The sequence below is a fragment of the Robertmurraya sp. GLU-23 genome (assembly GCF_052983275.1).
On the sequence record NZ_JBRKCV010000001.1, the window covers coordinates 115,343 to 576,715 of the forward strand.

The window sequence follows — 461,373 nt, forward strand, 5'->3', positions numbered from 1 at the left end:
AGTGGAAAGAGTATTACTTCCCTCTCCATTATGAAGTTAATTAATAAGCCAGGAAAAATTGAAGATGGCCGAATTTTTTTCGGTGGTAAGGATCTGGTCGGGCTTAACGATAAGCAAATGACAAATGTTCGTGGAAAGGAAATCGGTATGATCTTTCAGGAACCGATGACCGCCTTAAATCCTGTTTTTACTATTGGAAATCAAATTATAGAAACTCTTATTCGTCATAAAAAAATGACAAAAAATGAAGCGAGGTTACGAGCGATTGAGCTTCTAAAAGTCGTTGGTTTTCCGCGTGCAGAGGAAACGATGAAGGAGTATCCACACCAACTATCCGGTGGAATGCGTCAGCGTGCTATGATTGCGATTGCTATATCTTGTGATCCAAAGCTATTAATCGCGGATGAGCCGACAACTGCTCTCGATGTTACCATTCAAGCTCAAATTTTAGATTTGATGGATGAAATGAAAAAGAAATTTAACATGGCTGTATTATTAATTACGCACGATTTAGGTGTAGTAGCTGAATATGCGGACCGAATTATGGTGATGTATGGAGGCCAAATCGTTGAAGAAACAAACATTGAAAAACTGTTTCTGTCACCGAAACATCCGTATACAATGGGTCTACTTGATAGCTTGCCAAGTATAGAGAAGGAAGTTGATCGACTTGGAGCGATTAAAGGCACTGTTCCTCCAGCGCATCGCTTTCCTATTGGCTGCAGGTTCTCAGATCGATGTCCAAAGGTGATGAGCAAATGCCGGGATAAAAACCCTACAATATATGAAACGGATGCAGAGGAAAGTCACCGTGTCCGATGTTACCTGTATGAATAAGGGGGAGTGTGAAATTGTCAGTCATCGAAACAGAAACGAGGATACATACAGATCAAGATTACATACTTCAGGCAAAAAATATTAAGAAGTACTTTCCCATCAAGGGCGGAATCCTAAAACATACAATTGGACATGTCAAAGCGGTTGATGACGTTAGTCTTAGTGTATTAAGGGGAGAAACACTAGGCATCGTTGGTGAATCAGGCTCTGGTAAATCAACATTAGGTAGAGTTTTGCTTCGTTTGATGGATCCCACTGATGGACAAATCGTTTTTGAGGATCAAGATATAACCAAAATGAAATACCGGAAGCTACGACCAATTCGGAGAGATATGCAAATTGTATTTCAAGATCCCTTCGCCTCATTAAATCCAAAAATGAGCGTGTCCGAATTAATTGAAGAACCATTAATTGTTCAAACAAATTTAACAAAGGCAGAACGAAAAGAGAAGACAATTAGTCTCTTAGAAAAGGTTGGTCTTCGGTCAGAGGATCGATTAAAGTATCCACATGAGTTTTCTGGTGGACAAAGACAGCGTATTAGCATTGCAAGAGCACTAACCTTGAACCCGAAATTTGTTATTTGTGACGAGCCAGTCTCTGCATTGGACGTTTCGATACAAGCCCAGGTACTAAACTTGATGGCCGACTTACAGGACGAATTTAACTTAACTTATTTATTTATTGCCCATGACTTAAGCGTTGTAAAACACATTAGCGACAGAGTGGCTGTTATGTACTTAGGTCGCATTGCAGAAATAGCGCCGAAGAAGAACCTCTACGAAACTCCATTACATCCATACACACAAGCACTTCTATCAGCAGTTCCATCCACAGACATACTACACAAAAAAGAAAAAATCATTTTAAAAGGTGACTTACCAAGCCCTTCAAATCCTCCATCAGGCTGTACGTTTCGAACTCGTTGTCCGATGGTACATGAGAAATGCTCTGAGGTGCGCCCAGAGTTAACTGAGGTGGGGAATGGTCATCTAGTAGCCTGCCACCTTTATACAAGCAAATAAGTGCATTTTGTTATGCACTTAAGGAGGTGGTGTGCGCAATTCAACTGGTTGATTTAGACAGAAATGTTAATAATTATAAGAGGGGTGAATGGAATGAAGGCAAAGAAAAGTTGGTTGGTCATGCTAATGCTTGCACTAGTTTTTGGTGTACTTGCAGCATGCTCAGGAAACAACGAACCTGCTTCATCAGAAAATGAAGGATCGAATGAAAAGGACCCGGTAAGTGGAGGTACAGTAGTTGGGGCAATGGATACGGCTCCTACAGGGTTATTTAATCCTATTTTTTACACAGAGGCCTATGAATCTAATATTTTATCATTTACTCACGAAGGGTTACTTACCCAGGATAAGAACCTTGATTTTATTCCGAACTTAGCGAAAGAGTGGACATTCAATGATGATCAAACAGAAGTAACATTTAAGTTAGATGAAAATGCAAAATGGCATGATGGGGAACCGTTTACTGCTAGTGACGTTGTATTTACTTATAAAACGATTGCGAGCCCAGGTTATATAGAAGCGGGCGGAGTTCGTACGCAATATGTTGAAAGATTGGTAGGTTATGAGGAATTTTCAACAGGAAAAACAACGGATTTCCAAGGGGTTGTTGCTGTTGATGATCATACAGTTACGTTTAAATTTGCTCAACCAAACGTGTTGGCACTATCAGATGCTAGCTTTATGATTATTCCAGAACATATTTTCAAAGATATTCCTGTTGCGGAAATACCGGAAGCGGGTGCTTCACGTAATCCTGGTGAAGTGATTGGTACTGGGCCATTCCAATTTAGTGAAATGGTACAAGGAGAGCAATATGTACTTAAGAAATTTGCCGATTATTGGCAGGGAGAGCCTAAGCTTGATAGCGTCATCTGGAAGGTAGTTGACCAAGCTGTTATCTTAGGTTTACTTGAAAACGGTGAAATTGATTTTGTTGCCGATCCAAACGGATTCCAAGCTGCAGACTATGAAACGGTTGATGCGCTTGAAAATGTTGAAATTATTGAGCAACCTGACTTTGGATACCAGACAATGGGGTTGATGCATAATCATCGTTCTAAGGAAGAATCAGAAGCTGGCACAATTAATCCAGCCAACTGGACAGTGAACGAAAAGCTTAAAGACCAAAAAGTTCGTCAAGCGATTGCCTATGCAATTAACCGTCAAGGTTTAGTAGATGGCTTATTGTATGGACGCGGAATTGTTCAAAATTCACCAATTGCTACACAATTCTGGGCTTATGACGATACAACACCAAATCAATATGAGTTTGACCCTGAAAAGGCAAAAGCCCTATTAGATGAAGCTGGTTATAAGGATGTAAACGGAGATGGTTTCCGCGAGGATCCAAACGGCAAGGAATGGGTACTTAACCTGAACTATCCACTAGGTAACCAAATTCGTGAGCGTTCAGCTCCGATTATTGAAGAGTTCCTAGAAGAGGTGGGGATTAGCATCGACCTTCGCCAGCCGAAGGAAGCGGCAGCCTACTTTGAAGATTTAGAAAAGAACAGCCAAGACTGGGATTTATACTTAATTGGTTGGAGCTTGGATAGTACAGATCCAGATCCAAGTGGATTATGGTCATCTATGGCAGGTTACAACTATTCTCGCTGGAATAATCCTGAAGCAGATCAATTGCTAAAGGATGCATTCACTCCTCCAGATGCATTTGAACAAGATTATCGTAAACAAAAGTATAGTGAGTGGCAAGTTGAGTTCGGTGAAGATCTTCCTAGCGTGATCCTATATGCTGCAAATAGCTTATGGGCTCATAACAAACGACTTCAAGGAATCGATGTACTTCCATACACGTTCTTAAACGATACTCATCTCTGGTCCGTAACGGAATAACAATTGTTGAATAGAGAAAAGAGTGATCGGTAATCATGCCGCGCTCTTTTCTTATTCTGTAAGAATGGAGGGGGATACCAGTGTATAAGTATATAATTCGAAGATTACTAATTTTTATCCCTATGCTCTTTGTACTAACTATCTTCGTGTTTGGTCTAATACAAGCTGCTCCAGGTGACCCGATTACCGGGAAAAATTTCGATCCCAATATTGATCCAGAAGTTTTCGAAAGGCAAAAGGAGGCCCTTGGACTTAATGACCCCATTCACGTCCAATATTGGAATTGGGTAACAAAAGTTATGCAAGGGGACTTCGGGGAATCATATATTTTTAAAGGCCGGGACGTTTCTGATTTGATTGGAGAAAGAATTGGAAATACATTTTATTTAGGTATTTTCACGCTTCTTATTACGATTATTGTATCCATTCCGATCGGGATATACTCAGCCAAAAAGCCTTACTCTATCCTTGATTATGGTGCTACAACATTTGGATTTTTTGGCTTAGCTGTACCCAATTTCTTTTTTGGATTAGTTGCCATTTACGTATTTTCTATTAAACTTGGCTGGTTACCTTCACAAGGTTCTGTTTCAAGTCCAGGATTAACAGGCATAGAACTATTTCTTGATAAGCTACAACATTTAATCTTACCAGGATTAACACTAGGGTTAGCAGGGACAGCCTCTTACATGAGATTTATGCGTTCGGAAGTGCTAGATGTGTTAGCCAGCGACTATATTCGTACTGCTCGTGCTAAAGGGATGACTAATCGAAATGTATTGTACAAACATACTTTGCGTAATGCAATGATTCCGATTATTACTTTACTAGGTTTTGAAGTTGGGATCCTACTTAGCGGTGCAGTTATCACTGAAGGAGTATTTCAATATCCTGGAATTGGAACATTGTTCTTAAGTTCTATTGGAAATCGAGATTATCCTGTCATCATGGCCATTAATCTAATGTTAGGATTTTTCATTCTCCTCGGGAATTTATTAGCTGATATTTTCTACAGTATTGTTGACCCACGAATCCGCTACGATTGAGGTGAGTAAAATGGAACTAAAACAGCAGGAAGCGATGGATACAAAAATAGAGGTCCCTGTTAAACCAGATAAAGGAAATAGTCCTTTTCAAATCGCATTAAAACGATTCTTGAAAAATAAGCTTGCTGTTATGGGAGTCTTTGTGTTATTAGCGATCATTTTAGCTGTCACCTTTGCTCCATTGTTAACAGAGCACAGTCCTACCAAGTCAAATCTCTTATTAATTGAACGGCCCCCAAGTGAGGAGCATCCACTAGGAAACGATAGTTCAGGACGTGATAATCTATCGAGACTCCTGTATGGAGGGAGAATTTCACTTATTGTTGGTTTTAGTGCAATGATATTTACACTCATTATTGGAGTAACACTTGGTTCTATTGCTGGGTATTATGGTGGTAAGATTGATGCAATTATTATGCGTGCAGCTGATATGATGCTAGTATTACCTTTCCTCGTTCTTTGTTTAACGATTGTAGCCATATTGGAAAGAGTGAACGTTGGAATATTTGTAGCAATTATTGCCATCACTTCATGGCCAAACTTAACTAGAATTATTAGAGGTACATATTTATCGCTTCGAGAACAGGAATTTGTTTTGGGGGCTAAAGCGATTGGGGCAAGTGATTTTAGAATAATATTTAAGCATTTTATTCCGAATGCAATTGGTCCAATCGTGGTTAATGCGACATTAATGATGGCCACGTATATTATTATTGAATCGGGTCTTAGCTTTATTGGATTTGGAATTCCTCAGCCTACGCCAACTTGGGGAAATATGATTTCTGAGGCCCAAAGTTTACGTATTTTACGAAACAGTCCGGAAGCATGGATACCGCCAGGGCTAGCAATCTTAACGACTGTTTTATGTATTAACTTTATAGGAGATGGTTTAAGAGACGCGTTTGATCCTAAAAGTAATAGAAGATAAATAAAGAGCCTACTGAATCATTCAGTAGGCTTCTTTCATTTTTTACTAGAGATGGAAAAAGAAATATGAAGTATTTTTTAAAAATTTTTTAAAATTAGAAATTGTTATTATATCAGCATTGTAAGCGGATACAACTAAATTGACTAATCTAAATTATCAAACAATTCGAAAAAATGGGGTTGACGAGTAAATAAAATGGGCGTAAGATAGTCCTCAAATATACAAATCATTTGTAATATTCAAAAGAAAAACAAAGGGTAAAAAGAGTTGTTTTTCGAAAAAAATTTTTGTAATTATTTTATTCATTTAAAGTGGTTTAACTTAAATGCAAAGAGGTGTATTTCGTGTCTGAACAATGGATTTTTTTAAATGGCGAATATGTAACTAAAGAGAACGCCAAGATTTCAGTATACGATCATGGATTTTTATACGGAGACGGTATTTTTGAAGGAATTCGAGTCTACAGCGGTAACGTTTTCCGAATGAAGGAACATATGGACCGACTTTACCGTTCAGCAAAGTCAATTATGTTGAATGTACCATACTCACAGGATGAATTCACAGATATTATCGTTGCTACTGTTGAGAAAAATAAAATTGAAGATGCTTATATTCGCGTCGTAGTTTCTAGAGGGGTTGGTGACCTCGGACTCGATCCAAATAAATGTGCTAAAGCGAATGTGGTTGTTATAGTGGAACCACTTTCGATCTTCCCGAAAGAATTATATGAAACAGGATTAGAAATTGTGACTGTTGCAACAAGAAGAAACAGACCTGATGTACTTAGTCCAAAAGTAAAATCACTAAATTATTTAAATAACGTGTTAGTTAGAATTGAAGCACATCTTGCTGGTGTTAGTGAAGCATTAATGCTTAATGACCAAGGGTATGTTGCTGAAGGATCTGCTGATAATGTGTTTATTATCCGGGATGGTTGTTTTTACACACCACCAGGATATATTGGGGCACTTGAAGGGATTACAAGAAACGCCGTTATTGATATTGTAAAAGAGTTAGGCTATGAACTAAAAGAAGAACCATTTACAAGACATGATGTTTACACTGCTGATGAAGTGTTCCTAACAGGAACAGCTGCAGAAGTCATTGCAGTAATTAAGGTAGATGGCAGAGTCATTGGCGAGGGTACTCCAGGTGCACTTACGAAGGAGTTATTAGTGAAATTTAGAGAACGCGTCGTATCTGAAGGTGTGAAAGTGTACTCTAAGGAAGCAACACCACATGTAAGCTAAGTAAATAGGGAAAAGCGTTGATAAGGAAAAGTAGTTTCAAGAAACATTCCTACAGAGAGCCGGGGTAGCTGGAAGCCGGTGGAAATGACTTGAAATGAACTCACCTTTGAGCACTGTCTTGAAAATCTATAGTAAAGGCAGTCGAGTGTCAGACACTCGTTATCAAAACGATCCAATTGTGATCATGAGCGCACGCATTTGCGTGAACAAGGGTGGTACCGTGGATAGGTTTCTCAAGCCTTTCCATCCCTTTAGCCTAGGGTGTAGTAGGCAAAGTAGGGGATGGGGAGGCTTTTTATAATGTTAATTTGTTAGATTATCTAACAAGATTTGAAATAGGGAGGGTCAACAAATGTTGCAAGAAACTGCCTTTACAAAATTGAAGGCTGAAAACGAACCGATTAGTGGTGCAGAATTAATGCTTGAAGCACTAAAGAAGGAGCAAGTAGAGGTAATATTTGGATATCCTGGAGGGGCAGTTCTCCCAATTTACGATAAGCTCTATGATTCTAAGATTCTACACATACTCCCTCGCCATGAACAAGGTGGAATTCATGCAGCAGAAGGTTATTCTCGTGTAACAGGAAAACCGGGTGTTGTAATCGCGACATCAGGACCAGGAGCTACGAACATTATTACTGGATTAGCTGATGCGATGATGGACTCCTTACCATTAGTTGTCTTTACTGGTCAAGTAGCAACAGGAGTGATTGGTACAGATGCTTTCCAAGAGGCGGATATATTGGGAATTACGACTCCCATAACAAAATATAATTATCAGGTCCGTAGTATTGAAGATATTCCTAGAATTGTGAAAGAAGCATTCTACGTTGCTACAAGCGGACGTCCAGGGCCAGTATTAATCGATATTCCTAAAGATATCGCAGCTGGTATAGCAAATGTTCCTGAGGAGCAAGAAATTGTTCTACCAGGTTATCAACCTACTGTTCAACCAAATTATCTTCAGATTAGAAAGCTAACCGAAGCGGTCAGTAGAGCGAAGAAGCCCGTTATTTTAGCGGGTGCAGGAATTCTCTTTGCAGAAGGTTACGAAGAGTTGAAGCAATACGCTGAGCAACAAAATCTTCCAGTCGTACACACACTGTTAGGACTAGGAGGCTTTCCGGCTGAACATCCTTTATTCGCTGGACTCGCAGGTATGCATGGGTGTTATACCGCGAATATGGCACTATATGAATGTGATTTACTCATCAATATTGGAGCTAGATTTGATGACCGCCTAACAGGAAACCTGCAACATTTTGCTCCAAACGCAACAGTTGCACATATCGATATTGATCCTGCTGAAATCGGAAAAAATGTTCAGACACATATCCCGGTTGTAGCGGATGCAAAAGAAGCGTTAAAGCAACTAATTGCTCAAGAAGGGAAGCCTCCGGTTCACCAAGAATGGTTGGACACGCTAAATACTTGGAAAAAAGAGTACCCATACTTTTATAAGGAAGATGGTCGCTTAAAGCCACAAAAAGTGATGGAAATGCTTTATGAAAAAACAAAAGGTGAAGCGATTGTCGTAACAGACGTTGGTCAACACCAAATGTGGGCTGCTCAATACTATAAGTTTTCAAAGGCGAACCGTTGGGTAACTTCAGGTGGACTTGGAACAATGGGCTTTGGATTACCTGCAAGCATCGGTGCGCAATTGGCATCACCAGATTCGATTGTGTTATCAATCTCAGGTGATGGTGGATTCCAAATGTGTACGCAAGAATTGGCTGTTATAAGAGAACAAAATCTACCTGTTAAAATTATCATTCTTAATAATTCTTCGTTGGGAATGGTAAGACAGTGGCAAGAGATTTTCTATGAATCTCGTTACTCACACAGCAAATTCTCTGGCCAACCTGATTTCGTAAAGTTGGCTGATGCCTATGGAATCAAAGGGTATGTCATTGAAGATGTGGCACAAGCTGAAACAATTTTTAATGAAGTACTAACAAACAATGAGCCAGTATTACTAGACATTCGCATTGATCCAGACGAAAATGTCTATCCAATGATCGCTCCTGGTAAAGGACATCATGAAATGGTAGGTGTGAAACCGTGAAAAGAATTATAACTTTAACTGTAATGAATCGACCAGGTGTGTTAAATCGTATTACAAATCTCTTTTCAAAAAGAAATTATAATATCGAAAGCATTTCGGTAGGGTATTCTGAGCAGGAAGGAATATCTCGCATCACTTGTGTTGTTCATGTTGATAATGATGGTGTGCTTGAACAAATAACGAAACAGTTAAATAAGCAAATCGACGTAATCAAGGTCATGGATATCACAGAGCAATCTATTGTCGCAAGAGAGCTAGCATTAATTAAAGTAGTATCTAACTCTTCGACGAGAAATGAGATTTACTCCTTAATACAGCCGTTTCGAGCATCAGTCATTGACGTAAGCAAGGATAGCTTGGTTATTCAGTTGACTGGTGAATCAGATAAAGTCGAAGCGTTTATTGAATTAATTAAGCCTTATGGAATTAAAGAATTAGCAAGAACAGGGACAACCGCTTTCCTAAGAGGGACACAAAAACCTTCTCAAGCGATAAAACCATATTCAATTGTCTAACTAAAAAAAAACTTACTAATGAGAGGAAGAAATAAAAATGGCAAAAATGTACTATAACGGAGACGCAAATCAATCATATCTAAACGGGAAAAAGGTAGCAGTTATCGGATACGGTTCACAAGGTCATGCTCATGCACAAAATATGAGAGAGAGCGGTGTGGATGTTGTTATTGGATTAAGACAAGGTAAGTCATGGGAAAAGGCTGAAAAAGATGGTTTCAATGTATATCCAGTAGGAGAAGCAACAGCACAAGCAGATGTAGTTATGATTCTATTACCAGATGAAATGCAACCAAAAGTATATAAAGAAGAAATCGAACCAAATTTAACAAACCAAGCATTAATGTTTGCTCACGGTTTCAATGTTCACTTTAGCCAAATCGTACCACCAGCTACAAACGATGTACTATTAGTAGCTCCTAAAGGCCCAGGACACCTTGTAAGAAGAACATACGAGCAAGAAGCTGGAGTTCCTGCATTATTTGCTATCTATCAAGATGTAACAGGGAAAGCGACAGAGCTTGCTTTAGCATATGCATGGGCGATTGGATCACTAAGAGCTGGAGCTTTGGAAACAACATTCAAAGAAGAAACTGAAACAGATCTATTCGGAGAACAAGCGGTTCTTTGTGGAGGCTTAACTTCATTAGTTAAGGCTGGTTTTGAAACATTAGTTGAAGCAGGTTACCAACCTGAACTAGCATACTTTGAGTGCTTACACGAATTGAAGCTAATCGTTGATTTAATGTATGAAGGTGGAATGGAGAACATGCGTTATTCTATCTCTGATACAGCTCAATGGGGTGACTTCGTAAGTGGACCAAGAGTAGTTGACGCTCGCGTAAAAGAATCAATGAAGGAAGTTCTAAAAGACATTCAAGAAGGTAGATTTGCTAAAGGTTGGATCCTAGAAAACCAAGCGAATCGTCCAGAATTCAACGCAATCGTTCAGAAAGAAAATAGCCATTTAATCGAACAAGTTGGTCGCGAGTTACGTGCTATGATGCCTTTTGTCAATAAGGACAAAAAGAAAGAAGTGGTCGTTAGTGCGACGAATTAAAATATTTGATACAACATTAAGGGATGGGGAGCAATCTGCGGGAGTAAATTTAAACCAAACAGAAAAGCTCGAAATTGCAAGACAGCTGGAAAAACTTCAAGTCGATATTATCGAAGCAGGTTTTCCAGCTGCTTCTAAAGGTGATTTTACTTCAGTGCAACAAATTGCAAATACGATTAAAGACTGTTCAGTGACGGGGTTAGCTAGAGCAGTTACTTCAGATATTGATGCAGCATGGGAGGCATTGAAGAACGGTGTAGAACCAAGATTACACGTCTTCATTGCAACATCTCCTATTCACAGACAATACAAACTGAAGTTAAGTCAAGATGAAGTTGTTGAGAGAGCTGTACAAATGGTAAAATACGCTGCACAGAAGTTTCCTATTATTCAGTGGTCAGCGGAGGATGCTTGTCGTACTGAGTTACCTTTCTTAGCTCGAATCATTGAAGAAGTGATTCAAGCAGGGGCGAATGTCATTAACATTCCTGACACGGTTGGTTACATTACTCCGAAAGAGTATGGAGAAATTTTTCAATATTTACACAACAATGTTCCTTCTATCCATAAAGTTTCGTTGTCGGCACATTGTCATGATGATCTAGGAATGGCTATTGCTAATTCCTTGGCTGCAGTTGAAAACGGTGCGACACAGGTCGAAGGAACCATCAATGGAATTGGTGAAAGAGCTGGGAATGCAGCACTTGAAGAATTAGCGGTAGCTCTTCATATACGCAAAGATTTTTATGATGCGGATACAAGACTACAATTGAAAGAAATTAGTCGTACTAGTAGTTTAATTAGTAAGCTTACCGGTATGGTTGTACCAGCAAATAAAGCAGTTGTTGGTAGAAATGCTTTTGCGCATGAATCTGGAATTCATCAGGATGGCGTTCTAAAGGAAAAGTCAACGTATGAGATTATTTCTCCAGAACTTGTTGGCTTCCAATCTAACACATTAGTTCTTGGAAAACACTCAGGGAGACATGCTTTTAGAAACCGATTAGATGAACTAGGGTTATCAGTTGCAGATGAGGATGTCACTCAATTATTTACTGTCTTTAAAGAACTAGCTGATAGAAAAAAAGAGATGACAGATGAAGATCTTGCAGCGATTGTACTTGAGCAAAAGTTATCTAAAGATGAGCGTTTTTACGAGCTATTAGCGATCCAAGTGCAATATGGTACAAATCAAATACCAACAGCTACCGTTACGCTGTCAGGAAATCAAAATGAGGTCATTCAAGAGGCTTGCACGGGAAGTGGCAGCATTGAAGCGTTATATAATACGTTGGAAAAATGTGTGAATGGCAGTGTCTATTTACTAGACTACCGAATCCAGTCTGTTGGAGCGGGGAGAGATGCATTGGCCCAAGTGTATGTAAAGCTTAAATTTAATGGAGAAGAAACAAGCGGTCGTGGATTGGCTCAAGATGTTCTTGAAGCATCTGCCAATGCATACTTAAATGCGGTGAATCGTGTGATATACATGACTGCAGTGACCGTTTAATAAATGTACATTTCAATGGAGGGGAAACAAGATGAAGAAGCAGATTGCAGTGCTACCCGGAGACGGAATTGGCAAAGAAGTAACTAAAGGTGCGGTGGATGTACTGCAGGCTATTGGTGATAGATTTGGTCATCAATTTGAATTTACGTATGGACATATTGGTGGAGTAGCTTATGAAGTAACAGGGAGTCCACTTCCAGATGAGACAGTTGAGCTATGTAAGCAAAGTGATGCTGTACTTTTAGGTGCGGTCGGAGGTCCAAAGTACGATGCTTTGCCTGTACATCTCCGTCCAGAGAGAGGATTACTTAAAATTCGTAAAGAACTTGACCTTTATGCGAACTTGCGCCCGACTACTTTTTACGCGAGTCTAGCTGATTCATCACCCCTTCGTAAAGAAATCATTCAAGATGTGGATATGTTAATGGTGCGTGAATTAACGGGTGGATTATACTTCGGTAAGCCGAGTGAGCGTCGTACAGTTGATGAAAAAGAAGCAGTAGTAGATACTCTTTTTTATAAACGTGAAGAAATGGTTAGGGTAATTGAATTAGCTTTCCAACTTGCGGATAAACGAGGGAAAAAGGTTACATCTGTTGATAAAGCAAATGTACTAGAATCAAGCAGAATGTGGAGAGAAGTAGCAGAGGAAGTGTCAAAACGCTATCCAGAGGTGAAGCTTGATCACATGCTTGTTGATAATGCAGCGATGCAATTAATTAAGAATCCAAAGAGTTTTGATGTTGTTGTTACTGAGAATTTATTTGGGGACATTTTAAGCGATGAAGCTTCTGTATTAACGGGATCTTTAGGAATGCTTCCATCAGCTAGTTTATCTGAAAATGGTCCTTACTTATATGAACCAATTCATGGATCTGCGCCTGATATTGAAGGGAAAAATATTGCGAATCCTTTAGCGGCTATTTTATCAGCAGCAATGATGCTTCGAGTATCGTTTGGCTTAGAAGAAGAAGCTGCGGCTATTGAAAATGCGGTGGATGAAGTATTAAATGCTGGATTGCGTACAAAGGATATTTTTTCAGAAGGAAAAAGAGCAGTGTCTACGTCAGAAATGGTGGCTGAAGTTAAGGCATGTATTTTAGGACATGAAACGATCTCAAGTATTATGGGTGCCTACGCATAAATTCTGGCTAACAACTAATATCTAAACGACACGGCCTTTCGCGCCGTGTCTCTTTTAAAAAGGAGGTAAAATGATGGGAAAATCAATAATTGAAAAGATTTGGGATTACCATGTTGTACAAAAAGAAGAAGGGAAACCAGATTTACTATACATTGATTTACATTTAGTTCATGAAGTTACTTCTCCACAAGCATTTTCAGGACTAAGAATGAAGAATAGAAAGGTTCGTCGTCCGGATCGAACGTTTGCTACGATGGATCACAATGTGCCAACTGTAAATAGAAAGCAAATCAACGATGCGGTGGCAAAGAATCAAATGACGACACTTGAAAAAAATTGTCATGAGTTTGGTGTTCCATTAGCTGATTTAGATAGCCCGGACCAAGGGATTGTCCATGTTATCGGTCCAGAACTAGGGTTGACTCAGCCAGGGATGACAATTGTGTGTGGAGATAGTCATACCTCCACACATGGAGCGTTTGGTGCATTAGCATTCGGAATTGGTACAAGCGAGGTGGAGCATGTCCTTGCCACACAAACTCTTTGGCAATCCAAGCCGAAAACTTTAAGGCTTGAGATTAACGGGAAACTTTCAAGTGGAGTTACAGCGAAAGATGTTATTCTTTATGTCCTTTCAAAATATGGAGTTCAGTTTGGAACAGGATACGTTATTGAGTATTGTGGAGAAGTAATTGAAAGCCTATCAATGGAAGAAAGAATGACCGTTTGTAATATGTCCATTGAGGGTGGAGCTAGAGCGGGGTTGGTAGCTCCAGATGAAACGACATTCTCGTATTTAAAAGGTAGAAAATTTGCTCCTTCAAAAGAAGAGTTTGATAGATACGTAGAGCATTGGAGTGCTTTTACATCTGATAAGGATGCAAAGTATGATCGAGAAATTGTAATAGATGGTTCCGATATTTCACCAATGGTTAGCTGGGGGACCAATCCAGCAATGACAGCTAAGATAGAAGACTCTATTCCAACAGTTGCAGATTACGAGACAGACATTGAGAAGAGCTCACTTGAAAGAGCATTACAGTATATGGGCCTAAATCAAGGGCAAAAAATCGAAGACATTAAAATTCAGCATGTCTTTATTGGGTCTTGTACAAATTCGAGAATTGAAGATATCCGTAAAGCAGCGGACGTAGTAAAAGGACAGAAAGTACATCCAAGTGTACGCGCACTAGTGGTTCCTGGATCTCAAGGAGTCAAGCAACGAGCTGAGGAGGAAGGTTTACATCAAATCTTTATTGAGGCTGGGTTTGAGTGGAGAGAATCAGGTTGTAGTATGTGCTTGAGTATGAACGATGATGTTGTTCCTCCTGGAGAACACTGTGCTTCTACTTCTAACCGTAATTTTGAAGGTAGACAAGGAGCAGGAGCTCGAACTCACCTAGTTAGTCCAGCAATGGCTGCAGCAGCTGCGTTACACGGGCATTTTGTTGATATCAGAAAATTAACTCCTGCAGAAGTACGATAAGGGGGGAGGAAAAATAATGTTTACTATTTTTGAAGGCGAAGCCGTAGCACTAGATCGTGCACATGTAGATACAGATCAAATTATCCCAAAGCAATTTTTAAAAAGAATTGAGAAAACAGGATTTGGAAAATATTTATTTTTCGACTGGAGATATAACAGTGATGGCTCCGATAATCCTGAGTTTGAATTAAATCACCCGTCAAAGAAAAATGCTTCCATTCTAATTGCGAATGAGAACTTTGGATGTGGGTCATCAAGAGAGCATGCTCCATGGGCCCTACTAGATTATGGCTTTAAAGTAGTTATTGCACCATCATTTGCAGATATCTTCCACCAAAACTGCCTGAAAAACGGGATGCTTCCTATTGCATTAGAGGAAGAAAAAGTGAAGGTGTTATTAGAAAAAGGGAAAAACCCGAACTATAAATTAAAAATTGATTTAGAAAACCAAACAATAAGTGATGCTGAAGGTCTTTCAGAGTCTTTCGAGGTTTCTTCTTATTGGAAAAAGATGCTAATCAATGGCTGGGATGAGATTGAAATTACCCTTCAACTTGACGAGCAAATTGATACCTACGAAAAGAACCGAGCATTGTTAACAAAGTAAATAAATGGCCACAGCACTAGCTGTGGCCATTTATTATTTTGTTTTTATAAAAGATTCTGCTAAACTTACCTCAGGTTAAGAATAAGGGGAATGGTAGATGAAAAAAAGGGAACGGGCTCGTAAGGACGGAAACGTAGTGTTTTTCCCCAATTTAGAAAAGAGGCTTTTCGAAAAAGGGTTAGACTTTATTCAAAAAAAGCAATTTAGAGATGCATTACCTTATTTTGAAGAAGCAAAAGAACATGATCCGGAAAACAGTGATATTTGGTTTGCTTTAGTTCTGGCTTATTATGAGTCCGGTGCGTATGAGAAAGCAAGAGAATATACAGAAGAAATGCTTAGGATAGGAATTGGAGAGTATTTTCAAACGGTTGATATGCTTATAATGGTTCTTGTTCAGCTACAAGAATACAATCGTGTCGTACATACTTTAGAGGTGCTATTGGAGGAACATGAAGTTCCAGTTGAGAAATACGAACATTTTAGAAGACTGCTGGATTTTAGTAGAAGAATGGTTGATGCAGTAGAGGAAGAACTGTCGATAGAACCTGAATATGAAAAGGAACAAAGGCAAGTAGTTTCCCAATCGTTAAACTTATTCGACCCTAAGGATGAGAAGGAACTATTGTTACAAGTCGCAAATCTTGCTCATCAAAATATTCAACCGGTTTTAGAGGAAATACGTAACTACCTACTGTCTAGTGAAGGCCAACCGTTTATTAAAACAATGCTCTTACATGTTCTTAAAGAACATCAATACCATGAGCAAGTAACGGTAACTAAGCTAAGCTCCTCAATGGAGGTAATCCCTAAGGATCTTTACGATTTGAGGGAGCATCAACAAAAAATAGAGGTCTCAAAGATTTTAGCGGAACAACTTGAACAAGAGAATCCCACGTTACTAGAACAAGCCATTAGTTTAATAGACCGTCATCTTTTTATATTGTACCCATTTCAATACCCTACGAGTGATATGAGAGCACTTGCTGCTGCTTATCATATGCTAGTTTTAATGTTTTTTGCACAGGACTATTCGATTGAGGAAATGTGTGATGTTTATCAATCATCTGAACAGGATATTGAAACTTTATTACGATATATACAAGAAATTGAAGAATTTTCTTATCCTATTATTTAGTCTAGGATGTTGAAACGAATGCAACCTATGTTATAATGTAGTGGTTGTAATAACTGTATATTAAAAACAAGCTTACATATTCATCTAAATTAGTAACGAATGAAAATGTAAATAGATTTTGGAGGGAAAGTTCGTATGTCTGTGAAGTTTGAAAAACTAGAAGGGAACCAAGGGGTTCTTACAGTTGAAGTAGATGCAGCAAAGGTTAATGAAGGATTAGACGCTGCATTCAAAAAAGTAGTAACAAAAGTAAATGTACCTGGTTTCCGTAAAGGGAAAATGCCTCGTGCAATGTTTGAAAAGCGTTTTGGTGTGGAGTCATTATATCAAGATGCAATTGATATTCTTCTTCCAGAAGCATATTCAAACGCAGTTGAAGAATCTGGTATTGATCCAGTTGATCGTCCTGAAATCGATGTAGAACAAATCGAAAAAGGCAAAAGCTTTATCTTTAAGGCAACTGTTACAGTTAAGCCTGAAGTAAAACTTGGTGAGTACAAAGGACTTGAAGTAGAAAAAGTTGAAACTGAAGTTACTGACGAGGATGTTGCTAACGAGTTGAAAACTCTTCAAGAGCGTCAAGCTGAGCTTGTAGTAAAAGAAGAAGGCAAAGCTGAAAATGGAGATACAGTAGTAATGGACTTTGAAGGTTTCGTTGATGGTGAAGCTTTTGAAGGCGGAAAAGCTGAGAACTACTCACTTGAGTTAGGTTCAGGCCAATTTATTCCTGGTTTCGAAGAGCAATTGGTAGGTCTAGCTGCTGGAGAAGAAAAAGATGTAGAAGTTTCTTTCCCAGAAGAATACCATGCTACTGAGCTTGCTGGAAAGCCTGCAGTATTTAAAGTGACAATCCATGAAGTAAAAGGAAAAGAACTTCCTGAGCTTGATGATGAGTTCGCAAAAGATGTGGATGAAGAAGTTGAAACACTTGATGCGTTAAAAGAAAAGATTAAGAATCGTTTAGTAGATTCTAAAAAGCATGAAGCAGAGCACCACGTACGTGATACAGTTGTTGATAAAGCAGCTGCAAATGCTGAAATTGACATTCCTGCTGTAATGATCGATACAGAAGTTGATCGCATGATGCAAGAGTTCGAACAACGTTTACAAATGCAAGGTATGAACCTTGAATTATACTTCCAGTTCTCAGGCCAAGATGAAAATGCTCTTCGTGAGCAAATGAAAGAAGAAGGCGAAAAGCGTGTACGTGTAAGCCTAACTCTTGAGAAAATCGCGGCAGCAGAAAATCTTGAAGTTTCTGAAGAAGATGTAGATGCAGAATTAAATAAAATGGCTGAAATGTATAATATGACTGTTGATAACATTAAAGCTGCTTTAGGAAATGTAGATGGAATTAAGGGTGACCTTAAAGTTAGAAAAGCTGTTGAATTCTTAGTAGAAAACAGCAAAACGGTTTAAATCATATCATAAAAAATGAACAAGGCGCGATTGAATCGTGCCTTGTTTTATACAATTTACATACTTATAAAATTTATTAGCATGACATATACATAATAAATACAGAAAATGAAGTTTTTAAAGATTTAGTAAAAACTTCCGATTTAACTTTAGAATTTATGGTTAAGATTAACTAGTACATATTTATTTACTTTTGCAGATATGAAAATGTTTTCTTTTTCAAGAGTTATCATTTCCTGTCCACCTAGTAAATGTGATACAATGCAATACATAACTATTGATAACAATTGAATAAAGAATACTGTAAGTAAAGATAAAAACAATTATATCTGCAGCAATTTTATGTGTTTTAGACGCTTTTCAAGGGGTGAAGAAATTGTTTAAATTTAATGATGAAAAAGGACAATTAAAGTGTTCCTTCTGTGGTAAAACACAAGACCAAGTTCGAAAACTAGTTGCAGGTCCAGGTGTGTATATATGTGACGAGTGTATCGAGTTATGTACTGAAATTGTGGAAGAAGAACTTGGAACAGAAGAGGAAGTAGAATTTAAGGATGTTCCGAAGCCAAAGGAAATCCGCGATATTTTAGATGAGTATGTAATCGGTCAGGATCAAGCAAAGAAAAACTTATCGGTCGCTGTTTACAATCATTACAAGCGTATCAATTCTAACAGCAAAATAGATGAAGTTGAGCTTTCGAAAAGTAATATAGCTATGATCGGACCTACTGGTAGTGGGAAAACGCTTCTTGCCCAGACATTAGCAAGAATATTAAATGTTCCTTTTGCTATTGCTGATGCAACATCACTTACTGAAGCTGGCTACGTAGGTGAAGATGTTGAAAATATCCTGCTAAAACTTATTCAAGCAGCTGACTATGATGTTGAAAAGGCTGAAAAAGGAATTATCTATATTGATGAAATCGATAAAATTGCTCGTAAATCTGAAAATCCATCAATTACTAGAGATGTTTCTGGTGAAGGAGTTCAGCAAGCTCTACTAAAAATCCTTGAAGGAACAGTGGCAAGTGTGCCACCTCAAGGCGGCAGAAAGCATCCGCATCAAGAGTTCATACAAATTGATACTACTAACATTTTATTTATTTGTGGTGGAGCATTTGATGGTATCGAACCAATTATTAAAAGACGTTTGGGTCAAAAGGTAATCGGGTTTGGATCAGATGTGAAGAAGAAAGAAGTAGAAGATAAAGATCTTCTTTCTAAGGTATTACCAGAGGATCTTTTACGCTTCGGATTAATTCCTGAATTTATTGGTCGTCTTCCAGTTATCGCAAGTCTAGCGCCATTAGATGAAGATGCATTAATTGAGATTTTAACAAAGCCAAAAAATGCTCTTGTGAAACAATATCAAAAGATGCTTGAACTAGACGATGTAGAGCTAGATTTCGAAGAGGATGCTCTTAAGGAAATCGCGAAAAAAGCTATTGAACGTAAAACGGGTGCTCGTGGACTTCGTTCTATCATTGAAGGAATTATGCTTGACGTAATGTTTGATCTTCCTTCAAGAGAAGATATTACCAAGTGTGTCATTACGAAAGAAACCGTAGTTGATAATGGTGTACCAAGATTAATCCTTAAAGATGGTAGTATTCTTGAAGAAGAACGTAAAACATCTGCATAAAATATATTAGAACCGTAGCTAATGACTACGGTTCTTTTTTTGCTCTCAAAAGTAAAATACGTCAATCTTTGTTTATTCCCCTCTGCAGAAGGAGATACTAGCTTATAACTACTACGAAAAGTGCAGGAGGGAATGCAATGAGTTGGACGGGTATTGCCTTATTTATTCAGTTGTTTTTTGGCATCGTTATCGGACTCTATTTTTGGAACTTATTAAGAAGTCAACGGACACAAAAGGTGTCCATTGATAGGGAATCAAAAAAAGAAATGGACCAATTAAGAAAAATGAGATCCATTTCATTAACCGAGCCACTTTCAGAGCGTGTGAGACCGAGTACTTTTGATGATATTGTTGGTCAAGAAGACGGAATCAAATCGTTAAAAGCTGCACTATGTGGTCCAAATCCTCAACATGTGATCATTTATGGACCACCTGGAGTAGGAAAAACGGCGGCAGCTAGACTCGTTTTAGAGGAAGCAAAGAAAAATGCCAAATCTCCATTCCAATCTTCTTCTGTGTTTATTGAGTTAGATGCAACGACAGCTAGGTTTGATGAGAGAGGGATTGCTGATCCTCTTATCGGATCTGTCCATGACCCTATTTATCAGGGTGCAGGAGCAATGGGACAAGCTGGAATTCCGCAACCAAAGCAAGGAGCAGTAACAAATGCGCATGGTGGTGTATTATTCATTGATGAAATTGGAGAACTTCATTCGATTCAAATGAATAAGCTTTTAAAAGTACTAGAGGATCGCAAAGTATTTTTAGAGAGTGCATATTATAGTGAAGAGAATACGCAAATACCAACGCATATTCATGATATATTTAAGAATGGATTACCAGCAGATTTTCGTTTAATTGGTGCTACAACGAGAACACCAAGTGAGATTCCTCCTGCGATTCGCTCTAGATGTATGGAGGTATTCTTCAGGGAGCTAAGTAGGGAAGAAATCTCTTCCATTGCAGAAAAGGCTGCAGAAAAGGTTAAGTTGAAAATTGGTGAAAAAGGAATTGCAACTCTAGCATCTTATGCTAGAAATGGTCGAGAGGCAGTAAATATGATCCAAATATCTGCTGGTCTTGCAATTACTGAGGATAGAGATTTTATAAAGGATGAAGACATTGAGTGGGTGATTCAATCCAGTCAGTTAACACCAAGAATGGAACAAAAAATTATGTCCTCTTCCACCATTGGACTTGTAAATGGACTAGCAGTGTACGGACCAAACTCTGGAGCATTGCTTGAAATCGAAGTAACGGTTATTCCTACAAAAGAAAAAGGTTCCATAAACATAACAGGCATAGTTGAGGAAGAAAGCATAGGTGGGCAAGGAAAATCAATAAGAAGAAAAAGTATGGCAAAAGGTTCAATTGAGAATGTTATAACTGTACTTCGTTCAATGGGAGTCCCCGCTGATGAATTTGATATACACGTCAACTTTCCAGGTGGAGTTCCGATTGATGGACCGTCTGCAGGGATTGCGATGGCAACAGGTATTTACTCAGCTATATACAAGCACCCAATTGACCATACGGTTGCTATGACGGGTGAAATTAGTATTCATGGAAATGTAAAGCCAATTGGCGGAGTATATCCAAAGGTAAAAGCTGCGAAAAAGGCTGGAGCTAGTAAAGTAATTATTCCCAAAGAGAATATCCAATCAATGCTTTACGAGATTAAAGATATTGAGATCATCCCAGTCAGCCATTTGTCTGAGGTGTTCGAACATGCTCTATTAAAGGAATACGCAAATGAAGAAGTAATCACAGCATCCATGCAAATTTCGAAAAAAGAGAGTATTTAGTGGAATGAACAATAGAACTTCGGTTTGCAGTTTTGAGGAGCCGGAGTTTTTTGTTGGAAGCCAACGCTTTCATGATCATTATGATTGTTGCTTGTAATTAGACACTACAGGTTAAATACGATAGAATTGTACAAAGAATTCCTTTATTAAAAGAGGGAAAGAAAGCATTTGGAGGTGCAAGGTAATGGCGAAAAAGACAGAAATCATTGTCCCCCTCCTGCCACTTCGAGGTTTACTTGTTTATCCGACTATGGTTTTACACTTGGATGTCGGAAGAGAAAAATCAGTTCAAGCTCTCGAGAAGGCAATGGTAGATGACAGTTTAATCTTTTTAACAACACAGAAGGAGGTTTCGATTGACGAACCTCTTGAAGATGACTTGTATAAGATGGGAACACTTACGAAAGTCAAGCAAATGCTCAAGCTTCCAAACGGTACGATACGAGTACTTGTTGAAGGCTTAAAGCGAGCAGAGATTACTTCTTTTTTTGATGAAGACGATCACTACTCTGTTGAAATAAAAACATACGAGGATCCAGTTGAAAAAGATGCGGAATCACAAGCATTAATGCGAACAATGCTTGATTATTTTGAGCAGTACATAAAGATGTCTAAGAAAATCTCAGCAGAAACCTTCTCGACTGTAACGGATATAGAGGAACCGGGTAGAATGGCTGACATCATTTCTTCACATCTTCCTTTAAAACTAAAGGAAAAGCAGGAGATTCTAGAAACAATCGATGTGAAGGAAAGAATACAGAAGATCGTAGACATCATTCATAATGAAAAAGAAGTATTAAACTTAGAGAAAAAAATTGGCCAAAGAGTAAAAAAATCAATGGAGCGCACTCAAAAGGAATATTACTTGCGCGAACAGATGAAGGCCATTCAAAAAGAGCTAGGTGATAAAGAAGGTAAAACAGGAGAAGTAAGCGATCTTACTGAAAAAATCGAACAAGCTGGGATGCCAGAGCATGTAAAAACAACAGCCCTGAAGGAGCTAGAAAGATATGAAAAGGTTCCTTCGAGCTCTGCAGAAAGTGCCGTTATTCGTAACTATATCGAATGGCTTTTAGCAATTCCTTGGTCGAAGGCAACGGAAGATGACCTAGATATTCATAAGGCGGAAAAAGTATTAAATAATGACCACTACGGTCTCGAGAAAGTGAAGGAAAGGGTTCTTGAGTACTTAGCTGTTCAACAAATGACTAACTCATTGAAAGGGCCTATTCTTTGTTTGGCTGGTCCACCGGGTGTTGGAAAAACAAGCTTAGCCCGTTCGATTGCGACGTCATTGAATAGAAATTTTGTGAGAATTTCTCTTGGTGGAGTAAGAGATGAGTCTGAAATTAGAGGTCACAGACGTACGTATGTAGGGGCAATGCCTGGTAGAATTATTCAAGGGATGAAAAAAGCAGGAACGATTAACCCTGTCTTCCTACTCGATGAAATCGATAAGATGTCAAGTGATTTCCGTGGTGATCCATCAGCAGCTATGCTTGAGGTGCTTGATCCTGAACAGAATCACAACTTTAGTGATCACTATATTGAGGAAACATATGACTTATCCAAAGTAATGTTTATTGCCACTGCAAATAATTTAGCAACCATTCCTGGTCCGCTTAGAGATCGGATGGAAATTATTACGATTGCTGGGTATACAGAGCTTGAGAAGATTCATATTGCAAAGGATCACTTGCTACCAAAACAAACAAAGGAGCATGGTCTAACGAAAACTCAGTTACAAATTCGAGAAGATGGCATTCAAAAAATCGTCCGTTACTACACTAGAGAAGCTGGTGTAAGAAGTCTAGAACGCCAGTTAGCGACCATTTGCAGAAAAACAGCTAAGATTATCGTTTCTGGTGAAAAGAAAAAAGTCATCGTTTCTGAAAAAAATGTAGATGAATTTTTAGGAAAGCCAACCTTCCGCTATGGTCAAGCAGAACTTGAAGATCAAGTAGGAGTGGCAACTGGTCTTGCTTATACAACCGTGGGTGGAGATACCCTTCAAATTGAAGTATCATTGTCTCCCGGAAAAGGGAAGCTCATACTAACAGGGAAGCTTGGCGATGTGATGAAGGAGTCTGCCCAAGCAGCATTTAGTTATATTCGTTCAAAAGCAGAGGAACTTGGAATTGATCCAGACTTTCATGAGAAAAATGATATCCATATCCATGTCCCAGAAGGAGCGGTTCCGAAGGATGGACCTTCTGCAGGAATTACAATGGCAACGGCATTGGTCTCCGCTCTCACAGGGCGTGCCATTCGTAAAGAAGTAGGTATGACAGGTGAAATTACATTACGTGGTCGAGTCCTACCAATTGGGGGCTTAAAGGAGAAATCGTTAAGTGCTCATCGAGCGGGATTAACTAAAATTATTTGTCCAAAGGATAATGAAAGAGATATCGATGATATTCCTGAAAGTGTTCGTGAAGAATTACAGTTTGTTCTCGTGTCACATCTTGACCAAGTTTTAGAGCATGCTTTGACTGGTGGTGCTACTAGATGAAAGTAACAAGCTCTGAAATCGTCATTAGTGCAGTTAAGCCAGATCAGTACCCAGTTGAACCAATTCCTGAATTTGCCTTAGCTGGTCGCTCTAATGTAGGGAAATCATCATTTATTAACAAAATGCTCAACCGGAAAGGGTTAGCACGAATTTCTTCAAAGCCTGGTAAAACACAAACATTGAACTTTTATATCGTAAATGAAGTCCTTCATTTTGTAGACGTACCAGGATACGGCTATGCAAAGGTTTCAAAAAAGGAACGGGAAGCATGGGGGAAAATGCTTGAAACGTATTTAACGATGAGAGAGCAGCTTAAAGCTGTGTTATTAATTGTTGATTTACGTCACCCTCCAACGGCAGATGATATTATGATGTATGATTTCTTAAAGCATTACGAAATTCCATGCATTGTAATTGCCACAAAAGCTGATAAAATTTCTAAAACAAAAAGAGCACAGCATTTAAAAATCACAAAAGAAAAGCTCGAATTACACCCACATGATACGATCATTCAATTTTCTTCTGAAACAGGAGAAGGAAAAGATAAAGCGTGGGCAACCATTGAAAGCTATATGTAGAGCAAAACCGTCAGAACAAAATGTCTGACGGTTTTTTATGATAGTTATTTTTTTCGGATAAAGAGTAAGTAAAAGCCAATTATCACCAACACTACCGGCCAAGACTTCCAAGCAATCGATACGGTGTTTTCGAGAATACCAAGCCATGCGGTGAATTTATCGTAAAACAAAAGTAATAACGCAAGTACAAGAAATAATATCCCTTGGAAGAGTCCCGATCGGACCTTCTGGTAACGTAGTAAGAATCCAAGGGCAATAATGAGGATAAACGTTCCAATATGATTTGGCCATAATTGGAGATGGTTAATGATATGGAAATGCAGACCAAAGCCTGTAAGGATAACACCGGGCAGGATAGCCTCGTAATCCTTTGCCCCATAGCCTTGAGAGAGAAAGGAGACTCCAACGATTACCAGCAATGTTGGCCATGTGTAAAACTGTTGGAAAAGAGCGATGTTTGCCTGTTGTAAAAAGAAATAAACACCAAAACCGATAAGGATGATTCCAGGAAAGATTCGTTGATTTTTCATTAGCACCACTTCCAGTAAGGATTACTTGATAATCATTCTAATTTTTGTTAATGTACATATGGAGGCTTGTCGTAATATGACGAGCAAGCAAGGTTTACCAATTAATTATAATAGCATATTTGCATCACAGTTGATTAATTTTTGTTCACATTTTATTCAAATATAGTCATATTTCATTTTAATCTACAAAAATGGAACATGGTATAATTACTACTAGCAAACATGCAAATATTCTGGGGGGTGTATTTCGGAATGCATATATTAGTGATCGGTCTTAATTATAAAACTGCCCCTGTTGAAATTCGTGAGCGTTTGACATTTAACCCTGCACAACTTGGGGAAGCAATGAACGCTCTTAAAGAAAAAAAGAGTGTGTTAGAAAATGTAATTGTCTCTACTTGTAACCGAACAGAAATCTATGCGGTTGTTGATCAACTACACACTGGCAGATATTATATAAAAGAATTTCTTTCAGAATGGTTTTCGATTGAGCAAAGCGAATTTTCACCATATTTATTTATATACGAACATGACGGTGCAATGGAACACTTATTTAGTGTAACATGCGGATTGAACTCAATGGTATTAGGCGAGACACAAATTCTTGGTCAAGTTCGTACAAGCTTTTTATTAGCTCAAGAAAATGCAGCAGTTGGTACAGTATTTAACCAGTTATTCAAGCAAGCAGTAACCTTAGCTAAAAAAGCACATTCAGAGACAGATATTGGTGCAAATGCGGTATCAGTAAGTTATGCAGCGGTTGAACTAGCCAAGAAAATCTTTGGTTCCTTAAATAAAAAGCATGTGTTAATTCTTGGTGCAGGTAAGATGGGGGAACTTGCCATACAGCATCTACATGCAAATGGAGCAAGCAAGGTAACTGTTATTAATCGTACGTATGAAAAGGCTCAGAATTTAGCTGAACGTTTCGAAGGTGAAGCTAAAACACTAGAAGAGCTTCAGTGTTCTTTAATTGATGCAGATATTTTAATAAGTTCAACAGGTGCAAAAGAATTTGTTATTACAAAAGATATGATGACTCAAGTAGAAAAGCTGCGTAAAGGAAAGCCTTTATTCATGGTTGATATTGCGGTACCACGTGACTTGGACCCAGCATTAGCTGAGCTTGAGACTGTTTTCTTATATGATATAGATGATTTGGAAGGAATCGTTGAAGCGAACCTTCAAGAACGAAAACGTGCTGCTGCACAAATTATGATGATGATTGAAGCAGAAATCGTTGACTTTAAACAATGGCTAAATTTACTAGGGGTTGTCCCTATTATTTCTGCTTTACGTGAAAAAGCACTTACGATTCAATCCGGGACAATGGAAAGCTTAGAACGAAAGCTTCCTCATCTGTCTGAACGTGAATTTAAAGTATTAAATAAACATACGAAAAGTATTATTAATCAAATGCTTAAGGACCCAATCCTTCAAGCGAAGGAATTAGCGGCTCGAAAAGATTCAGAACAAGCGTTAGATTTGTTCGTGAAGATCTTTAACATTGATGAACTTGTAAAAGAGCAACAAGTTCCGAGAGAAGCGGAGCCAAATCGAGTGGTTCTAACAAACCCACAGCCTTCCTTTCAATCATAAAAGAGGAGAAGCGAATGTTTGACTACTATATGACAAGGCTGCATGAGCTAACCGTTGTCCTGTATGCTTTGAGTGTGCTCTTATATTTTATTGATTTCTTACACCATAACCGGAAGGCAAATCGTGTTGCCTTCTGGTTACTTGCATTTGTGTGGTTACTTCAAACGATGTTTTTATTTTTGTATATGCTAAAAACCGGCCGTTTCCCGGTACTTACCATATTTGAAGGGCTCTATTTTTATGCTTGGGTGTTAATTACTTTATCATTAGGAATCAATCGGTTACTTCGTGTTGATTTCATTGTGTTTTTTACAAATGTTTTAGGGTTTATCATTCTAGCTATTCATACGTTTGCACCAGTACAATTTGAATCTCATGTGATGGCCGAGCAGCTCATCTCAGAGCTTTTGTTGATTCATATAACACTTGCGATTCTTTCTTATGGCGCTTTTTCTCTTTCTTTTGTTTTCTCTTTTCTTTATTTGATTCAATACAATTTACTAAAGAAAAAGAAGTGGGGAGCTAGGCTGCTAAGAATTACTGATTTATCCAAGCTTGAGCATATGTCATATGTTTTAAATGTCATTGGTGTGCCTATGCTAATGCTAGCAGTCATTTTAGGAATTCAATGGGCATACTTGAAAATTCCTGAAATGTTTTGGTTAGATGCAAAGGTGATTGGCTCTTTCGGTGTACTGATTGCCTATAGCATTTATTTATACTTACGTGTTAGTAAGGAGCTGTACGGAAGGTCATTGGCTCTTTGGAATATTGCTTCATTCTTAATTGTTTTGATCAATTTCTTTTTAATCGGCAACTTATCATCCTTCCACTTTTGGTACACATAAGGATACATACATAGGAGGTTTACATGCGGAAAATTATAGTTGGCTCCAGACGAAGTAAGCTTGCACTTACACAAACAAACTGGGTGATTGATCAGTTGAAGAAATTAGACCCATCCTTTGAATTTGAAGTAAAAGAAATTGTTACGAAGGGTGATAAAATCCTTGATGTAACACTATCTAAAGTTGGTGGAAAAGGGTTATTTGTTAAGGAAATTGAGCAGGCAATGCTTGATGAAGAAATAGATATGGCGGTACATAGTATGAAAGACATGCCAGCTGTCTTGCCGGAAGGTCTAATTATTGGTTGTATTCCATTTCGTGAGGATCATCGAGATGCACTTATCTCTAAAAACCACACGCCTATTAAAGAATTAAAGCCTGGTTCTGTTGTAGGCACAAGCAGTCTTCGTCGCAGTGCACAGCTTCTTGCGATCAGACCAGATCTTGAAATAAAGTGGATACGAGGAAATATTGATACACGATTAGCAAAATTAGAAACGGGAGAATATGACGCAATCATCTTAGCTGCTGCAGGCCTTGCCAGAATGGGATGGGCAAATGAGGTAGTTTCAGAGTTTATTGATGATGAAGTATGTATCCCAGCAGTTGGTCAAGGTGCACTATCGATAGAATGCCGTGAAAGCGATGAGCAACTACTTAGCTTATTATCTCGTTTTACTTGTATGAAAACCAAACAAGCGGTAACAGCCGAGAGAGCGTTTCTTCAAAAGATGGAAGGTGGATGTCAGGTCCCAATTGCGGGGTATGCAAAAGTTGAAGAAAACGGTGATATCTCTCTTACAGGGCTTGTTGCAACTCCAGATGGAAAAACTATCTTAAAGGAATCAGCTAGTGGACAAGATCCTGAAAAGTTAGGGGAGCTAGTGGCAGATGCATTAATTGCTAACGGAGGAAAAGCCTTAATTGACGCGGTGAAAGTGGAGCTTGATAGTGAATGAGTGGTGACTACTCTCTCAATGGAATGAAGGTTCTTGTTCCGCGAGGAAAAAAGCATGCAAAACCATTTTCAGATTTAGTCAAGAAATATGGGGGGATTCCAGTGGAAATCCCTCTTATTTCCTTTCGACCAGTTGCTTCAGACAATCTGGCTATCTTCCTGCGTAAGAAACTACATAAATATGATTGGATCATTTTTACTAGTAATGTGACTGTAGAAACATTCTTTTCTTTTGACATCAACCCGACCGTCCTCGAGCATATACAGATTGCCGCTATTGGTGAAAAAACGGAGGAAGCCTTAGTTAGAAAAGGAGTAACTGTTGCCTTTAAGCCAAAAGAATATGTAGCTGAAGCTTTTGTTGAAGAATTCTCACCGCGTATAAACGCAAGGACTAATGTTCTAATTCCTAAAGGAAACTTAGCTAGAGAACTTATATCTACTACCCTTGAAAAAAAGGGAGCCCATGTGGATGAACTAGTCATTTATGAAACGTTTTTTCCTGACAGCAGTCGGGATGCTTTAGTGAAGGCGTTAACAGAAAAGAAGATAGATATCATAAGTTTTACTAGTCCTTCGACAGTTGATCATTTTATGGCTGTTGTGAAAGAGATGAATATATTGTCGACTATTGATCATTGTCTTTTCATGTGTATTGGGCCTATTACTTTTCAACGGGCTAATGCGTTAGGATTACGTGTGGACGCCATGCCAGATACATATACAATTGATCATATGCTACAAAGTATGATGAAAATAATAAGAAAGAGGGAGAACAAATGAATCATTCATTTTCACGTCACCGTCGTTTACGATCTTCAGCAACTTTGCGCACAATGGTTCGCGAAAACCACTTGCACCTTGAAGATTTGGTATATCCAATTTTTGTAGTAGAAGGTGAAAATATAAAGAATGCCATTCAATCTATGCCAGGAGTTTTTCAGCTATCATTGGATCAATTAAAAACTGAAATGGATGAAGTAGCAGCACTTGGGATTACGTCTGTCCTTTTATTTGGAATCCCAAATGAAAAAGATGAGTGCGGTACGGGTGCTTTCCATGATCATGGAATTGTACAGGAAGCGACTCGAGTCATAAAAGAACAGTATCCTGAAATGGTTGTTATTGCTGATACATGCTTGTGTGAATACACTAGTCATGGTCACTGTGGAGTAATTGAAGGTGGGAAAGTATTAAATGATCCATCATTGAAATTATTAGCAGATACAGCAGTTAGCCAAGCAAAAGCTGGAGCGGATATTATAGCTCCTTCAAATATGATGGACGGATTTGTTGCGGCTATAAGAGCAGGCTTAGATGAGGCCGGCTTTGAGGATATCCCAATTATGTCTTACGCTGTTAAATATGCTTCTTCTTTTTATGGACCATTTCGTGAAGCGGCTGAAAGCACACCTCAATTTGGAGATCGTAAAACATATCAAATGGATCCAGCTAATCGAATGGAAGGCTTAAGAGAAGCGAATTCAGATGTACAGGAAGGAGCAGACTTCCTTATTGTGAAGCCTGGAATGCCATACCTGGATATTGTACGTGATATAAAGAATAATTTTCACTTGCCTGTCGTTGTCTATAATGTGAGTGGAGAATATTCAATGGTTAAAGCGGCTGCTCAGAACGGGTGGATTGATGAAAAGAATATTGTAATGGAAATGCTAACAGGTATGAAAAGAGCAGGTGCGGACCTTATTATCACTTATCATGCCAAAGATGCAGCAAGATGGTTAAAAGAAAACTAATATTTGATGAAACGAGGGATACCTATGCGCTCTTATTCTAAATCTATTGAAGCTTTTGCTGAAGCAAAAACACTTATGCCTGGTGGTGTAAACAGTCCTGTTCGCGCGTTTAAATCGGTTAAAATGGATCCGATTTTTATGGAGAGAGGAAAAGGCTCGAAAATTTATGATATAGATGGAAACGAATATATTGACTATGTTTTGTCTTGGGGACCTTTAATCTTGGGGCATGCAAATGATCGTGTGGTTGAAGCGATTAAAAAGGTGGCAGAACTTGGTACAAGCTTTGGTGCTCCTAGTTTGATTGAAACGAAACTAGCTAAATTAGTAAAAGAAAGAGTTCCGTCTATTGAAATCGTTCGTATGGTTTCTTCAGGAACGGAAGCTACTATGAGTGCTCTGCGACTAGCTCGTGGATATACAGGGAGAAATAAAATCTTAAAATTTGAAGGTTGTTACCATGGTCACGGTGATTCTCTGTTAATAAAAGCAGGATCTGGGGTGGCGACATTAGGTCTTCCTGATAGCCCAGGTGTTCCAGAAGGGGTCGCAAAAAATACGATTACGGTTCCATATAATGATTTGGAAAGTGTTCGCTATGCATTTGAGCAATTCGGCGATGATATTGCTGGAATCATAGTAGAGCCTGTTGCAGGAAATATGGGAGTTGTTCTACCTCAACCAGGATTTTTAGAGGGCCTTAGAGATATTACTACTCAATATGGGGCACTTTTAATATTTGATGAAGTAATGACCGGGTTTAGAGTTGGATATAACTGTGCACAAGGATATTTTGGGATTACTCCAGATTTAACTTGTCTTGGAAAAGTTATTGGTGGTGGGCTTCCTGTTGGAGCCTACGGAGGAAGAGCAGAAATTATGGAGCAAATCGCACCAAGTGGGCCAATATACCAGGCTGGAACCCTTTCTGGTAATCCTCTTGCTATGACAGCAGGATTAGAAACACTAAGTCAGCTAACACCAGATCATTATGAGGAGTTTGCGCGTAAAGCAGCATTACTTGAAGAGGGAATAAGAGCAGCTGCAGAAAAACACGATATTCCTCACACCATCAACCGTGTGGGTTCGATGGTTGGATTTTTCTTTACAAACGAAGCTGTTACAAACTACGCGCAAGCCAAAACATCAAATCTTGATTATTTCGCTACTTATTATCAAGAAATGGCAAACCAGGGAGTATTCTTACCACCTTCTCAATTTGAAGGAATGTTCCTTTCAACAGCTCATAGTAACGAAGATATTGAAAAAACAATCAAAGCCATTGAAATTGCCTTTTCTAAGCTAAGATAAATATAAGGATAGAGACTCTTTTGGGTCTCTTTTTTTTGTAAACACACACTTAGCGATTACTTTTATTCATAAAAATATTCACTAGTTCATAGAGTGATAATGACATAGTGATTAAACGTATAGGATATGAAGGGAGGAGTCGCTTTGTCTCAGGGTAACGAGTCGTGCTTGCGATTTTCATTAGAAGAATCGGTGTGGTTTCAAAAGGGACAGGAAGTAGAGGAGTTAGTTTCTATTTCACTTGACCCAAATATTACGATTCATGAAAACGAACAATATGTCACCATTCAAGGTGCATTAGAATTAACAGGGGAATATCAGCGTTACAATGATGGCACTAATGAGGAGGAGGATTTGTTTACTGCTCCGAAGTTCGTTCATCATGTGGAGGAGAGGGAAGAGGGACTTTATGAGTTTTCACACCGTTTTCCGGTAGATATAACCATTCCTAATAACCGTATTCAAAGCATTGATGACATCCATGTTGAAGTGGAAAGCTTTGATTATCTTTTCCAAGAAAGAAGCTGTATGAAGCTAACTGCCGATTTAACGATTACGGGTCTTTATGGTGATCAGCAACACAAACCAGTACATGAAGATGCAGAAGTGGAGGAAGTTCAACTTGAGGTTGCTTACCGAGAAGCAACCGTTGATGAGATAGATGAAAATGTTGAATTATCTAATGAGCTTCGTACAGAACAACAAGAGGAACCAACGATTTTGGAACATGAGTATGAACCGTTCGCTGTGGAAGCGAGAAAATCAGCAGATGACACAGAGGAAAAAGTGGTTTCAATAAATAAAGCGGTTGATCTTTTTGAAGCACCACAACTTCCTGTGAACGAAGCAAAGGAGCCTGAAATTACTTTTTCAGCAGCTCGAAGTGAAGGACCTCAAGAGCTTGCAGAAGAAATTGTTGAGGAGGCACCAGAGGTTGAGCTTCAGCCTCTACCAGAAGCCGAACTTCAACCACAAGCAGAAAGCCAGCCAGAAACGGAAGAAGAATCTTCTTCTTCACCTCCTCAACCTAAGATTAAGAAAAAGAAATCTTCAAAAAAGGGGATGTCTTTAACCGAGTTTTTTGCTCGAAAAGAGGAGACGGAAGACCTAACAAAACTTCGTGTTGCCATTGTTCAAAGCGGAGAAACGGTCGAACAATTAGCGGGACGTTACGAAGTACCTGTACAACAATTACTTAAGGTAAACCATCTTGAGTTAAATCAAGATATATACGAAGGGCAAGTACTTTATATACCTATTCCTATTGCCCATAAATAGAAGAACAACCATTGGGCAGGTGAAAACTCCTGCCCTTGTTGTTTTTAATGGAAGGGTTGAGCCTCCTTGTCGAATGTTAATTATTTGCAGCAAATGGAGCCGGTGTTAAAAAATTACGGCGTAAAGCCACACTTTATTGAGAGATTTGGGAAAATATATCGTGTTTATAGTGATAAAGGAGTATTTGCTCTAAAAAAGATAGCTCCTAAACACGGAACCGATTTTATTAGGCATATCCAATATCTCTATCAGAAAGGATACAATCGTATTGTCCCTGTTTATCCAACAGTTGATGGACGCTATGCGGTTTTGCATAATCAAGCGTTATATTACCTTATGCCATGGTTACCCAATGAGGAAAAAGAAAACAGGAATGAAAGAAATCAACAGCTCTTTCGGGAGCTAGCAAGGCTTCATACATTGTCCCTTCATGAAGTGACCATTGATCCCAAAGAAAAAGAGGAACATTATACGTCTCTATCATCACTTTGGGATAAAGAGACGGAATTTATTGAAGGCTATATTGAAGCGTGTGAAGGAAAACAATATATGTCCCCTACCGAACTTTTGTTTTGCTTGTATTACAATGACATTCGTCAAGCACTAACATATTCCAAAAACAAGCTAAAAGAATGGTTCGAGCTAACAAAGGAAGAAACGAAGGCTAGGGCGGTAGTGGTTCATGGTAAGATCTCTTCTGAGCATTTTCTCTATGACGATAGAGGTTATGGATACTTTATTAATCTTGAAGGCAGCAGAGAAGGAGCTGCTATTCATGATATTTTACCTTTTTTATCAAGACTGTTAAATACCTTTCCAAAGCGTTGCGATGACTGCATAGACTGGTTATATGTGTATTTAAAGTACTTTCCATTAAAAGATGACGAAATGCTTTTATTATTAGGGTATTTTGCTCACCCTGGCCCCGTGTTAAGGGTGGTAGAAGAGTATTATAAATCAAAAGAACATAATGAAAGAAAGTTCGTTCAAAGGCTACAGAAACAATTTTGGTTATTAAAAAATTCTGAGTACGTTGTCATGCGTATTGAGGAAATTGAAAGACAAAAAAAACAAGCTGCAGCAGCAGCGGCAGCAGCTCAAAATAACGAGGGAGCCCAAAGTTAATGGGCTCCCTAAATAAATTCAAAGTGAAATGCAATAGCTAGGGCAATGAGTATGGCTAGAAACAATACATCAAATGTTGTTGGAAGAAAAATGGTTCGAATTCCTTGAAAGATGCAAAAAGGGAGAATGAATTGTCTGCATACGCCTCTCACAGTCCTTAACCATGGTGGTAATGTATAAGGATTATACCTTTTTTTCACACCAATCCCTCCTATGTTCATAAAGTAAAACCATAGACGATAGTAAAAAAATGCTTCTTCCATTACTCTATGTATGGTTATAAAAAAATATGGGTATCCTTATTGACGTTAACATACTTTTTTATGTAGTATATGGAGTATAAAATGAAGATTCACATCTTTAAACTTACATAATTGAATACTGAAATCTGCTTTGAAAGGGAAGAGTAGGTTGGTTACTCGCTTTAAGAGAGGGAAACTCGCGTCTGAAAGGTTTTCTAAGCGTTCCAATTGAAGGTCGCCCTGGAGCATCTTTTACGAACAGCTATGCTTTGTAGTGAAAGACGGGAAGTCCGTTATCTATTTTAAGAGCCAATCATGGTTGTTTATTGATTGGAAAAAAGGTGGTACCGCGAAGCAAACTCCATTCGTCCTTTTTAGACGATTGGAGTTTTTTTGTATTTAGCTTAGGAGGGAACAAAATGGAAACAAATGAATTAACAATGCCAACCAAATATGACCCAAATACGATTGAACGTGGTCGATACGATTGGTGGCTAAAGGGAAAATACTTTCAAGCACTTAATGACCAAGAGAAAGAGCCATATACAATCGTTATTCCACCACCAAATGTAACAGGAAAGCTACACTTAGGGCATGCTTGGGATACCACCTTGCAGGATATTCTTACGAGAATGAAACGTATGCAAGGGTATGATGTATTGTGGTTGCCAGGAATGGACCACGCTGGTATTGCAACACAAGCAAAGGTAGAAGAAAAGCTCCGTGCCGAAGGAAAAAGTCGATATGATCTAGGTCGTGAGGCATTTGTAGAAGAAACTTGGAAGTGGAAAGAAGAGTATGCGAGTCATATTCGTGAGCAGTGGTCAAAGTTAGGTCTAGGTCTTGACTACAGCAGAGAGCGTTTCACGCTGGATGAAGGCTTGTCGAAAGCAGTAAGAGAGGTTTTCGTTTCTTTATATAAAAAGGGTCTTATCTACAGAGGAGAGTATATAATCAATTGGGATCCAGCAACAAAAACAGCGCTTTCTGATATTGAAGTTATTTATAAGGATGTTCAAGGTGCTTTCTACCATATGAAATATCCTTTAAGTGACGGCACAGGATTCATTGAAGTGGCAACCACAAGACCAGAAACCATGCTAGGAGACACGGCAGTTGCTGTTCATCCTGAGGATGATAGATATAAGGACTTGATTGGTAAAACAGTTATTTTGCCAATTGTTGGTCGTGAAATCCCGATCGTTGGTGATGACTATGTAGATATGGAATTTGGTTCAGGGGCAGTGAAAATAACTCCGGCACATGACCCGAATGACTTTGAAATTGGAAATAGACATCATCTTGAACGTGTACTTGTGATGAACGAAGACGGTACGATGAATGCGAATGCTGGTAAATACCAAGGGTTAGACCGTTTCGAGTGTCGTAAGCAAATTGTTAAAGATCTTCAAGCAGATGACGTATTATTTAAAATTGAAGAGCATATGCACTCAGTTGGGCACTCCGAAAGAAGTGGTGCAGTTGTTGAGCCATATTTATCAACACAGTGGTTCGTTAAAATGCAACCTTTAGCAGATGAAGCAATTGCCTTACAAAAGAAAGAAGATAAAGTGAATTTTGTTCCTGACCGATTTGAGAACACGTACCTGCGCTGGATGGAAAACATTCGTGACTGGTGTATTTCTCGCCAGCTTTGGTGGGGCCACCGTATTCCAGCGTGGTATCACAAACAAACAGGAGAGGTGCTCGTTGATCATGAGCCTCCTGCAGATATTGAAAACTGGGAACAGGATAAGGACGTATTAGATACATGGTTCAGTTCTGCTCTTTGGCCGTTTTCAACGATGGGCTGGCCAGATATCGAATCAAGTGATTACAAGCGTTACTATCCAACTGGATGTCTTGTAACTGGTTACGATATTATCTTTTTCTGGGTATCTAGAATGATCTTCCAAGGCTTGGAATTCACAGGAGAACGCCCATTTAAAGATGTCCTTATTCACGGACTTGTTCGAGATGCGGAAGGACGGAAAATGAGTAAGTCACTTGGAAATGGTGTGGACCCGATGGAAGTAATTGATAAGTATGGAGCAGACTCATTGCGTTATTTCTTATCAACCGGTAGCTCTCCAGGGCAAGATTTACGTTATAGCACGGAAAAGGTAGAAGCAACTTGGAACTTTGCTAATAAAATCTGGAATGCCTCGCGTTTTGCTTTAATGAATATGGACGGTTTAACATATGAACAAATAGACTTAAGTGGTGAAAAGTCTGTAGCGGATAAATGGATTTTAACAAGACTGAATGAAACCATTGAAACCGTAACAAGACTATCAGATCGATATGAATTTGGTGAGGTAGGTCGTGTTCTATACAACTTCATTTGGGATGACTTCTGTGATTGGTATATCGAAATGGCGAAGCTTCCACTTTATGGTGAGGATGAAGCGGCAAAATTAACAACAAGATCTATATTAGCTTATGTACTTGATCAAACGATGAGGCTTCTACACCCCTTCATGCCTTTTATCACAGAAGAAATCTGGCAGAACCTTCCTCATAAAGGAGAGTCAATTACGGTTGCATCATGGCCAGTAGTAAGTGAGGAATTAAATGATCATCAAGCTGCTTCTGATATGAAGCTCTTGGTTGAGATTATTCGTTCTGTTCGAAATATCCGTGCGGAAGTAAATACTCCGCTAAGCAAAAAAATCAACATGATTGTAAAAGGTAAAGACGACATGATCTCTGCTGTGTTGGAAAAGAACCGTGCATATATTGAGCGTTTCTGTAATCCTGAAGAATTAGTCATTGGGACGGTAGTTGATGAGCCAGAGAAGGCGATGACAGCTGTTGTAACAGGAGCAGAAATTATTCTTCCACTAGCTGGACTAATAAATATAGAGGAAGAAATTGCTCGACTAGGAAAGGAATACGCTAAGCTTACCCAAGAGGTAGAACGTGTTCAAAAGAAACTCAGCAATGAAGGTTTTGTAAAGAAGGCTCCTGAAAAAGTAATTAATGAAGAGCGTGCAAAAGAGAAAGACTACATGGAAAAACGAGCACTAGTAGAAACACGTTTAAATGAATTAAAAGGACTATAATATTTAGTGGGACGAATCTAAAATAGATTCGTCCCACTAAATTATGAAAGGTGAACCATCATGTTTTTGACCTATGAAGAAGCAGTGGCATGGATTCATGCTAGATTAAGGCTCGGAATCAAGCCGGGGCTTACAAGAATGGAATGGATGATGGACAGGCTTGGTCATCCAGAAAAACATTTTCACTCCGTACATATTGGGGGGACGAACGGAAAAGGTTCGACTGTTACATTTTTGAGATCCATTTTAGAAGAACAGGGCTATACGATTGGCACCTTTACTTCCCCATATTTTGAGCAATTTAACGAACGAATTAGTGTAAATGGAAAGCCTATTTCTAACGATGATATTGTTCGTTTAGTCAATATAATAAAACCTTTAAGTGATGAACTTGAGCAAACGGAACTAGGGGCACCAACGGAATTTGAGGTCATTACAGCTATGTCACTCTATTATTTTGGTGAGTTGTGCTCGGTTGATCTGGTACTATATGAGGTCGGGCTAGGTGGACGGTTTGACTCAACAAATATTATAAATCCGGTTCTGTCGATAATTACTAGCATTGGTCTTGACCATACTGCCATCTTAGGTGAGACCCATGAGAAAATTGCATTTGAAAAAGCTGGAATTATTAAGCCGCATGTACCTATTATTACAGCTGTACACCAAACAGAGGCCTTACAAGTTATAAAAAAGAAAGCATTGAAAGAGAATGCAAATTGTTTTGTATTAGGGGAAGACTTTCATGTTCACAACCATCAGTCATTAGCAAATGGTGAAGAGTTTGATTGGAAGATGGCTGATAAAAACTGGCCTTCAATTCAAACGACGATGATAGGTAAACATCAAATCGAAAATGCTTCTTTAGCGATTATGGCTGCTCAGCTATTGAATGATACGAAGCAATTTGTCATTGATTTCACATCTATTATAAAGGGCATAAAAAAAGCCTATTGGCCAGGGAGATTTGAAGTAGTAAGTAATGACCCGACGATTATTATTGATGGAGCTCATAACGAAGAGGGAATTCACACATTGGTCCGTGAAGCGAAGAAACGCTACAGTGATAAGGAAATCCATATCGTTTTTGCGGCGTTAAGAGATAAAAAGCTAGATGGAATGATTCAAGAGTTAGATGGAATCGCTTCTCAAATTACCTTCGTATCCTTTGATTTTCCACGTGCAGCAACCAGCAAGGAACTCTATTCGATTAGTTTGTCTGAAAATAAAAAAGAAAACATGGATTGGGAGCTAAGTATTGAAGAGAACTTACTCCATCTAAGGGACAATCAAGTGCTTATTATTACGGGGTCGCTATATTTCTTAGCAGAGGTTAAACCCAAATTACTAAAACTACTAGAATCGATGTAAAATAAACTATGACAAATATCTGAATCTTTGATAAACTTAACGTAAATGTAAGTCTTTTCACCCATTAATAAAGGAGGAGGAAGGAATTGGATCCAAAAGCAAAGAAAATTATTTGGATATCTTGGCTATCAATTGTACCAATTGGGCTCTATTTAACATATTCCTTTTTCCCACCATTAATTAGTGGGGTAGATTTTGATCTATTAGCTTTTCTTTTGCTAATCTCTTTCGTTGCATCTGTCCCAATGGTTGTAAATAATACTCCTATTTTTCTTATTCAGTGGGTATCATTGGCAGTTTTTCTAACATTTGGATTATTTTATGAAATGATTCTTGTGCAATTTGGTATCATTGTCCTTTTAATTAAACTTCGTGTCACGAAACAGCAATTATATCGTTTTCCTCTTAATTCACTTATGTTTTTTATTTGCTCGTTATTTAGTGGAGTGATTTATTATGCTTTAGGTGGCGTTCATGGCATTGCTTTGGTAGAGAATCCGAAGCTGCTACTGATTGCGATTACTTATGCAATCGTAAATTACGCTCTCAATCAGTTGATTCTATCGGGTATAAGATATGCTTTGTTTAAGCAAAAACAGCAGTACTTTGGTAAGGATTTTATCTGGGAGACTATTACATCTACCCTTACTTTGCCTATAGGGCTAGTTCTATACACGTTATATATCGAGGTGGGCGTTGTGGCTCTCTTATTTGTTGGAGTCCCGTTTGCTAGTTTATCGATCATATTAAACCTCTACTACTCCACAGAAAAGGTGAATAGTTATCTCCAAAAAGCGGCAGAAATTGGACATGAGCTTGCTGAAAGACTTGATGTGGACGGAGTATTAGGACTCTTTTTACAAAAATTAAAAACCCTGCTTCCAGTAGATGAAGCATTTGTGTTTGATAAAGAGAATGGTCAATTGCACATCATTCGGATGGAGAGAAACCTTGAAGAGTTTCGATCCTTCAATACCATGAAACCTTTAAAAAAAGGAGAAGGAATTGGTGGGAAGGTTTGGGCAGATAAGAATGCTCTTATTTTCTCGAGCAGCAAAGAGTGGAAACCTATAACAAAGGAACCGGTTTCTCTGAATATGGAGAGTGTACTTTGCGTTCCTATTGTTAAAAGCAACGAGGTGGTTGGAATCTTATTGCTAGCTTCTTCTGAAAAAAGGGCGTACGAAAAATCACAGCTAATGATTCTTGAAATTTTATGCTCTTATTTAGCTGTAGCGGTGGAAAATGCGAGACATTATGAGAAAACAAAAGAAATTAGTGAGCGGTGTGCACTTACTAATCTGTACAACTATAGATACTTAGATAATGAGCTGCAAGTAGAGTACGCGAAGTTGATGGCTAATGAAAGAAAGAAAGTTTCTCTTATTTTGTTAGATATCGATCATTTTAAGTCAGTAAATGACACATATGGGCACCAAAGTGGGAATGAAATTTTAAGAGAATTAGCTGGTCGATTAGAGAATTTAGTCGGAAAAAAGGGAACGGTTGCGAGATATGGTGGAGAGGAATTTACGATACTTTTACCTGATGTAGATAAGCAAGAGGCTCTCAAACTGGCTGAGCTTGTACGATTAACGATAGCTAATTGGCCATTTACCCTTGAACAACATATTTCGGAGAAAAATAAAAAGCTACTAGTAAACATTACAGCATCAATTGGAGTAGCCACATCCCCGGACGATGCGGAAGATCCCCAATCATTAATACGACACGCGGACCGTGCATTATATGTAGGTGCGAAGCGTGCTGGAAGAAATAGAGTAGCTCAATACGTAAAATAAAATAGAAATTACAAAAATAACCAAGAAATTTGGCGAAATCATTCCATGACAAGACGACAAAAGTCTTGTTATTTTTTTTGTACTCTATGATAGGATGAAACAAGCACTCATCTTCGAAGGAGGCAAATGTAGTGGAAAACCAGAAAAAAAATACTATCACGATTAAAATTGATGGTAAATCAAGAATGTATCAAGAGAATAAGCAAAACCTAAAATCAGAAAAAATGACTTCTAGTAAAACTTTTGTCGAAGATGATGGTCGAAAACTAGAATTCAATAAACGACCAGTAGAAAAGGGACATATAAAGGAACCGAATTATGAGGAAGTGGCAGCGGCTTCTGCTGAAAAGAATGAAGAAGACTTTGACTGGATTCTCCCAGAAACTAGCGAGGAACCAGAACTAGAGGAGTACAAGATTGCTAGCTATACTAGTAAACCCAATAAGGGAAAGAGCGTGATCAAGGCCCTTAAGAAAAATAAAAATAAAATATCTCCTTCTATTTTCTTTGCCCTCTTTTTTGCCGTAATCATTGGAATGAGCTTTGGATTTATCCTCTTAAGACTTGTCATAAGTGACCAGACGCTTGGAGGACAAGAAGTAGTTACGACGGTTCCCCCTACGGAACAACAAAGCGAACAGGCGAATGTAGTAAGTTATACATTACCGGTTGTTTCTACTTTTGTTGTCCAAGAAAGTGCCTATTCTTCTGTTGAAGCAGCAAATGAAGGCAAGAAAGTTCTTGATCAAAAAGAAATTCCCTCTTCAGTCGTTACTACAGATAGAAGTTATCTGTTTGTTGGCATTGGTGTAACGAAAGAAAGTGGTAAAGCAATTGGTGAAGGTTTAATGGAAAAAGGCATCGACGATATATATGCAAAAGAAATACAAGTCGGTGGCATTCAGCTAAACGAAATCACCAGTACGGAACAAAAGTTACTAGAACAGGCATCACAATTATATGCACCACTAGTGACAATTAGTACAAGTCTCACACTTGAACAATCCATTCCTGAAGACGCATCAAATACTGTCACACAAATGAAAGTCGAGTGGGATAAAATTGATAATAATGAAATTAAAAGTGAAAGATTTATTCAGATCAAAGAGGAAATAGATAAAGCACTAACTGTAGCTATAAATCCATCAAAAGAGAAGAGTGCTGAGCTTCAGCAGCATTTATTAAGCTTTTTGTCCTTATACCAATCAGAAAAATAAAAATATCGACATTTTCGGATATTTTCCGGGAAATGGCGAAAAAATAGCAGAGTCTTGTCAATCCATTGACAAGCTCTGTTTTTTTTTAGAAAAAAGGTCAGTTAATAAATGACTGGCATTCTATTTTTTGTTACGATAAATAGGTATCTCCCCTATGATCCAAATAAAAAGGTAAGGTGATCTTATGCAAAGCCTCATTTTAGCCTCTTCCTCTCCTCGACGAAAGGAACTGTTATCCATTCTTCAAATCCCGTTTGAGGTTAAAGCAAGTGATGTGGATGAAACCTTTCATTCTGAACTTGCACCACAAGAAGTAGTTATTAATTTAGCAGAGCGTAAGGCAAAGCATGTGTCAAAAAATGATTCTTCAGCTATCGTCATTGGTGCAGACACGATCGTTGTTGTGGCAGGTGAAATTTTAGGAAAACCTAATAACCCAACCGAAGCTTTTGAGATGTTAAGGAAATTATCTGGTTCGACACATTCTGTATACACAGGAGTTGCGATTGTATCGGCTGTTCGAACAACGACTTTTTATGAAAAGACGGATGTAACATTCTGGGAGTTAACTGACGAAGAAATTCACTCCTATATAAGTACCGGTGAACCGTACGATAAGGCAGGAAGCTACGGTATTCAGGGATTCGGTAGCACTTTAGTGAAGCGAATTTCAGGTGATTATTTTACGGTCGTTGGATTACCGATAGCACGTCTTGTCCGCGAATTAAAACCTTTTAGGTGATGAAGGTTCTAAGTTGGCCTCCCAAAAACTAGGAGGTACGAAATGCGAACAGAAGCTATGATGATTAAGGACTATCCCCATGAAGACCGTCCCCGGGAGCGCTTTGTAAAAAGCGGTCCAGAAAGCCTTTCAAACCATGAACTTCTTGCTCTTCTTTTGAGAACGGGAACAAAAGAAGAGTCTGTTCTTCAATTGGCCAATCGACTATTAAATCATTTTGAAGGACTTAGGCTTCTAAAAGAAGCGACATTAGATGAAATGACCCAAATTAAAGGGATTGGGATGGCTAAGGCTATTCAAGTACTTGCTGCCGTAGAAATAGGGAGGCGAATAACAAACTTGAATTATGATGATCGGTACGTCATTCGTTCACCTGAAGATGGTGCTAAGTATGTCATGCAGGATATGAGATTCCTTAGTCAAGAACATTTTGTATGTCTATATCTTAATACAAAAAATCAAGTCCTCCATAAAAAAACAGTCTTTATTGGGAGCTTAAATGCTTCCATCGTTCATCCTCGCGAGTTGTACAAGGAAGCTATAAAACGTTCTGCAGCTTCTGTAATATGTGCACACAATCATCCATCAGGAGTGCGCCTGTATGGTGCCGCATAATAGCATTCTAAAAGAATTAGAACTCCTTACATGGTTCTATGGTCAGCATCTTACCTGAAAGGGAAACCTATAAAGGGAAAAAAGCATGATGTGAAAAGGGAAAGAGACGATTTGCTATCATATCGAGTCAGTTTCTCAGACCAAGTGATGTATGGTAAAGGCTAGACTGCTTGAATCCTAGTCGAAGGAGCGAAGGGTACGCCGTTACTTATGATAGCTAACAGGTAACGAGGACAATATCGTAGGAGTTCTCCTGACTTTTTACGATTGTAAGGATTGTCCTTCTATACTCTATAAAGAGTAAAACGTCAAAAGGGGTACCTAACCATCACGTTCTATTATGTTGCATAATTCAGGGATTACCTAAGTGCAACAAAGGTTGTATATGGTAACGGAGTCACCATAGTACTCAACGTTTACCTGTAATGGGTTTAGCAAGGGGAAGGGTGACAGGCTACAATTCGTTCATTTGAAAGGTGTCATGAACATGGCAAAAAATCCATTTCAACAATTAGACGTTTTGAAAAAGGCTATACAAAAAGGGAAACAAATTACGGATTGCTATCGTCTTATGTATAAGAAGGATTTATGGATAAGGGCACAAAAACAATTATATGATCTGAAAAATTCAACTGACTTTCCTATGTTAGAAATCGATGAGATCATCTTAAATCTAAAAAAGGGAACGTTCCGTTTCGATAATCATAGGGACAAGGTACAGCATTCAATTTCTCCATCTTATAGAGAGTTAATGGTCCTTGAGGTAATCAAGGTAATTCTTACAACCATATTTAAAGAAACTCACTATAATAAGGATGAACTGAATCAATCTCTCAAAGAAGTAAAAAGAAATTGGAGTGACCAAACCTGGTTGATTTTTGGAAATATAAATCATAAAGAGTCTCCTTTTTGGTACCATCAGCTCCTGAAAAATATTGAAAATAATGTCTGTGACCGACGTTTCTTCCTCCTCCTTCATAATGCAATATTTTCAGGATTAATCGATAAAGAAACTACAAACAAAGGTACAACTCTTAAATCAATACTTTACTCTATTTATTTTCAAGAAGTGGATTTATTATTGAAAATGAAATTGAATAAGGGAAAAATTGCAAATACTACCTTAGGAACGTTCAAGTATTTCGAAGAGTTTGAACAGTTCTTCATAACATTTAAAGGTTCAAAAGACGAAGCAGTCCAGGTTTTTAATGAGGTACAACGAGCTTTTAGCATGAAACTTTTATATGAAAACAAAGAATATTCCTTGACCCTTTCCAATCTCAAGGAATCTGCTTTTTTATGTGGATATGAGATGATTTCGTGTAGGAAAACTAACACTCTTCTTTTTAAGATTCCTTTCGTTACATTAAAGAGACTATCAAAAAAATACGGAAAGATGGAAGATTTTCTCCCTATACCTCGACCGGTATTAATCAACCTCTCGGAACGTCAAATTATGCGGGTGTATCATTTTGAATTAAGAAAGGTAGTTATGATGTATAGAGGAGCAAGTAATTGGCATGACCTCTCTAAACTATTCTCCTTAGCTAGAGGCAGTTTTATCAGAACGATAGCAAGGAAAAGAAAGTGTTCAGTTAACAAAGTTAGTCTAGAAATGAAATCGTATCAACAAGGTGATCTTTGTATAAAAGTGAAAGTGGAAGGAGAAGTTGAACGCTTATATCCATTTATTAAATTATCTGAGTTTTCCTTTTTGAGATATTAAGCCTTGTAGCTGGCGAGCCGTATACGCTAAAAGGTGTACGTACGGTTCTGTGGGAGGAGAGAAGAAACCAGTAACGGTTAATTGGCGCTTTTCTCCTACCCTACGATCCTACTCCTAGCAAGGAGGACATTGAGGTTACGAAAAGACTAGCAGAATGTGGGAAAATATTAGGCATAGAAATTCTTGACCATTTGATTATTGGGGAAAATAAATTTGTCAGTTTAAAGGAAAAAGGCTATTTATGACACTATGAATTTATTTGACGATGCGATATAATAAGCTTTATGATTTTTTTGCAATAAAACACTAAGATGAATTCATAATAAATAGCTTTGACTAGCAAAAGTGAATTTCCATATTGGACAAACCATTAGACGGATGACTTTATTCGACGATTTGGATGAGAAAGGGAGATACTTCATGTTTGGAATAGGAACAAGAGATCTTGGGATTGATTTAGGAACAGCAAATACACTTGTGTATGTGAAAGGAAAAGGGATTGTTGTAAGGGAGCCTTCTGTTGTTGCGCTGCAAACAGATACCAAACATATTGTAGCAGTAGGGAACGACGCGAAAAATATGATTGGCCGTACACCAGGTAATGTGGTAGCTCTTAGACCAATGAAAGATGGTGTTATCGCTGATTATGAAACAACTGCAACGATGATGAAATATTACATAAATCAAGCAAACAAAAGCAAGGGACTCTTTTCAGGCAAACCTTATGTAATGGTATGTGTACCATCAGGTATAACGGCTGTAGAACAAAGAGCAGTGATTGATGCAACTCGTCAAGCTGGTGCTAGGGATGCATACCCGATAGAAGAACCATTTGCTGCTGCAATTGGAGCAAATCTTCCTGTATGGGAGCCTACTGGAAGTATGGTTGTCGACATTGGAGGCGGGACAACTGAGGTTGCTATTATCTCATTGGGCGGTATCGTGACTAGTCAGTCCATTCGCATTGCTGGAGATGAAATGGATGAAGCAATTATTAATTATATTCGAAAAACGTACAACCTTCTGATCGGTGATCGTACAGCAGAAACGATTAAAGTGGAAATTGGAAGTGCGGGTGACCCTGAAGGCATTGAGAATATGGAAATACGTGGTCGTGATTTGTTAACAGGACTACCGAAAACGATTGAAATTAGAGCGGAGGAAATCTCGAAAGCTCTTCATGATACGGTATATGCAATCGTTGATGCGGTTAAGGTTACATTGGAAAAAACTCCACCAGAACTTGCTGCAGATATTATGGATCGTGGGATTGTCCTTACAGGCGGAGGTGCGCTTCTTCGTAATTTAGACCGAGTGATTAGCGAAGAAACCAATATGCCAGTACTCATTGCTGAAAACCCACTTGATTGTGTGGCAATAGGTACAGGAAAAGCTCTTGATCATATTCATCTCTTTAAAAATAAAGCTTCAGAAACACGATAAGCAAATGATCTTTCCCTCACTCCCTAAGGAGTGAGGGAATACCCCTGTGTGGGAATATATTTTCACTTGAGGTGTAAGACATGCCACAATTTTTATCAAATAAACGCCTTATCATATTACTAGTTAGCATCATTATTCTCGTGGCATTAATCGGTTTTTCAATAAGAGAGCGAGAGAAGTTAACATGGCCTGAACAATTTATTAAAGATACGACAGGATGGGTACAATCGGCCTTTTCGCGTCCTGCTAATTATGTAGCAGGTTTCTTTGAGAATGTTAGAGACTTGCAAAATACATATGAAGAGAACAAGGAATTAAAAGCTAGACTAGACGAGTTAGTTCAGCTTGAGGTAGATGTTCAAACACTAGCAAAAGAGAATAAAGAGTTAAGAGAGATTCTAGATAATAAGGAAGATCTAAGCGCATTTGATCCTGTGCAGGCCATCGTTGTTGGTAGAAACCCTGAAAGATGGCATGAACTACTCGTTATTAATAAAGGGAAACAAGACGGTATCCAACAAAATATGGCGGTTATCACTGCAAATGGGCTCATTGGAAAGGTGAAAAGCACGAGTCAATTCACCTCGACCATTCAGCTATTAAGTGCAAATGACCCAACAAATCGAATTTCTGCAAAAATAATAGGTGAAACAGAAACTTATGGGACCATTGAAGGATATGATGAGGAAAGGAAACTCCTTAAACTTAAGAGGCTTCCGTATGATGCGAAAATAGAGAAAGACCAGATTGTTACTACTTCCGGACTAGGTGGAGTTTTTCCAAAGAATTTACCTGTTGGTAAAGTGGTTGAAGTCGTTCCAGATGAATTTGGATTAAATCAAACTGCATATATAGAGCCAGGTGCCGATTTTTATGATATTCGTCACGTTATGGTTGTTACAGTTAAGACGAATACACCAGATTTAAGTGATATTTCTAGTGAAGAGGAGGAGGAATTGTGAAAAAACTCCTTCTTCCTATTTTTGTATTGTTTTTTTTCATTCTAGAGAGTTTGTTTGTCGAGCTCTTTTCTCCACAGCTTTTTAATAGTGATCGTATCATCGTCCCTCATTTTCTTTTAGTGGTTCTATTGTTTTTAACTGTTTATGGTGGAAAGAAACAGGGGATCCTGAATGCGGCTATTTTTGGGCTGCTCTTTGATATTGTCTATACAGAAGTGATTGGGATATATTTCTTTTTGTATCCACTGATCGCTTATTTTGTTTCAAAGACGATGCAGCTTATACATAATCATCTTGTTGTAGTTTCATTAACTAGCATGGTGGGAATCATTCTACTTGAACTAGGTGTGTATGAGTTAAATTTTTTATTAAAAGTGACTGAAATGGATTTTCAAACTTTCTTACAGGAGAGGCTTTATCCAACCTTGATATTAAATTTAGCATTTACGATTTTGGTTTCCTTTCCCCTAAAACGACAGTTTGATAAATATGCAGAGGAACTTAGAAATGAATAAAAAATCGATGCGATCAAAAAAGGATTTCTAGGGCTTAAGGTCGAAATAATATAAAGATATATGTCAGCTTGTTTCGTATTGAGCTTATTCTTAAGTTTGCTTAACATCGAGGGATGCTTTTCTATTGAGGTGACCAACTTAACATGAAGAAGACACAAAATGTGCTAATAAAAGGAACAAAGGATGGTTTAACGTTACACTTAGATGATCTTTGCTCTTATGAAGAATTAAAGAGAGAATTAGATTCCAAATTAACTGAAAATTCGTTAGCTAATAAGGATCGTCCTTTAATATCTGTTCGAGTTCAAGTAGGTAACCGATACTTGACAGAAGATCAGCAAGAAGAAATTAAAAATTTAATACGGCAAAAAAAGAATTTAGTCGTTGAATTAATTCAATCAAATGTAATGACAAGGGAAGAAGCCGAGCTAGCAATAGCAGCAAATGAGATCATCCCAGTAGCTAAAGTTATTCGTTCAGGGCAAGTACTAGAAGCACCAGGTGATCTGCTCTTAGTGGGAGATGTGAATCCTGGTGGGACTGTTCGAGCAGGCGGAAATATCTTTATTATGGGTGCGCTAAAGGGAATTGCTCACGCAGGATGCTTTGGAAACTCAAATGCAGTCGTTGTCGCCTCAGTGATGAATCCTTCACAAATCAGAATTAGTCATTGCATTAACCGTTCTCCAGATTATGGAACAGATAAAGAGAAACGGGTAATGGAATGTGCCTATATTGATGAAAACGATCACATTATTATTGATAGATTACAAGTATTATCTCAGCTAAGACCAAACTTAACGAAGCTGGAAGGGGGACGCTAAAATGGGACAAGCCATTGTTGTAACTTCGGGAAAAGGTGGAGTAGGGAAAACGACTACTTCTGCAAATATTGGAACAGCACTAGCCTTACAAGGGAAGCGTGTCTGCCTTGTTGATACAGATATCGGATTGAGAAACTTAGACGTTGTGATGGGTCTTGAAAACCGAATCATTTATGATTTAGTTGACGTCGTGGAAGGCCGCTGTAAGATTCATCAAGCGTTAGTTAAAGATAAGAGATTTGACGACCTACTATACTTACTTCCAGCTGCACAAACAAGTGATAAAACAGCAGTTCAGCCTGAACAAATGAAAACATTGATTAACAATTTGAAACAGGACTATGACTATATCATTATTGACTGTCCAGCGGGAATTGAACAAGGTTATAAAAATGCAGTTGCAGGTGCGGATAAAGCTATTGTTGTAACCACACCAGAGGTTTCAGCTGTAAGGGATGCCGACAGAATCATTGGACTTCTAGAAAAGGAAGAAAATGTGGAGGCACCAAAACTAGTAATCAATCGTATCCGCAGTCATATGATGAAAAATGGAGATATGCTTGATGTAGACGAAATCACAGCACACCTATCCATTGATTTAATCGGAATAGTCGCAGATGATGATGAAGTTATTAAAGCATCTAATCATGGTGAACCAATCGCTCTTAATCCTAACTCAAAAGCATCGATCGCCTATCGAAATATTGCACGCCGAATATTAGGAGAATCAATACCACTCCAACAGCTTGATGATAGTGATAAAGGTGTATTTACAAAAATTAAAAAGTTTTTTGGTGTTAAGTAAAACCGAGATTATTCTCGGTTTTTTTATTTGGTTTCTTTGTACGTGTAAATGAATTGTATTGTCATAGGTTTGTCCTTTTGCACATAAACTTGTACAAAACGTAAAAGGAATGGTGGGGAAACCATGGGGTCAAGACCGGATGATATTCGTAAACGTATTGCAAAGCGAAAGAGGGAAAGGGACAGGCTTACACAAACCGTTGCTCATTCAAGGCTGTTGCTGCCAGAAACGGAAGAAACGCACGGATATGATCGGATTCCCACATATGAAAGTGGGAAAGGAGAAGAGCTTCATCCTCTATTTCGAAAGGAAGTATTTATTTTTAAAATTCTAGCCTCTACTATTTTGGTGTTCTTAGTAGCGATTATTTTTAGAAATAATGACGCTAGATTTGAAAGTGTTAGAGAATTTGTGTCGATAAACATGGAAAAGGACTTTCAATTTACGACAGTATCAAACTGGTATGAAGATCAGTTTGGAAAGCCTCTTGCACTATTGCCGTTTACCAATAATGAATCAGAGGAAATGAATCAGGAGTCGGAGCCATATGCCCTACCAGCGTCAGGGAGGATTCTAGAGGAATTTGGTGAAGACGGACAAAAGGTAACGATTGAAACACCTAAAGGTGCGGCTGTTACCGCGATGGGTGGTGGTATGGTTGAATTTGCTGGTGTGAAAGAGGGATTTGGGAAAACGGTTATTGTCCAGCACAGTGATAAGAGTGAGACTTGGTATGGAAATCTTGATGATATTTCAGTTAATCTTTATGAATACATCGAAAAAGGAAAAGAAATTGGTACAGCGATGGATAGTGATGATGGCGAAAAAGGTTCCTTTTACTTTGCCTTAAAAGAAGGAAATGAATTTATAGATCCTTTCCAGGTGATTCAGGTTGAATAAAATGATTGAGCTTTTTTCAAAAATTCATATTCATCCACTTTTGTGGGTAGTCGTGGCTTTGTCTGTCTTAACTGGTCACTTTTATGAACTCCTTCTACTCTTAATCATTATCTTTATACATGAGCTAGGTCATGGGGTAGCTGCTTCTTATTTTTCATGGAGAATTAAAAAAATCACGTTGCTACCTTTTGGTGGTGTGGCAGAGATGGACGAACACGGAAACAGGCCGCTAAGAGAAGAAGCGATCGTCGTACTTTCTGGTCCTATACAACATATTTGGCTTGTTGCTATTGCCTATCTGCTTCATCAGGTTGGACTTTTGAATGATCATTTATTTTCCATGTTTCTACAGTATAATGTAATGATATTTTTATTTAATTTGCTTCCTATTTGGCCATTAGACGGTGGGAAGTTCATTTTTTTATGGCTTTCTATCAATAAGCCCTTTCCAATCGCATTCAAACAAACACTTCTCCTCTCTTTCTATGTTTTATTATTATTTAGTGCTGTCATTATGGTCACAGAGCCTTTGAATCTTAATGTTTGGATCATCATCTCGTTTCTTTTGTTTTCTTTGTATTATGAATGGAAGCAAAGAAGATATGTGTTTGTTCGGTTTTTACTTGAACGCTATTATGGGAAAAAGGATACCTTTGGAACACTCATTCCCATAAAGGTGGAAGAGGATGAGCTAATTATTCATGTGCTTGAAAAATTTCAAAGAGGCTGTAAGCATCCAATAATCATTGAGAATGATGGACAGGAGAAAAGATTGCTTGATGAAAACGAATTGTTACATGCTTACTTTGCAGATAAACTTTTGATGGCAAGAATGAAGGATTTGCTTTATGAATATTGAACTATGATAATAAAGGTGACGTATTGATAAAGTGAGGAATAGATGTTGGATAAGATTATTGTGAATTATATAGGTAGAGAAAAACGCTATGCGATACTCAAGGATGAAAAAGTTGAGAAGCTGTATATAGAACAACCAAAGCAGCAGTCGCTCGTTGGTAATATATATTTAGGTACAGTAACGAAAGTCATTCCAGGGTTACATGCTGCTTTTGTTGATATTGGTGAAGAAAAGCAAGGGTTCTTACATAGAGATAAGCTCGTTACATTTCTATCATCAAAAGATGAAAAAACGGTAAAAGAGACCAAAGCGATTGGATCATTTGTCCATCAAGGGGAGAGACTCCTTGTGCAGGTGGAAAAAGATGCAAGCGGTGATAAAGGACCACGTTTAACAGGGATTGTTGAAATTAATGGAAAGAATATTGTGTATCTGCCAAATGGCTATTATGTGGCTGTCTCAAGAAAAATAGAAGATTCACAGCAAAGAGAAAGCTGGCGTCAAATAGGACATGAACTGAAAGAAGAGCATGAAGGGCTCATTTTTCGTACATCATGTTCGGATGCAAAAAAAGAGGAAATTGAAACAGAGCTTCACCATTTACGAAGTCGGTATCATGAACTCATAAAATCTTTGAAGATGGTAAAGAAACCGATGGTTGTTCATGAAAGTGAGCACTTTATTAAGGAACTTAGGGAAGAATGTAAAAAAATGAAGTCTGCCACCATTGTGATTGACGAGATTAGCCTAAGGGATAAACTATTAGCAGGTGGTTCTGATGATCTAGTATGTGAAATTATATATTATCATGAGAAACAAAATATATTTTCCGCATACGGGATTGAAGACTCCGTTGAAAAAGCATTAAGACGTGTCGTTTGGCTGTCAAACGGTGCATATATAGTGATTGATGAAACGGAAGCTCTTACCATTATTGATGTGAATACAGGAAAGTATTCAGGGAAAAATCATCTTCAAGATACTGTTCTGAAGACAAATGAGCTTGCAGCAGAAGAGATTGCACGTCAATTAAGAATAAGAGACATTGGTGGAATTATTCTTATTGATTTTATTGATATGAAGAATATAAGTGACCAAGAAATGGTTCAAAAGAAACTGGAAAGAGCTTTGCAAAAGGATCATAAACGAACAAATATTGTGGGATTTACTCAGTTAGGTATCATGCAGCTTACTAGGAAAAAAACAAAAGTAGCACTTTCTGAAGGTTTAACTGAAAAATGTAAGGTTTGTGATGGGACGGGAAGTGTGTTAAGTGCAGAAACGCTTGCTTTCAAGTTGGAACGAGAGCTTTGGGAGCTAAGAGGGACTGATTACGAGTCTGTTACCATTGAAACTACGGAAGAAGTAAAAAATGTGTTTTCAGGTTTGGAAGGAAAACATCTGAAGAGAATGGAAGAATCAATCCATGTATCCCTTCGTTTTGTTATCATATCGAACCATAAACCTTTCTATAAAATTACGAAGCTCATCTAACGGTGAGCTTTTTTGTATTGACAATAAGAATTAAAATATGATAATATCGTTTATGTTATGTTTGTAGCACCCGTGCTACAACCGCGCAGATCAGGTTATAAGTCTTTCGTTAGAAAAGCGCCTGTGATGGCGAGTCTTAGTTTATAAGGAGGTGCAGTTCATGTACGCAATTATTGAAACAGGCGGAAAGCAAGTAAAGGTAGAAGAAGGACAAACTATCTACATTGAAAAGCTAAACGCTGAAGCAGGCGAAACTGTTACATTTGACAAGGTTTTATTCGTTGGTGGAGAAAGCGTAAAGGTAGGAAGCCCAGTTGTTGAGGGTGCTACGGTTACAGCTAAAGTTGAAAAGCAAGGTCGCGCTAAGAAGATCATTGTTTTCAAGTACAAAGCGAAGAAGAACCAACGCAAAAAGCAAGGTCATCGTCAACCATACACAAAAGTTGTCATTGAAAAAATCAACGCATAAGGCGGTCTAAGATGATTCAAACGACGATTTATCGTACTGAATCTGGACACATAAAGTCGTTTACATTGAGTGGTCATGCTCTCTTTGCTAACCGAGGGGACGATATCGTCTGTGCCGGTGTCTCTGCCGTTTCATTCGGTGCTATTAACTCAGTTATTGCGTTAACAGGTGTTGAACCCGAAATTGAGCAAGGAGATGGTGGCTTTCTCCGCTGTGTGATTCCGACTAATCTCTCTACGGACATACAGGAGAAGGTACAGCTATTGCTTGAAGGCATGGTCGTGTCATTACAAACGATTGAGAGAGATTACGGGAAATATGTAAAAATTACCTTCAAAAAGTAGGAGGTGGAACAATAATGTTAAGATTAGATCTTCAGTTTTTCGCTTCTAAAAAGGGAGTAGGTTCTACAAAGAACGGTCGTGATTCACATGCTAAGCGCCTTGGTGCTAAGCGTGCAGATGGTCAATTCGTATCTGGTGGTTCAATCCTTTACCGTCAACGTGGCACAAAGATTTATCCAGGTGTGAACGTTGGTAAGGGTGGAGATGACACTCTATTCGCGAAAGTGGACGGAGTAGTTAAATTCGAACGCCTAGGACGTGACCGTAAGCAAGTGAGCGTATACCCTGTAGCTCAAGAAGCTTAATTCTTTTAGAAAAAACTCTAACCTTTAGGTTAGAGTTTTTTTAATCATAAAGCTATTACCAAGGTTTTCTTTTTTGCTATACTAAAAACAAGCAGTTTTCTGACTGATAACGAATTGGTACAGGAGTGCATGACATGAATAAGGATTGGACGACGGTTGAGTTGCTGAGTCACTCTCGTCACGATTGGTTAAATAAAGTACAGCTCATAAAAGGTAACTTATCTTTACATAAATACGACAGGGTAAACGAAATCATTCAGGAAATTGTTATTGAGGCACAAAATGAGGCTCGTCTCTCTCAATTACATACACCACAGCTTGCTGCCCTCTTTCTTACCTGCAACTGGAACAACTTCTCTTTTCAGGTAGATTATGAAGTGCTCGAGGCATCTACCGACAACCAAAACAAAATTAATGACACTGTTGCTTTGAACTGGATAACCTTATTTTTTGAGTGTTTACAGCAAACGGTTCAGGAGTTTGCTGAGAATCATCTATCAATCACGATCGACAGACAACAAAAGGCAGCCTGTTTCTTTTTTGATTTTAGAGGAATAATAAAAAATAGGACAGGACTTGTAGAATTTTTTGAAAGAAAAGAAACATTAATAGAAGTAATCGTTCATGAATGTTCGGAACAGGAATTTTCGTTACAGGTATTCTTACCATATGAGGAATAATTGGATCATTCGATTCTCGTCATGTGATGACAACTTCTATCAGGCTCATTACTATAGAGCAACAACATAGGACAGACGGGAGGATTTACGATGTTTGTAGATCAGGTAAAGATATACGTAAAGGGTGGAGACGGTGGAAACGGGATGGTAGCATTCCGCCGTGAAAAATATGTACCAAAGGGTGGACCTGCTGGAGGTGACGGCGGGAAAGGTGCAGATGTGGTTTTTGAGGTTGAAGAAGGCTTACGAACGCTAATGGATTTTAGATACCAAAGGCATTTTAAAGCTCCCCGTGGTGAGCATGGGATGTCCAAAAATCAGCATGGTAAAAATTCGAAAGATATGATTGTTAAAGTACCACCAGGGACTGTCGTAAAAGATGCAGAAACAAATGAAATTATTGGCGATTTAGTTGAACATGGACAACGTGCAATTATTGCTAGAGGTGGTCGAGGCGGTCGAGGAAATTCGCGATTCGCTACACCTGCTAATCCAGCACCAGAATTATCTGAACATGGTGAACCAGGACAGGAAAGGGATGTAATTCTCGAGCTTAAGCTTCTAGCTGATGTTGGATTGGTGGGCTTCCCTAGCGTTGGAAAGTCAACATTACTGTCTGTCGTTTCTTCTGCAAAACCGAAAATTGCTGAATATCATTTTACAACGATTGTTCCGAACCTTGGAATGGTCGAGACAGAAGATGGAAGAAGCTTTGTAATGGCTGATCTGCCTGGACTAATTGAAGGCGCTCATTCCGGTGTAGGTCTTGGTCATCAGTTTCTGCGACATATTGAAAGAACAAGGGTGATCGTTCATGTAATTGATATGGCTGCAACAGAAGGAAGAGATCCTTATGAGGATTACGTAACGATCAATAAGGAGTTGCAGGAGTATAATTTACGTTTAACTGAAAGACCTCAGATCATCGTAGCCAATAAGATGGATATGCCAGAAGCTGAAGAAAATTTGAAATCCTTTAAAGAAAAATTAACAGATGAATATCCCATCTTCCCAATATCAGCAATTACGCGCCAGGGACTTAGAGATTTACTTTTTGCGGTTGCTGACAAAATTGAACAAACTCCTGAATTTCCACTTCATGAAGAAGAGCTTGAGAGTACTGGAATACACCGCGTGCTTTACAAACATGAAGCGGAGCAGACAGAGTTCGTGATTACGAGAGAGCCGGATGGAGCCTTTGTTGTTTCAGGACATGCAGTGGAACGATTGTTTAAGATGACTGATTTCTCTAGAGACGAGTCGATCAAACGATTTGCTCGCCAGCTACGCGGTATGGGAGTCGATGAAGCGTTAAGAGAAAGAGGAGCAAAAAATGGTGATACAGTAAGACTGATGGATTATGAATTCGAATTTTTAGATTAGTATTTCGTAGCGCTTTACCTGGGGGTGGGGGAAATGAAAGAAGAAGATATATTAGACAAGAAGTTTTACTTAGTGCGTGAAGATGTGCTACCTGAAGCGATGAAAAAAACTCTCGATGCAAAGGAAATGCTTGAACGTGGGAAGGTTGAGTCTGTGTGGGATGCGGTTCAAAAGGTCGACTTAAGCCGCAGTGCCTTTTACAAATATAGAGACACAGTCTTTCCTTTCCACACGATTGTCAAAGAACGGCTAATAACCTTGTTTTTTCATCTCGAAGATCGTTCGGGTACGCTTTCACAGCTGCTTGGTGTGGTAGCATCATCTGGTTGTAACGTATTGACTATTCATCAGACAATCCCACTTCAAGGTAGGGCCAACGTAACGCTATCTTTAAATACGACGGATATGGCTATTGAGATTGAAGAACTGCTTGCACGATTACGTAGGATGGAATTTGTAGAAAAGGTTGAAGTACTAGGGTCAGGAGCATAATTGCTTCAGCCCTGTTTTTCATTTGTATACATATTTTGTTTAAAGTGATAAAGTGTTAAAAAGAGAGATATGGATTGTGGTACAAAGGAGAGAGTAGATTGAAAGTAGCATTTTTAGGACCAAGAGCCACGTTTACTGATTTAGTGACAAGAGAAATGTTTCCTCACGAGGAGCGAATTCCTTATGCCACAATTCCGGATTGCTTAGATGCAGTAATGGAGGAAGAGGTTGACGTTACGGTTGTTCCGCTTGAAAATACGTTAGAAGGATCGGTAAATATTACATTGGATTATTTAATTCATGAAATTAACTTACCGATTATTGCTGAGGTTACAACTCCTGTAAAGCAGCATTTACTTGTACATCCATCTGTGAAAGAGAGATGGCAGCAGGTAACAAAAGTATTAAGCCATCCGCATGCCATTGCTCAATGTCATAAGTTCCTTCACGGATCATTAAAAGGCGTACCTTGTGAGAATGCAACGAGCACAGCTGCTGCAGCGAAGTATATTATCGAACATCCGGATGAAAACGTAGCCGCTATTGCGAATCAACTAGCTGCTCTAGAATATGGACTAGCTGTTGCAAAAGATAATATTCACGACTACGACTTTAACCATACAAGATTTATCGTTCTATCAAAGAAAAACATCCCACTTCAGCCAAAAACCATTGATATCAAAGGTTATAAAACGACAGTAATGGTCACATTACCTACGGACCGGTCAGGTGCTTTACATCAAGTGCTATCTGCTTTTGCATGGAGAAAATTAAATTTATCAAAAATCGAGTCTCGTCCAATGAAGACGGGACTTGGAAATTATTTTTTTATCATTGATATTGAGGAAAAGATGGACGAAGTTCTGATCCCAGGTGCAATTGCCGAACTAGAAGCGCTCGGTTGTAGTGTATCGGTGCTTGGCAGCTATCCGTATTATCATGAAATTGGATAAAAAGAAAAGCGGAAGCGCCTTGCTAAGCCCTGACAAGCATAAGACGAATCACGCAGGAAGGCCTGCCTTCTGGAGAGATTTGGCTTATGACCTCGAGGGGCTAGGCGCTGGAGCTGGACAAAAAACCTAGTTGCTTTAACGAGCAACTAGGTTTTTTTATTTTCGATCAATGAGAAATCCAGCTTTGTCCAGTGCTTCTTCGACTTGATCAAGGATTTGTTCAGATGGAGCGGAGATGGTGTGAATATGAATGCCTCCGGTTAACTCTGAGAGGTAGGAGGATTTGGTTGATTGCATCTTTTCTAAGAATTGCTTTACTTCTCTACGATTTGACACCATGATGGATGCCGTCAAATCACCATATATTGGATGTTCAATTCTTACATCTTTAACAGTAACTCCATGATCAACGAGCAAATTTAGTTCTTCTTCTGCTTGCTCAGGGGGATGTGAACAGGCAATGGTTCGGTAAATAGGAGCATCGTTCACTTGATTGGAAAGATATAAATAGCCCTGGCTCGTGGCTATAATTGGCTCACCTTTTGCCTTTAAAAGTGTAATGTCCCCAACAATTACTTGTCTGCTAACATTTGTTCTTGTTGAGAGTTCCCCTCCAGTAATCGGTGCACCACTTGATTTAAGCCATTCAAGAATGAGCTCACGACGGTTTTCTCCTAATAACTTTTTCTCACTCATTTTAAACGTCTCCCTTATTGTCAACACTACGGTTATTTTACCATACTTGTTATTTGATTATCACGCTGTGGTGCTTCTTGATAATTGCAATAATGGTTTGAGCCAATCCTTTCACATCCGCTTCAGTTGTATGAACCCCGAACGATATACGGATGAACTCTTTTGCTAACTTATCATTTATCCCTAGTGCAAGCATCGTTTTGGAGGGGGTAGTCCGTCCCACTTGGCAGGCACTTCCAGTAGAGATTGCGTACCCTTTACGGTTAGCCTCTAGCATTACCCATTGACCTTCAAGTCCTTTTATTCGAAGACCTAGGATGGATGGTAGCTGGTCATCTACATTTCCATGAATAATGAGTTCATCTCTTACGTCCATTAGATGGGATAGAAACTCTTTACGTAATGATTTCATGTGGTCATGATGATGAATTAAATTTCCTATATGTTTACTAGCGGCTGTAACCATGCTAACAATGGCAGGAATATTCACTGTTCCTGGTCTCATTCCACGCTCATGTGACGTATTTGGATAATATGAATCAAATGGAATGGATGGTGAAACATATAGTGCACCAATCCCTTTAGGTCCATATATTTTATGACCTGAAATCGCAAGGCTATCTACGAATGGAGAAATCGTTTTTACATCCAACTTCCCAAAGGATTGTACACAGTCACTGTGTAGGAGAATGCCATTTTCCTTACAAACCGCACCAATTTCATTTAGTGGCTGTATCGTTCCAATCTCAGAATTAACATGTTGGATACAAGCAAGTACGGTATCACCACGAATAGCGGATTGAAACTCCTGCACATCAATCATTCCATTATCCATTAAGGGCAATTCAGTTATCTCATAACCTTTTAACATTTTTAAGGAGGAATGGATAGAGGAATGTTCAGCAATATTCGTAATAATATGCTTTCCTTTTTTTGATGATTGCGATAAAAGCGATTGAATTGCAAGAAAATTCCCTTCAGAACCTCCGCTGGTAAAATATACTCCTTCCTTCTTTACACCTAGTAATCTTGCAATCTCCTCTCTGCAGCCTTCAAGTAAGGTGGATGCACGACTCCCTATATCATGTAGGCTTTGAGAATTTCCATAATACTCAGTTGATGCTTTAACAAATGCTGACGCAGCTTCAGGGTCCAGTGGACAAGTTGCCGCATAATCAAAATATTTCATTTTCATCCCCCAAACTACTATATTCCTTCATAAAACACTTGTCATAATTGTAATTGTATGTAAATATAAGTGTCAAGACACCTGTAAAATACGGATGGTGATAAAATGATACACTCCGATGTTTTAATTATTGGAAGTGGAGTGGCTGCTTTGCAATTGGCAAAGAAGCTTAGCTGTGATATGAATGTGATTATTCTCACAAAGTCAGAAGTGACAGATGGAAATTCAAATCTTGCTCAGGGTGGTATAGCTGCTGCAATAGCTATGGAAGACCATCCGGACAAACATTATCTTGATTCGTTGGAGGCAGGAAGGTACACGAATGATCGTGAGCTAGTGAAAGAAATGACAGCAATGGCTCCAGACCTAATAAAAGAAATGGTTTGTGATGGATGTACCTTTGACCGAGCAAAAGATGGCGGTTTACTGCTTGGATTGGAAGGTGCACATAGTCATCATCGAATTGTTCATAGCGGTGGCGATGCAACAGGGAAAAATGTAATGAATTATTTATTAAAGGAAACGATGCACATACAAATAATCGAAGAAATGGTTGTTTATGAGTTGTTGGTTATAGATGGAAAGTGTATCGGGGTAAAAGCTAAAAATAAACATGGAGAGACAAAAGTTTTTCTTGCAAACCATGTTGTTCTAGCAACAGGAGGACTTGGTCAAATTTATAGTTTTACTTCTAATGCAGAAACAGTAGTCGGGGATGGAATTGCACTAGCATACCGTGCAGGTGCGGAAGTAGCAGATTTAGAATTTATTCAATTCCACCCAACTCTTTTGTTTATTGAAGGGAAGTGTCAAGGACTAGTCTCGGAGGCAGTTCGCGGCGAAGGGGCATTTTTAACTTTACAGGATGGAACAAGAATTATGAAAAATGTACATCCCATGGAAGACCTAGCACCAAGACATATTGTGTCACAAACCATATTTGATTATTTGCAAGCAGGTGAGCAAGTATTTTTAGATATTCGTAAGATAAAAGATTTTACTGAAAAATTCCCAACCATAACAAAAATGTGTGAGGAGAATCAAGTGAATCTTTCAAAAGGTCTTATTCCGGTTGTGCCAGGCTGCCATTTTTTAATGGGCGGCTTGAAAACCGATCATTATGGACGTACAAGTGTTCATAACCTATATGCAATTGGCGAGGTAGCTTGCACAGGAATACACGGTGCCAACCGATTAGCTAGTAACTCCTTATTAGAAGGTCTTTTTTTCGGGAAGAGGCTTGCCGGTTTAATCAACCAAACAGTCAAGCAGGATTCATCTTTATTTTCCATCATCGATACAAGTGCAAGGAAGATGGGAACAGTATCACTTCCAGATAAGACAGTTATACAGGCAAATATGATGAAACATGCAGGGATTGTAAGAAATAAGAAAGCTCTACAACAGCATTTAGCTTGGCTAGAGAGCTTCCAAATACAAGAGCTGATTAGTTATTCAATCGATGAAAAATCAAAGGAAGACATCCAAGTGATTTTTATGTTAATAACCGCTTGGTTAGTTACGAAATCAGCACTTCTTCGACAAGAGAGCCGAGGTGGGCATTTCCGTGAGGATTTTCCATTCGAAGATAGCGGCTGGTTAGAGAAGAAAATCATTTTAAAACATGAACAGGAGCAGGGATATTCCTATGAACAAACTAAAGCTGCGTTTACAAATTGAGCAATTTTTCCTGGAGGATATTGGGGAGAGAGATACAACAAGTGAGCTGATTTTTGGCGATGAGGAGCAAGGGGAACTTGTGTTTATTGCGAAAGAGAATGGCATATTCTGTGGGGAAGAGATTATCCGAACTGGATTCACCCTTCTAGATTCTGATGTGGTTATTGATCTGGAAGTAAGGGATGGAGAACGGTTTGAAAAAGGCCAGAAGTTAGTAACCATAACTGGTCAAGTAACTACGTTATTAAAGGGGGAAAGAGTGGTACTTAACCTCGTTCAGCGAATGAGTGGAATTGCTACTCGAACAAAAGAAGCTGTAAATATAGTGGATTCTACTTCTACTAGAATTGTAGATACTCGAAAAACGACACCAGGCCTTCGAATGCTTGAAAAATATGCGGTTCGATGTGGTGGAGGTTTTAACCACCGCTTTGGTTTATATGATGGAGTAATGATTAAAGACAATCATATTGCTTTTGCAGGATCCATTTCAAAAGCGGTGGAAAAAGTAAAATCCAATTTAGGACATATGATTAAAATTGAAGTGGAAATTGAATCGAAAGAGCAGCTTCTAGAGGCGATTGAAGCTGGTGCTGATGTAATTATGTTTGATAATCGTACACCTGATGAAATCAAAGAGTGGATCACTTTAGTTCCAAACGGAATCGTAACGGAAGCTTCTGGTGGTATTACGTTAGAGAACCTGTATACGTACAAGCATACCGGAGTCGATGTTATTTCATTAGGCTTTTTAACACATACGATACAATCAATAGATATTAGTGCGAAAGTACATGTGAAGTAAGAGAGAGAGGATGAAATGGGATGAATTTATTTGAAGTGGTTGAAAAAAATAAGCTTTTACCTGATCGATACAAAGAACTTACGAAGGATGAAATGGAAGACCGAGTTCGAGCCATTAAAGAAAGATTAGGAAACAAACTATATATCCCTGGGCATCATTATCAAAAAGACGAAGTAATCCAATTTGCAGATGATACGGGAGATTCATTAAAGCTTGCCCAGCTTTCTGCAGAGAATCAAGAAGCGGAATATATTGTGTTTTGCGGCGTTCACTTTATGGCAGAAACGGCGGATATTTTAACCAATGATTTACAAAAAGTGATACTGCCTGATATGCGTGCTGGGTGTTCAATGGCAGATATGGCCGATATTTACCAAACGGAAAGGGCATGGGCAGAGCTACAGGCCGTATTTGGTGATACCATTCTTCCCTTAACCTATGTGAATTCCACTGCGGCCATTAAGTCTTTTGTTGGAAAACATGCTGGGGCAACAGTTACTTCGTCCAATGCTGAACATATGGTCAAATGGGCGTTTACCCAAAAGGATCGGATTTTATTTCTTCCTGACCAGCATTTAGGGAGAAATACCGCTTTTAATTTAGGAGTACCGTTAGACAAAATGGCGGTTTGGGATCCTATCTCCAATACTTTACAATACGAAGGAGATATAGAAGAAGTAAAGGTGATTTTATGGAAGGGGCATTGCTCTGTTCATGAGAACTTTACCGTTCAAAACATTGCGGATATACGTTCTAATAACCCTGATATGAAAATTATTGTTCACCCAGAGTGTAAACGTGAGGTAGTGGAGTTATCTGACTTAGCTGGTTCGACGAATTATATTATTCAGCAAATTGAGGCATCATCTCCCGGTTCTGCTTGGGCGATTGGAACGGAGATGAATTTAGTGAATCGAATTATTCAGGAACATCCAGATAAACAAATCGTATCTTTAAACCCGCATATGTGTCCGTGTCTCACCATGAATCGTATTGATTTACCGCATTTGTTATGGGCGTTGGAAAGCATAGAACAAGATGAACTTCATAATGTCATTAAGGTTGATGCTGAAATTGCGGAGTATGCAAAGCTTGCTCTAACAAGAATGCTCGACCAATCCTAAAAAGCTATAGACCTCCAATCATTTGGAGGTTTTTTTGTGAGAAAAAAGGGGACAATTCATATTCTTTTTGAAAAATTCATAAGTTTTTATGTAGATTGTTAGCAATTTGCCCACTCCGACATACAATATATGGACTTACGCATAGGAGGGAAATCAGAGTGAAAATCCATATCGTACAGAAAGGGGATACTCTTTGGAAGATCGCCAAGAAGTACGGCGTGAATTTTGAAGAGCTGAAAAAAATGAATACGCAGCTCAGTAACCCTGATATGATCATGCCCGGTATGAAAATCAAAGTACCAACCGGTGGTGGAATGATAAAGAAAGAAGCACCTATCACTGGAAAGCCGGAAGCGAAAATAAATATGGGTACAAAAAAAGAGATGCCTAAAGAACAGCCAATTGCTCTTGCACCAAAAGAAGCGCCTAAAAAAGAAATGCCGATTGAACAACCGCCAAAGATGGAGGAGCAAATCGAACCAATTGCTGAGGCTCCAAAAAAGCCGTTCAAGCCTAAAATGCCACAGCCAATGATGCCTGAAATTGATATAAACAACTATTATATGATGAATATGGCGAATTTATCTGTACAACCGCAACAACCTGCAAAGCCAGTACCGAAGCCGCCGAAACCAGTTAAAGAAGAGGTAAAGCCAAAACAAGTGGCACCTGCCGAATTTAAATCTCAACCAGCACCACAATTTCCAATGCAACCCAAACAGCTTCCAGCGGAAATGAAGCCTTTACCAGAGGTAAAACCATTGCCGGAAGTGAAGCCAATTAAAGGTGTGAAACCACTGCCAGAGGCCAATAGTGACGTTCCAAACTATACTCAAGGAGGGGGTTACGAACCCATGAATCCAATGAATCCAATGTACCCACAAAATTTCTTTCCTTATCCACAAGCTAATCCAGGATTTGGCCAGCCAACAGGTTTTGCTCCTCAAGCACCATATCCTCAGGTTCAAGGTGCAATGACAGGTGCGCCTGCAATGCCAACTATGCCGTATGGAATGATGCCAGGAGTTCCAGGAATGGGCATGCAACCGTTCGATGATGAATCATCATCGTTTATGCCGCAAATGCCAATGATGCCAGGTCAAGTGATGGGTGCGCAGGACGCCCAAATGCCGATGATGCCAGGTCAAGTGATGGGTGCGCAGGATGCCCAAATGCCGATGATGCCAAGTCCAGTGATGGGTGCGCAGGATGCCCAAATGCCATTAATGCCAACAGAAGTTGCTGGAGTTCAAGATACTCCAATGTACCAAGCACCAATGTACCAAGCACCAATGTACCAAGCACCAATGTACCAAGCACCAATGTATCCTTATCCACCATATCCAGCACCATTATTTCCTTGTGGACCAGTAATGCCCGGACCAGGATACTACCCACCAGGTTATCCATCTATGGGTATGCCACAACAAATGCCATATAGCCCAATGCCACAAGTGCAAGGGGTAATGGATCAAATGGAATCACCGAGTATGGGCAATCACCAAATGCCTTTAACACCAAATTATCCAGCTCCAGCCGTACAAGGCGTACAGGATGATTGTGGATGTGGAGGGCCTGCTATGACCCCTTATGGAATGGGATCAGGCTTTGCCCCAGGAATGCCACCAGTGTATGCTCCATCCTACGGGCAACCCATGGCACAGCCGCCATATATGAATCCCTATGGGTACGGACCATCAGCATTTGGAATGCCAAGAGGTCAAAATACAAACGATGGAAATGAAGAATAATATTAGTGGAGACGATTTAACTCTAAATCGTCTCTTCTCCTATTTACAGGAAGAGCTCGTCACTCCAATTGAATCCATTCAACCAATAAGGAAGAATGTTTATCTGCTACAAACGAGTAATCAACTTGTTGTATTAAAGGGGTTTAGTCATTTAAGAAAACTCCAGATCCAAAAAGCTTTTGCTTCATCTTTAAGACAAGAAGGGTTTCAGTACTCATACATTTTTCAAAACCTCGAAAAGGAATCACCACTTTACTTAGACGGTACGTATTACGGATGTCTTGAGCACATACCACTATCCTCCAGCAGTCCTTTTTCTTATGAGTCGAAAGAAGAAAGAAAAGATGGGCTTCGTCTCCTTGAAGAATTTCATCAGACTACAGGTAAGCTTTCAAGAAGGTATCAAACGGTACTAAAAGAATATAATCTTATATTGAAATGGAGAGAACGTGCAGCTCGTTTTATTAATAATTTATCCATTATTAAATTTTTTGTGCAGCAAGAAATACTAAATGAAATGATGGAATGGGCCGATTTTTCCTTAAAGGGACTTGAGTTAGAAAATTCATTTTTGAACAATCAAGATCAAGTGATTCTTCATGGCGATTTAGCACACCACAACTTTATTCGTGGTATAGACTCAGAACTATATATCATTGATTTCGACTTAGTTTCAATCGGTAGTCCAGCTTGTGATTACTTACAATATTGCAATCGTATCCTGCCGAGTCTTGAATGGTCTTTACATGATCTTACTGAATATGAACAAATAGAACCATTTTTAAATAATCGTGGATTTTTGTATGCTTTAATATTTCCAACAGATATCTTTCGGGAATGGAATCGACTTATTAAAGCTCGTCAATATTCAAGTACATTTCAAGTAAGACAGGTACTGGATCTTACTGTACGGCAATTTTTTGATCGGCAAAGCTTTGTAGAGCAGGTAAAGCTTTTACTTGAAGAGTAATTGGTCGTAACTGTCAGGATTAAAAAGCTAAAACCCTCACACCCTATAAATGAGCATGATCATGCTCTCAAATAAGCGGAGGGGGTTATTCGCTTGAGTAAAAAACTTGTTTTACTTCCAATCACTGCTGCCTTAACCTTTAGTTTGGCTGGTTGTAGCCAGGATGAAGCAACCAATGGTAATCAGGAAATAAGCCAACCATTTGGATACTACTCGAATGAAAATCATAACGGTGGTGGAAATGCAAGGATTTACAATGAAAATGATGGTCCATTGGTAGAAATAATGGATCACTCTCTCGGTGAGGAAGGACAGAGAAGCAGAGAGAATCGAAGACAGCATTTAATGCAAAAAGATGATGCGGGAAATCCTGCTAATCCTACAGTCCCTCGAGCTAAACAGGATAAAAATTTCTTTGAGAAAGATAACCGTTATAGTCATGCTGATGCCAATTATCATGGGCATTTAGATGATCAAACCCGTAAAGCAAGAAGCTCCTATTACACAGCGTATGAAGGAGATTTAGCAGAAAAAATAGGTGATGTTACGGCGAAGGTTCCCAATGTGGAAGATGTTCGTTCCGTGGTATATGGGAGCAATGTATTAATCGCAGTTGATTTAACAAACTACGATCGTGATGTAGAAACAAAGGCAGATATCACAAGAGCGGTTCAACCCTATCTTAGAGGAAGATCGGTACAGGTAGTGACGGATGAAGGAACATTTAGCAGGATCAGAAATATTGATAATGACTTGCGTGATGGTGGTCCACGCGAGACCATTGATGCAGATATAAAAGGAATGTTTCGAACATTAAAGGCCCGAATTCAGGGAAAAGAATAGGATTTCGAAAGAGTTGATCCAAATGATCAACTCTTTCGTGCGTTAATGGGCATAAATTTGAAAAAAATGGTCATTATATAAATGAAATCATGAAATTAGCTCTTTATTGTAACTTTCAAACGAGGTGATCATTATGAGAACCAAATGGCTCGGTTGTTTAGGGATATTTCTTCTCGTATTCGTTTTTCATACAAACTATGTCCTAGCTGAAGATTCAAAAACTGCACCAAGATTAGAACCCATTGAAGTCAGGGTGATTCTTGAACGAGTGTATTTAGACGGAGAAGTTAGTGAGGAGCAAATGGAGGAGAAGATTTGGTCAATGGAACAGTTTTGGTCAAAATATGATCAATGGCAGGTCGTGGATATGGATGACCAATCTGTCGTGTTCCGTAAGCATGTAGACGACATTTCTCCACTATTAAAAGCTAATGGCTACTTCGGAATTACAGACGATGGTGTACTAACGATCTATTATGGAAAACCACAAAAATATAATATTATTCAATCCTTTTTTCAATTGGATATTGGAAAATTAGAAAGTACGAGACATGAAGAACTAAAGGAAGGAATACCGATTAGGAATAAAGATCGGTATGTCGAAGTTCTTGAAACGTTTAAAAATTATACTGTTCAGGAAAAACAAGCGAATTAAAGGAACCGGAATCGGTTCCTTTTTGCATTTTTCATCTTACATTTAGAGGCATATACTAACATATTTGTGATACAATGAGGTACAGCAAAATTAGAGGAGTTTTAGTTACATGTATGATTACATAAAAGGAACGGTCGAATTTATTGGACCTGAATATATTGTTGTAGAGGCAGGAGGCATTGGATACCAAGTATCTACGCCAAACCCTTTCAGCTTTTCAAAACATATTAACCAAGCGATGCGAATTTTTACTTATCATTATGTAAGAGAAGATTTGATCGCTTTATACGGTTTTTCATCAAGGGAAGAAAAAATTCTCTTCACAAAGCTCCTGAATGTATCGGGAATTGGTCCAAAAGGAGCGTTAGCCATATTAGCGTCTGGCGTACCAGAACAAGTGGTTCAAGCAATTGAAGATGAGGATGAAGCTTTTTTAGTGAAATTCCCAGGGGTAGGAAAGAAAACAGCAAGACAAATGATCTTAGACTTGAAGGGGAAACTTCAACAAGCACTTCCAGATTATTTTCCTAATTTATTCAATGAAGAAGTACATGTGGAACAAGCGAAGAATCCAAATCTGGCACTTGAAGAAGCGATGTTAGCATTATTATCGCTTGGTTATTCTGAAAAAGAAATAAAGAAAATTACACCGAAGCTTGAAGTGGAAACACTAGAAACAGAGCAATATATTAAAAAAGCTCTGCAGCTTCTTTTAAAATAGAGTTGGAAAAAGGGTGAGTGAGTATTGGACGATCGGATTATTTCTGGTGAGGCAGATGTTCAAGATTTATCATTCGAACAAAGCTTACGCCCGTTAACATTAAAACAATATATCGGTCAAACGAAAGTAAAAGAGAATTTAGAAATATTTATTGAGGCTGCTAAAATACGTCAAGAAACGCTTGATCATGTTCTCTTATATGGACCCCCAGGATTAGGGAAAACGACATTAGCAACGATTATTGCTAATGAAATGGGAGTTAATATCCGTACAACTGCAGGCCCAGCAATTGAAAGGCCAGGAGATCTAGCGGCCATTTTAACAGCACTTGAACCTGGTGATATATTATTTATCGATGAAATTCACCGACTTCCAAGAGCTATAGAAGAAGTATTATATCCAGCAATGGAGGATTTTTGCCTTGACATCGTGATTGGAAAAGGGGCAACTGCGAGGTCTGTAAGACTTGATTTACCACCATTTACACTTGTTGGTGCCACAACTAGAGCAGGTTCTCTTTCAGCTCCACTTCGGGATCGATTTGGAGTTTTAAGCAGATTAGAATATTATAAAGAAGATCAACTGATGGATATCGTATTACGAACAGGTGAAGTGTTCCAAGTAGAAATTACAAAAGATGCGGCTTTAGAAATTGCCAAGCGTTCAAGAGGGACACCGCGTATTGCGAATCGCCTGCTCAGACGAGTTAGAGATTTTGCTCAAGTTAAAGGCAATGGAATGATTGACCTTTCATTAGCCGTTTACTCCTTACAACTTCTTCAGGTAGACCCATTAGGTTTGGATCATATTGATCATAAACTATTAAAGGGTATCATCGAGAAGTTTAGAGGAGGACCTGTTGGATTAGATACAATTGCAGCAACAATTGGAGAGGAATCACATACGATTGAGGATGTATATGAACCGTATTTACTTCAAATAGGATTTCTTCAAAGAACTCCAAGAGGACGAATTGTTACTAATCTGGTTTATAAGCATTTTAATATGGAGGTACCAACAGAATGACTGGTGTTCCAAAGATTCTTATGACAATAGGGGCAATCATTTTTGTCATGGGCTTTCTCATGCAGTTTATACAAATCGGTAGGCTTCCAGGCGATATTATTGTGAAAAAGGGAAACACGACTGTGTATTTCCCCATTGTTACCTCTATTCTTGTAAGTATTATTTTATCTGCAATTTTTTACTTTTTAGGGAAATTTCGTTAATATATGTAGTGTTTAAGAAGGGTGAAACAGCATGAAAGTAGACTTATTTGATTTTCATTTACCAGAGGAACTCATTGCACAAACTCCATTAGAGGAACGAACAAGCAGTAGACTAATGGTATTAGACAAGGAAAATGGAAAGTTAGAGCATACTATATTTAAAAATATAGTAGCGTACATTAGGCCAGGAGATTGCCTAGTTTTAAATGATACGAGAGTCTTGCCTGCGAGATTATTCGGTGAAAAAAAGGAAACGGGTGCCAAGATTGAAGTATTACTTCTAAAGCAGTTGGATGGAGATCGTTGGGAAACTTTAGTAAAGCCAGCGAAAAGGGTAAAAGAAGGTACAGTTATTTCATTTGGAAATGGACTTTTAACGGCCCGGTGTGTAGGGGAATCCGAGCACGGAGGTAGAACGCTTGAATTTAACTATGAAGGTATTTTTTATGAGGTATTAGAGCAATTAGGTGAAATGCCACTGCCCCCTTACATAAAAGAACAATTAGAGGATCGCGAACGATATCAAACCGTATTTGCTAAGGAACGTGGTTCCGCTGCAGCTCCCACTGCGGGTCTTCATTTCACAGAAGAGCTTTTAGAAGAAATTCGCTCTCGTGGGGTTCATATCGCCTTTATTACACTCCATGTTGGCTTAGGGACATTCCGACCTGTCAGTGTAGACGATATTTTAGAACATGATATGCATGCCGAGTTCTATCAGATGTCAGAAGGAACCGCTCGATTACTAAATGAAGTAAAAAATCAAGGTGGACGAATCATTTCAGTTGGAACTACCTCCACAAGAACATTAGAGACGATCGCATCGAAACATAACGGCGAGTTTGTCGCTGAAAGTGGATGGACCGATATTTTTATTTTTCCTGGATATACATTTCAAGGAATTGATGGAATGATAACAAATTTCCATCTTCCAAAATCCACATTAATCATGCTTGTAAGTGCACTTGCAGGAAGAGAAAATGTCATTCACGCATATGAAACAGCAGTAACCGAAAAGTATCGCTTCTTTAGTTTTGGCGATGCGATGCTTATTGTTTAATTACTTACTAGGAGTTGACTATTTTTGACGGCTATTCGTTACGAATTAATAAAGACATGTAAACAGACAGGGGCAAGATTAGGCAGAGTACACACACCACATGGCTCATTTGACACACCTGTCTTTATGCCGGTAGGAACACTTGCAACGGTAAAAACGATGTCACCAGAAGAACTTGTTCAGATGGGGGCAGGGATTATTTTAAGTAATACTTATCATCTATGGCTTCGACCTGGACATGAGATTATTAAAGAGGCTGGTGGGCTACACAAGTTTATGAACTGGGATCGGGCCATTTTAACTGACTCTGGTGGATTCCAAGTGTTTTCTCTAAGTAAGTTTCGCCAGATTGAGGAAGAGGGAGTTCATTTCAGAAATCATTTAAACGGCGACAAGCTCTTCTTATCACCAGAAAAAGCAATGGAAATTCAAAATGCATTAGGCTCGGATATCATGATGGCCTTTGATGAATGTCCACCATTCCCTGCTACGTATGAGTATATGCAGAAATCGGTCGAACGTACATCGCGTTGGGCAGAAAGATGCTTAAGTGCGCATCAACGTCCAGAGGATCAAGGACTATTCGGTATTGTACAAGGTGGGGAATACGAGGAACTTCGGAAACAAAGTGCACGTGACCTTGTTTCTCTCGACTTCCCAGGATATGCAGTTGGTGGTCTATCTGTTGGTGAACCGAAGGATATTATGAATCGAGTTCTAGAGTTCACAACCCCTCTATTACCATCGAATAAGCCAAGATATTTAATGGGAGTAGGTTCTCCAGATTCTCTAATCGATGGGGCTATTCGAGGAATTGATATGTTTGATTGTGTTTTACCAACTAGAATAGCTAGAAACGGAACATTGATGACGAGTGAAGGTAGATTGGTTGTAAAGAATGCGAAGTATGCAAGAGATTTTGGACCACTTGATCCAAATTGTGATTGCTACACTTGCAAAAACTATTCTCGTGCCTATATTCGTCACTTGATTCGTTGTGATGAAACGTTCGGAATAAGACTTACAACTTACCATAACTTATATTTTCTGTTAAAATTAATGGAGAATGTCAGACAAGCAATCCGAGAAGATCGCTTAGGGGACTTCAGAGAAGAATTTTTTGAACAATATGGCTTTAATCAGCCGAATGCAAAAAACTTCTAAATTGATAAGACATTGAAAGGAGGTTAGACAATGGAAGGACTATTAGGTACATTAGGTCCATTAATCCTAATGTTTGCATTATTTTACTTCTTGTTAATTCGTCCACAGCAAAAACGTCAAAAGGCGGTTTCAAAAATGCAAAGCGACCTGTCAAAAGGGGATAAAATCGTGACGATTGGTGGCCTACACGGAACAGTCGATGCATTAGACGAAGGCAAGGTAGTTATTAAATGTGGTGATGGAAGTCGTCTTACATACGACCGCGCTGCTATTAGAGAAGTGCTTGAATCTAGCTCTGTAGCAAATGCATAACACATAAAAAGAGGCAGACCTTAACGGGTTTGCCTCTTTTATTGCGTATTATGCAGTTCTTTTAGATGTGGTACTTATATTAACACCTAAAATTCCACCCATCATGGCTGTTAAAATATAGCAAACATGATAAACGATTTCTTCAAAAGAAAACAAACTATCCATGCCTAAAAATTGGAATAAAAAAATGACTGTGGTGTAAACAATGCCAGTGAAGCCTCCAACTAGCCAGCCTTTTTGTTTCCCTTTTCCCCCTGATACGAACCCACCTAAAAACAATGTGATAAATGAAACACCAGTAATAATAAATTGTAATGAAGATTCGCTAGTTGGTGTAAATCGGAGAATTAAGGAAAATATAACCGAACTAACAATTGCAAATAAAAATACAGTTATGACCCCGTATAGTACGGCATTGCCAAAATTTTTCGATTCTTCGATTGGACCCCTCTCCCTTCTAATACTTTTGCAGTAATTGCTTAGTACAAGCATATTCATGAGTTTTTCTAAATAGAATCACATTTTGTTCATGTTTTCTGCAGATTTGCAAACAATAAAAAGGAATGAACTTAAAGGGAGCGGTTCTTTTGGATCAATATTTTTTAATAGTTATTCGTACAATTCTCTTATACGGAGTGATTTCTATTATTTTTCGACTAATGGGGAAGAGAGAGCTTGGAGAGTTAAACGTATTAGATTTGGTTGTCTATATTATGATCGCAGAGATAGCGGTCGTCGGCATCGAAAAGCCAGAAGAAACAATAGTGAATAATATTTTGCCGATGGCTGTACTCATGATTATTCAAATCACCTTGGCCTTTTTTTCCTTAAAAAGTAAAAAGGTTAGAGATATGTTAGACGGGAAGCCTTCCATCATAATTAACAACGGAAAAATCGATGAACATGAAATGAGAAAACAACGCTACAATTTCGATGATCTACTTTTGCAGCTAAGAGATAAGGATATTCGTAATATTGCTGATGTAGAATTTGCGATACTTGAAACATCAGGAAAGCTATCTGTTTATGAGAAAAGCCAAAATAAAGGGGGAATTACCATCCCGTTAATATTGGATGGGGAGGTTCAAGAAAGTAATTTACAACGTATAGAGAAAAATAAATTTTGGCTTCTTCAGGAACTAAAGAAACTGGGATATACTCAAGTAAAAGAAATTTCCTTTTGCAGCTATCAAGATGGGAAATTTTTTGTAGATATGATAGATGCAAAAAAGAGGTGAGCAATCGATCACCTCTTTTTTAACGCAAAATTAGTTTTGACAACACATTCCCAATGAAAGGCACTCGGATCATTTCTTCTCTTTTAATTTGCCCAGCAATGATAATAAGTAGTGTATAGGAGATAGTAATGGCCACACAGCTTACGATCACGTTAAGTGATAATGGCAAGTCCCCTTTGAAGTAATTATAGGAGGATAAACCAGCCCATCCAGAAACACCCATACTAGCAAAGGTTAGTAAATAATCCCAAATATAAAAGGTGAAAGAAATTTTCTTTAGAACCGTTGCAAAATGGAGGAGAGTCACCACTAAAAAGCCGAATACAATCCCTAACGCTGCCCCTTTAATACCAAAGCTTGGCTGACTAGCTAATAAAAATATAACAGCTGTTTTTACAACAGACCCAAAGAGCGAGTTAATCATAGCAGCCCTTGCTAGATCCAGTGCTTGCAGAGTAGCTTGTAATGGTCCTTGATAGTAATAGAAGAGGAAGAATGGTGCCATGATTTGAATAAAGTACGCTCCGCTAGAAGATCCATACATGACCTCCATAAGGGGTTCAGCTAAAACATAGAGTATCACAACCGATAATCCACCTGTCAAAAAAGCAAAGCGTAGTGCTTGTTGTAATCGATATTCAATCAGCTTTTTATTATTCTGCGAATTTGCCTCACTGATTGCCGGAACGAGCGATGTGGACAGCGATAAAGTAATAAATGATGGCAAGAGTAAAAGCGGCATAGCAAAGCCTGTTAATGCTCCATATTGCTTTGTTGCAGTAATGGCGGCAACACCAGCAATAGCTAAGCTATGTGAGACGACTATCGGTTCAAAAAACCACGCAATGGAACCAATCATCCTACTTCCTAACGTTGGTAAAGCAACGCCCATCAGTTCATGAAATGTTGATTTTCCTTCTTGCACATGCTTGAAAAATTTCTTTCTAACTCGAAATTGTTTCTTGAGCTTAAATGATGTAACCAGATAAATCAATGAGATAAGCTCTCCAATTACAGATGCAACCATGGCTCCTGCTGCTGCGTATTCTACTCCATATGGCATAAACATACTTGTTAATACCGCAATCAATGTGATTCTAGCCGCTTGTTCGATCACTTGTGAAATAGCAGAAGGTTTCATATTTTGTCTGCCTTGGAAATATCCTCTTAGCACAGAAGAAAGTGCAACAATCGGTATGATTGGAGCAATCGCGAGCAATGGTAAATGTGTGCGTGGATCTGTAAAAAGAGTTTCTGATAAGTACGGTGCAAGCATAAATAGAGCAGGAGTAAAGATGAGGGATAAAGTAAAGGTTGTTGCCAAAGAAACAATAAGTATTTGTTTTATTTTCTTTGTATCACCTTTCGCCTCTGCTTCTGCTATATTTTTTGAAATAGCCACCGGTAGGCCTAGTTGTGTGAGAGTGACAACAAGAATAAGTGTCGGAAAGGCCATCATATATAATCCAACACCTTCTTCGCCTATAAACCTTGCAATCACAATCCTATTAATAAAACCAAGAACTCTTGTCACAAAGCCGGCAACTAACAAAATTATTGTTCCTTTTAAAAACTTTGACATCTCGCTACCTGCCTTCTCAAAATAGGTATAATCATATACAATTAACTATATGCACCTATGTGGACAAAGCATGACAAGGTCTTATAAATTTCTCTATATTTTATACTCTAGTATTAGGAGGCGGCTCGATATGGAAATCGGCCATAATTACGATCGTTTTCGCAAAGAAGTACACCCAGCATTAATTAGTAAGATGGAAGAGTTTTTTCTTCTTGGATATGGGAAGATTAGTCAAGATAGTCTTTGGGAGTTCTTAAGTAAGAAGAAGTGGAGAAAACCGAAGGAGGACGTTAAGATCTATGAGTTAGTCTCAGATATTCTTTCTGTAAATGTAGGAGAATATATGAATTACGCGACTGTTGAAGCATTTAAGTCGGATGAATTTTCACTTGCGAATGAGGAAGAAAGAAGGGAACTATTGAAATAAGTACATACTTGTCCATAAATTGACACAATTTCCTAACTGTTTCATAATATTAGAATAGAAAAAACAAGCAGGTATCAGTGTTACCTTGCCTGGGTTACAATGTTAAGGAGGATTTATACATAATGGTCAAACGCAGTAGAATTGTGGCCTTTTTGTTATTGCTGCTTCTTTTTGCAAGTACAATTGGGACAACTACAAATAGTATTTTAAAAAATATAAAACTAGGATTGGACCTTCAAGGAGGATTTGAAGTTCTCTACGAAGTGGAACCTGCTAAAAAAGGCCAAGAAATTGACCAGGAAGTTTTAAATAGTACGGTAGAGGCATTAGATAATCGAATTAACGTACTTGGGGTAAGTGAGCCGGTCATTCAAATTGAAGGTGATAATCGCATTCGTGTTCAGCTTGCCGGTGTATCTGACCAGGACCAAGCTCGTGAAATTCTTTCGACAGAGGCGAATTTAACGTTCCGAAATGCTAATGATGAAATCATGATGGATGGTACGGATTTAGTTGAGGGTGGTGCGAAGCAAACCTTTGATGAAAACAACCAACCGAGCATCTCTTTACAGTTAAAGAGTGCGGATAAATTTCGAGAAGTGACACAAGAAATTGTTGGAATGGCTCCTCAAAATCAATTAATTATCTGGTTAGATTTTGAAGAAGGGGAAGATTCTTACCAAGCAGAAATTGCCAAGGAAGAACCAAAATTTCTGTCCAATCCAAATGTAAATCAAGTGTTTAATCAAGATACCGTTTCCATTGTCGGAAATTTTGAATTAGAAGAAGCAAAGACGTTGGCTTCTTTGTTAAATGCGGGAGCACTTCCTGTTCAGCTTACCGAAGTGTATTCAACCTCTGTTGGTGCTCAATTTGGGGAAGAAGCACTAAATGAGACGGTGTTTGCTGGAATCGTAGGAATTAGTGTCATCTTCTTATTCATGCTTTTCTATTATCGTTTCCCTGGATTTATTGCTGTTATTACACTCTCTCTTTATATTTACCTAATTCTCCTGATCTTCGATTGGATGAATGGAGTGTTAACACTACCAGGAATAGCAGCTTTAATCCTCGGGGTGGGTATGGCTGTAGATGCGAACATCATTACGTATGAGAGAATTAAGGAAGAACTAAAGGTTGGAAGAACGGTTAAGTCGGCTTATGAAGTGGGTAGTAAAGGTGCGTTTTGGACTATTTTTGACTCGAACATCACGACCATTATTGCCGCTGGAGTACTATTTTTCTATGGAACAAGCTCTGTTAAAGGGTTTGCAACGATGTTAATTATCTCGATTTTAGGAAGCTTTATTACGGCTGTTTTTGCATCTCGTCTATTGCTAGGTTTGTGGGTGAAAAGCGGTTTCCTAAGTAAGCGCCCTACTTGGCTTGGTGTAAGAAAGAAAGATATGAAAGATATTTCTGAAGGTTATGATGCCATTGATTTACCTACAAGATTCGATCGATGGGATTTTGTGAAAAATCATAAAATCATCTTTACTATTTCAGGTGTATTATTCTCAGTCGGACTGGTCGTTCTAATCTTGTTTAAGCTCAATCTAGGAATTGATTTTGCAAGTGGAACGAGGGTGGAAGTACCGTCCGATAAACCAATTGAAATTGAACAGTTAAAACAAGAGTTTGCGAAATTTGATCTTGAAGCTGAAAATATTGTCATGTCTGGAGACAATAATGACGTTGCCGTGGTTCGCTTTTTAGGTGTATTACCAAAGGAAGAAATTGCTGAGCTTAAAGCACACTTTAAAGAATTATACGGTTCAGATCCTAATATCAGCACGGTTTCCCCAGTGGTTGGAAAAGAGTTAGCTAAAAATGCAATGATTGCTGTAGCGATAGCATCCATTGGAATTATTCTCTATGTATCGATTCGTTTTGAGTGGAGAATGGCTCTTGCTGCAATTGTCGCACTCTTACATGATGTTTTCTTCATTATTGTTTTGTTTAGTTTTACAAGACTAGAGGTAGATTTAACGTTTATCGCAGCCGTCTTAACCATTGTCGGTTACTCAATCAATGACACAATCGTAACATTTGACCGAATGAGAGAAAACTTGGCTAAGAAAAAGAGAATTAAAACTTATGAAGAACTTGCTGACGTTGTAAATAGTAGTTTACGTCAAACATTAGGAAGATCAGTAAATACGGTCTTAACTGTAGTTATTGCCGTTGTTGCTTTACTGCTATTTGGAAGTTCCTCCATTCTTAATTTCTCTTTAGCGTTGCTAATCGGACTAGTTGTTGGTGTATACTCCTCTATTTTTATCGCTGCTCAACTATGGCTAGTGATGAAAGCAAAAGAACTTAAGCAAAAGGGAGTTCTAATAACTGAAAAAGTAAAAAGAGAAAGAACAGACGAGCCACAGGTTTAATTCTAGAACCACAGGGAATATTTCTCTGTGGTTTCTCTTTTTGAAAAGGATTTTTTGGTTACACTAATTGGTAGTGAATGGGTTGAAGGAGAGTTAAGTATTGGAAAATCAAGAGCGATTTAAAAAAGCCGAATTTGTAGCAATTATTGGGATTATTGGGAATTTAATTTTAGCTGTTTTGAAATGGGTAATTGGTGTGTATGCAAACAGTCGGGCTTTAGTTGCTGACGCTGTTAATTCGGCTTCAGATGTGGCGGGCTCTTTAGCTGTTTTTATAGGATTGCGTGCTGCTAAACAACCACCAGATGAAGATCATCCATATGGACACGGCAAGGCGGAGTCGATCGCAGCCATTATTGTGGCCGTTTTATTGGTTTTAGTTGGGTTTGAGATTGGAAAATCCTCCTTTCAAGCGTTTTTCGAGCCGATTGAAGCCCCTAAACTAATTGCTCTTGTGGCAGTGATTGTATCAATTGCCATTAAAGAGACCATGTACCGTTATACCTTCTCGATGGGGAAGAAGTTAAACAGTGATGCCTTAATTGTAACTGCTTATGATCACAGGTCAGATGTGTATTCGTCTTTAGCTGCGTTGGTGGGGATTGGGTGTGCGATTTTAGGGGAAAAGCTTGCTATTGGCTGGCTCGTATATGCAGATCCGGTAGCAGGGTTATTTGTATCTATTCTTATATTAAAATTAGCATGGAAACTGGGGAGTGAATCGATTCACAATGCCCTTGATCATGTTCTACATGAAGAGGATACGATAGAACTTCGAAAGATTGTTGAAAGCATATCAGAGGTTAAAAAGATTGATGAACTACACGCAAGGGAACACGGTCACTATGTGATTATTGATTTGAAAATATCTGTCGATCCTTATATAACAGTCGAAGAAGGGCACCGGGTTGGGAAAAAGGTAAAGCAAAAACTTATGGAAGAAAGACATGTTGAAAATGTGTTTGTACATATCAATCCTTACAATCCAGATAATAGTGACATTACCTATGATTAAATGAAGAGTCTGCTTAAAAAAGCGGGCTTTTTTATTTACTAACTGGGGAAACCATTCCATTGAAACAGTAGACCGCCTAAAGTATAATAGAAAAGCTAAGGGGTGAAGGAATGTTAAAGCCAAAATCACGCTGGAGTGTTCAACAGCATAAAAGTGAAGACGATGTGAAAGAGCTTTGTAGCGAATTAAAGATATCTCCTCTTGTCGCTTCTTTGCTTGTACGAAGAGGATTTAATACAGCATCTCTAGCTAAAAAATTTTTGTATGAACATGAGGAACAATGTCATGATCCATATCTATTAACAGGGATGGACATTGCGGTTAATAGAATTCATCAAGCAATTGAAAACCAAGAACCGATATTGATTTTTGGTGATTATGATGCCGATGGTGTAACGAGTACATCTGTCATGATGCTTACATTAAAAGAACTAGGTGCAATTGTCGACTTTTATATTCCCAATCGTTTTACAGAAGGGTACGGTCCAAACGAACCCGCTTTTCGTCATGCTCACGAAAGTGGAGTGAAACTAATAATCACTGTGGATACCGGTATTTCAGCTGTACATGAGGCAAGTGTCTTAAAGAATCTTGGTGTGGATTTGATTATTACCGACCATCATGAACCAGGTCCAATCCTCCCTGAAGCACTAGCAATTATTCATCCAAAGCTACCGGGAAGTAATTACCCTTTTAAAGAATTAGCTGGGGTAGGAGTAGCATTTAAGCTTTCACAGGCCTTACTAGGTCAACTTCCTGAACATTTACTTGAATTTGTAGCGATTGGAACGATTGCTGACCTTGTCCCTTTGGTTGATGAAAATCGCTATCTAGTAAAAAGAGGGTTAAAAAAAATAAGAAGCAGTAGTAGATCAGGGATCAAGGCCCTTTGTAAACAAGCTGGTATCGAACAACAAACCATAGATGAGGAAACGATTGGTTTTACAATAGGACCTCGAATCAATGCAGTAGGTCGGTTAGACTCAGCTGATCCAGCTGTTCACTTACTTTTAACTGAAGACTTGGATGAAGCGGAAATGCTCGCAGAGGAAATCGATTCGTACAATAAGGAACGACAACGAATTGTATCAAGCATTGCAGATGAAGCGATTCAACAAGTAAATGATTTCTATCCTATTGGGGAGAATTCTGTAATTGTTGTTGGACAAGAAGGCTGGAATGCAGGAGTTGTTGGGATTGTTGCATCTAGATTAGTAGAAGCATTTTACCGACCTACGATTGTGTTAAGCTTTGATCGAGAGAAAGGTATTGCTAAAGGCTCAGCTAGAAGCATTGAAGGATTTGATTTATTTAAGAATCTTTCCACATGTCGAGAGATTCTACCACATTTTGGTGGACATCCTATGGCGGCAGGTATGACGCTAAAACTTGAGGACGTGGATGAATTAAGATCCAGATTAAATGAGCTCGCAGTAAATCAACTGTCTGAGGAAGATTTCATCCCAATCACGGTAGTTGATTTAGAAATGTCAATTAAAGATGTTCAGCTAAATGCTTTAGAGGAGCTACAACTTCTTGCACCATTTGGGACGAGCAATAAAAAACCAAAGATTTTGGTGAGAGATGCGAATATAACGCAAATTAAGAAAATCGGTGCTAATCAAAGCCATTTAAAACTAACATTAGAACATGAAGGCTCCATCCTGGACGGAATCGGTTTTCATCTAGGTGAAAAGGTAGATCATATATCGCCACAATCGAAGCTCTCAGTCGTAGGTGAATTGTCTATAAATGAATGGAATAATATAAGGAAGCCCCAAATCTTTTTACATGATCTGGCTATAAATGAATGGCAATTATTTGATTATCGTGGAATAAAGCAGGTTGGTAAGGTTAAGGAAATGGTTCCTACTAGCAAGTGGATTAGCTTTAATAACGAGATTTCAGAGAATATAAAACAGGCACTTTCGGATCGATTACATCTTATTGATACGGTTGAGCAAGCTAGAAATATGGTTATAGATGATCAGTATGTGGTTTTATATGATCTGCCAACATCGAAGGAATTATTGACTTCATTACTGAATGGAAAGAAACCTGCTAGAATTTATGCGCATTTTTACAAAGAGGAAAGTGAATTTTTCAGTACGATCCCAACAAGAGATCATTTCAAATGGTATTATGCGTTTTTATCAAAAAAGGCACCTTTCGATTTGGAAAAGTACGGTGATGATTTAGCAAAATACCGTGGCTGGTCTAGAGAAACAATTGATTTTATGTCACAGGTGTTTTTTGAACTGGATTTTGTTAAAATAAACAATGGATTTATTACACTTAACACTAGCAGTCATAAACGAGATCTAACGAGCTCTAAAACATATCAGAAAAAACAAGAAGATTTAGCGCTTGAACAAGAATTATTATATTCCTCCTATCAGGTACTTCACTCCTGGTTGGATGAATGTATTCGAGGCTCGGTGGAAATTGAGGAGGAAGTAAAGTAATGGATTTAAAGAAATATGTAACGATTGTAGAAGATTGGCCAAAGCCAGGAATTAAGTTTAAAGATATTACAACATTAATGGATAACGGTGAAGCGTACCGTTACGCAACCGATCGTATTGTAGATTATGCAAAAGAAAGAAATATTGATATCGTAGTAGGTCCAGAAGCTCGTGGTTTTATTATCGGATGTCCAGTGGCATATTCTTTAGGGGTAGGATTCGCTCCAGTTAGAAAAGAAGGGAAACTACCAAGAGAAACCGTAAAAGTGAACTACGGCCTTGAATATGGTAGTGACGTTTTAACGATCCATAAGGATGCAATTAAACCGGGGCAACGTGTATTAATCACGGATGATTTGCTGGCAACTGGTGGAACGATTGATGCAACAATTAAACTTGTAGAGCAATTAGGCGGAGTTGTTGCAGGAATTGCCTTCTTAATTGAGCTATCCTATTTAGATGGAAGAGATAAATTAGATGGATATGATATCTTAACTTTAATGGAATACTAAAATAGACAAAAAAGCGCAGCAATCGTTGCGCTTTTTTTCATTTATTTTGATTGGAAATGACATGATTCGACATTATTTTTAATTTTCCCAGAAAAATAACAGGCTTTCCCTTTACATATTGAGTTTTTTTTTCGATAATAGTAACAATATTAGTTTTATTATGATAAAAAATATATTCCTCACATTCATGGGGTAACATAGAAAGTTAAAGGTGATTATATGGCGAATGATCAAGTGTTGACCGCCGAACAAGTCATCGATCGAACGAAGAAATATTTAAATGATGAAAATGCAGCATATGTGAAAAGGGCATATGAATTCGCAAAGCATGCTCATCGTGAACAATATCGTAAATCAGGTGAACCGTACATTATTCATCCCATACAAGTTGCAGGAATATTGGCTGACTTGGAAATGGACCCAGCTACGGTTGCTTCGGGTTTTCTTCATGACGTCGTTGAGGACACAGATGTAACGATTGAAGATATGGCAAAGGAATTTGGCGAAGAAGTGGCCATGCTTGTCGACGGTGTTACTAAACTCGGGAAGATTAAGTATAAATCTCATGAAGAACAGCAGGCAGAAAATCATCGAAAAATGTTCGTAGCAATGGCGCAAGACATTCGGGTTATCTTAATTAAATTAGCTGACCGACTCCATAATATGCGTACGTTAAAGCATTTACCAGTCGAGAAGCAAAGACGTATATCAAATGAAACATTAGAAATTTTCGCACCATTAGCACATCGATTAGGGATTTCTAAAATTAAATGGGAACTTGAGGATACCGCACTACGTTACTTAAATCCTCAGCAGTATTACCGGATTGTAAATTTAATGAAGAAAAAGCGTGCAGAACGTGAGCAATACTTAGACGATGTTATTAAGGAAATGCGAGTGAGCCTGGATGAAGTTTTGATAAAAGCAGAAATCTCTGGGCGTCCTAAACATATTTATAGCATTTATCGAAAAATGGCGATTCAAAACAAGCAGTTTAACGAAATATATGATTTGCTTGCAATAAGAATCGTCGTAAATTCGATAAAAGATTGTTATGCAGTGTTAGGAATCATTCATACTTGTTGGAAGCCAATGCCTGGACGATTTAAAGATTATATTGCCATGCCTAAACCAAATATGTACCAATCTCTTCATACGACCGTTATTGGACCAAAAGGTGATCCATTAGAGGTTCAGATTCGTACTTTTGATATGCATGAGATTGCTGAATTTGGGATTGCTGCACACTGGGCGTATAAAGAAGGGAAATCAGCTAATGAAGGATCTTCTCTTGAAGAAAAATTAACATGGTTTAGAGAAATATTAGAATTCCAAGATGATACAGCAAATGCTGAGGAGTTTATGGAATCCTTAAAAATTGATTTATTTTCTGATATGGTGTTTGTGTTTACGCCAAAAGGAGATGTATTTGAGCTACCTTCTGGTTCTGTACCAATTGATTTTGCTTATCGTGTCCATTCTGAAATCGGTAATAAAACAATTGGTGCTAAGGTGAACGGTAAGATGGTTACCCTTGATTACAAGTTGAAAACAGGGGATATTATCGAGATTTTAACTTCAAAGCATTCATACGGCCCTAGTCAAGACTGGTTAAAGTTAGCTCAAACGTCACAAGCCAAAAATAAAATTCGTCAATTCTTTAAGAAGCAACGTAAGGATGAAAACGTTGAAAAGGGTCGCGAGCAGGTTGAGAGAGAAATACGAAGCATGGATTTTGATGTGAAGGAAATCTTAACGCCTGAAAATGTGAAAAGAGTTAGTGAGAAGTTTAACTTTTTCCATGAAGATGACTTGTATGCGGCCGTTGGATATAACGGGATCACTGCTCTTCAAGTAGCCAATCGCTTGACTGAGAAATGGAGAAAGAAACGAGATCTTGAGCAGGTAAGCACGATTTCAAATGCAGTGTCAGAATTAAAGTCATTCCCTTCAACGAAAAAGAGGGAATCAGGTGTGAGGGTGACGGGAATTGATAATCTTCTCATACGGCTCTCTAGATGCTGCAGTCCTGTTCCAGGAGACGAGATTGTTGGCTTTATCACGAAAGGTCGCGGTGTCTCTGTCCATCGTGCGGATTGTTCAAACATCGATACTGAGGATGCAAAGGCTAGACTGATTCCTGTTGAATGGGAAACAGGCTTAAATAATAAAAAGGAATATAACGTGGATATTGAAATCAGTGGGTACGACCGCCGCGGATTATTAAATGAAGTTCTACAGGCTGTGAATGAAACGAAAACAAACATATCAGCGGTTTCCGGAAAGTCTGACCGAAATAAGATGGCAACCATCAATATGTCTATTGCTATTAATAATGTAAGTCATTTACAAAAGGTCGTGGAACGTATTAAGCAAATTCCTGATATATATTCTGTTCGCAGAGTAATGAATTAGAAAGTTAAGGAGTTTACTCTTATGAGAGTGGTTGTTCAAAGAAGCAAAGAAGCTAGCGTGACAGTAGATGGTCAAACGATAGGGGAAATTACCAAAGGATTTGTTCTGCTTGTTGGTATTACACACAGTGACACAATGGAAGATGCAAAGTATGTTGCAGAGAAAATTGTCAATCTTCGTGTGTTTGAGGATCAGGAAGGGAAAATGAATTTATCCTTGTCTCAAGTGGAAGGTGAAATTTTGTCAATCTCTCAATTCACCTTATACGGTGATTGTCGTAAAGGGAGAAGACCTAACTTCATGGAGGCCGCTCACCCCGATCATGCTAGTGTGATATACGATCAATTTAATCAATTGTTACGGGAGCAAGGTGTTAAGGTTGAAACAGGTCAATTTGGAGCAATGATGGACGTAGCACTTATTAACGACGGCCCGGTGACACTGATCATTGAGAGCAAGTAAAAAAGCGAGTTCAATTGAACTCGCTTTTTTTATTTAAGTCTCTTTTCTTAAGAAAAGAGACTGCTAACTAAATTCTAGCGCAAAATGGCTATTTCCGCGTTAAAATCGCCTTTAAGATTTTAACAACAATATCTTTATAAAAAAGTCTTATTTAAAGTATTTTGCCAACCCTTGATATATTCCAGTGGCTGCATTTGCTTGATAGCTCTCTGAATTGACTAATGTTTCTTCCGCAGAATTACTTAAATAGCCTAATTCTAAAAGTACAGATGCCCGTTTATTTTCTCTTAACACATGATAATCACCATAGCGAACACCACGATCTTTTAGCTTGGTGAAACTAGCAACCTCTTTGCCTACAGCAGTAGCCAAACTTTGCTGATAGTTATGATAATAATAAGAGGTCATCCCTCGAACCGAGGAGTCGAGAATGCTATCATAATGAATCGAAATGAACGCATCAGCCGCATATGTATGTGACATACCAACGCGAGAGCTTAGCGATAAATACGAATCTGTGTTTCGAGTCATAACTACGTTGGCTCCTGCTGTTTTTAATTTATCGTACAATAGTTGAGCAGTTTTCAACGTCAAGTTCTTTTCATAACTGCCCTTAATACCAGTCGCTCCTGTATCTCGACCACCATGACCAGGGTCAATGACAATAACTTTATTTTTTAAGTATTGTTCTGCACCAGGTCTCTCAATTTGCTGAGAGGCTCCACTTGCTGTTACAAGCCATCCCGCTACAAATCCTTTTGATCCATTTTTTAATTGAATTTCGTACCAGTCATTTTGCACAGAAAAAACAGTAAAAGCTTCACCGGCATTTGCTCTACTAATGACGGAACTGTTGGTTGTAGCCGACTTTCGGATATTTGTTCCGTTATAGAGGATTGTTACGGTACTATTTTCTTCAACATCCACCTTAGTGGTTGTTGAAGACTGTTCTTTTGAAAGGTACCAACTAGCTACCCAACCTAATTGCCCGTTTTTTAGCTTAATTTTAGCCCAATTATTTTCTTCAGCTAAAATATCAAATACTTGTCCTTTTGAAACCGTTCCTACGATTTTGCCACTTAGAGAACCAGTGCTTCGAACATTCAGAGTAGTTGCCGTAATCGTCCCAATCAACCCACTTGAAGAATTCGTGGTTGTTGGATTTGGAACGGAAGGCTGAGAAGAAGTAGAGTTAACTTCTACAAATTCTTTACTAATCCAGGCTGCTTGTCCATTATATAGTATTTTTACCCACTTGTTTTCCACACTTTGGATTGTAACCGTGCTACCCTTTTGAAGCTTTCCAAGGATTGTACCTGATGTGGAAGCGGTAGAACGAACATTTAGATTGTTTGTGGTTACCTTTCCGGTCTGCTGACTACTGCTAGAGCCTCCTGTATCAGATTTTATCTCTTGGATAAATTCAGCTGCTACCCATCCTGTTACACTAGTGGTTTTAATTTGATGCCAGTTTGATTCTGTTTTGATAATTGTAACGGTAGCACCTTGAGATAAAGATGATACTACCTTATAAGAGGTGCTTGGACCTGAACGCACACGGAGTTGATTCGCTGTTACAATTCCACTCTTTGACGACGAAACTTCATTTGCAGAATGTTTTTTAACAAGCCAAGCGGCTACCCATCCCTTTTTTCCAGAGGAATTTAAGGATACTTGAATCCAGTCTGATTTTTCCTCTATTACAGAAAAACGGTCCCCGCGTTTTACCACCTCAATGACTTTATAACTAAGTCCTGGTCCTTCTCTGACATTTAAAGTGTCAGTTGTTATTTCAATGGTTGACCCTTCGGCAAATGCTGAGTCGGGTTTATTGGGGAATGGACTGCATAAAAGAAGAAATGTCAGAAAAAACAATATGTATTTATTTTTGTACAAGTGTGAATCTCCCTCCCTGATAAGTGGTATGTAAGGGTATTGATGTAATAGTTTTATGTGCCAACCTCTATAATAAAGGAAGAATTTACATATGTTAATACGATGCGAATAATTTTTCCCTATAAATTAATGAACAATGTTATTTAGCTGAAACTTTTTCTTAAAAAAGGGACAAACTAAAGGGGAGATAATAGACGGGGTGATAACATATGAGATATAGTGATAAGGCGTTTTCTACTCATGATGGAGATAACCAAATTTTTGGTGTCGATTTTCATGATTTTATTCAAAAAGAAAAAAACTCAAATATGGTAGAATTAGCAAGTGAGTTTGGTCTATCAATCCGAGATGTGAAAAAGCTGAAAAAAAGATTAGAGAGATCGTAAGTTTTGTAATATATCTTGACATTCTGAATACTCGAACGTAATATATAAACTAATATTAAAAGACGAATAACCGTTTGATGGAGCAAAGTAGTTAACTCCCACGTGAAAAGAGAGGAAATGTCGATAGGCTGAAAGCATTTCCGCATTGTGGCTTAATGAAAGAACACTCCGTAGGCTTCACTTCGAACAATCATATGATTTAGTAGGAGAGGAACGTTGACAGGCGTTAACTGTAAAAGTGGAAGTGGCTTTTTTTAGCTGCTTCAATTAGGGTGGCACCACGGGATATTAACTCTCGTCCCTTGTATGTAATAGTACAAGGGACGGGAGTTTTTTGCATTCTTACGATTATATTTACATAAAAAGATAGCTAGGAGGGGTTCCAAATGGCGTTAAAGCTACCAAGAGGAACACAAGATATTCTCCCAGGAGAAGTTGAAAAATGGCAATTTATTGAAACGGTTGCGAGAGATTTATGCGAGAGATTTCAATATAAAGAGATTCGTACACCGATCTTTGAACATACAGAAGTGTTTACCAAGGGTGTAGGCGATACAACGGATATTGTTCAGAAGGAAATGTATACGTTTGAGGACCGTGGTGGAAGAAGTTTAACTCTACGTCCAGAGGGAACAGCAGCTGCGGTACGATCTTTTGTCGAACATAAAATGTTTGGTTACGCTAACCAACCAGTGAAAATTTTCTACATGGGGCCGATGTTCCGTTATGAAAGACCACAGGCGGGGAGATACCGTCAATTTGTCCAGTTTGGTGTGGAAGCGCTTGGCAGTGCAGATCCCGCTATTGATGCAGAGGTAATTGCTCTTGCTATGAGCATTTATCAATCTTTAGGCTTGAAGAAGCTAAAGCTAATTATTAATAGCCTTGGTGACAAGGAAAGTAGAAACGCTCACAGAGATGCCTTAATCAATCATTTTTCACCAAGAATTGATGAGTTTTGTGGGGATTGTAAATCAAGATTAGAAAAAAATCCTCTGCGAATCCTTGACTGTAAGAAGGATCGTGACCATGAGCTTATGTCATCAGCGCCATCCATCCTACAATATTTAAATGATGATTCTAAAAAATATTTTGATAAAGTTCAACAATATTTAACTGACCTTGGGATTGATTTTGAAGTCGATCCGAATCTAGTAAGGGGCCTAGACTACTACAATCAAACGGCTTTCGAAATAATGAGTGATGCTGAAGGGTTTGGAGCCATTACGACTCTTTGTGGCGGGGGACGTTACAATGGGCTTGTAGAAGAAAGTGGTGGACCAGAAACTCCAGGTATTGGCTTTGCACTTAGCATTGAACGCTGTTTGGCAGCACTTCATGCGGAAGGAATTGAACTTCCAGTGACAGAGGGAATTGATTGTTTTCTTGCTTCATTAGGTGAGGCAGCCAAGGACTATACTGTAAAGCTTTTACATGAACTGCGTAAAGCAGGTTATTCTGCGGAACGAGATTATCTTGATCGAAAAATCAAAGCTCAGTTGAAGACAGCGGATCGCTTGCAAGCCAAGTATGTAGCAGTCCTAGGAGACGATGAACTTCAAGCGAATAAAATCAGCGTGAAGGACATGGAAAGTGGAAATCAAATTGAAGTACCGTTAGATACATTTATGGAAGAATTTTCAGCAATTTATAAAAAAGGGAGATAGGAACATGTACGGTAGAACGTATTTTTGTGGAGAGGTAACAGAACAGCATATTGGAGAAAATATTACGTTAAAGGGATGGGTGCAAAGACGTCGCGATTTGGGTGGATTAATTTTTATTGACTTGCGTGACCGTACTGGAATAATCCAAGTGGTGTTTAATCCAGAGGTTTCACCAGAAGCTCTAGCTCTAGCAGAAAAAATTCGAAATGAATACGTTTTGGATATAGTTGGGACAGTTATTGGGAGAGAAGCCGGTACGATAAATGAAAACCTCCAAACAGGACGAATTGAAGTACAAGCAAAGCAGGTTACAATTATTAACGAGGCCAAAACACCTCCATTTACAATTGCAGACCAAACGGATGTATCCGAGGATGTTCGCTTGAAATATCGATACCTGGATCTTAGAAGACCAGCTATGTTTGAGACATTTAAAATGCGTCATCAAGTAACTCAAATTATTCGCAACTTCCTTGATCGTGAAGGATTCTTGGATGTAGAAACTCCCATTCTAACTAAAAGTACACCAGAGGGTGCACGTGATTATTTAGTACCTAGTCGTGTTCATCCAGGTGAATTTTATGCCTTACCGCAATCACCGCAAATATTTAAACAACTTCTTATGGTGGGTGGTTTTGAAAGGTATTATCAAATTGCAAGATGCTTCCGTGATGAAGACCTTCGTGCAGACAGGCAGCCTGAATTTACACAAATAGATATTGAAACGAGCTTTATGAGTCAAGATGATATCATTTCATTGATGGAAGACATGATGAGCGAAATGATGTCAAAGGTAAAGGGATTGAAAGTGGAAATACCGTTTGCCCGCATGCCTTATCAAGAGGCAATGGCACGTTTTGGCTCCGACAAGCCAGACACTCGTTTTGGCATGGAACTAGTGGATCTTTCAGAAATCGTGAAGAATTCTAGCTTTAAGGTTTTTGCAGGAGCGGTTTCATCAGGTGGCCAAGTAAAGGCGATTAATGTGAAGCAGGCAGCGACCAAGTATTCTCGTAAAGATATCGATGCATTAACTGAATTTGTAGCGGTGTATGGAGCAAAAGGTTTGGCTTGGTTAAAAGCGGAAGAGGATGGAATAAAAGGACCAATCTCTAAATTTATAACTGAAGAAGAAGAGGCGGCTTTAACGTCTGCGTTATCAATTGAAGCGGGTGACTTACTCCTTTTTGTAGCTGATAAAAAGAGAGTGGTGGCTGATGCATTAGGTGCTCTTCGATTAAAACTTGGAAAAGAGCTTGAATTAATCGATCAAAGCAAATTCAACTTCTTATGGATTACCGATTGGCCATTACTTGAGTATGATGAGGCAGATGGACGTTATTATGCGGCTCACCATCCATTTACAATGCCAGTGAGAGAGGACCTTCACTTATTAGACGAAAATCCAGGTCTTGTTCGAGCACAGGCGTATGATCTTGTACTCAATGGCTATGAGCTTGGGGGTGGATCGCTGCGTATTTTCGAAAGAGATGTTCAGGAAAAAATGTTCAGTATTTTAGGATTCTCTCCAGAGGAAGCGAGAGCTCAGTTCGGTTTCTTGCTTGAAGCCTTTGAATACGGAACACCTCCTCATGGTGGAATTGCTCTTGGGCTAGACAGACTCATCATGCTTCTAGCAGGCAGAACCAATTTAAGAGATACAATTGCGTTTCCAAAAACTGCTAGTGCAAGCTGTTTATTAACAGATGCTCCGGGTGAAGTGAGCGAGGCGCAGCTTTCAGACCTTCATCTGTCATTAAAACGTAATATTTCTGTACAATAGAGTCATCTTGAAACTTATATAAAGGTATGATATAGTTTAATCAAACATAAGAATCCTGATGTGTTCGTGGTATTACCTAAAGTTTTGACCAACAGCTTTACTACGGGAGTTTGAGTTTTCGAGTGGCGTAAATGCCTTTGGCTTAGGACTTACAAAAGCTTGGAACAGAACACCCACCTGCTTATGCGGGATCAAAACGAAGGCATCGAGCGACGGCACGATTGGGATTCTTACTTTATTTACATAACCTTAAACCCTTATGCTACTATCAGCATAGGGGTTTTTTGATGGTCTTTATGTATCTATCCTAGACTTGTTTTTGTTTGTGAGTATGGTATAGTCATATCGAGAAAAATAAGTTAAGTAATCAACTACATAAATATAGATGCTGGAGTGATGAAGATGTTGCACCAATTTTCCCGCAATGAACTTGCGATTGGAAAGGAAGGAATTGATACATTAAAAGGGAGTACAGTTGCTGTATTAGGAATCGGCGGAGTAGGCTCGTTCTCTGCCGAGGCACTAGCGCGGTCTGGGGTGGGGCGTCTCATTTTAATTGATAAAGATGATGTTGATATAACAAATGTGAATCGTCAAATCATTGCCTTACTTTCCACAGTGGGTAGACCTAAAGCCGATTTGATGAAGGAACGCATAATGGATATCAATCCTGAATGTGAAGTCATTTCATTAAAGATGTTTTATACAGAGGAGACGTATGAAGAAATCTTTCAATACGGACTTGATTTTGTAGTGGATGCTTCAGATACTATTTCGTATAAAATTCATCTAATGAAAGAATGCTTAAAGCGAAATATACCAATGATCTCAAGTATGGGAGCCGCTAATAAAATGGATCCTACTCGTTTCCAAATTGCGGATATTTCAAAAACACATACGGATCCGATTGCAAAGGTCATTCGTACACGGTTACGTAAAGAAGGTATAAGAAAAGGGATACCAGTAGTTTTTTCAGATGAAAGCCCGATCGTCATTCGCGAGGATGTTCGAAAAGTAGTTGGGAAAGAGAATGCAGAGATAAGAAAGGCAAAGATGCCACCTTCTTCGAATGCCTTCGTGCCATCTGTTGCCGGTCTTATTATGGCAAGCTATGTCATCCGTGAGCTATTAAAAGACATAAAAATTTCTACGGTTAAAGATAGTAAATAGAGGAGAAAAAACGGACAAGCACACGCCTTGTCCGTTAATTTTTCATCAGCTTTTCATAGATGGAAGCGAGTGCTTGCTCAAACTTTCCGGTATTTTTGGGCTTATAATAAACCTTCTTTTTTAGTTTGTCAGGTAAGTACTGCTGTTTAACCCACCCGTTTTCATAATCATGTGGATATAAGTAATCGATCCCTCTTCCAAGGGAGGCGGCTCCTTTATAATGGGCATCCTTCAAATGTAGTGGCACTTCACCGCTTAGACCAGCTTCAATATCAGCAATTGCGAGGTCTAATGCTTTATAGGCAGAATTAGACTTAGGAGAAAGGCATAGCTCAATAACAGCGTTAGCTAGCGGAATCCGCGCTTCAGGAAATCCTAGACGTTCGGCTGTTTCGATGGCGGCCAGTGTTCTCGCACCTGCCTGAGGATTGGCAAGGCCTATGTCTTCATAGGCAATAACGATTAATCTTCTACTTATGCTAACTAAATCACCTGCGACAATGAGTCTCCCTAAATAATGAAGTGCTGCATTTACATCACTGCCTCGTATTGATTTTTGGAAAGCAGAAAGAACATCGTAATGTGCATCCCCATCACGGTCATGTGAAAAGCTCTTCATTTGTAAGCATTCCTCAGCTATATCAAGAGTAATGGTAATGACTCCAAACTCATCAGGTTCCGTAGAAATAATGGCTAGTTCAAGTGCATTGAGAGAACTCCTTACATCGCCATTTGAAGCATTTGCAAAATGTTCTTTTGCTTGGTTTGATATGTGAACGTTATAATTTCCCAATCCCCGGTCTTTATCATGTAAGGCATGGTTAATCGCTATTATTATTTCATCAGTTGTTAATGGCTTTAGCTCAAAGATTTGACAACGACTTCGAATCGCTGGATTAATGGCATGAAACGGATTGCTTGTCGTTGCTCCAATTAGGACAATGGCTCCATTTTCTAAATGTGGAAGAAGAAAATCTTGCTTTGCTTTATCTAGACGGTGGACCTCATCCAGTAAAAGAATCACTTTACCGGACATTTTTGCTTCTGCAGCAACTACCTCGAGGTCTTTTTTGTTATTTGTCACCGCATTTAAGGTACGGAAGGCATATTTTGTACTACCTGCAATCGCACTAGCAATGGATGTTTTTCCAACACCAGGTGGTCCATAAAGAATCATGGACGAAAGCTGTTTTGCTTTAACCATACGCTGAATAATCTTTCCTTCACCGACTAGATGCTGCTGACCAACAATCTCATCAATCGTTCTTGGTCGCATTCGGAAGGCGAGTGGCTTTTCGTTCATATTCATCGCTCCGTTTATCGTTTTACCTAAAGGTAACATACGTTCGTGTTATTTGCATACTATTATGCTATAATGTCAAATGTCTATCAAATAAGTCAGGATTTTGTTAAGATTTACAAGAAACCATTTTGTTTAAGGAATTGATTGGGTAATGGGTTTTAAAAAGACAGGACAAGTGGCTCCAAGATTTTTTATTTATTTTGTAGGTTTATTAATTATGTCCCTTGGAATTGTATTATTAATAAAGGCGGATGTTGGCGCTACTCCTTGGGATGTTCTCCATGTGGGGCTTCATTACCAATATGGGCTAACGATTGGTACATGGTCAATTTTCGTTGGGATAGCGATCTTAAGTTTAGCGACCATTATTTCTAAGGAATTTCCGAAAATCGGTGCGTTTTTAAATATGGTATTAGTTGGCATTTTTATTGATATGTATTTTCTTCTTCCGATTATTCAAACACCCGATGACTGGGTTGGGAAATCGTTGATGTTTACCGCTGGTCTACTATTAAATGGGTACGGAATGGGATTATATATTTCGGGTTCCTTTGGTGCTGGACCAAGAGACAGTCTAATGATTGCTTTAACGGAAAGAACAGGGTGGAAGGTTACATATGTCCGGGCTTGTATTGAAATTATTGCACTGATTGTTGGGTGGCAACTCGGTGGGCCAGTATTTGTTGGTACCGTCGTGTACAGCTTTGTAATTGGTCCTATTGTTGGCATTGCGTTGCCACAATGCCAAAGGCTGACCGATCATTTCCTTAGTAAATTACAATCTGCTAAAAGAATGACTGATCATACAAAAGAAGATATTAGTAATCGAGGTGCTAGTTTATGAAAATATCTACAAAAGGTCGCTATGGATTAACAATCATGATCGAACTCGCCAAAAAACATGGCGAAGGACCAACATCGCTTAAAACAATTGCTCAAGCAAATGATTTATCTGAGCATTATTTAGAGCAATTAATTGCTCCTCTTAGAAACGCTGGATTTGTTAAGAGCATTCGTGGGGCCTATGGTGGTTATGTGTTAGCAAAGGGACCAACAGAAATTAGCGCAGGGGATATTATCCGTGTGTTAGAAGGTCCGATTAGTCCCGTCGAAGGGATTGAGGATGAAGAGCCTGCAAAGCGTGCATTATGGATGAGAATTCGTGATGCTGTGAAAGGTGTTTTAGATAATACAACACTAGAAGATTTAGCAAATCACACAGATGACGGAGAGTCAGATTCCTATATGTTTTACATATAGGAGAAAAGGTAAAGATAGTTTCAGGTGGATATTTATAAGTAGGTGAACATGTTGAATCATATATATTTGGATCATGCAGCAACGGCTCCAGTTCATACGGATGTCATTGATACGATGGCATTGGTGATGAAAGAGCAATTTGGGAATCCGTCTAGTATTCATTCATTTGGAAGGTCCGCAAGAGCTATAGTAGACGAGTCTCGTTCAAAAATTGCGAAGAGCATTGGAGCAAAACAAGAAGAGATCATTTTTACAAGTGGAGGTACCGAGAGTGATAATCTTGCCATTTTAGGAGTGGCGAAATCTTATCAAAAGAATGGTAACCATATTATTACTACCATGATCGAACATCATGCCGTTTTACACGCTTGTAAAAATCTTGAAAAAGAAGGTTTTGAAGTAACCTACTTACCAGTTGATGAACATGGGCTAATTTCAATCGAAGACTTTAAGAAAGAACTTCGAGATGAAACGATTCTCGTAACCATTATGTACGGAAATAACGAAGTGGGAGCGGTACAACCGGTTAAAGAAATTGCCATGTTATTAGAAGATCACCAAGCGAAATTTCATACAGATGCCGTTCAAGCCTATGGTTTAACTGATTTGGACGTAGCTGAACTTGGCGTAGACTTGTTATCCGTCTCAGCGCATAAAATTAATGGACCTAAAGGGATTGGATTCCTATATGTGAAGCAAAATACGGCATTAACGCCTCTTTCCTTTGGGGGAGAACAGGAACGAAAAAGACGTGCAGGAACAGAGAACGTAGCGTCAATCGCTGGTTTTGCTAAAGCAGTTGAAATAGCTTCGATTGAGAGAGCTGAAAAGGTTGAGCAATATCTCATGTTTAAAAAGTTGCTGCTTGAATCTCTTCAATCAAAGGATATTACATTCTCAGTAAACGGATTGCTTGAAAATTCCCTCCCACATGTACTAAACTTAAGCTTTCCAGGCACAGATGTCGAATCAATGCTTGTGAATCTGGATATGGAAGGTGTGGCTGTATCGAGTGGTTCTGCGTGTACTGCAGGTTCGATTGATCCTTCTCATGTTTTAGTGGCAATGTTTGGTCAAGAATCAGAGCGAGTGAGAAACTCCATCCGATTTAGCTTTGGCCTTTATAATACAAAAGAGCAGGTCGAACATTCAGCTGAAGTTACAGCGAAAATAGTAAGTAGGCTGACAAGATAGGACCTGCGAATGAGGTGAAGAAAGTGAAAAAAGACAACAAGGACATACGTGTTGTCGTAGGTATGTCTGGGGGAGTAGATTCATCTGTAGCTGCCTTGCTCTTAAAAGAACAAGGGTATGATGTGATTGGAATTTTTATGAAAAACTGGGATGATACCGATGAGTTCGGTGTTTGTACGGCTACCGAAGATTATGAGGATGTTATTCGAGTTTGCAATCAAATCGGTATACCTTATTATGCAGTGAATTTTGAAAAACAATATTGGGACAAAGTATTTACTTACTTCCTAGAAGAATATAAAGCAGGTAGAACACCAAATCCCGATGTGATGTGTAACAAGGAAATTAAGTTTAAAGCATTTTTAGAGCATGCTATGAAGCTAGGTGCGGACTATTTAGCAACTGGGCATTACGCAAGAGTTGAATACCGCGATGGGGAATACAAAATGCTTCGTGGATTAGATGAAAACAAGGATCAAACGTATTTTTTAAACCAACTTTCGCAAAACCAACTTGAAAAAGTGATGTTTCCAATAGGCGATATTGAAAAAGCGAAGGTAAGAGAGATTGCTCAGGATGCTAACTTAGCAACTGCGACCAAAAAGGACAGTACGGGAATCTGCTTTATTGGGGAGCGTAATTTCAAAGAATTTCTAAGCAATTACTTGCCAGCTCAACCCGGGAATATGGAAACACTTGAGGGAGAGATTGTTGGTAAGCATGATGGATTAATGTACTATACAATCGGTCAGAGACATGGCTTAGGAATCGGTGGTGCTGGCGACCCTTGGTTTGTCATCGGTAAAGACCTTGAGCGCAATGTATTGTTTGTAGGACAAGCATTTCATAATGATAAATTGTACTCTGATTCAATCATTGCTGTTGATGTTAGCTGGGTTACTGGCAAGGAAGTGATGCAGACTTTCGAGTGTACGGCTAAGTTCCGCTACCGTCAACCTGATAACAAAGTAACTGTTCATAAATTAGAAGATGGGACCGTAAAGGTGATATTTGCTGAGCCAATCCGGGCTATAACACCTGGTCAATCGGTTGTCTTTTATCAAGGTGATGAATGCCTTGGCGGAGGAACCATTGACAAAGTATTCCGTGACGAAAAGCAATTAACTTATGTAGGGTAAGGAGGAAACCTCGATTCATATGGTCGAGGTTTTCGTATGTATAAAAAGGACAAAACTAGATGAAAAGAAGTTATAATAATAAAAGAAAATAAATAATGGAGCGTGTACTTATGGATAAAAATGAAAAAGGGATTCAATTGATGAAGGAGGGAAAGTGGGAAGAAGCTGCTGGATTGTTTATGAAGGCAATTGAGGATAATCCGAATGATGCGGTATCGTATATAAATTTCGGAAACGTATTATCGGCAGTTGGAGAAAATGAGAAGGCACTCAAATTTTTTCAGAAGGCGATAGAAATCGATGAGAATGCGGCAACAGCATATTATAATGCTGGTAACCTATATTTCGAAAATGAGCAATTAGATGAAGCAAAAAATATGTTTGAACTGGCAATGAGAAAGGGACTTCATTCTAGTGATAATTATTTTATGCTTGGATTTACCCTTATTCAGCTAGATCAGCCCAAGCTTGCCTTACCTTATTTGCAAAGAAGTGTGGAGCTAAATGGAGATGATGCAGAAGCTCGTTTTCAATTTGGATTATGTCTAGCTAATCAAGAATTACTTGACGAGGCAATCAAGCAATTTATCGCATGTGTAGAATTAGATCCGGCACATGCTGATGCTTATTATAATCTTGGTGTTGCATATGGATTTAAGGAAGATGGAAAAAAAGCACTTGATATGTTTGATAAAGCATTGGAATTACAACCTGATCATCTGCTAGCAGGTTACGGGAAGAAATTAATCGAAAAAGAGTAATCACCATTCGTAGCGGATTTTTTGTAAGGAGGGGAGTTCTTTGGAGGGACAAGAAACGCTCGATTTGTTTAAGGATCAAGGAAGATTTATAAAAGGAAAGCATCTTGTCACAATCTTTCATAATGAACAAAATTTGTACACCGTTTTAAGAATTCGCGTGGAAGAAACGAATGAGAATTATGAAGACAAAGAAGCTGTTATTACCGGTTATTTTCCAAAAGTTCATGAACAGGAAACGTACATATTTTATGGAGAGTTAAAGGACCATCCGAAATTTGGTCAACAATTTCATGCAACGCATTTTCGAAAAGATATACCCCAAACGAAACAAGGGGTTGTGAGCTATTTATCAAGTGAGCTCTTTAAAGGAGTCGGAAAGAAAACCGCTGAAAAAATCGTTGAAATTTTAGGGGAAAATGCCATCTCTAAAATTATGCAACAACCTTCATTACTTGATGAAATTCCTAAGCTTCCTCCGGAAAAGGCAAAGGAAATTTATGATACCTTAATTGAGCATCAAGGATTAGAGCAAGCGATGGTTGCTTTAAATCAATATGGATTTGGTCCGCAAATTTCTATGCGGATTTATCAGGCGTATAAGGACCAGACGGTAGAAGTGGTTCAGTCAAATCCGTATAAGCTTGTTGAAGATATTCAAGGGATAGGGTTTACTAGAGCTGATGACCTTGGGTTTCAACTTGGAATTTCCGGTCATCATCCAGACCGTATCAAGGCGGCCTGCTTATATACGCTTGAGGTTGAGTGTATGCAAAATGGTCATGTATACATGGAAACAGCGTTATTACTCGATAAGGTAAAGGCGTTATTAGAAGAAAACAAACGTGATGAAATTGATTTTTCACCTATTGGAGCAGAAGTAGTTAAGCTTGAAGAAGAAGGGAAAATCATCGTTGAAGAAATGAGAGTGTATCTGCCTTCCTTATTTTTCTCTGAAAAAGGACTTGTTACAAGCATTAAAAAAATCATCTCTCAAACACAGTATGAAAATCAGTTTCCTGATTCAGAATTTTTACTCGCCCTTGGAAATCTAGAGGAGCGATTAGGAGTTCAGTATGCGCCGACTCAAAAGGATGCGATACAGACGGCTTTGATGTCACCGATGCTAATCTTAACAGGTGGACCAGGTACAGGGAAAACAACGGTTATTAAAGGGATTGTTGAGCTATATGCTGAATTGCATGGCTGCTCTTTAGATCCAAATGATTATAAAGGTGACGAGCCTTTTCCGTTTATATTAGCTGCACCAACTGGACGTGCAGCAAAACGAATGACGGAATCTACGGGGCTTCCTGCGGTTACCATTCACAGGCTTTTAGGATGGAATGGAGTAGAGGGGTTTAGTAGGGATGAGGACAATCCGTTAGAGGGAAAAATTTTAATTGTAGATGAAACATCTATGCTTGATATTTGGCTTGCTAATCAGCTGTTTAAAGCTCTGCCTGAATCCATACAAGTTATATTGGTTGGGGACGAGGATCAATTACCCTCTGTAGGTCCAGGGCAAGTGCTGAAGGATCTCCTAGGGTGCGGAGTTCTTCCCATCGTTAGGCTCACAGATATTTACCGCCAAGCGGAAGGTTCTTCTATTATTGAGCTTGCTCATGAAATTAAATCGGGACGTTTACCTGCCAATATAAGTATGCAACAAAAGGACCGCTCCTTTTTTAGATGTAACGCCAACCAAATTGCTGATGTAGTTGAGAAGGTCGTCCGAAATGCGAAGAATAAAGGTTATACAGCAAAAGATATTCAGGTCCTTGCACCGATGTATAAAGGACCCGCTGGAATTGATCGCTTGAACACGTTAATGCAGACCATTTTTAATCCCAACCCTGATGGGACAAGGAAAGAAATAAAGTACGGTGATGTGACTTATCGTGTCGGGGATAAAGTGTTACAGCTTGTGAATCAGCCGGAGAATAATGTGTTTAATGGCGATATAGGGGAAATTGTATCCATCTTTTATGCCAAAGAAAATACGGAAAAAGAGGATATGATCGTTGTATCCTTTGAGGGTGCGGAAGCAACATATACCAGACAAGACCTTCAGCAAATAACGCATTCCTATTGCTGCTCTGTTCACAAATCTCAAGGGAGTGAATTTCCTATTGTAATCCTCCCTGTAGTAAGAAGTTATTATCGAATGCTGCGAAGAAATCTCTTGTATACCGCTATTACGAGAAGTAAACAGTTTCTAATCCTTTGTGGAGAAGAAGAGGCATTAAAGGTGGGTATTTCGCGGGCGGATGAAAACGAAAGACTGACCACCCTACGGATGAAATTGCAAAAAGCAATTGGTGATGAAAAAGTGAGTGATGAAAAAGACAGCAATGAAAAAGTTGTATCACAAAATATGGAAGAGCACTTGTTATCCGTGGATCCAATGATTGGCATGGAAGGAGTTACTCCATTTAGTTTCATGGGAAGTTAAATTCAGTCTTAGGAGTGGCTCTTTGGATCAACGCCTCATTTGGACAGGGTCAAGGGTTTTATAAGGTTTACTGTCCGAATAAGATTATCATTCGGTTTTAGGTTAGCAACATTACATTTGGAAATCGTTTCTCGTTATGATTTTTTGCTTCGTCGTGAACAATAGTAATGTTCGAAAGAGGTGGTATCTTGCGGACATTTACATTGCTAAAGGGAGTTAGTGTGTACGAGAAAGAAAGCGGATCAAAGGTTGGTGAAGTCAATGACCTCATCATTTCTGCGACTAGTGACTCGGTTCAATCTTTGCTAGTAAAGCAAGGAATGCTTGTTAAAAGGACCGTACTGCTTGATATTCAAGACGTCACTTCCTTTGGCTCGGATGGAGTAATGATTGAAGACCGAACTTTGCTAAGACCAATTAAAAGGGGCAGTGATTCTTCCATTGCATTTTGTCGAGGTCTATCCGGGAACATGCTGTTATCTAGTGACGGTGAGCAGCTCGGGTTGATTGAGGATGTATATTTTAAGGAAGAATTGGGCACAATCGTAGGGTATCAATGTTCGGATGGCTTTTTTTCAGACATTCAAGAAGGAAAGCGTGTCATCAAAACAGATGAACCCCTCCAGTATGGAAAAGACGCCATCATCGTGAACGTAAAAAAATCTTAGAGCACATGCCTTAAGATATACCTATACGTGAGGTGTCTACGATGTTAAAATGCCCTAACTGTCAAAGCAAAGATATCGGGAAAATTGGAATTAACCAATACTATTGCTGGAACTGCTTCATTGAACTAACTTTAGCAAAAGGAATCATTAATACTCACCAAGTTGAGGAAGACGGTACATTAAGCTCATTAGACGATCTTTTTGGAGAAGATGAACGCCGATATAGCTCATAAATCTATTAAGAGGTGAGATGAATGAATCGAATGGTAACTTCTGCAATTGCAATCGGAGCAGGTGTTGTTGCATATAATTACGCTCGCAAAAACAAAATGGTATCAGGGCGTGGAATGAAAAAAATGCAGCGTAGAATTTCGAGAATGTTCTAATACAAGGAAAGGTCCCTAAAAAAGGGGCTTTTCTTTTTGTATATTTCTTACTGTTCCACTTTAAACTATAGACAAGGAGTGGATACAATGGACATTCGTTTAAAATGGTATTACCGCCTTGGTTTTTTGCTTTTGTTACTTATTGTTTTATTTGTTTTTCTGAAACTACAGCCAATCTGGTTGCCCATTTTTAAAATTACAATGATCGTCGTACTCCCATTTATCATTGCAGCATTTATCTCATATTTACTACATCCCGTCGTGGAAACACTTCATGAAAATTATTTACCAAGATGGTTAGCCGTTTTAATCATATATACTCTATTTTTTGGAAGTGTAAGTGTGGCGCTTTATAATGGTGTTCCTGCAGTTATACACCAGCTTCGAGATTTGACTGAAAACGCACCAAGCTTTGCCGATCAATACAGAGCGTGGATCCATGAGATTCAGGATAAAACCTCTACATGGCCTGAAGCCTTTCAAGAAAGGGTAGATACTAGCATTGTAGCCTTGGAAAAAATGCTTGATAACGCACTAACAAAGGCTTTGAATTTAGGGATGGGAATTATTAATTCAGCCCTGCTCTTTGCTATCATCCCTTTTATCGCTTTTTACATGTTAAAAGATTATGAAAAAATAAAGAAGGCTGTTTGGTACATTACACCGAAAAAATGGCGGAGTGGGGGAACTCTGTTTTTAAGAGATGTAGACAAATCACTAGGCAGTTATATTAGGGGGCAGCTTTTAGTTTGCGTGATGATTGGTACGATTTCAGCTTTGTCCTTTTGGTTCATCGACTTAAGGTATCCGCTATTACTCGGATTAATTGTAGGAGTTACAAATATTATCCCCTATTTTGGCCCTGTTATCGGTGCTGTGCCAGCTGTTATCATTGCTGCTACAATTAGTGTGAAAATGATTGTCTTCGTAGTGATTATCATCGCTCTACTTCAATTTTTAGAGGGGAATATTCTTTCTCCCTTTATTGTTGGAAAGAGCTTGCATATGCATCCATTAGTGATTATGTTCGCTCTTTTGGCAGGTGGAGAAATTGGTGGAATATTAGGATTGATCGTAGCTGTACCGATTATGGCTATTCTTAAGGTGAGCCTTCTTCATGCAAAGCAGCACTTTTCAAAGGATGTATCCGATAACCAATTGATGTGACAACGTTGACAAATATAAAAGCATATAAGTATAATTCGTACTATAAAGTTCAAATACACGAAAACATGTTGAAGGAACAAGTATGTGATAGACCGTCTATAGAGAGGAATTTCCTTGGCTGAAAGAAATTCTAGACGAAGGATGACAGAAAGCTATTCCGGAGTGCAGCTAATTCCTGCCGTTAACCTGCGTTAAAGGTCTTTGAGAGATGAGTGCTTAATTTTGCATTCATAATCAGGGTGGTACCGCGAGCAAGCTCCTCGTCCCTGTTTTGGGATGAAGGGCTTTTTTTGTTGAAAAAAATGTTGGAGGGAAAATAAATGAAGAAGCTTACAGGCTCAGAAATTCGTAAAATGTATTTAGACTTTTTTAAAGAAAAAGGACATGCAGTGGAACCAAGTGCTCCACTTGTTCCTCATGATGATCCATCTTTGCTATGGATTAACAGTGGGGTAGCGACGCTAAAAAAATATTTTGATGGACGAGTCATACCTGATAATCCAAGAATCACAAATGCTCAGAAATCTATTCGGACGAACGATATTGAAAACGTTGGAAAAACAGCAAGACATCATACGTTTTTTGAGATGCTTGGGAACTTCTCTATTGGAGAATACTTCAAAGTAGAAGCGATTCATTGGGCTTGGGAATTTTTGACAGATGAAAAATGGGTTGGGTTTGACAAGGAGAAGCTTTCCGTTACGATTCATCCAGAAGATGACGAAGCGTTTGACATTTGGAGAAAAGAAATTGGGGTGCCGGAAGAGAGAATTATTCGCTTAGAGGGGAACTTCTGGGATATCGGCGAAGGACCAAGTGGACCAAATACGGAAATTTTCTATGATCGTGGACCTGAATATAGCAATGATGATAGTGATCCGGAGTTGTATCCTGGAGGAGAGAATGACAGATATTTAGAGGTTTGGAACTTAGTTTTCTCGGAATTTAATCATAATCCGGATGGTACATATACTCCACTTCCAAAGAAAAATATTGATACAGGAATGGGACTTGAAAGAATGGCTTCAGTTGTTCAAAATGTTCCTACTAATTTTGATACTGATTTATTTATGCCAATTATTCGTGCAACAGAAGAGATTTCTGGGGCAAGGTATGGGAATGGAAAAGAGTCAGATGTGGCATTTAAAGTCATTGCTGACCATATTCGTACCGTTGCTTTTGCTATTGGTGACGGCGCACTACCTTCCAATGAGGGACGAGGGTATGTGTTAAGAAGATTGCTTCGTAGAGCGGTGCGTTATGCTAAGCAAATTAACATCAACCGTCCATTCATGTTTGAACTAGTTCCTGTTGTTGGGGAAATCATGGTTGATTTTTACCCAGAAGTAAAGAATAAAACCGACTTTATCCAAAAGGTGATAAAGAATGAAGAAGAAAGATTCCATGAGACTCTGAATGAGGGGCTTCAAATTCTCGCAGCTGTTATCAAAAAAGAGAAAGAAGCTGGAAGCGATACGATTCAGGGCGCAGACGTTTTCCGTCTTTATGACACATACGGCTTCCCTGTAGAATTAACAGAGGAGTATGGTGAAGAAGAGGGAATGAAGGTTGACCATGCAGGTTTTGAGAGTGAAATGGAGCTTCAGCGTGAGCGTGCACGTAAAGCAAGACAAGATGTAGACTCTATGCAGGTTCAAGGTGGAGAACTTGGTGAGATTAAAGTAGAAAGTAAGTTTGTTGGTTACGATCAGTTACAGGTTGAATCAAAGGTTCTTGCGATCGTACAAAATGGTGTGAAAATCGACAAGGCCAGTGAAGGAGAAGAAATCCAATTAATACTAGATGTTACTCCATTCTACGCTGAGAGTGGTGGGCAAATTGCCGACCTTGGTATACTTTTGAGCAATGGTGTAAAAGCAGCGGTAAAAGACGTGCAAAAGGCACCAAACGGACAAAACCTTCATCGTGTACGGATTGAATCTGGTGAATTGCAGGTAAATGACCAGGTAGTTGCGATTGTTGATGAGAACAATAGAGGGAAAATTATTAAGAACCATACGGCAACCCATTTATTACATCAAGCATTAAAAGATGTTCTTGGAACACATGTAAACCAAGCCGGTTCTCTAGTAGAACAAGATAGACTTCGTTTTGACTTTTCTCATTTTGGACAAGTAAAACCAGAAGAATTAGAAGAAATAGAAAAGATTGTAAACGAAAAAATTTGGCAATCTCTATCTGTTCAAACAGACTATAAGGCAATTGCTGAGGCAAAAGAGATGGGAGCTATGGCACTATTTGGTGAAAAATATGGTGATATCGTACGTGTGGTTCAAGTAGGAGATTATAGTTTAGAACTATGTGGTGGTTGCCATGTTTCAAATACTTCGGTCATTGGTCTCTTTAAAATTGTATCTGAAAGTGGAATTGGAGCAGGAACTCGTCGTATAGAAGCAGTGACGGGGGAAGGTGCATTTAAGCAAATGCATAGTCAAATCCAGATTTTAAAAGATGCGGCAGGAAAGTTAAAAACGAATCTAAAAGATGTACCATCTAGAATTGATGCAATGTTAAGTGAACAAAAACAGCTTCAAAAAGAAAATGAGTCTTTAGCAGCTAAGCTGGGGAATATTGAAGCAGGGAATTTGGTTAATAATGTAAAAGAAGTGAATGGTGTTCAAGTTCTGGCTGTTCGAATTCAAGGTGCTGATATGAACGGACTACGTAACATGGTGGATGATTTGAAGCAAAAGCTTGGCTCTGCCGTAATCGTACTTGGAAGTGTAAACGATGAAAAGGTAAACTTAATTGCCGGTGTAACAAAAGACTTAATTGAAAAAGGCTATCATGCCGGGAAAATTATTAAAGAAGTTGCTACTATTTGCGGAGGCAGCGGTGGTGGACGTCCAGATATGGCCCAAGCAGGAGGAAAAGATGCTGGAAAGCTGGATTCCGCACTAAGTTTTGTAGAGGAATGGGTCAAATCCGTTTGATATTCAAGAAAAGTAGTGTAAAATGAAGTAGATTAGACTACTAAATATTTCTTCCATTGGATAGATTTGATGATAGATACATCTACCTGAGACACTTTTTAGCCAGCGATTACTAGATAAAGCGAGGTGCAATAGAATGAGTACATTTGATAAAACAATGAGGTTTAGTTTTCCAGAAGAGCCAATTGAACATGACGTGAAGGAAGTCCTTTTTCAAGTACATGAAGCTCTTCAAGAAAAAGGATATCATCCGATTAATCAAATTGTAGGTTACCTGCTTTCTGGAGATCCTGCTTATATTCCTCGTCATCGTGATGCTCGTAACATTATTCGAAAGCTTGAACGAGATGAAATTATTGAGGAGCTTGTCAAAAGCTATTTAAAAACACAACGAGAGGGCTCTTAACGTATGCGAATTCTCGGTCTTGACGTCGGTAGTAAAACGGTCGGCGTTGCGCTTAGTGATGAATTTGGCTGGACAGCGCAAGGATTAGAAACGATAAAAATTAATGAAGATGAAAGAATGTTTGGTTTTGATCAGATTGGTCAAATAATAGAAAAGTATGAAGTAGGAAAAATAGTAGTAGGGCTGCCTAAAAACATGAACGGAACCATTGGACCTAGAGGCGAAGCGAGTCAATTTTACGCAAGTGAGCTAGAAAAGAGATTTTCCTTGCCTGTATTCCTATGGGACGAGCGTCTAACTACGGTTGCTGCGGAACGTGTGTTACTAGAAGCGGATGTTAGTAGGAAAAAACGTAAAAAAGTAATCGACAAAATGGCAGCAGGTATGATCTTACAAGGCTTTTTAGATAGTCAAAAATAACTTGAGGTGATTTTCAATGCAACATGGAGAAAACAATATTACAGTAATTGATGAGGATGGTAACGAGCAACTTTGTGAGGTGCTTTTTACCTTTGATTCTGATGAGTTTGGTAAGTCTTATGTTCTGTATTATCCTATTGGTGCAGATGAAAACGACGATGAAGAAATTGAAATTCATGCGTCTGCTTTCGTTCCAACCGAAGATAATAATGATGGTGAGTTAATGCCTATCGAGACAGATGAAGAATGGGACCTAATCGAAGAAATGTTAAATACATTTTTAGAAGAGCAAGATGAAGAATAGAAAGTTAAAGGCGGATGGCATAGGCTATCCGCCTTTTTTTGCAAATTTCTACTTCTATTGTCGAAAAATATAGTATAATGATTCGAGAATAGTTATAAGGGAATAGTATGTATGAGCCCTGTGAATTGGAGGGGGAACTTTGTCAACGGAAGAGAAGAAAAAGAAAGAGAATACAGGTAACAAACCTAATAAAAAAGCAATAATCCGAGAAAAGATGATTGAGAGGGAAGGCGAAGCAAAAGTCGTAAGGAAAATTGTCTTTACTATTTCAATCGTATTGTTCCTGCTGGTAGCAATTACGGCTGGCGGCGGATATTTTTATATTAAATCAGCACTAAAACCTGTAGATCCAGAGAATAAAAAGGAAATGACAGTAGAAATTCCAATCGGTTCATCAGTTACTGGTATTGCAAACATATTAGAGGAACATGGAATTATTAAAGATGCACGTGTATTCAAATACTTTGTCAAGTTTAAGAACGAGTCAGGGTTTATGGCTGGTAACTATGAACTATCACCATCAATGACTTTGCCAAGTATCATTGAAAGCTTAAAAACAGGTAAAGTGGACCAAGAAGTGGTGTTTCAAATTACCATCCCTGAAGGAAAACAGCTAAAAGAAATTGCAAAAATCATAGCAGAAAAAACAAATCATACAGAAGAAGATGTATTTACAAAATTAAATGACCGAGAATTCATACAAGCACTTATGAATAAATACCCTGATGTATTAACAGAGGAAATTCTTGCAGAAAATGTCAAATTTCCATTAGAAGGCTATTTGTTCCCTGCAACATATCCTTTCTATAAAGAAGACACAAAAATCGAAGAAATTATTATGGCCATGTTAGATCAAACGGAAAAGGTAATTAGTCAGTATGAAGGGGATATGGCTGTAAGGCAATATACTGCTCACCAACTATTAACATTTGCCTCATTAGTAGAAGAGGAAGCAACTGAGAAACTTGAGCGTGATCAAATTGCCAGTGTCTTTTATAATCGCATAGATACGGGGATGCCTTTACAGACAGATCCTACCGTTTTATATGCTCATGGAGAACATAAGGACAAGGTATTGTATAAGGATTTGGAAATTGATGATCCATACAATACTTACAAATATCAAGGCTTAACACCAGGCCCAATAGCCAATGCAGGTACTGTATCAATTGAAGCTGTTTTACATCCTGCTGAGACTGACTTCCTATACTTTTTAGCAACGGCCTCTGGTGATGTATTATTCTCGAAAACACTTGAAGAGCATAATGCAAAAAAAGCCGAGCATATCAATTGATCTGCTTCAAGGAGAAATGTTCGCATTTCTCCTTTTATTATGATAGAATAGTTCAAGTGTTTTTAAATAGCGTCAACCACAGAAGTTCATATTTAGCTGTGCTGAATCCCTGTGAATTGCTGTGAACGCTATTTTTTCATGTCTAAACAAAAGAGGTGACGCAGCTTGGAAACGGAGAAGCTGCATTCTTATATAGAAGAGCTCATTCTGAATAGATCAGAACTACTCGAAGAAATGGAGCAATATGCGAAAGCTCATCATGTTCCCATTATGGAGTTGTCAGGAATCGAAACGATTCTTCAAATACTTAGAATTGCTCAACCCAAAAAGATTCTAGAGGTTGGTACAGCTATTGGATATTCTGCCCTTCGAATGGCCACTGTTCTTCCTGAAACGAACATCGTCACTATTGAGCGGGACAGTGAGCGTTATACGGTTGCGGAGGAATTTATTAAACGTGCAAATAAAGAACACCAAATTTCGATCATTAAGGGTGATGCGCTAGAAGTAGAGTCACTTATTGAACAATATGGTTCTTTTGATGCCATTTTTATTGATGCAGCCAAAGGGCAATACAAGAAGTTCTTTGAGATATATTCAAAGTATTTAGGTGACAAAGGAATAATCATAACTGATAACGTCTTGTTTAAAGGACTAGTCTGTGAGGATACAATTGAGAGTAAAAGACTAAGAAGCATGGTTACAAAAATAAAAGATTTTAATCAATGGCTAATGGAACATGCAGAATACGATTCGGTCATTATTCCCGTTGGCGATGGAGTAGCAATTAGTAAAAAGAGGTGAAGAGAAAATGAAAAAACCAGAACTATTAGTCACACCAAAAACAATTGGAGATATAGAAGCATTATGTAAAGTTGGAGCGGACGCTTTGGTGATCGGAGAGGAACGCTTTGGTCTTCGTTTAGCTGGAGAATTTTCAAGAGAAGATGTAAAGAAAGCGGTAGAAATTGCCCATTCTTTTCAAAAAAAAGTGTATGTAGCAATGAATGCGATCTTCCACAATGAAAGCATAGACGCTTTATATGACTATGTAAGGTTTGTAAAAGAAGCAAGCGTGGATGCAATTATCTTCGGTGATCCAGCAGTTTTAATGGTAGCGAAAGAGGCTGCACCTGACATGCCGCTTCATTGGAATACAGAAACAACTGCAACGAACTGGTATACATGTAACTATTGGGGTAGAAAAGGGGCTAAGCGTGCGGTCCTAGCTAGAGAAATCAATATGGATGCGATTGTCGAAATGAAAGAACATGCTGACGTGGAGATTGAGGTACAGATTCACGGGATGACAGCCATGTTCCAATCCAAACGTTCACTACTAGGGAACTATTATGAGTATCAAGGTAAAGCACTAGAGGTTGAAAATCGCGTTCAAAATGCGAACATGTTCCTTCACGACAAGGAAAGAGAAAACAAATATCCGATTTTTGAGGATGCGAACGGAACACATATTATGAGTCCTAATGATATGTGTATGATTGATGAGCTAACAGAGCTAATTGAAGCAGAAGTGGATTCTCTGAAAATTGATGGTGTTTTACAAACATCGGAATACATTCTAAAAGTAACAGAACTATATCGAAAAGCAATTGATCTGTCTGTCGAAGATCCTGAGAAGTACGAAGAAGTAAAGGACGATTTATTACAGGAAGTTGAAAAGATTCAGCCAAAGAATCGTCCATTAGATACTGGATTTTTCTTCAAGGAGACCGTTTATTAATAAAACCATGTGTTAAGGAGGGAAAAAAGATGTCTATCGTATTAAACGATAAAATTTCACAGATTGTGAATGGAAAGCGAGTAATTGTAAAAAAACCAGAATTACTTGCACCTGCTGGAAATCTAGAGAAATTAAAAATTGCTGTCCAATACGGGGCAGATGCAGTATTTATCGGTGGACAAGAATACGGACTTCGCTCAAACGCAGGGAACTTTACTTTTGATGAAATGAAAGAGGGAGTAGAGTTTGCTAAGAAATATGGTGCGAAGATTTATGTAACAACAAATATTTTTGCTCATAATGAAAATATTGATGGATTAGAAGAATATGTTCTTGGATTAAAAGGAGCTGGGATTGCAGGTATTATTGTTGCTGATCCTCTTATTATAGAAACATGCCGCCGATTAGCGCCTGAAATTGAAGTGCATTTAAGTACTCAGCAGTCTTTATCCAATTGGAAAGCGGTCCAATTCTGGAAGGAAGAAGGATTAGAACGTGTGGTACTAGCACGTGAAACGAGTGCGGAAGAAATTAGAGAAATGAAAGAAAAAGTCGATATCGAAATTGAAACATTCATCCATGGTGCAATGTGTATCGCATACTCTGGACGCTGTACATTAAGTAATCATATGACAGCTCGTGACTCAAACCGTGGTGGATGCTGTCAGTCTTGCCGATGGGATTATGACCTGTATGAGCTTGATCAACAAGAAGAAGTAGCTCAATTTAGCGAAGGGGATGCACCGTTTGCGATGAGCCCTAAGGATCTTAAGTTAATTGAGTCTATTCCTCAAATGATAGAGCTCGGTATTGATAGTTTGAAAATCGAAGGTCGTATGAAGTCTATTCACTATGTGGCAACCGTTGTTAGTGTGTACCGTAAAGTGATTGATGCTTATTGTGCGGACCCTGAGAACTTTGTTATTCAAAAAGAATGGTTAGTAGAACTTGATAAATGTGCAAACCGCGATACAGCTCCTGCTTTCTTTGAAGGCGTTCCTGGGTATAAAGAGCAGATGTTTGGAAATCATAGCAAAAAGACAACTTTTGACTTTGCTGGATTGGTGTTAGACTATGATGCGGAAAATCAAATGGTAACACTTCAGCAGCGAAACTACTTTAAGCCTGGTCAAGAAGTAGAGTTTTTTGGACCTGAAATTGAGAACTTTACAACTGTTGTTGAAAAAATTTGGGATGAGGATGGCAATGAGCTGGATGCAGCAAGACATCCAATGCAAATCGTAAAGTTCAAATTAGACAAGCCGGTTTACCCAAACAACATGATGCGGAAGGAGATTTAAACTAGCATGAAGCGCAAACCCGTTGTTATTGGTGTAGCCGGTGGCTCCGGCTCCGGGAAAACGAGCGTAACAAAATCTATATACGAGTCGTTTAAAGGGCATTCAATATTAATGCTTGAGCAAGATTTTTATTATAAAGACCAATCGCATTTACCTTTTGAGGAGCGTCTAAAGACGAATTATGACCACCCGCTAGCATTTGACAATGATTTGCTAATTGAGCATATTGAAAGACTTCTCCGCTATGAAGCGATTGATAAGCCTGTGTATGACTATAGTGTTCATACCCGTTCGAGTGATGTCATTCATGTTGAGCCTAAGGATGTAATTATTCTTGAAGGGATTCTCATATTAGAAGACGAAAGACTTCGTAACTTAATGGATATTAAGTTATACGTAGATACAGATGCAGACCTTCGTATTATTAGACGATTGGTAAGAGACATTAAAGAACGCGAGCGCTCAATGGATTCAGTCATTGACCAGTATGTAAATGTAGTAAGGCCAATGCATAATCAATTTATTGAACCAACGAAACGTTATGCTGATATTATTATTCCTGAAGGTGGGCATAATTTTGTCGCAATTGATTTGATGGTCACAAAAATTCAAACAATTCTTGAACAAAAATCATTTTTATGAAACAATAAAAAGCAGTAATGCAAATGTTTCCCAAAATAAGTCCAGGTGGACGTTTCATGCGCGCCCTTTTCATAAGGACGCGCTCCTATGCATTTACCGTAAGAAATAACTACATAAGATGAATACACAATCTATTTGGGGGTTGTGAAACTAGAAGGAGTGAAGGGTTTTGGCAACAGAAAAGGTTTTCCCGATGACTTTAGCTGGTAAAGAAAAATTAGAGCAAGAATTAGAACATTTAAAATCAGTAAAACGTAAAGAAGTTGTAGAGCGTATTAAAATTGCTCGTAGCTTCGGAGACTTATCTGAGAACTCGGAGTATGACTCAGCAAAAGAAGAACAAGCATTTGTTGAAGGTCGTATTACAACGCTTGAAAATATGATAAGAAATGCAAAGATTATTAAAGAGGATGAGCTGGCTACCGATGCGGTTGCTTTAGGCCGCTCTGTTACGTTTATTGAGCTCCCTGGAGGCGACGAGGAAACGTATTCAATCGTTGGAAGTGCAGAAGCAGATCCATTTGAAGGCAAAATCTCAAACGATTCTCCAATTGCCAAAAGCTTGATGGGTAAGAAGGTTGGAGACGAAGTAACGGTTCAAACGCCTGGTGGAGAAATGAATGTTCGTATTACAAATATTAAGTAAATTGGTTTGAAATAAGAAAACCTCGTCAACACTTTTGACGAGGTGTTTTTTATTATGTGGAGAAAACGGGCAGTGGTATGGTTAATTATTTGTATAACAGCAATTAGTCTCTTAATAGGAAGGCTTGTTCAAGTGCAGCTCGTTTCAACAGAAAACTTTACAACACATAACATTAATCTTCTTGAGGCAAGTGTCGTTCAACGCTCACAGCAAATGGTGATTGATAATGGGAGAGGTGGGTTTCTTGATCGCGATGGAGAGTCACTTGTTCACCGTAAGATTCCGGTTCTCATCCTTTTTCCTTTCTTAAAGAATATGGAGTGGGATAGTGAACAGATTGCAGACATAATAAATGTTCCTGTGGAATCAATTGAATACAGAGTGAAACAAGCGGAAGATCCTTTCGCTTATGGTGATCCAAACCCATTGAAACTAACAGAAGAACAAATGGAGCAAATTAATGCTCTGAAAATACCAGGTGTGTTTGCTGTAGAAAGAAAGTACGCCTTAACTGAATACCCAGCTGAGCAACTTATCGGTATTACGGGACAAAATACAGCTGAATTACAAAAACGATATCCTGATAAAGACTTATTAGAACAGACCGTGATTGGGTTAACTGGATTAGAAAAAAGCTTCGATGAATTTTTGCTTCCTGATGGAAATTCCAAGCTTATTTATCATGTTGATGCAAAGGGTGGACCATTGTTTGGAATTGATGTGAAATATGTGGAGCCAGCCAATCCTTTCTATCCAGTCAATATTAAAACAACGATAGATAAAGATATTCAGGAAATGGCTGAAAATCTAGTTGATCAATATCAAATCAGTAAAGGGGGACTTGTCCTTCTAGACTTAGAGACGAACTCTGTCCTTGCTATGGTATCTAGACCCTTCATTAACAAGGAAAAGCCGTTTGAGGATGGTTCAAATGGTCTTAAGAATATGATGATTTCTGAGCAAATTGTGGGGTCTGTTTTTAAAACCGTAGTGGCTGGAGCCGCCATTGATTATGAACTTGACCTTCCCACTCGAATGTACGATTGTAGTAAAAAAATAAATGGTCAACCGGACTTAGTGTATGATCATGGTATGTTAAACTTTACGGATAGCTTTGCAAGAAGTTGTAACAATACTTTTGGTACGATTGCAAAGGAATTAAAAGAAATTGACCCTAATATACTCGAGGAATACGCGAATAAATTATCTCTCGTAGGTTCTGTTGGCTGGAATGGTGATATCTATCATTTCTCTAATTTTAGGCAACTTCAAGAAGAACAAAAAGGTCGTGTGTTTTTATCAGAGGATGCTAAAAATGATAAGAACTTTGTTGCTTTGACAGGAATCGGCCAGCATGAAGTACGTGCAACACCACTTGCCGTTGCCAATATGATGGGGACCATTGCGAAAGGTGGAGTAAGGGAGAGTGTCAGAGTCGTTTCAGAAGTGGAGTACAAAAACGGGAACTCACTACTTCCTTTCGAAAAGCAAGCTCTACCTGGAGAATCCATTTCTCCTTATACCGCAATGAAGCTTCAAAAATTATTGCGTGAAGTGGTTGTAAATGAAAATGGAACGGGGAGATGGTTTCAAGAATTGCCATATGCTGTTGCTGGGAAATCAGGAACAGCCGAAACGGGAATTTTTAAAGATGAGAAACAATTGCATAATAAATGGTTTGCTGGTTATTTCCCATATGATAATCCTAAATACGCTTTAGTAACAGTAAATTTAGGGGTGTATGGAGATGAAGGAGGAGTAAACGGATTATTTGCCGATATGGTAAAAAACTTATATAACTTTGATCAAAATGAGCCTCTGTCGAAACGTTAATGTATTTGTAACGTGATTGTCCTTTTCGATTTCCTGGTTAAATGGTAGAATGTATAGCGAGTTCGCTCTTAAAAGGATGTTCAAAAGAGGTCTAGGAGGTTCGTATGATGCAAGATGATTTTCAACAATCAAGGTTTAATCAAAGGTCGAAGCGTCGTAAAACAAATCTGATTTTAAATGGTCTCATTGGAATAGTATTGGTTTTAATTATTGTTGTTTCAGGGGTTATTTTTTTGGGAAACGATGATAAAGCTGCGACAGAAACAGAGCAGGAACAAAATGTAGAAGCCTCAAATGAAGCGAATGAAGGAGAAGAGTCTTCAAAGGAAGAGACAGAAGGCTCTGACTCTGAAACGAATGAGGAAGACTCAACTTCTGACTCTTCGTCCTTAAATGAAGAGTCAAGCGAGGAAGCTAGCTCTAATGATAGCGAAGAAGTAATTGTGACAGAAGGTGGGGCGGATTCTAATGTAGTTAAAACCATTGTGAACCCAAATTGGGAGCCAATCGGAACGAGCCAAACAGGTGAACACACAAACGTGTATAGTGGTGTGGATTGGGATGAGATGGTTTCAGCTATTGAATATGCCACTGGGTTGACAGAGGCTAATATGACTATCAAGTTTCTTGGAAATGATGGTCATAATAAATCAAAAGGAACCGTCTTTTCAAAGGACAGAACCCAAATCTATCGCGTTTCCATTGAGTGGATAGATGGGAAAGGTTGGAAGCCTACATTAGTGGAAGAATTAGCGTCGATAGAATAAAACAATAGAGAGAGGTCTTTATAAGTGAAAATCGCAATTATTGGTGCAATGGAAGAAGAAGTAGCATTACTACGAGAGAAAATCAGCAACCAGGAACAACAAACAATTGCTGGATGTGAGTTTACCACAGGTAATATGGATGGTGCTGAGGTAATCCTATTGCGCTCAGGGATAGGGAAAGTCAACGCAGCAATGTCCACAACGATTCTATTAGATAGATTCAAACCTGATTATGTTATTAATACAGGATCAGCAGGAGGCTTTCATCCTGATTTAAATGTAGGCGATGTTGTTATCTCCTCTGAGGTTCGCCATCATGATGTAGACGTTACAGCATTTGGATATGAGTATGGTCAAGTACCACAGCTTCCTGCAGCGTTTGAGGCCAATTCCGGGCTTGTTGAGATCGCAGAATCAGCTGCACAGGAAATTGGTAGTGTGCAAGTTGTGAAAGGATTAATCGCAACGGGCGATTCTTTTATGAATGATCCAAAGCGTGTGGATGCAATCCGTGATAAATTTCTTAATTTACAGGCGGTTGAAATGGAAGCAGCGGCTATTGCCCAAGTTTCCTATCAATTTGGGATTCCGTTTGTGATCATTCGTTCATTGTCTGATATCGCTGGAAAAGAATCAGATGTCTCTTTTGAACAATATTTAGAAAAAGCAGCACTTCATTCAGCTTCTTTGGTAATGAAAATTGTTGAAAAGCTTAAGGGCTGATTGAACAACTTAGAAAAATTGCTATTAATTACATCCTCACTAACACAGCGTTCTATGATAAAGTAGTTTCATAGAACAAGAGAAGGTTGCAGGTGAGTGTAGTGAAAGATAGCAGTACTGGAAAAATGCTTGAAGAGAAAATGATTGACTTTAAAAGGTTTGCGGTTGTTTTACTTGCCGTAGGAAGCTTCTTTTATCTAGGTGTTATCATTCCATCAGGTGAAAAAGTGCTAACCGATCTATATATTATGATGTGCTCATCTATGCTGTTTTTAGCAGGTTCTATTTACTTTTTTACTTTATCGAAGCAAATAAAAACAAAGCTTGATGACATAAATGAATAGAAAGATAGCTCTCAGCCTGCCTGAGGGCTATTTTTTTTAGAAATCATAAAAATGGGGTTTACATAATTGGTAATAGTGGATATAATTACCACTGTAAGCAATAATTTCTAAAAAGGAGGTCGAGTGAAATGATTAAATTATCTGTAGCAATTGAAAAGAAGACAACTAAATGTTTCACGCATTCGACCATTAGGAATGAATTGCTTAAGTAATTGATAACTTATGCCATTTCAAGCCGCATGGAGAATGTACTCTTGCGGCTTTTTATATGCCTAAAAGTCGCAGGGGGATACTTGCGGCTTTTTCGTGTGCAAAAATAAGGAGGTGATAGATATGACCCTGAATATATTATTCTTAACAGTAACGATTAAAAAACGTAATGTGTCAGCTGCTGAATTTGAACGAGCAGAAAAGGCAAAAAAGCAATATGAAGCTACTCGCGATCGCATGCTTTCGATTCAACGATTATTTTAAGGTGAGGTTAATAACAAACTAAAAAATTTTAGAAAGGTGGGAATAAAGATGATTTATTTCATGCAAGATCGTAAGGCAGTTTTATGGGTGGAGAAAGATACCACCTAACGAATTTATGGTGAGGAGGGGAAATAGATGTTCCTCCGTGTACTTTTGCTATCTCTAGAGATGTATCGCTTAAGAAAACTAAAGAAGAGTTCTTCCCCCGGAGAAATCTCTTAGATCTAAGTGACTTATCGCATTATGAAGGCTTCAGAAGTAACAAAATGTTCACATCCGTTTTCCGTTTTACCCTGAATTATATGGTACATTCGAAGTAACAAAAGGGAGAGAAGGGGTGGTAACATGTTCGCAATTGTTATGGGTTTAATTATATGCGGATCTGTAGGTTGTATCATTGCTGCCGAAGTTTCCGTAGAATAGAAGCTTGAAACACCGACCTCGCCGTCGGTGTTTTTTTATTGTTATTCCTTATTTAAATATAATTAAGTGGGACAGACAAATACGACCACCTCGCTTCATAGGTATTAACATGGGGGAAAGTCCTGAAAGTGGGGTGGATTAAATGTCAGGTATATTGACTGCACTTAGCTATTTAGTAAAGGAAATTGTATTTTTAGTTTCCTATGTTAAAAATAATGCGTTTCCACAACCATTATCATCCGCGGATGAAAAGAAATATTTACGATTAATGGCAGATGGTGATGCTCATGCTCGTAATATGCTTATTGAACATAATCTCCGTCTTGTCGCTCATATCGTCAAAAAGTTTGAGAATACGGGGGAAGATTCAGAGGATTTAATCTCCATTGGAACAATTGGATTAATTAAAGCCATTGAAAGCTATTCAGAAGGGAAAGGAACAAAGCTTGCTACGTATGCGGCTCGTTGTATAGAAAACGAGATTCTTATGCATTTACGGGCTTTGAAAAAGACAAAAAAAGATGTGTCCCTTCACGATCCAATTGGTCAGGATAAAGAAGGAAACGAGATCTCATTAATTGATGTCTTGAAATCAGAATCTGAGGATGTCATTGAAACCATTCAACTAAATATGGAGCTTGAAAAGGTAAAAGAATTTATTGACGTGCTGGATGACAGGGAAAAGGAAGTAATCGTTGGTAGATTTGGTCTCGATTTAAAAAAGGAAAAAACGCAAAGAGAGATTGCAAAAGAATTAGGCATATCAAGAAGCTATGTTTCAAGAATAGAAAAAAGAGCATTAATGAAGATGTTTCATGAATTTTATCGAGCGGAGAAGGAAAAGAGAAAGCGTGATTCTCAAAGTTAGAAAGTTGCAGGCATAGAGAGATCTATGCCTATTTGTATGTAGGAAAGGTCCGCACCCGCCTACACCAATATGGACAATGAACATATATTAATTAGTAGGATATAGTGTAAAGGAGGGAGAAAAATGCCATACGGTTACCCTTATCCATATGCTTATCAAGCACCATATTATGGTGGCGGAGGAGTAGCTTTAGCACTGCTTATCGTTTTGTTCGTATTGTTGCTCATATTCGGTGGTTGGTGGTATTTTGCTGGTTATAGATACTAATTTTTGGACCCATCATTAAGATGGGTCTTTCGGTTTTCGAAACTTTTCGTAGAGTTTCCGGAAAAATAAATTTATAATGAAATAGACAATGATTAGGAGGGGTATGGGATGACGAAAAGTAATACTTATTATGATGTATGGGACCTTGAAGTGTTTTATTCAGGGGGAAGTTCTTCTCAAGCATTTTTTAATCACATACATAGCTCAAAAGAAGAGGTTGAAAGGTTTCGAAGTAGGGTAACAGACTGGCAGCCATCAAATAAAATAACAGATCAAGAACAAATTGCAGAAATCGTTGAATTCTTTCAAAGAGTTGCGAAAGCGATTCGCCAGGCAGGGGCATTTGTTAGCTGTTTACATGCACAAAACACAAATGATAAGAAAGTTAGCGAACTTCGTGGGCAAGTAACGGAGCTTAGTGCGAGTTTACAAAATGCACTCACTGTTTTTGATCAAAAACTAACTACTTTCGACGATCAAATTTGGGAAGAGCTACTGCAGGTAGATGCTCTACATCAATTGCAGTTTGTGTTAAATGAAAGACGCATCAATGCGTTAGAGAAACTTTCTCAGGAGGAAGAAAGTATCATCAATGCATTAAGCGTTGACGGTTATCATGGATGGGGCCAATTATATGATATCATCGTTGGAACGATTAAAGTTCCGTTTAAAGAAGGAAACGAAACAAAGGAATTATCAGTTGGGCAGGCAGCCAACAAGTTCTCACATCCTGATCCCATCGTAAGAAAATCCATTTTTGAAGGTTGGGAGGAATCCTGGTCTGAAAAAGCAGATTTTTTATCGAAAACTCTCAATCACCTTGCCGGATTCCGATTAAATACTTATAAACTTCGCGGATGGGAGGATGTTTTAAGGGAGCCTTTACAAATAAATCGTATGCAGAAGAAAACATTAGATACGATGTGGCAGGTTATTTCCGATGCCAAAGCCCCTTTTGTAACATTTTTAGAGAGAAAAGCGAAGTTACTAGGGAAGGATCGGTTAAGTTGGTATGACTTAGATGCACCCATCGGTCAGGTAGAATCAAAGGTTTCATATGAAGAAGGTGCTGAATTTATTATTGAGCATTTTTCACGTTTTGGAAAAGAAATGACTGGTTTTGCGAAAAAGGCATTTGAACAGAAATGGATTGAAGCTGAAGATCGCCCTGGAAAAGCACCAGGTGGTTTTCATACCTTTTTCCCTGAGAGCAATCAGTCAAGAATATTTATGACGTTCTCAGGAACACCTTCTAATGTTTCAACACTTGCACATGAATTAGGTCATGGCTTTCATACATATGCGATGAGAGATCAACATTATTTAAATAGAAATTATGCGATGAATGTAGCAGAAACTGCCTCGACCTTTGCAGAGATGATCGTAGCTGATGCTTCTGTCAAACAAGCGAGGAACCCAGAGGAAAAGCTAGCGTTATTAGAGGATAAAATACAGCGTTCAGTAGCATTATTAATGAATATTCACGCTCGCTTTCTATTTGAAACACGTTTCTATGAGGAAAGAAAAAATGGGGTAGTAGGAACAGATCGTTTAAATCAATTAATGAAAGAAGCACAGGAAGAGGCATATGGTGGGGCACTAGCTGAATATCATCCTTTGTTCTGGGCCTCTAAGCTACATTTCTTTATCACAGGTGTTCCTTTTTATAATTTTCCTTATACATTTGGTTATCTATTCTCTTTAGGGATTTATGCAAAGGCACTAGAAGAAGGGGAAGGCTACGAGGAAAAGTACATTGCTCTATTAAAGGATACAGCATCTATGACGGTAGAGGAATTAGCTTGGAAGCATTTGAATGTTGATTTAACAAAGCCTGATTTTTGGGAAAAAGCAGTACAACAATGTGTAGCTGATGTTGAGGAATTTTTATCGTTAACTTAAATGAGACAATATAGACACGGGCTTTTTAAGGCTGTGTCTATATTTTTTTTAATTTGAAAGGACTAACCATGAAAAAAGAAAGAATAATAATGAAAAAGAGGAACATCTCAGGAAGTAGGAACGGCAGAAATAGGTAGCTAAAGGTCAATAAGCAGCCAGCAGCTGTAATCGGTAAACCCGTAAAATAGCTTTGATTCTCACTAATATTAAAGCGAGCAAGCCGAAATGCCCCACAGGCGATATAAAAAATCGTAAAGAATGTTCCAGGAAAGTTAAACTCAAATAATATTCCTTGATAAATCAATAGTGCAGGTGCAACACCAAATGATATAATATCACTCATGGAATCTAATTGTTTGCCAAGCTCTGATTCAATATGAAGTTTTCGGGCAACCATTCCATCAAATCGGTCAACGAAAGCGGCGATGAAAATTAGTAAAAGGCTCAAATCTAAATTCCCTTTAAGGCTCTCAATCACTGCGAATCCACCAAGAAAGAGGTTGAAGAAAGTTAAAAGATTGGCCGTTTGAATCCTTAATTTTTTGAGCGTGTGATCGAGTACGTTTAATAAAAACAAATATGTCTCACCCCTATATTTAATGGATAAAAAACATCTTAATTATAAGTAATGATTGGTTATCTTGTTTTATTCGTTTATTGAGTGAGAATTTTCCCATAACGGAGGTCAATCCATTGTTTCAAACCATTTATCGTTTTATGATTGAATTAACCAATGGCAAATGGTCATCATTGCTGTTGAAGAGATTTGCTACATCAAATATCAGTCGTTATGTTGTTCCTCACTTCTCAAGAATCTATCAAATCAATACGGAGGAAATGGAAGGAAATCTCAAGAAATACACCACACTTCATGAATTCTTTATACGAAAGCTGAGGAATGGGAGTAGACCGATTGATCAGGATTTGCAAGCTGTTACTAGCCCAGTTGATGCCATACTTGAGGAAGTTGGTCCTATTTCAGAACAGAAATTAATTGAGGTGAAGGGGAAAACATACTCGATTGCAGAGATGCTAGGTAATGATGTGCTTTTACAGAAATACATACATGGTACCTTCATGGTTTTGTACTTAAGCCCGAGTCATTACCATCGTATTCATAGTCCAGTAGCTGGAAGGATTACAGCCAGTTGGTCTCTCGGACAGAAATCATATCCAGTGAATTCTCTTGGGTTAAAGTATGGGAAAAGTACCCTTTCGAAAAATTATCGGACAGTGACTGAAATCCAGCATCATACGGGTCATATAGCAGTGGTGAAGGTGGGAGCCATGTTCGTAAACTCAATAGAAGTTACACATGAGAATGATCATGTAGAAAAAGGGCAGGAACTCGCGTATTTTACATTTGGATCAACGGTCGTCTTATTGTTTGAGAAAGACTCCCTTGAATCAACAATAGAAAAATCGCTTCCTTTTCCTATTAAAGTGGGGGAAAGAATTGCGTTATTAAAAGAGACATGATATTGTTTTGTGAGCGCAAAGAAAAAAGCCCAAAGAAGGGCTTATTAGACAATGATTTTGTGAGTTAATGAACGACGGTGTATTTCTGTCTCAATTAGATAAATAAAATCTTTGCTTAGCTGTAGTTCTCTTGCTTTAAAATAGGATTCAACAAGCAAGTCATCCGATAATTTACGCAATGGAAATCACACCTTTCTTTTCATGAGAATGGTTCTAATGCATAGTGAATCAGCATAAAATGTAGGCTATGTAGCTGTACTCCTACTCTATCAAAATTAATAAAACAGAACAACCGTTCTGTTATCCACAAGTTGTGGTGGATAACTTGTGATTAATTTGTTTATAAAAGAGTAATTCCTTTTTATGACAGTGTGAGTTTTGTGTATAAAGTTATCCACAGTGTTGAAGGAACGTGAAATTTGTCGAAAAATTTTCATTAATTTAATGAGGTGTAAGAAATGCTTAAAAAGTTTTTGCCAGATCAGCATGTCAAAAGTATTTTTGAAATTACCCCTGAAAGTCTAAAGGAAAAGGGTGTAAAGGCGATTATAACTGATTTGGACAACACTCTTGTCGAATGGGATCGTCCAAATGCAACACCGAATCTTATCAAATGGTTTGAGGAAATGAAAAAACACAATATTATAGTGACCATCGTGTCTAATAATAATGAAGGAAGAGTGAAAGCTTTTTCTGATCCACTGAATATTCCTTTTATTTTTCAAGCTCGTAAGCCGTTGGCAAGAGCTTTTAAAAAGGCTATGAAGCAAATGGGAACATCTAAAGATGAAACGGTGGTTATCGGAGACCAGCTACTTACCGATGTTCTAGGTGGTAATCGCAGCGGGTTACACACTATTCTTGTTGTACCTGTTGCCTCAACAGATGGATTTGTGACCAAGTTTAATCGACTTGTTGAGCGGAGAATATTGAATTGGTTCCGTAAAAAAGGAATGATTGTATGGGAGGATTAAGTTTGAGTGAACAGTTTTCATGTATAGGCTGTGGGGTAAATATCCAAACAGAGGATAAGGAGGCATTAGGCTATGCGCCTCCATCAGCAATTGAAAAGGAAGTTATTATTTGCCAACGCTGCTTTCGTTTAAAACACTACAATGAGATTCAAGATGTTAGTTTAACAGATGATGACTTTTTAAAAATACTAAATGGATTATCCCAAACGGATGCACTGATTGTAAAAATTGTCGATATTTTTGACTTTAACGGTAGCTGGTTACCGGGATTACATCGTTTTGTAGGGAAGAATAAAATCTTGCTTGTTGGAAATAAGGTAGACCTTCTGCCTCATTCTGTAAAGCCAAATAAAGTTATTCAATGGATGAAGCGAGAAGCAAAAAAACTCGGTCTACATCCAGAAGATGTGTTTTTGGTGAGTGCTTATAAGGGTCATTTTGTTCGTGAAGTAGCTGAAGCAATCGACGAGTATAGAAATGGCAAGGATGTATATGTAGTAGGTTGTACAAATGTTGGTAAATCAACATTTATTAATCGTATTCTTAAAGAAGTATCGGGAGAAGGGGATGTAATTACGACTTCTCATTTCCCGGGTACGACTCTTGATATTATTGAGATTCCACTTTCTGACGGTAAGCATCTCATTGATACACCAGGAATTATCAATCATCACCAAATGGCTCATTTTGTGAGCAAACAGGATTTGAAAATAATTACTCCAAAAAAGGAAATAAAGCCAAAAGTCTTTCAATTGAACGAAGGACAAACTTTATTTTTCGGAGGACTTGCACGATTTGATTTTATTAGTGGGGGAAGACAATCATTTGTTTGTCATTTTTCTAATGAAATTAATATTCATCGAACAAAACTTGATCATGCCGATGAGTTATACAAAAAGCATGTGGGTGACATGCTCTCACCTCCAAGAACAGATGAATTGGGAGAATTTCCATCACTCGTACGCCATGAATTTATGATTAAAGAAGAAAAAATAGATATCGTGTTTTCAGGTCTGGGTTGGATAACGGTAAACGAACCAGGTGTGAAGATTGCAGCGTATGTACCTAAGGGTGTTCATGCAATGATTAGAAAATCACTTATATAATTTAGCTATTTGAGTATGTCAGCTTGATCAACCTCATGAAGTACTCTAGGCTACAATAAGGGAGAGGGAATTTTTTGAAAAAGCTGTATGCGGTAATAGGGGATCCGATCGCGCATTCGATGTCACCTGCCATGCACAATGATTTATTTGGCTATTATGATATAGATGCTCATTATCAAGCGCTTCATGTGAGAAAAGGAGACTTACAGAAAGCGGTCCTAGGATTAAAAGCGATTCAAATAAGTGGGTTTAATGTGACTGTTCCACATAAGGTTGATATCCTTCCGATGCTTGATCGTTTAGATCCTTTAGCAAAAGCAATTGGTGCAGTTAATACAGTTGTAAATGAGGATGGCGAACTGGTTGGTTATAACACGGATGGGGAAGGATCAGTAAAAGGGATTATGAATATTATTCCAGATCTGTTCAACCACCGAATTCTTATTGTTGGAGCTGGTGGGGCTGCAAGAGCCATTTATTTTACTTTAGCTTCAATGGGGATTACAAATATAGATGTGACCAATCGTACGAGTGAAAAAGCAGCAGAATTAATCGCTCAATGTCCATATACAGTTAACTCTAGCGTATTACTTCGTGAGGAAGCTGAGAAAGAGTTGGGCGATTATGATATTATCATTCAAACAACATCGATTGGTATGGCACCTGATGTAGAATGCCAACCGCTCTCATTACATAACTTAAAAGAAAATAGTTTTGTTAGTGATATTATATACAACCCACTTGAAACTCAATTTTTGCGTTTTGCAAAAGAAAAAGGGGCTCGTACGCAAAACGGAATAGATATGTTCGTTCTTCAAGGAGCATTAGCATTTAAAAAATGGACTGGAATTTTCCCGGACCAAAAAAGAATGGAAAAATTGGTTTTAAACCGATTAGGAGGATAAGGATGTTAACTGGTAAGCAGAAAAGATTTTTACGTTCGAAAGCACATCATCTAAACCCTATTTTTCAAGTAGGTAAAGGTGGAGTGAACGATAATATGATTAAACAAATCAATGAGGCCTTAGAGGTTAGGGAGCTTTTGAAAATAAGTGTGTTACAAAATTGTGATGAGGACAAGGACGAAGTAGCAGGTAAGTTATCGTCAGGCTGTAAGGCAGAACTAGTTCAAGTTATTGGGTCAACCATTGTTCTATATAAAGAGTCTGTGGAAAATAAACAATTACAGCTTCCTTAACTAGAGGAGGTCCTTATGAGGAAAATTGGAATTTTAGGGGGAACCTTTGATCCGCCCCACAATGGACATCTGCTTATTGCAAACGAGGTATTAGAATTCTTAGGGCTAGATGAAATATGGTTTTTACCTAATTCAAAGCCACCGCATAAATCAACAAGCGGGACGAGCACGATCCATCGAGTGACCATGCTTGAAAAGGCAATAAGTGAGCATGCACATTTTAAAATTGAAAAAATAGAGTTAGACCGGAGTGGTCCGTCCTATACGTATGACACGATGAAACTTCTCCAAGAAAAAAATGATGGTACAGAGTTTTATTTTATTATCGGAGCGGATATGGTTGAGTATCTACCCAAATGGTACAAGATTAATGATTTAATGAAACTTGTTACTTTTGTCGGAGTGCAAAGACCAGAACACGTATTGCAGACAAGTTATCCGGTTATCTATTTAGATGTTCCGGAATTTGCCGTCTCTTCTAGTTTAATAAGAGAAAGAGTAAAGAATGGGAATACTATTCATTATCTTACCCCTGACTCCGTCATACAATATATAAAGGAGCATCAGTTATATGGATCGAGCGAAAGCGTTAGAGATTGTTAAAGAGCAATTAACCGACCATCGTTACAAGCATACACTAGGGGTAGAAGAAACCGCGGTAAGGCTAGCAAAAAAATATGGAGCAAATGAGAAACAAGCGGAATTGGCAGCGATCTTTCATGATTATGCTAAGTTTCGTCCAAAGGAAGAAATGAAACAAATCATCCTTCGTGAAAAAATGCCAGAGGAACTGCTTTCCTTTAACAGTGAACTATGGCATGCTCCAGTAGGGGCCTATTTAGTGGAGAATGAAGTCGGTATTCATGATCATGAAGTACTAGAGGCCATTCGTTACCATACCTCTGGTAGGCCGCATATGTCATTGCTTGAAAAAATAATTTATGTGGCTGATTACATTGAGCCAGGAAGGGAATTTCCAGGTGTCGATGAGGTTAGAGAGGTAGCGGATAAGAATTTGAATGAAGCATTGTTATTATCCATTCAAAATTCAATCATTTTCTTAATAAAAAAGAAACGAGCAGTTTTTCCGTTAACGCTCCAAACGTATAACTATTTCATTCATTTAAAGGAGGACTGATTGGATGACCAATCGTCAATTATTAGAAACATCAGTAAAGGCAGCTGATGATAAGCGCGCAGAGGATATTGTTGTATTAAATATGCAGGGCATTTCACTAATCTCTGATTACTTTATTATTTGTCACGGGAACTCTGATAAGCAGGTTCAAGCGATTGCCAGAGAAATGAAGGAAAAGGCAATAGAAAATGGCTACATGGTAAAGAGAATGGAAGGCTTCGATGAGGCAAGGTGGGTCCTTCTTGATCTAGGGGATGTTGTGGCTCATATATTCCATAAAGACGAAAGAAGTTACTATAACCTCGAGCGATTATGGGGTGATGCACCAATAGAAAATATGGAAAGTGTTCTCGCTCAATGACGTATGGGAAATTTGCCTACCTTTATGATGAATTAATGAAGGATGTACCGTATGATGAATGGGTTTCAATCGTTACGGAAAAATGGAGCAAGTACGAGTGTAAAGGAAAAAAACTATTAGATTTAGCCTGTGGTACGGGTGAGCTATCTATAAGCTTTGCGAAAGCTGGATTTGAAGTGACAGGTGTCGATTTATCAGCGGACATGCTTACGGTAGCGCAGATGAAAGCAGCGAATAACGGGCTAAAGCTTCCTTTTTATCAACAAAATATGGTGGAACTTGATTTATATGAGAGTTTCGATGTAATCGGCGTATTTTGTGATTCCTTAAATTATCTACAGACAGAAGAAGAAGTGATTGAAACGTTTGCAAAAATTTATGATTTGCTTGATGAAGATGGATTTTTTATATTTGACGTCCATTCTGTTCATAAAATCATGAATATATTTATGAATCAAACGTTTACTCATGATGAGGAAGATATTTGTTATATTTGGAACTGTTTTCAAGGAGACTATCCTCTTAGCATTGAACATGAGCTTACATTTTTTGTCCAGGATGATGAAAGCGGGAAATATGACCGTTATGATGAGTTTCATAGTCAGAGAACATTCCCTGTAGAAGTGTATAAAAATTGGTTAGAAGCAAGCGGCTTGTATGTAACAGATATCTTCTCTGATTTTATGGACGATTTATCCTCCGAGGCAGAAAGAATCTTTTTTATCGCTAAAAAGCAGGCATGAGAAAAAGGCTGATTGAAAATAATCAGCCTTTTTTTTATATTATTGCAGGAAACATTACTTTTTTAGAGAATTATTTAAAGGAAACTGTTTTTGTGATTCAACCAAATCTTCTTCGAATTTTGTATGAGTGGCTTGAAATAAGTGCTCAAACACATCTCCAAGCTCTGCATCCAATACTTTAATTCCTTCCCACGTTACTCCGCCCTTAACACAAACTTTTTGTTGTAGGGTTGGAAGTGTATAAAATCCTTTTCGAAGCAATTCCCCAAGCCCTATTAACATTTCACTAGCAAGCGTCGTTGCAGTAGCTTCATCTATTTTTGTTTCAGCTACTGCTGCATCAATAAATCTTTGCGTTAAGTAACTGAAAAATGCTGGTCCACAACTAACGATATCTGAGCCTACTCTTGTAATATCCTCGTTAATGGAGACCGGTGTGGAAATGGCTTCAAACAACTGAAGTAGCTTATCCTTCCATTCCCTCGTACAGCTATCACCGAACGTTAGTAGAGATACACCTGCTAGTGCCCTATTGGTAATGCTTGGTATAGCCCTGGCCACCGAACAGTCGACCACAGATTCAATTTGATTAACACTGATAGGACTCGTGATGGAAACAACACATTTCTCTTGTAATAAAAATGGTTTGATTTCCATTAATACCTTTTGGATGTCTTTTGGTTTTATGCATAAGAACAGCACATCTGATACCCTTGCTACGCTTTTAGCATCAGAAAGTACGGCGATGTCAGTATACACTGCTTTTATATTCATTGCTTTACTAAGCGTTCGATTTGTCACATTCATAAAAGAAGGGGAAATGGCTTTTCCATCAATAAGTGCCTCAATTAATATCCTCCCCATATTCCCTGTACCGATCACTCCGATTTTCAATGTACTTCCCTCCTTCACAAAGCAAGCATTCTCATATAAAAGTATGTAAATAAATTTGTTAATATGCCAAGAAAGGAGTAACAAGATGATTGACTCTTTAAAGAAGTATAAATGGTTTATTGTTGGCTCTTCTGTTATCGCCATTTTAATGCTAATTTACGCATTCGGTCTTGTAAACAACAAAGAGGAGGAAAATGAATGGACGATTCCGAGTGAGGAAGAACAAGATCTGGAAATGTCTGAAGAAAGACTTGTTCCGGAACCTGATGTAAAGAATTTAGTAGATGTAAAAGGAGCAGTAAAGAATCCTGGTGTCTACGAAGTAACGTTGGATGAAAGAGTAATCGATGTTATCGATAAGGCTGGAGGATTAAAGGAAGGAGCAGATGAGACAAAAATAAACTTTGCTGGGCGAGTAACAGATGAAATGGTATTGTATATTCCATTAATAGGAGAAGAAGGAGAAAATATGATTGTGTCTGCCGGTCCTGGTTCTACCTCTACTAGTCAAGGAGACGGCAAAATCAATATTAATAAGGCTACTTCTGATGAATTGCAGAATCTCCCTGGGATTGGGCCGTCTAAAGCAGAAGCAATTATAGCCTATCGTGAAGATAGCGGATTATTTCAAACGATTGAGGATTTAAAACTTGTTACTGGGATTGGTGATAAGACATTTGAAAGGCTACAGGATCAGATTATTGTAAAATAACAAGCATTGACTAAAATCGACAATTTCCCTTAGACTAGTAGAAAATGAGAAATCGGGAGTGGGGAATATGAGCAACCATCGCTTAACTTGGGATCAATACTTTATGCTAAATGCGCATCTGATAAGTATGAGAAGCACATGTAATCGACTGAATGTAGGTTCGGTATTGGTAAAGAATAATCGAATCATTTCAACTGGTTATAATGGTGGGATTAGTGGAGATGATCACTGCCTTGATGCGGGCTGTTACGTCGTTGATAATCATTGTCTTCGCTGTTTGCATGCCGAAGAAAATACGATCCTTCAGTGTGCACTTGAAGGAGTTTCCACAAAGGGAAGTCAAATTTATGTGACTCATTTTCCATGTATACATTGTATGAAAAAGATTCTACAAGCGGGTATCACAAAAATTTATTATACGCATGATTATAAAAATCATGAATATTGTTATCATCTTCTTCGTATAAGCAATGTGGAAGCAATAAAGCTAGAAATGGATATTGAAAATGAGCTTAACAATAAAAATGATAACTCAGGACGTTTAAGTTGGAATTTTCAAGAATAATATAGTTTGATCTAAACACGATCCAAGGGGTGATAACTTGCAAGGGAAAGGGATCTATTTTGCAATTGCTTCATTACTTGCTCTGGTTATTGCTTTTCAGACCCATGTTGTTGCCAAGGTCTCACTCTTTTTAGTTTTGGTCTTGTTTTTGTATTACAAGCGGTTCTCGAAAAGGAAAGTTTTTATCATCTTGTTGATTGTTCTTGTTTTCTATACGAAGGCAAGAATTGATATAAACAGAAATGAATCTGGTTTTCATGGGAGTGAGACACAGTTTACAGTTTTGTTCGAAGATGAAGTAACGCTTAATGGCAGTCTCCTAAGTGGTTTTGCAAAGGATACAACAGGAGAGAAGTTATTAATTAAATACCGAATGAAATCCGAGGAGGAAAAGTCTAGTTTAAATAAGGAAAGACTCCTTGGATATTCTTGTCAGATAAAAGGTAGCTTAAAAACAGTAAATGGACAAACCAATCCTAATGCTTTTGATTACCACTCTTATTTAACTCATCAACATATTCATTGGCAGCTAGTTGTTGATCAATGGGGGGATTGTAAAGAGCTTAATGGATCTATTCTACTTATCAAAAAGCAAAGGCAACGGGCAATTGCTTTATTGGAAACGTATTTTCCTAATTCCGTCGCTTCCTTAACCAGTGCATTGCTGTTTGGAGAAAGACAGATACTTGATCCATCCTTAGAGAAAGCGTATCAAAAACTTGGAATCATCCATTTATTAGCTATTTCTGGAGCAAATGTTGCTCTTTACGTAAGCATCATTCATTATATTGGTGTGCGTTTAGGAGTGACAAGAGAACGGATGATTGCTGTCCTTCTTCTCTACCTACCAATCTTTACTTATCTGTCGGGAGCCTCTCCTCCCGTGTTTCGAGCAGCGACGATGATGTTTCTATTTTTGTTCCTTCGCCTCGTATCACAATCAAAAATGGCCAGTCTAGATATTTGCAGTATCGTATTCATGGTTTATGCATTTCTTTCACCTTATCTCCTCTTTGATGTAGGGTTTCAACTCTCCTTTAGTGTGACCTTCACATTGCTTCTTTCCACCAAAGGATTATTAAAACCATCTAAATTCCTCTTAATAAAAGCATCATTTATTTCTCAGTTAGCTTCTCTCCCTATCGTTCTTTATCATTTTTATGAATTTTCTCTGTTGTCATTGTTGGCAAACCTCATTTATATTCCCATTTTCACAATAATCATAAACCCTAGTTTTATCGCTCTGTTTTTTCTGTTTATCATCTTTGGAGAAGCTGTCACTATTATGGTAAAGCCAGTGGATTTTGCGATTACCTTAATGAACCAATTAACTGTCGGTATAGCTTCTTTTCCGTATCAGACAGTCACCATTGGTCGTCCTTCCATATGGATGGTACTTCTCCTAATAGGCTCAATTGTCTATTTACTCTACAAATGGGAGACAGGGAAAACAAGGAAAAGCCAACTAGTTTCAATCCTTCCTTGTGTTTTTGCCCTCGCTTTCTCCTACTGCTTATCTCATTATTCTTTCACGGGACAAATCACTTTTGTGGATGTTGGGCAAGGAGATAGTATCGTAATACAAAATGGTTTTCATAAAAAAACGTATGTGATAGATACAGGAGGGACTATTTCTTTTAATGAGGAGGAATGGGAAAAGCCGAAAAATCCTTTTGAAGTTGGAAATGATATTCTCGTCCCGTTTTTAAAAGGGAAAGGGATAAGCACAATCGATAAACTAATATTAACGCATGGTGATATGGACCATATTGGAGGAGCAAAGTCTGTTCTCGAAACAATGAAAGTGAATGAATTAATTCTCCCTTTTGTTTCGAATCGTTCCAGCTTGGAAAATGAAATTATTCAACTAGCGAAGGAAAAGAATATAAGCATCATATTTGTGAAGAACGGTATGAGTTGGGAAGAAAAGGGGGCAACCTTTAAAATCGTGAATCCCATTATTGAACTAGAGGATCGAAACGATAATTCAGTGGTTATTCATGTAAAATTAGGAGGGTTATTTTGGTTGTTTACGGGTGATTTAGAGGAACAAGGAGAAGAGAGGCTATTGAGAGAGTATCCTACCTTACCAGTGGATGTATTAAAAATAGGACATCATGGCAGCAAAAGCTCTACATCTGCTAGTCTTCTTCAGGCCTATCACCCGAAGGTGGCAGTGATATCTGTTGGAAAGAGTAACCGATTTGGGCATCCACATCAAGAAGTTTTAGAAGGGTTAAAGGAAAGAAATATAAAAATTTTTCGTACGGATACTGATGGGGCGATTAGTTACACTTTTCAGAATGGAATAGGAACCTTTTCTAAACATATCCCATATGATGTAACAAACCCATAAAAAAGAGACTGCAGTAGCAGTCTCCTTATGTTTTATGTAGCAGAACAGAAACATTATGCCCCTACGAGTTTAATGACAGTTGCAATGATAAATAAAGTTGCAAAAAAACCGAAGGAAACGATGAACCCTACACCAGAATCAACGGCGTCATTACGTTTACTTTGCACATTTTTCTCAAATTCGTTCACAACTACCCCTCCTAATCAATCTTAGTATAAGCGATTTCATAAAAAAAATCTACCGCTCCTCTATTTCTTTTCCTTACTTGTCAGTGATTGTCACAAATACTTTTTAGATGTACGGTAACAATAATGATACAACGGGGGTTATCGCTGTAAAAGGAGTATCCTAGGCCTCTTTTTTCAGCGTTTCTATAGATGGGAATTGGTCAGGAGATTGATCAATTCCCTTTAAAATGCTTGTCAAAACCTTGATCCTTCATTAGGATAAATAAGTAACCTATTTTCCTGAACGGAGCGAGGAAAAGTGATTTTTGATTTATGGAAACAAATTAAGAGGAAAGAATTTTCTCCTATTTACGTTTTGTATGGAACGGAATCGTTTTTAATAAATGAAACAAAGCAGCTTTTTATACAAAATGTTTTGGGCGAAGATGAAAGTGATTTTAATTTATCCACCTATGATTTAGATGAAACACCGATTGAAGTGGCATTAGAGGATGCCGAAACAATCCCATTTTTAGGGGATAAAAGGCTTATATTTCTAAATAACCCAGGTTTCTTAACGGCTGAAAAAACGAAGGACAAAGTGGAACACCAGCTAGGAAGACTAGAACAATACATGAAGGAACCGTCTCCTTATTCGATTGTTGTGATGGTAGCGCCATATGAAAAGTTGGACGAACGAAAAAAACTTACAAAAGAGTTAAAGAGAACAGCTGTAGTGTCTGAAGCAAAAAAACTGGGGGAACACGAACTAAAGAATTGGATTGTCCAAAGAGCTAAGACAAATGGAACAAGCATTGATGATGAGGCAGTAGAGCGGATGCTCGCATTAGCTGGGACAAATCTATTTTTATTAACCTCAGAGGTGGACAAGCTTAGCTTATACTGCAATGAGACAAAACAAATTGATGCTGAAACAGTCGAGAAGCTCGTGTCACGCTCACTTGAACAAAATATTTTTACACTTGTCGATAAGGTTGTGCATCGAAAAGTAGACGAGGCATTACGTATTTATTATGATTTGTTAAGGCAAAATGAAGAACCGTTAAAAATCTTAGCAATTATTGCGGGGCAGTTTCGTTTAATTTACCAGGTGAAGGAATTAGCAAGACGTGGATACGGTCAACAGCAAATGGGAGGGTATCTAAAAGTACATCCATTCCGTGTGAAGCTAGCTGCAGGACAAGCGATGCAATTTAGTGATGAAGAGCTGACGAAAATCATGAAAATGTTAGCAGATGCAGATTATCAAGCGAAAACAGGTGGAATGAACAAGGAGCTTCTTATTGAAATGTTCTTATTTCATTTACATACTGGTTCATAAAGCTTTGAAAAAAGCTAGATCCTAAAAGGATCTAGCTTTTTTATCTATGATATAGCAAAAATTAAGAGTTTAATGAGTTTAATTTCTTCATTAAACGAGACTTTTTGCGAGCAGCAGCATTCTTATGGATAAGACCTTTCGCTGCAGCTTTGTCAAGTTTACTTGCAGCAAGAGCATAGCTCTCTTGTGCAGTAGTAGCGTCACCGTTTACGATAGCTGATTCTACTTTCTTAACAGCAGTACGTGTTGCAGATTTCACCATCGTGTTACGTGCATTACGCTCTTCGCTTGTTTTCACGCGCTTGATTGCAGATTTAATATTTGGCATTCCTTTCACCTCCTACAAAGCATCGAGATTATATACTCGACTATCACCATTCATTAATTTACGTAAATTAAGAACAAAACACATTTTATCATTCGGTGAATACTATTGCAATACTTTTCAGGTGGAAATATATCCATCGATATCCCACGAATTGAATGGTTTCACTTAGATAAGGAAATAATAGTTGCTAGTTTATTATCTAATTTGAAGAAAGAGAGGGGCTTATGATGAAAGAATCAATAGATTTAAGTAAATACTCCATCCGTACCGATTTGGCAGTAGAAGCAAGGGAGATGGTGATTGCAAGCAGGGGGAGAAATGTAACAGATGAACAAGATCTCTCAAATATAAATGGTGTGGTTATTAAAGAAAAAGAAGAGAACGGGATCAAGCTATCGTTAGTAGAAGTGTCGAAGGAAGGAGAGAAAGAGCTAAATAAAAAAGCTGGAAAGTATTTAACTATCGAAGTTCAAGGGATTAGACAACAGGACACAGATTTACAAAAAAAAGTTGAAGAAACGTTTGCGAGAGAATTTTCCCATTTTTTGAGTGGATTAGGAATAAATAAAGATGCCTCCTGTCTTGTTGTTGGGTTAGGGAATTGGAATGTTACTCCTGATGCACTTGGTCCACAGGTGTGTGAAAATCTATTAGTTACACGACATTTATATCAATTAAGTCCTGAAAGTGTGGACGAAGGTTATCGACCAGTGAGTGCGTTAGCTCCTGGTGTTATGGGCTTAACTGGTATAGAAACAAGTGACATTATTTTGGGAGTGGTTGAAAAAACGAAGCCTGACTTTGTTATCGCAATTGACGCGTTAGCTTCGCGATCCATTGAGAGAGTCAATTCAACGGTTCAGATATCAAATACTGGAATCCATCCAGGATCTGGGGTAGGAAATAAGCGTAAGGAGCTTAGTGAAGAAACATTAGGAATTCCGGTGATCGCAGTGGGTGTGCCAACGGTGGTGGATGCGGTTTCCATTACAAGTGATACGATTGATTTTATTTTAAAACATTTTGGTCGGGAGCTAAAAGAAGGAAATAGACCTTCTAGGGCATTAGCTCCAGCAGGAATGACTTTTGGTGAGAAGAAGAAATTGACTGACGAAGATATGCCTGAAGAACATCACCGAAATACATTTCTAGGGATGATTGGTACTTTAGAAGATGAAGAAAAAAGAAGATTGATTCATGAAGTATTATCTCCGCTTGGACATAACTTAATGGTAACACCAAAGGAAGTGGATGTTTTTATTGAAGATATGTCCAATTTAATTGCAAATGGGTTAAATGCGGCTTTGCATGATGCCGTAAACCAAGATAATGCAGGTTTCTACACAAGATAGATTGCGTCTAAATTTATTGTTCTACCTTCTCTAGTAAGTACATATCATTTACTAGACTAGGCTAAGAGGTGGAATAATGAAACTACAAAAAACGCCCTATGTTGTAACTATTCAAGGGACAAGCATTTTAAAGCTCATTTTATCTTGTTTGTTGTTGATTTTCCTACTCTTTTCTGTGAGCGGACTATTAACTTCTTTAAACCCACAATATCAGCTTAGGTCATCGAGTGTGAACAAAGCGACAATGAATGTGAGTGGAAATGTACTCTATCAGTTGATGGCTAGAGAAAACCATTATTTTATGGGCGGATTAATAGAAAGAGATGAAGTTCCGAGTATGTCGAGTGTCTTGTTTAAAGCCTCCACAAATGTGAATCTTGATGATCCACGCAGCTTATTAGGAAGAGAACTCCCGGGGTTTTCCTTATTTGATGGGAAAATTCTTGTTGCTGGTGAAGGTACCAATTATACGAATATGCCAATTGAATCAGCTCCACCAGAGGAAGCATTAAAGAAAGAAAATGAGGCAAGTTTGCAAAATGTGGATGACATAAAAGAGGATGAATCGAAACCAAGCGCCCCACCTTCTTTAACGACAGGGGATAAAAAGGTGGCGTACATTTATTTCTCTCATACAAGAGAATCATATCTCCCATACTTAGAAGGGGTAACCAATGCCAATAGTGCACAACACTCAGAAATCAATGTGACAAAAATTGGCGATCGACTTCAAGAAAAACTAGAAGGTTATGGGGTTGGTACGATTTTAGATAAAACAGATGTCACGGATCGATTGAATGCAAATGGCTGGACATATGGTCGTTCATACGATGCATCAAGACAGATGGTACAAGAGGCGATGGCTAGTAATTCAAATCTTTCGTATTTAATAGATATTCACCGTGATTCTAAAAGAAAAGAAGATACGACAAAAGTAATTAATGGTAAGTCCTATGCAAAGCTAGCTTTTGTTGTTGGGGCTGAACACCCAAATTATGAAAAGAACCTTAAGCTCGCAACAGAAATTCATTATAAGCTCGAGGAAAAATATCCTGGTATTAGCAGAGGGATTATCCAAAAAAGTGGAGCTAGTACAAATGGCCGTTTCAATCAGGACCTTTCTGGTAATGCTCTATTAGTAGAGTTCGGCGGAGTAGATAACAACTTTGATGAGCTTAATCTCTCTGCTGATGCATTTGCAGATGTCTTTAGCGAGATTTTCTGGGAAGCTGAAAAGGTGAATTATCCAGTAACCGTTCCTTCAGAGGAACAATAATGATAATTTAGGTGATAGTTATGAAAATGTTTATGTTTAAAAGCATATTGCTAATGTCTCTCATGTTTGTGTCGGTATTATTTGGAATGCAAATTGCAAACAATGGGATCGTAAGCATGAGGGGGTTTGAGGATCCCGATTTTAAAGGTGCATTCACCATTAGCGAGCAAGAAGAAAATGTCCAAGTATCAGTACTAGGAAATAATGTAGATAGTCACGATATTAATAAAAAGAGAGAGCAGCTAGAAGAGATGGAAGCCTATAACTTTTTTTCAGACTTAGGTAAAACACTAGCAGACATAGTAACGGGAATAGTAGATATTACAATTGATCTGATTAAAAATAGCTAGGAATGCGGCAATCTCAGGATTGCTGTTTTTTCTTTATATTGAATCTTATTTTACCTACTGCTATAATCAAAAATAGTGTATACGTGCGAAGTATAGTAGGAGTGAACCGAATGAACAGACAAGACAGACTAAATAGACAAGAAAAAATCAGGAATTTTTCTATCATTGCACATATTGACCATGGAAAATCCACATTAGCTGACCGTATCCTTGAAAAAACGAATGCGTTAACAGCTAGAGAAATGAAGGATCAGCTACTCGATTCAATGGACCTTGAAAGAGAACGTGGAATTACCATTAAATTAAACTCTGTGCAATTAAAATATCAAGCAAAGGATGGAGAGATATACACTTTCCATTTAATCGATACACCTGGGCACGTCGACTTCACGTATGAGGTATCCCGAAGCTTAGCGGCTTGTGAAGGTGCTGTCCTTGTGGTAGATGCAGCACAGGGGATTGAAGCTCAAACATTAGCAAATGTTTACTTAGCGTTAGACAATGATCTTGAAATTGTTCCAGTTATTAACAAAATTGACTTGCCAAGTGCAGATCCAGAACGTGTGCGTAACGAGATAGAAGAAGTAATTGGACTAGATGCATCTGAAGCGGTTTTAGCAAGTGCAAAAGCAGGAATTGGAATTGAAGACATTCTAGAGCAAGTAGTAGAAAAGGTTCCTGCACCTACTGGGGATCCAGAAGCACCATTAAAAGCGCTAATTTTCGACTCTCTTTATGATGCGTATCGCGGAGTGGTAGCTTATATCCGTGTTGTAGATGGTACGGTAAAGGTTGGAGACAAAATCCGCATGATGGCAACGGGAAAAGAATTTGAGGTTACTGAAGTAGGGGTATTCACACCAAAATCAACTCCAGTTCCAGAACTAACTGTTGGTGATGTTGGATTCTTAACTGCAGCTATTAAAAATGTTGGAGACACACGAGTGGGGGATACGATTACTAGTGTGAAAAATGGAGCAACAGAAGCCTTACCAGGTTACCGCCGTTTAAATCCAATGGTATATTGCGGTTTATATCCAATTGATAGTGCGAAGTTCAATGATTTACGAGAAGCATTAGAAAAGTTAGAACTAAATGATTCTGCACTTCAATTTGAGCCAGAAACATCTCAGGCGCTCGGGTTCGGCTTCCGTTGTGGGTTCCTAGGATTGCTCCATATGGAAATTATTCAAGAGCGTATTGAAAGAGAGTTCAAGATTGACTTGATTACAACAGCACCAAGCGTTATTTATCATGTGATTATGACGGATGGTACGGAAATTAAAGTTGATAATCCATCGAATATGCCAGATCCACAAAAAATTGCACGCGTTGAAGAACCATATGTAAAAGCTACAATGATGGCTCCTAATGACTATGTGGGTGCAATTATGGAACTATGTCAGGAAAAAAGAGGGATTTTTATCGATATGCAATACATGGATGAGACTCGTGTAAACATTGTGTATGAGATCCCTCTATCAGAAATCGTTTATGACTTCTTTGATCAATTAAAGTCAAGCACAAAGGGTTATGCTTCATTCGATTACGAGTTAATTGGATACAAGGAGTCCAAACTTGTTAAGATGGATATTCTTCTTAATGCTGAAAAGGTGGATGCGTTAAGCTTTATTGTTCATAAAGACTTCGCATACGAACGTGGAAAGATCATAGTCGAAAAGTTGAAAGAATTAATACCTAGACAACAGTTCGAGGTTCCTATTCAAGCAGCAGTTGGACAAAAAATTGTAGCGCGTTCTACCATTAAAGCGATGCGTAAAAACGTATTAGCCAAATGTTATGGTGGAGATATCTCGCGTAAGCGTAAGCTACTTGAAAAGCAAAAAGAAGGTAAAAAGCGAATGAAGCAGGTAGGTTCCGTAGAGGTACCTCAAGAAGCGTTCATGGCCGTGTTGAAAATGGATGATACAAACTCAAAGAAGTAGATGATTTGATTTTAAAGGGAAGGTTAGATAAGCTTGATAAATCAAGTGGTCTAACCTTTTTTCGTTGCAAAAAAGTTATAATTTAAGGTTGTGTAAAAAATGGTAAAAGCAGCATATATTCATATTCCGTTCTGTGAGCATATTTGTCACTATTGTGATTTTAATAAGGTTTACTTAAAAGGCCAGCCTGTGGATGAATACTTAGACGCACTGGAGGAGGAAATTCGATTAACACTTGAAAAAAATCCTGCAGAGCCTCTTCATTCCATATTTGTTGGCGGAGGAACTCCAACTTCACTAAATGAAAAACAATTACAACGATTATTGTTTTCCATAAAAAAATATCTTCCATTGGAACATCATGCAGAGTTTACGTTTGAAGCCAATCCAGGTGACTTGTCCGATGAAAAGTTTCGTGTATTATTTGAGGGTGGAGTTAATCGATTAAGCTTTGGTGTACAGACCTTTGATAATCAGTTGCTAAAGGCGATTGGAAGAACACACCGAGCGGAAGATGTGTTCACCTCAATTGAAAAAGCAAAAAAAGTTGGGTTTGAGAATATTAGTGTGGATTTAATCTATAGCTTGCCGAATCAAACGCTAGATAGTTTTAAAGAAACATTACAAACGGCTCTCTCCCTTGATATTCAACACTACTCTGGCTATTCCCTCATTATTGAACCCAAAACGGTGTTTTATAACCAAATGAGAAAAGGGAAGCTGCCGGTTCCGGGAGAAGATGCTGAAGCGGAAATGTATTCGGTACTGATGGAGCAAATGCAGCTAGCCGGATTTCAGCAATACGAGATTTCCAACTTTGCTCTACCAGGACACGAGAGCAAGCATAATTTAACATATTGGAATAACGAGGAATACTATGGGTTTGGTGCTGGTGCTCATAGTTATGTTGCTGGTGAGAGAATTGCCAACCATGGTCCTTTAAGAAAATATATGGATCCCATTTGGAATGGCGCTCTACCCTCTCATAATATTCACAAAGTGGAGAACAATGAAATGTGGGAGGAAGAAATGTTTCTCGGTTTAAGGAAAATGGAAGGAATTAATGTGGACCGCTTCTTTCAAAAATTTGGAGTAGATCCGCTTTCGCTATTTAAGAAAGAGATAGAGTCTTTACAAGGTCGTGACTTAATCTCTGTACATGAGGGCAATATTGCATTAACAAAAAATGGGCGGTTTTTAGGAAATGAAGTGTTTCAATCATTTATCGGTGTTATCTAAATGTTGACATATGGCCCTAACATTTGATAATTTATTATTAGATTTAGCACTCGTTAGAAGAGAGTGCTAACAGAGGTGATGAAACATGTTAACAGATCGTCAATTGTTAATTTTTCAGGTGATTGTTGATGATTTCATTCGTTCTGCTCAGCCGATTGGATCTAGAAGTTTGTCGAAAAAAGAGGATATTAGTTTTAGCTCTGCTACGATTCGTAATGAGATGGCTGATTTAGAAGAGCTAGGCTTTCTTGAAAAGACACATACATCTTCTGGAAGAATTCCGTCCGAAAAGGGCTATCGTTTTTATGTAGATCATCTTCTTGCGCCACAGAAGCTTGATCAGCATGATATGCAATCAGTTAAATCAATTTTTGCTGAAAGGCTTTATGAACTTGAAAAAATCGTACAAAAATCTGCAAAAATATTATCTGAGCTGACCAATTATACTTCTATTGTTCTTGGACCTGCGGTTAGAGAAAATAAGCTTAAAAAGATCCAAATTGTTCCACTTAATAAGGAAACAGCTATCGCAATCATTGTGACTGATAAAGGACATGTAGACAATCGAATGTTTCATCTTCCTGAGGGGTTAGATGCAAGCGATATTGAGAAAATGGTCAATATCCTTAATGAACGTCTAACGGGTGTGCCACTTGAAGATTTAAATGAAAAGATCTACAAAGAGGTAGCCACTTTACTTAGACAACATATCCGCAATTATGATTCCATGCTCCATGCATTCGCTGATACGTTGAAGATTCCATCAAATGAAAAGGTGTTTTTTGGTGGAAGAACCAATATTCTCAGTCAACCGGAATTTCATGATATCGAAAAGGTAAAAAACCTTTTAAACATGATTGAGCATGAAAAAAGTATGTACGATTTGATTCGCAAAAACCCGACGGGAATTCATGTGAGAATTGGAAAAGAAAATAACAATTCAGCAATGGAGAATTGTAGCTTAATTACGGCTACGTATTCTGTTGGTGAGGAACAACTTGGGACAATTGCTATTTTAGGTCCTACTAGAATGGAATACTCTCGAGTGATCAGCTTATTACAAACGATTAGTCAAGATTTAACTTCTGTACTAACAAATCTGTATCAAAATAAATAACGGTGGTGATGATGTTAAGGGGAATCTTTCCTTAACATCTACCACTACTTATAAATGAGGAAGGACCACATTTAAGGGAGGTGAGTAATTTGGCAGAAGAAAAAAGCACATTAAATGAAGAATTACAATCTTCTACTGAAACAGAAGCAAGCTCAGAAGGTATTGAAGAAGTTTTTGCTGAAGAAGAAGTGGTAACAGAGGAAAATCTTGAAACTAATTCTGAGGACACTCGTATACAAGAGCTAGAAACAAAACTTCAAGACGCTGAAAATCGTTACTTACGCTTGCAGGCTGATTTTGATAACTCTCGTCGCCGGGCCAGAATTGACCTTGAAGCGGCGCAAAAATATAGAGCTCAAAGCTTAATTACAAATTTATTGCCAGCTCTAGATAATTTTCAAAGAGCTCTACAGGTTGAACCTGATAATGAACAAACAAAGTCATTATTACAAGGGATGGACATGGTTTATCGCAGTCTGTTTGAAGCGTTAAAAGGTGAAGGCCTTGAGGCAATCGAAGCTGTTGGTCATCCATTTGATCCGCATATGCATCAAGCGGTTATGCAAGTAGAGGATCCAAACTTCGAATCAAATGTAGTTGTAGAGGAATTCCAAAAGGGTTACAAGTTAAAGGATAAAGTCATCCGACCGTCGATGGTCAAGGTGAACCAGTAATCCCTACATAATAGAATTTTGGGAGGTTATTTTTATGAGTAAAATCATTGGTATTGACTTAGGGACAACAAACTCATGTGTGTCTGTACTTGAAGGTGGAGAGCCTAAGGTCATTCCTAATGCAGAAGGAAACCGCACAACACCATCTGTTGTTGCTTTCAAAAATGGAGAGCGTCAAGTTGGTGAAGTAGCGAAGCGTCAAGCAATTACAAATCCGAATACAATCATGTCCATCAAGCGTCATATGGGGACTAGCCATAAAGAAACGATTGAAGGAAAGGATTATACACCACAAGAAGTATCTGCAATCATTCTTCAACATCTTAAAGCGTACGCAGAAGACTATCTTGGAGAGCCTGTTTCAAAGGCTGTAATTACCGTTCCAGCTTATTTTAATGATGCAGAGCGTCAGGCGACAAAAGATGCTGGGAAAATTGCTGGTCTAGAAGTAGAACGTATTATCAACGAGCCAACGGCAGCAGCACTTGCTTATGGTTTAGACAAAATGGATGACGATCAAACGATTCTTGTTTACGACCTTGGAGGCGGAACATTTGACGTGTCTATTTTGGAATTAGGCGATGGTGTATTTGAAGTAAAATCAACAGCTGGTGATAATCGTCTTGGTGGAGATGACTTTGACCAAGTGATTATCGATTATCTAGTTGAGCAATTCAAAAAGGAAAATGCTATTGATCTTTCTAAAGATAAAATGGCGCTTCAACGCCTAAAGGATGCAGCGGAAAAGGCGAAGAAGGATCTTTCAGGTGTTACGACAACTCAAATTTCACTTCCGTTTATTACGGCTGGGGAAGCTGGTCCACTTCACTTGGAAGTGACATTATCTAGAGCGAAATTTGAAGAATTATCTGCAAGCCTTGTAGAAAGAACAATGGGGCCGACTCGTCAAGCACTAAGAGATGCTGGTTTAACACCTGCAGAACTTGATAAAGTTATTCTTGTTGGTGGTTCAACTCGTATTCCTGCGGTACAAGAAGCAATTAAGCGTGAAACAGGTAAAGAGCCACATAAAGGTGTAAATCCAGATGAAGTAGTTGCAATGGGTGCTGCTATTCAAGGTGGAGTTATTTCTGGTGACGTAAAAGATGTTGTTCTTCTTGACGTAACACCATTATCACTTGGTATTGAAACAATGGGTGGCGTATTTACGAAGTTAATTGATCGCAATACGACGATTCCAACTTCAAAGTCACAAGTATTCTCAACTGCGGCAGATAGCCAAACAGCTGTTGATATCCATGTTCTACAAGGTGAGCGTCCAATGGCGGCTGATAACAAAACACTTGGCCGTTTCCAATTAACGGACATTCCACCAGCACCACGTGGTATTCCACAAATTGAAGTATCATTTGATATTGATAAAAATGGTATCGTAAACGTTCGTGCGAAGGATTTAGGTACAAACAAAGAACAGACTATAACAATTAAGTCTTCAACTGGTCTATCAGATGAAGAAATTCAAAAGATGGTTAGAGAAGCAGAAGAAAATGCAGAAGCAGATAAATTGCGTAAAGAAGAAGTAGAACTACGCAATGAAGCGGATCAGCTTGTATTTACAACTGAAAAGACTCTAAAAGACCTAGAAGGAAAAGTAGATGCGTCTGAAGTAGCTTCAGCAAATGAAGCGAAGGATGCATTAAAGGCTGCGATTGAGAAAAACGAATTAGAAGAAATTCGTGCGAAAAAGGATGCTCTTCAAGAAATCGTTCAAAACTTGACGGTTAAGCTATATGAAGAAGCAGCTAAGCAAGCTCAAGCAGCTGGAGGTCCAGCGGGCGAAAGTGGCAAGGATGACAATGTCGTTGATGCAGAATTTGAAGAAGTAAAAGACGATAAATAGGTTAAGGCTAACTAGCTTAGAAAAAGTCAAAGTCAAATCCAAGCGACTTTGGCTTTTTCATTGCTTTGGGTTGAATGGTAATGTTAAAATAACCTTTATGTGAAATGATTCGGGGAGTGGGCAATCATGAGTAAAAGGGACTACTATGAGGTACTTGGAGTAAGTAAAAGTGCTTCAAAGGATGAGATAAAAAAGGCATACCGAAAGCTTTCGAAAATGTATCATCCTGATATTAATAAGGAAGCAGATGCAGATGAAAAGTTTAAAGAGGTAAAAGAAGCATATGAGGTGTTAAGTGACGACCAAAAGAAAGCACACTATGATCAGTTTGGTCACACGGATCCTAACCAAGGTTTTGGTGGAGGAGATTTTGGTGGTTTTGGCGGCTTTGAGGATATATTTAGCACGTTCTTTGGCGGTGGTGGGTCAAGAAGAAGAGATCCTAATGCACCGAGACAAGGAGCCGACCTTCAATATACAATGACCCTTAGTTTTGAGGAAGCAGTTTTCGGAAAGGAAACCGATTTAGAAATTCCGAGAGAAGAAAATTGTGAAACATGTCACGGATCTGGAGCAAAACCTGGTACGAAGCCAGATACTTGTAGTCATTGTAATGGGGCAGGTCAATTAAATGTGGAGCAAAATACACCATTTGGCCGCATTGTTAACCGTCGAGTTTGTCATTACTGTAGTGGAACCGGGAAACAGATTAAAGACAAGTGTTCAACATGTAGTGGAACCGGGAAAGTGAAGAAGCGTCGTAAGATTCATGTAAAGATTCCTGCAGGTATTGATGATGGTCAACAGCTGCGTGTTGCTGGACAAGGTGAACCTGGAGTAAATGGTGGGCCGGCAGGAGACCTATATGTTGTATTCCATGTCCGTTCACATGAGTTCTTTGAACGCGATGGAGATGATATCTATTGTGAAATGCCTATTACTTTTGTTCAAGCCGCACTTGGTGATGAAGTAGAAGTACCAACATTGCACGGGAAAGTCAAATTGAAAGTGCCTGCTGGTACACAAACAGGAACCAAATTCCGATTGAAAGGAAAAGGTGTTCCAAACGTAAGAGGCTATGGTACAGGTGATCAGCATATTATTATTCGAATCTTAACACCTACAAAGTTAACTGAAAAGCAAAAGCAATTGCTTCATGAGTTTGCAGATGTAAGCGGAAGTGTACCTCAAGGTGAGCATGAAGAAGGTTTTTTTTCAAAAGTAAAAAGAGCATTTAAAGGCGAATAAAAGGAATGGGAGTTGGTAGGATGAAATGGTCAGAACTTTGCATTCATACAACAAATGAGGCAATAGAACCGATCTCAAATATATTGCATGAGGCAGGCGCAAGCGGAGTGGTTATTGAGGATCCATTAGAGCTTGTGAAAGAAAGGGAAGACCAATTCGGTGAAATCTACCAACTCAATCCGAAAGATTATCCGGATGAAGGCGTAATGGTTAAAGCATATTTACCGGTTACAAGCTTCTTGGGAGAAACGGTTGATGCCATAAAAGAATCTATTAACAACTTAAGCATTCATAATATTGATATTGGAAGAAATACAATAACGGTCAGTGAAGTGAATGAAGAGGAATGGGCCACCGCATGGAAGAAGTATTATCATCCAGTGAAAATTTCTGAACGATTTACCATTGTACCTACGTGGGAAGAATATACTCCAGTTTCAAGTGATGAATTAATTATTGAATTGGACCCAGGAATGGCATTCGGTACAGGGACACATCCGACGACAGTAATGTGCATTCAGGCGTTAGAAAGAACGGTTAGAAAAGGTGACCGTGTTGTCGACGTTGGAACGGGAACAGGAGTATTAAGTATTGCGTCAGCTATGTTAGGTGCAAGCTCAGTCCTCGCTCTAGATTTAGACGAAGTGGCTGTTAAATCAGCAAAGATTAATAGCAAGCTCAATAAAACACATGAAGTAGTAACCGTAGCTCAAAATAACTTACTTAACGGTGTGGACCAACAGGCAGAAGTGGTAGTTGCAAATATTTTAGCCGAAGTGATTGTTCGATTTACTGATGATGTAGCGAGAGTTGTTAAAAAAGACGGTTATTTTATTTCTTCAGGTATTATTCTACAGAAAAAAGATGAAGTTAGAGCAGCAATTGAACGCTCTGGGTTTGAAATAATAGAGACGATTCAAATGGAAGATTGGATTGCGATGATTGCAAAGAGGCAATAATGTGAAGGGGGATATACCCCCTTTATATATGAAATAAAGAAGGTGTAGCGTGTGCAACGATATTTTGTTGATCAGACAACGGAAGGACGATTTGTCATAAAGGGTGACGATTTCAGGCACATTGTGAAGGTGATGAGATTAAAGATAAGCGATCAAATCATTTGTACGACTTCCAAAGGAGAAGGGGCTATATGTCGAATTGCAGAAATTACCGATGAACAAGTCGTTGCAGACGTTGTACAATGGGAGTTAGTGTCCTCTGAACTGCCAGTTCGTGTGACGATTGCAAGTGGTCTTCCTAAAGGTGATAAGTTAGAGTGGATCATACAAAAAGGCACTGAATTAGGTGCCTATTCTTTCGTTCCAGTTTCAACTGCTAGATCGGTAGTGAAATGGGACGAAAAGAAGGCAGATAAAAAAGTAGATCGTTGGCAAAGGATTGCAAAGGAAGCAGCAGAGCAGTCGCACCGACGGATCGTGCCAACTGTTGCAACTCCTCTTAATTTAGCAAAGCTTGTTAGTCTTTCAAAAGACTATACGTATAAATTAATTGCTTATGAAGAAGAGGCAAAGCAAGGGGAACGTTCTACTCTCGCTCGTACTCTTCAAGAAATGAACAAAGATGACAGTGTCTTAATTGTATTCGGTCCTGAAGGTGGACTAACGGAAGTAGAAGTTGAGTTGCTTTCTAAAGAGGGGTTCCAGTCATGTGGGCTTGGTCCTAGAATTTTACGTACAGAGACAGCACCCTTATACGTGCTGTCAGCTATTTCTTATCAATTTGAACTATTGAGGTGAACAATATGCCATCAGTTGCATTTCATACATTAGGTTGTAAGGTAAATCATTATGAAACAGAAGCCATTTGGCAGCTATTTCAAGAACAGGGATATGAGAGAGTAGACTATGAATCAACTTCAGATGTTTATGTCATTAATACTTGTACAGTAACAAACACAGGGGATAAAAAGAGTCGCCAAGTAATCAGACGTGCGATCCGTAAAAATCCGGATGCCGTTATTTGTGTAACAGGCTGTTATGCACAAACGTCTCCAGCTGAAATTATGGCAATTCCTGGTGTGGATATTGTTGTTGGAACACAGGACCGTGTGAAGATGCTTGAATATATCGAACGATTTAAAGAAGAAAGACAACCAATTAATGCGGTTGGTAATATTATGAAAAATCGTGTTTACGAGGAATTAGATGTTCCTGCGTTTACGGACCGTACTCGTGCGTCATTAAAGATTCAGGAAGGCTGCAATAACTTCTGTACATTTTGTATCATTCCTTGGGCTCGTGGATTAATGAGGTCTCGTGATCCAAAGGAAGTAATAAAACAAGCACAACAACTAGTTGATGCTGGTTATAAGGAAATCGTATTAACTGGTATTCACACAGGTGGATATGGTGAAGATATGAAGGATTATAATCTTGCTATGTTATTAAAAGATTTAGAAAAAGAAGTGATTGGGCTTGAGAGACTAAGAATCTCTTCCATTGAAGCGAGTCAAATTACCGATGAAGTTATTCAAGTAATGAATGACTCGAATGTTATAGTTAGACATCTTCATATTCCATTGCAGTCTGGTTCTAACACGGTGTTAAAAAGAATGCGCCGTAAGTATACGATGGAGTTCTTTGGTGAGCGCTTAAATCGATTAAAGGAAGCTCTACCCGGTCTTGCAGTCACCTCTGACGTCATCGTTGGTTTCCCTGGTGAAACAGAAGATGAATTTATGGAAACTTATCATTTTATTAAGGAACATAAATTTTCTGAACTGCACGTATTCCCATATTCTAAACGTACGGGTACACCTGCTGCTAGAATGGATGACCAAGTGGATGAAGAAATTAAAAATGAACGTGTGCACCGATTAATATCATTATCTGATCAATTAGCTAAAGAGTATGCTTCAAAATTTGAAGGGGAAGTACTTGAAGTGATTCCTGAAGAACGTTCCAAAAACGGTGAAGGAATGTATGAGGGATATACAGATAATTATTTAAAGGTTATATTTAAAGGGACTGAAGAAATGATTGGACAAATTGTAAAGGTGAAAATTACAAAAGCTGGTTACCCTTACAATGAAGGTCAATTTGTCCGTGTGCTCGATGAGTATGTTAGATCAGCAGAACAAGCAGCGATATAATTTTTGTATTGGAGTGTTTACGATGAAAGAAATCGCGAAAATGATTGATCACACTTTGCTAAAAGCTGAAGCAACAAAAGACCAAATTGAACAATTATGTGCAGAAGCAAAGGAATATCAATTTGCTTCTGTATGTGTGAACCCAACGTGGGTGGCATATGCTAGTGAATTATTAAAGGGAACGGGTGTGGATGTTTGTACGGTCATCGGTTTTCCATTGGGAGCCAATACACCAGAAACAAAGGCATTTGAAACAACGAACGCCATTGAAAATGGTGCAACCGAGGTAGATATGGTTATCAATATCGGTGCTCTAAAAAATGGAGATGACTCTTTGGTAGAAAAAGATATTCAAGCTGTTGTTAACGCTGCAAAAGGTAGAGCTTTAACAAAGGTAATTATTGAAACATCTCTTTTAACAGAAGAGGAAAAGGTTCGTGCATGTCAACTAGCTGTAAGTGCAGGAACTGATTTTGTAAAAACATCTACAGGTTTTGGGGCTGGTGGAGCAACGGTTGCTGATATTGCACTTATGCGCAAGACAGTTGGTCCTACCATTGGTGTGAAGGCCTCAGGTGGAGTAAGAAGCGCGGAAGACGCAAAAAATATGATTGAAGCTGGTGCAACTCGTATTGGAGCTAGCTCAGGCATTGCTATTGTAAAAGGTTTAGTTTCAAATAGTGATTATTAAAAATAAAAACATGCCAATTGGCATGTTTTTATTTTTTACCATGTAATCTCGTAACAAATGTTGCAAAGTGGCTGGCAAATGGAAGGACAAGTAGAGAAGAGATGACGTTAAACAGGACGCTAATATGAGCTAATTGTACATCGGGCTCTTGAGCTAGGCGACCTGCTATGCTTGAAAGATATGCGATGAATGGGAAAAAGGCAATCACCCCGATTACATTTAACCATATATGTGAATATGCACACAGACGAGCCTCTTTTCCTCCGCCGATACTAGCCACATATCCAGTTACACAGGTTCCAATATTAGCTCCAAGCATGACGGCTATACCAGCACCAATCGTAAGTAACTGACTTGACAGGAACCCCATAATAATACCTGTCGTTGCAGAGCTTGAGTGGATAAGAGCTGTAATAATAGCCCCCACACCAACACTAAGTAAGTTGCTTTCATTCATATCAATGATTAATTGTTGAATGATTGGTAGACTAGATAAGGGTTTAGCTAGATATTTGAAGCCACTCATAGCTGAAAAAACCGTTGCCATTCCCAGTAGTATCAAGCCAAATGCATTTGCATTTTTATTTTTCATGAAAATAAGTAAGGCTCCTGAAATAGCCATGGGTACAAGAAAAGAGTCGATTTGGAATGTAATAAATTCAGTTGTAAAGGTTGTTCCAATATTGGTGCCAAGTATAATACCAATAGATTGGCGAAATGTTAACAGTCCAGCAGAAATCAATCCAATCGTCATGACCATGACAGCTGAGCTACTTTGTAGAGCTCCTGTAATGATAATGGATGCTAACAAACCTTTCCATGTACGATCGGTTAATTTTACAAGCCATTTTTTAAGTGAATCTGCGGATAAGTTAAATAGTCCTGTGCGCAAAATGGTCATACCAAAAATAAATAATGCAATAAAGATACAGAATAAAAGTACACTTAACATGCGATTCCCTCCTTTTACATCTTTATTGCAAAGGGATGTGGGACATGCTAAGTATACGTAAGAAAATATGATATTTTAAAGTTTTATTCATAAATGGACGATAGCTAGTCGAATTACAGTTGACCTTGTATCACTGTTATATTATAATTGCAAAGTACATGGAATTTCCATGTTGTTTGTTGTAAGTGTGTTGTGTTCGGAGGGAGGGAAAGAGAATGTCTAAAACCGTTGTTCGTAAAAACGAATCGCTTGAAGATGCTCTTCGTCGCTTCAAACGTACTGTATCTAAGTCAGGTACTATACAAGAAGCTAGAAAGCGCGAATTCTACGAAAAGCCTAGCGTTAAGCGTAAGAAAAAGTCTGAAGCTGCTAGAAAACGTAAGTGGTAAGAGAGGGTGTGTAAATGAGTCTTCTCGAGCGTTTAAATAATGATATGAAGCAAGCGATGAAAAACAAAGAAAAAGATAAACTTTCCGTTATTCGGATGGTCAAAGCTTCGTTGCAAAATGAAGCTATTAAAACTGGCCAGGAATTATCCGGAGACGAAGAGTTAACTGTCCTTTCTCGCGAAGTAAAGCAACGCAAGGATTCCCTCCATGAATTTGAAAAAGCAGGTCGTGATGACCTAGTTGAGAAACTACGTACTGAATTATCGTATATAGTCGAATATATGCCAAAACAGCTAACGGAAGAGGAACTTTCCGATATAGTGAAAGCGGCGATATTAGAAACAGGTGCTTCTACAAAGGCTGAGATGGGAAAAGTGATGGCAGTACTAATGCCTAAAGTAAAAGGCAAGGCTGATGGATCACTTGTTAATAAACTTGTACAACAACACCTTTCATAATAAACATGCTTTAAAGACTGCAGGGTATACTGCAGTCTTTTTACATATACTTTTAATAAAGAAACTAACTATGTTTTGAAACCTTTTGTAGGATCATCCGTATACATACTATGCGTCAAGGGAGGAAGGAGGGAAATGGGTGAAGCTTTGTCGATGGATCATGGTCATTTCTTTTTTTATGGTTGGCTTATTGTCGATCCTTCCGCTTAAAGGAGGAGCACAAGGCGAAGCTGTATATGTAGTGCCTGTGGAAGAAACCGTTGAGAAAGGTCTGTACGCCTTCTTATCGCGAGCTGTAAAAGAGGCTGAAGAAGAAAATGCAAAAGCAATTATTTTTACAATCAATACACCAGGAGGCGCTGTTGATGCGGCAGGGAAAATTGGCCAATTACTGTCGGCGACGAGTATAAAAACCATTGCGTTTGTTGACAATCAAGCGTTATCAGCAGGAGCGTATATTTCGCTTAATATGGATGAGATTTATATGGTGCCAAGTGGAACGATTGGTTCGGCTGCTGTCATTGATCAAGCAGGAAATGCTGCTGATGAAAAAGCGCAATCCTACTGGTTAAGTGCCATGAAAGCGGCGGCAGAACAAAGTGGACGGGATCCCATCTATGCACAAGCAATGGCTGATCGTAATGTAGACTTACCTGAGTATGGGGCACCAACTGGAAAGTTGTTAACATTGACTGCCGATCAGGCGGAGGAAGTGGGATATTCAGAAGGGACTGTTACTAGCTTAGAGGATTTACTTTCAGTACTTGATTTATCTGGCGCCAAGCTTATAGCTGTAGAAGAGAGCTTTGCAGAAAAAATCGCGCGTTTCATCACACATCCTGTTGTTGTTCCTATATTGCTATCGATTGGCAGTCTTGGACTAATTCTTGAGTTATACTCACCAGGATTTGGGATCCCAGGATTTATGGGACTTTCATCGTTGCTACTATTCTTCTACGGACATTTAGTGGCAGGATTAGCTGGCTTTGAAACTTTAATCTTATTTGTCATAGGAATTGGACTCATATTGTTGGAGTTGTTTTTACCTGGCGGAATTGCAGGTATTTTTGGTCTAGCGGCTATTTTAGCAAGTTTGTTTCTAGCCACGGATAATGTTGTTCATATGGGAATCTCGATACTTATTGCATTGAGTGTTTCTGTATTAGCATCGATCTTAATGGTAAAGGTGTTTGGTAAAAAGATGAAATTCTTTAGAAGGATTATTCTAACTGACTCCACAAAAAGCGAAGCCGGTTACGTTTCAAATAAAAATCGTCCGGAGATCGTAGGGAAAGTGGGAATCACACTCACGGCATTACGTCCAGCAGGTACTATTGTTTTAGATGATGAGCGCATTGATGTCGTTAGTGAGGGTAGTTTTATTGGAAAAGATAAGAGAGTAAAGATAGTGAAATCTGAAGGAGCTAGAATTGTTGTCAGAGAGATAAATGAACCATTGTCTAAGGAGGAAGAAGAATGATTTTAGGATCTGGAACAATATTTGTACTTGTTTTAGTTGTATTAGGAATTGTTTTATTATCTGTTTTGCTTACATTTGTACCGGTTATGCTCTGGATTTCAGCCCTTGCTGCAGGCGTTAAAGTAAGCATTTTTACACTGATTGGAATGAGATTACGTCGAGTTATCCCTAGTAGAGTAATCAATCCATTAATTAAGGCACATAAAGCTGGTTTGGATGTTACAACTAATCAGCTAGAAAGCCATTACTTAGCGGGTGGTAATGTAGATAGAGTGGTTAATGCATTGATTGCTGCACATCGTGCGAATATTGAATTGTCTTTCGAACGAGCGGCTGCGATTGATTTAGCGGGTCGTGATGTATTAGAGGCTGTACAGATGAGCGTAAATCCTAAGGTAATTGAAACTCCATTTATCGCTGGGGTTGCTATGGATGGAATTGAGGTAAAAGCAAAAGCGAGAATTACCGTGCGTGCCAATATTGAACGTTTAGTCGGTGGTGCTGGTGAAGAAACGATTGTCGCCCGTGTTGGGGAAGGAATTGTTTCCACAATTGGTTCCTCTGACAATCATAAAAAAGTGTTAGAAAATCCAGATATGATCTCACAAACTGTCTTGTCAAAAGGATTAGACGCGGGTACGGCATTTGAAATTCTGTCGATTGATATTGCGGATGTTGATATCGGAAAGAATATTGGTGCTGAATTACAAACAGAACAAGCGGAAGCAGATAAAAAGATCGCTCAAGCAAAAGCAGAGGAACGCAGAGCGATGGCGGTAGCTCAGGAACAGGAAATGAAAGCACGCGTTGAAGAAATGAGAGCAAAAGTAGTAGAAGCAGAAGCAAAGGTACCACTTGCCATGTCAGAGGCGTTAACTTCTGGGAAAATTGGTGTCATGGATTATTTAAATATCCAAAATATTGCGGCTGACACGAGTATGAGAGATTCTATTGGCAAACCAGACGGAAATACAGATAAAAAATAATACGGTTACTTAACGTAAAGCAAGGAGGTGTCCATCTTTGCAATTTCTATTGGAAAATCCCTTTATCTTAGTTGTATTGATCGGGATTATTTCCTCCTTCTATAAACAGATGAAGGGCACGGGGGAAGACGACCGTCAAAAGGGTAAACAGCCAAAGCCTTTTCTCCCTGGACAAACAACAGAGAAACCAAAACCTTTCATCGACTTTGATTTTGGAGAAATTCAACAAAAGTTTGAACGTCCACGAGGAGAAAAGAAAGAACCTGTAGTAACACAAAGCTTGAGCACCAATCGAGCGCAAGAAGTAAAAAATCCTTATCGAGAACAACAGTCCACTCCAGTCAAGAAGGTGGACCGTCAATCGACGGGTCGATTAAATCAGCAGACGAGAGTGGAACCGGCTGCTAAAACAGATCATGACCTCCGTGTATCTAGCCAGACATTAAGGGATGCGGTTATTTGGTCAGAAATTTTGGGCCCACCTAAAGCAAAACAGGGTTATCATCGAAAAAGAACGAATTCACACTACTAAAACATGGCAGAATTGCTGAAAAAGTAGTGCTAGAACCCCCATTCATTTCATAAATATGAGATGAAAGGGGGTTCTTTTTTTATGGCTAAAAGGTGGGGGCAACGTGTAAGAAACTGGATGACCCAAACAATGGATCTTCCACAAGATGTCATGATGGATTTACCCCGCATTACTATGATTGGTCAAATCCACATCTATATTGAGAACCACCGTGGCTTACTCACTTTCTCAGAGAAAGAACTAAGACTGCTTTTAAAGCAAGGGCAGTTGTTAATAAAGGGCAAGGCATTTGTCATTAAGACGATACTTCCAGAGGAGATTCTACTCGAAGGGAAAATTGAACACGTTATTTATCTTGAAGAATAAGAGTTTTAATTGATTTCGTCTGAAAGGTAAGGAGGCAGAATATGAAGAACCAATGGATTTACTACTATACGGGAATTGTATCTGTAAAGGTGACAGGAAAAGGCCTTGAAAGATTTATTAACACGCTAACAAGAGAGCAGGTTTCAATCTGGAGAGTAAAGCGTCATGGCGTAAACGCCATGAGCTTTGAAATAAAAGTGGAGGATGCCCACAAAATTAGGAAGGTTGTTAGGAACTCAGGCTGTAAAATTGAGTTCCAGCGACGGACAGGCCTTCCTTTTCTGATGAAAAGAGCCATAAAAAATATTGGTTTCTTTATCGGTGCCTTTCTTTTTTTTATTGTCATTACCTTGCTTTCAAACATGGTATGGGGAATCGAAATTAAAGGAGCAGACCCGGCAACAGAATATAAGATTCGTAAAACCCTAGATGAAATAGGAGTGAAAAAGGGTAAATTTCAGTGGTCATTAGGTACCCCAGATGCGATTCAAAAGTCGATTACAGACAGTATGGATGAATTAACATGGATAGGAGTGGAGTTACAGGGGACAACCTACCATCTACAGGTAGTTGAAAAAAACGAACCTGAAAAACAAAAGGAATACGGCCCTCAAAATTTAGTAGCAAAAAAGAAAGCAACGGTTGTTGATTATTTTGTTGAAGAAGGAAAAACCTTGGTTTCGCTCAATGAAGTCGTTTCTCCAGGGGAAATTTTAGTATCAGGGACAATTGGAAGAGAAGGAGAGGAGCAGCTCGTACCGGCAAGGGGAGAAGTTTTAGGTGAAACTTGGTATTGGACAGAGGTTGAACTTCCTTTGTCAACGAACTTTCAAGTGTACACGGGAAATGAAGTAAGAAAACATACAATAACTATAGGTGGATTTAATATTCCTATTTGGGGGTTTGGGAAGGTTGAGTACAAACAATCGGTAACAGAGGAAAATACGAAGCCCATTAAATTCCTAAAATGGAATTTGCCGATTTCTTACCAACAATCCACGATTCGTGAAAGTGAAAATGAGACAAGGGTATATACGGAAAAACAAGCATATACTGTCGCAAGAGAAATGGCTAGAAAAGATATAAAAAGTCTCCTACCTGAAGATGCTAAAATAAAAGGGGAAAAAGTTTTGCGCCAATTGGTCAAGAATGGTAAAGTTAACTTAATTATTCATTTTCAAGTTATTGAAAATATTGCAGAACCTCAACCAATTACTCAAGGAGACTCGGAATGACAGAAGAACTAAAAACGATTAGTGTAAATCTCGAAAATCCAAATGAAGCCATCGCTCTATTAGGTAATGCTGATGCAAATATTAAAATGATTGAGCAGGAATTGGGTGTATCGATTGTAACCAGAGGCGGAACCGTAAGTGTGTCGGGCTCAACTGAAAATGTTGAGACGGTTACAAACATTATCAGTAATTTATTGTATGTTATTAGAAAAGGCATTAATATTAGCGGACGAGATTGTATGTATGCCATTCAAATGTCTAAGAAAGGTACATTAGAGTACTTTAAGGACATATATGAAGAAGAAATTGCGAAAAATGCCAAAGGCAAGTCAATAAGAGTGAAAACTCTCGGTCAGCAGCAGTATTTAACGGCGATGAAGAAGCATGATCTCGTTTTTGGTATTGGTCCAGCAGGTACGGGAAAAACATATTTAGCTGTGGTTATGGCAGTGAATGCCTTGAAAAATGGAAATGTAAAACGAATTATCTTAACAAGACCAGCAGTCGAAGCAGGAGAAAGTCTTGGATTTTTACCAGGGGACTTAAAAGAAAAGGTTGACCCGTATTTACGTCCGCTATATGATGCACTTCATGATATCTTAGGAACAGAGCATACACAGCGTATGATTGAACGAGGAACGATAGAAATTGCTCCTCTAGCCTATATGAGGGGAAGAACCTTAGATGATGCCTTTGTTATTTTAGATGAAGCACAAAACACAACACAGGCACAGATGAAAATGTTCTTAACACGACTTGGTTTCGGCTCTAAAATGGTCATTACCGGTGATCAAACACAAATTGACCTACCAAAAGGTGTAAAATCGGGTTTGATTACGGCAGAGTCCATCCTAACTTCAGTAAAGGGAATTTCCATTATTCATTTAGAACAAAGCGATGTGGTTAGACACCCTCTGGTAGGTCGAATCATTCAAGCGTACGAAAAGCAATCTAATGAGTAAACCGTTCGAGCTGAAATCGAACGGTTTTTTCTTGTTTTTTGAAAAAGATGCATCTTCCCTAAAAAACTGTTATCATTTTACATATGTGGCAGTTATTTTGTTTAATGATAAGAATTGGAGGAGAGTCATAGTGGAAAAGATTCAACAACAGTTGATGAAAATTAGAGGCCTACTGGATCTACGAATATTTCGGGTCTTGTTATTCCTCGTCCTTGGCTTAATCCTTTATGCCTCCATGTTTACCAATGTTAAGCCAGAAAAAATGGATTTACGCTTGTTTTCCATTGCGAATCAAACAGTAAGATCTCCAGTAACGATCTCTGATAAAGAGAGTACTGAAAAAAAGAGAGAAGAAGCTGAAGACAGTGTTCAAGATGTCTATTATATGAAAAAGGAAACAAATGAGAATCGTGTCGATTTAATTACCTCAATCTTCGATGCTGCCTCGGAAGTGAAGAAGGAACTGCAAGACCAAGTAAACGCTTCAACAGGAACTGCTCAGGGACTAGAAGGTGGGAATGCAGGGAGTACTCCCTCAGACAAGGAAGTAGTCGACAAGATGAAGGGCAAGCTAACAGAGGAAGTCACAAGAAGTATTTCCGATTCTGTCTTGCTAGCACTTGTCTCATCCTCCAAGGAAGAGTTATCCGTTGCTAAGGATGTGGCAATAACCGCTATAAATACGGTTATGAACCGAAGAATTCCAGCAGATGAAGTGGAAAATAGTAAGAGGCTTGTAGAAGAAGAACTGAAACTAACTTCCATGAGCAGTCAATTAAAATCAGCTGTAATAGAATTAGGACGATATGCGGTTGTTCAAAATGAATTTTTTGATTTAGAGGCTACTCAGGAGTTAAGAGAACAGGCGAAGGAAAGTGTTGAGCCAGTAAAGATATTACAAGGGCAAATAATTGTTGAGGAGAATCAACTGATTAGTAGAGAAGTCTTCCGTCAGTTAGAGCTTGTCGGCCTCACAGACAATCAGCAATCAACACTGCCTTTTATCGGATTAGCACTTCTTGTTATAGTAATGGTAATTGCTCTGTATTATTACTTCCATGAACTCAAAGTGAGTGGAGATATGAAGCAAAATTACTTGCTTTTGTTTAGCATTATCTTTATTCTTTCAATCGTGATGTTAAAAGGAATTAGTCTCCTTCAACAATTTGAGTTTTCAGATTTAGGTTATTTATTTCCTGCTGCTATGGCAGCCATGTTAATTAAAATTTTGGTGGACGATAGACTCGCGATCTTAACAACCATTATTTTAGCGCTTTGTGGAACCATTTTGTTTAGTGAAAATATTACAAGCTCACTCAATGTAAATATTGGTATCTACATCATTTGTAGTGGTTTAGCGAGCATTATGTTTTTAAGTAAACAAAATCAGCGAATGAAAATTTTACAGGCGGGAATGTTTGTATCTTTAATAAATATCATCATTATTTTTGCTTTGTTATTTATTAACAATGGTCACTATAATGCAAAGGAATATACGTTTTATTTTGGTGGTGCCTTTACATCGGGAATAATTGCCGCGATTCTAACCATCGGACTTCTTCCGTTTTTTGAGGCTGGATTTGGAATCCTTTCGACGATGAGATTGATTGAATTATCAAATCCTAATCATCCGCTTCTTAGAAAAATACTTACGGAGGCACCTGGAACGTATCATCATTCCATTATGGTAGCAAATCTTGCCGAGTCAGCTTGCGAGGCAATCGGTGCAAACGGCTTATTAGCAAGGGTAGGATGTTATTATCACGATATTGGGAAAACAAAGAGACCGCAATTTTTTATTGAAAATCAAATGAATATTGAAAATCCTCATGATCGCTTGCCGCCACAAACTAGCAAAAATATTATTGTGGCACATGCTACAGATGGTGCTGAGCTACTAAAACAATACAAAATGCCTAAAGAAATTGTTGATATTGCTGAGCAACATCATGGAACTACTTTACTCAAGTTCTTTTACCACAAGGCAAAACAAAATGGCAATGAAGTGCGAGAAGAGGATTATCGTTATCCTGGACCAAAAGCTCAAAACAAGGAAATTGCCATCATCGGAATAGCCGATAGTGTGGAGGCAGCCGTTCGGTCTATGCAGCATCCTAATCCTGAGCAAATAGAAAACTTGGTTAAAAGTATTATTGCAGATCGTTTACAGGATGGGCAGCTGAATGAATGTGACTTAACACTCAAGGAAATGGAAATCATCTCAAATACACTATGTGAAACGTTAAAGGGGATCTTCCATTCTCGAATTGAATATCCAGAAATTACGAAACAGAAGGTGAAACAAGCATGAACTTAAGTATCGATTTTTTAGATGAAACAAATGAAATGGGAGAAAACGCGATTGAGCAAATTGAAGACTTATTAAATTTAGCTCAAAAAAAACTTCAAATAACAGACCCTTGTGAGTTATCCGTTACATTTGTTAATAATAACCGTATTCAGGAAATTAACCGTGAATATAGAGGAAAAGATATGCCAACAGATGTAATCTCTTTCGCCTTAGAGGAACTCGGAGAGGGAGAAATTCAAATAAGCGGTGCAAACATGCCAAGAGTACTAGGAGATATCATTATCTCAATTGATAAAGCTCGAGAGCAAGCTACTGATTACGGGCATTCTGTTGAGCGTGAATTAGGATTTTTAGCTGTTCATGGTTTTCTTCATTTATTAGGTTATGATCATGAGACAGAAGCCGAAGAAAAGGAAATGTTTGATCTTCAACGGAGTATATTAGATGAGTACGGGCTCGAACGATAAAAGTAAGTATAAAACGAAACATGTCCTATACTCTTTCCGGCATGCCCTATCCGGGTTTAGTAAGGCAGTAAAAGAGGAGAGGAATATGAAAATTCATCTTTTCTTTACAATTTTAGTTGTCTTACTTGGCTTTTTTCTAGAAGTTTCTAAAGTTGAGTGGTTGTTTCTCCTCATATTAATTGGTGGAGTGATCTCCTTAGAACTAATTAATTCGAGTATAGAAAATCTTGTTGATTTAGTGACAGCGGAATATCATCCACTAGCAAAAAAAGCAAAGGATATGGCTGCGGCGGCAGTTTTTATATATTCCATTGTGAGTATCATTATTGGATTGATTATTTTTATACCAAGGCTATGGTAAAGGGGGACCGAACCTATTTTCGGTTCCATTTTTATTTGAAATCGCATTCAAGAAAGAGTAAAATAGGGAAACAATTGAAGAAATTGATTAATATTTAGAAAATTCAATCTTCTTTATTACAATTTTGCTACAATCGCTGAAATGCAGAACAAAATAGGGTAAAATAGGAGTATGCAGTCTCCTTGAAAGGAAGTATTAATTTGAGCAAGGAAGAAACATTAATTAATGAAGCGAAAATTGCAAGACAAAAAGCCTATGTACCATATTCGAAGTTCCAAGTTGGGGCTGCCCTCTTAACGACTGATGGAAAAGTATATCATGGGTGTAATGTAGAAAATGCTGCTTTTAGCATGACCAATTGTGCGGAGAGAACTGCATTTTTCAGTGCCTATGCTGGGGGAGATCGTCAGTTTGAAATGCTTGCCGTGGTGGCAGATACAGAAGGTCCTGTCTCTCCATGTGGAGCATGTCGTCAAGTTATTTCAGAGTTATGTCCTAAAGACATGAAAGTCATTTTAACAAATTTAAAAGGCGATACACAAGAATTAACCGTCGCAGAATTACTACCAGGAGCATTTTCACCGGAGGATTTAAATGAGTAATAATCAAAAGCAAGAGCACAAATCAGGGTTTATCTCAATCATCGGCCGTCCAAATGTGGGGAAATCAACGTTCCTCAATCGTGTAATCGGACAAAAAATCGCTATTATGAGTGATAAACCACAAACTACAAGAAACAAAGTACAAGGTGTACTAACAACCAATGATGCACAATTAGTATTTATTGATACACCAGGGATTCATAAGCCAAAGCATAAGCTTGGGGACTTTATGATGAAGGTTGCTCAAAACACATTAAAAGAAGTCGATATTGTACTTTTTATGGTGAATGCAGAAGAAGGTTTTGGTCGTGGTGAAGAGTTTATTTTAGATAAATTCCAATCAATTAAAACACCTGTATTCCTCGTGATTAACAAAATTGACCTTGTTCATCCTGACCAACTCATGGAAATTATCGTGTCGTATAAAGAAAAGTATCCTTTTGCTGAAATCATTCCCATCTCTGCACTTGAAGGGAACAACCTAGAGGTATTGCTTGATGTGATTAAGAAATATATACCTGAAGGACCTCAATATTATCCAGCCGACCAAGTAACAGATCATCCAGAAAGATTTATTGTGTCAGAGCTAATACGTGAGAAGGCATTGCATTTAACAAGAGAGGAAATTCCTCATTCATTAGCGGTTGTTATTGAGAAAATGGAACGCCTAGAAGACAAAGATGTTGTACACGTTATGGCAACAATTATTGTAGAACGTGATTCACAAAAAGGAATTGTTATTGGTAAACAAGGTAGCATGTTAAAGGAAGTTGGAAAACGTGCAAGGCAGGATATTGAGAACTTATTGGGAACAAAAGTATTTTTAGAATTATGGGTTAAGGTTCAGAAGGATTGGCGCAACAAAATGTCCCAACTTAGAGATTTTGGGTTCCGTGAGGACGAATATTGATTTACCATTTTTAGATTATTATTCATCTTTCTAGTTTATGCACCTTTTTTATTAACAATATTTTCGACTCATTATTTTTGGTAGACAAGGCTATGATAATGGTAACGATTTGGATTTATTGCTAGTCAACTATTTGAAAGGTGGGGGTTTTTGATGATGGATTTTACCTGGAAAGTTTTTTCGCAAACAGGTAACATTGACACTTATCTGCTCTTTAAGGAGTTAGAGAAGGAGAATCAAGACATACCCGGGAATCAGGATGATGAGCTAGCAGAGGTTGAATTTCCATATCTCTAGGTTTGTCTCGTACTAGGATGGTGTTCTAGATGTTTCAAAAATGCGAAGGCATCGTCATTCGAACAAATCATTATGGTGAAACAAATAAAATAGTCACTCTATTCACACGCGAATGGGGGAAAATTGGGGTGATGGCTCGCGGCGCCAAAAAACCAAACAGCCGTTTAGCTGCCATCACTCAGCTTTTTACATACGGTCAATTCCTAGTGCAGACGAGTAGCGGTCTGGGGAGTTTGCAGCAGGGAGAAATGCTTTCCTCCATGCGCTCAATCAAGGAGGATATTTTCCTAACTGCTTATGCAAGTTACGTCATTGATCTAACAGATAAAAGTACTGACGAAAAAAAGGCAAATCCATTTTTATTTGAGATGCTATATCAAACGCTAAATTATATTAACGAAGGCTATGACCCGGAAATTATTGTTCATATTTTTGAAGTGAAAATGTTGAATACATTAGGGTTGTATCCCGTCCTAAATCAATGTGCCGTTTGTGGAAGTACAGACGGTCATTTTTCATTTTCAATCAGAGAGGGCGGATTTATCTGTCATCGCTGTTTGGAAAAGGATCCATATCACTATAAAATCTCACAATCAACAGTAAAACTACTTCGTTTATTTTATTTTATTGATATGAGTAGGTTAGGAAATATATCTGTGAAGCAAGAAACAAAGGATGAGCTAAAAAAAATTATTAATGCCTATTATGATGAATACTCTGGTTTACATTTAAAAACGAAAAAATTTCTAAATCAGATTAGCCAATTAGGAAGTAAAGATTTTTAAGAGTTGACAACGACCTTTGTTTCAGCTAAGATTCAAATTAAATTTAATATTTGCGTTGAAGGAAAGGAGTACTTAACTTTCTCTACTTATAAGCGATCCTAGGACGGTGAAAGCTAGGAATAGAGTGTTAAGGAAGGGCGTTCCCGAGCAATGACGGAATAAGGTGGCTGACGTTCTTTAAAGTCAGCAAATAGGGTGGAACCGCGGGTAACTCTCGTCCCTATGCTCAAAAGGCATAGGAGACGGGAGTTTTTTGTTTGCCAAAAAACGATCATCTCTTATGCGATAAATTTTGGAGGTGTACGATGAATATTCAAGACATGATTTTAACTTTGCAAAAGCATTGGTCTGATCAAGGATGTATTCTAATGCAAGCTTACGATGTGGAAAAGGGTGCGGGAACTATGAGTCCTTATACGTTCTTACGTGCTATTGGACCTGAACCATGGAATGTGGCGTATGTGGAACCGTCAAGACGACCAGCCGACGGAAGATACGGAGAAAACCCTAATCGCTTGTACCAACATCACCAATTCCAAGTGATTATGAAGCCTTCTCCTGACAATATACAGGAAATTTATCTTGATTCGTTGAAGGCGCTGGGAATTGATCCTCTTCAACACGATATTCGTTTTGTAGAAGATAATTGGGAAAACCCATCGCTTGGTTGTGCAGGACTTGGTTGGGAAGTATGGTTAGATGGTATGGAAATAACGCAATTCACGTATTTCCAACAGGTAGGGGGACTTGAGTGTAAGCCTGTTTCAGTTGAAATAACTTATGGAATCGAGCGCCTTGCTTCGTATATTCAAGAAAAGGAAAATGTATTTGACCTAGAGTGGACCAACGGATTTACCGTTCGTGATATTTTCTTACAGCCTGAATATGAGCACTCAAAATATACTTTTGAAACATCAGATCCTGAAATGCTTTTTAATCTGTTTAACATTTATGAAAAAGAAGCACACCGTCAAATGAACGAAGGGCTTGTTCATCCTGCTTATGACTATGTTTTAAAATGCTCTCATGTATTCAATCTTCTAGATGCGAGAGGCGCTATTTCTGTTACTGAACGTACTGGTTTTATCGGTCGTTGTAGAAACCTAGCAAGAAAGATAGCTAAAACGTTCTATGAAGAGAGAGAAAAGTTAGGATTCCCAATTCTACAGCAAAAGGGGGAAGATACTCATGAATAAGCAAGATTTATTACTTGAAATCGGGCTTGAAGAGATGCCAGCTCGTTTTGTGACAGGGTCAATTGAACAATTAACATCAAAAATAGAGAACTGGCTAAAAGAGAAAAAGATTTCATTTGATTCCATCACTCATTTTTCTACTCCAAGACGTCTAGCGGTCATTGCTTACGGTGTAAGTACTAGCCAAGAGGATGTTGAGGAAGAGGCAAAAGGACCTGCTAAAAAGATAGCAGTTGACCATGAAGGGAATTGGTCGAAAGCAGCTGTAGGATTTACTAGAGGTCAAGGAATGTCGGTTGAGGATATATATTTCAAAGAGATTAATGGGGTCGAGTACGCTCATGTTCGAAAGTTTACAAAAGGGCAAGCGACAAAAGAAATACTTCCGGAGATAGAACATATTATTACCGGACTATCATTCCCTAAAAATATGCGTTGGGCAAATGAAACACTAAAATATATCCGTCCAATCAAATGGTTACTTGCTATATATGGAACAGAGATTATCCCATTTACCATCACGAATGTATCGACAAGCAACCTTACAAACGGGCATCGTTTCTTAGGGAAAGAAGTGAAAATCGGTACTCCAGAAGAGTATGTAACTAAGCTTTTAGGTGAATTTGTTATTGCAAATGCAGAAGAAAGAAAGGACGCAATCCTGTTACAAATTTCTAAGTTAGAAGAAGAGCAAGGCTGGGCGATTCCTGTCGATGAGGAATTATTAGAGGAAGTAACGAATCTAGTTGAATATCCAACCGCTTTATTTGGAAGATTTGAGGAAGAATTTCTAGAGCTACCCGAAGAAGTTCTTATCACATCTATGAAAGAGCATCAGCGATATTTCCCTGTTAAGAAAAAGGACGGAACACTTTTGCCATTCTTTGTTACAGTAAGAAATGGAGATCATATGCATCTTGAGACAGTAGCAAAGGGAAATGAGAAGGTTCTTAGAGCGAGACTATCAGATGCAGCCTTTTTCTATAGAGAAGATCAAAAAATGCATATTTCCGACGCTCTCGCTAAGCTTGCCTCCATTGTATATCATGAGGAAATTGGTACCCTTTCTGAGAAGGTTGCACGAGTTCGTTCACTAACCAATCAGTTAGCAGAGTTATTAACCTTTAATGAGGATGATAAAAAGACAGCGGATCGTGCGGCTGAAATCAGTAAGTTTGATTTAGTCACTCATATGGTATATGAATTCCCAGAACTTCAAGGTTTCATGGGTGAGAAGTATGCTAGACAAAAGGGTGAATCTGAAGATGTTGCTGTTGCCATTAATGAACACTACATGCCAAGAAACGCGGAAGACTCTACGCCAAAATCAAATAGTGGGGCACTTCTTGCCTTAGCAGAGAAATTAGATACGATTGTCTCATTTTTTGCAATTGGCAATATCCCAAGCGGCTCACAGGATCCGTACGCATTAAGAAGACAAGCGTCTGGAATTGTTCAAATCTTAATCAATAAAGAATGGAATGTCTCACTAACTGATCTTCTACGTCTCTCTATCCTTTCCATTAAGGAAAAGGGAATTGGAGAAAAAGGTGAAGAGGAGTTACTACTTGAGCTTGTAACTTTCTTCAAGCTTCGCTTAAAGCATTATTTACAAGAACAAAGTATTCGCTATGATATCATTGATGCTGTATTAGAAAAGAATATTACAGCTTTACCTACACTTGTTAAAAAGGCTTTTGTTTTACAAACGAAAAAAGATGCTAGTGGTTTTAAAGAGACGGTTGAAGCTCTTAGCCGTGTGCTTACCATCTCGAACAAAGCGGTGGAACATGCGGAAATCAATGAATCCCTGTTTGAAAACCAGTACGAGACGGCACTATATAATCAATATCGTGGTGTAAAATCTGCATTAGCATCAAGTGAAGCTAGTGAGGAAGAGTTTTTCGACAAACTTGCATCTTTACAAGAAGCAATCAACGACTTCTTTGACCATACAATGGTCATGGCAGAGAATCAAGCGTTGAAAAACAACCGTTTAGCATTAATGTCACAGTTGGCAGAATTGATTATTAGCTTTGCAAACGTAAAGGAAATTGTAACAAAATAATCTTTTTTAAAGAGGGCCTTCTAAATGGTGAAGGCTCTTTTTATCCTTATGTCTTTTCATTTAAGAGAGATAGTATATAATAATTTTATATAAGTATGACATACATATGAGCCTAAAGGGCAAATAGGTGGTGAGTACAATCGAGCTAAATAAACGGCAAGAGCATATTTTACAAATTGTAAAGGAAAATGGGCCGATAACGGGAGAGCATATTGCAGAACGACTCAATTTAACGAGAGCTACACTTCGACCAGATCTAGCTATATTAACCATGGCTGGATATTTGGATGCACGGCCGCGGGTAGGTTATTTTTACACAGGGAAATCAGGCACTCAATTATTAACTGAGAACTTAAAGAAACTCTTTGTGAAGGATTATCAGTCTATTCCTGTAGTTGTGAACGAAAACGTTTCTGTTTACGATGCGATCTGTACTATGTTTCTCGAAGATGTTGGGACATTATTTGTTGTCGATCAATCTTCCTTGCTCACAGGCGTATTGTCGAGGAAAGATCTGTTAAGAGCAAGTATTGGAAAGCAGGAACTAACCACATTACCGGTGCATATCATCATGACAAGAATGCCTAATGTAACGATGTGCGGAAAAGACGATCTTCTCATTGATGTGGCGCATAAATTAATTGATAAGCAGATTGATGCATTGCCTGTGGTTAGAGAATCGGAAAGAGGTTTCGAAGTACTTGGCAGAATCACTAAAACAAATTTAACAAAGGCGTTTGTTGCCTTAGCAGAAGGAAATTAACGACCGAAAACGGAATTACTCGATTCGCATAATATTATTACAAATGATGTAGGAGATGAGGAAGTATGGGGAAAATGCCAATCGTCTACGTGGTATCTGATTCTGTAGGAGAAACTGCAGAGCTCGTGACAAAAGCAGCGATAAGCCAATTTGATGGACAAGAAGTCACAATCAAAAGGTTTCCATATGTAGAGGATAAATCCAATATTGACGAAGTGATTTCACTTGTGAAATTAGACGGTGGGATGGTTGCCTATACACTTGTTAAGCCAGATATGCGCGAGTATATGAGGGATACAGCGAAGGCAGAAGGAATATATGCTTGTGATATTATAGGTCCTTTGATTGACCAAATTCAAGATATTTGTGGCAAACAACCATTATTTGAACCGGGTTTGGTTAGGAAGCTCGATGAGGATTATTTTAAAAAGGTGGAAGCAATTGAATTTGCCGTTAAGTATGATGATGGTCGAGACCCGAGGGGGATTTTAAAGGCAGATATCGTCTTAGTGGGTGTTTCAAGAACCTCAAAAACCCCATTGTCACAGTACCTGGCTCATAAACGTATTAAAGTGGCGAATGTTCCACTTGTTCCAGAGGTTGATCCTCCAGAGGAATTGTTTAAAGTACCTTCAGAGAAATGTTTCGGATTAAAAATAAGTCCAGAAAAACTAAATAATATTAGGCGTGAAAGACTTCTTTCTTTAGGTTTAAATGACAGAGCAAGCTACGCGAATATCGAACGGATTAAAGAAGAAATTGAGTATTTTGATAAAATTGTCTCAAGAATTGGATGTCATGTGATCGATGTAACCAACAAAGCTGTTGAAGAAACAGCTAATGTCATTTTAAACCGTTACTTAAAAAGAGGATAAAAAAAAGAAATAGCGCATAAAATGATGTGCTATTTCTTTTTATTGTTTGGAAAGGTATCACAAAAAGTGATGGAAAAATAGACTTTTATATACTATAATAAAAAATTGTGATAAAAATGTATCAGATTAGGTTTAGACTTCACTATGAACGAATAAACTATTTATTGTCAGAAGTCAAGATTCTCGTCCGAAAAAAATTCGACAAACGCTTTTCCACTAAGTTATTCCTCGAAATAAGAAGGAATATATGGAGTGATGTAGAATTAATAGTACATTAGGTTTACCAAAGGTTCTAGTTGATGCAGATTCCTGTCCAGTGAAGCAGGAAATTGTCGAAATTGCGTCGAATTTTTCATTGGAAGTAATTTTTGTTGCATCTTATAATCATATGAGTACCACAGAAGCTGCAGGAACATGGAAATATGTCGATACGGGTAAGGAGGAAGTTGACTTATATATCATGAACCATGTGAATAAAGGAGACTTTGTAGTCACCCAAGACATCGGGTTAGCTTCTACACTCGTGAATAAAGGTGTTTATGTACTTTCTCCAAGGGGAAATGTATACGAAGAGAAAGATATTAATCTTGCTCTTGATATGAGGTATCTTGCCGCGAAAGCTAGGCGACAAGGGGTACACTCGAAAGGACCCAAACGTTTTGGTCAAAATGACCGAGATGATTTTGCGAAAAATTTTTATAGCATTTTGTCGAAATTTGCAGGAAATCTATAATTTATCGCGAATTACTCACTAATACCTGGAGTTGTTTTCATGGCAGAACGTATCCCTGAGGATAAAATTAATGAAATTCGCCAGGCGGTTGATATAGTGGACGTGGTTAGCGACTATGTTCAGCTGAAAAAACAAGGTCGGAATTATTTTGGACTTTGTCCGTTTCATGGAGAAAATTCTCCTTCCTTCTCCGTTTCTCCCGATAAGCAAATTTATCATTGTTTCGGATGTGGAGCAGGTGGAAATGCATTTTCTTTCTTAATGGAACAAGAAGGTGTCTCATTTATAGAAGCGGCTGTTAAACTAGCTGAAAAAGGAAATGTTGAACTACATATCGAATCGTCATCTTACACAAATTCTAGGACGATCCCGAATGATTTTCAGCAGATGATTGATGCTCACGATTTATTACGTAAATTCTATCATCATTTGCTCGTAAACACAAAAGACGGTCAACATGCACTTGAGTACCTTTTATCGAGAGGCTTTACTAATGAAGCGATTGCTAAATTTCAAATAGGCTATTCATTAAATTCGTGGGATTTTGTTTACAAATTCTTATCGAAACGTAATTATCCCCCTGAAGTGATGGAAAGGGCAGGGCTAGTTATTAAACGTGAACGTGATGGAACTTATTTTGATCGCTTCAGAGACCGCATAATGTTTCCTATATTAGACCACAAAGGCAATACAATTGCGTTTTCAGGAAGATCATTAGGGGCTGATGAGCCAAAATATTTAAATAGTCCTGAAACAGCAATTTTTAACAAAAGTAAAATTTTATATAATTTTCACCAAGCGAGGGCAAGCATTAAAAAAACGAATCAAATCGTATTATTTGAGGGGTTTGCTGATGTAATAGCTGCCGATCGATCAGGTGTACTCAATGGAGTTGCAACCATGGGAACATCATTGACAGACGATCATATCGTATCAATCAGGCGGAGTGCTGAAGCAGTAACGATTTGTTACGATGGAGACAATGCTGGTATTGAAGCGGCTCACCGTGCTAGTCAGCTTCTTCATTCAGCTGGGATTCAGGTACGTGTGGCAATATTGCCAGATGGAATGGACCCAGATGATTATATTCGCCAAAATGGTGAAGAGAAATTTCAAAACGAAATTATCTCTGCAAGTGTTACATTAATGAATTTTAAACTGCGATATTTAAGAAGAGGAAAGGATTTAAATAATGAAGGAATTCGCCTCCAATATATCGAAGAAGTATTAAAGGAAATAAGCCAACTAGAGAAGGTAGTAGAACGAGATCACTATTTGAGACAGTTGGCAAGTGAGTTTTCCCTTTCACTCGATGCATTAAAGCAACAACAAAAGCAATTTTTCTTTGCGAACAAAAAGGGAAATCGTGCGCAATATGTTCAAAAAAGAAATCAAGATGTGGTAATCAAACATTCTTCCAACCTAAGACCGGCTTATGAAACTGCAGAAAGACGTTTAATAGCTTATATGTTGAAGGATTCTGACATAGCATATAAAGTGCAGGATTTGTTAAACGGTATTCCCTTTAATATTGATGAACATCAAGCAATCATAACATACTTGTATGGTTACTATGAAAAGGGATTCCAACCAAACCCGAGTGATTTCCTAACATATATAAAAGATGAAAAGCTTAGACGTACTGTAGCAGATATTGGAATGATGTCTATTGGTGAGGAAATAAGTGACCAGGAGCTTTCCGATTACATTAAGCAGGTGTTTAATTATCAAAAGATGTTAAAAATAAAAGAAAAAGAAGCAGAAGAGAAAGAAGCAGAGAGACAAAAGGATCATGGTAAGGCAGCTGCGATTGCGATGGAAATTATCCAATTGCGCAAAACATTAAAAGCTTGAGATTGTTGTTTGACTTTGGAAGGAGGGGTACATATGGCTGAAAAATCGGCCCGTTCAAAAGAGGTTGATTCAGATTTGACCCTAGAACAAGTAAAAGACCAGTTAACAGAGGTTGGAAAAAAAACAGGGGTTCTAGCCTATGATGATATTGCAGAGAAATTAGCTAATTTTGATGTAGACTCTGATCAAATGGATGAGTTTTATGAATTTTTAGGTGAGCAAGGTGTAGAACTAGTTGGAGAATCCGAAGACGGAGATCCTAATGTACAAGAGCTTGCTAAAGGTGAAGAAGAATTTGATTTAAATGATCTAAGCGTACCACCAGGAGTGAAAATCAATGACCCGGTTCGAATGTACTTAAAAGAGATAGGTCGAGTAGACCTATTGTCTGCCGAAGAGGAAATTGAGCTCGCTAACCGTATCGAACAAGGTGATGAAGAAGCTAAGCGTCGTTTAGCAGAAGCTAACCTACGTCTTGTGGTTAGTATTGCAAAACGTTATGTTGGTCGCGGCATGTTGTTTCTTGATTTGATTCAAGAAGGTAACATGGGATTAATTAAAGCGGTTGAAAAGTTTGATTATCGCAAAGGCTTTAAATTTAGTACGTATGCTACTTGGTGGATACGACAAGCTATTACTCGTGCGATTGCTGACCAAGCAAGAACCATTCGTATCCCCGTTCATATGGTGGAAACCATCAATAAATTAATTCGTGTTCAACGCCAGTTACTTCAGGATCTTGGACGTGAACCAACTCCAGAAGAAATTGGGGAAGATATGGATTTAACTCCGGATAAGGTTCGTGAAATCTTAAAAATTGCTCAAGAACCAGTCTCATTAGAAACACCAATTGGTGAAGAAGATGACTCACATTTAGGTGATTTCATTGAGGATCAGGATGCTACATCACCTTCAGAGCATGCTGCATATGAGCTGTTAAAAGAACAGCTTGAAGATGTTCTTGATACTTTAACCGACCGTGAAGAAAACGTATTACGACTACGTTTTGGACTTGATGATGGCCGCACAAGAACTTTAGAAGAAGTTGGAAAAGTGTTTGGTGTCACAAGAGAACGTATCAGACAAATTGAAGCAAAAGCGTTAAGGAAGTTAAGACACCCTAGCCGTAGCAAGCGTTTGAAGGATTTCTTAGAATAAAATGATTGTCTAAAAATAGTTTACTTCTTACAATAGAGGTAAACTATTTTTATGTTCAGCAACAGAAAGGACAATGTATGAGTCATAATCGGAAAGAAATCATTGTTAAAGAAATTTATTATTGGAAAGAAACGAAGCTGTTACCAGAACAATATTGCAATTTTTTATTAGCTTTATATACTGAAGGTGAACAAGTTAACGGAACGAAAATTGGAAAAAGAAGCACCAAGAGGAAGCTTTTCCTCCCTTATACGACATTGCTACTGATTCCGATTGGTATATTTATATATTTTACTGAATTATCTTTCTTTTTGCAAATGACTCTTTTTGCTTTATTGCTAATTTTTGGATTTGGAGCTAGTTTTTATTTTTTTAGAAAAGCGACAGACTTTATTGTGCCAATGATTTCGACAGCCCTCGTGGCGCTGTTATGCTCAGTAGATTATGTCACTTATGTTTTTCCTAATAGTGGTGTAAGCCTCTATACAATCATAACTTTAAACTGTATAGCTTGGTTTATCATTGGTAGAAAAGCAAAATTATTGTCCTTTATTATTTCTTCTATACTAGGACTGCTATTACTAATTGGGTCTATATTTATATAATGATTATTTATTATAAAATTTAAAATGTTGAGAAAATTATTCAACTCCTTTTATAATAAATATGAAAGCGATTTCATTTTTAGGTTTAAGGAGGAGAAAAACGTGAATTTTGATTTAACATCAGAACAAAGCATGATCCTTCGAACAATTAGAGAATTTGCTAATGAAGAGGTTGCACCAGGTGCGCTTGAAAGAGACCTTCAAAAGCAGTTCCCGCATGAGGTGTTTAAAAAACTTGCTGAATTAGGTTTAATGGGGCTTCCATTTCCAGAAGAATACGGTGGTGGGGGAGCAGATACAATAAGCTTTGCCTTAGTTACAGAGGAGCTAAGTAGAGCATGTGCGTCTACTGGAATTACTTACTCAGCCCATATATCGCTGGGGGGGGCTCCACTCCATTTGTTTGGTACAGAAGACCAAAAGAAAAAATATTTAATTCCGATTTGTACAGGTGAATCCTTTGGAGCGTTTGGGCTAACCGAACCCAATGCTGGTTCTGATGCAGGAGGTACAAAGACGAGAGCGAATGAGAAAGATGGGAAGTTTGTTATAAATGGTAATAAATGTTATATTACGAATGCAAGCTATGCAAAGCATTTAGCAATTACCGCAGTAACTGGTGAACAAAACGGGAAAAAAGAAATTAGTGCTATTATTGTCCCAACGAATTCCCCTGGCTTCCAGGTTATCAGCAACTATGAAAAGATGGGGCTTCATGCCTCTAATACAACCGAGTTAGTATTAGAAGATGTTCAAGTACCAGTTGATAACTTACTAGGAAAGCGTGGAGAGGGCTTTAAACAGTTCTTAATCACTCTTGATGGGGGAAGGATTGGAATAGGTGCAATGGCAGTAGGGATTGCTCAGGCGGCTTACGAAAAGGCATTGAGCTATGCAAAGCAAAGGCAGCAATTTGGAAAATCACTGTCCCATTTTCAAGCGATACAATTTAAGCTTGCAGACATGGCCATGAAAATTGAACTTGCTAGAAATATGGTTTATAAAGCTGCTTGGTTAAAAGACCAAGGACGATCCTTTACAAAGGAAGCTTCCATGTGTAAGCTTTACTCATCGGAAATTTGTAAGGAAGTTACTGATCAAGCTGTACAAATACACGGTGGTTACGGGTATATGAAGGATTATCATGTGGAACGATATATGCGTGATGGAAAGTTAACAGAAATTGGTGAAGGTACTTCAGAAATACAACGAATGGTAATTGCACGAGAAATTGGTTGTTAACTCCTTCGTTTATGACAGACCTCACAAAAACTAGTGAGGTTTTGTCTAAAATGAGAACATAATGTGACAAAGTTTACTTTAGTACTTTTCCTTCTGCCCATTTTCAAGTAAAATAGATATTGTTTGCATTCTATATTTAAATAGTTTTGGATGTACTTACATAAGGGAGGGAAAAGCATGAATCGCAATCCGATTATTCCATTTGTCTTAATCATGGTTCTTGGTATTGCTGCGATGTTCCTTTTTTCGTTTAAAGGCTTAGGTGACAGTAAGGAACTAGCTGCAGAACAAGAGAACGGTGGAGAACAGGCAGAAGAAGTTTCAAACAATCCCGAAGATCTTTATAAGACTGCGGGCTGTATTGGATGTCACGGGGATTCATACCAAGGGGGCGTTGGTCCTGCATTAACAGGTGTGGGTGACAAGCTTTCAAAAGAGGAAATTCAAGATATCCTAACGAATGGTAAAGGTTCCATGCCGGGAGGTCTAGTGGCAGGTAACGAAGAAGCAATGGCTGATTGGTTATTGGAACTTAAATAAGTAAGCGTTTTAGTCCTTTGCATATGTGAAGGACTTTTTTTATACTGTATGTAATCAAATAAAGAGATGGTGTTACTAAATGAATGTTGAAAAATTATCAAAAAGACTAAGCGCAGTTGCTGATTTTATTCCAAAGGGTGCAAAACTAGCTGATATAGGCTCTGACCATGCTTATCTTCCTTGTCATGTAGTAAAGGCAGGAAAAGTGACTTATGCAATAGCTGGAGAGGTCGTGGAAGGTCCGTTTCAATCTGCCAAAAAACAAGTAGAAATGGAAGGGTTATCGAATCAAATTAATGTACGAAAAGGAAATGGTCTCGAAGTAATAGATGCGGGTGAAGTAGAATGCATAACGATTGCCGGGATGGGTGGCACGCTGATAGCTACTATTCTTGAAGAAGGAAAGGGTAAACTTGACGGTGTAAAGAGGCTTGTCCTTCAACCAAATATTAGTGCTATATCCATTCGATTATGGTTATTAGAAAATGGATGGAGTCTCACGGACGAAGCAATTATAGAAGAGGACGGAAAAATATACGAAATATTGGTTGCTGAAAAAGGAGATCCCAAATCGGCTTATACGGAGAACATTGAATGTGAGTTACTGTTTGGCCCTTTCTTAAGTAAACAAAAAAATGAAGCTTTTCTTCAAAAGTGGACTGGTGAACGGAATAACTGGGAACGTATTTTAAATCAATTAGGTCAGTCAAAACAGACGGAAGAAAAACTAGAAAAGGAATTAGAATTAAAGAAGAAGATTTCAATGACAAAGGAGGTTTTAGGAAGATGAAAACCGTAAATGGACATGAAATCATTAGTCTTTTTGAACAATTTTCTCCCAAGAATTTAGCACTAGAAGGGGATAAAATTGGATTGCAAATTGGGAAGCTAAACATGAAAGTTTCAAATGTAATGATTGCTTTGGATGTACTTGAAGAAGTCGTTGATGAAGCCATACATAATAATGTTCAATTAATTATTGCTCATCATCCGCTTATCTATCGACCACTTCAAAAGCTTGTGACCGATTCAGCAACAGGTAGAATTATTGAAAAATTAATCAAGCATGATATTGCTGTTTATGCTGCACATACGAACCTGGACGTTGCTGAAGGTGGGGTGAATGATTTACTGGCAGAAGCCCTTCAATTAACTAATACAGAAGTTCTAGTACCAACTTATGACTCTGAATTACTCAAACTGGTTGTATACGTTTCGATAGGATATGAAGAGTCTTTAAAAAAAGCGTTAGGTGATGCTGGAGCTGGTTCAATAGGTCGTTACTCTCACTGTTCCTTTTCATCTGAAGGAAAGGGAGAGTTTATTCCGTTAGAGGGAACAAATCCTTTCATTGGGACAATAGGGAAAGTTGAACAGGTAGAAGAAGTGAGGATAGAAACAGTCTTTCCTGCTCATCTAGAGAAAAAGGTCATTTCCGCTATGATTAAAGCACATCCATATGACGAAGTGGCTTATGATGTGTACCCACTAAAAAATAAGTCAAAATCACTTGGCTTGGGCAAGATAGGGAAAATTCAAGAAACAACACTCCGAGAATTTGCGGATTTTGTAAAAGAAGTGCTAGATGTACCTGCTGTTCGAGTCGTAGGAGATTTAGACGCTAAGGTAAAAAAGGTTGCGGTGCTCGGGGGAGATGGGAATAAGTATATTCAATCCGCTAGCTTCAAAGGTGCTGATGTGTACGTAACAGGTGATATGTATTACCATGTTGCTCATGATGCCATGATGTTAGGACTAAATATCATTGATCCAGGCCACAACGTAGAAAAGGTCATGAAGCAAGGCGTGGCAAAAAAGCTTACTGAGATGTGTAATCAAAAAGGATATAATGTGAATATTTTTGCTTCAACGATTCATACAGACCCGTTTCAATTTGTGTAAAAAAGGAAAGTCACGAAATTTCGTGACTTTCCTTTTTATTATCTTTTTACTTTTGGTAATATTTTTTGAAGAGGTACCTTTTTCTCACGAGTCCATGTGGATTCATCAAAAGGATTAAATTGCTCGATAAAAGAAATGACTTCTTTAGTGATAGGAGTTGGTGTGGATGCCCCAGAGGTTACTCCCACTGTTTGTGCATCTTTAATCCAGTCAATATCTAATTCAGATATATCACTAATTCGGTATGCTACTGTACCTGCGATTTCTTCGGAAACTTGCGCAAGACGATTGGAGTTGTTGCTTTTTGGATCTCCAACAACAATAACCACATCAGCCTCACCTGCTTGTTCGGCAACCGCTTCTTGTCGAACTTGTGTAGCCATACAGATTTCTTTATGAAATTCTGCGTGTGGATATTTCTCTTCTATTTTCTTCATGATATGACCTACATCCCACTGACTCATTGTTGTCTGGTTCGTGACAAGTATTTTGTCAGCTTGAATAGCTAATGATTCAACATCTGCGATTGTCTCTACAAGGTGTACAATGTCAGGAGCTACACCTAAAGCTCCTTCAGGCTCTGGATGACCCTTTTTACCGATATAGATCACCTGGTAACCTTCATCCTTTTTTGCTTCAATCAGCTGATGTGTACTTGTTACATCTGGACAAGTAGCATCGATGGTAACAAGTCCTTTTTTCTTTGCTAACTCTCTAACTTCTGGAGATATACCATGGGCAGTAAATATAACAGTACCTTTATCTACTTGCTCTAGTATTTGTTTTCGATTAGGACCGTCTAGCGTTATAATCCCTTCTTCAGCAAAAGCATCCGTAACGTGCTTATTGTGTACAATCATTCCTAATATATATATAGGCCGTGGCAGAGATTTATCAAGTGCTGCATTTCTTGCGATGACCATCGCATCAACAACACCGTAGCAATAACCACGGGGTGATATTTTTATAACTTTCATTGAGTTGGTTCTCCCCTTTTAGCATGCTTATTCTATCATTATATATAAAGTGTCATGATTATACAAAGAAGAGAAAAAGGAATATGCTTCGGGCATATTCCTTTATACATATATTTTAGGTACGGATTTTCCTTGTAATCTTTTTGATGCCTTCTCTTCGATTTCGATTGAATGTGTATCGTTTTCAGTACTTTCTGGATTCGTGCGTTTTCGTTTTGTTTTAGTTTCCGATTTTGATGCAGTGTTAGTGGACTCTACGTCTCCGTCATCCTTAGTTTCCTCATCCGAACTCGCAGCATTTAAACCACGGTAAAGTTTCCACATTGCTGGTAAGTTTTTAACAATTGGACCATATTGCTGTACCATCGGTCCGATTTGTTGAGCGGTGTTTAATACCCGCTGCGTATTATTTAGAAATCCCGTAATTGCTGTGGGGTCTGCTAGTGATTTTAACAGCCCGCCACCTGCAGCTGGTGTAGCAGAGCGAGAAGCATTGCCAAACATTTGCATACCGGCTTGTGCGCCTTGAGATTTACCTTTACCAAGTAACTTAGACAGTAAACCTCCTCCGCCATTTTTTGTAGGACCTCTCATTCCTCTTGGAACATTTGCACCCATTGGGGCTCTGCTCATCCCCATATTCCCCATTCTTGCTGGGGGCATCATTGGTCTCATTTGGTTACGTCGTCCAAATCCAAGCATAGGTTGAGGCATTCCTCCACGCATAGGAAGCGGTTGTCTTGGTGGCATACGAACACCCTCCTTTCATAATTTTCCCTCTTATACCCTATGCAACAAATGGATATTTGGTCTAGGTGATTGATGATAAGTTATGAACTGGTTTGAAAATACTGTAATTCGTAAAACATAATCATATGGAAATGAACTGTAGGTGGCACTTTAGGAAGAACTTTATTATAATTACATGATGGGTATGGACATCCTTACCAAAACTGAAGGAGCTTTAATAATGACGAAAACAAAATTTTCAACGTATCAACTTAAACCATTTATAAACAAGGCGATTGATGCCATTGGATTTTATGAACCAACTGAAATTCAGGAAAGATTGATTCCAACTGTACTAAAAGGTGAAAGTGCCATTGGTCAATCTCAAACAGGGACTGGGAAAACACATTCGTATGTGTTACCAGTACTCCATAAAATTAATCCTAATAAGCAAGAGGTACAAGCTGTAATCACCGCACCAACAAGAGAGCTTGCTACACAAATATACCAAGAGGTATTAAAGGTAACCGAGCATGCCGAAGAAGGCGAAGAGATTACAAGTCGTCTATTTATCGGAGGTACAGACAAAGTTCGTACCATTGAAAAATTAAAAACTCAACCACATATCGTTGTAGGGACTCCAGGACGTATCAATGATTTAGTAAAGGAACAAGCCCTATTTGTACATACGGCAAGCATGTATGTAGTCGATGAAGCCGATTTAATGCTCGATATGGGATTTTTAGAAGATGTTGACCAAATTGGAGCAAGAATGCCAGAAAAGCTTCAAATGCTTGTTTTTTCAGCCACCATTCCTGAAAAGCTAAAACCTTTTCTAAAGAAGTATATGGAAAATCCTAAGTATATTCATATTGAACCGAAACAGTTAACAGCAGCGAAGATTGAACATATTCTTCTTCCATCAAGACATCGTGAAAAGTCAACACTTGTGTATGAGGCACTAAAGCTGTATAACCCATATTTAGCGATTGTCTTTACCAATACAAAGAAAAAAGCCGAGGAAGTTGCCACGGCACTTACTCATAGAGGGTTAAAGGTTGGAAGAATTCATGGAGATTTAAGTCCTCGAGAACGTAAACGGATGATGAAGCAAATCACGGATTTAGAATTTCAATATATTGTGGCTACCGATTTAGCTGCAAGAGGTATTGACATTCCAGGAATTAGTCATGTGATTAACTATGAACTTCCAACTGATTTAGATTTTTATGTACATCGTGTGGGTAGGACAGCTAGAGCGGGGAATTCGGGAATAGCTCTCACTATTTATGAAACATCGGATGAGGATAAATTAAATAGGCTTGAAAAACTAGGGATTGAATTTAAGCATATTGATATTAAAAAAGGTGAACTCTCGGAACTTGAAGATCGTAACAGACGTAAAAAGAGAACGAAGCAGTCGGACGAGGTTGAAAAGCTAGCGAAGTCTTTTGTTAAAAAGCCGGCAAAGGTGAAGCCAGGCTATAAGAAGAAGATGCAGTTTGAAATGGATAAAATTAAGAAAAGACAGAACCGATTGAAAAAGAAATAATAGGTGGGAGAGTGTGGAAATGCTAAAATTAGGTTCACATGTTTCAATGAGTGGGAAAAGTATGTTGCTAGCATCAAGTGAAGAAGCGGTCTCATATGGTGCGAATACTTTCATGATCTACACAGGTGCTCCTCAAAATACTAGAAGGAAGAAAATAGAAGATTTAAACATCACAGCAGGTCAAAAGCATATGGAGTTAAATGGAATCAATCTAGAAGATATTGTTGTTCATGCTCCTTATATTATTAATATTGGAAATACAACAAACCCAGATACATTTGACCTTGGTGTTCGATTTTTAAAAACAGAAATCGAACGTACAGAGGCGATCGGTGCAAAGCAAATTGTTTTGCATCCAGGAGCCCATGTAGGAGCAGGGGAAGAGGCTGGAATCAAGAAGATCATTGAGGGTCTTAATGAGGTTCTAACAGGAAATGAGCAGCTTCAGATCGCTTTAGAAACAATGGCAGGCAAAGGATCTGAATGTGGAAAAAGCTTCGAAGAATTAGCAATGATCATTGACGGTGTCAAACATAATGAAAAGCTTTCAATTTGCTTTGATACTTGTCATATTCATGATGCGGGGTATAACATTGTTGAGGATTTTGATGGAGTTCTTAACAAGTTTGATAAAACCATTGGAATTGATCGCTTAAAGGTCCTTCATATTAATGATAGTAAGAATGATCGGGGTTCAAGAAAAGATAGACATGAAAATATTGGATACGGAAAAATTGGATTTGAAGCACTTGCTTATATCGTGCATCATCCGCAGTTAATGAGTATTCCAAAAATCCTTGAAACACCGTTTGTTGGAGAAGATAAGAATAATAAAAAGGCACCGTACAAACAAGAGATTGAAATGTTAACTTCAAAGACATTTAACGAAAACTTACTCGAACATATTATGGCATAAAAAAGGAAGGCTCATTGAAAAAATGAGCCTCTGTTTAATTATTTCGTAAATTGTGTAACCAACTGACTGACGGCTTTTGCTGTCGCAGGGCTTGTGAATTTTTCAATATCCTTTAACAGTTTCGATCTTTCAGAGGGATTGAAAATATCTACTTGTCGTCCTCTAAGATAAGATGCAATTTTTTTCGCTTCATTAACGCTAATGGCAACTCCAAATTGTTTGGCGTATTTCAGTAACTCTTCTGTCGTAATTGTATTTATTTTGTGATTAACAATTGATTGAAAAATACTCACGAATTCACCACTCCCTGATGTTAATCTATGTGGCTATCTAATAAAAGGTGTATATAAGGAGGCAGGAAGGACTTCCTTTACATCAATTCATTTCTCATGTATACTACTTTTGGTAAATCGGAATGATTCTGATAATAATAGGTGGTTAAAATGGAAAATATTATAAATGTAAATAACCTGACTTATAAGTACGAAAAGGAAAATGTACTTGAAGATATTCAATTCTCGGTTCCTCGCGGAGCGTTCTTAGGACTTGTTGGACCTAATGGGTCAGGGAAGTCTACTTTATTAAAAATAATCTTAGGTTTATTGAAGCTACAAAAGGGAGAAGTCGAATTATTTGGAACAGCTATTGAGCAGTTTAAAGATTGGCATCGAATCGGTTTTGTTTCTCAGAAAGCAAATTCCTTTAACTCAGGATTTCCTGCAACAGTATACGAAGTTGTATCAAGTGGGTTAACTAAAAAAGTGGGATTATTTAAAAGGCATAAAGAAGAGGATAAAGTAAAGATAAGAGCAGCGATTGATTCTGTGGGGCTAACTGAAAAAATAGGAAGCAATATCGGTGAGTTATCAGGAGGACAACAACAAAGAGTTTTTATAGCTCGTGCATTAGTAAGTGATCCAGACTTACTTATCTTAGATGAGCCAACAGTTGGTGTTGATGCGAAAAATGTCCAATCTTTCTACGAGATGCTTACGGAGCTTAATCAAGATCGAGGTATTACATTAATTTTAGTAACGCATGATATCGGTACGATTACAGATAAAGTTACTCATGTTGCTTGCTTGAATAAGCATATGCATTTTCATGGTGATACGGAGGAGTTTGAAAAACAAAATATGTCTGATCTATATGGCCATGATGTTCAAGTTCTTATGCATGAACATGACCATCAACATCATAATCATGTTCATCATCATGGAGGGGAAAAACGGTGATTGAAGCGATATTTAAGTATGAGTTTTTACAAAATGCATTTCTCACAGGTGCAATCATTGGAATAATTGCGCCTTTACTCGGTGTTTATATTGTAGTAAGAAGACTTTCACTAATAGCCGATGCTTTAAGCCATGTTACCTTAGCTGGCATTGCGGCAAGCTTATTGCTTGAAAAAAGACTTTTGCTCACTACGGGACTAAATCCCATCTATTTAGGAATGACCTTTTCTGTAGTAGGTTCGTTGTTTATAGAAAAGCTTAGAACCGTATATAAACATTATCAGGAGCTAGCTATTCCCATTATTTTATCTAGTGGTATTGGTTTAGGTGTTATTTTTATTTCATTAGCCGATGGTTTTAATACCGATTTATATAGTTATTTATTCGGTAGTGTTAGTGCAGTCAGTCGAACCGATTTAATCATTATCATCATCATTAGTATGATTGTGGTAGCTTTTATTACGCTTTTATATAAGGAGTTATTTCTTTTATCATTTGACGAAGAACATGCAAAAGCTTCAGGTATAGCGGTGAAGTCCCTTCATTTCTTTTTCATTGTCTTAGTTGCATTAGTCATTGCGGCTTCGATGAGAATTGTTGGGATTTTACTAGTATCTTCACTCATGACTCTCCCTGTAGCGGCTAGTATTCGGATTGCAAAAGGATTTAAACAAACCATCCTACTTTCTACCGTTTTCGGAGAAGTTTCTGTCCTTGGGGGGCTGACTATTTCTTATTATCTTAATTTGGCCCCGGGTGGAACGATTGTAGTTATTGCTGTATTGATTCTCATTCTTGTTATATTATTAAAGAAAATGTTGCAATGGAAACATGAGGTGAGAGTATGAATGTTACAGAAGCTCTTGAGTTATTAAAAAATAAAGGCTACAAGCATACAGGAAAAAGAGAAGAAATGCTTGGTCTTTTTGCTAACAGTAATAAATATTTAACGGCTAAGGACGTGCTTGACCGGATGAAGGATCATTACCCTGGATTGAGCTTTGATACGATCTATCGCAATCTCTCGTTATTTGTTGATTTAGGTATTTTTGAGATGACAGAATTATCCGGTGAAAAACATTTTCGTTATTCTTGTGAAAGTAAACACCATCACCATCATTTTATTTGTTTGGACTGTGGAAAAACCAAGGAAATTGATACATGCCCTATGAATAGTTTACAGGAAAGCTTGAAGGACTATGATATCTCTGGCCATAAATTTGAAATTTATGGCCGATGCCCAGAATGTACCGTTAATTAAAAATTAATCATCGAACCATTTCTCAACCCAATTATTGGCTTCTTTCCAACTAGAAACTCGTTTTACCTCATTCGGAAGGGAGCCTTGATTATAGGGCGTATCAAATAAAAGCACTGGTATATGGCATTTTATTGCAATTTCAATGGCGTTTTCATACTTATCTTCAAAAAATATTTCTACTCCGTACTTTTTTGCTGCTTCAACTTTTTCATGTGATCCGATAAGTTCTAAATGATCGTATCTTATCCCATGGTTAATAAACCATTCTTTAGTCACCTCTAACACGTTTTCTCCCCGTGCGCTGATGAAAATTAATTCGTGCTGTTTTCCCCATTCTAATAATAATTCTCTTGCCCCCGTGGCTAATGGAGACAATGTGAAGATGTCTGCCTCTTTTTTATCATACCAATCGGTAAATTCTTTATCTGGGATATCCACTACTTTTAATAAATCATAGTCAGTTAAATCATCGAGTGTTAATTGTAATTGAAAGGCTTCATTTATAAAAGGAACAATAGCTGCAGGGCAGGTAATGGTTCCGTCAATATCAAACCCTAATTTTCTTTTCTTCATGTAGTACTTCCCCATTTCGTTATATTCCATAATTGAAAAATGTCGAATTAGAAATGATTAACAAACATAATTGTTGTGATCGCGCAAATAATAATACTGCTCCTATCAAAGGAAAGCGAGGGATCAATATGGCAGATCAAGAACGCAATAACGAAGGATCATTCGATTACCTTCGTACGAGCGACAATGTTGGTGAAACAAATAAATACCAACCTGCAGATTATTTAGAAGAAACCTCAGCTGAAATTGCTGCACCAACTACTTTTAACCGGGAAAGAACAACAAATAATGTTGGTGAGACAATGAAAAGTGGCACAGGGATAGGGTTTGCTGCTTTAATCATTTCTATCCTTTCATTATTTGTGGCACCCATTTTGTTTGGAGCAGTTGGGATTGTATTAGGGTTTATCGCCCGAAGACGTGGAGCAACTGGCCTTGGTAGCTGGGCTATCGGGATTGGAGCGATTTCCATCATTGTCGGTATGTTTATACTACCATTTTTTTAACCCCTACAGATAAAAGAAGAGGCTCCGGCGATAACGCCAGAGCCTCTTTCCTTCATTATGATTGCATTGCTTCCTGATCACGTTTTGCTTGAAATTCTGCGGCAATTTGATCGATTTCCTTTTTAAGCTCTTCAACCATTGTTGCTTCAGGCACTTTACGAACAATTTCCCCTTTACGGAATAAAAGGCCTTCGCCACGAGCCCCCGCTATACCAATATCGGCTTCTCTAGCTTCTCCAGGACCATTTACCGCACAGCCCAATACTGCCACTTTAATGGGTACTTTAATCTGCTGAATGTACTCCTCTACCTCGTTTGCGATCGAAATTAAGTCAATTTCAATTCTACCACATGTTGGACATGAAATAAGTGTTGCCGCATTTGAAGATAAACCAAATGATTTTAATAATTCACGGGCAACCTTCACTTCTTCTACAGGATCCGCACTAAGTGAAATTCGAACGGTGTTGCCAATTCCCTTGCTTAAGATCGCTCCCAAACCTGCTGCACTTTTTACAGTACCTGCAAACAAAGTTCCTGATTCAGTAATTCCAAGATGTAAAGGATAATCGAACGCTCTTGCCGCTTTATCATAGGCTTCAATAGCTAGATTTACATCGGATGCCTTCATACTAACGATGATATCGTGAAAGTCGAGGTCTTCTAAAATTTTGATATGGTGTAAGGCACTTTCTACCATCCCATCAGCTGTAGGGTATCCATATTTCTCTAATATTCTTTTCTCTAACGAACCAGCATTGACACCAATTCGAATGGGAATGCCCTTTTCTTTAGCAGCTTTAACAACTGCCTCCACCTTTTCGCGACGACCAATATTACCGGGATTAATACGGATTTTATCCGCACCTCCCTCAATGGCTTTTAGAGCTAGTTTGTAATCAAAGTGGATATCAACCACTAGAGGTATATTAATTCTTTTTTTAATTTCAGAAATCGCGTTTGCGGCTCTTTCATCAGGACAAGCAACGCGCACGATTTGACAACCGGCTTCTTCTAGCCTCTTTATTTCAGCAACCGTGGCCTCAACATCATGTGTTTTTGTAGTAGTCATGCTTTGAATAACAACTTCATTATTTCCACCAATAGTTAAAGGTCCGACTTTAATGGGACGAGTTTTTGTACGATGTATAATTTCACTCAACAGTGATTCTCTCCTTTTGAAAAAAAGATCTAAATTAATCTTAGTACTTTCCTATTGAACATTGTAACAATGAACGTTAAAGGTGACAAGAATCTTGATGCCGGGAAAAAGTCTCCATTATTGTGAGATGCTATCGGACTTGCTGTAATCAGGAAATAGGTATATCTTTCCGGCGTGAATTTCCTCTGGTTTTTTGCCTTCATTTAATATGATAAAATCATTTACTACTTTTTCAATTGGAACGGGTATTGCTCCCTCTAGTTGTGCCTCTATGATCGAAAGAACAGTATCTCCTTGTTCCACTGTTTTACTAAAAGAGGCAATAACAGTCTCTTCTGTATGAATGACTTTAGAATCTACTTCAATGGATTCTATCGTTTTGTTGTTTGTGTTTGGTATCGTACCAATGCTTAAGTCTACATATATGATATACAAAATAAGAATAACTAGTAGAGAAACGAAGAGACGTTTCATGGACGATTCTCCTTATTAGTAGAGTTACTCTATTTATATGCAGTAGATAGATTGATAGTACAAATAAAAAAAGAAAAACGCGTAAAATCGCGTTTTTCTTTTATTGCTTAGCTTTCTGAGGAATTTCTCGTACTGTTAGATATAACATAATGATAGAAACGAACCAATTAATTAGGAAACCGTTAGGAACGTTCGTTTGAAAAGCTTCCATTATCGTAAAGAAAATAGTAGGGAGAGTCACACTATAAGCTGATAGTCTCCATAATTGACGATATGGTAGATTTCGACTGGTTACATTCTTAATAAATAGACCGAACAATGCAAGAATGGTAATTTCAATAAATTTGACTCCACTTGAAAAAATATAAATGGTAAGTGCAAGGACGGGAATAATAACTGCTAATAAACCGTCAACGGAATGAATCACTTCCAAAATACTATCCTTCGTAATGTTTAGGTCTGTTAAAGTTGAATAGTCGTAAGTGTCGAGCGTTCCTCCAGCAATAAGTACAAACTCATTCTGAAGAAGAGCAAAGGCATTTTCATAACCCTCTAAATCGTTCTCACTAACTTCACCAGTAGAATCAAAAATAATGGTAAAATCAGTATCCTCAATATAGATCGGTTCCTCTTGGTCTGCTGAGAGTTCCCCATTTTCTATTGAAAAATCAGGAAGTTCATTATCTACTGTTTGGGCGGCTGTCTCAATTCCATTATTTATAGCTGAACTTACATAGCTAACGGTTGGGATAACAGAAACGAGAGTTAGTAGAAAGACATAAAGTATGGTTTTTCCAATACCTTGGAATCTTGTTTTAGCAATGTCTTTCGGAGAGTAGAGACTTTTAAATAATTGCTGAAATATGTTCATGACGCATGACACACACCTTTCTATGTAATCCTTCATTATTTTATCGTTATATGGCTTTGTTGTCCAAATTAATACGATTAGTTATAAAATAGGAATTTGTTTTGTAACATAATTGTAACATTACTACCCTTTTGTTAAGGCATTGTAAATTTAAAGATAATAATATTTACTTTTTCCTTTACGTTACACATAATGATTAAGGGGTTTTTAAGAAAAATGTCGAAAAAAGTGTAGGGGTTGAAATACTTGGAATTAAATATTCAACAAATGATTTTTGAGTTTTTAGGTGGCCTTGGAATTTTCTTATTTGGTATCAAGTTTATGGGGGATGGGTTACAAAAGTCGGCAGGAGACAAATTAAGAGATATTCTTGATCGATTTACAACCAATCCTTTCATGGGTGTGTTAGCAGGGATTATTGTTACAGTGCTAATCCAAAGTAGTTCGGGTACTACGGTTATTACGGTTGGGTTAGTTAGTGCTGGTTTTATGACATTGCGACAAGCAATCGGTGTCATCATGGGGGCAAACATCGGTACAACTGTTACGGCATTTATCATTGGTATAGATATTGGTGAATATGCGCTTCCAATTATTGCTCTTGGTTCAATCCTTATATTCTTCTTTAAAAGCAATAAAACAACAAGCATTGGACAAATTATTTTTGGTTTCGGTGCATTGTTTTATGGATTAGAGTTAATGAGTGGTGGGATGAAGCCGCTAAGAAGCTTAGAGGCCTTTCACGAGTTAACCGTTAATATGAGTTCGAATCCTATTTTGGGTGTTGTGATTGGAACGGTATTTACCGTTATTGTACAAAGTTCTAGTGCAACGATTGGAATATTACAGGGCCTATATGCAGAAAATCTAATTAACATTGATGCGGCATTACCTGTATTGTTTGGAGATAATATTGGAACAACAATCACAGCCGTATTAGCATCAATTGGTGCATCGGTTGCAGCAAGAAGAGCGGCTGCTACACATGTGCTATTTAATCTCATCGGTACAGCCATCTTTATGATTTTACTGATTCCTTTTACAAAAATTATCACGTCCTTACAGAGTTCTTTAAACTTAAATGAAGAAATGACCATTGCTTTTGCTCATGGTATCTTCAATACGACAAATACAATTATTCAATTTCCGTTTATTGGTTTACTTGCGCTTATTGTGATCAAGCTAATACCAGGTGATGACTCTCTAATTGATTACAAATCGAAGCATTTAGACCCTAACTTTATTAAACAGTCTCCTTCTATTGCTTTAGGACAAGCAAAAGAAGAAGTATTAAGAATGGGGCAATTTGCCATTAAAGGGTTAGAGGAAACAAGTAATTTTGTTAATACTAAGCAGAACAAGCATGCTGAATCGGCGTATCAGTTAGAAAGTGCAATAAATAATCTTGACCGAAAAATTACTGATTATCTAGTGCAACTGGCTACAAGCCCTCTCTCAACAAATGATTCAGAAGAGCATACAACACTAATGGATACGGTTCGTGATATTGAGAGAATAGGGGACCATTTCGAAAATATTGTTGAGCTTGTAGAATATCAAAATTCAAATAAAGTAAAAATTACAGACAGTGCAATGAAAGACTTAGAGGAAATGTTTGCATTAACGATCTCTACTGTTCAAGAAGCACTTCAATCTCTTGATCATAAAGACTTGGATACGGCTCGTCATGTGGTTGAAAAAGAAAATCAAATTGATAAAATGGAAAGAACTCTTCGTAAACAGCATATACTTCGTTTGAATGAAGGAAAGTGCTCCGGTTCAGCTGGAATTGTGTTTGTTGATATTATTAGCAATCTAGAGCGTATCGGTGATCATGCTGTAAATATTGCAGAAGCAGTTCTTGGAGTTAGACATTCTTAAAAAAACAAGGGGACTTCCCTTGTTTTTTTGTACAGAGGTGACAAGATGGGACTAGTGTATTGGCTTATTATTGTATTGTTATTTCTAGTTTCTTTTGTAGGTTTGATTTATCCGATCATTCCAGGTGTGCTATTTTTGGTTGGCGGTTTTATCCTTTACGGCTTTTTATTCTCCTTTGAACCTTTTAATTGGTTGTTTTGGAGCATTCAAAGTTTATTTGTCCTCTTATTATTTGGCGCAGATTATTTAGCGAATTTATTTGGAGTGAAAAAATTCGGAGGCTCAAAAGCTGGAATTTGGGGAAGTACAATTGGCTTATTAATAGGCCCCTTTATTATCCCAATTCTAGGAATTATATTAGGGCCCTTTATTGGTGCGGTTATTGCAGAGCTTCTGATTAATAAAAGAGGGTTAAGTGAATCCTTGAAAGTTGGTGTTGGGTCGGTAGTGGGGTTTATTAGTAGCGTGATTACAAAAGGGCTTATTCAATTATTTATGATTGTCTATTTTGTCTTAGTGGTTCTATAAACTAGAAAGAGAAAAGAGCTTATGAGCCCTTTTCTCTTTTAGTTTAACCCACATATTTCATGGGGACAGTTCTGACAATCTACTTCTTGCTTTAAATAGGCTAAATTTTTCACGGTAAACTTCTGTTGATCATAGGATATAACATCTAGTTCCCTAAGTTCCTTTAGCATGCGCTGTATGACTTCTCTTGTTCCATACGTAAGACTTGCCAGTTCCTGATGGGTGAGTGGTAAGTCAATTAAAATTCCTTTTTCAGTCATTATTCCGTAACTATTACAAAGTCGAATTAAGATACTATAAAGTCCACCTTTTTTTCCATTCATAATCAGATCCTGACACTTCATTTGAGCTTTTAAATATCTAGTGCTGAGCCAAGATGTCAATGCACTCATGACGCGAGGTGAACTCATCGCAAACTTTTCGAACTCTTCTCTTTTGATTATAAGAAATTCACAATCTGAAATGGTTTTTGCAAAAAAGTGATAAATCGGATTTGTTTTAAATAATTGGTATTCAATGATTAATTCTTCTCCATGGAGAATTTTAATAATAAATTCTTTTCCTCTCATATGAACTCTTCCAAGAGACAAACTTCCCTGTAAAAGAATATAAATATGACTCACGGAATCTCTTTCATTAAATATGGTAGTACCTGATTTTATTTTCTGTATATTTTCTTTATCTATAAATTCTTGTATGAGTAAGCTATATAATGAAACATTTATTTCATTCATGAAATACCCGCCCTTTCCTCTCCTCTCTTTGATTTAATAAAAATACATAAAGAGTGTCAATAACGTAGTGTCCTTTAAAAAGAACAATCCATAACTACTATGACTTAAATCATTGACATGACGCTAATATTTACAATTTTGACAAATTATCGAAACATCAGAAATGGTATGATGAAAAGGAGGAGATACCATCTAGTTATGCGAATATTTCTCTCCAAAAGGGGTAATGTAAATCTGTTGGCTTAAGCTTAATATTTGAACAAAGTTGCCAAGTTTGGTAATCTTAAGTTAATAACTTTAGGAATATCCAAATGTTAAAAATGAAAGGGTTTTTCTAAAGAAAAAATCATTATACATATTTAGGAGGAGTTATTCATGGCATTCGAATTACCGCAACTACCTTATGCTTACGACGCTCTAGAACCACATATCGACAAGGAAACAATGAACATTCACCACTCAAAGCATCACAACACTTACGTAACCAACTTGAATAATGCTTTAGCTGGAAATGAAGAATTGCTGTCAAAGTCAGTTGAAGAAGTAATTGCTAATCTTGATGCAGTACCAGAAGCAGCTCGCACTGCAGTACGTAACAATGGTGGAGGTCACGCTAACCATACATTGTTCTGGCAAATCTTATCTCCAAATGGTGGTGGAGAGCCTACTGGTGATCTTCTAGCTGCAATTAATGCAAAGTTTGGAAATCTTGATAGCTTTAAAGAGGAATTCGCAAAGGCTGCTACAACTCGTTTTGGTTCTGGTTGGGCTTGGCTTGCGGTAAATAACGGAGAACTAGAAGTGACAAGCACACCAAATCAAGACTCTCCATTAATGGAAGGGAAAACGCCAATCCTTGGTCTTGATGTGTGGGAGCATGCTTACTACTTAAAATTCCAAAACCGTCGTCCAGACTACATCAATACTTTCTGGAACGTTGTAAATTGGGATGAAGTTGCAAAGAGATATACTGAAGCGAAATAAGTAACAACTAACGACGTGGATCATTCCACGTCGTTTTTGTTTATTTTGTACATAATTAAGGTGAGCTTGTTGAAAACTACCCTTAGATATGAAGGGGAGTTTCTATACATGAGTAAAGTTAAAAAATTAATTGGTGACATCGATCTGACAAAGGATTTGCTTTTGCTTTTGTTAATCGGAGGTCTGTATTCCTTAAGTGTTGCTTTATCCAATACATTTGTAAATATTTATTTATGGAAACAATCCGGTGATTTTAAAGATTTAGCTATTTATAACCTCTCAGTTGTTGTTCTCCAACCTTTAACATTTATCCTAGCAGGCAGATGGGCTAAAAAGATTGACCGAGTAATCGTTTTACGTATCGGAGTCATTTTTTTAGCCATTTTCTACCTAACCGTTTTAACAATAGGAACCAATGCTTCGCAATTTTTAGTTGTGTTAGGAGGATTACTAGGAATTGGTTATGGTTTTTACTGGCTGGCCTTTAATGTGCTGACCTTTGAAGTTACGGAGCCAGAAACAAGAGATTTCTTTAATGGCTTTTTGGGAATTCTGTCTTCTGTTGGAGGAATGATCGGTCCTATTGCAGCTGGAACTGTGATATCAAAACTTGAGAAATTCACTGGGTATTCTGTTATCTTTGCTACATCCTTAGGGTTATTTTCTGTTGCGGTTATTTTAAGTTTCTTCTTAAAGAGAAGGCCTGCGAATGGAAGATACATGTTTCTAAGGATTTTACAAGAGAGAAAAAACAACTTTAATTGGAGGCAAATTACAAACGCACATTTTGTCCAAGGAATGAGAGAAGGAACGTTTGTCTTTGTCATTTCGGTCTTTGTATTTATTACGACTGGAAGCGAAATGGCACTTGGTACCTTTGGATTAGTGAATTCTGGTATTGCTTTTATTGGGTACTACTTTGCTTCACGGTGGATTAAAAAACAACATCGAAAAAAAGCCATTCTTCTCGGTGGTATCCTATTGTATTTAGCTATTTTGTTATTAGTATTTAACCTCACTTATACAAAGCTTTTAATTTACGCTTCCATTATTGCTATTGCATACCCGATGCTGTTGGTTCCATATTTATCGATGACTTACGATGTTATCGGTAAAGGCTGGAATGCTGCAGAAATGAGAATTGAATATATAGTGGTCAGAGAAATTTTTCTGAATTCGGGAAGAATAGTCTCAATTCTTATCTTTTTAATGGCTGTATCATTTTTTGATCCAAAGGCAAGTATCCCAATCCTTTTATTATTGATCGGATCAGGTCATAGTCTAATTTATTTTTTTATTAGGAAAATTGAATTTCATTGATCCTAACGCCTCTCCTAAAATTGAATTTTGGGAGAGGTGCTGAAATGAGGTGAAGACATGCATCAGCAGGAAAAGAAGAAAAAAAAGAAGAGAAAGCAGCTACCTGTTCGGTTAAATATGCTGTTTTTTTTCGTGTTTTTGCTCTTTTCCATTCTTGTCCTTCGTCTTGGCTTTATCCAAATTGTCTATGGAGAAGATTATCGTAGGGAGATAGAAAGAACCGAGGATGTTACTATCAATCATCCGGTTCCAAGAGGTCGTATGTACGATAGAAACTTTAGAATGATAGTGGACAATGCCCCTCAAAAGGCAATCGCTTATATTAACCAGGGACATGGACCTAAAGAAATGTTACAGGTTGCAGAGAGATTGGCTTCAATTATTACAATGGATTATAGCAGGATTTCCGATCGAGACAAAAAAGAGTATTGGATGATGCGTTTCCCTGATGAAGCAGAAAACAAGTTGCAGGAAAAAGAAAGGAAAACATTAAAAAAAGGACTAACCAACCAGGAGTGGAACAAAAAGATTTACCAAATAACGCTAGAACGTATAACGCAAAGTGATATCGAACAATTCAAAGAACATGATTTAGAGATTATATCCATATGGAAGGAATTAAGAAACAGTACGGAATTTACTCCTCAAGTGATAAAAAATAAAGATGTCTCTGATAAAGAGTTTGCAGAAGTAAGTGAGAGCCTGCAATCCTTACCTGGTATAGAAACGATAACTGATTGGGAGAGAGTGTATAAGTTTAACAATACGTTAAAAACAGTACTTGGAAAAGTGACTGACACAAAGGAAGGAATACCAAGAGATCATCTGGATTATTATGTTGCAAGAGAGTATAACCGTAACGACCGGGTTGGAAAAAGTTATATTGAATATCAGTACGAGGACGTCCTTAGCGGACAAAAATCAAAGATTAAGAAGGTCACAAACAAATCTGGAGAAATTATTGAGTCACAAACTATTTCTGAAGGTGAGCAAGGGAATGATCTTATATTAAGTATCGATATGGAATTGCAACTAGCCGTCGAAAAAATAATTGAAGACGTTCTTATGAAAACGAAGGCAAACAACAAGGATACCGAGTTTTTAGACCGAGCATTTGTCGTCTTAATGGATCCTCGTACAGGGGAAGTTTTAACGATGGCTGGAAAGTTATTGGTGCAAAATGATGATGGGAACTATGAATTAGAAGATTTTTCATTAGGAAATATTACTACTTCCTATAATGTCGGTTCGACTGTAAAAGGTGCAACAATTTTGACAGGTTATCAACGGGGAGTATTAAAGCCTAGAACCGTACTAGTTGATGCCCCTATGAAAATTAAAGGAACTCCTGTGAAGAAATCATGGCAGAATTTTGGTCCGATAGATGATGTATACGCCTTAAGAAGATCTTCTAATGTGTACATGTTTCATACCGCAATAAAGATTGGAAAAGGTCATTATGCATACGATAAACCATTAATTTTAGAACCAAATACCTTTCATATTGTTCGAGATTCCTTCGGTCAATTTGGTCTTGGAACTAGAACTGGAATTGATCTTCCCAATGAAACTATCGGGTATAAGGGGACAAGCTCAAAACCCGGATTTTTATTGGATTTAGTGATCGGGCAATATGATACATATACACCCATGCAGCTTGCACAGTATGTAAGTACAATCGCCAATGGAGGAAATCGGCTACAGCCAAGAATGGTAAAGGAGATAAGGCAAACGAACCTCCAAAATATACATGCTCCTGGGACACTCGTGCGGGAAATTAAGCCAAAAATACTTAATCGAATTGATGTTAATGAGTCGAATATGAAGAGGGTTCAAGAGGGCTTTCGCCAAGTCATGCAGCATCCGTTAGGAACGGCCTATAAAGAATTTAAGGATGCTGGCTATTCACCAGCTGGAAAAACGGGAACCGCACAGGCTTTTTATGATGGGCCATCAAGACATTTATATAAAGAGCCGCCTGCAGTGATGAATTTGAGCTTAGTGGCGTATGCACCTTCCAACAATCCAGAGATTTCGATGGCTATTGTTGTCCCGTGGGTATATACAGGGGAAAAAGGACCTTCTCCTAATTTGGAAATGGGGAAAAAAGTACTGGATGCATACTTTCGCTTAAAGAAAACAAGGTAGTACTTTGCCCAAATTCCGACACGTTCACACACATTTCTACTTAATTTACAAAACCTTTACAAACGGTTAAAACCCCTTTAACAGTTCAGTATTAATGTATTACTTGTAGGACACAATAAAACAACCTTTATTTCTTAGGAGGAATTACCGAATGAAAAATCTCAAGAAACTCAGCCTACTTCTAATGCTTGCAGCTGTTATGTCCATTATTGCTGCTTGTGGTGGCGGGGAAGAAGCTACTGAAGAAGGTACAGAAGGTACTAACGAAACAGCTGAATTAGAAGGATCTGTAGTAATTGATGGTTCTGGTACAGTTTATCCGTTCATGGTTGAAATGGCTGAACAATATATGACAAATGCTCAAGAAAATGTTTCAGTTGAAGTTGGACGTGCTGGTACATCCGCTGGATTCAAGAAGTTCTTAGTTGAAGATGGAACAGATTTCAACGATGCTTCTCGTCACATCAAGGAAGAAGAAACTGCGACTGCTGAAGAATTAGGGATTGAAGTTCAAGAAATGAAAGTTGCTTTAGACGGATTAACTTTTGTAATTAATAGCGACAATGACTGGGCTGAAGAGCTCACTCAAGATGAAGTAAAACAAATTTTCTTAGGTGAAAAGAAAAACTGGTCAGATATTCGCCCAGATTTTCCGAATGAGCCGATCGTAACGATGGGACCTAATGAAAACCACGGTACGTATGAGTTCTTCTGGGAATCAATTCTTGAAGAGCAAGACTTAGTAGAAGGTGTAAACCTTCAGCAAGATTATTCAACCCTTGTTGACTTAGTTTCTAAAGACAAGAATGCTATTGCTTTCTTCGGATACGGGTATTATGAAAACAACAAAGATAAATTAAAAGCTGTTAAAGTAGACTTTGGTAACGGTGCGGTTGAGCCTACTTTAGAAACAATTGGTGAAGGTGAAGAATTTGCATATTCTCCATTCACACGTCCGGTATTCACATACTTAAACGTAAATATGGCAAAAGAAAAGCCACAAGTATTAGATTATGCAATCTATACAATGGAGAATGCTCAAGAAGTTGCTAAAAATACTGGTTTCGCTCCTTTAACTGACGAGGAAGTGGAATCAGCAATCAGCACTCTCGAAGGCTTAAAATAATAAAAAAGGTATTCAGATACTAATCTGGATTACTAAGAAGATGAGAGGGGTTCGTTCTCATCTTCTTAGCTGTTTAATATTAGAATAAAATGAATCATTCTTTGCATGATAAGGATGATAGGGTTTGGATGAAAGGGGTTTTATCCTTGGGAAAAGATGTAACAAGGGATTCAAATACGTTAAGTGTTCGAGAGATGATTGAGAAAAACAAGCGTTCTGTTAGTACGGCAAGTGTTTTAGAGGGGTTAATGCCTAAAATACTACTTACAATTGCTATTATTTCTATTTTAACAACTATAGGTATTGTACTAACCTTATTAACAGAAACAATCGCGTTTTTTAGAGAGGTCTCCTTTGTAGAGTTTTTTACAGGCACAGTCTTAAAGCCGCTTGGTGAAAGTGCACAGTTTGGTGTTTTACCATTACTAACTGCGACCATCATATCTTCTGCTATAGCTATGTTAGTAGCGATTCCTATTGGACTAATGACAGCTGTCTATTTAAGTGAGTATGCGTCGGAGAGAGTGAGAAAATTACTAAAACCAATGTTAGAAATACTTGCAGGTATTCCAACGATTGTATATGGTTTCTTTGCTTTTACATTTGTGACTCCCCTATTAACAAAGCTTATACCTACACTTGAGCCTACCAATATCCTCAGTCCGGGTATAGTTATGGGGATTATGATTATTCCAATGGTTGCTTCTCTTTCGGAAGACGCAATGAGCTCCGTACCTAATGCAATGAGGGAAGGAGCGTTAGGATTAGGGTCGACAAAGTTTGAAGTAACTTGGAAGGTAGTCGTTCCCGCTGCTATATCTGGAATTGTTGCTTCATTTGTTCTCGGAATTTCCCGTGCAATTGGTGAAACGATGATCGTAACAATAGCAAGTGGAAGTAACAAAGTCTTCACATTTGATATTACCCAATCCATGCAAACGATGACTGCATATATAGTAGAAGTTACAGGAGGAGATGCTCCTGCAGGTTCCACGCTTTATTACAGTCTTTACGCAGTGGCAATGACTTTATTTGTTTTTACACTAGTCATGAATTTAATTGCCCAGTATATCTCTCGTAAGTTTAGGGAGGAATATTAAGATGAAATACGTTGATACAAATCAAGTTCAAAAAAAGATGACATCACGTTTACTTACTAATCGTATAGCAAAAACATTGTTTCTTTTAGCTACCTTATTTGGAATTCTTGTTTTAGTTGTACTAATTTATCGTGTAGTTGCACAGAGCCTTGGCTGGATTGATTTTGATTTCTTAAATAACAGACTCTCTACCAACGCTGAGAGAGCCGGTATTAAGGGAGCAATCATGGGTACCTTGTGGCTAATGCTAGTGGTCGCACCAGTAACATTAATCCTAGGAGTAGGTACTGCCATTTATTTAGAAGAATATGCAAAAAAGGGTCGTTTACAAGCCTTTATACAAATGAATATATCTAATCTTGCCGGAGTTCCTTCTATCGTTTTTGGAATTTTGGGTTTAACAATCTTTGTAAGAGGATTAAATTTAGGAGCAGTAGTTTTAGCCGGAGGCTTTACCATGGCTCTATTGGTTCTTCCTGTAGTAGTCGTGGCAAGTCAAGAAGCCATCCGTGCGGTTCCACAGTTCTTAAGGGAAGCTTCTTATGGAATGGGAGCGACGAAATGGCAAACGATTAAAAACGTAGTTTTACCTGCTGCACTACCAGGGATTTTAACTGGAGTTATTTTAGCATTATCCCGTGCAATTGGTGAAACAGCACCACTTGTAGTAATTGGTATTCCAGCATTTATTATTCCACTACCTGAAGGACTTTTAGATAAATTTACGGTCATGCCACTGCAAATTTATTACTGGACTATTGATTCAGCTTTAGTAGATGAATATGCAAACCTAGCGGCTGCAACAATTGTTGTTCTATTATTGGTTTTATTCATAATGAACTCAATAGCGGTGTTAATAAGAAACAAATTTCAAAGAAGATTTTAATTGGGTGGAGGGGTTTTACGATGGTCGTTTCAACATATAGTGAAAATAAAACAGCGGAAGAATCTAGTGATAATATGAGTGTAAACAAAGAAAGCAAGAAAAGCCTTGCTTATCAAACGAAGGATTTGAACCTTTGGTACGGCACAGATCATGCATTAAAAAACATTAATCTTGATATAAATGAGAGGGAAGTAACAGCTATCATTGGTCCTTCAGGATGTGGGAAGTCAACATTTATCAAAACGTTAAATCGAATGGTTGAACTGATTCCAGTAGTGAAAATTTCTGGAGATATCATGTATCGTGAAAGAAGTATACTAGATAAAGCATATAAAGTGGAAGATTTACGAACAAATGTAGGAATGGTTTTCCAAAAACCAAATCCATTCCCAAAATCCATTTATGAAAATATTGCATATGGACCTAAAATTCATGGAATTCGCAATAAAAAAGTACTTGATGAGATCGTTGAAAAGAGTTTGCGCGGTGCGGCAATTTGGGATGAAGTAAAGGATCGTTTGAATGAGAATGCGTACGGTCTCTCAGGTGGTCAGCAACAACGTCTTTGTATTGCACGCTGTTTAGCCATCGAGCCAGATGTTATTTTAATGGATGAACCAACGTCAGCCCTTGACCCAATTTCAACTCTTAAAGTAGAGCAACTGGTTCAAGAGCTTAAAAAGGAATATAGTATTATAATTGTTACACATAATATGCAGCAAGCTGCACGTATTTCGGATAAAACGGCATTTTTCTTAAATGGAGAAGTAATTGAATTTGACGATACGAATAAAATATTCTCAACTCCTTCTGATCAACGTACAGAAGACTATATTACTGGTCGCTTCGGATAATATAAACAAAACAAACGATTTGATTGTTAACAATACCAATCGGAGATGAAAGGAAGACAAATATGGTTGTACGTGAAAAATTTCATTTTGATCTTAAGGAACTTCAGAATAAGTTGATGGAACTTGGTGAATTCGCTGATCATGCATTAAGCGAAGCAATTAAAGCATTAGAAACTAAGAACGTGGAACTCGCTTTAGAAATTATGGAGAATGATACGAGAGCAGATGTCTTGTATGAAGAAATTAACGACTTTGCTATTCTTTTAATTGCAAAGCAACAGCCTGTGGCGATTGACTTACGTCGAATTATTGTTGCCATTAAAATTGCAACAGATATCGAGCGAATAGCCGATTTTGCCGTAAACGTTGCTAAATCAGCTATTCGAATTGGTAGTGAGGAACATGTTAAGCCGATTGTTCGTATTAGAGAAATGTATGAGGCTACCTCTAAAATGTTGAAGCTTTCGTTAGAATCCTTCATCGAAGAAGATGTGCAAAAAGCAAAACAAGTGGCGGATATGGATGATGAGGTTGATCATTTATACGGTCAAACGATACAGGAACTATTAAGAATTAATCAGGAAAAGCCAGAATTTTTGGCGCAAATTACACAACTATCGTTTACTTGCCGTTACTTAGAAAGAGCAGCGGACCATGTGACCAATATTGCTGAACACACGTTTTATCTTGTTAAAGGTAGACACTATGATTTAAATGAGTAATATAAAAAGCTGAAGAGATTATCTTCAGCTTTTTGTTATGATCTTTGCAAGTTGTTCGTAGGTCATATCGCTTTTTACGACAAACTCACCTAGTTGTACTTTCGTATGATAACCTGTATTGATTAAATATTGCTCGAATTCAAAAGCATCAGTGATGATTCCTGCGTCCTTTAAAAGTGTGGCAATTTCACTTGATTGCATACCACTAATAATGTTAAGTTTGTATTCCTTAACAGCTTCTGCAGGTTGTTCTTCTTCTTTTGCTGTCTCTTCTTTCGTGGTATCTGTTTGTTCAGTCACTTTTGTTTCTTCTTCAGTTGGTGTTGCTTCAGTGTCTTTTGCCTTTGCTTCTAACTCTGCATATACTTTTTCATCAACTACTTTATATCCCTTATCTTCTACTTGAGCAATTAACTCTTCATTGCTTAATTTTGCTGCTGCTCCATTGTCTCCAGAAAAATAATAATAGGACCCAAATATACAAGTGGATAAGAGGAGACCAAAAGCAAATGCTCTTAGGTGAATCTTATTCATATGTTTCTCCCCTCATAGAAAATTCATTTAAAATAATCTCAACATCCTCGATAGGAAGAGAAGATTGCTTCGCGATTTGTTCAATGGAGAGACCTTGTTGGGATAATGACCAAACTTGATTCTTTAATATTGCATGAACTTCTCTTTTTTGAGAAGCGGTACCAGAGAAGTCTGAATCGGGTACTAGAAGTTCCTCTTCAAGAATCTTTATTTTTCTCTTCATTTGGTATAGCTCTTGAATTTGGTTTAGGGATAACTGATCGATTTCGCTCTTAAGCTCTTTCATCGGATCCTTAACAAAAAAGGATAGGACGAAGAGAAGGATTGATACAACCAATAAACTTAATAACACATATTCCATTTCTTTCACCTCTTAAAAATCAATAAAAACATTGTATCACTATATACGACAATTTTCGAATCAAAGTAAGAAGATAAGAGGGTTTTGTCGAGGGAAATGAGAAAAAAAGGTCGAAATGACTAGTTTTACTTACAAGACTTGTAAATTTAAAAAATAAATCTTCCTATAAAGTCGGTGTGACGGGGATAAGCAGATTACGACAAAATGTGTTTATTGTGAGAGGAACCTATCAATGCTACGATGAAACTAACAAATAGGTATTTTTATTGAAAGAAAACATATACTGTTAATTTCTTAATTCTTGAGGTGCATAATGACGATTGTTTCCAATACATTGGCTAGTACAAAGGAAAAGGACGGGATACACACTCAATTTATTGCTAAAGACAAGCTTTTCGTATGTTGGTATATATCACCGCTAAAATTAGACGTTATACAACGCTTTTTTAAAGATTCTATAAAAGATCAGATGGTGAGAGTGTATGACGTGTCCAAACAATTACGTGATAATGAGGTAACTTCACCTTACTTAGATATAAGAGTTCCCCAACAACAAAACTATTGGACGTTAAAAGGACTAAAGGAAAACAAAGTATATTTACTAGAATTAGGGTTTTTACTAGAAGATCAATACTTCCCCGTTCATCGGTCTGAGTGTATTCAAATAGAACGAACAGATTTCATTGTAAAACCAAAAACACTGGTAAGAAATTCACGAGGCTGGAATGAATATGTAAGTACATACAGCTTCTATGAAAATGTAAAGGAAAGTGAGTGGGAACGTGAACAATAAGAAAATTCTTATGCTTTCATGGGAGTACCCTCCTAATGTTGTTGGAGGCTTGTCCAGACATGTGGAAGGATTAGCTAAAGCTTTAACCTCAATTGGCTATCAGATCCATATCATAACGACTTGGATTGAGGAGCTTCCTATGTATGAAAGAATAGGAAATATAGAAATTTTCAGGGTAGTTCCTTTAAATGAGGGAGAACCTAGTTTTATTCGTTGGGTGGGTGGTTTAAACTTATCAATTATTCATCAAGCAATGGAGCTTATGGAAGAACATGAATATGCTTTGATTCATGCTCATGATTGGCTCGTAGGTGCTGCTGCGGTGACATTAAAAGAGAAACGACAATTACCATTAGTTACTACGATTCATGCTACTGAACATGGTAGAAACGAAGGCATATATACAGAAATGCAAAAGAAGATTTATGAACAAGAGAAAGAGCTCATTCATTATTCAGATAAAGTGATTATTTGCAGCACATCTATGCAAGAAGAAGTACTTCACATTTTTGAAATAGAGCCCCATAAAATTGTCATGATTCCCAATGGAATAGATACAAGCATTGCCAACATTATTTATAGTAAGGAAGTATTGGATAAATTCCCAATCCATCAAGAGAAAAAAATGGTGTTTTCAATTGGTAGGATGGTAAAGGAAAAAGGTTTCCATACTCTCATTGAGGCAGCGAAAGAAATGGAAAGAAGACGACCTGATGTTTACTTCATGATTGCTGGGAAAGGTCCGATGCTCCAAGAGTTCAGACATCGAGTGGAGATGATCGGGCTAAAAAATATATATTTTATTGGTTTTGTTACAGATGCGGAGAGAGAAGCCCTTTTTAAGCAATGTTATTTTGCTGTATTTCCAAGTTTGTATGAGCCGTTTGGGATCGTTGCGCTAGAAGCTATGGCCTATTCGAAACCAACAATTGTATCAAATGTTGGAGGTCTAAAGAGTATTATCCATCATTTGCACACGGGTTTATTAATGAGCAGCAATGACCCAAAGAGTTTTATTGAGCAGGCAACGATTCTTTTAGACAATGAAGAACTTGCTATTCAACTAGGTGAGAGTGGGAAAAGAATGGTTGAGGCTATGTATAGCTGGAAAAGAATTGCGGAGGATACACACCGAGTTTTTGAAGAAACAGTTTTGCAGATTAGGTTATAACTAAGTTCGCACAAACAAAGGAAGTAGGGGAGAGATAAGAATGAAGGGCGTGATTTTGGCTGGTGGGAAAGGGTCCCGGATGTCGCCACTTACATTGTTAACTCCAAAACCTCTCGTACCCATTATGAATATTCCTGTAATTGATCTTTGTATCTCATGGTTAAAATCACAGGGAGTAACTGAAATAGCCATAACAATCCATCATCTAGCTACGAAAATACAAAAACATTGTGGTGACGGGAGCAAATATGGAGTAAAGCTTGTTTATTTTTATGAGACAAACCCAATGGGGACTGCAGGTGGTCTTCAAGCTTTAAAGGAGTTTATTGATGGAACATTTATTGTGATCTCTTCAGATGTGGTTAATCAATTTGATCTTCAAAAGGCTGTTACATTCCATTTTGAGTCAAGAAGTGACCTTACAGTAGTAACAACTTCGATGGCACACCCAGAGCATTATGGGATAGTCATTAAGGATAAGGAAGGAAAAGTTCGTTGCTTTTTAGAAAAGCCACCAGAGCACTTAATCTTTAGTGATCAAATTAATACAGGAATTTATATTATTGAACCGTCCATATTAAACTATATTCCAAGCGACCGTCCATTCGATTTTAGCCATGATTTATTTCCTCTATTACTGAAGAAGAATGTTGCTCTTTACAGCTTTAGTTTGGAAGGCTATTGGATTGATATTGGTCAGATTCATACATACCACCAAGTTCATCGAGATTACTTGTCACCCTCCTTGGGATGGGAAGAAAAAAAAGGATACAAGGAGATTAAAAAGAGTGTGTGGGTTGGTCCGAACTGCGAGATTGATCCGTTGTGTAACATTGAAGGTCCGGTTCTTATTGGTGAAGGTTCTCGACTTGAATCAAATACGGTCATCGGTGCCAATACGGTCATCGGTAAAAATTGTGTAATTGAGAGTGACTGTTTTATAAAAGATTCTATCTTATGGGACGGAGTTCAAGTTAAAAAGGATTCTCACATTGTAAATTGTGTCATTGCTTCATTTGTTGTGGTTGAAGAGGGAGCAAATATGGTAGATAATATGATGGTTTTTGGTAAGAAAGAGATACAGAGTAAAATAATAAATAGACATGTCATTTCCCAGCCTAACGATTTTTTTGAAAATGGTTCCACCAATGAGCATGAAGACCATCCGGGTAGTGAATACAGCATGGAGAAACTGGAAACCAAAATACCATTTGATGCAATAGTGACTGTAACAAAAATTCATTGCCCATCAAACTTAAAAAGTAAAATGGTTAGAATACTTATCGAGAGTATGCTTGAAAAGACGAAGGATATTAACATTAAAGAAGGAATCCAGCTCCACTTGAGTGATCATCGTTGGGTATATATTTTTCCGTTCGAAATGGAAGAGTATATTACCATCTATACACATGCGGAGAGTATTGAAGTTGCTAGAGCAATGTCCTATGAATGCCGTAACCAAATAACGATCTATCAAGGGGTGTAAAATGATAACAAATACGTATTTGTCAATGGAAAAGGACCCAGGTAAGCACACTCCGAATATGAGAAAACAGTTTTCAACTATTCCTGGTATTTGGATAAGTGGGAATATGCACTGGATTTCAAATGGACATGAAAAATTAATTTCTTCAGAGTCGATTTCCATTCATGTTAAAGAAGAAAGTATTCATTCAAAAGTTCGTTTGTTCCAAGTATATGTCAGAAATCATAACGAAGTGGAAAAGAACATGAAGCTAGTCTTTATGAGTCGTCACCACGAAGTAGCGACCGAGCACCTCTCGTTTGTATCGCCCCTTGAAAAAGTAATTTTTCATCTTTCAGGTGAAAAAATGTTTCTAGTAAATGGGCGGTCTGAAGAAGGAACCATTCAGCAAACGGTACAGCCTCTTTGGAATATTCCAACTGAACAAATATGGGCAGATCAAAAAAAAGGAATATTGAAATATCAACCGATGGGAAAGGGAGCTGCGGCAAGCATTTTTACCCTCGATTTAACCATTCCTGCTAAAACTTTAAGAAAAGGCACCGCATGGGTGATTCAAGGAACTGAAAAGAATTTACTTCTACATCTTAATGATACAATTTTAAAAAAACACACTAGCATTTCAAAATAAATAATGGTATTATAGAAAAGTCGTATGAACAAATAACGAACAAGTCTGAACAGATAGAGTTTGGAGGGATAAATATGCGTGTGAACATTACATTAGCTTGCACTGAAACTGGTGATCGTAACTATATCACTACAAAAAATAAGCGCAATAACCCAGATCGTATCGAGCTGAAAAAATATTGCCCAAGATTAAAGCGAGTTACTTTACACCGTGAAACAAAATAAGCAGTAGGGTCATTCCCACTGCTTTTTTTTGTGTTTACAAACAACTATCAAATACTAGGGGGAAAATCATTGACTAATAAAAGGTCCCTTCGCTCCATCCTTCAACAAGATCTTCAGCAAAAGCCACAACAACAATATGAAAGCCAATCCAATCAGATTGCTACTCGTTTATTCAAAACAGAGGAGTGGAAGGACGCTACTACTATTGCAATCACCATTTCGAGAACACCTGAAGTAGATACATACCCCATCATCCGAAAAGCCTGGCAAACAGGGAAAACGATTGTTGTTCCAAAGTGTCACAAGCAGACTCGTACAATGACTTTTCATGTAATTCAAACTTTTGAACAGCTAGAATCCGTCTTTTTTGGTCTTCTAGAACCGATTGTCAGTCAAACGGTTGAAGTTCATAAAAGTAAAATAGATTTAGTTATTGTTCCAGGCTTAGGATATACAACAAAAGGCTACCGTATCGGTTTCGGTGGTGGTTATTATGATCGTTTTCTAAGTGATTATGAAGGTAAGACCATCTCTTTGGCTTTTCCAGAACAAATCTTATCTTCCCTTCCGTTAGAACCACATGATATACCTGTAAAAAAGCTAATTACCCCAGAGGAGGTTTTTAGTAGTGATTGAATATATCCTAATCTCTTCCTTTATCATTTTGGCATCTCTTCTTGGGTATGCCTTGCGCTTCTTGACAAAGTCAGGAAGCGTTTCGGCTGTTTTTGTGGGTTTACTTATTTGCTTTGGCTTAGGGATAAAAGGATTGATCTTATTAGGGATATTTTTTGCTTCTTCAAGTCTTTGGTCTATATACAAAAGGAAGGATAAGATGGCAGTCGAGGAGATGCATGCGAAGGGTTCAAGGCGGGATTATCAGCAAGTGTTGGCCAATGGTGGAATGGCGGCGCTAATAAGCGTTTTGTATGGATTCTTTCAAACCAACAGTTTACTTTTAGCTTTCTGTGTTTTTATTGCTACTTCTAACTCTGATACTTGGGCATCGGAAATTGGCACGTTAAGTAAAAGACGTCCTTATTCTATTCGTACTTTTTCAGTTGTTGAAAGGGGAACGTCGGGAGCTGTAAGTATGTTAGGGACAATGGCAGCAGTAGCTGGTGCAATGGTGATTTCCTATTCATCTTACGTGCTATTCAACTTGCAAATATCTGAATTTTGGGTGATTTTCCTTTTGGGGTTTCTTGGCAATGTCATTGATACTTTCCTCGGTGCATATGTACAAGCGTTATATAGGTGTTCACACTGTGGTGTGGAAACTGAGAAAATGGTTCATTGTCAAAGAAAAACAGCCATAATTAGAGGTAGGAAATTCTTTAATAATGACGTTGTTAACTTTATATCTGGCTTTGCTCCTGCGATTGCGATATTGTTATTGTATTAGGTCATGAAAATAAATGATTGTGGAAACGATAAGTAATGAACTAAGGAGGGAATGGAATGAAAAATCATGTTAATCGCGTAGCTCTAATTGGAACAGGTGCTGTAGGTTCGAGTTATGCATTTGCACTGTTAAACCAAGGGGTAACGGAAGAGCTAGTGCTAATTGATTTAAATAAAGAAAAATCAGAAGGTGATGCTATGGATTTAAACCATGGGATGCCTTTTGCTCCAAGCCCAACAAAGATATGGTTTGGTGATTATAGTGATTGTAAAGATGCTGATTTAGTTGTCATCTGTGCAGGTGCAAATCAAAAGCCGGGTGAAACAAGATTAGACCTAGTCGAAAAAAATACCCATATTTTTAAAGGGATTGTTGAGCAAGTTATGGCAAATTCCTTTGATGGTATATTTCTAGTTGCAACAAATCCGGTAGATATTTTAACCTATGCTGTCTGGAAGTTTTCTGGCCTGCCTAAGGAAAGAGTCATCGGATCTGGTACGATTCTTGATACAGCAAGGTTTCGCTACCTGTTAGGAGATTATTTTAATGTGGATACAAGAAATATTCATGCCTACATTATCGGTGAGCATGGTGATACAGAGCTTCCTGTATGGAGTCGCGCTGATATTGCTGGGATTCCAATTTCACAATGGATTAAGAAAAATAGTGAGTATAAGCAAGAGGATTTAGAGGAGCTATTTCTTAACGTAAGGGATGCAGCTTATCACATTATTGAAAGAAAAGGTGCGACTTTTTATGGAATAGCCATGGGCTTAGTACGTGTAACAAAAGCGATTCTGCAAAATGAAAATTCGGTTCTTACTGTTTCAGCCTATCTTGATGGAGAATACGATCAAAATGATGTATACATAGGCGTACCTGCAGTAGTAAACAGAAATGGGATTAGAGAAGTAGTCCATTTAGATTTAGATGAAACAGAGAAGGTAAAGTTTGCTCACTCTGTTAAAGTGTTAAAAAAGACAATGGAACCTGTCATGAAGATTGAAAAATGATTTTCATTTGTCATGGATAAAAATGAATTTGACGTTTCAAACTATAGGTAGGAGGGATGAAAATGTCACGTTTATTTTCCATGGTATTAGTTGGTATTGGTGGATATTATGCCTATAAAAATCGTTTTCGATTGGTAAATATCGTACTCGGTAGTCCAATGATAAGAAGAATGGTTGTTAGTTCCTTAATGAATGTACCGTATGTTAGAAATTTAATGACAAAAACGGTATTCTCTGGACGCCCTGCCTATTAAAAAAAAGACCAAAGTTTTGTACTTTGGTCTTTTTTATGTATGTTTACCTTTCGTAAAAGGACCAAACTCAAAACTTTTTTATTAGGAACTAATCTCGTATATAATGGGAGTAAATGTTTGTAAAGGAAAGAGGGGGAAGCTTGAACAAATTAGAAGATTATTTATTTTGGAAGCTTGCACATTTTCTTGTTCATAAAAAGGAGTATCGACTGTTGAGGACCTCACCTTCGCAAGAGGAATTGTGGTTTGAAAAAGTAGAAAACAAACAAGTGCCAATTATTCGACTTAGACGGATCGACTTAGACTGGAGCAATTGGCTTTCTCGAGATATTGAGAATTGTGGAAATAATGGTGAAGCAATCCGACGTCAATTGATTCGCGGTGAGGCAAACGTATTAAATTTATATTTGTCATCCTATCCACCGGTTGATGACTATGATTTTCTACTTTCCGAAAAAAAGATTCTCAAAACAAATATCACCACAAAGTTGATTACACGGGACACATATAATAAGGAAATATCTGAATTGGAACATGTATTTAGTGAAGAAATACCAATTGAGGGCAAGGAAGAGTACTCTCTAGATGAAATTGAACTCTTAAAAAACGCTACGTTAGAAACAGCGATTCATCGTATAAAAATTGAAAAGTCGATGTTTGAAAATGGAAAACCCTTTTTTACATATTTCTTCATAGTCCTTCAAATCATCGCTTTCCTTTTTCTTGAGTGGAAAGGTGGAAGCACAAATACAGCCACACTCATTAAGTATGGTGCGAAGTTCAATCCGCTTATTATAGAAGGAGAATGGTGGAGGTTTTTAACACCCATTCTACTTCATATTGGATTTTTCCATTTGTTTATGAATACATTGGCATTGTACTATCTTGGCCCTACGATTGAAAGAATATATGGACGAATGAGATTTCTTTTTATATATTTGGTCGCTGGTTTTAGCGGCTCACTGGCAAGTTTTTTATTCACTACAAGTCTTTCAGCTGGTGCAAGTGGAGCAATTTTTGGCTGCTTTGGAGCTCTTCTGTACTTTGGTCTTAACTATCGTTCCCTCTTCTTTAGGACAATGGGCTTTAATGTTCTTGTTGTCATTGCCATCAACCTGTCTCTTGGTTTTACGATCCCAGGAATTGATAACGCTGGTCATCTTGGTGGTCTAGTAGGAGGATTTCTAGCCGCATCGATTGTCCATTTTCCAAAATTCAAAAAATGGGTACAGCAAACATTGTTTTTATTCCTTACTCTATCTGCGATGGGTAGTATGTTATGGTATGGCTACACAAATCCAGAGAAAATTACAGATTCACAATCGATGATGATTCTGTCTCAGGTATATCTTCAAGATGAAAACTATGATAAAGCTTATCGTTTATTGACTAATGCCATTCAAACACATCAGTCTTCTGCAGAATTATTTTTTCAGCTTTCTTATGTTGAGATTAAACGAAATGATCTATCTTCTGCGGAAAATCATTTACAACGAGCAATTGAACTTGATAAATACTTTCATGAGGCATTCTTTAATCTGTCCCTCATTTACTATGAATTAGGAAACAAAGAAGAGTCACTAACATATGCACAAAAAGCAGCAAAGCTTGCTCCTGATCGAGAGGAGTACCAAAGTTTTATAGACAAATTACAACAATAAATTCATTTTCTTTAAGGTGATGTTTTATAGCATTACCTTTTTTCTATTGATAGCGTATGTTTTTTTGGGGGGATGTCTATGATGTTGAAGTATACATGGAAATGTTTGGAGCAAGCTCTTCAATTGAACGAGGTGACGCTATGGAAGCAGTAAAACATAAGGTGAGTTCAAAACTACATACCAATACAAGTTATTTAAGGGATGCTCTAGGTGTTGATAAAAGCTTTGATGTTATTCAGTTAGATGTAGAATACGCAGAGAAAGGAATGGCGTTTTATTTTGTCGATGGCTTTGTAAAAGATGATATTCTTCATTATTTAATGAAGCTGTTAGCTGATTTAAAGAAGGAACAGCTTGAGCCTGATGCGCTGAGTGCGTTGCTTAAAACGTATATTCCTTATGTCGAAGTAGAAACTACCGACGATTTGGATAAGGTTGTCGACACCGTATTAGCAGGGCCTACAGCTCTTCTTGTAGATGGGATACCAACGGCCATTCTAATTGATGCAAGAACTTATCCAGTTCGTGGTCCTCAAGAGCCGGATATTGAAAGGGTGGTTAGGGGAGCAAGAGATGGCTTTGTCGAGACACTAGTTTTTAATACAGCCTTGACTCGAAGAAGAGTAAGAGACCGTACGTTACGGATGGAATATTTGCAGGTCGGAAGAAGATCAAAGACGGATATTGTCATTAGTTATATAGAAGATATTGCCGATCCCCATATGGTTAAACAGTTGAAAGAAGCTATATCAAAAATTGATACGGATGGCTTACCGATGGCAGATAAAACAATCGAAGAGTATTTATCAGGTAGACATTGGAACCCGTTCCCTGTTATTCGATATACCGAAAGGCCAGATACAGCGGCTACCCATTTATATGAGGGACATGTATGTATTATCGTCGATGGGTCACCGAGTGTGATCATTGCCCCGGTTACCTTTTGGCATCATCTGCAGCATGCAGAGGAGTATCGGAACAAACCTATTGTTGGTGCGTATCTTAGATTAGTACGTTTTGTTGCGGTTTGGTCTTCTATCTTTTTGTTGCCAATGTGGTATTTATTAGCCACGAATAAAGATTTGTTGCCAGACGCTCTTTCCTTTATAGGGCCAAATGAGATGGGGCAAATCCCACTGTTTTTACAGTTTCTGCTGATTGAGATTGGGCTCGACGTCCTACGGATGGCAGCTATTCATACTCCATCAGCTTTAGCAACTGCGCTTGGTCTTGTAGCAGCCTTAATGATTGGACAAGTTGCAGTCGAAGTAGGATTACTAAGTAACGAAGTCATTTTATACTTCTCTATCGCAGCACTTGGAACATTTGCAACACCAAGCTATGAGTTAAGCTTAGCATCAAGATTAGTAAGGCTGTGCTTACTAATTTTTACAGCGCTATTCCATACGATCGGATTTGTGGTAGGGACCGGATTACTAATCCTTTTGCTCACAAATATGAAATCTTTTGGTGTCCCATATCTTTGGCCATTCATCCCCTTTGATATAAAAGCACTAAAAGATGTTCTAATTCGATCACCAATTCCATTAAAAAGTAAGCGACCAGAAATATTAAACCCACAAGATCCTGATAGATAAAAAACATGTCTTTCTTTTAGAAAGGCATATTTTTTTTGTAGTATTGAGTAAAGTACCGTTTTCGATTATACTTTTTATGAAAGCGTTTGTACAAGCTTTCACAATTTAGTGCTTGAGGTAAATACATGAAGAATACATATGATATTCAACAATTTTTAAAGAAGTTTGGAACCATTATTTATGTTGGTGATCGCCTTGCTGATTTAGAGTTGATGGAGGAAGAACTGAAAGAATTGTATCAATCACAGTTGATTGAAGAACAAGACTTTCAAACGGCATTATTTATTGTCCGTCATGAAATTCAACAATTAAAAAATAAAGAATAGTAGGTGCAAATATGACAGATAAGTGGTTGGTTGGGGTAGATTTAGGAGGAACAACAACAAAGCTTGCTTTTATTAATCAATACGGTGAAATCTTAAAGAAATGGGAAATTCCAACAGATAATAGCAATAAGGGGAAAAATATTACGATTAATATAGCCAAATCAATCGATCAGGCACTTGAAGAATTAGATCAGCCTAAAAGTAAGCTTTTAGGGATAGGGATGGGTGCACCTGGTCCAGTGGATTATGCAACAGGCATTATCTACAACGTTGTAAATTTAGGATGGGATGATAACTATCCTTTAAAGGATTTATTAGAAGTAGAAACATCCTTACCTGCGATCATTGATAATGATGCTAACTGTGCCGCACTTGGTGAAATGTGGAAGGGTGCTGGTAATGGTGGGAAGGATATCGTAGCTGTCACGTTAGGAACAGGCGTTGGAGGCGGTGTGATCGCTAACGGACATATTGTTCAAGGTGTAAGTGGAGCTGCTGGTGAAATTGGTCATATTACATCCATCCCTGTAGGTGGAGCCCCTTGCAACTGTGGGAAAACAGGCTGCTTAGAGACTATAGCTTCAGCAACAGGTATCGTTCGAATTGGAAAAGAAAAGCTTCAGGCAGCACATGATTCAAGTGGAGAACTTGCATCAATATATCGTGAAGAAGGTACCATCTCAGCCAAAAATATATTTGATAGTGCAAGAAATGGGGATGCGCTTGCAAAAGAAGTAATTGAGGAAGTAAGTTTTCATCTTGGATTAGCATTAGCGAATATTGCTAACACACTTAACCCTGAGAAAATTGTTCTTGGTGGAGGAGTTTCAAAAGCGGGAGATATTTTACTAGACAGCGTTCGCCAAAACTTTGAAAAATACGCCTTCTCACGAGTAAAAGAATCAACAAAAATAGCTGTTGCGACACTTGGAAATGACGCAGGTGTGATTGGTGCAGCTTGGTTAATAAGGGATTATGTAAGTAAGTAGTATAGGAGGAGCCTCGACATTTATTGTGGAGGTTCTTTTTTATTTTTTAATAAATTGGACAAAGTTGAAACTATTTTTAGGTTTCAAACGTCTATTATTAGGGTAATATGGAGGTCAGTCATTTAACATTCTACAAAACAATTATAATGATGAGTTTGATTTTTCGTTAAAAAAGTATTAAGATTATTTTTGGTTAACTATAATTCTACCAAAATATACCATTGACCAAAGATACAGGAGGTACCAACTGCATGAACAAGTTGAAGTGGTCAAAGTTCTCTTTGATTGCAATTGCAATCGTATTGCTCTGGATAAAAACGTATATCGTTTATAAAACTAGCTTTGATATTAAAATTGAAAACTGGAGACAAGAATTTATATTATTTATAAATCCGCTAAGTTTCCTAATGTTTTTCTTTGGTATTGGCTTGTTTTTAAAGGGGAAAAGTCAAAACCGATTTATTATTACAACAAGTTTTCTTATGTCGGCCGTTTTGTTTGGTAATGTTGTTTTTTATCGGTTCTTTAATGATTTCTTAACGATACCGGTATTGTTTCAAACAAGTAATATGGCGGACTTAGGAAGCAGTGTGAATGAACTATTAGAATGGAAGGATCTTTTATATTTCACTGATTTCTTCCTTATTGTTGCTTTTGTTTTACGGAGACCAACCTTAACAGAACAGAAGAATCGTAATAAAGTAGTGATAAGTGCGTATTATTTACTTACTGCTGCCATTGCATTTTTTAATTTAGGATTGGCTGAAGCAGAAAGACCACAACTGCTTACTCGAACATTTGATAGAGAAATGCTTGTCAAAAATATTGGAACATACAATTACCATATTTACGATGCCTTCCTACAGTCCAAATCATCCGCTCAAAGAGCATTGGCAGACGGCAGTGAATTGGTGGATATTGAAAATTATGTCCGAGCGAATTACAAGCGCCCTAGTGATGATATGTTTGGAATTGCCAAAGGAAAAAATGTGATTTTAATTTCAATGGAATCCACTCAAAGCTTTGTCATTAATCAGGAAGTAAATGGGCAAGAAATTACTCCTTTCCTAAATCAATTTATTAAGGAAAGTTATTATTTTGACAACTTCTATCACCAAACCGCACAAGGAAAAACGTCAGATTCTGAGTTTATCGTTGAAAATTCTTTATATGGCTTAAGCCGCGGGGCAGTATTCTTTACTCATTCAGAAAATGAGTATCGAGCAACACCAGAAATACTAAATGAAAATGGGTATTACACAGCTTCTCTACATGCCAATAACAAGAGCTTTTGGAATCGTGATTTAATGTATGATTCATTAGGCTATACAAGATTCTATGCCCTAGGTGATTATGACGTAGATGAGACAAACTCGATTGGTTGGGGATTAAAAGATATTCCTTTCTTTGAACAATCGGTTGATCATTTATTAAATATGCCAAAACCATTTTACTCGAAATTTATTACTCTAACTAATCACTTCCCATTTGAACTTGGCGAAGAAGATTTGTATATTCAACCTTATGATTCTACTAATAAAACAGTAAATAATTATTTTCCTACGGTCCGTTATCAAGATGAAGCATTAAAACTCTTTATTGAGGAGCTAAAGGAAACTGGATTGTATGAGGAATCAATTATTATCCTTTATGGAGATCATTACGGAATTTCGGAAAATCATAATAAGACAATGGGTGAGTTTTTAGGAAAAGAAATTACACCGTTAGAGAGTACACAGCTTCAAAGAGTGCCATTAATCATTCATATTCCTGGGCAAGAAGGAAAGATTATCCACAATGTTTCAGGGCAGGTGGATTTAAAGCCTACCATCCTTCACTTACTTGGAATTGATACTAAGCAAAATATTGATTTTGGTTCGGATTTGTTTTCTAAAGACTTTACAGAGTTTACAGTGCTTCGTGACGGAAGTTTTATCACGAAGGATTATGTATACACGAAAGGCACATGTTATGACAAATCGACAGGGGAAGCAATTGATTCTGTTGATGCTTGCGAGCCATACATGGAAAAAGCGAAAAATGAGCTTGAGTACTCTGATAAAATTGTTTATGGAGATTTACTTCGGTTTTACGAAAAATCTGGGAATATCAAAAAAGAGACAAGTGAGTGATCAAAGAGAGGCCTACTTTTTGTAGGCTCTTTTTTATAGCTTAGTTTTCCTTATTCTTTCTAGGAATCTTTTTTCATCTTCTTCATAAGAATCGATAAAGGAAGGAGATGATGGCCATGAAAGTTAAGGTTCGGACAGGAGACTCATTGGACTATTATAGTCAATTATTTATGTTGCCAATTCATTTGCTGCTAGACGCTAACAAACTGACAAATGATACGATCCTTGAAAAAGGGCAAACGTTACAGATTCCAGGATTTGAGCTAGAAACTCGTTGTATCGGCCAGAATGATGCTTTCTGGAGACTAGCTCTTCACTATAATCTCTCCATTGATGCATTATTGTTAGTCAATCAGAAGCGGAATCCAAACAGCTTTGAACAAGGTGAAGTTGTTCATATTCCAAAGAGAATGATTAAACCAATCATACACGGGCAGACCTTTTATGATTCAGCCCAACTTGAAAAAGATATTAAAAAGCTTGTTGAAGTGTACCCTTTTGTCTCAACAAATACCATTGGGGAAAGTGTACGTGGAAATCCAATTCATGAGCTGCGGTTTGGCAAGGGAGATTTGAAGTTACACTATAATGCTTCTTTTCATGCGAATGAATGGATTACTACCCCGATTCTCCTGCAGCTAGTGAATACCTTTCTATTAGCATTAACCAATCAGAGATCGATCAGAGGAGTAGATATTCAGGCCCTTTATAACCGTGTGGATGTTTCTATCGTACCAATGGTAAATCCAGATGGAGTGGATTTGGTTTTACATGGTCCGTTAGAAAGTGAATGGGATCATTTAAGAACCTACAACGGTGGGAGTAGTGATTTTATAGGTTGGAAAGCAAATATTCGTGGAGTTGATCTAAATAATCAATTTCCGGCAAAATGGGAAATTGAAAAAGAGAGGAAAATACCAAAAGCACCGTCGGCTAGAGATTTCCCTGGTAATGAACCTTTAACAGAACCTGAGGCAATTGCAATGGCTCAACTTGCTAAAGACAGAAATTTCCATCGACTGCTGGCCTTTCACACACAGGGAGAAGAGTTTTATTGGGGGTATGAAGGGTTAGAACCTACGGAGGCACATTTGCTTGCAAATGAGTTTGAACGTGTCAGTGGATACCGTTCTGTACAGTATATCGACAGCCATGCAGGCTATAAGGATTGGTTTATTCAAGAGTTTAAACAGGCGGGGTTTACATTTGAACTTGGGAAAGGAATCAATCCTCTTCCATTATCACAGTATAGAAAGATATACCATGAGATGTTAGGGGTTTTTTTAGCTGCCATGTATGTGTAGGAAAGATTTTACTTGTTCACCGCAATAGAGAAAGGTAAAATAAATTTAATTGTCTTTAAGGAGGAAAAGAATAGTGTTTTCAGTAAAAATTAAACATGCACTTTATCTCATTCTTTTCCTTCTATTTGTTGTTCTATTATTTGGGTGTAGTAAGGAAAGTGTACCAAATAGCTTACCTCAATCATTACATAATATAGAGTTAAAAAAGAAGGAAATACCCCTTTCCTTCATTGGTGGTAAGGTTATGCTACCAATTAAAGAAATGAAGGGAAGTTTTTCTTCCGGTAGTGGCTGGTTAGATAATCAAACAATACTGTATGTTACCGATACTAGTGACGGGTCCGCCTTATATTCCTATGACTTAGTAGTAGGTCAGTCAACACTGTTGTATTCGAGTGTCTATCCTATTGTTTCGGTAACTGTTAGCCCTACTAGAAGCAGTATACTTATTCATTCCTCACCTAATTCTAGCACTGGATTGGTGACGATTATCTCGTCTAGTGGAAAAATCATCTTGTCGTCAGAGATACCTTCAAATGAATTGGCTATCGAATGGAATGAGTATAATGAAAATCTTTTGCTAATTTCGAGCTTTACAGAAGATTGGCAGTATCAAACCTATACATTAGATATAAGCAATAATACACTTGCTCAAATAATCATCCCTCAACCATTTGCGTATTGGAGTAATGTAAACGAACTTCTGTATCTCGATTGGCGTACGGATAGACCATCGCTTTCTGCACCTTTAAAAAAATATAATATTAATAGTAAAGTAAGTAAGGATGTCTTGGAGGATGTCTATCAGGTTGATATTTTTTCGGAACACACGCTTAGCATAACTATAGACTCTAGTGAGGAATCAACTGTTGGAAACTACACATTTTATGACCAGAATTTTCAAGTGAAGTCAAGATTATTGTTGCCACAGCTGTCTAATTTTTCAGGATGGTCCGTTCCTTTTTATGATTTTAACAAGGCTTCTCACACATTCTATACATTTAAGCCAGAATATAGTTCGGAGATTGACACTTATAAAGGGACGTTCGACCTTATTAAGTTTTCAATCGAGTCTAATGAGGAGCTAGTTGTAATCGAAGACTTAGTAAATGAACCTATCAGCTGTTCCCCTAACGGAACATTATGTCTGTACGGGTACAGCCTAGAAAACCTCCTCCTCCTTGGTGAAAAAAAGAAAATAGGTTTAATTGAAGAATAAAAAAGGACTGCGAAAATTTCTTTTCACAGTCCTTTTTTATTGCATCGCTATGGTGTTAGTGCGTTGCTGGATATCCATGGTGGATCACAGTCATAACTGTAAAGAATCCGAAAATAGCTAAAGTTCCTACAGCAAAAAATAGTCCAAGGAAATTTTTGTTTTTTAGTGAACTAAATGCTCCGTATGCTGATAGCAATGTAACTAAAGCAAATATAATGACCAATCCCACTTTGACAGCCCCCTTTATCAAATGGTAAAGACAAATGCCTTTTATCATTTCGTGCATATTTCAGTATTCTATGTAACGTAAGTGTTTACATTCGTATTTTATTGTATCGGTTTTTTTTTCATTTGTCGAGGTCTAAAAATGACACTTTCTTGACGTAAATTCTGTTGAGCAATATTTCTCCTTTCCATAAAACTAGTGTAAAATATTCTTAAGATCAAATGATATGGAGGAAAATCTTATGAAATGGGAACAGGTTCCCCTCGGTCCGTTACAAACCAATAGCTATATCGTAACCGAAGGAAATCATTGCCTCGTTATTGACCCGGGGGATGAAGGGAAAAAACTTATTCAATTACTAGAAAAGAGAAAAGTGGTACCACAAGCAATCCTGTTGACACATGCTCATTTTGACCATATTGGAGCAGTAGACATCATAAGAGACCACTATCGTGTACCCGTATACATACATAAGAAAGAAGAAAACTGGTTAGGAGATCCATCTTTAAACGGTTCGAAATTCTTTATGATGCCAGTCTCTACATCAGTAAATTCAGCAAACCATTTCTTTGAAAAGGAAGAGACCATAACCATTGGGGACTTTACTTTTTCCGTTTTTGAGACGCCTGGACATTCTCCAGGTAGTGTCTCGTTTTACTTCGAAGAAGCAGAATTTGTTATTTCAGGAGATGCGTTGTTTCAGCAGAGCATCGGGAGGACAGACCTGCCTGGGGGGAATCATGAACAGCTTCTAAAGAGTATTCATAGTAAACTACTGGTACTCCCCGAGCAAACGTTAGTATTACCTGGACATGGATATACAACAACTATTGGTGACGAGATGGATTCCAATCCGTTTTTAAACGGTTTTTAACAAATGAAAAGACCCTTCTCAAGTTGAGTAGGGTCTTTTAATAGGGATACTACCATTCCTTTTTGGGAGGGATGGTTAATTACTATACGATATTATAAAATAAATACTGTGTCAATAGAGGATAGTGGGGATATGCTAGTGAAGGAAAAGATAAAAGAAATGATCACTTCATCCAATTGTCAGCAAATCTCTTATGCTGAATATATGTCAGTAGCATTGTATGATAGGGAAAGTGGATATTATATGAAAGCTGGAGAGAAGGTTGGTCGTCAAGGGGATTTTATTACAACAAGTAACATTGGAAATATTTATGGCCAGCTAATTGCAAGATGGTACTATAAGCAAGTATCCAATGGGATTATCCCTGCTGCTGTTTGTGAAATTGGAGCTGGATCAGGAAGATTTGCTCAAGCATTTTTGGAAGAATGGAGTGTATTAACTACCGATCCTATTACATATTTCATCTTAGAGGCCAGTCCTTTTCATCAGCAACTTATTCAAAAAGCGATAGATGATGAGAAAATTAAAATCATTAATAACTTGAGTGAGCTTAAAGGCTTTCATGGAATGATTCTTTCGAATGAATTATTCGATGCTCTCCCGGTACATGTGATCGAGAAGAGAAAGGGGATCCTTCATGAAGTGATGATTACGGTAGAGAACGAGGACTTAAAGGAGTTATTAGTACCTCTAGTAAACACGAATGTTCAATCTTATGTGACAGAATATATGCGAAACTTGCGAGAAGACGAGCGTGCGGAAGTACCCTTAGCGATGGTTGAATTTATAAAAGGGATTTCAAAAATAATTGACTCGGGAATTTTGCTATCTGTTGATTACGGTTATACTGACTCAGAATGGGGTGAACCAGGTCGCTCACAAGGTAGCTTAAGGGGATATTCGAAACACACAATGAAAACAAATCTCCTTGCACACCCAGGCGAGATGGATATCACCTCACATGTACAGTGGGATCCTTTCATTCAGATTGGAAAAAAGTATGGTCTTAACTTAGAACGATTTATGAGGCAAGATGAATTCTTCTTACAAATTGGTATTTTAGATTTATTAAAAGATCATTATGATTCAAATCCCTTTTCGGAACAAAGTAAACGAAACCGAGCGATAAGGAGTTTAATCACTCCGGGTGGAATGAGTAGCCACTTTCAAGTAGTCGTTCAATCGAAAAATATATCAAGTGAGTTCTCTATATAATAAAAAGCGATGGATCAATTCCATCGCTTTTTCCCCTTTTTCATGGGGCTTCGTTCCTATTAATGTCCGCCAGCACCTGGTGTCATCATAAATGTTGTCCAGTATGTAAAGCCAACGAAGAACACTGTTAAATAGGCACCGAAAATATAAATATACATACGTTCAGAAAGCTTTAGGTAGCTTAACAGAATGAAAAACCCCGTTTGACCAAAGAATAGCAATGATGTTTGTGGCATATGCCCTAGGTAGAACATAACGGCAAAAATACCTGTCCAAAACCCCATTACTCTAAACATACGATCCATATGATCCCTCCTTTTCACCCTACAAGTCCCTTACCTTACAATATTATAATGTAAACGCTATGAAAAAGTAAACAGGAGTTTGTTTTTTTTAATTCGTGATTAATGCTTGATAAGCACAAGCATCGCAGCCATTGATTATGTTTTGCTTCTCTACAAGTTCAACTTCATTAAATAGTGATTCAAACATCCCTTTTAAAAATTCGTGATGTGTTTCACAAACAGCATCTGGATGTTCTGTCGCAATTTCTTTAAATGGACAGTTGAAAATTTGAAAGTATATACGAGACTGATCTTCACTCACTTCGAATTCTGGATAAAAGCCAGCCATTGTTGAAGCATTTTTTAACGTGTTTAACTTTTGTTCAAACGTCGGGAACTCTCCATTATGAGATCTGGCCATTTCTTGTTCAATCATTTCCTTACCAAATCTTTTCCCGGTCATTCGTAATACTTTATGACCTTCTTCTCCAAGAGAGAGCATGGATTCCATAGTAATTTTAGCTAACATTTGATAGTCTCGGAACGGAAAATTCAACTGAATAACGTCATCAGATAATCGGTATAACCTACTTGGTCTTCCGCCCTTGCCTGTTTTTTTTGTTTCCGAGATTAGCATATTCACATCTTCAAGCTTAGAAAGATGTAATCTTGCTACGTTCGGATGAATATTAAAATTGTCTGCAATTTCTTGAACGGTAACTTCTTGATGTCTTTTTGTAATGTACTGATAAATGTAATAACGAGTTGGGTCCGATAATACATTTGTTATTTTTAATGTCTGTTCCATCTTAGCCACACCTCTCGGGTATCCTTGAATTTATTCCATTATAATACAGCCGACGGTAGTAAAAACTGTATTCACTATAAGTTTATAAAATGTTCACAACTTGTTGGCGAAATATTGAACAAATAACTATACAAATGTTATACAAAAGGTTAAAATGTATTTAACAAAGTAATGAAAACAACTTAAAAGGCGGGGAAAAGGATGAATGATTTGACATTTTTCACTTATCCAAGTTGTACATCTTGTCGTAAAACAAAAAAGTGGCTGACAGCCAATAGAGTTGCATATGAGGAGAGGCATTTATTTAAAGAAACACCGACAAGTGAGGAACTAAAAGAATTACTATCTCTTACCACAGAGGGATTGGATGAATTGCTTGCCACAAGAAGTCGAATATTTAAAAGTCTAAACCAAGATGTGAATGATCTTACTCTTTCACAGGTTATCAATATGGTCGTCGAAGAACCGAGGTTGCTAAAAAGACCTATCGTTACTGATGGAAAAAAGTTAGTGGTCGGTTACAACCCAGACGCATTGAAGAGTATTGTGAACAAAAAAATAATTAAAAAAAGCAGCTAACAGAAAAAAGGGAAGACGGCCGTCTTCCCTTTTTCTTACTGGGCTAGCTGGATTCGAACCAACGCATGACGGAGTCAAAGTCCGTTGCCTTACCGCTTGGCTATAGCCCATCTTTGTAATAATTAATGATGTAAATACTGTGTTTGTACTAATTATTATGGTTGCTTTGTTGAAAAATATACACACTTTTTCTCCCATCATTTACTATTGAAATGATACGATAGGTTTATCCAAATGAAAAGGTGGTGTCTTATTGTTGACTTCGATTGAAGAATTAGCTGATCGAATGTTGAAGGATGCTGTTACAAAGCAAGCAACCGATATCCACATTATCCCCCGAAAGCATGACACTCTTGTTCAATTCAGAGTGGCACATCGCCTCGTCACTCGCTACTCGTTCCCTATTGAAGAATGTGAAAGGCTAATCTCCCATTTTAAATTTAGTGCATCCATGGATATTGGGGAAAAAAGACGGCCTCAAAACGGTTCCTATTCGATAATAGTCGATCATCAGCAAATTGGTTTACGCGTCTCTACTCTTCCTGGCAACAAAAAAGAAAGTTTAGTCATACGACTGCTCCCCGAGCACCAATCAATTCCTTCCCACCAAGTTTCCTTATTCCCTTATATGACCAATAAGCTTCTTGCCTTACTTAAACATGCCCACGGATTAATTATCTTGACTGGTCCAACCGGAAGTGGGAAAACCACAACCTTATACACCTTGCTCGAAAAGAGCACGAATTTATTTGACCGAAATGTGATTGCTTTAGAAGATCCAATTGAAAAGGAAAGTGACGCTGTTTTACAGGTTCAAGTGAATGAAAAGGCTGGAATATCCTATGCGGCTGGATTAAAAGCCATCCTTCGTCACGATCCAGATATTATTATGGTGGGGGAAATTCGGGACAGTGAGACAGCGAAAACTGCCGTTAGAGCAGCATTGACAGGCCATCTTGTGTTATCAACCATGCACACTAGAGATGCAAAGGGGGCTATTTATCGGCTCCTAGAGTTTGGAGTAGATTGGATTGAAATTGAACAAACGCTAGTTGCAGTAACAGCTCAAAGGTTAGTAGAACTTAGTTGTACACTCTGTACAACAGAATGTACAAACGCTTGTTTTGTTTGTGATCGTTCAAAAAAAGCATGTGTCTTTGAGATATTAGCTGGTCAACCTTTAAGTCATGTTATAAATGAAGCAAGAGGGGAAAAAAGAGCGTATGACTATATAACTCTAAGAAAGGTCATATCAAAGGGAATCGCATTAGGGTTTATTAAAGAAACGGAGTATGATCGATGGGTGTTAGACAATGAAATCAAATAAGTGGCTATTAACGGAGCAATCCAACTTGTTAAAACATGTGGGAGAATTACTGGATAGGGGCTATGCTCTCGCCGAAGCGTTGGAATCTACTTCCTTACAGATGGCTGAAGGGAAGAAAATCGAGCTTAATAGCAGCATTAAATTATTAAGAGAGGGTTTCGCTTTTTCGTTGGTGATTCAAAAATTAGGCTTTCATCAAACCTTAGTTAGCTATGTGTATTTTGCAGAGCAACATGGTGGCCAAGCTCATGCGTATATAGAAGCAAGTAATTATATGATGAAGCAGCAAAAAGATAAGAAAGAACTAATTAAAATAGTAACTTATCCTCTTATTCTTGTTTTTACTACTATTCTCCTTTTTGTGTTTGTAGATCAATTTCTTTTACCAAAGTTTGTATCTCTCTTTCAGTCCATGGGCTTACCTTCAAACCTCTTTACAGAGGTTATTATCCTAATTGGTTCTACATTCCCTTTCGTTAGCATTCTCTTTGTCGTAACTCTACTTATTTTTGCTAGTTACTATCTTTTTGTGTTCAAAAACTATTCCGCCATGAAACAAAAGAAGATTTTAGTATCCATTCCTTGGTGTGGTGTGTTTTTCCAATTATTAATCACTCACTATTTTTCTGTGCAAATGAGTTACTTGCTAGGAGGGGGACTTTCGATTTATGAGGCGGTAAGTCTTTTCGAAGGAAATAAGGAAAACAAGTTTGATCAAGAACTAGGAGCTTATTTAAAGCAACATTTATTAAAAGGGATTAGTCTTGAAGAAATTATTAAAAAGCAAACGATATTTGAACGTGATTTGCCGATGGTCATTCAGCACGGGCAAAAAAATGGCCGTCTTGATCAAGAGCTTCTTTTCTTTAGCAGTTATTGTATGAATAGATTCCAAGAAAAAGTGAATCATATTATGAAATTTATTCAACCGTCTATTTATCTAATTGTAGGATTATTGGTTATTTCAATGTATTTATCCATCCTACTCCCAATGTTTCATTTAATGGATGGTATATAAATCTTAAGGAGAGTAAAAAATGAAAAAATTCATCCAAAATGAGAAGGCTTTTACACTTATTGAAATGATGATTGTTTTGCTTGTGATTTCAGTATTATTAATCATTGCAGTTCCGAATATCAGTAAGCATAACAGCAATATAAAGGAAAAAGGATGTGAAGCTTTTATAAAAATGGTAGAAGCACAGGTTCAGTCCTTTGAAATGGACAATAATCGTTTGCCAACTGGTCTGGCAGAATTGCAAACAGAAGGATTTTTACAAGAAAACCAATCCTCCTGTCCAAATGGAGATATCGTGACAATCTCATCTACGGGAGTGGTCTCAACTAATAATGAATAACAATAAGGGATTTACTTTAATAGAATCTATTTTTGTCTTAAGTATGTTTGCTTTAATTGTCTCGTTTTCTTTTCTTTTTGTTCGTCCTCAAATGTTTTTCCTCGATAAACAGCTCTTCTTTTCTCAATTCAAAGATGATCTTTATTACATGCAACAATATGCTATCTCAAATCATACAGTTGTTTCTGTAAATATCTTCCCTCTATCTCATCGATATTACGCTAAGGATCAGAATGGGAAATTTATTGTCGATCGAACATACTCAGACAAGGTGAACATTCGAGAAGGTTCACAAAATTTGTATTTTCGATATAACACCTCTGGAAATATAAATACATTTGGTACTTTGTATATCGATATACAAGCAGAACGGTATAAATTTACGTTTAACATAGGGAAGGGGAGATTTCATGTTGTACAAAACTAATGGATTTTTCCTTGTTGAACTTTTACTTTCTCTGTCAATTTGGTTGGTATTAACTTTATTTTTACTACCAATGTATATTCAGGTGAGCAAGCAGTCGCTTAACAACCAATATAGTCGTGAGGCATCAAAGATATTATATGACTCTTTACAGGAAGCAATGTTTACCGGAGTTATTAAAGACCAATTAACAGTACAGAGAAAAGGGAAGTCGTTTACTTTGATAAAGGAAGTGTCTAAAAATGAGGTGTGTGTAAGCTATGAAAATTCCTTCAAGAAGGAAGTTCTCATCTGTGACAGTTTTCAATAATCAGGGATTTACTTTAGTAGAGATGTTGGTATCTTTCACGATTTATTGTATGCTTGCGTCATTTTTACCTTATATTTTTTCAATTATTTTAAACATGAACCATGTTGCGAACCGTACACAACAACTAGAATTCGAGCTCTTTATTAGTCAGTTAAATAGGGAGCTTCAAGGGTGTGAATATGTTGAGGTAAAAAACGGCAAGCTTTATTTGCAAAGTGTTGGGGAATTAGTCACGTATGAGAAATATGGACCATATATCCGTCGGCTGGTGCAACTTCAAGGGCATGAAATTGTGTTGCAAAATATAAGTAGTGTTGAGTTCAATCAAAACCAAAATAGTATCTCCATTCTTGTTATTGGTAACAATCATGTTGTATATGAGGACGAACTGTTTCCTTTCCTTCAGGTGGTGGGAGGCTCATGAATGAAAAGGGATTTATGTATCCTATTAGTTTGTGTATTTTTCTACTAGTCTCACTTTTTTTAACAATTGAGTTTAATCAGTATGTATCGGAAAAAGGGATAGTGTCTTCAGTCAACCAACAAGAAAAACGACAGTATTTATTTTTGCTCACATCCAAGAGGATTTCTGATGAAATGGCAGGCGGTGTAATTCCTATAGATGGAATGGCAACATACACAAACGCCAAAGTGACGTATACAGTTAAACAGATTTCTAACCAATATGTAGAAGTTACTTATTTTATGACTCAGGGTACACTTTCTGTTAAAGCGATAGCCCAGTATGAGGTAGGAAGCGGAAAATTAGTAAGATGGATGTTACCAGTGTAGTTCCCTATGGGTTTAGTTAACTAGTATTTGGTCATACTGTTAACGACTATAAGGGAGGCAAAAACATGAGCGCAATAAATGATTATGTGAAATACATTACACAAACGGTAGTGAAATATATTGATCAACCGAAGGAAGAAAGAAAAAAGCTGAGGAAGGAAAAAAAAGAAACGAGAGAAGCATTTGCTTTTCGCTGGTTTGGTATTCTTCCATATGTCATTATGATGAACAAAGGAAAGAGAGAGAAATCATTTAAAGGGAATGACAAATAAGTCGTTCCCTTTAAATCGCTTTTTCAGATAAGTAAAAAATACCACCGTTTATAATCGAAATTTGAACTTTTGGCTCGTATTGCTCCTGTAAGGCTCGTTTTTCATTATCATAGCTTTCGCCTTTTTCCTCCGCATCTTCATAAAAATGCTCCAGCAACCTCAAGTCTTTTGACCAGCGTTCTCTAGCCTCATTTGCCCATGTATGATCTCCTTCCAGAATATTTGAGCGAATCATATTCTGAATTCGTGTTACCCCACTATTCGGCATAATAAGTGGTGATAAGGTAAAGGAGTAATCAGGTATTTTGCGAGCTAATTGTAATTTTATCAGTTCATCGTGGAAGTTCTCAATCATATGTCCATTAATTAATTGTAGACCTATTGATCGAAAGACATCTCTTTTACGGTCACATTGATAGGAGATTTTTACGTTCATACCTAACCAAGGACGTAATGGTACTTGTTGACCCATGGTTGCTTGATGATCTTCATAGAGTCGAATGTATCCAGCAAGGTTTTTAGATGAGTTGAATATTTGATGAAGTCTTGGTGAACCAAAATGTATGACTTCTCCTTTAATATCGTCAGGTGTCTTTTTTTGATCTGTAATAAGCGTAAGTTTCATAGGGTTTGGAACTCCACCTGTTTTTTCTAAGTAATGCCAGTAAAACGGACGATTCATTAATTCCTTATCTAGTTCAACCGTTAATTGCACAGTTAAATATGAGCCGGTATTCTCGAGTATTTCACATTGATTAGCAGTAAAGTACTTCACCAAAAAATTATGAATTTCCTGTTGCTGCACGATAATCACCTTCCTTAACTTCTTCAGCAAATTGGATCATAGATGCTAGGTTGTCCATTTTTATTCGCATTTCCCCTTCAGAGGTGGAATTTCCGAATATATCTGAAAGATGATCCTCAAAGCTACCAAACTCTAAACGAGTAAGAATATCATCAAGATCACCGATCACTTTTTCAAATAAATTAATTTTTTCATGTAATAGCTTAAGCACATGTTCTTCAACTGTGCCCTTGGTGGCGAAGTTATAAATCATCACGTCTTTCTCTTGCCCAAGGCGATGAATTCTCCCGATACGTTGTTCAAGTCTCATAGGATTCCAAGGCAGGTCGAAATTAATGATATGATTACAGAACTGTAAATTGATTCCTTCTCCTCCTGCTTCCGTTGCAATAAGGACCTGTACATTGTTTTCAAAAAGTTGTCTCATCCAATCTTTTTTACCTCGTTTAAATCCTCCACGGAAGGGAACAGAGCTGATTCCGTTTTGCTTTAAAAACCATTGAAGGTAGAGCTGAGTGGCTCGGTATTCCGTAAAGATAATAACCTTATCATTTACCTTTTGAATCAGTTCAAGCGCTTTTACCGCCTTCGAATTTGTATGAACGGCGTTTACCTTCTCGATTAAATATGCGATTTGATCTTGGTATTCCTTTGATGGGTTTTCCTTCTTTTCAAGCATATTTTTTAATGTGAAAAAGACAGCTTCTCTACTGCTGCATGCTTCTCTTTGCAGAGTCATGACTGAGAAAGCGGAAGTGGTTGTCCAGTCTCCCTCTGACCGTAGTTCAGTAACAGAATCATACAAGTCCTGCTCTTCCTTAGTAAGCTCAATAGGAATAGTTTCAACTTGTCTCTTCGTCCATTCAATACCTGTGTCTGCTCGACGATTTCTGATCATCACTTTATTTACAAGCTCTTTTAAATGTTCATTATCGTTGATATCTCGGGAATCTTTTTTATATTTTTCATTAAATACAGATTCATTTCCTAAATGGCCTGGTTTTAAAAGTGAGACAAGGTTGAAAATCTCGCCAATTCGATTTTGAATTGGGGTTGCTGTTAGAAGTAAGCAGAATTTTTTCTTTAAGCTTTGTACAAATTCATAGTTTTTTGTTTTATTGTTTTTTAATTTATGTGCTTCATCAATAATAATAAGATCATAATCTTGAGAGAGAATGATTTCTCTATGGGGAGCCCGTTTCGCTGTATCAATAGAAGATACGACCACATCACACTGTTCCCACACATAGCTTTTACGTTGAGAAACTGCCGGAATATAAAACTTACTTGTCAACTCATATGACCATTGGGTGACAAGGGAGGCGGGTACAAGAATGAGGACTTTTTTTACAAGACCTCTGATCATGTATTCTTTTAAAATAAGTCCTGCTTCAATCGTTTTCCCTAGACCTACCTCATCTGCAAGGATAGCTTTTCCGTTCATGTTTTCAACTACTTGCTTGGCCACTTCTAACTGATGGGGAAGCGGTGTTAATTGAGGAAGATGTTTGGGAGCTTGTAATCCCTCAAAATTATCAATAACCGTATGTTTTTCAACTTCTACCGCTAGTTTATATAACTCAAAGTTCCCCCAAGGACCATCATTTGAAATTTTCTCTACCAGTCCCTCCTGCCAAGAGGAATCAAACTCAATCTCTACCGTCATAAAAACAACTCCCTTTTTGATCGATAAATATATTGCCGTATGGGTTTCGAAATGGTAGGATGTTAATATCTTAAAAGTTTTGAAATTTGTCACATTATAATTTATTTTGATGAATGTTCTATAAGTACAGCTTAGTATTATCCAAATTGGGAATTTTTATAATGCGAATGAGAACAAGGGGAGAGACTACTACAAAGTAGCGCCGAAGGAGCAAACAAAAAATTTGTGAATCTCTCAGGCAAAAGAACTCTTGTTTGACGCAACTCTGGAGAGCGCTTCATTCATTTGAAGCCACCAAAGGGGACAGCCAAACGGTAAACTTTCAGGTGCCAGGACAGAGACCTTTCTTAAGTAAAGAGGGGGGTCTCTGTCCTTTTTTTTATGATTTTATAAGGGGGAAATAATAGTGGCGCAACTTAAAAGAACACCGCTTTTTGATGTATATCAGAAGTATGGTGGGAAAACCATTGACTTTGGAGGATGGGAACTGCCTGTCCAATTTTCAAGCATTAAAGAAGAACATGAGGCTGTAAGAACGAAGGCAGGTTTGTTCGATGTTTCTCATATGGGAGAAGTTGAAGTGAAAGGGACAGACAGTTTGGCCTTCCTTCAAAAAATGATGACCAATGATGTATCAAAGCTGCAAATTGGTGGTGCGCAATATACTGCTATGTGCTACGAGAATGGTGGTACGGTCGATGATCTTCTAATCTATAAATTGAATGAAGATCATTATTTGCTTGTTGTAAATGCTTCGAATATCGAAAAAGATTTCACATGGTTAAACGATCATGTTGAAGGGGATGTAACGGTTTTGAATCTCTCTGAACAAATGGGCCAGTTAGCTCTTCAAGGCCCGCTTGCCGAACAGGTTCTTCAGAAACTAGTTGAAACAGTGGATCTTTCGACAATTGGATATTTTAAATTTCAAGAGAAAGTATCCATTGGAGGAAAAGAGGCACTTGTTTCAAGAACAGGGTATACCGGAGAAGATGGCTTTGAGGTGTACTGTAATAGTGAAGATGCGACTTACCTTTGGGAAAAAATTCTTGAGGTAGGTAAAGAAGAAGGTGTTCTTCCTTGTGGCTTAGGCGCTCGTGATACTCTGCGCTTCGAGGCTAATTTGGCCCTGTATGGTCAGGAGCTTTCTTCCTCGATTTCTCCACTAGAAGCGGGTATTGGTTTCGCTGTGAAAGTAAATAAGGAAGAAGATTTTATTGGGAAGCAAGCTTTAAAGCAACAAAAGGAAGCTGGAGTTCCTCGGAAACTAATAGGAATTGAAATGATTGACCGAGGAATCCCAAGACATGGATATCCGGTGTATGTGGGTGAACAACTTGTAGGAGAAGTAACGACTGGAACACAATCACCTACGTTGAAAAGAAACATTGGTTTAGCGTTAGTGGATTCAGCAGTCATAACTAGAGAGTCGGAGCTAACCATTGAGATTCGTGGGAAACGCTTGAAGGTAAAAGTGGTACCAACACCATTTTATAAAAGGGAAAAGAAATAAGGGGAGGAACAAACGTCATGAAGCATCGCTACTTACCAATGACAGAAACCGATAAAAAAGCCATGCTAGAAGAAATCGGAATTTCCGATGTTCAGGAGCTTTTTAACGATATTCCAGAAAGTGTTCAGTTTAAGGGAGAATATAAGATTAAAAAAGCTAAATCGGAGACAGCCTTATTAAAAGAATTAACAACTTTGGCTGCTAAAAATGCCGACTTACGCTCACATACTTCCTTTTTAGGGGCAGGTGTGTATGATCACTACATGCCGGTTATTGTTGATCATGTTCTTTCGCGTTCAGAATTTTACACAGCGTATACACCATATCAACCAGAAATCTCACAAGGTGAGTTACAGGCAATCTTTGAATTTCAAACAATGATTTGTGAATTAACAGGTATGGACGTTGCAAACTCTTCTATGTACGACGGAGGGACCGCTTTGGCAGAAGCAGCGATGCTAAGCTCTGGTCATACGAAACGTAAAAAGGTGCTTCTCTCTAGTACGGTACATCCAGAAACAAAGGATGTAGTCAAGACGTATGCTAAAGGACAATACGTAGAAGTCGTAGAGATTCCATACAAAGATGGTGTGACTGATTTAGATGCTTTAAAGAGCGAAATGGGTGATGATATTGCAGCCGTTATCGTTCAATATCCAAACTTCTTTGGAAGAATCGAGCCGATGAAAGAACTCGAGGAAATCATACATGCTAACAAAGCAATGTTTGTAGTATCAAGCAATCCTTTGTCCCTTGGTGCAATAACACCTCCTGGAGCCTTTGGTGCTGATATTGTAGCGGGAGATGCGCAACCGTTTGGAATTCCAACATCATTCGGTGGACCACATTGCGGTTATTTTGCTGTAACGAATAAGTTGGTTCGTAAAATTCCTGGTCGTCTTGTTGGTCAAACAAAAGATGATCAAGGAAGAAGAGGGTTTGTTTTAACGCTTCAAGCAAGAGAACAACATATCCGACGTGACAAGGCAACATCTAATATTTGCTCAAACCAAGCATTGAATGCTCTAGCTGCTTCTGTCGCTATGACGGCTTTAGGGAAAAAAGGCGTCAAAGAAATGGCTGTGAGCAATATCCAAAGAGCTCACTATGCAAAGAAAGCATTTGATAATAAAGGATTCACAATTGCCTTTAATGGACCATGTTTTAACGAATTTGTTGTTGTACTAAATAAGCCTGTGAAAGAAGTGAACCAACAGCTTTTACAGGAAGGAATCATTGGAGGTTATGATCTCGGTCGTGATTATCCAGAGTTGAAGAATCACATGCTCGTAGCCGTAACCGAACTACGTACAAAAGAAGAAATAGATCTATTTGTTGATCGAATGGGGGATTATCATGCATAAGGAAGACCAAGCGCTCATTTTTGAATTAAGTACCTCTGGCCGAATAGGATATAGTCTCCCAGAGACAGATATCCCTGAGGTAAACATAGACGATTTAATTCCAGCAGATTATTTGCGAGCTGTTGAACCGAACCTACCCGAGGTTTCTGAGCTTGATATCATGCGTCATTACACAGCTCTTTCCAAAAGAAATCATGGAGTAGATTCCGGATTTTACCCTCTTGGATCTTGTACGATGAAATACAACCCAAAGATCAACGAAAACGTAGCTCGTATAGCTGGTTTTGCTCATCTACACCCCCTTCAAGATGAAAGCTCTGTTCAAGGTGCATTGGAGCTTATGTATGATCTTCAGGAGCATCTAATTGAGATTACGGGTATGGATGAAGTTACATTGCAGCCTGCAGCAGGTGCACATGGTGAGTGGACGGGACTTATGCTCATTCGTGCCTTCCATGAAGCAAATGGCGACACAAAAAGAACAAAGGTAATTGTACCAGACTCCGCTCACGGAACAAATCCAGCTTCAGCAACAGTCGCAGGTTTTGAAACCATTACTGTTAAGTCCGATGAAAATGGATTAGTTGATTTAAATGACCTAAGAAGTGTTGTTGGAGAAGACACGGCTGCCCTAATGCTAACCAACCCAAATACTCTTGGTTTGTTTGAGGAAAATATTCTGGAAATGGCGCAGATTGTTCACGAAGCTGGTGGAAAGCTTTATTACGATGGAGCAAACTTAAATGCAGTACTTTCTAAAGCTAGACCAGGAGATATGGGCTTTGATGTTGTCCATTTAAACCTTCATAAAACATTCACTGGCCCACATGGTGGCGGTGGTCCTGGTTCTGGTCCTGTTGGGGTGAAGAAAGATTTAATTCCATACTTACCAAAGCCAATTGTTACGAAGAAAGACGGAGAATTTGTGTTAGACTACGATCGTCCACAGTCAATTGGACGTGTAAAACCATACTACGGTAATTTTGGGATTAATGTAAGAGCGTATACGTATATTCGTACAATGGGTCCTGATGGATTAAAAGCAGTAACGGAATATGCTGTTTTAAATGCGAATTATATGATGAGACGTCTTGAACCATATTTTGATTTACCGTTTGACAGGCATTGTAAACATGAGTTCGTCCTAAGTGGAAAGAGACAAAAGAAGCTGGGTGTTCGTACACTAGATATAGCGAAGCGCCTGTTGGACTTCGGATATCACCCGCCAACTATTTATTTCCCGCTAAATGTAGAGGAATGCATCATGATTGAGCCAACAGAGACAGAGTCGAAGGAAACTCTAGATGCATTTATTGAAGCAATGATTCAAATTGCAAAGGAAGCAGAAGAGAACCCTGAAATTGTTCAAGAAGCCCCACACACTACAGTTGTAGGGAGATTGGATGAAACAACAGCTGCAAGAAAGCCAATTTTGAGGTATCAAGCATAGTGATGTTAAGAAAACAAAAAGGATTCCGCTCTAAAGAGCTAGGAATCCTTTTCTCTTACTTCACTTTAATTTTACCAGACCACTTTTTGAATCCGCCTTCAAGGTGAGAAAGATCTTTATAACCTTTACGGTAAAGTGTTTGTGCTGCACGGCCACTTCTCATCCCACTTTGGCAATATAGATAAACCGGTTTGTCAGGACGAATTTCTTTCATGCGCATTTTAAATTGCGATAGAGGAATGTTTCTAGCTCCTAAAATATGTCCTGCTTCATACTCGTTCGGTTCACGCACATCAATTAGTTGAGCTTTTCGATAGCCTTCACGGAATTGTTGTTCATTCAGCGTTTTTACAATTTTTCGTTGGTAGAGCCATGTAATCACAGAGTAAGCGATAATGGCAACTACAAGTATAAGGATAAAGTAAAGAGTATCCATAAAGTAACATGTCTCCTTTCGAACAAGCATTACGCCAAGTTATATTATATCGATGTTGAGACTTTGGGTAAAGAGGAACAACTTAATTTTTGAGGACATGTTACTTTCTTTCATTCGTTTCATTTGTTAAGCTAATAGAGCTAGATTTCAACATTAGAAAAAGAGGTTTCATTATGAACAAAGAAATATGGGGTTTCATTGATTCAGGAGAAGGATCTCCTTCTTTTAATATGGCATTGGATGAAGCATTACTTGATTGGCATAGTAAAGGAGAGATTCCGCCAATTATCCGCTTTTATGGCTGGAATCCGGCTACTCTTTCTATAGGATATTTCCAAAAGGTTGAGAAGGAAATCGATCTTGATAAGGTGAAAGAACATCACCTCGGTTTCGTACGTAGACCAACCGGTGGAAGAGGGGTACTTCATGACCAAGAGCTAACTTATAGTGTTATTGTGACAGAAGAACATCCCGACATGCCTAAAACGGTAACAGAAGCATACCGCGTAATCTCTGAAGGAATATTAAAAGGTTTTCAGCTACTAGGGTTAGAAGCTTACTTTGCGGTTCCTAAAACAGCAGAAGAAAGAGATTCTCTAAAAAATCCTCGTTCAGCTGTTTGCTTTGATGCTCCAAGCTGGTATGAGCTAGTTGTTGAGGGAAGAAAAGTAGCAGGAAGTGCGCAAACAAGACAAAAAGGTGTTATTCTGCAGCATGGTTCCATCCTACTAGATATAGATGAAGATAAGCTGTTTAGTCTTTTTAAATATCCGAACGAAAGAGTAAAAGAACGTATGCAAAAAGCCTTTAAAAACAAGGCTGTGGCCATTAATGAAATTAGTTCAAGACAAATAGAGGTAGAAGAAGCCAAACATGCTTTTAAAGAGGGGTTCGAACAAGGTCTAAATATAAAATTGCAACCATTTGAGCTTTCGGAAGAGCAGCTAGAATATGTTCATAAACTGGCGCGAGAACGGTATGAAAGTAATGAATGGAATTTTAAAAGATAAGCGTCGAAATATGTCGCTTTTCTTTTTTTTGTAAAGTTATAGGAAAAAAGCCTATAGTACGTAGGTTTGTCTCATTGTTAGAAAAAGCAAGGAGCGAAATTTGTTAAAATTTATCGCTTTCGCTCGAAAATCTACAAAAATCATCTCTTTTCGCTAGATTCTTAATTTTTTTGAGTTTGACAAAATTGCAGGTGTTTGAACTAAACACAATATATAGTGGTTGTTTTGGAAAAATATATACTATATGTAGACAATATAGTTGATTTCACAATTGGACTGTGGTAATTTAAGAATATTCCTAGCTGTGCTAGATTCTAAATTTCTATTAGTAGTTTTTTACAGAGTAGATTAAAAGAAGCATTTGTATATTTTAAAGGAGTTGTGTGTATGTCTGTTGCGTTTAGAAAAAAAATGAATATTGATGTCGAGAGCTTGAACAAGGACATTAGCTTGTTTCCTCAGGTGCATCCAGTAACCCCAGATATGAAGATTACTCATAAAGGGGTATCAAGACTAGTTATGCTTGACCGTTATACATTTAAAGATACGGAAAAGCTAACATTATCGAACGGAGATTTTGTTGTTCTTACAATTAAAGAAGATCCGAAGTTTCCTGCGAGAGGTCTTGGATTTATTCTTGAAATTGATTGGGACCAAAAGATGGCTAAAGTGCTTGTTGATGAGGAGTTTAGAGGAGTTCTAGATGACCCGGAAGAAGCTAGTACAGGAGTTATTAATCGTTCGCTTGATGTCATTGAAAAGCCATTGGAAGTGTTCTATGAGCAAATTGCGAAACGCAACGCAACAGGCTTGGCTTCAGTAGAGAGAACAGAAGAAAAGAAGGCTGAATGGTTCCAGAAGTTTTACCAGGAACTAGTTAACTTAAACTTCATTCCAGCAGGACGAGTTCTTTATGGAGCAGGTGCTGGAACAGAAGTAACATTCTTCAATTGTTATGTTATGCCATTTGTGCAAGATTCTCGTGAAGGAATCTCCGAGCATCGTAAGCAAGTAATGGAAATCATGAGCCGCGGTGGTGGAGTTGGAACGAACGGTTCAACCCTAAGACCAAGAAACACACTTGCTCGTGGAGTAAACGGCAAATCATCTGGTTCAGTATCGTGGTTGGATGATATTGCAAAGCTAACTCACTTGGTTGAACAAGGTGGGTCAAGACGTGGTGCCCAAATGATCATGTTAGCCGACTGGCATCCTGACATTATTGAATTCATTATTTCAAAAATGCAAAATCCAAGAATTCTTCGTTTCTTACTTGAGACAACAAAAGATGAAACGATTAAAAAATATGCGAAAGAAAAACTAAAGTTTTCTCCTCTTACAGAGAGTGAGCGTTCTATGTACCAAGGGATTGCTAATTACAAAACGATTCCAGGTCATGGTGGTTTTTCTGAGAAAAACATTGCAGACGCTGAAGAAAAGCTTGCTACTGGAGGAAATTTCTCCGTTCATAACTCAGAATTCTTAACAGGAGCGAATATTTCTATCTGTTTAACGAAAGAGTTTATGACTGCAGTTGAAAATGATACAGCGTACGAACTTCGTTTCCCAGATGTGGAAAGCTATGATGCTGAGGAAATGAAAGTTTACAACGAAGAGTGGCATAAAGTCGGGGACGTTCGTGAGTGGGAAAAACAAGACCATAAAGTACGAGTGTACAGAAAGATCCAGGCAAAAGAATTATGGAATCTTATTAACATCTGTGCGACATACTCAGCTGAGCCTGGAATCTTCTTCATCGACAACGCAAACGACATGACAAATGCGAAAGCATATGGTCAACAAGTAGTAGCTACAAATCCATGTGGAGAACAACCTCTTGCACCATATTCCGTGTGTAACCTTGCTGCTGTTAACTTAGCGGAGATGGCAGATAAAGAGACAAAAACGGTTAATTTTGAAAAGTTAAGACAAACGGTCGCTGTCGGCGTTCGTATGCAAGATAACGTTATTGATGCTACACCATACTTCCTTGAAGACAATAAGAACCAAGCATTAGGAGAAAGACGTGTAGGACTTGGTGTAATGGGCTTACATGATCTTCTGATCTATTGTGAGACAGAATACGGTTCTGAAGAAGGAAATGTTCTAATTGATAAAGTGTTTGAAACAATTGCAACAACAGCCTATGAAACATCTGTTGAACTAGCGAAGGAAAAAGGCAGCTTTCCGTTCCTTGTAGGCACTACAGATGAAGAAACGAATCGTCTTCGTAAAGCATTTACGCAAACGGGCTTTATGCAAAAGATGCCTGAGCATGTGAGAGAAGCTATTCTAGAAACTGGAATCCGTAATTCTCACTTGCTAACAGTAGCTCCTACAGGATCAACTGGAACAATGGTAGGTGTATCCACGGGTCTTGAGCCTTACTTCTCGTTCTCATATTTCCGTAGTGGACGTCTTGGGAAGTTTATTGAAGTAAAGGCAGATATTGTACAAGATTATCTTGACCGACACCCAGAAGCGGATCCTGATCAGTTGCCAAGCTGGTTCGTATCAGCGATGGAGCTTTCACCTGAAGCGCATGCTGACGTACAATGTGTCATCCAAAGATGGATTGATAGTTCAATAAGTAAAACGGTAAATGCGCCAAAAGGATATAGCGTTGAGCAGGTAGAAAAGGTGTATGAGCGTTTATACCGCGGTGGAGCAAAGGGTGGTACCGTTTATGTGGATGGATCACGTGATAGCCAGGTATTAACACTGAAGGCAGAAGAAAATACGGCTGATGAATTTGAGCCAAATGTGGAAAAAACACATGTGGTATTAGTTGATACCATTTCGGATCTTCGATCGACTGATGTGACCATTGGTTCTGAAGTTGGAAATACTTGTCCTGTATGTCGTAAAGGAAAAGTAAAAGAAATCGGTGGCTGTAACACTTGTACAAACTGTAACGCACAGTTAAAGTGTGGTCTATAATTTGAGGTTAAAGAGGATGGAAATAATTGTTCCATCCTCTTTTTTCGTTTCTTTATTTTTTTGTTCATACTACCTGTATAACTAGGTTGATGAAATGAGGGAAAAAAATGAAGCCATTCGTTCCACAGCTTGTTTATATAGAACCAGGTGCACTGGAGTATGAACTCGGTAAAGAATTGAAACGAAAGTTTGAAGACATGGGCCTTGAAATAAGAGAAACAACTTCACATAATCAAATACGTGGAATTCCTGGAGACAATGAACTTCAACAATACCGGAATGCAAAGTCCACCTTAGTTGTTGGTGTAAGAAGAACATTAAAGTTTGATACATCTAAGCCCTCAGCCGAATACGCCATTCCTTTAGCAACAGGATGCATGGGGCATTGTCATTACTGTTATTTACAAACTACATTAGGAAGTAAGCCGTATATTCGAACATACGTAAATCTCGAGGATATTTTTAATCAGGCTCAAAAATATATGGATGAACGAGCTCCAGAGATCACTCGATTCGAAGCCGCTTGTACATCAGACATTGTTGGCTTAGATCATTTAACTCATTCCTTAAAGAAAACGATTGAGTTTATCGGTCAAACAGAGTATGGTCAGCTTCGTTTTGTAACGAAATATCATCATGTCGACCATTTGCTTGATGCGAAACATAATGGGAAAACACGATTTCGCTTTAGTGTGAATTCACGGTATGTAATTAAAAATTTCGAACCGGGAACATCAACATTTGATGAACGTCTTGAAGCCGCTAAGAAAGTAGCTGATGCGGGTTATCCACTTGGGTTTATTGTTGCCCCTATTTATCTTCATGAGGACTGGAAGGAAGGGTATCGAGAGTTATTTGAACGTCTAAGTGACTCATTACAAGGAATTGAGTTGCCTAACTTAACCTTTGAATTAATTCAACACCGTTTTACGAAGCCAGCCAAAAAGGTAATTGAAAAGCGCTACCCGAAAACAAAGCTCGAAATGGATGAAGAAAAAAGAAAATACAAATGGGGGCGTTACGGAATTGGAAAGTACGTGTATCAAACCGATGAAGCAGCAGAAATGGAGCAAACGATTCGAGGGTATGTAAAAGAGTATTTTCCCAATGCAGAGGTTAGCTACTTTACGTAAAAGGCCCATACGATAAAAAAATAAAATGATTTAGATTGTCCGCCGTACTATTTCATGAAGTTACTGCTTAAAGATGTATCATATATGTGCATCTAAGGAGTGACTTTCATGTATATTGACGGCGTTTTTTCTGGGGGAGGCATTAAGGGAATTGCCTTAGTTGGTGCCTATGAAGCAATTGAAAATAGAGGCTTTCGATTCAAAAGAGTGGCAGGAACGAGTGCAGGCTCCATTATTGCGTCGTTAATTGCTGCAGGCTATACAAGCAAAGAGGTTTATGAGCTTATAAATGAATTGGATTTAAAAACGTTTTTAGATACTCGGCCTTCGTATCTACCCTTTCGTGTGGCTAAATGGATTCTTCTTTATTGGCGACTTGGGATTTACAAGGGACAGAAACTTGAAGAATGGCTTGCTGAAAAGCTTGCACAAAAAGGTGTTCGAACATTTGCAGACCTTGAACCACAAGCTTTAAGAGTTGTCGCTTCGGACTTATCAAATGGCCGATTAATTATCCTCCCAGATGATTTGCCGTACTATGGAATTAATCCAAATTCATTTTCAGTTGCGAAAGCAATCCGAATGAGCTGTAGCTTACCTTATTTCTTTGAACCAGTTAAAATAAAGCATGACCATACGACAAGTACAGTTGTTGATGGTGGGGTTCTTAGTAATTTTCCCATGTGGCTATTTGATAGTGAGAATGTAAAAAAGGTCCGACCCGTATTAGGAATCAAACTTTCTCATAGTATTCAAGATCGACCGATTAAACAAATAACCAACGCAATTAAGTTATACGAGGCTCTGTTTGAGACAATGAAGGATGCTCATGACTCGAGGTATATTTCAAGAAAGCATGAAAAAAATATCATCTTTATCCCTACAGAAGGGGTATTAACAACGGAGTTCGAATTGACTGAGGAAAAAAAGCAAATCCTTTTCGATTTAGGGAAGGAAAGAGCTTCCCAATTCTTTTCAAAGTGGAGTTATTAAAAAGAGAAACCGAGCGTCTAAAAAGATGCTCGGTTTTTCTTTTTACCTTTTCGACCTTCAATGACCGTTAAATGTGTGGCTGATTTGGATTTATTCGCATGCTTTTTTAACGAAGTAATGGAGCCACTTTTGGCTGAAGGTTTCCGACCCTCTTTTTGTACATACTTCTTTTTTGAACGCTTAGCAGCTTTGCGGAACGCATGCTGTTCTTTTTTGTCGGGACTTCCCTTATAAAAATGTCGAACCAAAAAGTACAGAATGACTCCGACAATTACAAACACAAAAATACTTTTAAAAAATTCACTCGGATTGACCATAAGTCTAGAAACTACACCAATGGCAGCTAAAGTAACTAAACAAACGATAAAAATAAGCGAAGTTCGATTTTTCATGAAAGCCACCTCCCTAAAAGCATGATTAGCATTTTTTTCCGCTTTTAAACTAGCTGCTATGACAATTACACAATTTCCACCCATTCTTGGTTAAAAGATGAGGAGATTGGGCTTGCACATTTTAATGGTGAGGTTGTTATTGTATAAAACGTTTTAAAGGTATTAATTAATTTATGCAACTTTCCACGATATTGGAACACCGTTTTTACATTTGTTTAATAAAATCTTATCTTATTATTTATTCTACTAGAAAAGGAAAAAAACCTCTATCATGTAGACTTAAATTGACAGAAATCAAATTATTTTTATTTATAAGTAAGATAAGAAATGCCGTGGGACATAATACAAATGGAGGTGGTTTTAATGGCAGAAAATAAGGGGAAATATGAGCAAGAACAGCACGAAAAACCATTATCATTTATGTCTATGGTCATTATTACAGGGTTTGTAGGAGGAATACTATGGAGTGGTCTTGCATTTATTGCTTGGTATTTTAACTTCACTGAAATTCATCCAAGGGTTATCTTAGAACCATGGGCGATCGGCGCATGGAAGAAACAATGGCTTGGTACTGTCATTTCGATTATTCTTCTCGGAGTTATTTCAATTGGGGTTGCCATTATGTATTACATAGCGCTCAGACGTTTTAGGAGTATATTTATTAGCATGGGCTTTGGACTTGCGTTACTTGCATTGGTATTGTTCGTACTTAACCCAATCTTCCCTGGAATTCCTCCATTTAGAAAGTTGGAGTTAAATACTTTAATTACTACAGCTTGTTTTTATGTTTTATATGGGACGTTTATCGGTTATTCGATTTCCTATGAAGAACATGAAATGAAGAAAATAAAAAAGGCCAACCATGAACCTCAGTTCTCTCCAGACTAGTGTAACGAAAAAAGGATGTGTTAGAATGTTCTTATTGAGCATTCTTTTTTCGTTACACAGAATAAACATACGAAAGGGAGAGAATGATGGAAAAATTAAATAAATTAAGAGCTGAGATAGAAAAGTTAAATATTGATGGAATCCTTATAACAAGTAGTTTTAATCGTCGCTATATGTCTAATTTCACTGGGTCAGCGGGAGTTGTCCTCATTAGTAAAGATCGTGCACAATTTATTACTGATTTTCGTTACGTCGAACAAGCAGAAAAGCAATGTGTAGGTTTCGAAATCGTAAAGCATAACGGTACCATACCTGAGGAAGTAGCAGCACGAGTTAAAGAGCTTGGAATCACTAGACTTGGCTTTGAACAAGAACATGTTACATATTCTTCTTATCAATCCTATAAAGAAGCAGTCCAAACAGAACTAGTACCATTATCAGGCGTGATTGAAAAGTTGCGCTTGATAAAGACTGACGCAGAGATTAAGATATTAAAGGAAGCAGCAAAGATTGCAGATGCTGCGTTTACACATATTTTAGGCTTTATTCGTCCAGGGATAACAGAGTTAGAGGTTTCGAATGAGCTTGAGTTCTTTATGAGAAAAAGAGGTGCAACTTCATCATCTTTTGATATAATTGTTGCTTCAGGAATTCGATCTGCACTTCCTCATGGAGTGGCTAGTGAAAAAGTGATTGAAGCAGGTGATTTTGTAACACTTGACTTTGGGGCATATTATAAAGGCTATGTATCCGACATTACAAGAACTGTATCAGTTGGAGAACCTGATGATAAGCTAAAGGAAATTTACAATATTGTATTACAAGCACAATTACTTGGGATGGAAGGAATCAAACCAGGAATGACGGGAAAAGAAGCCGACGCGTTGACAAGAAATCATATTTCTTCACATGGGTATGGTGAATATTTCGGTCATTCGACGGGACATGGTATTGGTCTAGAAGTGCATGAAGGTCCTGCACTATCAGTAAGATCAGATCTTGTTCTTCAAGAAGGAATGATTGTAACTGTTGAACCTGGTATTTATATTCCAGGGCTTGGCGGTGTTCGTATTGAAGATGATACGATTATTACGAAGGATGGAAATGAATCCCTCACTTACTCTACAAAAGAACTTATTATTCTTTAATGCACTTATTAGGAGGATTTATTAATGATTTCAGTAAACGATTTTCGTACAGGTTTAACAATTGAAGTAGATGGCGGCTTATGGCGTGTAATGGATTTCCAACACGTTAAGCCTGGAAAAGGTGCGGCATTTGTTCGTTCAAAGCTTCGTAACCTCCGCACAGGAGCAGTTCAAGAAAAGACATTTCGTGCGGGAGAAAAGGTAGCGAAAGCGCAAATCGACAACCGTAAAATGCAGTATTTATACGCAAACGGAGAGCAACATGTTTTCATGGACGTAGAGTCATATGATCAAATCGAGCTTCCTGCAACAGCAATTGAATATGAACTAAAGTTTTTAAAAGAAAACATGGAAGTTCATATCATGATGTATCAAGGTGAAACACTAGGAGTTGAACTTCCTAATACTGTTGAGCTTGAAGTTACTGAAACAGAGCCAGGTATCAAAGGTGACACAGCATCAGGCGGAACAAAACCTGCTATTTTAGAAACGGGTCTTTCTGTTCAAGTGCCTTTCTTTATTAACCAAGGTGATCGATTAATCATCAACACAACAGAAGCTTCATACGTTTCAAGAGCTTAATAATGTACTTATTATAATGAATGAAAAAGACACTCGATTGAGTGTCTTTTTTTGTTACGTAGTAAATTGGAAGACGGCCGTAAGGGTTGCCTTAACTTGGAGCAGCCCCGGTTCTATCGTTGTACTTACTCCTTTTACCATAGGCATCGTAGCATAAAGTGGTTCAGGGATTGTTACAGCACTGCCACCTTCAATAATGTGTATAGGCGGATGCTTGAGTTGAACACGTAAGGCTTGTGCAACCGCTGCAGCCTTCTGTGTCGCATCATTAACGGCAAGAGTGAGTGCTTGTTGTTGTTGATTTAAGACATTCTTTGCTGAAAAATTAATCGCTTGTATACTGTTTGCTCCACTTTCTATTGCTTTATCAACGACCATGCCAATTTGCTCCATATTGGATAAAGTAACTGTTAGACGATGCTCTACTTTATAATTTCTAAACGTTTGCACGCCATCAACAAAGTCGTATTGAGGGAAAATGGAATAATCAGATGTTTTAATTTTGTCTCTCGGAATTTGGAGTGCAAGTAAAGCATCCACAACAGCAGAACTCAATTGTGCATTTTCTCGTTGTGCGGGCACGAGTTCCTTATTCTCCGTAATGATCCCAATAATAACATCGGCCTGGTCAGGTTGTATATCAACTGTTCCTTCCCCTATCACCCTAATTTCATTTGTATTTGTTGCTCTAGAAGGATAATGGTTCCATACATGGGTGTAATCTTGATACATATCATCCCCTCCTTTTTCAGTAATTCTCTTTGTAAAATGTATGCAGTCTAAGGAATAAGATTCTACTCTTATTTATAGAATTCAGGAGTCATAATGTGGCCAAGCAGGCATACAAATGAATTAATGAGAAAGGTTCTGAGGACAGGAGGAAATGTTATGGAAGACGTTATTGGTATGTTACCTAAAGCAATTGCCAATCAAATGAATCAACTGTCACCCTTTCAATTAAATGATATGGAAGAAATTCGAATCAGAATTGGTCGCCCCTTGGAAATTACCTGTGGGGGAAAACCAATCTTTTTATCTTATACGGTAAAAGCAGAAGATGCGATACAACTACTGAATAAGATCAGTCATTTTTCTATCTATACATTAGAAGAAGAATTAAAAAGAGGATATGTTACGGTGGCAGGCGGCCATCGGGTAGGTCTTGCAGGGAAAGTAATTTTGGAGGCGGGCAAGGTGAAAGCAATTACAGATGTTTCATCTTTTAACTTCCGTATAGCAAGAGAGAAAATCGGGATTAGTCATAGTCTCCTCCCATTTCTATATGAAGGAGACTGGTTGCATACCATGATCATTGGTCCGCCACAGACAGGAAAGACAACGTTAATAAGAGATTTAGCGAGAGTGATTTCAACAGGTACAAAAACGATACCAGCAGCCAAGGTTGGAATTGTTGATGAGCGATCTGAGATTGCCGGAAGTATAAATGGTGTTCCTCAGCTGACATTCGGACCGAGAGTAGATGTATTGGATTCTTGTCCAAAAGCTGAAGGAATGATGATGATGATTCGCTCTATGAGCCCTGATGTGTTAGTTGTAGATGAAATTGGTAGAGAAGAAGATGGCGAGGCTATTTTAGAAGCAGTTCATGCAGGAATCTCGCTTTTAACGACGACACATGGCCATTCGTACGCAGATCTTGTAAAAAGACCCACATTAACACCGATTATCAATAGTGGAATATTCCAAAGATTTATCGAATTAAGCCGATTAGAAGGGCCAGGCACGATACTTTCAGTGAAGGATCAACATGGTAGGGAAATGGTCAGAAAAGTGAGTGTGACATAAATGATAAAGTTAATCGGAGCCGTTTTTATTATCATTGCTACTACTTGGACGGGCTTTGAAGCCTCTAGGCACTTAACAGAAAGGCCTCGTCAACTAAGACAATTAAAGTCTGCGTTACAATCACTTGAGGCTGAGATCATGTATGGTCATACCCCTCTTCATGAAGCAGCTAGAAGATTAGCTTCACAGCTTTCCAAGCCTCTTTCTTGGTTTTTTGAATCCTTTTCGAAGAAACTAACCAACTCTGAGACTACGGTAAAAGATGCGTGGGAGGAAAGTCTACAAGAGGTTTGGAAGCTCACAGCGTTAAAACAAGGAGAATATGAGATTATGAAGCAATTTGGTGAGACGCTTGGGAGACATGATCGTTTCTCGCAACAAAAACAAATTCGTTTGGCATTAACCCATCTAGAGCGTGAAGAAGCGGATGCGTATGACAAGCAATCGAGATATGAAAAAATGATGAAAAGCTTAGGATTTCTATCAGGGTTACTTCTAGTTATTCTATTGATGTAAAAAATCGAATGTGGTCTTAGGAGGATAAGCAAATGGGTTTAGAAGTGGATATTATTTTTAAAATAGCTGGAGTAGGCATTGTAGTTGCGTTTTTACACACAATTCTCGATCAAGTCGGAAAGAAAGAGTACGCTCAGTGGGTAACTTTATTTGGCTTTATTTATATATTGTTTATGGTTGCTTCTATTGTGGATGAATTATTTCAAAAAATCAAATCAGTGTTCCTATTCCAAGGGTAAAGGAGGGTTTGACGATTGAAATTTTACAAATAGTTGGGTTTGCACTTATTGCTACCTTTTTAGCTCTTGTAGTAAAGGAGCAAAAACCAAATTTCGCCTTTTTGCTAATCGTATTTGTTGGATGTTCCATCTTTCTCTATTTAATCGACCAAATCTACGCGATTATCCATATGCTTGAAAAAATAGCGATAAATGCAAATGTAAATATCATTTACGTAGAAACCATTCTGAAAATTATCGGAATCGCTTATATCGCGGAGTTTGCTTCTCAAATTACAAAGGATGCGGGACAAGCTGCAATTGCCTCGAAAATTGAGATGGCTGGGAAAATACTAATACTTGCTATGGCGATTCCCATTTTGACTGTACTGATAGAAACAATTATTGCATTAATCCCAAATTAGTTGAGCCACTGAACAGAATAAAAGAAGGTGAAAAAGTTGAAGCAACTAATCTTCAAAACAATCTCTCTCTTATTTCTCATTCTATTTTTGTTAGTCCCAACAAGTAAGGCAGAGACAAACGATGAAACTCAATCTTCTTCACAGTCAGTCCTAAATCCTGAACAAATGATGGAGGAACAGCTTGAAGCTTTAGATATCGATGAAATGAAAGTGTTCTGGGAAAAGATTACGACAGAATACGGAGGGTTTCTCCCTGAAAGTCAAAAGGGAAGCCTATACGATTTTATTAAAGGGGACAAGCAATTTTCCTTAAAAGAGTGGACGAATGGAATAATTAAATTTATTTTTCACGAATTTGTTGTGAATGGAAAACTTCTTGGGACCCTTATTTTACTTACCGTGTTCTCCATGTTTTTGCAAACACTGCAAAATTCATTTGAAAAGAGCACAGTTAGTAAAGTAGCGTATGCGATTGTATTTATGGTGTTAATTATTATCGCGCTAAATAGTTTTCATGTAGCCATCCAGTATACAAATGATACGATAACAACTATGATTTCCTTCATCTTAGCGCTTATACCGCTACTTCTTGCATTGATTGCCTCGTCGGGGGGGCTTGTATCTGCAGCCTTTTTCCATCCAGTGATTTTATTCCTTATGAATAGCAGTGGAATGTTTATACAATATGTGGTTTTACCACTTCTGTTTTTAGGAGCTGTACTTAGCATTGTGAGTATTTTATCAGAGCATCACAAAGTGACTCAATTGGGCAATCTGTTAAGAAATTGGAGCATTGGATTACTCGGGATCTTCCTGACCGTTTTCCTTGGTGTTCTAAGTGTCCAAGGAGCTTCAGCTGCTGTGACAGATGGTATTACGATTCGAACAGCGAAATTCATTACCGGTAATTTTATCCCAGTTATTGGACGAATGTTTACAGATGCCACTGACACGGTGATTAGTGCTTCTCTTTTACTGAAAAATACCGTTGGAATTGCAGGGGTAGCCATTTTGCTATTAATTGTCGCTTTTCCAGCGATCAAGATATTAATGATTGCCTTTATTTATAAGTTTGCAGCTGCCGTTTTACAGCCTCTAGGAGGAGGACCTGTTATCGCTTGTTTAGAAATCATTAGTAAAAGTATTGTTTTCGTGTTTGCTGCTTTAGCTATCGTATCTATGATGTTTTTTTTAAGTTTAACCGTTGTCATTGCAGCTGGAAACCTTACGATGATGGTCCGTTAGGAGGGTTGGAATGGATTTTCTAAAAGATTGGATCACAAATATTATCCTTTTCGTCTTGCTGGCAACAGTTGTTGATATGCTGCTTCCAAATTCGAATATGCAAAAATACACCAGGATGGTTACTGGATTATTGCTAATAGCAATTATTCTTTCACCCGTTCTGAAAATATTATCTAGTGATTTCGAGGAGAGTCTCTCCTCTATAACCCAAGTAGACTCCATTTCAGAAAAAAATATAGAAAATTCAATAGAATTGAAGAAAAAAGAAATACAAGCCTCTTTTGATGCATATGCTTTAGAAGAAGTGGCTGTCCAATTAAAAAAGGACGTTGAAGAGGAGTTGATGGAACAGTACGGTTTAGAGATTGCTAGTATCGATTTATCAGTGGATGAAACGAGCAGCGCGACCTTCCCAGACAATCTTCAAGAGATATCTGTTACATTACGAGAATCAACAACGGAGGATGTAGTAGAAGTCGTACAAATGGTTGATATTGATACGAACTCACCTCTACCATCTAAGTCGGTAAGTGAACAAAACGAGGAAATGTCTTCACTTCTCTCTGAAAAATGGGATGTAAACAAAGACGCTGTTGAAATCTTCATAGAAGGGGGGAACAAATAAGTGGAAAATGATACAGAAAAAGATAAAGAACCTAACCAAGATAAAGGGCCAATTACATTCCTAAAAAAACTATTTAGTAAAGATAGCCCTCCTGAAAAAAAATCTAGTAAATATCAATACTTCTTAATCGTCTTATTAATTGGAGCCGCCATTATGTTAGCAAGCAATTTGCTAATAAATCCAAATCCAAGTTCTTCAGCTGTGGAAACGGGAGCAAATGCCGATGAATCAAGCGAAGACGTTGAAACATTTGGACAGAAAAAAATAGATGGGAATGAAATCATTGCCGCCTATGAAGATCATTATGAAAATCAATTAAAGGAAACACTTGAGGGAATTGTCGGCGTTGGAGAAGTCATTGTAGCAGTAAATGTCGACGCGACTGAGAAAAAAATTCTAGAAAAAAATGTGGTTGTTCAGTCCCAGAAAACCGAAGAGGTTGACCGTGAGGGTGGGCAAAGAACAGTCGAAGACCAATCAAAGGATGAACAGTTAGTTATTATCCGAGATGGGGAAAAAGAGGTTCCTATTGTAATAGAAACGAAGAAGCCAGCTATTCGTGGCGTCATCGTAATTGCAAAGGGAGCTGATAATATACAAGTGAAAAAATGGATACTTGAATCCGTTACCAAACTATTAGATGTACCGGTTCACAGAGTATCTGTTATGCCTAAAAAATAAAAGGGGGATTTATAGATGTTATTGAAAAAACAAACGGTTTGGTTATTAACAATGCTTAGCTTAGTTGTTGTATTATCGGTATATTACATTACTTCTCCAGAACAGCAAATGAATAATATGGCTACGGTAGAAAAAGAAGCAGAGGAAGATTCAACAGTAAGTGGAGAAAATAAATCAGAATCTGGGGAAACTGTCATTTCTAGTACTGCTAACGATGAAATGTTTGAAGCACTACGCTTAGAGCTAGATGAAGAGAGAAGTAAATTAAAAGAAGAGCTAGAAACGACTGTTGCTTCAACGGATCTACCAACGGAAGACATTAATGCAGCTCTTGATAAAATTAAAGAATTAAATGATGTGACTCAAAAAGAAGCGTATCTTGAAACAATGATTGTAGCGATGGACTATGAAGATGCTTTAGTAAGAGTAAGCGATGATGAAGTTCGCGTCACTGTAAAAGCAAAAAGCCACTCACCAGCAGCTGCAAATGAAATCTTAAAGTTAGTACGCTCTGAATTAAGCGGGCTGAAGCCAGTGGTACAATTTCAAATAAGTAAATAATAGAAAAACGGAAAGCCTGAGCGCTTTCCGTTTTTTATTCAAATAGGCCTAATTTATTACAAACTTTAGTCACGGGAGGGGAATATGTATGTGAAATTTAAAAAAATCTAATATTTCAAAAATGAAAACGTGGTCTTTTGTCGAATATGTATATAGAGGAATAAAGGTTGAACTTCTATGAGGTCTTATCGTATGATATTAGTATCTAGTGCTAAAAAGTAAATTAGAGGTGAGTATGATGTTAAAGGTTCAAGAAATTAGAGAGTTAATAAAACTTGTAGATCAATCAAGTCTAGATGAATTTGTTTATGAATATGAAGGTGCAAAAATTAAAATGAAAAAGAATGCGGCTGTTGGAACAGTTACTGTAAAGGAACAAGTTACCCCAGCACCTGTAGTCGTTGCTGAAAGAACACCAGCACCAGTGGCTGCTGTAGAGGTAAAGCAAGAGGAGCCAATCGCACCTCAAACACAACCAGCACAAACACCCGCTGCTGATACTGCAAACTTACATAAAATCACGTCACCGATGGTTGGGACTTTCTATCAATCACCTTCACCTGACGCTGATGTGTATGTTAAGGTTGGCTCAAAGGTTTCAAGCGATTCAGTGGTTTGTATCGTAGAAGCAATGAAGTTATTTAATGAAATTGAAGCTGAAGTTAACGGAGAAATTGTTGAAATACTTGTAAAAGACGGACAGTTAGTGGAGTATGGTCAACCGTTATTTTTAGTTAAGCCAGAGTAAGGAGCTGTCTGCTATGATAAAAAAGTTATTAATTGCGAACCGAGGAGAAATCGCCGTTCGGATTATTCGAGCTTGTCGTGAGCTTGGAATTGAATCTGTTGCTGTATATTCTGAAGCGGACCGTGAATCTTTACATGTTCAGCTTGCAGACGAAGCATATTGCATTGGACCAACGGCATCAAAGGACAGCTACTTAAATTTTACTAATATCATTAGTGTAGCTAAGCTAACTAGCTGTGACGCAATTCATCCTGGTTATGGTTTCTTAGCTGAAAATGCTGACTTTGCTGATCTTTGTAGAGATGTGAATATCACTTTTGTTGGACCATCTCCTGAAGCCATCTCTAAGATGGGAACAAAGGACGTTGCTCGTGAAACGATGAAACAAGCAGGAGTTCCCATTGTTCCTGGATCCCAAGGAATCATTAAGGACGATGAAGAAGCCATTGAATTGGCAAATAAAATTGGTTACCCAGTTATAATAAAAGCGACTGCTGGTGGGGGCGGAAAAGGGATTCGTGTGGCCCGAACGGAGAGTGAGCTAATCAAAGGGATTAATATTACTCAACAAGAAGCATTAACTGCTTTTGGTAACCCTGGGGTATATATCGAAAAGTTTATTGAAGAGTTCCGACATGTTGAGATACAAGTACTTGCAGATAATCATGGTCATGCCATCCATTTAGGGGAAAGAGACTGCTCCATCCAAAGAAGACTTCAAAAGCTTCTTGAGGAAACGCCATCTCCAGCCTTAGACGGAGAAGTAAGACATGAAATGGGAACAGCGGCCGTTAAGGCAGCACTAGCGGTTGATTATTCTGGTGCAGGTACAGTAGAATTTATTTATGATTATCAAAACCGTAAGTTTTATTTTATGGAAATGAATACTCGCATCCAAGTAGAACATCCTGTCACAGAGATGGTAACTGGTGTAGATCTTATTAAGGAACAAATTAAAGTGGCATCTGGTGACAAGCTTAGTTTAACCCAAGAAGAAGTTATGTTTAATGGGTGGGCGATTGAATGCAGAATTAACGCAGAAAATCCAATGAAGAAATTCATGCCTTCTCCTGGTAAAATAGAAATGTATCTTCCTCCAGGAGGTTTAGGAGTTCGTGTGGATTCAGCTGCATATCCTGGTTATACGATTCCTCCATACTATGACAGCATGATTGCGAAGCTGATTACTTACGGAAGTACTAGAGAAGAAGCAATCGCACGCATGAAAAGAGCGTTAAGTGAATTTGTCATAGAAGGAATTCATACAACGATTCCATTCCACTTAAAACTCTTGAATCATGAAAAGTTTGTTGAAGGAGACTTTAACACGAAATTTCTTGAAATGTATGATTTAATGGAAACAGGAAAATAATGTTGGAGGTGCTTTGAATGAGCGAAAATAACATCTTGGAAATGAATCCAGGAAACTCTGGTCTTGGGAAAGTAGAGATTGCACCTGAAGTCATTGAAGTAATCGCTGGAATTGCTGCGTCTGAAGTAGAAGGAGTTTCTCAAATGAGAGGAAACTTTGCATTAGGTGTCGTTGAGCGATTAGGTAAGAAAAATCATGGCAAGGGTGTTAAGGTGGAGCTTGGAGAAGACGGAATTAAAGTGGATGTGTATTGCTTAATGAAGTTTGGTGTTTCCATTCCAACTGTTGCTCAAAAGGTTCAAGATAATATTCGACAAGCGCTTTTGAATATGACTGCACTTGATGCTAAGGAAGTAAACGTGCATATCGTTGGTATTCAATTTGAAAGTACGAAGCAAGAGGTTGAACAAGAACAAGAGCTGTAATTTATTCACTCTAAAGAGTCAAGGACAACAAAAATGTCTTTGGCTCTTTTTTCTTTCGAGTATTTCATGTATGATGAGTTATTATGCTATGATCATATTGATGATTAGGTATCTCAACCAATAAAGGAGTTTAGGATAGATGAAAAGAAGAACGGCAAGAGAAAAGGCGTTACAAGCATTGTTTCAAATTGACATGAGTGAAGCAAATCCAAAGGAAGCGATTCTTCATGTATTAGAAGAAGAGCGTGGAGATGACTACCTCTCTGATTTAGTTGGTGGGGTTGTGGAACACAAAAGTCAGATAGATGAAATGATTAAAGAGCATTTAGAAAAATGGACAATCGAGCGAATTGCGCCAGTGGATCGGAACCTGTTAAGACTGGCTGTTTACGAACTTGTATACTTGAAAGAAGAAGTACCTGCAAACGTTGTTATTGATGAAGCGATTGAGATTGCGAAAGTTTTCGGAGATGAGCATGCTAGTCGATTTGTAAACGGAGTTCTCTCTAAAATAAAGCAACAAACAGAAAAGCAGTAATTCCGTTTTGCTGAAAAGGGGGAATCGTTGTGACAGCTCATACAATTGATGGGAAAGAATTAAGTAGAAAAAAGAGAAGAGAAATCCAGGCAGACGTTCAGGACCTTAAAAAAGCGGGAGTTGTACCAGGCTTAGCGGTCATTTTAGTTGGCGATGATGATGCATCACGTACATATGTGACTAACAAACAGAAAGCATGTAAGGAGCTTGGAATATATTCGGAGCTTATTACATTTGACTCAACTGTTACTCAAGACATTTTGCTAACTAAAATATATGAGCTTAATGAGAGTAAAGATATACATGGGATATTAGTACAACTTCCACTTCCAGAACATTTGGATGAAGACGAAATCATTAATGCAATTACACCGATGAAAGACGTTGATGGTTTTCATCCGATTAATGTGGGAAAGATGGTTATAGGACAAGATGCTTTGATGCCATGCACCCCCTCAGGTGTGATTGAGATGCTCGAAGATAATGCTATTTCTCTATCTGGAAAGCATGTGGTGATTGTGGGACGAAGCAATATCGTCGGAAAACCCCTAGGGCAAATGCTATTAAACCGTGATGCTACGGTTACTTACTGCCATTCAAAGACTCATGATTTAGCATCATTCACGAATCAAGCAGATATTTTAATTGCTGCTGTAGGGAGAGCTAATTTTATAACTGCCGACTATGTAAAACAAGAGGCTGTAGTCATTGATGTTGGAATCAACAGAAACGAAGAAGGGAAGCTCTGTGGTGATGTTGCTTACCATCAAGTAAAAGAAAAGGCCTCCTATGTTACCCCAGTACCAGGTGGAGTCGGTCCCATGACCATTACTATGCTCATGTATAACACAGTCAAAGCCGCGCGAAAAGCTATTCAAGGATAGATTTTCACAAAAAACAGCCCTTTTTTATAGGTAATCCCTTTTCCAAATCTTCATGACGTGACTGAAAAGTGATTTATCCTTATAATTAGATAGGACTGTTTTTTTGCGTGATCCATACCTTTGCTGATAAAGGAGTACTAAATGGAAGAAAAGCAATATGTAACAATAACTGCCTTAACCAAATATATAAAAAGAAAATTTGACGCTGATCCACATTTACAGGATATGTACGTAAAAGGGGAAATTTCAAACTTTAAACAGCACTCCAGTGGACATATGTACTTTACATTAAAAGACGAAAAGGCAAGAATCCTTGCCGTCATGTTCTCAAGCTTCAATAAATCCATTAAATTTAGACCAGAAAATGGAATGAAAGTGTTAGTGAAAGGTGATATCACCGTATACGAACAAAGTGGTCAGTATCAAATGTACATAAAAGAGATGCAGCCCGATGGAATTGGCGATCTTTATTTAGCTTTTGAACAGCTAAAAGAAAAACTATTAAAACAAGGGTTATTTTCAAAGGAACATAAAAAACCTCTGCCAAAATACCCCCACACCGTTGGGGTAATTACCTCCCCTACGGGAGCAGCGATACGAGATATTCTAACGACCCTTAAAAGAAGATATCCGATTGCTAATATAATGGTCATTCCTGCCCTTGTTCAAGGAGAACAAGGAGCTACATCTATTGTAAAGGCAATTGAACAAGCAAATCAATTACATGAGATTGAGGTATTGATTGTTGGACGCGGTGGGGGTTCAATCGAGGAACTATGGTCGTTTAATGAGGAAATAGTGGCAAGGGCCATTTTTGCATCCAGAATACCGATTATATCTGCTGTTGGTCATGAAACAGACACAACCATTGCTGATTATGTAGCAGATCTTCGAGCACCGACTCCTACGGGTGCCGCAGAGCTCGCTGTCCCACATATTGATGAATTAATTGAAAGAGTGTTAACAAGACAAACAAGGATTATTCGAAAAATTAAAGAAAAGATAAATGTACAAGCACAGCGATATGATCGCTTGAGTAAATCATACGCCTTTAAGTATCCACAAAGATTGTATGAACAAAAGTTAGAGCAGGTTGATAAGTCGACAGAATTATTACAGAGAGCAGCACAAGCTTTATTCTTAAATAGAAATGAAGAGTATATTCGTACGAAACGAAGACTTGAAAGAAATAATTTGAATACACTTCTTCAAACAGCCGTTCAGCAGCAAACAAAGACCGAAAAGGCATTAAACCGTGCCTTTGCAAACCTTCTTTTAGCAAAGAAAAAAGAACATCAAAGAGTGAATATGGCATTGGATGCATTAAGCCCTTTAAAAATTATGGATCGAGGATATAGCCTCGTCTACGATAAAGAAAATCACTTAGTAAAAAGTACAGACCAAATCCAACTTAATGATAATATTAAAATAACACTTGTAGATGGTTCTATCACTTGTGAAGTGTTAGAGATCGAGGGGAAGGATCAAAAAAATGAGTAAAGAAACGAAAGTAAGCTTTGAAGAAGCAATGCAGCAGCTTGAAGATATCGTTGAACAACTAGAAGAAGGTGATGTACCTCTAGAAGAGGCCATTTCTATTTATAAAAAAGGTATGGAGCTCTCGAAGCTTTGTCACGATAAGCTTCGCAATGTAGAGGAGCAGCTAACAGAAATTCTTACCGAGAATGGGAAGAAGGAAACCTTCTCTATTCAAGAGGAGGAATAGAAGTGAAGAAAGTGGGATTTACCTCCTTTTCTAAAAAATATAAAGAGCTAGTGGAAGCGTATTTAAATGAATCTGTTAGTAAATTAACTGCACCTTCACTAATTAAGGAAGCGATGCTCTATTCGTTAGAGGCAGGTGGCAAACGTATTCGTCCATTATTATTATTCGCCACCTTAGAAGCGTTTGGGAAGAAGGGAGAATTAGGTTTAGAAGCAGCTGCCGCAATAGAAATGATCCATACGTATTCTTTAATTCATGATGATCTTCCAAGCATGGATAACGATGACTTACGAAGAGGAAAGCCTACGAATCATAAGGTGTTTGGAGAAGCATATGCTATTCTTGCTGGTGACGCCCTTTTAACGTACAGCTTCCAAGTAATTTCGAGTGTATCTTCCCAGAATATTCCGGCTGAAGTGAAAATCCAACTTATTTCTGACTTAGCAAAAGCATCAGGTGCCGAAGGAATGGTAGGTGGACAAGTAGCCGATATGGATGGGGAAGGGAAAGACTTAAGTCTTGATGAACTTCAATACATTCACATCCATAAGACAGGGAAGTTACTGGCTTATAGTGTGGTTGCTGGAGCGATGATTGCCGGAGCAAATACTCAACAATTAGAAAAGTTTGCTACCTTTGCTCACCATTTAGGTTTAGCCTTTCAAATTAGGGATGATATTCTAGACCTTGAAGGTGATGAAGAAATCATTGGGAAGAAAGTGGGCAGTGACGAACAAAACAATAAGAGCACATATCCATCGTTGCTGACGATGGAGGGAGCAAGGCAATCACTAATAGAGCATATTACGCTCGCAAAGGATGCCCTAAATAGCATGGAACTGGAAACGGAGATTCTTAAAGAAATCACGGATTTAGTAGCTAATCGAAATCATTAAATGAGAGTATGAACGGAAAACATTTGGAAAAATGTCTGTAATACGTTACTCTTTGTGTATACAGCTAACAAAAGATTAGCAACAATTAAGAGATGAAAGTGAGTGGTCCTACTAGTGGATCTGTTATCAATTAAAGACCCTTCGTTCTTAAAAGGGCTTTCTCAACAACAACTACAAGAATTAAGTGAAGACATCAGACAATTTTTAATAGAAAAATTATCAGTTACAGGTGGTCATATTGGACCGAATTTAGGAGTGGTAGAGCTGACGATTGCTCTTCATACCTGCTTTTCAAGTCCAAAAGATAAAATTTTATGGGATGTTGGTCACCAATCATATGTCCATAAAATTTTAACCGGTAGAGCAAGTGAGTTTGACACATTAAGACAATATAAAGGCTTATGTGGATTTCCAAAAATGATTGAAAGTGAACATGATGTATGGGAAACAGGGCATAGTTCTACCTCTTTATCCGCTGCTATGGGTATGGCGATCGCAAGGGATTTAAAAAAGGAGAAATCTTTTGTTGTCCCTGTAATTGGTGATGGTGCGTTAACTGGTGGAATGGCACTAGAGGCATTAAATCACATAGGTCATGAAAAGAAGAATCTTATCGTTGTCTTAAATGACAATGAGATGAGCATTGCCCCTAATGTAGGAGCCCTTCACAGTATATTAGGCCGATTACGAACGGCTGGGAAATATCATTGGGCGAAAGATGAACTAGAGTATTTGCTAAAGAAAATTCCTGCTGTTGGAGGGAAATTAGCAACAACCGCTGAGCGGATAAAAGATAGCCTGAAGTATTTGTTGGTTTCAGGTATGTTTTTTGAAGAGATGGGCTTTACGTATTTAGGACCAGTAGATGGTCATAATTATGATGAACTATTTGAAAACTTAGCATACGCAAAAAAGACTGAAGGACCGGTTCTTTTACACGTGATCACTAAAAAAGGAAAGGGGTATCATCCTGCAGAAAGTGATGTAGTGGGTACTTGGCACGGAACGGGACCGTATAAAATTGAAACAGGAGCTTTTCCAAAACCGGCTGAAACTCCTCCGCCAGCATGGAGTAAACTGGTTAGTGAAACGGTTCGAAAACTGGCACGAGAAGATGAGAGAATCGTTGCAATCACCCCTGCGATGCCTGTTGGTTCCAAGCTTGAGGGATTTGCAAGTGAATTCCCTGATCGTATGTTTGATGTGGGAATTGCTGAACAGCATGCTGCAACCGTAGCTGCAGGACTCGCAACCCAAAAGATGAAGCCGTTTTTAGCGATTTATTCAACCTTCCTGCAACGGGCTTATGACCAAGTAGTTCATGATATTTGCCGTCAAAATTTAAATGTTTTTATTGGTATTGATCGTTCAGGACTTGTAGGTGCTGATGGAGAAACTCATCAAGGAGTATTTGATATTGCCTTTATGAGACATGTGCCAAACATGGTGCTGATGATGCCGAAAGATGAAAACGAAGGGCAACATATGGTTAATACAGCTTTAAAGTATGATGATGGACCGATTGCCATGAGATTCCCTCGAGGAAATGGAGTGGGAGTTCCATTGGATGAGAATCTTAAGACGATTCCAATTGGTACTTGGGAAGTGTTAAAAGAAGGTGAAGATGTGGCTATTTTAACTTTTGGGACAACGATTCCAATGGCGTTAGAGGCAGCAAATCATCTAGAACAACAGGGGATTCGTGTGAAGGTTGTCAATGCGCGATTTATTAAACCGTTAGACCATCAGATGCTCACAGAGCTGTTTGAACGGAAACAGCCTGTGTTAACAATTGAAGAAGCCGTTCTTCAAGGTGGATTTGGAAGTTCTGTTTTAGAGTTTGCATCTGAAAATCGTTATTTTGATGCAGTGGTTGATAGAATGGGAATTCCAGATCAGTTTATTGAGCATGGAAGTGTTGATGAGTTATTGAAAGAAATAGACTTGACTGTGGATTCAACGATTCGAAAGGTAATCGAACTTACAAAGATTAAAGGAAAAAAGGGTTCATTACTATGAAAAGTAAAAAAGAACGAATTGATGTCCTGCTAGTTGAACGCGGGTTAATAGAAACAAGAGAAAAAGCAAAACGAGCGGTTATGGCAGGGCTCGTATATAGCAATGAAAACCGATTGGATAAACCTGGTGAAAAAATAAGTAGCGATCTGCCACTAATGATTAAAGGAAATGTCATGCCTTATGTGAGTAGGGGTGGCTTAAAGTTAGAAAAAGCCTTGAAGGAATTTGATGTACATGTTGAAGGCAAGGTTTTGTTAGATATTGGTGCTTCCACCGGTGGATTTACAGACTGTGCCTTACAGAATGGGGCTAAACAATCTTATGCCTTAGATGTAGGATATAATCAGTTAGCATGGAAGTTGAGGCAAGATGATCGAGTTATCGTCATGGAACGGACAAACTTTCGTTATGTGACACCTGCTGATCTGACTGGAGAGATGCCGAATTTTGCTTCAATAGATGTTTCGTTTATATCATTAAAGCTTATTCTCCCTGTGTTAAAAACCCTCCTAGTCCAAAACAGCGATATTATCGCATTGGTCAAACCACAATTTGAGGCTGGTAGAGAAGAGGTAGGGAAAAAGGGAATCGTAAGGGATCCAAAGGTTCATGAAGCGGTCATAAATAAAATCATCAACCTTTCTTTATCTCTTGGTTATGATGTCAAAAATCTATCGTTCTCACCAATCACTGGTGGGGATGGCAATATTGAGTTTTTACTCCATTTAGGCTGGGAAGGTGAAAAGGAGGAAGGGAACAACCATCTTTCTAAGAAGCCAAGCCAAATTGTTTCAGAAGCTCATGAAGTATTAAAATCAAAGGGGAATGTAGAAGAATAAGCGTCATGCTTGTTCTTCTTTTTTTTGTAGGTATACTTTGACGGGATAAGCAAAAGGATGTATATTTATACATATATACTACAAAAGTTGAAAAAATATAACAAAATATTACAGAGTTTTTGAAAGCAATTAGGGGTGAGTACATGAATAAAGGCCAACGTCATATTAAAATTAGAGAAATCATTACTAGCAATGATATTGAGACACAAGATGAATTAGTTGATGAACTAAAGTTTGCTGGATTTAACGTAACACAAGCAACCATTTCGAGAGATATTAAAGAATTACACTTGGTAAAAGTTCCGCTTATGGATGGGAGATACAAATATAGTCTTCCTGCCGATCAACGTTTTAATCCTCTTCAAAAATTAAAGAGAAATTTAATGGATGCCTTCGTTCGAATTGATAGTGCAGGTCACTTACTTGTTATGAAAACATTACCAGGTAATGCCATGGCCATTGGTGCACTGATTGATAACTTAGATTGGGAAGAGATTTTAGGAACGATTTGTGGAGATGATACGATTCTCATTATTTGTAGAAAAGAAGAAGAAACGATTACGATTTCCAATCGATTCCTTGAAATGCTCTAAATAGAGGTGAAACCAGTTGTTAACCGAGTTGTCGATTAAAAATTTTGCAATAATTGAAAACCTAACTGTGTCATTTACAAAGGGTTTGACAGTTTTGACAGGTGAAACAGGAGCAGGTAAATCGATTATAATTGATGCTGTTCATCTTCTTGTCGGGGGAAGAGGTTCGTCAGAATTTGTTCGACATGGAGAAGAAAAAGCTGAAATTGAAGGGCTTTTCCAATTAGAGAGTTTGACGCATCCGAGCTACCAAAAAGCTGAAGAGTTTGGAATAGAGATTGAAGAGGGAATGCTTATTTTAAGAAGAGATATATCGCAATCGGGTAAAAGTGTTTGTCGTATAAACGGCAAACTGGTCACGATATCTACCTTACGTGAAATAGGGTCGACATTAATTGATATTCATGGACAACATGAGCATCAAGAATTAATGGAGGAAGCTAAGCATCAAAGGCTTTTAGACCAATTCGGGGCAAAAGTAATATCAAGGCAACTAGAAGAGTATTCGAAATTATATCGAAGCTATGAGCAGACCTCCAAAAGGTTAAAAAGTTTGAGTGAAAATGAACAGAAAATGGCTCATCGGCTGGATCTGATTCAATTTCAATTTGATGAAATTCAAAAAGCGCAGTTAGTGATTAATGAAGATGACCAATTACTTGAAGAAAAGAAACGATTGTCTAATTTTGAAAAGGTTTATGAGGGCCTTTCTAATAGCTACTCTGTGCTTCAAGGAGACCAAAGGGGATTGGATTGGATTGGCCTTTTGATGAGTCATTTAGAAGATGTTTCAAGTGTGGATCAACAATATCAAGGGTTAGCTGATACGGTTTCGACTAGTTACTACGCCTTAGAGGACGTCGCTAGAGAGCTAAGAAGTAAAATGGACAGTCTTGAGTTTAACCCAGAACGTTTGCACGATATTGAAAGCAGACTAAACGAAATAAATCAGTTAAAGAGAAAATATGGAAAAACGATTGAAGAGATCATAGAATACTCAGCTAAAATAGAAGAAGAGATAGAAACGCTACAAAATAAAGAGACGCATATCAATGCATTAAGCAAAGAACTTGCGGCGATAAAGAAAGATTTAGTGCTCGAAGCGAAAGAGTTGACCTCCACAAGGTTGCAGTTTGCAGAGAAACTAACAAAATCAATACACCGTGAATTAAAAGAACTATATATGGATAAAACAGTATTTGAAGTGCGTTTTCACTCGGATTATGATTTGTTCACACATACAGGATGTGATCACATCGAATTCTTTATCTCAACAAATCCAGGTGAACCATTAAAGCCTTTATCCAAGGTAGCATCTGGTGGAGAGTTATCGAGAATGATGTTAGCTTTAAAAAGCATCTTCTCTAAACATCAAGGTGTTACTTCTATTATTTTTGACGAAGTGGATACAGGAGTGTCAGGACGTGTAGCGCAAGCCATTGCAGAAAAGATTTATAAAGTAGCTGTTTCATCTCAGGTACTTTGTATTTCCCATTTGCCTCAAGTGGCAGCTATGGCTGATACCCATCTTTATATTTCAAAGATTACTCAAAAAGGAAGAACGAAAACTTCAGTCCAATCATTATCAGAGCCAGATAAGGTAAAAGAAATCGGTCGAATGATATCTGGAGTAGAAATTACCGATTTGACCCGTGAGCATGCGAAAGAATTACTCCATTTAGCAAAGGAAATGAAGGTAACTTGAAAAGCTATCCATAACGGGTAGCTTTTTTTATAACGGAAAAGGTTATAAATGCGACTCAAGCAGGCAAAATTAAAGATGTAGCCATAAAGAAGAAAAAAGTGTGTGTGGACTAGAAGCGAGGAGAGTGAAAGATGTTGAGGCATGAACTTCTTAGAAAAATAATTGGTGGAATTCTCCTTGTTTCATTAGTTGCCATAGGATTTTCAAAACCGTTTCAAGATTACCTTAGTATCCCCAAAAGCGTTACCCTGTTTGAAGGCGAAAACCTTATTTTACAAAAATCTACTCCTGTATCTGCTGCCGTCACAGCAAATTCAACTCTTTCTATTCAACAAGATGATCAAACCGTGTCATTACAAGCAAAGAAATATGGGAAAGATGAAATGCTGCTTGAACTAGCAGGTTTCCCCATTAAAAAGGTCGATGTAGACGTATTAAAGGATTTTAAAGTCATTCCAGGTGGACAGTCTATCGGTGTGAAACTTAATACGGTAGGAGTCCTTGTCGTTGGTCACCATCAAGTAAATACAGCAGAAGGTAAGAAATCTCCAGGTGAAATTGCAGGAATTAAAGTAGGCGACATTATTACAAAGATTAATGGTCAAAAAATCGAAAAGATGTCAGATGTAGCACCATTTGTTCAAACAGCAGGACAAAAGGGTGAACCATTAAATATTGAAGTAAGCAGAGAAGATGGCAAAATTGATACGAAGCTTTTGCCATTAAAGGAAACGGGAGAAGAGAATTTTAAACTCGGCTTATATATTCGTGACTCGGCGGCTGGTATTGGAACAATGACTTTTTATCATCCGGAATCGAAAAAGTATGGTGCCTTAGGACATGTTATTTCGGACATGGACACGAAAAAGCCTATCGTAGTTGAGGATGGTCAAATTGTTCGTTCAACAGTCACGTCTATTGAAAAAGGAAGCAATGGAGATCCAGGTGAAAAACTAGCCCGTTTCTCTTCTGATAAAGAAGTTATTGGTGACATTCAAAGAAATAGCCCTTTCGGAATTTTTGGTAAGCTTTCAAAAGAAATTAGCAATGGAATAATGGATAAAGCACTTCCAATAGCCCTCTCGCATCAGGTTAAAGAGGGTCCGGCTAAGATACTAACGGTTGTAGACAATGATCAAGTAAAATTATTTGATATCGAAATTGTAAGCACGATTCCACAAAAGTTTCCGGCTACAAAAGGAATGGTGATTAAGGTAACTGACCCAGAGTTACTTGAAAAAACAGGTGGGATTGTTCAAGGAATGAGTGGAAGTCCGATCATACAGGATGATAAGGTGGTTGGAGCCGTAACACATGTGTTCGTCAATGACCCTACATCAGGCTATGGCGTTCATATCGAATGGATGCTAAATGAAGCTGGTATTGATATTTACGAAAAACCAAGAGAAAAGGCGAGTTAAGGTGGAGGCTTTAGCCTCTCCCTTTTTTTAATCAAAATAAAGATTTTTCGACAAAAGTACAGAATAAGTCGAATACAGGCGAAAACCGAAGAAAAATAGAGATTTATACCATTTTTTTAGATTTTTTCAAAAAAGAAAAGGATTTACTGTTGCATTGTCGAATTGGTTAGGAGATTATATATATAGATAATTGTTCAGGTGAGAATACTTTCGAGGAGGAAACATGTAGTGAAAAAGATAAAAGTATGTGTAGTTGATGATAATAGAGAGCTAGTTGGCTTACTTAAGGACTATTTAGTGTCCCAAGAAGATATGGAAGTCGTTGGTTCAGCTCATAATGGTCAAGAATGTCTGGATTTATTAGAAAAAGTGTCTCCTGATGTTCTTGTTTTAGATATCATTATGCCACACCTAGACGGGCTAGCGGTTCTTGAAAAGTTGCGTGAAACTCGAAAGTCTCCGATGCCGAACGTTATTATGCTTACAGCATTCGGTCAAGAGGACGTTACTAAGAAAGCGGTAGAACTGGGAGCTTCTTACTTTATCTTAAAACCATTTGATTTAGAGAATTTAGGAAATCATATTCCTCAAGTGAGTGGAAAAACAAGCGCTGTCATGAGAACGACTTCACCGTTAACAACTAGTCCGATGTATCGTCAACAAATGGAATCAAAGCCGAAAAANTCGTCAAGTGAGTGGAAAAACAAGCGCTGTCATGAGAACGACTTCACCGTTAACAACTAGTCCGATGTATCGTCAACAAATGGAATCAAAGCCGAAAAATTTGGATGCAAGTATTACTAGCATCATCCATGAAATTGGTGTACCAGCTCATATTAAGGGGTATTTATATTTACGTGAAGCTATTTCTATGGTTTACAACGATATTGAACTACTTGGTTCAATTACGAAGGTGTTGTATCCTGATATTGCGAAGAAATATAATACTACGGCTAGCCGTGTTGAACGTGCCATTCGTCATGCGATTGAGGTAGCTTGGAGCCGAGGGAATATCGATAGCATTTCGAGTCTTTTCGGTTATACAGTGAGCATGTCAAAAGCAAAACCAACAAATTCAGAATTTATCGCAATGGTTGCTGATAAGCTGCGTTTAGAACATAAGGCTTCTTGAAAGAGTTAGAAGGAAAATAAAGCCATCATTCAGTATTAATTATTTATAAGGAAAATTAAAACCCAATGACACAAGTGTTCATTGGGTTTTGTGTGATTTATGGGATTGTTAATAATGATGGTGGTTATCCATATCTTCGTCTTGTTTACATACATGTTTCTGCATTTTAACCTGTTGATTTTGTAGTACCTTTAATGTCAATTCAACAACCATTTTTTCTTCAATTTTTGTGAAGGTTCCTTCTTCAAATGGTGCACAGATTTCTCCCTCTGGGCCAAAAACCGTTCCCATTTTTCTATTTAGGGCTTCATCCATTTCAATAAAATGACTTGCGATTAATTCGCAATAAGGCAGCTCGTTAAAAACCTCACCGCTAATTTGGTTGTATTCCGAGAGGTCAGCTGAAAGCAATTTTTCTTTGGAAGCATATCCATGAGGTAGTGGGGAAGACATAAAATACTCGAACTCAGTCGTTTTAGGACCAGCTTTAAAAGCAGGTTTGCTTAAAAAGTCTATTTGTGTGACTGCTTGAAATGGGACATCGACCGTTAAGGAGTGAATGCTTGAAGAGACAAAATCTTTCCCTCCTGCTTTAGGTGTTGCATATTGAATGTTTTTTCTAACAAATCCCTTTAAGAATAGCTTGTTTGTTGGTAGCAATAGCCGACATTGTACTAGCTTTAGGTTTTTTTTAATTTTTTTGATTTCTAATACCGGCTCAGGAAACTCAATAATAGAATCAAGGTCGATTTGTACAGTTGTTTCTCCTAATACAACAGGAACTTTCATAAAAGGATAAGAATTTACTACCTCTGGTGTTACAGGTGTGTTACTTACCTCTTGTTGAACAGATGATGATTTTACAACTTTCTTTTTTCCGTGAGAATCATGATGTTCAAAAAATGACATGTAAACTTTCCCCTTTCTGATGCTTGTTATACATGATTAGTGTATGATTCGCTTGTCCCGATGTATGGACGAATAGACAGGGGTTTTAGCCTGATTATGTTTCGTGCATCACACAGAAGGAACCATAACAACAGTTCCTTCTGGTTAGAGTTTTATTATTTGATTTTGCCATATTCTGAACTGTTTTTCACAATATAGATCCAAGAATAGAATGGAGTTAGTATCCTCTTCTTTTATATTTTTTGTTGTAATAATTTTGGTAGAGATGATTTCCAATATGGGAGCTTCATTTTGATAAATCGATTGCTCAAAGTGAGTCGAAGGTTCTGTTTGTTGGTCTTGGTTAATGAAATCATACTGTGTTTTTTCATTGCTCAAAGGAATCATTGGAGGGTACGTATATTCTAATTGACATGTTTTTTTCCACGGAATAAGAAGATTTTCCATGTGGATGTTAGAATTGTTTAGTTTGGTATAGGTAATTTCAGCATGAAGTTTACCAGAAATCCAAAGTCGATTGGCTACTAGGTTTATTTGATATTCAGGGTGAAGGGTAGTCCAGTTAATATCTAATATTTTGCTTGTCCTTTCGCTAATTTTAATGGTTTTATTAATCGTAAAGTCAAATTTAGAATGAACGATTTCAACTGGGGCTTTTATATAACGGGGGACGACTGAGTTAGAATTTGAAAGTTGCTCATAAGCGTGATGATTATTTTCATTCATAAAAATCCCTACTAACATTTAATATATTTACTTAAAAAATATGATATTGCTCTTATAGTTATCACTTGTTGGGACAAAGTTTTGTTTTTATATGAAGAAGATTGATCATATATATTCAAGTATCCATCTTTCATATATACTTAAAGTACTATTATGATTAGGGTGACGGCATTCATGGACCTAATAAACAATGAATATTTACGACTGGAAGTGGAGAACGCATCTGTCTTTATTACGGTTTTACAAAAAGGATTTTCACTAAATCGGTTGGATCAGCTTGTTCGAGAGCATCCGAGAATTACGATCACAAAATTTGTAGAGTTGAAAGCTAGTTTAGAACAGGCAATAAGCGAGAAGATGCATGTCGGTGAATGGAAGCCTCTTATTTCTATTTCTATTAGTGAAGATAAGATGATTGCAAAGATGCGGCTTCATGTAACAGAAGCGCAATTACACAGTGAGAGTGAGAAATTCACTGCTGACATAATGGAAGCACTAGGTGTTCATGGAATTAAAAATGGAATATTGGACACGGTAGTAAAGCAACCGCTTGCCAATAAGGAATTTATCGTAGCAAAAGGTGAGCCTGCCCTTACAGGAGCAGATGCAGTTGTGCGGTACTTTCAATTATCTGACCGAAAACCGACGATTCGCGAAGACGGAAAAGCAGATTACTTTGATTTGCATTTTATCGATGAAGTGAAAGCTGGGGAATGGCTTGGTGAAAAGACTCCATGTACAGAAGGTGTTCCTGGAAAAAATGTACTGGGAGAGGTATTGCTACCGAAAAGAGGGAAGGACAAACCCTTGTTTTATGACCATAAGACAGTTGAAAAAATAGAAAAGGACGACGTAACCACTTTAAAAGCGCTTGTAGATGGAGTTGTCCAATACAAAGATGGGAAAATTTCTGTTGGGAATCATCTCATCATTAATGGAGATGTTGGAACGGGTACTGGGAACATACAATTTGATGGAAGTGTAACAATTAACGGGATGGTTTCAGCAGGATTTAGTATCAAGGCTACTCAGGATATTTCAATCCTAGGGGAGCTTGGCATAAGTGGGGTCAAAGAAGTGATATCCGAAAGCGGTGACATTTTTATTAAAGGTGGAGTATTCGGGAATAACATAACCATTATTAAAGCAGCAAAAAATATATTCTTAAAACATGCTAATGAATGTACGCTAGAAGCGGGTGAGGATATTCATATTGGGTATTATGCGTTAGGTGCAAAGATAAAGGGAAGAAATATTATTGCTAACGAACAAAAGGGTAAAATTATCGGAGGGACTATTGAGGCGAAGGGTAAGGTGAGTGCTGCTGTATTTGGTAATAGGCTAGAAAGGAAGACGTTTATTCAAGTGGAAGGATTTAATCGTTTCGAATTAGAACATGAGCTTTCTGAGTTGTTGTTGAGGTATAAAGAAAAGGTGTTCTATGTGGAGGGGCTTAAAAAGCAACTCGAATCATTTGAAGACTTACAATCGCATCTGAATGAAACACAATTCAAGCAATTTCAACGGTTAAAGACCATATATGAGGACGAAATGATGGAAGTGTCCTTTTTAGAGGCAAGAAGAAAAAACGTCATGAAGCTTCTTGAGACAAAGGGAGAAGGTCAAGTAAGTATACAAGTTGCAGCGTATCCAGAAACGACACTACAAATCAAAAACCAGAAAAAACATGTTCGTACTTTAATAAAAGGTACGATTTACAGCGATAGAAATACACTTTACTCTGAATAATGGAGGTGCGAGCATTATGACTGAAGTAATTGCACATCGCGGCTATTCAGCTAAGTTTCCTGAGAACACGATGATAGCATTTCAGGAAGCGGAATATGCAAATGCAGATGGAGTAGAGCTAGATGTCCAGCTTTCAAAGGATGGTGAAGTAGTAGTCATTCATGATGAAAAGCTGAATCGCACGACAAATGGAAAAGGATATGTGAAGGACTATACACTTCAAGAATTAAAAAAATTGAATGCAGCAGTATTGTTTCCTGATTTAAAAGAAAAACAACAATCAATTCCTACATTAGAAGAAGTATTCGCCTGGCTACAGACTAATACATTAACCTGCAATGTTGAATTGAAAAATGGTGTGTTTCGTTACGAAGGTATGGAGGAAAAAGTCATACAGTTAATTCGTCAATATGAACTCTCAGACCGAATCGTAATTTCTTCATTTAACCATTACAGTATTGTTCATTGCTATAGACTTGCTCCAGAAATCGAGATTGCCCCTTTGTTATCAGAAGGTCTATATATGCCATGGGTATATGCAGCTTCTATTCAAGCGAAAGGGTTTCATCCCCATTATTTAGCGGTACCCAATGAGGTGATTGGTCCTTCCTTAGAGTCGGGAATTGCTGTGAGGCCGTATACAGTCAATAAAGAAGCTGAGATGGAGAGATTGTTTCAAATCAACTGTACAGCGTTTATAACAGATGATCCAACCATTGCGGTTAAACTTCGGGATAAATATAAAAAAGACAAAGCGTAATCATATTTTTACGCTTTGTCTTTTTTTTGTGTCTGAAATCGAGCTTGTACTTTATTTTTTTTGCGATCTCTGTGAAAGATAAAACCTGCCACGAAAGATAAACCTGCCACAAACAGAAATAGACCCATCAGAAATTGAAGCCAAAGATATGGAAAGGGTGAAAGAAGTATCCCGAACAGCATATCCCGCATTAGTTTAATACCGTATGCGGCTAAAAAGCCAGGTATTAATAAGATAAGTAACGCAAATATTCTAATCATAGGCAATCCCTTCAAAACGAAAGTGTGGTCTCCTTTGCCATCATAAATTATTCTCCCGATTTGTCAAGATGGAATATTCACATTAAAATAGAGATATGCAATATTCTTCATTATTCATATAGAGTAGGTGATTTTTTGCAGACAGTTATGATTGTAGGGGCCGGTAAAGGTGGAACTTCTATATTAAAAATATTAAAAGAAACAGCTATGCTTGATGTTAAAGTAGTGATTGATCGTGATCTAGAGGCGGAAGGGATAAAACACGCCAAAACGGAAGGAATCATTACAGATATTGATTGGCGTAAATATATAGAAACAGTTGATATTATTATTGAGGTAACTGGTGATGAAAATGTTTTTCGTGAATTAAGAGATGCTCGCTCTAAGAATACAGTTCTTATTCCTGGGAGTGTAGCCTTCCTTGTTACCATGTTAATTGAAGAAAAAGAAAAGTTGCTTGATAAAGTGCAAAATGATGCTTATAAGCATGACTTGATTTTTAATTCGACTGACGATGGGATGATTGTAGTAAATAAAGACGGAGTAGTTACCCTTTTTAATAGCAGTGCGGAGAGAATGACAGGAATTAGCCAGAAAGAGGCGATTGGAAAACCAATCCTCGAAGTTATTCCTTCAAGCCAGTTGCCACGTATTTTAATAACCAGGAAAATTGAAGCGAATCATGAATTGGTATTAACGAATGGCATGCATGTGATAACCACCCGAATCCCGATGATTGATGAAAATAATCAATTGATTGGGGCGTTTTCTGTCTTTAAAGATAAAACAGAGCTAATGGACTTGGCCTTGGAAATAACGAATTTAAACGAGATAAAGACCATGCTTCAAGCGATTATTCAGTCTAGTGACGAAGCGATTTCTGTTGTAGACGAAAACGGAAATGGGATTATGATTAACCCTGCTTATACTAGGCTTACGGGATTGACGGAGGAACAAGTCATCGGGCAACCGGCTAATGCAGATATTTCAGAAGGCGAAAGTATGCATATGAAAGTACTCCAAACGAGAAGGCCAGTAAGAGGAGTAACGATGAGAGTTGGACCAAATAAGAAAGATGTTATTGTTAATGTCGCTCCTATAATTGTTGATGGGAAATTAAAAGGTAGCGTCGGTGTCATTCATGATATGTCTGAAATTCAAAGTTTAAATAAAGAGCTGAGTAGAGCAAGGCAAATCATTCGTACTCTTGAAGCAAAATACTCGTTTGATGATATTATTGGACGTTCGGAGGAAATTCAGCTTTCGATTGAACAAGCAAGACTTGGTGCGAAAACTCCAGCAACGGTATTGCTTCGTGGTGAATCAGGAACGGGAAAAGAACTTTTTGCGCACGCGATCCATAATGGTAGTGATCGGAAATATAACAAGTTCATCCGTGTTAACTGCGCGGCATTATCAGAAAGTCTCCTCGAGAGTGAACTGTTTGGCTATGAGGAAGGAGCGTTCTCGGGTGCGAAACGTGGGGGGAAAAGAGGGTTCTTTGAAGAAGCGAATAATGGGAGTATTTTTCTAGATGAGATTGGTGAGTTGACGGCCAATACACAAGCGAAGCTGTTAAGAGTGCTACAGGAAAATGAAATTACTAGAGTAGGTGGGACCAAATCGATTCCGATTAATGTTCGAGTGATCGCTGCCACGAACGTAAATATTGAGAAGGGCATTGCAAACGGTACTTTTCGGGAAGACTTATATTATCGTCTCAATCGAATGCCTATTCATATTCCTGCTTTGAGATTCAGAAAAGAGGATATTCCGTTACTATGCGAAAGGCTCATCCAAAAAATAAATCAAGATTATGGACGAAATGTGGAGGGAATCACACCGCTCGCAATGAAGCAACTTATGCGTTACGATTGGCCAGGCAATGTTCGGGAATTAGAAAACATTCTAGGACGGGCAATCATTTTTATGACCAATCATGAAACGGAAATTGATATTTTGCATGTTCCTGTTTTAATTAAGGAGCAAGATCAGTTGCCAAAGGTGACAGCTGAGGATGACAAAAAGGAGTCACTGGCAGAACTCGTCGAAGAGTTTGAAGCGAAAATAATCGCTCAAACCTTAGCGGAACTAAAAGGAAATAAAACAGCAACTGCAAAAAAATTGGGATTATCCGTACGAAATTTATATTATAAGCTTGATAAATACAATCTTGCCAGAAGTGGCATGCAATAAATTTCATGGAGTGAAATAATTTGCAGGTTAATCCATGCATAATAAAACGTTTTCATATTTTATTTTTTGGCATGCTTCTTGCATAATGTTATACAGGAGTATCGTAAGCTTGGGTAAAAAGGGGTTGAACTTACATGACATTGGATTTGCTAATAGAAAGAGCAACCCAATATGAAGAGAAGACCGTAGCAGTAGCGGCGGCAGACGATGTAGAGGTTATTGAAGCAGTTATAGAAGCTTTAAGGCTCAGGATAGCTAATTTCTTTCTATATGGAGATAAAGAGCAAATTTTGTCTATACTGAGGGAAAAAGCCCCAGAACTAGTAAGAAGTGAAAAAATAAAGATTTTTCATACCAACTCAAGTGCTTCTGCTGCTGAACATGCAGTTAAAGCAATTAAATTAAATGAAGCAAATGTACTTATGAAGGGAAATGTTCCTACAGCTACTCTCTTAAAGGCAGTACTTAATAAAGACTTCGGTTTACGAACAGGGAATGTGCTATCGCATATCTCCGTTTTTGAAGTTGCTGGTTATGATCGTTTTACAATTGTTACCGATGCAGCTATGAACATAAATCCTGATTTAGATACAAAAATTCAAATTATTAATAATTCGGTAAAACTTGCGAAATCAATCGGAATTGAAACTCCACGTGTTGCTGTCATTGCAGCAGTAGAAGTCGTAAATCCATCAATGTCAGCAACAATGGATGCAGCGATCTTAACTCAAATGAATCGAAGAAACCAAATAAAGGATTGCATCATAGACGGACCATTGGGTCTTGATAATGCCATTTCTCTCGAAGCTGCTAAGCAGAAAAAGATTAACAGTGAGGTGGCAGGACGAGCTGATATTTTATTAGTGCCAACTATTGAAGTAGGAAATACACTATATAAATCACTCGTATATTTTGCTGGTGCTAGGGTTGGAGCGATTATCGCCGGAGCAAAAGTACCCATTGTTTTAACATCTAGAGCAGATTCAGCGGAAAGTAAAGTGTATTCACTTGCTCTGGCAATTTGTTCTGTTTGTAAATAAAGAAAACACTGTTGGTTGAGGAGGAAGAAGTTAATGGAAATTTTTAAGTATATGGAAACTTATGATTACGAGCAATTGGTGTTTTGCCAAGATAAACAATCGGGATTAAAGGCGATTATCGCTATACATGATACAACATTAGGTCCGGCCTTAGGTGGAACGCGGATGTGGACATACGAGTCAGAAGAAGCTGCGATTGAAGATGCCTTGCGTCTAGCAAAGGGAATGACTTACAAAAATGCAGCTGCAGGATTAAATCTTGGCGGTGGAAAAACCGTTATTATAGGTGATCCGCGTAAAGATAAAAATGAAGAAATGTTTCGAGCGTTTGGCCGTTATATTCAAGGATTAAATGGACGCTACATTACAGCGGAAGATGTAGGAACAACGGTAGCAGATATGGATTTAATTCATGAAGAAACGGATTACGTAACGGGTATCTCACCGGCATTTGGTTCATCTGGGAATCCGTCACCTGTTACTGCATATGGTGTTTATCGTGGGATGAAAGCTGCTGCAAAGGAAGCGTTCGGAGCCGATTCCCTTGAAGGAAAAGTTGTTGCCGTACAAGGGGTAGGAAATGTAGCATATAACTTGTGCCGTCATCTTCATGAAGAAGGCGCACAATTAATTGTTACGGATATAAATAAAGAAGCTGTACAAAGAGCTGTTGAAGATTTTGGAGCCAAAGCGGTAGAGCCAAATGAAATTTATAGTGTTGAATGTGATATTTATGCACCATGTGCTCTTGGGGCAGTCGTTAATGATCATACGATTCCCCAGATTAAAGCTAAAGTTATTGCAGGTGCGGCAAACAACCAGTTACGTGACCCACGTCATGGTGATATCATTCATGAAATGGGTATTGTTTATGCACCTGATTACGTAATTAATGCAGGCGGAGTAATTAACGTAGCAGATGAGTTATACGGTTATAATCATGAGAGAGCAATGAAAAAAGTCGAGACGATCTACTCTAATATTGAGAAGGTAATTGAAATTGCAAAACGTGATAGAATTCCGACATATAAAGCAGCTGATCGAATGGCAGAAGAGAGAATCGAAAGAATGCGTAATTCTAGAAGTCAATTCTTACAAAACGGACATCATATTTTAAGTCGACGTTAATGCACGGACAAGGTAAGGCTGAGAATTCAGCCTCTTGTCTTTTACATAGTAGTATAAAGCTTGGATACAATGGAGGTTTACACGTTGCATGAATTAATGAATCGAATTCTTGTAATCAACCCGGGTTCTACATCGACGAAAATCGGAGTATTCGATAATGATATTTCAATTTTTGAAAAGACCATACGACACGAATCAGACCAGATCAATTCGTTTGACAATATTATTGATCAATATGAATTCAGAAAACAGACGATACTTGAGACGCTTGATATTGAAGGAATTAACATATCAAAGCTGAGTGCTGTTTGTGGACGTGGTGGCTTACTTCGCCCCATTGAAGGTGGGACGTATGAAGTGAACGATATGATGCTTTTAGACTTAAGGACTGGATATTCAGGACAACACGCATCAAATCTGGGAGGAATCATTGCCTTTGAAATTGCATCGGGTTTAAATATCCCAGCTTTTATTGTCGATCCAGTTGTTGTAGATGAACTTGATCCTATCGCACGTATTTCTGGTTTTCCATTAATTGAACGGAAAAGTATTTTCCATGCACTTAATCAAAAAGCGGTTGCTAGGAGGGTGTCGAAGTCCCTCGGGAAAAGGTATGAGGACCTGAACCTAATTGTGACTCATATGGGTGGAGGGATCACTGTAGGGGTCCATAAAAACGGTAGAGTGATTGAGGTGAATAATGGATTGCATGGTGATGGACCATTTAGTCCGGAGCGTGCGGGGACAGTACCAGCTGGTGATTTAATTTCCTTATGTTATTCAGGAGATTTTTATAGAGAGGAAGTTATGAAGAAACTAGTCGGTCAAGGTGGACTTGTTGGGTATCTTGGTACGAATGATGCGCTAAAAGTAGAAGAGATGATCCGTAAGGGAGATAAGCAGGCTAAGCTTATATACTCAGCGATGGCATACCAGGTTGCGAAAGAGATTGGTGCAGCGAGTAGTGTATTAGCAGGAAAAGTAGATGCGATTATTCTTACGGGTGGATTGGCGTACGGGAAAGGATTTGTTAAAGAAATCAGTGATCGTGTCAATTGGATAGCGGACGTCATGATTGAACCTGGTGAAAATGAGTTACAGGCTCTTGCGGAAGGTGCGTTAAGAGTGTTAAAAGGAGAAGAAGAGGCGAAACAATATCCAAATGGAATAAAAGATACCGTTCATAGCAAGTAACGAGGAGGGTTTGGTTTGGCAGAAGAATATGATTTAGTCATTTTAGGTGGAGGTACTGGTGGATATGTGGCAGCAATACGTGCGTCACAGCTTGGATTAAAAACGGCCATCGTGGAGAAGACAAAGTTAGGTGGAACTTGTTTACATAAAGGGTGTATTCCTAGTAAAGCATTACTTCGAAGTGCAGAGGTATATCGTACGACCAAGAAAGCGCAAGATTTTGGTGTAATTGCCTCAAACATTTCATTAGATTTCAGTAAGGTTCAAGATAGAAAGAATAAAATAGTTGAGGGGCTCTATAAAGGCGTTCAGCACCTTATGAAACAAGGGAAAATTAGCATATATGAAGGAACGGGCAGGATCCTAGGACCCTCTATCTTTTCACCAATGCCGGGTACCATTTCGGTAGAGATGAATAGCGGAGAAGACAATATGATGCTATTACCGAAAAATGTCATTGTCGCAACTGGTTCGCGTCCTCGTACATTAGAAGGTCTTGAAATCGATGGTTCTCAGGTACTTACCTCTGATGAAGCATTGCAACTTGCTTCTGTACCTAAGTCAATCATTATTGTTGGCGGCGGTGTGATTGGAATTGAGTGGGCATCGATGCTTTCAGATTTTGGAACAGATGTAACCGTAATAGAGTATAGTGACCGCATTATTCCAACAGAAGATCGCGAAATTTCAAAGGAAATGCAGCGCTTAATGAAGAAAAAAGGAATTAAATTGGTTACCAGTGCTAAAGTTTTACCAGAAACTATAAAAAAGGAAAACGATGTAGTTATTTCAGCTGATGTAAAAGGAACGATTAAGGAATTTTCAGCCGAGAAGATATTAGTTTCTGTAGGTCGTCAGGCAAATGTGGAAGGAATTGGACTTGAAAACACAGATATTGAGATAGAAAAAGGAGTTATTAAAACAAACTCTTTCTATCAAACAAAGGAATCCCATATTTATGCAATTGGTGATGTCATTGGTGGACTTCAGTTGGCTCATGTAGCTTCACATGAAGGAATTGTTGCGGTTGAGCATATTGTCCGTGAGAACCCTTCACCAATTGATTATAGTCTTATTTCCAAATGTATATACTCTAATCCTGAGGTAGCTAGTGTAGGATACACAGAGGAAGAAGCGACGGAAAGAGGATTCGAAGTAAAAGTAGGGAAATTCTCATTCCGAGCGATTGGTAAAGCACTTGTGTATGGTGAATCTGATGGATTTGTAAAAATCATTGCTGATAAGAAAACGGATGATATTTTAGGTGTCCATATGATCGGCCCGCACGTAACAGATATGATTTCAGAGGCAGGGTTGGCTAGAGTGTTGGATGCCACTCCGTGGGAAATTGCTCAAACGATCCACCCTCACCCGTCGTTATCTGAAGCAATTGGAGAAGCAGCCCTTGCTGTAGATGGGAAAGCTTTACACGGGTGAGTGTATATGAACTGTGCACTGGAGAAATACAAATGTTCACAAAAGGTGTCTGTCACCGTTCAATAGGAGGTTATGATAATGGGTGAAAATCGTCATCTTACCTTAGGTTTGAGTGATGAAATGGTTTTAGAAATGTATGAAATGATGCTACTTGCTCGTCGAATTGATGAGCGGATGTGGCTGTTAAATCGAGCGGGTAAAATTCCGTTCGTTATTTCGTGTCAAGGTCAAGAGGCTGCTCAAGTTGGTGCAGCATTTGCGTTAGATCGTGAGAAGGATTATGTTCTTCCATATTATCGAGATATGGGTGTTGTCCTAACGTTTGGTATGACTGCCAAAGATCTCATGTTGTCGGGTTTTGCTAAGGAAGAAGATCCAAACTCAGGTGGGCGTCAAATGCCTGGTCACTTTGGACAAAAGAAAAACCGGATTGTCACAGGCTCTTCTCCAGTAACTACGCAGGTTCCTCATGCAGTTGGAATTGCCCTTGCTGGTAAAATGGAGAACAAAGATTTAGTGACATTCGTTACGTTTGGAGAAGGCTCATCGAATCAAGGAGACTTTCATGAAGGCGCAAACTTTGCTGGAGTTCATAAACTTCCAGTCATCTTTATGTGTGAAAACAACAAGTATGCGATTTCCGTTCCGATCGAAAAACAACTTGCGTGTGAGAATGTTTCTGATCGAGCCATTGGTTATGGCATGCCAGGTGTAACGGTGGATGGAAACGATCCACTTGAAGTATACAAGGCAGTGAAAGAAGCCGCAGACCGCGGGCGCCGCGGGGAAGGGCCAACATTGGTAGAGACCGTTTCTTATCGATTAACTCCTCACTCCTCTGATGATGATGACCGAAGCTATCGTGGTCAAGAAGAGGTAGCGGAAGCAAAAGCGAAGGATCCAATTCTTACATTTGCTTCTTATCTAACAGAAGTTGGACTCCTAAATGATGATATAGCAAAGGAAATTAATGATCGAATAATGAAACAAGTAAATGAAGCAACCGACTATGCAGAAAATGCACCATATGCAGCTCCTGAAAGTGCATTAAAGCATGTGTACGCTGAGAAGTAAGGGGGAAGAAATCAATGCCTGTAATCTCATATATTGATGCGGTAACTATGGCGATTCGTGAGGAGATGGAGCGCGATTCGAAAGTATTTGTCTTAGGTGAAGACGTGGGTAAAAAGGGCGGTGTGTTTAAAGCAACACAAGGCTTATATGAGCAATTTGGTGAGGCTCGAGTAATTGACACTCCACTAGCTGAATCAGCCATCGCAGGAGTTGGAATAGGCGCAGCGATGTATGGTATGAGACCAATTGCTGAAATGCAGTTTGCTGATTTTATTATGCCCGCAGTGAACCAAATTATTTCCGAAGCAGCAAGAATCCGTTATCGCTCTAACAATGATTGGAATTGCCCTATTGTAGTGCGTGCCCCGTATGGTGGAGGCGTTCACGGTGCGCTGTACCATTCTCAATCTGTTGAGGCGGTATTTGCCAATCAGCCTGGTCTAAAAATTGTTATGCCTTCAACTCCTTATGATGTAAAAGGTCTGTTAAAGGCAGCTATTCGAGATGACGATCCTGTTCTGTTTTTTGAGCATAAGCGTGCCTATCGCTTAATCAAAGGGGAAGTTCCGACTGATGATTATGTTCTTCCAATCGGTAAGGCAGATGTAAAACGAGAGGGAGAAGACATTACCGTCATTACTTATGGTTTATGTGTTCACTTTGCTCTACAAGCCGCAGAAAAATTAGCAAGTGACGGGATTTCAGCCCATATCCTTGACTTACGGACCGTGTATCCTTTGGATAAAGAGGCGATTATTGAAGCAGCTTCTAAAACAGGAAAGGTCCTGTTAGTGACGGAAGATAACAAGGAAGGCAGCATTATGAGCGAAGTAGCGGCGATCATTGCTGAGAACTGCTTGTTTGATTTAGATGCACCTATTAAGCGCTTAGCGGGCCCTGACATTCCAGCTATGCCGTACGCACCAACGATGGAAAAGTACTTTATGGTAAATCCTGATAAGGTCGAAAAAGCGATGCGTGAGCTTGCTGAATTTTAATAGGGATTAAAGGTTAACAAGGAGGTAATGAATTGGCTATCGAAAAAATCAAAATGCCTCAGCTTGGGGAGAGTGTAACAGAAGGAACGATTAGCAAATGGCTCGTTTCAGTTGGGGACACGGTAAACAAATATGATCCTCTAGCAGAGGTAATGACTGATAAAGTAAATGCAGAAGTACCTTCATCCTTCTCAGGAAAGATTGTCGAACTTATTGCTAGCGAAGGAGAAACATTAGAGGTTGGTGCGATTATTTGTACCATCGAAATCGAAGGGCAAGATAGTACACCTCAGGAATCAATAACAAAGAACCAAACTGAGGAAAAAGTTCAAAAGCCTGAAGTAATAAGTAATGCGCCTAATAAAGCACGCTATTCACCAGCAGTTTTAAAGCTTTCTGGGGAGCACGGAATTGACTTAACTCAGGTATCAGGTTCTGGAATGGGTGGTCGAATAACTCGTAAAGATCTTCTGGCGATCATAGAGTCTGGAGCGGTTCCGACATCTCAACCAAAAGCGGAAGCTGTTCCAACTGCTCCAGCACCAAAAGCTGTAGAAAAAGCAGCCCCTGCTCCAATCGATGTTCCTGTAACAGCCGGAGATATAGAAATTCCGGTTTCAGGTGTTAGAAAAGCAATTGCGGCTAATATGTTACGCTCCAAGCATGAGGCACCACATGCCTGGACGATGGTTGAAGTCGATGTCACGAATTTAGTTGCATACAGAAACTCCATCAAATCGGAGTTTAAGGCAAAAGAAGGATTTAACTTAACATTCTTTGCTTTCTTTGTAAAAGCAGTCGCTCAAAGCTTAAAGGAATTCCCGCAAATGAACTCTATGTGGGCAGGAGATAAAATCATCCAGAAGAAGGATATTAATATTTCCATAGCTGTTGCAACAGAGGATGCTTTATATGTTCCAGTTATTAAGCACGCGGATGAAAAGACCATTAAAGGGATTGCAAGAGAAATTACTGAATTAGCGTCTAAGGTAAGAGCTGGAAAATTAACAAGTGCTGATATGCAAGGTGGTACGTTCACTGTTAACAACACCGGTTCGTTTGGATCCGTTCAATCTATGGGAATTATTAATTACCCTCAAGCAGCCATTCTACAAGTAGAATCCATCGTTAAACGTCCGGTTGTCATGGATGGAGGTATGATTGCTGTAAGAGATATGGTTAATCTTTGCCTATCGCTTGATCACCGTGTTCTTGATGGACTTGTGTGTGGAAGATTCTTAAAACGGGTGAAAGATATCCTTGAGGCTACCACAAAGGAAAATACATCTATCTACTAATACAAAAAAGCCGTTGTCAATTAGACAGCGGTTTTTCTTCTTTGCAATTATTCCCATGTGTACTACAATAAGGGTAAGATCAATAATTTTAAATTTTACCTCAATTTATCTTTCGGAGGGAGGGGAGCCGTGGCAAATTTGACACGGCATACAATGCAAATAAAAGATATGAAACATGCGTCATTCCCACTTTGGCAAGAAGAAGACTGGACCGAAAAAAGTGAACAGTCACTGAAAGGAAAAAAGGTAGAACATCTAATAAAACATACATACGAACAGATAAAAATGAAACCGCTTTATTTTAAAAAAGAACAACACTGTTCTCAATTTCCTGGTATCCCAGATTATCGAAGAGGAATTGATTCGTATTTGGGGGAGAAGCAACCATGGAGAATAGCTCAGACCATTCACGCGTCTACCGGAAATGAGCTAAAAAACAAGATGGAAGCTGCAATCAAAGGTGGACAGTCCGCTGTTTCTTTCTCTGTTCAAGAGGATATTTCCTATCAATCTATATTTGAAGCTTTTACGGACCGTTTTCCAGTTTGCGTTCATGCAAAGAAAGGTCACCAATCCAAACTCCTTTCAGAGCTCAGTAGCGTCAAAGAGAGAAGTGATATACAAGGCTTTATCGCAACGGATCCGTTAGCTCAATTAGCTTCAGATGGCTATTTAGAAGAGCCAGTGAACGATTTCTATGATGAATTAGCAAAAAACATTCAATTTACCTCACAAAAATTCCCAGAACTAAAAACAATTCTTGTCGACACAACTCCCTATCATAATGGGGGGGCTAACGCCGTCCAAGAGATTGCGATCTCTCTTGCAACTGCCGTATTCCACCTAGAAGAACTCTCTAACCGAAACATACCGATCGAAACAACACTATCTAAATATATTTTTCACTTCTCAGTAGGAGCCAATTTCTTTTTGGAAATTGCTAAGTTAAGAGCAGCACGGGTGCTTTGGAGTGAAATCGTAAAAGCATACGGTGGAAGTAACGAAAATCAAAAAATGGTCATATCAGCACAAACATCTAGCTTTACAAAAACAGTTTATGATCCATATGTGAATATTCTTCGTTCTAGTAATGAAGCATTTGCTGCAGTCATCGGTGGGGTTCAATATTTGCATGTAAGTCCATTTAATGAGCTCGAAGGGAATGGAGCAGAGTTCTCAGAGCGAATTGCTCGAAATACTCAACTTATTTTAAAAGAAGAAGCGCTCATTTGTAAAACACACGATCCAGCTGGAGGTTCCTGGTATATAGAAGAACTAACTGATGAGATTGCCAAGAAGGCTTGGGAGCTGTTTTTGCAAATTGATGATTATGGCGGTATGCTATCCTCCCTTGTTGATGGTGACATCCAATCACAAATTTCTAAAGTATTGGATAATAGAAAGAATGATAGTTTCACAAGAAAACAATCGATTATCGGTACCAATATGTACGCAAATTTGGAAGATTCACCATTAAAATTATGCATGCAGCAAAAAACAACACCTGAAGCAGTAGCCATCAAGATACCCGAGCTAAAGCAATTTAGACTTTCAGAACCCTATGAAACCCTTAGAAGGCTTTCTGAAAAACTAGAACGGCAACCAGTGGTGGGGCTAATTTGTATAGGTGGATTAAAACAGTTTAAGCCACAAGTAGATTTTATTGCGGGCTTTCTTGCACCAGGTGGAATTGCTACAGAAAAAAGTGAGGGAGCTGACAGTTGGGAACAAATTCAGAAGTATATTGAAAGTAGTAACCATTCAACTTACTGCTTGTGTGGAGCGTATGGAGAATTTGAAGAATTGGGGCTTACCATCGTGAAAGAATTTCATACAAATTATTCAGAAAAACGACTATATTTAGCAGGACTACCTGAAGCAAAGGATGTATGGCTTCAATCAGGTGTAACGGACTTTTTTCATCGACAAAGTAACTGCTATGATTCTCTATCGAGTCTTTTGACTGAAATGGAGGAAACCACTCATGCTTAACAAACCCAATTTTCGTCAAATAAAGATATCCTCTTCTAAGGAAGAAAAGAGCAACCGAGAAAAAGAAGAAATAACTGCCTCCATAGAGGATTTATTTTACGAAACAAATGAACAAATCAAAGTAAAGTCTTTATATACGAGAGATGATCGTGATCATGTAGCTCATCTTGGAGATTTACCTGGTTTGCCCCCCTTTACAAGGGGACCATATCCTACGATGTATGTTAATAGGCCATGGACCGTAAGGCAATATGCAGGCTTTTCTACCGCAGAAGAAAGTAATGCTTTTTATCGTAGAAATTTAGCAATGGGACAAAAGGGACTGTCAGTAGCATTTGATTTAGCCACCCATAGGGGCTACGATTCTGATCATCCACGCGTCGTAGGTGACGTAGGAAAAGCAGGTGTTGCTATAGACTCTGTACTCGATATGAAAACCTTGTTTGATGGCATTCCTCTTGACCAGATGTCTGTCTCGATGACAATGAATGGAGCCGTTTTGCCGATCATGGCCTTTTACATTGTAACGGCTGAGGAGCAGGGGGTAGGTAAGGAACAGTTATCTGGGACGATTCAAAATGATATTTTAAAAGAATATATGGTTCGTAATACATATATTTATCCACCAGAAATGTCGATGAAAATTATCTCTGATATTTTTTCGTATACTTCTAAGTATATGCCCAAATTCAATAGCATTAGTATTTCAGGATATCATATGCAGGAGGCGGGAGCACCAGCAGATATTGAACTTGCATACACACTAGCAGACGGGCTCGAATATGTTCGAACAGGTCTAAAAGCGGGTATTGATATCGATTCCTTTGCCCCAAGATTATCATTTTTTTGGGCGATTGGTATGAATTATTTCATGGAAGTAGCTAAAATGAGGGCAGGGCGTTACATTTGGGCAAAGATGATGAAGTCGTTTTCTCCTCAAAATGAGAAATCTATGGTGTTACGTACCCATTCCCAAACATCTGGATGGAGCTTAACGGAACAGGACCCGTTTAATAATGTGACTCGCACACTTATCGAAGCACATGCTGCAGCGATGGGCCATACTCAATCTCTTCACACAAATGCTCTAGATGAAGCTATTGCACTTCCAACCGATTTTTCTGCTAGAATTGCGCGCAATACGCAGTTATTTCTTCAGGAAGAAACCGGAATCACGAATGTGATTGACCCTTGGGGTGGATCGTATTATGTTGAAGCACTAACTGATGAGTTGATTAAACGTGCATGGGAGCATATTGAAGAGGTTGAAGAGCTAGGTGGAATGGCAAAAGCAATTGAAACGGGCTTACCAAAGATGAAGATAGAAGAAGCGGCAGCTAAGCGTCAAGCCAAAATTGACTCAGGTGAGGAAACGATCATTGGTGTTAATCGTTACCGAGTTGATAAAGAGGAAGGTATTGAAATTTTAGACATAGATAATACGGCTGTAAGATTAAAGCAAATTGAAAAACTGGCCATTGTAAAAGCAAATAGAGACGAGCAAGAGGTAAAGCGAACTCTAGATGCATTAACAAATGGGGCACAGACAGGCAAAGGGAATCTGCTTGAACTTGCGGTAAACGCTGCTAGGGCTCGTGCAACAATCGGAGAAATTTCAGATGCGGTGGAAGCTGTTGCAGGAAGGCATAAAGCAATTATCCGCTCAATTAGTGGAGTATATAGCTCAGCGTACTCGAATGAAGAGGAAATGAAAGAAGTTCAGCGTATGACAGAGGAATTTTTAGAAAATGAAGGACGTCGGCCAAGAATCCTTATTGCAAAGATGGGACAGGACGGTCACGATAGGGGAGCAAAAGTGATATCAACCGCTTTTGCTGATTTAGGATTTGATGTGGATATAGGACCGTTATTCCAAACACCAAAGGAGACCGCTTTACAAGCGATCGAAAATGATGTTCACGTGATTGGTATAAGCTCACTTGCTGCCGGCCATAAAACACTGCTTCCACAATTAATGAAAGAATTAAAGGACTTAGGTCGGGATGATATTTTAGTGGTAATCGGTGGTGTAATCCCTGCTCAAGATTATGACTATTTATATGGTCAAGGGGCCGCCGCTATTTTTGGACCTGGGACCGTCATTCCAGTAGCCGCTCAAAAGGTAGTAAGAGCAATCTATGAGCGATTAGGCTATGAGGAAGTGGATAAGTAATGAAAGATAACCATTTAGAGAATAGCTTTTCTTCTGCAAAACGATTTTACAAAAAAGTAAATAAAACACCAACGGTCGAGGAACTTTGCTCAGGGCTAAGGAATGGAAATCGTTCTATGCTCGCTCAAGCGATCACATTAATCGAAAGCAATGCCGAACACCACTTTAAAAAGGGGCAGGAGCTTATTCAACAAATTCTTCCCTTCTCAGGTAAATCGGTTCGAATTGGCATTTCAGGTGTACCAGGAGCGGGGAAAAGTACCTTTATTGACTCATTTGGGATGTATTTATGTGAACAAGGCATTAGGGTAGCTGTTCTAGCTGTTGATCCTAGCTCTAAGCGGAGTGGTGGGAGTATTTTAGGGGACAAGACGAGAATGGAACAACTCTCTAGGACAGAGTTAGCTTTTATTCGACCGTCCCCTACGGGAGGAAAGCTAGGTGGCGTTCATCGAAAAACGAAGGAATCTATTGCTCTTTGCGAAGCTGCGGGTTATGAAGTCATTATTGTAGAGACAGTTGGTGTGGGACAAAGCGAGGTTCTAGTGAGAGACATGGTAGACTTCTTTATGCTCCTAGTATTAACGGGAGCTGGTGACGAGCTACAAGGGATGAAAAAGGGAATCATGGAGCTTGCCGATGCCATTGTTGTAAATAAAGCGGATGGTGAAAATGAAGCTGCCGCACGAAGAACTAGGGATGAATATAATCAAGTTCTGCATTTCCTTCAACCCTCAACTACTAATTGGGAAACGAGAGCGCATGTATGCTCAAGCTTATATAATAAAGGAATTGAGGAAATGTGGCGGACAATTGACCAATTTGTCCATGAAACGACACAATCAGGAGTGTTCGAGGAGCGAAGAAGACAACAAACAAAGGATTGGATGCATGCCTTAATCACGGATCAGCTACAGTTACAATTTTACGCTCACGAAAAAATAAAAGAATTGCTTCCTCAGCTTGAAAGAGCTGTAGTTGATGGTGATCAGACGGTTACCTTTGCAGTAGACCTTCTATTCAAATATTTTTATGAAAAAAAATAAAAAAAGGAAGGTCACACATACGGTGACCTTCATCTAAGGAGTAGGGGTATGATCTAGCTGTGCTTATATGATACCCTTTTTTTAATACCTTAAACCTTTCTGATTGTATATTTGTATCTCATATTGGTATATTGAATATATAATAATGAAATGATGGAGGGACTTTTCGTGAATATGGATTTTAATTTATTTATGAATGATGTGGTTCGACAAGCGCGACAAGAAATTGTTGCCGCTGGATATACAGAATTAAAGACGTCAGAAGATGTGGAAGATGCGCTAACAAAGTCAGGTACAACACTTGTCATGGTCAACTCAGTATGTGGTTGTGCAGGTGGTATTGCCCGTCCGGCAGCGATGTATTCTGTACACTACGATAAAAAGCCTGATCAATTAGTGACTGTTTTTGCTGGTCAAGACAAAGAAGCAACAGCAACAGCACGTTCTTATTTTACTGATTATCCACCATCTTCTCCTTCTTTTGCTTTATTAAAAGACGGAAAAATTTTAACAATGGTTGAGCGTCATGAAATTGAAGGGCATGAACCAATGGCAGTTGTACAAAAGTTACAAGAAGCATTCGATAAATATTGTGAAGAAGTGTAACCTCAGGTCTCCCTGAGGTTTTTCTTTTTTACTCTTCATCGGTTAACAGTTGAATTGAAAGCGTCATCAAGGGTAAGGTAACTAATGGGAAATTATTATATAGGAGTAAAATATAAAATGGAATTTAAAATTGGTTACCGAACGGTAAAGACCGCGTTGGGAGCAGCAGCTTCCATTATGATTGCTCAGGCTTTTGGCCTTTCGAGTTTTACATCTGCGGGAATCCTTACCATCCTTTGCATTCAAGTAACAAAGAAGAAAAGTGTACGTGCTTCCTGGGAACGGTTTTTAGCTTGCGTGGTGGCAATGGTTTTTTCAATCATTATTTTTGAAGGTATTGCTTTCCATCCCGTCATGATTGGACTTTTATTATTATTATTCATTCCTACAGCAGTAATGGTGGGAGCAAGCGATGGGATTGTATCGAGTACGGTTATTATTCTGCATTTGTACTCAGCTGGACATATTACAAAGAGTCTATTATTGAATGAATTGGGACTAATTATTATTGGAATTGGTGTGGCCCTAATTATGAACTTGTATATGCCAAGTTTAGAAAATAAGTTGATTGATTATCAAAGGAAAATAGAGCAGAACTTCAAAGCCATCTTTGACGAAATTATTTTATACTTAAAAAATAATAAAACGGATTGGGATGGTCATGAAATCCCTGAAACAGCAACACTTATTGATGAGGCAAAGACTCTAGCTTTCCGTGATGTAGAAAACCATTTCCTCCGAAACGAGAACTTATATTATCACTATTTTAAAATGAGAGAAAAGCAATTTGAAATTATTGAAAGAGTGTTGCCACTTGTTAGTTCTATTTCTTTAACCGTTGATCAGGGAGAGATGATTGCGGAATTTATTGAAGACCTCTCAAATAATATTCACCCAGGGAACACAGCGGATATTTATATTGAGAAATTAGAGAGAATGAGAGTGGAATTTCAGAAAATGGAGCTTCCTAGAACACGTGAGGAATTTGAGACACGGGCGGCTCTTTTGCACTTCACAAAGGAAATGGAGCAATATTTAACGATTAAAAAGGACTTTGTTGGAATGAAAAGATCAAAAGCGAATAAAAGGAAGAAGATTCTACAAACTACTAAGGAGAAATAATACGGAAGGTGATCATATGGTATCCTTTCTTCTAGCTTTAGTTATAGCATTTACTTCAAATCCTATTTGGCCATTAGGGGAAAATCCTCTTCCGGGGGACCCTTTTTTAATTGTCAATAAAGCTACAAATGAAGTAGCTTTAATTAATGAAAATCGAGTTCAGACAGTGGTAAAAGCTGCAACAGGTAAAACGGAGGAGTTAACGCCTGAAGGATTATTCACGATAACGGTTAAGGCAAAAAATCCTTATTATCGAAAAAACAATATTAATGGTGGAGATCCAGAAAATCCTTTAGGTACAAGATGGATCGGTTTTGACGCAAATGAAACGGATGGAAGAACCTATGGTCTTCATGGAACCAACACTCCTAGCTCCATAGGTAAGTATGTTTCGCAGGGGTGTGTGAGACTTCAAAATGAAGCTATCGAATCTCTCTATGATTTCATTCCTATTGGAACAAAGGTATTAATCACAACAACAAATGAAAGCTATGCAGAAATAGCAAAAGAATACGGAGCGATTTCAAAATAAAAAGTCACTTAAGGCCAACCCTTAAGTGACTTTTTATTTTTTATAAAAATGCAACAACTCCAGCTAGTATGGTAGATGCTAGCATCGCAAATAGCATTACATAAACAACAATCTTCTGTGTTTTCTTATTTCCCATTTTCTATCTCCTCTCAGTCAGAACTTTTCTACATTTATTTTACTAGGAAAAGATAAATTGAACAACCGCTCAGGTTCTAAGAAGGGATTTTTGTCCAAAAAGCGAATATTTATAATTATATTACTTTTGAGGGAGATGGAAAAAGTGATAAATAATGTCGATCACATTGGGATTGCTGTAAAATCAATTGATGCATGCTTGCCTTTTTATACAGAGACTCTTGGATTAAAGCTTGTCGGAATTGAAGAAGTTCCATCAGAACAAGTAAAAGTAGCCTTTATAGACACGGGGAACGTCATGTTAGAGTTATTGGAATCGACAAATTTTGAAAGCGCTATCTATAAGTTTGTCGAAAAGCGTGGAGAAGGAATCCATCACATCGCTCTAGGGGTAGATTCTATTGAATCTAGGATTCAGGAATTAAAAGAGAAGGGTGTACAAATGATTCATGACAAACCAAAAGAAGGAGCACATCATGCACGAGTGGCCTTTATGCATCCAAAATCTACTCATCATGTGCTTTTCGAATTGTGTCAAAGAGATGGGGGGAGTCAAAAATGATCGACATCTATGAGAAAATCAATGATTTATATGACCGGAAAAGAGAAGTAGAGTTAGGTGGGGGAGATCAAAAAATTGAAAAGCAGCATGAAAAAGGAAAGCTGACAGCAAGGGAGAGAATCGAGCTTCTTGTTGACAAGGGGACCTTTATTGAACTGAACCCTTTTATTGAACATAGATGCAAGGATTTTGGTTTGGAGAATCAAAAGGGTCCAGGCGATGGCGTAGTTACTGGCTATGGAAAGGTAAATGGTCGTCCCATCTACTTGTTCTCTCAAGATTTTACGGTTTTTGGTGGAGCTTTAGGGGAGATGCATGCGAATAAAATAGCGAATGTAATGGACTTGGCTGCGAAAAATGGTGCACCATTTATTGGGCTGAATGATTCGGGTGGAGCTAGAATTCAAGAAGGAGTCTTGTCTCTCGATGGCTACGGAAAGATCTTTTATCGAAATGCCATTTACTCTGGAGTCATACCGCAAATATCTGTGATTATGGGTCCGTGTGCAGGAGGGGCGGTGTATTCCCCAGCCATCACTGATTTTGTGTTTATGGTGGATCAAACGAGTCAAATGTTCATAACAGGTCCTAAGGTAATTGAAACGGTTACGGGTGAGAAAATAAGTCCCGAGGATTTAGGAGGGGCAAAGGTACATAACTCCATAAGTGGAAATGCGCATTTCCATGCATCAACGGAGGAAGAAGTACTTGCGGGGGTCCGACAATTATTAAGCTATCTTCCGCAGAATAATGAAGAAAAAGCACCGATTGGTCAGTATGAAAATGATTGGGATTACCGTCCAGATTTAACTGATGTGGTACCATTTGACTCAGTCCGACCGTATGATGTGAGAAAGGTAATCGAGCAAGTAGTAGATGAAGATTCTTTCATGGAGGTTCAAAAGGATTTTGCCAAAAATATTGTTGTCGGGTACGCTCGAGTGAAGGGAGAAGTAATCGGATTAATATGTAACCAACCGAAGTTTATGGCCGGTGGGTTGGACATCGATTCATCTGATAAAGCAGCTAGATTTATTCGTTTCTGTGACTCGTTTAACATACCAATTATTACATTTGAGGATGTCACAGGCTTTTTTCCTGGTGTAAAGCAGGAACATGGTGGCATCATCCGACACGGAGCAAAAATATTGTATGCCTATTCAGAAGCTACGGTACCAAAATTAACGATTATTTTGCGAAAAGCTTATGGCGGAGCCTATGTTGCATTAAACTCGAAGTCTATCGGTGCTGATCTTGTATTTGCTTGGCCAAATGCTGAAATAGCAGTGATGGGGCCGCAGGGGGCTGCGAATATTATTTTTGCAAGAGAAATAAACCAAAGTGAAGATCCAGAGGCAACAAGAGCACAAAAAATTGAGGAATATCGTGAAAAATTTGCTAATCCATATGTGGCCGCAAGTATGGGAATGGTAGATGACGTCATTGATCCGCGTGAAACTAGAATTAAAATTATCCAAGCTTTAGAGATGCTTCGTAATAAAAAAGATACCCGTCCTAATAAAAAGCATGGAAATATTCCCCTTTAAACCCATTCATTTGATGATTATGATACGAAAAAGTTATACTACAAGAGTGAGTGAATGATTGATGGAGGGTATAAGATGATCAATGAAGAAAGATTGTTAAAGGAATTTCTAGAGCTCGTTCAAGTGGACTCAGAAACGAAGAATGAAGCAGAAATTGCAAAGGTATTAAAACAGAAGTTTTTGGAGCTAGGCGTTGAAGTGGTTGAAGACGATACAACTGCAACGACTGGACACGGGGCAGGAAACTTAATTTGTACACTTAAAGGCTCAAAGGAGCAGGTAGACACCATCTACTTCACTTCCCATATGGATACGGTTGTGCCTGGTAAAGGCATTAAACCAAGCATCAAGGATGGTTATGTAGTAACAGATGGTACAACGATTCTCGGAGCGGATGATAAAGCGGGACTTGCCGTTATGCTTGAAGTGGTACGTGTGTTAAAGGAACAATCCATTTCGCACGGAACGATTCAATTTATCATTACTGTTGGAGAAGAGTCTGGCTTAGTTGGTGCCAAAGCATTAGACCCATCCTTACTTGTAGCAAAATATGGATATGCTCTAGATAGTGATGGTCAAGTAGGTAATATTATTGTTGCTGCACCTACGCAGGCAAAAGTAAAGGCAACGATTTTCGGAAAGACAGCACATGCTGGTGTCGCACCTGAAAAAGGCGTATCGGCTATTACGATTGCAGCAAAAGCCATTTCAAGAATGCCTCTTGGTCGCATTGATAAGGAAACAACAGCAAATATTGGTCGTTTTGAAGGCGGTACGCAAACCAATATCGTTTGTGACCACGTTGAAATCTTAGCTGAGGCACGCTCGTTAGTAAATGAGAAAATGGAAGAGCAAGTGAAAAAAATGAAAGCTGCATTCGAAGAAGTGGCCTCAGAAATGGGTGGCAGAGCAGAGGTTGAAATTCAAGTTATGTACCCTGGCTTTAAATTTGGAGAAGGAGACCATGTGGTTGAAGTAGCGAGGAAAGCGGCTGCCAAAATTGGTCGAACCTCTGAACTGTTAAGAAGCGGCGGGGGCAGTGATGCGAATGTAATAGCTGGATTTGGAATTCCTACCGTTAACTTGGCAGTGGGTTATGAAGAGATTCATACAACGAATGAAAGAATGCCTATTGAAGAACTCAATAAGTTGGCAGAGTATGTAATTGCTATCATTGAAGAAGTTTCTGCCTAATGGAAAAAGAGTGAGGAGTAAATCCTTCACTCTTTTTTTGTTACTTTCGATAGACAAGATAGCAGGAATGTTAGTATGATACAGGTATAAAGTATGATGAATTTGTACTAGATTGGAGCGAGTACCCATGCTTACAACAACAAAAGTAGTCGTTTTTCAAGTAGGGACGGAAGAATATGCGATTCCTATTGAACAAGTGATCTCGATAGAGAAGGTGGAAGGAACTACACCAATCCCTCATTTACCTGTGTACGTGAAAGGAATCGTGAAAGTAAGAGGAGAATTACTGCCTGTTCTTGATCTTGAAGAAATTTTATATCACCGAACCATTCAGTACAATGATCAAACGAGGATGATTGTCGTAAAGACAGATGAATTAACCATTGGAGTCCTTGTTAACGACGCAAAAGAGATTATTGATATTGAAAAGGAAAATTTAAAGCAGTTAGGTCTAGTAGCATTTAATAAAACAAGTTACTTTACTTCCATTGCCAACTTGGAATCTCGTTTAATTACGTTGATCGATCCATCTAAGCTTGTTCAATCGCTAGAAGGAATAAATGAAATCCAACAATATATGAAATCACACCAAGAAGAGTAGCCTGTGGCTCTCTTTTTTTGTCATCCAATTCTTCTGGTAAAATATAAGGACAATGGTGAGGAGGTGGGCTATGCGAGAAATGTACCCGAAAAACGGTCGTGTCATCCTTCATGTGGATATGAATAGCTTTTATGCTTCCGTGGAAATGGCTTACGATCAAAGTTTAAAAGGGAAGCCACTTGCGATTGCAGGCAATGTTGAGGAAAGACGTGGTATCATTGTTACCTGCAGCTATGAAGCAAGGCGTGTTGGGGTGAGAACGACAATGCCGTTATGGGAAGCGAGAAAATTATGCCCTGAGTTAATCGTGATGAAACCCAATTTTGAGCGCTATCGGGCTGCATCTATCGCTATCTTTGATCTGTTAAGGCAGTTTTCGGACCTTGTAGAGCCGGTTTCCATTGATGAAGGATATGTAGATATTACAGAAAGCTACGAATTTGGATCACCTCTTGAAATTGCAAAAACCATCCAAGCTAGGATGTTAGAACAGTTTGATCTTCCTTGCAGCATCGGGATTGCTCCCAATAAATTTTTAGCAAAAACAGCATCTGATATGAAAAAGCCATTAGGAATAACGGTTCTTAGAAAAAGGGATATCAAACAAATTCTGTGGCCAATGAATGTGGGTGAAATGCACGGTGTTGGTCAAAAGACAGCTGAGAAATTGAAAACAATAGGAATCCTTACGATTGGTGACTTAGCAAAAGGAAATGAGATTCAGTTAAAAGCACTTCTTGGAATCAATGGAGTACGTCTTAAGGAACGAGCGAATGCTATCGATCACCGTGAAGTGGACCCTAATGCTGTTTCTGACTTTAAAAGCGTTGGAAACTCAACCACTCTTCCGAAGGATGTTACAAATATCAGAGAGTTAAACGAAGTTTTGGAGAAACTCGCAGAGAAAGTATCTGCAAGACTAAAAGCAAAACAAGTGTTGGCAACGGGATTAAGTGTAACGATACGGTATAAGGATCGAAAAACGTTGACTAGAAGCAAAAAACTAAATAATCCAGTAGATAAACAAGATGAAATCTCTCAACTTGCCAAAAAATTGTTTCATTCCAATTGGAATGGGAATGCCATCCGTCTTCTTGGAATCACAGGGACAGACTTAATACATGTGAATGAAGCAGTGAAACAGCTAGATCTTTTCTCTTATGAACGCGATGCAAAAAAAGAGCCGCTATTAAATGCTGTTTCAAAATTAAAAGAAAAATATGGTACGGCCATTATAAATCGGGCTGGAATGGCTCGGAAGAAAAAGCAAACGCCGTCAATTGGGACAGATACGAGCTTTAATAAAGATTTTTTACATACGGCTCGAGATAGGAAAGAAGAGTAACATAGATAAAGAAATTCAGGAAAAAATATATTTGAATATTTAATTAATCACCTTACTTGCGCTTTTTGCTTAATCTTGCTAAAGTAAAGTGGATTCTTATGTATATAAGTATTTAGCTAGAAGGGAAGTAAAAAAATGACAAAACAACAATTTGGTGTTATTGGGTTAGCAGTAATGGGGAAAAACCTTGCTTGGAACATCGAGAGCCGAGGCTACACAGTCTCAGTTTACAATCGTTCAAGCGAAAAAACAGATGAGATGCTTGCGGAATCAAATGGAAAAAATATATTTGGTACATATAGCATGGAAGAATTTGTTGAATCATTAGAAAAGCCACGTAAAATCATGCTTATGGTTAAAGCTGGTGTGCCAACTGATGCAACAATTGATCAATTAAAGCCATTACTTGATAAAGGTGATATCGTTATTGACGGTGGAAATACGTATTTTGTTGATACACAGCGCCGCAATAAAGAACTTAGTGAATTAGGTATCCACTTTGTTGGAACAGGCGTTTCAGGCGGAGAAGAGGGTGCGCTTAAAGGGCCTTCTATTATGCCAGGTGGACAAAAAGAAGCTTATGAATTAATTGCACCTATCTTTAAGGATATTTCTGCGAAGGTTGACGGTGAGGCTTGTACAACGTATATCGGTCCAGATGGAGCAGGTCATTATGTGAAAATGGTTCATAATGGAATTGAATACGGAGATATGCAGTTAATCTCTGAGTCTTACTTTTTATTAAAGCATGTACTTGGTCTAAGCGCAGAAGAGCTTCATGAAGTATTTGCTGAGTGGAACAAAGGTGAGCTTGATAGCTATCTAATCGAAATTACAGCTGATATTTTTACGAAAAAAGACGAAGAAACAGGTAAGCCTCTTGTTGACGTTATCCTTGATACGGCTGGACAAAAGGGTACAGGTAAGTGGACAAGCCAAAGCTCTCTTGACCTTGGGGTACCTCTACCAATCATTACAGAGTCAGTATTCGCTCGTTTCCTTTCAGCAATGAAGGAAGAACGTGTTCATGCTAGCAAAGTATTAGGTGGACCAACTGCGAAGGAATTTACTGGTGATAAGAAGGCATTTATCGAGTCAGTTCGTAAAGCTCTTTATATGAGTAAGATTTGTTCATACGCACAAGGCTTCGCACAAATGCGTGCAGCATCAGAAGAATATAACTGGGATTTACAATACGGAGAAATTGCAATGATCTTCCGTGGAGGATGTATTATTCGTGCTCAATTCCTTCAAAAGATTAAAGAAGCATATGATCGTGACGGCCAGCTTAAAAACTTATTACTTGATCCATATTTCAAGGAAATTGTTGAAAGCTATCAGCACGCTCTACGTGACATCATGGTTGTTGCCGTTCAAAATGGTATTCCTGTACCATGTTTCTCTGCTGCCCTTTCATACTACGACAGCTACCGTACAGAAACACTTCCAGCGAATCTGTTACAAGCTCAACGTGACTATTTTGGTGCACATACGTACCAACGTACAGATAAAGAAGGAACATTCCATACAAACTGGTTCTAAGCCTTCTAGAAGCAAAAATAGCCTACCCAATAGGGTAGGCTATTTTGCGTGCCATTGAAAAGTGATTAGGGGGCGTAAAAAAGCTCCTATCTTAAATGGTATAGAGTTCCGTTTTGAAGTGCTTTTTCTTAAAATATGTGCCGAAATGACAGTCGTAGTGGCATCGTTATTTGTATTAAACGGTCCTTAATCGAGTAACTAGTAAAAGTAAAATTAGCGGAGAATTTCCGGTTAGATGCTGAATGGAGCCTCGTTTCGGGGGAAATAAGGGGAGGTTTTCCGCTTATGCAAAGAAAAATCGCTCCTTTTTGACTACTTCGATCCAATAGACGGAATCTTTCCGTCTATAGAAGCACCTTTTTAATAATAATTTCTAATTAAGAGGAATTTCTCCGTTTATTTATGCTCGGGGCTTAACCTCGGCCCCACTTGAACCTAGATGTGGGAATCAGAAACTTAATAAATAAAGAAAAGACGTACCAATTCATACGTCTTTTCTGGTGTATTTTAATTAAGAAATATACCCGAAAATAGAACCCATTACCTAAATGGACAGGAGCTATTTTTTAGCATTTATCAACGTCAAAATTAGAGATTGGCCACCAATGGAATCCATCTTTCTCAAGAAGCTCATCCGCTTCACGAGGGCCCACAGTACCTGCGTTGTAGTTAGGGTAGTTATCGGCCTTTTGATTTTCCCAAACATCAGAAATCTTATCAACAAAGCTCCAAGATAGAGCAACTTCATCCCAATGTGTGAAGTTGGTCGCATCACCGCGCATGCAATCGAATAGAAGCTTCTCATATGCCTCTGGTGTATTTAATCCATCGATTCCGCGATTTGCATAGTTTAACTTAACAGGAGTTGCTGCAATGTTCTGACCTGCTTTTTTCGCATTTAGATGCAGTGTAATGCCTTCTTCTGGTTGAATATGAATCACAAGTAGGTTCGGATTCAATGTTTCTTCGGGGCTATAATATAGGTTCATAGGAATATCTTTAAACTGGATAACAATTTTTGTAGATTTGGAATCCATTCTCTTTCCTGTACGTATATAAATAGGAACCCCTGCCCAGCGGAAATTATCAATCATTAGTTTTCCAGCTACATATGTTTCCGTGTTAGATTCAGGGTTAACCATTTGCTCTTCACGGTATCCTAAAACTTCTGTGCCTTCTACCGTTCCTTTGTCGTATTGACCGCGAACAAAGTATTCTTTTATTTCTTCCCCTTCAATTGGACGAAGAGCACGAAGGACTCTCACCTTTTCAGAACGAATTTCTTCTGTTGTTAGCTTAATTGGGGGCTCCATTGCAAGTAATGCAACCATTTGGAGCATATGGTTTTGAACCATATCTCTTAACGCACCGCTTTTCTCATAGTAGCGTCCGCGCTCTTCAACTCCTAGAACCTCACTAGAAGTTACTTGAATATTCGAAATATAACGGTTGTTCCAAAGCGGTTCGAAAATCGCATTCGCGAATCGAATAACTTCTATATTTTGAACCATTTCTTTTCCTAGGTAATGGTCAATTCTGTACACTTCATCTTCAGAGAAGGCAGTTCTGATTTGATTATTTAGCTCTTGTGCTGATTGAAGATCATGACCAAATGGTTTTTCAATGACTAAGCGTTTAAACCCACTTACATTGGTCAAACCATCTTCTTTTAAATGGAGTGCAATGGTTCCAAAGAACTCTGGTGCCATCGCTAGATAAAAGATGCGATTGCCTTGTAAACCATAATTTGAGTCAAGTTGATTTGCTAGGTTATTAAGCACTGCGTATGAATTTGAATCAGTTACATCGTGTGAATGATAGTAAAAATGCGAAGCAAATTCATCAATTCGATTTTCTTTTTGAATAGAAGACTTTACCGATTTTTTAATGTTCTCTTGGAATTCTTCATTTGTTAATGGTCTTCTGGCAACTCCAATTACAGCAAATTTGTCTGAAAGCTTTCCTTTTTCAAACAATTTATAGAGCGAAGGATACAGTTTTCTATTTGCTAAATCACCAGTTGCTCCAAATATCATGATTAATGCAGTCGGTTTCTCGTTTTGTGTCACGTTAAGAACCTCTCTTCCAGGGTATTTCCATGTTATATATGTATTTTTATAAAAAAAAATTGACCTATACAAGTACAGAATTTTATCGGTTTCTAACGAAATAAGCAAATAATTCTTCACAAAATTACGTATTTATTTTTAACCAAATCGCTTGAACTATCCTTAATGAAAATGAAAGCGTTATTTATTTAATTTATGAAATGATTTTATAAAAATATTTCATAAAATGATTGTTGCCTTTTTTTTCATGTAGTATGATGGTGTTAGATAGAACAACTGTCTAAAAAGGAGGCTTTCTTTATGAATGTGATTGAAAGCAATCAATTAACGAAAATGTATGGAAAAGCAAGAGGAATCTCCAATGTCAGTTTCTCTGTGAAAGAAGGGGAGATTTTTGGATTCATTGGACCAAATGGAGCTGGAAAATCGACGACCATTCGAATACTGCTTGCACTTATTTATCCAACAAGTGGAAGTGCTACGATTTTTGGGAAGGATTGTATAAAATATGCTCCTGAAATAAAAAAGGAGATTGGTTATCTTCCATCAGAGGTTTTTTATTATGACAATATGAAGGTTATTGACTTGCTTAAGTATTCTGCAAGCTTTTATAAAAAGGATTGTACAAAGAGAATACGTGAACTTGCTGAAGCATTAAATCTAGATCTCTCTAAGAAGATTAACGATCTTTCGCTTGGCAATAAAAAGAAGGTTGGAATCGTTCAAGGATTATTACACGAACCGAAGCTCATTATTCTTGATGAGCCGACAAGTGGCTTAGATCCATTAATGCAACAAAAATTTTTCGAATTATTAAGAGTAGAAAATAAAAAGGGAGCAACTATTCTTTTCTCCTCTCATATTTTGAGTGAGGTTCAAAAGCTTTGTGATCGTGTGGCCATTATTAAAGAAGGGGAAATCGTGAAAGTCGAGACGATGAGCGCGTTAACAGAGAATAGCTATAAGAAATTTAGACTAGAAGTTGTTAATCAAGTAACTACTGAAGTTTTCCAGCTAGACGGTGTCACAGATATTAAGGTGAAAGAAAAGACGGTGTCCTTTATTTACAAAGGGAACATGAATGCAATTATAAGCAAAATAGCAGAAATACCACTTAAGAATTTGTGGGTAGAAGAACCAACCCTTGAAGAGATTTTCATGCACTACTACGAAAAGGAGGAGTAGAAGGTGAATATCTTTCTTCATGAAGTAAGAGCTTATCGAAAGTCGACGATAGTCTGGACAGTTTCCCTAATTGCCCTTGTGCTCTTTTTTATGTCACTTTTTCCTTCCTTTGCGAAAGATGCGGAACAAGTGAACGAGCTGTTAAAAACTCTCCCGGAATCCTTGCGTAAAGCGGTTGGGATTGAAATTGGTAGCTTTACTAGCATCCTAGGTTTTTACTCTTATGTTTTTATGTATATTGCGTTATGCGGTGCGATACAGGCGATGATGATAGGTGCTTCAATCCTATCCAAGGAGGTTCGTGAAAAGACAGTCGATTTTCTTCTTACCAAGCCTGTTTCAAGGACAACGATCATTGTGTCAAAGCTCTCTGCGGCATTTGTGTCTATTGCGATTACTAGCCTATCCTTCATTCTCTTTGCTTATTTTATTGCTATATACGTAAGGACGGAGAATTTTAATGAACAAGCATTTTTTCTTCTTTCATTTACGCTCTTTTTTGTTCAGGTTATGTTTTTAGCCATTGGGGTGATTGCATCCATGCTATTGCCAAAGTTGAAATCGGTTCTTTCTTTATCACTAGGTGTCGTCTTTGCTTTCTTTTTTATTGGAATGTTTGGTTCTACAGTAGGTGAAGCTTCCGTTCGATATATCACTCCATTCAAGTATTTTGACTCGATGTATATTATTAAAAACAGTCAGTATGAATGGTCGTATTTGATAGTCGGTTTGGTATGGATCATCTCAGCTCTTATTGCCAGCTTTTTCATCTATACTAAAAAGGATATGAATGCGGTGTAAGGAAGGAGGGGTTAAGGTGAATGTATTTATTAGAGAGTTAAAAGCACTAAAAAAGTCACTCGTTATTTGGTGTCTAGGAATTTTTGCAATGATAGCTGGGGGAATGAGTAAGTACGGAGCAACAGAATCTTCCGGTCAGTCTATTAATGACCTCATGGCTAGTATGCCAAAGGCCATGCAGGCCATTATGGGAACAGGTTCGTTGGATTTAACGACTGTAAGCGGTTATTATGGTATTTTGTTTTTATATTTGATTGTTATGACCACGATTCATGCTGTGATGTTAGGTGCGAACATTATCTCAAAAGAGGAAAGAGATAAAACAGCAGAATTTTTATTAGCAAAACCAATCTCTAGAAAACAGGTGATCTTTTCAAAATGGATGGCATCCTTGGTCGCTATTATTGTACTAAATTCCGTCACTTTTTTGATTTCTCACTTGATGGTGGATTATTATAATAAGACAGGTGAGTCGTATCTGATAGAGATTGCTGAATTGATGGGTGGTATGTTTATCCTGCAACTCCTATTTTTATCCTTAGGAACATCAGTTGCAGCTAGCATTAAGCATCCTAAGAGGGCTGCAAGCATTTCTACAGCAGTGTTACTAATTGCCTTTTTCTTATCAATGGCTATTGACCTTAACGAAAATCTGGAGATTCTTTCTGTCTTCACTCCTTTCAAATATTATGAGGCAAAGCTCATCATTGGCGGCACCGGGTATGATGTAATATATATAATAGTTAGCGTCCTATTAGTTGTCGCTATGACACTCTATACCTTTATCGCTTATGAAAAGAGAGATCTGCATATATAGTAAGAATCTCGTTACAGATATGGTATAGTGATAGTAAGAATGCTAGTAATCCGATGTCTTTGATGACGTCGGTTTTTTTACATAAAGGAGCGTATCATATGGATGTTTTATTTCTTGGTACGGGGGCAGGGGTTCCGGCAAAACTTAGGAACGTAAGCTCTCTTGTACTGAAGCTGTTGGATGAGAGAGGGACAATTTGGATGTTTGATTGCGGTGAGGCCACTCAGCATCAAATTTTACATACCTCTATTAAGCCACGCCGCATTGAAAAGATATTTATTACTCATCTTCATGGCGATCACATATATGGTTTACCTGGTTTATTGTCCAGTAGATCCTTCCAAGGAGGAGAGTCACTCGTTACGGTATATGGCCCTAAGGGGATAAAAGATTATATCGATGTTTCCTTGCAAGTAAGCGGAACGTATTTAAAGTATCCTCTAAAGATTATAGAGATTGAAGAGGGGATTGTATTTGAAGATGAGCAGTTCAAGGTTGAAGCACGTAAATTGGAGCATGGAATTCCATCATACGGTTATCGAGTCGTGGAGAAGGATCGCCCAGGCTCTTTATTAGTAGAAAAGCTACAGGAAGCAAATATCCCTCCGGGTCCTTTATATAAAAAAATTAAGGATGGGGAAAACGTTGTTTTAGATGATGGAACCATCATTGATTCTTCCAGGTTTCGTGGTGAAGATATAAAGGGAAGGATTGTAACGATTCTAGGTGATACAAGACTATGTGATAACGCCTATTTACTTGCTTCAAATGCTGATCTTCTTATCCATGAGGCTACTTTTTCTAGGGGAGAGGAACAGCTTGCGTATGATTATTTTCATTCAACGACTACACAAGCAGCACAGGTCGCACGAGAGGCTGGCGTGAAACAACTGTGTCTTACTCATATCAGCTCTAGATATGACAAAAGAGCTTCCCAATTACATGTGGAGGAAGCGAGAGAAGTGTTTTCGAATACCGAAATCGCCGATGATTTTAAAGAAATATCTATTTCTGTACACAAATAAATCGGGTACCGTTTTCGGTCCCGATTTTTTTTCAGATACTAATTCCAGCCTCTACCGTACTGAACAGGAGATTCTAAATCCACACCAAGCTCTTTTGCAGCTGTTCTTGGCCAGTATGGGTCTCGCAGGAGCTCTCTAGCCAAAAGAACTAGATCTGCACGTTCGTTTTGTAAGATTTCTTCTGCATGTAGCGCATTTGTGATTAAGCCAACTGCACCTGTTGGAATTTGAGCATCTTGTTTGATTTGATCAGCAAATGGAACTTGATAACCTGGGAAAGTTGGAATTTTTGCAGGTACAACTGCTCCCGAACTCACATCAATGAGGTCTACACCTTGCTCCTTCATCCATTTTGCCATCGTTACATAATCGTTTACTTGTAAGCCGCCTATAGTCCAATCAGTGGCTGATACACGTACGAATAACACGCCACTCCACACTTCTTTTACTGCATCTATGACTTCTTGCAAGAAGCGATAGCGATTTTCAAGCGAGCCGCCGTACTCGTCTGTACGGTGATTGGATAAAGGAGACAGGAATTCATTGATTAAATATCCATGTGCTGCGTGGATTTCAATTACATCAAAACCAGCTTCCTTTGCACGACGAGCAGCTGATTGGAAAGACAATACCGTTTCACGGATCTCTTCAAGTGTCATTTCCTTTGGCATTTTCATTTTCTCATTATATGGAATCGCTGATGGAGCAAGAATATCACCCTCTAATTCGGCTTTTCTGCCTGCATGAGCGATTTGGATGCCTGTCTTTGCTCCATAAGCCTTCATTCCGTCTGATAGTTCCTTAAGACCTTCAATGTGCTCGTCACTCCAAATGCCTAAATCAAATGAAGAAATCCTTCCTTGAGGTGTAACGGCAGTTGCTTCTAATATAATAAGGCCAACCTGCCCAACTGCTCTACTAATATAATGTGTGCGATGCCAGTCTTGGATATGTCCGTCTTGTTCATGGCTTGAGTACATGCACATTGGTGCCATGACAATTCGATTTTTAAATGTTACATCCTTGATGGTATAAGTACTAAACAGTTTGTTTTCCATTTATATCCTCCTAGTCTTTCGGTATCCTAAATATATACAGTATAGCAAGAAACATTATATTTGGAAAAAATCACGCCTCATTATCCCGTAAATCTTTTAAACGATATTTTGTCCCTCTCCAAACGATTCCCCCTCTTATAAAGGTAAGGAAGCTAGCACGAATAATGGAATAGATAAATAATAAAGCTGTGAAAGGAAAGAGGAGAAACATCCATGGTGAATATGTTGTCATTCTTTTAATAATCATGGAGTAAATCAATGCGAGTAAAAAAATATTACCGATACTTAAATAGATTAAGATAGGTTCAAAGGAAAATAGAGTAAAAAAGGGGAGGACCTGTGACACAAACACTCCGAAGATCGCAAACATTACCATACTAATTCGGTAATGTAACCCTGCAAACGTATTTTTCTCTAAACCAATTAGTGCTTCTTTTACTGTTGAATACCACTCTACCTCAAGGAGAGTCAGTGCGGTGACCATTCGATGTCTAAAACCCATTTCCTTCATCTTTTTCCCGAGCATTAAATCATCATCCGGACGCATTTTTATTACTTCGTGAGTTCCTAGCTTCTTATACGCTTCTTTTCTCACTAAGTTAAACGCTCCAATTCCAATTCCTACTTTAGAACGAGGATTGTTAGCTAACCAAGGACGCTTAAAATAAGAAAATCCAAACATAAAAAAGGCGATAAAGCTATTTAACCAAATTCGCTGGCCTCGTAAATTGGGAGCAGCAGTTAAGTGATCCAGCTCATATTTCATAAAATAATGTACCGCTTTTCCGATTGCTTCCTTATGAAATAAGACATCTGCATCCGTGAATAGGAGAAGTTCTCCTCTTGCTTGCTTAGCGCCAACAAACAACGCATGATTCTTTCCTAACCATCCTGGTGGAAGATCAGTGATGTGGATAACGTTTACATTTTTATTTGCAGACTGCATCTCGTTCATAATGTTAGGAGTGTTGTCCGTGGATCGGTCGTTCACCAAAACCCATTCCAAATGACCATAATTCTGTGAAAATTGACTTTGTAAGCTCTCTTTTACACCTTTTTCCTCATTACGTCCCGCAACAATAATGGACACTAAAGGACCGCCCTGAGAAGTAGGTTCGTTTTCGAGACGATCGATTCTCTGAAGCCCGATCTTTGCATCAATAAAGATCAGAAGCCAGACCACAATGCTGATAGCTAATAAAGTAGAAACCATAAGAAATAAGGACATTTAAACACCCTTCTATTTATAAGTATTATAATTTCGATTATACCTTTTCAATTGGAAAGAACAAATAATACACTCTCTCTAGGTTAAAGGTAAAAGAACGAAACCTTTTTCATTTGGGACGTAACATAGATAACTAGAAAAGGGGAGTATAAAAGATGATGGAATTACTAAGCGCATTATGAGATTTTATTGGTTCATGGGCAACTGCAATATGGAAAAAATAGGGCTAACGAGTACTGTTGTGATTTAATCTTTTATCAGAACGTAATGGAAATACCATGTATAGAAGTTAGGTGATTAAATATGGTTAGGGACGTAGAAAGAACAGTAAAAAACTTTATGAACGGAAACAGGGGAGGGGTATTAGGGTCAAATCTTCTGTGGGCTTTTTTTTTGAGTCTGGTCCCATCGTGGTCGCTTACTATATTTATAGTGTTTAAAGCAGATCTAGAAACTTTCTTCTTGAAAACTCATTAATACATTGTTCTAGTTCCGTGTTAAATAACTCATTGCTCTTACGGTAACATTTCTTAAACAGGAGTTCTGAATGATCGGAACTCCTGTTTAAGAGGAAATGATACCCCTACAATGCTTCTAGCATGATTCCGCAAGTAACGAGATAGGCCATACCACTAACAAGAAGTACCATCCCAGTAATAGCAAAAGCCACATCACTACTCATCCGCTCCACTAAAACAGTATTAAGCACATTTAGAATAATCAATCCAACACAAAATGCTAATGTAATCCACAGTACATTTACCCCCAAAAAAGCTCCCACCTTTATTAATTACTAAAAATTAGTTTTCTCTCTTACTAGCTGTCTATACACGGTGTTGGTAAAACATTTGAAATAAGAAGGCATCTGATGACAGGTCATAAAATGTAAAACGATTCTCTTAAAGAGAATCGTTAAAAGTTAACTGGATATGTTACATGCTTTTGCTGGTTGAGGATTGCTTTCTCGGCCATACAAAATAGCTTAAGCTAATGATAAGGTCAATCCCTAAAACTAGTGACCATATCTTTATAACCGTTAAAAGGGACTCGGTACGGCTTGGATCGTCTACTAAGTAAATAACCGTGCCAAGAAGAGTAATCCCAATTAAGTACGCGACTACATGCTTTCCCCAGCCTCTTATATTATGAAGGGCAAAATCTTTCCCATATTTCTTATGCGGCTTTTCACCCTGTTTCAAGAAATAATACTGAAATCGTTCGTCAGCCCACTTAATCATCCCTTTACCGTATGCCAATGAAACTCCTATATAAACTGCAGCCAAGCCATGAACTATTGTCGCTATTGCTCCGTTGTATAAATCCATCCCTGTTGCAATTAGTAAAACTAAATCTACTAAAGGTGTTAATGCAAGAAAAAATAGTCCGAGTATTTCCTTTTTAAGTAGTACCTTGAGACTAACCCAGCAAGAATTACCACCCAAAAACCAATTTCACAAATAATAATCGTCCAAACGATCCAGTTCATTGCTCTCTCCTTTTTAATACAGTTGTATTATACAAAATTTAACATACAATTCTATTTAATACAACTGTATTATAAAAATTGAGATTTGTTTTTTTTATTGATAAAATAAGAACATGCCTAAACAAATTGATCATGAAAAAAGAAGAAAACAAATCGCTGAAGCAACATGGAGAGTGATCTTAGAAAAGGGAATGACAGGTGCTTCGGTCCGAAATATTGCTGCGGAAGCTGGTGTTTCTTTGGGAGCACTAAGACATTATTTCACCACGCAGGACGAACTTCTCATTTTTGCAGCAGGGCTTGTAAAAGAGCAGGCAACCAACCGGATTACAAGGATTGCAATGAGCAATTTACCTCCAAAGGAAAAGGTTTTACAAATCTTGTTGGAAATGGTTCCGACCAACACAGATACGATGGCAGAAATGGAGGTGTGGTTTGCATTTACATTCCATGCAAGACACAAAAAGGAACTATTTGAAGAATTGAGCTTTGATATTTTTTATGCCATAAAGCATTTGATAAGCTCACTCAATCAAGTGGGGATATTAAAGAAGAACCTTGATTTGGAGTTTGAAACGGAAAGGCTTTACGCTTTGGTAGATGGACTAGCCCTCCATGCGCTGTTGGAAAGAGAGCGGCTTCATGAAGACCAAATGATACGTGTCCTTACGATGCATATTGATTCCATTTGTGAGACATGAATGGTTGAAAAGTTTAACTCTACTGGAAGAAAAAACCTATATCCGTTGTGAAATAATAGAGAAGACAATTGCTTAAAGCAGGGTGGGGCGATTGATCCTTCCGTGGAGGGGGGAGATAATCGTGGATTTAGATACAGCGATGTTTATGATTGCGCTGGTTACTCTAATCATACTTTTGATTGAAAAAATAAAAAAGTAAAACCCACCCTGGTCTTGGCGGACAGGTGGGCTCTACTTCTAGAGAATACTAAGTTCATGCCAAACGCACACTTTTGCGATTATGTGTTGTCAGAGTAAGCGTAGTGTTATCAGCACTGCGCTTATTTTTAATATACGATTATCTACCCTTATTATAGACTAAGTTTACGAAAAAATAAATGAATGAAAAATGTAATCTAATAAGCAAGTAATTATTCTTATGCCCAGTGCCTGTCACCTCATCGAAAAAAAGTGGACCAAGCTTCTAATTATTCTGGGATGTTTGTTATTGAAAAAGTTCTAAATATATATAACCGTTTCTAAAAAAGTTAGAATTTTATTAAAACACCTTAATTATTACAATAAAAGTGTAAAGAGGATTTACAAAAATCTTAGAGGGGGCAAAAGGAAATAAAAGTTAATCATTTTTACTTCAAAAATGTAACCGCTATCAAATCTTTGAAAAAGAATAGAAACAATGGAGGAGAATAATCAATGAATGTATAGTAGCCTGATAGCCCATTAGGGTGATGACATGTTCTTCATTGATGTGGAAGAATGGCCGCCATCGCTTCATGGAACAGGGACCGAAGATTAGTTTGTGGGTTAGATAATTTATTTAATAATTAGGAGGTTTGTTGCGGTGAAGAAAAAAGGGATCCTATCAATTGTTTCATTATTATTAGTATCATCTCTCTTTTTATCGGGTTGTTCGGGAGAAAAAACAGGAAGTTCCGAAGCAAAAGGTGATAACAAAACGATTACGGTGCTTGTTGAAGGAGGAAGCCCGGCCTTTAAAGTAGCAAAAGAAACCGCTGCGGAATTTAAAGAGGAAACAGGCTATACAGTTAAAATTGAATCCGTTCCCTATACCGGAGTCTATGACAAACTTAAGGCTGAGGTAGCTTCACAGGCAGGAGCATTCGATGTTGCAACCATCGATATACTTTGGTTTCCTGCTCTAGCTGGCGGACTTTTACCGTTAGAAGATCTCATGACAGATGACCTTAAAAATGATTTATTCCCAGGATTAGTAGAAGGCGGAAGTTATCAGAATAAGGTTTATGGAATGCCGGTATGGACGAACGCCAAAAATTTAATCTATCGTAAAGATCTTTTCGAAGATGAAAAGAACAAAACTGATTTCCAAGCAAAGTATGGATATGAGCTTCATCCACCAACAACATGGGATGAATATAGTGATGTTGCCAAGTTTTTTACTAAAGATACCGATAATGATGGAAAAGTGGATATGTACGGAACAACGGTCTTTGGTGCGAACAATGGAGATGCGGTAGCCAGCTGGCTTGATCATGCAGCCCAAGCAGGTGCGAAACCATTGGTAGTTGGTGATAAAGGCAAAGTTCTCGTCAATACGAAACCGTATGTTGATTCTTTACAATTCTTAGTTGATCTTTTGAAAAAGGATCAATCGGTTCCATCAGGTGCACTTGAAATGGCATCTGCTGAAACTTCTGAGCTATTTTGGAATGGAAAATCTGCGATGATGCTTGCATGGGGTCACTTTTATGTCCCTTCAAATGACTCAAAACAATCAAAGGTAGCAGGAAAAGTTGGAAGTGCTCCAATGATTAGCGGCAGGGCAGGAATAGGTGCTGTCCCAGGTCCATGGTATCAGGTTATTCCTAGTTCTTCCAAAAAACAGGAAGTCGCCAAGGAGTACCTCAACTTTATTTATGAAAAGAATGAACTATTTATGAAATCATTGGGCGTAGCAGCGAGAAAATCTGTATTTGAAAGTTATAGCACGAAGCAGGGCTATGAACATTTGAAACCGCTTATGACGACATTAAGCGGACCACAAACACAAAATCGACCTGCTATTAAGGAATGGCAAGAAATTGAAAGTGAAGCACTCATTCCAGCCGTGCAATATGCACTTTCCGGTGAAAAAACCCCTCAAGAAGCACTTGATTGGGCAGCAGATGTAATCAAAGATTTATTACCGCCACAGTAAAATAATATGTTTAAATAGAACCTTTTCATTGGACTATTTTTTCAATGAAAAGGTTCTGAAAAATAACATTTTGATAGAAAGGAGCGGTTTTCTTGAGACTGAAAAATGGGGCATTATCGACGATCTTTTTCTTTCCTGCGGGGATCTTTATGTTGGTATTTCTGGTCTATCCAATTTTTCTTTTAATTAGAGACAGTTTTTATAAGATTGATATCATTAATCCTACATTACGAGAATTTGTCGGTTTTGCAAACTATACAAACTCGTTGACTTCTGAACGTTTTTTAAAGGCCCTTTGGAACACAGTGGTATATATAGGAGTAGCGGTGGGTATCGAGTTTATCTTAGGGCTTATCCTTGCTTTGCTTCTCAGTCATGCTTTTAAAGGAAGCCAATTTATTCGGACTCTATTGTTAAGCCCGCTTATGCTGGCACCTTTAGTTACAGGAATAATTTGGAAATTTATGCTTAATGATCAATTCGGCATTATCAACTGGGGGCTTTATAAACTTGGAATACTTTCTGACCCGCATCAAATACTCTGGTTATCAGACTCACGTTTTGCACTCTATTCTACGATTATTGCAGACATCTGGTTAACAACTCCTTTCATTATGCTCGTTCTATTAGCAGGTATTAAAGGAATTCCTATTAGTTTATATGAATCTGCTGATATGGATGGGGCCAATATATGGCAAAAGTTCCGTTACATTACTTTTCCTTCTCTTATCCCAGTCGCAACCGTAGCCTTACTAATTCGTATTATTGATGCTGCAAGAACATTTGATATTGTGTGGGTGCTAACGCAAGGAGGACCAGGTTTTTCTTCCGAGCTGCTAAGTACCTATATGTATAAGACATTGACCCGATATGGAGAAGTGGGGCAGTCAAGTGCCATGGCCGTCATTTTTATCATCATTTTATTAGTCCTAAGTTCTTTCTTCATTACAAAAATGTGGTCACCAAGGAGATGACATTCTTAAGGAGAGGTGAAATAGATCATGGCTCACACGCCAATAAAAGAAACGATTGTTGAAAAACCAGTTTGGCTTACTAGTTTTCATTTTAAACATAAAATATGGACGCTGATTGTAGTGGTAGTCACCTGTTTACTGGCTTTATTATTCTTAGGTCCGTATCTCTATCTGCTATTAACATCATTGAAACCATCCGCCGAGGCAGTGACTGTACCACCGACTTTATGGCCCTCGAAATTTTCAATAGAAAATTATAGGAAAATGTTCGATTACTTGCCTATAGGAAAGTATTTTCTAAATAGCTTAGTTACGGCCGGTGCCAGCACCATTTTAAGCGTATTCTTTGGTGCGATGGCTGCTTATGGAATTTCTAGGTTTTCTTCCATAACAGGAAGTTACTTTTTGTTATTTACGTTAGTGATTAGAATGGTACCAATGATTAGTATCGCGATTCCGATGTATATGATTGTAAAAAGTATGGGCTTGATTGATACCCATTTTGCCTTGATTTTGGTGTATACCAGCTTAAATGTCCCATTTGCCATTTGGTTAATGATAGGTTTTTTTGACTCGGTTCCAAAGGAATTTGATGAAGCAGCAAGGGTGGATGGATGCAGCTGGATTGGGGCCTTTATCAGAATTATTCTTCCGGTGTCACTCCCTGGACTGGCAACGACTGCTATCTTTACTTTTATGTTAGCTTGGAATGATTTTTTGTTCTCGTTACTCATGACCAGTACGAATGCCAAAACGGCGACAGTAGGAATTTCAGAATTTTTAACTGCTTATAATCTTGATTTAGGGCCAATGACAGCTGCGGCCATCTCATTTAGTTTGCCTGTTATGATATTTTCCTTTTTCGTACAGCGTTATATTGTAAGTGGCATGACTTTAGGAGCAGTAAAAGAATAACGACTTAATCTTGAATTAAGGAAAAAGTAGTCTATGAATAGCATACTAAATTGATAGGAGAATTTATTTATGGCTAGTAAAAATTATTACGACGTAACAGAGTGGCCTGTTGGTAATCCGTATGAGGATATTGGTGAGGTAATCAATAGCATTATAGCAGATATTAAAAATAGGCAAACGGACACTGATGTGAATAAAGGAGGAAAGCCGGGTGCGGTTATCTATATTCCACCGGGAGATTATCATCTTGGAAGTCAAGTAGTTATAGACATCAGTTACCTTAAAATTATGGGTTCTGGACACGGGTTTACATCTTCGAGTATTCGTTTTAATACTTCTGAGAATGAATGGGCGGATTTGCATGAATTGTGGCCGGGAGGAAGTCGCATACTCGTAGATATTCCCCTAGAAGTAAATGACGAGGAATATAAAGGAGCTGCATTTTATGTTGAACGAAGTGGAAATCCCCGAATAAGTTCGGTAGAGTTTTCTGACTTTTGTATTGATGGTTTGCATTTTATTGAAGATGGTTCAGGAGAAAAAAATTCGGAAAACACATACACTAACGGGAAAACGGGTATTTATGTTGCAAGTGCTTGTGACTCATTTCGGATTACAGGCATGGGGTTTGTGTATTTAGAGCATGGAATTACTATTTATCATGCAGATGCTCTGACTATACATGATAATTTCATAGCTGAATGTGGTAACTGTATAGAACTACGAGGTTGGGGTCAGGCTTCAAAAATAACCGATAACTTGATAGGAGCCGGATTTAAAGGATATTCTATTTACGCTCAAAATTTTGGTGGACTTTTGATTACAGCGAATAATGTTTTTCCACGAGGTGCGAGCAGTATCTATTTTGATGGTGTGACACGTTCTAGTATCACAAATAATAGACTTCATTCATTTTATCCAGGAATGGTGGTATTCAGGGGAAATTGTTCTGAAAACTTGGTTTCTGCAAATCACTTTTTACGTGACCATGAACCTTGGACTCCTTTTCTGGGAATAGACAATGGTTTAGATGATTTGTATGGTCTCCTCTATATCAGTGGCAATAATAATTCTGTAATTGCTAATCACTTTTCGGAAGTCATTAATACTCAGAACATCAAGCCGGTAGGTGCAACACCTGTAATCATACGTCTTGTTTCGGGGAATGGAAATTATATTTCTAATAATCATGTTGTTGCCACGGAGGTTCATGCCAAGATAAGTGATTCTTGTTTCTCTGCGCAAGTAGAAGCTTTGTTGACTACCAAAGCATCAGAGCCGCTTACCGTAACAACAGTATTGGTAGAAAAAGATTCGCTTCAAAATACGGTTCTTGATTCGGGGAGTGATGCACAGGTTGTAATGGACAAGAATGTAAATGCATTTAGAGCCACTCCAACGCCAGGAACATAATCAAGGAACGACTTGTGAAAGAATTGTGGAATTTTTTAGTTTGAAGTAGCAAAGGAAATGGGACAAAAGTGTTGACATCAGCCAAAAAAGAAACATTGATAGGGTATAATGTTGAAAAAGAGGAAATTTACATTGATAGAGAGAAACTTAGTTAAAACCACTTTATAAACTGGAGAAGCATAATGGATAAACTAATGAGACTCATGGAATCTCCAATTAAGCGGAAGATTATCTTGTTAGCACTGTTTTCAGCACTAATCCCTTTACTTGTTATTGGTCCTATAACGTTCATTTATTTTAGTAAAGTAATAGAAAATAAAGTGTCTACCACGATTGATAACTTTTTAACGATTGTCGATTGGAATATTAATGCTTTTGCAAGCAATGTAGAGAATTTATCGAATGACATCTTTCTATCAAATGAAATACAGTCTTATTTAACCTATAAAAAAACAGATGCAAAGTTATATAGATTAGAAACGGCATCTCTAGAAAATTTGAATAATATTACCGTGGTAAATAACCCCTATATCAATGCGATTTACGTTGGGAATGAAAATCACAGCTTTTTGAAAGTCAACCGCGGTGAACGGAATATGAAACATGATATTTATCAAGCGATAAAAAAGTCCAATATCTATCCGCGTTTACTCCATAGTCAGTGGCAGGGTGAATGGCTCAATGGCAGTAATTTAGAACTTGTGAAAGATAGTAATCAATCTTTACTTTATGGAAGAAATATTCGAGATCTTGGAACGAAGGAACAAAATGGGATTGTCCTGATCGATCTCGATCGATCTTATTTTGAAAATATGTTTAAAAATAGTAATCCACCAGGCGATATTTTAATATTGGATGATGATAAAATTCTGTTTTCAAGCAGCAATCGTTTCTCTTCCTCTCAGGTAGCCGAAATCGTTCAAAGTCGTGAGAAAAGTGGAACAAGTAAAAAAGTGATCAATGGAACACGATATTTCTTTAATGTTCATACAAACAAGAAAACAAATTGGGATGTCGTCAGTATGATCCCCTATGAAAATATTGTTCACGAGGTTAACCAACTTCGACTGGTAACGATTTCACTATTAGTCATTGCATTAATTATCTCCTTAATTTTTGCTTTATTTATAACGAGGAGAATAACAAACCAGTTAAGTTTGCTGCGCCTGGTTACAGAAAAAATGGAAAAACGAGAGAAAATAGTGGGTATTGATTTTAATAATGAGGATGAACTTGGAGAGATTGGGAAACAGATTGTGCACCTTTATAATTGGAATAACGATTTAACAAAAAGGTTATATAAATCACAGATCAAGGAAAAGGAAGCAGAACTATTAGCTTTGCAAAGCCACATTAATCCGCATTTTTTATATAATACGTTGAACACCGTTTATTGGATGGCAGAGAAGGCAAAAGCGAAACAAATAGCAAAAATTGCGATTAACTTGTCAAAAATCTTTAAACTTACCTTAAATGATGGAAATCATATTACCTCTGTAAAGAATGAAATAGAACAAGTTAAAAGTTATCTGGATATCCAAAATATTCGTTTTGACCATAAAATCCACTACTCATTTACAATTGAACCTGAAATCATGGAAGAAAGTATCATTAAATTGCTGTTACAGCCAATTGTAGAAAACGCTGTTTACCATGGGTTGGAACATCAGGAAAGCGGTACTATTATGATTGAAGGCACAAAGGTCGAGAAAGGCTTACTTTTCATTATTCGTGATACAGGAAAGGGATTTGACATGAATGTAGTAGATATTAACAAAAATGGTTATGCTTTAAAAAATATTAATGAACGATTGAAGATTTATTATGGAAAAGAATATGGATTAAAGATTGATAGTGAAATAGGAGAGGGAACTACTGTTTATCTTAAGGTTGGCCTAAAGAATGACGAAATCATCCATGACAATTTTTAAGGAGCTTTCTATTATGTATAAACTATTAATTGTTGATGATGAAAAAATTGTAATTGAAGGCTTAAAATTAGTAGTTAACTGGCAGGAGCACCAGATTGAAATTGTAGGGTCTGCTTCAGATGGAGAAGAAGCACTTAAAGAAATCATGAATAAAAAGCCTGACATTGTGTTAGTAGATATAAGAATGCCAAAATTAAATGGATTGGATTTAATTCAAGAAACAAAGGCTCTTAATCTTGATACTGTTTTTATTATTTTAAGCGGTTATTCAAAGTTTGATTATGCCAAAAGGGCAATTCAACTCGAGGCAATCGACTTTCTAGTTAAACCAATTGAAGTAGAAGAAATTGTTCATTCTATTAAAAAAGCTATTTTAAAACTAGAAAAAATAAAAAATGAAAAACAAGCAACGGAACGGATGAATGAATATCAAATGGCTTTAGAAGAAAAGCGTGTTCTTGATTTCTTGGTTGGCCAAAGATTTATTGCGCCGGAAAAGGATCAAAAGCTACAACGTTTTTCTTTTTTAAACATCGGATTGAAGGGGTTTATCTGGGAAGATTCAAATGCCACTGGAAAAATTCAAGCTTCCTTAGAGCGTATAAAAAGCCTATTAGAAAACAGGAAGATAGAGAGCTTTATCTATACGATTGATAGTGAGATTGTCATCATGTTTTCTAACTCTGGTTCAGAGTTTGGGAATGACTTGGTTCAGGATCTTGTGTCATTGATCTATCATGATATGAAAATAAAACCGATGGTTGGAATCAGTAATACCTATGAAACGATTTCGGGCATAAAGAAAGCCTATAGTGAAGCAAAAGAAGCGTTGAAAAATGGTGTTTTTTCAAACCAGTTCATCACCTATTATAAAGAATTAGAAACGTTCAATCATTCTTTTGGCAATCGTATTATAGAAAAAATTGATACATTTTTTAATGAAAAAGGCCCGGACCTTCTTAGCGGCATGAATCTTTTTATGGACAAAATTTTTCTCGATTGCCAAAAGAGCAGTCTGCCCCCAGAAAAATCAAAATACGTCTGTTTTAAAATCGTTAATCATTTCTTGGAATTTATCGAAAGTGAATATGAAGTGAGTAAAAGTGGCGGCGAACGATATTTAGTCTACCAAGAATTAAATAAACTTCAGTCTATGGAAGAAATCAGAGTTTGGCTTGAACAATTTATTGAGCAATCAACTGTTTTTTTAAATGAAAACCACGTTTCCTATAATGAAAAATTAATCATCGATTTAAAAAGTTTCATTCATGCTAATTATAAAGATCCAATCGTTCTAGATGATTTAGGCAAGCTGTTCCATAAGAACCCTGCCTACCTATGCAGCTTGTTTTCTAAGGCAGTGGGCAACACCATCTTTGAATATATTACAAAGGTCAGATTAAAAAATGCAAAAAAACTGTTAAGAACAACCAATTTAAAGGTATCCGAGATTTGTAAACAGGTAGGCTACGAAAATCAAAAATACTTTAATCAAGTATTCAAGAAAAATATCGGAACAACCCCAGGTCTCTATCGTTCACAGCACATACTAAAGTAAGTGTTGGACGAGAGTAATTTGTTGGGGGAGGACACGTGAATTTATGTGCTCGGACGAATGTTATTTAGAGTACCCGCTTGTATAAATGTGGGAAATGGAGAATAATTCAATTAAGCCCCTGGAGGCGATTGGTAAATGAATAGACAAAAGATGAATCTTCGAAATATCTTCACAAAAATAGTAGAGAGCCTTATTTGCTGAGTTCTCTATATATGCAATGTTTTTATATCCTTCTCCTTTCCTTCTAATGTGGTCTGCCTCCTAGAGTGCCAGACCACTTCGTAGTCTAGTTTCAAACGAAACTAGGCTATTTTATTTAACAAAAGCACCACAAATACGGTGCAAATTTATATACATTATATTGTACATTTTTGGCTGTAAATTTACGTTTTGTTATTGGAAACGGAACCCGTTAGATTTTGAATCACTCTTTTTGTTTTCCTCAATCTCGTTTTATAACATCTCTAGGTGCCATAATTGATAGGTGTGAATATTTCTTAAACTCTTATAGTCTAATAGTTTTTAGTGAGAAATTGATATTTCTTTATCCCATTGTCAAATAAGAAAATAAGCGCATCCTCTCTCAAATGAACTTCAACAGAAACAAGAGTTTCAAATGATGGAGGAAAAACCATTTCTTTATTGGTTCCAGGAAAGCCTCCGATCTGGATTGAGTATAAGGGAATTTAGTCGTAACCTACAACCAGTTCAGAAAGATGAATCAGAACCTTACAAAACAGAATAACACCTTGAAAGAAAAAGCTTGATATTCCCAAAGAGGAAATGAAGTATGAAAGGAGGATGAAAACCCTAACTATTAATGAAATGAATTTGTTGTTAACTATGATTAAAAGAACAGGCAAAGACGGGTTAAGTCTTTCAAGGCAGTACCAAGTCAATTCAAAATTTATGTTCCAAGGGACTTTTAGAGATTAATCAGTTTTATCAAAGCAATAAGGGGAAATAAGCCTGAGAGTCCTAACAAATGCTCCTTTTTTACTAACTACGGGGCAAATATAACACTTACCGCTTGTTGAGCGTATATTACAAATTGTTCTTTTTAATAAAGCCAAGCATAAACATTTAAGTGACAGAAAAACAGAAGGTGTTGAGGATGCATGAGATGTCGCTTATGTCTGAAATTATAAAAATAGTTTCTGAAGATGCTAGAATACATGGTTTTAGCAAAGTAGACAAAATAGATGTGATTGTTGGTGATTTATCAAATGTACTGCCTGATGCTCTAGAGTTAGCATTTTTCCATTTCCGGAAACAAGGAATAGGCATTCTTGGTGAAAATACAAATTTAGAAATTATACGTGAAGTGGCGAAAGCAAAATGTCAAACATGTCTGTTTGAGTTTACCCCCGACTATAGAATGGTGCTATGTCCAAAGTGCGGACTACCGAATTGTTTACTCGTTTCCGGTGAAACCTTTAGGGTTGAATCATACGAAGGAAGTGATGAACTGTGAAAATCAAACTACAAGAAGATGTGTTAAAAGATCAAAACTTGGCTGCTGCATTTAATAGAGAAACATTCAAAAAAAACCATACTCTTGTCATTAACGTAATGAGCTCTCCAGGGGCGGGTAAAACAACTTTACTAGAAGAAACGATTAAAGCCTTAATGAATGAGTTTCATATGGCTGTGATAGAAGGCGATTTAGCAACGGATCTGGATGCAGAAAGATTACGTTCACTAGGAGTCAAAACGGTTCAAATTAATACGGTAGGGGGATGTCACCTTGATGCAAGGATGATTACGAAAACATTACCAGATTTTGAACTAGACTCCATTGACATTCTCTTTATTGAAAACATTGGGAACTTAGTTTGTCCATCTGGTTATGATCTAGGACAAGATTATAAAGTGGTGGTTTTAAGTGTCCCTGAAGGAAATGATAAAATTCCGAAATATCCTGTCATGTTTAGACGTACAGATGTAACTATTATTAATAAAATCGACCTCCTACCTTATGTATCTTTCAATTTAGAAGAAGCGAAAAGAAACTTAAAAGAAATTAACTCTCAGGCGCAATTGAAAGCATTATCTGCAAAAACGGGTGAAGGGATGGAAGAATGGATCAATTGGATAAAGGATGCTTATCTTCAATGTACAAAGCCATAAAAATAATCGTAACAGGAAAGGTGCAGGGAGTTGGTTTTCGCCCATTTATCTACCATCTTTCAAAAAAATATCAACTCAATGGAATGGTCCAAAATAACCTAAATAGTGTCACCATTATGGTTGAAGGACAAGAAAGAAATTTGGAGAAAATGGTGGATGAAATCAAAAGATATCCGCCTAAATTGGCAAAGATTAATGAGATAAACATTCATCAAATTCCACTCGCCCATTATAAAGAATTTACGATTATTCCCAGCCAAAAAAACGGACGGTCTATTTCCTGGATACCTGCGGATGCGGCGATTTGTAAGAAATGTTTGGATGAATTGAACGACCCATATAATCGACGTTTTCACTACCCATTTATTAATTGCACTCAATGCGGACCGCGCTATACGATTATCAATTGTCTTCCATATGATCGTCCAAATACGACAATGAAGGAATTTCCTATGTGCCATGATTGTGAGGAGGAGTATGAAGATCCATCGAATCGAAGGCACCATGCTCAGCCTATTTGTTGTTCAGATTGTGGACCAACTGTTACTCTTTATGACCAAGGTGGGAAATCATTAGCTGAAAATCAATCAGCCATCACGCAAACGATTGATCTGATTAAAGAAGGAAAGATTGTAGCCATTAAAGGAATAGGTGGCTTCCATTTAGCTTGTGATGCTTATCAAGAGAGTGTTATTGACCGGTTAAGACTTCTAAAGAAACGACCACAGAAACCATTGGCGGTCATGGTCAAGTCATTAGAGGTGGCAAGTAATTTTTGTCATATCTCCAGTAATGAGGAAAATCTCCTAACGAGCTACGAAATGCCGATTGTTATTTTAAAAAGTAAAAAAGAGGAAGTATTACCACAAAATATTTCTCCAGGTTTGTCGACTATTGGAGTGATGCTGCCCTATACTCCTTTACATCATCTTTTATTTAAAAATCATAAGTTGGAATGTATCGTGATGACGAGTGCGAATCCTTCTGGCCTTCCTATTTTATATAAAGCTACTCATTTAGAACCTTTACAAAACATATGTGATTATATCTTAACTCATAACCGTAAAATTGAGTTTCCTATTGATGATTCGGTTGTTCAATGTGATGAAGAAAATACTATATTTGTACGGCGTGCTAGAGGATTTGTTCCAGAGCCGCTGAAAACAACATCTAATGTGGATCATATTATTGCATTAGGAGGGAACCAAAAGAATACATTCTCCGTCGGAATACAGAATAACATTGTCATGAGTCCTCATGTAGGTGATTTAGAAAACGAAGAAATGTTTGCCTCCTTTGAAGAGCAACTGCAGCATTATAAAGAATTTCTAGGGGTTAAAGAAGTGAATGTGGCTGTCGACAAGCACCCACTATACCTATACTCATCCACTTCTATCGCCCAAAAACTCAATCGTAAAATCATATCCATTCAACACCATCATGCACACCATGTATCTTGTATGGAAGATAACGGTCTTACCGAACCTTGTTTAGGTATTATATTAGATGGTACAGGATATGGAGAAGACGGGAATATTTGGGGCTTTGAATTTTTATATGGAGACGCAAAATCGTTTGAACGACTGGCTCACCTGAAATACACTCCTCTTCCAGGTGGAGAAAAAGCCGTTAAAGAACCGTGGAGAAATGCAGTTGGGATGCTACTTTATTACTGGCCGCAGAAGGGAAAAGAATTATGTATGGAGCTTTTTCCTGAGAGATTAATAGAAATAAACATTATGGAACAAATGATAGTCCATCAGATGAATTCTCCTATGGCTGGAACATGTGGCCGCTTATTTGATGCTATTAGTGCCATTCTCGGTATATGTACGATCTCAACGTATGAAGGAGAGGCAGCGATTAAATTATCTGATTATATGAATAGAACCCAACTTGAAAGCACAGGGGAGATGTATTCATATCATTTAATAACAAGTACTCCAAACCAACTTCAACTTGACTTATCTCCTATGATTTTTCAAATCATTCAAGACAAACTTCAACATTCCACTACTGCAATCATACAGAAATTTCATACCACATTGGTGTCTTGCTGTATACAGATGATTTTAAAACTATTGAGGAATAGACCAGAATTAAATAGAACGGTCGTGCTGTCAGGCGGGTCCTTCCAAAACGTTTTTCTTGCCAGAGAGATTCAGAAAGGTCTTCAAAAAGAAGGATTTAACGTCTATACACATAAACATGTTCCCTGTCACGATGGAGGCTTATCATTAGGACAAATCATCATTGCTGCTCATCAGTTGTAAGGATGATAAAAGAAAATGAAGGTGGTGAATTAATTTGTGCTTAGGAGTACCGGCTAAAGTCATTGAAATTGAAGGGGAAAGAGCTCTAGTAGATGTAATGGGTTCGAGGATGTATGTAGGGACCTTTTTTGTTCCAGAGGTTAGGATCGATGATTATGTTTTACTCCATGCGGGGCAGGCCATGACTGTAGTGGATGAGGAATATGCCAAAGAGAGTATAGAAGAATGGAGGAATGTGTTAGATGGTAAACATGGACCTATTTTCAGATCCGGCCTTAACTCGTGATTCAGTTGAAGCGGTTATCGATTTAGCGAAGAGATTTAAAGAAGAAAAAGGCAGAATTCCAGTATTTATGGAGGTATGTGGTTCACATACGATGGCATTAGCCAAAACAGGAATAAAATCGAGATTGAAAGATTATGTACAGTTGATTGCGGGACCGGGATGTCCTGTATGCGTCACAGATCAAAAGTCGATCGATGCAATGATCCAATTATCAGAAGAGCCTAACATCATTCTTTGTACTTTTGGTGATATGATGCGTGTTCCTGGTTCTAAATCTACTTTAATGAAAGCGAAAACAGATGGAAAGGATATCAGAGTCGTTTACTCTCCATTAGATAGTGTGAAAATAGCAGAGGAAAATCCTGATAAGGAAGTCATTTTTTTAGGAATTGGATTTGAAACAACGATTCCAATTCTCGCTCTTGCTGTTCGCGAAGCAGCAAGAAAGGATGTGAAAAATTTTTCGATATGGATGACAACAAAATTGGTGGAACCTGTTTTAAGAGCACTTCTTAGGTCAGGAGAAGTAAAACTAGATGGATTTCTTTTGCCTGGTCATGTTTCCGTGGTTTTAGGAAAACAAAATTATCGTTATTTAGCGGAAGAATTTGATATTTCCGGTGTCATTACTGGTTTTGAACCCGTTCAATTGCTCAGTGGAATTTATAAGTTGCTGCTTCTTCAGCTGGAAAATAAGGTTAATATCATCAATGATTATACATATGTTGTAAGTGATGAGGGAAATGTAGTTGCTCAAAGTTTAATAGAGGAATATTTTGAAGCCCATGACGAGGCATGGAGAGGGATGGGTACCATTCCCAAAAGTGGATTAGTTCTCAAAGAGAAATATGCGCAATACGATGCAAAAAAGAAGTTTAATATTTTGATAGGGGAGCCGAGAGGAACTAAATGCCGCTGTGGTGAAATCGTTCGGGGATTAATTACACCAGAAGAGTGTGTACTGTTCAATAAAGGTTGTAATCCAACTCACCCTATTGGTCCTTGTATGGTATCAACAGAAGGAACCTGTGCGGCACATTATCAATTCATGAGGGAGGTGTAACCGTAGTGCAGCGAATTAGTCTAGCTCATGGTGAAGGTGGAGAATTAACACACCAACTGATACATGATATCTTTATCCAATCATTTGGACATTCAGAGCAAACACTGTTTGATTCTGCAATTCTTGCCATTCCTACACAAACCATCGCTGTAACAACAGACAGTTATGTGATAAAACCTATTTTCTTTCCTGGTGGAAATATAGGGAAGCTGGCTATAACAGGAACAGTGAACGATTTAGCTGTAAGTGGTGCTATTCCTCACGTGATAACTGCTGGATTTATTATCGAAGAAGGGTTTTCAATAAAAAGTCTAAAAGAGATTGTTAACACTATGGCAGGGGAAGCAGAAAGAGCTGGGGTGAACATTATTGCCGGTGATACGAAAGTAGTCGAAAAGGGGAGTGTGGATGGCCTATTTATTAATACGACAGGGATTGGTGTGATGCAAGAACGGCATCGATTGAAACCTGAAATGGTTCAAGAAGGAGATTCTGTAATCATTAGCGGTACAATAGGGGATCATGGGATCGCTATCCTGAGTGCACGTCAGGAGCTAGGGTTGCTCACAGATGTTAGAAGTGATTGTGCATTATTAAACCACCTGATTCATGAACTCTTGGAGGAAATCAAAGGAATTCGGATCATGCGGGATCCGACAAGGGGGGGATTAGCCACAACGCTAGTAGAGCTATGTGAAGACTTTCATTTTACAATTGAAATAGATGAAGCTTCTATTCCAGTACGTAAGGATGTTCAAGGTGCATGTGATATTTTAGGTTATGATCCTCTTTATCTAGCAAATGAAGGAAAAGTAGTTATCATCGTTGATTCAAATGACAAACAAAAGGCACTTGATATCTTGAAGAATCATGAGATGGGAAAGGATGCAAGTGTAATTGGTCAAATTACATCCTGTCATATTCAATCCGGGAAACTACTTTTAAAAACAGCTGTTGGTACAACAAGAAGACTTAATCGCCTATCTGGTCAGCTATTGCCTAGAATTTGTTAATCATTTTGATATGTAAGCATAGGATAGGTGCAAAATGCCTAAAGGGGAGAGCATCATGCAAAACATCGAAATGATTAGAATGCAAATAAATTATCTTGTTACACAAGCACGTCATGATATCTATACGTTATCTACCTTGAGCGACACTTCTATGAAGCCACAAATTCTTCAACGGTTATGGGATGCACTATCAACTATTCATTTTCTTAGTGAATGGCTGGCAAATCAAGCGAAGAATAGTGATCATATTTTACCTTCACAACCATCTATTCCAATTCCGTCAGGGAATTTAAATCAGTCTCAAATTCCTCCCATTACACCTTTACCCACACCACCTATAACACAGTCTAATCAACGAACGTTTACAATTGGAGAATTAGCCACTTTTACTGGAAAAAATGGGAGGGCAGCTTATGTTGCGGTCAATGGCATTGTCTATGATGTGACAAACAATCGGGCTTGGGCAGCTGCTACCCACTTTGGCTTAGTTGCAGGCAAAGATTATACGAAGGAATTTGCTTCTTGTCATGCTGGGCAACAATCGATCTTAGCTACACTGCCTGTTGTAGGGAGGTTGGTTTAATGGAAGAGAAAATTTTGCCACCAGAGTCTTTAACAAATGAAGCCATAGCAGAAAGGTTAACAAGTACGGCACTTGAGAGCCTCGAAAAGGGGATGATCAAGAAAAGAAATCTTATTTACTTAGAATTAAATGGTTGTTCCGGTAATATCATTTCTTTGTTAAACGGGCGGAATCCCGACTTTGAGTATACGTTAAATTCAATGGTTGATCTTAAGTTTTGCAATAGTATAATGGCTGCTGAAGGAGAGCAGGCGATCGAGAAACTAATAAAGGCAATGGATGAAGAGTATATTTTAGCAGTTGAAGGAGCTGTGGCGTTAAAAAACAATGGTTTATTCAATATTATCGGCAGCTGGCAAGGAAAACCTCTTACAGGCCTTCAAGCAGCTAAGATGCTCGGGGAAAAGGCTTCACATATTTTAGCCGTGGGGGCTTGTGCCACACATGGCGGGGTGTCAGCAGCAAAACCCAATCCATCTCAATCTGTAGGGCTGCAACAGGTCCTGCCTGACAAAAATATGATTAAACTTCCCGGATGTCCTGTTCATCCAGACTGGTTTTTAGGGACATTAGCTCATCTTTTATTATATGGGGAGCCGGAAACAGACAACTTAGACCGACCATTAATGTTTTATAGCACGCTTATCCATGACCGTTGTCCAAGAAGGCCATTTTTTGACCGAGGGATTTTTGCTGAAAAATTAGGGGATAAAACATGTTTATTTAAGCTCGGATGCCGGGGCCCTGTGACGAGAGTAGATTGTCCAACAAGGCAATGGAATGGTCATGTGAATTGGCCGATAGGAGATAATACGCCATGCATTGGCTGTGCTCAGTTTGGTTTTCCAGATGCCATGGCGCCGTTCATTAGTTATGACACGACAAGGGTGGTGAAGAATGAGTAAGAGAATTGTGATTAATCCGTTGACACGAATAAGTGGTTTTATGGAAATTGATGTGATTATCGAGCAGAATCAAGTCGTTGATGTCAAAACAAAAGGAAATTTATTTCGCGGCTTTGAGCAAATGTTAGTAGGAAGAAGTCCGTTCGATGCCGTTTATTTTACTCAGCGAATATGCGGCATTTGCTCTGCAGCCCACTCAATGGCTTCATCTCTTGCCTTAGAAGATGCGTTAAAGATTGAACCAATGGAACAAGGAAAATATTTACGAGATATCATTCATTGTTGTGAGTTTTTACAAAATCATATCCGCCATTTTTATCAATATACTGTTCCTGACTATGTAAAGATTGAACAAAATTCTCTTTTCCAGTCCGACCATGACGATTTTCGATTACCCAAAAACATTAATGACCGGATTTCACAGCATTACTTTGATTCCCTCAAGTTCAGTCGTCTAGCTCACGAGATGTTAGCCGTTTTAGGTGGTAAAGCTCCCCATAATCATGGGGTTTTTATTGGAGGGATAACAACACAGGCAACAGCCGAGAAAGTCGTTCATATCGATTCTATTTTAGGGAAGATTACCAGATTTATTGATGAAAAAATGATCCCAGATGTATATGACATTGCGCACTTTTATGCAGACTATTTTCGCATAGGCGGAGGGTATGGCAACCTTTTAACCTATGGTGCCTTTAATCATTATAAGGAGTTAGGCACACTATATGTGGATCCGCTTGTATCCACAATGGAATCTGTCGAAGCATTTGATGAACGTAAAATTCAAGAAAAAATAGATTACTCCTATTTCAAATCAATAACTAACAGCAATCAAGCAAATGAAGAAGTGACAGAGCCGGATATGGACAAAGAAAAAGCCTATTCATGGGTGAAGGCACCAAGATATAATGGACTCCCTATTGAGGTCGGACCGTTGGCAAGATTAATATTAAGTGGAGCGTATAACAATGGAATCTCCGCTATGGATCGAACAATTGCCAGGGCACTAGAAGCAAAGAAAATCACAGAAATTATGAAAATTTTACTTCAGCAAATCATTCCAGGAGTAGATGTACAAAAAAAATATGAACTCCCAGAATTGGCATCTGGAAGGGGGTTAGTGGATACAACGAGAGGGGCATTAGGCCATTGGCTAAAGATTCGAGATAAGAAAATCTCCTTCTATCAAATCATTACTCCTTCCACATGGGATTTCTCAACTAGGGATGATAATGGTTTTAGAGGTACTGCTGAAGAAGCCTTAGTCGGTACGCCCATTCAGAATCCAGATAAACCTGCAGAGATTGGCAGAATTCTTCGTTCCTTTGATCCGTGTATGTCATGTGCGACTCATGTATATAGTCCAGGAAAACAAGTAAAAACCATAAAGGTGTTTTAATGGAAAAAATAATTGTTTTAGGTATTGGCAATCAATTAATGATGGATGATGGAATTGGAATTTATCTAATTGAGCAACTTTCAATTCTGAATCGTACCCCGCATGTATCTTTTTTGATTGGAGAATCAGATATTGATTACTGCATCGATCAAATAATGAAAGCTACATTTGTAATCATTGTGGATGCTGTATTTTCAGGAAACAAACCAGGAGAGCTTACCATTTATCCACTTGCTAATTTACATGAATATCAAACTTTAAACATATCAGTGCATAACTTTCACTTGTTTCAATCATTGTATCAACAGAAAGAATCAAAAAAGGGGTATCTCATAGGAGTAGAGCCTTATGAGATAAGGTTCCATATAGGATTAAGCAAAACTTTAAGGGAAAAATGGAAAACGATTTTACAAGATGTATTACAGACCATTGATAGGTTGATTGCAAAGAATTAAGTGTGTTATATAGATCTTCAGATTACCAAATCAGATGGAGTAGCTACTGAAGAATCCTATCAATAGATAAAAAAGGTCAACCAGAAATCTGGCTGACCTTTTAATACAAACGGGTGCGTTAGTTAGAAAAGGAGCGGTAAATACATAATTTACTACAAAGTCCTCTGCACACTCTCCATCTGCTCCGCAATATTTTTCCCTAACCGTTTACATTGAGCAGTTGCTTCTTTTATACATTCCACAAACGCTTCCTGAACTCCGTGAGCAGCAAGGATTTTTAATCCAGCTTCCGTTGTTCCACCAGGACTTGTTACCGCATGGCGAAGTTCCTGTGGTGTTTTAGTCGTTTTGGCTACCATATGCGCTGCTCCTATTAAGGTTTGAACAATTAATTGTTGGGCCATTTCTCGCTCTAAGCCTATTTCAACGGCGCTTTTTTCCATCGCTTCAATCAAATAATAGATATAGGCAGGACCACTACCGGATAAGCCTGTGACCGCATCTAACTGGTGTTCCTCTACAAAAGCGGTCATCCCCACTGTGTCAAAAAGCATTTGCACATTACTTTTTTGATCGTCATCTACTTTGTCATTGACCGCAATCGCTGTGGCAGATAGACCTACTGTTGCTGATGTATTAGGCATCGCGCGAACGATTGCTAGCTGCTTTTGTGAAAGTAATTCAATCGAATCCATTGAGACACCTGCTAAAACAGAGACAATCAACATGTTTGACTTTAATAAATGCCGTACTTGTTCAATGGAGGCTGCAGCATCCTTTGGCTTCATCGCAAGTAGAACCATGTCTGCTCCTTCCAATAGTTCACGATGATCATACGTGGAGCTGACGCCGTATTGCTCGTGAAGTGTTGCCAGTCGATCTGCATTGCTGCGATTGGTCACCCATATTTTTTCTGGGGTGATTAATTGATTTTCCACAATCCCCGCAATTAATGCCTCTGACATTGATCCTGCTCCGATAACTGCTATTTTCTCCACGTTTTTTCCTCCTAAAAATCCATTTATAAAAACAAAAAAGACCCTTCATCCTAACAAGGACGAAAGGTTTTAGCTTCCGTGGTACCACCTTCATTTTCATTTTTGCGCGTTCACGCATAAATGAAACTCAAATCCGTTAACGCCGGAGAACACGGTTAGGTTTGCCTAACAGCTCATAAGGTAGGTTCGGTGGGTAAGGGACGGTAAAGCCTCTCAGCCGGTGAGCTTTACTCTCTTTCGTCTTTTGCCACGTACTGGTCTTATTCATTGCCACTTTAACGCTCTAAATGATTTATTAGTGATTATGCAAGATAACAAGCCCTTCTGTCAAGAGGGAATGTAGCTTGACTATTTGCATTTTTCAAAAAACGATATATGAAAATAATGACATTCCTAATAACATTGGGTAAAATATACATATGTACTATTGTTATATAACAATTATAATCAAGGGGTTTGAATATGACAGAATGGCATGATGGAATTGCAAAGCTGGTTTTGCCTACTCCTTTTCCAGTCGGCGATGTGAACGTGTATGTAATAAGGGGGGAACGTTTGACATTAATAGACGTCGGCCCAAATACGGAGGTAGCATTTGTATCGCTTCAAAATCAACTAGCTACACTTGGTCTAAAGGTAACAGATATTGAACAAGTCATACTAACCCATGATCATCCGGATCATGCAGGCTTGCTCGATCAGTTTTCTCCTGATTTAGAGGTTTATGGACATGCTAACAATGAACGCTGGCTGAATCGGACCGAAGAGTTTTATCATGACTACGATTCTTTCTATCGGCAGCTGTTTATGGATTGTGGCATTCCGGACAAGTATTATGACCCTTTTATCGGTGGAATGAAACAAATGCTCTTGTTTTCCTGCAACCGATCCTTATCAGGTACGCTTTCTGAGGGGGAAGTTCCAATCGGATTATCTGAATGGACGGTGATTGAAACGCCTGGTCATGCCCAGAGTCAGATTGGTCTATTTCGTAAAAAGGATGGGGTGCTGATTGGGGGAGATCTTCTATTAGCGCATATTTCAGCGAATCCGCTTCTAGAGCCTCCGCTCCCAGGAGAGAGAGAACGTCCAAAACCACAGCTACAAGTGAATGAATCCTTGCAGAAGCTTCTTACCCTTTCTATACGTCTTACTTATACGGGTCATGGAGAAGAGGTAACGGATGTTCATGGTCTTGTTGAAAAGAGACTATCTCATCAAGTTTTGCGCGCTGAGCAAGTGAAGGAGTGGCTGGAGAAAGAATCTATGAACGCTTTTCAAATATGTCAACGCTTATTTCCTTCTGTCTACAAAAGGCAGCTGGGATTGACCATTTCAGAAACCATCGCACAATTAGACTTTTTATTAGATAGGGAAAAAATAAAAGCCACAAAGGTAAATGGCACCTTTGTTTACCGTACGGCTCCATAAAAAATGAAGCTCCTTTCTAAAAACGGAAAGGTGCTTCATTTTAACGGGTTCGGCTACCTGTCGAACCAATATTCTGCCTCCTCCCCAATTATAAAAGAGAATTAGCAGGGTTCGAAAATTAAGCGGAGAAAATTCTCTTAATTTAGAAATGGCGCTGAAAATAGTTTAAACAGACGGAGAGATTCCGACTATTTACTCAAAAAACGTGAAAATGAGTAATTTTGTTTTGCTTAATCGGAAAATCTCCTCTTATATACCCTGAACCGAACCCTATTCTGCACTTTAACCGAAAAAGCTCCGTTTATTTCAAAATTTTTTGTAGGCTAAATGGTATATCAAATTGAAGGTAAATACGTAGGCTTGATTTTTTTAGCTTTTTTCAAAGGGTTTATGGTAAGTTATATGTAGCTCGACAAATGCTACATAGATAAGATGGTGATTGTATTGGAACAATTAAAAGGGAAAAATATTATTATCACTGGAGCATCTTCTGGGATTGGAGAAAAGGTGGCTCTTATGGCGGCTGAGCGCGGAGCACGGCCCATTCTTGTAGCTCGCTCTATTGACAAGCTACGAACACTCGGTGAGGAAATTAACCAAAAAACGGGTGCGAATGCCTTGTTTTTTCAGTTGGATGTTGGTGATATCAATCAGGTTCAACAGGTGTTTTCACAAATTAAACAAGAGGTTGGTCATATCGATATCCTCATAAACAATGCTGGGTTTGGTGTGTTTGATTCCTTTCATGAGGCCGATTTTGCTGATATTGAAAAAATGTTTCAAGTGAACGTACTCGGTTTAATGGCTTGTACGAAAGAGGTTCTTCCTGTGATGATGGCTCGAAATTCAGGTCATATTATTAATATTGCCTCACAGGCCGGCAAGCTTGCGACTCCTAAATCCAGTGGATATTCGGCTACGAAGCATGCAGTGTTAGGATTTACGAATAGCTTACGACTAGAGCTTGCAAAATCAAATATACGTGTATCGGCGGTAAACCCTGGTCCGATTGAAACCAATTTCTTTTCAATTGCTGATAAATCAGGAAACTACGTAAAAAACGTGAATCGATTCATGCTGAAATCGGATTATGTTGCCGAAAAAATTATTCAATTAATGCTCAACCCTAAGCGTGAGCTTAACCTTCCAGGCTGGATGAATATGGGGAGTACCATCTACAATCTCATCCCAGGGTTAGCTGAACGCTTTGTTGGTGGCTTTTTCGATAAAAAATAAAAATCACCTTGTGGGTGATTTTTTTAATTGGTCAAATATTCATAAACAGCATCGTTGATTAATTCAAATAAAGGAACCTGATCCTCTTGTGCCTGTTCTTCTACTATCCGTTTGTACAATTTCTCATAGTCCTCTTCACTTGCCTCATGCTCGTACTGCTGAAAGCATTGCCTAATCATTTTATAAATAAGTTTCTTCTCCATTCCCTTACACCTCTTCTTTAGGCATTATAACTTATTGATATTCACAAAAGGAAATAGAATAAAATTTCCATTGAAACCGAACGTATATTCGCTTAATATAAGAATATACTAAAGAAAAGAACAAATGTTCCTATTTGATGTTTGGGAGAGAGAGAACACGATGATTAATTACAGTGAGTTGCCCCATCAAACCATTTTATGTGTGGACATGAAGAGTTTTTATGCTAGCTGTTCAGCTGTTATTGAAGGGTTAGATCCACTTGAGTGTTATTTGGCAGTGATTGGAGATAAAGAGCGAGAGGGAAGTATCGTATTAGCTGCATCACCGAAGTTAAAGAAGGAATTTGGGATTAAAACCGGATCAAGGAAGTTTGAAATTCCAGACGATCCGAAAATTCAAGTAGTTGAGCCGAAAATGGCTACTTATTTACGTATTTCCACTGAAATTACGAAGGTGTTTCATCGTTACGTTCCAAAAGAAGCTATTCATACGTATAGCGTCGATGAGAGCTTTCTAAAAATTGATGGAGCCCTTCATTTATGGGGAGATGCCTGGACGGTTGCACAGAAGATTCGTGATGATATTGAGCGAGAATTTCAGCTGCCTTGTGCGATTGGAATTGGTCCGAACATGCTATTATCAAAGCTTTGTCTTGATTTGGAAGCGAAAAAGAAGGGAATTGCTGAATGGACGTACGAGGATGTAAAAACAAAGCTTTGGAATGTTTCTCCTTTACGTGAGATGTGGGGAATAGGAAGAAAGGTAGAGAAAACATTAAATGGAATGGGAATTTTTACGGTCGGTCAGCTTGCTCGCTTTGATTTGAAAAAGCTTGAGAAAAAGTTTGGGATTATGGGAAATCAACTGTACCACCATGCATGGGGAGTGGATTTATCCGAAATTGGAGCACCGATTATGGAGGGACAAATTAGTTTTGGAAAGAGTCAAATTTTGCTTCGTGATTATAAAGAGGAAGTAGAAATCAAACGCGTCATTCTAGAAATGTGTGAAGAGGTCGCGAGAAGAGCACGAACCCATAAGAAGGCAGGTCGAACGATTAGCTTCGGCATTGGTTATAGTCAGGACGAGTTCGGTGGAGGCTTTTACCGTTCGCGGTCAATTGAGGTGCCGACAAACGTGACGATGGAGCTGTATGACGTTTGTCTACGTCTATTTGCGGAGCACTACGAAGGAAAAACGGTACGAAAAATCTCCATCGCCCTTAGCAATATTTGTGATGATACAGACTATCAGTTAAATATTTTTGAACCGAATGGCTGGAAGGAACGAGAGCTCGGCTATGTTGTGGACCGTATCCGCAATCGGTATGGACATGGTGCTCTATTACGTGCGGTATCGTATACAGCAGCGGGAACGGCGAAGCATCGTGCGAAGCTAGTTGGCGGTCATAAGAGGTAAGGAGGAACAAGGATGATTCGAGATAGAGGAAGAATCAAGTGGACATCAATGATGCTTCCTGAGCATGTTAAGCTGTTGCGCGATTGGGCGGAAGCGGATTCTTACGAGAAAGAAAAGGAGATGGATGAACAAAAGCTGGAGGAGATGAACCATTTGTTATTAGCGGCGATGGAGGAGCATCAAGCGGTGATGGTCACTCATTATCGTTACCGGAAGCACGAATTGATTATCGGACAAATCCATTATTGGGATGAGCTTCAGCAAAGGCTTCATATTGTTGATCATTTTGGGGAGGTTCACCGAGTCCCCCTTTCGAGCATTGTAGATGTACAAATGAAAGAGTAAGAGCAGTCTCCGAAAGGAAACCGCTGCTTGAAGATTATTCAGGAGTTTTTACTGCGCGATCACGGGCCTGAAACTTTCCTTTATGCGCTCCATCGCAAAAGGGACGTTTGGATGAGAGACCACAACGGCATAAAGAAAACGTGGGTTTCGTTTCAAATACATTTCCGTCCATATCAATCAATTCAACCTCACCAGTGACACGTAAAGAACCGTTGTCCATTACTTTAATCTGAACCTTCGACAAACTGACCACTCCTATCAAAAAAATGTAATAATCTCGTAAAGAATTCATTGCCGAAAAGCAAATCATAGGGCAATAAAAAAACGCTATGTTACAATGATTATATGAAGTGACATAGGAAACATGATGAAAAGCTGGAGGAACAGACAATGAATATTACGATAACAGAAATAGCAGCAAAAAAAATAAGCGAGAAAATAAATGGAAAGAAAGGCTTTTTGAAGCTAAAGTACGATATAGAAGGCTGTGGGTGTGTAGTAAGTGGCGTACCAACTCTATGGTTAGTGAATGAGCTGGATGAGGATGATGATACAGCCATTGAAACGAACGAGCAAACGGTGTATATCGAAAAATCAAAGGCAGTATTTCTTGATGAAGAACTAAAAATTGATTTCTCTAAAGACTCAAATACATTCCAATTAAAAAGTGTAGGACAATACCTAAATCCAAGAATGGCCTTTGTCGATAAAACAAAATAAAACTATTCAACGAGCAGATCAACTAAAAAAGTAGATCTGTTTTTCTTTTTATAGAAAATTAGCATTTTTTGGATGTTTCTTACATTCACTGATAGTGGGGGGATGATATGCGAAATTGGCGAGGAATACTGCTAATTGGTATTGCTATTCTACTCACATCATGTCGGGCAGCAACTATAGAAGTGGCAGTGCCTTTTGAAGTAAAAGAAACGATTGTAGAAGAAAAGCTTACGGATGGTGCCATCATCATGTATACAACAGCTCAAGAGCATGAAGGAGAAGATTTTGATGCGATAAGCATCGCATACCTGGAGGGAGATGAAGAGAAAGGCTGGACGAATGAAGGTGGTAATCATTGGGAATATAAAGGAACTAACCCACTAACCGTCTATTACCGAGATATATATGATTATAGTAGTCAGGGGAAAATTCTGAGTAAATTTCAGCTTACATATGGACAGGTAGAAAGTACAGATATTGTCTCTATAGAAGGGTCGGAAACGGGAAATCATTACACCAATCTAAATATTATTGAAAAAGAAGGGAAAAGATATTTTTTTGAAATGAAAAAATACCCTTACATCCGAGCACTAGATAAAGAAAAGAAAGTGATTGCGGAAGAAAAGCCGAGACGCTAGAGTCTCGGCTGTTTTTTTTTTCACTCAGTTAATAGAGGAGAGAACACAAAGTCATGGAGAAATTCATCAATCACCTGTTCGTAGTCCTCTTTGTTTTCATTTAGTGATTGGGCATGGACCCCATTTTCAGCGAGAAATAATTTTTTGGGTCCCTTCTTTTTTTCATACAAGGCTTGTGTCATTGTTGGAAGAATAAAATCATCCTTTTTGCTGTGAATAAAAAGAATCGGTTTTTTAATCGAGTCAATAACGGTAATCGGAGCGATGCTTTGTAAGGAGTAGCGATCGCGCATTCGCAGGAACAAGTCTGCGACAGGGAGAAACACCTTTCCAGGAAGCTTTAATTCTCGCTTTAAACGATAAGCAAGCTGCTCCTTAAAGTCAGAAAAAGGACAATCAGCAATGTAAAAATCAGCCCCATCCTCCAGCATTCCTGCATACAATAGCATGGTTGCGGCACCCATTGATTCCCCATGAATACCAAGAAGGAGCTGTGGACCTTGGTCAGCTTTTAACCAGTCAACAATCGCTTTTAAATCAAATTTTTCATAGTGACCGTAGCTAGTCGTTTTTCCTCCAGATTCTCCGTGGCGACGATGGTCATAAATAACCGCGTTAAAGCCTCTTTCGATAAACAAATTCATGTATTTAATGGAATTGATTTTATTTTCGGTAACACCATGACAGATAATCACATACTTCTTTGTATGATGCGGCTCGAGCACAATGGCTTTTAATTGGTATCCAAATGGTGAGGTAATTAGTACTTCACGTTTAGGAATCCGATCAAAATCATCAGGGTTGTAACGACCTGCTGTCTGTTCACGATCAACAACGAAAAGTGGATCCTTTGTTCTCATATACATAAGCCGATTGGTAAAGTACAAACCGAACGTGATAAAAAAAAGAAAAAACCCTAAAAGGAAACGGAGTGCTTTTCTCAGGCAAACATCCCTCCGATACATAATGTTTTACTTAAGTTTACCATTCTGAAGAAAATTAAAACAAAAAAAAGCTTAGAAGTGTATCTAAGCTTTTTGCTGAAGCGTGTAGTAAGAGCTTGTAATAGGGACAGGAAGATAAGGAGCAATGATCTCAATGGCTTGTGCCAAATGAGGCAATTGTATACCCGTTTGGATTCCCATTCGCTCTAGCATGAATACGACATCTTCAGTCGCGACATTTCCAGAGGCCCCAGGAGCAAATGGACAACCACCGATTCCCCCGGCAGAAGTATCATAGCGGGTAACCCCTGCTTGTAGAGCGGCAAATATATTGGCAAGTGCCATTCCTCGAGTGTCGTGAAAATGGGCTGTAATAAGTGTAGAAGCAAAGAGATTAGTAAGCTTTGAAAATAAAGAATACGATTCGTGCGGTGCAGCCATCCCGATGGTGTCTGCAACACTTAATTCATCCACCCCTGCTTGAACAAATTGCTCACATAATTGAATCGTTTCTCTTTCTTCGACTCGGCCTTCGAACGGGCAGTAAAAAGCGGTTGAAATGCATGCTCGTACAAAAACACCTTGCGCTTTTAGTTCTTTTATAAGTGGGAGAAGCTCTTCCATCGCCTGAGCCGTTGTTCGATTAATATTCTTTTGGTTAAACGGGTTGCTTACTCCAACGAACAGAGCAATTTCTTGGCAATTGGACAAGCGAGCGCGCTGAATACCTGAACGATTAGGAGTTAGAACAATGGTCCGGGTGTTAGGGTCTAGGGAGTGCCAGACAATATCCTCGGCATCTTGCATTTGTGGAACCCATTTTGGTGAGACAAAGGAGGTAATCTCCATTTCTTTAATACCCGATTTCTTTAATTGGTCAATAAACTGAAGCTTTGCCTCAGTTGGTATAAAAACGCTTACATTTTGAAGACCATCACGAGGACCGACTTCAATAATTGTGGCTTTCTTAGGTAAAACAATCGTCATGTTTTATTCACCCCTTCATACGTTAATTGTAGAGTGGTTGATTTTAAATATGCAAGAATAATAGAAATTTTCTCAAAGATAGAAGGGTTTTTCTGTTTCCGCTAGAAATATAACAAGTGGTAGCGTTTACATAAAAAGAAGGGGTGAATGAGGTGAAACCAATTTATACGTCTTATTTGGAGGCGGTAAAGGATATTCATGATGGTGCAACTCTGATGGTAGGGGGATTTGGACTTTGTGGAATTCCAGAGAATTTAATATTAGCTCTCGTTGAAAAGAAGGTCACTGACTTGACGGTCATTTCTAATAACTGTGGAGTAGATGAATGGGGTCTAGGACTGTTACTAAAAAATAAGCAGATTAAAAAAATGATTGGGTCCTATGTGGGTGAAAATAAAGAGTTTGAAAGACAAGTATTGTCAGGGGAACTTGAAGTGGAATTGACTCCACAAGGGACGCTAGCTGAAAAGATTCGAGCCGGTGGAGCAGGTATTCCTGCCTTTTATACGCCTGCTGGAGTGGGAACGCCGATTGCTGAAGGCAAAGAGACGAGAGTGTTTAATGGGAAAGAGTATTTACTAGAAGAGGCCCTCCATGCTGACTTTAGTTTAGTTCGAGCGTGGAAGGCAGATAAGATGGGAAATCTCATTTATCATAAGACGGCTCGTAATTTTAACCCAATGATTGCCGCGGCGGGGAATGTAACCATTGCAGAGGTTGAGCATTTATACGAAACAGGTGAATTAAATCCAAATGAAATTCATACACCAAGCATTTATGTGCAACGACTGATTGAGGGGAAACAGGAGAAAAGGATTGAAAGGCTAACCGTTCAAGGGTAGAAAGGGAGTGGGGACATGACAAATATTCGGGAGAGAATTGCCAAAAGAGCAGAAAAGGAAATTGAAAGCGGCTACTACGTTAACTTAGGCATAGGCATGCCGACTCTTGTGGCAAATTTTATTTCAAAAGATAAAGAAGTGGTTTTGCAATCTGAAAATGGACTCCTCGGAATCGGACCTTTTCCTAAGGAAGAGGAAGTGGATGCCGATTTGATTAATGCGGGGAAAGAAACGGTAACAGCCATACCAGGTGCAGCTTATTTTGACAGTGCAGAGTCATTTGCAATGATTCGTGGAGGTCATGTAGACATTGCTATCCTTGGAGGGATGGAAGTCTCTGAAACGGGAGATTTGGCGAACTGGATGATCCCAGGGAAAATGATTAAAGGCATGGGTGGAGCTATGGACCTTGTTCATGGAGCGAGAAAAATCATCGTCATCATGGAGCATACAAATAAAAAAGGTGACGCAAAAATCCTTAAAAATTGTAGTTTGCCTTTAACGGGGCAAGGAGTAGTGGACCGAATTATTACTGACAGAGCTGTTATTGATGTAACTTCTAATGGGTTAAAGCTTGTGGAAGTGGCAAAGGGCTATACGGTAGAGGATGTGGTTGCATCCACAGAACCTGAGCTATTAATTGATGATAAGGTCCGGTTAGATGGTTTTGAGTGATGGATAGAACGATGACCGAACATTTGGTATAATATTCGTCATCAACATGTAGAGAGGGATTTTGAATGAAAAAGAAAAAACAAACTCGCCCGGCTCAAAAGAAAGTCGAAGACAAGCCAGTCACTCTTGGGGACCTATTGAATGTGGAGCTAGTTAAACAATTAAAGAATACTAAAAATGAACTTGAGGAAGAAGCTCAAGCTAAAAAGGAAGCGGAAGAGGAAAGAAAAAGAGAAGAACGCCGCCTAAAAGAAAAAAACAAAACATTCGAAGAGCTCCTAAATGAAAGTGAGTTTGATTGGAAAAAGTTTAAGTGATTGCACATGTTGGTCCTTCATCTTTGTGATGAAGGACCTTCCATTGTTAGACGTGCATTTTCAGATTACCGATGCTGGCCATACAAACTCACTTTTGACACTTCCTTAATAAAAGAAACCTCTTCTTCTGATAAGGATTGAGAACGAACTGCATTTGCATTGTTCTTCACTTGTTCCACTGAGCTTGCACCAGCAACAACACTCGCAATCGTCGGGTTATGAAGAACGTATCGTAAAGCAACTTCAGTTAAAGATCGATCCCCAAAATGGTTTTTCAATTCTAATAAGAGCGAGCGTACCTCTTCCTCTGAATAATCCATAAACCCCTTTTCCGTAATTTTATTTACACCAACATCGCTTAATAAACCCTTTGCAACAGGTCCTCGTGCCACAACTGAAATATCATTCTCACGAAGAACACTTAAAGCTTCCTCTTCCGGACGGCGATCAAGGATACTGTACTGCATCATCACGGATGAGATATTCGATTTACTAGCATATTCCCGAATCACATTTGGTCGGATCGAGGAGATGCCGTAATATTTAATAAACCCTTCACTAACCAGCTCTTCAAATGCCTCAATGGTTTCATCAATTGGATCATCCAAAGTTCCGCCATGAAGTTGATATAAATCAATATAATCAGTTCCAAGTCTAGTAAGACTGTCTTTAACTGCTTCCTTAATATACGTTTTGCTCGGATCCCAGCTCCAACCATCCTTATTGTTGTTCCAGCGATTACCGACCTTTGTTGCAATAATTACCTGCTCTCGAACAGGCTTCAAGGCTTGTCCGACAATTGATTCATTCACTCCAAAATCGTATAAGTCTGCCGTATCAAAATAATTGACTCCTTCTTCAAGAGCGGCGTTGATGATTCGTTCTGCTGCAAGTTCATTTGTTCCAAGCGTCATGCATCCAAGTCCTAGCTCTGTTACATACAAATCCGACTTACCGAGACGTCTCTTTTCCATGGGATAAGCACCTTCTTATATAAAATAGTTTACCTTCTGCACATTATTTTACAGAAAATTTTCCATTGATGCGAAGAACAAGCATTACTTTTTCTTTCTCTCACCCTCCACCCAGTCTTTTACAAGAGTATAGTCTTTAGAATATTGGAGAAGTTTGTGTCGAATTTCCCATGCTTTCCCGACAAGAACAATTCCTTTTCCATGTAAGTATATTTTCATCACTTTCCTCCAAATTAAGGTATGATAAAATGTATGAGGAAACTAGCTGACTATAGAACAGGAGTGGAGACAAATGAGTTCATCCTTTGAAGAAAAAACAATAAAATCAGAAAAGATCTTCTCTGGGAAAATCATCTCGTTACAGGTAGACGATGTGGAGTTACCAAATGGAAAGCATTCGAAACGCGAACTGATTAAACACCCAGGGGCAGTTGCTGTTATTGCAATTACGGATGAAGGAAAAATCGTAATGGTTGAGCAATACAGAAAGGCTTTGGAAAGAGATGTAGTGGAAATCCCTGCAGGAAAGCTTGAAAAGGGAGAAGAACCATCCCTTTGTGCGAAGCGTGAGCTAGAAGAAGAGACAGGTTATGTATGCAAAACCCTAGACTGGTTGATTTCTTTTTACACATCACCTGGATTCGCGGATGAAATTGTTCATTTATATGTGGCACGTGGGTTAGAGAAAAAAGAAGACGCTGCACCACCTGACGAGGATGAATTCGTTACATTAGTAGAGCTAACGCTTAATGAAGCACTGGAATACATAGAAGAGAGAAAAATATATGATGCAAAAACAGCCTACGCTGTTCAATACTTACAACTTCAAGAGGCATTGAAGAAATGAACTCATACTTCGCCGACCTTCACATCCATATTGGGAGAACATGGAATGGGAAGGCAGTGAAAATAACGGGGTCAAAATCATTAACGTTTACGAATATTATTCAGCATGCAAAAATGATTAAAGGATTGGATATTATTGGAATCATCGATTGCCATTCACCTGAGGTCATTCAAGAAATGGAAGCCTTGATGAGCGAAGGGGAAATAATAGAGGCTAAAAGAGGTGGTTTGCTGTATGGAGACATGCTTATCCTAATGGGTTCTGAACTTGAAATCTATGACGATAACTGCAAGGGGCCCATTCATATACTAGCCTTTTTGCCTGACATGGCTCGATTAAAGGAATTTTCACAATGGCTTTCCAGTCATTTGAAAAATATCAACCTCAGCTCGCAGCGTGTGTATGTCACAGGACTTGAGTTACAGAAAAAGGTGAAGGAGCTAGGAGGATTATTTATTCCGGCCCATGTATTTACTCCTTTTAAAAGCTTGTTTGGCAAGGGAGTAGAACAGTCACTAACCGAAGTTTTTGACCCGGACTTAATAGACGGTATTGAGCTTGGATTAAGCGCTAATACGCAAATGGCAGACCAAATAGGAGAGCTTCATCGGTATTCGTATGTGACGAATTCGGATGCACACTCATTAGGGAAAATTGCAAGAGAATATCAGCAGATAAAAATGAAAGAGCTGTCTTTTACTAGTTTTCAGGAGGCTTTATACAACCAAGATGGGCAGTATGTGGAAGCAAATTATGGACTTGATCCATTGCTTGGAAAGTATCACGAAACCGTATGTGCTCACTGCCATGAAAAAGTTCAGTTGTCCGATCATTCATGTGAAGCTTGTGGACATACAAAATTCATTAAAGGAGTCGCAACAAGAATACGAGAGCTTCAGACCTCTAAAGAGGGAAAGAGAGGGCGACCTCCATATATTCATCAAGTTCCTTTAGACTTCATTCCAGGACTCGGACCAAAACTTTTCCAAAAATTGTTAGATCATTTTGGCACGGAAATGGCCATTCTCCACCACGTACCGGAAGAAGCTTTACATGAGATTGTACCAAAACGCGTGGCAGAATTAATTGTTTCAGCTAGAAATGGAGAACTTCATTTCCATGCAGGCGGTGGCGGAAGATACGGGAAGATTATTGATTAGAAGAGACAGTAGCAGTTACTGTCTCTTTTATAATTTAAGCTTTGAAAAAACACAGGTATCCCTAAGTGTTTTTCCATCTGCACTTTTACTATTATTTTTTAAGGTGGCTTCTAGGGTGAATCCGAGTTTTTCAGGAATGCTTCTACTAGCGATATTATCCGGATCACAACGGATTTCCACACGATTCGCTTGCAAATCTTCAAAAACAGTTTTTATTAAAATAGCTGTGGATTCAGTTATATACCCCTTTTTTGTCAAGCGGCTGTCACACCAATAACCGATCTCAAAGCAACCTGCCTCCCAATTAATTCGGTGCAGTCCTGTAGAACCAATAAATTGATGATCCTCTTTTCTGAAAATATGAAGGCGAATATCCTCTTTTAATATAAATTGTGCATACGATTTTCTAACCCCTTCTTCTACCTCCTCGAGTGTTTGATTAGTATGAGCGAAAGGGAGCCACTGTTGTAATTCGTTTAGGGAAGCTTGAATGGCTTCATACACAAGATGACCGTCTCCAGGCATACAAGGTCGAATATAAAGACGCTCTGATTCTATTTTTTCTGGAAAATCTATTAATATAGGTTTCATTCAATATTCCTCCTGAAAATAGAGATTTTGAGTATTATAACTGGTTAGTTATGGTTAGGACAAGAGGATTTTTAACAGTTTTAGGAATCTATCTAGTCATACCTTTACTAGAGTTCGCATACATTTTACTAACTGAGTTGTAAGGGGAGGAAAGGCAATTGAAGAAAAGAAAATACCAAAACGTCGTAGCAATGCATTTCCGCGAGCACTCCTCGATTTATTTATTTGTCGTGGTGTTATTTCTAATGGGAGTCATCTTTGGGGCGATTATCGTCAATAGCTTAAGCTTTACCCAGAAGGAAGACCTATTTTATTATTTGTCACAATTTTTCGGACAAGTATCAGACGGAAAAGTAGCGGCCTCAAAAGATTTGTTTTACCAAAGCTTTTTTCATAACAGTAAGTTTGTGGGGCTTATGTGGGTATTAGGTGTATCCATTATCGGTTTACCGATTACACTTATACTTTTGTTTATGAAAGGAATGGTTATTGGGTTTACGGTTGGTTTTTTAGTGAATCAAATGGGATGGGAAGGATTTGTTTTATCATTTGTATCTGTCCTTCCTCAAAATCTATTAATTATCCCAGTATTTATAATCGGTGCTACTCTGTCAGTAGCATTCTCACTAAAGATGATTCGAAGACAGTTTATGAAAAAACAGGGCCAGCCAATCATGCCGATGCTAGGTGGATACGTTGCAGCCTTTTTAGCAGCTCTCGTATTTATTGCCATAGCTGCTGCCATTGAAGCATATATATCACCATTATTAATGAAATCAATTGTTGAATCGATTCATCCTTAATGATAATCATTTTTATATGATAATAGTTATTTTCGCTTATTTGTAATTATTTTATTTTGAAAGTCTATTTCCATCTGTTATAATGGTTATTGACAGTGGCGAGGGAGGACTTTCGTGATGGAAAATCGAATTGATAGAATTAAAAAACAGTTACATTCGTCCAGTTACAAGTTAACACCTCAGCGCGAAGCAACCGTTCGAGTGTTATTAGAGCATGAAGAGGATCATTTAAGTGCGGAAGATGTATACCTCCTTGTAAAAGAAAAATCGCCTGAGATTGGATTGGCAACTGTTTATCGAACTCTAGAATTACTTACAGAATTGAAAATTGTTGATAAAATAAACTTTGGAGATGGAGTCTCAAGGTACGACCTAAGACAAGAAGGTGCAGCACACTTTCATCACCATTTAGTATGTATTGAATGTGGAGCAGTTGACGAGATACAAGAAGATCTACTTGAAGATGTGGAAGAGACGGTAGAGCGCCGCTGGAACTTTAAAATTAAGGACCACCGTTTAACTTTTCATGGTATATGCCACCGCTGTCATGACAAAGTAGAGGCAGAAGAAGAATAAACCAGCAAAACCTTTTCAAATGGAAAGGTTTTTTATTTTTGTTCTTTTTATAAACAGTTAAAGCCCTTTAGGTATAATTCTTGTCCAAACTGGCATACCCTTTATTAGTAGGTTCTTTAAGAGTAAGAGCCAGTACTTATTTTGGACTTGGAGGACATCAGAAATGAAAACGTGGTTCCAGCTCGTTTTTCAAACCTTGAAGGTATTTATCCTTTTTACCGGATGCACAATTCTCTTTTATTATGGTATTATGTGGGTAAATGAAGAGTATCAAGATTATCATCGATACGATGAACCAAACGGGACAGCGGTAAAAGTGTCAGCAAATGTAGATGCTGAAAAATCTACTTGGTTTGATCGCATCGTTCTTTTTTACTTAAATGGGGAGTAATGTTGGATGGAAGATGAGTTAAAGGACTTTATGCATTTTCTGATAGTTGAAAAGGCATTAGCTAAAAATACGATTGTATCATACGAACGAGATTTAAAAGCATACTTAAAATATATAAAGACAGTAGAAAATGTTCAATCCATTAACGATGTCGGCCGAATTCAGATTGTACACTTTTTAGGTCATTTAAAAGAACAGGGAAAATCGTCCAGAACGATTGCGAGAAATATAGCTTCTATACGGGCTTTTCATCAGTTCTTGTTACGTGAAAAAGTAGCAGAGCAGGATCCTTCTGTTCATATTGAAACACCTCAGCTTGAACGAACACTTCCAAAGGTGTTGAATCTGCAAGAGGTAGAAAGTTTGTTAGATGTACCCAAGCTTCATACCCATTACGGATTGCGCGATAAAGCGATGCTGGAGCTTTTATATGCAACAGGAATTCGTGTAAGTGAACTAATTGGTTTGAATCTCGATGATGCCCATTTAACAATGGGATTTGTTCGTTGTATTGGAAAAGGAAATAAAGAGCGAATTATTCCATTAGGCCGAACAGCCGCAACAGCCATTCAAGAGTATTTAGACAAGGGGCGCCCGCAATTCATTAAAAACCAGCGTGAAGACTCGTTGTTCGTCAACCATCATGGAAGAAGATTAACAAGACAGGGATTCTGGAAGATTTTAAAGGGATTAACGAAGGAAGCCGGCATTGAGAAGGAACTAACTCCTCATACACTTAGACATTCCTTTGCTACACATCTTCTCGAGAATGGAGCAGATTTAAGAGCGGTTCAGGAAATGCTAGGACATTCGGATATATCAACTACGCAAATATACACACATGTAACGAAAACACGTTTAAAGGACGTGTATAGTCAATTCCACCCAAGAGCCTAATAGATTAAGAGAAAGTAATAAATGTTCAAAAAGCTGCCATGAAAAGATAGCAGCTTTTCGTTGTGTTTTATATGAAACTTCTTGTACAATGAAGATGTCAGACTTCTGACGTTGTTAGAAATTGATCCGTCAAATTAATATTTGGGAAAGCTATTTGAAGAGAGTTGTAAACGGTTAATATTAAGGAGGAAAATGAATGCCTTATCAATATAAACGGATTTTTTTAATTGTGATGGATTCCGTTGGGATCGGTGAAGCAAGAGATGCCGAGAGATTTGGAGATAAAGGTTCAAATACATTAGGTCATATTGCAGAAAGAATGAATGGTTTACATATGCCGAATATGGCAAAGCTTGGCCTTAGTAATATTGAGCTAGTAGGTGGAATTGAAAAAGCGGAGTCCCCGCTTGCTTACTATACAAAAATGCAAGAAGCTTCTAATGGAAAAGATACGATGACAGGTCATTGGGAGATCATGGGGCTTAATATTAAAACCCCGTTTAAAGTATTCCCGGATGGTTTTCCGGATGAATTGTTAACTGAACTAGAAGAAAAATCGGGTAGAAAAATTATTGGAAATAAGCCTGCCAGTGGAACGGAAATTCTTGATGAACTGGGTGAAGAGCATATGAAGACAGGTGCATTAATTGTCTATACATCTGCTGATTCCGTTTTGCAAATTGCGGCACATGAAGACATTGTTCCGATTGAAGAGCAATATAAAATCTGTAAAATAGCTAGAGAGCTAACCTTGGATGAAAAATACATGGTCGGTAGAATTATTGCCAGACCGTTTGTAGGAGAACCAGGGAATTTTAAGAGAACTGCGAACCGTCATGATTATGCACTAAAACCATTCGATAGAACAGTAATGAATGAATTAAAGGATGGCAAGTTTGATGTGATTGCGATAGGGAAGATATCAGATATTTACGACGGCGAAGGAGTAACTAGGTCTTTACGTACGGTGTCTAATATGGATGGAATGGATAAGCTTGTTCAAACGCTTGATATGGATTTTACAGGCTTGAGCTTTTTAAATTTAGTTGATTTTGATGCATTATTTGGTCATCGTAGAGACCCTATTGGCTACGGAAAAGCTTTAGAAGAGTATGACGCACGCTTACCTGAAGTATTTGAAAAACTAAAAGACGATGATTTGTTAATCATTACGGCAGATCACGGAAATGATCCGGTTCACCCTGGAACAGACCATACACGTGAATACGTTCCTTTACTAGTCTATTCACCTATGATGAAGGGTGGAAAAAAACTGCCGATTCGTGAGACATTTGCAGATATTGGCGCAACCGTAGCAGAGAATTTTCAAGTGGAAATGCCAAAGTATGGAAAAAGCTTTTTAAACGAATTAAATTAAATCTTAAAGGAGTTTTGTAAGATGGACGTGTTAAACATAAATAATTCAGCTTCGTTTTTAAAAGAAAAATACAAAGAAACACCAAAAATTGGACTGATCCTTGGTTCCGGGCTAGGTGTGCTTGCGGATGAGATTCTTGAGCCTACAAAAATTCCATACAATGAAATACCTGATTTCCCCGTTTCAACAGTTGAAGGACATGCAGGACAGCTTGTATTTGGGACGTTAGAAGGTGTTGAGGTCGTCGCCATGCAAGGGAGATTTCATTACTACGAGGGTTATAGCTTTGATAAAGTGACATTTCCTGTTCGCGTAATGAAAGAACTTGGCGTCGAGATACTAATTGTCACAAATGCAGCGGGTGGTGTAAATGAGTCCTTTCATCCAGGTGATTTAATGTTAATTACCGATCATATTAATAATATGGGATCGAATCCATTAATCGGACCCAATGATTCAAGATTAGGCGTACGGTTCCCTGATATGTCTGAAGCCTATTCAAGGGATTTACGTGAAAAAGCAAAGCAGGTAGCTAATGGCTTAGGTCTTACTCTTCAAGAGGGAGTGTATGTTGGAAACACGGGACCTACATATGAGACACCAGCAGAAGTTCGTATGTTACGTGTGATGGGTGGCGACGCAGTTGGAATGTCAACTGTTCCGGAGGTTATTGTTGCAAGACATGCGAACTTAAAAATTCTAGGCATCTCTTGTATTTCCAATATGGCAGCAGGAATACTAGACCAGCCGTTAAATCACGAGGAAGTAATAGAAACAACAGAAAAAGTAAAACATGACTTTTTAAGATTAGTTAAAGCAGTGGTTAAGGAAATAGGAGCATAAAAGAAAAAAATATTCCTTATAAAGCGGTGAGAAAAATGAGAATGGTTGATATTATTGAGAAAAAACGTGATGGCAAAGAATTAACGACAGAAGAAATTCAATTTTGTATAAAAGGATACACAGATGGAAGCATTCCTGATTATCAAATGAGTGCTCTTACGATGGCAATCGTGTTTCAAGGTATGTCAGAGGCTGAAAGAGCGACTCTAACGATGGCTATGGTTGAGTCAGGAGACCAAATCGATCTATCTGCGATACATGGAATCAAGGTGGATAAACACTCTACAGGAGGAGTGGGAGATACAACCACTCTCGTATTAGGCCCATTGGTAGCTTCTGTAGGCGTACCAGTTGCCAAAATGTCTGGAAGAGGGCTCGGACATACAGGTGGAACCATTGATAAACTTGAATCGGTTGAAGGTTTTCATGTGGAATTAGAAAATGAAGAGTTTGTCCGTCTAGTGAACCAAAATAAAATAGCGGTTATTGGCCAAAGTGGGAACTTAACACCAGCTGATAAAAAGCTTTACGCCCTTAGAGATGTAACAGGTACGGTAGAGAGTATTCCATTAATTGCTAGCTCTATTATGAGTAAAAAAATTGCAGCTGGTGCCGATGCGATTGTGTTAGACGTAAAAACAGGTGCTGGAGCTTTCATGAAAACTCTTGAGGATTCTCGTGAACTTGCGAAAGCAATGGTACGAATCGGAAACAATGTTGGCCGGAGAACGATGGCTGTCATCTCTGATATGAGCCAGCCTCTAGGATTTGCAATTGGAAATGCTTTAGAAGTAAAGGAAGCCATTGATACGTTAAAAGGGGAAGGCCCAGAGGACTTAACAGAACTATGTTTAACTCTTGGTAGCCATATGGTCCTGTTAGCTGATAAAGCTACAAATGTAGAAGAGGCACGTCAAATGCTAAAGAATGCGATAAAGGATGGTTCAGCACTTGAAACATTGAAAGTTTTCCTACGTTCTCAAGGAGGCGATGATTCTGTTGTTGACGATCCATCAAGACTGCCACAAGCCAGCTTTAAGATAGAAGTAGAAGCGAAGGAAGAAGGCTATATCGCAGAAATTATTGCAGATGAAATTGGAACAGCTGCCATGCTTTTAGGAGCTGGTAGAGCGACAAAGGAATCAGAAATCGATCTAGCTGTTGGCCTTTTATTAAAAAAGAAAATTGGAGATCAAGTTCAAGTAGGAGAATCCATCGTTACCATTTATAGTAATTTTGAGGATGTCCAAGAAGTTAAAGAAAAGATTTATAATAGCATCACCATCACGAAAGAAAAAATCTCAGCACCCATACTAGTTCATGAAGAAATAACCGAATAGCAAGTATAAAACCTTCCTAAAATTAGGGAGGTTTTTTATTTTTTTCTTTGATTGGTTCTTTTTGTATATTTTCTCTTTTCTTGGTGAAAAATGGATGTATAAAGAATGGAGGGCTATGTGCTATGAAGAAGATTCTATCATTATTAATGGCTTTTACTTTTTTAACATCTATTGCAACCCCAACTTTTGCTGAAGAGAAAACAACGGGTGTTGAGCTTGTTGATAATGCAAAGTCAGCCGTATTAATTGAAAGAGATACTGGAACAATTCTTTATAACAAAAACAGTGATGAAATGCTTCCACCTGCTAGTATGACAAAAATCATGACGATGCTGTTAATTATGGAAGCTATCGACTTAGGAAAAATAAAATGGGATGAAAGTATTCGGACAAGTGAATACGCAGCTTCCATGGGAGGTTCTCAGATTTTCCTAGAGCCTGGGGAAGAAATGACCACTGAAGAAATGCTTAAAGGAATAGCGATTGGTTCTGCCAATGACGCTTCCGTTGCGATGGCGGAAAGAATTGCAGGTTCTGAGGAAGCTTTTGTCGAGATGATGAATGCGAAGGTTAAAGAACTAGGCTTGAAAAATACGGTTTTTAAAAATGTTACCGGTTTACCGGAGGATGGACATTATAGTACAGCTCATGACATGGCAGTTATGGCAAAAGAGCTATTAAAATATGAAGGAATTACAAAATTTACAGGTACATACGAAGCCTACTTACGCGAACAAAGTGATAAAAAGTTTTGGCTTGTTAATACAAATCGTCTCGTTCGTTTTTATCCTGGAGTCGATGGGTTAAAAACTGGTTTTACTAACGAGGCAAAATACTGCTTAACTGCAACCGCAGAGAAAGATGGAATGCGTGTGATTGCAGTTGTCTTTGGTGCCCCAACCTCTAAAGAACGAAATGCTCAAATTTCGAAGATGCTGGACTATGCTTTTGCACAGTATCAAACGCATCCAATGTATGAAAGAAGTTTTTCAGTGGGTGAAGTTAAGGTGAGCAAAGGTAGTGAGAGCAAGGTGGAGGCCCTTACAAGTGAACCGATTTCCTTGTTAACGAAAAAAGGTGAAAAAGTGGATGATGTAAAGAAGGAAATCACTTACGAAAAAGATTTAAAAGCACCAATTGAAAAAGGACAGACCATAGGTTCATTAAAGCTTGTAAAAAATGGAGAGACACTTGTGTCGAGTCCGCTTGTAGCGGAAGCATCTGTGAAAGAAGCAAATTGGTGGACGCTTTATAAACGCGCGTTTGGTATGTTCACAAAAACGACCAAATAAATATGTCGAATGATTTTTAATTCATACTTTTTTTAGCGAATGAACACTAGTTTTGTCTGTAAGAAGGAAATCATCATTCCAATATCGAAAAAGACTCACTATACCACATAAGGAGGCTATGGATAGTGAGTCTACACATTGATATGGAAACAAAGAACGATGTCCTATTGTTACGACTTAGCGGCGAATTGGACCACCATTCTGCAGATGTACTTCGAGCAGAAGCAACCAAAGCCATTGAAACACATGATATACGTCATATTATTCTTAATCTAGAGCAGTTGGATTTTATGGATAGTTCAGGTTTAGGTGTGATTCTTGGGAGATATAAGCAAATTAAGCAACAACATGGTGAAATGGTTGTTTGTGCAATTTCACCTCCTATTCAAAGACTTTTTGATATGTCTGGCTTATTTAAAATTATCCGTTTGGAGCCGACAGAAGAATTTGCTCTTCGAGTATTGGGGGTAGCGTAAACAATGAAAAATGAAATGCAGCTTCAATTTACTGCTTTAAGTCAAAATGAATCTTTCGCACGTGTTACGGTAGCAGCCTTTGTGGCTCAGCTAGATCCAACCATGGATGAATTGACGGAGATTAAAACCGTCGTTTCTGAGGCAGTGACAAATGCCATTATTCACGGTTATAACAACGATCCTTCAGGTACGGTCTTTATCTCAGTAAAGATTGAGGATAGTTTTATTGAGTTGGAGATTAAAGACGAGGGCTCTGGAATTTTGGATATTGAGGAAGCAAGACAACCTTTATTTACAACTAAGCCAGAGTTAGAAAGGTCAGGAATGGGCTTTACGATTATGGAAAATTTTATGGATGAAATCGACGTTCGTTCAGAGCTAGGGATAGGTACCACAATTCGATTAAGAAAGCATTTAGCAAAGAGCGAAATGCTATGCAATTAAGGGAGTATTGCTTATGGATGTGGAGGTAAAGACTGATAGCAAACAAACGTATTTAAAGGATCATGAAGTGAAGGATCTAATCAAGAGAAGTCAAGATGGAGATCAAGAAGCTCGAGATACAATTGTGCAAAAAAATATGCGTCTTGTTTGGTCAGTTGTTCAACGCTTTCTCAATCGGGGCTATGAACCAGATGACTTATTCCAAATTGGATGCATAGGCTTACTGAAATCTGTCGATAAATTCGACTTATCTTATGATGTGAAATTTTCAACCTACGCAGTACCGATGATCATTGGAGAAATCCAGCGGTTCATCCGAGATGACGGATCTGTCAAAGTAAGCCGTTCCTTAAAAGAAATGGGCAATAAAATAAGAAGAGCGAAGGACGAACTGTCCAAAAACCTAGGCAGAATACCAACTGTTTCTGAAATAGCTGAACATTTAAATCTGACTCCGGAAGATATCATTTTAGCTCAAGAAGCAAGCCGGCAACCATCTTCTATTCACGAAACCGTGTATGAAAATGATGGAGATCCAATCACCTTACTCGACCAAATCGATGATGGGAATGAAGGGAAATGGTTTGATAAAATTGCATTAAAAGAAGCAATTCGAGAGCTAGATGAACGTGAGAGGCTAATAGTTTATTTACGTTATTACAAGGACCAAACACAATCAGAGGTGGCAGAACGACTAGGCATATCGCAAGTTCAAGTATCCAGGCTGGAAAAAAAGATATTACAACAAATGAAAGATCGAATGGATTTATAATCCGTTCGATCTTTTTGTTTTAATTGGATATTTGCCCCATTTAGACCACTTATTGGTGAACATGAAGGGAAACAATCCATAGCATACTATTTATACGAGGAAATCACTGTGTGGGAGTGAACGTTGTGGAAAATACGATTTACATCCGAATGCGACATCGTCTCCAAGTTCGACCTCACGATTCCATAAAACTTCAGGATGTTGCGCAAATAATCGCTGAAGATTCACTGTTAGAAAAGGTAAAAGATTGTATTGTGTATACGGTGTCAGAGAAAGACCAAAATATTATTATTTTGGATGTTATGAAAGTAATACCAATTTTAACAAATGTGGTTGAACATATAAATATTGAAATTATTGGTCAAACACAAACGATAGTTGAGGTAGTGTACAAAAAAATCGGGGTATCAATCCCTCTTTTTATTCTCATTTGGCTCCTGTTGTTTTTTGGTGCAGCACTTGCCATTATGAATTTCCATGAGGATGTTAGTATGCAAGCGGTCCATCAGCGGATATATAAGATTATTACTGGCAAGGAAAATGTAAAACCACTTGTACTGCAGATCCCTTATTCAATTGGTCTAGGCTTAGGTATGATCTTATTTTTTAACCATGTATTTAAAAAACGTCTAAATGAAGAGCCTAGTCCGCTAGAAGTTGAAATGTTCAACTACCAGCAAGACCTGGACCGCTATGTAATCATTAATGAAAATGAAGAAAGTATGAAACGAATTCATCATGATCATTAATATCGTATTTATCATTTTTATTGGTCTTGCAGGAGGGATTGCAGTTGGTTCAGGGTTTGTCGCTTTTCTCACCGTATTAGGGATTATTCCAAGGCTTACTCAATTATCAAAAACGATGAAGATGATTCATTGGTATGAATGGTCTGTCGTTTTAGGTGCCATTGTTGGTACAATTGCCTCTTTAAGAGAACCAACTCTCTTTTTACCTTCGATTATACTAATACCGTTAGGCCTTGCTGGAGGAGTATTTGTTGGTTTACTTGCAGCTGCCTTAACCGAGGTATTAAATGTTTTTCCGATCCTGGCAAAAAGAGTAAGAATAGAGGACAAAATTATGATCTTGATGATGGCCTTTGTGTTCGGTAAAATATTCGGTTCCCTGTTTCATTGGATGTACTTCGTAAATGAGTAAATAAGTTAAGAAAGGAACATTTCCTATGGATAGACGGCGTCGCGTGATTCTTGTAACAGACGGAGATGAATACGCAAGAAAAGCAGTCGAACATGTTGCGAAGGAAATTGGTGGAAGATGTATTTCTATGTCGCATGGAAACCCGACGACGATATCAGGGGAGGAAATGGTTAAGCTCATAAAGAAGGCATCCAATGATCCGGTTCTTGTCATGTTTGATGATAGTGGATATGTAGGAGAAGGGGCTGGAGAACAGGCAATGAGGTATGTGGCAACACATAAAGATATTGAAGTTCTTGGTGTATTAGCAGTTGCAGCTAAAACAAGAAAAGCCGAGTGGACTAAAATTGATGTTTGTGTGGACCGATACGGTGAACTCACTCCTTATGGGGTAGATAAATTTGGTGAAGCAGATTTAGAACTTGGAAGAATGAATGGAGACACCGTATATTGTGTAGATGAGCTTCATGCACCTGTAGTAGTTGGGATAGGCGATATAGGAAAAATGGCTAGGAATGACGATGTTAAAATAGGTGCTCCCATTACACATAAAGCAGTACAAATCATCCTAGAAAGGAGTGGATTCTATGACTAAGACACCAATTAATCCCCTACCGATTCCTTCTCTTGACGAACTTGAAAATTATATGAAAGAGCATGTTGGATTAGAGGAAACGTTTGATATTGGAGTCAGAAAGTTTAAGGTATTGAAAAAGGATGTGCATTTGTATTATTTAAATGGTCTAGTTGATACAAACGTGGTCATTCAAAACACGGAGGAAATTGTAAGAATCAATGACCATGAGAAAACCACTTCCGATTATTTAGCCTTAATTGAAAATCGCTTAGTCCATCAATCTGTATCTAAAATTAAAACAATAGGTGAAATAGTAGACCAAGTTTTAACAGGAACTCTTGTTATTGTTGTTGAGGGGTATTCAGAAGCATTAGTAGTGGATGTAAGAGCGTACCCAGGTAGAACTCCTCAAGAACCTGATACAGAGAAGGTAATAAGAGGATCTCGAGATGGCTTTGTAGAGAACTTTATCGTGAACACTGCACTAACAAGAAGAAGAATAAAAGACGGAAGATTGCGCTTTGAAAAGCTAACAGTTGGCGAGAGATCAAAAACAGACATTGCAATTGGTTACCTAAAGGATGTTGCCAATCCTGATCTTGTGAATATTATTAGAAAAGAACTAGAATCCATTGAGATTGATGGATTAACAATGGCAGATAAAGCAGTCGAAGAATTCCTCGTAAAGCAAGGGTATAACCCGTATCCTTTAGTAAGATATACTGAAAGAGCCGATATTGCAGCTACACATATTTTAGAAGGACATGTCTTAATTTACGTGGATACATCACCAAGTGTTATTATCACGCCTACTACATATTTTCATCATTTACATCATGCAGAAGAGTATCGTGAATCAGCACTCGTTGGTACAGTCGTACGTTGGACGCGCTTGTTTGGTGTTTTAGCATCCCTGTTTTTACTACCGTTATGGTTTTTATTTGTCTTAGAGCCTGAGCTACTACCTAAAGCTCTTAAATTTATCGGTCCTAACAAATCAACAAATATACCAACAGTAGTTCAATTGTTTTTGGCCGATTTCGGAATCTTGTTTTTACGACTGGCGGCTATTCATACCCCAACTCCATTGGCAACCTCAATGGGCTTAGTTGCCGCCGTACTTATTGGTCAAATTGCCATTGATGTGGGCTTATTTGTACCAGAAGTGATTCTGTACGTAGCGGTTTCGGCAGTTGGAACTTTTACCACTCCAAGTTATGAACTTGGAATTGCAAATAATCTTATGAAACTTTTCTTATTAATTGTTGTAGCGATTTTTAAACTACCAGGTTTTGTGATAGGGGTAACGGCTTATATTTTATACTTAACAAGTATTCGATCGTTGAACAGTCCATATATGTGGCCATTCATGCCGTTTCATCCTAAAGCTTTTCTTGAAGTACTTTTCCGCAGGTCGGTTCCAGGGACAAAGCTGAGACCAAGCATTGTTCAACCTAGAGATCGTTACAGACAAAAAACAAACGGGAATTAAATGGGAATATTGCGAATTTACTATATCTATGGTAAAGTAATGTTTAATTTCAAACTAGTTTAATCAACAAATAGACAGCCTAGCTGTCTATTTGTGTATCCATAGAAGTGAGGGGAAGAAATGTTTTTTCATGGTTCATCAAAGATAAATGAAAGAGGCCACTTAGAAATTGGTGGTGTCGATACGACAGACATCGTAAAAGAGTTCGGAACACCTGTATATGTTTATGATGTGTCATTGATTCGTGAGCGGGCAAGAGGTTTCAAACAAACCTTTGACCAACTAGGTATAAAAGCTCAAGTTGCTTACGCCAGTAAAGCATTTTCCACGATTGCAATGATCCAACTCGCAGAGGAAGAGGGGCTTTCGTTGGACGTTGTTTCCGGGGGAGAGCTTTATACGGCTATAGCAGCTGAATTCCCTGTGGAGCGAATTCATTTTCATGGAAACAACAAAAGTCGTGAAGAACTTGAAATGGCATTAAACTATCAAATCGGCTGTATTGTTGTTGATAACTTTTATGAATTAGAACTATTAGATACCATCTGTGCGGAGAGAAAGCAATCTGTCTCTATTTTGCTTCGAGTCACACCAGGGATTGAAGCCCATACACATGACTATATTCTAACGGGCCAGGAAGACTCGAAATTTGGTTTTGACTTACAAAATGGACAAGCGGCAGAAGCGTTGCAAAAGGCTATGGAATCTGAGTACTTAGACCTACTTGGAGTGCATTGTCATATCGGTTCACAAATATTTGAAACAACTGGATTTTTATTAGCAGCAAGAAAAATATTTTCTAAGCTCCATGAGTGGAAAGAAATGTTTTCTTTTGAATCAAAGGTACTTAATTTAGGTGGTGGCTTCGGTATTCGTTATACAAGTGAAGATGAGCCAATTCCAGCTTCGCAATATGTAAAAGAAATTATAGAAGAAGTAAAGGAGCAGGCATTGGAGTTCTCAATGACTATGCCTGAAATCTGGATTGAACCAGGTCGTTCTCTGGTGGGAGATGCGGGCACTACACTTTATAAAATTGGGTCAAAGAAGGATGTTCCCAATGTGCGAAAATATTTAGCCGTAGATGGTGGAATGAGTGATAATATTCGTCCAGCATTGTATGAGGCGAAATATGAAGCGATCCTAGCGAACAAACCACTTCAGCCAGTCGAAGAGACAGTTTCTATTGCAGGGAAATGCTGTGAATCGGGAGATATGCTTATTTGGGATTTACCATTACCGAAGACGGACAGTGACGATATTCTAGCGGTATTCTGTACCGGAGCTTACGGTTATTCGATGGCAAATAACTATAATCGTATTCCAAGGCCACCAGTGGTCTTTGTTGAAAATGGAAAAGCGGTTTTAGTTGTTCGTAGGGAGACGTTTGAAGATATTGTTAAACAAGATTTGCCATTTGTGCAGCGAGTAAAAAGCTAATTTAGAGAGCTGTCGCGATTGTGACAGCTTTTTACAGTACATAGATCTAATGGAGGTATTTGTGAAAAAAAATAATGCGCTTTTATTTATTTTCATCTTACTTATTTCGCTCATTTGGGGCGCATATTATTGGTTATTCTTATCACCAGGGCTGTAAAGAAAAAAGACTCGCTTTATGATACAAAAGTTGTTGAATCTGAAAATACATTGAAGAAATGTATAGAATCTTGTATGATAATATCGTATTGAGGAATATACATTGAAACAAAAAGAAATAATTGACATATAATACAAATGTATTTAAAAGAAATTTAACTCCTTAAAAGCTCAGGATATGATGAGGGATCACTTATGTTAATTCGCTACAAAAAAGCTTTTGAAAAGATTGCGATGGGCTTACTGTCATTTATGCCTAATGAAAAAGACCTGAAAAAGCTACAGCAAACAATGAAGCAGTATGACCAATCAGAAGATTGGCAATTGTTTCTTTGGAAAGAAGAAGATATTATTGGTTTAATTGGGGTAACGGCAGTGTCAGAGGACATGCTAGAAATTCAACATATTTCTGTGAATCCTTCGCATCGGCACCAAGGAATTGGAAAAACGATGATAAAGGCATTAAAAGAGTTTTTCCCTGGAAAAGAGATACGTGCAAATGAAGAAACTTCTGCTTTCTTTGAAAAATGCGACTCTCTTTTATCATAAATAGAAGAAGGAAACAGTGATTAGTCACTGCTTCCTTTTTTTTTATTCAATGCGTGCAATCTGCTCTGGATGACCTCTGAACGATCTCTCATCGAGTGCCGATGAATAATATCCCTGTTTGTTAAATCGCTATCAACACCCCAAATTAGACCAGCTTTTTCGGCTTGACGCTCGCAAGCGCTTAATAATGAAGCATCAGAAATAGGAAGGTTCATACTTCTATAAGGAAGTGTACGCTCAATCTCTTCCTTTTTTCTTAAAATGGTCTCAAGTAACTTATCCTCATCAATACCGTATTCTTTGATTGACTGTTTATGGACGGTTAGTATAGATAATGCTTTTTGGATCGTTCGCAAAGCTCCAGCAAAATTTCCTCGACGATGATGATATTGACTGACTGCCAGTTGAATCCATCCAACTAATATAGATTCCTTATTACGCGCATCTACATCCTTCCAGTGTTCTTCTAGAATCTCGTGACATTCAAAATAATCTCTGTCACTATGAAAATGAACTAAGTAATTAATGAAATCTGTCGTAAACATAGATACGTCTCCTTTCATTACTTAATTTTACCATGTTTTCTATCTATACGCTTTTCGCGTTGATTATATATGAGGAGATAGGAACAAACTTTCAGAAAGAAATCTTGGATTAACCCAATCTTTCCTCTATACTAAGTATAGTTATTTTAAGAAATTAAGAAAGAAATTTTGGTGGGATTATGCACTATAATGTGAAGATCGATGCATTTGAGGGACCGTTAGATTTATTACTGCACCTCATTAATCGACTAGAAATTGATATTTATGATATACCGGTAGCACAAATTACAGAACAATACTTACTATATATCCACACAATGAAGGAGCTACAGCTAGATGTTGCAAGTGAGTATTTGGTCATGGCTGCCACTTTGCTAGCCATTAAAAGTAAGATGCTTCTTCCAAAACATGAAGAAGAACTTGAAGATAATATGGAGTTTGGATACGAAGAAGACCCGAGAGAAGAATTAATTGAAAAACTAATGGAATACAAAAAATATAAAGAAGCAGCTGACGATTTAAAGACTTTAGAGCAGGAGAGAGGACTAATTTTCACAAAGCCACCGAGCGATCTTTCGGATTATTCGAAAGAGGAGGAAACAGACAGAAGAAACCTCGACGTATCGTTGTACGATATGCTTGGTGCTTTTCAAAAGCTCTTGCGAAGAAAGAGACTTCAAAAACCGTTATCTACTAAGATTGCAAGACAAGAAATCCCTATTGAAAAACGAATGGATGAAATCATGGGTAAGCTGCGGAAAGTGAAAGGAAGAGTTAGCTTTTATGATTTATTTCCGATCCAAGAGAAGGATTATATTGTCGTAACTTTTCTTTCTATACTAGAGTTAATGAAAAGGAAAGAAATATTTGTAGAGCAAGAAAGTAATTTTTCTGAGATTTATGTTATTGCGAAGGGAGTATAAGAACGTCATTGGATATTATAAATTGGAATGGAATAGTAGAGAGTCTCTTGTTTGCTGCAGGGGATGAAGGCTTAACAATTAAGCAAATTTCAGTGGTCCTTGAAATCGAAGAGGTCGAAGCAGAACGAATTGTCAGGGATTTAATGGATGAGCTTTCTAAAAATGAAAATCGAGGGATAGGGGTTGTTCAACTGGCTGGTACCTATCAGCTCGCAACAAAAAAGGAGAATTCCATTTACTTAAAGAAACTGGTTGAATCACCAAGTACTTCAACCCTCTCACAGGCTGCATTAGAGACGTTGGCTATTATCGCTTATAAGCAGCCAATCACTAGAGCAGAAATAGAAGAAATCCGAGGAGTAAAGACCGAGAGACCACTACAAACACTGGTTGGAAAAGTACTTGTAAAGGAAGTTGGGAGAGCCGAAGGAACTGGTAGGGCAATCCTTTATGGTACAACAAAAGAATTTTTAGATTATTTTGGTTTAAGGAGTTTAGATGAGCTGCCTCCATTGCCAGAGAAAGTGGATGATGAGTTTGTGCAAGAAGAAGCAGACTTGTTTTTCGAGAAATTTCAAGAAAATCTGGAATCATAAGTTTTCTTACGCATATATTCATTATTTGTGATAAAATATAATTAATTTTCAGAGAAATGCTTCTATTTGGAAGCATTTTTAACACAATTTGCACCTGCCTCATTCAGGAGGTAAGAAAGGGATGTATGAACGTGTTAATAAAAAGCTGTGCAGGGTATGAGCTTGAAAAAGAAAAATCTAACACTTCGGAGGATTTTTTCAACCGAAGCGAAGTAATTTTTGAAGAAGAGAATACAGAGAAAACACTAGCTGTACTTTATGTCCGTTTTTTTGAGGAGAAGTTGAATGAGTTCACTCCATTTTCAGAGAATCCGATCTTTCAAGAGGATGGGCTAGAAATTCATTTAATGGATATAGTTTCCCTCGTATTATTAATTAAAAATCCAGGTTTTAGACATCGTAAAAGAGTGTATATAAATAATCAGAATGAATTTGCTGCTTATTTTCAAGACATTGATTTTGAAAAGATTATTGAAGTTGTTAAAAAGGTTAAAAGTAATCAGGCTTGCCAGCTTCCTTCACTATTGGAATTTACAGTGCAAGCATAAAATTAGTTATCCAAAAAACCAAACATTCAGAGTTATTACAAAGGGTAGGGGTGTAGACCGTGGGTAATTCAATGGTGAAAGTTCAAGTAATGGACGTAAAGTCTTTTTTAACAAATACAGTAACTGGTTTAGAGTCTTTCTTAAACAATACAACGATAGATGGGCTATTGTCAGAAAAACAAGGCGATAAAGAATATTATAAACGAATCTTAGGTAATTTAAGAAAGCTACTTGTATATTGTGAAGAGGGATTAGATGCTTGTGCAGTGATTTTACAGTCAGAGTCTTTTCCAAAAGGAGCAGCTGAAAAGACGCTTTATAGAATTTATCATAAATGTATTGAAGAATTTTTCTCACCAAAAAATGATGTGTGGTACGAAGATAGCCGATCCGCTTATACGGGTAAGAACTCAATCAAATTTCAAGAAGACGTTCCTGATAGTATTCTTCAGCTACTAAAAGGGTTTGAAGGGGAATTCCAGAAGATTCGTGAAGAGCTAGAGTATTACGAAACAGATTATCGAACAAAAATGACACAATCGAAATAACGACCAATTGGTCGTTATTTTTTTATGCTTTCCATTCAAAAGGGTGTCAACCAAGCAATTCTCTCATATGCTTTAAGGTAAACCCAATTGTTCTGAGGTGATGATAATGAATCGGTTTGAACAGTATGTTAAGGACGTTATCAGCTACAACGAAGAGCTTAAGCAATTTCTAGAGCAAGAACATGTTCCAGAGGAAGATGGATTATGGAGTAAGCTTGATCATTTTAGTGAAATTATGAATCATATTACGCGGAGCGGAGATTTAACTCAGGAAGAATTTACGACTGTTCAAGAAAAAGTTGAAGAATTACACGATGAAATGGAAGCATATTTTTTAAAGAGGCAACAGATAGGATCCATTTATTTGCAGGAACCTTCCATAAAAACAGGAGAGCATGTTTTGCCAAAACTCCCTTATAGGTATGATGCGTTGGAACCTTATATTTCTGAAAAGATTATGGAGTTACATCATAGTAAGCATCATCAATCCTATGTTGATGGATTGAATAAAGCGGAGGTCAAACTTAAGGAAGCTCGAGAAAAGAGTGATTATTCGTTAGTAAAACATTGGTCAAGAGAGCTAGCCTTTCATGGATCGGGACATTACTTACACAGTCTCTTCTGGGAAACGATGAAACCGAATGGAGGGGGGCAGCCGACAGGAAAGCTACTTGAGGAGATCAACAAATATTTTGGCAATTTTAATGCTTTTAAAAAGCATTTTACAGAAGCAGCAAAAGCTGTAGAAGGAAGTGGATGGGCCATTTTAGTGTGGTCACCAAGAACACGCCATCTAGAAATCCTTCAATCAGAAAAACATATGAATTTGACGCAATGGGATACCATTCCACTCCTTCCGTTAGATGTGTGGGAACACGCATATTATTTGCAATATAACAATAATCGAGCAGATTACGTCTCTAATTGGTGGAACGTGGTGAATTGGAAAAAGGTGGAGGAGAGACTTTCACAAGCATCACAAATTAAATGGAAACTATTGTAAATGGAAGAGTTCACCGCTTTTATGCTGGTGGACTCTTTTTGGCATATTCATTTTTATCAAGCATAAACTTGTACAAACATAACTAGGAGACGAGGGTTGAAGAATGGCTAGAAATAAAAAGGTATTTGTGTTTATAATGATCACCTTTTTGATTCTTTTTCATATTCCAGTAAGTGCCAACACGAATATCAATGTTAGCTCACAATATGCTGTTCTTATTGAACAAAGCTCAGGGAGAGTATTATTTGAAAAGGGTGCACATGAAAAAAGGAGAATTGCCAGTATCACAAAGATTATGACAGCTGTTCTTGCCATCGAGTCAGGAAAACTAAATGAGATGGTAAAAGTCAGTAAAAATGCGACTAGAGCAGAAGGATCTTCTTTATATCTAAAGGAGAATGAAGAAATCAAGCTAGAAGATTTAGTGTACGGTTTAATGCTTCGCTCAGGCAATGACGCTGCGGTTGCGATAGCTGAGTATATCGGAGGCAGTGTGGAGGGATTTGCGTTCTTAATGAATCAAAAAGCAGATGAGATTGGAATGGTACATTCTCACTTTACCAATCCACATGGCTTAGATGATTCGAATGATCATTATTCAACAGCATATGATATGGCTATTTTAACAAGATATGCAATGATGAATGATACTTATAAATTGATTGCAGGAACAGAAGTACACAGAGCCCCTAATCCTAGTGAAAGCTGGGACCGGGTATGGCGTAACAAGAATCGTTTGCTAACAGAGTTATATGACTTTAGTACAGGTGGAAAAACAGGCTTTACAAAGCTAGCAAAACGCACATTAGTGTCCACTGCTACGAAGGATGGAATGGATTTAATCGCTGTTACATTGAACGGGCCGGACGATTGGAATGATCATATTAATATGTTCGAAACAGCTTTTAAAACGTATGAAATGGTACAAGTTGTTGAAAAGGGGTTCATTTCTGGAATTCAATCAGACAAGTATAAGAATAAAGCTTTGGTCAAACACGACTTTCAGTACCCTGTTTTAGAAACAGAAAAAGATGAATTTGAGCTTGAGTATAAATTAAAACAACTTAAGAGTGAAAGAAATATTCCTGAAGTAATAGGGGAACTAATCATTACCTTCGATGATCAGCCAATTAAAACGATGCCAATTTATTATAACAATGAAAAAAAAGAAACGAGCTATTTTGAAACTTTTAAGAAAGTATTTACTACGATGATAGGCGTGAAAGCTAATGGTTAATATTATATGGGTTTGCTTAACCGTAATTGGAATTGTATTTGCGATGGTTAATGGAACAATGTCTGAGGTTAACGAAGCTATATTTAATGGAGCCAAGGAAGCAGTTACACTATGTATTGGTCTCATTAGTATTCTTGTGTTTTGGCTTGGAATGATGAGGATAGCGGAAGATGCAGGACTACTAAAAAAATTATCAAATTTATTTAGGCCTATAATTACAAGATTGTTTCCAGAAATACCTCATAATCATCCAGCAATGGGATATATCCTTTCAAATATGATGGCAAATATGTTTGGACTAGGAAATGCAGCTACTCCTCTTGGTATTAAGGCAATGGAAGAAATGAAGAAAATAAATGGAGGTAAGAATGAAGCAAGCCGGTCCATGATTACATTTCTTGCCATTAATACTTCAAGTATCACGCTCATTCCAACGACGGTAATCGCTATTCGGATGAACTATAATTCAGCCTCACCTACGGATATAGTCGGTCCAACCTTGATTGCAACTATCTGTTCCTCCATAGGTGCAATCCTTATTGATCGTTTTTATTACTACCGAAGAAGCCGTAAAGGATGATGTAAAAATGGGTATCGTTACAGCTATTTCATTATGGTTTATTCCCGTATTGATTGCTGTTATTCTCTTATATGGAACGTATAAACAAGTTCCTACATATGAAAGCTTTGTTGAAGGCGGGAAAGAAGGAATAAAGATTGCCGTCTCAATCATTCCCTTTTTAGTTGGAATGCTTGTAGCTATTTCCGTTTTTCGTGCATCAGGTGCGTTGGAGTATTTTATGGGTTTTTTAAAACCGGTCCTTCAAGCAATTGGTGTTCCTCCTGAGATTGCACCGCTAGCTATTATTCGGCCAATCTCTGGAACTGCCGCACTAGGGATGACGAGTGATTTAATGGCACAGCATGGACCAGATTCGTATATTGGTAGACTAGCCGCCACTTTACAAGGAAGTACGGATACTACCTTCTATGTGTTAACAGTTTATTTTGGTGCTGTTGGAATCAAAAAAATGGGGGATGCCCTAAAAGTTGGACTTCTCGCTGATTTAGTAGGTATAATCGCTGCAATTGTGGTAGTTACAATCGTATTCGGGTATTAATTAATAGAGGATACTCTTCACATTATGTGAGGAGTATCTTTTTTTACAATGGTAATTTCGTACAGGTTACTTTGAAATCATGAAAATATATGTCATAATGCTAGAGGAGTAAACACTACAGGAAACACACATTATGAGGTGACATATATGGAAAGATTACAGAAAGTAATCGCACACGCAGGGATTGCGTCAAGAAGAAAAGCAGAACAATTAATTGAAGAAGGACATGTTCGAGTGAATGGGAAGGTTGTAAAAGAGCTAGGAGTAAAGGTTTCTTCTTCAGATAAAGTAGAAGTGGATGGAATTCCTTTAGAAAGAGAAGAACCGATCTACTTTATGCTTTATAAACCTAGGGGAGTAATCTCGAGTGTTAACGATGATAAAGGGAGAAAAGTAGTAACAGATTTCTTCCCAATGATTGAACAAAGAATTTATCCAGTTGGAAGATTAGATTATGATACATCTGGTCTATTAATTTTAACGAATGATGGTGAATTTGCTAATACACTAATGCATCCTAGTAACCAAATCGATAAAGTGTATGTGGCAAAGGTAAAAGGTATTCCTACAAGGGAAGCGTTAAAGGCTCTTGAAAGAGGGGTTCGTCTAGAGGATGGGAAAACCGCTCCTGCAAAAGTGAAAATGCATACTGTCGACAAGAAAAAACAAACTGCGATTGTTGAGATTACCATCCATGAAGGAAGAAACAGACAGGTTAGAAGAATGTTTGAAGCTGTAGGGAATCCTGTTCTAAAGCTAAAAAGAGAGCGTTATGGTTTTCTGACCCTTCAAGGATTAAAAGTGGGCGATGCTCGAGAGCTTTCTCCTCATGAAGTAAAACAATTACGCACACTTGCACTAAAAAAATAAAAAAGTTCATAGAAGTGTCACAGTCTTTTGATAGCGATAACAATATGAGTATGTTGAAAAATGATATAATAAAACAAATTGTGCAATTTTGACTGTGAATGGGGGAGGAACCATATGAAAAAGCAGAGGCTGCTAATAAGAACGGTCATTTTACTGCTTCTTGGCGCTGCGGTTGCCTATACACTATACGCCAATTTTACTAAGGATGAGGTACAAAAGGTCGAGGTAGGGAAAAAAGCACCTGACTTTGTTCTTACTGATCTCGATGGGGAAAAACATCAGCTTTCCGAGTATGAAGGAGAAGGTGTGCTGTTAAATTTTTGGGCAACTTGGTGTAAGCCTTGTGAGAAAGAAATGCCGTTTTTAAATAGCCAATATCAAGCATATAAAGATCAAGGGGTACATGTTATTGCAGTAAATGTTGGGGAATCTAATGTTGCTGTTTCTGATTTTTCTAAACGATATGATTTGCAATTTCCAATTGTTACTGACAAAGACGGTCAAGTAATGACAGCTTATGGAGTAGATCCTCTTCCAATTACATTTCTCATTGATAAACAAGGAAATGTGGTAGAAATACATAAGGGGCAGATCATTGCTGAGGCTGATGTTACAGAGATGATGGAGAAGATAAAACCATAGGGTATGAGGAGATTTTCAATGAATCAAGTAAAATGCGATTGTGGTCATGTTAATCCACATGGCACAATCCTCTGTGAGGCATGTGGGAAAATCATAGAGGATGGAACTCAAATTACAGCAGAACCCGTAATAGACATGCGGTACGAAGGAAGTGCAAGAAGGTCACAAACATATAATAAATCGATGATTGATAAAGTTTGGAACTTTTTCTCATCGGTAAAAGTAGGGGTATGGCTTATTATTGTGACACTTATTGCTTCTTCGTTAGGAACCATTTTACCTCAAGAGATGTATATTCCAAATATTATGCCTGTTGCTGATTATTATGAGGACCAATACGGTTGGTTTGGTAGATTGTATTATGATCTTGGTTTTCATAATTTATATAGCTCATGGTGGTATCTATTATTAATTGCAGCGATCGGAGTTTCACTGGTTATTTGTAGTCTTGATCGCGTGGTGCCCTTATATAGAGCATTAAAGAAACAAAGAGTCATTCGACATGAGAGTTTTTTGCAAAGACAAAGAATATTTGGAACGACAAGCATTGTAGTAAGTAAAGATTCCTATGAAGCAGTAAAAGAACAATTAAAAAAGAAACGCTATAACATCCGTGAAGATGAAGGGAATATTTTAGCTGAAAAAGGACGTTTCTCTAGATGGGGTCCTTATGTAAATCATGTAGGATTAATCATCTTTCTCATTGGTAGTATGCTCCGATTTGTTCCAGGAATGTACATTGATGAAATTCTTTGGCTCCGAGAAGGGGAAACAAAAGTGATTCCCGAGACAGATGGGCAATATTACCTAAAGAATGTGGATTTTAAGTTAGAGGTGTATGATAAGGAAACGGATAATGAAGCATTCAGTGATGCTTTAGATAGTGCAGGAATGGTTGCAAAAAACTATCAATCTGATGTCATACTATATAAGACAAAGGGAAATACGGTAGCAGGTGAGGAACCTGAACTAGAGGAAGTTGAATCTAGTAGTATTCGAGTGAATGAACCGCTAAAGTTTGAAAAGTTTGCTCTTTATCAGGTCAACTATAAACTCGATGAATTATCTGAAATGTCATTTTTACTAACAAATAAGACTACAGGGGAAACTTTTGGTGATATTACTATTAATTTGAACGACCCGGAGAAAATGTATGAACTTGATAACGGTTACTCAGTTGAACTAATGAGTTACTTCCCAGACTTTGAATTTGGTGAAGATGGAAATCCTACAACAAAGTCAAGAGTTCCAAATAATCCAGCTTTCGTATTTAAGATGTATTCACCAGAAAAACCTGAAGGAGAAGTTAGTTTCGTTGCCATTCAGCAAACGATTGAACCTCTTGGGGATAATGAATACAAGATGGCCTTCAATGGAATTGAAACAAAGGATGTGACTGGTCTGACCGTTCGTAAAGACTTAACTCTATGGATCATTGGACTAGGCGGGTTGATCTTCATGATTGGTGTAGTTCAAGGAGCTTATTGGAACCATCGTCGCATATGGATTCAGCGTAAAGGTGACGAGGTTTGGGTAGCAGCACATACGAATAAAAACTGGTTTGGACTGAAAAGAGAAATACAGCTGGTTCTTGCGGGGACAGAAATTCAAGAACCGATGGACCAATTGAAGGAAAACCAGGTGGACGAGGGGGAAAAAGATTGATCACTCTTAGTGAGAATCTATTATATATTGCGTTTATATTTTACTTACTTTCTATTCCGTTCTTTGGAGGGGCAATAAAGCAAAAGAAAAACTTAGATCATCAACAAAATAGTGACAAGTGGGCCATTTTTGGGATCGTCATTTCCATTATTGGATTTGTTGCACAGCTTGGTTTCTTTTTTACAAGATGGTCAATTGCTGGACACGCTCCAGTGAGTAATCTATTTGAATTTACGACCTTTTTTGGAATGTGTTTAGTTGGTGCTTTTATCATTATCTATTTTATCTATAAGACACCTTTATTAGGGTTATTTACAATGCCAATTGCCCTATTGGTGATTGCATTTGCAAGTATGTTCCCAACAGATATTTCACCACTTATTCCAGCTTTACAAAGTGATTGGCTTCATATACATGTAACTACTGTGGCTTTAGGTGAAGCGATATTAGCCGTTAGCTTTGGAGCCGCATTAATTTATTTAGTAAAAGTGATTGATCAAACTAAAAATAGTAAAAGTACTACCTGGTTAGAGGTTGTCATGTATGGATTAATCGCTACATTGGGATTTGTCATCGTTGTATCAGCATTTTCCTTTGCTGATTATAAGGCGGAATTTAATTGGGTTGATAAAAATGACAATGAAGCAAAAGTTGAGTACCATTTGCCAGCCCTAGTTGGTCCAAATGAAGGAGAACTTCTAACAGAAGGGAAAATGGAACCACTTGTCTCAGTACCAGGTATTATCAATGCGAAAAAGCTAAATACGGTTATTTGGTCATTTGGTGCGGGTATCCTCCTATATGGTCTTTTCCGCTTAGTCTTAAGAAAAAGAATTGGGGCAGCATTGCAACCATTTACAAAAAATATTAATCTAGACTTAGTAGATGAAATCAGCTACCGTTCAGTGTTAATCGGTTTTCCAGTGTTTACATTAGGTGGTCTTATTTTTGCAATGATCTGGGCACAAATCGCTTGGACCCGTTTTTGGGGATGGGATCCTAAAGAGGTTTGGGCACTCATTACTTGGCTTTTTTATGCAGCATTTTTACATCTGCGTCTTTCTAAAGGATGGCATGGAGAAAAATCTGCGTGGTTAGCTGTTATTGGATTTATTATTATTATGTTTAATTTAGTTGCTGTCAATCTTGTGATTGCAGGGCTTCATTCTTACGCAGGATCCTAAAAAGAAAGATTTCGGATAGCCCATCACTTTTTGTGAGGGCTGTTTTCAAAACATACTTACGTAAATAAAATCTAGGGGGATTGTTTAATGGAAAAGGATGTTAAGATTCTAGTTGTAGATGACGAGGAAAGAATTCGCCGTTTATTAAAAATGTACTTAGAGCGTGAAAATTATATGATTGATGAGGCAGAAGATGGGAATGAAGCCTTGACGAAGGCGATAAGCAATGACTATGATGTTATCCTTCTTGACTTAATGATGCCTGGTAAGGATGGTATTGAGGTTTGTCGTGAACTACGTGAAAAGAAGGCAACTCCTGTTATTATGCTTACGGCAAAAGGTGAAGAAGTCAACCGTGTCCAAGGATTTGAAGTGGGCACAGACGACTATATTGTCAAACCGTTTAGCCCAAGAGAAGTTGTATTACGAGTAAAAGCACTTCTACGTCGTTCATCTAGCACAAGCTTTCTACACACAGAAACAACGGCTAAAGATGTGATCGTTTTCCCTCATTTAACCATTGATAATGATGCACACCGTGTTTTAGCAGATGGAAAAGAAGTGAGCCTAACACCAAAAGAATATGAGTTATTATATTTCTTAGCTAAATCTCCAGATAAGGTGTTTGATCGTGAACAATTACTTAAAGAGGTTTGGCATTACGAGTTTTTTGGAGACTTACGAACGGTTGATACCCATGTAAAACGTTTGCGAGAAAAGTTAAACAAAGTATCTGAGCAAGCGGCTAGAATGATTGTAACTGTATGGGGTGTTGGCTATAAGTTCGAAGTAGTCAATGAATAATGTTTTGGCGTAGTGTTGTTGGGAAACTATGGTTCACTATTCTCCTGCTCGTCTCATTTGTGCTATTTATCTTAACGGTATTGTTACTAGAGTTTTTTGAGAATTATCATATAAACGAAACAGAGGGGAATTTGACCAATCTCGCTTCAAATATGGCTCATTTTGTAGAGGATCAGGAACTAGAGATTGGTTTACAGATTTCATGGGAACTACTGGACGATGTTACAGGGGCCATGGTGATTAAAAGTGAAGATGAATCGTTCTATTCACCAGATATCCCAGAATCCTTAGAGCTGCCAGTAAGTTTCTTTTTAAAAGATGCAGAGTTATCCAAAGTTCTGGAACAGCAAGAAGTCGCAAAAAAAATAGTCGAGATTCCTTTTTCTGAAACTCAAGGTGATTCAAGTATTTTAATTATTGGAGTACCGATTGCAAACCTAGACGGAGAAAACGGGGCCGTTTATATTTTTCAATCATTACAGGCTCTTCAAGAAACAACTGAATCAACAACGAAGTTTATTCTCTTAGCTGCTGGAATTGCGATTGTTTTAACTACTATCTTTGCTTTCTTCCTATTAACTCGTATCACTGCCCCTCTACGAAAAATGAGGGAGGCTGTTGTAGAGGCGGCAAGAGGAAAGTTCGATACGAAGGTTCCTATTCTTACAAGGGATGAAATAGGAGAGCTAGCGACTGCCTTCAATCAGATGGGAAGGCAATTAAAGTTTAATATGAATGCCTTAAGTCAGGAAAAAGAACAATTATCCAGTATTTTAAGTAGTATGGCTGATGGAGTCATTACATTTAATAGGGATGGAACAATATTAATCACAAACCCCCCTGCTGAACGCTTTTTACAGCATTGGTATTTTACACTTGAAGGAAAATCTGTTCAGGCAGAAGCGGTTCCTCAGGATGTGATGGAGCTTTTTCAATGGGCAGTAGATATGGAACAAGAACAAGTAGGCGAATTTTCCCTTCAAGGTCGTCATTGGGTGGTCATAGTTAGTCCTCTTTATAACAATACATTCATACGTGGTGCAGTGGCTGTCGTTCGAGATATGACCGAAGAGAGACAGCTTGACAAGCTTAGGAAAGATTTTATTGCGAATGTATCACACGAGCTGCGAACGCCTATTTCTATGCTTCAGGGATATAGTGAGGCGATAGTGGATGATATTGCTGAGACAACAGAGGAAAAGAAAGAAATGGCACGGGTGATTTACGATGAATCACTAAGAATGGGTCGTCTAGTGAACGAACTGTTAGATCTTGCCCGTATGGAGGCCGGACATATTCAACTAACCACTGATCATGTTGAAATCGACTCCTATATTCAAAGAATTATACGTAAGTTTCAAGGGCTTGCAAAAGAAAAGGGAATTCAGCTGCTTTACGAGCAGGATCTAAAATACTCGACCATTGTGTTGGATCCAGACCGTATTGAGCAGGTTCTAACCAATCTCATTGATAATGCGATTCGACATACACCTGAAGGCGGAACGGTTAAGTTAATTGCAAAAATCGATGATCAAAATTTCCATGTGGAAGTAAGTGATTCTGGTTCTGGGATTTCTGAAGAAGATCTCCCGTTTGTGTTTGAGCGTTTTTATAAAGCAGATAAAGCAAGAACAAGAGGAAGATCTGGTACCGGATTAGGATTGGCGATTGCACGGAATATTATTCAAGCCCACAAAGGCGATATTACGGTGCAAAGTAAATTAGACCATGGAACGACATTTAGCTTCCAAATTCCTCGAATAAGTGGATAATTTGCTAAAGAATGCCGAAAATTCTTGATTCACGGGAAACATGCTTTATTGAATAAGGTGTATGATGGGAGGGATTTAAGTAAAATAAATCCTTCCTTTTTATTTAGATAGATAATATATTTAAAGTGTAACTTTCTATACATAAAGAACGACTAATTAGATGAACGGGGAGGGGAACCCGGTGAACTCGATTTTTGACGAGTTGTATGAGAAATATCATCAAGACGTATTTCAGTTTTTGTTTTATATGGTTAAGAATCGAGAGCAAGCTGAGGATCTTGCTCAAGAAGTATATATAAGGGTTCTAAAAGCGTATCAGAACTTTGAAGGGAAGAGTAGTGAAAAGACATGGCTTTTCTCTATTGCTAGAAATGTTGCGATCGATTCGTTCAGGAAGCAAAAAGGATGGAAGCAAAGAATCATTGAGAAATTTGATTGGTCAACGCAGCAAGTAAAGGATATGCAACCCATTCCGGAAGAGATTGCGATGCAAAGGGAAGAATATCAATATATTTACCAATGCTTAGATCATTGTACAATTGATCAGCGTATTGTGATTATTATGAGGTATATCCAGGAGCTTTCAATCGCCGAAACCGCTGAAGCTTTAAACTGGACCGAAAGTAAAGTAAAAACCACTCAACACCGTGCGTTAAAGGTTCTGAAAAAGGAAATGCAACAACTATTAGAAAAGGAGGGGGATCGATGAAAAAGATAAGTGATGAACAACTAGAAGAATGGTTGCGCGAAATGCCAAAGCTTAAAGATCATCGTGATCCTCATGACATATACGAAAATATATCAAAAAAGTTGGAGGAACGACCGCGTAAATCGTGGATTATTCCATCGTTTGCAACTGCAGCAGCTGTATTATTAGTAGCTATTCTCTCCTTTAATTTGTTTGATGGAACAAGCTTCAACCAATCAGCAGATAAAAGCCTGCAAGAAGAAGCTGTAACTGAACAAAATTCTTCATTAAAAAAGGAAGAATCTACTACCGAAAATGAAGCAAGGATGGACGTTGGTAGCGAAGAAAACTCAAATGATATGAATGATATTACGTTCCAAGCTATAGAAGACTCAACAACTGCCGTTTATGCTGAGGATTTAGGAGCCATGCAGGTATTTACGTTAGCTATTCCAGATAGCCAAGTTCAAAATATTATTCCTGTTAGCTTCTTGATTGAACCATCAGACCAAGTTGATCAATTGGTTCAATTAGAAGAGGGAATGGCAAGCATTAACGAACAAGAATGGGGACTAGATAATTTTTATCCGTTAGAGGCAGACTTAGCGATAGATTCGAATAATAGCACATTGAATGTCAATGTTGCGGCAGATCATCCATATCAATTTGGAACTGCTGGAACTCCATTTGTAGCAGCCATTCAGCAAATACTACTCGACCTTAATTTAGAAAAAGCTGTTTTTACAACAGATGAAACAGAAAAAGGAATGTCAACGGGGCATGATTTTTTCACTGAAAAATCAATAGAAAAGAAATCGAATCTCGCATTTTATTTTTATTATCCAAATAATGAATCAACAAAACCATACCTTGTTCCATATACAGAATCATATTCTACAATTGAAAATGCCTTTGAAGCAATGAAAACAAATATTGATACACACAACCTAAGAGCACCATTACTGGTCGATCAAATCAATTCAGTTGATATAGATGATACTCAAAAAATTGTAAACATTACGTTAAACAAAGGAATAAACATGGAGGATACACCTGAAACCTCTCAATCAATTGAAGCCATTCTTTTAACAGTAAAGAGCTTTGGATATGAAAAAGTAAAATTCAGTAATGCACCGATTGATCATGTCGGAAGATTTTCATTACAAGAAGAAATCCAAGTACCAATCGCAGCAAACAGAAAATCTATCGACTAAAAGAAAGGAGATCAGCACAAGATGCTGATCTTTTTCATTTTTCATGAATAAAAGAAAACACTTCGTCCAAATAATAACAAATGTGTTTTTATTAATCGCTCACTTTTTAATAGTGAGGATATATAAAAGGAGGCTGCTTCCTTAGTTGTACTTTTTAGATAGAGGTCTTTTTTTAGACATGCTGTCATAAAGTGAGAAAGGAGAGTACAATAACAAGGAGGAAAAAAATGCGAGATTACATAAAACGTTTTTTGATTGCGGGTTTAATGGCATTATGTGTCACATTGCTATTTCTCGGAGGAAAACACTCTCAAGCAAGTATGAATATTAGCCAGGAGACCGCTGACTGGATTTGGCCGGCTGATGGAATGATCACCGATACATATGGAACAAGAAAAGGAAGCCATAAAGGAATCGACATAGCATCTTCTCTAGGTACACCCATTTACTCTGTTGATGGCGGAGTCGTAACTAAATCTTACTATTCGGGTTCATATGGACATGTTATATTCGTTAAACATCAAAATAATATTGAAACGGTTTATGCACATTTAAAATCAAGGTTTGTGAACGCTGGAGATCCGGTAACAGCAGGTCAGCAGCTTGGTGAAATGGGCAGCACCGGTGACTCATCAGGTGTCCACTTGCACTTTGAAGTTCATCTGAACGAATGGACGGTTGATAAAAGAAATGCTGTTAATCCAGTGTTAGCATTAGGTGAGGTAAAAGTGGGACAAGAAGTAGCGGTACAAAAAAGGGAAGAAGACACTAGTGTACTAGAGACAGTTGCCAAAACTAGACTATATGAAGGACATGGAAAAACTTATAATGAAAATGATGAGCAGGAAAGCGTTGTATTATCCGCAGAAAAAGTTGAATCAACCATTACACATACCGTACAGATCGGAGAAACTCTTTCTTCAATAGCTCAAAAATACAATATAAATGTAAATGCCATTAAGTCTGCCAATCATCTTACTAGCGATACGATTGTTGTCAATCAAACGCTAACAATCGACGAATCCTATACAAATAAATATGTTGTCCAAGAGGGCGATACACTTGAAGACATTGCTCATAAAACAGGTAAGTCAGTCCAGCAGCTAAAACAGGTGAATCAATTACAAAATGATATGATCGTACCAAGACAAGTATTGCAATTAGAATAATATGAATTGTCATTGCGACAGTCACTGAATCGGTATATAATAGAAAGAAAATTCAAAAAGAGGCTGGTTGGATGTTAACAGATTATCATAATCATTTGGAAACAGGGACATTAACGTTAGATTATTTAAAGAAATTTACAGATGAGGCAAAGGCAAAGGGAATCGCCCAATTTGGTATTTCTGAGCATGCGTATCATTTCTATCAAACAGCAGATATTCTTCAAAATCCATGGGTAAATGAACGTAGATACTATGATATGAAAGACTATGTGAATTTGTTTCATGAGGCATGGAGTCATGAGATTGATGTAAAAATGTCAATCGAAATGGACTACACTCCTGGAAAACATGCGGAAATGGAAGCTTTTATTAAAAGCTATGATTTCGATTATGTAATTGGTTCGATTCATTGGGTAGATGACTTTGGAATTGATTTAAAGGAATATATTCATGAATGGGAAAAGCGTGATCTGCATGAAGTTTATCGAAATTATTTTCAACAGGTCGTTACATTAGCGGAGTCAAATCTATTTGATATTGTGGGTCATTTGGATTTAGTAAAAATCTTTAAATACATACCGAAGGAAGAAGAGTTTTTACTAGAGCAATATGATAAGGCTACAACAGCACTAGCGAATTCGAAAACCTGTGTAGAAATTAGCACAGCGGGTTTACGTAAGCCCATTGGTGAATTGTATCCTGACAAACGATTATTGCAGATGTGTTTCGATAAAAAGATACCAATCGTATTGTCATCTGATGCACATTTTCCAGAGCATGTTGGTGCTGATTATGATCAGGCGTTGGTGCTTGCAAAAGAGGTTGGATATAAAGAAATTATGACGTTCTCAAAAGGAGAACGCAAAATACATCCACTAGGATAAGAAAAAGATCGGAGGAATATACCTCCGATCTTTTTTTATAGATTGATTCGATTAATTGATACGATATCATCAACCGCTGCAAGAGTAGCGATCTGGTGATCGTCTAAAGGCTTATCAAATGATAGAACCATGATAGCTTCTCCACCAGCTTGCTTTCTACCGACTTGCATGGTTGCAATATTTACCTCTTGATCACCTAGGATTTTACCCACTCTACCAACGACACCTGGGCGGTCCATATGCTGAATATAAAGCATATTACCTTCAGGTAGGAAGTCGATAACAAAGTCATTTAAGTACACAATTCTTGGTCCATAATGGTCAATGAAAGTACCTCTTACCGTAAACTGATGTTTTTCTGCTTTAGCTGTGACAGTGATGCTATTTGCATATCCAAAAGTATTTGTTGATATTTTCTCACCAATGGTAATTCCTCTTTCTTTTGCAGCTAGTAACGCATTTACTTCATTGACGTTTACGTCTATTCTATTTTTAAAGAATCCAGACAGGACCGCTTTTGTTAAGTAAGATGTTTCAAGGTCGGTTACTGTGCCAGAGTAAGTAATAGAGATTTCGTTTACTCCTTGTTTCATGCACTGTGACAAAATAGTTCCTATTTGCTTAGATAACTGGTGGAAAGGTTTGATCTTTTCAAAAATATCTTTAGACATTGCTGGTAGGTTAATAGAGTTTAGCACCGGTTTGCCTTCAAAATACATACGAACTTCTTTAGCCACCTGTGTAGCAACATTAAGCTGAGCTTCCTTTGTAGACGCACCTAGATGCGGTGTGACGATCACATTATCAAACTTAAACAATGGATGTTCTCCAGGCGGTTCTACTTCAAATACATCGATTGCAGCTCCTGCTACATGACCATTGCCAACGAACTTCGCCAAAGCTTGTTCATCAATAATTCCCCCACGTGCACAATTAAGGAAGTATACACCTTTTTTCGTTTTACTTAATGTTTCTTCGTTAATGAGTCCTTTAGTTTCTGGTGTTAATGGAGTGTGAACAGTAATAATATCTGCTTCTGCCAATACTTCATCCAAACTACCGTGAGAAACACCTTGCTTTATAGCACGTTCTTTGGTTAAGAAAGGATCGTAAACTTTTACATTCATTCCGAAGACTTTTGCTCTTTTAGCTAATTCAGAACCAATTCGACCCATACCAACGATACCAAGAGTTTTTCCATATAGTTCAGTTCCGATAAATGCATTTCGTTTCCACTCAAGATTTTTAACCGATTGATGGGCTTGTGGAATATTTCTCATTAAGGAGGCCATCATGGCAAACGTATGCTCAGCTGTAGAAATGGTATTTCCATCTGGAGCATTGACGACGATGATTCCTCGTTTCGTAGCAGCATTCACGTCGATGTTGTCGACACCAACACCAGCACGTGCAATAATTTTTAATTGAGGCATTTTTTTGAGCAGTTCTTCTGTAACAGTTGTTGCACTTCGAACTAGAAGCGCATCAATTTTTTCTAAATCTACTTCTGGATCATTAATTTTTTTCTGAATTAAAGTTCCTTCATTAAAATCTAATAAGGGAGATAGTCCTTCCTCATTTATTGCATCGGCTACTAGAATTTGAAACATTCAAAACACCTACCCAATTATCAATTTTCTGATTATTTTACAAAACGAACATTTATCTGTCAATGGACTCAAGCATTCAGATCGGACGATGTAAACGTTTTAATGATTTAAAGTCACGATTTTGTTATATTTTTTAACAAAAAGCGCAAACTTCTAAAGTTTGCGCTAATCATCCTACATTTTTGAATTGAATAGATCTGTAAGAACGGGTACGATTTGTTTTTTACGTGATACAACACCTTTTAACAAGGCTTTGTTATTTTCTAATGTTACACCGTATGCTTCTTCAACGGCTGATCGTGCATTACCTAATGCAAGAGCTGTTGAATCATTTGTTAAGATATCTGTTACAACAAATAAGAAAAGGTCTAGACCTTTTTCTGAAATGATGTTTGATAACGTTTCTTCTAGTTCAGTTTGTCTTGAGTATACATCGTTAATATCTACTGCATTCACTTGGGCAATTTCTACTTTACTTGCTCCCATTTGGAATTCTTTTGCGTCGAGGGATACAAGCTGCTGAATGGATTTGTCGCTTAAATCTGCGCCAGCCTTAAGCATGTCCAATCCATAGCTCTCTGCATCAACACCAGCAAGTTCAGCTAATTCTTTTGCTGCAGCTACATCCTCAGCTGTACATGTAGGAGACTTGAATAATAATGAATCAGAGATAATTGCAGAAAGCATAAGACCAGCAATCTCTGGACGAATTTGAACATTATTTTCTTTATAAAGCTTATTAAGAATAGTTGCCGTACAACCAACTGGCTCACAGCGGTAGTAAAGCGGATCGCTCGTTTCGAAATTTGCAATACGGTGATGGTCAATTACTTCTAAAACACGAACTTGTTCAATATCACTTACACTTTGTTGTCTTTCGTTGTGGTCAACTAGGATAACGCTGTTTACTTCACCAGCAACTGTTTCAACGAGTCTAGGAGCTTCTGCTTTGAACGTATCAAGGGCAAATTGTGTTTCTCCACTTACTTCCCCTAAACGAACCGCTTCCACATCCACACCAAGAGCTTTTTTTAATTCAGCATAAGCGATTGCTGAACAAATTGTGTCAGTATCAGGATTTTTATGACCAAAAATAAGAACTTTTTCCATGATTATCTCCTTTTAAATTAATCAATATCGTATGTACATATACTTTAATAATTTAACACAAATACAATAGAAGGACAAAAATTAATTCATTCAGAATGCAAACTTCTTCACAAAAAGTATGAACTCAGCTATAATTATGTGGAAAATATAATATTGGTCTATCTTCGGGGCAGGGTGTAATTCCCGACCGGCGGTAATGAGTGTAAACTTTAAGCCCGCGAGCCTTTTTTTTGGGCAGGATTTGGTGAGATTCCAAAGCCGACAGTATAGTCTGGATGGGAGAAGATGGAGGTTCTGCAGACGTTTAAAAATGAGAGTTTTAAACGTTTATTAAGCGTGACTTCTAAAACATCTCCCTCAAGCGACTTGCTTGAGGTTTATTTGTTAATGAGGTACGTGATGCTGAACCTTTCTTCTTTAGGTGAGATGGTCCTAAAAAAGGAGAGAGGGAAATGAAAAGTTTTAACGTAAGAACACTTGTATTGATTGGAATGTTAAGTAGCATCTCATATGTATTAATGCTTCTTAATTTTCCACTTCCACCTTTTCCACAGTTTTTAATGGTGGATTTTAGTGATGTGCCAGCTTTGATTGGTGCACTAATACTCGGACCAGTTGCTGGAATATTGATTGAGCTTCTAAAGAATGTACTTGATTACTTTTTAACAGGAAGTGCAACTGGAGTTCCTGTTGGCCATGTTGCAAATTTTGTTGCTGGTATTCTGTTTATTTTGCCAACATACTATATTTATCAAAAAGTGAAATCTTCAAAAGGTATGACATTTGGCTTGGTAGTAGGTACCATATCTATGGCAGTTCTTATGAGTGTGCTTAACTATTACATTATTTTGCCTGCTTATACATTCTTTTTAAATACGCCTGCTATGTCTGGCGAAGAAACAAGACAAATGATTGTTACGGCCATTCTTCCTTTTAACCTCGTTAAGGGGATTTTAATATCAGTTATTTTTATGCTTCTGTTTGCAAGATTGGGAACATGGATGAACAAACAAAAAGTGCAAAGCAGTGCAGCATAGTCATAAAAAAAGCAACGGCAAAGCCGTTGCTTTTACTTATTTACTATTCGAATTTAAGAGCGTCTCCATCAAATGCTTCATCAGCTACTTTAATAGAATCTGTTGGGCAGCCTTCGAACGCATCCATCATATCGTCTAATAGTACGTCTGGAATTTCAACGATACCTTGGTTATCGTCAAGAGTAACAAATGCAATGCCTTCATCATCGTAATCGTAAATGTCAGGTGCAGCTGCTCCGCAAGCACCACATGCAATGCAAGTTTCTTTGTCTACAATTGTGTATTTTGCCATGTAAAATACCTCCCAAAAATTAAACAAGTATATTTTATCATTCCCAAAATGCATTAGGAATGCATCCCTCATATCTTATTGTAAAACTGAATGGTCAACATTTCAATAGAAAAAGTATTGAGAATGCTTATCATATAAGGGTTTGACCATTTATGGCATTTTTTATTCATTAAATGCGGCTCATTTCATGCTACAATAATAGACATAAAAATACAAAAAAACCTACGTAGCGAAGGTGAAGTGAATTGATAAATATTCTTGAACAAGTCGTTCTCTATTGTTTATCAAAACTGGGTAGAGAAAGAAGCAGCTCAAGCGTGTTTCATTTATTAAATGGTAAAAAATCATCTCAAACCATACAGGACTCACATCTTTTTCAATTAGATTCCTTTTTTCATACAGCGCATCATTTAACAAGAGAACAATACGACAGCATTATAAGCAAACTAATAAAACATGAATTTATGTATATTTCTAGCGATCAGCAGATTGTCGTTAGCGAAAGTGGACAGCGATTGATCAATGAATTGTATTCAATGTATCCATTCTTGAAAAATTTGCAAGGAGGAAAATATCACAATTGCATGCAGTTTTGGGAAAGATTATCTTTGCTCGTCCAAGTATGTTCTAATCAAGTCAATAAACAAACCAGCTATATACCAGTTCAGAAGAATAAAGATATTCAAAATTGGATTAAGCATTTATTCGCAACATCGGTAGGAAACAGCAAAGACTTTCCTCATCAGTTGCTTAAGGAATTACAGTCATTATTGGAGTCTTTAGAGCTAGAGGTTGACCCAAGCGTATTAGTTGCAAGATTTTCGGGATTTCAATCAATAGGGTTAACGGAAATGCAAACGATAGAAATGCTTGGGATTGAAGAGAACAGCTATCGATTTCAATTTCAAGCCTTGCTTCATTATTTAATGAGGTCAATCGAGGAAAACCCTACAGCCTATCCGTTATTAGCTAGAATGATAGTTACAGATAAGCTTCATCATCTAACAGTTTCTGCAAAAAAAACATTCGAATTAATACAGAGAGGAAAAGGAATTGTAGAGATTGGCCGAATAAGAAAACTAAAAGAAAGTACGATTCAAGATCATATAGTTGAGATTGCCCTTTTCGTTAATGGGTTTAATATTGACCGATTTGTTGAAGAGCCACTTCAGGAAAGGATAAAAGAGGCGATTCAAAAAGCATCGTCAAAGCAGTTGAGGAAAATACGAGAAATAATAGATGTAGATTATTTTCAAATTCGATTAGTGATTGCGAAATTTGGTGACCTACTATGATGCTAGAGAATGAATTAAAAACACATTTTGGATACGATCAATTTAAAATAGGTCAAAAAGAAATTATTGAAGCATTATTACAAGGAAAGAATGTCCTTGCAATGCTCCCAACTGGAACTGGTAAGTCACTTTGTTATCAACTACCCGCTTATCTTATGGAAGGTGTTGTGGTAGTGGTTACCCCGTTGCTTTCATTGATGCAGGACCAAGTTGAACAGATGATGGCACGAGGTGAAAAACGAGTGGTAGCGATCAATTCTTTTCTAGAACGTGAGGAGAGAGGCAGTGTATTTGGTCGTTTGCATACGTATAAGTTTATTTATATCTCACCTGAAATGCTAATGAATGAATTTGTTGTTTCACAACTAAATAAGTTAGTAATCAGCCTATTTGTGGTAGATGAGGCACATTGTATATCGCAGTGGGGTTATGATTTTAGACCTGATTATTTAAAGTTAGGTGACATTCGTGAAGCTCTTGGAAGTCCTCAAACGATTGCTCTGACTGCCACAGCAGATCAGGAGGTTCGGTCCGATATTGTAAGAACTTTAAAGCTAGAGGAGTGGGAGGAGTTTGTTTCCTCTGTTGACCGTCCTAACATTAAAATGGTCGTAGACTATGTTCATGATGCAAGGGAAAAGCTTGAAAGGCTGTTGGAGTGGGTATCTTTTTTACAAGGTCCAGGGATTATCTATTTTTCTAGTAAAAAATTAGCCGAAGAAGTAGCTGTGATGCTAAGAGATAGTGGCGTTCCAAGATCAATGGCGTATCACGGTGGGCTTGACCAGGAAAGTAGAATACTTATTCAGCAGCAATTTATTAAAGGGCAGCTTGATGTAATTTGTGCCACTAGTGCCTTCGGAATGGGAATCAATAAAGAAAATGTTCGGTTTGTCATCCATTTCCATATGCCTTTACAGCTAGAGTCTTACTTACAGGAGATTGGGAGAGCGGGAAGGGATGGAGAGAATAGCATTTCAATTCTTTTGTATTCTCCTTATGATGAGCAACTTCCATACCAATTAGCAGAAGGAGAGCTTCCTACAGAATATCAAATTCGCTGGCTGTTTCAACATTTTGGAGACCAACTGCTTTATGAGTGGGAAGAAATGGAGGAAACCATTCGACATATTGGGGGATTTTCGGATACTTCCTGGAGATTAACAAAGGAATTTCTCCGTAGTCTATCTAACAGTATGGATTTAAAGATAGAGGAAGAACGGTTTATTGAATATGTTGACAATAGAAAAAAGCATAAAAGGAAAAAGATAGTGGAGATGTTGAACTGGATTCAGTCGAAAGAGTGTAAGCGCAAGAAAGTTCTTTCTTATTTTGGAGAAGTTACCCACGTGACCGTTGACGATTGTTGTTCTGTGTGTGGAATGGTTTACGATCACTACAAAATCAAATGTTCAGAAGTAGTAGAGAATAGGCCTTTTCAGTGGAAGGATTATTTGAAGGGCTTGCTTACGAAGAGTGGGACTAGTTATGAATAATAAATATGAAGAGTTGATTGATGAATTATCAGACAAGGAATTGTTAAAACATCTATACATGACACAAGTCATACTTGTAGTCCTTTCCATAGTTATAGGGTATTTTTTATTTGATAGTCTAAAGTCCTTTCTAGATCTCTTTGACTGGAACGACCCTTTTATCTGGTGGGTAGGAGTTCCTGCAGGATTACTTATCGTTTGTATTGATGCAATGTTTATGAAATTCCTTCCCTCCTCTTATTATGATGATGGAGGGTTAAATGAGAAGTTGTTTTCAAACAGAAAAGGATGGGAAATTCTCTTTATTTCAGTGATTGTTGCCACAAGTGAAGAGATTCTTTTTCGAGGGATTATACAAACTCATTTTGGACTAATTGTATCTAGCGTTATTTTTGCTGTTATCCATTATCGCTATCTATTTAATTGGTTTCTCTTTTTAAATATCACTCTGCTCAGCTTCTTTATTGGAGTTATATACGAGTGGACTGGAAATCTACTAGTCACTATTGCGATGCATTTTGTCATTGATGCGTTTTTGGGATTTATTATCAAAAGAAAAGAGAGGATAAGAGAGGAAAGTGAAAGAAATGAATAAAGAAGAGCCTATTAGAGATCAAGCAGAAAAACTTCGTAAAAGGATGAAGGATGTTGATCTTAAAGTAGAGTCGTCACAAGATGGAAAGGCTACCCTTTCAAATGATAAGCTTCCACCAAGGAGTAGAGTTCATAAACAAAAACAATTGAAAAAAAAGACAAAGATAAAAGTAAAGTATCCTCTCATACGCTTGCTAGGTATGTTTTTTATCTTATTGCCAATCGTGATTTTTAGTATTTACACGTATAACGATTCTCAAAAATCTTCAGTAAGTACGACGGTTGAAGAAAGTAAGGGAGCAGAAGCTGTTTATTATACAGATGCAGAAGAGGAGGTAGCGGTAGAGGAGGTAGAAAAAACGGAAACTAAAGAAGTCGTGACCGACGAGAATGTGGAAGCAGAAGGAGATACAGTTGAAGAATCAGTAAATGCTGACCAAGCTAATAGTAGCGAAACTGCTCAAGGAACAACAACAACTCCTGAAAGCACAACTAACTCAACTACAAAAGTAGAGCCGGTGGATCAAACCGTTGTTTACCATAAGGTTCAGCCAGGAGAAACTGTATTTAGAATCGCTATGAAATATTATAAATCACAGTCTGGTATTGATATTATTAAGAAAGCAAATTCATTGTCAACAAATGAAATAACGGTAGGACAAACCTTAACCATACCGCTAAGTAAGTAATGGGGCTTTGCCATATAAATGGCTGAGCTCTTTTTTTGTAATCATCATAAAATATCGGACAAGTTCATATTTATTTGATAAGGGAGGGTAGAAATAATGGAATCTGAAATTTTATTATTGGACAATCGAACGGATCAGGCTACCAGGCAAATGTTACAGAAAGTGATAGATAAAAAAAGAAAATTTGATAAATTAAAGCTTCGTCATTTACTTGTGATGTGGACGACCATTTTTCTCTGTTTTATTTATTTTTACTACCTTTATAAAGTGATATTAACACCTTACTCATATTCTTTTGCAGCCATGTTTTCAGTTTTTGTTGATCAATCAAGTAACCTCTATATGCTAGTCATTATTGTAGGCTTATATGGATTTATGAATTTACTTCGAGAAAAGCGTGAGAAAGCTGAAAAGGAATACCATGCACTTCGATGTGAAATCATTGATAAAAGTAAAGACCTTTGGAAAAAAGAAGATGAGTGGAAAAATCGTCACAAAGTATTTGAAATGATGAAGAAAAATTTTGACATAAATCTTTATCATGAAAGTAAGTAGGGGTTGAAGAAAAAGGATTCTTTGACCTTATTGTCGAATAAATTATGGAAGCTATTTACTCTTTCCTGAGGTGATTGACATGTTCGTAAAAAGTATTATGATACCAAAGCATCATTGTCATGTTGTTTCTCATCAAGACTCTCTGCAGAGTGCGCTTACTAAGCTTGAGGAAGAACAAATTGATGGGTTGCCCGTGTTAGATGGACACACTTATGTAGGAACGGTTACAAGATACAGCATTTATGAAAATTACTTTAAAAGCCAGCAAACAAAAGATGATTATTTAACAAATACAACCGTCTCTCAAATTGCAACACATCAGGATCGCTTTTTGGAAGGAAATGAAATCTTTGAGAATATATTGTTGGATTTAAAGGATTACCCCTTAGTGGCGGTAGTTGATGAAAATCGAAAGTTTTTAGGGGTTGTCACTCGTTCTGATTGTTTAGAGCAATTCGGTTCAGCGTTTGGCGTTCATCGCTCAGGAATTCGTATTGCATTTACCTCTGTGGAAACAGAGGGCAGGATTGCAAAATTAGCAGAAATTGCTCATCAATTTCATGAGCAAATTATTTCATTAGTAACTTTTGATGAAACGGATAAATTGGTTCGACGAATTGTCTTGAAAGTTGAAAAAAATAATAACATTGACAAGTTTGTGAAAAAGCTAGAGGATTTTGGATTTCGTATTCTAAACATATATGAAGATTAATTGTAAGATAAATGTGTAACAAGTTTGATTCCTCTCATACATTGTTTATGGGAGGGATTTTTATGTTTGTGAAAAAACTCATGAAACTTTTGTTCGGATATATATGTGGATTATTATTTATCATATGGATACCTATCCATTTTCCAAATACTTTATCTGATATTATTGTAGAGGTTGTATTGAGTCCTGTTCCTTTTATTGCTTCTATTTTAGCGTTTTTTATTGGATTTTTAATAAATGCTGACTTAATTAGGAACGGTATCGAAATGTTGGTTGTTAGCAGGTGGCGGGGGAAGTTGTTAAAGCTTGAATGTCTCTTGCTTTTTTTTGTGTGTTTAAGTTTTTATTTTTTATCAATGGTCTCTCTATGGCCAGCTGTTGCTTTTTTTTGTTTCTCATTGCTTTATGGTATGATTTCATTAGATTACGAGCTTCTTCGTGAAAGTAAAGAATAATATAAAGTGGAGGATATATGGATTTCCTATTTTATGCGTTAGTGTTTGTAGCTGTCTCTCTCCTTATTTTTATGTACAAAGAGGCATTTCGAAATAAAGTTCAAACCCATCATTTTACTTTTTCAGAGTTTCCTAAGAGCTTTGGTGAACTAAAGCTTTTTTTTATATCAGACATTCATAAGCGCATGATCTCTGACAAAATAATACAGGATGTGAAATCAAAAGGACAGGTAGACCTAGTAATCATTGGTGGTGACCTGCTTGAAAAAGGAGTCGATTTCCGGAAGGTAAGACAAAATCTTGCCATTCTCAAACAGTTGGGACCATTGTATTTTGTTTGGGGAAATAATGATTATGAGGTTGACTATCATGAGCTAGATGCTTTGCTTCTTGATAACGGAGTGAAGATATTAGATAATACAGCGGTTTCCTTTGAATCAGTAGCAGGGGAAGTGATGGTCCTTCTTGGAGTTGATGACCTTCAATTAAAGAGAGACCGGTTAGACTTAGCACTTCAGGATGCTAAAGAGGAGGGGTTTCGGATACTCGTCAGCCATAATCCCAGAATCACGGAAAAAATACAGGTGAAAGATCGGATCTCGTTAGTGTTGAGTGGTCATACACATGGAGGTCAAATTAGAATATTTGGGTTCGGACCATATGAGTTAGGGGGATTCCAAAAGTTAACAAACACCTCTCTTTTTGTAAGTAATGGCTATGGGACGACAGCTATGCCCCTAAGACTAGGAGCAAGAGCTGAAACGCATTTTATTTTTATTTCCAATAAAGACCCAGACTGATGTTAGCCTATACAAAGTTTACACATATTTTATATGAACTGTATAATGTGAGTAAGTTCGAGTTATACGGAGGAAAGACAATGGTGACAGAAGAAGGAAAATATAATATAAAAGCGGTCTCAAAAATGTTAGGAATTCAAGCAGGAACGCTACGTGCTTGGGAAAGGCGCTATCAGATGGTAGCGCCAAAAAGAAACGAATCGGGACACCGTCTATACACAGAAGAACATGTAAGGATATTAAGATGGCTCCAAGACAAAGTGTCTAAAGGGTTTACCATTAGTCAAGCTGTTACTTTACTTGAAAATAATGAGGTTGAAGAAAAAGAAGGTCTTCTACATGTTCAAATAGGTGGAGACCTATCAAGTGCCATGGCGGACAAGTTACTTCAATCACTACTTGCCTTTGACGAAAAGACTGCACACGATATCATTAATCAAGCATTTAGTTTGTTTACAGTAGATAAGGTAATGGTAGATATTTTGGGCACATTGCTAGTGAAAATTGGTGACTTATGGGAAAATTCTAAGATTACCACCGCACATGAACACTTTGCTTCATCTATTCTCCGATCAAGAATTGGTATGATCTTGCACTCCTTTCCGCATAATCCGATGATGCCAAAGGCCATTGCAGTGTGTGGGCCAGGTGAGTGGCATGAACTTGGCCTACTCATCTTTACGTTATTTTTAAGACGTAAAGGATTTGAGGTGATTTATTTGGGAGCAAGTATAGCAGAGAAAGATATCGATGAGGTTATTAAGATTGTAAAACCAAAATTTATCTTCTTTTCTTGCACAATGAAGGAAAATGTTAGAGGAACGCTACAACTCACAGAGAAATTGATAAAGAACTACGAAGACATACATATTGGATTAGGTGGGTTTGCATTTGATACCATTTCTGAAAAAGAAAACGTCAAATATCAGGAACACATTATAGGTACCTCGCGTAATAAGTGGGATAGTTGGTTAAAAACTAGAATGTAAGAAGGAATATCGATTAGACAATTCACCTTCCTGCAAGAATGTCATAAACTAAACAAACAGTTGTTCACAGCAGGGGGCTTTATAATGCGCTTAGAACGATTAACATATAATAAAATTAAAATATTTTTAACTATTGATGATTTATCTGAAAGAGGATTAACAAAAGAGGATATTTGGAAAGATTCTTTAAAGTGGCATCAATTGTTCCATGAAATGCTTGAAGAAGCTAGTGAACAATTTGATGTGGATATACAAGGAACGGTTGCGGTAGAAATCTTTACGATGCATACTCAGGGTATGGTCATGATTGTCACGATGGATGAGGAAGAAGAAGATACCTCTTTAGTGGATTCCTTTTATGATTTACAGGTAAGTGTAAAGGAAAAGCAGGACCTGATTTATGAATTTACCAATATTGAGTATGTAATTCAAGTGTCTCATCAGCTTAATGTACTCGGCTTTACTGGGGGAAGCTTATATGTAATGGATGACAGGTATTATTTTTGTATAGAAAATGTAGAGGACTGTAATTTCACGTTAGTGGCAGTTGTTCTATCTGAATACTCAAACCCTACTCTTGAAAGTATCCATCGCATAAAGGAGTATGGGAAAACAGTGATTGATCAGAAAGCGGTTGAGACTATTGTCCATTACTTTAAGTAATGGTCTGTCTCTGCCGTTTTTTTTCTAAAAGAATATCTTGAGATGAAAAACAGACACTAGTAAATAGTATTTAAACAGAAGGTGGAAAACCCCATTTAAGGCTGATAAGGGAAATGGAAAAATACAGAAAATTCCCTAAATAACAACAATGGTAGCGTTTTCAAAAATTATATTAAAAATGTCAAAAAATTTTCATTTATTATTGCATAAATTACCTAAAAGTGTATACTATGTCATGAATGGGACAACATTGTTAGTGATTTTAGGAGGGTAAAATAGTGGCCGAAAAAGGGACTACAAACATAAACCATGAAGAAAAGCTTGATGTGCTAAGATCGACTCAAACCGTTATTCACAGTGCATTAGAAAAGCTTGGCTACCCTGAAGAAGTATATGAACTATTAAAAGAACCAATGAGAATGTTAACAGTAAAAATCCCAGTAAGGATGGACGATGGGTCAGTAAAGATATTTACAGGGTATCGTGCACAACACAATGATGCTGTTGGGCCAACAAAAGGAGGAATTCGTTTCCATCCAGGTGTAACAGAAAAGGAAGTAAAGGCACTTTCTATTTGGATGAGTTTAAAATGTGGAATCGTTGACTTACCATATGGCGGAGGTAAGGGGGGCATTGTGTGTGACCCTCGTGACATGTCATTTCGTGAACTAGAACGCTTAAGTCGAGGCTACGTTAGAGCGATTAGTCAGATTGTTGGACCAACTAAAGATATACCGGCGCCAGATGTGTTTACAAATTCACAAATCATGGCTTGGATGATGGATGAGTATAGTCGAATAGATGAATTTAATTCTCCAGGTTTTATTACTGGAAAACCACTCGTACTAGGTGGTTCACATGGTAGGGAATCGGCAACTGCAAAAGGTGTAACTATTTGTATAAGAGAAGCTGCTGCGAAAAAGGGTATTAATATTGAAGGTGCACGTGTGGTTGTTCAAGGATTTGGAAACGCAGGTAGCTATCTGTCAAAGTTTATGCATGATGCAGGTGCAAAAGTAGTGGGTATCTCCGATGCGTATGGAGCATTACATGATCCAAATGGATTGGATATAGATTATTTATTGGACAGACGTGATAGCTTTGGAACAGTTACAAAGCTATTTAATAATACGATTACAAATAAAGAGTTGCTTGAATTAGACTGTGACATCTTGGTTCCTGCAGCCATTGAGAATCAAATCACAGAAGAAAACGCTCATAATATTCGCGCGAAGATAGTTGTTGAAGCGGCAAATGGTCCAACGACACTCGAAGCGACTAAGATCTTAACGGACAGAGGGATTTTACTTGTACCTGATGTGCTTGCTTCTGCCGGTGGAGTTACCGTGTCTTATTTTGAGTGGGTCCAAAATAATCAAGGGTATTACTGGACGGAAGAAGAAGTAGAAGAAAAGTTAGAAAAGGTTATGTGTAAATCTTTTAATAATATATATGATACTGCACAAACCAGACGCGTAGATATGCGCTTAGCAGCATATATGGTTGGTGTAAGGAAAATGGCTGAAGCATCAAGATTTAGAGGTTGGATTTAATGATTTATATTTGAAAAGAAATAAAAAATCTCCTATCATAAAATGATGGAGATTTTTTTGTTTAGGAGAGAGAGCGATGCAAATAGAAGATGCAATTATTATTGGTGGAGGACCGTGTGGCTTATCAGCGGCAATCGCATTGAAAAAAATTGGGAAGAATCCGCTAATTATTGAAAAAGGAAACATAGTAAATGCGATTTATCATTATCCTACACACCAAACATTTTTTAGTACGAGTGAGAAGTTAGAAATTGGAGATGTTCCTTTTTTTACAGAAGAATACAAACCAAGAAGAAATCAAGCATTAGTATATTATCGGGAAGTAGTAAAAAGGAAAGGTTTACGGGTGTATCCGTTTGAAAAAGTAACAAGAGTAATAAAAGAAGATAATGTGTTTATCGTTCGCACCGATAAAAAGGAGTACGCTGCAAGATATGTGATTGTAGCAACTGGTTATTATGATCATCCAAATTTGATGGGAGTTCCAGGTGAGGATTTACCTAAAGTTTCTCATTATTTCAAAGAAGCCCACCCTTATTTTGATCAAGATATTGTTGTCGTTGGAGGAAAGAACTCAAGCGTTGACGCTACGATCGAGCTTGTAAAAGCAGGTGCAAGAGTAACCGTTATTTATCGTGGGAAAGATTATTCTCCTTCTATTAAACCATGGATTCTTCCTGAATTTGATTCACTCGTTCGAAATGGTGTCGTAAAGATGGAATTTGAAGCAGAGTTAAAGGAAATTGAATCTGAAAAAGTAACTTATCACAAACATGGCAAAGTGTATAGCATAAAAAATGACTTTGTGTTTGCTATGACTGGTTATCATCCAGATCATAGATTTCTTGCTCAAATGGGAATAGAAATTGATCGTGACACTGGAAGGCCAAGGTATAATGGAGAAACGATGGAAAGCAATATTGAAGGCATTTATATTGCAGGTGTATTAGCGGCTGGAAACAATGCGAATGAAATTTTTATTGAAAACGGCCGCTTCCATGGAGAGCAAATAGCTCAATCAATAGCTAATAAAGAATAGTAAGAAATACCGGGCAAATATTTGCCCGGTATTTTTTATTGAAACATGTGATCTAGTTTTTTTATATCGGTAGTCGTTTCTAGAGTAATCATCAATTTAATTCTAGCCTTTTGCCCATTAAGACCTTTAGAGAAAATGACGCCCAAATCCTTAAATTGCTTTCCACCGCCTTCATAGCTATAAACATCTTCCGCTAGTCCGTTAAAGCATCTTGAAACAAATACTACCGGTATTTTGTTTTCGAGCAGCAGCTTAATACCATGAATAGTTGCTGGAGGAAGATTTCCTTGTCCTAACGCCTCAATAACAACACCGTCAAAATGTAAATCGTTTATCGCATAAAGGAGGGAAGAATCCATTCCGGCATGAGCTTTAATTAGTACTACGCGTTTAGAAATGTTCTCCACATGATACATTTCTCTTTTCTTTGGTGAGTGGTGAAAGAAAACTCCTCTTTTTGTCACAGTCCCAATGGGTCCATACTGCGGGCTTTGAAAGGTAGATACATTGCTTGTATGAGTCTTCGTTACATTTACTGCCGTGTGTATTTCGTCGTTTAACACCACTAGAACTCCATTTCCAACCGCTTCTTCACTATTTGCTACTTTTAATGCTGAAAGTAAATTATAAAGACCGTCTGAACCAATCTCATTACTTGATCGCATTGCCCCAGTCAAAACAATCGGTATGCTTGTCCGAATCGTTAAATCTAAGAAATAAGCAGTTTCCTCTAATGTATCAGTGCCATGTGTAATCACAACTCCGTTAACTTTATCTTCCTTTATATAAGATTCAATAATTGTTCTTAACTGCAGCATTTCTTTTGCCGTTATATGGGGTGAGGGCAGCTGGAAAGGCTCCTCAATGAATAAATTCGCAACCGACAAAAGCTCCCTTGTTTTATCGACAATTGGATTTTTTTCGCCCGGTTTTACAGCTCCTGTTTCTGTATCCTCACTCATTGCTATCGTTCCGCCTGTGTGGATAACAAGTAGATTTTTCATAAGAACCTCCCGTTAAATGATCCTGTTAGAATCATACCTATATGAAAGCCGCTTCGTCTACACGAAACGTCAAAAATATTGATTTTCTTTCTTAAGAACTCATGATACGATGGAAGAAACGAATGGAAAAGAGGATAGCAAATGCTAGGGATTTTTTCTGCTGGGATAGCTCCTGGCTTAGCTCTTCTTAGTTATTTCTACTTAAGAGATGAGTACGGGTCAGAACCAATCTCAGTGGTTTTACGTACATTCATATACGGAGCACTGCTTGTATTTCCAATTATGTTTATTCAATATGTGATTGATGTAGAGCATTTAGTTGTTTCTGATTTTTTAAATGCCTTCTTTACGACAGGGTTTTTGGAAGAATTTTTCAAGTGGTTCATCCTTTTTTATGCAATTTATCAACATGTTGAATTTGACGAACCGTATGATGGAATTGTATATGGTACTTCTGTAGCACTAGGGTTCGCAACAAGTGAAAATATATTGTATTTGTTGGCAAATGGGGTCGAGCACGCTGTGGGTCGTGCGCTATTACCTGTTTCAAGTCATGCGCTTTTTGGTGTGTTAATGGGCTACTATTTAGGAAAAGGGAAATTTACGAAAGAAAAAAAAGGGAAATGGCTCCTTTTTTCACTGTTTCTTCCTGTATTTTTTCATGGTATTTATGATTATATATTAATGTCTTTTGAATACTGGCTGATCTTTATACTGCCATTTATGATTTTTTTATGGTGGCTTGCTCTCCGTAAGGTGAAAAGTGCGAGACACTTGAGCGGAATAAAAACCACTAATGATGATATACACATTCAAAACCCCCTTCAATTATAAAATTGAGAGGGGTTTTATTTTGTCTTTCGATTCTTATTTAAGAAGTTTCTAGTAGCTTTTTGTATAAAAAACCAACCTCTACAAAAAATAGGATTAATGTTAATAAGATTTACATCTGGGGGTTGCAAACGATGAACAAAAAAATTTTATTAATGAAAGTTGCTACAATCTTCTTTCTAACACAAGTTATTGTCCCCTTTACAACAAAGGTGGATCAGGTTGATGCCTTCACCAATCAAGTGATTCAACAAGGGGCAGTAGGTGAAGATGTTATTGAACTTCAATCACGTCTTCAGTACATCGGTTATTATAATGGGAAAATTGACGGTGTATTCGGATGGAAGACGTATTGGGCGCTAAGAAACTTTCAGTACGAATTTGGACTACCAATTGATGGACTTGCTGGTCCAACAACAAAGCAGAAATTAGTAAAGGCAACAAAGTACAATGAACAATTTGTCAAGGAACAAATAAATAATGGAAACAAATTTACTCATTATGGTGGAGTAGATTTAGCAAAGCAAAAGAAGCCTAACCCGAAAGCAAATAAGGCGCAGCCGAATAAGAATCAAGGAACGGCAACTGCAAAAAAACCAACAGCAAAAAACCAAGCAAAAGCTCCAACTGCACAACAACCGAAACAAAATACAACAGCTGAACAAAGTAAACAGAATACAACAGCAGCTAAGAAGCCGCAAAATAATAATACTGCAGCAAAGAAACCTGCTGCACCACAAGCAAATGCTGGAAACCAAGCTGGCCCAAAAGCAACAGCTGCAACACCGCCAAAAAAACCTACAGCAGCTAATGTACCAAGTGGTTTTTCACAGAATGATATTCAGTTAATGGCAAACGCTGTGTATGGAGAAGCAAGGGGAGAACCTTATATTGGTCAAGTAGCGGTGGCGGCTGTCATATTAAACAGGGTGCAAAGTGCTACATTTCCTAATACAGTTTCAGGTGTTATCTTTGAGCCAAGAGCGTTTACTGCCGTTGCAGATGGCCAGATTTGGTTAACCCCAAATGAAAGCGCAAAAAAAGCAGTTCTGGACGCCATGAACGGTTGGGATCCGACTGGTAATGCCATCTATTATTTTAACCCTGACACGGCGACAAGTGGATGGATTTGGTCTAGACCACAAATTAAGCGCATCGGAAAGCATATATTCTGTAAATAGGGGTGAGGTCGAATTGATTAGAACAATCTTAATAGGTGTTTTGGTGCTCGGGGTAGCTGGTACAGCTTTTTGGGGCTACCAAGAGCATCGTGAAAAAAATGCCGTACTCATTAATGCTGAGAACAACTATCAAAGAGCGTTTCACGATCTAAGCTATCAGGTAGATTTACTGAATAATAAAATTGGAACTACATTAGCTATGAATTCAAGGGAATCATTATCGCCTTCTTTAGCAGAGGTTTGGAAAATAACATCTGATGCTCATAGTGATGTTGGTCAACTTCCGTTAACTCTTCTACCTTTCAACAAGACGGAGGAGTTTCTCGCGAAAATTGGTGATTTTAGTTACCGTACCGCAATTAGAGATTTAGAGAAAGAACCATTAACGGATAAAGAGTACCAATCATTGCAGGACCTGTATAAGCAGTCAGCAGAGATACAAGGTGAATTGCGAAAGGTACAGCATATGGTTTTAGAAAATAACTTACGCTGGATGGATGTTGAACTGGCTCTAGCATCAACTGAAGAGCCTTTAGATAATACAATCATTGATGGCTTTAAGACCGTTGAGAAAACGGTTGAAGGTTATGGAGACACAGATTTTGGACCTGACTTTGTGTCTTTAAGTCAAAAAGAAGACAATGAGTTTAAATACTTGCAAGGGAAACAAGTAAAAGAAGAAGAGGCCGTCCAAATTGCAAAAAAATATGCAGCCTTTGGAAATGATGTGACTGTTAAGGTTACGGAAAGTGGGAAAGGTGCAAGTACGGGTTTTTATAGTATTTCTGTACAAAAGAAGGGGACGAATGAAGAAGCAAATATGGATGTCACGAAAAAAGGTGGTTATCCAATTTGGTTTATCTACTCTCGTGATGTAAAAGAGCAAAAAATAAGTCTCAATGATGCAAGTACGAAAGCGATTCAATTCTTAAAGGATACGGGCTTTGAAAATTTAGATCTATTTGAAAGCACACAGTACGATAATATTGGAGTATTTACCTTTGTTACAAATGAAAATGATGTTAGAGTGTATCCGGATTCTATTAATGTAAAGGTAGCATTGGATAATGGAAATATTTTAGGTTTTTCTGCTGATGATTATTTACGTTCTCACCATGTGAGAGATATTCCTAAGCCAACTCTATCGGTGGAAGACGCACAAAAGAAAATTAACCCAAGTGTTAAGGTGATGGAAAATAGACAATCTATTATTATTAACGATATGAACGAAGAAGTACTGTGTTATGAATTTATGGGAACACTAGGTGATGACACGTACCGTATTTTCATTAACGCAGATAGTGGGATCGAAGAAAAGGTCGATAAGCTAGAAAATGCCGAGGAAGTATATGAGGATGTTGTCTAAGGAAAAGCGCCTGCTTTTCCTTTTTTTTAGATTCGTATTGCGTCAATGAATGAGTTCATGTCATAATTTGTGTGACAAGTTTTGACAGGATGTGTGATGTATGTTGAAAATAGGCACTGTAATTATGCTTGAGTTAAAATATGGAGATAAATTAGATAAATTTAAATGTAAGGTTGTAGAACAAAAAGAAAATCAAATCTATATCGATTATCCAATTAATATGGCAACAGAAAGAACGGTCTTTCTAATTGATGGGACACAGTTAAAAGGTTCGTTTGTTTCTCAGGACAATAACTCGGTCTTTTTATTTGAATCTGAGGTTTTAGGTAGAACGAAGCAGAATATTCCCATGCTTATTCTTTCTTATCCTGGTGATGAGCACTTGGTAAAGGTTCAAAGGCGTCAATATGTAAGGGTCGAAACTACTGCAGACGTAGCAGTACATCCTACAAATTCAGAGTTTAAGCCATTTACAACTGTTACAGATGATATAAGTGCGGGCGGTGCAGCAATCCTTATCAACGATAAACATGGAATCCTCGCTGGTCAAACCCTTCAATTATGGGTGGTACTTCCTATGCAAAGCGGAGAAATTCATTATTTACAAGTAAGAAGTAAAGTAGTAAGGCTTATTCCTTTAGATGACAGTCGTAAGAAGGCATCATTACAATTTGTTGATATGAGTTCACAGGACCGTCAACTTTTGCTCCGTTTTAGCTTTGACCGCCAGTTGCTTCTAAAGAAGAAGGGACTCGAAACTTGAATAAAATAGCCATAAATTCCCTATAATAGTACTGATATTATGGGAGGAAGTGAAAAGGTGAAGACGTTTGAACGTATTATTGTTAAGATCATTGTCATTCAGTTTCTTTTCCTTATCGGTGCACAGTTTTTCTTTCATCAGTTAAGCATTTTTCCTGAGTTGAAAATTATTACAAAATACGAAGGTGTTAACAAAAGTAATTTTACGGATTTTTTAGAAACCTTTAATGGGAAATGAAAAGCAGGGAGCGCTCCTGCTTTTTTTGTTTTTTGCAATATTATTAACAAGCTACGAACAAGTATATGCTAAAATATATAAGGAATCATTCGTTTATGATTCAAATTGAACAAACTAACCATATTGAAGTTCAAACAACTAGGAGGACATATGAGTAAAATATCTATCGCAATCGACGGTCCTGCTGCTGCAGGAAAAAGTACTGTTGCCAAAATAATAGCTGAGAAACTCTCATATATTTATATTGATACAGGTGCTATGTATCGTGCAATTACATATAAAGCTTTACAGTCTAATTGTGAGCTTACCGATGAGAGTGCCCTTCATGAGCTTTTAGCAAATACAAAAATTGACTTGTTGCCAGGTGAAAAAGGACAACTTGTATTTCTTGACGGCCAAGAAGTTACAAACGAAATTCGATCTGCCGAGGTGACAAATCAAGTCTCTATCGTGGCAAAACACCGATTAATTCGAGAAGAAATGGTGAAAAGACAACAGCAATTCGGTGCGAGTGGGGGAGTAGTTATGGATGGTCGAGATATTGGCACACATGTCCTTCCCCACGCTGAAATCAAAGTGTTTCTTCTAGCAAGCGTTCAGGAAAGAGCGGAAAGAAGATTTCAAGAAAATCTTGAAAAAGGATTTCCAGCTGACTTAGAAATGCTAAAACAGGAGATTGCGGCTAGAGATAAATTAGATTCTGAACGAGAAGTAGCACCTTTAAAAAAAGCGGATGATGCAGTAGAGATAGATACCACTTCCTTATCGATTCAAGAGGTAGTTGAGAAAATCTTAGCATTAGCAAAAGAAAGGATAGGATCCTATTGACGGTATATACTTTTGCACGATCCGTTGTAAACATGATCTATAAGCCTTTGTATCGTATAGAAACAATTGGCCAAGAAAATATTCCTAAAGTAGGATCAGTTTTACTTTGTTCCAATCATATTTCAAACTTTGATCCAATTGTCGTAGGAATAACAACTCCCCGACCGGTGCATTTTATGGCAAAAGAGGAGTTGTTCCGAGTTCCTTTATTAGGAAAGTTCGTCCCTTATTTGAATGCATTTCCTGTAAAAAGAGGGATGAGTGATCGTGAAGCACTTAGGAAAGGGCTCGCTATCCTTAAAGAAGATAGTGTTCTTGGTTTATTCCCAGAGGGAACTCGAAGTAAGACGGGTGAGTTAGGAGAAGGGTTAGCCGGTGCTGGATTCTTTGCAACAAGATCCGAAGCGCTAATTGTCCCTTGTGCAGTTATTGGCCCATATAAAGCATTTAATAAGTTAAAAGTGGTTTATGGTAAGCCAGTTGACTTTTCAGAATATCGAAAAAATAAAATATCAGCAGATGAGGCTACAAAAATCATTATGGAAGAAATCAGAAAACTGATTATTGCGAACAAATAGGGAGTATCTCGCTTGACAAAAATGGTCATTTATAAGAAGTTTAATTAAAGAGATTTTTTAGATTATTCTCTAAGTAAGATCAGAAGCCATTGTTTCAAACGGTGATGCAAACATCACTTTTTATAAAAATGGAGCAGTTAATGGATTAAGGAGGAGTACATATGTCTGAAGAAATGAATCAAGTGGAAGTTATGGATTTTCAAGTGGGTGACAAAGTAAGCGGACAAGTGACAAAGGTGGAAGAAAAACAGGTTATTATCTCAATACCAAACAGTAAACTTGATGGAATTATACCAATTAGTGAATTATCAAGTCTGCACATTGAAAAAGCAAGCGATGCGGTTAATGAAGGTGACCAGCTTGAATTAGAAGTTCTAAAGGTAGAAGAAGATGCCCTAATCCTTTCAAAGCGAAAAGTAGATGCTGAAAATGCATGGCAAGAGCTTGAGCAAAAGTTTGAATCTGGTGAAGTCTTTGATGCTGAAATTAAAGATGTTGTAAAAGGCGGACTTGTAGTAGATCTTGGAGTTAGAGGTTTTGTTCCTGCTTCTTTAGTGGAAGCACACTTTGTTGAAGATTTCTCTGATTATAAAGGTAAAACGATGCTATTTAAAATTGTTGAATTAGACAAGGAGAAGAATCGTCTTATCCTTTCTCATCGTGCTGTTATTGAGCTTGAAAAAGGAAAACAAAAGAAAAATATTTTAGATTCATTAGCTCCTGGTCAGGTTCTTTCAGGTACTGTTCAAAGAATTACTGATTTTGGTGCATTTGTAGATATTGGTGGAATTGATGGATTGGTTCACATTTCTCAGTTATCTCATGAGCATGTGGTTAAGCCAACGGATGTAGTTCAAGAGGGACAGCAGGTTCAAGTAAAGGTACTTAGTGTTGACCGTGATAATGAGCGTATTTCTTTATCTATTAAAGAAACATTACCTGGACCATGGGCTAATATTACTGAAAAAGCAGCAAAAGGTACTACTTTAGAAGGGGTAGTAAAACGTCTTGTTTCTTATGGTGCTTTTGTTGAAGTGTTCCCAGGAGTAGAAGGGTTAGTTCATATTTCTCAAATTTCACATAAGCATATAGCTACACCACATGAAGTATTAAAGGAAAATGAAACAGTGAAAGTGAAGGTTCTTGAAGTAAATGAGCAAGAACAAAGACTTTCTCTAAGTATAAAAGAACTAGCTGAAAAGGAAGAAGAAGTGAAGGATTATGAACTTCCTGAAGAATCAAAAGGTTTTCAGTTAGGTGAAATGATTGGAGATCAATTGAAGAATTTAAAGAGATAATGGTGATGATCATTGACTAGATCGAAACGGAAATGGGATCATATACAATTTGCTCTCTCTACAGGGCAATCGAGAGATACTGGTTTTGATGATATTACGTTTATTCATCAAAGCTTGCCTGACTCCTCAACAGAGCAGGTGAGTCTTGATACTATGATTGGCGAACTTTCTTTGAGTTCGCCTCTTTTTATCAATGCCATGACCGGCGGTGGTGGAGAACGAACAGAAGAAATAAATGGACAGCTAGCCCTTGTGGCAAAGGAAACAAGAGTGGCAATGGCAGTTGGATCACAAATGTCATCAATAAAGAACCCTAGTGAGATATGCACTTATAAAATTGTTAGAAAAGTAAATCCGAATGGATTGATATTTGCAAATTTAGGTAGTGAAGCATCAGTGGATCAGGCGCTTCAAGCGGTTGATATACTAGAAGCAAATGCGCTTCAAATCCACTTAAATACAATTCAAGAACTAACGATGCCCGAGGGAGATCGGGATTTTACTGGTGCACTATCGCGCATTGAAGAAATAGTAAAAAAATTACCTGTACCTGTCATTGTGAAAGAGGTTGGTTTTGGCCTGAGTCGTGAAACAGTAAAGAAACTCACTCAAGTGGGAGTTTCTATTGTCGATGTCGGTGGTTTTGGTGGGACAAACTTTGCCAAAATCGAAAATGAAAGACGAAATCGGTTGCTGTCGTTTTTTAACTCATGGGGAATTCCTACAGCTGCTTCCATTGCAGAGGTGAAATACAGTTTCCATGACTTAACTGTATTAGGTTCAGGAGGCATACAGTCAAGCTTAGACGTTGTTAAGGCACTTTCTTTAGGTGCATCCGCAACAGGGTTAGCAGGGTATTTGCTCAAAATCCTTTTGGAAGAAGGAATAGAGGCAAGTATTTCAGAAATTGAAGAAATCAAGATGGAAATTGGGTTTATGCTGACCGCTCTTGGTGCAAGAACTATTATGGATCTTCAAAAGGCACCTTTGGTAATCGAGGGGAAAACTCATCATTGGCTTAATGAACGAGGAATAAACACAAAAATATATAGCAATCGATAAAGCTCCCGGAAAAGGGAGCTTTTTTCATTAATATCTTTTATTATCATTTAGCTCTCTAGCCTCTTCTGGACTGGAAAGTTTGGTTGCTCCTTTTTTCTCCAACTCTTGGTCTCGATCGGACTCGACACGACCACTTGCTTTTAACTTGCTTTGTTGACGATCTTTACCCATGATCCCACCTCCTCTTCATTAACATGAATCATTTTTGAAAGTTTATACATCTTACGGTTAAAGTACATACTGAAAAGCCATAATGGAGATGATAGGAGGGGTGACATGGAAGGAATATTCTTTTATTGGACATTTTGGGCTCTTTGGATTTGTACGACCTTTTTAATGAGTAAAAATAATCCCAACCGAGTAAAGTACACAGTCATCATATTATTTTCGATTATCTTGTCTTCTCAATCTATACACTTGTTTGGGCTAGAAGTGTCTGTTGTTTCAATTTTCTTTTTATTCCTAGCCTATTATGAAATTGGGAAAATGAAAGGAAAATCACTCGTCTACTTTTTGATCACATCATTTATTCTTATGCTTGCATATGGCAGTTTTCAATTATTTGAACTATTTGATCCTGTTTGGTTAATCCTTGATAGAAATTGGATGTTTGCCGTCGTATTAACGTATATGACCATTATGATGCATAATGAGGTTTTTAAAAGGGTGGTTGCGCTTCTTTTTGGGAGCATCCACGGAGAGTTTGTTTATTCTCTAGTGTTGGATGTATATTCAATGGAAATCCCAATCGGGTCACTTCAATTTTTGGATGTTATTTCCATATCTGTTTGTCTCATTCTGGCCTGGAGCGGTTTTGAAAAGCTAACTAGCCTGTTTGAAGGACATGTTTATCAACTAGAAAAGGGGAGAGGAAGACAATCGTGAGTGAGTACACTTATCCTATATTATTTGGAGTGGTTGTTGGAACAGCAACAAGAATTTATATGCTACGTACGGATTATCGACAGTACCCTACTTACCTCCACGGAAAAATCATTCATGTAGCTTTAGGGTTCATCGCAGCAGGGCTAGGTACTGTTGCCATACCATCTATTCTTGAAGAAGAGTTTACTGCCATCACCTTTTTAACTTTGGCTGCCTCACAATTTAGAGATGTGAGAAATATGGAAAGAAATACATTAAATGAATTGGATAACTATGAACTAGTACCACGAGGAAAAACGTATATTGAAGGCATTGCCATAGCTTTTGAAAGTAGAAATTATTTAGTTATTTTTACTTCCTTTCTATGTACACTTGGATTTCTCCTTTTTGATATTTTGGGTGGGATCATTGCAGCGGTCATTGCCATTTTCATTTCTACCAAACTAATGTCTGGAGGCAGGCTTGGTGATATTGTAGAAGTAGAGTACTTTGAACCTCGTTTTGATGGTCCAGGTTTGTATGTGGACAATATTTATATAATGAACATTGGACTACCAGAAAGACAAAAGGAAGTACTAAGCTATGGGATGGGGTTTATTCTTAAACCGAAAAATTTTGACGCAAGAGCGACAATTGCGAATCTTGGACAACGCCAGGCAATTCTGCATGATGTATCTAACGCATTAGGAGTGTATCGAGATTCTGGTACACCAGCTCTCGTTCCATTGGCGAAAAGAGACCTAGATGATGGGAGAGTAGGGGTATTTATTCTTCCTCAAGAAAATGATATTGAAAAGGCAAAGAAAATTATTAAAAAGGTTCCGACTTTAGAGAATGCCATCCGAATGCCAAAAGAGAGAGAGAGAAAATTAGAGGAGAGATAATATGGATATTGAAAAGTTTATCCTTGCTGCCATTACGACTAATCCTAAAAAAGTCCCATGTGGGGTGGCGGTTTTTCATTGTGATGATAAAGAGGAGATGGAAAAGATCACGACAAATCTTGAAGCCATTTTGGATGGAATTGCCCATTCTCTTACAGATGAATTGTACGTAATTGTGAAACATTAAAGTGGTTTCTTCTGATTTTGTTTGCTAGTACATGTCCACTTTGATAATATAATAAAGTTAGACCCTTCTGTTTGTAGAAGGGTTTCTTTACTAAATGCTGATTTACACCATAATTAAATGAGATGTTTGTAATTTCAACTGTTCTTGCACGGATACATAACTTTGCTTATATATTGTCTGAATGATTGTTGATATCTCTTTTATTATTTTAGGAAGGATGAAAAAAATGGTAAAACCTGTAATAGCGATTGTGGGTCGTCCTAACGTTGGGAAGTCTACAATCTTTAATAGAATAGTTGGTGAGCGGATTTCGATTGTTGAAGATATACCTGGGGTTACTCGAGATCGAATATATAGTTCAGCTGAGTGGCTTAGTCATGATTTCAATATTATCGATACTGGTGGAATTGATATTGGAGACGAACCGTTTTTAGAACAGATTCGTCAACAAGCAGAAATTGCAATCAGGGAAGCAGACGTAATTATTTTCTTAACAAATGGCAGAGAGGGAGTTACTTCTGCAGATGAAGAGGTAGCGAAAATTCTTTATCGTGCCAAAAAACCGGTGGTCCTGGCAGTAAATAAAATTGATAACCCAGAAATGAGAGATCTAATTTACGATTTTTATGCCTTAGGATTTGGAGAGCCTTACCCAATCTCAGGGTCACATGGTCTTGGTCTTGGTGATCTTTTAGACGCAGCAGCTAAGCATTTTCCAAGTAAGGACGAGAAAGACTATGATGATGACGTTATTAAGTTTTCTCTGATTGGTCGACCAAATGTAGGGAAATCATCACTAGTGAATGCGATGCTTGGAGAAGAGCGCGTAATCGTAAGTGATATCGCTGGTACAACAAGAGATGCAATAGACTCTATGGTAACGGTAAATGGAGAACGCTACGTCATTATCGATACGGCAGGTATGAGAAAAAGGGGAAAAGTGTACGAAACAACTGAAAAGTATAGTGTGCTTCGTGCGTTACGTGCTATAGAACGTTCCGACGTCGTTTTAGTGGTTATTAATGCAGAAGAGGGAATTATAGAACAGGATAAAAAGATAGCTGGGTATGCCCATGAAGCAGGACGAGCTATAGTGATAGTCGTAAATAAATGGGATGCAGTGGAAAAAGATGAAAAGACGATGAAAGAATTTGAGGAAAAAATACGTGCGCATTTCTTATTCCTAGACTATGCTCCAATTGTGTTTTTATCTGCTAAAACAAAAAAGAGAATTCATACATTGATTCCAATGATAAACAAGGCAAGTGAAAATCATTCGATGCGTGTGGACACAAGTGTGTTAAATGATATTATTATGGACGCTGTTGCTATGAACCCAACACCAACAGACAATGGAAAGCGCCTGAAAATCTATTATACGACTCAAGTTTCAGTCAAGCCGCCTACTTTTGTTGTGTTTGTCAATGATCCAGAGCTTATGCATTTCTCATATCAGCGTTTTATAGAAAATCGTATAAGAGAAGCTTTCGGGTTTGAAGGAACTCCTATCAAAATCTTTGCTAGAGAAAGAAAATAAGTAAAAGGTTGTGATGCTATGCAAATCCAAAAAGAAAAAATTGCTGTAATTGGAGCGGGAAGCTGGGGAACCGCGCTATCGCTAGTGTTAGCCGACAACGATCATGAGGTAAGATTATGGGGGCATAATCGGGATCAAATTATTGAGTTAAATACCACTCACACAAATAAAAAGTATTTGCCTGAGATAATACTTCCGGAAACAATTGTTGGTTACGACTCTCTTGAAGAGGTTTTAAAAGGAGTGAAGACCATCATATTGGCTGTACCAACTAAGGCCATTCGTGAAGTAATAAAAAAGATGGTTCCTTGTATTGAAAATCCGCTTACCATTGTCCATGTTAGTAAAGGGATTGAACCAGATACACTTATGCGCATTTCAGAGATGATTGAAGACGAAATGCCAGAAGATCTTTTACAGGATGTGGTTGTATTATCAGGGCCTAGTCATGCTGAAGAGGTGAGTCTTCGTCAACCAACAACCGTAACTGTCTCATCCAAGAGCATGGAAGCAGCTGAACGTGTACAGGATTTATTTATAAATCAACATTTCCGTGTATACACAAATCCGGATATTATCGGAGTAGAAGTGGGTGGCGCATTAAAGAATATTATTGCGTTAGCCGCTGGTATCACAGACGGGTTAGGATATGGGGATAATGCAAAGGCAGCCCTAATAACTAGGGGGCTTGCTGAAATCGCTCGACTAGGCACAAAAATGGGTGCAAGTCCGCTAACATTTTCTGGTTTAACAGGGATAGGTGATTTAATCGTTACATCTACAAGTGTTCACTCAAGAAACTGGAGAGCTGGAAATTTGCTAGGCAAAGGTCAAAATTTAGATGAAGTGCTGGAAAATATGGGAATGGTAGTAGAGGGTGTTCGGACCACAAAAGCCGCGTATCAATTAGCGGAAAAATACGGTGTGAAGATGCCAATTACAACGGCGTTGTACAATGTCCTATTTAACCATGCAAAACCGAAGGATGAAGTTGATTTGCTCATGACACGTGTAAAGACTCATGAGATGGAAGATCTTGCAAATGTACTTGTTGAAAAGGGATTAGAATAAATATTTTTAAAAATAGGCTTTTCAATGATGCGTTTACATAGAGAAATGCATACAATGCAACGAAGCAAACCTGGTAAAATGAACACAGGGAGTATGTATATTTAGTCTTACGAGCTAAAGTAAAGTGACGCCCCTCCTTTGCTTTAGCTTTTTTTCGATCTGAAAAACGAAAAAGGCAAGCATTGAGACAATTATGATATAATATTTTAGGCAAAGGGAGGGAGTTACAAATGTCACCATCACTAATGAAAATGTGGGTCTCCTTGGCGGGGATGGGCTTTATGTTTATTTCCATTATTTTAATTTATTTAAGCAGATTTAAGTTTTCTAACAAAGTTCTAAAAGCAATAACAGCTATTGTTGCCTATTTTTTAATGATTCTTTCTGGAATAATCATTTTTTTTGTCGTACTATCGGGACCAACAAGTTAAGTGTAACGGAAAATACATAGGTTAAAAGGGTTGAGTGTATGAAAGGCCAAGTATTATTGTTATTGTTCATCGTTGCAATGGTGTTGACGGGCTGTATGTACCCGCAGGATGAGTTGGCACAAAATCAAATACCGTATGAAGATCAAGTTCAAGCGGTCCAATCTGCAGTTAAGCAATTTCAAGAGGATAATGGTGGTATATTGCCAATAAAGACAAAGGAAATGGACACTCCTATTTATGAAAAGTACCCGATTGATTTTAACAGAATCAGTCCGAAGTATTTAGCAGAACCACCTGGAAACGCTTACGAATCCGGAGGTGTGTTTCAATACGTACTAGTTGACGTTGAGGAAAATCCAACGGTTAAGATTTTTGATTTACGAATGGCGGAAAAAATTAAAGATATAAATCTTTTAATTAGTTTACAAAAATACCCTCCATACAAAGAAGAAATAACAAAAGGTGTATACACAATGGATTTCGAGAAAATAGGTTATGACGAAGAACCATTTGTTGTGAGCCCGTATACAAACCAAAACCTATCTTTTGTTATAACTGGAAATGGAGAAGTTTTTATAGATTACAGAAGTGATTTATATCAAGCAATGCAAAATGGAAGTTGTAAGAAGGCAATAGGTGACGATATTCGCGACTGCTTAATGCAGGATTCTCTGTTTGTGCCTGCCTTTTCATTGCCATATACAATGGATGAAAAAACAAAAGAACCTATCTTTTTAGTGGATTAGTCATAACCTCTTTCCTACAGAAATACAATGTAGGAGAGAGGTTTTTTTATATTTGTATGGACTATAACAGTTAGGCAAAAAAAATTATAAAAACTGTCATAACGTTGTAGGACAACGTCATACACATATATTGTCTATACATTAGGGTTATTTTATCCCACTATCTCATTGATTTCAGGAGGGGATCACTTGGAAAAGGTAGATATTTTTAAAGATATTGCCGAAAGAACGGGCGGCGATATATATTTAGGAGTTGTAGGAGCAGTAAGAACAGGGAAATCAACCTTTATCAAGAAGTTTATGGAGCTAGTAGTTATTCCAAACATGGCAAATGAATCAGATCGAGCTCGCACCCAAGATGAATTGCCTCAAAGTGCTGCAGGGAAAACGATTATGACAACTGAACCAAAATTTGTCCCAAATCAGGCTGCAAGCATACATGTTGATGACGGGTTGGATGTGAACATCCGCTTAGTTGACTGTGTTGGTTATACGGTTCCAGGTGCGAAGGGCTATGAAGACGAAAATGGACCTAGAATGATTAATACACCTTGGTATGAAGAGCCAATTCCATTCCATGAAGCAGCTGAAATTGGAACAAGGAAGGTTATTCAAGAGCACTCAACGATTGGTGTAGTTATTACTACAGATGGTACCATTGGAGAAATTCCACGTTCTGCATACTTAGAAGCTGAAGAGAGAGTAATCAATGAATTAAAAGAGGTTGGAAAACCATTCATTATGGTCATTAACAGCGTACAACCTTATCATCCAAATACGGAAAAATTACGTACAGAGCTTTCAGAGAAATACGATATTCCCGTATTGGCAATGAGCGTGGAAGGAATGCGCGAAGGTGACGTCATGAACGTGATGCGTGAAGCGCTTTATGAATTCCCTGTGCTTGAAGTAAACGTGAACCTCCCTAGCTGGGTCATGGTACTTAGAGAGGATCACTGGCTAAGAGAAAGCTATCAGGAAGCTGTGAAAGATACAGTTAAAGATATTAAGAGATTAAGAGATGTTGACCGAGTCGTTAGTCAATTTAGTGATTATGAATTTATTGATCGTGCAGGGCTTGCTGGAATTGAGATGGGTCAAGGAATTGCTGAGATCGACCTGTATGCGCCAGACGATTTATACGATGACATTTTAAAAGAAATTGTCGGAGTAGAAATACGAGGAAAAGATCATTTGTTAGAGCTAATGCAAGACTTTGCTCATGCGAAGCAAGAATATGATCAAATCTCTGATGCCCTTAAGATGGTAAAACAAACAGGCTATGGAATTGCTGCGCCGTCGCTCGCTGATATGAGCTTAGATGAGCCTGAAATCATCCGTCAAGGACCACGCTTTGGTGTACGCTTAAAAGCGGTAGCTCCTTCCATTCATATGATTAAAGTGGATGTAGAGTCCGAATTTGCTCCGATTATTGGAACAGAGAAGCAAAGTGAGGAATTGGTTCGATACTTGATGCAGGATTTTGAGGACGATCCACTTTCGATTTGGAACTCAGACATTTTTGGAAGAAGCCTGAGTTCAATCGTTCGTGAAGGAATCCAAGCGAAATTATCATTAATGCCTGAAAATGCAAGATACAAATTAAAAGAAACGCTAGAAAGAATCATCAACGAAGGTTCTGGTGGATTAATTGCGATAATCTTATAATGCATGGACTCCTATATGGGAGTCTTTTTTTGTTTGATTTTATTAAATTCACGACAAAATTCATCAAAAACCCCGAAAATACTGCCATAAATTAGCGAAAATTCTTGATAACCCCAATTTAATATGATAATCTTTTAACAGAATTAGTACGATATGCCGTCAAAGCCTTATAAATAAGGGTTTTTCTTAAAAAAAACGTTGAAAAATTAGTTTTCATCATTTAATATAAGGCATGTCAGAGAAAACAGCTTCAATTACGTATAGAATTCGACTAAATTGTTTACTAATGAAGATAAGAACGTTTTCACTAACTGAATATACCATTTTGGGAGGAGGTGAAAGGCATGAACAAGACAGAACTAATCAACGCAGTTGCTGAAGCGAGTGAACTTTCTAAAAAGGACGCTACAAAGGCAGTTGACGCAGTTTTCGATTCAATTCTTGAAGCCCTTAAAAACGGTGATAAAGTTCAATTAATCGGATTTGGGAACTTCGAAGTTCGTGAGCGTGCAGCTCGTAAAGGACGTAACCCACAAACTGGTGAAGAGATCGAAATCTCTGCTAGCAAGGTTCCTGCTTTCAAACCAGGAAAAGCACTTAAAGATGCTGTAAAATAATTACATAAATCGATACATGATTATGTTATAGAAAAGGATCTCGTTTATACGTGATCCTTTTTCTATTTTTTTAGCTATTTTGTGGCACATTAAAAGAAACTTCTACTTTGCTAGAAAGAAATTGGTTGTGCTAATATGTATAAGTAGTTGGCATGATATGAAAAAACAGAGGGAACTCATTGCAGTAGGAGGAATTTAGTATGTCAGAAGTTAATCGTACCCAAATAGAGGAAGCGGTGCGTCTTATATTAGAAGCCGTAGGTGAAGATCCAAATCGTGAGGGTGTGTTAGATACGCCTAAACGAGTAGCGAAAATGTATGAGGAAGTATTCGCAGGATTGAATCAAGATCCAAAAGAATATTTTGAAACAGTATTTAGTGAGGACCATGAAGAGATTGTCCTTGTAAAAGATATTCCATTTTATTCTATGTGTGAACATCATCTTGTTCCTTTTTATGGTGTGGCTCATGTAGCTTATATACCAAGAAATGGTCGAGTGACAGGATTGAGTAAGTTAGCTCGTGCTGTGGAAGCAGTAGCTAAACGTCCTCAGTTACAAGAAAGAATTACTTCCACAGTTGTTGACGCGATTATGGAGAAGCTGGAGCCTTATGGTGCAATGGTCGTTGTTGAAGCAGAGCATATGTGTATGACTATGCGTGGAGTGAAAAAGCCTGGGGCCAAAACCGTAACTCAAGCAGTCCGAGGTACTCTTGCGGAGGACGCAACAGCTAGAGCTGAGGTACTTTCCCTAATTAAATACTAAAACATTATAGAAGGGGCTACATAATGGTTAGCCCTTTCATACAAAAATGAAGGGAGCGAGAATTGGTGGACCAAAAAAATTCTTTAACAAGTGATTACATCGTTATTAAAGCTATAGAAGATGGTGTGAACGTAATCGGTTTAACAAGAGGAACTGATACCAAATTTCATCACTCTGAGAAATTGGATAAAGGCGAAGTGATGATTGCTCAGTTTACTGAGCACACGTCAGCTATTAAGATTCGCGGAAATGCAAAAATTATTACATCCTATGGAGAGGTTGAGAGCGAAACAAAAGCGAAATAAATGCGAATCATGTCCATTTGGTAGGCATTTGTGATATAATTGTCTCTGCCTTTAGTGAGTGGTAAACCGTACATATGCAGTAATCCTCATGCGAAGTAATGAGGCTAATCACAATACATATACAGAATTTGGGGATACAAGGGTGATAATTGTGGGAGACTTTCAAAGAAAAATAGCCGATGTGAAGGAAAAAGTAGAGGAAAGGCTCCTTCACCCCTATATGTTCCAATATATCAATACACCAGTGTTAGATGAAGATAAGCTTTTGTTACTTATTTCAATTTTGGATCAATGTAAGCTATCTAATAAAGAGTTGGAGAATTATTCTATAACGACCATGTTGCTTCAAGTAGCCCTTGATACTCATGAACAAGTAACCAACATCCGTGCAAATAATGAAGTATTAAAGCAGCGACAATTAACCGTATTAGCTGGGGTTTATTATAGTGGGTTATATTATAAACTACTTGCAGATTGTAATGATGTGCATACCATTCGAATGTTAGCTCAAGGAATAAAAACAATCAATGATAAAAAAATAATTGTATATCAAAAAGATGTGTCAGAAATTGACACATTGATGAATAATGTGAAGTTGATTGAATCATCTCTCATTGATCAATTTTCCAAAAAATTTCATTTAGATGGATGGAATGACATTGTTGAAAATTTATTGTTAATAAAGCGCCTTTGTAAGGAAAAGGAAAACTTTGTACAAAAGAAATCTTCGATTGTATTTGACGCTCTTCATACTCTTATTTTTCCAAAACATAACGGTTCACTTAAAGACTTATCTTTTGAGCAACAAAACTACTTAATATTAATTTGTGACCGATATATAGAGTTTTCTAAACAATTATTAGAAAAGGCTAAAAAAGGGCTTCCTCGAATAAATGAGCTGTTAGATTCGCGAATCACATCCATCCTAAACCAAAAAACGATGGCAAAAACATTTGTGGAAGAAGGGTAACAAGCATGCATCAGTCAAAAGAAGAACGAGTTCATAACGTTTTTGAAAAGATCTCAGATAACTACGATAAAATGAATTCTGTTATTAGTTTTAAACTCCATACTAAATGGAGAGAAGATACGATGAAAAAAATGAATGTGCAAAAAGGAAAAAAGGCACTAGATGTTTGTTGCGGAACAGCGGATTGGACCATTGCTCTTGCAGAGGCTGTAGGACCTACTGGAGAAGTGGTAGGACTAGACTTTAGTCAAAATATGCTTAATGTGGGAAAACAAAAAGTTACTGAGTCCAATCTTAACCAAGTAACGCTCATCCATGGAAATGCCATGGAGTTACCGTTTCCTGACCATTCATTTGATTATGTTACGATTGGGTTCGGCTTAAGAAATGTACCAGATTATCTTCAAGTATTAAAAGAAATGAATCGTGTTTTAAAGCCGGGTGGTATTGCAGTCTGTCTTGAAACTTCACAACCTACATTGATAGGCTATCGACAGTTATACTATTTTTATTTTCGATTTATTATGCCATTGTTTGGTAGGGTGTTTGCAAAAAGCTATAGGGAATATTCCTGGTTACAAGAATCAGCTAGAGATTTTCCAGGTGTAAAAGAACTCGCTAGTTTATTCAAACAGGCTGGTTTTAATGACGTCACATATAAGCCGTATAGCGGCGGGGCAGCTGCTGTTCATTTTGGTCATAAATAAAATAATTTTCATGTACAGGTTAGGCTAGGTGATTCGCGAATGAAGCTAAAAATGATGTATTCATTTTTAAACTCAGATATTAATATTATTGAGAAAACACTAGAGGATACGGTGGAGGCTGAGTCACCTCTTCTTCGTCAAGCATCTCTACACTTGTTGCAGGCAGGGGGGAAGAGAATTCGCCCTGTTTTTGTTTTGCTGTCAGGAAAGTTTGGTAACTATGATATACATGAGATAAAAAACGTGGCAGTTGCGCTTGAGCTTATTCATATGGCTTCACTTGTTCATGATGACGTCATTGACGATGCAGAACTTAGACGTGGCCAGCCAACGATTAAAGCGAAATGGGATAACCGAATTGCGATGTATACAGGTGACTATATTTTTGCCAGATCGCTAGAATTAATGACAAATATTAAAAACCCATTAGCACATCAAATTCTCTCAGAAACGATTGTTGAGCTATGTGTTGGGGAAATTGAACAAATTAAATTTAAATATGACTACAATCAAACGCTTCGTGACTATCTACTTCGAATTAAGCGGAAAACAGCTTTGTTGATTGCAGCCAGTTGCCAATTAGGAGCGGTGGCAGCAAACGTAGATGAGGAGATTCACAAGAAGTTGTATCAGTTTGGATATTATGTAGGCATGTCCTTTCAAATCACAGATGACGTGCTAGATTTTACAGGTACAGAAGAGCAATTAGGTAAACCAGCTGGTGGTGATTTATTGCAAGGGAATATCACATTACCTGTACTGTTTGCGATGGAGGATGAATCTTTACGTAAAAAAATTACCGCGGTTCATGAACATACTTCATCACCGGAAATTGATGAGATTATCATTTCAATAAAGAATTCAGGTGCCATTGAGCGTTCGCTTTCTATAAGTGATCGGTACCTACACAAGGCAATTGATGTATTAAATCAATTACCTAATAACCGAGCTAAAAAGACGCTTAGAGATATAGCTGTGTACATAGGTAAACGAAAATTTTAAATGTTGCGAAATCAGTTATAACTATGTTACGATTTTCGTGGATTGTCTATTGCAATCATATACATATACGAATCAAAGAGGAGTGTAACTGATGGAGAAAACATTTTTAATGGTTAAACCAGATGGGGTCCAACGTAATTTGATTGGTGAAATAGTTGGGCGTTTTGAGAGGAAGGGCTTTCAATTAGTTGGTGCAAAGTTAATGCTGATTTCTAATGAGTTGGCTGAACAGCATTACGGTGAACATAAGGAACGCCCTTTCTTCGGTGAGTTGGTAGACTTTATCACTTCAGGACCTGTTTTCGCTATGGTTTGGGAAGGGGAAAATGTAATTGCTTCAGCACGCCAAATGATGGGAGCGACAAATCCAAAGGATTCTCAACCAGGAACGATCCGTGGAGATTTTGCCGTGACTGTTGGGAAAAATATAATACATGGATCAGATTCTCTTGCAAGTGCTGAAAGAGAAATCGCTTTATTCTTTAAAGAAGAGGAACTTCTTTCATATAGCAAACTTTTAAACAATTGGGCTTATTAATACTAAAAGAGACTTGGTTTTTCAAGTCTCTTTTTTTGTAACCGCATTCAAGGGGTAGGAGTAAAAAATACCCAAGTCTTTTTTCACATAAATTTTCTCCATTTTTACTGAATTTCGCTATAATAAAACATACAGATAGAAAAGTTCAAATTCAGGGGAGAAAAGTATGCTGGGAAATGATTATGAACAATTTACAATAAACATAAAGAAAAAAACTGGGATTGATTTGTCGTTATATAAAGAAGCACAAATGAAAAGACGTTTAATTTCACTCTATGAAAAAAAGGGGTTAGCTTCATTTCAGGACTTTTACACAGCAATAAGTCAGGACAAGCTACTATTAAATGAGTTTCTTGACCGAATGACGATCAATGTGTCTGAATTTTACCGAAATGGGAAACGATGGGAAGTGTTAGAATCAAAAATACTTCCTAAACTATTAGAGAAGAATAAACGACTGAAGGTGTGGAGTGCTGCTTGCTCAACAGGTGAGGAACCATATACAATTGCCATGATTCTTTCAAACTTTATGCCACTTTCGCAGATTCAAGTTTTAGCGACTGATATTGATGATAATGTAATTGAAAGAGCAAAGATTGGCATGTATCCAGAACGTTCTTTGAATGAAGTTCCTTCCGAAATGAAAAAGAAGTTTTTTACACAGGATGGAAGCTTTTTTAAGATTTCTGACGATATCAAAAAGACGGTAACATTCAAAAAGCAGAATTTACTCGCTGATCCATTTGCTGGATCTTTTGACTTGATCGTGTGTAGAAACGTTTTGATTTATTTTACTGAAGAAGCTAAAGATGTATTATACTATAAGTTCAGTGAGGCATTAAGACAGGATGGAATTTTCTTTGTCGGCAGTACCGAGCAAATCTTTAATCCATCTTTATATGGACTGGAAACGGAAGACACGTTTTTTTATCGTAAAAGATAGGAGCCAAGAATTTGGCTTCTTTTTTTGTAAATTCACAAATTTCTGCTATGTTTATTGAAGGACATATGTTATATTGAGAAATAATCCTTTAATGAGTTGAAGGGGGAAAGAGAAATGAGATATTTAACAGCAGGAGAGTCACACGGTCCACAATTAACAACAATTATTGAAGGTTTACCAGCAGGAATGCCGCTTCTTGCAGAAGACATTGACAAAGAATTAGCAAGAAGACAAAAAGGGCATGGTCGCGGTAGAAGGATGCAAATTGAAAAGGATACTGTACATATTACAAGCGGTGTCAGACATGGATTAACACTTGCATCACCTGTAGCGCTCGTTGTACAAAACGACGATTGGAAGCATTGGACAAAGATTATGGGTGCAGAACCTACAGATGATGAAGAAGTTAAACGCGTTATAACTCGTCCACGTCCTGGACATGCCGATCTAAACGGTGCACTTAAATATGGACATAGAGATATGCGTAACGTTCTTGAAAGATCCTCTGCTAGAGAAACAACGGTAAGAGTGGCTGCTGGAGCAGTTGCAAAAAAACTCTTATCTTTACTAGGAATTCAGGTTGCATCACATGTGGTTGAGATTGGTGGGATCAAATCTGAGGTAAATGCATATGACTCCATTGAGAGTTTGGCTGAGATTACCGAGAATTCACCAGTAAGATGCCTAGATCCTGTGGCTGAAAAGAAAATGATGCAGGCAATCGATGATGCAAAAGCGAATGGAGATTCTATAGGAGGAATCGTAGAAGTTGTTGTTGAAGGAATGCCTCCTGGTGTAGGGAGCTATGTTCACTATGACAGAAAGCTCGATTCTAAGCTAGCTGCTGCTATCGTGAGCATTAACGCCTTTAAGGGTGTTGAGTTTGGGATTGGATTTGAAGCAGCTAGGAAACCTGGCAGTGAAGTTCATGATGAGATTGAGTGGAGTGAAGGAGAAGGTTTCCATCGCAGCACAAATCGTCTAGGTGGCCTTGAAGGTGGAATGTCGACAGGAATGCCAATTGTTATTCGTGGAGTAATGAAGCCCATACCAACACTTTACAAGCCACTACAAAGTGTTGATATTGAGTCAAAAGAATCTTTTACTGCAAGTATTGAGAGATCAGATAGCTGTGCAGTACCTGCTGCCGCAGTCGTTGCTGAAAATGTAATTGCTTGGGAGCTTGCGACAGCAATAACTAATCAATTCTACGCAGATCGTCTAGATACATTAATAAAATCAATTGAAGATCAAAGAGCATATGCGAGGGAGTTCTAATGGAGACGATTCAAATCCATACTACTTCTAAGGAGTATCCTGTAATTTTAGGGGCTGAGGCAGTAACAGCCATAGCCCCTTTTTTAAAGGAACAACTATCAAACGTTACCAAAATCATGATTATTACGGACAGTAATGTTGGGGATCGGTATTTAAATCAAGTAAAACAGCAATTAGGTGAATACGAGGTGGTCACGCATCTTGTTCCTAATGGAGAGAAAGCAAAGACTTTTGATGTTTTTTATGATTGTTTAACGGCTGCATTACAGGAAAAACTGGACCGTAAATCATTGTTTATCGCGCTTGGTGGAGGGGCGATTGGTGATTTATGTGGGTTTGTTGCTGCTTCTTTTATGAGAGGTGTCCCTTTTATTCAGCTGCCTACTACCATTCTGGCACACGATAGTGCAGTTGGCGGGAAGGTTGCAATCAATCATCCACTTGGTAAAAACATGATAGGTGCATTCTATCAACCTGAAGCTGTTATATACGATATTAATTTTTTACAAAGTCTTCCAGCGATGGAGCGTCGTTCAGGCTTTGCAGAAGTAATGAAGCATGCACTAATAAATGAACTTCATTTTTATCAATGGCTTTTAACAGATGTAGATAATCTTCAAACGATAACGACCGGGCAATTACAAGAGTGTTTATCAAAGGGAATAAAGGTAAAAGAATCTGTTGTTTCAAAAGATGAAAAAGAGCTGGGGATACGAGCATTTCTAAACTTTGGCCATACACTTGGTCATGCTATTGAAGCGGAAGCAGGATACGGCTCCATTTCACATGGGGAAGCAGTTGTAATCGGGATGGTATTCGCATTGCGGTTAAGTAAAAAACTTTTACATTTACAGTTTGATCTCCAAGAGTTTGTTGATTGGCTACATAAACTTGGTTACTCAACAAAAGTTCCTTCAGGGCTATATGAAGAAAACTTAATCGATCGTATGAAACAGGATAAGAAGACCATTGGTCAAGTGATTCAATTTGTATTATTAGAGGATATTGGGAAACCAGTCCTTTATAAAATCGACGAAATGGTCCTTTTGGAAGAACTAAAACTATTTATGAAGGAGGAGAGCCGATGATTAGAGGAGTTAGAGGTGCTATTACGGTCCAAGAAAATAAAGAAGAAGAAATTTTAGCATCCACCAAGAGACTGCTCGATGAAATGATTCAAGCTAATCGAATCTCTCCAGAGTCAGTCGCATCCGTATTTATTTCTGTAACTGATGATGTTACAGCTACATTTCCAGCTAAAGCTATGCGTCAATTAGAAGGTTGGACATATGTTCCTGTTATGTGTATGAAGGAAATCTCTGTTCCGACTGGAATTACTTTTTGTATCAGGGTCATGATGCACGTAAATACTGAAATAGCACAAACGGATATTGAACATGTTTATTTGGAGGAAGCAGTTCTTTTACGACCGGATTTAAAGCAATAGGGATTTTTATTTATACGTAAGAGGTGATGGATGATGAGATGGAAGGATCAAATAAAGTCGTTAGCCCCTTATCAGCCGGGGAAATCAAAGGAAGAAGTAAAAAGGCAGTATGGGTTGGTAGAAATCATTAAATTAGCATCCAATGAAAACCCTTTTGGTTGTTCAAAAAAAGTGAGTGAAGTCATGTCTAAAGAAACAGGCTATTTCGCTCTTTATCCAGATGGCTATGCCACGACCTTACGCGATGTGTTAGCATCTCATGTGGGAGTGACACAAGATCAATTAATCTTTGGGAACGGTTCAGATGAATTGATTCTAATTATTGCCCGTGCCCTTCTACGTCCTGGCTATAATACGGTAATGGCTACTCCGACCTTCCCGCAGTATAAGCACAATGCCATTATTGAGGGTGCAGAAATTCGTGAGATTCCTTTGGTAGATGGTCACCATGATCTAGATCAAATGCTTGCGGCAATTGACGAGAAGACAAATGTGGTTTGGGTGTGTAGTCCGAATAATCCTACTGGTACATATATTCCAAAAGAAAAGTTGGAAAGTTTTCTTTCTAGAGTTCCAAAAGAAACACTCGTTGTATTGGATGAAGCCTACTATGAGTATGTAATTGCGGATGATTACTATAATTCTGTGGAACTGGTTGAGCAGTATTCAAATTTGATTGTTCTTAGAACCTTCTCGAAAATTTATGGTTTAGCTAGCTTGCGTGTGGGATATGGATTTGCTTCCAAAGAAATCATTCGTGCGCTAGAGCCGGTGAGAGAGCCATTTAACGTGAATAGTTTTGCGCAATTAGCGGCTATTGAAGCTTTAGGTGATCAAGAGTACGTGGAAAACTGTCGTACCTTAAACCATCAAGGATTAGAACAGTTTTATAAGTTCTGTGAGGAGCATAATCTTTCTTATATGCCTTCGCAAGGGAATTTTATCTTAATAGATTTTAAGACTGATGGCAATGAGGTATTTCAGTTCTTATTAGAGAGAGGATATATCGTACGGTCAGGAAATGCCCTTGGTTTTCCGACATCGGTCCGAGTTACGGTTGGCTCGAAGGAACAAAATGCTGGCATTATTGAAAAAATGTCACAGTACATGCAAGTAAAAGCACATTAAGTAACTTTAGGCGGTGATTTCTTGAAAGGGCGTGTGCTAGTCATTGGACTAGGGCTAATTGGGGGGTCATTAGCTCTTTGCATTAAGAAAAGACACCCAGAAGCAACACTAATAGGTTTCGACATTAATTTTGAACAATGCCGTCTTGGTAAGATGCTTGGCGTAATAGATGAGATTTGTGACAATTTGGAAGAAGAAGCAATGAACGCAGATGTTATTCTTATTTCAACTCCTGTTATAGAAACAGAAAAAATGATTGAGAAGCTTTGTGAACTTCCTCTAAAAAAAGATGTCATTATCAGTGATGCTGGAAGTACAAAAGAAGCAATTGTTTTGAAAGCACAGTGTTTAAAGGAGAAAAACATCACGTTTATTGGTGGGCATCCGATGGCTGGCTCACACAAAAGTGGAGTTGCTGCAGCCAAGGAAATTCTATTTGAAAATGCTTTTTACTTATTCACACCAGAGCCACATATCTCACAGGACAAGGTTGATTTATTAAAAAGTTGGCTTGAAGGAACTAGAGCGAAATTTATTACTATATCACCTGAAGAACATGATTACTTAACAGGTGTTATTAGTCATTTTCCGCATGTGATTGCGGCCTCTCTCGTACATCAGGCGGAGCAAACAAGTAGAGACCATCAGCTGATTACAAGGTTAGCTGCTGGTGGTTTTAGAGATATTACTAGAATTGCCTCAAGCAGTCCAGCCATGTGGAAGGATATTTCCCTTCACAACAAGAAAGTACTTCTTTCTTTGTTAGATCGTTGGAAGGATGAAATGGATAAGTTCTCAAAAATTTTATCAGATAACAATGAGGCGGAGCTGTTTGATTATTTTGCCGAAGCCAAAAATTTTCGGGATGATCTTCCTAGTAAGGAAAAGGGAGCAATCCCTGCATTTTACGATCTATTTGTAGATGTTCCGGATTACCCAGGTGTTATCTCAGAAATTACAGGTTATTTAGCAAAAGAGCGTATTTCCATTACCAATATCCGTATTCTAGAAACTAGAGAAGATATAAACGGGGTACTTGTTATCAGTTTTCAAACAGAGGTCGATATGGCGAATGCGGAGGAATGCATCCAACGCTATACCAATTATGGTACCTCAACCGGCCTATAGGTTTGGTTAAAAGATAGGAAGTATTACTTAAATGAACTTTTAACAGTGTCTAGCTGCAGCGCCTAGCTCCTCGGGTCATAAGCCAAAGCCCTACAGAGGTCAGGACCTCTTTCGGTCTCCGTCTTATGCCTGTCGGAGCTTACCAAGGCGCTTCCGCTTTTCTATTCGAAAGGAAGGATACAATCAATGACAACGGTGTTAACGTCACAAGTAAAGAGACTGGTAGGGGAACTCTCTATCCCTGGAGATAAGTCTATTTCTCATCGTTCTGTTATGTTTGGAGCGATTGCTCATGGTACGACTACCGTATCTAATTTTCTAACAGGTGAAGACTGTCTTAGTACGATTGCTTGTTTTCGAAAATTAGGGGTATCGATTCACCAGCATGAAGATACGGTTGAAATCGTTGGGAAGGGCTTTGAAGGCCTAGAAGAACCTAATGAACGACTAGATGTAGGTAATTCGGGAACAACGATTCGATTGATGCTTGGTATTTTATCAGGTAGACCTTTTTTTACTGCATTAGAAGGAGATTCTTCCATCGCCAAACGTCCTATGACAAGGGTTACGAATCCACTTCGTCAAATGGGCGCAATTATTGACGGCAGAGAAAATGGAAAGTTCACTCCTATTTCTATTAGAGGTGGAAATTTAGAAGGATTTACGTATGAGCTTCCAATGGCAAGTGCGCAAGTAAAATCAGCAATTATACTAGCTGGTTTACAAGCACAAGGAACGACAACGGTCATTGAACCATCGAAAACAAGAGATCATACGGAAAGAATGATTCGCCAATTTGGTGGGGAAGTTTCTGTTGATGGTTTAAAGGTCTCTGTAAACGGTGGACAAACACTCCAGGCAACTCATGTTCATGTACCGGGTGATATCTCTTCTGCTGCGTTCTTTTTAGTAGCTGGTGCGATTGTTCCTAATAGTGAAGTGACATTGCGCAATGTTGGTATTAACCCTTCTAGAACAGGGATTATTGACGTGATGCTTCAGATGGGAGCTTCTCTACATGTTTCTGATGAAGGTAAGGATGCGGCAGAGCCTGTAGCAGACTTAACTATTACAACCTCAAGTCTAAAGGGAATAACGATTGAGGGAGATATGATTCCTCGCTTAATCGATGAAATTCCTATCATTGCTCTATTAGCTACACAAGCTAATGGGACAACGATTATTAAGGACGCTGAGGAATTAAAGGTAAAAGAAACAAACCGAATTGATACAGTTGTTAATGAGTTGAAGAAATTAGGGGCGTCGATTGAAGCAACGGACGATGGTATGATTATTCACGGTGGAAGCAAGCTTCATGGCGGCCAAGTGAATAGCCATGGAGACCATCGAATCGGAATGATGCTTGCGATTGCAAGCTTAATCAGCAGTGAGGAAGTAACCTTAGAAAACGAAGAAGCAATCTCTGTTTCTTATCCAAAGTTCTTCTCACACTTAAATAAATTAATTAATTAGCAAATGAAACTGGCACGTATTTGATACGTGCCAGTTTTATATTTTCTATAAATATGTATGATTGTCCATTTTGTCTCATAGTTTGTCATAAGACCCTAAAAAGAGGTGGTTTTATGGCGTATATTATAGAGAATATAAACCTTTTAAAGAAGGACAAGCTTGAGAAAATATCTATTCTTGTGAAAAATGAGCGTATTTCCTCGATCACTAGTGAAATGAAAAACTATTCTTATGTAAAAATGAATGCCAGCGGCTATATTACGACAAATCCCCATATCATCTTTGACCCGAAAGTACCATCCCTCACAACCTTTTCAGAAATGAAGCCATATATGACGGAAAGGTTTCTTAAAAAGGGCTGTACCACATTTTTAACTTATGTGTCAGTATCCCAAGAGAAGAATTTAAAAACAAGCTTGAAACAGGTGAAAATGGGGTTATTAAGTAGTCCAATTGACTATGTTATTGGAGTAAAGATTCCTATATCTGCATTGACTCCATCCTTTATTCGATCAGTCAAACGAGAAAAGGTACCAGCGGTTTTTATTGAGTTTTCTTCAGTAGATGAATTGAAAGAGAAGCCTTGGGGATGGATAAGGGAAGCAATGTTTCCATATAATAGTCCCTTAATTCCATGCTTTCTAATGGATGGAGAACGCGAGAAGAAGCGTGCCAGTCAAGTATGGGATGATATTATGGCTAAACATAATATTCCAAGAATAAGAGAAGAACTAGTAGAAGGGGAACCTATTTCACAGGAAGCGCTGCATAAGATGGGAATTCTACCTGTTAAATCTCATTTACATCCAGGAAGTGAAGTGAGTTATAATTTCTATGTGAAACCATCTGAAATCATAAATATTGATGAAAAGACCCTATTTTTATATCATAGTGATAGACTACTAGTAACCGTGCATAAAGGCGAAGTGATTCGTGCAGGCGATAAGGTATGGTTTCGGTCAGGATATGGAGAACATGTCATAATAAAGACTCCTAGTTTTTTTGCAGGGGAATAGATTAGAGTAAGAAGGGATACAAGATGGATAAAGTAGAAAAGATCCTTTCACTATTAGAAAGTGGTCAACATGAGGAAGCAATAAAAAGTTATCAAGATATTTTATTAAATGGATCAAATGAAGAGAGATTTGTTCTTGGTGAGGAACTACTTCAGCTAGGTTTTCTAGAGGAAGCAAAAGAACTTTTTGAAACGCTTTTAATTGCGTACCCCGAAGAAGGGGAACTGCTTGTGTTATTGGCAGAAGCTTGTATCGAGCTCGGGAATGAGGAGGAAGCAATGCTAGCTCTTGAAAAAATTCACTCGTCTGACCAGAGCTATCCGCAGGCCTTGCTTCTTGCAGCTGATTTATACCAAATGCAAGGATTATTTGAAGTAAGTGAACAGAAGCTCTTAACAGCTAAAAAAGTGCTTCCTGATGAAGTATTGATAGACTTTGCTTTGGCTGAGCTTTATATGGAACAAGGAAGATTTACAAATGCCATTCAATTGTACGAGGGTGTACTTAAAAAGGAAAAAGAACTTGCAGGGACAAGTATTCACCAACGTTTAGCAGAGGCGTACAGTGCAGGTGGAGCGTTTGAAGAGGCATTGCCCCATTATGAACAAGCACTAGAGGACAGATTTGAATTGAATACATTGTTCGGGTATGGTTTTACAGCCCTTCATGCCGGATACTACCAAACGGCAATCGAGAAACTTACAGAATTAAAGAATATGGACCGTGAGTACAACTCTCTTTACTTATACCTAGCTAAGGCTTATGAGCATGAAGAAGAGTTATCGACAAGTCTCGAGGTAATTAAAGAAGGCATTCAACATGATGAGTTTAATAAAGACCTCTTCTTCTACGGTGGAAAAATTGCATTAAAATTAAATCTTGAAGATGAAGCAGAGCGGCTGATTAGGGAAGCGTTAGCACTTGACCCGGAGTTCGTTGAAGCCGCACTTACCTTAAATAAGCTGTTTTTTCACCAAGAAAAATATGACGATGTGTTAGAAATTATTGATATTATGAATGAGCATGGAGTAGAAGAACCGCAGTTATTGTGGGATGAAGCAAATGCTTTGGCGAATGTTGAAAGATATTCAGAGGCATTAAACAAATATCAACTTGCATATAATTTCTTTAAGAATCAACAAGAATTTTTAACAGATTACGGATATTTTTTAATTGAAGAAGGAAAAACGCATGACGCTGCAGAAGTTTTTAGTATACTTCTTCAAATGGATCCAAGTAATGAAGAGTTTGCAGAATTGGTGCAGAGATTTTCTGAAGACATGTAAGTGAAAAAACAGGTGTTTAATCGAAATTAGTTGTATGCAGAGGAGGGAAGCAACGATGACGACCCCTGTATCTGTCAACGAGAAAAAAGATTTTATTCGCTGGTTTTTAAATCATTATCAACTAAAAAGACGTGAATGTGTATGGATTTTAAATTACTTAATGAGCCATGATCAATTAATGGAGAAAGTGCACTTTGTTGATCAAGCGCAATATTGCCCACGTGGTCTCGTTATGTCTACACATTGCGTTGATGAAGTACCATTTCGTTTTTATAAGGAAAATGTGATGACAACGGATGCTGAAAAATCATTCCATGACATTCGCCTTAATCGAGATGAAGAGATTTATATTCAGTTGAATTTTCACGCATCAAATCAAGCGCATCAATATGTGATTGTGCTAGAGGATAATCCATTTATGCCAAACAGTCTGCAAATTAATGAAAAGGATCGTATCCTTGCTGAAAGATTTTTAACAACTAGTTTATCAAAATTCCAGCGTGATAAGCTTCTTACGTTGATTGATGATGCACTTGACAGACAGGATCAGGAAGCCTTTCAGAAACTAACAAGACAGCTAAAACTGCTCGGAAACAGTGAATAAAGAAAAAGCCTGCTAGTACATAGCAGGTTTTTTTTATTTCTAAAAAATGGTATGATAAGAATGATTTAATAGATAATTGGAGTGGTTCTTGTGAAATGGGTTTCTCAGGATATGGACATGTTTTTAGGAGCAAAAGAGTATGTAGACACAGCTGTGTTGCCTTTGCTTCCAGTGTCATTTGGAAATGATATTAAGCAGTCGGTTGCGATGACGGAATTTATCCAGCTGCTTACAATCCCTTTAGAAAGGCAGTTTAAGGGAAGGATGATTATGCTTCCAGGACATAGTTATCTAAAGAATAAGAGTAAAGAGAAACTTTTAGAAGAAGTCATTGGTTGGGAGAAAGAGCTTTTCGAAAACGGATTTAAACATGTTTTCTTTGTTACATCAGATAGTATATGGAAATCCATTGAAGGGGAACTAAAGGGAGGCCTAATTTGGCTACCGTCCATCCCGTTAGCAGCTATGGATGAGGGTGCTAGAAACAGTATTTTAGAAGATCAAGTAAAACAGCTTTTACAATTGTTCATGCAAAAATGGCAAGACGATGTATAAAAAGAGATAATAGTCACACAGTTGACATCGTTTGGTCAAAGTATTATATTGACCTCGCTTACATCTTGATATATCATGGTTATGTCCTAGTTTTATAATGTGTTGAATTATGTCCGTTGGACTCAACTTCATAATAGAGGGGGGAAAAGTATGAGCAAACATCGTGTTTCTAGACGTCAATTCTTAAACTACACTCTCACTGGTGTAGGCGGTTTCATGGCTGCTGGAATGCTTATGCCAATGGTTCGCTTTGCTGTAGATCCAGTATTGAAAGCGAGTGCAAGTGGGGATTTTATTCCTACACCGCAAAAAATCAGTGAAATTACTGAGGAACCAACTCGAGTTGACTTTTCATTTGAACAACAAGATGCTTGGTACACTTCAGAAGTAACAAATACGGCATGGGTATACAAGGATGAAAATGGGGAGATCGTCGCTTTATCACCCGTGTGTAAGCATTTAGGCTGTGTGGTTGACTGGAACACTGACAAAGCAAATCAAAATCGTTTTTATTGCCCTTGTCATGGTGGATTGTATGAAAAGGACGGAACGAACGTACCTGGTACACCACCAATTGCAAAACTTGATGTATATCCAACACAAGAAAAAGACGGCTTTCTACTTTTAGGAAAAGCCAAGCCAAGAGAGGAGGCGTAATAGATGTTAAACAAAATTTATGATTGGGTAGATGAACGTTTAGATATTACGCCTTTGTGGCGCGACATTGCTGACCATGAAGTTCCTGAGCACGTTAACCCTGCTCATCACTTTTCAGCGTTCGTGTACTGTTTTGGTGGTTTAACGTTCTTTGTTACGGTTATTCAAATTTTATCTGGTATGTTTCTAACGATGTATTATGTTCCAGATATAAAAAATGCTTGGGAATCTGTTTATTATCTTCAAAATGAAGTTGCATTTGGACAAATTGTTCGCGGCATGCACCACTGGGGTGCTAGTCTTGTTATCGTTATGATGTTCTTACATACATTGCGAGTGTTTTTCCAAGGTGCGTATAAAAAGCCTCGTGAATTGAACTGGATTGTCGGAGTATTAATTTTCTTCGTTATGCTTGGTTTAGGATTCACTGGATATTTATTACCATGGGATATGAAAGCTCTATTTGCTACTCAGGTAGGGATTAAAATTGCTGAGTCAACTCCACTTATCGGGGAACAAGTGAAAATCTTACTTGCTGGACACTCTGATATCGTCGGTGCTCAAACATTAACTCGTTTCTTTGCAATTCATGTATTCTTCTTACCTGGTGCTCTATTAGGATTAATGGGAGCTCACTTCTTAATGATTCGTAAGCAAGGTATCTCTGGTCCATTGTAAAACCTAAATGTAATCTATTGAAAGAGATTGATAAAAAAGGAGGGGGATTGTTGTATGCATCGTGGAAAAGGTATGAAGTTCGTAGGTGATTCTCGTGTACCTGCAGAACGCAAACCGAATATTCCGAAAGACTACTCGGAATTTCCTGGCAAAACGGAAGCATTCTGGCCTAACTTCCTTCTCAAAGAATGGATGGTAGGGGCAGTTTTCCTTATTGGATATTTATGTTTAACTATTGCTCATCCATCTCCTCTAGAGAAAATGGCTGATCCAACAGATACGGCATATATTCCACTGCCAGACTGGTATTTCTTATTCTTATACCAATTGTTAAAGTATAGCTATGCTTCAGGACCATACAATGCGATTGGGGCATTTATTATTCCTGGTTTAGCATTTGGTGGATTATTGTTAGCACCATTTATCGACCGTGGACCTGAACGCCGTCCTTCTAAACGTCCATTAGCAACTGGTTTTATGTTACTAGCTCTTGCAGCTATTACATTTTTAACTTGGGAATCTGTTGCAACACATGACTGGGAAGCTGCTAAAGCTCAAGGTCAAATCGTTGCTGAGGTCGAGTTTGACCAAGAGTCTGACGGCTATAAGCTTCTCGATCAAAATGGCTGTTTAGCATGTCATGGAGGCGATCTCCAAGGGGGAGGGCCAAATCCAGCTTTAGTTGGTAATGAATTAACTGCTGAGGAAGTTAAGGATATTGCTACAAATGGTAGAGGCTCTATGCCTGCTGGAATGTTTAAAGGTACTGATGAAGAGTTAGAAGTACTTGCAGAGTTTGTCTCTTCTCTTAAAAGTGAATAAATCTTGAGAGCTGGCATAGTATATGCCAGCTTTTTTCAAATGATAGCGAGGTGCAAGATGAAGTGGATTTACTATTTTTTAACCAATCGAATGATTCTTTGGTTCTTACTTGTAATTAATATTCTTGGGACCATCTACGCCTATTATTGGTACCGATATCAGCTAGCAGAAACACCACCGATTTTCTTACTCTTTGTTCCAGACAGCCCAACAGCTTGTTTATTTTTTGTATTTGTTTTAGTTGCCTTTTTACTGGGTAGAAATTGGCCTTTATTTGAGGCGTTAGCTATGGTGACCTTGTTTAAGTATGGTATCTGGGCAGTTGTGATGAACTATCTTGTATTAGTTGTATCTGGAGAGTTAGATATGATTGGTTATATGCTAATGCTATCGCATGGTGCAATGGCCTTACAGGGTTTATTATATGCGCCATTTTACCGTTTTAAGGCATGGCATTTAGTTGTAACTGGTATTTGGACAATACATAATGATGTGATAGATTATGTGTTTAAAATGCTACCTAGATATCATATGCTTGATGATTATATTCCTCAAATTGGTTATTTTACATTTTGGTTAAGTATTGTATCATTATCGCTTGCTTATTGGTTTGTAGTAAGAGCAAACAGCAAGAAAATGGAACTTACATTTTGATTCTAGCTATTCAATAATTTCTGGTCTAACCTTGTCCTCCCATACATAACATTTAATAGTATAAAGAGGGGGGACAAGTATGAAAGCAAGAGTTGTTATATTTATATGTATTTTGATTCTACTATTTCCTATAACGATACATGCAGATGAAACGTCGCCTATCGATAAGCTAAATTCAATTTCAGATGAGGCCTTACAAATGGTGAGATCATCTCGATATGATGATGCACATAAGCTTCTCTTGTATTTCTCTGAAGAATTCATTAGCATGGACCAAAGACCGTTTTCTATGGACGAATTACGGATTGTTACGGTCGCTCATAATGAGGCGTTAGAGGCAACAGCTAATGATTCAATGGAACATTCGGAGATCGTAAATAAAGTAACAAAGTTCCGCCTTGTTATGGACGCCATAAATACAGGTCGTCAACCTCTTTGGACTGAGATGGAAGGACAGGTGCTAATGGTATTTGGCGGTGTAAAAGAAGCGGTCAAAAGTGGGCATACAGAGAGGTTTCATGAGCAATTAAACTCTTTCCTATCTCTATATCAAATGATTTACCCTAGTTTAAAACTTGATATTAGATCAGAGAAAGTCCAAAGACTTGATACAAAAATCAATTATATTGATCATTATCGACCGAAAATACTTTCCGAGGAAAGTAGTATGAAGGATTTAGAATCGATTGAAAGTGATTTAAAGGGTATTTTTGAAGGAATGACCGAAGATGAAGCGGATCCTTCCCTTTGGTGGGTAATTTTTACAACAGGTAGTATCATTGTTGCAACTTTATCTTATGTAGGGTTTAGAAAGTATGCCGGTGAAAAAAATCAAAGGCGGGAGCAAAACCGCTCAAGAGAGCTAAAAGATTGACATCAATAGTTGTCAATTATAAAATTAGGGTAACAACTTGTTTTGAATTGGAGGAACATAATGACAACCCTTATTTACTTTGCTTTAATTATATTGGTACCACTTTGGGCTCAATTTAAAGTGAAGAGAGCTTACGCAAAATACTCTAAAGTAGCTTCTTCCTCCCATATTCGTGGGGCAGAGGTAGCTCGTAAAATTTTAGATGCCAACGGTTTATATCATGTCGGTGTAGAAGAAACTCGAGGACATTTAACAGATCATTATGATCCAAGGGTAAAAACAGTAAGACTTTCTTCCGAAAATTATCACGGTCACTCTGTTGCAGCCGCTGCGATCGCCGCACACGAAGTTGGACACGCGATTCAAGATGACCAGAATTATGCGTTCTTACGCTTTAGACATGCATTAGTTCCTGTTGCGAATTTAGGTTCAAACCTATCTTGGATATTGATTATGGTCGGTATTTTTGCTCAAATTAGTGGATTACTTTTACTGGGAATCGTCTTTATGGCAGCAGCTGTTGTTTTTCAAGTTGTTACACTACCAGTAGAATTCAATGCTTCCAATCGTGCCATGGACCAAGTAGTTTCAATGGGGATCATTCGTAATGATGAGGAAAGAGAGACAAAACGCGTGCTAGATGCAGCCGCTTTAACATATGTTGCAGCAGCAGCAGTTGCTGTTCTTGAGTTAGTACGTTTAGTCTTGATATATACAGGAATGTCCAGAAGTGAAGATTAAATAAAAAAACAGCCCATAGGGCTGTTTTTTTATTAATGCTCGATAGGGCGTTTGTTTTCATCTAAAGTGAATCCCTCTCCCAATACATCATGAACCATTGTAACGGAAACAAATGCGTGAGGGTCCACTGAAGTAATGACCCGCTTTAAAAGAACGATCTCGTTTCGACCAACAACGCAATAAAGAACTTCCTTTTCTTGTTTAGAATAAGAACCATGGCCTTTAAGAACAGTAACACCTCGTTCCATTTCGGTCATAATTTTGTCTGCAATTTCTTGGTTCTTCTCAGAAATAATGATAGCGCCTCTTGCAGAATAAGCTCCTTCTTGCATGAAATCGATGACTCTAGCTCCAACAAATACGGCAACAAGGGTGTACATCGCTTCTTGGTAGGTTAGGTAGAAAATTAGGGATAGTGAAATAACAACTACATCAAATAAAAACATTGTCTTCCCCATGCTCCAGCCAATGTATTTATGGACTAGGCGTGCAATAATATCCACGCCACCAGTCGTTCCACCGAAGCGAAAGATAATCCCTAGACCTACACCAATGAACACACCAGCAAACAGTGCAGCAAGAGTTAAGTCGTCTTTAAGTGGCATATTGATTTGATAGCGTTGAAAAATCCATAAAAACACAGAGACTGCGAGTGTACCAATAAGTGTATAATAAAAGACGTTTCTTCCTAATAATCGCCAGCCAATAATAAATAAAGGAATGTTTAAGAGTAGATTTGTGTAGGAAGGATCTAAATTAAATAAAAAATATAGTAATAAGGTTATACCTGTAAAACCACCTTCAGCTAAATTGTTTTGCATATTAAAATGAACAATGCCAAAGGAAAAGATAGCGGAACCAAGTAGAATAAAGAAGATATTCTTTAGTTTAAGCGTAAAAAGCATGCTGTTGACCTCACTTTATAAACGGAAATTTTTAGCTATTTCTATTAGTGCGTTTCTAATTATAGGGAAATCAAAGTTTAAACGCAATATCATAGCTGTTCTTCATTAAAATCTGATGAAGCGAACGTTATCAAATTATTTGTAAATAGTGTTCCTTTTAGCTAACATTGTAATAATAGGTGTAGAGAAAAATAGCTGCACACGATATGATATGAGGTGAATACCTTTGGAAAACAGTAATAAGACAATGAAGCAATTGCAAGAAGAGGTAGATACATACATTGGCCAGTTTAAAGAAGGTTATTTTAGTCCACTTGCTATGCTTGCAAGAATGACAGAAGAGCTTGGTGAACTAGCTCGAGAAGTAAATCATTATTACGGGGAGAAACCAAAAAAGGCATCTGAGAAGGCAAATACCATTGAAGAAGAACTTGGCGATATTGTTTTCGTTCTTATTTGCTTTGCAAATTCACTCAATATTGATTTAGAAGAAGCTCATAACCGTGTAATGGAGAAGTTTAATACACGAGATAAAAATCGATGGACAAGAATTGAAACGGAAGGGGAATAATTGTGGAAAAGATTAAAGTAGTAGTTGCAGGACCTCGTGGGAGAATGGGTTCTGAGGCAGTAAAGCTGGTTATGAATACTGAGGAATATGAGCTCGTTGGAGCACTAGACTATAAGAATAATGGATTGAAGCTTAGTGATATTGGGTTTCCTTCTGCAGATGCACCTATATTTACAGAAGCCGAAGAATGTTTCAATACAGTAAAACCTGATGTGTTGATTGATTTAACAACACCTGAATTTGGAATGTACCATGCAAAAACCGCTCTTCTACATGGGGTTAGGCCAGTTGTTGGTACGACCGGTTTTTCTGATGATAACTTAAAAGAACTAGAACGTCTTTGTGATGATCAAAAAAGAGGCTGCATTATTGCCCCAAACTTTGCATTAGGGGCTGTATTAATGATGAAATTTGCGCGTCTAGCAGGTAGATACTTTCAAGATGTTGAGATTATCGAGTTACACCATGATCAAAAACTAGATGCACCATCGGGAACTGCTTTGAAAACTGCCCAGATGATTGCAGAAGTAAGGGATCATAAAGAGCAAGGGCATCCAAATGAAAAAGAAACGTTGTCTGGTGCAAGAGGAGCAAATTTTGAGGGGATGCATATTCATTCTGTTCGTCTACCAGGGCTAATTGCCCATCAACAAGTCATGTTTGGTTCATCAGGTCAAACCCTTTCTATTCGCCATGACTCATATAATCGTGAGTCGTTTATGTCAGGTGTAAAGCTAGCAGTTGACTCAGTGATGAAGCTTAATGTGTTTGTTTATGGTTTAGAAAATATAATTGAATAACTAGGGGGGATTATCTTGAACATTGCCTTAATTGCTCATGATAATAAAAAGGATGAGTTAGTACGTTTTTCAATCGCCTATAAGGATATTTTCGAAGAGCATACCTTGTTTGCAACAGGAACAACAGGCCTAAGAATTATGGAAGCAACGGGATTGTCGATTCAGCGATTTCAGTCAGGGCCACTAGGTGGGGACCAAGAAATCGGGGCAATGATTGCTAAAAATTCAATGGATATAGTGTTTTTCTTTAGAGATCCGCTAACGGCTCAACCACATGAACCGGATGTGACCGCGTTAGTACGTCTCTGTGATGTGTACGCCATTCCGTTAGCAACTAATATTGGGACGGCGGAAGTACTAATAAAAGGACTCGAGCGTGGTGATCTTGCCTGGAGAGACATCATCCATCAAGAACAAGGTGAGGGCAATGACAAATAATATACATATCCTATCCTTTGGAGCACATGCAGATGATGTTGAAATAGGCATGGGTGGAACAATTGCGAAATATACCTCTGAAGGGAAAACAGTAGTAATTTGTGATTTAACAAAAGCTGAGCTTTCAAGTAATGGAACAGTAGAACTTCGACAAGAAGAAGCGATGAAAGCGGCTGGAATTCTCGGTGTAAAAGAAAGAATTACATTAAATCTTCCTGATCGAGGATTATTTTTATCAGAGGGAGCGATTCGTCAAGTCGCTCATATTATTCGGTTGTATCGACCGGAGATTGTTTTTGTTCCTTATGAAAAAGATCGTCACCCTGATCATGGAAACTGCGCCAGAATTGTGGAAGAAGCCTTTTTTTCTGCCGGTATTCAAAAGTTTCAGACAGGGTTTGATGATAGGGCCTACCGACCTAAGCAGCTTTACTACTATATGATAAACGGATTTTCTACTCCTGATTTCGTAGTCGATGTGACGAATATGTATGAAAGGAAAAAAGAAAGTCTAGAGGCATATAAAAGCCAATTTACAAAGCAAGCGAATAGTATAGACACACCGCTCACGAATAATTATATTCCTTCTTTGGAGGCAAGGGAGCTTTTATTTGGTAAAGAAGTTGGAACTCTTTACGCAGAAGGTTTTAAAGTAAGAGCTCCGATTTTACTCAATCGTGATTTACTAGGAGAATAACAATGAATAAAAAAATGAAAATAGGTATTACCTGTTATCCAACAGTAGGGGGCTCGGGTGTCATTGCTACCGAGCTTGGGAAAATGTTGGCGGAAAATGGGCATGAGATTCATTTCATTTCTTCAAGCCTCCCATTTCGGTTAAATCGGATGTACCATAATGTGTATTACCATCAAGTAGAGGTAAATCAATACTCGGTCTTTCAATATCCGCCCTATGATATTGCTCTAGCTAGTAAAATGGCGGAGGTTATTAACCGTGAAGAGTTGGACCTTCTTCATGTCCATTATGCGATTCCGCACGCTGTTTGTGCCATTTTAGCAAAGCAAATGAGTGGAAGAGATGTAAAGATTGTAACCACATTACACGGTACCGATATTACTGTTTTGGGGTATGATCCTTCATTAACGGATGCTATTCGATTTGGAATTGAAAAATCAGATATTGTTACAGCCGTGTCTAAATCCTTAATTAGTCAGACGTACGACCTGATAAATCCTGATAAAACAATCGAGACGGTTTATAACTTTATTGATGAACGAGTCTATAATAGATCAGATTCCTCACATTTAAAAGACGAGTACAGAATCCTGCCGGAAGAAAAGATAATCATTCATGTATCTAATTTTAGACCAGTGAAAAGGGTTCAGGATGTTGTTCGTACATTTGAGAAGATTACAAAAGAAATTCCAGCTAAGCTATTACTTGTTGGTGATGGACCAGAAATGACAGTCGTTTGTAAACTAGTTAAAAAGCTAAATATCGCAGATAAAGTGTTGTTTCTTGGCAAACAAGATAGTGTAGAAGAGCTTTATTCAATTAGTGACCTCATGCTTTTATTATCTGAAAAAGAAAGCTTTGGATTAGTTGCATTAGAAGCGATGGCTTGCGGCGTCCCATGTATTGGAACGAATGTAGGAGGCATCCCTGAAGTTATCGACCATGGTCAAAGTGGGTTTATTTGTGAACTTGGAGACATTGAGGATATGTCTGATAAAGCAATTGATCTTTTACGAAATCCAGTGAAGCACCAGCGATTCAGAGAGGCCTCGGTTAAACTTGTAAGAGAGAAATTCCAAGCGACGACAATCGTTAAGCAGTACGAAGACTTATATAAAAGTTTATTGCAAAGCGGTGAACAACCATATGAAAGAACCTTTTAAGTCAGCGATTCCAGTCCTTGAGTTAATTGAAAAAGCTGGGTTTAAAGCCTACTTTGTGGGAGGCTCTGTTCGTGATTATTTACTTGGACTTCCAATTAATGATATTGATATTGCTTCTTCTGCGACACCAAGTGAAATTAAAGAGATATTTCCAAAAACAATTGACCTTGGGATTGAACATGGAACCGTCATGGTTCTATATAATAACCATTCGTATGAAATTACGACCTTTCGTACTGAGTCAGATTATGTAGATTATCGGAGGCCTACATCCGTAACATTTATTCGATCCATTGAAGAAGACCTTGCAAGGCGTGATTTTACGATGAATGCCGTGGCAATGGATCGATTTGGGGAGATACTTGACCCTTTTGAAGGAAAAATGGATATTGAGGCTAAAACGATACGTACCGTAGGAATGGCTAGTGAGCGCTTTTCAGAGGATGCGCTACGCATGCTAAGGGGCATTAGGTTTGTTAGCAAGCTTTCATTTGTATTAGATCCTGATACATACCAAGGAATAAAGGATAATAAACACTTACTTTCACATATTGCGGTTGAAAGGATTGCAGCCGAATTAGATAAATTGATCAGTGGAGCCCATACGTCTCAAGGAATTCAATTGTTAATAGAAACAGAAATACATAAATACATACCGGGTTTACTAGATAAAAAAGAAGCATTGTTGCAGCTAGCCCAACTGCCGGTTCAATCATTATCCGTTGATGAAAAGTGGGCATTATTTTCTCACCTCATACAAAAAGGTGGAAAAGAAATTAAACAATTTTTTAGCGGATTAAGATTCTCAAATAAAAGAGTTCAACAGATTGCTTATTTGTCGACATGGTTAAATGAACGCTCAAGAAAAAATTGGTCAATCGAGTCCGTATATGCTTCTAGAAAAGAGACAGCGCTTCAAGTGGAGAAGATTTACCAAACTTACAAAAGGAAGGTTGATCCCCTTGCATTTGCCAGCCTCCAGAAAATCATTGAATCTCTTCCTATTCATTCTTTAGCGGATGTAAAAGTTTCAGGATCAGACCTAATTGAATGGAAACAGAAAAATGCAGGGCCATGGGTGAAGGATGTACTTAAAGAGATTGAAACAGAAATTCTCCATGGAAGACTTGAGAATAAAAATGAGGTTATAAAAGAGTGGGTGACAAAATGCAGTCTGAATTAAGAAAAAAGCTTCTTGAGGCATTTACGAATTCCGAGCAAGAGTATGTTTCTGGACAGTACTTAGCAGATGTAATGGGTTGTTCAAGAACAGCTGTATGGAAGCATATTGAGGATTTAAGAAAAGAAGGCTTTGAATTAGAGGCGGTTAGGAAAAAGGGATATAAAATCTTAAACTTGCCAAAGAGTATTTCAGCTGATCGCGTACAATTGGGGTTAAAAACAGAGTTTATCGGTAAAGTAATTCATTATGAAGAGACGGTTGATTCTACTCAAAAGATTGCTCATTTGTTATCGCATGAAGGGGCGGTCGAAGGGACCGTTGTGATTGCTGAGGAACAAAAAGGCGGAAGAGGAAGAATGGATCGTGTGTGGCATTCACCAAAATCTACGGGGATTTGGATGAGCCTTATTTTAAGACCGAAAATACCCATTCAAAGAGCACCGCAGCTTACTTTACTAACTGCTGTAGCAATTGTACAAGCAATAGAAGAAACAACTAGTTTAACTCCGCAAATTAAATGGCCGAATGATATATTAATTGAGCAACGAAAAGTGACTGGGATTTTGACTGAGCTTCAGGCAGATGCGGACCGAATTATTTCAGTTATTATCGGAATGGGTTTGAACATTAATCAAACAGAAGATGATTTTCCACCTGAACTTCATGAAATTGCTACTTCCTTACGTATAAAGGAAGGGAAGGAACTGGACAGAGCTGAATTAATAAAAGTAATTTTCCAAAAGTTTGAAACGCTATACAAGATTTTTTTAGATAAAGGTTTTTATCCTATTAAGTTATTATGGGAAAGCTATGCAATAAGCATCGGTAAAGAAATTACAGCAAGAACCTTGAATGGTTCAATTAGTGGAAAAGCACTTGGAATTACCGATGAGGGTGTACTGAAGGTAGAAGATGATTTAGGTGAAATACATCATATTTATTCCGCAGACATAGAACTTCACTAATTTGTAAATAGATAATTTAAGAAGATTTTGCTATAATTTGAAGCGTCGGGCAGTATCCACGGTGAACTGCACCATTTGGTATATACAAAATTTTATAAGTAGTCTGCCTAGATCCAAAGATGGACCGGGACAGAGGGATAAACAAAACATCAAATTCAGGGATCCTTCTGTGTATTTTTAGGATTCCTTTTTATATTGTAATCAAATGTTTTGTTCCTCTCCGGGAAAGGAGAATGTATATGAAACAGTTGAATGATTTTAGAAGTATGAAAAAAAATGGTGAGAAAATCGTAATGTTAACCGCATACGATTATCCTTCAGCCAAGCAAGCAGAAGGTTGCGAAGTTGACATGATTCTTGTTGGTGATTCTCTAGGGATGGTTGTGTTAGGGTATGATTCAACGATTCCAGTAACAACGGCTGATATGATTCACCACAGTAAAGCGGTAAGACGTGGGGCTTCCAATACTTTTACAGTTGTCGATATGCCTTTTATGAGCTATCATTTATCCGTCCGCGATACATTACTAACTGGAGCAAAAATGATACAAGAAACCGGAGCACAGGCACTTAAGCTTGAAGGTGCAGATGGGGTACTTGAACATATTCAAGCCTTAACTAATGCAGGAATTCCCGTTTGTGCACATTTGGGTTTAACTCCTCAATCAGTAGCGGTGTTAGGTGGTTACAAGGTTCAAGGGAAAGATGCTCAAGCGGCACAAAAATTAATTCAAGACGCGAAGCTTTGTGAAGAAGCAGGTGCATTTATGCTTGTTTTAGAATGTGTACCAAAGCAACTAGCAAGGGAAATCACGAAGCAATTAACTATTCCGGTCATTGGGATTGGTGCAGGTGTGGAGGTAGATGGTCAAGTACTTGTCTATCATGATGTCGTCACATATGGTGTGAATAGAGTTCCAAAATTTGTTAAGACATTTGGTAATGTAGATGAGGTAGTTACTAAAGGAATTTCTGCTTATGTATCTGAGGTGAAGAGCACTCAATTTCCTTCAGATGATCAGAGCTTTTCGATGAAAGAAGAAGAGTTAAAAGGTCTGTATGGAGGAGAAAGATGAAAGTAATTACTTCAATTTCACAAATGCAAAAAGAAGTACAATCACTAAAAAATGACAAGCTTTCAATCGGTTATGTCCCAACCATGGGATACCTTCACGAGGGTCATGTCCGTTTAGTAAAGAATGCAAGAGAAGAAAATGATATTGTAATTATGAGTATATTTGTGAATCCATTACAGTTTGGACCGAATGAGGACCTTGATGCTTATCCGCGGGATTTTGAGCGCGATAGTGAAATAGCAAGAAATGAAAAGGTAGATTATATTTTTTATCCATCAGTTGAAGAGATGTATCCATCGAAGCCTTCTGTTACACTGGTTGTTCAAAAGAGGGTTGATGTACTTTGTGGAAGCTCAAGGCCTGGTCATTTTGATGGGGTTGCAACCGTATTAGCGAAGCTTTTCCATATTATCCAGCCAACTCGTGCGTATTTTGGTATGAAAGATGCACAGCAGGTAGCGGTTGTTGATGGGTTAATATCCGATCTACATTTCCCAATTGAATTAATTCCTGTAGAAACCGTAAGGGAAGAGGATGGTTTAGCAAAGAGCTCCCGTAATGTAAGATTAACGCCTAAAGAGCGAGAAGAAGCATCTGTTCTGTATAAAAGCTTAAAAGAAGCGGAAAACCAAATCCATGCAGGGGAAAGAGATGTCGAAGTAATCATTTTAAACATGAAAAATACGATAAGTATGAATTCATCTGGAGCGGTTGATTATATAGAGATCTACTCTTATCCAGAACTGGAAAAACTAGAGGTTCTAGAGGGAAAAGTCATCATCGCTCTTGCAGTGAAGTTTTCGAATGCTCGTTTAATAGATAATCTGGTGCTCACTATATAGACAACGAGAAATAGGAGAGGAGAAATAACTATGTTTCGTACAATGATGAACGGAAAGATCCATCGAGCAAGAGTTACGGAAGCGAATTTAAATTATGTAGGAAGCATCACGATTGATACAGATATTTTAGATGCGGTAGGTATGGTTGCTAATGAAAAAGTTCAAATTGTGAATAATAATAATGGAGCTAGATTTGAAACATATATTATTCCTGGAACAAGAGGTAGTGGTGTTGTTTGCTTAAATGGAGCAGCAGCACGATTAGTCCAAGAAGGGGATGTAGTCATCATTATCTCATACGCAATAGTTGCAGAAGATAAGGTTGCCACCCACGAACCGAAAGTAGCCATTATGAATGAGCAAAATCAAATTGTAGAATTACTTCATGCCGAACCAGAAAGAACGATACGATAATTCCCCCTTCCACAGGGGGTTTTTTCATAGCCAAATGCAATTCAATCAATGGCTTCTACTTTTTCTTTTGGCTAATTTGTGTTACCGTTTGATTGAATGAATGTTCGAGGTGTGACGAATGACAAATCGTTTTGTAGTAGTAGATTTAGAAACCACAGGAAATTCACCGAAAAAAGGGGATAAAATAATTCAATTTGCCGCTGTAGTGGTAGAAAATGGCGAAATCAAAGAAACGTTTTCTTCTTTGGTAAGTTCAGATAAACCGATCCCTCTTTTTATCGAGGAGTTGACTGGTCTTAATAATGACATGTTAAAGGACGCGCCAACCTTTTCTGAGATAGCACCGAAAATTTTACACTTATTAGATGGCGCTTTTTTTGTCGCTCATAATGTTTTATTTGACCTTTCTTTTCTACAGGAAGAGTTAATTTATTCGGGGTATGAAGGATTTTTTGGACCAGTTATTGACACAGTTGAGCTCTCGAGAATTGTCTTTCCTACTGCTGATAGCTTTAAATTAACCGACCTTTCGATTCAAGAGGGGTTAGCACACGATCGCCCACATCAGGCTGATAGTGATGCATATGTAACAGCAGAGCTATTCCTTATTTTAATTAATTTGTTAAGGGATCTTCCTGAAGTCACTTTAAGACAACTCTTAAAGCTCGCTGGAGGCTTGAAAAGTGATATATCCTTGTTGCTAGATGAGTATGTACTAGGAAAGTCTAGTTCAAGAGACGTGATCCCTGAAGGACTAGAAATATTTCAGGGTCTTGTATTGAGGAAAAAAGAAGAGTTAGACGAGATAGAACATCCTACAGAGGGAATCTATCCGAGCACGACCCAAGAAAAAGAAGCAATGTTTCAAAAGGCATTTAAGGATTATGAGAAACGAGAAGGTCAGGTTCAAATGCTCGACCATGTGTATTCCGCTTTCCAAGAGGAGCGTCATGCCCTGATTGAAGCCGGAACTGGGGTCGGTAAATCATTGGGTTATTTGTTACCAGCAGCGATATTTGCCAACAACACAAATCATAAAATCGTGGTAAGTACGTACACGACCCAACTTCAGGAGCAGTTGCTAACAAAGGACATACCATTGCTAAAAAAAATGGTAGACTTCCCTATAGAAGTAGTTCTCTTAAAGGGGAGACACCATTATATAAGCCTAGAAAAGTTTCACCAAACTTTATACGAGGAAGAAGATAATTACGATACAAGCTTAACAAAGATGCAAATCTTAGTCTGGCTCACACAAACAATAACAGGTGATTATGAGGAACTGAACTTATCAAGTGGTGGTCTCCTTTACTGGAATCGTATAAAAAATGATAGTTCGTCCTTCGTGAAGGATCGTTCATGGCTATCTCACGATTTCTATTTTCTTACTAGACAACGGGTAAATGATGCAAAAATTATTATTACCAATCACTCATTGTTAATGGCTGACTTGAATGCAGAGCATAGTATCCTTCCTCCTTTTGAATTTGTCATTATCGATGAAGCTCATCATTTTGAAAAAGCTGTTGGGAAGAGTTTTAATCAATCTATTGATTATTTATCATTAAGAATGCTTATAAGTCAGTTTGGTAGTTCCGATCAAAGACAAACTTTCTATGAATTAGAGCAAATCTTTTTGAAATTGCCTATTGAAGACGACCATCAACTTTTGCACTCTTTTCAAGTAAATGAAATAATCGTTGAACTTCAGTTTGAATTAGACGACTTATTTAGAGCGATTGCGTTATTTGTAAAAAAGAACGCAAAAAAAGGAAACCAAAGATTGATTAAAAGAGTGACCCATGATGAATCAGCTAAAGAGTGGCACTCGGCGGTTGCATCTGCAGAGCGATGTCAGTTTTTATTGAAGGATTTATATGAGACCGTATGTAAATGGGTGGATGCTGTAAAAAGCCATCAACTTACCCTTGATGATCATCAAAAAATCACAATGAATGAAGTGATTTCGTTTTTAGATGAGATTGAACAGATCCGCAATCAAATGAAAAATCTGATTATTCAACCTCTACCTTCACATGTAACCTGGATTGAAATGGATGGAAGGGCAACGCAAAATTTAACTTCTATCTATTCTCAACCTGTAATTATCTCTGAATTTTTAAAGGAACATTTTTTTGATAAGAAAAAAAGTGCGATACTTACTTCTGCTACTATGACAGTAAATCAATCATTTGATTATGTTTTGGATTCATTAGGGCTTGGAAAAGAGAATTGTAGTACCCTGCATATTCCTTCTCCGTTTGCCTATAAAGAGCAGGTTCAAGTATTAATCCCGGAAGATTTACCAGAAATAAATAAGGGACCTTTATCAGATTATGTGGCAGCCATTACTGAACATATCATCTCAATTGCAGAAGCAACAAAGGGAAGAATGCTGATACTCTTTACTTCGTATGATATGTTAAAGAAAACGTATGACTTAATAAAAGAAAGTGGTTTATTAGATGACTATGTTCTATTTGCTCAAGGAATTACAAGTGGAAGTAGATCGAGACTGACTAGAAATTTTCAACGGTTTGAAAAATCTATCTTATTAGGAACAAGCAGTTTCTGGGAAGGGATTGATATACCAGGGGAAGCTCTAAGTTGCCTGATTATTGTTCGATTACCTTTCACACCTCCAGACGACCCAATTGCGGAAGCAAAAGGAGAATTAATTCAAGCAAAAGGTCAAAATGCGTTTTCAAAGCATTCATTACCTGAAGCAGTATTACGATTTAAACAAGGTTTTGGAAGGTTAATCAGAAAAAAAACAGATAGAGGTTTTGTTATCATTTTCGATCGTAGAATTGTGACAACCACGTATGGGAAGGCCTTTTTAAAATCGATTCCTACCGTTCCAGTAAAAACATTAGACATTAATGAAATGTTAACCATAATAGAAGAATGGCTTTAAATAACATGTCCCCTCTAAATGGATAAATTTTCTTAAACATCACAAACTACAATTTAGAGTATTAGGGGGGACGAATAATGAGTTTTATTTTTACGATCTGCCTGATTGTAGCAAATTGGTATTACATACCTGCGGATTCGCCGTTTATTCCTGCTGAAGTAGAAAGCATTGACTTGAACTTAAAAGATGATGAATTAGCCGTTACATTTTTGCCTTTAACAAATGGGGAAGCCACACTTATCCAAAATGGACAAGGAGAACATATCTTAGTTAATACAGGTCATCAAGATTCAGAGGAAGAACTAAAGCGCGTATTAAAACTGTATAAGGTTAATCATATTTCAACTATCATCTTAACGAGTCCGGAAGAAGGGTATGTTGGAAATTTAAATATGCTTGCTGAATTTTATGATGTAAAGCAGGTTATCACAAGCAAGTCTATTGCAGAAAAAATAGAAACGATAAAAACGGGAAGTAATGAGATACAGGATATTGGAATACATCTATGGGCACAGGGTACAAAGCAAATGCTTGTCGAAAATCTTGAAGCAGAAGTTTTATATAATGGTGCTTCTAAGGAAGAAGGCTTGGACCTTTCTTTCACATACAAGAGTAGCCGATTTCTCATTCTTACATCAATGACCGAGGAATCAAATCGTACGTTGTTAAAGTTTGATCTTTCAAATGTTAATATCGTCAAAATTCCACAATTTGCAGTGGAGAATTCCATAAATGAAAAATTATTAAGACATATGGATCCTCAATTGGCTGTCATATTTCAATCTAAGCATCTAGCTCCCCATCAGGATATATTAAAGCTACTTCAAGATATTTGGCTTGATGTTCATTACACTAAAATGCACGGAATTTTAACAATTAAATTCACTCCTAAGAACTATGAAATCATATCTATTTCCAAGTCAGAGGAATAAAAAAGTCCGCGCTTATACAGCGCGGGAAAATTGTGTGTGAACTAGAAAAAAATTTAATATCAATCGCTCAAAAGCTGTTATAATGTTTGATAAGAAATAAGCAGTTGCTTAAATATATTGTAACCTTTTCTGAAAAAGCTATTGCTAACAAATATTAGAGAATGGAGTGAAATATGTAGTGGAAAGTAAAATAGAGGTATTGTCAACTGTAAAGGTTGAGTATACATCAGACCTTTATAAGGTGGTCGATGCCTTAAATCGGACGTTAAAAAGAGAGAATTTAATGTTCGGTCTAGCTCTAGATCAACAAGATAACTCAAAAGCAGTATTTACTATTTATCGTACATAAAGTGGTGCTAAATTCATGAAGAAGTGGTTTTGGATAGCAATAATTGGAGTAATTATCCTCATCGGAATTATGATTAAAATATATTTAAACGCAACTGCGCCAATTGCTGATGCGGAAAGTCGTGCTACAGCAATCACTATGGAAGAAACGGAAATAACTGATATTACGGAATTTTCGCTATACCATGGATCGGATGCGTATTATGTTGTTCAAGGCAGCAACAAAGAAGGGGAAAAGCTGATTGCTTGGATTCCTGAAAAAGGTGGAAAAATAGTGGTCTTACCGGCAGAAGATGGAATCACAAAGTCTGAAGCGATTAATACTTTATCTAATGAAGTATCTCCCGACCAAATTATAGATGTTCGTTTAGGGATGGAAAAGAACAACCCACTTTGGGAAATTTACTATCGCTCAAACAACGATAAGATTAACTACTTCTATATTGATTTTGAAACAGGGGAAGAAGTTAGAGAAATAAAGAACTTATGATTTTGGAGGCAAAGAAAATGGGATTTGCATTAGCGAAAAGAGTAAAGGCATTAACACCATCGACAACTTTAGCAATTACTGCAAAGGCAAAAGCATTAAAGGAAGAAGGCCATGATGTGATTGGATTAGGTGCTGGTGAGCCAGATTTTAATACGCCACAGCATATCATTGATGCTGCTGTGGCATCAATGAATGAAGGTCAAACAAAGTACACTCCTTCTGCAGGGTTGCCAAAGCTTTTAGCTGCGATTGCGACAAAGTTTAAAGAAGATCAAGGCATTGACTATTCAGCAAAAGAAATCATTGTTACCAATGGAGCAAAACACGCTCTTTATACACTTTTTCAAGTTATCTTAGACGAGGGGGATGAAGTCATCATCCCAACTCCTTACTGGGTAAGTTACCCTGAACAAGTAAAGTTAGCTGGAGGACAACCAGTTTATATCGATGGACTTGAAGAAAATGAGTTTAAAATTACACCTGCTCAATTATCTGACGCCATTACAGAAAAGACAAAAGCGGTAATTATCAATTCTCCAAGTAATCCAACGGGAATGTTGTATACAGAAAAGGAGCTATTTGAGCTAGGGCAAATTTGTTTGCAAAAAAATGTATTAATCGTTTCTGACGAGATTTATGAAAAGCTTGTTTACGGAGAAAATAAACATATTTCTATTGCTCAATTATCACCTGAATTAAAAGAACAAACGATTATTATTAATGGCGTGTCGAAGTCACATTCCATGACAGGATGGAGAATTGGATACGCAGCAGGAAATCGTGAAATTATTGCTGCCATGACCAATCTTGCTAGTCATAGTACATCAAACCCTACGACAACTGCTCAGTTTGGTGCAATTGCGGCATATAACGGTTCACAGGAACCTGTTTCTGAAATGAAAAAGGCTTTTGAAGAGCGCTTAAACATTATTTTTGATCAGCTATTACAAATCCCAGGCTTTACCTGTGTGAAGCCACAAGGTGCATTTTATCTATACCCAAATGCAAGCAAAGCGGCTCAAGCCTGTGGATATGATTCAGTAGACGGATTTGTGGAAGGTTTACTTGAGGAGGCAAAGGTCGCGGTTGTTCCAGGTTCTGGTTTCGGAACACCTGATAATATTCGCCTCTCGTATGCGACGTCATTAAACCAGTTAGAAGAAGCTATTAAACGTATGAAAACCTTTGTAGAAAATAAAATGGCTTAACATAATGAAACAGAGTGCCAAGGCATTCTGTTTTTTCTTTGATATAAACTTGATAGTCTATATTTCGAATTGTATAATGAGATGGGACTTTACGCATTTCAAACGAAGTTTAAACTGTTAAAGAGAAGTTGATACTTACTTATAGGTGTTATAAACATATATTTTATACATACTTTTAGCTTCTTTTTAGATTTTTGGAGGGAATTGTCGTGAATAAAACAACTATTTCACAAGTTCACAAATATGTTGGAGAAGATGTTAAAATCGGAGCTTGGATTGCTAATAAGCGTTCTAGTGGAAAAATAGCTTTCCTTCAGCTTCGCGATGGGACAGGCTTCATTCAAGGTGTTGTTGTTAAAGCAGAAGTAGATGAAGAAGTATTTCAGCAAGCAAAAGGAATCACGCAAGAATCCTCTGTATATGTGACAGGAACGGTACAAAAAGATGAGCGTTCTCCATTCGGCTATGAGCTGCAAGTTAAAGGAATTGATGTGATTCATCAATCCGTTGACTATCCAATTACACCAAAGGAACATGGAACAGAGTTCTTAATGGATAATAGACATCTTTGGTTACGTTCTAAACGTCAGCATGCGGTGATGAAGGTTCGTAATGAAATTATCCGAGCTACGTATGAGTTTTTTAATGAGCAAGGATTTTCAAAGGTGGACCCTCCGATTTTAACAGGTAGTGCACCTGAGGGGACAACGGAATTATTTGCAACAAAGTACTTTGACGAGGATGCTTATCTTTCACAAAGTGGACAGTTATATATGGAAGCTGCAGCCATGGCGCTAGGTAAGGTTTTTTCGTTTGGACCTACTTTCCGGGCAGAAAAATCAAAGACTCGCCGACACTTAATTGAGTTTTGGATGATTGAACCTGAAATGGCATTTGTGGAGTTTGAAGAAAACTTAGAAGTACAAGAACAATATGTGTCACATATTGTTCAATCTGTTTTGAAAAACTGCCAATTAGAATTGAAGACATTAGGTAGAGAGACAGAGAAGCTCGAGAAAATTCAAGCACCTTTCCCTAGAATTAGTTATGATGATGCCATTAAATTCTTACACGAGAAGGGCTTCACAGATATTTCTTGGGGTGATGATTTTGGTGCACCTCATGAGACGGCGATTGCAGAGAGCTATGATAAGCCTGTATTTATTACCCACTATCCGACAACTTTAAAGCCATTTTATATGCAGCCACATCCAAACCGTGATGATGTTGTTTTATGTGCAGATTTAATTGCTCCAGAAGGATATGGAGAAATTATCGGTGGGTCAGAGCGTATTCATGATCATGAGCTTTTAAAGCAACGCTTAACGGATCATGGACTAGCTTTAGAAGCGTATGAATGGTACTTACAATTAAGAGAATTTGGTTCTGTTCCGCATTCAGGATTCGGTCTTGGGTTAGAAAGAACAGTAGCTTGGATAAGTGGTGTCGAGCATGTTAGAGAAACCATTCCATTCCCACGTTTATTAAACCGCTTGTATCCTTAATCAAAGAAGAAGCTCGCTTATGTGAGCTTTCAGATTGTCGACAAAAGGTAGTGAGAATCACTTCTCGCTACCTTTTGTCATTTTTTTGTTTGAAAATGGTGGGAAAAGGCTGATTTCCGCTCCGGGCGCTTGCTTTCCGGGGGGCGGGCGGTGAGCCTCCTCATCGCTTTGCTCTTGCGGGGTCTCACCTGTCCCGCTGGATCCCCCAGGAGTCAAGCACCCTCCGCTCCAATCAGCAGGTATACTCTTAAAACTTTGAGACCCTGGACTGAGCGTAGCGAGGGAAGCGGCTCGGCCCTGCCCGCGGAAAGCGTCCAGCCGCAGCGGAAATCACACCTTACTAGTACCTACTTCCTTTTATTTTGGTCTAGTATATATTTGGCAATCACTGAAAGTTCCTTACTGAACATCTTACTTCATGTTATACTAAAGGGGAGGTGTCTTGAATGAAAGAGAATATGCTTGATTGGATGAAACTAGGGAATACCACAATCCCTAATGCTCTATTAACTTCTTATAAACTTCTTAATATTGATGAACTTGAATTATTACTATTAATTCACGTATATAGTTTTACCGAAAGAGGCAATGGTTTTCCAACCCCGAATGAGATATCTTCTCTAATGACAATTACCAGCACTCAGTGCTCAGATATGCTTCGCCGACTTATTCAAAAGGGACTCATTGAGATTGAAGATGGGCATTCGAGCGATGGAATTCGTTTTGAGAAATATTCTCTGGATCCTCTATGGGATAAGCTTTTAGATGTTTTTCTACAACAGAAAAAAGCCAAAGTTTTTATGGAGCAACAAACAGTAGAAACGGATGTGTATACATGCTTTGAACAGGAATTTGGTAGACCATTATCGCCATTTGAGTGCGAGACCCTTGCTCTCTGGATGGATGATGATCGGCATGACCCTGTGATTATTAAGGCAGCATTAAAGGAAGCTGTTATTTCAGGTAAGTTGAATTTCAGATATATTGATCGCATTCTTTTTGAGTGGAAAAAGAACGGAATCAAAACCGTTGATCAGGCAAAAAATTATGGAAAAAGATTTAGGCCACATCAATCACAAGCGAAAAATAAACAAATTGATCGACCAGAAAATAAAACCGAACCTATTCCATTTTATAATTGGCTTGAACAATAAATCGTGCAAGAGAGCATAGTCTCTCATTTTTTTTACATTTTTTTGAAAGTTGAGTGGATGAAATGCTGAATAAAGAGCAAATAAGATTTTGTTTGGATACGATGGGTGAAATGTTTCCTGAAGCGCATTGTGAATTAAATCATTCAAATGCTTTTGAACTTGTGATAGCAGTGGCATTATCTGCCCAATGTACAGATGTACTTGTAAACAAGGTAACAAAAACTTTGTTTGAAAAATATAAAACTCCAGAAGATTATTTGAAAGTTTCACTTGAAGAATTCCAAAATGACATCAGGTCAATTGGTCTCTTTCGAAATAAAGCAAAAAATATCCAAAAGCTCTCTCAACTTCTACTAGATGAGTACAATGGGGAAGTACCTATGGATCGCGATGAGCTAACCAAGCTTCCTGGTGTTGGTAGAAAAACAGCTAACGTAGTCGTGTCAGTTGCTTTTGGTATACCAGCCATTGCGGTGGATACTCATGTTGAAAGAGTGAGTAAAAGACTGGCCATATGTCGTTGGAAGGATTCTGTACTAGAAGTTGAGAAAACACTAATGAAAAAAGTACCGAGGGAAGAGTGGTCAGTAACCCACCACCGAATGATTTTCTTTGGCAGATATCATTGCAAAGCACAAAACCCTCAGTGTCCAAGCTGTCCTTTACTAAACTTATGCCGAGAAGGAAAAAAGAGAATGAAAGGTCAACTGGTAGTTCATGAGCAAAAATGATATTCAAATTGGATTTCGAGAGTGGAAAAATATAGAGAGACAGATTGAGGAGCTTATTAAAATTAGAGAAAAACAAGAAACGGCTAGGCTCATGGATAAAGGCTTATCTGTATTTCATGAAATGTTACTATTAATAAATAATATGGAACCTATACCTGATAATGTTTCATGGAAAGAAGTGAAAATTAAGCCCATTAATGTCGAGGAAAGATTGAGTTTTATCCAGGGGCGACGGGGTTCTTTCCACTCTTATAAGCAATTAGTAGAGCTCTTTAAAGAACTGGAAAAACAATACGCAAAAAAGGCATCTTTAGAAAAATACTAAAGATGCCTTTTTTTAATTATTACCTGATCCTTGATTGTTAGTATTACCAGTATTTCCTGTACTAGTATTCCCGTTACCATTACCAGTTCCAGTACCAGTACCAGTATTTCCAGTATTGGAATTACCGCCTGTTTCTCCCGTTTCGGTAGTTCCCTCGTCGGTACCTTCCTCATTTTCGGTTTCTTCCTCTTCCACCTCTTGTTCTTCTTCCTCTTGAGGAATCACTACTTCTATGGTTGTAGTAACTGCTTCACTTAGCTGAGTATCACGAACGGCAATTACCTTGAAGGTATAATAGCCAGGTGTTTCTGCTTTTAAGCGAACCTGCTTCTCTGCAGTGGTGTTTAGAAGTTGTTCTCCACCATCATTTAAGGATCCGTATAACTGGAATTGCACGCCTTCCGCATTGTCACCGCTGTATTCCCAAGTTACAAGAAGTTCCTTCGTCGCTTCATCAAGAGTAACTTTTAAATTGCTAGGTGCTGAAGGCTTATCATATTTATTTGATACTTGTTTTGGTGCACTTCCTTTAACTGCATACTCAATGATTACTTGATCATTAGGAGTATATTCGCTTGCTAGTTTTGCAGGGAATGTCCCTTTTTCAATTCGTACTTTTTCTACACTGTTAGGTACTGCAAAGTCAGCCGTTTCTTTTCCTTGAGATACTTGGGTCATAAGGTTTTTAAAGATTAACTGAGAGATTTTCTGTTCGTCGCTTGTTAGCCAATTTTTTGTACGATCATCATATCCTGTCCAGACCGCCGCTGTGTAGTTGGTTGTGTAACCAACAAACCAAGAATCAGGAACAGCACCGGTTGGGATACCATATTTGTCTTTTTCTGCCTTAGGATAGTTCGTTGTTCCTGTTTTACCAGCGACTGCAAGGCCGTCTACTCTGGCACGAGAACCCGTACCGTAAGTTAAAACATCCTTTAACATATCAGTGATCATAAATGCCGTATAATCTTTCATAACCACTTCAGTTTCAGGTTTTAAATCAAGCTTTGTTCCATCACGAAGTTCAATCGTAACGACGGAATATGGTTCTGTGTAAAAGCCGTTATTTCCAAATGCGCTATATGCACCCGCCATCTGGAGGGAGGAAACGCCTTTATCGGCTCCACCTAATCCACCAATGGAATAGGATTCTGTTAACTCACTAACAGGTATTCCTAGTTTCGCGCCGAATTCTTTTGATTTATCAAGCCCAACTTCTTGCATCGCTTTTAAGGCAGGTATGTTACGTGAAAGAGCAAGAGCTGTTCTCATCGTCATCGAGCCCATATGCTTGTTATCCCAGTTATTTATTTCTTGCCCGCTTGAATACGTATATGGTTCATCCACTAATGTCTGATACGTTCCCCAATTCAAGTATTCAATCGCAGGACCGTAGTCTAAAACCGGTTTAATAGTCGATCCAGGCTGACGTCTAGGGTCAGTGGCGTAGTTAAATCCGAATGTTTGTGTTTGGTTTCTTCCACCACCGAGTGCACGAATGGCGCCCGTTTTTGTATCTAGTAAGGTGATCCCTGCTTGGAATTTTTCATCAGGGAATTCCACAATTTCATTGCCATCAAGAATTTGTTCTACATATTCTTGAGCACTTGTATCTAATGTTGTGTAAATTTTTAAGCCTTCAGAGAACGGATCAAGATCAGGATACTTTTCTTCAATTTCTTTAATAACCTGTCCTACAAAGGAGTCATAGGCAATTTCCCCATTGGTCTCGCGTTTGTCTTCTGGGACAAGTGCAGCAGATACATCAACCGATTGTGCAGCTACCATCTCTTCCTCTGTAATATAGCCGTGTTGATTCATTAAAGAGAGAACAATATCCCTACGTTTTTTAGCCTTTTCAGGATATTTGAAAGGGTCGTAATTTGCTGGACTTTGTGGTAAACCAGCTAATAATGCTGCTTCATCTAATGTAAGCTCATCTAAGGATTTATCGTAATAGGTTTTCGCAGCTGTGGCAACACCGTGTCCGCCACTACCCATCCAGTTTTTATTTACGTAAATTTCAAAGATTTCTTCCTTTGTATACTGTTGTTCTAGCTGAAAAGAAAGCCATGCTTCTTGTGCTTTACGTGAAAGAGTTTTTTCATGAGTTAAGAAGGAATTTTTTACAACCTGCTGTGTAATCGTACTAGCTCCTTCAGAACCGAAGCCGTCGGTGACGTTCGCGATAACCGCGCCACCTAAACGAATCAAGTCAATTCCATTATGTTCAAAAAAGCGAGAGTCTTCCGTTGCAATAAAAGCGTCTCTAACCGTTTCCGGTATATCTTCATAATTTACATAGTCCCTTTTTACGGACCCAATCTCTGTGAAAGGATCTCCGTTCATATCAAAGACTTGGGAGGAAATCGGATCCTTTAAAAGTGCTTCATCAAGTTCTGGAGTGTCTTTAATCATATATGCAAATGTAGCAGCACCGACAACAATCCCTGTAATTCCAAGTGCGACAAGGATAAGAAAAATCTTCATGAACAATCCTTTTGTAGGCTTTTTGCCTTTTTTCTTATTAGATTGTTTCTGCTTTTCTAACTGTTTGCGGCGCTCCTCTCTAGATTGATATTGCTCTGCCATATTTGTTTCCTTCCTTTCTTACTAAAAAAGCTTCCTTTCCCTTAAGAAAAAGATAAAAATTAGAGATTATATAAACAATCTATTTTCTTAATATAGTCAATTCTGGGGCGAAAGCCAAGTGAAATAAGATGTGCTGTCGAAAGTAACTCCTCTTTTGTAATCGACTTTCGGCCTCCTTCTTTCATACGCTCCCAATACGATAACAATTGCTTTGCTTCTAACAGAAATACTTCTTCTGTACTTGAAAAACGAAGAATAACAAAGCAAATTCCATCTTGTTGAATGACTTTTTCCATGTGCTGAATTTGGTGCGCATGAAAATTTTGTAGGGGAAAAGAAGTTAAATTTTTTGTTTCCTTTGCTTCAAAATCAATGTATTTCCCCTTATATACGCCGTTGTAATCAGTTGTAGAGGCTTGCTTGAAGTAGGCTTCTTTTATTACAGCAGCACTTCTTTTTGGATAATTTACCTCTACAATTTGAACCGGTGTTGGTTTTTTATGAATAACGGCAATATTATTTAACAAGTAAAATTCATTTGTTTCGTTTAAATCCTCCTCTAACGTCATTCCTCGGTTGCTATAGGTTGGGTCCTTTCGTGTCTTCACTGTTTGACTGGTGCTTAACTGATTCATAAACTTTTTTCCATTTGGATAATGAATATTCATTTTTTAACACCTCTTTAACTACACTATCATACCAAAATTGGCTCCATATAGGGTGAATAAAAACTACTGATTAACGAATTATAACGTAAGATAGCATTTGAAGGGAGTAAAAAGATATCAAAAATACCTTTAATCATTTTGATGAGCAGCAATTGGTTACAGAAATAATGAAAAAAGTTGAGTCGAGTAATATTGACAATATTTCAAGAACCGATGCGTATTTTACGTATTTTTTAAATCACTCGGATATTCTTTGGTCCTTTTTAGCAAGTATGGTGTCAAGAAATGCTGGCTGGAATATGTGTGACTTAGAAGGTAAGTGGTTTCCTCAGGCTTTAGAAGCAGAAACCAGAAAACAATTGTATTTAACCTATGAACGAGCGAATTGGTTAATTTTTCAGGATGCCTACCCCCAATTGTTGCTGTATGAATATTCGACGAAACTAAATACTCCGATGTTTCACTTATTGCGATATTTTCATGTCTCGTCTTTTATGATTAATGAATGGGCGTATTATTGGAGGGAGAAAGATAAAAGAAGACTGATGACGGCACTCATCATCAATGAGCAAAATGTCATTCAAAAACCAGTCATTGAGCATCCAATCTATAATAAAAAAGTGTTTCACTCAATTCTCTTTGCTTTTCAGGATTATCTTCATTTTAGTGCCGTTTTATTTCCTACTCATCATGGAGAGCTTTATGGAGCAAGTGTATTTGGCTTTCAAGAGGTGGATAACCGAATTGATTTAGGTAAAAGATTAGCTGATATTCTGTTTGATCCCGAAATATTCTCGAAGGTCTTTCATTTTGCAAAAACAACGGAACACACGGGGTCGAGGCATGATTACGAACAATTTATGAAAAACAAGGAAGAAACTACTCCCGTCTTAAGAGAAACCTACCCAGTTATTAAACACCATATCCATCTTCCGAATGAGTGGACAAAACTGCCTCGTGTGAAAAATAAATGGTTCAATACGGAGATTACTCACCGACACCCATGGGAAATGACTCATTGGTACTCCAACAAACAGAAACAAATTCGTTTTTTTATTATGTGTTATAAGTTACTTCAATTGAAGAAACGGATATAAAAAGCAAGAATCCTCTTAGATTCTTGCTTTTTATATCTTTATGTTGAAGGACGGTCAATACCTTCAAGCTTTTTATCTCCGTACCCAGGTTTTGTTTCTTCCAGCTTTTTCGGTTGAGTATTTTCTTTTTCATTGTTTTGATTTCTCTTCTTCATTCTTTACCACCTCCGAGATTAGTTTGTTTCATCCTTCATTTTTTCATTCATGTCGAAACCTAGTTGGGAGAACAAAAATTTTACACTTCTTTTGGCGAATTGCTTCTAGTTTTGTCATAAGGGAAGGAGGTTTGAAGAAGACAAAGAATAAGTACAAAAGAGATTTACTTAGAGCTGAAAAATATTCTTGGAGGGATGTTCGATGATTCTAAAATCAGATATTTTACAAATGCTTTCTGAAATACAAAATGATCTTGTGGAACTAGAGAAATCCATTGATTTTAAATTGCCAGATGTAGAATCAGATATGTTAAAGCAACAACAAAAAAGCTTATGGAAAACGGAAAACCGCTATTATATACTAGAGGGGAAATTCAATTTAGCCCAAAATAAGTCTACTAATGATAGACAACATAAGAGAACGACTGCTTAAACTTTTCAATTTTCTCGTTTATCCTTTATAGTAGGGGTATATGTGATAAAGGAGCATGGCAACTTGGATAATCTTTCAATGTTAGAACAATTAAATGAACGTTTGTACGGATACACAAAGGAAATAGAAGATACATTTCTATCCGTGAAGATGTCAGGTGAGAAGGGTGACTTTTTTACCCAAGTTAAACCATTTGCTGACGAAGTAAAAGAGGTGGTTGATCACTGGAGAAAGGAATCGGTGGCTTGGATTGGGGAAAACCGACCGAAGAATCTTCATATTGCTCAAATTGAATCGGCAGCGGAACAAATGGAAATGATTTCTGTACAAGCCTTTTTTCCGGAAACAAGTCGAACAAGATTCATAAATTACCTTCAATCTGTAAGATATGTGTTAACCGTATTACGAACAAATATAAATCAATATGAAACATAAAAAGTAGCACACTCGCCATTTCGGAGAGGTGCTACTTTTTTAACATTTTACGAATGTATTTTATAAAGATGATTCAAGTTCAGGGGTTTTTGCACCTAGTGTTTCAAGTTCATAAACAAGATTACGGTATTCACAAGTAGTTATTTCATTGTAAATATAACATTTCTTAACAAAGTCTAATAACTCGTTTACGTCTTGTGTTTCGTATTTTTTAATTGATTGGAAATGATTTTTTAATTCTTGAATATTCACCTAAATTCCCCCTCTATATAGGTTGTTTCTTCTCTATTATCGTATCATGTGGAGGCACAAACTGATGTTTTTTTAAATATTGAGACTTCCGACACCGTTAGACAAAAATGGTGATTTATAGCAGATGTTTTATTCTTTATTCACCATCTAGGCGGATGAAACATAAATTATAGCAGTGAATATAAGAAAGGAGGTTGTGTGCCCTTGTTCGGTCAAAGATATAATCGATCAAGATATAATCGTCCACAATTTCAACCGATGATGAATGAAGCCTATCCTTATATGTGGGGAAATGAAGCAGTCCATACTCGGCCAGAGGCATACGCCAACTACTTTGAACAACCTATGAATGTTCCTATGTACAATATGAACTACTCTGGACCGGTACAAAATGGTTATAATTATTTTCCTAATGAATCCTTTTATGGCCCAGCATATCCATACGGTGGGGGAGGATTTCAGGGACAGGGTTTTGATTATCCATATCAGGGAAATCAACCTTACTCACAAGAAAAGAAGCATAAGCTTTCGGAAGCCGTTCTTCATAATCCTCTTCAAGAACCTGAAATATCGTATCACAATCAATTTGCGTATGGTCAATTTAGCCAACCATTTTCACATCCTTATCCTAAGCAATCTGCTATACCAAGGCCGCCAACTGGTGTGAAATCAATAATGAACTCTTTTAAAACACAAGATGGAACATTTGACGTTAACAAAATGGTTGATACAGCTGGTCAGATGATGAATGCAGTCACCCAAGTCTCTTCGATGGTAAAGGGTCTTGGAGGCATGTTTAAGGTATAGGGGTGCCCTATACCTTTTTATACGGAAAAAAAAAGCAGAATAAAGTCTGCTTAGTCATTAATAATATTAATTTTCTTTCCAGGCAGCTTCGGCACAATAATTGTTAGCAAGCCATCATGGTAAGAGGCCTTCACCTTTTTTTCGTTTATTGGCTGGGGAAGAGTAATAGTTCTACTCATTTGTTGCATTTTATTTTTCCTACTATAGACCTTATGAACCTCATCTTCTTCAATAATCACTTCTCCATTTTTTACTGTAATCGACAGTGTGTTATTAAGGACATCGATACTAATTTGTTCCTTTTTAATACCTGGAAGTTCAGCAACAATATGATGCTCTCTGTCGTAACTTTTCACAGAAACGGGAAAGGTCGCAAACGGAAGGTTGAAGAACTCATCAATGCTTTGTAAAAAACCTCTGACTGGTCTTTCTTGAAAAAAGTCATTCATCGCTTTGGCAATCTCTCCGAACGGTTCAGGACGATCGTTACGATTTGGTTTATTTGGCAAATTATTAGACATGATCCTACCCCTCTCTATATGATTCTCCCTAACAGATTATGCAATTTCGATATAGGCGGTTCATCCTTTTGTAACAGCTAAGAAAATAGAAAAATGGACGCATACCAACATGTATGCGTCCACTTTTATTAAATTAATTCCTCGAGTAGTTCATCGAGGACAAAAGTCATGGTACCGTTGCCATCTACTTCAATAAGCTCGTCTTTTTTCATTTTGGTGAGAGTACGGCTAACGGTTTCGCGTGTCGTTCCAATCATATTGGCTAAATCTTTATTAGTAAATTCAGCATTTAGCGTAAAGATTCCATTTGTTTCTTTACCATGTAATTTTGCCAACCGGATCAGTAGCTTAATTATTTGTTCATATGTATTATTAAGGATTTGTTCTTCTAACCGGTCTTGAAGGTCGACAATTTTCTCGCTTAATACGTTAAATACTTTAATACAAAGAGTAGGATTCTCAATAAGGACCTTTTCAAATGGTAAGATAGGAACCACTACTAAGGTTGTAGCCTCCAATACTTCTGCATACGCAGGGTATCCCCCTTTTCGAAAGAAACCAACATGTGGGAACATTTCACCCTTTTTTAAAATCGCAACGATTTGTTCTTTCCCGTTAATATCACTTTTATATATCTTTACTTTTCCAGAGTGGATAAAATATACGTTTTCAAGGGGATCATCCTGCATAAAAACATGACTACCACGATTCCAATCTCTTGAAATAGATATATCAATAATTTTTTGAAGCTCATCTTCGTCTAAGCTTCGAAATAAAGAGAACTCAGATAATACTTTTTTAATTTCAGTACTTTTCATTCCTACACACCTCAATCTTAGCAATAACCTAGTTTCTATTTTACCAAAAATCCAAAGCTGAAAGAATAGATGGGTGGGAAACATTGTTATTTTTAAACAGTACTTTAATTACGAACGTTTATTCGGTATGATAGAGTTATAGAGGTGATCTGTACAATGAAGGTAAGAAAAAGTTTACAAGATCTTATTGTTGAGTTGAAGAAAAATGAAGAATTTAAAGACCAAATCGTGCATTGGCATACAATAGAAGAAAGAGAAGCAAAAACATCGGAATTGCCTAATGACCTCCATCCTAACTTACAAAGGGCATTGCAGGAGAGAGGAATTGGAAGGCTGTTTACTCATCAGAAATCATCTTATGAAGCGATTAGACGGGGAGAAAGCGTGGTTGCAGTGACACCTACGGCTTCTGGTAAGACGCTTTGTTACAATCTCCCTGTTATTCAAACGGTCATCGAATCGATGGATTCTAGAGCCTTGTATATCTTTCCTACTAAGGCGCTAGCACAGGACCAAAAAAGTGAGCTTAATGAGCTAATAACAGCAACAGAGCTTCAAATTAATAGTTACACATATGATGGAGATACTCCTGCAAATATAAGAGAAAAAGTAAGGAAGGCTGGACATGTCGTCATAACGAACCCAGATATGCTTCATTCGGCCATTCTCCCTCATCATACCAAGTGGGTATCGTTATTTGAAAATTTAAAGTTTGTTGTCATTGATGAGCTACATATTTATCGTGGTGTATTTGGGAGTCATGTCGCAAATGTAATTAGGCGTTTGAAAAGAATCTGTGAATTTTACGGAAGTAACCCTATTTTTATCTGTACTTCTGCGACAATTGCTAATCCACTTGAGTTAGCTGAACATTTAACAGAAACAAACATGAGGTTAATTGATAATAATGGTGCACCAAATGGCAGGAAGCATTTTCTTTTTTATAACCCTCCCATTGTAAACAAACCTTTAAATATTCGAAGGAGCGCAACGCTTGAGGTTAGAAATATCGCACGTATATTATTAAAAAATAAAATTCAAACCATTGTTTTTGCGAAAAGCAGAGTGAGAGTCGAAATTTTACTATCGTATCTCCAAGAGCTTGTAAAGTATCAACTTGGTCCAAAGGCGATAAGAGGATACCGGGGTGGATATTTGCCAACGGAGCGACGAGAAATTGAAAAAGGTCTAAGGAACGGGGACATCTATGGTGTCGTAAGTACAAACGCTTTAGAATTAGGAGTGGATATAGGTCAGTTGCAGGTATGTATTATGACGGGTTATCCAGGTTCGATCGCAAGTTCATGGCAACAAGCGGGAAGAGCTGGGAGAAGACATGGAGAATCGTTAGTGATACTTGTGGCAAGCTCTAGTCCGCTAGATCAATACATTATACAGCATCCTGATTATTTTTTTACAAGCAGCCCAGAAACAGCGAGAATTAACAAAGATAACTTAATTATTCTTATTGACCATTTGAAGTGTGCAGCGTATGAGTTACCATTTAAGAAAGGTGACTATTTTGGAGAAACGGAAATTGAAGAACTTCTAGAATACTTAGTAGAAGAACGGGTGCTTTTTGAAAATGGTGAGAAATATTACTGGATGAATGATTCGTTCCCTGCCCACAATATTAGCTTGCGTTCTGCCTCACAAGATAATGTTGTCATAATAGACCAATCAGATGTTTCTAAAGCGCGTGTGATAGGTGAAATGGATCTTTTTTCCAGTATGACCTTACTGCATGAAGAGGCTATTTATTTGCATCAAGGAACACAATATCAGGTGGAAAAGCTCGATTGGGAGGAAAAGAAGGCATTCGTTCGAGAGGTAGCTGTTGATTATTTTACGGACGCCAATTTAGCGGTCGAATTAAAAGTATTAGAGATTGATAAGAATAGGGAAAATTCAATGGTAGAAGTTGCTTATGGAGATGTTAGCGTATTAGCTAAAGCAACGATCTTTAAAAAAATCAAATTCGAAACACATGAAAATATAGGGTCCGGACCAATTCATTTACCGGAAGTTGAGCTTCATACGAGTTCTGTGTGGATTTCGATTGAAAAAGCCTCCACTGAATTACCAGAGGAACGTTTGGATCAAGGCTTAATTGGAATTTCTCATGCGTTTAAACATATTGCTCCTTTATTTGTTATGTGTGACCCACAGGATATTCATGTCGTTCCACAAGTGAAAGCTGTGCACAATGAAAAGCCGACGTTATTTTTCTATGACCGCTATCCTGGTGGAATTGGACTTAGCGAAAAGATCTATGATGGAATGGAAATAATTATTAAAGAGGCGAAAGAGATGATTACCCGTTGTAATTGTCATCAGGGTTGTCCGTCTTGTATTGGCACAGATCCTACGGCGGAAACGGCAAAGATTGACTGCTTGAAAATATTAAATTTGTTTCAAAATGAAGTGGGAAAGGGTAGAGTCAGTTGAGTTTGAAAAATAAGCTAAATCGATTAAAACCTCATCTATCTATTCCAGAGAGCTCGAAACAAAGTTCGAGTACTCTACCTGTAAAGTCAAATAAGGAAATCCCTTTTTTAGATGAGTGGAAGGAGAATGGAGTTACTCCGTACTTTTTAGAGGACGATTATTGCCTTGTAAGAGAAGTAAAGTATCCGTTTGATTACCAACATGGCAGATATCAGTTAGGCGAATTTATTGACGCTGTGAAAGCTTGGAATGAATCAAATATCTCTCATCCACTGTCAGCAAAGGGGTTTCTACCAGAGCAATTGTTTTTTTTCGATACAGAAACAACAGGACTGGGTGGGGGAGTAGGAAATACGATTTTTCTTCTTGGACATGCCACGTTGGAAGACAATCATTTTGTTGTGAGACAGCATATTCTTCCACGACCCGGAAGCGAAATTCCTCTGTATACTAGTTTTCTTGAAAAGGTTGATTATACGACGCTAGTGACGTATAACGGAAAAGCCTTTGATTGGCCACAAGTAAAAACAAGGCATACTTTGCTAAAAGATCATGTTCCAAAGTTACCTTCATTTGGACATTTTGATTTGTTTCATGCCTCTCGAAGAATATGGAAGCATAAGCTAGACCGATTAAAGCTATCGATCGTCGAGAAGGAAATTCTTGATATTCAAAGAGTCGATGACGTTCCAGGATTCTTAGCACCGATGATTTACTTTGACTATGTTGAAACGCAAAAGCCAGAAGGAATGATTGGAATTATCAAACATAACGAGATAGATATTCTATCCCTTATTAGTTTGTATACCCATTTAACATTTCAGATTTTAAGAATGGATCATGATCAAACGGTGAAAGAAGCTTTTGAGGTGGGCCGTTGGTTTTCTTACCTTGGGGAAGATTCGGCTGCTGAAAATACATTTATAGAATTAGCGTCAGGGGAAAGTATGGAAGCCTATCATTCTCGCTGGCAACTATCTTTACAATTAAAGAAGAAGAAAGATTATGAAGCGGCTAGTGAAATTTGGGTGAAATTGTCGAATGTATCTGACGATGTGATTGCCTTTGACTCCTCACTTGAACTTTCTAAGTGGTATGAACATAAAAAAAGGGATTATGAGAAGGCACTTCAGTTCGGAGAGAAAGCGAAATTATTACTTGAAAAACGTAGTGATTGTAAGATGGATCAGATATTTGATCTCGAAAAACGTCTGGAAAGAATCACAAGAAAATCTTGTAACAAAAATGTAAAAAAATAATCGACAAAATCCGCCTTTTTGGTGTTGTCTCCCCTTAAATTAGAGGGTAAAATGTATCATTGAGTGATAAATGCTAGAATAAAAAGTGGAGATGGATGAATTCGATGTATAAAGCAATTTTGTTTATGTTTTTTCTTGTTGTCTGTTTAACTGCGATTATTTTTACGAACTTAAAGGAAAGTTTTTATACATTAATGTAACCTTTGGGTCTAATAACAAAGAAATCAGCGAAAATAGGTATTTGCATTAGTACAAGATGGACTTCTTTATCATAGGCTGTTATTGTAAAGCACAAAAAACACTATTCGAAAGGAGAAGTTCAAATATGCATAAAAAACATTGCGGACCAACTAATGTATTACCTGCTGTTGTTCACCCAACAAAATGCTGTGTAAATCATACTTTCTCAAACAATGTGGTGCCACATATTCACCCTCAGCATACAACAACTGTCAATCACACCAATTTTGAACACCAACACTTCTTCCCACAAACACAGTCTGTTGTTAATGAAGTGACTCATACTCAAAGCTTTGCACCACCTCGTCCTGTACCTGGACCATTTCCAGCGCCAGGATTCGGAGGAGCACCAGGCTTTGGAGCAGGCCCAGGATTCGGAGCAAGCCCAGGATTCGGAGCAGGCCCAGGCTTTGGAGCAGGTCCAGGATTTGGAGCAGGACCTGGACCATCTTTTGGAAGATAATACTTCTTACAAGGGCTTATTATTAAGCCCTTGTTTATTCATATATAAGGCCTTGAGAGAGGGAGCAAATCGATTGATTAAAATGGTATATATATCGGGTTATAAGGCCAGTGAGTTAGGTATATTCAAAGAAAATGATCCTGGCGTTGTATACATAAAACTGGCTATAAAAAAAGCCCTTCTTCAGCTGTTAGACCAAGGGCTTGAATGGGTAATGGTATCAGGTCAGCTCGGTGTAGAAATGTGGGCGGCAGAAGTCGTTATTGAACTGAGGAAAAAGGACTATCCGGACCTAAAACTAGCAATAATTACCCCGTTTTTAGATCAAGAAGGTAACTGGAGCGATAAAAATAAGGAGTGGTATCACTCCATTATCCAGAGGGCCGACTATGTAGACTCAGTTACAAAAAGGAAGTACGATAGTCCAGCCCAATTTCGGCTTAAAAACCAATTTGCCATCAAAAAAACGGATGCATTGCTTCTTGTATATGACGAAGAAAGAGACGGAAGCCCGAAATACTTACTTCAAACCGCCAAACATTATCAAGAGAATAATGAATATCCCATCACACAAATAACCTTCTACGACCTTCAATTATTAGTCGAAGAAGAACAGCAAAAGCAAAAAGATTTTTATTAAAAGTGACCCATATAAAAGAAAAATTGACAAAAGTGCATATTTTTGAAAAAATATAGATAATGTTTCTTTGAGTGACCGAGGTGAAATAATAAATGCAAATAGATAAAGTGAAGCTAACTGCGAAAGACATATTGGAAAAAGAATTTAAAACAGCCATGAGAGGCTACAAGCCAGAGGATGTTGACAAATTTCTTGATGTAGTAATTAAAGATTATGAGATTCTACAGCAAGAGATTGAAGAACTTCAACAGGAAAACGCACGTTTGAAGAAACAATTAGAAGATGCTGTAAGAAGACCTTCCGTTCAGCAACCATCCGCTGGTACAACAAATTTTGATATTCTCAAAAGATTATCAAATCTAGAAAAGCATGTTTTCGGTAGTAAATTATACGATTAACAGAAATTACCATGTAAGAAGGCATTGATATTTCATTCACAATTACATATAATATGTATTGTTCGTTAATAACGTTCGGGTAATCGCTGCAAGGATCGTAAGTGAATTGTAGAGGAAAGTCCATGCTCGCACGGTCTGAGATGACCGTAGTGTTCGTGCCTAGCCAATTCATAAGCTAGGGCAGCTAGGTTTATACTTGGCTGACGGCAGGGAAAATGCCTAAGTCCATTAGGATATGGCATGAATACCTTGAAAGTGCCACAGTGACGGAGCCCATTTAGAAATGAATGGGGTGGAACGAGGTAAACCCCACGAGCGAGAAACCCAAATTATGGTAGGGGCACCTTCTCTTAGGAAATGAACGAGGGGAAGGACAGGTTCATTTGAATCTGTAGATAGATGATTGCCACCTGAGTACGAGACGATCAGTCGATGGTAGTACAAAGGAACAAAACATGGCTTATAGAACGTTATTAATGGAATTGTATGAGTGTTTTCTAATGATAGCTCTCCTCTGTTGGAGAGCTTTTCTTGTATTATACATATAATAAACAAGGCAAGATACATTCTGTCTGAGGTGAAACGATGACGAAATTTGAATTAATAGCTACCGCAGCGATGGGGCTTGAAGCGGTAGTGGCGAAGGAAGTAAGAGATTTAGGGTATGAGTGTACGGTTGAAAATGGACGTGTTCGTTTTCAAGGGGACGAGATGGCCATTTGTAAGAGCAATTTGTGGTTACGTACAGCTGACCGAGTGAAAATTAAAGTAGGAGAATTTAAAGCCAAAACTTTTGATGAATTGTTTGAAAAAACAAAGGCATTACCTTGGGAAAAATACCTACCAGAAAATGCTGAGTTTCCTGTGTCAGGGAAGTCAGTGAAATCAACTTTATTCAGTGTTTCAGATTGCCAAGCGATCGTCAAAAAAGCAATTGTTAACCGTTTAAGCACTCATTATCGTAGAACAAGCTGGTTCGAAGAAAATGGTCCTCTGTTTAAAATTGAAGTGTCTTTATTAAAGGATACAGCCTTGATAACCATTGATACTAGTGGAGCGGGCTTACACAAAAGAGGATATCGTGCGGAACAAGGAGAAGCACCAATTAAGGAAACGTTAGCAGCAGCACTAGTAATGCTAACAAATTGGACACCAGACCGCCCATTTGTTGACCCTTTTTGTGGTTCAGGAACGATTCCAATAGAGGCTGCTTTGATAGGGCAAAATATTGCGCCAGGCTTTAACCGAGAATTCGTTTCCGAAGGATGGGACTGGATTCCCGATAAGCTATGGGAAGATGCGAGAAACGAAGCTGAAGATCTTGCAAAATATGATCAAGAAATAGATATTTTTGGTTCAGACGTTGATCATAAGATGGTAAATATTGCTAAGGCTAATGCGTTTGAAGCTGGTTTAGGAGATGTAATTCAATTCAAACAAATGCAAGTAAAAGATTTTACGACGACAAAGGAATATGGTGTAATTGTTGGGAACCCACCATACGGAGAAAGACTAGGGGATAAGCCAACGGTTGAAAAAATGTACACAGACATGGGACAAGCTTTTTCTCCATACGAAACATGGTCGGTTTACATGCTAACGTCAAATGAACGGTTTGAAGAATGTTACGGAAAACCAGCAACCAAAAAACGAAAATTATTTAATGGGTTTATACAAACGAATTATTATCAATACTGGGGTAAGAGACCACCTAGAGAAATAAAATGATTTAAAACTGACTCGCTTACGAGTCAGTTTTTTATCGCTTAGTTCTGAATAAAGTACTGGAGGGGTTACTTTGCAAAAACAGCTACCATTCACCCTATCTAAATCTGAATCCTTTTTTGAGAAATTAGGGGATTGGATCGGGGATGTGTTCTATGATTTACTACCAGAAGAGGGATTTGAAGTACGTGACGAACAAATCTATATGGCATTTCAACTAGAAAAAGCCTTTCAAGAAAATAAAGTAATGTTTGCAGAAGCTGGTGTAGGTACAGGAAAGACAATTGTTTACCTTTTGTATGCGATCTGTTACGCTCGTTACAAAAACAGACCGGCAATTATTGCCTGTGCAGATGAAACACTTATTGAACAGCTTGTTAAAAAAGAAGGAGATATAGCCAAGCTTGAAAAAGCGTTGCAGCTCAATATTGACGTTCGATTAGCTAAATCAAGAGATCAGTATTTGTGCTTGAATAAACTAGATCAATCCGTTGCGTCTTCCGATGTACATATGGATGTGTTCCATCAATTGCCTGATTTTGTACATACAGGAATATCAATGCAATCTTTTGAACGATACGGAGATCGTAAGGATTTTCCAAAACTGTCAAACGAGCAGTGGAACGAAATAGCATGGGATAGTTTACAAGACTGCTTTTCTTGTGATCAGCGTCATAGATGTGGACAAACATTGCACCGTGATTATTACAGAAGTTCACAGGATTTGATTATTTGTTCTCATGATTTTTATATGGAGCATATTTGGACGAAGGAAGCAAGAAAACGAGAAGGCCAGCTTCCGCTACTGCCTGAAAGCTCATGTGTCGTGTTTGATGAGGGTCATCTTTTAGAATATGCCAGTCAAAAGGCTTTAACGTATAAGTTAACAGAACAAACACTTGAAACATTACTAGAGCGTCTAACCGCTAATGATGTAAGGGATAAGACTCTTAACCTAATAGACGAATCCATTATTGCTAGTGAACGATTTTTTGAAGTTTTACAAGATGCATCTGAAAAGACAGTAGGCTCTGATAAGCAGATGATTAAAAAAACACCGGACGTGTTAGCGAAAGGGAAAAAACTTGCCTCTTTATTATCGGATCTGGAAGAAGAACTTGTTTTTGAAAGTGAATTATATGTAATTAATGAATATGACCTAAAGATTGTCGAAGGATATTTGGAGCAGATAACGTATTCATTAAGTTTATTTTTAAAGGAGCTAAAAGGAATTATTTGGTTTGAGGAACATGAGGGAAAACGAACGCTCGTGATTATGCCGAGAATGGTGGAAGATATCATGCGTGAAGAGGTATTTTCACAGAAAAAGCCATTCATTTTTTCTTCTGCAACTCTATCCGAAAATGGCTCATTTTCATATACTGCTAAAAGTCTTGGAATAGATGAATTTTTATCATTCCGTGTAAATTCACCGTTTAATTATGAAGAAGCGATGGAAATACAGATGCCTTACTTGACCTCAGTTGATGAAAAATGTATGTATACTGTTAAGCAATTGATAGAAGCCGGAGGAAAGGGGCTAGTTTTGTTCTCCAATGATGAAGAACAGCAGTATTTCAAACATCATCTTCGAGAAGAACTTCCTTTCCCGATCTATTTTGAGGGAGACGCCGAAATAAGTACGTTAGTTTCGAAATTTCAACAGGAAGAGAGTGCTGTACTTTGCTCCACCCATTTGTGGGAAGGGCTCGATATTCCAGGTTCTTCATTAGAGAATGTATTCATCTTTTCTCTTCCATTTCCACCTCACGATCCCGTATTTACTGCGAAAAGGGAGAGTACAGAAAACTTCTTTGAGGAAGTGGATATCCCGTATATGCTTCTCCGACTACGCCAAGGAATCGGTCGTTTAATACGCACACATGAAGACAAAGGAAAAGTGCATATTTTAATGAATCAAAAAGAGTCCCAAAAAATAATTGATCTCGTTCATTCTTCTTTACCTGTATCGGTATCGAAATAAGCTTGGAGCAGATATTCATCTGCTCCTTTCTTATTTATTCAAGATTTTTCCTGAAAATTATGATAAAATTTTTGCGAGAAGGTTTTAGAGGAGGGAACAGGATGGTTATTGCCATAAAGCAAATGGAACGAGAGTTTTTGGACTATGTAAAAAAAATGGGCGCGTATAAAGAAGCGCTTGCACTTATATATTGGGATCTTCGAACGGGAGCACCGAAAAAAGGGATGGAGCAGCGTTCAGAAGTCATTGGTATGCTTTCTAGTGAAGTATTTAAAATGTCAACGTCTGAGGAAATGGCTGCATACATAGCAAATCTGACACAAGTGACACATGATAATGAACTGAGCGAAATAACAAAAAAAACGGTTGCTGAGTGTAAAAAGGAATACGACCGAAACAAAAAAATTCCAGCTGAAGAATATAAAGAATTTGTTATCCTTCAGTCAAAATCAGAGTCAGTTTGGGAAGAGGCAAAGGATATTTCCAACTTTTCCATGTTCCAACCATACCTTGAGAAGATAGTTGATATGACAAAAAAATTTATAAACTACTGGGGCTACACGGGAAATAAATATAATACTCTCCTAGATATGTATGAGCCTGGTATTACAGTAGACGTTCTTGATCAAGTATTTAGTGAACTTCGAGAAAAGATCGTTCCTCTTGTTCAACAAATAAAGGAATCAGAAAACAATCCAAACACACAATTTCTGTATAAACATTTTCCTAAGGAAAAACAGCGAGAATTTAGTTTGGAGATACTAAAAAAAGTTGGATATGATTTTGAATCTGGTAGATTGGATGAAACGGTTCATCCATTTGCAAGTGGCTTAAATCCAGGAGATGTTCGTGTGACAACGAAGTACGATGAAAATGACTTCCGTACAGCTATATTTGGTACGATACACGAGGCAGGACATGCATTATATGAACAGAATATTTCGTCTGCATTAATCGGAACTCCTTTATGTACGGGAACATCTATGGGAATTCATGAATCACAATCTCTATTTTATGAAAATTTCATTGGTAGAAATCCTTCTTTTTGGAAAGGTAATTTTGACTTGCTAAAAGAATACGCTCCTACTCAGTTTCAAGATGTTTCGATTGAACAATTTTACCGAGCAATTAATGAATCAAAGCCATCGCTTATTCGCATAGAAGCGGATGAACTAACTTATGCATTGCATATTATGATCAGATACGAAATTGAAAAAGGGATTTTTAATGATGAAATAGAAGTAAAGGACTTGCCAAAAGTTTGGAATGAGAAATATGAAAAATATTTAGGAATTACTCCAGATAATGATTCAAATGGAGTTCTGCAGGATGTTCATTGGTCTGATGGAAGCTTTGGTTACTTCCCGTCCTATGCGCTTGGTTATATCTATGCAGCACAACTGAAGAATGCCTTGCTGAAGGATATCCCGAATTTTGACCAGTTGCTTGAGGAAGGAAATCTTCTGCCGATAAAAGAGTGGCTAACTGATAAAATACATCAGTATGGAAAAATGAAGTTACCTCTTGAAATGATTAAAGATATTACAGGAGAGGGCTTAAATGCTTCCCATCTAGTTTCCTATCTTTATGATAAGTATGAAAATATTTATCAGTTAAAATAAAAACTTAGGATCACAACATGTCGTCCTTTTAGGAGGAAATCATGCATCTTGCTTCGAGCTTTTCTATTGGATTAGCAGCATTCCTATGGGGGCTACTCGCCCTTTTTGTAAGAGAGTTAAAAGTAGCGGGATTTACAGCTATGGAGATTGTTACGATTCGAGTGGGATTTGCGTTCCTTCTCCTATTCATTATCGGAATCGTCAAGAACAGGGAACAAGTGAAAATTAGATTTCAAGATACCTATCTTTTTATTGGAACTGGAATCTTTAGTATTGTATTTTTTAATTGGTGTTATTTTACAACCATTAATGAAATGAATGTCTCTTTAGCCGTTATACTCCTTTATACATCACCTGCTTTTGTTACCATTCTCTCATTTGCTTTTTTAAAGGAAAAGCTTAGTCGAAAAAAAATCGTGGCCGTGATAGGTACCGTCATAGGATGTGTACTTATTGCAGGTCTCCAAATGGAAGAAACGACTAAGATGACAACAATAGGATTGTTCATCGGATTAGGATCTGGATTTGGTTATGCGCTTTACAGTATATTTGGAAAGCTAGCACTTCAAAGGTATGCGCCCTTTACGGTTACGTATTATACATTTCTTATTGCTTCTCTAACTTTAGTTCCATCTACAGCATTGTGGACAAAGTCAAGTATACTGTTTCAGCCAACAGTGGTTTGGTATAGTGTAGGTCTTGCGTTGATCACAACGGTAGCGGCCTTTTTTTTATACACATGGGGATTAAAGAAAACAGATAGCAGCAAGGCATCTATTATTGCCACGGTCGAACCGGTTGTCGCTACCTTATTAGGGTTGTTCTATTACAATGAAACATTAAGTATGATACAAGTCATTGGAGGTATAATTATACTTTCTTCAGTTATTTTAGTCAGTTACGAAAAGAAAAATAAATTACCTGTAGAAATAACAAACAGCGCCCATTAATAGGCGCTGTTTGTTATTACCATAACTTGTAACCTTTTGATCCAATTGGAGCATTCTGAATCATATCAATAAATGGTATGGTGTAAGCGAACAAGATCAGTAACGCAGTAATTCCTAACCAAAGTTTCCAGTTTTCAAATACCATTGGTGTTTTTTCAGCTTTATCATTGACTTCCCCAATTGGAAATTCTTCTTCTCCTTTTGGAGCGAAAAATGCTAAATTAACAAAAATGTAGAGCATTAGAATAATCGCAATGAAAAGGATTGTGCCACCCACAGCTTGAGCGATTTGATACGGTATCCATTCAGTAGCTTGAGCAGCTCCTCCATACTCTGAAAATGAAGAACGACGTGGTGCACCTAGTAAACCAGCTGCGTGCATCGCACCTGACATAAAGGTCATACCGATTGCCCAAAGGACTCCTTGATAAATCGCAAGTTTATTCATAGCTTTTGTTAATACACGGCCTGTTATATGTGGAACGAGCCAGTAAGAAATACCGAAGAAAGTTAAAACAACTGCGGTTGCAAGTGTTAAATGGAAGTGTCCAGTAACCCAAATCGTATTATGAATCACTTGGTTCAACTGATGAGAAGCATTCACCAGTCCACCTGCACCTGCAGGTATAAATGAAAGCATTCCGATAAAAGGTACCGTGAATCTTGCATCTCCCCAAGGAAGCTTCTTAAACCATCCGAAGAGTCCAGTTGCTCCTTTTGAGCGACCATAGCTTTCGAAAGTGGCAAAGAGGGAAAAGGCGGTCATTAATGATGGAATGACAACTAAAAAGGTTAAGATAACCTGTAAAAACTTCCAAGCCGGATCAATTCCAGGCTCCATTAACTGATGGTGAAAACCAACAGGGATAGAGAATAGTAAAAATAAGATAAAGGACAAACGAGCAAGCGAATCAGAGAAGATTTTTGCACCAATGACTTTTGGAATGACGACATACCATGCCATATACGCAGGTAATAACCAGAAATAAACAAGTGGATGTCCGAAATACCAGAAGAGTGTTCGGCTAACTAGTACGTCCACTCGATCAACAATTCCGAGAGACCATGGAAGTAACTGGAATAATACAGTTGCAGCAACACCTATTGTTGCGACAATCCATAACATTGTATTAACAACAGCCATGAACGTAATTAATGGACTTGGCTGACCAGGGTTTTGCTTTCTCCAGCTAATATATTTACCTAGTACTGCTGCTCCATCTACCCAGCTGCCTACCACAACAAGTGTTAGACCTAGGTAATAAATAAAATGTGCTTGTAATGGCGCATAAAAGGTATAAAGAACAGAAGCTTTATTTAGTAGAATCATTGTGGCTGCCATTAGCGTTCCAGCAGTCATTAACCAAAAGCCAATCCAGCCTAATTTTCTTTGAAGATTGGATAATGTACCTGAGGTGCGACTTGTGGCAGCAATTTGAAAGCCCATAATGAAGAATGTTGTTAAAACAAGCCCGAGCACAACACCGTGAACCGTTAATATTTGATAATAACCAATTCCTGCAGGTAATACAAATTTACCAGATCGTACTAATGTTTGCAGAAGACCCGCCAGCCCACCGACAGCCAAAGCGATAAATGCCACATAAAAATGGGCCATAACTAATTTTCCATCTCGTGGATCGATTTTCGCATTTAATGTATTCATTATTCCACCACCTTGATTTTAGACGTCATCATGTGATGTCCAGAACCACAATATTCATTACATAAAATTAAGTATTCTCCAGCTTTGTCAAACGTTGTGATATACTCGCTTATATAACCTGGCTCTAACATCATGTTAATATTTGTTCCAGCAACTTGAAATCCGTGAATTACGTCTTTTGTTGTTGCAATTACCTTTACTTTTGCTCCAAGTGGAACTTCAATCTCTCCTGGAGTATAAGCAAAAGCTTGAGCTACATATATTAATTCATAGTCCCAGTCTTTGCCCTCAACTTTTTTAAGTCCTGGCTCGTTGAATGGGGCAGTTGTATCAACTTTTTCAGGATTGATTGTAGCTAAGCAGCTTGGTGGTTGATTTCCGAGATAAAAGGCGCTAACACCTAAAACGGTTAGGAAAACTAAAAGTGTCCCAATCCCAAATATCAGCCAAATTTTTTCAAACTTATGCATATGCATGGTAAATATATCCCCTTTCCTCTAAAAACGGTCTAAAAATAAGAAGTAAACGCTCACCCATGTCACTATTAGAAAGAATCCTAATAGGAAAACGGAAGCTAATGTGCCTTTTAAAGAAGAGCTATCCTCTATTTCCGTCTTTGTTTTTCGGTTGAGTTCCATTTTCGCCATAACCCTCACTCCCTCCCCAAGGTTTCACAATAAATAAATAATTACAATTTCATAATACAAGACAATTGTTGCAATTCCATTAGCTTTCATTGATTTCACAAATTGTTCAATTGTTATGTATTTACTATGATAGTAGTGAAAAGTTATTGTGACAGTGATTTAAATCACATTCAGGTTTCTTGAAATGTGAATTATTTGTGAAGAAGATAAATTTTGAAAATATATGATAACGGTTACGAATGTCGACATAAAAGCATTTGTAGGTGAGTGATATTTATTACACAAAAAACACACCCTAGAAACCTAGAGTGTGTTACACGATTGAGCTATCCCACTTTGAATAAGATCCTGATCCTTCGCAGCCCGCACAATCAAAGATATGGTTATATGGGATAAATTCTCCTACTGGAGGATATACATGATACCCTTTTCCATGGCATTGTGGGCACTTATCTTCTTCATACATTGCTTCTAAATGCTCCTGATATTTTCCTTCTCGCCAATTAAAGAAGGCTTGAATGATTCCCAAGGTTAATCACCACCTATTTCCTATTATTGCTAATGGGGTTTCCACTATACATATTATTAACATAGAGGTGTGAAGGTGATGTTAATAATTGGTAGTTGAATATGGTTATGTTCACCATTAAATTTTCATATTTATTATTATTCCTAAAGCTTTTAGACTACTCGTAGGAACCTCTTATACTTGAAATAAATATACTGATAGTAATATTGGTCAGTAAGAAATAGTGAGGGATAATATATGGTGAAATACTATTGTGAACACTGCCGAACTCTTTATGATGGGAAGGTAGTATGTCAGGTGTGTGGTGAACTTGTGTGCAAAGAAATTTATATAGAGGTTCAAAGACAACAAGATAAGAAGTAATTAGGTAGCAGGAAAAAGAATCCCTTTTTCCTTTTCTTTTTGACTACTGTTTGATATGTTGATTCATATATGAATGAAAAAGGGGGATCATCGTGTACTTACCATCATTTCGATTAGATAATAAACATGCGATAGTTACTGGTGCCGGCAGGGGAATTGGAAAAGCACTAGCCATTGGTTTAGCGGAAGCTGGGGCAGATGTTGCAATACTCTCCCGAACCGAGGGAGATTTAAGGGAAACGGCTGAAATCATTCGTTCTCTTGGCAGGAGGGTGCTCGTTATACCGACGAATGTCACCTCAACAGAGGAAATATCAAGGGCTGTGTCTACCGTTGAGGATGAGTGGGGAGAAATACATATTCTTATCAATAACGCAGGAATGAATATTCGATCTAAAGCAATAGAGGTTACGGAAGAAGAGTGGCAGACAATTATGGACACTAATTTAAAGTCAGCCTTTATGATGTCACAACAAGTTGGTAAAGTGATGCAGAAGCACGGAACGGCGGGTAGAATTATATCTATCTCATCTGTTGCTGGGCATGTCGCTTTGCGGACAGGTGTCGTTTATGCAGCAACAAAAGCGGCCATGATTCAAATGACCAAGGTGCTTGCATTAGAATGGGGTCCTCATCATATTAATGTGAATAGCATAGGACCATGGTATTTCAAAACCCCTTTAACGGAAAGCTTACTTTCTAACAAAGAGTATGTAAAAGATATTTTAGCCGTCACTCCTTTAAATCGTGTCGGTGAATTACCAGAACTAGTAGGTCCTGTTGTCATGCTAGCTTCCGAAGCAGGAAATTATATCAGCGGTCAAACCATATTTGTTGATGGTGGGATGACGATCCACGGATTTTAAAAAAAAGGTAGAGAGGGTAATCCTCTCTACTTATTTTCTACCATTATAATAAGTTCAATCGTTCCTAAGTCTTGAATAGTGATTGGTAAACGAAATGCCTTCTCAAATCCGTAAACCTTTGTTTCTCCAACCAAAACAGTTGGTGGGGTAATATCGGTTTCATGGCCTTTTTGTGAAATAGTTGTAGATAAATTCCCTGCAATCATGTTTCCTAACTCTCCTGCAAAGGACTCTAGCATTTCGCCTTCTAAAGCCATACCGAACATTCCTTCTCCGATCTTGCCAAACAACTGTTCATTTCCATCAATTATAATTCGACCTCTAACATCTCCGGTCATTCCAATCAAAACACCAATTGAATGCTGTGTAAAGGGCTGTGTAAAAAGAGACGGTTTTTCAACGGTTAGATCAAATGGAAGAACTGATTTAACTGAATCGATAGTCCCGTTTAGTATATCTGTCACCTGCTTTGATAAAGTCATTTATATTCCTCCAACTAGTCGAATATCATTATATTATCATAGATGCTAATGAAAATAACATGGTTTTCTCATTTTCAATAGTAAAAAATAATGGGAATTAGTGTAGTGCTTTTGATTTATTTCTATGGTAAAAATTATCTAGTGATTTGAAACGAAAATCAACATATAATGAAGAAGCACAGCAACTCCTTCAAGACATGGATGGCTCTCTACTTACTAAAGTAGGGAGTTTTTTTCTTGAATAAATATCCTGTTTTTGGAAAAAGTATCCTTAATATGGTGAACGTGGAAGGAGTAAAGAAATGCCAGCAATTCTATCAGTAGGTGAAGCAACCCCGCAATATGAAATAACACAAACTGAAGTGATGAATTTTTCGCGAAAGCTTTTTACAGAAGCTTTTCACGATATAGAAAGATTGCTTAAGGCATTCCAGAACGGACAAATTATTAAACGACATTTTGCTAGAAGTATTGAATGGTTTGATAAAGAGAGGTCATTTAAGGAAAAAAATGATGCATATATAGAAACAGCTACCCAGTTAGGTGCAAAAGCAATAGAAAATTGTTTGAAACATAAGGATTATTTGAAGAAACCGATAGGTTATGAAGAAATTGACGCAATTTTCACCATATCAAGTACAGGTTTAGCTACTCCAAGTATAGAAGCTAGGATTATGAATATGCTTCCTTTTTCAATACATACGAAACGAATTCCTATTTGGGGTCTTGGTTGTGCGGGGGGAGCTTCTGGCTTATCAAGAGCATACGAATACTGCCTAGCTTTTCCTAGTGCCAAAGTACTTGTGCTAACCATTGAATTGTGCAGTTTAACATTCCAGAAAAATGATCTGTCCAAAAGTAACTTAATTGGCTCTTCGCTTTTTGCTGACGGAGTGGCATGTGCTCTTGTAGTAGGAGATCAAATACAGAAGCAAAGTTTCGGTCAATTAACCTGCTATCCAACTATCTTAGCTACAAGGTCAACTACCATGAAGGATTCGCTAGATGTGATGGGGTGGGAAGTAAAAGACAATGGACTTTATGTTGTATTTTCCAAGGATATTCCTTCCATAATTGAAAAATGGCTAAAGCCCAATACAAATAGTTTTCTTACAGAGAATGGTTGTCAGATAGAAGAGCTTCAGCATTTTATTGCACATCCAGGAGGAAAAAAGGTTCTAGACGCCTACATAAAATCATTACAGTTACCCGCAGAAATGTTAGAAATATCTGCAAATGTATTAAAGAATTACGGGAATATGTCATCAGCAACCATCTTGTATGTTTTGAATCGGACCATGAAAGTGGCAAAAAAACATGATATGGGTCTTGCAACAGCATTAGGACCTGGTTTTAGCTCAGAATTACTTCTCTTACAATGGAGGGAAACATAATGTTTTCGTTATTTCTTACATTTGTGATTTTTCAACGAGTTTGTGAATTAGCAATCGCTAAAAGAAATGAGAAATGGATGAAAGAGCAGGGAGGCGTAGAATTCGGGAAAACACATTACTCATTTATTGTTTTTGTCCATGCCTTATTTTTTATATCACTTTGTCTCGAAGTGTTAGTACAAGAGCAAGAAATCTCTCCATATTGGCCAGTGCTTGTCAGCTTGTTTTTGGTTACACAAATAGGGAGAATTTGGGCACTGTCGTCATTGGGGAAGTATTGGAATACGAAAATAATCGTCGTACCTCATGCTACAGTTATTAAAAAAGGGCCTTATAAGTATCTCAAGCACCCAAACTATTTAATCGTCACCGTAGAGTTTCTTGTGATCCCACTTCTTTTTCAAGCATACGGAACACTTATTGCTTTTTCACTCCTTAATGCTCTCATCTTGATGATACGCATCCCGGCTGAGGAAAAAGCTCTTTGTGACCATACAAAATACAATGAGGTATTTCATAAAACAAGCAGAAACTCCCGTTACCGTTTATGAAAAAAATGTGAATGATCAGAAAGCTTATTGATAGTGATTATCATTCGTGATATAGTGTTCATATGAAAATAATTATCACTCTCATTAAAGGGGACGGTGTTTTCAAATGGTAACGATTTTTATTGGCGGAACGGTTGTCGTTTATGGATGGTTAATGATGCATGTGTTAAAGAATGTAAGCAAACCGCAAGCAATTCAATTAAATAAATAAAAAAATCAGGTGATTGTCAACCTGATTTTTTTTGTTTGGGAAATGAGTGAAAAATCAGTTAAAATAGAGTGGAATAAGTTCAAACAAGGGGTAGAACCATGTCAAATACAATCTTTCAACACGATACACAGATCACACTATCACGTCTTGCAAATCTACATACCTATTTTCTATCAAGGGGAAACGAAGAAACGGCACGAAAAGCAAAACAATTAGCTATAAAACTTCAAGAGAGAGAATATGCGATTGCATTTTGTGGTCATTTTTCAGCGGGAAAATCAACCATGATTAATACTTTAATTGGTGAAAATATTCTACCTTCCAGCCCTATTCCAACAAGTGCGAATTTAGTAAAAGTGAAAGCAGGAGAGGACTATGCGAAGGTCTATTTCAATGAAGGAAGACCACTATACTATAAGGCACCGTACGACTATAGTATGGTCAAGACGTATTGCAAAAATGGAGATGAAATAACGTCCATTGAGATAAGCAAGAGTAACACGAAGCTAACAAATGGTACAGCGATATTAGATACACCAGGGATTGACTCAACAGATGATGCTCATCGAATCGCTACAGAGTCAGCTTTACATCTAGCCGATCTTGTGTTTTATTGCATGGATTATAACCATGTTCAATCTGAAGTTAACTTCATGTTTACCAAAGAACTAACAGAAGAAGGTAAGGAAGTTTTCTTAGTTGTTAATCAAATTGATAAGCATCGTGAGGAAGAGCTAAGTTTTCTTCAGTTTCAACAAAGCGTAAAAGAATCCTTTGCTTCATGGGGAGTGACGCCGGGTCATATATTTTATACGACGCTAAAGGAACCAAATCATCCACATAATGAGTTAAAAGATCTACAAACGTTTATTGCTGAAAAAGTCCTTATGAAGGATCAGTTGTTAGAACTTTCAGTTTCAAATTCTCTCAAAAAGCTTATTCAAGAACAAATTGTATTCGAATTCAATCAGAATAAAGAAACAATTGAAAAGCTTGAACAAAAATTAAACGCTCTACCAGAAGGTGAATGGAATTCACTACAAGGTAAGATTGTAGAGTTACAACAGCAATTAGACATACAAGAGGAAGCACTAACTGAACAAAAGAGGAAGTTAGAGCTTGTGATTATTGATATTTTAAAAAATGCTTATTTAATGCCTTTTCAAACGAGAGAATTGGCAGAAAAATTTCTTGAATCTAGACAGCGAGAGTTTAAAGTTGGATTATTGTTTTCTAAAAATAAGACAGAACATGAACGCCAAGCAAGATTACATGCATTTTTTTCTGATATGCAAGAGAAAGTAAAGTCGCAACTTGAATGGCACTTAAAAGATGCGATTACTCGCTTTTTAAAGCAGGAAGACATCAATAATGCAGATTTACTAACAAAAATCCAGGAATACTCTGTGCCGATTACAGCAGAGCTTCTGATTAAGGCAGAAAAGAAGGACGCACGTTTGTCTGGAGAATACGTTTTGAACTATACAAACGATGTTGCGGAAAGCTTAAAAAACCTTGCTAGGAGAGAACTCGAGCCATTTATGGAAGATTTCCTAAAAATTCTAAGTACTAACATGAGTAAGAAGGTTTCAAAATGGGAGGAAGAGTTAGAAGTCATAAAGGATTTTAACCATACATGGTCAGAGTTAAAAACCATAACGAATAGCCAACAAAAGTCCAAAGATACAATGGACCAAATGATAACTGAAAATATCAAGAGCGATGAAATAAGGGATCATGAGATAGAAAAACTTCTTACTATGAATGAAGAATTTGAAATCGTGACTTCTACAGAAAAAGATCGAGGTGTAGCAGTAGATTCAATTAAAAAGGTAGAGAAAACAAAAGAAACACCTCCAGAAGAGGTGCACTCAACACAAGCTGGACTTCAAGTAAGGGATGTAGTAAAAAAGCTAAAGACAGCAGCGACGTTGTTAAACTCTGTACCAGGATTTAAAACTACTTCAGAGGAACTGACTGTAACATCTGATAGATTAGATCAAAGAGGATTTACGATTGCTCTTTTCGGTGCTTTTAGTGCAGGAAAATCCTCCTTTGCAAATGCATTAATTGGGCAGAAGCTTTTACCGGTTTCACCTAATCCCACTACGGCAGCGATAAATAAAATCATGCCTGTTACAGAAGAAAATAAGCACGGTTTAGTCAAAGTGAAATTCAAAAATTCAGATAATCTACTTGAGGAAGTGAAAAGGTCCTTACACTTGTTTGAGCTATCAGCGAGTTCGTTAGATCATGCAGTAGAAGTGATCCAATCAATAGATCCTACAGATTCGTTGTTTGATGTTCAAGGTAAGGTGCATTATTCTTTTCTAACCGCATTTTTACGGGGATACGAGTTAGCAAAAAGACACTTCGGAGATACCATTCAAACACAGTTAGAAGAATTTGCTGATTACGTTGCAAAGGAAGAAAAATCGTGTTTTGTAGAAAGTATTGAGTTGTATTATGATTGTGAACTAACTCGTCATGGAATCACGCTCGTTGATACACCAGGAGCCGATTCAATCAATGCACGACATACAGGTGTTGCTTTTGACTATATCAAAAACTCAGAT

At 38.0% G+C, this 461,373-nt stretch carries 472 protein-coding genes, 1 tRNA gene, 2 other RNA genes, 4 pseudogenes, 2 riboswitches and 6 other annotated features (2 of these 487 only partly in view); of the genes and pseudogenes, 412 read left to right on the plus strand and 67 right to left on the minus strand.

The genetic code is table 11. The annotated features are described in order from the left end of the window. The 19 genes from ACVBAX_RS00570 to yihA all read left to right on the plus strand — a co-directional run. A protein-coding gene (locus ACVBAX_RS00570; protein ID WP_430774701.1) for an ABC transporter ATP-binding protein crosses the window boundary here: on the plus strand, window positions 1-837 show its 3' portion. The gene continues 141 nt to the left of window position 1, outside the view; only the last 837 of its 978 coding nucleotides appear in the window; its start codon lies beyond the left edge, outside the window; its stop codon occupies window positions 835-837. Window positions 838-851: 14 nt separating this feature from the next. Further along, window positions 852-1,862: an ABC transporter ATP-binding protein gene (locus ACVBAX_RS00575; RefSeq protein ID WP_430774702.1), complete on the plus strand. Its 1,011-nt coding sequence runs from the start codon at window positions 852-854 to the stop codon at window positions 1,860-1,862. A 93-nt stretch (window positions 1,863-1,955) separates the two neighbouring features. Beyond that, entirely contained in the window at window positions 1,956-3,716 is a 1,761-nt protein-coding gene (locus tag ACVBAX_RS00580; RefSeq protein ID WP_447115501.1) for a peptide-binding protein, read from the plus strand. Window positions 3,717-3,796: 80 nt separating this feature from the next. Continuing rightward, the gene (locus ACVBAX_RS00585) at window positions 3,797-4,762 is read left to right on the plus strand and encodes an ABC transporter permease (protein ID WP_447115502.1); all 966 of its coding nucleotides are present in this window, start codon (window positions 3,797-3,799) and stop codon (window positions 4,760-4,762) included. 10 nt (window positions 4,763-4,772) lie between these two features. After that, window positions 4,773-5,690: an oligopeptide ABC transporter permease gene (gene opp4C, locus ACVBAX_RS00590; protein ID WP_447115503.1), complete on the plus strand. Its 918-nt coding sequence runs from the start codon at window positions 4,773-4,775 to the stop codon at window positions 5,688-5,690. 344 nt (window positions 5,691-6,034) lie between these two features. Further along, window positions 6,035-6,940: a branched-chain-amino-acid transaminase gene (ilvE, locus tag ACVBAX_RS00595; protein WP_447115504.1), complete on the plus strand. Its 906-nt coding sequence runs from the start codon at window positions 6,035-6,037 to the stop codon at window positions 6,938-6,940. Window positions 6,941-6,948: 8 nt separating this feature from the next. Then, window positions 6,949-7,194: a binding site (T-box leader), on the plus strand. Window positions 7,195-7,292: 98 nt separating this feature from the next. Further along, window positions 7,293-9,008 carry an acetolactate synthase large subunit gene (gene ilvB, locus ACVBAX_RS00600; protein WP_430774707.1) on the plus strand — a complete coding sequence of 572 codons (1,716 nt, stop codon included), beginning with the start codon at window positions 7,293-7,295 and terminating at the stop codon, window positions 9,006-9,008. Continuing rightward, complete coding sequence (ilvN, locus tag ACVBAX_RS00605) at window positions 9,005-9,523, plus strand: acetolactate synthase small subunit (RefSeq protein WP_119709303.1); 519 nt, start codon at window positions 9,005-9,007, stop codon at window positions 9,521-9,523. The genes ilvB and ilvN overlap by 4 nt, the downstream gene beginning before the upstream one ends. Before the next feature lie 37 nt (window positions 9,524-9,560). Continuing rightward, window positions 9,561-10,583, plus strand: coding sequence for a ketol-acid reductoisomerase (gene ilvC, locus ACVBAX_RS00610; RefSeq protein WP_430774708.1), 1,023 nt, complete (start codon window positions 9,561-9,563; stop codon window positions 10,581-10,583). Continuing rightward, entirely contained in the window at window positions 10,570-12,093 is a 1,524-nt protein-coding gene (locus tag ACVBAX_RS00615; protein ID WP_447115505.1) for a 2-isopropylmalate synthase, read from the plus strand. The genes ilvC and ACVBAX_RS00615 overlap by 14 nt, the downstream gene beginning before the upstream one ends. A gap of 31 nt (window positions 12,094-12,124) precedes the next feature. Continuing rightward, entirely contained in the window at window positions 12,125-13,237 is a 1,113-nt protein-coding gene (gene leuB, locus ACVBAX_RS00620; protein ID WP_430774710.1) for a 3-isopropylmalate dehydrogenase, read from the plus strand. A gap of 73 nt (window positions 13,238-13,310) precedes the next feature. Next, the gene (gene leuC, locus ACVBAX_RS00625) at window positions 13,311-14,723 is read left to right on the plus strand and encodes a 3-isopropylmalate dehydratase large subunit (protein ID WP_447115506.1); all 1,413 of its coding nucleotides are present in this window, start codon (window positions 13,311-13,313) and stop codon (window positions 14,721-14,723) included. A gap of 16 nt (window positions 14,724-14,739) precedes the next feature. After that, window positions 14,740-15,330, plus strand: coding sequence for a 3-isopropylmalate dehydratase small subunit (gene leuD / locus ACVBAX_RS00630; protein WP_430774712.1), 591 nt, complete (start codon window positions 14,740-14,742; stop codon window positions 15,328-15,330). Between the two features lie 97 nt (window positions 15,331-15,427). Further along, window positions 15,428-16,468 carry a tetratricopeptide repeat protein gene (locus tag ACVBAX_RS00635; RefSeq protein ID WP_447115507.1) on the plus strand — a complete coding sequence of 347 codons (1,041 nt, stop codon included), beginning with the start codon at window positions 15,428-15,430 and terminating at the stop codon, window positions 16,466-16,468. Window positions 16,469-16,603: 135 nt separating this feature from the next. Continuing rightward, window positions 16,604-17,887 (plus strand): trigger factor, encoded by a 1,284-nt coding sequence (gene tig / locus ACVBAX_RS00640; protein WP_430774714.1) that lies wholly within the window; start codon window positions 16,604-16,606, stop codon window positions 17,885-17,887. Window positions 17,888-18,263: 376 nt separating this feature from the next. Continuing rightward, entirely contained in the window at window positions 18,264-19,529 is a 1,266-nt protein-coding gene (gene clpX, locus ACVBAX_RS00645) for an ATP-dependent protease ATP-binding subunit ClpX (RefSeq protein WP_447115508.1), read from the plus strand. Between the two features lie 137 nt (window positions 19,530-19,666). Further along, window positions 19,667-21,334 (plus strand): ATP-dependent protease LonB, encoded by a 1,668-nt coding sequence (gene lonB, locus ACVBAX_RS00650; protein WP_447115509.1) that lies wholly within the window; start codon window positions 19,667-19,669, stop codon window positions 21,332-21,334. 184 nt (window positions 21,335-21,518) lie between these two features. Beyond that, window positions 21,519-23,846, plus strand: coding sequence for an endopeptidase La (lon, locus tag ACVBAX_RS00655; protein ID WP_447115510.1), 2,328 nt, complete (start codon window positions 21,519-21,521; stop codon window positions 23,844-23,846). Next, window positions 23,843-24,424: a ribosome biogenesis GTP-binding protein YihA/YsxC gene (gene yihA / locus ACVBAX_RS00660; RefSeq protein WP_119709293.1), complete on the plus strand. Its 582-nt coding sequence runs from the start codon at window positions 23,843-23,845 to the stop codon at window positions 24,422-24,424. Before lon ends, yihA begins: the two co-directional genes overlap by 4 nt. 44 nt (window positions 24,425-24,468) lie before the next feature. Here yihA and ACVBAX_RS00665 read toward each other — a convergent pair whose 3' ends face one another. Continuing rightward, on the minus strand, window positions 24,469-24,954 hold the full coding sequence (locus ACVBAX_RS00665; RefSeq protein ID WP_447115511.1) for a LiaI-LiaF-like domain-containing protein: 486 nt from the start codon (window positions 24,952-24,954) through the stop codon (window positions 24,469-24,471). 252 nt (window positions 24,955-25,206) lie between these two features. Here ACVBAX_RS00665 and hemA point away from each other — a divergent pair, with 252 nt between their 5' ends. The 8 genes from hemA to ysxE all read left to right on the plus strand — a co-directional run bounded on the left by hemA (window position 25,207) and on the right by ysxE (window position 33,830). After that, a complete protein-coding gene (gene hemA, locus ACVBAX_RS00670) occupies window positions 25,207-26,553 on the plus strand; it encodes a glutamyl-tRNA reductase (protein WP_447115512.1) in 1,347 nt (448 codons plus the stop codon). A 14-nt stretch (window positions 26,554-26,567) separates the two neighbouring features. Next, window positions 26,568-27,401 carry a cytochrome c biogenesis protein CcsA gene (locus ACVBAX_RS00675; protein WP_430774720.1) on the plus strand — a complete coding sequence of 278 codons (834 nt, stop codon included), beginning with the start codon at window positions 26,568-26,570 and terminating at the stop codon, window positions 27,399-27,401. Between the two features lie 23 nt (window positions 27,402-27,424). After that, the gene (hemC, locus tag ACVBAX_RS00680) at window positions 27,425-28,360 is read left to right on the plus strand and encodes a hydroxymethylbilane synthase (protein WP_447115513.1); all 936 of its coding nucleotides are present in this window, start codon (window positions 27,425-27,427) and stop codon (window positions 28,358-28,360) included. Then, entirely contained in the window at window positions 28,357-29,142 is a 786-nt protein-coding gene (locus ACVBAX_RS00685; RefSeq protein WP_447115514.1) for a uroporphyrinogen-III synthase, read from the plus strand. Before hemC ends, ACVBAX_RS00685 begins: the two co-directional genes overlap by 4 nt. Then, the gene (gene hemB, locus ACVBAX_RS00690) at window positions 29,139-30,116 is read left to right on the plus strand and encodes a porphobilinogen synthase (protein WP_447115515.1); all 978 of its coding nucleotides are present in this window, start codon (window positions 29,139-29,141) and stop codon (window positions 30,114-30,116) included. Before ACVBAX_RS00685 ends, hemB begins: the two co-directional genes overlap by 4 nt. A gap of 24 nt (window positions 30,117-30,140) precedes the next feature. Further along, a complete protein-coding gene (gene hemL / locus ACVBAX_RS00695) occupies window positions 30,141-31,427 on the plus strand; it encodes a glutamate-1-semialdehyde 2,1-aminomutase (RefSeq protein WP_447115516.1) in 1,287 nt (428 codons plus the stop codon). Window positions 31,428-31,571: 144 nt separating this feature from the next. After that, entirely contained in the window at window positions 31,572-32,705 is a 1,134-nt protein-coding gene (spoVID, locus tag ACVBAX_RS00700) for a stage VI sporulation protein D (RefSeq protein ID WP_447115517.1), read from the plus strand. A gap of 66 nt (window positions 32,706-32,771) precedes the next feature. Next, window positions 32,772-33,830, plus strand: coding sequence for a spore coat protein YsxE (gene ysxE / locus ACVBAX_RS00705; RefSeq protein ID WP_447115518.1), 1,059 nt, complete (start codon window positions 32,772-32,774; stop codon window positions 33,828-33,830). Window positions 33,831-33,838: 8 nt separating this feature from the next. Here the strand turns inward: ysxE and ACVBAX_RS00710 are convergent, their stop codons facing one another. After that, entirely contained in the window at window positions 33,839-34,030 is a 192-nt protein-coding gene (locus ACVBAX_RS00710) for a hypothetical protein (RefSeq protein WP_447115519.1), read from the minus strand. A 184-nt stretch (window positions 34,031-34,214) separates the two neighbouring features. Next, window positions 34,215-34,448, plus strand: a binding site (T-box leader). A gap of 43 nt (window positions 34,449-34,491) precedes the next feature. On the opposite strand from ACVBAX_RS00710, the gene ACVBAX_RS00715 reads away from it, so the two are divergent. The 23 genes and pseudogenes from ACVBAX_RS00715 to pheA all read left to right on the plus strand — a co-directional run bounded on the left by ACVBAX_RS00715 (window position 34,492) and on the right by pheA (window position 57,038). After that, the gene (locus tag ACVBAX_RS00715) at window positions 34,492-37,137 is read left to right on the plus strand and encodes a valine--tRNA ligase (protein ID WP_447115520.1); all 2,646 of its coding nucleotides are present in this window, start codon (window positions 34,492-34,494) and stop codon (window positions 37,135-37,137) included. A gap of 60 nt (window positions 37,138-37,197) precedes the next feature. Continuing rightward, window positions 37,198-38,508, plus strand: a complete 1,311-nt coding sequence (locus tag ACVBAX_RS00720; protein WP_447115521.1) for a bifunctional folylpolyglutamate synthase/dihydrofolate synthase — start codon at window positions 37,198-37,200, stop codon at window positions 38,506-38,508. Window positions 38,509-38,594: 86 nt separating this feature from the next. Next, window positions 38,595-40,310 (plus strand): sensor domain-containing diguanylate cyclase, encoded by a 1,716-nt coding sequence (locus ACVBAX_RS00725; RefSeq protein WP_447115522.1) that lies wholly within the window; start codon window positions 38,595-38,597, stop codon window positions 40,308-40,310. Between the two features lie 131 nt (window positions 40,311-40,441). Continuing rightward, window positions 40,442-41,527 (plus strand): hypothetical protein, encoded by a 1,086-nt coding sequence (locus ACVBAX_RS00730; RefSeq protein WP_447115523.1) that lies wholly within the window; start codon window positions 40,442-40,444, stop codon window positions 41,525-41,527. A gap of 184 nt (window positions 41,528-41,711) precedes the next feature. Continuing rightward, complete coding sequence (locus tag ACVBAX_RS00735) at window positions 41,712-42,269, plus strand: Maf family protein (RefSeq protein ID WP_430774732.1); 558 nt, start codon at window positions 41,712-41,714, stop codon at window positions 42,267-42,269. A gap of 42 nt (window positions 42,270-42,311) precedes the next feature. Next, window positions 42,312-42,860, plus strand: a pseudogene (radC, locus tag ACVBAX_RS00740) (RadC family protein); the annotation flags it as partial. 511 nt (window positions 42,861-43,371) lie between these two features. Then, the gene (locus ACVBAX_RS00745; RefSeq protein ID WP_447115524.1) at window positions 43,372-44,610 is read left to right on the plus strand and encodes a group II intron reverse transcriptase/maturase; all 1,239 of its coding nucleotides are present in this window, start codon (window positions 43,372-43,374) and stop codon (window positions 44,608-44,610) included. Between the two features lie 104 nt (window positions 44,611-44,714). Continuing rightward, window positions 44,715-44,855: pseudogene (locus ACVBAX_RS00750) on the plus strand (JAB domain-containing protein); the annotation flags it as partial. A gap of 175 nt (window positions 44,856-45,030) precedes the next feature. Next, complete coding sequence (locus ACVBAX_RS00755; RefSeq protein WP_119709274.1) at window positions 45,031-46,053, plus strand: rod shape-determining protein; 1,023 nt, start codon at window positions 45,031-45,033, stop codon at window positions 46,051-46,053. 80 nt (window positions 46,054-46,133) lie between these two features. Beyond that, complete coding sequence (mreC, locus tag ACVBAX_RS00760; RefSeq protein WP_447115525.1) at window positions 46,134-47,015, plus strand: rod shape-determining protein MreC; 882 nt, start codon at window positions 46,134-46,136, stop codon at window positions 47,013-47,015. Continuing rightward, the gene (mreD, locus tag ACVBAX_RS00765; protein WP_447115526.1) at window positions 47,012-47,530 is read left to right on the plus strand and encodes a rod shape-determining protein MreD; all 519 of its coding nucleotides are present in this window, start codon (window positions 47,012-47,014) and stop codon (window positions 47,528-47,530) included. Before mreC ends, mreD begins: the two co-directional genes overlap by 4 nt. Before the next feature lie 143 nt (window positions 47,531-47,673). Next, window positions 47,674-48,354, plus strand: a complete 681-nt coding sequence (minC, locus tag ACVBAX_RS00770) for a septum site-determining protein MinC (protein ID WP_430774736.1) — start codon at window positions 47,674-47,676, stop codon at window positions 48,352-48,354. A gap of 1 nt (window position 48,355) precedes the next feature. Next, window positions 48,356-49,159 (plus strand): septum site-determining protein MinD, encoded by an 804-nt coding sequence (gene minD / locus ACVBAX_RS00775; RefSeq protein ID WP_119709270.1) that lies wholly within the window; start codon window positions 48,356-48,358, stop codon window positions 49,157-49,159. A 123-nt stretch (window positions 49,160-49,282) separates the two neighbouring features. Beyond that, a complete protein-coding gene (locus ACVBAX_RS00780; RefSeq protein ID WP_447115527.1) occupies window positions 49,283-50,059 on the plus strand; it encodes a peptidoglycan DD-metalloendopeptidase family protein in 777 nt (258 codons plus the stop codon). Beyond that, window positions 50,052-50,918 carry a M50 family metallopeptidase gene (locus ACVBAX_RS00785; RefSeq protein ID WP_447115528.1) on the plus strand — a complete coding sequence of 289 codons (867 nt, stop codon included), beginning with the start codon at window positions 50,052-50,054 and terminating at the stop codon, window positions 50,916-50,918. The genes ACVBAX_RS00780 and ACVBAX_RS00785 overlap by 8 nt, the downstream gene beginning before the upstream one ends. A gap of 42 nt (window positions 50,919-50,960) precedes the next feature. Then, window positions 50,961-52,412, plus strand: a complete 1,452-nt coding sequence (locus ACVBAX_RS00790) for an Rne/Rng family ribonuclease (protein WP_447115529.1) — start codon at window positions 50,961-50,963, stop codon at window positions 52,410-52,412. 69 nt (window positions 52,413-52,481) lie between these two features. Beyond that, window positions 52,482-52,559, plus strand: a sequence feature (ribosomal protein L21 leader region). 13 nt (window positions 52,560-52,572) lie between these two features. Next, entirely contained in the window at window positions 52,573-52,881 is a 309-nt protein-coding gene (rplU, locus tag ACVBAX_RS00795; RefSeq protein WP_391557273.1) for a 50S ribosomal protein L21, read from the plus strand. A gap of 11 nt (window positions 52,882-52,892) precedes the next feature. Continuing rightward, a complete protein-coding gene (locus ACVBAX_RS00800; protein WP_430774740.1) occupies window positions 52,893-53,225 on the plus strand; it encodes a ribosomal-processing cysteine protease Prp in 333 nt (110 codons plus the stop codon). Window positions 53,226-53,239: 14 nt separating this feature from the next. After that, window positions 53,240-53,530, plus strand: a complete 291-nt coding sequence (rpmA, locus tag ACVBAX_RS00805; RefSeq protein WP_160547636.1) for a 50S ribosomal protein L27 — start codon at window positions 53,240-53,242, stop codon at window positions 53,528-53,530. 134 nt (window positions 53,531-53,664) lie between these two features. Beyond that, window positions 53,665-54,210, plus strand: a complete 546-nt coding sequence (locus tag ACVBAX_RS00810; RefSeq protein ID WP_447115530.1) for a Spo0B C-terminal domain-containing protein — start codon at window positions 53,665-53,667, stop codon at window positions 54,208-54,210. Window positions 54,211-54,300: 90 nt separating this feature from the next. After that, window positions 54,301-55,593, plus strand: a complete 1,293-nt coding sequence (gene obgE / locus ACVBAX_RS00815; RefSeq protein WP_447115531.1) for a GTPase ObgE — start codon at window positions 54,301-54,303, stop codon at window positions 55,591-55,593. A gap of 33 nt (window positions 55,594-55,626) precedes the next feature. Beyond that, complete coding sequence (locus tag ACVBAX_RS00820; protein WP_119709261.1) at window positions 55,627-56,085, plus strand: ACT domain-containing protein; 459 nt, start codon at window positions 55,627-55,629, stop codon at window positions 56,083-56,085. 98 nt (window positions 56,086-56,183) lie between these two features. Further along, on the plus strand, window positions 56,184-57,038 hold the full coding sequence (gene pheA / locus ACVBAX_RS00825; RefSeq protein ID WP_447115532.1) for a prephenate dehydratase: 855 nt from the start codon (window positions 56,184-56,186) through the stop codon (window positions 57,036-57,038). 156 nt (window positions 57,039-57,194) lie between these two features. Here the strand turns inward: pheA and ACVBAX_RS00830 are convergent, their stop codons facing one another. After that, on the minus strand, window positions 57,195-57,734 hold the full coding sequence (locus tag ACVBAX_RS00830; protein ID WP_447115533.1) for a 3H domain-containing protein: 540 nt from the start codon (window positions 57,732-57,734) through the stop codon (window positions 57,195-57,197). 49 nt (window positions 57,735-57,783) lie between these two features. Beyond that, on the minus strand, window positions 57,784-58,923 hold the full coding sequence (locus ACVBAX_RS00835; protein WP_447115534.1) for an IscS subfamily cysteine desulfurase: 1,140 nt from the start codon (window positions 58,921-58,923) through the stop codon (window positions 57,784-57,786). 105 nt (window positions 58,924-59,028) lie between these two features. On the opposite strand from ACVBAX_RS00835, the gene nadB reads away from it, so the two are divergent. From nadB to yajC, 13 genes are all read left to right on the plus strand, one after another. Beyond that, window positions 59,029-60,603 carry an L-aspartate oxidase gene (gene nadB / locus ACVBAX_RS00840; RefSeq protein WP_447115535.1) on the plus strand — a complete coding sequence of 525 codons (1,575 nt, stop codon included), beginning with the start codon at window positions 59,029-59,031 and terminating at the stop codon, window positions 60,601-60,603. After that, a complete protein-coding gene (nadC, locus tag ACVBAX_RS00845) occupies window positions 60,572-61,408 on the plus strand; it encodes a carboxylating nicotinate-nucleotide diphosphorylase (protein WP_447115536.1) in 837 nt (278 codons plus the stop codon). The genes nadB and nadC overlap by 32 nt, the downstream gene beginning before the upstream one ends. A gap of 20 nt (window positions 61,409-61,428) precedes the next feature. After that, complete coding sequence (gene nadA / locus ACVBAX_RS00850; protein WP_447115537.1) at window positions 61,429-62,532, plus strand: quinolinate synthase NadA; 1,104 nt, start codon at window positions 61,429-61,431, stop codon at window positions 62,530-62,532. A 158-nt stretch (window positions 62,533-62,690) separates the two neighbouring features. Continuing rightward, window positions 62,691-64,283 (plus strand): SafA/ExsA family spore coat assembly protein, encoded by a 1,593-nt coding sequence (safA, locus tag ACVBAX_RS00855; RefSeq protein ID WP_447115538.1) that lies wholly within the window; start codon window positions 62,691-62,693, stop codon window positions 64,281-64,283. After that, window positions 64,267-65,253 (plus strand): phosphotransferase, encoded by a 987-nt coding sequence (locus ACVBAX_RS00860; RefSeq protein ID WP_447115539.1) that lies wholly within the window; start codon window positions 64,267-64,269, stop codon window positions 65,251-65,253. Before safA ends, ACVBAX_RS00860 begins: the two co-directional genes overlap by 17 nt. Before the next feature lie 93 nt (window positions 65,254-65,346). Continuing rightward, window positions 65,347-66,096, plus strand: a complete 750-nt coding sequence (locus ACVBAX_RS00865; protein ID WP_430774751.1) for a YhcN/YlaJ family sporulation lipoprotein — start codon at window positions 65,347-65,349, stop codon at window positions 66,094-66,096. Between the two features lie 133 nt (window positions 66,097-66,229). Continuing rightward, window positions 66,230-66,751 (plus strand): BofC C-terminal domain-containing protein, encoded by a 522-nt coding sequence (locus ACVBAX_RS00870; RefSeq protein WP_447115540.1) that lies wholly within the window; start codon window positions 66,230-66,232, stop codon window positions 66,749-66,751. 109 nt (window positions 66,752-66,860) lie between these two features. After that, window positions 66,861-67,472 carry a Holliday junction branch migration protein RuvA gene (gene ruvA / locus ACVBAX_RS00875; protein ID WP_447115541.1) on the plus strand — a complete coding sequence of 204 codons (612 nt, stop codon included), beginning with the start codon at window positions 66,861-66,863 and terminating at the stop codon, window positions 67,470-67,472. Window positions 67,473-67,496: 24 nt separating this feature from the next. Further along, complete coding sequence (ruvB, locus tag ACVBAX_RS00880; RefSeq protein ID WP_430774754.1) at window positions 67,497-68,498, plus strand: Holliday junction branch migration DNA helicase RuvB; 1,002 nt, start codon at window positions 67,497-67,499, stop codon at window positions 68,496-68,498. Then, window positions 68,495-68,701, plus strand: a complete 207-nt coding sequence (locus ACVBAX_RS00885; protein WP_430774755.1) for a DUF2905 domain-containing protein — start codon at window positions 68,495-68,497, stop codon at window positions 68,699-68,701. The genes ruvB and ACVBAX_RS00885 overlap by 4 nt, the downstream gene beginning before the upstream one ends. 31 nt (window positions 68,702-68,732) lie before the next feature. Continuing rightward, window positions 68,733-69,761 (plus strand): tRNA preQ1(34) S-adenosylmethionine ribosyltransferase-isomerase QueA, encoded by a 1,029-nt coding sequence (gene queA / locus ACVBAX_RS00890; RefSeq protein WP_447115542.1) that lies wholly within the window; start codon window positions 68,733-68,735, stop codon window positions 69,759-69,761. Window positions 69,762-69,785: 24 nt separating this feature from the next. After that, window positions 69,786-70,925 carry a tRNA guanosine(34) transglycosylase Tgt gene (tgt, locus tag ACVBAX_RS00895; protein ID WP_391560266.1) on the plus strand — a complete coding sequence of 380 codons (1,140 nt, stop codon included), beginning with the start codon at window positions 69,786-69,788 and terminating at the stop codon, window positions 70,923-70,925. A 30-nt stretch (window positions 70,926-70,955) separates the two neighbouring features. Next, window positions 70,956-71,237: a preprotein translocase subunit YajC gene (gene yajC / locus ACVBAX_RS00900; protein ID WP_447115543.1), complete on the plus strand. Its 282-nt coding sequence runs from the start codon at window positions 70,956-70,958 to the stop codon at window positions 71,235-71,237. A gap of 48 nt (window positions 71,238-71,285) precedes the next feature. On the opposite strand, the gene ACVBAX_RS00905 is transcribed toward yajC, so the two are convergent. Then, window positions 71,286-71,735 carry a TIGR04086 family membrane protein gene (locus ACVBAX_RS00905; RefSeq protein WP_447115544.1) on the minus strand — a complete coding sequence of 150 codons (450 nt, stop codon included), beginning with the start codon at window positions 71,733-71,735 and terminating at the stop codon, window positions 71,286-71,288. Window positions 71,736-71,824: 89 nt separating this feature from the next. On the opposite strand from ACVBAX_RS00905, the gene ACVBAX_RS00910 reads away from it, so the two are divergent. Next, entirely contained in the window at window positions 71,825-72,475 is a 651-nt protein-coding gene (locus tag ACVBAX_RS00910; protein ID WP_447115545.1) for a DUF421 domain-containing protein, read from the plus strand. Window positions 72,476-72,494: 19 nt separating this feature from the next. Here ACVBAX_RS00910 and spoVB read toward each other — a convergent pair whose 3' ends face one another. Continuing rightward, the gene (spoVB, locus tag ACVBAX_RS00915) at window positions 72,495-74,057 is read right to left on the minus strand and encodes a stage V sporulation protein B (protein WP_447115546.1); all 1,563 of its coding nucleotides are present in this window, start codon (window positions 74,055-74,057) and stop codon (window positions 72,495-72,497) included. Between the two features lie 130 nt (window positions 74,058-74,187). Between spoVB and ACVBAX_RS00920 the strand changes: the two genes are divergently transcribed. The 7 genes from ACVBAX_RS00920 (at window position 74,188) to dtd (ending at window position 83,740) form a co-directional block, all read left to right on the plus strand. After that, the gene (locus ACVBAX_RS00920; RefSeq protein WP_430774761.1) at window positions 74,188-74,484 is read left to right on the plus strand and encodes a post-transcriptional regulator; all 297 of its coding nucleotides are present in this window, start codon (window positions 74,188-74,190) and stop codon (window positions 74,482-74,484) included. Between the two features lie 122 nt (window positions 74,485-74,606). Further along, the gene (gene secDF, locus ACVBAX_RS00925; RefSeq protein ID WP_447115547.1) at window positions 74,607-76,871 is read left to right on the plus strand and encodes a protein translocase subunit SecDF; all 2,265 of its coding nucleotides are present in this window, start codon (window positions 74,607-74,609) and stop codon (window positions 76,869-76,871) included. Between the two features lie 100 nt (window positions 76,872-76,971). After that, window positions 76,972-77,886 carry a cation diffusion facilitator family transporter gene (locus tag ACVBAX_RS00930; RefSeq protein ID WP_447115548.1) on the plus strand — a complete coding sequence of 305 codons (915 nt, stop codon included), beginning with the start codon at window positions 76,972-76,974 and terminating at the stop codon, window positions 77,884-77,886. Window positions 77,887-77,996: 110 nt separating this feature from the next. Continuing rightward, on the plus strand, window positions 77,997-80,351 hold the full coding sequence (recJ, locus tag ACVBAX_RS00935; RefSeq protein ID WP_447115549.1) for a single-stranded-DNA-specific exonuclease RecJ: 2,355 nt from the start codon (window positions 77,997-77,999) through the stop codon (window positions 80,349-80,351). Continuing rightward, window positions 80,351-80,863, plus strand: coding sequence for an adenine phosphoribosyltransferase (locus ACVBAX_RS00940; protein ID WP_430774765.1), 513 nt, complete (start codon window positions 80,351-80,353; stop codon window positions 80,861-80,863). Before recJ ends, ACVBAX_RS00940 begins: the two co-directional genes overlap by 1 nt. 219 nt (window positions 80,864-81,082) lie before the next feature. Then, entirely contained in the window at window positions 81,083-83,278 is a 2,196-nt protein-coding gene (locus tag ACVBAX_RS00945; RefSeq protein ID WP_430774766.1) for a RelA/SpoT family protein, read from the plus strand. Between the two features lie 21 nt (window positions 83,279-83,299). Beyond that, window positions 83,300-83,740, plus strand: coding sequence for a D-aminoacyl-tRNA deacylase (gene dtd / locus ACVBAX_RS00950; protein ID WP_447115550.1), 441 nt, complete (start codon window positions 83,300-83,302; stop codon window positions 83,738-83,740). Between the two features lie 147 nt (window positions 83,741-83,887). Here dtd and ACVBAX_RS00955 read toward each other — a convergent pair whose 3' ends face one another. Beyond that, on the minus strand, window positions 83,888-85,636 hold the full coding sequence (locus tag ACVBAX_RS00955; protein WP_447115551.1) for an SH3 domain-containing protein: 1,749 nt from the start codon (window positions 85,634-85,636) through the stop codon (window positions 83,888-83,890). A gap of 209 nt (window positions 85,637-85,845) precedes the next feature. Between ACVBAX_RS00955 and ACVBAX_RS00960 the strand changes: the two genes are divergently transcribed. The 5 genes from ACVBAX_RS00960 to ACVBAX_RS00980 all read left to right on the plus strand — a co-directional run bounded on the left by ACVBAX_RS00960 (window position 85,846) and on the right by ACVBAX_RS00980 (window position 90,642). Continuing rightward, window positions 85,846-86,022, plus strand: coding sequence for a hypothetical protein (locus ACVBAX_RS00960; protein WP_162927792.1), 177 nt, complete (start codon window positions 85,846-85,848; stop codon window positions 86,020-86,022). 64 nt (window positions 86,023-86,086) lie between these two features. Then, window positions 86,087-86,328 (plus strand) — a binding site (T-box leader). Between the two features lie 80 nt (window positions 86,329-86,408). Beyond that, window positions 86,409-87,689: a histidine--tRNA ligase gene (gene hisS / locus ACVBAX_RS00965; protein ID WP_430774769.1), complete on the plus strand. Its 1,281-nt coding sequence runs from the start codon at window positions 86,409-86,411 to the stop codon at window positions 87,687-87,689. 4 nt (window positions 87,690-87,693) lie between these two features. Beyond that, window positions 87,694-89,472 carry an aspartate--tRNA ligase gene (gene aspS / locus ACVBAX_RS00970; RefSeq protein ID WP_447115552.1) on the plus strand — a complete coding sequence of 593 codons (1,779 nt, stop codon included), beginning with the start codon at window positions 87,694-87,696 and terminating at the stop codon, window positions 89,470-89,472. A gap of 49 nt (window positions 89,473-89,521) precedes the next feature. Then, a non-coding RNA gene (gene ssrS / locus ACVBAX_RS00975) (6S RNA) lies at window positions 89,522-89,704 on the plus strand. 170 nt (window positions 89,705-89,874) lie between these two features. After that, window positions 89,875-90,642, plus strand: a complete 768-nt coding sequence (locus tag ACVBAX_RS00980) for a tRNA threonylcarbamoyladenosine dehydratase (RefSeq protein WP_447115553.1) — start codon at window positions 89,875-89,877, stop codon at window positions 90,640-90,642. A 34-nt stretch (window positions 90,643-90,676) separates the two neighbouring features. Here the strand turns inward: ACVBAX_RS00980 and ACVBAX_RS00985 are convergent, their stop codons facing one another. Next, window positions 90,677-91,945, minus strand: a complete 1,269-nt coding sequence (locus ACVBAX_RS00985) for a replication-associated recombination protein A (RefSeq protein ID WP_447115554.1) — start codon at window positions 91,943-91,945, stop codon at window positions 90,677-90,679. A gap of 151 nt (window positions 91,946-92,096) precedes the next feature. Between ACVBAX_RS00985 and ACVBAX_RS00990 the strand changes: the two genes are divergently transcribed. The 28 genes from ACVBAX_RS00990 to ACVBAX_RS01125 all read left to right on the plus strand — a co-directional run bounded on the left by ACVBAX_RS00990 (window position 92,097) and on the right by ACVBAX_RS01125 (window position 118,281). Next, complete coding sequence (locus ACVBAX_RS00990; protein ID WP_447115555.1) at window positions 92,097-92,789, plus strand: YczE/YyaS/YitT family protein; 693 nt, start codon at window positions 92,097-92,099, stop codon at window positions 92,787-92,789. After that, window positions 92,786-93,205 (plus strand): cysteine metabolism transcriptional regulator CymR, encoded by a 420-nt coding sequence (cymR, locus tag ACVBAX_RS00995; RefSeq protein WP_119709230.1) that lies wholly within the window; start codon window positions 92,786-92,788, stop codon window positions 93,203-93,205. Before ACVBAX_RS00990 ends, cymR begins: the two co-directional genes overlap by 4 nt. 51 nt (window positions 93,206-93,256) lie before the next feature. After that, on the plus strand, window positions 93,257-94,399 hold the full coding sequence (locus tag ACVBAX_RS01000; RefSeq protein WP_447116007.1) for a cysteine desulfurase family protein: 1,143 nt from the start codon (window positions 93,257-93,259) through the stop codon (window positions 94,397-94,399). A 23-nt stretch (window positions 94,400-94,422) separates the two neighbouring features. Beyond that, entirely contained in the window at window positions 94,423-95,538 is a 1,116-nt protein-coding gene (mnmA, locus tag ACVBAX_RS01005; protein ID WP_447115556.1) for a tRNA 2-thiouridine(34) synthase MnmA, read from the plus strand. A gap of 110 nt (window positions 95,539-95,648) precedes the next feature. Beyond that, a complete protein-coding gene (locus tag ACVBAX_RS01010; protein ID WP_430774775.1) occupies window positions 95,649-96,299 on the plus strand; it encodes a tetratricopeptide repeat protein in 651 nt (216 codons plus the stop codon). A gap of 40 nt (window positions 96,300-96,339) precedes the next feature. Next, window positions 96,340-98,751, plus strand: a complete 2,412-nt coding sequence (gene recD2 / locus ACVBAX_RS01015; protein ID WP_447115557.1) for an SF1B family DNA helicase RecD2 — start codon at window positions 96,340-96,342, stop codon at window positions 98,749-98,751. A 188-nt stretch (window positions 98,752-98,939) separates the two neighbouring features. Continuing rightward, window positions 98,940-99,419 carry a PRC-barrel domain-containing protein gene (locus ACVBAX_RS01020; RefSeq protein WP_430774777.1) on the plus strand — a complete coding sequence of 160 codons (480 nt, stop codon included), beginning with the start codon at window positions 98,940-98,942 and terminating at the stop codon, window positions 99,417-99,419. A gap of 41 nt (window positions 99,420-99,460) precedes the next feature. Next, entirely contained in the window at window positions 99,461-99,652 is a 192-nt protein-coding gene (locus ACVBAX_RS01025) for a hypothetical protein (protein WP_066049968.1), read from the plus strand. A 21-nt stretch (window positions 99,653-99,673) separates the two neighbouring features. Then, window positions 99,674-99,805, plus strand: a complete 132-nt coding sequence (locus ACVBAX_RS01030) for a YrzQ family protein (protein ID WP_430774778.1) — start codon at window positions 99,674-99,676, stop codon at window positions 99,803-99,805. 87 nt (window positions 99,806-99,892) lie between these two features. Then, entirely contained in the window at window positions 99,893-100,972 is a 1,080-nt protein-coding gene (locus tag ACVBAX_RS01035; protein ID WP_447115558.1) for an AI-2E family transporter, read from the plus strand. Between the two features lie 59 nt (window positions 100,973-101,031). Next, window positions 101,032-101,243, plus strand: a binding site (T-box leader). A 49-nt stretch (window positions 101,244-101,292) separates the two neighbouring features. Then, entirely contained in the window at window positions 101,293-103,926 is a 2,634-nt protein-coding gene (alaS, locus tag ACVBAX_RS01040; RefSeq protein ID WP_447115559.1) for an alanine--tRNA ligase, read from the plus strand. A gap of 136 nt (window positions 103,927-104,062) precedes the next feature. Beyond that, window positions 104,063-104,332 (plus strand): IreB family regulatory phosphoprotein, encoded by a 270-nt coding sequence (locus ACVBAX_RS01045; RefSeq protein WP_430774781.1) that lies wholly within the window; start codon window positions 104,063-104,065, stop codon window positions 104,330-104,332. A gap of 3 nt (window positions 104,333-104,335) precedes the next feature. Next, window positions 104,336-104,752, plus strand: a complete 417-nt coding sequence (gene ruvX / locus ACVBAX_RS01050) for a Holliday junction resolvase RuvX (protein ID WP_430774782.1) — start codon at window positions 104,336-104,338, stop codon at window positions 104,750-104,752. A 16-nt stretch (window positions 104,753-104,768) separates the two neighbouring features. Beyond that, window positions 104,769-105,056, plus strand: a complete 288-nt coding sequence (locus tag ACVBAX_RS01055) for a DUF1292 domain-containing protein (RefSeq protein ID WP_119709219.1) — start codon at window positions 104,769-104,771, stop codon at window positions 105,054-105,056. Window positions 105,057-105,270: 214 nt separating this feature from the next. After that, entirely contained in the window at window positions 105,271-106,350 is a 1,080-nt protein-coding gene (gene mltG, locus ACVBAX_RS01060; RefSeq protein WP_447116008.1) for an endolytic transglycosylase MltG, read from the plus strand. Window positions 106,351-106,515: 165 nt separating this feature from the next. Then, a complete protein-coding gene (locus ACVBAX_RS01065) occupies window positions 106,516-107,154 on the plus strand; it encodes an O-methyltransferase (RefSeq protein WP_447115560.1) in 639 nt (212 codons plus the stop codon). Between the two features lie 7 nt (window positions 107,155-107,161). Next, window positions 107,162-108,091 carry a peptidase U32 family protein gene (locus ACVBAX_RS01070; protein WP_447115561.1) on the plus strand — a complete coding sequence of 310 codons (930 nt, stop codon included), beginning with the start codon at window positions 107,162-107,164 and terminating at the stop codon, window positions 108,089-108,091. A 29-nt stretch (window positions 108,092-108,120) separates the two neighbouring features. After that, a complete protein-coding gene (locus ACVBAX_RS01075; RefSeq protein ID WP_447115562.1) occupies window positions 108,121-109,392 on the plus strand; it encodes a peptidase U32 family protein in 1,272 nt (423 codons plus the stop codon). Between the two features lie 6 nt (window positions 109,393-109,398). Continuing rightward, window positions 109,399-110,034 carry a uridine kinase gene (udk, locus tag ACVBAX_RS01080; RefSeq protein WP_447115563.1) on the plus strand — a complete coding sequence of 212 codons (636 nt, stop codon included), beginning with the start codon at window positions 109,399-109,401 and terminating at the stop codon, window positions 110,032-110,034. Window positions 110,035-110,203: 169 nt separating this feature from the next. Continuing rightward, on the plus strand, window positions 110,204-110,680 hold the full coding sequence (gene greA, locus ACVBAX_RS01085) for a transcription elongation factor GreA (protein ID WP_160547680.1): 477 nt from the start codon (window positions 110,204-110,206) through the stop codon (window positions 110,678-110,680). Window positions 110,681-110,734: 54 nt separating this feature from the next. Next, window positions 110,735-112,513, plus strand: coding sequence for a peptidoglycan D,D-transpeptidase FtsI family protein (locus tag ACVBAX_RS01090; RefSeq protein WP_447115564.1), 1,779 nt, complete (start codon window positions 110,735-110,737; stop codon window positions 112,511-112,513). A 104-nt stretch (window positions 112,514-112,617) separates the two neighbouring features. Then, entirely contained in the window at window positions 112,618-113,280 is a 663-nt protein-coding gene (locus tag ACVBAX_RS01095) for a DUF1510 family protein (RefSeq protein ID WP_447115565.1), read from the plus strand. A 24-nt stretch (window positions 113,281-113,304) separates the two neighbouring features. Beyond that, window positions 113,305-114,003, plus strand: a complete 699-nt coding sequence (gene mtnN, locus ACVBAX_RS01100) for a 5'-methylthioadenosine/S-adenosylhomocysteine nucleosidase (protein WP_447115566.1) — start codon at window positions 113,305-113,307, stop codon at window positions 114,001-114,003. Window positions 114,004-114,095: 92 nt separating this feature from the next. Then, window positions 114,096-114,347 (plus strand): YrhC family protein, encoded by a 252-nt coding sequence (locus ACVBAX_RS01105; RefSeq protein WP_433904345.1) that lies wholly within the window; start codon window positions 114,096-114,098, stop codon window positions 114,345-114,347. 333 nt (window positions 114,348-114,680) lie between these two features. Further along, entirely contained in the window at window positions 114,681-114,821 is a 141-nt protein-coding gene (locus ACVBAX_RS01110; protein WP_391560241.1) for a YrzI family small protein, read from the plus strand. Between the two features lie 565 nt (window positions 114,822-115,386). Next, window positions 115,387-116,112, plus strand: coding sequence for an RNA polymerase sporulation sigma factor SigK (sigK, locus tag ACVBAX_RS01115; protein ID WP_066049924.1), 726 nt, complete (start codon window positions 115,387-115,389; stop codon window positions 116,110-116,112). A 123-nt stretch (window positions 116,113-116,235) separates the two neighbouring features. Further along, on the plus strand, window positions 116,236-116,379 hold the full coding sequence (locus ACVBAX_RS01120; protein ID WP_340904705.1) for a hypothetical protein: 144 nt from the start codon (window positions 116,236-116,238) through the stop codon (window positions 116,377-116,379). 108 nt (window positions 116,380-116,487) lie between these two features. Continuing rightward, on the plus strand, window positions 116,488-118,281 hold the full coding sequence (locus ACVBAX_RS01125) for a M3 family oligoendopeptidase (protein ID WP_447115567.1): 1,794 nt from the start codon (window positions 116,488-116,490) through the stop codon (window positions 118,279-118,281). 37 nt (window positions 118,282-118,318) lie between these two features. Here the strand turns inward: ACVBAX_RS01125 and pssA are convergent, their stop codons facing one another. Beyond that, window positions 118,319-118,858: a CDP-diacylglycerol--serine O-phosphatidyltransferase gene (gene pssA / locus ACVBAX_RS01130; protein ID WP_430774792.1), complete on the minus strand. Its 540-nt coding sequence runs from the start codon at window positions 118,856-118,858 to the stop codon at window positions 118,319-118,321. A 116-nt stretch (window positions 118,859-118,974) separates the two neighbouring features. Between pssA and ACVBAX_RS01135 the strand changes: the two genes are divergently transcribed. After that, window positions 118,975-119,760 carry a phosphatidylserine decarboxylase gene (locus ACVBAX_RS01135; protein WP_447115568.1) on the plus strand — a complete coding sequence of 262 codons (786 nt, stop codon included), beginning with the start codon at window positions 118,975-118,977 and terminating at the stop codon, window positions 119,758-119,760. 44 nt (window positions 119,761-119,804) lie between these two features. Here the strand turns inward: ACVBAX_RS01135 and ACVBAX_RS01140 are convergent, their stop codons facing one another. Beyond that, window positions 119,805-119,939, minus strand: coding sequence for a sporulation histidine kinase inhibitor Sda (locus ACVBAX_RS01140; RefSeq protein ID WP_119709206.1), 135 nt, complete (start codon window positions 119,937-119,939; stop codon window positions 119,805-119,807). 279 nt (window positions 119,940-120,218) lie between these two features. On the opposite strand from ACVBAX_RS01140, the gene ACVBAX_RS01145 reads away from it, so the two are divergent. The 8 genes from ACVBAX_RS01145 (at window position 120,219) to ACVBAX_RS01180 (ending at window position 125,280) form a co-directional block, all read left to right on the plus strand. After that, window positions 120,219-120,734, plus strand: coding sequence for a YqeG family HAD IIIA-type phosphatase (locus ACVBAX_RS01145; protein WP_340904699.1), 516 nt, complete (start codon window positions 120,219-120,221; stop codon window positions 120,732-120,734). Continuing rightward, window positions 120,722-121,840, plus strand: coding sequence for a ribosome biogenesis GTPase YqeH (gene yqeH / locus ACVBAX_RS01150; RefSeq protein WP_447115569.1), 1,119 nt, complete (start codon window positions 120,722-120,724; stop codon window positions 121,838-121,840). Before ACVBAX_RS01145 ends, yqeH begins: the two co-directional genes overlap by 13 nt. A 74-nt stretch (window positions 121,841-121,914) precedes the next feature. Continuing rightward, entirely contained in the window at window positions 121,915-122,745 is an 831-nt protein-coding gene (aroE, locus tag ACVBAX_RS01155; protein WP_447115570.1) for a shikimate dehydrogenase, read from the plus strand. Between the two features lie 2 nt (window positions 122,746-122,747). Further along, entirely contained in the window at window positions 122,748-123,038 is a 291-nt protein-coding gene (gene yhbY, locus ACVBAX_RS01160) for a ribosome assembly RNA-binding protein YhbY (RefSeq protein WP_447115571.1), read from the plus strand. A gap of 15 nt (window positions 123,039-123,053) precedes the next feature. After that, window positions 123,054-123,641 (plus strand): nicotinate-nucleotide adenylyltransferase, encoded by a 588-nt coding sequence (locus tag ACVBAX_RS01165; RefSeq protein WP_447115572.1) that lies wholly within the window; start codon window positions 123,054-123,056, stop codon window positions 123,639-123,641. Further along, window positions 123,610-124,176 carry a bis(5'-nucleosyl)-tetraphosphatase (symmetrical) YqeK gene (gene yqeK / locus ACVBAX_RS01170; protein WP_430774799.1) on the plus strand — a complete coding sequence of 189 codons (567 nt, stop codon included), beginning with the start codon at window positions 123,610-123,612 and terminating at the stop codon, window positions 124,174-124,176. The genes ACVBAX_RS01165 and yqeK overlap by 32 nt, the downstream gene beginning before the upstream one ends. A 4-nt stretch (window positions 124,177-124,180) precedes the next feature. Beyond that, a complete protein-coding gene (rsfS, locus tag ACVBAX_RS01175; RefSeq protein WP_430774800.1) occupies window positions 124,181-124,537 on the plus strand; it encodes a ribosome silencing factor in 357 nt (118 codons plus the stop codon). Then, a complete protein-coding gene (locus tag ACVBAX_RS01180; RefSeq protein WP_447115573.1) occupies window positions 124,534-125,280 on the plus strand; it encodes a class I SAM-dependent DNA methyltransferase in 747 nt (248 codons plus the stop codon). The genes rsfS and ACVBAX_RS01180 overlap by 4 nt, the downstream gene beginning before the upstream one ends. Before the next feature lie 54 nt (window positions 125,281-125,334). Here the strand turns inward: ACVBAX_RS01180 and comER are convergent, their stop codons facing one another. Further along, window positions 125,335-126,174: a late competence protein ComER gene (gene comER / locus ACVBAX_RS01185; protein WP_447115574.1), complete on the minus strand. Its 840-nt coding sequence runs from the start codon at window positions 126,172-126,174 to the stop codon at window positions 125,335-125,337. Between the two features lie 85 nt (window positions 126,175-126,259). On the opposite strand from comER, the gene ACVBAX_RS01190 reads away from it, so the two are divergent. From ACVBAX_RS01190 to ACVBAX_RS01200, 3 genes are all read left to right on the plus strand, one after another. Beyond that, on the plus strand, window positions 126,260-126,886 hold the full coding sequence (locus tag ACVBAX_RS01190; RefSeq protein ID WP_447115575.1) for a helix-hairpin-helix domain-containing protein: 627 nt from the start codon (window positions 126,260-126,262) through the stop codon (window positions 126,884-126,886). 67 nt (window positions 126,887-126,953) lie between these two features. Beyond that, on the plus strand, window positions 126,954-127,451 hold the full coding sequence (locus tag ACVBAX_RS01195; RefSeq protein WP_430774804.1) for a deaminase: 498 nt from the start codon (window positions 126,954-126,956) through the stop codon (window positions 127,449-127,451). 37 nt (window positions 127,452-127,488) lie between these two features. After that, complete coding sequence (locus ACVBAX_RS01200; RefSeq protein ID WP_447115576.1) at window positions 127,489-129,807, plus strand: DNA internalization-related competence protein ComEC/Rec2; 2,319 nt, start codon at window positions 127,489-127,491, stop codon at window positions 129,805-129,807. Between the two features lie 53 nt (window positions 129,808-129,860). Here the strand turns inward: ACVBAX_RS01200 and ACVBAX_RS01205 are convergent, their stop codons facing one another. Next, a complete protein-coding gene (locus ACVBAX_RS01205; RefSeq protein WP_084361972.1) occupies window positions 129,861-129,995 on the minus strand; it encodes a YqzM family protein in 135 nt (44 codons plus the stop codon). Between the two features lie 298 nt (window positions 129,996-130,293). On the opposite strand from ACVBAX_RS01205, the gene holA reads away from it, so the two are divergent. Then, a complete protein-coding gene (gene holA / locus ACVBAX_RS01210; protein WP_447115577.1) occupies window positions 130,294-131,316 on the plus strand; it encodes a DNA polymerase III subunit delta in 1,023 nt (340 codons plus the stop codon). 61 nt (window positions 131,317-131,377) lie between these two features. Here holA and rpsT read toward each other — a convergent pair whose 3' ends face one another. Then, window positions 131,378-131,644: a 30S ribosomal protein S20 gene (gene rpsT, locus ACVBAX_RS01215; protein WP_119709192.1), complete on the minus strand. Its 267-nt coding sequence runs from the start codon at window positions 131,642-131,644 to the stop codon at window positions 131,378-131,380. 227 nt (window positions 131,645-131,871) lie between these two features. Between rpsT and gpr the strand changes: the two genes are divergently transcribed. The 13 genes from gpr to deoC all read left to right on the plus strand — a co-directional run bounded on the left by gpr (window position 131,872) and on the right by deoC (window position 146,510). Next, window positions 131,872-132,996 (plus strand): GPR endopeptidase, encoded by a 1,125-nt coding sequence (gene gpr, locus ACVBAX_RS01220; protein ID WP_447116009.1) that lies wholly within the window; start codon window positions 131,872-131,874, stop codon window positions 132,994-132,996. Window positions 132,997-133,072: 76 nt separating this feature from the next. Then, window positions 133,073-134,272: a stage II sporulation protein P gene (spoIIP, locus tag ACVBAX_RS01225; RefSeq protein WP_447115578.1), complete on the plus strand. Its 1,200-nt coding sequence runs from the start codon at window positions 133,073-133,075 to the stop codon at window positions 134,270-134,272. 20 nt (window positions 134,273-134,292) lie between these two features. After that, window positions 134,293-134,622, plus strand: a complete 330-nt coding sequence (locus ACVBAX_RS01230; protein WP_430774809.1) for a YqxA family protein — start codon at window positions 134,293-134,295, stop codon at window positions 134,620-134,622. Between the two features lie 110 nt (window positions 134,623-134,732). Then, window positions 134,733-136,568, plus strand: a complete 1,836-nt coding sequence (gene lepA, locus ACVBAX_RS01235; RefSeq protein WP_447115579.1) for a translation elongation factor 4 — start codon at window positions 134,733-134,735, stop codon at window positions 136,566-136,568. A 99-nt stretch (window positions 136,569-136,667) separates the two neighbouring features. Next, on the plus strand, window positions 136,668-137,807 hold the full coding sequence (gene hemW / locus ACVBAX_RS01240; protein WP_430774811.1) for a radical SAM family heme chaperone HemW: 1,140 nt from the start codon (window positions 136,668-136,670) through the stop codon (window positions 137,805-137,807). Window positions 137,808-137,892: 85 nt separating this feature from the next. Then, window positions 137,893-138,924, plus strand: a complete 1,032-nt coding sequence (gene hrcA / locus ACVBAX_RS01245; RefSeq protein ID WP_447115580.1) for a heat-inducible transcriptional repressor HrcA — start codon at window positions 137,893-137,895, stop codon at window positions 138,922-138,924. Window positions 138,925-139,013: 89 nt separating this feature from the next. Continuing rightward, window positions 139,014-139,598, plus strand: coding sequence for a nucleotide exchange factor GrpE (gene grpE, locus ACVBAX_RS01250; RefSeq protein WP_447115581.1), 585 nt, complete (start codon window positions 139,014-139,016; stop codon window positions 139,596-139,598). Window positions 139,599-139,632: 34 nt separating this feature from the next. Beyond that, entirely contained in the window at window positions 139,633-141,459 is a 1,827-nt protein-coding gene (gene dnaK, locus ACVBAX_RS01255; RefSeq protein ID WP_447115582.1) for a molecular chaperone DnaK, read from the plus strand. Window positions 141,460-141,585: 126 nt separating this feature from the next. Beyond that, entirely contained in the window at window positions 141,586-142,707 is a 1,122-nt protein-coding gene (gene dnaJ / locus ACVBAX_RS01260) for a molecular chaperone DnaJ (protein ID WP_430774816.1), read from the plus strand. Window positions 142,708-142,727: 20 nt separating this feature from the next. After that, window positions 142,728-143,666, plus strand: a complete 939-nt coding sequence (gene prmA / locus ACVBAX_RS01265) for a 50S ribosomal protein L11 methyltransferase (RefSeq protein ID WP_430774817.1) — start codon at window positions 142,728-142,730, stop codon at window positions 143,664-143,666. 51 nt (window positions 143,667-143,717) lie between these two features. After that, complete coding sequence (locus ACVBAX_RS01270; RefSeq protein WP_447115583.1) at window positions 143,718-144,464, plus strand: 16S rRNA (uracil(1498)-N(3))-methyltransferase; 747 nt, start codon at window positions 143,718-143,720, stop codon at window positions 144,462-144,464. 5 nt (window positions 144,465-144,469) lie between these two features. Next, window positions 144,470-145,819 (plus strand): tRNA (N(6)-L-threonylcarbamoyladenosine(37)-C(2))-methylthiotransferase MtaB, encoded by a 1,350-nt coding sequence (gene mtaB, locus ACVBAX_RS01275; RefSeq protein ID WP_430774819.1) that lies wholly within the window; start codon window positions 144,470-144,472, stop codon window positions 145,817-145,819. A 22-nt stretch (window positions 145,820-145,841) separates the two neighbouring features. Next, on the plus strand, window positions 145,842-146,510 hold the full coding sequence (gene deoC / locus ACVBAX_RS01280) for a deoxyribose-phosphate aldolase (protein WP_447115584.1): 669 nt from the start codon (window positions 145,842-145,844) through the stop codon (window positions 146,508-146,510). 28 nt (window positions 146,511-146,538) lie between these two features. Here deoC and ACVBAX_RS01285 read toward each other — a convergent pair whose 3' ends face one another. After that, entirely contained in the window at window positions 146,539-147,462 is a 924-nt protein-coding gene (locus tag ACVBAX_RS01285; RefSeq protein WP_447115585.1) for a Na/Pi symporter, read from the minus strand. Between the two features lie 215 nt (window positions 147,463-147,677). Here ACVBAX_RS01285 and rpsU point away from each other — a divergent pair, with 215 nt between their 5' ends. From rpsU to ACVBAX_RS01420, 27 genes are all read left to right on the plus strand, one after another. After that, window positions 147,678-147,851 (plus strand): 30S ribosomal protein S21, encoded by a 174-nt coding sequence (gene rpsU / locus ACVBAX_RS01290; protein WP_019154564.1) that lies wholly within the window; start codon window positions 147,678-147,680, stop codon window positions 147,849-147,851. 14 nt (window positions 147,852-147,865) lie between these two features. Next, complete coding sequence (locus tag ACVBAX_RS01295) at window positions 147,866-148,309, plus strand: GatB/YqeY domain-containing protein (RefSeq protein WP_430774822.1); 444 nt, start codon at window positions 147,866-147,868, stop codon at window positions 148,307-148,309. Window positions 148,310-148,487: 178 nt separating this feature from the next. Next, window positions 148,488-149,789, plus strand: coding sequence for an NfeD family protein (locus ACVBAX_RS01300; RefSeq protein WP_447116010.1), 1,302 nt, complete (start codon window positions 148,488-148,490; stop codon window positions 149,787-149,789). Continuing rightward, a complete protein-coding gene (gene floA / locus ACVBAX_RS01305; protein ID WP_430774823.1) occupies window positions 149,786-150,775 on the plus strand; it encodes a flotillin-like protein FloA in 990 nt (329 codons plus the stop codon). Before ACVBAX_RS01300 ends, floA begins: the two co-directional genes overlap by 4 nt. Before the next feature lie 37 nt (window positions 150,776-150,812). Continuing rightward, a complete protein-coding gene (locus ACVBAX_RS01310) occupies window positions 150,813-151,307 on the plus strand; it encodes a hypothetical protein (protein WP_447115586.1) in 495 nt (164 codons plus the stop codon). An 81-nt stretch (window positions 151,308-151,388) separates the two neighbouring features. Then, a complete protein-coding gene (gene yqfC, locus ACVBAX_RS01315) occupies window positions 151,389-151,673 on the plus strand; it encodes a sporulation protein YqfC (RefSeq protein ID WP_119709176.1) in 285 nt (94 codons plus the stop codon). Window positions 151,674-151,714: 41 nt separating this feature from the next. Further along, window positions 151,715-152,908, plus strand: coding sequence for a sporulation protein YqfD (gene yqfD, locus ACVBAX_RS01320; protein ID WP_447115587.1), 1,194 nt, complete (start codon window positions 151,715-151,717; stop codon window positions 152,906-152,908). Beyond that, window positions 152,905-153,870, plus strand: a complete 966-nt coding sequence (locus ACVBAX_RS01325) for a PhoH family protein (protein WP_447115588.1) — start codon at window positions 152,905-152,907, stop codon at window positions 153,868-153,870. Before yqfD ends, ACVBAX_RS01325 begins: the two co-directional genes overlap by 4 nt. A 130-nt stretch (window positions 153,871-154,000) precedes the next feature. Continuing rightward, window positions 154,001-156,181, plus strand: coding sequence for an HD family phosphohydrolase (locus ACVBAX_RS01330; RefSeq protein ID WP_447115589.1), 2,181 nt, complete (start codon window positions 154,001-154,003; stop codon window positions 156,179-156,181). Continuing rightward, complete coding sequence (gene ybeY / locus ACVBAX_RS01335; protein WP_447115590.1) at window positions 156,178-156,648, plus strand: rRNA maturation RNase YbeY; 471 nt, start codon at window positions 156,178-156,180, stop codon at window positions 156,646-156,648. Before ACVBAX_RS01330 ends, ybeY begins: the two co-directional genes overlap by 4 nt. Further along, window positions 156,626-157,009, plus strand: a complete 384-nt coding sequence (locus ACVBAX_RS01340) for a diacylglycerol kinase family protein (RefSeq protein ID WP_447115591.1) — start codon at window positions 156,626-156,628, stop codon at window positions 157,007-157,009. The genes ybeY and ACVBAX_RS01340 overlap by 23 nt, the downstream gene beginning before the upstream one ends. A 200-nt stretch (window positions 157,010-157,209) precedes the next feature. Beyond that, window positions 157,210-157,611 carry a cytidine deaminase gene (locus ACVBAX_RS01345; RefSeq protein WP_447115592.1) on the plus strand — a complete coding sequence of 134 codons (402 nt, stop codon included), beginning with the start codon at window positions 157,210-157,212 and terminating at the stop codon, window positions 157,609-157,611. Continuing rightward, window positions 157,604-158,521 (plus strand): GTPase Era, encoded by a 918-nt coding sequence (gene era / locus ACVBAX_RS01350; protein ID WP_430774831.1) that lies wholly within the window; start codon window positions 157,604-157,606, stop codon window positions 158,519-158,521. Before ACVBAX_RS01345 ends, era begins: the two co-directional genes overlap by 8 nt. Window positions 158,522-158,674: 153 nt before the next feature. Then, a complete protein-coding gene (locus ACVBAX_RS01355) occupies window positions 158,675-158,818 on the plus strand; it encodes a YqzL family protein (RefSeq protein WP_119709169.1) in 144 nt (47 codons plus the stop codon). 29 nt (window positions 158,819-158,847) lie between these two features. After that, a complete protein-coding gene (gene recO / locus ACVBAX_RS01360; RefSeq protein WP_447115593.1) occupies window positions 158,848-159,603 on the plus strand; it encodes a DNA repair protein RecO in 756 nt (251 codons plus the stop codon). Between the two features lie 46 nt (window positions 159,604-159,649). Further along, window positions 159,650-159,828, plus strand: a binding site (T-box leader). Between the two features lie 80 nt (window positions 159,829-159,908). Beyond that, window positions 159,909-160,799 (plus strand): glycine--tRNA ligase subunit alpha, encoded by an 891-nt coding sequence (gene glyQ, locus ACVBAX_RS01365; protein ID WP_430774833.1) that lies wholly within the window; start codon window positions 159,909-159,911, stop codon window positions 160,797-160,799. Beyond that, on the plus strand, window positions 160,792-162,867 hold the full coding sequence (gene glyS / locus ACVBAX_RS01370; protein WP_447115594.1) for a glycine--tRNA ligase subunit beta: 2,076 nt from the start codon (window positions 160,792-160,794) through the stop codon (window positions 162,865-162,867). Before glyQ ends, glyS begins: the two co-directional genes overlap by 8 nt. A gap of 130 nt (window positions 162,868-162,997) precedes the next feature. Beyond that, a complete protein-coding gene (locus ACVBAX_RS01375) occupies window positions 162,998-163,630 on the plus strand; it encodes a helix-turn-helix transcriptional regulator (RefSeq protein ID WP_430774835.1) in 633 nt (210 codons plus the stop codon). A 65-nt stretch (window positions 163,631-163,695) separates the two neighbouring features. After that, the gene (locus ACVBAX_RS01380; RefSeq protein WP_119709164.1) at window positions 163,696-164,505 is read left to right on the plus strand and encodes a pyruvate, water dikinase regulatory protein; all 810 of its coding nucleotides are present in this window, start codon (window positions 163,696-163,698) and stop codon (window positions 164,503-164,505) included. A gap of 262 nt (window positions 164,506-164,767) precedes the next feature. Next, the gene (locus ACVBAX_RS01385; protein WP_447116011.1) at window positions 164,768-165,238 is read left to right on the plus strand and encodes a YaiI/YqxD family protein; all 471 of its coding nucleotides are present in this window, start codon (window positions 164,768-164,770) and stop codon (window positions 165,236-165,238) included. Window positions 165,239-165,277: 39 nt separating this feature from the next. After that, the gene (gene dnaG, locus ACVBAX_RS01390) at window positions 165,278-167,092 is read left to right on the plus strand and encodes a DNA primase (protein WP_447115595.1); all 1,815 of its coding nucleotides are present in this window, start codon (window positions 165,278-165,280) and stop codon (window positions 167,090-167,092) included. Between the two features lie 33 nt (window positions 167,093-167,125). Then, window positions 167,126-168,250 (plus strand): RNA polymerase sigma factor RpoD, encoded by a 1,125-nt coding sequence (gene rpoD / locus ACVBAX_RS01395; RefSeq protein ID WP_430774838.1) that lies wholly within the window; start codon window positions 167,126-167,128, stop codon window positions 168,248-168,250. A 77-nt stretch (window positions 168,251-168,327) separates the two neighbouring features. Then, window positions 168,328-168,855, plus strand: a complete 528-nt coding sequence (locus ACVBAX_RS01400; RefSeq protein ID WP_447115596.1) for a hypothetical protein — start codon at window positions 168,328-168,330, stop codon at window positions 168,853-168,855. 102 nt (window positions 168,856-168,957) lie between these two features. Beyond that, entirely contained in the window at window positions 168,958-170,097 is a 1,140-nt protein-coding gene (locus tag ACVBAX_RS01405) for an acyl-CoA dehydrogenase family protein (RefSeq protein ID WP_447115597.1), read from the plus strand. Between the two features lie 177 nt (window positions 170,098-170,274). Then, the gene (gene cccA / locus ACVBAX_RS01410) at window positions 170,275-170,637 is read left to right on the plus strand and encodes a cytochrome c550 (protein ID WP_447115598.1); all 363 of its coding nucleotides are present in this window, start codon (window positions 170,275-170,277) and stop codon (window positions 170,635-170,637) included. A 79-nt stretch (window positions 170,638-170,716) separates the two neighbouring features. Beyond that, the gene (locus ACVBAX_RS01415) at window positions 170,717-171,427 is read left to right on the plus strand and encodes a tRNA (adenine(22)-N(1))-methyltransferase (RefSeq protein ID WP_447115599.1); all 711 of its coding nucleotides are present in this window, start codon (window positions 170,717-170,719) and stop codon (window positions 171,425-171,427) included. Beyond that, window positions 171,424-172,539 (plus strand): Nif3-like dinuclear metal center hexameric protein, encoded by a 1,116-nt coding sequence (locus ACVBAX_RS01420; RefSeq protein ID WP_447115600.1) that lies wholly within the window; start codon window positions 171,424-171,426, stop codon window positions 172,537-172,539. Before ACVBAX_RS01415 ends, ACVBAX_RS01420 begins: the two co-directional genes overlap by 4 nt. Before the next feature lie 38 nt (window positions 172,540-172,577). On the opposite strand, the gene ACVBAX_RS01425 is transcribed toward ACVBAX_RS01420, so the two are convergent. Together ACVBAX_RS01425 and vrrA are read right to left on the minus strand one after the other, a co-directional pair. Beyond that, window positions 172,578-173,516, minus strand: a complete 939-nt coding sequence (locus ACVBAX_RS01425) for a 4-hydroxy-3-methylbut-2-enyl diphosphate reductase (protein ID WP_447115601.1) — start codon at window positions 173,514-173,516, stop codon at window positions 172,578-172,580. 102 nt (window positions 173,517-173,618) lie between these two features. Then, window positions 173,619-174,266 carry a VrrA/YqfQ family protein gene (vrrA, locus tag ACVBAX_RS01430; RefSeq protein ID WP_447115602.1) on the minus strand — a complete coding sequence of 216 codons (648 nt, stop codon included), beginning with the start codon at window positions 174,264-174,266 and terminating at the stop codon, window positions 173,619-173,621. Between the two features lie 220 nt (window positions 174,267-174,486). On the opposite strand from vrrA, the gene ACVBAX_RS01435 reads away from it, so the two are divergent. Together ACVBAX_RS01435 and ACVBAX_RS01440 are read left to right on the plus strand one after the other, a co-directional pair. Continuing rightward, entirely contained in the window at window positions 174,487-175,797 is a 1,311-nt protein-coding gene (locus ACVBAX_RS01435; RefSeq protein WP_447115603.1) for a DEAD/DEAH box helicase, read from the plus strand. Window positions 175,798-175,816: 19 nt separating this feature from the next. After that, window positions 175,817-176,713 carry a deoxyribonuclease IV gene (locus ACVBAX_RS01440; protein WP_447116012.1) on the plus strand — a complete coding sequence of 299 codons (897 nt, stop codon included), beginning with the start codon at window positions 175,817-175,819 and terminating at the stop codon, window positions 176,711-176,713. Window positions 176,714-176,751: 38 nt separating this feature from the next. Here ACVBAX_RS01440 and ACVBAX_RS01445 read toward each other — a convergent pair whose 3' ends face one another. After that, complete coding sequence (locus tag ACVBAX_RS01445) at window positions 176,752-177,006, minus strand: DUF2624 domain-containing protein (RefSeq protein ID WP_430774848.1); 255 nt, start codon at window positions 177,004-177,006, stop codon at window positions 176,752-176,754. Window positions 177,007-177,156: 150 nt separating this feature from the next. Between ACVBAX_RS01445 and ACVBAX_RS01450 the strand changes: the two genes are divergently transcribed. Genes ACVBAX_RS01450 through ACVBAX_RS01460 form a run of 3 tightly spaced genes read left to right on the plus strand, consistent with a single transcriptional unit; the run spans window position 177,157 to window position 179,209 of the window. Next, a complete protein-coding gene (locus ACVBAX_RS01450; RefSeq protein ID WP_447115604.1) occupies window positions 177,157-177,948 on the plus strand; it encodes a metal ABC transporter ATP-binding protein in 792 nt (263 codons plus the stop codon). Continuing rightward, the gene (locus tag ACVBAX_RS01455) at window positions 177,945-178,796 is read left to right on the plus strand and encodes a metal ABC transporter permease (RefSeq protein WP_447115605.1); all 852 of its coding nucleotides are present in this window, start codon (window positions 177,945-177,947) and stop codon (window positions 178,794-178,796) included. The genes ACVBAX_RS01450 and ACVBAX_RS01455 overlap by 4 nt, the downstream gene beginning before the upstream one ends. After that, the gene (locus tag ACVBAX_RS01460; protein WP_430774851.1) at window positions 178,793-179,209 is read left to right on the plus strand and encodes a Fur family transcriptional regulator; all 417 of its coding nucleotides are present in this window, start codon (window positions 178,793-178,795) and stop codon (window positions 179,207-179,209) included. The genes ACVBAX_RS01455 and ACVBAX_RS01460 overlap by 4 nt, the downstream gene beginning before the upstream one ends. 3 nt (window positions 179,210-179,212) lie before the next feature. Here ACVBAX_RS01460 and ACVBAX_RS01465 read toward each other — a convergent pair whose 3' ends face one another. Further along, entirely contained in the window at window positions 179,213-179,782 is a 570-nt protein-coding gene (locus ACVBAX_RS01465) for a 5' nucleotidase, NT5C type (RefSeq protein WP_447115606.1), read from the minus strand. Window positions 179,783-179,910: 128 nt separating this feature from the next. Here ACVBAX_RS01465 and ACVBAX_RS01470 point away from each other — a divergent pair, with 128 nt between their 5' ends. Continuing rightward, window positions 179,911-180,288: a hypothetical protein gene (locus ACVBAX_RS01470; protein ID WP_251514267.1), complete on the plus strand. Its 378-nt coding sequence runs from the start codon at window positions 179,911-179,913 to the stop codon at window positions 180,286-180,288. Window positions 180,289-180,343: 55 nt separating this feature from the next. Here ACVBAX_RS01470 and ispG read toward each other — a convergent pair whose 3' ends face one another. The 3 genes from ispG to ACVBAX_RS01485 form a co-directional block, all read right to left on the minus strand. Next, the gene (gene ispG / locus ACVBAX_RS01475; RefSeq protein ID WP_447116013.1) at window positions 180,344-181,441 is read right to left on the minus strand and encodes a flavodoxin-dependent (E)-4-hydroxy-3-methylbut-2-enyl-diphosphate synthase; all 1,098 of its coding nucleotides are present in this window, start codon (window positions 181,439-181,441) and stop codon (window positions 180,344-180,346) included. Window positions 181,442-181,567: 126 nt separating this feature from the next. Beyond that, a complete protein-coding gene (locus ACVBAX_RS01480; RefSeq protein WP_447115607.1) occupies window positions 181,568-181,924 on the minus strand; it encodes a hypothetical protein in 357 nt (118 codons plus the stop codon). Between the two features lie 100 nt (window positions 181,925-182,024). Further along, window positions 182,025-182,795 (minus strand): DUF1189 domain-containing protein, encoded by a 771-nt coding sequence (locus tag ACVBAX_RS01485; RefSeq protein WP_447115608.1) that lies wholly within the window; start codon window positions 182,793-182,795, stop codon window positions 182,025-182,027. Window positions 182,796-183,062: 267 nt separating this feature from the next. Between ACVBAX_RS01485 and ACVBAX_RS01490 the strand changes: the two genes are divergently transcribed. Together ACVBAX_RS01490 and ACVBAX_RS01495 are read left to right on the plus strand one after the other, a co-directional pair. Next, window positions 183,063-184,676 (plus strand): Na/Pi cotransporter family protein, encoded by a 1,614-nt coding sequence (locus ACVBAX_RS01490; protein WP_447116014.1) that lies wholly within the window; start codon window positions 183,063-183,065, stop codon window positions 184,674-184,676. Between the two features lie 45 nt (window positions 184,677-184,721). Next, a complete protein-coding gene (locus ACVBAX_RS01495; protein WP_447115609.1) occupies window positions 184,722-185,204 on the plus strand; it encodes a DUF456 domain-containing protein in 483 nt (160 codons plus the stop codon). Between the two features lie 38 nt (window positions 185,205-185,242). Here the strand turns inward: ACVBAX_RS01495 and ACVBAX_RS01500 are convergent, their stop codons facing one another. Next, window positions 185,243-185,938, minus strand: coding sequence for a Crp/Fnr family transcriptional regulator (locus ACVBAX_RS01500; protein WP_447115610.1), 696 nt, complete (start codon window positions 185,936-185,938; stop codon window positions 185,243-185,245). Between the two features lie 375 nt (window positions 185,939-186,313). On the opposite strand from ACVBAX_RS01500, the gene ACVBAX_RS01505 reads away from it, so the two are divergent. The 8 genes from ACVBAX_RS01505 to phoU all read left to right on the plus strand — a co-directional run bounded on the left by ACVBAX_RS01505 (window position 186,314) and on the right by phoU (window position 195,078). After that, a complete protein-coding gene (locus ACVBAX_RS01505) occupies window positions 186,314-186,922 on the plus strand; it encodes a superoxide dismutase (RefSeq protein WP_430774858.1) in 609 nt (202 codons plus the stop codon). Window positions 186,923-187,030: 108 nt separating this feature from the next. Further along, the gene (locus tag ACVBAX_RS01510) at window positions 187,031-188,242 is read left to right on the plus strand and encodes an MFS transporter (protein ID WP_447115611.1); all 1,212 of its coding nucleotides are present in this window, start codon (window positions 187,031-187,033) and stop codon (window positions 188,240-188,242) included. Window positions 188,243-188,299: 57 nt separating this feature from the next. Next, entirely contained in the window at window positions 188,300-190,390 is a 2,091-nt protein-coding gene (locus ACVBAX_RS01515) for a peptidoglycan D,D-transpeptidase FtsI family protein (protein WP_447115612.1), read from the plus strand. A gap of 151 nt (window positions 190,391-190,541) precedes the next feature. Beyond that, complete coding sequence (locus ACVBAX_RS01520; protein WP_447115613.1) at window positions 190,542-191,516, plus strand: PstS family phosphate ABC transporter substrate-binding protein; 975 nt, start codon at window positions 190,542-190,544, stop codon at window positions 191,514-191,516. A gap of 128 nt (window positions 191,517-191,644) precedes the next feature. Then, window positions 191,645-192,616, plus strand: a complete 972-nt coding sequence (pstC, locus tag ACVBAX_RS01525; RefSeq protein ID WP_447115614.1) for a phosphate ABC transporter permease subunit PstC — start codon at window positions 191,645-191,647, stop codon at window positions 192,614-192,616. A 1-nt stretch (window position 192,617) separates the two neighbouring features. Next, on the plus strand, window positions 192,618-193,502 hold the full coding sequence (pstA, locus tag ACVBAX_RS01530) for a phosphate ABC transporter permease PstA (RefSeq protein ID WP_447115615.1): 885 nt from the start codon (window positions 192,618-192,620) through the stop codon (window positions 193,500-193,502). Between the two features lie 74 nt (window positions 193,503-193,576). Further along, entirely contained in the window at window positions 193,577-194,356 is a 780-nt protein-coding gene (gene pstB, locus ACVBAX_RS01535) for a phosphate ABC transporter ATP-binding protein PstB (RefSeq protein ID WP_447116015.1), read from the plus strand. Window positions 194,357-194,418: 62 nt separating this feature from the next. Continuing rightward, on the plus strand, window positions 194,419-195,078 hold the full coding sequence (gene phoU, locus ACVBAX_RS01540) for a phosphate signaling complex protein PhoU (RefSeq protein WP_447115616.1): 660 nt from the start codon (window positions 194,419-194,421) through the stop codon (window positions 195,076-195,078). A gap of 24 nt (window positions 195,079-195,102) precedes the next feature. On the opposite strand, the gene ACVBAX_RS01545 is transcribed toward phoU, so the two are convergent. Both ACVBAX_RS01545 and ACVBAX_RS01550 read right to left on the minus strand, forming a co-directional pair. Then, window positions 195,103-195,612: a hypothetical protein gene (locus ACVBAX_RS01545; RefSeq protein ID WP_447115617.1), complete on the minus strand. Its 510-nt coding sequence runs from the start codon at window positions 195,610-195,612 to the stop codon at window positions 195,103-195,105. Then, complete coding sequence (locus ACVBAX_RS01550; protein WP_447115618.1) at window positions 195,605-195,973, minus strand: hypothetical protein; 369 nt, start codon at window positions 195,971-195,973, stop codon at window positions 195,605-195,607. Before ACVBAX_RS01550 ends, ACVBAX_RS01545 begins: the two co-directional genes overlap by 8 nt. A gap of 313 nt (window positions 195,974-196,286) precedes the next feature. On the opposite strand from ACVBAX_RS01550, the gene ACVBAX_RS01555 reads away from it, so the two are divergent. From ACVBAX_RS01555 to ACVBAX_RS01630, 16 genes are all read left to right on the plus strand, one after another. After that, window positions 196,287-196,766: a DUF4912 domain-containing protein gene (locus tag ACVBAX_RS01555; protein ID WP_447115619.1), complete on the plus strand. Its 480-nt coding sequence runs from the start codon at window positions 196,287-196,289 to the stop codon at window positions 196,764-196,766. Continuing rightward, a complete protein-coding gene (locus ACVBAX_RS01560) occupies window positions 196,756-197,937 on the plus strand; it encodes a glycosyltransferase family 4 protein (protein ID WP_447115620.1) in 1,182 nt (393 codons plus the stop codon). The genes ACVBAX_RS01555 and ACVBAX_RS01560 overlap by 11 nt, the downstream gene beginning before the upstream one ends. 40 nt (window positions 197,938-197,977) lie before the next feature. After that, on the plus strand, window positions 197,978-199,423 hold the full coding sequence (locus ACVBAX_RS01565; RefSeq protein ID WP_447115621.1) for a sugar phosphate nucleotidyltransferase: 1,446 nt from the start codon (window positions 197,978-197,980) through the stop codon (window positions 199,421-199,423). 1 nt (window position 199,424) lies between these two features. Continuing rightward, a complete protein-coding gene (locus ACVBAX_RS01570; RefSeq protein ID WP_447115622.1) occupies window positions 199,425-200,054 on the plus strand; it encodes a hypothetical protein in 630 nt (209 codons plus the stop codon). Window positions 200,055-200,128: 74 nt separating this feature from the next. After that, complete coding sequence (gene rpmG / locus ACVBAX_RS01575) at window positions 200,129-200,278, plus strand: 50S ribosomal protein L33 (RefSeq protein WP_066049658.1); 150 nt, start codon at window positions 200,129-200,131, stop codon at window positions 200,276-200,278. Between the two features lie 69 nt (window positions 200,279-200,347). Beyond that, on the plus strand, window positions 200,348-200,914 hold the full coding sequence (locus ACVBAX_RS01580; protein WP_447115623.1) for a 5-formyltetrahydrofolate cyclo-ligase: 567 nt from the start codon (window positions 200,348-200,350) through the stop codon (window positions 200,912-200,914). Continuing rightward, the gene (locus ACVBAX_RS01585) at window positions 200,907-201,683 is read left to right on the plus strand and encodes a DUF92 domain-containing protein (protein ID WP_447115624.1); all 777 of its coding nucleotides are present in this window, start codon (window positions 200,907-200,909) and stop codon (window positions 201,681-201,683) included. The genes ACVBAX_RS01580 and ACVBAX_RS01585 overlap by 8 nt, the downstream gene beginning before the upstream one ends. Window positions 201,684-201,739: 56 nt before the next feature. Next, the gene (locus tag ACVBAX_RS01590; RefSeq protein WP_447115625.1) at window positions 201,740-202,696 is read left to right on the plus strand and encodes an L-lactate dehydrogenase; all 957 of its coding nucleotides are present in this window, start codon (window positions 201,740-201,742) and stop codon (window positions 202,694-202,696) included. A gap of 62 nt (window positions 202,697-202,758) precedes the next feature. Beyond that, the gene (locus tag ACVBAX_RS01595; RefSeq protein ID WP_447115626.1) at window positions 202,759-202,950 is read left to right on the plus strand and encodes a hypothetical protein; all 192 of its coding nucleotides are present in this window, start codon (window positions 202,759-202,761) and stop codon (window positions 202,948-202,950) included. A 140-nt stretch (window positions 202,951-203,090) separates the two neighbouring features. Next, the gene (locus ACVBAX_RS01600; protein WP_447115627.1) at window positions 203,091-204,611 is read left to right on the plus strand and encodes a rhomboid family intramembrane serine protease; all 1,521 of its coding nucleotides are present in this window, start codon (window positions 203,091-203,093) and stop codon (window positions 204,609-204,611) included. 140 nt (window positions 204,612-204,751) lie between these two features. Beyond that, the gene (locus ACVBAX_RS01605) at window positions 204,752-206,209 is read left to right on the plus strand and encodes a spore germination protein (protein WP_447115628.1); all 1,458 of its coding nucleotides are present in this window, start codon (window positions 204,752-204,754) and stop codon (window positions 206,207-206,209) included. A 125-nt stretch (window positions 206,210-206,334) separates the two neighbouring features. Then, window positions 206,335-206,535, plus strand: a complete 201-nt coding sequence (locus ACVBAX_RS01610) for a YqgQ family protein (RefSeq protein WP_119709126.1) — start codon at window positions 206,335-206,337, stop codon at window positions 206,533-206,535. 11 nt (window positions 206,536-206,546) lie between these two features. Further along, window positions 206,547-207,524, plus strand: coding sequence for an ROK family glucokinase (locus ACVBAX_RS01615; protein WP_447115629.1), 978 nt, complete (start codon window positions 206,547-206,549; stop codon window positions 207,522-207,524). Window positions 207,525-207,775: 251 nt separating this feature from the next. Then, window positions 207,776-209,656, plus strand: coding sequence for an LTA synthase family protein (locus tag ACVBAX_RS01620; protein ID WP_447115630.1), 1,881 nt, complete (start codon window positions 207,776-207,778; stop codon window positions 209,654-209,656). A gap of 116 nt (window positions 209,657-209,772) precedes the next feature. Beyond that, window positions 209,773-210,960, plus strand: coding sequence for a M14 family metallopeptidase (locus tag ACVBAX_RS01625; RefSeq protein WP_447115631.1), 1,188 nt, complete (start codon window positions 209,773-209,775; stop codon window positions 210,958-210,960). Between the two features lie 73 nt (window positions 210,961-211,033). Continuing rightward, on the plus strand, window positions 211,034-212,179 hold the full coding sequence (locus ACVBAX_RS01630; protein ID WP_447115632.1) for a YqgU-like beta propeller domain-containing protein: 1,146 nt from the start codon (window positions 211,034-211,036) through the stop codon (window positions 212,177-212,179). Window positions 212,180-212,234: 55 nt separating this feature from the next. Here the strand turns inward: ACVBAX_RS01630 and ACVBAX_RS01635 are convergent, their stop codons facing one another. Further along, window positions 212,235-212,408: a DUF2759 domain-containing protein gene (locus ACVBAX_RS01635; RefSeq protein WP_340904624.1), complete on the minus strand. Its 174-nt coding sequence runs from the start codon at window positions 212,406-212,408 to the stop codon at window positions 212,235-212,237. Window positions 212,409-212,646: 238 nt separating this feature from the next. Here ACVBAX_RS01635 and ACVBAX_RS01640 point away from each other — a divergent pair, with 238 nt between their 5' ends. Together ACVBAX_RS01640 and ACVBAX_RS01645 are read left to right on the plus strand one after the other, a co-directional pair. Then, a complete protein-coding gene (locus ACVBAX_RS01640; RefSeq protein ID WP_430774881.1) occupies window positions 212,647-213,279 on the plus strand; it encodes an MBL fold metallo-hydrolase in 633 nt (210 codons plus the stop codon). Window positions 213,280-213,417: 138 nt separating this feature from the next. Next, window positions 213,418-214,494: a class I SAM-dependent methyltransferase gene (locus ACVBAX_RS01645; RefSeq protein ID WP_447115633.1), complete on the plus strand. Its 1,077-nt coding sequence runs from the start codon at window positions 213,418-213,420 to the stop codon at window positions 214,492-214,494. A gap of 59 nt (window positions 214,495-214,553) precedes the next feature. Here ACVBAX_RS01645 and ACVBAX_RS01650 read toward each other — a convergent pair whose 3' ends face one another. Together ACVBAX_RS01650 and ACVBAX_RS01655 are read right to left on the minus strand one after the other, a co-directional pair. After that, the gene (locus ACVBAX_RS01650; protein WP_066049620.1) at window positions 214,554-214,799 is read right to left on the minus strand and encodes a DUF2626 domain-containing protein; all 246 of its coding nucleotides are present in this window, start codon (window positions 214,797-214,799) and stop codon (window positions 214,554-214,556) included. An 88-nt stretch (window positions 214,800-214,887) separates the two neighbouring features. Then, a complete protein-coding gene (locus tag ACVBAX_RS01655; RefSeq protein ID WP_430774883.1) occupies window positions 214,888-215,586 on the minus strand; it encodes a helix-turn-helix transcriptional regulator in 699 nt (232 codons plus the stop codon). 201 nt (window positions 215,587-215,787) lie between these two features. Here ACVBAX_RS01655 and ACVBAX_RS01660 point away from each other — a divergent pair, with 201 nt between their 5' ends. Then, window positions 215,788-216,165: a Spx/MgsR family RNA polymerase-binding regulatory protein gene (locus ACVBAX_RS01660; RefSeq protein ID WP_430774884.1), complete on the plus strand. Its 378-nt coding sequence runs from the start codon at window positions 215,788-215,790 to the stop codon at window positions 216,163-216,165. Window positions 216,166-216,203: 38 nt separating this feature from the next. Here the strand turns inward: ACVBAX_RS01660 and ACVBAX_RS01665 are convergent. Then, window positions 216,204-216,275: transfer RNA gene (locus ACVBAX_RS01665), tRNA-Gln, on the minus strand. A gap of 146 nt (window positions 216,276-216,421) precedes the next feature. Between ACVBAX_RS01665 and comGA the strand changes: the two genes are divergently transcribed. From comGA to ACVBAX_RS01705, 8 genes are all read left to right on the plus strand, one after another. Continuing rightward, a complete protein-coding gene (gene comGA / locus ACVBAX_RS01670) occupies window positions 216,422-217,492 on the plus strand; it encodes a competence type IV pilus ATPase ComGA (protein WP_447116016.1) in 1,071 nt (356 codons plus the stop codon). Beyond that, window positions 217,479-218,510 carry a competence type IV pilus assembly protein ComGB gene (gene comGB, locus ACVBAX_RS01675; RefSeq protein WP_447115634.1) on the plus strand — a complete coding sequence of 344 codons (1,032 nt, stop codon included), beginning with the start codon at window positions 217,479-217,481 and terminating at the stop codon, window positions 218,508-218,510. Before comGA ends, comGB begins: the two co-directional genes overlap by 14 nt. Before the next feature lie 19 nt (window positions 218,511-218,529). Further along, window positions 218,530-218,850, plus strand: coding sequence for a competence type IV pilus major pilin ComGC (comGC, locus tag ACVBAX_RS01680; protein WP_430774886.1), 321 nt, complete (start codon window positions 218,530-218,532; stop codon window positions 218,848-218,850). Further along, window positions 218,843-219,277, plus strand: coding sequence for a competence type IV pilus minor pilin ComGD (gene comGD / locus ACVBAX_RS01685; RefSeq protein ID WP_447115635.1), 435 nt, complete (start codon window positions 218,843-218,845; stop codon window positions 219,275-219,277). Before comGC ends, comGD begins: the two co-directional genes overlap by 8 nt. Next, the gene (gene comGE, locus ACVBAX_RS01690; protein ID WP_447115636.1) at window positions 219,261-219,584 is read left to right on the plus strand and encodes a competence type IV pilus minor pilin ComGE; all 324 of its coding nucleotides are present in this window, start codon (window positions 219,261-219,263) and stop codon (window positions 219,582-219,584) included. The genes comGD and comGE overlap by 17 nt, the downstream gene beginning before the upstream one ends. Then, window positions 219,568-220,008 carry a competence type IV pilus minor pilin ComGF gene (comGF, locus tag ACVBAX_RS01695; RefSeq protein ID WP_447115637.1) on the plus strand — a complete coding sequence of 147 codons (441 nt, stop codon included), beginning with the start codon at window positions 219,568-219,570 and terminating at the stop codon, window positions 220,006-220,008. The genes comGE and comGF overlap by 17 nt, the downstream gene beginning before the upstream one ends. Further along, on the plus strand, window positions 220,005-220,376 hold the full coding sequence (locus ACVBAX_RS01700; protein ID WP_447115638.1) for a hypothetical protein: 372 nt from the start codon (window positions 220,005-220,007) through the stop codon (window positions 220,374-220,376). Before comGF ends, ACVBAX_RS01700 begins: the two co-directional genes overlap by 4 nt. A gap of 65 nt (window positions 220,377-220,441) precedes the next feature. Then, complete coding sequence (locus ACVBAX_RS01705) at window positions 220,442-220,648, plus strand: YqzE family protein (protein WP_430774891.1); 207 nt, start codon at window positions 220,442-220,444, stop codon at window positions 220,646-220,648. Between the two features lie 10 nt (window positions 220,649-220,658). Here the strand turns inward: ACVBAX_RS01705 and ACVBAX_RS01710 are convergent, their stop codons facing one another. Together ACVBAX_RS01710 and ACVBAX_RS01715 are read right to left on the minus strand one after the other, a co-directional pair. Next, on the minus strand, window positions 220,659-221,453 hold the full coding sequence (locus ACVBAX_RS01710) for a YqhG family protein (RefSeq protein WP_447115639.1): 795 nt from the start codon (window positions 221,451-221,453) through the stop codon (window positions 220,659-220,661). Next, the gene (locus ACVBAX_RS01715) at window positions 221,431-223,119 is read right to left on the minus strand and encodes a DEAD/DEAH box helicase (protein WP_447115640.1); all 1,689 of its coding nucleotides are present in this window, start codon (window positions 223,117-223,119) and stop codon (window positions 221,431-221,433) included. Before ACVBAX_RS01715 ends, ACVBAX_RS01710 begins: the two co-directional genes overlap by 23 nt. 167 nt (window positions 223,120-223,286) lie before the next feature. After that, window positions 223,287-223,379, plus strand: a riboswitch (glycine riboswitch). 146 nt (window positions 223,380-223,525) lie between these two features. Between ACVBAX_RS01715 and gcvT the strand changes: the two genes are divergently transcribed. Genes gcvT through gcvPB form a run of 3 tightly spaced genes read left to right on the plus strand, consistent with a single transcriptional unit; the run spans window position 223,526 to window position 227,446 of the window. Further along, window positions 223,526-224,632 carry a glycine cleavage system aminomethyltransferase GcvT gene (gcvT, locus tag ACVBAX_RS01720; protein WP_447115641.1) on the plus strand — a complete coding sequence of 369 codons (1,107 nt, stop codon included), beginning with the start codon at window positions 223,526-223,528 and terminating at the stop codon, window positions 224,630-224,632. 17 nt (window positions 224,633-224,649) lie between these two features. After that, the gene (gene gcvPA, locus ACVBAX_RS01725) at window positions 224,650-225,996 is read left to right on the plus strand and encodes an aminomethyl-transferring glycine dehydrogenase subunit GcvPA (protein ID WP_447115642.1); all 1,347 of its coding nucleotides are present in this window, start codon (window positions 224,650-224,652) and stop codon (window positions 225,994-225,996) included. Continuing rightward, a complete protein-coding gene (gcvPB, locus tag ACVBAX_RS01730; protein WP_430774896.1) occupies window positions 225,989-227,446 on the plus strand; it encodes an aminomethyl-transferring glycine dehydrogenase subunit GcvPB in 1,458 nt (485 codons plus the stop codon). The genes gcvPA and gcvPB overlap by 8 nt, the downstream gene beginning before the upstream one ends. Before the next feature lie 55 nt (window positions 227,447-227,501). On the opposite strand, the gene ACVBAX_RS01735 is transcribed toward gcvPB, so the two are convergent. Then, on the minus strand, window positions 227,502-227,882 hold the full coding sequence (locus ACVBAX_RS01735) for a rhodanese-like domain-containing protein (protein ID WP_119709106.1): 381 nt from the start codon (window positions 227,880-227,882) through the stop codon (window positions 227,502-227,504). A 173-nt stretch (window positions 227,883-228,055) separates the two neighbouring features. Here ACVBAX_RS01735 and ACVBAX_RS01740 point away from each other — a divergent pair, with 173 nt between their 5' ends. The 4 genes from ACVBAX_RS01740 (at window position 228,056) to ACVBAX_RS01755 (ending at window position 233,958) form a co-directional block, all read left to right on the plus strand. Continuing rightward, complete coding sequence (locus tag ACVBAX_RS01740) at window positions 228,056-228,892, plus strand: lipoate--protein ligase family protein (RefSeq protein WP_447115643.1); 837 nt, start codon at window positions 228,056-228,058, stop codon at window positions 228,890-228,892. A 387-nt stretch (window positions 228,893-229,279) separates the two neighbouring features. Beyond that, entirely contained in the window at window positions 229,280-231,832 is a 2,553-nt protein-coding gene (locus ACVBAX_RS01745; RefSeq protein WP_447115644.1) for a vitamin B12-dependent ribonucleotide reductase, read from the plus strand. Window positions 231,833-231,939: 107 nt separating this feature from the next. After that, complete coding sequence (splB, locus tag ACVBAX_RS01750) at window positions 231,940-232,965, plus strand: spore photoproduct lyase (protein ID WP_447115645.1); 1,026 nt, start codon at window positions 231,940-231,942, stop codon at window positions 232,963-232,965. Between the two features lie 108 nt (window positions 232,966-233,073). Further along, window positions 233,074-233,958, plus strand: a complete 885-nt coding sequence (locus tag ACVBAX_RS01755; RefSeq protein ID WP_430774899.1) for a patatin-like phospholipase family protein — start codon at window positions 233,074-233,076, stop codon at window positions 233,956-233,958. A 17-nt stretch (window positions 233,959-233,975) separates the two neighbouring features. Here the strand turns inward: ACVBAX_RS01755 and ACVBAX_RS01760 are convergent, their stop codons facing one another. Further along, the gene (locus tag ACVBAX_RS01760) at window positions 233,976-234,350 is read right to left on the minus strand and encodes an SA1362 family protein (protein ID WP_447115646.1); all 375 of its coding nucleotides are present in this window, start codon (window positions 234,348-234,350) and stop codon (window positions 233,976-233,978) included. Window positions 234,351-234,713: 363 nt separating this feature from the next. Here ACVBAX_RS01760 and ACVBAX_RS01765 point away from each other — a divergent pair, with 363 nt between their 5' ends. The 3 genes from ACVBAX_RS01765 to efp all read left to right on the plus strand — a co-directional run bounded on the left by ACVBAX_RS01765 (window position 234,714) and on the right by efp (window position 236,968). After that, complete coding sequence (locus tag ACVBAX_RS01765; RefSeq protein WP_447115647.1) at window positions 234,714-235,238, plus strand: YqhR family membrane protein; 525 nt, start codon at window positions 234,714-234,716, stop codon at window positions 235,236-235,238. 86 nt (window positions 235,239-235,324) lie between these two features. After that, window positions 235,325-236,386 carry a Xaa-Pro dipeptidase gene (pepQ, locus tag ACVBAX_RS01770; RefSeq protein WP_447116017.1) on the plus strand — a complete coding sequence of 354 codons (1,062 nt, stop codon included), beginning with the start codon at window positions 235,325-235,327 and terminating at the stop codon, window positions 236,384-236,386. A 24-nt stretch (window positions 236,387-236,410) separates the two neighbouring features. Next, window positions 236,411-236,968, plus strand: a complete 558-nt coding sequence (efp, locus tag ACVBAX_RS01775) for an elongation factor P (RefSeq protein WP_430774903.1) — start codon at window positions 236,411-236,413, stop codon at window positions 236,966-236,968. A 54-nt stretch (window positions 236,969-237,022) separates the two neighbouring features. Here the strand turns inward: efp and ACVBAX_RS01780 are convergent, their stop codons facing one another. Beyond that, entirely contained in the window at window positions 237,023-237,700 is a 678-nt protein-coding gene (locus ACVBAX_RS01780) for an SIMPL domain-containing protein (protein WP_447115648.1), read from the minus strand. A 156-nt stretch (window positions 237,701-237,856) separates the two neighbouring features. Between ACVBAX_RS01780 and spoIIIAA the strand changes: the two genes are divergently transcribed. The 22 genes and pseudogenes from spoIIIAA to spo0A all read left to right on the plus strand — a co-directional run bounded on the left by spoIIIAA (window position 237,857) and on the right by spo0A (window position 257,343). Beyond that, on the plus strand, window positions 237,857-238,774 hold the full coding sequence (gene spoIIIAA, locus ACVBAX_RS01785; protein WP_447115649.1) for a stage III sporulation protein AA: 918 nt from the start codon (window positions 237,857-237,859) through the stop codon (window positions 238,772-238,774). Then, window positions 238,775-239,290, plus strand: coding sequence for a stage III sporulation protein SpoIIIAB (gene spoIIIAB / locus ACVBAX_RS01790; RefSeq protein WP_119709094.1), 516 nt, complete (start codon window positions 238,775-238,777; stop codon window positions 239,288-239,290). A 32-nt stretch (window positions 239,291-239,322) separates the two neighbouring features. Continuing rightward, entirely contained in the window at window positions 239,323-239,529 is a 207-nt protein-coding gene (spoIIIAC, locus tag ACVBAX_RS01795; protein ID WP_077213937.1) for a stage III sporulation protein AC, read from the plus strand. Window positions 239,530-239,537: 8 nt separating this feature from the next. Further along, on the plus strand, window positions 239,538-239,933 hold the full coding sequence (spoIIIAD, locus tag ACVBAX_RS01800) for a stage III sporulation protein AD (protein ID WP_119709093.1): 396 nt from the start codon (window positions 239,538-239,540) through the stop codon (window positions 239,931-239,933). A gap of 36 nt (window positions 239,934-239,969) precedes the next feature. After that, window positions 239,970-241,178 (plus strand): stage III sporulation protein AE, encoded by a 1,209-nt coding sequence (spoIIIAE, locus tag ACVBAX_RS01805; RefSeq protein ID WP_447115650.1) that lies wholly within the window; start codon window positions 239,970-239,972, stop codon window positions 241,176-241,178. Between the two features lie 10 nt (window positions 241,179-241,188). Continuing rightward, complete coding sequence (gene spoIIIAF, locus ACVBAX_RS01810) at window positions 241,189-241,803, plus strand: stage III sporulation protein AF (protein WP_447115651.1); 615 nt, start codon at window positions 241,189-241,191, stop codon at window positions 241,801-241,803. Beyond that, window positions 241,804-242,484: a stage III sporulation protein AG gene (gene spoIIIAG / locus ACVBAX_RS01815; RefSeq protein ID WP_447115652.1), complete on the plus strand. Its 681-nt coding sequence runs from the start codon at window positions 241,804-241,806 to the stop codon at window positions 242,482-242,484. A gap of 15 nt (window positions 242,485-242,499) precedes the next feature. Further along, window positions 242,500-243,045 (plus strand): SpoIIIAH-like family protein, encoded by a 546-nt coding sequence (locus ACVBAX_RS01820; RefSeq protein ID WP_447115653.1) that lies wholly within the window; start codon window positions 242,500-242,502, stop codon window positions 243,043-243,045. A 238-nt stretch (window positions 243,046-243,283) separates the two neighbouring features. After that, window positions 243,284-243,793 carry an acetyl-CoA carboxylase biotin carboxyl carrier protein gene (gene accB, locus ACVBAX_RS01825; RefSeq protein ID WP_447116018.1) on the plus strand — a complete coding sequence of 170 codons (510 nt, stop codon included), beginning with the start codon at window positions 243,284-243,286 and terminating at the stop codon, window positions 243,791-243,793. Between the two features lie 13 nt (window positions 243,794-243,806). Then, window positions 243,807-245,165 (plus strand): acetyl-CoA carboxylase biotin carboxylase subunit, encoded by a 1,359-nt coding sequence (accC, locus tag ACVBAX_RS01830; RefSeq protein ID WP_447115654.1) that lies wholly within the window; start codon window positions 243,807-243,809, stop codon window positions 245,163-245,165. A gap of 17 nt (window positions 245,166-245,182) precedes the next feature. Beyond that, on the plus strand, window positions 245,183-245,590 hold the full coding sequence (locus ACVBAX_RS01835) for an Asp23/Gls24 family envelope stress response protein (protein ID WP_119709082.1): 408 nt from the start codon (window positions 245,183-245,185) through the stop codon (window positions 245,588-245,590). A gap of 139 nt (window positions 245,591-245,729) precedes the next feature. Next, a complete protein-coding gene (nusB, locus tag ACVBAX_RS01840; protein WP_447115655.1) occupies window positions 245,730-246,128 on the plus strand; it encodes a transcription antitermination factor NusB in 399 nt (132 codons plus the stop codon). Between the two features lie 29 nt (window positions 246,129-246,157). Then, window positions 246,158-247,012 carry a bifunctional methylenetetrahydrofolate dehydrogenase/methenyltetrahydrofolate cyclohydrolase FolD gene (gene folD, locus ACVBAX_RS01845; RefSeq protein WP_447115656.1) on the plus strand — a complete coding sequence of 285 codons (855 nt, stop codon included), beginning with the start codon at window positions 246,158-246,160 and terminating at the stop codon, window positions 247,010-247,012. Between the two features lie 141 nt (window positions 247,013-247,153). Beyond that, complete coding sequence (xseA, locus tag ACVBAX_RS01850; RefSeq protein ID WP_447115657.1) at window positions 247,154-248,512, plus strand: exodeoxyribonuclease VII large subunit; 1,359 nt, start codon at window positions 247,154-247,156, stop codon at window positions 248,510-248,512. After that, a complete protein-coding gene (locus ACVBAX_RS01855; RefSeq protein WP_447115658.1) occupies window positions 248,505-248,738 on the plus strand; it encodes an exodeoxyribonuclease VII small subunit in 234 nt (77 codons plus the stop codon). Before xseA ends, ACVBAX_RS01855 begins: the two co-directional genes overlap by 8 nt. 2 nt (window positions 248,739-248,740) lie before the next feature. Beyond that, window positions 248,741-249,634 (plus strand): polyprenyl synthetase family protein, encoded by an 894-nt coding sequence (locus tag ACVBAX_RS01860; RefSeq protein WP_447115659.1) that lies wholly within the window; start codon window positions 248,741-248,743, stop codon window positions 249,632-249,634. Window positions 249,635-249,748: 114 nt separating this feature from the next. Continuing rightward, on the plus strand, window positions 249,749-251,653 hold the full coding sequence (gene dxs / locus ACVBAX_RS01865) for a 1-deoxy-D-xylulose-5-phosphate synthase (protein WP_447116019.1): 1,905 nt from the start codon (window positions 249,749-249,751) through the stop codon (window positions 251,651-251,653). Further along, on the plus strand, window positions 251,650-252,492 hold the full coding sequence (locus ACVBAX_RS01870) for a TlyA family RNA methyltransferase (RefSeq protein ID WP_447115660.1): 843 nt from the start codon (window positions 251,650-251,652) through the stop codon (window positions 252,490-252,492). The genes dxs and ACVBAX_RS01870 overlap by 4 nt, the downstream gene beginning before the upstream one ends. Window positions 252,493-252,635: 143 nt before the next feature. Then, the gene (ahrC, locus tag ACVBAX_RS01875; RefSeq protein WP_119709076.1) at window positions 252,636-253,085 is read left to right on the plus strand and encodes a transcriptional regulator AhrC/ArgR; all 450 of its coding nucleotides are present in this window, start codon (window positions 252,636-252,638) and stop codon (window positions 253,083-253,085) included. A gap of 16 nt (window positions 253,086-253,101) precedes the next feature. After that, window positions 253,102-254,790, plus strand: a complete 1,689-nt coding sequence (gene recN / locus ACVBAX_RS01880) for a DNA repair protein RecN (RefSeq protein ID WP_447115661.1) — start codon at window positions 253,102-253,104, stop codon at window positions 254,788-254,790. A gap of 131 nt (window positions 254,791-254,921) precedes the next feature. Beyond that, entirely contained in the window at window positions 254,922-256,211 is a 1,290-nt protein-coding gene (gene spoIVB, locus ACVBAX_RS01885; RefSeq protein ID WP_447115662.1) for a SpoIVB peptidase, read from the plus strand. Window positions 256,212-256,439: 228 nt separating this feature from the next. Beyond that, window positions 256,440-257,343, plus strand: a pseudogene (gene spo0A, locus ACVBAX_RS01890) (sporulation transcription factor Spo0A). Window positions 257,344-257,451: 108 nt separating this feature from the next. Here the strand turns inward: spo0A and ACVBAX_RS01895 are convergent. Together ACVBAX_RS01895 and ACVBAX_RS01900 are read right to left on the minus strand one after the other, a co-directional pair. Beyond that, window positions 257,452-258,252 (minus strand): CsxC family protein, encoded by an 801-nt coding sequence (locus ACVBAX_RS01895; protein WP_447115663.1) that lies wholly within the window; start codon window positions 258,250-258,252, stop codon window positions 257,452-257,454. A 144-nt stretch (window positions 258,253-258,396) separates the two neighbouring features. Next, window positions 258,397-258,978, minus strand: coding sequence for a hypothetical protein (locus ACVBAX_RS01900; RefSeq protein ID WP_447115664.1), 582 nt, complete (start codon window positions 258,976-258,978; stop codon window positions 258,397-258,399). A gap of 174 nt (window positions 258,979-259,152) precedes the next feature. Between ACVBAX_RS01900 and ACVBAX_RS01905 the strand changes: the two genes are divergently transcribed. After that, window positions 259,153-260,727: a DUF342 domain-containing protein gene (locus ACVBAX_RS01905; RefSeq protein ID WP_447115665.1), complete on the plus strand. Its 1,575-nt coding sequence runs from the start codon at window positions 259,153-259,155 to the stop codon at window positions 260,725-260,727. 16 nt (window positions 260,728-260,743) lie between these two features. After that, window positions 260,744-261,487 (plus strand): glycerophosphodiester phosphodiesterase, encoded by a 744-nt coding sequence (locus tag ACVBAX_RS01910; protein ID WP_447115666.1) that lies wholly within the window; start codon window positions 260,744-260,746, stop codon window positions 261,485-261,487. Between the two features lie 8 nt (window positions 261,488-261,495). Here ACVBAX_RS01910 and ACVBAX_RS01915 read toward each other — a convergent pair whose 3' ends face one another. After that, window positions 261,496-261,747 carry a DUF2627 domain-containing protein gene (locus ACVBAX_RS01915; RefSeq protein WP_447115667.1) on the minus strand — a complete coding sequence of 84 codons (252 nt, stop codon included), beginning with the start codon at window positions 261,745-261,747 and terminating at the stop codon, window positions 261,496-261,498. 135 nt (window positions 261,748-261,882) lie between these two features. On the opposite strand from ACVBAX_RS01915, the gene ACVBAX_RS01920 reads away from it, so the two are divergent. From ACVBAX_RS01920 to ACVBAX_RS01985, 14 genes are all read left to right on the plus strand, one after another. Then, a complete protein-coding gene (locus tag ACVBAX_RS01920) occupies window positions 261,883-263,943 on the plus strand; it encodes a sigma 54-interacting transcriptional regulator (protein ID WP_447115668.1) in 2,061 nt (686 codons plus the stop codon). A 134-nt stretch (window positions 263,944-264,077) separates the two neighbouring features. Then, the gene (gene yqiS, locus ACVBAX_RS01925) at window positions 264,078-264,983 is read left to right on the plus strand and encodes a phosphate butyryltransferase (protein WP_447115669.1); all 906 of its coding nucleotides are present in this window, start codon (window positions 264,078-264,080) and stop codon (window positions 264,981-264,983) included. Window positions 264,984-265,016: 33 nt separating this feature from the next. Continuing rightward, the gene (bcd, locus tag ACVBAX_RS01930) at window positions 265,017-266,111 is read left to right on the plus strand and encodes a branched-chain amino acid dehydrogenase (RefSeq protein ID WP_447115670.1); all 1,095 of its coding nucleotides are present in this window, start codon (window positions 265,017-265,019) and stop codon (window positions 266,109-266,111) included. Window positions 266,112-266,180: 69 nt separating this feature from the next. Then, the gene (gene buk, locus ACVBAX_RS01935) at window positions 266,181-267,305 is read left to right on the plus strand and encodes a butyrate kinase (protein ID WP_447116020.1); all 1,125 of its coding nucleotides are present in this window, start codon (window positions 266,181-266,183) and stop codon (window positions 267,303-267,305) included. Between the two features lie 15 nt (window positions 267,306-267,320). After that, complete coding sequence (gene lpdA / locus ACVBAX_RS01940; RefSeq protein WP_447115671.1) at window positions 267,321-268,742, plus strand: dihydrolipoyl dehydrogenase; 1,422 nt, start codon at window positions 267,321-267,323, stop codon at window positions 268,740-268,742. A gap of 78 nt (window positions 268,743-268,820) precedes the next feature. Beyond that, on the plus strand, window positions 268,821-269,816 hold the full coding sequence (locus ACVBAX_RS01945) for a thiamine pyrophosphate-dependent dehydrogenase E1 component subunit alpha (protein WP_447115672.1): 996 nt from the start codon (window positions 268,821-268,823) through the stop codon (window positions 269,814-269,816). Window positions 269,817-269,830: 14 nt separating this feature from the next. After that, complete coding sequence (locus ACVBAX_RS01950; protein ID WP_447115673.1) at window positions 269,831-270,814, plus strand: alpha-ketoacid dehydrogenase subunit beta; 984 nt, start codon at window positions 269,831-269,833, stop codon at window positions 270,812-270,814. 32 nt (window positions 270,815-270,846) lie between these two features. Next, window positions 270,847-272,112, plus strand: coding sequence for a dihydrolipoamide acetyltransferase family protein (locus ACVBAX_RS01955; RefSeq protein WP_447115674.1), 1,266 nt, complete (start codon window positions 270,847-270,849; stop codon window positions 272,110-272,112). A 129-nt stretch (window positions 272,113-272,241) separates the two neighbouring features. Further along, window positions 272,242-274,104: a methylmalonyl-CoA mutase family protein gene (locus ACVBAX_RS01960; RefSeq protein ID WP_447115675.1), complete on the plus strand. Its 1,863-nt coding sequence runs from the start codon at window positions 272,242-272,244 to the stop codon at window positions 274,102-274,104. Beyond that, complete coding sequence (gene scpA / locus ACVBAX_RS01965; protein ID WP_447115676.1) at window positions 274,097-276,277, plus strand: methylmalonyl-CoA mutase; 2,181 nt, start codon at window positions 274,097-274,099, stop codon at window positions 276,275-276,277. Before ACVBAX_RS01960 ends, scpA begins: the two co-directional genes overlap by 8 nt. After that, window positions 276,277-277,323, plus strand: coding sequence for a methylmalonyl Co-A mutase-associated GTPase MeaB (meaB, locus tag ACVBAX_RS01970; protein ID WP_447115677.1), 1,047 nt, complete (start codon window positions 276,277-276,279; stop codon window positions 277,321-277,323). The genes scpA and meaB overlap by 1 nt, the downstream gene beginning before the upstream one ends. Window positions 277,324-277,491: 168 nt before the next feature. Next, window positions 277,492-277,929 (plus strand): BrxA/BrxB family bacilliredoxin, encoded by a 438-nt coding sequence (locus ACVBAX_RS01975; RefSeq protein ID WP_447115678.1) that lies wholly within the window; start codon window positions 277,492-277,494, stop codon window positions 277,927-277,929. A gap of 117 nt (window positions 277,930-278,046) precedes the next feature. Continuing rightward, window positions 278,047-279,051 carry an aromatic acid exporter family protein gene (locus ACVBAX_RS01980; protein WP_447115679.1) on the plus strand — a complete coding sequence of 335 codons (1,005 nt, stop codon included), beginning with the start codon at window positions 278,047-278,049 and terminating at the stop codon, window positions 279,049-279,051. A gap of 16 nt (window positions 279,052-279,067) precedes the next feature. After that, complete coding sequence (locus ACVBAX_RS01985) at window positions 279,068-279,583, plus strand: L,D-transpeptidase (RefSeq protein ID WP_447115680.1); 516 nt, start codon at window positions 279,068-279,070, stop codon at window positions 279,581-279,583. Window positions 279,584-279,623: 40 nt separating this feature from the next. On the opposite strand, the gene prli42 is transcribed toward ACVBAX_RS01985, so the two are convergent. Then, a complete protein-coding gene (gene prli42 / locus ACVBAX_RS01990) occupies window positions 279,624-279,719 on the minus strand; it encodes a stressosome-associated protein Prli42 (protein WP_251514496.1) in 96 nt (31 codons plus the stop codon). Window positions 279,720-279,854: 135 nt separating this feature from the next. On the opposite strand from prli42, the gene mce reads away from it, so the two are divergent. The 6 genes from mce (at window position 279,855) to gndA (ending at window position 286,509) form a co-directional block, all read left to right on the plus strand. Beyond that, on the plus strand, window positions 279,855-280,280 hold the full coding sequence (mce, locus tag ACVBAX_RS01995; protein WP_447115681.1) for a methylmalonyl-CoA epimerase: 426 nt from the start codon (window positions 279,855-279,857) through the stop codon (window positions 280,278-280,280). Beyond that, entirely contained in the window at window positions 280,277-281,827 is a 1,551-nt protein-coding gene (locus ACVBAX_RS02000; protein WP_447115682.1) for an acyl-CoA carboxylase subunit beta, read from the plus strand. Before mce ends, ACVBAX_RS02000 begins: the two co-directional genes overlap by 4 nt. A gap of 75 nt (window positions 281,828-281,902) precedes the next feature. After that, on the plus strand, window positions 281,903-283,021 hold the full coding sequence (locus ACVBAX_RS02005; protein WP_447115683.1) for a tripeptidase T: 1,119 nt from the start codon (window positions 281,903-281,905) through the stop codon (window positions 283,019-283,021). Window positions 283,022-283,148: 127 nt separating this feature from the next. Further along, window positions 283,149-283,622, plus strand: a complete 474-nt coding sequence (locus ACVBAX_RS02010; RefSeq protein WP_447115684.1) for a chemotaxis protein CheW — start codon at window positions 283,149-283,151, stop codon at window positions 283,620-283,622. 70 nt (window positions 283,623-283,692) lie between these two features. Beyond that, window positions 283,693-284,967 (plus strand): DNA polymerase IV, encoded by a 1,275-nt coding sequence (locus tag ACVBAX_RS02015; protein ID WP_447115685.1) that lies wholly within the window; start codon window positions 283,693-283,695, stop codon window positions 284,965-284,967. A gap of 135 nt (window positions 284,968-285,102) precedes the next feature. Beyond that, a complete protein-coding gene (gndA, locus tag ACVBAX_RS02020; RefSeq protein WP_430774942.1) occupies window positions 285,103-286,509 on the plus strand; it encodes an NADP-dependent phosphogluconate dehydrogenase in 1,407 nt (468 codons plus the stop codon). A 566-nt stretch (window positions 286,510-287,075) separates the two neighbouring features. Here the strand turns inward: gndA and zwf are convergent. Continuing rightward, window positions 287,076-288,545: a glucose-6-phosphate dehydrogenase gene (zwf, locus tag ACVBAX_RS02025; RefSeq protein WP_447116021.1), complete on the minus strand. Its 1,470-nt coding sequence runs from the start codon at window positions 288,543-288,545 to the stop codon at window positions 287,076-287,078. Window positions 288,546-288,878: 333 nt separating this feature from the next. Between zwf and ACVBAX_RS02030 the strand changes: the two genes are divergently transcribed. The 4 genes from ACVBAX_RS02030 (at window position 288,879) to rnz (ending at window position 292,406) form a co-directional block, all read left to right on the plus strand. Continuing rightward, window positions 288,879-289,763 carry an ATP-binding cassette domain-containing protein gene (locus ACVBAX_RS02030; RefSeq protein ID WP_447115686.1) on the plus strand — a complete coding sequence of 295 codons (885 nt, stop codon included), beginning with the start codon at window positions 288,879-288,881 and terminating at the stop codon, window positions 289,761-289,763. A 3-nt stretch (window positions 289,764-289,766) separates the two neighbouring features. After that, entirely contained in the window at window positions 289,767-290,564 is a 798-nt protein-coding gene (locus tag ACVBAX_RS02035; RefSeq protein WP_447115687.1) for an ABC transporter permease subunit, read from the plus strand. A gap of 16 nt (window positions 290,565-290,580) precedes the next feature. Then, window positions 290,581-291,381: an ABC transporter permease subunit gene (locus ACVBAX_RS02040; RefSeq protein WP_447115688.1), complete on the plus strand. Its 801-nt coding sequence runs from the start codon at window positions 290,581-290,583 to the stop codon at window positions 291,379-291,381. Window positions 291,382-291,479: 98 nt separating this feature from the next. Then, on the plus strand, window positions 291,480-292,406 hold the full coding sequence (gene rnz, locus ACVBAX_RS02045) for a ribonuclease Z (protein ID WP_447115689.1): 927 nt from the start codon (window positions 291,480-291,482) through the stop codon (window positions 292,404-292,406). A gap of 38 nt (window positions 292,407-292,444) precedes the next feature. Here rnz and namA read toward each other — a convergent pair whose 3' ends face one another. The 4 genes and pseudogenes from namA to ACVBAX_RS02065 all read right to left on the minus strand — a co-directional run bounded on the left by namA (window position 292,445) and on the right by ACVBAX_RS02065 (window position 296,178). Beyond that, window positions 292,445-293,464, minus strand: coding sequence for an NADPH dehydrogenase NamA (namA, locus tag ACVBAX_RS02050; RefSeq protein ID WP_447115690.1), 1,020 nt, complete (start codon window positions 293,462-293,464; stop codon window positions 292,445-292,447). Window positions 293,465-293,534: 70 nt separating this feature from the next. After that, the gene (locus ACVBAX_RS02055) at window positions 293,535-294,692 is read right to left on the minus strand and encodes a glycosyltransferase (protein ID WP_447115691.1); all 1,158 of its coding nucleotides are present in this window, start codon (window positions 294,690-294,692) and stop codon (window positions 293,535-293,537) included. A gap of 583 nt (window positions 294,693-295,275) precedes the next feature. Then, window positions 295,276-295,461 (minus strand): hypothetical protein, encoded by a 186-nt coding sequence (locus ACVBAX_RS02060; protein ID WP_447115692.1) that lies wholly within the window; start codon window positions 295,459-295,461, stop codon window positions 295,276-295,278. Window positions 295,462-295,624: 163 nt separating this feature from the next. After that, window positions 295,625-296,178 (minus strand): annotated as a pseudogene (locus tag ACVBAX_RS02065) (hypothetical protein). Window positions 296,179-296,291: 113 nt separating this feature from the next. Between ACVBAX_RS02065 and ACVBAX_RS02070 the strand changes: the two are divergent. The 17 genes from ACVBAX_RS02070 (at window position 296,292) to ACVBAX_RS02150 (ending at window position 315,953) form a co-directional block, all read left to right on the plus strand. Beyond that, window positions 296,292-296,879 carry a TetR/AcrR family transcriptional regulator gene (locus tag ACVBAX_RS02070; RefSeq protein ID WP_447115693.1) on the plus strand — a complete coding sequence of 196 codons (588 nt, stop codon included), beginning with the start codon at window positions 296,292-296,294 and terminating at the stop codon, window positions 296,877-296,879. A gap of 841 nt (window positions 296,880-297,720) precedes the next feature. Beyond that, window positions 297,721-299,055 (plus strand): ABC transporter substrate-binding protein, encoded by a 1,335-nt coding sequence (locus ACVBAX_RS02075; RefSeq protein WP_447115694.1) that lies wholly within the window; start codon window positions 297,721-297,723, stop codon window positions 299,053-299,055. 92 nt (window positions 299,056-299,147) lie between these two features. Beyond that, entirely contained in the window at window positions 299,148-300,029 is an 882-nt protein-coding gene (locus tag ACVBAX_RS02080) for a carbohydrate ABC transporter permease (RefSeq protein WP_447115695.1), read from the plus strand. A 27-nt stretch (window positions 300,030-300,056) separates the two neighbouring features. Then, window positions 300,057-300,944: a carbohydrate ABC transporter permease gene (locus tag ACVBAX_RS02085; RefSeq protein WP_447115696.1), complete on the plus strand. Its 888-nt coding sequence runs from the start codon at window positions 300,057-300,059 to the stop codon at window positions 300,942-300,944. Window positions 300,945-301,013: 69 nt separating this feature from the next. Next, window positions 301,014-302,357: a NosD domain-containing protein gene (locus ACVBAX_RS02090; RefSeq protein WP_447115697.1), complete on the plus strand. Its 1,344-nt coding sequence runs from the start codon at window positions 301,014-301,016 to the stop codon at window positions 302,355-302,357. A 182-nt stretch (window positions 302,358-302,539) separates the two neighbouring features. After that, window positions 302,540-304,288, plus strand: a complete 1,749-nt coding sequence (locus ACVBAX_RS02095) for a cache domain-containing sensor histidine kinase (RefSeq protein WP_447115698.1) — start codon at window positions 302,540-302,542, stop codon at window positions 304,286-304,288. A gap of 13 nt (window positions 304,289-304,301) precedes the next feature. Continuing rightward, a complete protein-coding gene (locus tag ACVBAX_RS02100; protein ID WP_447115699.1) occupies window positions 304,302-305,846 on the plus strand; it encodes a response regulator in 1,545 nt (514 codons plus the stop codon). Between the two features lie 1,114 nt (window positions 305,847-306,960). Further along, window positions 306,961-307,320, plus strand: a complete 360-nt coding sequence (locus tag ACVBAX_RS02105) for a hydrogenase maturation nickel metallochaperone HypA/HybF (RefSeq protein ID WP_391559405.1) — start codon at window positions 306,961-306,963, stop codon at window positions 307,318-307,320. After that, a complete protein-coding gene (hypB, locus tag ACVBAX_RS02110; RefSeq protein WP_447115700.1) occupies window positions 307,317-307,976 on the plus strand; it encodes a hydrogenase nickel incorporation protein HypB in 660 nt (219 codons plus the stop codon). The genes ACVBAX_RS02105 and hypB overlap by 4 nt, the downstream gene beginning before the upstream one ends. Further along, entirely contained in the window at window positions 307,961-310,249 is a 2,289-nt protein-coding gene (hypF, locus tag ACVBAX_RS02115; protein ID WP_447115701.1) for a carbamoyltransferase HypF, read from the plus strand. The genes hypB and hypF overlap by 16 nt, the downstream gene beginning before the upstream one ends. A gap of 34 nt (window positions 310,250-310,283) precedes the next feature. After that, entirely contained in the window at window positions 310,284-310,535 is a 252-nt protein-coding gene (locus ACVBAX_RS02120) for a HypC/HybG/HupF family hydrogenase formation chaperone (RefSeq protein WP_447115702.1), read from the plus strand. Beyond that, on the plus strand, window positions 310,492-311,598 hold the full coding sequence (gene hypD / locus ACVBAX_RS02125) for a hydrogenase formation protein HypD (protein ID WP_447115703.1): 1,107 nt from the start codon (window positions 310,492-310,494) through the stop codon (window positions 311,596-311,598). The genes ACVBAX_RS02120 and hypD overlap by 44 nt, the downstream gene beginning before the upstream one ends. A gap of 5 nt (window positions 311,599-311,603) precedes the next feature. Continuing rightward, the gene (gene hypE, locus ACVBAX_RS02130; RefSeq protein ID WP_447115704.1) at window positions 311,604-312,611 is read left to right on the plus strand and encodes a hydrogenase expression/formation protein HypE; all 1,008 of its coding nucleotides are present in this window, start codon (window positions 311,604-311,606) and stop codon (window positions 312,609-312,611) included. Between the two features lie 55 nt (window positions 312,612-312,666). Continuing rightward, the gene (locus ACVBAX_RS02135; protein WP_447115705.1) at window positions 312,667-313,194 is read left to right on the plus strand and encodes a cytochrome b5 domain-containing protein; all 528 of its coding nucleotides are present in this window, start codon (window positions 312,667-312,669) and stop codon (window positions 313,192-313,194) included. Then, on the plus strand, window positions 313,194-314,099 hold the full coding sequence (locus ACVBAX_RS02140) for a hydrogenase small subunit (RefSeq protein WP_447115706.1): 906 nt from the start codon (window positions 313,194-313,196) through the stop codon (window positions 314,097-314,099). Before ACVBAX_RS02135 ends, ACVBAX_RS02140 begins: the two co-directional genes overlap by 1 nt. Continuing rightward, window positions 314,092-315,498, plus strand: coding sequence for a nickel-dependent hydrogenase large subunit (locus ACVBAX_RS02145; RefSeq protein ID WP_447115707.1), 1,407 nt, complete (start codon window positions 314,092-314,094; stop codon window positions 315,496-315,498). The genes ACVBAX_RS02140 and ACVBAX_RS02145 overlap by 8 nt, the downstream gene beginning before the upstream one ends. Continuing rightward, entirely contained in the window at window positions 315,498-315,953 is a 456-nt protein-coding gene (locus ACVBAX_RS02150; protein WP_447115708.1) for a hydrogenase maturation protease, read from the plus strand. The genes ACVBAX_RS02145 and ACVBAX_RS02150 overlap by 1 nt, the downstream gene beginning before the upstream one ends. Before the next feature lie 152 nt (window positions 315,954-316,105). Here the strand turns inward: ACVBAX_RS02150 and proC are convergent, their stop codons facing one another. After that, the gene (gene proC / locus ACVBAX_RS02155) at window positions 316,106-316,951 is read right to left on the minus strand and encodes a pyrroline-5-carboxylate reductase (RefSeq protein ID WP_447115709.1); all 846 of its coding nucleotides are present in this window, start codon (window positions 316,949-316,951) and stop codon (window positions 316,106-316,108) included. 462 nt (window positions 316,952-317,413) lie between these two features. On the opposite strand from proC, the gene ACVBAX_RS02160 reads away from it, so the two are divergent. Together ACVBAX_RS02160 and ACVBAX_RS02165 are read left to right on the plus strand one after the other, a co-directional pair. Then, the gene (locus ACVBAX_RS02160; RefSeq protein WP_447115710.1) at window positions 317,414-318,382 is read left to right on the plus strand and encodes an MBL fold metallo-hydrolase; all 969 of its coding nucleotides are present in this window, start codon (window positions 317,414-317,416) and stop codon (window positions 318,380-318,382) included. 432 nt (window positions 318,383-318,814) lie between these two features. Continuing rightward, window positions 318,815-319,618 carry an SDR family NAD(P)-dependent oxidoreductase gene (locus ACVBAX_RS02165; RefSeq protein ID WP_447115711.1) on the plus strand — a complete coding sequence of 268 codons (804 nt, stop codon included), beginning with the start codon at window positions 318,815-318,817 and terminating at the stop codon, window positions 319,616-319,618. Between the two features lie 23 nt (window positions 319,619-319,641). Here the strand turns inward: ACVBAX_RS02165 and ACVBAX_RS02170 are convergent, their stop codons facing one another. Continuing rightward, window positions 319,642-319,821: a YqzH family protein gene (locus ACVBAX_RS02170; RefSeq protein ID WP_447115712.1), complete on the minus strand. Its 180-nt coding sequence runs from the start codon at window positions 319,819-319,821 to the stop codon at window positions 319,642-319,644. Window positions 319,822-319,981: 160 nt separating this feature from the next. On the opposite strand from ACVBAX_RS02170, the gene ACVBAX_RS02175 reads away from it, so the two are divergent. Beyond that, a complete protein-coding gene (locus ACVBAX_RS02175) occupies window positions 319,982-321,241 on the plus strand; it encodes a Y-family DNA polymerase (protein WP_447115713.1) in 1,260 nt (419 codons plus the stop codon). Window positions 321,242-321,253: 12 nt separating this feature from the next. Beyond that, a complete protein-coding gene (locus tag ACVBAX_RS02180) occupies window positions 321,254-321,586 on the plus strand; it encodes a YolD-like family protein (protein ID WP_447115714.1) in 333 nt (110 codons plus the stop codon). Between the two features lie 34 nt (window positions 321,587-321,620). Here the strand turns inward: ACVBAX_RS02180 and ACVBAX_RS02185 are convergent, their stop codons facing one another. Further along, a complete protein-coding gene (locus ACVBAX_RS02185) occupies window positions 321,621-321,830 on the minus strand; it encodes a CDGSH iron-sulfur domain-containing protein (protein ID WP_433904520.1) in 210 nt (69 codons plus the stop codon). A gap of 146 nt (window positions 321,831-321,976) precedes the next feature. Between ACVBAX_RS02185 and ACVBAX_RS02190 the strand changes: the two genes are divergently transcribed. Together ACVBAX_RS02190 and ACVBAX_RS02195 are read left to right on the plus strand one after the other, a co-directional pair. After that, the gene (locus ACVBAX_RS02190) at window positions 321,977-322,306 is read left to right on the plus strand and encodes an iron-sulfur cluster biosynthesis family protein (RefSeq protein WP_447115715.1); all 330 of its coding nucleotides are present in this window, start codon (window positions 321,977-321,979) and stop codon (window positions 322,304-322,306) included. A gap of 107 nt (window positions 322,307-322,413) precedes the next feature. Then, on the plus strand, window positions 322,414-322,944 hold the full coding sequence (locus ACVBAX_RS02195; RefSeq protein ID WP_447115716.1) for a hypothetical protein: 531 nt from the start codon (window positions 322,414-322,416) through the stop codon (window positions 322,942-322,944). A gap of 20 nt (window positions 322,945-322,964) precedes the next feature. On the opposite strand, the gene ACVBAX_RS02200 is transcribed toward ACVBAX_RS02195, so the two are convergent. Further along, on the minus strand, window positions 322,965-323,888 hold the full coding sequence (locus ACVBAX_RS02200) for an alpha/beta hydrolase (protein ID WP_447116022.1): 924 nt from the start codon (window positions 323,886-323,888) through the stop codon (window positions 322,965-322,967). Between the two features lie 84 nt (window positions 323,889-323,972). Continuing rightward, window positions 323,973-324,875 (minus strand): hydroxymethylglutaryl-CoA lyase, encoded by a 903-nt coding sequence (locus tag ACVBAX_RS02205; RefSeq protein WP_447115717.1) that lies wholly within the window; start codon window positions 324,873-324,875, stop codon window positions 323,973-323,975. A gap of 152 nt (window positions 324,876-325,027) precedes the next feature. Here ACVBAX_RS02205 and ACVBAX_RS02210 point away from each other — a divergent pair, with 152 nt between their 5' ends. From ACVBAX_RS02210 to ACVBAX_RS02220, 3 genes are all read left to right on the plus strand, one after another. Further along, complete coding sequence (locus tag ACVBAX_RS02210) at window positions 325,028-325,717, plus strand: CoA transferase subunit A (protein WP_447115718.1); 690 nt, start codon at window positions 325,028-325,030, stop codon at window positions 325,715-325,717. 15 nt (window positions 325,718-325,732) lie between these two features. After that, window positions 325,733-326,392 carry a CoA transferase subunit B gene (locus ACVBAX_RS02215; protein ID WP_430772925.1) on the plus strand — a complete coding sequence of 220 codons (660 nt, stop codon included), beginning with the start codon at window positions 325,733-325,735 and terminating at the stop codon, window positions 326,390-326,392. Between the two features lie 65 nt (window positions 326,393-326,457). Then, window positions 326,458-326,709, plus strand: a complete 252-nt coding sequence (locus ACVBAX_RS02220) for a YqkE family protein (protein ID WP_447115719.1) — start codon at window positions 326,458-326,460, stop codon at window positions 326,707-326,709. A gap of 65 nt (window positions 326,710-326,774) precedes the next feature. On the opposite strand, the gene ACVBAX_RS02225 is transcribed toward ACVBAX_RS02220, so the two are convergent. Both ACVBAX_RS02225 and mciZ read right to left on the minus strand, forming a co-directional pair. Then, window positions 326,775-327,683 (minus strand): aldo/keto reductase, encoded by a 909-nt coding sequence (locus ACVBAX_RS02225; protein WP_447115720.1) that lies wholly within the window; start codon window positions 327,681-327,683, stop codon window positions 326,775-326,777. 84 nt (window positions 327,684-327,767) lie between these two features. Then, a complete protein-coding gene (gene mciZ / locus ACVBAX_RS02230) occupies window positions 327,768-327,902 on the minus strand; it encodes a Z-ring formation inhibitor MciZ (protein ID WP_119709016.1) in 135 nt (44 codons plus the stop codon). Window positions 327,903-327,975: 73 nt separating this feature from the next. Between mciZ and ACVBAX_RS02235 the strand changes: the two genes are divergently transcribed. Then, complete coding sequence (locus tag ACVBAX_RS02235) at window positions 327,976-328,530, plus strand: NUDIX hydrolase (protein WP_447115721.1); 555 nt, start codon at window positions 327,976-327,978, stop codon at window positions 328,528-328,530. Continuing rightward, a complete protein-coding gene (locus ACVBAX_RS02240) occupies window positions 328,527-329,690 on the plus strand; it encodes an endonuclease Q family protein (protein WP_447115722.1) in 1,164 nt (387 codons plus the stop codon). The genes ACVBAX_RS02235 and ACVBAX_RS02240 overlap by 4 nt, the downstream gene beginning before the upstream one ends. A 27-nt stretch (window positions 329,691-329,717) precedes the next feature. Here ACVBAX_RS02240 and ACVBAX_RS02245 read toward each other — a convergent pair whose 3' ends face one another. Beyond that, entirely contained in the window at window positions 329,718-330,281 is a 564-nt protein-coding gene (locus tag ACVBAX_RS02245; RefSeq protein WP_447115723.1) for a GNAT family N-acetyltransferase, read from the minus strand. 158 nt (window positions 330,282-330,439) lie between these two features. Between ACVBAX_RS02245 and spoIIM the strand changes: the two genes are divergently transcribed. The 17 genes from spoIIM (at window position 330,440) to ACVBAX_RS02330 (ending at window position 344,868) form a co-directional block, all read left to right on the plus strand. Beyond that, a complete protein-coding gene (spoIIM, locus tag ACVBAX_RS02250) occupies window positions 330,440-331,084 on the plus strand; it encodes a stage II sporulation protein M (RefSeq protein WP_447115724.1) in 645 nt (214 codons plus the stop codon). A 117-nt stretch (window positions 331,085-331,201) separates the two neighbouring features. After that, window positions 331,202-331,660, plus strand: coding sequence for a ferric iron uptake transcriptional regulator (gene fur, locus ACVBAX_RS02255; RefSeq protein ID WP_119709011.1), 459 nt, complete (start codon window positions 331,202-331,204; stop codon window positions 331,658-331,660). 163 nt (window positions 331,661-331,823) lie between these two features. After that, the gene (locus tag ACVBAX_RS02260) at window positions 331,824-332,051 is read left to right on the plus strand and encodes a YqzK family protein (protein ID WP_391559503.1); all 228 of its coding nucleotides are present in this window, start codon (window positions 331,824-331,826) and stop codon (window positions 332,049-332,051) included. 6 nt (window positions 332,052-332,057) lie between these two features. Beyond that, window positions 332,058-332,948: a site-specific tyrosine recombinase XerD gene (gene xerD, locus ACVBAX_RS02265; protein ID WP_447115725.1), complete on the plus strand. Its 891-nt coding sequence runs from the start codon at window positions 332,058-332,060 to the stop codon at window positions 332,946-332,948. Between the two features lie 196 nt (window positions 332,949-333,144). Beyond that, a complete protein-coding gene (deoB, locus tag ACVBAX_RS02270; RefSeq protein ID WP_447115726.1) occupies window positions 333,145-334,326 on the plus strand; it encodes a phosphopentomutase in 1,182 nt (393 codons plus the stop codon). A 21-nt stretch (window positions 334,327-334,347) separates the two neighbouring features. After that, entirely contained in the window at window positions 334,348-335,169 is an 822-nt protein-coding gene (locus tag ACVBAX_RS02275; RefSeq protein WP_447115727.1) for a purine-nucleoside phosphorylase, read from the plus strand. Between the two features lie 35 nt (window positions 335,170-335,204). Next, on the plus strand, window positions 335,205-336,509 hold the full coding sequence (locus tag ACVBAX_RS02280) for a pyrimidine-nucleoside phosphorylase (protein WP_447115728.1): 1,305 nt from the start codon (window positions 335,205-335,207) through the stop codon (window positions 336,507-336,509). Between the two features lie 122 nt (window positions 336,510-336,631). Continuing rightward, window positions 336,632-337,801, plus strand: a complete 1,170-nt coding sequence (locus ACVBAX_RS02285; protein ID WP_447115729.1) for a D-alanyl-D-alanine carboxypeptidase family protein — start codon at window positions 336,632-336,634, stop codon at window positions 337,799-337,801. A 125-nt stretch (window positions 337,802-337,926) separates the two neighbouring features. Beyond that, window positions 337,927-338,277: an anti-sigma F factor antagonist gene (gene spoIIAA / locus ACVBAX_RS02290; RefSeq protein WP_119709004.1), complete on the plus strand. Its 351-nt coding sequence runs from the start codon at window positions 337,927-337,929 to the stop codon at window positions 338,275-338,277. Window positions 338,278-338,280: 3 nt separating this feature from the next. Beyond that, a complete protein-coding gene (gene spoIIAB / locus ACVBAX_RS02295; protein ID WP_447115730.1) occupies window positions 338,281-338,721 on the plus strand; it encodes an anti-sigma F factor in 441 nt (146 codons plus the stop codon). A 13-nt stretch (window positions 338,722-338,734) separates the two neighbouring features. Then, window positions 338,735-339,493, plus strand: coding sequence for an RNA polymerase sporulation sigma factor SigF (sigF, locus tag ACVBAX_RS02300; protein WP_119709002.1), 759 nt, complete (start codon window positions 338,735-338,737; stop codon window positions 339,491-339,493). Window positions 339,494-339,618: 125 nt separating this feature from the next. Then, on the plus strand, window positions 339,619-340,242 hold the full coding sequence (locus ACVBAX_RS02305) for a stage V sporulation protein AA (protein WP_430772949.1): 624 nt from the start codon (window positions 339,619-339,621) through the stop codon (window positions 340,240-340,242). After that, window positions 340,232-340,654, plus strand: a complete 423-nt coding sequence (locus ACVBAX_RS02310) for a stage V sporulation protein AB (protein WP_447115731.1) — start codon at window positions 340,232-340,234, stop codon at window positions 340,652-340,654. The genes ACVBAX_RS02305 and ACVBAX_RS02310 overlap by 11 nt, the downstream gene beginning before the upstream one ends. Before the next feature lie 25 nt (window positions 340,655-340,679). After that, a complete protein-coding gene (locus ACVBAX_RS02315) occupies window positions 340,680-341,249 on the plus strand; it encodes a stage V sporulation protein AE (protein WP_430772953.1) in 570 nt (189 codons plus the stop codon). After that, window positions 341,242-342,723 (plus strand): spore germination protein, encoded by a 1,482-nt coding sequence (locus tag ACVBAX_RS02320; RefSeq protein ID WP_447115732.1) that lies wholly within the window; start codon window positions 341,242-341,244, stop codon window positions 342,721-342,723. The genes ACVBAX_RS02315 and ACVBAX_RS02320 overlap by 8 nt, the downstream gene beginning before the upstream one ends. A 120-nt stretch (window positions 342,724-342,843) precedes the next feature. Continuing rightward, entirely contained in the window at window positions 342,844-344,163 is a 1,320-nt protein-coding gene (gene lysA, locus ACVBAX_RS02325) for a diaminopimelate decarboxylase (RefSeq protein ID WP_447115733.1), read from the plus strand. Window positions 344,164-344,514: 351 nt separating this feature from the next. Continuing rightward, the gene (locus ACVBAX_RS02330; RefSeq protein ID WP_430772956.1) at window positions 344,515-344,868 is read left to right on the plus strand and encodes a GNAT family N-acetyltransferase; all 354 of its coding nucleotides are present in this window, start codon (window positions 344,515-344,517) and stop codon (window positions 344,866-344,868) included. Window positions 344,869-344,888: 20 nt separating this feature from the next. On the opposite strand, the gene ACVBAX_RS02335 is transcribed toward ACVBAX_RS02330, so the two are convergent. Then, window positions 344,889-345,413, minus strand: a complete 525-nt coding sequence (locus ACVBAX_RS02335) for a DUF309 domain-containing protein (protein ID WP_447115734.1) — start codon at window positions 345,411-345,413, stop codon at window positions 344,889-344,891. A 179-nt stretch (window positions 345,414-345,592) separates the two neighbouring features. Between ACVBAX_RS02335 and ACVBAX_RS02340 the strand changes: the two genes are divergently transcribed. The 18 genes from ACVBAX_RS02340 to ACVBAX_RS02425 all read left to right on the plus strand — a co-directional run bounded on the left by ACVBAX_RS02340 (window position 345,593) and on the right by ACVBAX_RS02425 (window position 362,281). Beyond that, window positions 345,593-346,336 carry a segregation/condensation protein A gene (locus ACVBAX_RS02340; RefSeq protein WP_447115735.1) on the plus strand — a complete coding sequence of 248 codons (744 nt, stop codon included), beginning with the start codon at window positions 345,593-345,595 and terminating at the stop codon, window positions 346,334-346,336. Between the two features lie 8 nt (window positions 346,337-346,344). Next, window positions 346,345-346,932, plus strand: coding sequence for an SMC-Scp complex subunit ScpB (gene scpB / locus ACVBAX_RS02345; protein ID WP_447115736.1), 588 nt, complete (start codon window positions 346,345-346,347; stop codon window positions 346,930-346,932). Between the two features lie 125 nt (window positions 346,933-347,057). Beyond that, window positions 347,058-347,480: a hypothetical protein gene (locus ACVBAX_RS02350; protein WP_447115737.1), complete on the plus strand. Its 423-nt coding sequence runs from the start codon at window positions 347,058-347,060 to the stop codon at window positions 347,478-347,480. Window positions 347,481-347,539: 59 nt separating this feature from the next. Beyond that, window positions 347,540-348,028 (plus strand): YpuI family protein, encoded by a 489-nt coding sequence (locus ACVBAX_RS02355; protein WP_447115738.1) that lies wholly within the window; start codon window positions 347,540-347,542, stop codon window positions 348,026-348,028. Window positions 348,029-348,134: 106 nt separating this feature from the next. Then, a complete protein-coding gene (locus ACVBAX_RS02360; RefSeq protein ID WP_447115739.1) occupies window positions 348,135-349,031 on the plus strand; it encodes a superoxide dismutase in 897 nt (298 codons plus the stop codon). A gap of 103 nt (window positions 349,032-349,134) precedes the next feature. Next, the gene (locus ACVBAX_RS02365; protein ID WP_447115740.1) at window positions 349,135-350,268 is read left to right on the plus strand and encodes a D-alanyl-D-alanine carboxypeptidase family protein; all 1,134 of its coding nucleotides are present in this window, start codon (window positions 349,135-349,137) and stop codon (window positions 350,266-350,268) included. Continuing rightward, window positions 350,261-350,848, plus strand: coding sequence for a nucleoside recognition domain-containing protein (locus ACVBAX_RS02370; RefSeq protein ID WP_430772964.1), 588 nt, complete (start codon window positions 350,261-350,263; stop codon window positions 350,846-350,848). Before ACVBAX_RS02365 ends, ACVBAX_RS02370 begins: the two co-directional genes overlap by 8 nt. A 7-nt stretch (window positions 350,849-350,855) precedes the next feature. Next, window positions 350,856-351,389, plus strand: a complete 534-nt coding sequence (locus ACVBAX_RS02375; protein WP_447116023.1) for a spore maturation protein — start codon at window positions 350,856-350,858, stop codon at window positions 351,387-351,389. Window positions 351,390-351,536: 147 nt separating this feature from the next. Then, complete coding sequence (rluB, locus tag ACVBAX_RS02380; protein ID WP_430772965.1) at window positions 351,537-352,259, plus strand: 23S rRNA pseudouridine(2605) synthase RluB; 723 nt, start codon at window positions 351,537-351,539, stop codon at window positions 352,257-352,259. Window positions 352,260-352,373: 114 nt separating this feature from the next. Then, window positions 352,374-352,901: a thiol-disulfide oxidoreductase ResA gene (gene resA, locus ACVBAX_RS02385; RefSeq protein ID WP_447115741.1), complete on the plus strand. Its 528-nt coding sequence runs from the start codon at window positions 352,374-352,376 to the stop codon at window positions 352,899-352,901. Between the two features lie 18 nt (window positions 352,902-352,919). Then, a complete protein-coding gene (gene resB / locus ACVBAX_RS02390) occupies window positions 352,920-354,566 on the plus strand; it encodes a cytochrome c biogenesis protein ResB (RefSeq protein WP_447115742.1) in 1,647 nt (548 codons plus the stop codon). Continuing rightward, complete coding sequence (gene ccsB / locus ACVBAX_RS02395) at window positions 354,563-355,750, plus strand: c-type cytochrome biogenesis protein CcsB (protein WP_447115743.1); 1,188 nt, start codon at window positions 354,563-354,565, stop codon at window positions 355,748-355,750. The genes resB and ccsB overlap by 4 nt, the downstream gene beginning before the upstream one ends. Before the next feature lie 87 nt (window positions 355,751-355,837). After that, on the plus strand, window positions 355,838-356,554 hold the full coding sequence (locus tag ACVBAX_RS02400; protein WP_447115744.1) for a response regulator transcription factor: 717 nt from the start codon (window positions 355,838-355,840) through the stop codon (window positions 356,552-356,554). Continuing rightward, window positions 356,551-358,326 carry an ATP-binding protein gene (locus ACVBAX_RS02405; RefSeq protein WP_447116024.1) on the plus strand — a complete coding sequence of 592 codons (1,776 nt, stop codon included), beginning with the start codon at window positions 356,551-356,553 and terminating at the stop codon, window positions 358,324-358,326. Before ACVBAX_RS02400 ends, ACVBAX_RS02405 begins: the two co-directional genes overlap by 4 nt. 181 nt (window positions 358,327-358,507) lie before the next feature. Continuing rightward, a complete protein-coding gene (sigX, locus tag ACVBAX_RS02410; RefSeq protein ID WP_447115745.1) occupies window positions 358,508-359,035 on the plus strand; it encodes an RNA polymerase sigma factor SigX in 528 nt (175 codons plus the stop codon). Next, window positions 359,032-360,228: a hypothetical protein gene (locus tag ACVBAX_RS02415; protein ID WP_447115746.1), complete on the plus strand. Its 1,197-nt coding sequence runs from the start codon at window positions 359,032-359,034 to the stop codon at window positions 360,226-360,228. The genes sigX and ACVBAX_RS02415 overlap by 4 nt, the downstream gene beginning before the upstream one ends. A gap of 227 nt (window positions 360,229-360,455) precedes the next feature. After that, window positions 360,456-361,397, plus strand: coding sequence for a peptidoglycan DD-metalloendopeptidase family protein (locus tag ACVBAX_RS02420; protein WP_447115747.1), 942 nt, complete (start codon window positions 360,456-360,458; stop codon window positions 361,395-361,397). Between the two features lie 71 nt (window positions 361,398-361,468). Next, entirely contained in the window at window positions 361,469-362,281 is an 813-nt protein-coding gene (locus ACVBAX_RS02425; RefSeq protein WP_447115748.1) for a histidinol-phosphatase, read from the plus strand. 35 nt (window positions 362,282-362,316) lie between these two features. On the opposite strand, the gene serA is transcribed toward ACVBAX_RS02425, so the two are convergent. Together serA and ACVBAX_RS02435 are read right to left on the minus strand one after the other, a co-directional pair. After that, on the minus strand, window positions 362,317-363,891 hold the full coding sequence (gene serA, locus ACVBAX_RS02430; protein ID WP_447115749.1) for a phosphoglycerate dehydrogenase: 1,575 nt from the start codon (window positions 363,889-363,891) through the stop codon (window positions 362,317-362,319). 174 nt (window positions 363,892-364,065) lie between these two features. Further along, on the minus strand, window positions 364,066-365,001 hold the full coding sequence (locus tag ACVBAX_RS02435; protein ID WP_447115750.1) for a manganese-dependent inorganic pyrophosphatase: 936 nt from the start codon (window positions 364,999-365,001) through the stop codon (window positions 364,066-364,068). Window positions 365,002-365,157: 156 nt separating this feature from the next. Further along, window positions 365,158-365,292: riboswitch (FMN riboswitch) on the plus strand. Between the two features lie 161 nt (window positions 365,293-365,453). On the opposite strand from ACVBAX_RS02435, the gene ACVBAX_RS02440 reads away from it, so the two are divergent. Further along, entirely contained in the window at window positions 365,454-366,038 is a 585-nt protein-coding gene (locus ACVBAX_RS02440; RefSeq protein WP_447115751.1) for an ECF transporter S component, read from the plus strand. 43 nt (window positions 366,039-366,081) lie between these two features. Here ACVBAX_RS02440 and ACVBAX_RS02445 read toward each other — a convergent pair whose 3' ends face one another. Continuing rightward, the gene (locus ACVBAX_RS02445) at window positions 366,082-366,330 is read right to left on the minus strand and encodes a ferredoxin (RefSeq protein ID WP_066047499.1); all 249 of its coding nucleotides are present in this window, start codon (window positions 366,328-366,330) and stop codon (window positions 366,082-366,084) included. Between the two features lie 245 nt (window positions 366,331-366,575). Here ACVBAX_RS02445 and ACVBAX_RS02450 point away from each other — a divergent pair, with 245 nt between their 5' ends. From ACVBAX_RS02450 to ACVBAX_RS02505, 12 genes are all read left to right on the plus strand, one after another. Beyond that, entirely contained in the window at window positions 366,576-367,625 is a 1,050-nt protein-coding gene (locus ACVBAX_RS02450; protein ID WP_447115752.1) for a helix-turn-helix domain-containing protein, read from the plus strand. After that, a complete protein-coding gene (locus ACVBAX_RS02455; protein WP_447115753.1) occupies window positions 367,622-369,121 on the plus strand; it encodes a RecQ family ATP-dependent DNA helicase in 1,500 nt (499 codons plus the stop codon). Before ACVBAX_RS02450 ends, ACVBAX_RS02455 begins: the two co-directional genes overlap by 4 nt. Continuing rightward, the gene (locus ACVBAX_RS02460) at window positions 369,114-369,716 is read left to right on the plus strand and encodes a CPBP family intramembrane glutamic endopeptidase (RefSeq protein WP_447115754.1); all 603 of its coding nucleotides are present in this window, start codon (window positions 369,114-369,116) and stop codon (window positions 369,714-369,716) included. The genes ACVBAX_RS02455 and ACVBAX_RS02460 overlap by 8 nt, the downstream gene beginning before the upstream one ends. After that, a complete protein-coding gene (locus ACVBAX_RS02465) occupies window positions 369,709-370,404 on the plus strand; it encodes a LysM peptidoglycan-binding domain-containing protein (RefSeq protein ID WP_447115755.1) in 696 nt (231 codons plus the stop codon). Before ACVBAX_RS02460 ends, ACVBAX_RS02465 begins: the two co-directional genes overlap by 8 nt. A gap of 96 nt (window positions 370,405-370,500) precedes the next feature. Further along, window positions 370,501-370,959, plus strand: a complete 459-nt coding sequence (locus tag ACVBAX_RS02470; protein WP_447115756.1) for a YpbF family protein — start codon at window positions 370,501-370,503, stop codon at window positions 370,957-370,959. A gap of 79 nt (window positions 370,960-371,038) precedes the next feature. Beyond that, a complete protein-coding gene (locus ACVBAX_RS02475; protein WP_447115757.1) occupies window positions 371,039-371,671 on the plus strand; it encodes a CBS domain-containing protein in 633 nt (210 codons plus the stop codon). A gap of 62 nt (window positions 371,672-371,733) precedes the next feature. Beyond that, window positions 371,734-372,126, plus strand: coding sequence for a hypothetical protein (locus ACVBAX_RS02480; RefSeq protein WP_447115758.1), 393 nt, complete (start codon window positions 371,734-371,736; stop codon window positions 372,124-372,126). Window positions 372,127-372,143: 17 nt separating this feature from the next. Continuing rightward, window positions 372,144-372,926, plus strand: a complete 783-nt coding sequence (locus ACVBAX_RS02485; protein ID WP_447115759.1) for a metallophosphoesterase — start codon at window positions 372,144-372,146, stop codon at window positions 372,924-372,926. A gap of 80 nt (window positions 372,927-373,006) precedes the next feature. After that, a complete protein-coding gene (locus ACVBAX_RS02490; protein WP_447115760.1) occupies window positions 373,007-373,915 on the plus strand; it encodes a MerR family transcriptional regulator in 909 nt (302 codons plus the stop codon). An 84-nt stretch (window positions 373,916-373,999) separates the two neighbouring features. Then, window positions 374,000-374,578 carry a genetic competence negative regulator gene (locus tag ACVBAX_RS02495; RefSeq protein ID WP_430772989.1) on the plus strand — a complete coding sequence of 193 codons (579 nt, stop codon included), beginning with the start codon at window positions 374,000-374,002 and terminating at the stop codon, window positions 374,576-374,578. A gap of 275 nt (window positions 374,579-374,853) precedes the next feature. Next, window positions 374,854-376,131, plus strand: coding sequence for a Glu/Leu/Phe/Val family dehydrogenase (locus tag ACVBAX_RS02500; protein ID WP_119708969.1), 1,278 nt, complete (start codon window positions 374,854-374,856; stop codon window positions 376,129-376,131). A gap of 76 nt (window positions 376,132-376,207) precedes the next feature. After that, complete coding sequence (locus tag ACVBAX_RS02505; protein ID WP_447115761.1) at window positions 376,208-377,170, plus strand: YpdA family putative bacillithiol disulfide reductase; 963 nt, start codon at window positions 376,208-376,210, stop codon at window positions 377,168-377,170. 35 nt (window positions 377,171-377,205) lie between these two features. Here ACVBAX_RS02505 and ACVBAX_RS02510 read toward each other — a convergent pair whose 3' ends face one another. Next, window positions 377,206-378,174 (minus strand): asparaginase, encoded by a 969-nt coding sequence (locus ACVBAX_RS02510; RefSeq protein ID WP_447115762.1) that lies wholly within the window; start codon window positions 378,172-378,174, stop codon window positions 377,206-377,208. 141 nt (window positions 378,175-378,315) lie between these two features. Between ACVBAX_RS02510 and prsW the strand changes: the two genes are divergently transcribed. The 9 genes from prsW (at window position 378,316) to fni (ending at window position 386,318) form a co-directional block, all read left to right on the plus strand. After that, window positions 378,316-379,008 (plus strand): glutamic-type intramembrane protease PrsW, encoded by a 693-nt coding sequence (gene prsW / locus ACVBAX_RS02515; RefSeq protein ID WP_447115763.1) that lies wholly within the window; start codon window positions 378,316-378,318, stop codon window positions 379,006-379,008. Between the two features lie 131 nt (window positions 379,009-379,139). After that, the gene (gene sleB / locus ACVBAX_RS02520) at window positions 379,140-380,186 is read left to right on the plus strand and encodes a spore cortex-lytic enzyme (RefSeq protein ID WP_447115764.1); all 1,047 of its coding nucleotides are present in this window, start codon (window positions 379,140-379,142) and stop codon (window positions 380,184-380,186) included. A 13-nt stretch (window positions 380,187-380,199) separates the two neighbouring features. Further along, window positions 380,200-381,552 (plus strand): germination protein YpeB, encoded by a 1,353-nt coding sequence (ypeB, locus tag ACVBAX_RS02525; protein ID WP_447115765.1) that lies wholly within the window; start codon window positions 380,200-380,202, stop codon window positions 381,550-381,552. A 100-nt stretch (window positions 381,553-381,652) separates the two neighbouring features. Then, on the plus strand, window positions 381,653-382,315 hold the full coding sequence (locus ACVBAX_RS02530; protein WP_447115766.1) for a flagellar brake protein: 663 nt from the start codon (window positions 381,653-381,655) through the stop codon (window positions 382,313-382,315). Window positions 382,316-382,372: 57 nt separating this feature from the next. Further along, entirely contained in the window at window positions 382,373-382,552 is a 180-nt protein-coding gene (locus ACVBAX_RS02535) for a YpfB family protein (protein ID WP_447115767.1), read from the plus strand. A gap of 150 nt (window positions 382,553-382,702) precedes the next feature. Beyond that, window positions 382,703-383,380, plus strand: a complete 678-nt coding sequence (cmk, locus tag ACVBAX_RS02540) for a (d)CMP kinase (protein WP_447115768.1) — start codon at window positions 382,703-382,705, stop codon at window positions 383,378-383,380. Continuing rightward, window positions 383,377-383,958 (plus strand): lysophospholipid acyltransferase family protein, encoded by a 582-nt coding sequence (locus tag ACVBAX_RS02545; RefSeq protein ID WP_447115769.1) that lies wholly within the window; start codon window positions 383,377-383,379, stop codon window positions 383,956-383,958. Before cmk ends, ACVBAX_RS02545 begins: the two co-directional genes overlap by 4 nt. Before the next feature lie 161 nt (window positions 383,959-384,119). Next, on the plus strand, window positions 384,120-385,256 hold the full coding sequence (rpsA, locus tag ACVBAX_RS02550) for a 30S ribosomal protein S1 (protein ID WP_447115770.1): 1,137 nt from the start codon (window positions 384,120-384,122) through the stop codon (window positions 385,254-385,256). A 12-nt stretch (window positions 385,257-385,268) separates the two neighbouring features. Further along, the gene (fni, locus tag ACVBAX_RS02555) at window positions 385,269-386,318 is read left to right on the plus strand and encodes a type 2 isopentenyl-diphosphate Delta-isomerase (RefSeq protein WP_447115771.1); all 1,050 of its coding nucleotides are present in this window, start codon (window positions 385,269-385,271) and stop codon (window positions 386,316-386,318) included. Window positions 386,319-386,345: 27 nt separating this feature from the next. Here the strand turns inward: fni and ACVBAX_RS02560 are convergent, their stop codons facing one another. Beyond that, the gene (locus ACVBAX_RS02560) at window positions 386,346-386,489 is read right to left on the minus strand and encodes a YpzI family protein (protein WP_160547131.1); all 144 of its coding nucleotides are present in this window, start codon (window positions 386,487-386,489) and stop codon (window positions 386,346-386,348) included. Between the two features lie 105 nt (window positions 386,490-386,594). On the opposite strand from ACVBAX_RS02560, the gene ACVBAX_RS02565 reads away from it, so the two are divergent. The 32 genes from ACVBAX_RS02565 (at window position 386,595) to ACVBAX_RS02720 (ending at window position 413,917) form a co-directional block, all read left to right on the plus strand. After that, complete coding sequence (locus tag ACVBAX_RS02565; protein WP_447115772.1) at window positions 386,595-387,203, plus strand: YphA family membrane protein; 609 nt, start codon at window positions 386,595-386,597, stop codon at window positions 387,201-387,203. Further along, window positions 387,200-388,087, plus strand: a complete 888-nt coding sequence (locus ACVBAX_RS02570; RefSeq protein WP_447115773.1) for a YIEGIA family protein — start codon at window positions 387,200-387,202, stop codon at window positions 388,085-388,087. Before ACVBAX_RS02565 ends, ACVBAX_RS02570 begins: the two co-directional genes overlap by 4 nt. Before the next feature lies 1 nt (window position 388,088). Further along, window positions 388,089-388,274, plus strand: a complete 186-nt coding sequence (locus tag ACVBAX_RS02575; RefSeq protein WP_251514652.1) for a capping complex subunit for YIEGIA — start codon at window positions 388,089-388,091, stop codon at window positions 388,272-388,274. A 226-nt stretch (window positions 388,275-388,500) separates the two neighbouring features. Continuing rightward, complete coding sequence (gene der / locus ACVBAX_RS02580; protein ID WP_447115774.1) at window positions 388,501-389,811, plus strand: ribosome biogenesis GTPase Der; 1,311 nt, start codon at window positions 388,501-388,503, stop codon at window positions 389,809-389,811. Between the two features lie 18 nt (window positions 389,812-389,829). Further along, the gene (locus ACVBAX_RS02585; RefSeq protein ID WP_447115775.1) at window positions 389,830-390,882 is read left to right on the plus strand and encodes an NAD(P)H-dependent glycerol-3-phosphate dehydrogenase; all 1,053 of its coding nucleotides are present in this window, start codon (window positions 389,830-389,832) and stop codon (window positions 390,880-390,882) included. Between the two features lie 230 nt (window positions 390,883-391,112). After that, on the plus strand, window positions 391,113-391,313 hold the full coding sequence (locus ACVBAX_RS02590; RefSeq protein WP_447115776.1) for a DUF2768 domain-containing protein: 201 nt from the start codon (window positions 391,113-391,115) through the stop codon (window positions 391,311-391,313). Between the two features lie 38 nt (window positions 391,314-391,351). After that, window positions 391,352-392,059 (plus strand): hypothetical protein, encoded by a 708-nt coding sequence (locus tag ACVBAX_RS02595; RefSeq protein WP_447115777.1) that lies wholly within the window; start codon window positions 391,352-391,354, stop codon window positions 392,057-392,059. Window positions 392,060-392,248: 189 nt separating this feature from the next. Then, complete coding sequence (spoIVA, locus tag ACVBAX_RS02600; protein ID WP_119708952.1) at window positions 392,249-393,727, plus strand: stage IV sporulation protein A; 1,479 nt, start codon at window positions 392,249-392,251, stop codon at window positions 393,725-393,727. Between the two features lie 344 nt (window positions 393,728-394,071). Continuing rightward, window positions 394,072-394,344, plus strand: a complete 273-nt coding sequence (locus tag ACVBAX_RS02605) for an HU family DNA-binding protein (protein WP_066047575.1) — start codon at window positions 394,072-394,074, stop codon at window positions 394,342-394,344. A 200-nt stretch (window positions 394,345-394,544) separates the two neighbouring features. Further along, window positions 394,545-395,111, plus strand: coding sequence for a GTP cyclohydrolase I FolE (gene folE, locus ACVBAX_RS02610; RefSeq protein WP_447115778.1), 567 nt, complete (start codon window positions 394,545-394,547; stop codon window positions 395,109-395,111). Between the two features lie 65 nt (window positions 395,112-395,176). Then, window positions 395,177-395,416 carry a trp RNA-binding attenuation protein MtrB gene (gene mtrB / locus ACVBAX_RS02615; RefSeq protein WP_430773007.1) on the plus strand — a complete coding sequence of 80 codons (240 nt, stop codon included), beginning with the start codon at window positions 395,177-395,179 and terminating at the stop codon, window positions 395,414-395,416. 142 nt (window positions 395,417-395,558) lie between these two features. Further along, the gene (locus ACVBAX_RS02620; protein WP_447115779.1) at window positions 395,559-396,386 is read left to right on the plus strand and encodes a heptaprenyl diphosphate synthase component 1; all 828 of its coding nucleotides are present in this window, start codon (window positions 395,559-395,561) and stop codon (window positions 396,384-396,386) included. 5 nt (window positions 396,387-396,391) lie between these two features. Beyond that, window positions 396,392-397,093: a demethylmenaquinone methyltransferase gene (locus ACVBAX_RS02625; protein ID WP_447115780.1), complete on the plus strand. Its 702-nt coding sequence runs from the start codon at window positions 396,392-396,394 to the stop codon at window positions 397,091-397,093. Between the two features lie 39 nt (window positions 397,094-397,132). After that, window positions 397,133-398,095, plus strand: coding sequence for a heptaprenyl diphosphate synthase component II (gene hepT / locus ACVBAX_RS02630; protein ID WP_447115781.1), 963 nt, complete (start codon window positions 397,133-397,135; stop codon window positions 398,093-398,095). Window positions 398,096-398,186: 91 nt separating this feature from the next. After that, complete coding sequence (gene ndk, locus ACVBAX_RS02635) at window positions 398,187-398,633, plus strand: nucleoside-diphosphate kinase (RefSeq protein WP_447115782.1); 447 nt, start codon at window positions 398,187-398,189, stop codon at window positions 398,631-398,633. 166 nt (window positions 398,634-398,799) lie between these two features. Beyond that, window positions 398,800-399,576: a CheR family methyltransferase gene (locus ACVBAX_RS02640; RefSeq protein WP_447115783.1), complete on the plus strand. Its 777-nt coding sequence runs from the start codon at window positions 398,800-398,802 to the stop codon at window positions 399,574-399,576. A gap of 114 nt (window positions 399,577-399,690) precedes the next feature. Further along, window positions 399,691-400,854 (plus strand): chorismate synthase, encoded by a 1,164-nt coding sequence (gene aroC, locus ACVBAX_RS02645; RefSeq protein WP_447115784.1) that lies wholly within the window; start codon window positions 399,691-399,693, stop codon window positions 400,852-400,854. Continuing rightward, window positions 400,854-401,942 (plus strand): 3-dehydroquinate synthase, encoded by a 1,089-nt coding sequence (gene aroB / locus ACVBAX_RS02650; RefSeq protein WP_447115785.1) that lies wholly within the window; start codon window positions 400,854-400,856, stop codon window positions 401,940-401,942. Before aroC ends, aroB begins: the two co-directional genes overlap by 1 nt. Then, the gene (gene aroH / locus ACVBAX_RS02655) at window positions 401,939-402,301 is read left to right on the plus strand and encodes a chorismate mutase (protein WP_447115786.1); all 363 of its coding nucleotides are present in this window, start codon (window positions 401,939-401,941) and stop codon (window positions 402,299-402,301) included. The genes aroB and aroH overlap by 4 nt, the downstream gene beginning before the upstream one ends. Before the next feature lie 33 nt (window positions 402,302-402,334). After that, window positions 402,335-403,429 carry a histidinol-phosphate transaminase gene (hisC, locus tag ACVBAX_RS02660; protein ID WP_447116025.1) on the plus strand — a complete coding sequence of 365 codons (1,095 nt, stop codon included), beginning with the start codon at window positions 402,335-402,337 and terminating at the stop codon, window positions 403,427-403,429. 21 nt (window positions 403,430-403,450) lie between these two features. Next, entirely contained in the window at window positions 403,451-404,557 is a 1,107-nt protein-coding gene (locus tag ACVBAX_RS02665) for a prephenate dehydrogenase (RefSeq protein ID WP_430773016.1), read from the plus strand. A 186-nt stretch (window positions 404,558-404,743) separates the two neighbouring features. Next, on the plus strand, window positions 404,744-406,030 hold the full coding sequence (gene aroA, locus ACVBAX_RS02670) for a 3-phosphoshikimate 1-carboxyvinyltransferase (protein WP_447115787.1): 1,287 nt from the start codon (window positions 404,744-404,746) through the stop codon (window positions 406,028-406,030). 113 nt (window positions 406,031-406,143) lie between these two features. Further along, window positions 406,144-407,046: a hypothetical protein gene (locus ACVBAX_RS02675; protein ID WP_447115788.1), complete on the plus strand. Its 903-nt coding sequence runs from the start codon at window positions 406,144-406,146 to the stop codon at window positions 407,044-407,046. A 23-nt stretch (window positions 407,047-407,069) separates the two neighbouring features. Further along, window positions 407,070-408,332: a tetratricopeptide repeat protein gene (locus ACVBAX_RS02680; protein ID WP_447115789.1), complete on the plus strand. Its 1,263-nt coding sequence runs from the start codon at window positions 407,070-407,072 to the stop codon at window positions 408,330-408,332. Between the two features lie 55 nt (window positions 408,333-408,387). Next, window positions 408,388-408,936, plus strand: a complete 549-nt coding sequence (locus ACVBAX_RS02685; RefSeq protein ID WP_430773022.1) for a ReoY family proteolytic degradation factor — start codon at window positions 408,388-408,390, stop codon at window positions 408,934-408,936. 90 nt (window positions 408,937-409,026) lie between these two features. Further along, window positions 409,027-409,491 (plus strand): YpiF family protein, encoded by a 465-nt coding sequence (locus ACVBAX_RS02690; RefSeq protein WP_447115790.1) that lies wholly within the window; start codon window positions 409,027-409,029, stop codon window positions 409,489-409,491. A 150-nt stretch (window positions 409,492-409,641) separates the two neighbouring features. Continuing rightward, window positions 409,642-410,148 (plus strand): QcrA and Rieske domain-containing protein, encoded by a 507-nt coding sequence (locus ACVBAX_RS02695; protein WP_119708937.1) that lies wholly within the window; start codon window positions 409,642-409,644, stop codon window positions 410,146-410,148. A 3-nt stretch (window positions 410,149-410,151) separates the two neighbouring features. Next, the gene (gene qcrB / locus ACVBAX_RS02700) at window positions 410,152-410,826 is read left to right on the plus strand and encodes a menaquinol-cytochrome c reductase cytochrome b subunit (RefSeq protein WP_119708936.1); all 675 of its coding nucleotides are present in this window, start codon (window positions 410,152-410,154) and stop codon (window positions 410,824-410,826) included. Window positions 410,827-410,880: 54 nt separating this feature from the next. Next, on the plus strand, window positions 410,881-411,648 hold the full coding sequence (locus ACVBAX_RS02705) for a c-type cytochrome (protein WP_430773027.1): 768 nt from the start codon (window positions 410,881-410,883) through the stop codon (window positions 411,646-411,648). A gap of 57 nt (window positions 411,649-411,705) precedes the next feature. After that, window positions 411,706-412,302, plus strand: coding sequence for a DUF1405 domain-containing protein (locus tag ACVBAX_RS02710; RefSeq protein WP_430773029.1), 597 nt, complete (start codon window positions 411,706-411,708; stop codon window positions 412,300-412,302). Window positions 412,303-412,381: 79 nt separating this feature from the next. Beyond that, a complete protein-coding gene (gene ypjB / locus ACVBAX_RS02715; protein WP_447115791.1) occupies window positions 412,382-413,176 on the plus strand; it encodes a sporulation protein YpjB in 795 nt (264 codons plus the stop codon). Window positions 413,177-413,236: 60 nt separating this feature from the next. Next, window positions 413,237-413,917 (plus strand): zinc metallopeptidase, encoded by a 681-nt coding sequence (locus ACVBAX_RS02720; protein ID WP_430773032.1) that lies wholly within the window; start codon window positions 413,237-413,239, stop codon window positions 413,915-413,917. 32 nt (window positions 413,918-413,949) lie between these two features. Here the strand turns inward: ACVBAX_RS02720 and ACVBAX_RS02725 are convergent, their stop codons facing one another. Beyond that, on the minus strand, window positions 413,950-414,822 hold the full coding sequence (locus ACVBAX_RS02725; protein WP_430773033.1) for a YitT family protein: 873 nt from the start codon (window positions 414,820-414,822) through the stop codon (window positions 413,950-413,952). A 247-nt stretch (window positions 414,823-415,069) separates the two neighbouring features. Between ACVBAX_RS02725 and ACVBAX_RS02730 the strand changes: the two genes are divergently transcribed. From ACVBAX_RS02730 to ACVBAX_RS02820, 19 genes are all read left to right on the plus strand, one after another. Further along, a complete protein-coding gene (locus tag ACVBAX_RS02730) occupies window positions 415,070-415,393 on the plus strand; it encodes a nucleotide pyrophosphohydrolase (RefSeq protein WP_447116026.1) in 324 nt (107 codons plus the stop codon). 2 nt (window positions 415,394-415,395) lie between these two features. After that, the gene (gene dapB / locus ACVBAX_RS02735) at window positions 415,396-416,193 is read left to right on the plus strand and encodes a 4-hydroxy-tetrahydrodipicolinate reductase (protein ID WP_447115792.1); all 798 of its coding nucleotides are present in this window, start codon (window positions 415,396-415,398) and stop codon (window positions 416,191-416,193) included. A 15-nt stretch (window positions 416,194-416,208) separates the two neighbouring features. Then, a complete protein-coding gene (gene mgsA / locus ACVBAX_RS02740) occupies window positions 416,209-416,631 on the plus strand; it encodes a methylglyoxal synthase (RefSeq protein WP_430773035.1) in 423 nt (140 codons plus the stop codon). Next, window positions 416,621-417,328, plus strand: a complete 708-nt coding sequence (gene bshB1 / locus ACVBAX_RS02745; RefSeq protein ID WP_430773036.1) for a bacillithiol biosynthesis deacetylase BshB1 — start codon at window positions 416,621-416,623, stop codon at window positions 417,326-417,328. Before mgsA ends, bshB1 begins: the two co-directional genes overlap by 11 nt. 2 nt (window positions 417,329-417,330) lie before the next feature. Next, window positions 417,331-418,491 carry an N-acetyl-alpha-D-glucosaminyl L-malate synthase BshA gene (bshA, locus tag ACVBAX_RS02750; RefSeq protein WP_447115793.1) on the plus strand — a complete coding sequence of 387 codons (1,161 nt, stop codon included), beginning with the start codon at window positions 417,331-417,333 and terminating at the stop codon, window positions 418,489-418,491. After that, window positions 418,475-419,674: a CCA tRNA nucleotidyltransferase gene (locus ACVBAX_RS02755; protein ID WP_447115794.1), complete on the plus strand. Its 1,200-nt coding sequence runs from the start codon at window positions 418,475-418,477 to the stop codon at window positions 419,672-419,674. Before bshA ends, ACVBAX_RS02755 begins: the two co-directional genes overlap by 17 nt. Next, on the plus strand, window positions 419,659-420,639 hold the full coding sequence (locus tag ACVBAX_RS02760; protein ID WP_447115795.1) for a biotin--[acetyl-CoA-carboxylase] ligase: 981 nt from the start codon (window positions 419,659-419,661) through the stop codon (window positions 420,637-420,639). Before ACVBAX_RS02755 ends, ACVBAX_RS02760 begins: the two co-directional genes overlap by 16 nt. A gap of 239 nt (window positions 420,640-420,878) precedes the next feature. Next, complete coding sequence (gene panB / locus ACVBAX_RS02765) at window positions 420,879-421,715, plus strand: 3-methyl-2-oxobutanoate hydroxymethyltransferase (RefSeq protein WP_430773041.1); 837 nt, start codon at window positions 420,879-420,881, stop codon at window positions 421,713-421,715. Beyond that, window positions 421,712-422,557 carry a pantoate--beta-alanine ligase gene (gene panC, locus ACVBAX_RS02770; RefSeq protein WP_447115796.1) on the plus strand — a complete coding sequence of 282 codons (846 nt, stop codon included), beginning with the start codon at window positions 421,712-421,714 and terminating at the stop codon, window positions 422,555-422,557. Before panB ends, panC begins: the two co-directional genes overlap by 4 nt. A gap of 30 nt (window positions 422,558-422,587) precedes the next feature. Then, window positions 422,588-422,971 carry an aspartate 1-decarboxylase gene (gene panD, locus ACVBAX_RS02775; RefSeq protein ID WP_430773043.1) on the plus strand — a complete coding sequence of 128 codons (384 nt, stop codon included), beginning with the start codon at window positions 422,588-422,590 and terminating at the stop codon, window positions 422,969-422,971. Between the two features lie 118 nt (window positions 422,972-423,089). Further along, window positions 423,090-425,888, plus strand: a complete 2,799-nt coding sequence (gene dinG, locus ACVBAX_RS02780; RefSeq protein WP_447115797.1) for an ATP-dependent DNA helicase DinG — start codon at window positions 423,090-423,092, stop codon at window positions 425,886-425,888. A 77-nt stretch (window positions 425,889-425,965) separates the two neighbouring features. Continuing rightward, window positions 425,966-426,820, plus strand: a complete 855-nt coding sequence (locus tag ACVBAX_RS02785; RefSeq protein WP_447115798.1) for an ATP-dependent DNA helicase — start codon at window positions 425,966-425,968, stop codon at window positions 426,818-426,820. Window positions 426,821-426,998: 178 nt separating this feature from the next. Next, window positions 426,999-427,169, plus strand: coding sequence for a YpmA family protein (locus ACVBAX_RS02790; protein ID WP_119708921.1), 171 nt, complete (start codon window positions 426,999-427,001; stop codon window positions 427,167-427,169). Window positions 427,170-427,184: 15 nt separating this feature from the next. Next, window positions 427,185-427,658, plus strand: a complete 474-nt coding sequence (locus tag ACVBAX_RS02795; RefSeq protein WP_430773046.1) for a cell wall elongation regulator TseB-like domain-containing protein — start codon at window positions 427,185-427,187, stop codon at window positions 427,656-427,658. Window positions 427,659-427,675: 17 nt separating this feature from the next. After that, window positions 427,676-428,866 carry a pyridoxal phosphate-dependent aminotransferase gene (locus ACVBAX_RS02800; protein ID WP_430773047.1) on the plus strand — a complete coding sequence of 397 codons (1,191 nt, stop codon included), beginning with the start codon at window positions 427,676-427,678 and terminating at the stop codon, window positions 428,864-428,866. 209 nt (window positions 428,867-429,075) lie between these two features. Continuing rightward, window positions 429,076-430,371, plus strand: a complete 1,296-nt coding sequence (gene asnS / locus ACVBAX_RS02805) for an asparagine--tRNA ligase (protein WP_430773048.1) — start codon at window positions 429,076-429,078, stop codon at window positions 430,369-430,371. A 446-nt stretch (window positions 430,372-430,817) separates the two neighbouring features. After that, window positions 430,818-431,525, plus strand: coding sequence for a DnaD domain-containing protein (locus ACVBAX_RS02810; protein ID WP_447115799.1), 708 nt, complete (start codon window positions 430,818-430,820; stop codon window positions 431,523-431,525). A gap of 62 nt (window positions 431,526-431,587) precedes the next feature. Then, the gene (gene nth / locus ACVBAX_RS02815) at window positions 431,588-432,256 is read left to right on the plus strand and encodes an endonuclease III (protein ID WP_447115800.1); all 669 of its coding nucleotides are present in this window, start codon (window positions 431,588-431,590) and stop codon (window positions 432,254-432,256) included. Continuing rightward, window positions 432,243-432,581: a YpoC family protein gene (locus ACVBAX_RS02820; RefSeq protein WP_447115801.1), complete on the plus strand. Its 339-nt coding sequence runs from the start codon at window positions 432,243-432,245 to the stop codon at window positions 432,579-432,581. Before nth ends, ACVBAX_RS02820 begins: the two co-directional genes overlap by 14 nt. Before the next feature lie 12 nt (window positions 432,582-432,593). Here ACVBAX_RS02820 and ACVBAX_RS02825 read toward each other — a convergent pair whose 3' ends face one another. Continuing rightward, window positions 432,594-435,173: a PBP1A family penicillin-binding protein gene (locus ACVBAX_RS02825; protein ID WP_447115802.1), complete on the minus strand. Its 2,580-nt coding sequence runs from the start codon at window positions 435,171-435,173 to the stop codon at window positions 432,594-432,596. 59 nt (window positions 435,174-435,232) lie between these two features. After that, window positions 435,233-435,841, minus strand: a complete 609-nt coding sequence (recU, locus tag ACVBAX_RS02830) for a Holliday junction resolvase RecU (protein WP_430773053.1) — start codon at window positions 435,839-435,841, stop codon at window positions 435,233-435,235. A 167-nt stretch (window positions 435,842-436,008) separates the two neighbouring features. Here recU and ACVBAX_RS02835 point away from each other — a divergent pair, with 167 nt between their 5' ends. From ACVBAX_RS02835 to ACVBAX_RS02845, 3 genes are all read left to right on the plus strand, one after another. After that, entirely contained in the window at window positions 436,009-436,938 is a 930-nt protein-coding gene (locus ACVBAX_RS02835) for a DUF2515 domain-containing protein (RefSeq protein WP_447115803.1), read from the plus strand. A 357-nt stretch (window positions 436,939-437,295) separates the two neighbouring features. After that, entirely contained in the window at window positions 437,296-437,526 is a 231-nt protein-coding gene (locus tag ACVBAX_RS02840) for a hypothetical protein (RefSeq protein ID WP_430773055.1), read from the plus strand. A 63-nt stretch (window positions 437,527-437,589) separates the two neighbouring features. Continuing rightward, window positions 437,590-437,961 (plus strand): YppE family protein, encoded by a 372-nt coding sequence (locus ACVBAX_RS02845; RefSeq protein WP_430773056.1) that lies wholly within the window; start codon window positions 437,590-437,592, stop codon window positions 437,959-437,961. Window positions 437,962-438,021: 60 nt separating this feature from the next. On the opposite strand, the gene yppF is transcribed toward ACVBAX_RS02845, so the two are convergent. Continuing rightward, window positions 438,022-438,213 (minus strand): YppF family protein, encoded by a 192-nt coding sequence (gene yppF / locus ACVBAX_RS02850; RefSeq protein WP_430773057.1) that lies wholly within the window; start codon window positions 438,211-438,213, stop codon window positions 438,022-438,024. Between the two features lie 204 nt (window positions 438,214-438,417). On the opposite strand from yppF, the gene ACVBAX_RS02855 reads away from it, so the two are divergent. After that, window positions 438,418-439,020 (plus strand): YppG family protein, encoded by a 603-nt coding sequence (locus ACVBAX_RS02855; protein WP_447115804.1) that lies wholly within the window; start codon window positions 438,418-438,420, stop codon window positions 439,018-439,020. A gap of 50 nt (window positions 439,021-439,070) precedes the next feature. Here the strand turns inward: ACVBAX_RS02855 and ACVBAX_RS02860 are convergent, their stop codons facing one another. Then, window positions 439,071-439,541 (minus strand): Hsp20/alpha crystallin family protein, encoded by a 471-nt coding sequence (locus tag ACVBAX_RS02860; protein WP_447115805.1) that lies wholly within the window; start codon window positions 439,539-439,541, stop codon window positions 439,071-439,073. A 128-nt stretch (window positions 439,542-439,669) separates the two neighbouring features. Next, window positions 439,670-440,359 (minus strand): Crp/Fnr family transcriptional regulator, encoded by a 690-nt coding sequence (locus ACVBAX_RS02865; RefSeq protein ID WP_430773060.1) that lies wholly within the window; start codon window positions 440,357-440,359, stop codon window positions 439,670-439,672. 156 nt (window positions 440,360-440,515) lie between these two features. On the opposite strand from ACVBAX_RS02865, the gene ACVBAX_RS02870 reads away from it, so the two are divergent. From ACVBAX_RS02870 to ACVBAX_RS02915, 10 genes are all read left to right on the plus strand, one after another. Continuing rightward, window positions 440,516-442,807: a DEAD/DEAH box helicase gene (locus ACVBAX_RS02870; protein ID WP_447115806.1), complete on the plus strand. Its 2,292-nt coding sequence runs from the start codon at window positions 440,516-440,518 to the stop codon at window positions 442,805-442,807. Further along, on the plus strand, window positions 442,804-444,066 hold the full coding sequence (locus ACVBAX_RS02875) for a ribonuclease H-like domain-containing protein (RefSeq protein ID WP_447115807.1): 1,263 nt from the start codon (window positions 442,804-442,806) through the stop codon (window positions 444,064-444,066). The genes ACVBAX_RS02870 and ACVBAX_RS02875 overlap by 4 nt, the downstream gene beginning before the upstream one ends. Window positions 444,067-444,391: 325 nt before the next feature. Then, window positions 444,392-444,769: a CotD family spore coat protein gene (locus ACVBAX_RS02880; protein ID WP_447115808.1), complete on the plus strand. Its 378-nt coding sequence runs from the start codon at window positions 444,392-444,394 to the stop codon at window positions 444,767-444,769. Between the two features lie 76 nt (window positions 444,770-444,845). Beyond that, entirely contained in the window at window positions 444,846-445,409 is a 564-nt protein-coding gene (locus ACVBAX_RS02885; RefSeq protein WP_430773536.1) for a DUF1273 domain-containing protein, read from the plus strand. A 92-nt stretch (window positions 445,410-445,501) separates the two neighbouring features. Next, entirely contained in the window at window positions 445,502-445,807 is a 306-nt protein-coding gene (gpsB, locus tag ACVBAX_RS02890; protein ID WP_430773065.1) for a cell division regulator GpsB, read from the plus strand. Between the two features lie 71 nt (window positions 445,808-445,878). Continuing rightward, window positions 445,879-446,275, plus strand: an RNA gene (rnpB, locus tag ACVBAX_RS02895) — RNase P RNA component class B. A gap of 117 nt (window positions 446,276-446,392) precedes the next feature. After that, a complete protein-coding gene (locus ACVBAX_RS02900) occupies window positions 446,393-447,535 on the plus strand; it encodes a THUMP domain-containing class I SAM-dependent RNA methyltransferase (RefSeq protein WP_447115809.1) in 1,143 nt (380 codons plus the stop codon). 70 nt (window positions 447,536-447,605) lie between these two features. Next, window positions 447,606-449,516 (plus strand): ATP-dependent DNA helicase, encoded by a 1,911-nt coding sequence (locus ACVBAX_RS02905; RefSeq protein WP_447115810.1) that lies wholly within the window; start codon window positions 447,606-447,608, stop codon window positions 449,514-449,516. A gap of 101 nt (window positions 449,517-449,617) precedes the next feature. Next, the gene (locus ACVBAX_RS02910) at window positions 449,618-451,138 is read left to right on the plus strand and encodes a carboxypeptidase M32 (RefSeq protein WP_447115811.1); all 1,521 of its coding nucleotides are present in this window, start codon (window positions 449,618-449,620) and stop codon (window positions 451,136-451,138) included. Window positions 451,139-451,179: 41 nt separating this feature from the next. Then, window positions 451,180-452,088: a DMT family transporter gene (locus ACVBAX_RS02915; protein ID WP_430773069.1), complete on the plus strand. Its 909-nt coding sequence runs from the start codon at window positions 451,180-451,182 to the stop codon at window positions 452,086-452,088. A 16-nt stretch (window positions 452,089-452,104) separates the two neighbouring features. On the opposite strand, the gene ACVBAX_RS02920 is transcribed toward ACVBAX_RS02915, so the two are convergent. From ACVBAX_RS02920 to ACVBAX_RS02935, 4 genes are all read right to left on the minus strand, one after another. Further along, window positions 452,105-453,754 (minus strand): b(o/a)3-type cytochrome-c oxidase subunit 1, encoded by a 1,650-nt coding sequence (locus tag ACVBAX_RS02920; RefSeq protein WP_430773070.1) that lies wholly within the window; start codon window positions 453,752-453,754, stop codon window positions 452,105-452,107. Next, window positions 453,754-454,230, minus strand: a complete 477-nt coding sequence (locus ACVBAX_RS02925; protein WP_447115812.1) for a cytochrome c oxidase subunit II — start codon at window positions 454,228-454,230, stop codon at window positions 453,754-453,756. The genes ACVBAX_RS02920 and ACVBAX_RS02925 overlap by 1 nt, the downstream gene beginning before the upstream one ends. A 21-nt stretch (window positions 454,231-454,251) precedes the next feature. Further along, window positions 454,252-454,401 carry a cytochrome c oxidase subunit 2A gene (locus tag ACVBAX_RS02930; RefSeq protein WP_119708897.1) on the minus strand — a complete coding sequence of 50 codons (150 nt, stop codon included), beginning with the start codon at window positions 454,399-454,401 and terminating at the stop codon, window positions 454,252-454,254. Between the two features lie 313 nt (window positions 454,402-454,714). Then, window positions 454,715-454,930, minus strand: coding sequence for a methionine aminopeptidase (locus ACVBAX_RS02935; protein WP_430773072.1), 216 nt, complete (start codon window positions 454,928-454,930; stop codon window positions 454,715-454,717). A gap of 455 nt (window positions 454,931-455,385) precedes the next feature. On the opposite strand from ACVBAX_RS02935, the gene ACVBAX_RS02940 reads away from it, so the two are divergent. Beyond that, window positions 455,386-456,159 carry an SDR family NAD(P)-dependent oxidoreductase gene (locus ACVBAX_RS02940; protein ID WP_447115813.1) on the plus strand — a complete coding sequence of 258 codons (774 nt, stop codon included), beginning with the start codon at window positions 455,386-455,388 and terminating at the stop codon, window positions 456,157-456,159. Between the two features lie 26 nt (window positions 456,160-456,185). Here ACVBAX_RS02940 and ACVBAX_RS02945 read toward each other — a convergent pair whose 3' ends face one another. Then, complete coding sequence (locus ACVBAX_RS02945) at window positions 456,186-456,641, minus strand: chemotaxis protein CheX (RefSeq protein ID WP_447115814.1); 456 nt, start codon at window positions 456,639-456,641, stop codon at window positions 456,186-456,188. A gap of 302 nt (window positions 456,642-456,943) precedes the next feature. Here ACVBAX_RS02945 and ACVBAX_RS02950 point away from each other — a divergent pair, with 302 nt between their 5' ends. From ACVBAX_RS02950 to ACVBAX_RS02960, 3 genes are all read left to right on the plus strand, one after another. Continuing rightward, window positions 456,944-458,035, plus strand: coding sequence for a type III polyketide synthase (locus ACVBAX_RS02950; RefSeq protein ID WP_447115815.1), 1,092 nt, complete (start codon window positions 456,944-456,946; stop codon window positions 458,033-458,035). After that, window positions 458,035-458,586, plus strand: a complete 552-nt coding sequence (locus ACVBAX_RS02955; RefSeq protein WP_447115816.1) for an isoprenylcysteine carboxyl methyltransferase family protein — start codon at window positions 458,035-458,037, stop codon at window positions 458,584-458,586. The genes ACVBAX_RS02950 and ACVBAX_RS02955 overlap by 1 nt, the downstream gene beginning before the upstream one ends. Window positions 458,587-458,895: 309 nt before the next feature. Next, window positions 458,896-461,373, plus strand: the 5' portion of a protein-coding gene (locus ACVBAX_RS02960; protein ID WP_447115817.1) for a dynamin family protein. The gene runs 1,191 nt beyond the window's last position; 2,478 of the gene's 3,669 nt are visible here — the first part of the coding sequence; it begins with the start codon at window positions 458,896-458,898; its stop codon lies off the right edge, out of view.

What these genes read in the sequence shown, in the direction of transcription:
- ACVBAX_RS00580 (WP_447115501.1), top strand. Translation starts at nt 1,956, where the DNA reads ATGAAGGCAAAGAAAAGTTGGTTGGTCATGCTAATGCTTGCACTAGTT.
- opp4C (WP_447115503.1), top strand. Translation starts at nt 4,773, where the DNA reads ATGGAACTAAAACAGCAGGAAGCGATGGATACAAAAATAGAGGTCCCT.
- ilvB (WP_430774707.1), top strand. Translation starts at nt 7,293, where the DNA reads ATGTTGCAAGAAACTGCCTTTACAAAATTGAAGGCTGAAAACGAACCG.
- ilvC (WP_430774708.1), top strand. Translation starts at nt 9,561, where the DNA reads ATGGCAAAAATGTACTATAACGGAGACGCAAATCAATCATATCTAAAC.
- leuB (WP_430774710.1), top strand. Translation starts at nt 12,125, where the DNA reads ATGAAGAAGCAGATTGCAGTGCTACCCGGAGACGGAATTGGCAAAGAA.
- leuC (WP_447115506.1), top strand. Translation starts at nt 13,311, where the DNA reads ATGGGAAAATCAATAATTGAAAAGATTTGGGATTACCATGTTGTACAA.
- leuD (WP_430774712.1), top strand. Translation starts at nt 14,740, where the DNA reads ATGTTTACTATTTTTGAAGGCGAAGCCGTAGCACTAGATCGTGCACAT.
- ACVBAX_RS00635 (WP_447115507.1), top strand. Translation starts at nt 15,428, where the DNA reads ATGAAAAAAAGGGAACGGGCTCGTAAGGACGGAAACGTAGTGTTTTTC.
- tig (WP_430774714.1), top strand. Translation starts at nt 16,604, where the DNA reads ATGTCTGTGAAGTTTGAAAAACTAGAAGGGAACCAAGGGGTTCTTACA.
- lonB (WP_447115509.1), top strand. Translation starts at nt 19,667, where the DNA reads ATGAGTTGGACGGGTATTGCCTTATTTATTCAGTTGTTTTTTGGCATC.
- lon (WP_447115510.1), top strand. Translation starts at nt 21,519, where the DNA reads ATGGCGAAAAAGACAGAAATCATTGTCCCCCTCCTGCCACTTCGAGGT.
- yihA (WP_119709293.1), top strand. Translation starts at nt 23,843, where the DNA reads ATGAAAGTAACAAGCTCTGAAATCGTCATTAGTGCAGTTAAGCCAGAT.
- ACVBAX_RS00665 (WP_447115511.1), bottom strand. Translation starts at nt 24,954, where the DNA reads ATGAAAAATCAACGAATCTTTCCTGGAATCATCCTTATCGGTTTTGGT.
- hemA (WP_447115512.1), top strand. Translation starts at nt 25,207, where the DNA reads ATGCATATATTAGTGATCGGTCTTAATTATAAAACTGCCCCTGTTGAA.
- ACVBAX_RS00675 (WP_430774720.1), top strand. Translation starts at nt 26,568, where the DNA reads ATGTTTGACTACTATATGACAAGGCTGCATGAGCTAACCGTTGTCCTG.
- hemC (WP_447115513.1), top strand. Translation starts at nt 27,425, where the DNA reads ATGCGGAAAATTATAGTTGGCTCCAGACGAAGTAAGCTTGCACTTACA.
- ACVBAX_RS00685 (WP_447115514.1), top strand. Translation starts at nt 28,357, where the DNA reads ATGAGTGGTGACTACTCTCTCAATGGAATGAAGGTTCTTGTTCCGCGA.
- hemB (WP_447115515.1), top strand. Translation starts at nt 29,139, where the DNA reads ATGAATCATTCATTTTCACGTCACCGTCGTTTACGATCTTCAGCAACT.
- hemL (WP_447115516.1), top strand. Translation starts at nt 30,141, where the DNA reads ATGCGCTCTTATTCTAAATCTATTGAAGCTTTTGCTGAAGCAAAAACA.
- ACVBAX_RS00715 (WP_447115520.1), top strand. Translation starts at nt 34,492, where the DNA reads ATGGAAACAAATGAATTAACAATGCCAACCAAATATGACCCAAATACG.
- ACVBAX_RS00720 (WP_447115521.1), top strand. Translation starts at nt 37,198, where the DNA reads ATGTTTTTGACCTATGAAGAAGCAGTGGCATGGATTCATGCTAGATTA.
- ACVBAX_RS00735 (WP_430774732.1), top strand. Translation starts at nt 41,712, where the DNA reads ATGCAAAGCCTCATTTTAGCCTCTTCCTCTCCTCGACGAAAGGAACTG.
- ACVBAX_RS00745 (WP_447115524.1), top strand. Translation starts at nt 43,372, where the DNA reads ATGGCAAAAAATCCATTTCAACAATTAGACGTTTTGAAAAAGGCTATA.
- ACVBAX_RS00755 (WP_119709274.1), top strand. Translation starts at nt 45,031, where the DNA reads ATGTTTGGAATAGGAACAAGAGATCTTGGGATTGATTTAGGAACAGCA.
- mreC (WP_447115525.1), top strand. Translation starts at nt 46,134, where the DNA reads ATGCCACAATTTTTATCAAATAAACGCCTTATCATATTACTAGTTAGC.
- minC (WP_430774736.1), top strand. Translation starts at nt 47,674, where the DNA reads ATGAAGAAGACACAAAATGTGCTAATAAAAGGAACAAAGGATGGTTTA.
- minD (WP_119709270.1), top strand. Translation starts at nt 48,356, where the DNA reads ATGGGACAAGCCATTGTTGTAACTTCGGGAAAAGGTGGAGTAGGGAAA.
- ACVBAX_RS00780 (WP_447115527.1), top strand. Translation starts at nt 49,283, where the DNA reads ATGGGGTCAAGACCGGATGATATTCGTAAACGTATTGCAAAGCGAAAG.
- ACVBAX_RS00790 (WP_447115529.1), top strand. Translation starts at nt 50,961, where the DNA reads ATGTTGGATAAGATTATTGTGAATTATATAGGTAGAGAAAAACGCTAT.
- rplU (WP_391557273.1), top strand. Translation starts at nt 52,573, where the DNA reads ATGTACGCAATTATTGAAACAGGCGGAAAGCAAGTAAAGGTAGAAGAA.
- ACVBAX_RS00800 (WP_430774740.1), top strand. Translation starts at nt 52,893, where the DNA reads ATGATTCAAACGACGATTTATCGTACTGAATCTGGACACATAAAGTCG.
- rpmA (WP_160547636.1), top strand. Translation starts at nt 53,240, where the DNA reads ATGTTAAGATTAGATCTTCAGTTTTTCGCTTCTAAAAAGGGAGTAGGT.
- ACVBAX_RS00810 (WP_447115530.1), top strand. Translation starts at nt 53,665, where the DNA reads ATGAATAAGGATTGGACGACGGTTGAGTTGCTGAGTCACTCTCGTCAC.
- obgE (WP_447115531.1), top strand. Translation starts at nt 54,301, where the DNA reads ATGTTTGTAGATCAGGTAAAGATATACGTAAAGGGTGGAGACGGTGGA.
- ACVBAX_RS00820 (WP_119709261.1), top strand. Translation starts at nt 55,627, where the DNA reads ATGAAAGAAGAAGATATATTAGACAAGAAGTTTTACTTAGTGCGTGAA.
- ACVBAX_RS00830 (WP_447115533.1), bottom strand. Translation starts at nt 57,734, where the DNA reads ATGAGTGAGAAAAAGTTATTAGGAGAAAACCGTCGTGAGCTCATTCTT.
- ACVBAX_RS00835 (WP_447115534.1), bottom strand. Translation starts at nt 58,923, where the DNA reads ATGAAATATTTTGATTATGCGGCAACTTGTCCACTGGACCCTGAAGCT.
- nadB (WP_447115535.1), top strand. Translation starts at nt 59,029, where the DNA reads ATGATACACTCCGATGTTTTAATTATTGGAAGTGGAGTGGCTGCTTTG.
- nadC (WP_447115536.1), top strand. Translation starts at nt 60,572, where the DNA reads ATGAACAAACTAAAGCTGCGTTTACAAATTGAGCAATTTTTCCTGGAG.
- nadA (WP_447115537.1), top strand. Translation starts at nt 61,429, where the DNA reads ATGAATTTATTTGAAGTGGTTGAAAAAAATAAGCTTTTACCTGATCGA.
- ACVBAX_RS00860 (WP_447115539.1), top strand. Translation starts at nt 64,267, where the DNA reads ATGGAAATGAAGAATAATATTAGTGGAGACGATTTAACTCTAAATCGT.
- ACVBAX_RS00870 (WP_447115540.1), top strand. Translation starts at nt 66,230, where the DNA reads ATGAGAACCAAATGGCTCGGTTGTTTAGGGATATTTCTTCTCGTATTC.
- ruvA (WP_447115541.1), top strand. Translation starts at nt 66,861, where the DNA reads ATGTATGATTACATAAAAGGAACGGTCGAATTTATTGGACCTGAATAT.
- ACVBAX_RS00885 (WP_430774755.1), top strand. Translation starts at nt 68,495, where the DNA reads ATGACTGGTGTTCCAAAGATTCTTATGACAATAGGGGCAATCATTTTT.
- queA (WP_447115542.1), top strand. Translation starts at nt 68,733, where the DNA reads ATGAAAGTAGACTTATTTGATTTTCATTTACCAGAGGAACTCATTGCA.
- yajC (WP_447115543.1), top strand. Translation starts at nt 70,956, where the DNA reads ATGGAAGGACTATTAGGTACATTAGGTCCATTAATCCTAATGTTTGCA.
- ACVBAX_RS00905 (WP_447115544.1), bottom strand. Translation starts at nt 71,735, where the DNA reads ATGAATATGCTTGTACTAAGCAATTACTGCAAAAGTATTAGAAGGGAG.
- spoVB (WP_447115546.1), bottom strand. Translation starts at nt 74,057, where the DNA reads ATGTCAAAGTTTTTAAAAGGAACAATAATTTTGTTAGTTGCCGGCTTT.
- ACVBAX_RS00920 (WP_430774761.1), top strand. Translation starts at nt 74,188, where the DNA reads ATGGAAATCGGCCATAATTACGATCGTTTTCGCAAAGAAGTACACCCA.
- secDF (WP_447115547.1), top strand. Translation starts at nt 74,607, where the DNA reads ATGGTCAAACGCAGTAGAATTGTGGCCTTTTTGTTATTGCTGCTTCTT.
- recJ (WP_447115549.1), top strand. Translation starts at nt 77,997, where the DNA reads ATGTTAAAGCCAAAATCACGCTGGAGTGTTCAACAGCATAAAAGTGAA.
- ACVBAX_RS00940 (WP_430774765.1), top strand. Translation starts at nt 80,351, where the DNA reads ATGGATTTAAAGAAATATGTAACGATTGTAGAAGATTGGCCAAAGCCA.
- ACVBAX_RS00945 (WP_430774766.1), top strand. Translation starts at nt 81,083, where the DNA reads ATGGCGAATGATCAAGTGTTGACCGCCGAACAAGTCATCGATCGAACG.
- dtd (WP_447115550.1), top strand. Translation starts at nt 83,300, where the DNA reads ATGAGAGTGGTTGTTCAAAGAAGCAAAGAAGCTAGCGTGACAGTAGAT.
- ACVBAX_RS00960 (WP_162927792.1), top strand. Translation starts at nt 85,846, where the DNA reads ATGAGATATAGTGATAAGGCGTTTTCTACTCATGATGGAGATAACCAA.
- hisS (WP_430774769.1), top strand. Translation starts at nt 86,409, where the DNA reads ATGGCGTTAAAGCTACCAAGAGGAACACAAGATATTCTCCCAGGAGAA.
- aspS (WP_447115552.1), top strand. Translation starts at nt 87,694, where the DNA reads ATGTACGGTAGAACGTATTTTTGTGGAGAGGTAACAGAACAGCATATT.
- ACVBAX_RS00980 (WP_447115553.1), top strand. Translation starts at nt 89,875, where the DNA reads ATGTTGCACCAATTTTCCCGCAATGAACTTGCGATTGGAAAGGAAGGA.
- ACVBAX_RS00985 (WP_447115554.1), bottom strand. Translation starts at nt 91,945, where the DNA reads ATGAACGAAAAGCCACTCGCCTTCCGAATGCGACCAAGAACGATTGAT.
- ACVBAX_RS00990 (WP_447115555.1), top strand. Translation starts at nt 92,097, where the DNA reads ATGGGTTTTAAAAAGACAGGACAAGTGGCTCCAAGATTTTTTATTTAT.
- cymR (WP_119709230.1), top strand. Translation starts at nt 92,786, where the DNA reads ATGAAAATATCTACAAAAGGTCGCTATGGATTAACAATCATGATCGAA.
- ACVBAX_RS01010 (WP_430774775.1), top strand. Translation starts at nt 95,649, where the DNA reads ATGGATAAAAATGAAAAAGGGATTCAATTGATGAAGGAGGGAAAGTGG.
- ACVBAX_RS01025 (WP_066049968.1), top strand. Translation starts at nt 99,461, where the DNA reads ATGTTAAAATGCCCTAACTGTCAAAGCAAAGATATCGGGAAAATTGGA.
- ACVBAX_RS01030 (WP_430774778.1), top strand. Translation starts at nt 99,674, where the DNA reads ATGAATCGAATGGTAACTTCTGCAATTGCAATCGGAGCAGGTGTTGTT.
- ACVBAX_RS01035 (WP_447115558.1), top strand. Translation starts at nt 99,893, where the DNA reads ATGGACATTCGTTTAAAATGGTATTACCGCCTTGGTTTTTTGCTTTTG.
- alaS (WP_447115559.1), top strand. Translation starts at nt 101,293, where the DNA reads ATGAAGAAGCTTACAGGCTCAGAAATTCGTAAAATGTATTTAGACTTT.
- ACVBAX_RS01045 (WP_430774781.1), top strand. Translation starts at nt 104,063, where the DNA reads ATGAGTACATTTGATAAAACAATGAGGTTTAGTTTTCCAGAAGAGCCA.
- ruvX (WP_430774782.1), top strand. Translation starts at nt 104,336, where the DNA reads ATGCGAATTCTCGGTCTTGACGTCGGTAGTAAAACGGTCGGCGTTGCG.
- ACVBAX_RS01055 (WP_119709219.1), top strand. Translation starts at nt 104,769, where the DNA reads ATGCAACATGGAGAAAACAATATTACAGTAATTGATGAGGATGGTAAC.
- mltG (WP_447116008.1), top strand. Translation starts at nt 105,271, where the DNA reads ATGATTGAGAGGGAAGGCGAAGCAAAAGTCGTAAGGAAAATTGTCTTT.
- ACVBAX_RS01070 (WP_447115561.1), top strand. Translation starts at nt 107,162, where the DNA reads ATGAAAAAACCAGAACTATTAGTCACACCAAAAACAATTGGAGATATA.
- ACVBAX_RS01075 (WP_447115562.1), top strand. Translation starts at nt 108,121, where the DNA reads ATGTCTATCGTATTAAACGATAAAATTTCACAGATTGTGAATGGAAAG.
- udk (WP_447115563.1), top strand. Translation starts at nt 109,399, where the DNA reads ATGAAGCGCAAACCCGTTGTTATTGGTGTAGCCGGTGGCTCCGGCTCC.
- ACVBAX_RS01090 (WP_447115564.1), top strand. Translation starts at nt 110,735, where the DNA reads ATGTGGAGAAAACGGGCAGTGGTATGGTTAATTATTTGTATAACAGCA.
- ACVBAX_RS01095 (WP_447115565.1), top strand. Translation starts at nt 112,618, where the DNA reads ATGATGCAAGATGATTTTCAACAATCAAGGTTTAATCAAAGGTCGAAG.
- ACVBAX_RS01110 (WP_391560241.1), top strand. Translation starts at nt 114,681, where the DNA reads ATGACCCTGAATATATTATTCTTAACAGTAACGATTAAAAAACGTAAT.
- sigK (WP_066049924.1), top strand. Translation starts at nt 115,387, where the DNA reads ATGTCAGGTATATTGACTGCACTTAGCTATTTAGTAAAGGAAATTGTA.
- ACVBAX_RS01120 (WP_340904705.1), top strand. Translation starts at nt 116,236, where the DNA reads ATGCCATACGGTTACCCTTATCCATATGCTTATCAAGCACCATATTAT.
- ACVBAX_RS01125 (WP_447115567.1), top strand. Translation starts at nt 116,488, where the DNA reads ATGACGAAAAGTAATACTTATTATGATGTATGGGACCTTGAAGTGTTT.
- ACVBAX_RS01145 (WP_340904699.1), top strand. Translation starts at nt 120,219, where the DNA reads ATGCTTAAAAAGTTTTTGCCAGATCAGCATGTCAAAAGTATTTTTGAA.
- yqeH (WP_447115569.1), top strand. Translation starts at nt 120,722, where the DNA reads ATGGGAGGATTAAGTTTGAGTGAACAGTTTTCATGTATAGGCTGTGGG.
- yhbY (WP_447115571.1), top strand. Translation starts at nt 122,748, where the DNA reads ATGTTAACTGGTAAGCAGAAAAGATTTTTACGTTCGAAAGCACATCAT.
- ACVBAX_RS01165 (WP_447115572.1), top strand. Translation starts at nt 123,054, where the DNA reads ATGAGGAAAATTGGAATTTTAGGGGGAACCTTTGATCCGCCCCACAAT.
- yqeK (WP_430774799.1), top strand. Translation starts at nt 123,610, where the DNA reads ATGGATCGAGCGAAAGCGTTAGAGATTGTTAAAGAGCAATTAACCGAC.
- rsfS (WP_430774800.1), top strand. Translation starts at nt 124,181, where the DNA reads ATGACCAATCGTCAATTATTAGAAACATCAGTAAAGGCAGCTGATGAT.
- ACVBAX_RS01180 (WP_447115573.1), top strand. Translation starts at nt 124,534, where the DNA reads ATGACGTATGGGAAATTTGCCTACCTTTATGATGAATTAATGAAGGAT.
- ACVBAX_RS01190 (WP_447115575.1), top strand. Translation starts at nt 126,260, where the DNA reads ATGATTGACTCTTTAAAGAAGTATAAATGGTTTATTGTTGGCTCTTCT.
- ACVBAX_RS01195 (WP_430774804.1), top strand. Translation starts at nt 126,954, where the DNA reads ATGAGCAACCATCGCTTAACTTGGGATCAATACTTTATGCTAAATGCG.
- rpsT (WP_119709192.1), bottom strand. Translation starts at nt 131,644, where the DNA reads ATGCCAAATATTAAATCTGCAATCAAGCGCGTGAAAACAAGCGAAGAG.
- gpr (WP_447116009.1), top strand. Translation starts at nt 131,872, where the DNA reads ATGAAAGAATCAATAGATTTAAGTAAATACTCCATCCGTACCGATTTG.
- spoIIP (WP_447115578.1), top strand. Translation starts at nt 133,073, where the DNA reads ATGAAACTACAAAAAACGCCCTATGTTGTAACTATTCAAGGGACAAGC.
- ACVBAX_RS01230 (WP_430774809.1), top strand. Translation starts at nt 134,293, where the DNA reads ATGAAAATGTTTATGTTTAAAAGCATATTGCTAATGTCTCTCATGTTT.
- lepA (WP_447115579.1), top strand. Translation starts at nt 134,733, where the DNA reads ATGAACAGACAAGACAGACTAAATAGACAAGAAAAAATCAGGAATTTT.
- hemW (WP_430774811.1), top strand. Translation starts at nt 136,668, where the DNA reads ATGGTAAAAGCAGCATATATTCATATTCCGTTCTGTGAGCATATTTGT.
- hrcA (WP_447115580.1), top strand. Translation starts at nt 137,893, where the DNA reads ATGTTAACAGATCGTCAATTGTTAATTTTTCAGGTGATTGTTGATGAT.
- dnaK (WP_447115582.1), top strand. Translation starts at nt 139,633, where the DNA reads ATGAGTAAAATCATTGGTATTGACTTAGGGACAACAAACTCATGTGTG.
- dnaJ (WP_430774816.1), top strand. Translation starts at nt 141,586, where the DNA reads ATGAGTAAAAGGGACTACTATGAGGTACTTGGAGTAAGTAAAAGTGCT.
- prmA (WP_430774817.1), top strand. Translation starts at nt 142,728, where the DNA reads ATGAAATGGTCAGAACTTTGCATTCATACAACAAATGAGGCAATAGAA.
- mtaB (WP_430774819.1), top strand. Translation starts at nt 144,470, where the DNA reads ATGCCATCAGTTGCATTTCATACATTAGGTTGTAAGGTAAATCATTAT.
- deoC (WP_447115584.1), top strand. Translation starts at nt 145,842, where the DNA reads ATGAAAGAAATCGCGAAAATGATTGATCACACTTTGCTAAAAGCTGAA.
- ACVBAX_RS01285 (WP_447115585.1), bottom strand. Translation starts at nt 147,462, where the DNA reads ATGTTAAGTGTACTTTTATTCTGTATCTTTATTGCATTATTTATTTTT.
- rpsU (WP_019154564.1), top strand. Translation starts at nt 147,678, where the DNA reads ATGTCTAAAACCGTTGTTCGTAAAAACGAATCGCTTGAAGATGCTCTT.
- ACVBAX_RS01295 (WP_430774822.1), top strand. Translation starts at nt 147,866, where the DNA reads ATGAGTCTTCTCGAGCGTTTAAATAATGATATGAAGCAAGCGATGAAA.
- ACVBAX_RS01300 (WP_447116010.1), top strand. Translation starts at nt 148,488, where the DNA reads ATGGTTGGCTTATTGTCGATCCTTCCGCTTAAAGGAGGAGCACAAGGC.
- floA (WP_430774823.1), top strand. Translation starts at nt 149,786, where the DNA reads ATGATTTTAGGATCTGGAACAATATTTGTACTTGTTTTAGTTGTATTA.
- yqfC (WP_119709176.1), top strand. Translation starts at nt 151,389, where the DNA reads ATGGCTAAAAGGTGGGGGCAACGTGTAAGAAACTGGATGACCCAAACA.
- yqfD (WP_447115587.1), top strand. Translation starts at nt 151,715, where the DNA reads ATGAAGAACCAATGGATTTACTACTATACGGGAATTGTATCTGTAAAG.
- ACVBAX_RS01325 (WP_447115588.1), top strand. Translation starts at nt 152,905, where the DNA reads ATGACAGAAGAACTAAAAACGATTAGTGTAAATCTCGAAAATCCAAAT.
- ybeY (WP_447115590.1), top strand. Translation starts at nt 156,178, where the DNA reads ATGAACTTAAGTATCGATTTTTTAGATGAAACAAATGAAATGGGAGAA.
- ACVBAX_RS01340 (WP_447115591.1), top strand. Translation starts at nt 156,626, where the DNA reads ATGAGTACGGGCTCGAACGATAAAAGTAAGTATAAAACGAAACATGTC.
- era (WP_430774831.1), top strand. Translation starts at nt 157,604, where the DNA reads ATGAGTAATAATCAAAAGCAAGAGCACAAATCAGGGTTTATCTCAATC.
- ACVBAX_RS01355 (WP_119709169.1), top strand. Translation starts at nt 158,675, where the DNA reads ATGATGGATTTTACCTGGAAAGTTTTTTCGCAAACAGGTAACATTGAC.
- recO (WP_447115593.1), top strand. Translation starts at nt 158,848, where the DNA reads ATGTTTCAAAAATGCGAAGGCATCGTCATTCGAACAAATCATTATGGT.
- glyQ (WP_430774833.1), top strand. Translation starts at nt 159,909, where the DNA reads ATGAATATTCAAGACATGATTTTAACTTTGCAAAAGCATTGGTCTGAT.
- glyS (WP_447115594.1), top strand. Translation starts at nt 160,792, where the DNA reads ATGAATAAGCAAGATTTATTACTTGAAATCGGGCTTGAAGAGATGCCA.
- ACVBAX_RS01380 (WP_119709164.1), top strand. Translation starts at nt 163,696, where the DNA reads ATGGGGAAAATGCCAATCGTCTACGTGGTATCTGATTCTGTAGGAGAA.
- dnaG (WP_447115595.1), top strand. Translation starts at nt 165,278, where the DNA reads ATGGCAGAACGTATCCCTGAGGATAAAATTAATGAAATTCGCCAGGCG.
- rpoD (WP_430774838.1), top strand. Translation starts at nt 167,126, where the DNA reads ATGGCTGAAAAATCGGCCCGTTCAAAAGAGGTTGATTCAGATTTGACC.
- ACVBAX_RS01400 (WP_447115596.1), top strand. Translation starts at nt 168,328, where the DNA reads ATGAGTCATAATCGGAAAGAAATCATTGTTAAAGAAATTTATTATTGG.
- cccA (WP_447115598.1), top strand. Translation starts at nt 170,275, where the DNA reads ATGAATCGCAATCCGATTATTCCATTTGTCTTAATCATGGTTCTTGGT.
- ACVBAX_RS01415 (WP_447115599.1), top strand. Translation starts at nt 170,717, where the DNA reads ATGAATGTTGAAAAATTATCAAAAAGACTAAGCGCAGTTGCTGATTTT.
- ACVBAX_RS01420 (WP_447115600.1), top strand. Translation starts at nt 171,424, where the DNA reads ATGAAAACCGTAAATGGACATGAAATCATTAGTCTTTTTGAACAATTT.
- ACVBAX_RS01425 (WP_447115601.1), bottom strand. Translation starts at nt 173,516, where the DNA reads ATGAAAGTTATAAAAATATCACCCCGTGGTTATTGCTACGGTGTTGTT.
- vrrA (WP_447115602.1), bottom strand. Translation starts at nt 174,266, where the DNA reads ATGCCACCAAGACAACCGCTTCCTATGCGTGGAGGAATGCCTCAACCT.
- ACVBAX_RS01435 (WP_447115603.1), top strand. Translation starts at nt 174,487, where the DNA reads ATGACGAAAACAAAATTTTCAACGTATCAACTTAAACCATTTATAAAC.
- ACVBAX_RS01440 (WP_447116012.1), top strand. Translation starts at nt 175,817, where the DNA reads ATGCTAAAATTAGGTTCACATGTTTCAATGAGTGGGAAAAGTATGTTG.
- ACVBAX_RS01450 (WP_447115604.1), top strand. Translation starts at nt 177,157, where the DNA reads ATGGAAAATATTATAAATGTAAATAACCTGACTTATAAGTACGAAAAG.
- ACVBAX_RS01460 (WP_430774851.1), top strand. Translation starts at nt 178,793, where the DNA reads ATGAATGTTACAGAAGCTCTTGAGTTATTAAAAAATAAAGGCTACAAG.
- ACVBAX_RS01465 (WP_447115606.1), bottom strand. Translation starts at nt 179,782, where the DNA reads ATGAAGAAAAGAAAATTAGGGTTTGATATTGACGGAACCATTACCTGC.
- ACVBAX_RS01470 (WP_251514267.1), top strand. Translation starts at nt 179,911, where the DNA reads ATGGCAGATCAAGAACGCAATAACGAAGGATCATTCGATTACCTTCGT.
- ACVBAX_RS01480 (WP_447115607.1), bottom strand. Translation starts at nt 181,924, where the DNA reads ATGAAACGTCTCTTCGTTTCTCTACTAGTTATTCTTATTTTGTATATC.
- ACVBAX_RS01485 (WP_447115608.1), bottom strand. Translation starts at nt 182,795, where the DNA reads ATGAACATATTTCAGCAATTATTTAAAAGTCTCTACTCTCCGAAAGAC.
- ACVBAX_RS01490 (WP_447116014.1), top strand. Translation starts at nt 183,063, where the DNA reads ATGATTTTTGAGTTTTTAGGTGGCCTTGGAATTTTCTTATTTGGTATC.
- ACVBAX_RS01495 (WP_447115609.1), top strand. Translation starts at nt 184,722, where the DNA reads ATGGGACTAGTGTATTGGCTTATTATTGTATTGTTATTTCTAGTTTCT.
- ACVBAX_RS01500 (WP_447115610.1), bottom strand. Translation starts at nt 185,938, where the DNA reads ATGAATGAAATAAATGTTTCATTATATAGCTTACTCATACAAGAATTT.
- ACVBAX_RS01505 (WP_430774858.1), top strand. Translation starts at nt 186,314, where the DNA reads ATGGCATTCGAATTACCGCAACTACCTTATGCTTACGACGCTCTAGAA.
- ACVBAX_RS01510 (WP_447115611.1), top strand. Translation starts at nt 187,031, where the DNA reads ATGAGTAAAGTTAAAAAATTAATTGGTGACATCGATCTGACAAAGGAT.
- ACVBAX_RS01515 (WP_447115612.1), top strand. Translation starts at nt 188,300, where the DNA reads ATGCATCAGCAGGAAAAGAAGAAAAAAAAGAAGAGAAAGCAGCTACCT.
- ACVBAX_RS01520 (WP_447115613.1), top strand. Translation starts at nt 190,542, where the DNA reads ATGAAAAATCTCAAGAAACTCAGCCTACTTCTAATGCTTGCAGCTGTT.
- pstC (WP_447115614.1), top strand. Translation starts at nt 191,645, where the DNA reads ATGAAAGGGGTTTTATCCTTGGGAAAAGATGTAACAAGGGATTCAAAT.
- pstA (WP_447115615.1), top strand. Translation starts at nt 192,618, where the DNA reads ATGAAATACGTTGATACAAATCAAGTTCAAAAAAAGATGACATCACGT.
- pstB (WP_447116015.1), top strand. Translation starts at nt 193,577, where the DNA reads ATGAGTGTAAACAAAGAAAGCAAGAAAAGCCTTGCTTATCAAACGAAG.
- phoU (WP_447115616.1), top strand. Translation starts at nt 194,419, where the DNA reads ATGGTTGTACGTGAAAAATTTCATTTTGATCTTAAGGAACTTCAGAAT.
- ACVBAX_RS01545 (WP_447115617.1), bottom strand. Translation starts at nt 195,612, where the DNA reads ATGAATAAGATTCACCTAAGAGCATTTGCTTTTGGTCTCCTCTTATCC.
- ACVBAX_RS01550 (WP_447115618.1), bottom strand. Translation starts at nt 195,973, where the DNA reads ATGGAATATGTGTTATTAAGTTTATTGGTTGTATCAATCCTTCTCTTC.
- ACVBAX_RS01555 (WP_447115619.1), top strand. Translation starts at nt 196,287, where the DNA reads ATGACGATTGTTTCCAATACATTGGCTAGTACAAAGGAAAAGGACGGG.
- ACVBAX_RS01565 (WP_447115621.1), top strand. Translation starts at nt 197,978, where the DNA reads ATGAAGGGCGTGATTTTGGCTGGTGGGAAAGGGTCCCGGATGTCGCCA.
- ACVBAX_RS01570 (WP_447115622.1), top strand. Translation starts at nt 199,425, where the DNA reads ATGATAACAAATACGTATTTGTCAATGGAAAAGGACCCAGGTAAGCAC.
- rpmG (WP_066049658.1), top strand. Translation starts at nt 200,129, where the DNA reads ATGCGTGTGAACATTACATTAGCTTGCACTGAAACTGGTGATCGTAAC.
- ACVBAX_RS01590 (WP_447115625.1), top strand. Translation starts at nt 201,740, where the DNA reads ATGAAAAATCATGTTAATCGCGTAGCTCTAATTGGAACAGGTGCTGTA.
- ACVBAX_RS01595 (WP_447115626.1), top strand. Translation starts at nt 202,759, where the DNA reads ATGTCACGTTTATTTTCCATGGTATTAGTTGGTATTGGTGGATATTAT.
- ACVBAX_RS01605 (WP_447115628.1), top strand. Translation starts at nt 204,752, where the DNA reads ATGGAAGCAGTAAAACATAAGGTGAGTTCAAAACTACATACCAATACA.
- ACVBAX_RS01610 (WP_119709126.1), top strand. Translation starts at nt 206,335, where the DNA reads ATGAAGAATACATATGATATTCAACAATTTTTAAAGAAGTTTGGAACC.
- ACVBAX_RS01615 (WP_447115629.1), top strand. Translation starts at nt 206,547, where the DNA reads ATGACAGATAAGTGGTTGGTTGGGGTAGATTTAGGAGGAACAACAACA.
- ACVBAX_RS01620 (WP_447115630.1), top strand. Translation starts at nt 207,776, where the DNA reads ATGAACAAGTTGAAGTGGTCAAAGTTCTCTTTGATTGCAATTGCAATC.
- ACVBAX_RS01625 (WP_447115631.1), top strand. Translation starts at nt 209,773, where the DNA reads ATGAAAGTTAAGGTTCGGACAGGAGACTCATTGGACTATTATAGTCAA.
- ACVBAX_RS01640 (WP_430774881.1), top strand. Translation starts at nt 212,647, where the DNA reads ATGAAATGGGAACAGGTTCCCCTCGGTCCGTTACAAACCAATAGCTAT.
- ACVBAX_RS01650 (WP_066049620.1), bottom strand. Translation starts at nt 214,799, where the DNA reads ATGGATCGTATGTTTAGAGTAATGGGGTTTTGGACAGGTATTTTTGCC.
- ACVBAX_RS01655 (WP_430774883.1), bottom strand. Translation starts at nt 215,586, where the DNA reads ATGGAACAGACATTAAAAATAACAAATGTATTATCGGACCCAACTCGT.
- ACVBAX_RS01660 (WP_430774884.1), top strand. Translation starts at nt 215,788, where the DNA reads ATGAATGATTTGACATTTTTCACTTATCCAAGTTGTACATCTTGTCGT.
- comGB (WP_447115634.1), top strand. Translation starts at nt 217,479, where the DNA reads ATGAAATCAAATAAGTGGCTATTAACGGAGCAATCCAACTTGTTAAAA.
- comGC (WP_430774886.1), top strand. Translation starts at nt 218,530, where the DNA reads ATGAAAAAATTCATCCAAAATGAGAAGGCTTTTACACTTATTGAAATG.
- comGD (WP_447115635.1), top strand. Translation starts at nt 218,843, where the DNA reads ATGAATAACAATAAGGGATTTACTTTAATAGAATCTATTTTTGTCTTA.
- comGE (WP_447115636.1), top strand. Translation starts at nt 219,261, where the DNA reads ATGTTGTACAAAACTAATGGATTTTTCCTTGTTGAACTTTTACTTTCT.
- ACVBAX_RS01700 (WP_447115638.1), top strand. Translation starts at nt 220,005, where the DNA reads ATGAATGAAAAGGGATTTATGTATCCTATTAGTTTGTGTATTTTTCTA.
- ACVBAX_RS01705 (WP_430774891.1), top strand. Translation starts at nt 220,442, where the DNA reads ATGAGCGCAATAAATGATTATGTGAAATACATTACACAAACGGTAGTG.
- ACVBAX_RS01715 (WP_447115640.1), bottom strand. Translation starts at nt 223,119, where the DNA reads ATGACGGTAGAGATTGAGTTTGATTCCTCTTGGCAGGAGGGACTGGTA.
- gcvPA (WP_447115642.1), top strand. Translation starts at nt 224,650, where the DNA reads ATGAAGCATCGCTACTTACCAATGACAGAAACCGATAAAAAAGCCATG.
- gcvPB (WP_430774896.1), top strand. Translation starts at nt 225,989, where the DNA reads ATGCATAAGGAAGACCAAGCGCTCATTTTTGAATTAAGTACCTCTGGC.
- ACVBAX_RS01735 (WP_119709106.1), bottom strand. Translation starts at nt 227,882, where the DNA reads ATGGATACTCTTTACTTTATCCTTATACTTGTAGTTGCCATTATCGCT.
- ACVBAX_RS01740 (WP_447115643.1), top strand. Translation starts at nt 228,056, where the DNA reads ATGAACAAAGAAATATGGGGTTTCATTGATTCAGGAGAAGGATCTCCT.
- ACVBAX_RS01745 (WP_447115644.1), top strand. Translation starts at nt 229,280, where the DNA reads ATGTCTGTTGCGTTTAGAAAAAAAATGAATATTGATGTCGAGAGCTTG.
- splB (WP_447115645.1), top strand. Translation starts at nt 231,940, where the DNA reads ATGAAGCCATTCGTTCCACAGCTTGTTTATATAGAACCAGGTGCACTG.
- ACVBAX_RS01755 (WP_430774899.1), top strand. Translation starts at nt 233,074, where the DNA reads ATGTATATTGACGGCGTTTTTTCTGGGGGAGGCATTAAGGGAATTGCC.
- ACVBAX_RS01760 (WP_447115646.1), bottom strand. Translation starts at nt 234,350, where the DNA reads ATGAAAAATCGAACTTCGCTTATTTTTATCGTTTGTTTAGTTACTTTA.
- ACVBAX_RS01765 (WP_447115647.1), top strand. Translation starts at nt 234,714, where the DNA reads ATGGCAGAAAATAAGGGGAAATATGAGCAAGAACAGCACGAAAAACCA.
- pepQ (WP_447116017.1), top strand. Translation starts at nt 235,325, where the DNA reads ATGGAAAAATTAAATAAATTAAGAGCTGAGATAGAAAAGTTAAATATT.
- efp (WP_430774903.1), top strand. Translation starts at nt 236,411, where the DNA reads ATGATTTCAGTAAACGATTTTCGTACAGGTTTAACAATTGAAGTAGAT.
- ACVBAX_RS01780 (WP_447115648.1), bottom strand. Translation starts at nt 237,700, where the DNA reads ATGTATCAAGATTACACCCATGTATGGAACCATTATCCTTCTAGAGCA.
- spoIIIAA (WP_447115649.1), top strand. Translation starts at nt 237,857, where the DNA reads ATGGAAGACGTTATTGGTATGTTACCTAAAGCAATTGCCAATCAAATG.
- spoIIIAB (WP_119709094.1), top strand. Translation starts at nt 238,775, where the DNA reads ATGATAAAGTTAATCGGAGCCGTTTTTATTATCATTGCTACTACTTGG.
- spoIIIAC (WP_077213937.1), top strand. Translation starts at nt 239,323, where the DNA reads ATGGGTTTAGAAGTGGATATTATTTTTAAAATAGCTGGAGTAGGCATT.
- spoIIIAF (WP_447115651.1), top strand. Translation starts at nt 241,189, where the DNA reads ATGGATTTTCTAAAAGATTGGATCACAAATATTATCCTTTTCGTCTTG.
- ACVBAX_RS01820 (WP_447115653.1), top strand. Translation starts at nt 242,500, where the DNA reads ATGTTATTGAAAAAACAAACGGTTTGGTTATTAACAATGCTTAGCTTA.
- accB (WP_447116018.1), top strand. Translation starts at nt 243,284, where the DNA reads ATGTTAAAGGTTCAAGAAATTAGAGAGTTAATAAAACTTGTAGATCAA.
- accC (WP_447115654.1), top strand. Translation starts at nt 243,807, where the DNA reads ATGATAAAAAAGTTATTAATTGCGAACCGAGGAGAAATCGCCGTTCGG.
- ACVBAX_RS01835 (WP_119709082.1), top strand. Translation starts at nt 245,183, where the DNA reads ATGAGCGAAAATAACATCTTGGAAATGAATCCAGGAAACTCTGGTCTT.
- nusB (WP_447115655.1), top strand. Translation starts at nt 245,730, where the DNA reads ATGAAAAGAAGAACGGCAAGAGAAAAGGCGTTACAAGCATTGTTTCAA.
- xseA (WP_447115657.1), top strand. Translation starts at nt 247,154, where the DNA reads ATGGAAGAAAAGCAATATGTAACAATAACTGCCTTAACCAAATATATA.
- ACVBAX_RS01855 (WP_447115658.1), top strand. Translation starts at nt 248,505, where the DNA reads ATGAGTAAAGAAACGAAAGTAAGCTTTGAAGAAGCAATGCAGCAGCTT.
- ACVBAX_RS01870 (WP_447115660.1), top strand. Translation starts at nt 251,650, where the DNA reads ATGAAAAGTAAAAAAGAACGAATTGATGTCCTGCTAGTTGAACGCGGG.
- ahrC (WP_119709076.1), top strand. Translation starts at nt 252,636, where the DNA reads ATGAATAAAGGCCAACGTCATATTAAAATTAGAGAAATCATTACTAGC.
- spoIVB (WP_447115662.1), top strand. Translation starts at nt 254,922, where the DNA reads ATGTTGAGGCATGAACTTCTTAGAAAAATAATTGGTGGAATTCTCCTT.
- ACVBAX_RS01895 (WP_447115663.1), bottom strand. Translation starts at nt 258,252, where the DNA reads ATGTCATTTTTTGAACATCATGATTCTCACGGAAAAAAGAAAGTTGTA.
- ACVBAX_RS01900 (WP_447115664.1), bottom strand. Translation starts at nt 258,978, where the DNA reads ATGAATGAAAATAATCATCACGCTTATGAGCAACTTTCAAATTCTAAC.
- ACVBAX_RS01905 (WP_447115665.1), top strand. Translation starts at nt 259,153, where the DNA reads ATGGACCTAATAAACAATGAATATTTACGACTGGAAGTGGAGAACGCA.
- ACVBAX_RS01910 (WP_447115666.1), top strand. Translation starts at nt 260,744, where the DNA reads ATGACTGAAGTAATTGCACATCGCGGCTATTCAGCTAAGTTTCCTGAG.
- ACVBAX_RS01915 (WP_447115667.1), bottom strand. Translation starts at nt 261,747, where the DNA reads ATGATTAGAATATTTGCGTTACTTATCTTATTAATACCTGGCTTTTTA.
- yqiS (WP_447115669.1), top strand. Translation starts at nt 264,078, where the DNA reads ATGACATTGGATTTGCTAATAGAAAGAGCAACCCAATATGAAGAGAAG.
- bcd (WP_447115670.1), top strand. Translation starts at nt 265,017, where the DNA reads ATGGAAATTTTTAAGTATATGGAAACTTATGATTACGAGCAATTGGTG.
- buk (WP_447116020.1), top strand. Translation starts at nt 266,181, where the DNA reads ATGGAGGTTTACACGTTGCATGAATTAATGAATCGAATTCTTGTAATC.
- ACVBAX_RS01945 (WP_447115672.1), top strand. Translation starts at nt 268,821, where the DNA reads ATGGGTGAAAATCGTCATCTTACCTTAGGTTTGAGTGATGAAATGGTT.
- ACVBAX_RS01950 (WP_447115673.1), top strand. Translation starts at nt 269,831, where the DNA reads ATGCCTGTAATCTCATATATTGATGCGGTAACTATGGCGATTCGTGAG.
- scpA (WP_447115676.1), top strand. Translation starts at nt 274,097, where the DNA reads ATGCTTAACAAACCCAATTTTCGTCAAATAAAGATATCCTCTTCTAAG.
- meaB (WP_447115677.1), top strand. Translation starts at nt 276,277, where the DNA reads ATGAAAGATAACCATTTAGAGAATAGCTTTTCTTCTGCAAAACGATTT.
- ACVBAX_RS01980 (WP_447115679.1), top strand. Translation starts at nt 278,047, where the DNA reads ATGGAATTTAAAATTGGTTACCGAACGGTAAAGACCGCGTTGGGAGCA.
- ACVBAX_RS01985 (WP_447115680.1), top strand. Translation starts at nt 279,068, where the DNA reads ATGGTATCCTTTCTTCTAGCTTTAGTTATAGCATTTACTTCAAATCCT.
- prli42 (WP_251514496.1), bottom strand. Translation starts at nt 279,719, where the DNA reads ATGGGAAATAAGAAAACACAGAAGATTGTTGTTTATGTAATGCTATTT.
- mce (WP_447115681.1), top strand. Translation starts at nt 279,855, where the DNA reads ATGGAAAAAGTGATAAATAATGTCGATCACATTGGGATTGCTGTAAAA.
- ACVBAX_RS02000 (WP_447115682.1), top strand. Translation starts at nt 280,277, where the DNA reads ATGATCGACATCTATGAGAAAATCAATGATTTATATGACCGGAAAAGA.
- ACVBAX_RS02005 (WP_447115683.1), top strand. Translation starts at nt 281,903, where the DNA reads ATGATCAATGAAGAAAGATTGTTAAAGGAATTTCTAGAGCTCGTTCAA.
- ACVBAX_RS02010 (WP_447115684.1), top strand. Translation starts at nt 283,149, where the DNA reads ATGCTTACAACAACAAAAGTAGTCGTTTTTCAAGTAGGGACGGAAGAA.
- ACVBAX_RS02015 (WP_447115685.1), top strand. Translation starts at nt 283,693, where the DNA reads ATGCGAGAAATGTACCCGAAAAACGGTCGTGTCATCCTTCATGTGGAT.
- gndA (WP_430774942.1), top strand. Translation starts at nt 285,103, where the DNA reads ATGACAAAACAACAATTTGGTGTTATTGGGTTAGCAGTAATGGGGAAA.
- zwf (WP_447116021.1), bottom strand. Translation starts at nt 288,545, where the DNA reads ATGATATTTGGAGCAACTGGTGATTTAGCAAATAGAAAACTGTATCCT.
- ACVBAX_RS02030 (WP_447115686.1), top strand. Translation starts at nt 288,879, where the DNA reads ATGAATGTGATTGAAAGCAATCAATTAACGAAAATGTATGGAAAAGCA.
- rnz (WP_447115689.1), top strand. Translation starts at nt 291,480, where the DNA reads ATGGATGTTTTATTTCTTGGTACGGGGGCAGGGGTTCCGGCAAAACTT.
- namA (WP_447115690.1), bottom strand. Translation starts at nt 293,464, where the DNA reads ATGGAAAACAAACTGTTTAGTACTTATACCATCAAGGATGTAACATTT.
- ACVBAX_RS02055 (WP_447115691.1), bottom strand. Translation starts at nt 294,692, where the DNA reads ATGTCCTTATTTCTTATGGTTTCTACTTTATTAGCTATCAGCATTGTG.
- ACVBAX_RS02070 (WP_447115693.1), top strand. Translation starts at nt 296,292, where the DNA reads ATGCCTAAACAAATTGATCATGAAAAAAGAAGAAAACAAATCGCTGAA.
- ACVBAX_RS02085 (WP_447115696.1), top strand. Translation starts at nt 300,057, where the DNA reads ATGGCTCACACGCCAATAAAAGAAACGATTGTTGAAAAACCAGTTTGG.
- ACVBAX_RS02090 (WP_447115697.1), top strand. Translation starts at nt 301,014, where the DNA reads ATGGCTAGTAAAAATTATTACGACGTAACAGAGTGGCCTGTTGGTAAT.
- ACVBAX_RS02095 (WP_447115698.1), top strand. Translation starts at nt 302,540, where the DNA reads ATGGATAAACTAATGAGACTCATGGAATCTCCAATTAAGCGGAAGATT.
- ACVBAX_RS02100 (WP_447115699.1), top strand. Translation starts at nt 304,302, where the DNA reads ATGTATAAACTATTAATTGTTGATGATGAAAAAATTGTAATTGAAGGC.
- ACVBAX_RS02105 (WP_391559405.1), top strand. Translation starts at nt 306,961, where the DNA reads ATGCATGAGATGTCGCTTATGTCTGAAATTATAAAAATAGTTTCTGAA.
- hypF (WP_447115701.1), top strand. Translation starts at nt 307,961, where the DNA reads ATGTACAAAGCCATAAAAATAATCGTAACAGGAAAGGTGCAGGGAGTT.
- hypD (WP_447115703.1), top strand. Translation starts at nt 310,492, where the DNA reads ATGGTAAACATGGACCTATTTTCAGATCCGGCCTTAACTCGTGATTCA.
- ACVBAX_RS02135 (WP_447115705.1), top strand. Translation starts at nt 312,667, where the DNA reads ATGCAAAACATCGAAATGATTAGAATGCAAATAAATTATCTTGTTACA.
- ACVBAX_RS02140 (WP_447115706.1), top strand. Translation starts at nt 313,194, where the DNA reads ATGGAAGAGAAAATTTTGCCACCAGAGTCTTTAACAAATGAAGCCATA.
- ACVBAX_RS02145 (WP_447115707.1), top strand. Translation starts at nt 314,092, where the DNA reads ATGAGTAAGAGAATTGTGATTAATCCGTTGACACGAATAAGTGGTTTT.
- ACVBAX_RS02150 (WP_447115708.1), top strand. Translation starts at nt 315,498, where the DNA reads ATGGAAAAAATAATTGTTTTAGGTATTGGCAATCAATTAATGATGGAT.
- ACVBAX_RS02160 (WP_447115710.1), top strand. Translation starts at nt 317,414, where the DNA reads ATGACAGAATGGCATGATGGAATTGCAAAGCTGGTTTTGCCTACTCCT.
- ACVBAX_RS02165 (WP_447115711.1), top strand. Translation starts at nt 318,815, where the DNA reads ATGGTGATTGTATTGGAACAATTAAAAGGGAAAAATATTATTATCACT.
- ACVBAX_RS02170 (WP_447115712.1), bottom strand. Translation starts at nt 319,821, where the DNA reads ATGGAGAAGAAACTTATTTATAAAATGATTAGGCAATGCTTTCAGCAG.
- ACVBAX_RS02175 (WP_447115713.1), top strand. Translation starts at nt 319,982, where the DNA reads ATGATTAATTACAGTGAGTTGCCCCATCAAACCATTTTATGTGTGGAC.
- ACVBAX_RS02180 (WP_447115714.1), top strand. Translation starts at nt 321,254, where the DNA reads ATGATTCGAGATAGAGGAAGAATCAAGTGGACATCAATGATGCTTCCT.
- ACVBAX_RS02190 (WP_447115715.1), top strand. Translation starts at nt 321,977, where the DNA reads ATGAATATTACGATAACAGAAATAGCAGCAAAAAAAATAAGCGAGAAA.
- ACVBAX_RS02195 (WP_447115716.1), top strand. Translation starts at nt 322,414, where the DNA reads ATGCGAAATTGGCGAGGAATACTGCTAATTGGTATTGCTATTCTACTC.
- ACVBAX_RS02205 (WP_447115717.1), bottom strand. Translation starts at nt 324,875, where the DNA reads ATGACGATTGTTTTACCTAAGAAAGCCACAATTATTGAAGTCGGTCCT.
- ACVBAX_RS02215 (WP_430772925.1), top strand. Translation starts at nt 325,733, where the DNA reads ATGACAAATATTCGGGAGAGAATTGCCAAAAGAGCAGAAAAGGAAATT.
- ACVBAX_RS02220 (WP_447115719.1), top strand. Translation starts at nt 326,458, where the DNA reads ATGAAAAAGAAAAAACAAACTCGCCCGGCTCAAAAGAAAGTCGAAGAC.
- ACVBAX_RS02225 (WP_447115720.1), bottom strand. Translation starts at nt 327,683, where the DNA reads ATGGAAAAGAGACGTCTCGGTAAGTCGGATTTGTATGTAACAGAGCTA.
- mciZ (WP_119709016.1), bottom strand. Translation starts at nt 327,902, where the DNA reads ATGAAAATATACTTACATGGAAAAGGAATTGTTCTTGTCGGGAAAGCA.
- ACVBAX_RS02235 (WP_447115721.1), top strand. Translation starts at nt 327,976, where the DNA reads ATGAGTTCATCCTTTGAAGAAAAAACAATAAAATCAGAAAAGATCTTC.
- ACVBAX_RS02240 (WP_447115722.1), top strand. Translation starts at nt 328,527, where the DNA reads ATGAACTCATACTTCGCCGACCTTCACATCCATATTGGGAGAACATGG.
- ACVBAX_RS02245 (WP_447115723.1), bottom strand. Translation starts at nt 330,281, where the DNA reads ATGAAACCTATATTAATAGATTTTCCAGAAAAAATAGAATCAGAGCGT.
- fur (WP_119709011.1), top strand. Translation starts at nt 331,202, where the DNA reads ATGGAAAATCGAATTGATAGAATTAAAAAACAGTTACATTCGTCCAGT.
- ACVBAX_RS02260 (WP_391559503.1), top strand. Translation starts at nt 331,824, where the DNA reads ATGAAAACGTGGTTCCAGCTCGTTTTTCAAACCTTGAAGGTATTTATC.
- xerD (WP_447115725.1), top strand. Translation starts at nt 332,058, where the DNA reads ATGGAAGATGAGTTAAAGGACTTTATGCATTTTCTGATAGTTGAAAAG.
- deoB (WP_447115726.1), top strand. Translation starts at nt 333,145, where the DNA reads ATGCCTTATCAATATAAACGGATTTTTTTAATTGTGATGGATTCCGTT.
- ACVBAX_RS02275 (WP_447115727.1), top strand. Translation starts at nt 334,348, where the DNA reads ATGGACGTGTTAAACATAAATAATTCAGCTTCGTTTTTAAAAGAAAAA.
- ACVBAX_RS02280 (WP_447115728.1), top strand. Translation starts at nt 335,205, where the DNA reads ATGAGAATGGTTGATATTATTGAGAAAAAACGTGATGGCAAAGAATTA.
- ACVBAX_RS02285 (WP_447115729.1), top strand. Translation starts at nt 336,632, where the DNA reads ATGAAGAAGATTCTATCATTATTAATGGCTTTTACTTTTTTAACATCT.
- spoIIAB (WP_447115730.1), top strand. Translation starts at nt 338,281, where the DNA reads ATGAAAAATGAAATGCAGCTTCAATTTACTGCTTTAAGTCAAAATGAA.
- sigF (WP_119709002.1), top strand. Translation starts at nt 338,735, where the DNA reads ATGGATGTGGAGGTAAAGACTGATAGCAAACAAACGTATTTAAAGGAT.
- ACVBAX_RS02310 (WP_447115731.1), top strand. Translation starts at nt 340,232, where the DNA reads ATGATCATTAATATCGTATTTATCATTTTTATTGGTCTTGCAGGAGGG.
- ACVBAX_RS02315 (WP_430772953.1), top strand. Translation starts at nt 340,680, where the DNA reads ATGGATAGACGGCGTCGCGTGATTCTTGTAACAGACGGAGATGAATAC.
- ACVBAX_RS02320 (WP_447115732.1), top strand. Translation starts at nt 341,242, where the DNA reads ATGACTAAGACACCAATTAATCCCCTACCGATTCCTTCTCTTGACGAA.
- lysA (WP_447115733.1), top strand. Translation starts at nt 342,844, where the DNA reads ATGTTTTTTCATGGTTCATCAAAGATAAATGAAAGAGGCCACTTAGAA.
- ACVBAX_RS02330 (WP_430772956.1), top strand. Translation starts at nt 344,515, where the DNA reads ATGTTAATTCGCTACAAAAAAGCTTTTGAAAAGATTGCGATGGGCTTA.
- ACVBAX_RS02335 (WP_447115734.1), bottom strand. Translation starts at nt 345,413, where the DNA reads ATGTTTACGACAGATTTCATTAATTACTTAGTTCATTTTCATAGTGAC.
- ACVBAX_RS02340 (WP_447115735.1), top strand. Translation starts at nt 345,593, where the DNA reads ATGCACTATAATGTGAAGATCGATGCATTTGAGGGACCGTTAGATTTA.
- ACVBAX_RS02350 (WP_447115737.1), top strand. Translation starts at nt 347,058, where the DNA reads ATGAACGTGTTAATAAAAAGCTGTGCAGGGTATGAGCTTGAAAAAGAA.
- ACVBAX_RS02360 (WP_447115739.1), top strand. Translation starts at nt 348,135, where the DNA reads ATGAATCGGTTTGAACAGTATGTTAAGGACGTTATCAGCTACAACGAA.
- ACVBAX_RS02365 (WP_447115740.1), top strand. Translation starts at nt 349,135, where the DNA reads ATGGCTAGAAATAAAAAGGTATTTGTGTTTATAATGATCACCTTTTTG.
- ACVBAX_RS02370 (WP_430772964.1), top strand. Translation starts at nt 350,261, where the DNA reads ATGGTTAATATTATATGGGTTTGCTTAACCGTAATTGGAATTGTATTT.
- ACVBAX_RS02375 (WP_447116023.1), top strand. Translation starts at nt 350,856, where the DNA reads ATGGGTATCGTTACAGCTATTTCATTATGGTTTATTCCCGTATTGATT.
- rluB (WP_430772965.1), top strand. Translation starts at nt 351,537, where the DNA reads ATGGAAAGATTACAGAAAGTAATCGCACACGCAGGGATTGCGTCAAGA.
- resA (WP_447115741.1), top strand. Translation starts at nt 352,374, where the DNA reads ATGAAAAAGCAGAGGCTGCTAATAAGAACGGTCATTTTACTGCTTCTT.
- resB (WP_447115742.1), top strand. Translation starts at nt 352,920, where the DNA reads ATGAATCAAGTAAAATGCGATTGTGGTCATGTTAATCCACATGGCACA.
- ACVBAX_RS02400 (WP_447115744.1), top strand. Translation starts at nt 355,838, where the DNA reads ATGGAAAAGGATGTTAAGATTCTAGTTGTAGATGACGAGGAAAGAATT.
- ACVBAX_RS02415 (WP_447115746.1), top strand. Translation starts at nt 359,032, where the DNA reads ATGAAAAAGATAAGTGATGAACAACTAGAAGAATGGTTGCGCGAAATG.
- ACVBAX_RS02420 (WP_447115747.1), top strand. Translation starts at nt 360,456, where the DNA reads ATGCGAGATTACATAAAACGTTTTTTGATTGCGGGTTTAATGGCATTA.
- ACVBAX_RS02425 (WP_447115748.1), top strand. Translation starts at nt 361,469, where the DNA reads ATGTTAACAGATTATCATAATCATTTGGAAACAGGGACATTAACGTTA.
- serA (WP_447115749.1), bottom strand. Translation starts at nt 363,891, where the DNA reads ATGTTTCAAATTCTAGTAGCCGATGCAATAAATGAGGAAGGACTATCT.
- ACVBAX_RS02435 (WP_447115750.1), bottom strand. Translation starts at nt 365,001, where the DNA reads ATGGAAAAAGTTCTTATTTTTGGTCATAAAAATCCTGATACTGACACA.
- ACVBAX_RS02440 (WP_447115751.1), top strand. Translation starts at nt 365,454, where the DNA reads ATGAAAAGTTTTAACGTAAGAACACTTGTATTGATTGGAATGTTAAGT.
- ACVBAX_RS02445 (WP_066047499.1), bottom strand. Translation starts at nt 366,330, where the DNA reads ATGGCAAAATACACAATTGTAGACAAAGAAACTTGCATTGCATGTGGT.
- ACVBAX_RS02455 (WP_447115753.1), top strand. Translation starts at nt 367,622, where the DNA reads ATGATGCTAGAGAATGAATTAAAAACACATTTTGGATACGATCAATTT.
- ACVBAX_RS02460 (WP_447115754.1), top strand. Translation starts at nt 369,114, where the DNA reads ATGAATAATAAATATGAAGAGTTGATTGATGAATTATCAGACAAGGAA.
- ACVBAX_RS02465 (WP_447115755.1), top strand. Translation starts at nt 369,709, where the DNA reads ATGAATAAAGAAGAGCCTATTAGAGATCAAGCAGAAAAACTTCGTAAA.
- ACVBAX_RS02470 (WP_447115756.1), top strand. Translation starts at nt 370,501, where the DNA reads ATGGAATCTGAAATTTTATTATTGGACAATCGAACGGATCAGGCTACC.
- ACVBAX_RS02475 (WP_447115757.1), top strand. Translation starts at nt 371,039, where the DNA reads ATGTTCGTAAAAAGTATTATGATACCAAAGCATCATTGTCATGTTGTT.
- ACVBAX_RS02480 (WP_447115758.1), top strand. Translation starts at nt 371,734, where the DNA reads ATGTTTGTGAAAAAACTCATGAAACTTTTGTTCGGATATATATGTGGA.
- ACVBAX_RS02485 (WP_447115759.1), top strand. Translation starts at nt 372,144, where the DNA reads ATGGATTTCCTATTTTATGCGTTAGTGTTTGTAGCTGTCTCTCTCCTT.
- ACVBAX_RS02490 (WP_447115760.1), top strand. Translation starts at nt 373,007, where the DNA reads ATGGTGACAGAAGAAGGAAAATATAATATAAAAGCGGTCTCAAAAATG.
- ACVBAX_RS02495 (WP_430772989.1), top strand. Translation starts at nt 374,000, where the DNA reads ATGCGCTTAGAACGATTAACATATAATAAAATTAAAATATTTTTAACT.
- ACVBAX_RS02505 (WP_447115761.1), top strand. Translation starts at nt 376,208, where the DNA reads ATGCAAATAGAAGATGCAATTATTATTGGTGGAGGACCGTGTGGCTTA.
- ACVBAX_RS02510 (WP_447115762.1), bottom strand. Translation starts at nt 378,174, where the DNA reads ATGAAAAATCTACTTGTTATCCACACAGGCGGAACGATAGCAATGAGT.
- prsW (WP_447115763.1), top strand. Translation starts at nt 378,316, where the DNA reads ATGCTAGGGATTTTTTCTGCTGGGATAGCTCCTGGCTTAGCTCTTCTT.
- sleB (WP_447115764.1), top strand. Translation starts at nt 379,140, where the DNA reads ATGAACAAAAAAATTTTATTAATGAAAGTTGCTACAATCTTCTTTCTA.
- ACVBAX_RS02530 (WP_447115766.1), top strand. Translation starts at nt 381,653, where the DNA reads ATGTTGAAAATAGGCACTGTAATTATGCTTGAGTTAAAATATGGAGAT.
- cmk (WP_447115768.1), top strand. Translation starts at nt 382,703, where the DNA reads ATGAGTAAAATATCTATCGCAATCGACGGTCCTGCTGCTGCAGGAAAA.
- rpsA (WP_447115770.1), top strand. Translation starts at nt 384,120, where the DNA reads ATGTCTGAAGAAATGAATCAAGTGGAAGTTATGGATTTTCAAGTGGGT.
- ACVBAX_RS02560 (WP_160547131.1), bottom strand. Translation starts at nt 386,489, where the DNA reads ATGGGTAAAGATCGTCAACAAAGCAAGTTAAAAGCAAGTGGTCGTGTC.
- ACVBAX_RS02565 (WP_447115772.1), top strand. Translation starts at nt 386,595, where the DNA reads ATGGAAGGAATATTCTTTTATTGGACATTTTGGGCTCTTTGGATTTGT.
- ACVBAX_RS02575 (WP_251514652.1), top strand. Translation starts at nt 388,089, where the DNA reads ATGGATATTGAAAAGTTTATCCTTGCTGCCATTACGACTAATCCTAAA.
- der (WP_447115774.1), top strand. Translation starts at nt 388,501, where the DNA reads ATGGTAAAACCTGTAATAGCGATTGTGGGTCGTCCTAACGTTGGGAAG.
- ACVBAX_RS02585 (WP_447115775.1), top strand. Translation starts at nt 389,830, where the DNA reads ATGCAAATCCAAAAAGAAAAAATTGCTGTAATTGGAGCGGGAAGCTGG.
- ACVBAX_RS02590 (WP_447115776.1), top strand. Translation starts at nt 391,113, where the DNA reads ATGTCACCATCACTAATGAAAATGTGGGTCTCCTTGGCGGGGATGGGC.
- ACVBAX_RS02595 (WP_447115777.1), top strand. Translation starts at nt 391,352, where the DNA reads ATGAAAGGCCAAGTATTATTGTTATTGTTCATCGTTGCAATGGTGTTG.
- ACVBAX_RS02605 (WP_066047575.1), top strand. Translation starts at nt 394,072, where the DNA reads ATGAACAAGACAGAACTAATCAACGCAGTTGCTGAAGCGAGTGAACTT.
- folE (WP_447115778.1), top strand. Translation starts at nt 394,545, where the DNA reads ATGTCAGAAGTTAATCGTACCCAAATAGAGGAAGCGGTGCGTCTTATA.
- ACVBAX_RS02625 (WP_447115780.1), top strand. Translation starts at nt 396,392, where the DNA reads ATGCATCAGTCAAAAGAAGAACGAGTTCATAACGTTTTTGAAAAGATC.
- hepT (WP_447115781.1), top strand. Translation starts at nt 397,133, where the DNA reads ATGAAGCTAAAAATGATGTATTCATTTTTAAACTCAGATATTAATATT.
- ndk (WP_447115782.1), top strand. Translation starts at nt 398,187, where the DNA reads ATGGAGAAAACATTTTTAATGGTTAAACCAGATGGGGTCCAACGTAAT.
- ACVBAX_RS02640 (WP_447115783.1), top strand. Translation starts at nt 398,800, where the DNA reads ATGCTGGGAAATGATTATGAACAATTTACAATAAACATAAAGAAAAAA.
- aroC (WP_447115784.1), top strand. Translation starts at nt 399,691, where the DNA reads ATGAGATATTTAACAGCAGGAGAGTCACACGGTCCACAATTAACAACA.
- aroB (WP_447115785.1), top strand. Translation starts at nt 400,854, where the DNA reads ATGGAGACGATTCAAATCCATACTACTTCTAAGGAGTATCCTGTAATT.
- aroH (WP_447115786.1), top strand. Translation starts at nt 401,939, where the DNA reads ATGATTAGAGGAGTTAGAGGTGCTATTACGGTCCAAGAAAATAAAGAA.
- hisC (WP_447116025.1), top strand. Translation starts at nt 402,335, where the DNA reads ATGAGATGGAAGGATCAAATAAAGTCGTTAGCCCCTTATCAGCCGGGG.
- aroA (WP_447115787.1), top strand. Translation starts at nt 404,744, where the DNA reads ATGACAACGGTGTTAACGTCACAAGTAAAGAGACTGGTAGGGGAACTC.
- ACVBAX_RS02675 (WP_447115788.1), top strand. Translation starts at nt 406,144, where the DNA reads ATGGCGTATATTATAGAGAATATAAACCTTTTAAAGAAGGACAAGCTT.
- ACVBAX_RS02680 (WP_447115789.1), top strand. Translation starts at nt 407,070, where the DNA reads ATGGATAAAGTAGAAAAGATCCTTTCACTATTAGAAAGTGGTCAACAT.
- ACVBAX_RS02685 (WP_430773022.1), top strand. Translation starts at nt 408,388, where the DNA reads ATGACGACCCCTGTATCTGTCAACGAGAAAAAAGATTTTATTCGCTGG.
- ACVBAX_RS02695 (WP_119708937.1), top strand. Translation starts at nt 409,642, where the DNA reads ATGAGCAAACATCGTGTTTCTAGACGTCAATTCTTAAACTACACTCTC.
- qcrB (WP_119708936.1), top strand. Translation starts at nt 410,152, where the DNA reads ATGTTAAACAAAATTTATGATTGGGTAGATGAACGTTTAGATATTACG.
- ACVBAX_RS02705 (WP_430773027.1), top strand. Translation starts at nt 410,881, where the DNA reads ATGCATCGTGGAAAAGGTATGAAGTTCGTAGGTGATTCTCGTGTACCT.
- ACVBAX_RS02710 (WP_430773029.1), top strand. Translation starts at nt 411,706, where the DNA reads ATGAAGTGGATTTACTATTTTTTAACCAATCGAATGATTCTTTGGTTC.
- ypjB (WP_447115791.1), top strand. Translation starts at nt 412,382, where the DNA reads ATGAAAGCAAGAGTTGTTATATTTATATGTATTTTGATTCTACTATTT.
- ACVBAX_RS02720 (WP_430773032.1), top strand. Translation starts at nt 413,237, where the DNA reads ATGACAACCCTTATTTACTTTGCTTTAATTATATTGGTACCACTTTGG.
- ACVBAX_RS02725 (WP_430773033.1), bottom strand. Translation starts at nt 414,822, where the DNA reads ATGCTTTTTACGCTTAAACTAAAGAATATCTTCTTTATTCTACTTGGT.
- ACVBAX_RS02730 (WP_447116026.1), top strand. Translation starts at nt 415,070, where the DNA reads ATGAAGCAATTGCAAGAAGAGGTAGATACATACATTGGCCAGTTTAAA.
- bshB1 (WP_430773036.1), top strand. Translation starts at nt 416,621, where the DNA reads ATGACAAATAATATACATATCCTATCCTTTGGAGCACATGCAGATGAT.
- bshA (WP_447115793.1), top strand. Translation starts at nt 417,331, where the DNA reads ATGAATAAAAAAATGAAAATAGGTATTACCTGTTATCCAACAGTAGGG.
- ACVBAX_RS02755 (WP_447115794.1), top strand. Translation starts at nt 418,475, where the DNA reads ATGAAAGAACCTTTTAAGTCAGCGATTCCAGTCCTTGAGTTAATTGAA.
- ACVBAX_RS02760 (WP_447115795.1), top strand. Translation starts at nt 419,659, where the DNA reads ATGCAGTCTGAATTAAGAAAAAAGCTTCTTGAGGCATTTACGAATTCC.
- panB (WP_430773041.1), top strand. Translation starts at nt 420,879, where the DNA reads ATGAAACAGTTGAATGATTTTAGAAGTATGAAAAAAAATGGTGAGAAA.
- panC (WP_447115796.1), top strand. Translation starts at nt 421,712, where the DNA reads ATGAAAGTAATTACTTCAATTTCACAAATGCAAAAAGAAGTACAATCA.
- panD (WP_430773043.1), top strand. Translation starts at nt 422,588, where the DNA reads ATGTTTCGTACAATGATGAACGGAAAGATCCATCGAGCAAGAGTTACG.
- dinG (WP_447115797.1), top strand. Translation starts at nt 423,090, where the DNA reads ATGACAAATCGTTTTGTAGTAGTAGATTTAGAAACCACAGGAAATTCA.
- ACVBAX_RS02785 (WP_447115798.1), top strand. Translation starts at nt 425,966, where the DNA reads ATGAGTTTTATTTTTACGATCTGCCTGATTGTAGCAAATTGGTATTAC.
- ACVBAX_RS02795 (WP_430773046.1), top strand. Translation starts at nt 427,185, where the DNA reads ATGAAGAAGTGGTTTTGGATAGCAATAATTGGAGTAATTATCCTCATC.
- ACVBAX_RS02800 (WP_430773047.1), top strand. Translation starts at nt 427,676, where the DNA reads ATGGGATTTGCATTAGCGAAAAGAGTAAAGGCATTAACACCATCGACA.
- ACVBAX_RS02810 (WP_447115799.1), top strand. Translation starts at nt 430,818, where the DNA reads ATGAAAGAGAATATGCTTGATTGGATGAAACTAGGGAATACCACAATC.
- nth (WP_447115800.1), top strand. Translation starts at nt 431,588, where the DNA reads ATGCTGAATAAAGAGCAAATAAGATTTTGTTTGGATACGATGGGTGAA.
- ACVBAX_RS02820 (WP_447115801.1), top strand. Translation starts at nt 432,243, where the DNA reads ATGAGCAAAAATGATATTCAAATTGGATTTCGAGAGTGGAAAAATATA.
- ACVBAX_RS02825 (WP_447115802.1), bottom strand. Translation starts at nt 435,173, where the DNA reads ATGGCAGAGCAATATCAATCTAGAGAGGAGCGCCGCAAACAGTTAGAA.
- recU (WP_430773053.1), bottom strand. Translation starts at nt 435,841, where the DNA reads ATGAATATTCATTATCCAAATGGAAAAAAGTTTATGAATCAGTTAAGC.
- ACVBAX_RS02835 (WP_447115803.1), top strand. Translation starts at nt 436,009, where the DNA reads ATGAAAAAAGTTGAGTCGAGTAATATTGACAATATTTCAAGAACCGAT.
- ACVBAX_RS02840 (WP_430773055.1), top strand. Translation starts at nt 437,296, where the DNA reads ATGATTCTAAAATCAGATATTTTACAAATGCTTTCTGAAATACAAAAT.
- ACVBAX_RS02860 (WP_447115805.1), bottom strand. Translation starts at nt 439,541, where the DNA reads ATGTCTAATAATTTGCCAAATAAACCAAATCGTAACGATCGTCCTGAA.
- ACVBAX_RS02865 (WP_430773060.1), bottom strand. Translation starts at nt 440,359, where the DNA reads ATGAAAAGTACTGAAATTAAAAAAGTATTATCTGAGTTCTCTTTATTT.
- ACVBAX_RS02870 (WP_447115806.1), top strand. Translation starts at nt 440,516, where the DNA reads ATGAAGGTAAGAAAAAGTTTACAAGATCTTATTGTTGAGTTGAAGAAA.
- ACVBAX_RS02880 (WP_447115808.1), top strand. Translation starts at nt 444,392, where the DNA reads ATGCATAAAAAACATTGCGGACCAACTAATGTATTACCTGCTGTTGTT.
- gpsB (WP_430773065.1), top strand. Translation starts at nt 445,502, where the DNA reads ATGCAAATAGATAAAGTGAAGCTAACTGCGAAAGACATATTGGAAAAA.
- ACVBAX_RS02900 (WP_447115809.1), top strand. Translation starts at nt 446,393, where the DNA reads ATGACGAAATTTGAATTAATAGCTACCGCAGCGATGGGGCTTGAAGCG.
- ACVBAX_RS02910 (WP_447115811.1), top strand. Translation starts at nt 449,618, where the DNA reads ATGGTTATTGCCATAAAGCAAATGGAACGAGAGTTTTTGGACTATGTA.
- ACVBAX_RS02915 (WP_430773069.1), top strand. Translation starts at nt 451,180, where the DNA reads ATGCATCTTGCTTCGAGCTTTTCTATTGGATTAGCAGCATTCCTATGG.
- ACVBAX_RS02920 (WP_430773070.1), bottom strand. Translation starts at nt 453,754, where the DNA reads ATGAATACATTAAATGCGAAAATCGATCCACGAGATGGAAAATTAGTT.
- ACVBAX_RS02925 (WP_447115812.1), bottom strand. Translation starts at nt 454,230, where the DNA reads ATGCATATGCATAAGTTTGAAAAAATTTGGCTGATATTTGGGATTGGG.
- ACVBAX_RS02930 (WP_119708897.1), bottom strand. Translation starts at nt 454,401, where the DNA reads ATGGCGAAAATGGAACTCAACCGAAAAACAAAGACGGAAATAGAGGAT.
- ACVBAX_RS02945 (WP_447115814.1), bottom strand. Translation starts at nt 456,641, where the DNA reads ATGACTTTATCAAAGCAGGTGACAGATATACTAAACGGGACTATCGAT.
- ACVBAX_RS02950 (WP_447115815.1), top strand. Translation starts at nt 456,944, where the DNA reads ATGCCAGCAATTCTATCAGTAGGTGAAGCAACCCCGCAATATGAAATA.
- ACVBAX_RS02955 (WP_447115816.1), top strand. Translation starts at nt 458,035, where the DNA reads ATGTTTTCGTTATTTCTTACATTTGTGATTTTTCAACGAGTTTGTGAA.